Annotated in this window: 415 protein-coding genes, 2 tRNA genes, 1 other RNA gene, 2 pseudogenes and 1 riboswitch (1 of these 421 cut by a window edge); of the genes and pseudogenes, 204 read left to right on the top strand and 216 right to left on the bottom strand. The window is 63.3% G+C overall.

The annotated features are described in order from the left end of the window. The 3 genes from A9K65_RS02110 to xylA all read right to left on the bottom strand — a co-directional run. Window positions 1–138, bottom strand: partial view of a hypothetical protein gene (locus A9K65_RS02110; RefSeq protein ID WP_013528291.1) — the 5' portion only. 72 nt of this gene lie to the left of the window's left edge; 138 of the gene's 210 nt are visible here — the first part of the coding sequence; its start codon is at window positions 136–138; its stop codon lies off the left edge, out of view. Window positions 139–398: 260 nt separating this feature from the next. Then, window positions 399–875 carry an N-acetyltransferase gene (locus A9K65_RS02105; protein ID WP_064993028.1) on the bottom strand — a complete coding sequence of 159 codons (477 nt, stop codon included), beginning with the start codon at window positions 873–875 and terminating at the stop codon, window positions 399–401. 236 nt (window positions 876–1111) lie between these two features. Further along, complete coding sequence (xylA, locus tag A9K65_RS02100; RefSeq protein ID WP_027161006.1) at window positions 1112–2437, bottom strand: xylose isomerase; 1326 nt, start codon at window positions 2435–2437, stop codon at window positions 1112–1114. Window positions 2438–2549: 112 nt separating this feature from the next. Between xylA and A9K65_RS02095 the strand changes: the two genes are divergently transcribed. Beyond that, window positions 2550–2912: a nuclear transport factor 2 family protein gene (locus A9K65_RS02095; protein ID WP_063169801.1), complete on the top strand. Its 363-nt coding sequence runs from the start codon at window positions 2550–2552 to the stop codon at window positions 2910–2912. A 32-nt stretch (window positions 2913–2944) separates the two neighbouring features. Here the strand turns inward: A9K65_RS02095 and xylB are convergent, their stop codons facing one another. Both xylB and A9K65_RS02085 read right to left on the bottom strand, forming a co-directional pair. Continuing rightward, window positions 2945–4399 (bottom strand): xylulokinase, encoded by a 1455-nt coding sequence (gene xylB / locus A9K65_RS02090; RefSeq protein WP_064992873.1) that lies wholly within the window; start codon window positions 4397–4399, stop codon window positions 2945–2947. 82 nt (window positions 4400–4481) lie between these two features. Continuing rightward, window positions 4482–5804, bottom strand: a complete 1323-nt coding sequence (locus A9K65_RS02085; RefSeq protein ID WP_027161004.1) for a tetratricopeptide repeat protein — start codon at window positions 5802–5804, stop codon at window positions 4482–4484. 224 nt (window positions 5805–6028) lie between these two features. Here A9K65_RS02085 and A9K65_RS02080 point away from each other — a divergent pair, with 224 nt between their 5' ends. Beyond that, complete coding sequence (locus tag A9K65_RS02080; protein ID WP_084015537.1) at window positions 6029–8818, top strand: autotransporter outer membrane beta-barrel domain-containing protein; 2790 nt, start codon at window positions 6029–6031, stop codon at window positions 8816–8818. 52 nt (window positions 8819–8870) lie between these two features. Here the strand turns inward: A9K65_RS02080 and A9K65_RS02075 are convergent, their stop codons facing one another. Together A9K65_RS02075 and A9K65_RS36445 are read right to left on the bottom strand one after the other, a co-directional pair. Continuing rightward, window positions 8871–9494 carry a LysE family translocator gene (locus tag A9K65_RS02075; RefSeq protein WP_013528284.1) on the bottom strand — a complete coding sequence of 208 codons (624 nt, stop codon included), beginning with the start codon at window positions 9492–9494 and terminating at the stop codon, window positions 8871–8873. 96 nt (window positions 9495–9590) lie between these two features. After that, window positions 9591–9713, bottom strand: a complete 123-nt coding sequence (locus A9K65_RS36445) for a hypothetical protein (RefSeq protein WP_013528283.1) — start codon at window positions 9711–9713, stop codon at window positions 9591–9593. A gap of 238 nt (window positions 9714–9951) precedes the next feature. Here A9K65_RS36445 and A9K65_RS02065 point away from each other — a divergent pair, with 238 nt between their 5' ends. From A9K65_RS02065 to A9K65_RS02040, 6 genes are all read left to right on the top strand, one after another. Continuing rightward, window positions 9952–10719, top strand: coding sequence for a L,D-transpeptidase (locus A9K65_RS02065; RefSeq protein WP_024501964.1), 768 nt, complete (start codon window positions 9952–9954; stop codon window positions 10717–10719). Window positions 10720–10819: 100 nt separating this feature from the next. Next, window positions 10820–11986, top strand: coding sequence for a diphosphate--fructose-6-phosphate 1-phosphotransferase (locus A9K65_RS02060; protein ID WP_064992874.1), 1167 nt, complete (start codon window positions 10820–10822; stop codon window positions 11984–11986). Window positions 11987–12039: 53 nt separating this feature from the next. After that, window positions 12040–12759 (top strand): MBL fold metallo-hydrolase, encoded by a 720-nt coding sequence (locus tag A9K65_RS02055; protein WP_064992875.1) that lies wholly within the window; start codon window positions 12040–12042, stop codon window positions 12757–12759. Window positions 12760–13004: 245 nt separating this feature from the next. Next, complete coding sequence (locus A9K65_RS02050) at window positions 13005–14525, top strand: DegQ family serine endoprotease (protein WP_064992876.1); 1521 nt, start codon at window positions 13005–13007, stop codon at window positions 14523–14525. Between the two features lie 148 nt (window positions 14526–14673). Then, complete coding sequence (locus A9K65_RS02045) at window positions 14674–15285, top strand: molybdopterin-dependent oxidoreductase (RefSeq protein ID WP_027160999.1); 612 nt, start codon at window positions 14674–14676, stop codon at window positions 15283–15285. Then, window positions 15282–16028 carry an FAD-binding oxidoreductase gene (locus tag A9K65_RS02040; protein ID WP_013528277.1) on the top strand — a complete coding sequence of 249 codons (747 nt, stop codon included), beginning with the start codon at window positions 15282–15284 and terminating at the stop codon, window positions 16026–16028. The genes A9K65_RS02045 and A9K65_RS02040 overlap by 4 nt, the downstream gene beginning before the upstream one ends. A gap of 40 nt (window positions 16029–16068) precedes the next feature. Here the strand turns inward: A9K65_RS02040 and A9K65_RS02035 are convergent, their stop codons facing one another. The 8 genes from A9K65_RS02035 to A9K65_RS02000 all read right to left on the bottom strand — a co-directional run bounded on the left by A9K65_RS02035 (window position 16069) and on the right by A9K65_RS02000 (window position 23853). Beyond that, window positions 16069–17544: a nucleotidyltransferase family protein gene (locus A9K65_RS02035; protein ID WP_027160997.1), complete on the bottom strand. Its 1476-nt coding sequence runs from the start codon at window positions 17542–17544 to the stop codon at window positions 16069–16071. Then, window positions 17541–18218: a glycosyltransferase family A protein gene (locus tag A9K65_RS02030; protein ID WP_064992877.1), complete on the bottom strand. Its 678-nt coding sequence runs from the start codon at window positions 18216–18218 to the stop codon at window positions 17541–17543. The genes A9K65_RS02035 and A9K65_RS02030 overlap by 4 nt, the downstream gene beginning before the upstream one ends. Next, window positions 18218–18970 (bottom strand): glycosyltransferase family A protein, encoded by a 753-nt coding sequence (locus A9K65_RS02025; protein WP_063169807.1) that lies wholly within the window; start codon window positions 18968–18970, stop codon window positions 18218–18220. The genes A9K65_RS02030 and A9K65_RS02025 overlap by 1 nt, the downstream gene beginning before the upstream one ends. 55 nt (window positions 18971–19025) lie before the next feature. Next, a complete protein-coding gene (locus A9K65_RS02020) occupies window positions 19026–19784 on the bottom strand; it encodes a glycosyltransferase family A protein (RefSeq protein WP_064992878.1) in 759 nt (252 codons plus the stop codon). Continuing rightward, window positions 19781–20830 (bottom strand): serine kinase, encoded by a 1050-nt coding sequence (locus A9K65_RS02015; protein WP_064992879.1) that lies wholly within the window; start codon window positions 20828–20830, stop codon window positions 19781–19783. The genes A9K65_RS02020 and A9K65_RS02015 overlap by 4 nt, the downstream gene beginning before the upstream one ends. 48 nt (window positions 20831–20878) lie before the next feature. Next, on the bottom strand, window positions 20879–21310 hold the full coding sequence (locus A9K65_RS02010; RefSeq protein ID WP_013528271.1) for a PqqD family protein: 432 nt from the start codon (window positions 21308–21310) through the stop codon (window positions 20879–20881). A gap of 169 nt (window positions 21311–21479) precedes the next feature. Then, a complete protein-coding gene (locus A9K65_RS02005) occupies window positions 21480–22580 on the bottom strand; it encodes a hybrid-cluster NAD(P)-dependent oxidoreductase (RefSeq protein WP_013528270.1) in 1101 nt (366 codons plus the stop codon). A 25-nt stretch (window positions 22581–22605) separates the two neighbouring features. Continuing rightward, window positions 22606–23853: an aromatic ring-hydroxylating dioxygenase subunit alpha gene (locus A9K65_RS02000; protein WP_013528269.1), complete on the bottom strand. Its 1248-nt coding sequence runs from the start codon at window positions 23851–23853 to the stop codon at window positions 22606–22608. Between the two features lie 114 nt (window positions 23854–23967). After that, window positions 23968–24170: riboswitch (cobalamin riboswitch) on the bottom strand. Between the two features lie 509 nt (window positions 24171–24679). On the opposite strand from A9K65_RS02000, the gene A9K65_RS01995 reads away from it, so the two are divergent. The 3 genes from A9K65_RS01995 to A9K65_RS01985 all read left to right on the top strand — a co-directional run bounded on the left by A9K65_RS01995 (window position 24680) and on the right by A9K65_RS01985 (window position 25472). Then, a complete protein-coding gene (locus A9K65_RS01995) occupies window positions 24680–24877 on the top strand; it encodes a DUF680 domain-containing protein (RefSeq protein ID WP_013528268.1) in 198 nt (65 codons plus the stop codon). A 79-nt stretch (window positions 24878–24956) separates the two neighbouring features. Continuing rightward, window positions 24957–25157 (top strand): DUF680 domain-containing protein, encoded by a 201-nt coding sequence (locus A9K65_RS01990; RefSeq protein ID WP_013528267.1) that lies wholly within the window; start codon window positions 24957–24959, stop codon window positions 25155–25157. Between the two features lie 69 nt (window positions 25158–25226). After that, a complete protein-coding gene (locus A9K65_RS01985) occupies window positions 25227–25472 on the top strand; it encodes a DUF680 domain-containing protein (RefSeq protein ID WP_013528266.1) in 246 nt (81 codons plus the stop codon). A gap of 79 nt (window positions 25473–25551) precedes the next feature. Here A9K65_RS01985 and ugpC read toward each other — a convergent pair whose 3' ends face one another. The 5 genes from ugpC to A9K65_RS01960 form a co-directional block, all read right to left on the bottom strand. Beyond that, window positions 25552–26664, bottom strand: a complete 1113-nt coding sequence (ugpC, locus tag A9K65_RS01980) for a sn-glycerol-3-phosphate ABC transporter ATP-binding protein UgpC (RefSeq protein WP_013528265.1) — start codon at window positions 26662–26664, stop codon at window positions 25552–25554. A gap of 24 nt (window positions 26665–26688) precedes the next feature. Continuing rightward, the gene (locus A9K65_RS01975; RefSeq protein WP_063169812.1) at window positions 26689–28353 is read right to left on the bottom strand and encodes an alpha-glucosidase; all 1665 of its coding nucleotides are present in this window, start codon (window positions 28351–28353) and stop codon (window positions 26689–26691) included. A 4-nt stretch (window positions 28354–28357) separates the two neighbouring features. Further along, entirely contained in the window at window positions 28358–29512 is a 1155-nt protein-coding gene (locus A9K65_RS01970) for a carbohydrate ABC transporter permease (protein ID WP_064992880.1), read from the bottom strand. 1 nt (window position 29513) lies between these two features. Then, window positions 29514–30527 (bottom strand): sugar ABC transporter permease, encoded by a 1014-nt coding sequence (locus A9K65_RS01965; RefSeq protein ID WP_064992881.1) that lies wholly within the window; start codon window positions 30525–30527, stop codon window positions 29514–29516. A gap of 226 nt (window positions 30528–30753) precedes the next feature. Further along, complete coding sequence (locus tag A9K65_RS01960; RefSeq protein WP_064992882.1) at window positions 30754–32109, bottom strand: ABC transporter substrate-binding protein; 1356 nt, start codon at window positions 32107–32109, stop codon at window positions 30754–30756. Between the two features lie 361 nt (window positions 32110–32470). Between A9K65_RS01960 and A9K65_RS01955 the strand changes: the two genes are divergently transcribed. Continuing rightward, window positions 32471–33493 (top strand): substrate-binding domain-containing protein, encoded by a 1023-nt coding sequence (locus A9K65_RS01955; RefSeq protein ID WP_064993030.1) that lies wholly within the window; start codon window positions 32471–32473, stop codon window positions 33491–33493. A 119-nt stretch (window positions 33494–33612) separates the two neighbouring features. Here the strand turns inward: A9K65_RS01955 and A9K65_RS01950 are convergent, their stop codons facing one another. After that, on the bottom strand, window positions 33613–34521 hold the full coding sequence (locus A9K65_RS01950; RefSeq protein WP_063171028.1) for a LysR family transcriptional regulator: 909 nt from the start codon (window positions 34519–34521) through the stop codon (window positions 33613–33615). 78 nt (window positions 34522–34599) lie between these two features. Between A9K65_RS01950 and A9K65_RS01945 the strand changes: the two genes are divergently transcribed. Then, complete coding sequence (locus A9K65_RS01945) at window positions 34600–35418, top strand: class I SAM-dependent methyltransferase (RefSeq protein WP_024501949.1); 819 nt, start codon at window positions 34600–34602, stop codon at window positions 35416–35418. A gap of 22 nt (window positions 35419–35440) precedes the next feature. Further along, a complete protein-coding gene (locus A9K65_RS01940; RefSeq protein ID WP_064992883.1) occupies window positions 35441–35950 on the top strand; it encodes a hypothetical protein in 510 nt (169 codons plus the stop codon). Here A9K65_RS01940 and A9K65_RS01935 read toward each other — a convergent pair. The 14 genes from A9K65_RS01935 to puuE form a co-directional block, all read right to left on the bottom strand. Next, on the bottom strand, window positions 35947–37383 hold the full coding sequence (locus tag A9K65_RS01935) for a S8 family serine peptidase (RefSeq protein ID WP_064992884.1): 1437 nt from the start codon (window positions 37381–37383) through the stop codon (window positions 35947–35949). The two genes, A9K65_RS01940 and A9K65_RS01935, sit on opposite strands and share 4 nt — an antisense overlap. Beyond that, the gene (locus A9K65_RS01930; protein WP_082826721.1) at window positions 37373–38041 is read right to left on the bottom strand and encodes an anti-sigma factor; all 669 of its coding nucleotides are present in this window, start codon (window positions 38039–38041) and stop codon (window positions 37373–37375) included. The genes A9K65_RS01935 and A9K65_RS01930 overlap by 11 nt, the downstream gene beginning before the upstream one ends. Further along, a complete protein-coding gene (locus A9K65_RS01925) occupies window positions 38038–38604 on the bottom strand; it encodes a sigma-70 family RNA polymerase sigma factor (RefSeq protein ID WP_027163789.1) in 567 nt (188 codons plus the stop codon). The genes A9K65_RS01930 and A9K65_RS01925 overlap by 4 nt, the downstream gene beginning before the upstream one ends. Before the next feature lie 170 nt (window positions 38605–38774). Then, window positions 38775–39614, bottom strand: coding sequence for an alkaline phosphatase family protein (locus A9K65_RS01920; protein WP_084015589.1), 840 nt, complete (start codon window positions 39612–39614; stop codon window positions 38775–38777). A 97-nt stretch (window positions 39615–39711) separates the two neighbouring features. Then, window positions 39712–41301 (bottom strand): ABC transporter substrate-binding protein, encoded by a 1590-nt coding sequence (locus A9K65_RS01915; protein WP_024501943.1) that lies wholly within the window; start codon window positions 41299–41301, stop codon window positions 39712–39714. A 185-nt stretch (window positions 41302–41486) separates the two neighbouring features. Further along, the gene (locus A9K65_RS01910; RefSeq protein ID WP_013528251.1) at window positions 41487–43157 is read right to left on the bottom strand and encodes an ABC transporter ATP-binding protein; all 1671 of its coding nucleotides are present in this window, start codon (window positions 43155–43157) and stop codon (window positions 41487–41489) included. Then, the gene (locus A9K65_RS01905) at window positions 43157–43981 is read right to left on the bottom strand and encodes an ABC transporter permease (protein WP_013528250.1); all 825 of its coding nucleotides are present in this window, start codon (window positions 43979–43981) and stop codon (window positions 43157–43159) included. The genes A9K65_RS01910 and A9K65_RS01905 overlap by 1 nt, the downstream gene beginning before the upstream one ends. A 9-nt stretch (window positions 43982–43990) precedes the next feature. Further along, window positions 43991–44950 (bottom strand): ABC transporter permease, encoded by a 960-nt coding sequence (locus tag A9K65_RS01900; RefSeq protein ID WP_013528249.1) that lies wholly within the window; start codon window positions 44948–44950, stop codon window positions 43991–43993. A gap of 16 nt (window positions 44951–44966) precedes the next feature. Next, on the bottom strand, window positions 44967–46553 hold the full coding sequence (locus A9K65_RS01895) for an ABC transporter substrate-binding protein (protein WP_064992886.1): 1587 nt from the start codon (window positions 46551–46553) through the stop codon (window positions 44967–44969). Between the two features lie 154 nt (window positions 46554–46707). Then, window positions 46708–48693: a CocE/NonD family hydrolase gene (locus A9K65_RS01890; protein ID WP_064992887.1), complete on the bottom strand. Its 1986-nt coding sequence runs from the start codon at window positions 48691–48693 to the stop codon at window positions 46708–46710. An 82-nt stretch (window positions 48694–48775) separates the two neighbouring features. After that, a complete protein-coding gene (locus A9K65_RS01885) occupies window positions 48776–49369 on the bottom strand; it encodes a nucleoside deaminase (protein WP_024501941.1) in 594 nt (197 codons plus the stop codon). Next, complete coding sequence (locus tag A9K65_RS01880) at window positions 49366–49872, bottom strand: ureidoglycolate lyase (protein ID WP_024501940.1); 507 nt, start codon at window positions 49870–49872, stop codon at window positions 49366–49368. The genes A9K65_RS01885 and A9K65_RS01880 overlap by 4 nt, the downstream gene beginning before the upstream one ends. After that, the gene (locus A9K65_RS01875) at window positions 49869–50732 is read right to left on the bottom strand and encodes a bifunctional allantoicase/(S)-ureidoglycine aminohydrolase (RefSeq protein ID WP_024501939.1); all 864 of its coding nucleotides are present in this window, start codon (window positions 50730–50732) and stop codon (window positions 49869–49871) included. The genes A9K65_RS01880 and A9K65_RS01875 overlap by 4 nt, the downstream gene beginning before the upstream one ends. Window positions 50733–50742: 10 nt before the next feature. After that, window positions 50743–52161, bottom strand: coding sequence for an allantoinase PuuE (gene puuE, locus A9K65_RS01870; RefSeq protein ID WP_024501938.1), 1419 nt, complete (start codon window positions 52159–52161; stop codon window positions 50743–50745). Window positions 52162–52364: 203 nt separating this feature from the next. Between puuE and uraH the strand changes: the two genes are divergently transcribed. From uraH to xdhC, 4 genes are all read left to right on the top strand, one after another. Further along, window positions 52365–52739, top strand: a complete 375-nt coding sequence (uraH, locus tag A9K65_RS01865) for a hydroxyisourate hydrolase (RefSeq protein WP_064992888.1) — start codon at window positions 52365–52367, stop codon at window positions 52737–52739. A gap of 3 nt (window positions 52740–52742) precedes the next feature. Beyond that, the gene (xdhA, locus tag A9K65_RS01860) at window positions 52743–54224 is read left to right on the top strand and encodes a xanthine dehydrogenase small subunit (RefSeq protein WP_064992889.1); all 1482 of its coding nucleotides are present in this window, start codon (window positions 52743–52745) and stop codon (window positions 54222–54224) included. Window positions 54225–54414: 190 nt separating this feature from the next. After that, the gene (gene xdhB / locus A9K65_RS01855; protein ID WP_064992890.1) at window positions 54415–56769 is read left to right on the top strand and encodes a xanthine dehydrogenase molybdopterin binding subunit; all 2355 of its coding nucleotides are present in this window, start codon (window positions 54415–54417) and stop codon (window positions 56767–56769) included. 74 nt (window positions 56770–56843) lie between these two features. Next, complete coding sequence (gene xdhC / locus A9K65_RS01850) at window positions 56844–57725, top strand: xanthine dehydrogenase accessory protein XdhC (protein WP_064992891.1); 882 nt, start codon at window positions 56844–56846, stop codon at window positions 57723–57725. Window positions 57726–57737: 12 nt separating this feature from the next. On the opposite strand, the gene A9K65_RS01845 is transcribed toward xdhC, so the two are convergent. The 3 genes from A9K65_RS01845 to A9K65_RS01835 form a co-directional block, all read right to left on the bottom strand. After that, window positions 57738–58988, bottom strand: a complete 1251-nt coding sequence (locus A9K65_RS01845) for an LLM class flavin-dependent oxidoreductase (protein WP_064992892.1) — start codon at window positions 58986–58988, stop codon at window positions 57738–57740. Then, entirely contained in the window at window positions 58985–59992 is a 1008-nt protein-coding gene (locus A9K65_RS01840) for an LLM class flavin-dependent oxidoreductase (protein WP_084015541.1), read from the bottom strand. Before A9K65_RS01840 ends, A9K65_RS01845 begins: the two co-directional genes overlap by 4 nt. Before the next feature lie 123 nt (window positions 59993–60115). After that, entirely contained in the window at window positions 60116–61036 is a 921-nt protein-coding gene (locus A9K65_RS01835; RefSeq protein WP_013528236.1) for a LysR family transcriptional regulator, read from the bottom strand. A gap of 131 nt (window positions 61037–61167) precedes the next feature. On the opposite strand from A9K65_RS01835, the gene A9K65_RS01830 reads away from it, so the two are divergent. From A9K65_RS01830 to A9K65_RS01815, 4 genes are all read left to right on the top strand, one after another. Then, window positions 61168–62385 carry a urate hydroxylase PuuD gene (locus A9K65_RS01830; RefSeq protein ID WP_064992893.1) on the top strand — a complete coding sequence of 406 codons (1218 nt, stop codon included), beginning with the start codon at window positions 61168–61170 and terminating at the stop codon, window positions 62383–62385. A gap of 1 nt (window position 62386) precedes the next feature. After that, window positions 62387–63703 (top strand): guanine deaminase, encoded by a 1317-nt coding sequence (guaD, locus tag A9K65_RS01825; protein ID WP_064992894.1) that lies wholly within the window; start codon window positions 62387–62389, stop codon window positions 63701–63703. A gap of 193 nt (window positions 63704–63896) precedes the next feature. Next, a complete protein-coding gene (locus A9K65_RS01820) occupies window positions 63897–64400 on the top strand; it encodes a heme-degrading domain-containing protein (protein WP_064992895.1) in 504 nt (167 codons plus the stop codon). Then, entirely contained in the window at window positions 64397–65662 is a 1266-nt protein-coding gene (locus tag A9K65_RS01815; RefSeq protein ID WP_064992896.1) for a glycerate kinase, read from the top strand. Before A9K65_RS01820 ends, A9K65_RS01815 begins: the two co-directional genes overlap by 4 nt. Before the next feature lie 52 nt (window positions 65663–65714). Here A9K65_RS01815 and A9K65_RS01810 read toward each other — a convergent pair whose 3' ends face one another. The 4 genes from A9K65_RS01810 to A9K65_RS01795 form a co-directional block, all read right to left on the bottom strand. Continuing rightward, on the bottom strand, window positions 65715–67172 hold the full coding sequence (locus tag A9K65_RS01810) for a UdgX family uracil-DNA binding protein (RefSeq protein WP_064992897.1): 1458 nt from the start codon (window positions 67170–67172) through the stop codon (window positions 65715–65717). Between the two features lie 2 nt (window positions 67173–67174). After that, entirely contained in the window at window positions 67175–68410 is a 1236-nt protein-coding gene (locus A9K65_RS01805; RefSeq protein ID WP_064992898.1) for a putative DNA modification/repair radical SAM protein, read from the bottom strand. A gap of 80 nt (window positions 68411–68490) precedes the next feature. After that, window positions 68491–69897 (bottom strand): glutamine synthetase family protein, encoded by a 1407-nt coding sequence (locus A9K65_RS01800; protein WP_084015591.1) that lies wholly within the window; start codon window positions 69895–69897, stop codon window positions 68491–68493. An 11-nt stretch (window positions 69898–69908) separates the two neighbouring features. Then, window positions 69909–71288, bottom strand: a complete 1380-nt coding sequence (locus tag A9K65_RS01795) for an aspartate aminotransferase family protein (protein ID WP_064992899.1) — start codon at window positions 71286–71288, stop codon at window positions 69909–69911. Window positions 71289–71443: 155 nt separating this feature from the next. Between A9K65_RS01795 and A9K65_RS01790 the strand changes: the two genes are divergently transcribed. Next, complete coding sequence (locus A9K65_RS01790; RefSeq protein WP_024501924.1) at window positions 71444–71896, top strand: hypothetical protein; 453 nt, start codon at window positions 71444–71446, stop codon at window positions 71894–71896. Window positions 71897–71902: 6 nt separating this feature from the next. Here the strand turns inward: A9K65_RS01790 and A9K65_RS01785 are convergent, their stop codons facing one another. Further along, window positions 71903–72877 (bottom strand): WD40 repeat domain-containing protein, encoded by a 975-nt coding sequence (locus tag A9K65_RS01785; RefSeq protein ID WP_027163812.1) that lies wholly within the window; start codon window positions 72875–72877, stop codon window positions 71903–71905. 253 nt (window positions 72878–73130) lie between these two features. Further along, a complete protein-coding gene (locus A9K65_RS01780; protein WP_064992900.1) occupies window positions 73131–74177 on the bottom strand; it encodes a GTP-binding protein in 1047 nt (348 codons plus the stop codon). Between the two features lie 199 nt (window positions 74178–74376). Between A9K65_RS01780 and A9K65_RS01775 the strand changes: the two genes are divergently transcribed. Next, window positions 74377–75123 carry an intradiol ring-cleavage dioxygenase gene (locus A9K65_RS01775; RefSeq protein ID WP_064992901.1) on the top strand — a complete coding sequence of 249 codons (747 nt, stop codon included), beginning with the start codon at window positions 74377–74379 and terminating at the stop codon, window positions 75121–75123. A 221-nt stretch (window positions 75124–75344) separates the two neighbouring features. After that, window positions 75345–75815 (top strand): MarR family winged helix-turn-helix transcriptional regulator, encoded by a 471-nt coding sequence (locus A9K65_RS01770; protein ID WP_013528223.1) that lies wholly within the window; start codon window positions 75345–75347, stop codon window positions 75813–75815. Between the two features lie 24 nt (window positions 75816–75839). Here A9K65_RS01770 and A9K65_RS01765 read toward each other — a convergent pair whose 3' ends face one another. Beyond that, window positions 75840–76709 (bottom strand): AraC family transcriptional regulator, encoded by an 870-nt coding sequence (locus tag A9K65_RS01765; protein WP_027164197.1) that lies wholly within the window; start codon window positions 76707–76709, stop codon window positions 75840–75842. A 49-nt stretch (window positions 76710–76758) separates the two neighbouring features. Between A9K65_RS01765 and A9K65_RS01760 the strand changes: the two genes are divergently transcribed. The 5 genes from A9K65_RS01760 to A9K65_RS01740 all read left to right on the top strand — a co-directional run bounded on the left by A9K65_RS01760 (window position 76759) and on the right by A9K65_RS01740 (window position 80815). After that, on the top strand, window positions 76759–77166 hold the full coding sequence (locus tag A9K65_RS01760) for a DUF2000 family protein (RefSeq protein ID WP_064992902.1): 408 nt from the start codon (window positions 76759–76761) through the stop codon (window positions 77164–77166). Between the two features lie 197 nt (window positions 77167–77363). Further along, window positions 77364–78248, top strand: a complete 885-nt coding sequence (locus tag A9K65_RS01755) for a DMT family transporter (protein WP_032809875.1) — start codon at window positions 77364–77366, stop codon at window positions 78246–78248. Window positions 78249–78325: 77 nt separating this feature from the next. After that, window positions 78326–79348: a LacI family DNA-binding transcriptional regulator gene (locus A9K65_RS01750; RefSeq protein WP_081714208.1), complete on the top strand. Its 1023-nt coding sequence runs from the start codon at window positions 78326–78328 to the stop codon at window positions 79346–79348. Further along, window positions 79345–80328 (top strand): 2-hydroxyacid dehydrogenase, encoded by a 984-nt coding sequence (locus tag A9K65_RS01745; protein ID WP_064992903.1) that lies wholly within the window; start codon window positions 79345–79347, stop codon window positions 80326–80328. The genes A9K65_RS01750 and A9K65_RS01745 overlap by 4 nt, the downstream gene beginning before the upstream one ends. Before the next feature lie 82 nt (window positions 80329–80410). After that, the gene (locus tag A9K65_RS01740) at window positions 80411–80815 is read left to right on the top strand and encodes a hypothetical protein (protein WP_064993032.1); all 405 of its coding nucleotides are present in this window, start codon (window positions 80411–80413) and stop codon (window positions 80813–80815) included. Here the strand turns inward: A9K65_RS01740 and A9K65_RS01735 are convergent, their stop codons facing one another. Further along, a complete protein-coding gene (locus tag A9K65_RS01735; protein ID WP_063169836.1) occupies window positions 80816–81589 on the bottom strand; it encodes a gamma-glutamyl-gamma-aminobutyrate hydrolase family protein in 774 nt (257 codons plus the stop codon). Between the two features lie 263 nt (window positions 81590–81852). Here A9K65_RS01735 and A9K65_RS01730 point away from each other — a divergent pair, with 263 nt between their 5' ends. Further along, a complete protein-coding gene (locus tag A9K65_RS01730) occupies window positions 81853–82962 on the top strand; it encodes a TRAP transporter substrate-binding protein (RefSeq protein ID WP_013528215.1) in 1110 nt (369 codons plus the stop codon). 85 nt (window positions 82963–83047) lie between these two features. Here the strand turns inward: A9K65_RS01730 and A9K65_RS01725 are convergent, their stop codons facing one another. The 4 genes from A9K65_RS01725 to A9K65_RS01710 all read right to left on the bottom strand — a co-directional run bounded on the left by A9K65_RS01725 (window position 83048) and on the right by A9K65_RS01710 (window position 87554). Then, a complete protein-coding gene (locus tag A9K65_RS01725) occupies window positions 83048–84076 on the bottom strand; it encodes a zinc-dependent alcohol dehydrogenase family protein (protein ID WP_064993033.1) in 1029 nt (342 codons plus the stop codon). 18 nt (window positions 84077–84094) lie between these two features. Beyond that, a complete protein-coding gene (locus A9K65_RS01720) occupies window positions 84095–85876 on the bottom strand; it encodes a TRAP transporter large permease subunit (protein ID WP_064992904.1) in 1782 nt (593 codons plus the stop codon). Further along, window positions 85876–86460, bottom strand: a complete 585-nt coding sequence (locus A9K65_RS01715; protein WP_013528212.1) for a TRAP transporter small permease subunit — start codon at window positions 86458–86460, stop codon at window positions 85876–85878. Before A9K65_RS01715 ends, A9K65_RS01720 begins: the two co-directional genes overlap by 1 nt. A gap of 188 nt (window positions 86461–86648) precedes the next feature. Next, window positions 86649–87554, bottom strand: a complete 906-nt coding sequence (locus A9K65_RS01710; RefSeq protein ID WP_064992905.1) for a branched-chain amino acid ABC transporter permease — start codon at window positions 87552–87554, stop codon at window positions 86649–86651. Window positions 87555–87702: 148 nt separating this feature from the next. Between A9K65_RS01710 and A9K65_RS01705 the strand changes: the two genes are divergently transcribed. From A9K65_RS01705 to A9K65_RS01655, 11 genes are all read left to right on the top strand, one after another. Continuing rightward, window positions 87703–88314, top strand: a complete 612-nt coding sequence (locus A9K65_RS01705) for a CGNR zinc finger domain-containing protein (protein ID WP_064992906.1) — start codon at window positions 87703–87705, stop codon at window positions 88312–88314. Then, window positions 88307–88843 (top strand): hypothetical protein, encoded by a 537-nt coding sequence (locus tag A9K65_RS01700; protein ID WP_013528209.1) that lies wholly within the window; start codon window positions 88307–88309, stop codon window positions 88841–88843. Before A9K65_RS01705 ends, A9K65_RS01700 begins: the two co-directional genes overlap by 8 nt. Before the next feature lie 219 nt (window positions 88844–89062). Next, window positions 89063–92554, top strand: a complete 3492-nt coding sequence (locus tag A9K65_RS01695) for an indolepyruvate ferredoxin oxidoreductase family protein (RefSeq protein WP_064992907.1) — start codon at window positions 89063–89065, stop codon at window positions 92552–92554. A gap of 144 nt (window positions 92555–92698) precedes the next feature. Further along, entirely contained in the window at window positions 92699–95011 is a 2313-nt protein-coding gene (locus A9K65_RS01690; RefSeq protein WP_013528207.1) for an EAL domain-containing protein, read from the top strand. Window positions 95012–95346: 335 nt separating this feature from the next. Next, window positions 95347–96126: a hypothetical protein gene (locus tag A9K65_RS01685; protein WP_013528206.1), complete on the top strand. Its 780-nt coding sequence runs from the start codon at window positions 95347–95349 to the stop codon at window positions 96124–96126. Between the two features lie 119 nt (window positions 96127–96245). Continuing rightward, on the top strand, window positions 96246–96395 hold the full coding sequence (locus A9K65_RS01680) for a DUF3096 domain-containing protein (RefSeq protein WP_064992908.1): 150 nt from the start codon (window positions 96246–96248) through the stop codon (window positions 96393–96395). 206 nt (window positions 96396–96601) lie between these two features. Next, a complete protein-coding gene (locus A9K65_RS01675; RefSeq protein ID WP_013528204.1) occupies window positions 96602–96826 on the top strand; it encodes an aa3-type cytochrome c oxidase subunit IV in 225 nt (74 codons plus the stop codon). 85 nt (window positions 96827–96911) lie between these two features. Further along, window positions 96912–98192 (top strand): Re/Si-specific NAD(P)(+) transhydrogenase subunit alpha, encoded by a 1281-nt coding sequence (locus A9K65_RS01670; RefSeq protein WP_064992909.1) that lies wholly within the window; start codon window positions 96912–96914, stop codon window positions 98190–98192. After that, window positions 98189–98617, top strand: a complete 429-nt coding sequence (locus A9K65_RS01665) for an NAD(P) transhydrogenase subunit alpha (RefSeq protein WP_024501908.1) — start codon at window positions 98189–98191, stop codon at window positions 98615–98617. The genes A9K65_RS01670 and A9K65_RS01665 overlap by 4 nt, the downstream gene beginning before the upstream one ends. Before the next feature lie 6 nt (window positions 98618–98623). Next, window positions 98624–100021, top strand: coding sequence for an NAD(P)(+) transhydrogenase (Re/Si-specific) subunit beta (locus A9K65_RS01660; protein WP_064992910.1), 1398 nt, complete (start codon window positions 98624–98626; stop codon window positions 100019–100021). 147 nt (window positions 100022–100168) lie between these two features. Then, window positions 100169–101650, top strand: coding sequence for a hypothetical protein (locus tag A9K65_RS01655; protein ID WP_064993034.1), 1482 nt, complete (start codon window positions 100169–100171; stop codon window positions 101648–101650). 98 nt (window positions 101651–101748) lie between these two features. On the opposite strand, the gene A9K65_RS01650 is transcribed toward A9K65_RS01655, so the two are convergent. The 3 genes from A9K65_RS01650 to A9K65_RS01640 all read right to left on the bottom strand — a co-directional run bounded on the left by A9K65_RS01650 (window position 101749) and on the right by A9K65_RS01640 (window position 106391). Further along, window positions 101749–102666 carry a hypothetical protein gene (locus A9K65_RS01650; protein ID WP_013528199.1) on the bottom strand — a complete coding sequence of 306 codons (918 nt, stop codon included), beginning with the start codon at window positions 102664–102666 and terminating at the stop codon, window positions 101749–101751. Between the two features lie 232 nt (window positions 102667–102898). After that, window positions 102899–105370: a DNA topoisomerase (ATP-hydrolyzing) subunit B gene (gene gyrB / locus A9K65_RS01645; RefSeq protein WP_013528198.1), complete on the bottom strand. Its 2472-nt coding sequence runs from the start codon at window positions 105368–105370 to the stop codon at window positions 102899–102901. Window positions 105371–105821: 451 nt separating this feature from the next. Continuing rightward, window positions 105822–106391 (bottom strand): NADPH-dependent FMN reductase, encoded by a 570-nt coding sequence (locus A9K65_RS01640; protein WP_024501906.1) that lies wholly within the window; start codon window positions 106389–106391, stop codon window positions 105822–105824. A 177-nt stretch (window positions 106392–106568) separates the two neighbouring features. Between A9K65_RS01640 and A9K65_RS01635 the strand changes: the two genes are divergently transcribed. Continuing rightward, window positions 106569–107936, top strand: a complete 1368-nt coding sequence (locus tag A9K65_RS01635) for a cytochrome P450 (RefSeq protein WP_064992911.1) — start codon at window positions 106569–106571, stop codon at window positions 107934–107936. 29 nt (window positions 107937–107965) lie between these two features. On the opposite strand, the gene A9K65_RS01630 is transcribed toward A9K65_RS01635, so the two are convergent. From A9K65_RS01630 to A9K65_RS01590, 8 genes are all read right to left on the bottom strand, one after another. Beyond that, window positions 107966–108943, bottom strand: coding sequence for a complex I NDUFA9 subunit family protein (locus A9K65_RS01630; protein WP_024501904.1), 978 nt, complete (start codon window positions 108941–108943; stop codon window positions 107966–107968). Between the two features lie 93 nt (window positions 108944–109036). Beyond that, window positions 109037–109489: a DoxX family protein gene (locus A9K65_RS01625; protein ID WP_013528194.1), complete on the bottom strand. Its 453-nt coding sequence runs from the start codon at window positions 109487–109489 to the stop codon at window positions 109037–109039. A gap of 196 nt (window positions 109490–109685) precedes the next feature. Next, window positions 109686–109967, bottom strand: a complete 282-nt coding sequence (locus A9K65_RS01620; RefSeq protein WP_013528193.1) for a hypothetical protein — start codon at window positions 109965–109967, stop codon at window positions 109686–109688. A gap of 241 nt (window positions 109968–110208) precedes the next feature. After that, on the bottom strand, window positions 110209–111210 hold the full coding sequence (locus A9K65_RS01610; RefSeq protein ID WP_064992912.1) for an Ldh family oxidoreductase: 1002 nt from the start codon (window positions 111208–111210) through the stop codon (window positions 110209–110211). 163 nt (window positions 111211–111373) lie between these two features. After that, window positions 111374–112183, bottom strand: coding sequence for an ABC transporter permease (locus A9K65_RS01605; protein ID WP_013528191.1), 810 nt, complete (start codon window positions 112181–112183; stop codon window positions 111374–111376). After that, window positions 112183–112896 (bottom strand): ABC transporter permease, encoded by a 714-nt coding sequence (locus tag A9K65_RS01600; RefSeq protein WP_196815384.1) that lies wholly within the window; start codon window positions 112894–112896, stop codon window positions 112183–112185. The genes A9K65_RS01605 and A9K65_RS01600 overlap by 1 nt, the downstream gene beginning before the upstream one ends. A gap of 155 nt (window positions 112897–113051) precedes the next feature. Further along, on the bottom strand, window positions 113052–113852 hold the full coding sequence (locus tag A9K65_RS01595) for a transporter substrate-binding domain-containing protein (RefSeq protein ID WP_023811511.1): 801 nt from the start codon (window positions 113850–113852) through the stop codon (window positions 113052–113054). 53 nt (window positions 113853–113905) lie between these two features. Beyond that, a complete protein-coding gene (locus A9K65_RS01590) occupies window positions 113906–114721 on the bottom strand; it encodes an ABC transporter ATP-binding protein (RefSeq protein WP_013528188.1) in 816 nt (271 codons plus the stop codon). A gap of 213 nt (window positions 114722–114934) precedes the next feature. On the opposite strand from A9K65_RS01590, the gene A9K65_RS01585 reads away from it, so the two are divergent. The 4 genes from A9K65_RS01585 to A9K65_RS01570 all read left to right on the top strand — a co-directional run bounded on the left by A9K65_RS01585 (window position 114935) and on the right by A9K65_RS01570 (window position 118902). Continuing rightward, window positions 114935–115807 (top strand): dimethylarginine dimethylaminohydrolase family protein, encoded by an 873-nt coding sequence (locus A9K65_RS01585; RefSeq protein ID WP_063171053.1) that lies wholly within the window; start codon window positions 114935–114937, stop codon window positions 115805–115807. Beyond that, window positions 115804–116451: a TetR family transcriptional regulator C-terminal domain-containing protein gene (locus A9K65_RS01580; RefSeq protein ID WP_032809890.1), complete on the top strand. Its 648-nt coding sequence runs from the start codon at window positions 115804–115806 to the stop codon at window positions 116449–116451. The genes A9K65_RS01585 and A9K65_RS01580 overlap by 4 nt, the downstream gene beginning before the upstream one ends. Further along, on the top strand, window positions 116448–118025 hold the full coding sequence (locus A9K65_RS01575; RefSeq protein ID WP_064992913.1) for a 5-guanidino-2-oxopentanoate decarboxylase: 1578 nt from the start codon (window positions 116448–116450) through the stop codon (window positions 118023–118025). Before A9K65_RS01580 ends, A9K65_RS01575 begins: the two co-directional genes overlap by 4 nt. Before the next feature lie 169 nt (window positions 118026–118194). Further along, window positions 118195–118902, top strand: coding sequence for an SDR family NAD(P)-dependent oxidoreductase (locus A9K65_RS01570; protein WP_063171055.1), 708 nt, complete (start codon window positions 118195–118197; stop codon window positions 118900–118902). A 97-nt stretch (window positions 118903–118999) separates the two neighbouring features. Here A9K65_RS01570 and rpsA read toward each other — a convergent pair whose 3' ends face one another. The 3 genes from rpsA to aroA all read right to left on the bottom strand — a co-directional run bounded on the left by rpsA (window position 119000) and on the right by aroA (window position 122983). After that, on the bottom strand, window positions 119000–120697 hold the full coding sequence (rpsA, locus tag A9K65_RS01565; RefSeq protein WP_013528183.1) for a 30S ribosomal protein S1: 1698 nt from the start codon (window positions 120695–120697) through the stop codon (window positions 119000–119002). Between the two features lie 215 nt (window positions 120698–120912). Next, complete coding sequence (cmk, locus tag A9K65_RS01560; protein ID WP_032898722.1) at window positions 120913–121557, bottom strand: (d)CMP kinase; 645 nt, start codon at window positions 121555–121557, stop codon at window positions 120913–120915. Window positions 121558–121624: 67 nt separating this feature from the next. Continuing rightward, window positions 121625–122983 (bottom strand): 3-phosphoshikimate 1-carboxyvinyltransferase, encoded by a 1359-nt coding sequence (gene aroA, locus A9K65_RS01555; RefSeq protein ID WP_064992914.1) that lies wholly within the window; start codon window positions 122981–122983, stop codon window positions 121625–121627. A 206-nt stretch (window positions 122984–123189) separates the two neighbouring features. On the opposite strand from aroA, the gene A9K65_RS01550 reads away from it, so the two are divergent. Both A9K65_RS01550 and A9K65_RS01545 read left to right on the top strand, forming a co-directional pair. After that, a complete protein-coding gene (locus A9K65_RS01550) occupies window positions 123190–123579 on the top strand; it encodes a TIGR02300 family protein (protein WP_013528180.1) in 390 nt (129 codons plus the stop codon). A 172-nt stretch (window positions 123580–123751) separates the two neighbouring features. Next, window positions 123752–123827: transfer RNA gene (locus tag A9K65_RS01545), tRNA-Ala, on the top strand. Window positions 123828–124013: 186 nt separating this feature from the next. Here A9K65_RS01545 and dgoD read toward each other — a convergent pair. Together dgoD and A9K65_RS01535 are read right to left on the bottom strand one after the other, a co-directional pair. Further along, window positions 124014–125162, bottom strand: coding sequence for a galactonate dehydratase (dgoD, locus tag A9K65_RS01540; RefSeq protein ID WP_064992915.1), 1149 nt, complete (start codon window positions 125160–125162; stop codon window positions 124014–124016). An 8-nt stretch (window positions 125163–125170) separates the two neighbouring features. After that, window positions 125171–125860: a FadR/GntR family transcriptional regulator gene (locus A9K65_RS01535; protein ID WP_050596413.1), complete on the bottom strand. Its 690-nt coding sequence runs from the start codon at window positions 125858–125860 to the stop codon at window positions 125171–125173. 257 nt (window positions 125861–126117) lie between these two features. Here A9K65_RS01535 and A9K65_RS01530 point away from each other — a divergent pair, with 257 nt between their 5' ends. From A9K65_RS01530 to A9K65_RS01500, 7 genes are all read left to right on the top strand, one after another. Beyond that, on the top strand, window positions 126118–127107 hold the full coding sequence (locus tag A9K65_RS01530) for an arabinose ABC transporter substrate-binding protein (protein WP_064992916.1): 990 nt from the start codon (window positions 126118–126120) through the stop codon (window positions 127105–127107). A 70-nt stretch (window positions 127108–127177) separates the two neighbouring features. Further along, window positions 127178–128689 (top strand): L-arabinose ABC transporter ATP-binding protein AraG, encoded by a 1512-nt coding sequence (gene araG, locus A9K65_RS01525; RefSeq protein ID WP_027164219.1) that lies wholly within the window; start codon window positions 127178–127180, stop codon window positions 128687–128689. 11 nt (window positions 128690–128700) lie between these two features. Next, window positions 128701–129651: an L-arabinose ABC transporter permease AraH gene (gene araH, locus A9K65_RS01520; protein WP_027164220.1), complete on the top strand. Its 951-nt coding sequence runs from the start codon at window positions 128701–128703 to the stop codon at window positions 129649–129651. 13 nt (window positions 129652–129664) lie between these two features. Further along, window positions 129665–130555, top strand: a complete 891-nt coding sequence (locus tag A9K65_RS01515; RefSeq protein ID WP_064992917.1) for an aldose 1-epimerase — start codon at window positions 129665–129667, stop codon at window positions 130553–130555. Beyond that, window positions 130548–131327, top strand: coding sequence for an SDR family oxidoreductase (locus A9K65_RS01510; RefSeq protein ID WP_064992918.1), 780 nt, complete (start codon window positions 130548–130550; stop codon window positions 131325–131327). Before A9K65_RS01515 ends, A9K65_RS01510 begins: the two co-directional genes overlap by 8 nt. 13 nt (window positions 131328–131340) lie before the next feature. Beyond that, on the top strand, window positions 131341–133053 hold the full coding sequence (locus A9K65_RS01505; RefSeq protein ID WP_013528172.1) for an IlvD/Edd family dehydratase: 1713 nt from the start codon (window positions 131341–131343) through the stop codon (window positions 133051–133053). 11 nt (window positions 133054–133064) lie between these two features. Next, window positions 133065–133970: a dihydrodipicolinate synthase family protein gene (locus A9K65_RS01500; RefSeq protein ID WP_064992919.1), complete on the top strand. Its 906-nt coding sequence runs from the start codon at window positions 133065–133067 to the stop codon at window positions 133968–133970. Window positions 133971–133984: 14 nt separating this feature from the next. On the opposite strand, the gene A9K65_RS01495 is transcribed toward A9K65_RS01500, so the two are convergent. The 4 genes from A9K65_RS01495 to A9K65_RS01480 all read right to left on the bottom strand — a co-directional run bounded on the left by A9K65_RS01495 (window position 133985) and on the right by A9K65_RS01480 (window position 137515). Further along, window positions 133985–134731 carry an SDR family NAD(P)-dependent oxidoreductase gene (locus A9K65_RS01495; RefSeq protein ID WP_064992920.1) on the bottom strand — a complete coding sequence of 249 codons (747 nt, stop codon included), beginning with the start codon at window positions 134729–134731 and terminating at the stop codon, window positions 133985–133987. A gap of 66 nt (window positions 134732–134797) precedes the next feature. Then, window positions 134798–136309: an altronate dehydratase family protein gene (locus A9K65_RS01490; RefSeq protein WP_064992921.1), complete on the bottom strand. Its 1512-nt coding sequence runs from the start codon at window positions 136307–136309 to the stop codon at window positions 134798–134800. 182 nt (window positions 136310–136491) lie between these two features. Then, entirely contained in the window at window positions 136492–136821 is a 330-nt protein-coding gene (locus A9K65_RS01485) for an L-rhamnose mutarotase (protein WP_064992922.1), read from the bottom strand. A gap of 19 nt (window positions 136822–136840) precedes the next feature. Further along, complete coding sequence (locus A9K65_RS01480; protein WP_064992923.1) at window positions 136841–137515, bottom strand: GntR family transcriptional regulator; 675 nt, start codon at window positions 137513–137515, stop codon at window positions 136841–136843. A 324-nt stretch (window positions 137516–137839) separates the two neighbouring features. Between A9K65_RS01480 and A9K65_RS01475 the strand changes: the two genes are divergently transcribed. From A9K65_RS01475 to A9K65_RS01405, 15 genes are all read left to right on the top strand, one after another. Continuing rightward, on the top strand, window positions 137840–139342 hold the full coding sequence (locus A9K65_RS01475) for a sugar ABC transporter ATP-binding protein (RefSeq protein ID WP_064992924.1): 1503 nt from the start codon (window positions 137840–137842) through the stop codon (window positions 139340–139342). After that, window positions 139339–140337, top strand: coding sequence for an ABC transporter permease (locus tag A9K65_RS01470; protein WP_244506882.1), 999 nt, complete (start codon window positions 139339–139341; stop codon window positions 140335–140337). The genes A9K65_RS01475 and A9K65_RS01470 overlap by 4 nt, the downstream gene beginning before the upstream one ends. Next, window positions 140337–141332, top strand: coding sequence for an ABC transporter permease (locus tag A9K65_RS01465; protein WP_063169855.1), 996 nt, complete (start codon window positions 140337–140339; stop codon window positions 141330–141332). The genes A9K65_RS01470 and A9K65_RS01465 overlap by 1 nt, the downstream gene beginning before the upstream one ends. A 14-nt stretch (window positions 141333–141346) precedes the next feature. After that, entirely contained in the window at window positions 141347–142285 is a 939-nt protein-coding gene (locus A9K65_RS01460; RefSeq protein WP_064992925.1) for a sugar ABC transporter substrate-binding protein, read from the top strand. A 241-nt stretch (window positions 142286–142526) separates the two neighbouring features. Continuing rightward, window positions 142527–143699 (top strand): FMNH2-dependent alkanesulfonate monooxygenase, encoded by a 1173-nt coding sequence (ssuD, locus tag A9K65_RS01455; RefSeq protein WP_064992926.1) that lies wholly within the window; start codon window positions 142527–142529, stop codon window positions 143697–143699. Next, window positions 143696–145156, top strand: a complete 1461-nt coding sequence (locus A9K65_RS01450; RefSeq protein WP_064992927.1) for an FAD/NAD(P)-binding protein — start codon at window positions 143696–143698, stop codon at window positions 145154–145156. Before ssuD ends, A9K65_RS01450 begins: the two co-directional genes overlap by 4 nt. A 161-nt stretch (window positions 145157–145317) precedes the next feature. Beyond that, window positions 145318–146418, top strand: a complete 1101-nt coding sequence (gene sfnG, locus A9K65_RS01445; RefSeq protein ID WP_064992928.1) for a dimethylsulfone monooxygenase SfnG — start codon at window positions 145318–145320, stop codon at window positions 146416–146418. Window positions 146419–146530: 112 nt separating this feature from the next. Continuing rightward, entirely contained in the window at window positions 146531–147466 is a 936-nt protein-coding gene (locus tag A9K65_RS01440) for an ABC transporter ATP-binding protein (RefSeq protein WP_064992929.1), read from the top strand. Beyond that, window positions 147463–148362: a branched-chain amino acid ABC transporter permease gene (locus A9K65_RS01435; protein ID WP_032898718.1), complete on the top strand. Its 900-nt coding sequence runs from the start codon at window positions 147463–147465 to the stop codon at window positions 148360–148362. Before A9K65_RS01440 ends, A9K65_RS01435 begins: the two co-directional genes overlap by 4 nt. Before the next feature lie 3 nt (window positions 148363–148365). Beyond that, window positions 148366–149406 (top strand): branched-chain amino acid ABC transporter permease, encoded by a 1041-nt coding sequence (locus tag A9K65_RS01430; protein ID WP_064992930.1) that lies wholly within the window; start codon window positions 148366–148368, stop codon window positions 149404–149406. A gap of 64 nt (window positions 149407–149470) precedes the next feature. Next, window positions 149471–150808: an ABC transporter substrate-binding protein gene (locus tag A9K65_RS01425; protein ID WP_013528156.1), complete on the top strand. Its 1338-nt coding sequence runs from the start codon at window positions 149471–149473 to the stop codon at window positions 150806–150808. 79 nt (window positions 150809–150887) lie between these two features. Next, on the top strand, window positions 150888–151694 hold the full coding sequence (locus A9K65_RS01420) for an ABC transporter ATP-binding protein (RefSeq protein ID WP_024501876.1): 807 nt from the start codon (window positions 150888–150890) through the stop codon (window positions 151692–151694). 24 nt (window positions 151695–151718) lie between these two features. Then, the gene (locus tag A9K65_RS01415) at window positions 151719–152966 is read left to right on the top strand and encodes an SfnB family sulfur acquisition oxidoreductase (protein WP_064992931.1); all 1248 of its coding nucleotides are present in this window, start codon (window positions 151719–151721) and stop codon (window positions 152964–152966) included. 64 nt (window positions 152967–153030) lie between these two features. Beyond that, window positions 153031–153591, top strand: a complete 561-nt coding sequence (msuE, locus tag A9K65_RS01410; protein WP_064992932.1) for an FMN reductase — start codon at window positions 153031–153033, stop codon at window positions 153589–153591. 118 nt (window positions 153592–153709) lie between these two features. Next, on the top strand, window positions 153710–154195 hold the full coding sequence (locus A9K65_RS01405) for a hypothetical protein (RefSeq protein ID WP_063169862.1): 486 nt from the start codon (window positions 153710–153712) through the stop codon (window positions 154193–154195). Between the two features lie 14 nt (window positions 154196–154209). Here A9K65_RS01405 and A9K65_RS01400 read toward each other — a convergent pair whose 3' ends face one another. The 6 genes from A9K65_RS01400 to A9K65_RS01375 all read right to left on the bottom strand — a co-directional run bounded on the left by A9K65_RS01400 (window position 154210) and on the right by A9K65_RS01375 (window position 162565). Then, window positions 154210–154749: a hypothetical protein gene (locus A9K65_RS01400; RefSeq protein ID WP_064992933.1), complete on the bottom strand. Its 540-nt coding sequence runs from the start codon at window positions 154747–154749 to the stop codon at window positions 154210–154212. Continuing rightward, the gene (locus tag A9K65_RS01395) at window positions 154742–157618 is read right to left on the bottom strand and encodes a sarcosine oxidase subunit alpha family protein (protein ID WP_064992934.1); all 2877 of its coding nucleotides are present in this window, start codon (window positions 157616–157618) and stop codon (window positions 154742–154744) included. Before A9K65_RS01395 ends, A9K65_RS01400 begins: the two co-directional genes overlap by 8 nt. Beyond that, window positions 157615–157881, bottom strand: a complete 267-nt coding sequence (locus tag A9K65_RS01390; protein WP_013528149.1) for a sarcosine oxidase subunit delta — start codon at window positions 157879–157881, stop codon at window positions 157615–157617. Before A9K65_RS01390 ends, A9K65_RS01395 begins: the two co-directional genes overlap by 4 nt. Window positions 157882–157951: 70 nt before the next feature. Beyond that, a complete protein-coding gene (locus tag A9K65_RS01385) occupies window positions 157952–159205 on the bottom strand; it encodes a sarcosine oxidase subunit beta (RefSeq protein ID WP_064992935.1) in 1254 nt (417 codons plus the stop codon). A gap of 82 nt (window positions 159206–159287) precedes the next feature. Then, on the bottom strand, window positions 159288–161699 hold the full coding sequence (locus tag A9K65_RS01380; protein ID WP_064992936.1) for an FAD-dependent oxidoreductase: 2412 nt from the start codon (window positions 161697–161699) through the stop codon (window positions 159288–159290). Between the two features lie 206 nt (window positions 161700–161905). After that, complete coding sequence (locus tag A9K65_RS01375; protein WP_024501867.1) at window positions 161906–162565, bottom strand: TetR/AcrR family transcriptional regulator; 660 nt, start codon at window positions 162563–162565, stop codon at window positions 161906–161908. 269 nt (window positions 162566–162834) lie between these two features. Here A9K65_RS01375 and A9K65_RS01370 point away from each other — a divergent pair, with 269 nt between their 5' ends. The 3 genes from A9K65_RS01370 to A9K65_RS01360 all read left to right on the top strand — a co-directional run bounded on the left by A9K65_RS01370 (window position 162835) and on the right by A9K65_RS01360 (window position 166196). Further along, window positions 162835–164274 (top strand): aldehyde dehydrogenase family protein, encoded by a 1440-nt coding sequence (locus A9K65_RS01370; RefSeq protein ID WP_013528145.1) that lies wholly within the window; start codon window positions 162835–162837, stop codon window positions 164272–164274. Between the two features lie 91 nt (window positions 164275–164365). Further along, on the top strand, window positions 164366–164941 hold the full coding sequence (locus tag A9K65_RS01365; RefSeq protein ID WP_064992937.1) for a DUF1349 domain-containing protein: 576 nt from the start codon (window positions 164366–164368) through the stop codon (window positions 164939–164941). Window positions 164942–165152: 211 nt separating this feature from the next. Beyond that, complete coding sequence (locus tag A9K65_RS01360; protein WP_245321960.1) at window positions 165153–166196, top strand: hypothetical protein; 1044 nt, start codon at window positions 165153–165155, stop codon at window positions 166194–166196. Between the two features lie 114 nt (window positions 166197–166310). Here A9K65_RS01360 and A9K65_RS01355 read toward each other — a convergent pair whose 3' ends face one another. The 4 genes from A9K65_RS01355 to A9K65_RS01340 form a co-directional block, all read right to left on the bottom strand. Continuing rightward, a complete protein-coding gene (locus A9K65_RS01355) occupies window positions 166311–167843 on the bottom strand; it encodes a mercuric reductase (RefSeq protein ID WP_064993035.1) in 1533 nt (510 codons plus the stop codon). Then, complete coding sequence (locus A9K65_RS01350; RefSeq protein WP_063169869.1) at window positions 167833–169212, bottom strand: glucoamylase family protein; 1380 nt, start codon at window positions 169210–169212, stop codon at window positions 167833–167835. Before A9K65_RS01350 ends, A9K65_RS01355 begins: the two co-directional genes overlap by 11 nt. 113 nt (window positions 169213–169325) lie before the next feature. Then, window positions 169326–170078 (bottom strand): SDR family NAD(P)-dependent oxidoreductase, encoded by a 753-nt coding sequence (locus A9K65_RS01345; RefSeq protein ID WP_064992938.1) that lies wholly within the window; start codon window positions 170076–170078, stop codon window positions 169326–169328. Window positions 170079–170214: 136 nt separating this feature from the next. Then, window positions 170215–171105 carry an IclR family transcriptional regulator gene (locus tag A9K65_RS01340; RefSeq protein WP_198327548.1) on the bottom strand — a complete coding sequence of 297 codons (891 nt, stop codon included), beginning with the start codon at window positions 171103–171105 and terminating at the stop codon, window positions 170215–170217. A 104-nt stretch (window positions 171106–171209) separates the two neighbouring features. Here A9K65_RS01340 and A9K65_RS01335 point away from each other — a divergent pair, with 104 nt between their 5' ends. From A9K65_RS01335 to A9K65_RS01315, 5 genes are read left to right on the top strand one after another with little or no spacing between them, the layout of a single operon-like run. Beyond that, a complete protein-coding gene (locus A9K65_RS01335) occupies window positions 171210–172223 on the top strand; it encodes an ABC transporter permease (protein WP_064992939.1) in 1014 nt (337 codons plus the stop codon). Beyond that, window positions 172220–173065, top strand: a complete 846-nt coding sequence (locus tag A9K65_RS01330) for an ABC transporter permease (protein ID WP_064992940.1) — start codon at window positions 172220–172222, stop codon at window positions 173063–173065. Before A9K65_RS01335 ends, A9K65_RS01330 begins: the two co-directional genes overlap by 4 nt. A 3-nt stretch (window positions 173066–173068) precedes the next feature. Further along, a complete protein-coding gene (locus A9K65_RS01325; protein WP_084015553.1) occupies window positions 173069–174145 on the top strand; it encodes an ABC transporter ATP-binding protein in 1077 nt (358 codons plus the stop codon). Next, the gene (locus A9K65_RS01320) at window positions 174142–175173 is read left to right on the top strand and encodes a dipeptide ABC transporter ATP-binding protein (protein ID WP_064992941.1); all 1032 of its coding nucleotides are present in this window, start codon (window positions 174142–174144) and stop codon (window positions 175171–175173) included. The genes A9K65_RS01325 and A9K65_RS01320 overlap by 4 nt, the downstream gene beginning before the upstream one ends. A gap of 35 nt (window positions 175174–175208) precedes the next feature. Then, window positions 175209–176480, top strand: a complete 1272-nt coding sequence (locus tag A9K65_RS01315) for a CaiB/BaiF CoA-transferase family protein (protein WP_064993037.1) — start codon at window positions 175209–175211, stop codon at window positions 176478–176480. A 158-nt stretch (window positions 176481–176638) separates the two neighbouring features. On the opposite strand, the gene A9K65_RS01310 is transcribed toward A9K65_RS01315, so the two are convergent. Together A9K65_RS01310 and otnK are read right to left on the bottom strand one after the other, a co-directional pair. Next, window positions 176639–177277, bottom strand: a complete 639-nt coding sequence (locus tag A9K65_RS01310) for a class II aldolase/adducin family protein (RefSeq protein ID WP_084015593.1) — start codon at window positions 177275–177277, stop codon at window positions 176639–176641. Beyond that, window positions 177277–178629 carry a 3-oxo-tetronate kinase gene (gene otnK, locus A9K65_RS01305; RefSeq protein ID WP_064992943.1) on the bottom strand — a complete coding sequence of 451 codons (1353 nt, stop codon included), beginning with the start codon at window positions 178627–178629 and terminating at the stop codon, window positions 177277–177279. The genes A9K65_RS01310 and otnK overlap by 1 nt, the downstream gene beginning before the upstream one ends. Before the next feature lie 131 nt (window positions 178630–178760). On the opposite strand from otnK, the gene A9K65_RS01300 reads away from it, so the two are divergent. Continuing rightward, the gene (locus A9K65_RS01300; protein WP_064992944.1) at window positions 178761–179498 is read left to right on the top strand and encodes a GntR family transcriptional regulator; all 738 of its coding nucleotides are present in this window, start codon (window positions 178761–178763) and stop codon (window positions 179496–179498) included. Between the two features lie 33 nt (window positions 179499–179531). Here A9K65_RS01300 and A9K65_RS01295 read toward each other — a convergent pair whose 3' ends face one another. The 4 genes from A9K65_RS01295 to A9K65_RS01280 all read right to left on the bottom strand — a co-directional run bounded on the left by A9K65_RS01295 (window position 179532) and on the right by A9K65_RS01280 (window position 185771). After that, window positions 179532–180761 carry an aminotransferase class III-fold pyridoxal phosphate-dependent enzyme gene (locus A9K65_RS01295; protein WP_084015555.1) on the bottom strand — a complete coding sequence of 410 codons (1230 nt, stop codon included), beginning with the start codon at window positions 180759–180761 and terminating at the stop codon, window positions 179532–179534. A 119-nt stretch (window positions 180762–180880) separates the two neighbouring features. Beyond that, window positions 180881–182443 carry an ABC transporter substrate-binding protein gene (locus A9K65_RS01290; protein WP_164747171.1) on the bottom strand — a complete coding sequence of 521 codons (1563 nt, stop codon included), beginning with the start codon at window positions 182441–182443 and terminating at the stop codon, window positions 180881–180883. An 88-nt stretch (window positions 182444–182531) separates the two neighbouring features. Next, complete coding sequence (locus A9K65_RS01285) at window positions 182532–184706, bottom strand: alpha-ketoacid dehydrogenase subunit alpha/beta (RefSeq protein ID WP_064992945.1); 2175 nt, start codon at window positions 184704–184706, stop codon at window positions 182532–182534. Window positions 184707–184991: 285 nt separating this feature from the next. Continuing rightward, window positions 184992–185771, bottom strand: a complete 780-nt coding sequence (locus A9K65_RS01280; protein ID WP_063171084.1) for a helix-turn-helix transcriptional regulator — start codon at window positions 185769–185771, stop codon at window positions 184992–184994. 112 nt (window positions 185772–185883) lie between these two features. On the opposite strand from A9K65_RS01280, the gene A9K65_RS01275 reads away from it, so the two are divergent. The 5 genes from A9K65_RS01275 to A9K65_RS01255 all read left to right on the top strand — a co-directional run bounded on the left by A9K65_RS01275 (window position 185884) and on the right by A9K65_RS01255 (window position 193181). Continuing rightward, on the top strand, window positions 185884–188043 hold the full coding sequence (locus A9K65_RS01275; protein ID WP_084015557.1) for a hydantoinase/oxoprolinase family protein: 2160 nt from the start codon (window positions 185884–185886) through the stop codon (window positions 188041–188043). A gap of 12 nt (window positions 188044–188055) precedes the next feature. Beyond that, window positions 188056–190260: a hydantoinase B/oxoprolinase family protein gene (locus A9K65_RS01270; RefSeq protein WP_027164257.1), complete on the top strand. Its 2205-nt coding sequence runs from the start codon at window positions 188056–188058 to the stop codon at window positions 190258–190260. Then, window positions 190257–190751: an acetone carboxylase subunit gamma gene (locus A9K65_RS01265; RefSeq protein WP_064992946.1), complete on the top strand. Its 495-nt coding sequence runs from the start codon at window positions 190257–190259 to the stop codon at window positions 190749–190751. Before A9K65_RS01270 ends, A9K65_RS01265 begins: the two co-directional genes overlap by 4 nt. 87 nt (window positions 190752–190838) lie before the next feature. Then, entirely contained in the window at window positions 190839–191666 is an 828-nt protein-coding gene (locus A9K65_RS01260) for an SDR family NAD(P)-dependent oxidoreductase (RefSeq protein WP_027164258.1), read from the top strand. Between the two features lie 201 nt (window positions 191667–191867). Next, window positions 191868–193181: an O-antigen ligase gene (locus A9K65_RS01255; RefSeq protein WP_064992947.1), complete on the top strand. Its 1314-nt coding sequence runs from the start codon at window positions 191868–191870 to the stop codon at window positions 193179–193181. Window positions 193182–193370: 189 nt separating this feature from the next. Here A9K65_RS01255 and A9K65_RS01250 read toward each other — a convergent pair whose 3' ends face one another. Both A9K65_RS01250 and A9K65_RS01245 read right to left on the bottom strand, forming a co-directional pair. Further along, window positions 193371–194633 carry a polysaccharide biosynthesis/export family protein gene (locus tag A9K65_RS01250; protein WP_064992948.1) on the bottom strand — a complete coding sequence of 421 codons (1263 nt, stop codon included), beginning with the start codon at window positions 194631–194633 and terminating at the stop codon, window positions 193371–193373. Window positions 194634–194734: 101 nt separating this feature from the next. After that, on the bottom strand, window positions 194735–195412 hold the full coding sequence (locus A9K65_RS01245) for a sugar transferase (protein ID WP_013528120.1): 678 nt from the start codon (window positions 195410–195412) through the stop codon (window positions 194735–194737). Window positions 195413–196014: 602 nt separating this feature from the next. Between A9K65_RS01245 and A9K65_RS01240 the strand changes: the two genes are divergently transcribed. Next, on the top strand, window positions 196015–196290 hold the full coding sequence (locus A9K65_RS01240) for an exopolysaccharide production repressor ExoX protein (protein ID WP_013528119.1): 276 nt from the start codon (window positions 196015–196017) through the stop codon (window positions 196288–196290). Window positions 196291–196399: 109 nt separating this feature from the next. Here A9K65_RS01240 and A9K65_RS01235 read toward each other — a convergent pair whose 3' ends face one another. The 6 genes from A9K65_RS01235 to A9K65_RS01210 form a co-directional block, all read right to left on the bottom strand. After that, a complete protein-coding gene (locus A9K65_RS01235; protein WP_064992949.1) occupies window positions 196400–198244 on the bottom strand; it encodes an ABC transporter ATP-binding protein in 1845 nt (614 codons plus the stop codon). Between the two features lie 8 nt (window positions 198245–198252). Further along, on the bottom strand, window positions 198253–199239 hold the full coding sequence (locus A9K65_RS01230) for a serine kinase (protein WP_084015561.1): 987 nt from the start codon (window positions 199237–199239) through the stop codon (window positions 198253–198255). After that, entirely contained in the window at window positions 199236–201158 is a 1923-nt protein-coding gene (locus tag A9K65_RS01225; RefSeq protein ID WP_064992950.1) for a lasso peptide isopeptide bond-forming cyclase, read from the bottom strand. The genes A9K65_RS01230 and A9K65_RS01225 overlap by 4 nt, the downstream gene beginning before the upstream one ends. After that, entirely contained in the window at window positions 201155–201532 is a 378-nt protein-coding gene (locus A9K65_RS01220) for a lasso peptide biosynthesis B2 protein (RefSeq protein WP_224618418.1), read from the bottom strand. Before A9K65_RS01220 ends, A9K65_RS01225 begins: the two co-directional genes overlap by 4 nt. Before the next feature lie 169 nt (window positions 201533–201701). Further along, complete coding sequence (locus A9K65_RS01215; RefSeq protein ID WP_013528114.1) at window positions 201702–202016, bottom strand: PqqD family protein; 315 nt, start codon at window positions 202014–202016, stop codon at window positions 201702–201704. Window positions 202017–202153: 137 nt separating this feature from the next. Then, entirely contained in the window at window positions 202154–202306 is a 153-nt protein-coding gene (locus A9K65_RS01210) for a lasso peptide (RefSeq protein WP_010913078.1), read from the bottom strand. 514 nt (window positions 202307–202820) lie between these two features. Between A9K65_RS01210 and A9K65_RS01205 the strand changes: the two genes are divergently transcribed. The 8 genes from A9K65_RS01205 to A9K65_RS01170 all read left to right on the top strand — a co-directional run bounded on the left by A9K65_RS01205 (window position 202821) and on the right by A9K65_RS01170 (window position 211304). Beyond that, on the top strand, window positions 202821–203945 hold the full coding sequence (locus A9K65_RS01205; protein WP_013528113.1) for a nucleotidyltransferase family protein: 1125 nt from the start codon (window positions 202821–202823) through the stop codon (window positions 203943–203945). 91 nt (window positions 203946–204036) lie between these two features. Then, the gene (locus A9K65_RS01200; protein WP_013528112.1) at window positions 204037–205059 is read left to right on the top strand and encodes a glycosyltransferase; all 1023 of its coding nucleotides are present in this window, start codon (window positions 204037–204039) and stop codon (window positions 205057–205059) included. 289 nt (window positions 205060–205348) lie between these two features. Further along, window positions 205349–205744: a hypothetical protein gene (locus tag A9K65_RS01195; RefSeq protein ID WP_024501833.1), complete on the top strand. Its 396-nt coding sequence runs from the start codon at window positions 205349–205351 to the stop codon at window positions 205742–205744. Window positions 205745–205898: 154 nt separating this feature from the next. Next, a complete protein-coding gene (locus A9K65_RS01190) occupies window positions 205899–206753 on the top strand; it encodes a family 16 glycosylhydrolase (protein WP_024501832.1) in 855 nt (284 codons plus the stop codon). A 67-nt stretch (window positions 206754–206820) separates the two neighbouring features. Further along, entirely contained in the window at window positions 206821–208152 is a 1332-nt protein-coding gene (locus A9K65_RS01185; RefSeq protein WP_013528109.1) for a UDP-glucose/GDP-mannose dehydrogenase family protein, read from the top strand. Between the two features lie 92 nt (window positions 208153–208244). Continuing rightward, complete coding sequence (locus A9K65_RS01180) at window positions 208245–209687, top strand: GMC family oxidoreductase (RefSeq protein ID WP_013528108.1); 1443 nt, start codon at window positions 208245–208247, stop codon at window positions 209685–209687. A 13-nt stretch (window positions 209688–209700) separates the two neighbouring features. Further along, on the top strand, window positions 209701–210150 hold the full coding sequence (locus A9K65_RS01175; RefSeq protein WP_013528107.1) for a hypothetical protein: 450 nt from the start codon (window positions 209701–209703) through the stop codon (window positions 210148–210150). A 74-nt stretch (window positions 210151–210224) separates the two neighbouring features. Beyond that, the gene (locus A9K65_RS01170) at window positions 210225–211304 is read left to right on the top strand and encodes a glycosyltransferase (protein ID WP_064992952.1); all 1080 of its coding nucleotides are present in this window, start codon (window positions 210225–210227) and stop codon (window positions 211302–211304) included. A gap of 17 nt (window positions 211305–211321) precedes the next feature. Here the strand turns inward: A9K65_RS01170 and A9K65_RS01165 are convergent, their stop codons facing one another. Then, the gene (locus A9K65_RS01165; RefSeq protein WP_013528105.1) at window positions 211322–212344 is read right to left on the bottom strand and encodes a phosphoribosyltransferase family protein; all 1023 of its coding nucleotides are present in this window, start codon (window positions 212342–212344) and stop codon (window positions 211322–211324) included. A gap of 52 nt (window positions 212345–212396) precedes the next feature. Continuing rightward, window positions 212397–213893: a lipopolysaccharide biosynthesis protein gene (locus A9K65_RS01160; RefSeq protein ID WP_064992953.1), complete on the bottom strand. Its 1497-nt coding sequence runs from the start codon at window positions 213891–213893 to the stop codon at window positions 212397–212399. Window positions 213894–214078: 185 nt separating this feature from the next. Here A9K65_RS01160 and A9K65_RS01155 point away from each other — a divergent pair, with 185 nt between their 5' ends. The 6 genes from A9K65_RS01155 (at window position 214079) to A9K65_RS01130 (ending at window position 221789) form a co-directional block, all read left to right on the top strand. Continuing rightward, window positions 214079–215251: a glycosyltransferase gene (locus A9K65_RS01155; protein WP_064992954.1), complete on the top strand. Its 1173-nt coding sequence runs from the start codon at window positions 214079–214081 to the stop codon at window positions 215249–215251. A gap of 40 nt (window positions 215252–215291) precedes the next feature. Next, window positions 215292–216287 (top strand): glycosyltransferase family 2 protein, encoded by a 996-nt coding sequence (locus tag A9K65_RS01150; RefSeq protein ID WP_027164269.1) that lies wholly within the window; start codon window positions 215292–215294, stop codon window positions 216285–216287. Further along, window positions 216287–217237: a glycosyltransferase family 2 protein gene (locus A9K65_RS01145; protein WP_064992955.1), complete on the top strand. Its 951-nt coding sequence runs from the start codon at window positions 216287–216289 to the stop codon at window positions 217235–217237. The genes A9K65_RS01150 and A9K65_RS01145 overlap by 1 nt, the downstream gene beginning before the upstream one ends. Beyond that, the gene (locus A9K65_RS01140) at window positions 217227–218195 is read left to right on the top strand and encodes a glycosyltransferase family 2 protein (protein WP_064992956.1); all 969 of its coding nucleotides are present in this window, start codon (window positions 217227–217229) and stop codon (window positions 218193–218195) included. Before A9K65_RS01145 ends, A9K65_RS01140 begins: the two co-directional genes overlap by 11 nt. 74 nt (window positions 218196–218269) lie before the next feature. Then, window positions 218270–219166, top strand: coding sequence for a UTP--glucose-1-phosphate uridylyltransferase (locus A9K65_RS01135; protein WP_013528099.1), 897 nt, complete (start codon window positions 218270–218272; stop codon window positions 219164–219166). A gap of 235 nt (window positions 219167–219401) precedes the next feature. Beyond that, entirely contained in the window at window positions 219402–221789 is a 2388-nt protein-coding gene (locus A9K65_RS01130) for a polysaccharide biosynthesis tyrosine autokinase (RefSeq protein ID WP_024501825.1), read from the top strand. 76 nt (window positions 221790–221865) lie between these two features. Here A9K65_RS01130 and A9K65_RS01125 read toward each other — a convergent pair whose 3' ends face one another. The 4 genes and pseudogenes from A9K65_RS01125 to A9K65_RS01115 form a co-directional block, all read right to left on the bottom strand. Further along, window positions 221866–222624 carry a metallophosphoesterase family protein gene (locus A9K65_RS01125; protein WP_013528097.1) on the bottom strand — a complete coding sequence of 253 codons (759 nt, stop codon included), beginning with the start codon at window positions 222622–222624 and terminating at the stop codon, window positions 221866–221868. A 246-nt stretch (window positions 222625–222870) separates the two neighbouring features. After that, complete coding sequence (locus tag A9K65_RS35860; RefSeq protein WP_245322141.1) at window positions 222871–223452, bottom strand: hypothetical protein; 582 nt, start codon at window positions 223450–223452, stop codon at window positions 222871–222873. An 82-nt stretch (window positions 223453–223534) separates the two neighbouring features. Beyond that, a pseudogene (locus A9K65_RS35855) lies at window positions 223535–223888 on the bottom strand (acyltransferase); the annotation flags it as partial. A gap of 178 nt (window positions 223889–224066) precedes the next feature. Then, window positions 224067–225974, bottom strand: coding sequence for a propionyl-CoA synthetase (locus A9K65_RS01115; RefSeq protein ID WP_064992957.1), 1908 nt, complete (start codon window positions 225972–225974; stop codon window positions 224067–224069). A 143-nt stretch (window positions 225975–226117) separates the two neighbouring features. Between A9K65_RS01115 and A9K65_RS01110 the strand changes: the two genes are divergently transcribed. The 4 genes from A9K65_RS01110 (at window position 226118) to A9K65_RS01095 (ending at window position 229067) form a co-directional block, all read left to right on the top strand. Continuing rightward, window positions 226118–226930, top strand: a complete 813-nt coding sequence (locus A9K65_RS01110; protein WP_224673703.1) for a DUF2259 domain-containing protein — start codon at window positions 226118–226120, stop codon at window positions 226928–226930. A gap of 441 nt (window positions 226931–227371) precedes the next feature. Beyond that, complete coding sequence (locus A9K65_RS01105) at window positions 227372–227659, top strand: PqqD family protein (protein WP_064992959.1); 288 nt, start codon at window positions 227372–227374, stop codon at window positions 227657–227659. After that, complete coding sequence (locus A9K65_RS01100) at window positions 227659–228093, top strand: lasso peptide biosynthesis B2 protein (protein ID WP_064992960.1); 435 nt, start codon at window positions 227659–227661, stop codon at window positions 228091–228093. Before A9K65_RS01105 ends, A9K65_RS01100 begins: the two co-directional genes overlap by 1 nt. Then, on the top strand, window positions 228090–229067 hold the full coding sequence (locus A9K65_RS01095) for a serine kinase (protein ID WP_064992961.1): 978 nt from the start codon (window positions 228090–228092) through the stop codon (window positions 229065–229067). Before A9K65_RS01100 ends, A9K65_RS01095 begins: the two co-directional genes overlap by 4 nt. 7 nt (window positions 229068–229074) lie before the next feature. On the opposite strand, the gene A9K65_RS01090 is transcribed toward A9K65_RS01095, so the two are convergent. From A9K65_RS01090 to A9K65_RS01020, 15 genes are all read right to left on the bottom strand, one after another. After that, window positions 229075–230091, bottom strand: a complete 1017-nt coding sequence (locus tag A9K65_RS01090) for a nucleotidyltransferase family protein (RefSeq protein WP_064992962.1) — start codon at window positions 230089–230091, stop codon at window positions 229075–229077. A 64-nt stretch (window positions 230092–230155) separates the two neighbouring features. After that, on the bottom strand, window positions 230156–231142 hold the full coding sequence (gene dhaK / locus A9K65_RS01085; RefSeq protein ID WP_024501818.1) for a dihydroxyacetone kinase subunit DhaK: 987 nt from the start codon (window positions 231140–231142) through the stop codon (window positions 230156–230158). Window positions 231143–231179: 37 nt separating this feature from the next. Beyond that, entirely contained in the window at window positions 231180–231602 is a 423-nt protein-coding gene (locus A9K65_RS01080) for a hypothetical protein (protein ID WP_013528088.1), read from the bottom strand. 11 nt (window positions 231603–231613) lie between these two features. Further along, window positions 231614–233200, bottom strand: a complete 1587-nt coding sequence (gene ptsP, locus A9K65_RS01075) for a phosphoenolpyruvate--protein phosphotransferase (protein WP_064992963.1) — start codon at window positions 233198–233200, stop codon at window positions 231614–231616. After that, window positions 233184–233486, bottom strand: a complete 303-nt coding sequence (locus A9K65_RS01070; RefSeq protein WP_013528086.1) for an HPr family phosphocarrier protein — start codon at window positions 233484–233486, stop codon at window positions 233184–233186. Before A9K65_RS01070 ends, ptsP begins: the two co-directional genes overlap by 17 nt. A 22-nt stretch (window positions 233487–233508) precedes the next feature. Beyond that, window positions 233509–233898: a dihydroxyacetone kinase phosphoryl donor subunit DhaM gene (gene dhaM / locus A9K65_RS01065; protein WP_013528085.1), complete on the bottom strand. Its 390-nt coding sequence runs from the start codon at window positions 233896–233898 to the stop codon at window positions 233509–233511. Then, window positions 233895–234497, bottom strand: a complete 603-nt coding sequence (gene dhaL, locus A9K65_RS01060) for a dihydroxyacetone kinase subunit DhaL (RefSeq protein WP_064993041.1) — start codon at window positions 234495–234497, stop codon at window positions 233895–233897. The genes dhaM and dhaL overlap by 4 nt, the downstream gene beginning before the upstream one ends. Before the next feature lie 72 nt (window positions 234498–234569). Then, the gene (locus A9K65_RS01055) at window positions 234570–236213 is read right to left on the bottom strand and encodes a dihydroxyacetone kinase subunit DhaK (RefSeq protein WP_064992964.1); all 1644 of its coding nucleotides are present in this window, start codon (window positions 236211–236213) and stop codon (window positions 234570–234572) included. Between the two features lie 54 nt (window positions 236214–236267). Continuing rightward, on the bottom strand, window positions 236268–237281 hold the full coding sequence (locus A9K65_RS01050; RefSeq protein ID WP_064992965.1) for an ABC transporter ATP-binding protein: 1014 nt from the start codon (window positions 237279–237281) through the stop codon (window positions 236268–236270). Beyond that, a complete protein-coding gene (locus A9K65_RS01045) occupies window positions 237274–238386 on the bottom strand; it encodes an ABC transporter ATP-binding protein (RefSeq protein ID WP_013528081.1) in 1113 nt (370 codons plus the stop codon). The genes A9K65_RS01050 and A9K65_RS01045 overlap by 8 nt, the downstream gene beginning before the upstream one ends. 2 nt (window positions 238387–238388) lie before the next feature. After that, window positions 238389–238595 carry a hypothetical protein gene (locus A9K65_RS01040; protein WP_013528080.1) on the bottom strand — a complete coding sequence of 69 codons (207 nt, stop codon included), beginning with the start codon at window positions 238593–238595 and terminating at the stop codon, window positions 238389–238391. Then, window positions 238592–239542, bottom strand: coding sequence for a carbohydrate ABC transporter permease (locus A9K65_RS01035; RefSeq protein WP_013528079.1), 951 nt, complete (start codon window positions 239540–239542; stop codon window positions 238592–238594). The genes A9K65_RS01040 and A9K65_RS01035 overlap by 4 nt, the downstream gene beginning before the upstream one ends. Beyond that, on the bottom strand, window positions 239539–240486 hold the full coding sequence (locus tag A9K65_RS01030) for a sugar ABC transporter permease (RefSeq protein WP_013528078.1): 948 nt from the start codon (window positions 240484–240486) through the stop codon (window positions 239539–239541). The genes A9K65_RS01035 and A9K65_RS01030 overlap by 4 nt, the downstream gene beginning before the upstream one ends. A 109-nt stretch (window positions 240487–240595) precedes the next feature. Then, complete coding sequence (locus A9K65_RS01025) at window positions 240596–241927, bottom strand: ABC transporter substrate-binding protein (RefSeq protein ID WP_027164284.1); 1332 nt, start codon at window positions 241925–241927, stop codon at window positions 240596–240598. A 277-nt stretch (window positions 241928–242204) separates the two neighbouring features. Next, window positions 242205–242894, bottom strand: coding sequence for a PIG-L deacetylase family protein (locus A9K65_RS01020; RefSeq protein WP_063171100.1), 690 nt, complete (start codon window positions 242892–242894; stop codon window positions 242205–242207). Window positions 242895–242922: 28 nt separating this feature from the next. Between A9K65_RS01020 and A9K65_RS01015 the strand changes: the two genes are divergently transcribed. From A9K65_RS01015 to nhaA, 5 genes are all read left to right on the top strand, one after another. Next, window positions 242923–243813 carry a DMT family transporter gene (locus A9K65_RS01015; RefSeq protein WP_063169899.1) on the top strand — a complete coding sequence of 297 codons (891 nt, stop codon included), beginning with the start codon at window positions 242923–242925 and terminating at the stop codon, window positions 243811–243813. A 47-nt stretch (window positions 243814–243860) separates the two neighbouring features. Further along, window positions 243861–246323 carry an ATP-dependent helicase HrpB gene (hrpB, locus tag A9K65_RS01010; RefSeq protein ID WP_063171101.1) on the top strand — a complete coding sequence of 821 codons (2463 nt, stop codon included), beginning with the start codon at window positions 243861–243863 and terminating at the stop codon, window positions 246321–246323. Between the two features lie 26 nt (window positions 246324–246349). Further along, window positions 246350–247681, top strand: a complete 1332-nt coding sequence (locus A9K65_RS01005; protein ID WP_013528073.1) for an ActS/PrrB/RegB family redox-sensitive histidine kinase — start codon at window positions 246350–246352, stop codon at window positions 247679–247681. Between the two features lie 85 nt (window positions 247682–247766). Beyond that, the gene (locus A9K65_RS01000; RefSeq protein WP_013528072.1) at window positions 247767–248330 is read left to right on the top strand and encodes an ActR/PrrA/RegA family redox response regulator transcription factor; all 564 of its coding nucleotides are present in this window, start codon (window positions 247767–247769) and stop codon (window positions 248328–248330) included. Window positions 248331–248392: 62 nt separating this feature from the next. Continuing rightward, complete coding sequence (nhaA, locus tag A9K65_RS00995) at window positions 248393–249601, top strand: Na+/H+ antiporter NhaA (RefSeq protein WP_063171102.1); 1209 nt, start codon at window positions 248393–248395, stop codon at window positions 249599–249601. Between the two features lie 14 nt (window positions 249602–249615). On the opposite strand, the gene A9K65_RS00990 is transcribed toward nhaA, so the two are convergent. From A9K65_RS00990 to A9K65_RS00970, 4 genes are all read right to left on the bottom strand, one after another. Then, the gene (locus tag A9K65_RS00990) at window positions 249616–250116 is read right to left on the bottom strand and encodes an MmcB family DNA repair protein (RefSeq protein ID WP_050596417.1); all 501 of its coding nucleotides are present in this window, start codon (window positions 250114–250116) and stop codon (window positions 249616–249618) included. A gap of 780 nt (window positions 250117–250896) precedes the next feature. Continuing rightward, entirely contained in the window at window positions 250897–251292 is a 396-nt protein-coding gene (locus tag A9K65_RS00980; RefSeq protein WP_064992967.1) for a response regulator, read from the bottom strand. A gap of 925 nt (window positions 251293–252217) precedes the next feature. Next, entirely contained in the window at window positions 252218–252394 is a 177-nt protein-coding gene (locus A9K65_RS35045) for a hypothetical protein (protein ID WP_157678442.1), read from the bottom strand. 233 nt (window positions 252395–252627) lie between these two features. Continuing rightward, entirely contained in the window at window positions 252628–253371 is a 744-nt protein-coding gene (locus tag A9K65_RS00970; protein WP_064992969.1) for a DUF5343 domain-containing protein, read from the bottom strand. A gap of 181 nt (window positions 253372–253552) precedes the next feature. Between A9K65_RS00970 and A9K65_RS00965 the strand changes: the two genes are divergently transcribed. Beyond that, a complete protein-coding gene (locus A9K65_RS00965; RefSeq protein WP_086081282.1) occupies window positions 253553–253831 on the top strand; it encodes a hypothetical protein in 279 nt (92 codons plus the stop codon). Between the two features lie 73 nt (window positions 253832–253904). Here the strand turns inward: A9K65_RS00965 and A9K65_RS00960 are convergent, their stop codons facing one another. From A9K65_RS00960 to cueR, 4 genes are all read right to left on the bottom strand, one after another. Beyond that, window positions 253905–254858 carry an IS1595 family transposase gene (locus tag A9K65_RS00960; protein WP_064992971.1) on the bottom strand — a complete coding sequence of 318 codons (954 nt, stop codon included), beginning with the start codon at window positions 254856–254858 and terminating at the stop codon, window positions 253905–253907. A 110-nt stretch (window positions 254859–254968) separates the two neighbouring features. Next, window positions 254969–255229 (bottom strand): hypothetical protein, encoded by a 261-nt coding sequence (locus A9K65_RS00955; RefSeq protein WP_063171103.1) that lies wholly within the window; start codon window positions 255227–255229, stop codon window positions 254969–254971. Between the two features lie 937 nt (window positions 255230–256166). Then, window positions 256167–256598, bottom strand: a complete 432-nt coding sequence (locus A9K65_RS00945) for an OsmC family protein (protein ID WP_024501804.1) — start codon at window positions 256596–256598, stop codon at window positions 256167–256169. A 58-nt stretch (window positions 256599–256656) separates the two neighbouring features. Continuing rightward, the gene (gene cueR, locus A9K65_RS00940) at window positions 256657–257079 is read right to left on the bottom strand and encodes a Cu(I)-responsive transcriptional regulator (protein ID WP_024501803.1); all 423 of its coding nucleotides are present in this window, start codon (window positions 257077–257079) and stop codon (window positions 256657–256659) included. A 226-nt stretch (window positions 257080–257305) separates the two neighbouring features. Between cueR and A9K65_RS00935 the strand changes: the two genes are divergently transcribed. Continuing rightward, window positions 257306–257923: a L,D-transpeptidase gene (locus A9K65_RS00935; protein ID WP_013528066.1), complete on the top strand. Its 618-nt coding sequence runs from the start codon at window positions 257306–257308 to the stop codon at window positions 257921–257923. A 111-nt stretch (window positions 257924–258034) separates the two neighbouring features. Here the strand turns inward: A9K65_RS00935 and A9K65_RS00930 are convergent, their stop codons facing one another. From A9K65_RS00930 to A9K65_RS00900, 7 genes are all read right to left on the bottom strand, one after another. Beyond that, window positions 258035–258361 carry an NIPSNAP family protein gene (locus tag A9K65_RS00930; RefSeq protein WP_064992973.1) on the bottom strand — a complete coding sequence of 109 codons (327 nt, stop codon included), beginning with the start codon at window positions 258359–258361 and terminating at the stop codon, window positions 258035–258037. A 77-nt stretch (window positions 258362–258438) separates the two neighbouring features. After that, complete coding sequence (locus tag A9K65_RS00925; protein WP_013528064.1) at window positions 258439–259008, bottom strand: NifU family protein; 570 nt, start codon at window positions 259006–259008, stop codon at window positions 258439–258441. 191 nt (window positions 259009–259199) lie between these two features. Further along, a complete protein-coding gene (locus A9K65_RS00920; protein WP_013528063.1) occupies window positions 259200–259691 on the bottom strand; it encodes a universal stress protein in 492 nt (163 codons plus the stop codon). A gap of 92 nt (window positions 259692–259783) precedes the next feature. Then, window positions 259784–260851 carry a tryptophan--tRNA ligase gene (trpS, locus tag A9K65_RS00915; protein ID WP_064993042.1) on the bottom strand — a complete coding sequence of 356 codons (1068 nt, stop codon included), beginning with the start codon at window positions 260849–260851 and terminating at the stop codon, window positions 259784–259786. 169 nt (window positions 260852–261020) lie between these two features. Beyond that, window positions 261021–262628 carry a murein biosynthesis integral membrane protein MurJ gene (gene murJ / locus A9K65_RS00910; protein ID WP_024501802.1) on the bottom strand — a complete coding sequence of 536 codons (1608 nt, stop codon included), beginning with the start codon at window positions 262626–262628 and terminating at the stop codon, window positions 261021–261023. A 46-nt stretch (window positions 262629–262674) separates the two neighbouring features. Beyond that, entirely contained in the window at window positions 262675–265476 is a 2802-nt protein-coding gene (locus tag A9K65_RS00905; protein WP_064992974.1) for a [protein-PII] uridylyltransferase, read from the bottom strand. A 78-nt stretch (window positions 265477–265554) separates the two neighbouring features. Then, complete coding sequence (locus A9K65_RS00900; RefSeq protein ID WP_064992975.1) at window positions 265555–266379, bottom strand: glycosyltransferase family 25 protein; 825 nt, start codon at window positions 266377–266379, stop codon at window positions 265555–265557. A 189-nt stretch (window positions 266380–266568) separates the two neighbouring features. Between A9K65_RS00900 and A9K65_RS00895 the strand changes: the two genes are divergently transcribed. From A9K65_RS00895 to A9K65_RS00885, 3 genes are all read left to right on the top strand, one after another. Further along, window positions 266569–269073, top strand: coding sequence for a heavy metal translocating P-type ATPase (locus tag A9K65_RS00895; protein WP_064992976.1), 2505 nt, complete (start codon window positions 266569–266571; stop codon window positions 269071–269073). A 42-nt stretch (window positions 269074–269115) separates the two neighbouring features. Beyond that, complete coding sequence (locus A9K65_RS00890; protein WP_013528057.1) at window positions 269116–269508, top strand: DUF305 domain-containing protein; 393 nt, start codon at window positions 269116–269118, stop codon at window positions 269506–269508. Between the two features lie 86 nt (window positions 269509–269594). Further along, window positions 269595–270437 (top strand): aldo/keto reductase, encoded by an 843-nt coding sequence (locus A9K65_RS00885; RefSeq protein ID WP_063171107.1) that lies wholly within the window; start codon window positions 269595–269597, stop codon window positions 270435–270437. Here A9K65_RS00885 and mutS read toward each other — a convergent pair whose 3' ends face one another. Then, window positions 270438–273167 carry a DNA mismatch repair protein MutS gene (gene mutS, locus A9K65_RS00880; protein WP_064992977.1) on the bottom strand — a complete coding sequence of 910 codons (2730 nt, stop codon included), beginning with the start codon at window positions 273165–273167 and terminating at the stop codon, window positions 270438–270440. It lies immediately after the preceding gene. A gap of 213 nt (window positions 273168–273380) precedes the next feature. Here mutS and A9K65_RS00875 point away from each other — a divergent pair, with 213 nt between their 5' ends. Further along, window positions 273381–275660 carry an NADP-dependent malic enzyme gene (locus tag A9K65_RS00875; protein ID WP_064992978.1) on the top strand — a complete coding sequence of 760 codons (2280 nt, stop codon included), beginning with the start codon at window positions 273381–273383 and terminating at the stop codon, window positions 275658–275660. A gap of 33 nt (window positions 275661–275693) precedes the next feature. Here A9K65_RS00875 and A9K65_RS00870 read toward each other — a convergent pair whose 3' ends face one another. Beyond that, a complete protein-coding gene (locus tag A9K65_RS00870; protein WP_064992979.1) occupies window positions 275694–276395 on the bottom strand; it encodes an antitoxin Xre/MbcA/ParS toxin-binding domain-containing protein in 702 nt (233 codons plus the stop codon). A gap of 239 nt (window positions 276396–276634) precedes the next feature. Then, window positions 276635–277627, bottom strand: a complete 993-nt coding sequence (locus A9K65_RS00865) for an adenosine kinase (RefSeq protein ID WP_013528052.1) — start codon at window positions 277625–277627, stop codon at window positions 276635–276637. Between the two features lie 230 nt (window positions 277628–277857). On the opposite strand from A9K65_RS00865, the gene A9K65_RS00860 reads away from it, so the two are divergent. Then, complete coding sequence (locus A9K65_RS00860) at window positions 277858–278790, top strand: EamA family transporter (protein ID WP_064995792.1); 933 nt, start codon at window positions 277858–277860, stop codon at window positions 278788–278790. A 90-nt stretch (window positions 278791–278880) separates the two neighbouring features. Next, entirely contained in the window at window positions 278881–279591 is a 711-nt protein-coding gene (locus A9K65_RS00855; RefSeq protein ID WP_027163754.1) for a sulfate transporter family protein, read from the top strand. 10 nt (window positions 279592–279601) lie between these two features. Here A9K65_RS00855 and A9K65_RS00850 read toward each other — a convergent pair whose 3' ends face one another. The 6 genes from A9K65_RS00850 to A9K65_RS00825 form a co-directional block, all read right to left on the bottom strand. Next, window positions 279602–280600 carry a proline racemase family protein gene (locus A9K65_RS00850; protein ID WP_064995777.1) on the bottom strand — a complete coding sequence of 333 codons (999 nt, stop codon included), beginning with the start codon at window positions 280598–280600 and terminating at the stop codon, window positions 279602–279604. 13 nt (window positions 280601–280613) lie between these two features. Continuing rightward, window positions 280614–281417, bottom strand: coding sequence for an oxaloacetate decarboxylase (locus tag A9K65_RS00845; RefSeq protein WP_024505790.1), 804 nt, complete (start codon window positions 281415–281417; stop codon window positions 280614–280616). Between the two features lie 80 nt (window positions 281418–281497). After that, entirely contained in the window at window positions 281498–282352 is an 855-nt protein-coding gene (locus A9K65_RS00840) for a hypothetical protein (protein ID WP_064995776.1), read from the bottom strand. Between the two features lie 69 nt (window positions 282353–282421). After that, entirely contained in the window at window positions 282422–283081 is a 660-nt protein-coding gene (locus A9K65_RS00835) for an HAD family phosphatase (protein ID WP_064995791.1), read from the bottom strand. Between the two features lie 11 nt (window positions 283082–283092). After that, window positions 283093–283578: a dUTP diphosphatase gene (gene dut, locus A9K65_RS00830; protein WP_064995775.1), complete on the bottom strand. Its 486-nt coding sequence runs from the start codon at window positions 283576–283578 to the stop codon at window positions 283093–283095. Between the two features lie 165 nt (window positions 283579–283743). After that, window positions 283744–284214 carry an Lrp/AsnC family transcriptional regulator gene (locus A9K65_RS00825; protein WP_027163759.1) on the bottom strand — a complete coding sequence of 157 codons (471 nt, stop codon included), beginning with the start codon at window positions 284212–284214 and terminating at the stop codon, window positions 283744–283746. A gap of 115 nt (window positions 284215–284329) precedes the next feature. Between A9K65_RS00825 and A9K65_RS00820 the strand changes: the two genes are divergently transcribed. Beyond that, window positions 284330–284578 (top strand): DUF6356 family protein, encoded by a 249-nt coding sequence (locus tag A9K65_RS00820; protein ID WP_013528043.1) that lies wholly within the window; start codon window positions 284330–284332, stop codon window positions 284576–284578. 15 nt (window positions 284579–284593) lie between these two features. Beyond that, a complete protein-coding gene (locus tag A9K65_RS00815; RefSeq protein WP_027163760.1) occupies window positions 284594–285394 on the top strand; it encodes a class II glutamine amidotransferase in 801 nt (266 codons plus the stop codon). A 460-nt stretch (window positions 285395–285854) separates the two neighbouring features. Here the strand turns inward: A9K65_RS00815 and A9K65_RS00805 are convergent, their stop codons facing one another. Next, on the bottom strand, window positions 285855–286928 hold the full coding sequence (locus tag A9K65_RS00805) for an FAD-binding oxidoreductase (RefSeq protein WP_024505785.1): 1074 nt from the start codon (window positions 286926–286928) through the stop codon (window positions 285855–285857). 236 nt (window positions 286929–287164) lie between these two features. On the opposite strand from A9K65_RS00805, the gene A9K65_RS00800 reads away from it, so the two are divergent. Further along, a complete protein-coding gene (locus A9K65_RS00800) occupies window positions 287165–288757 on the top strand; it encodes a peptide chain release factor 3 (protein WP_013528039.1) in 1593 nt (530 codons plus the stop codon). Between the two features lie 75 nt (window positions 288758–288832). Here A9K65_RS00800 and A9K65_RS00795 read toward each other — a convergent pair whose 3' ends face one another. Then, window positions 288833–289303: a VOC family protein gene (locus A9K65_RS00795; RefSeq protein WP_024505784.1), complete on the bottom strand. Its 471-nt coding sequence runs from the start codon at window positions 289301–289303 to the stop codon at window positions 288833–288835. A gap of 253 nt (window positions 289304–289556) precedes the next feature. Between A9K65_RS00795 and ilvD the strand changes: the two genes are divergently transcribed. Then, a complete protein-coding gene (gene ilvD, locus A9K65_RS00790) occupies window positions 289557–291401 on the top strand; it encodes a dihydroxy-acid dehydratase (protein WP_063171117.1) in 1845 nt (614 codons plus the stop codon). A 158-nt stretch (window positions 291402–291559) separates the two neighbouring features. Here the strand turns inward: ilvD and A9K65_RS00785 are convergent, their stop codons facing one another. Beyond that, on the bottom strand, window positions 291560–293314 hold the full coding sequence (locus A9K65_RS00785; protein ID WP_064995774.1) for an ABC transporter ATP-binding protein: 1755 nt from the start codon (window positions 293312–293314) through the stop codon (window positions 291560–291562). 169 nt (window positions 293315–293483) lie between these two features. On the opposite strand from A9K65_RS00785, the gene A9K65_RS00780 reads away from it, so the two are divergent. Then, window positions 293484–294764 carry an amidohydrolase family protein gene (locus A9K65_RS00780; protein ID WP_027161838.1) on the top strand — a complete coding sequence of 427 codons (1281 nt, stop codon included), beginning with the start codon at window positions 293484–293486 and terminating at the stop codon, window positions 294762–294764. A 106-nt stretch (window positions 294765–294870) separates the two neighbouring features. Then, window positions 294871–295794, top strand: coding sequence for a DMT family transporter (locus tag A9K65_RS00775; RefSeq protein ID WP_013528034.1), 924 nt, complete (start codon window positions 294871–294873; stop codon window positions 295792–295794). 7 nt (window positions 295795–295801) lie between these two features. Here the strand turns inward: A9K65_RS00775 and A9K65_RS00770 are convergent, their stop codons facing one another. Next, entirely contained in the window at window positions 295802–296704 is a 903-nt protein-coding gene (locus A9K65_RS00770; RefSeq protein WP_064995773.1) for a phosphotransferase family protein, read from the bottom strand. A gap of 103 nt (window positions 296705–296807) precedes the next feature. Between A9K65_RS00770 and A9K65_RS00765 the strand changes: the two genes are divergently transcribed. Then, window positions 296808–297440, top strand: coding sequence for a class I SAM-dependent methyltransferase (locus A9K65_RS00765; RefSeq protein ID WP_064995790.1), 633 nt, complete (start codon window positions 296808–296810; stop codon window positions 297438–297440). 1 nt (window position 297441) lies between these two features. Here A9K65_RS00765 and A9K65_RS00760 read toward each other — a convergent pair whose 3' ends face one another. Then, window positions 297442–299895, bottom strand: coding sequence for an FAD-dependent oxidoreductase (locus A9K65_RS00760; RefSeq protein ID WP_064995772.1), 2454 nt, complete (start codon window positions 299893–299895; stop codon window positions 297442–297444). After that, window positions 299892–300779 carry a phosphotransferase family protein gene (locus A9K65_RS00755; RefSeq protein ID WP_063169919.1) on the bottom strand — a complete coding sequence of 296 codons (888 nt, stop codon included), beginning with the start codon at window positions 300777–300779 and terminating at the stop codon, window positions 299892–299894. The genes A9K65_RS00760 and A9K65_RS00755 overlap by 4 nt, the downstream gene beginning before the upstream one ends. 403 nt (window positions 300780–301182) lie before the next feature. Here A9K65_RS00755 and A9K65_RS00750 point away from each other — a divergent pair, with 403 nt between their 5' ends. Then, a complete protein-coding gene (locus A9K65_RS00750; RefSeq protein WP_013528029.1) occupies window positions 301183–301959 on the top strand; it encodes a DeoR/GlpR family DNA-binding transcription regulator in 777 nt (258 codons plus the stop codon). On the opposite strand, the gene A9K65_RS00745 is transcribed toward A9K65_RS00750, so the two are convergent. Then, the gene (locus A9K65_RS00745; RefSeq protein ID WP_064995771.1) at window positions 301956–302855 is read right to left on the bottom strand and encodes an NAD(P)/FAD-dependent oxidoreductase; all 900 of its coding nucleotides are present in this window, start codon (window positions 302853–302855) and stop codon (window positions 301956–301958) included. The genes A9K65_RS00750 and A9K65_RS00745 overlap by 4 nt on opposite strands. Beyond that, entirely contained in the window at window positions 302845–303294 is a 450-nt protein-coding gene (locus A9K65_RS00740) for an Rrf2 family transcriptional regulator (RefSeq protein WP_063169921.1), read from the bottom strand. The genes A9K65_RS00745 and A9K65_RS00740 overlap by 11 nt, the downstream gene beginning before the upstream one ends. Before the next feature lie 263 nt (window positions 303295–303557). On the opposite strand from A9K65_RS00740, the gene A9K65_RS00735 reads away from it, so the two are divergent. From A9K65_RS00735 to A9K65_RS00705, 7 genes are all read left to right on the top strand, one after another. Continuing rightward, window positions 303558–304214: a DedA family protein gene (locus A9K65_RS00735; RefSeq protein WP_084016318.1), complete on the top strand. Its 657-nt coding sequence runs from the start codon at window positions 303558–303560 to the stop codon at window positions 304212–304214. 75 nt (window positions 304215–304289) lie between these two features. After that, entirely contained in the window at window positions 304290–305201 is a 912-nt protein-coding gene (locus tag A9K65_RS00730; RefSeq protein ID WP_013528025.1) for a LysR substrate-binding domain-containing protein, read from the top strand. Window positions 305202–305420: 219 nt separating this feature from the next. After that, window positions 305421–306575 carry an ABC transporter substrate-binding protein gene (locus tag A9K65_RS00725; RefSeq protein WP_013528024.1) on the top strand — a complete coding sequence of 385 codons (1155 nt, stop codon included), beginning with the start codon at window positions 305421–305423 and terminating at the stop codon, window positions 306573–306575. Window positions 306576–306743: 168 nt separating this feature from the next. Continuing rightward, window positions 306744–307754, top strand: coding sequence for an ABC transporter ATP-binding protein (locus tag A9K65_RS00720; RefSeq protein WP_063169923.1), 1011 nt, complete (start codon window positions 306744–306746; stop codon window positions 307752–307754). Between the two features lie 14 nt (window positions 307755–307768). Then, window positions 307769–308719, top strand: coding sequence for an ABC transporter permease (locus A9K65_RS00715; RefSeq protein ID WP_210161359.1), 951 nt, complete (start codon window positions 307769–307771; stop codon window positions 308717–308719). Then, the gene (locus tag A9K65_RS00710) at window positions 308709–309524 is read left to right on the top strand and encodes an ABC transporter permease (RefSeq protein ID WP_024503371.1); all 816 of its coding nucleotides are present in this window, start codon (window positions 308709–308711) and stop codon (window positions 309522–309524) included. The genes A9K65_RS00715 and A9K65_RS00710 overlap by 11 nt, the downstream gene beginning before the upstream one ends. 84 nt (window positions 309525–309608) lie before the next feature. After that, complete coding sequence (locus A9K65_RS00705) at window positions 309609–311036, top strand: gamma-aminobutyraldehyde dehydrogenase (RefSeq protein WP_064995770.1); 1428 nt, start codon at window positions 309609–309611, stop codon at window positions 311034–311036. Between the two features lie 170 nt (window positions 311037–311206). On the opposite strand, the gene A9K65_RS00700 is transcribed toward A9K65_RS00705, so the two are convergent. From A9K65_RS00700 to A9K65_RS00655, 10 genes are all read right to left on the bottom strand, one after another. After that, a complete protein-coding gene (locus tag A9K65_RS00700) occupies window positions 311207–311521 on the bottom strand; it encodes a hypothetical protein (RefSeq protein ID WP_064995768.1) in 315 nt (104 codons plus the stop codon). 53 nt (window positions 311522–311574) lie between these two features. Then, entirely contained in the window at window positions 311575–311937 is a 363-nt protein-coding gene (locus tag A9K65_RS00695) for a nuclear transport factor 2 family protein (RefSeq protein ID WP_064995788.1), read from the bottom strand. Between the two features lie 81 nt (window positions 311938–312018). After that, window positions 312019–312498 carry a carboxymuconolactone decarboxylase family protein gene (locus A9K65_RS00690; protein ID WP_013528017.1) on the bottom strand — a complete coding sequence of 160 codons (480 nt, stop codon included), beginning with the start codon at window positions 312496–312498 and terminating at the stop codon, window positions 312019–312021. 110 nt (window positions 312499–312608) lie between these two features. Further along, window positions 312609–314162, bottom strand: coding sequence for an alpha/beta fold hydrolase (locus A9K65_RS00685; protein ID WP_064995767.1), 1554 nt, complete (start codon window positions 314160–314162; stop codon window positions 312609–312611). 113 nt (window positions 314163–314275) lie between these two features. Further along, window positions 314276–314587, bottom strand: a complete 312-nt coding sequence (locus A9K65_RS00680; protein ID WP_013528015.1) for a formate dehydrogenase subunit delta — start codon at window positions 314585–314587, stop codon at window positions 314276–314278. Continuing rightward, a complete protein-coding gene (gene fdhD / locus A9K65_RS00675) occupies window positions 314577–315407 on the bottom strand; it encodes a formate dehydrogenase accessory sulfurtransferase FdhD (protein ID WP_064995766.1) in 831 nt (276 codons plus the stop codon). The genes A9K65_RS00680 and fdhD overlap by 11 nt, the downstream gene beginning before the upstream one ends. Window positions 315408–315409: 2 nt before the next feature. Beyond that, window positions 315410–318322 carry a formate dehydrogenase subunit alpha gene (gene fdhF, locus A9K65_RS00670; protein WP_064995765.1) on the bottom strand — a complete coding sequence of 971 codons (2913 nt, stop codon included), beginning with the start codon at window positions 318320–318322 and terminating at the stop codon, window positions 315410–315412. Window positions 318323–318332: 10 nt separating this feature from the next. After that, window positions 318333–319889, bottom strand: coding sequence for an NADH-quinone oxidoreductase subunit NuoF (locus A9K65_RS00665; RefSeq protein WP_064995764.1), 1557 nt, complete (start codon window positions 319887–319889; stop codon window positions 318333–318335). Further along, window positions 319886–320365: a formate dehydrogenase subunit gamma gene (locus A9K65_RS00660; RefSeq protein WP_064995763.1), complete on the bottom strand. Its 480-nt coding sequence runs from the start codon at window positions 320363–320365 to the stop codon at window positions 319886–319888. The genes A9K65_RS00665 and A9K65_RS00660 overlap by 4 nt, the downstream gene beginning before the upstream one ends. 176 nt (window positions 320366–320541) lie before the next feature. After that, window positions 320542–321456, bottom strand: a complete 915-nt coding sequence (locus A9K65_RS00655; RefSeq protein WP_013528010.1) for a LysR family transcriptional regulator — start codon at window positions 321454–321456, stop codon at window positions 320542–320544. Between the two features lie 151 nt (window positions 321457–321607). On the opposite strand from A9K65_RS00655, the gene A9K65_RS00650 reads away from it, so the two are divergent. Continuing rightward, the gene (locus A9K65_RS00650; protein WP_064995762.1) at window positions 321608–322249 is read left to right on the top strand and encodes a DUF47 domain-containing protein; all 642 of its coding nucleotides are present in this window, start codon (window positions 321608–321610) and stop codon (window positions 322247–322249) included. Window positions 322250–322252: 3 nt separating this feature from the next. After that, window positions 322253–323257, top strand: a complete 1005-nt coding sequence (locus A9K65_RS00645; protein ID WP_013528008.1) for an inorganic phosphate transporter — start codon at window positions 322253–322255, stop codon at window positions 323255–323257. Between the two features lie 11 nt (window positions 323258–323268). On the opposite strand, the gene A9K65_RS00640 is transcribed toward A9K65_RS00645, so the two are convergent. Then, entirely contained in the window at window positions 323269–323646 is a 378-nt protein-coding gene (locus A9K65_RS00640; protein ID WP_027161824.1) for a VOC family protein, read from the bottom strand. Window positions 323647–323915: 269 nt separating this feature from the next. On the opposite strand from A9K65_RS00640, the gene A9K65_RS00635 reads away from it, so the two are divergent. After that, complete coding sequence (locus A9K65_RS00635; protein WP_027161823.1) at window positions 323916–325097, top strand: Mrp/NBP35 family ATP-binding protein; 1182 nt, start codon at window positions 323916–323918, stop codon at window positions 325095–325097. A 27-nt stretch (window positions 325098–325124) separates the two neighbouring features. Here A9K65_RS00635 and A9K65_RS00630 read toward each other — a convergent pair whose 3' ends face one another. After that, window positions 325125–325577, bottom strand: coding sequence for a carbon monoxide dehydrogenase subunit G (locus A9K65_RS00630; protein ID WP_013528005.1), 453 nt, complete (start codon window positions 325575–325577; stop codon window positions 325125–325127). Between the two features lie 146 nt (window positions 325578–325723). Here A9K65_RS00630 and A9K65_RS00625 point away from each other — a divergent pair, with 146 nt between their 5' ends. The 4 genes from A9K65_RS00625 to A9K65_RS00610 all read left to right on the top strand — a co-directional run bounded on the left by A9K65_RS00625 (window position 325724) and on the right by A9K65_RS00610 (window position 330411). Further along, window positions 325724–327529 (top strand): IlvD/Edd family dehydratase, encoded by a 1806-nt coding sequence (locus A9K65_RS00625; RefSeq protein WP_013528004.1) that lies wholly within the window; start codon window positions 325724–325726, stop codon window positions 327527–327529. Window positions 327530–327744: 215 nt separating this feature from the next. Then, the gene (locus A9K65_RS00620; RefSeq protein ID WP_064995761.1) at window positions 327745–328563 is read left to right on the top strand and encodes a chromate resistance protein ChrB domain-containing protein; all 819 of its coding nucleotides are present in this window, start codon (window positions 327745–327747) and stop codon (window positions 328561–328563) included. Continuing rightward, window positions 328560–329948, top strand: a complete 1389-nt coding sequence (gene chrA, locus A9K65_RS00615) for a chromate efflux transporter (protein ID WP_064995760.1) — start codon at window positions 328560–328562, stop codon at window positions 329946–329948. Before A9K65_RS00620 ends, chrA begins: the two co-directional genes overlap by 4 nt. A 64-nt stretch (window positions 329949–330012) precedes the next feature. Next, the gene (locus tag A9K65_RS00610; protein WP_024503380.1) at window positions 330013–330411 is read left to right on the top strand and encodes a hypothetical protein; all 399 of its coding nucleotides are present in this window, start codon (window positions 330013–330015) and stop codon (window positions 330409–330411) included. Between the two features lie 146 nt (window positions 330412–330557). On the opposite strand, the gene A9K65_RS00605 is transcribed toward A9K65_RS00610, so the two are convergent. From A9K65_RS00605 to A9K65_RS00595, 3 genes are all read right to left on the bottom strand, one after another. Then, window positions 330558–331787 carry an aromatic ring-hydroxylating dioxygenase subunit alpha gene (locus A9K65_RS00605; protein WP_064995759.1) on the bottom strand — a complete coding sequence of 410 codons (1230 nt, stop codon included), beginning with the start codon at window positions 331785–331787 and terminating at the stop codon, window positions 330558–330560. A gap of 62 nt (window positions 331788–331849) precedes the next feature. Beyond that, a complete protein-coding gene (locus A9K65_RS00600) occupies window positions 331850–333439 on the bottom strand; it encodes a trimethylamine methyltransferase family protein (RefSeq protein WP_024503381.1) in 1590 nt (529 codons plus the stop codon). 191 nt (window positions 333440–333630) lie between these two features. Continuing rightward, on the bottom strand, window positions 333631–335124 hold the full coding sequence (locus A9K65_RS00595; RefSeq protein ID WP_024503382.1) for a PLP-dependent aminotransferase family protein: 1494 nt from the start codon (window positions 335122–335124) through the stop codon (window positions 333631–333633). A gap of 323 nt (window positions 335125–335447) precedes the next feature. On the opposite strand from A9K65_RS00595, the gene pgi reads away from it, so the two are divergent. Then, window positions 335448–337091, top strand: coding sequence for a glucose-6-phosphate isomerase (gene pgi, locus A9K65_RS00590; RefSeq protein ID WP_084016316.1), 1644 nt, complete (start codon window positions 335448–335450; stop codon window positions 337089–337091). Between the two features lie 5 nt (window positions 337092–337096). Then, window positions 337097–337819, top strand: coding sequence for an HAD family hydrolase (locus tag A9K65_RS00585; protein ID WP_013527996.1), 723 nt, complete (start codon window positions 337097–337099; stop codon window positions 337817–337819). A gap of 359 nt (window positions 337820–338178) precedes the next feature. Here the strand turns inward: A9K65_RS00585 and A9K65_RS00580 are convergent, their stop codons facing one another. Further along, window positions 338179–338916, bottom strand: coding sequence for a methyltransferase (locus tag A9K65_RS00580; RefSeq protein WP_064995757.1), 738 nt, complete (start codon window positions 338914–338916; stop codon window positions 338179–338181). Continuing rightward, complete coding sequence (locus A9K65_RS00575) at window positions 338913–340898, bottom strand: long-chain fatty acid--CoA ligase (RefSeq protein WP_064995756.1); 1986 nt, start codon at window positions 340896–340898, stop codon at window positions 338913–338915. Before A9K65_RS00575 ends, A9K65_RS00580 begins: the two co-directional genes overlap by 4 nt. A 453-nt stretch (window positions 340899–341351) precedes the next feature. Here A9K65_RS00575 and A9K65_RS00570 point away from each other — a divergent pair, with 453 nt between their 5' ends. From A9K65_RS00570 to A9K65_RS00550, 5 genes are all read left to right on the top strand, one after another. Beyond that, window positions 341352–342944: an ABC transporter substrate-binding protein gene (locus A9K65_RS00570; protein WP_013527993.1), complete on the top strand. Its 1593-nt coding sequence runs from the start codon at window positions 341352–341354 to the stop codon at window positions 342942–342944. Window positions 342945–342994: 50 nt separating this feature from the next. Next, on the top strand, window positions 342995–344002 hold the full coding sequence (locus tag A9K65_RS00565) for an ABC transporter permease subunit (RefSeq protein WP_063169936.1): 1008 nt from the start codon (window positions 342995–342997) through the stop codon (window positions 344000–344002). Window positions 344003–344072: 70 nt separating this feature from the next. Beyond that, entirely contained in the window at window positions 344073–344927 is an 855-nt protein-coding gene (locus A9K65_RS00560) for an ABC transporter permease subunit (protein WP_224618710.1), read from the top strand. Window positions 344928–344929: 2 nt separating this feature from the next. Next, the gene (locus tag A9K65_RS00555) at window positions 344930–345787 is read left to right on the top strand and encodes an ABC transporter ATP-binding protein (RefSeq protein ID WP_064995755.1); all 858 of its coding nucleotides are present in this window, start codon (window positions 344930–344932) and stop codon (window positions 345785–345787) included. Next, on the top strand, window positions 345784–346614 hold the full coding sequence (locus A9K65_RS00550; RefSeq protein WP_013527989.1) for a dipeptide ABC transporter ATP-binding protein: 831 nt from the start codon (window positions 345784–345786) through the stop codon (window positions 346612–346614). Before A9K65_RS00555 ends, A9K65_RS00550 begins: the two co-directional genes overlap by 4 nt. Window positions 346615–346699: 85 nt before the next feature. On the opposite strand, the gene A9K65_RS00545 is transcribed toward A9K65_RS00550, so the two are convergent. The 3 genes from A9K65_RS00545 to A9K65_RS00535 form a co-directional block, all read right to left on the bottom strand. Then, window positions 346700–347974 carry a cysteine desulfurase-like protein gene (locus A9K65_RS00545; protein ID WP_064995754.1) on the bottom strand — a complete coding sequence of 425 codons (1275 nt, stop codon included), beginning with the start codon at window positions 347972–347974 and terminating at the stop codon, window positions 346700–346702. A gap of 46 nt (window positions 347975–348020) precedes the next feature. Beyond that, window positions 348021–348695, bottom strand: a complete 675-nt coding sequence (locus A9K65_RS00540; RefSeq protein ID WP_013527987.1) for an amino acid ABC transporter permease — start codon at window positions 348693–348695, stop codon at window positions 348021–348023. Between the two features lie 151 nt (window positions 348696–348846). Beyond that, window positions 348847–349644 (bottom strand): ABC transporter substrate-binding protein, encoded by a 798-nt coding sequence (locus A9K65_RS00535; RefSeq protein ID WP_064995753.1) that lies wholly within the window; start codon window positions 349642–349644, stop codon window positions 348847–348849. Window positions 349645–349873: 229 nt separating this feature from the next. Between A9K65_RS00535 and A9K65_RS00530 the strand changes: the two genes are divergently transcribed. After that, window positions 349874–350077: a hypothetical protein gene (locus A9K65_RS00530; protein WP_086081281.1), complete on the top strand. Its 204-nt coding sequence runs from the start codon at window positions 349874–349876 to the stop codon at window positions 350075–350077. Window positions 350078–350148: 71 nt separating this feature from the next. Further along, window positions 350149–351240 (top strand): LLM class flavin-dependent oxidoreductase, encoded by a 1092-nt coding sequence (locus tag A9K65_RS00525; RefSeq protein ID WP_024503393.1) that lies wholly within the window; start codon window positions 350149–350151, stop codon window positions 351238–351240. A 24-nt stretch (window positions 351241–351264) separates the two neighbouring features. On the opposite strand, the gene A9K65_RS00520 is transcribed toward A9K65_RS00525, so the two are convergent. From A9K65_RS00520 to A9K65_RS00460, 13 genes are all read right to left on the bottom strand, one after another. Continuing rightward, window positions 351265–351660 (bottom strand): RidA family protein, encoded by a 396-nt coding sequence (locus tag A9K65_RS00520; protein ID WP_063169943.1) that lies wholly within the window; start codon window positions 351658–351660, stop codon window positions 351265–351267. A gap of 77 nt (window positions 351661–351737) precedes the next feature. Continuing rightward, window positions 351738–352886: an acyl-CoA dehydrogenase family protein gene (locus tag A9K65_RS00515; RefSeq protein WP_064995752.1), complete on the bottom strand. Its 1149-nt coding sequence runs from the start codon at window positions 352884–352886 to the stop codon at window positions 351738–351740. A 75-nt stretch (window positions 352887–352961) separates the two neighbouring features. Then, the gene (locus A9K65_RS00510; protein ID WP_013527980.1) at window positions 352962–353774 is read right to left on the bottom strand and encodes an enoyl-CoA hydratase family protein; all 813 of its coding nucleotides are present in this window, start codon (window positions 353772–353774) and stop codon (window positions 352962–352964) included. Then, window positions 353771–354241: a MarR family transcriptional regulator gene (locus A9K65_RS00505; RefSeq protein WP_064995751.1), complete on the bottom strand. Its 471-nt coding sequence runs from the start codon at window positions 354239–354241 to the stop codon at window positions 353771–353773. The genes A9K65_RS00510 and A9K65_RS00505 overlap by 4 nt, the downstream gene beginning before the upstream one ends. Next, on the bottom strand, window positions 354235–355008 hold the full coding sequence (locus A9K65_RS00500; RefSeq protein ID WP_064995750.1) for an SDR family NAD(P)-dependent oxidoreductase: 774 nt from the start codon (window positions 355006–355008) through the stop codon (window positions 354235–354237). Before A9K65_RS00500 ends, A9K65_RS00505 begins: the two co-directional genes overlap by 7 nt. Beyond that, on the bottom strand, window positions 355005–357299 hold the full coding sequence (locus A9K65_RS00495) for a bifunctional salicylyl-CoA 5-hydroxylase/oxidoreductase (protein ID WP_064995749.1): 2295 nt from the start codon (window positions 357297–357299) through the stop codon (window positions 355005–355007). Before A9K65_RS00495 ends, A9K65_RS00500 begins: the two co-directional genes overlap by 4 nt. A gap of 140 nt (window positions 357300–357439) precedes the next feature. Further along, on the bottom strand, window positions 357440–358039 hold the full coding sequence (locus tag A9K65_RS00490; protein ID WP_024503399.1) for a VOC family protein: 600 nt from the start codon (window positions 358037–358039) through the stop codon (window positions 357440–357442). A 77-nt stretch (window positions 358040–358116) separates the two neighbouring features. Then, window positions 358117–358953 carry an ATP-binding cassette domain-containing protein gene (locus A9K65_RS00485; RefSeq protein ID WP_064995748.1) on the bottom strand — a complete coding sequence of 279 codons (837 nt, stop codon included), beginning with the start codon at window positions 358951–358953 and terminating at the stop codon, window positions 358117–358119. Beyond that, window positions 358946–359824 (bottom strand): ABC transporter ATP-binding protein, encoded by an 879-nt coding sequence (locus tag A9K65_RS00480; protein ID WP_064995747.1) that lies wholly within the window; start codon window positions 359822–359824, stop codon window positions 358946–358948. The genes A9K65_RS00485 and A9K65_RS00480 overlap by 8 nt, the downstream gene beginning before the upstream one ends. Further along, the gene (locus A9K65_RS00475; RefSeq protein ID WP_013527973.1) at window positions 359821–360669 is read right to left on the bottom strand and encodes an ABC transporter permease; all 849 of its coding nucleotides are present in this window, start codon (window positions 360667–360669) and stop codon (window positions 359821–359823) included. The genes A9K65_RS00480 and A9K65_RS00475 overlap by 4 nt, the downstream gene beginning before the upstream one ends. After that, a complete protein-coding gene (locus A9K65_RS00470; RefSeq protein ID WP_064995746.1) occupies window positions 360662–361669 on the bottom strand; it encodes an ABC transporter permease in 1008 nt (335 codons plus the stop codon). The genes A9K65_RS00475 and A9K65_RS00470 overlap by 8 nt, the downstream gene beginning before the upstream one ends. A 223-nt stretch (window positions 361670–361892) precedes the next feature. Next, window positions 361893–363422: an ABC transporter substrate-binding protein gene (locus A9K65_RS00465; protein ID WP_027161803.1), complete on the bottom strand. Its 1530-nt coding sequence runs from the start codon at window positions 363420–363422 to the stop codon at window positions 361893–361895. Window positions 363423–363532: 110 nt separating this feature from the next. Next, the gene (locus A9K65_RS00460; RefSeq protein WP_064995745.1) at window positions 363533–365107 is read right to left on the bottom strand and encodes an NAD(P)/FAD-dependent oxidoreductase; all 1575 of its coding nucleotides are present in this window, start codon (window positions 365105–365107) and stop codon (window positions 363533–363535) included. A gap of 119 nt (window positions 365108–365226) precedes the next feature. Here A9K65_RS00460 and A9K65_RS00455 point away from each other — a divergent pair, with 119 nt between their 5' ends. From A9K65_RS00455 to A9K65_RS00435, 5 genes are all read left to right on the top strand, one after another. Beyond that, entirely contained in the window at window positions 365227–366018 is a 792-nt protein-coding gene (locus A9K65_RS00455; RefSeq protein WP_024503404.1) for a cyclase family protein, read from the top strand. A 314-nt stretch (window positions 366019–366332) separates the two neighbouring features. Beyond that, a complete protein-coding gene (locus tag A9K65_RS00450; RefSeq protein ID WP_064995744.1) occupies window positions 366333–367904 on the top strand; it encodes an NAD(P)/FAD-dependent oxidoreductase in 1572 nt (523 codons plus the stop codon). Then, window positions 367904–368386 carry a MarR family transcriptional regulator gene (locus A9K65_RS00445; protein ID WP_064995743.1) on the top strand — a complete coding sequence of 161 codons (483 nt, stop codon included), beginning with the start codon at window positions 367904–367906 and terminating at the stop codon, window positions 368384–368386. The genes A9K65_RS00450 and A9K65_RS00445 overlap by 1 nt, the downstream gene beginning before the upstream one ends. Window positions 368387–368431: 45 nt before the next feature. After that, window positions 368432–370585 carry an indolepyruvate ferredoxin oxidoreductase subunit alpha gene (locus tag A9K65_RS00440; protein WP_064995742.1) on the top strand — a complete coding sequence of 718 codons (2154 nt, stop codon included), beginning with the start codon at window positions 368432–368434 and terminating at the stop codon, window positions 370583–370585. Beyond that, window positions 370578–372158 (top strand): indolepyruvate oxidoreductase subunit beta family protein, encoded by a 1581-nt coding sequence (locus A9K65_RS00435; RefSeq protein ID WP_064995741.1) that lies wholly within the window; start codon window positions 370578–370580, stop codon window positions 372156–372158. Before A9K65_RS00440 ends, A9K65_RS00435 begins: the two co-directional genes overlap by 8 nt. On the opposite strand, the gene A9K65_RS35850 is transcribed toward A9K65_RS00435, so the two are convergent. From A9K65_RS35850 to A9K65_RS00395, 9 genes are all read right to left on the bottom strand, one after another. Next, the gene (locus A9K65_RS35850; protein ID WP_245321957.1) at window positions 372159–372335 is read right to left on the bottom strand and encodes a hypothetical protein; all 177 of its coding nucleotides are present in this window, start codon (window positions 372333–372335) and stop codon (window positions 372159–372161) included. Between the two features lie 73 nt (window positions 372336–372408). Further along, window positions 372409–373893 carry a sulfatase-like hydrolase/transferase gene (locus A9K65_RS00430; protein ID WP_245321955.1) on the bottom strand — a complete coding sequence of 495 codons (1485 nt, stop codon included), beginning with the start codon at window positions 373891–373893 and terminating at the stop codon, window positions 372409–372411. A 174-nt stretch (window positions 373894–374067) separates the two neighbouring features. Further along, entirely contained in the window at window positions 374068–374355 is a 288-nt protein-coding gene (locus tag A9K65_RS00425) for a hypothetical protein (protein WP_024503409.1), read from the bottom strand. A 111-nt stretch (window positions 374356–374466) separates the two neighbouring features. After that, complete coding sequence (locus tag A9K65_RS00420; RefSeq protein ID WP_064995740.1) at window positions 374467–374928, bottom strand: periplasmic heavy metal sensor; 462 nt, start codon at window positions 374926–374928, stop codon at window positions 374467–374469. After that, window positions 374925–375377 (bottom strand): hypothetical protein, encoded by a 453-nt coding sequence (locus A9K65_RS00415; protein WP_084016314.1) that lies wholly within the window; start codon window positions 375375–375377, stop codon window positions 374925–374927. The genes A9K65_RS00420 and A9K65_RS00415 overlap by 4 nt, the downstream gene beginning before the upstream one ends. A gap of 86 nt (window positions 375378–375463) precedes the next feature. Beyond that, window positions 375464–376006: an RNA polymerase sigma factor gene (locus tag A9K65_RS00410; RefSeq protein WP_064995738.1), complete on the bottom strand. Its 543-nt coding sequence runs from the start codon at window positions 376004–376006 to the stop codon at window positions 375464–375466. A gap of 45 nt (window positions 376007–376051) precedes the next feature. Then, on the bottom strand, window positions 376052–376483 hold the full coding sequence (locus tag A9K65_RS00405) for an acid-shock protein (protein ID WP_024503413.1): 432 nt from the start codon (window positions 376481–376483) through the stop codon (window positions 376052–376054). A 151-nt stretch (window positions 376484–376634) separates the two neighbouring features. Further along, window positions 376635–376823 (bottom strand): DUF2158 domain-containing protein, encoded by a 189-nt coding sequence (locus A9K65_RS00400; protein WP_013527958.1) that lies wholly within the window; start codon window positions 376821–376823, stop codon window positions 376635–376637. Window positions 376824–376954: 131 nt separating this feature from the next. Further along, a tRNA-Thr gene (locus tag A9K65_RS00395) sits at window positions 376955–377030 on the bottom strand. Between the two features lie 331 nt (window positions 377031–377361). Between A9K65_RS00395 and A9K65_RS00390 the strand changes: the two genes are divergently transcribed. Further along, window positions 377362–378501 (top strand): hypothetical protein, encoded by a 1140-nt coding sequence (locus A9K65_RS00390; RefSeq protein WP_063169966.1) that lies wholly within the window; start codon window positions 377362–377364, stop codon window positions 378499–378501. A 20-nt stretch (window positions 378502–378521) separates the two neighbouring features. Here the strand turns inward: A9K65_RS00390 and A9K65_RS00385 are convergent, their stop codons facing one another. After that, on the bottom strand, window positions 378522–380123 hold the full coding sequence (locus A9K65_RS00385) for a cisplatin damage response ATP-dependent DNA ligase (RefSeq protein WP_024503421.1): 1602 nt from the start codon (window positions 380121–380123) through the stop codon (window positions 378522–378524). Between the two features lie 4 nt (window positions 380124–380127). Further along, entirely contained in the window at window positions 380128–381138 is a 1011-nt protein-coding gene (locus A9K65_RS00380; protein WP_064995737.1) for a ligase-associated DNA damage response exonuclease, read from the bottom strand. Window positions 381139–381244: 106 nt separating this feature from the next. Here A9K65_RS00380 and A9K65_RS00375 point away from each other — a divergent pair, with 106 nt between their 5' ends. The 3 genes from A9K65_RS00375 (at window position 381245) to A9K65_RS00365 (ending at window position 383414) form a co-directional block, all read left to right on the top strand. After that, window positions 381245–382174, top strand: coding sequence for a methyltransferase domain-containing protein (locus tag A9K65_RS00375; protein WP_064995736.1), 930 nt, complete (start codon window positions 381245–381247; stop codon window positions 382172–382174). Between the two features lie 286 nt (window positions 382175–382460). After that, window positions 382461–382823: a hypothetical protein gene (locus A9K65_RS00370; RefSeq protein ID WP_027161791.1), complete on the top strand. Its 363-nt coding sequence runs from the start codon at window positions 382461–382463 to the stop codon at window positions 382821–382823. Window positions 382824–382886: 63 nt separating this feature from the next. Then, window positions 382887–383414 (top strand): AAA family ATPase, encoded by a 528-nt coding sequence (locus A9K65_RS00365; protein WP_064995735.1) that lies wholly within the window; start codon window positions 382887–382889, stop codon window positions 383412–383414. Window positions 383415–383427: 13 nt separating this feature from the next. Here the strand turns inward: A9K65_RS00365 and A9K65_RS00360 are convergent, their stop codons facing one another. The 7 genes from A9K65_RS00360 to A9K65_RS00330 all read right to left on the bottom strand — a co-directional run bounded on the left by A9K65_RS00360 (window position 383428) and on the right by A9K65_RS00330 (window position 392880). After that, window positions 383428–384369 (bottom strand): glyoxylate/hydroxypyruvate reductase A, encoded by a 942-nt coding sequence (locus A9K65_RS00360; RefSeq protein WP_063169972.1) that lies wholly within the window; start codon window positions 384367–384369, stop codon window positions 383428–383430. Window positions 384370–384398: 29 nt separating this feature from the next. Then, window positions 384399–386030 (bottom strand): ABC transporter ATP-binding protein, encoded by a 1632-nt coding sequence (locus A9K65_RS00355; protein WP_064995734.1) that lies wholly within the window; start codon window positions 386028–386030, stop codon window positions 384399–384401. After that, window positions 386027–387172 carry an ABC transporter permease gene (locus A9K65_RS00350; protein WP_064995733.1) on the bottom strand — a complete coding sequence of 382 codons (1146 nt, stop codon included), beginning with the start codon at window positions 387170–387172 and terminating at the stop codon, window positions 386027–386029. The genes A9K65_RS00355 and A9K65_RS00350 overlap by 4 nt, the downstream gene beginning before the upstream one ends. Next, the gene (locus tag A9K65_RS00345) at window positions 387172–388269 is read right to left on the bottom strand and encodes a microcin C ABC transporter permease YejB (RefSeq protein ID WP_013527941.1); all 1098 of its coding nucleotides are present in this window, start codon (window positions 388267–388269) and stop codon (window positions 387172–387174) included. Before A9K65_RS00345 ends, A9K65_RS00350 begins: the two co-directional genes overlap by 1 nt. A gap of 30 nt (window positions 388270–388299) precedes the next feature. Then, the gene (locus tag A9K65_RS00340) at window positions 388300–390168 is read right to left on the bottom strand and encodes an extracellular solute-binding protein (protein ID WP_063171156.1); all 1869 of its coding nucleotides are present in this window, start codon (window positions 390166–390168) and stop codon (window positions 388300–388302) included. Continuing rightward, the gene (locus A9K65_RS00335; RefSeq protein ID WP_064995732.1) at window positions 390168–392045 is read right to left on the bottom strand and encodes an extracellular solute-binding protein; all 1878 of its coding nucleotides are present in this window, start codon (window positions 392043–392045) and stop codon (window positions 390168–390170) included. Before A9K65_RS00335 ends, A9K65_RS00340 begins: the two co-directional genes overlap by 1 nt. A gap of 157 nt (window positions 392046–392202) precedes the next feature. Continuing rightward, entirely contained in the window at window positions 392203–392880 is a 678-nt protein-coding gene (locus A9K65_RS00330; protein ID WP_013527938.1) for a cytochrome c family protein, read from the bottom strand. A gap of 192 nt (window positions 392881–393072) precedes the next feature. Here A9K65_RS00330 and A9K65_RS00325 point away from each other — a divergent pair, with 192 nt between their 5' ends. Both A9K65_RS00325 and A9K65_RS00320 read left to right on the top strand, forming a co-directional pair. Then, a complete protein-coding gene (locus tag A9K65_RS00325) occupies window positions 393073–393801 on the top strand; it encodes a 3-deoxy-manno-octulosonate cytidylyltransferase (protein WP_027161787.1) in 729 nt (242 codons plus the stop codon). Window positions 393802–393810: 9 nt separating this feature from the next. Continuing rightward, complete coding sequence (locus tag A9K65_RS00320; RefSeq protein WP_013527936.1) at window positions 393811–394674, top strand: prephenate dehydratase; 864 nt, start codon at window positions 393811–393813, stop codon at window positions 394672–394674. On the opposite strand, the gene A9K65_RS00315 is transcribed toward A9K65_RS00320, so the two are convergent. The 3 genes from A9K65_RS00315 to A9K65_RS00305 are packed head-to-tail and all read right to left on the bottom strand — an operon-like array spanning window position 394671 to window position 396419. Further along, on the bottom strand, window positions 394671–394976 hold the full coding sequence (locus A9K65_RS00315) for a Dabb family protein (protein WP_027161785.1): 306 nt from the start codon (window positions 394974–394976) through the stop codon (window positions 394671–394673). The genes A9K65_RS00320 and A9K65_RS00315 overlap by 4 nt on opposite strands. 37 nt (window positions 394977–395013) lie before the next feature. Next, complete coding sequence (nudC, locus tag A9K65_RS00310; RefSeq protein ID WP_064995731.1) at window positions 395014–395958, bottom strand: NAD(+) diphosphatase; 945 nt, start codon at window positions 395956–395958, stop codon at window positions 395014–395016. 41 nt (window positions 395959–395999) lie between these two features. After that, window positions 396000–396419, bottom strand: a complete 420-nt coding sequence (locus tag A9K65_RS00305) for an HIT family protein (RefSeq protein ID WP_013527933.1) — start codon at window positions 396417–396419, stop codon at window positions 396000–396002. A 172-nt stretch (window positions 396420–396591) separates the two neighbouring features. On the opposite strand from A9K65_RS00305, the gene ffs reads away from it, so the two are divergent. The 13 genes from ffs (at window position 396592) to A9K65_RS00240 (ending at window position 408543) form a co-directional block, all read left to right on the top strand. Further along, an RNA gene (gene ffs, locus A9K65_RS00300) (signal recognition particle sRNA small type) lies at window positions 396592–396688 on the top strand. A gap of 105 nt (window positions 396689–396793) precedes the next feature. After that, a complete protein-coding gene (locus A9K65_RS00295; protein ID WP_064995787.1) occupies window positions 396794–398605 on the top strand; it encodes a DNA polymerase III subunit gamma/tau in 1812 nt (603 codons plus the stop codon). Window positions 398606–398635: 30 nt separating this feature from the next. Beyond that, window positions 398636–398959, top strand: a complete 324-nt coding sequence (locus A9K65_RS00290) for a YbaB/EbfC family nucleoid-associated protein (RefSeq protein ID WP_013527931.1) — start codon at window positions 398636–398638, stop codon at window positions 398957–398959. Between the two features lie 25 nt (window positions 398960–398984). Continuing rightward, window positions 398985–399392 carry a hypothetical protein gene (locus tag A9K65_RS00285; RefSeq protein WP_013527930.1) on the top strand — a complete coding sequence of 136 codons (408 nt, stop codon included), beginning with the start codon at window positions 398985–398987 and terminating at the stop codon, window positions 399390–399392. A 230-nt stretch (window positions 399393–399622) separates the two neighbouring features. After that, window positions 399623–400549 carry a cell wall hydrolase gene (locus A9K65_RS00280; RefSeq protein ID WP_013527929.1) on the top strand — a complete coding sequence of 309 codons (927 nt, stop codon included), beginning with the start codon at window positions 399623–399625 and terminating at the stop codon, window positions 400547–400549. Window positions 400550–400741: 192 nt separating this feature from the next. Then, complete coding sequence (recR, locus tag A9K65_RS00275) at window positions 400742–401347, top strand: recombination mediator RecR (protein WP_064995730.1); 606 nt, start codon at window positions 400742–400744, stop codon at window positions 401345–401347. A gap of 26 nt (window positions 401348–401373) precedes the next feature. Beyond that, window positions 401374–402687 (top strand): lytic murein transglycosylase, encoded by a 1314-nt coding sequence (locus tag A9K65_RS00270; protein WP_024503438.1) that lies wholly within the window; start codon window positions 401374–401376, stop codon window positions 402685–402687. A gap of 261 nt (window positions 402688–402948) precedes the next feature. Further along, on the top strand, window positions 402949–404592 hold the full coding sequence (locus tag A9K65_RS00265) for an ABC transporter substrate-binding protein (RefSeq protein ID WP_064995729.1): 1644 nt from the start codon (window positions 402949–402951) through the stop codon (window positions 404590–404592). An 18-nt stretch (window positions 404593–404610) separates the two neighbouring features. After that, on the top strand, window positions 404611–405678 hold the full coding sequence (locus tag A9K65_RS00260) for an ABC transporter permease (RefSeq protein WP_064995728.1): 1068 nt from the start codon (window positions 404611–404613) through the stop codon (window positions 405676–405678). Then, the gene (gene nikC, locus A9K65_RS00255) at window positions 405675–406595 is read left to right on the top strand and encodes a nickel transporter permease (RefSeq protein ID WP_013527924.1); all 921 of its coding nucleotides are present in this window, start codon (window positions 405675–405677) and stop codon (window positions 406593–406595) included. The genes A9K65_RS00260 and nikC overlap by 4 nt, the downstream gene beginning before the upstream one ends. Further along, entirely contained in the window at window positions 406592–407437 is an 846-nt protein-coding gene (locus tag A9K65_RS00250; RefSeq protein ID WP_024503442.1) for an ABC transporter ATP-binding protein, read from the top strand. The genes nikC and A9K65_RS00250 overlap by 4 nt, the downstream gene beginning before the upstream one ends. Further along, entirely contained in the window at window positions 407434–408183 is a 750-nt protein-coding gene (locus A9K65_RS00245) for an ABC transporter ATP-binding protein (RefSeq protein WP_013527922.1), read from the top strand. Before A9K65_RS00250 ends, A9K65_RS00245 begins: the two co-directional genes overlap by 4 nt. A 45-nt stretch (window positions 408184–408228) precedes the next feature. Further along, complete coding sequence (locus tag A9K65_RS00240) at window positions 408229–408543, top strand: hypothetical protein (RefSeq protein ID WP_064995727.1); 315 nt, start codon at window positions 408229–408231, stop codon at window positions 408541–408543. Window positions 408544–408555: 12 nt separating this feature from the next. Here A9K65_RS00240 and A9K65_RS00235 read toward each other — a convergent pair whose 3' ends face one another. From A9K65_RS00235 to A9K65_RS00225, 3 genes are read right to left on the bottom strand one after another with little or no spacing between them, the layout of a single operon-like run. Continuing rightward, window positions 408556–411654 (bottom strand): efflux RND transporter permease subunit, encoded by a 3099-nt coding sequence (locus A9K65_RS00235; protein ID WP_063171162.1) that lies wholly within the window; start codon window positions 411652–411654, stop codon window positions 408556–408558. Then, on the bottom strand, window positions 411651–412730 hold the full coding sequence (locus tag A9K65_RS00230; RefSeq protein ID WP_024503446.1) for an efflux RND transporter periplasmic adaptor subunit: 1080 nt from the start codon (window positions 412728–412730) through the stop codon (window positions 411651–411653). The genes A9K65_RS00235 and A9K65_RS00230 overlap by 4 nt, the downstream gene beginning before the upstream one ends. Continuing rightward, window positions 412727–413866 carry an efflux RND transporter periplasmic adaptor subunit gene (locus tag A9K65_RS00225; RefSeq protein WP_064995726.1) on the bottom strand — a complete coding sequence of 380 codons (1140 nt, stop codon included), beginning with the start codon at window positions 413864–413866 and terminating at the stop codon, window positions 412727–412729. Before A9K65_RS00225 ends, A9K65_RS00230 begins: the two co-directional genes overlap by 4 nt. A gap of 244 nt (window positions 413867–414110) precedes the next feature. Here A9K65_RS00225 and A9K65_RS00220 point away from each other — a divergent pair, with 244 nt between their 5' ends. Beyond that, window positions 414111–415388, top strand: a complete 1278-nt coding sequence (locus A9K65_RS00220; RefSeq protein ID WP_024503448.1) for a 4-aminobutyrate--2-oxoglutarate transaminase — start codon at window positions 414111–414113, stop codon at window positions 415386–415388. Window positions 415389–415416: 28 nt separating this feature from the next. Here the strand turns inward: A9K65_RS00220 and A9K65_RS00215 are convergent, their stop codons facing one another. Then, a complete protein-coding gene (locus A9K65_RS00215) occupies window positions 415417–416670 on the bottom strand; it encodes an FAD-dependent oxidoreductase (RefSeq protein WP_064995725.1) in 1254 nt (417 codons plus the stop codon). Window positions 416671–417103: 433 nt separating this feature from the next. On the opposite strand from A9K65_RS00215, the gene A9K65_RS00210 reads away from it, so the two are divergent. From A9K65_RS00210 to A9K65_RS00125, 18 genes and pseudogenes are all read left to right on the top strand, one after another. Further along, window positions 417104–418393, top strand: a complete 1290-nt coding sequence (locus A9K65_RS00210) for an imelysin family protein (RefSeq protein ID WP_064995786.1) — start codon at window positions 417104–417106, stop codon at window positions 418391–418393. A gap of 112 nt (window positions 418394–418505) precedes the next feature. After that, window positions 418506–418817, top strand: a complete 312-nt coding sequence (locus tag A9K65_RS00205; protein WP_013527915.1) for a (2Fe-2S)-binding protein — start codon at window positions 418506–418508, stop codon at window positions 418815–418817. Then, on the top strand, window positions 418783–419268 hold the full coding sequence (gene bfr / locus A9K65_RS00200) for a bacterioferritin (protein ID WP_013527914.1): 486 nt from the start codon (window positions 418783–418785) through the stop codon (window positions 419266–419268). Before A9K65_RS00205 ends, bfr begins: the two co-directional genes overlap by 35 nt. Before the next feature lie 12 nt (window positions 419269–419280). Further along, window positions 419281–420882: a di-heme oxidoredictase family protein gene (locus A9K65_RS00195; RefSeq protein ID WP_064995724.1), complete on the top strand. Its 1602-nt coding sequence runs from the start codon at window positions 419281–419283 to the stop codon at window positions 420880–420882. Then, complete coding sequence (locus tag A9K65_RS00190) at window positions 420882–421961, top strand: imelysin family protein (RefSeq protein WP_064995723.1); 1080 nt, start codon at window positions 420882–420884, stop codon at window positions 421959–421961. The genes A9K65_RS00195 and A9K65_RS00190 overlap by 1 nt, the downstream gene beginning before the upstream one ends. Before the next feature lies 1 nt (window position 421962). Further along, window positions 421963–423069 (top strand): DUF1513 domain-containing protein, encoded by a 1107-nt coding sequence (locus tag A9K65_RS00185; RefSeq protein WP_027161770.1) that lies wholly within the window; start codon window positions 421963–421965, stop codon window positions 423067–423069. Between the two features lie 94 nt (window positions 423070–423163). Next, window positions 423164–423841: a tRNA (adenosine(37)-N6)-threonylcarbamoyltransferase complex dimerization subunit type 1 TsaB gene (gene tsaB, locus A9K65_RS00180; RefSeq protein ID WP_064995722.1), complete on the top strand. Its 678-nt coding sequence runs from the start codon at window positions 423164–423166 to the stop codon at window positions 423839–423841. Window positions 423842–423924: 83 nt separating this feature from the next. After that, complete coding sequence (rimI, locus tag A9K65_RS00175; RefSeq protein ID WP_064995721.1) at window positions 423925–424419, top strand: ribosomal protein S18-alanine N-acetyltransferase; 495 nt, start codon at window positions 423925–423927, stop codon at window positions 424417–424419. A gap of 21 nt (window positions 424420–424440) precedes the next feature. Beyond that, window positions 424441–425241 carry a 1-acyl-sn-glycerol-3-phosphate acyltransferase gene (locus A9K65_RS00170; protein ID WP_064995720.1) on the top strand — a complete coding sequence of 267 codons (801 nt, stop codon included), beginning with the start codon at window positions 424441–424443 and terminating at the stop codon, window positions 425239–425241. Window positions 425242–425354: 113 nt separating this feature from the next. Further along, complete coding sequence (miaB, locus tag A9K65_RS00165) at window positions 425355–426725, top strand: tRNA (N6-isopentenyl adenosine(37)-C2)-methylthiotransferase MiaB (protein ID WP_245322139.1); 1371 nt, start codon at window positions 425355–425357, stop codon at window positions 426723–426725. A gap of 83 nt (window positions 426726–426808) precedes the next feature. Further along, on the top strand, window positions 426809–427801 hold the full coding sequence (locus tag A9K65_RS00160) for a PhoH family protein (protein WP_023758127.1): 993 nt from the start codon (window positions 426809–426811) through the stop codon (window positions 427799–427801). 18 nt (window positions 427802–427819) lie between these two features. Next, window positions 427820–428320 (top strand): rRNA maturation RNase YbeY, encoded by a 501-nt coding sequence (ybeY, locus tag A9K65_RS00155; RefSeq protein WP_013527905.1) that lies wholly within the window; start codon window positions 427820–427822, stop codon window positions 428318–428320. A 28-nt stretch (window positions 428321–428348) separates the two neighbouring features. Further along, entirely contained in the window at window positions 428349–429461 is a 1113-nt protein-coding gene (locus A9K65_RS00150) for a hemolysin family protein (protein ID WP_024503458.1), read from the top strand. 16 nt (window positions 429462–429477) lie between these two features. Beyond that, window positions 429478–429946, top strand: a pseudogene (locus tag A9K65_RS00145) (VOC family protein). 101 nt (window positions 429947–430047) lie between these two features. Next, on the top strand, window positions 430048–431640 hold the full coding sequence (lnt, locus tag A9K65_RS00140; RefSeq protein ID WP_063171171.1) for an apolipoprotein N-acyltransferase: 1593 nt from the start codon (window positions 430048–430050) through the stop codon (window positions 431638–431640). Window positions 431641–431781: 141 nt separating this feature from the next. Continuing rightward, window positions 431782–432201: a helix-turn-helix domain-containing protein gene (locus A9K65_RS00135; RefSeq protein WP_013527901.1), complete on the top strand. Its 420-nt coding sequence runs from the start codon at window positions 431782–431784 to the stop codon at window positions 432199–432201. A 169-nt stretch (window positions 432202–432370) separates the two neighbouring features. Beyond that, the gene (metK, locus tag A9K65_RS00130) at window positions 432371–433636 is read left to right on the top strand and encodes a methionine adenosyltransferase (protein WP_024503461.1); all 1266 of its coding nucleotides are present in this window, start codon (window positions 432371–432373) and stop codon (window positions 433634–433636) included. A 22-nt stretch (window positions 433637–433658) separates the two neighbouring features. Continuing rightward, window positions 433659–434360, top strand: coding sequence for a tRNA (guanosine(46)-N(7))-methyltransferase TrmB (locus A9K65_RS00125; protein WP_064995718.1), 702 nt, complete (start codon window positions 433659–433661; stop codon window positions 434358–434360). Window positions 434361–434426: 66 nt separating this feature from the next. Here the strand turns inward: A9K65_RS00125 and A9K65_RS00120 are convergent, their stop codons facing one another. After that, the gene (locus A9K65_RS00120; RefSeq protein ID WP_013527898.1) at window positions 434427–434594 is read right to left on the bottom strand and encodes a hypothetical protein; all 168 of its coding nucleotides are present in this window, start codon (window positions 434592–434594) and stop codon (window positions 434427–434429) included. A 299-nt stretch (window positions 434595–434893) separates the two neighbouring features. On the opposite strand from A9K65_RS00120, the gene rimP reads away from it, so the two are divergent. The 10 genes from rimP (at window position 434894) to A9K65_RS00070 (ending at window position 447139) form a co-directional block, all read left to right on the top strand. Then, a complete protein-coding gene (rimP, locus tag A9K65_RS00115) occupies window positions 434894–435538 on the top strand; it encodes a ribosome maturation factor RimP (RefSeq protein WP_013527897.1) in 645 nt (214 codons plus the stop codon). Window positions 435539–435587: 49 nt separating this feature from the next. Then, entirely contained in the window at window positions 435588–437183 is a 1596-nt protein-coding gene (gene nusA, locus A9K65_RS00110; RefSeq protein WP_013527896.1) for a transcription termination factor NusA, read from the top strand. A gap of 38 nt (window positions 437184–437221) precedes the next feature. Beyond that, window positions 437222–437872 (top strand): RNA-binding protein, encoded by a 651-nt coding sequence (locus tag A9K65_RS00105; RefSeq protein ID WP_024503463.1) that lies wholly within the window; start codon window positions 437222–437224, stop codon window positions 437870–437872. Continuing rightward, window positions 437869–440445 carry a translation initiation factor IF-2 gene (gene infB, locus A9K65_RS00100; RefSeq protein WP_013527894.1) on the top strand — a complete coding sequence of 859 codons (2577 nt, stop codon included), beginning with the start codon at window positions 437869–437871 and terminating at the stop codon, window positions 440443–440445. Before A9K65_RS00105 ends, infB begins: the two co-directional genes overlap by 4 nt. A gap of 125 nt (window positions 440446–440570) precedes the next feature. Further along, the gene (gene rbfA, locus A9K65_RS00095; RefSeq protein WP_024503464.1) at window positions 440571–441011 is read left to right on the top strand and encodes a 30S ribosome-binding factor RbfA; all 441 of its coding nucleotides are present in this window, start codon (window positions 440571–440573) and stop codon (window positions 441009–441011) included. Then, on the top strand, window positions 441011–442006 hold the full coding sequence (truB, locus tag A9K65_RS00090) for a tRNA pseudouridine(55) synthase TruB (RefSeq protein WP_013527892.1): 996 nt from the start codon (window positions 441011–441013) through the stop codon (window positions 442004–442006). The genes rbfA and truB overlap by 1 nt, the downstream gene beginning before the upstream one ends. Window positions 442007–442050: 44 nt before the next feature. Further along, window positions 442051–443145, top strand: coding sequence for a magnesium/cobalt transporter CorA (corA, locus tag A9K65_RS00085; RefSeq protein WP_063169994.1), 1095 nt, complete (start codon window positions 442051–442053; stop codon window positions 443143–443145). 139 nt (window positions 443146–443284) lie between these two features. Continuing rightward, entirely contained in the window at window positions 443285–443596 is a 312-nt protein-coding gene (rpsO, locus tag A9K65_RS00080; protein WP_269470859.1) for a 30S ribosomal protein S15, read from the top strand. A 275-nt stretch (window positions 443597–443871) separates the two neighbouring features. Next, window positions 443872–446019 (top strand): polyribonucleotide nucleotidyltransferase, encoded by a 2148-nt coding sequence (gene pnp, locus A9K65_RS00075; protein WP_013527890.1) that lies wholly within the window; start codon window positions 443872–443874, stop codon window positions 446017–446019. Between the two features lie 100 nt (window positions 446020–446119). Continuing rightward, window positions 446120–447139, top strand: coding sequence for a class I SAM-dependent methyltransferase (locus A9K65_RS00070; RefSeq protein ID WP_064995717.1), 1020 nt, complete (start codon window positions 446120–446122; stop codon window positions 447137–447139). 73 nt (window positions 447140–447212) lie between these two features. On the opposite strand, the gene A9K65_RS00065 is transcribed toward A9K65_RS00070, so the two are convergent. From A9K65_RS00065 to fabA, 4 genes are all read right to left on the bottom strand, one after another. Continuing rightward, complete coding sequence (locus tag A9K65_RS00065) at window positions 447213–448757, bottom strand: bifunctional diguanylate cyclase/phosphodiesterase (protein WP_024503468.1); 1545 nt, start codon at window positions 448755–448757, stop codon at window positions 447213–447215. 207 nt (window positions 448758–448964) lie between these two features. Further along, window positions 448965–449777, bottom strand: coding sequence for an enoyl-ACP reductase FabI (gene fabI / locus A9K65_RS00060; RefSeq protein ID WP_013527887.1), 813 nt, complete (start codon window positions 449775–449777; stop codon window positions 448965–448967). 13 nt (window positions 449778–449790) lie between these two features. Next, entirely contained in the window at window positions 449791–451011 is a 1221-nt protein-coding gene (fabB, locus tag A9K65_RS00055) for a beta-ketoacyl-ACP synthase I (RefSeq protein ID WP_024503470.1), read from the bottom strand. 52 nt (window positions 451012–451063) lie between these two features. Further along, the gene (gene fabA / locus A9K65_RS00050; protein WP_013527885.1) at window positions 451064–451579 is read right to left on the bottom strand and encodes a 3-hydroxyacyl-[acyl-carrier-protein] dehydratase FabA; all 516 of its coding nucleotides are present in this window, start codon (window positions 451577–451579) and stop codon (window positions 451064–451066) included. A 242-nt stretch (window positions 451580–451821) separates the two neighbouring features. Between fabA and irrA the strand changes: the two genes are divergently transcribed. Both irrA and A9K65_RS00040 read left to right on the top strand, forming a co-directional pair. Next, a complete protein-coding gene (irrA, locus tag A9K65_RS00045) occupies window positions 451822–452253 on the top strand; it encodes an iron response transcriptional regulator IrrA (RefSeq protein WP_064995785.1) in 432 nt (143 codons plus the stop codon). A 46-nt stretch (window positions 452254–452299) separates the two neighbouring features. Beyond that, entirely contained in the window at window positions 452300–452707 is a 408-nt protein-coding gene (locus A9K65_RS00040; protein ID WP_063169996.1) for a DUF4260 domain-containing protein, read from the top strand. Here the strand turns inward: A9K65_RS00040 and A9K65_RS00035 are convergent. After that, the gene (locus A9K65_RS00035; RefSeq protein WP_064995784.1) at window positions 452680–453240 is read right to left on the bottom strand and encodes an SH3 domain-containing protein; all 561 of its coding nucleotides are present in this window, start codon (window positions 453238–453240) and stop codon (window positions 452680–452682) included. The genes A9K65_RS00040 and A9K65_RS00035 overlap by 28 nt on opposite strands. A gap of 209 nt (window positions 453241–453449) precedes the next feature. On the opposite strand from A9K65_RS00035, the gene A9K65_RS00030 reads away from it, so the two are divergent. Beyond that, a complete protein-coding gene (locus tag A9K65_RS00030; protein ID WP_013527881.1) occupies window positions 453450–454451 on the top strand; it encodes a D-glycerate dehydrogenase in 1002 nt (333 codons plus the stop codon). 47 nt (window positions 454452–454498) lie between these two features. Here A9K65_RS00030 and A9K65_RS00025 read toward each other — a convergent pair whose 3' ends face one another. The 5 genes from A9K65_RS00025 to dnaA all read right to left on the bottom strand — a co-directional run bounded on the left by A9K65_RS00025 (window position 454499) and on the right by dnaA (window position 459976). After that, complete coding sequence (locus A9K65_RS00025) at window positions 454499–454987, bottom strand: GNAT family N-acetyltransferase (protein WP_064995716.1); 489 nt, start codon at window positions 454985–454987, stop codon at window positions 454499–454501. 4 nt (window positions 454988–454991) lie between these two features. Then, a complete protein-coding gene (locus A9K65_RS00020; protein ID WP_013527879.1) occupies window positions 454992–455747 on the bottom strand; it encodes a molybdopterin-synthase adenylyltransferase MoeB in 756 nt (251 codons plus the stop codon). Between the two features lie 31 nt (window positions 455748–455778). Further along, on the bottom strand, window positions 455779–456924 hold the full coding sequence (gene recF, locus A9K65_RS00015; protein WP_064995715.1) for a DNA replication/repair protein RecF: 1146 nt from the start codon (window positions 456922–456924) through the stop codon (window positions 455779–455781). A gap of 82 nt (window positions 456925–457006) precedes the next feature. Further along, window positions 457007–458125, bottom strand: coding sequence for a DNA polymerase III subunit beta (gene dnaN / locus A9K65_RS00010; protein ID WP_064995714.1), 1119 nt, complete (start codon window positions 458123–458125; stop codon window positions 457007–457009). Between the two features lie 303 nt (window positions 458126–458428). Then, window positions 458429–459976 (bottom strand): chromosomal replication initiator protein DnaA, encoded by a 1548-nt coding sequence (gene dnaA / locus A9K65_RS00005; RefSeq protein WP_024503475.1) that lies wholly within the window; start codon window positions 459974–459976, stop codon window positions 458429–458431.

Raw genomic sequence — 459976 nt, 5'->3', positions numbered from 1 at the left:
ACGGCTGGCCACAGCGCGATCCCATTCGTTCGAGCGGCGCGTGCCGTCCTTCGGATGCGGCATTGCCATCAGCCGGTCGATGATCGATCCAGCCTCGCCAGGTGAGAGCAGGGCGTCGATTTCACGTTCGTTCTGCATATCGGTTCGCCTCCTTCTTCCTCTCCCGCCACGAGCCACTCTTATACGAGATTCGTGACGGCAGTTTGAAGGCAAGAGCGAGGTCATTGAAGGGCGTCGAAGGGCAAAACCATGTCGCTGGACCGGGCCATGCGCAAAGCTGTTCCTGCGCCCAGGCAGGTCAGGTCAACGAGAAATCTATTGTTGGATTGCGCAATTCCCAAGGCAAAGCGCTGTACGCTTTTCCCGGGGAAACCGTTACCCACTTTTCCTGGAATTGCTCAAAGCCGCTTTTCGAACAGCACCGTGGTGAAGCCACTGTCCCATTCGTCATCGGGATAGCGGCTTTTCTCGATATAGCCGACCGCTTTGTAGAGTGCTTGTGCGGGCAGGTTGAACGTGTCGGTCTCCAGCCGCGCCTGCGCCAATCCGGCCGCACTGACCGCCTGTTCGGCATGGGAAAGCAGCTTGCGGCCGACACCTTGGCCTTGACGGGATGCCATCACGTGCAGGGTCTCGATGAAATCCGCGCGCCAATGGATCAAGCCGGCGACCTCGCCATCGATCTCGGCAACGGCGAATTCAGGCCAGCTCTGGTCGACATAGCGCCCGCCAATATCCGTCTCGACATAGCGTTGCGCGGCTGCTTCGGTGATGTTCGGCAGCCAGGTGCCTTCGAAGGTTTCCTGCAGCACCTGCTTCAGCGCCGGAATATCGCTCGCCTGCGCCGGGCGCACGATGATTCGATCCTCTGCCATTTCCGTCTCCTGCCAATGCATGTCGCCCAAAGTGCACAGCGATTTGGGACGACGACATGCCGCCGCACGGGTCCTCTTTCGGTGACACGTGTAGCGTCCTGGTCTCACGCAGGCTGCCGAAGATCTGTGCGATCCTCGGCAGCTTGTCGCGAAGTGGGCTGACTAGCAGATGGCGATGGCGGCGGCTTTCAGCCAGTGGCGCCGGATGTCGGTCCAAAGATGAAGCGGCGCTCGCCCTACACGTAGCGGTTGACGATGTTTTCCAGCAGTTCCTGGCGGCCGGACCTCGGCTGCGGCTCGATCTTCTTCTTGACGACACGCTCGGCGATATCCTCAAGCGTGCGCTTGCCGGCAAGCATCGCCTTGCCCTCGGCCGTGTTCCAGCCGGCATAGCGTTCGGCCAGCGGCGCCGACAGTGCCTTGTCCTCGACCATGCGCGCCGCAGCTTTCAGGCCGCGAGCGCAAGAGTCCATGCCGCCGATATGGCCGATCAGCAGGTCCTGCGGATCGAGCGACTGGCGGCGCAGCTTGGCGTCGAAATTGGTGCCGCCGGTCTTGAAGCCGCCAGCCTGCAGGACTTGGTAGTAGGCCAGTGCCATTTCCGGTACGTTGTTGGGGAACTGGTCGGTGTCCCAGCCCGACTGGTAGTCGTTGCGATTCATATCGATCGAACCGAAAATGCCGAGCGCATTGGCCAGAGCCAGTTCGTGCTCGAAGGAATGGCCGGCCAGGATGGCGTGGCCCTGCTCGATATTGACCTTGACCTCCTTCTCCAGCCCGAAGCGCTTGAGGAAGCCGTAGACCGTGGCGACATCGTAATCGTACTGATGCTTGGTTGGCTCCTGCGGCTTCGGCTCGATCAGGATCGTGCCCTTGAAGCCGATCTTGTGCTTGTAGTCGACGACCATGCTGAGGAACCGGCCGGCCTGTTCCTGCTCGCGCGCAAGGTCGGTGTTGAGCAGGGTCTCATAGCCTTCGCGCCCGCCCCACAGCACGTAGTTTTCGCCCTTCAGCCGCTTGGTGACGTCGATACAGCTTTTTACCGTCGCCGCCGCGTAGGCAAAGACATCCGGATCGGGATTGGTGGCCGCGCCCGACATGAAGCGGCGGTTGGAGAACAGATTGGCGGTGCCCCAAAGCAGCTTGACGCCGGTCTGCTTCATCTTGCCCGCGAAGTAGTCGGCGATCTCATCGAGGCGCGCCGCACTCTCGGAAAAATCCTTGCCTTCCGGCCGTACATCGGCGTCGTGGAAGCAGAAGTAGGGCGCGCCGAGCAACGAGAACATCTCGAAGGCGACGTCTGCTTTCAGTTTTGCCAGCTCCATCGTGTCGACGCCGCCGGCCTTGGGAAACCACGGCCGGTCGAAAGTCTGGCCGCCGAACGGATCGCCACCCGGCCAGGCAAAGGAGTGCCAGTAGGCTACGGCGAAGCGCAGATGATCTTCCAGCCGCTTGCCGGCGACGACCTCATCGGGATTGTAGAACCTATAGGCCAGCGGATTGGTCGAATCCGGCCCTTCATATTTGATCTTCTGGATGTCGCCGAAAAATCCACTGCTCATGATTTCTGTCCTCTCACAAAGTTCTGACGCCATTACCTCAGGCGTAATTGGTTTCACGCCGGCGCTGGTTGAAAAGGGTCATGTCAAAGCCACCAAACGAAGGAGACAGACCATGACCGACCTCACCAAGATCGCTGAAAACTACATCACCGCCTGGAACGAAAGCGATGCCGGCCGCCGGGCCGAATTGCTCAAGGCGACCTTCACGGAAGACGTCAGCTACCGCGATCCGCTCATGCAGGGTGATGGCCATGAAGGCGTCGCGGCTCTGATCGACGGCGTGCAGCAGCGCTTTGCCGGTTTCCGGTTCTCGCTGAAGGGTACGCCGGACGGTTTTGCCGACAAGATCCGCTTCTCGTGGAATCTCGGACCTGAGGGGACGCCTTCGGTGATCGAAGGTACCGACATCGGAATCATCGAGAACGGCCGCCTCAAGAGCGTCACCGGTTTTCTCGACAAGGTGCCGGCGCAGTGAGCCGGACAGCCGCGGCGTGGGCGAAAGACCGCTCACGCCGTGGCGACCCTGATTGCCGGGTACAGCGCCCGGTAGCGCTGATAGGCATCGGCATAGGCGCCGCCGAGCGCCGCATCCGGTTCGATAGTTGCGTCCGTCTTCGGGGCCGTACAGATTTCGAGCGGATCGGCACCCGTCGCCGCGATCAGGCCGAGCCGCGCAGCACCAAAGGCGGCGCCGAAATCGCCGTCGGCGGGAATGTCGACAGGCAGTTGAAGCGCGGTGGCAATCGCCTTCAACCAGTAACGCGAGCGCGAGCCGCCGCCGATCGCCGTCACCCGCGTCAAGTTCGTGCCGGCCTTGGCCAGCGCTTCGAGGCTGTCGCGGAAGGCAAAGGCTACACCCTCCAGCACGGCCTGGGTCAGCACGGCACGGCTCGATTGATGCGCCAGCCCGGTGAACGCGCCGCGAATGGCGGAATCATTGTAGGGCGTGCGCTCACCCGAGAGGTATGGCAGGAAGGACACGCCGCTCGGCGCCTTCAATGTGTCGCCGAGCTCAGTGGTCAACTCGCCGGCGCTCTTCCCGGTGATTTCCGACAGCCAGTTGAGCGAATCGGTTGCCGACAGGATGACCCCCATCTGGTGCCAGGTGTTCGGAAGCGCGTGGCAGAAGGTGTGAACCGCGCTAGCCGGGTTGGGCAGGTAGGAAGCGTTGGCGGCAAACAGCACACCCGACGTGCCGAGCGAAACAAAAGCGTGGCCGGCGCCAACCGTGCCCATGCCGCAGGCCGAGGCCGCGTTGTCGCCGGCGCCACCGGCGATCGGAATGCCGGCCTGGACGCCCCACTTCGATGCCAATTCGCTGCGCAATGCGCCTGCCTTTTGCGTACCCTCGACCAGCGACGGCATCTGCTTTTCATCGAGCGATGTCGCCGCGAGCAAATCCGCACTCCAGCGCCGCTTGCCGACATCGAGCCAGGACGTGCCGGCAGAATCCGACATTTCCGAAATGTGCTCGCCCGAAAGCCAGAGCCGCAGGAAATCCTTGGGCAGCAGCACTTTTGCGACCTTGGCGAAGACAGCGGGCTCGTTGTTCTTCACCCAGGCCAGTTTCGGCGCGGTGAAACCGGGAAAGACGATGTTGCCGGTCAGGGCGCGGAAACGCGGATCGGCATCGAGGACGGCGGCCTCGGCATGGCTGCGCGTGTCGTTCCACAGGATGCAGGGGCGCAGCACCTTGTCGGCGGCGTCAAGCAGCGTGGCGCCATGCATCTGGCCGGACAGGCCAATGCCCTTGACTGCCGCGAGTTCATGCGGATGGGAGGATTTGAGCTCGGCGATTGCGTCTTCGCAGGCCCGGATCCAGTGCTCGGGATTCTGTTCCGACCAGCCGGGGTGCGGCCGTGAAACATCAAGCGAACCATGGCCGGAACCGATGACGGTTTGCCCGGCATCGATCAGCAGCGCCTTGACGCCCGACGTCCCGAGATCGAGGCCCAGATACATGTCTTCCTCCCACGCCAGTTAATTTTTTCGGGTCTCGAAAAAATCTGGCTTGGCCAGTTTCTAAAACAAGATCCGCTTCGGGTCAATTCTCCGACAAATCGGCGGCGCGTCGCACAAACAGCGCTGACAGCGGACTGTCGGGCCGCGCCATCGAACGCTCCGCCGTGAGCGCCTTGGCCAGCGCACCCTCACCGGCGCGCAAGGCCGCCTCGATCAGCGTCAGGTCGATGACGTCGCGCTGGGCGTGGCTGCCACCGAAACGATGTGCGATCGCCCGGATCGGCCGGATCAGGCGCGCGGTCTCGGCGTAGCTGCCCTCACCGAATGCCTTGATGGCGAGCGTCAGCGGATGGCCGACATCCCGCGTGAAAGCCGCATTGTCGTCGCTGCCACGCATGGCCTCGCGCTGAGCCTCGAGCAAGGCGAGGGCCGGCGCATCTAACCCGGCACCCACGAAGGCCATCATCGCGTGGGCGTCGTTGAAGGCATAAAGGCCCGCTCCCGCCTTGCCCCAGTTGGCGGCGAGCGCCGCCCAGCGGTCGCCGACATCGACGCCGCCGAGGTGGAGCCGCCACAGGATTGCCGAGGCATCGACCATGTTGAGCGCCATCGTCGATTGCACGCTGTAGATAGGGCCGTCATAGAGGGCCCGCACCGCGTCGGTCTCGCCGAGATCATAGTGGAACAGCGCCAGGTGCCACCAATTGTGGACCTGCAGGAAGCTCTCCCGTGTCCACGCTTCCGGATTGGCGCGCATCCAGGCAATGCCATCCCTTTGCCGGCTTTGCATCTCCATGACATGGGCGACGGCGTGCTGCGCCCAGCCGTCGCGCGGCTCGATGTCGACTGCCTCGCGGCCAAGCTGCTCGGCCCTGACATAGTCACCCATTTCCTCCAGCCCGAAAGCCTGCATGCCGAGCATGGCGTGGTAGCCGGGCATGCCGCTTTGCCACGAAGGCAGGGCACGAGCGATGCGGTCGCGCAGCATGCGGGCATTGCCGGTGAAGAAATCGATCTGGTGGCCGACCTGCAGCGCCAGCCCGTCGCGCGGGGTCTCGATGGTGATGTCCTCGAGAACGCGGCTGGCCTCATGCCAGCGCCCGCTGGCGAGATGGCCAAGGGCCGAGACATGCGCCCGCTCGCGCGTGGTCGCGGCAAGCGGCAGTGCGGCCTCATGGCAAGCCTTGGCCACGGCCGTCGCCTCCCGCTCGGTGGCGAGGCCGAAGAGATATCCCTTGAAGACATGGGCCATGACGAAGCCGGGATCTTCCGCGATGGCCCGGTCGACGGAGGCTACGGGATCGCCGATGAAGCACTGCAGTTCACGCACTGCCTGGTTGTAAGGCGTGAATCCCGCCTCCGTCGCGCCTGAAAGTGCCAGGCCGAATGCGTCCCTGATTGCCATGCGATGTCCTTTATCGACCCGTGACAGGCCCTTGATCCTTCGGCCCAAACCGATCCTAAAGCATAGGCCACGGACACGCCAACCGTGCGCTACGCCAGACCTTTCAGTAGTCTTTGCAGTTTAGCAACCATGCGGGGCAGATTAGGCTTTGTAAAATTGAATGAATTGTGTCTTCATTGCGGCGGCTGGCGGGGGCTGGAAATCGCGAATCGAGAGGGGACGCGATGCGGCATGTGAAGAACTCGCTTCCGAACAGTCGTTCGGCGGATGCGCAGGTGACAATTGCTTCGCAATGGCGAAAGCCGCATCCGTTACATCCGTGGCTTATTAGCATCCTCTCAACTACAGCTTTTGCGTTGCTGCCCAACTCCGCCGCGTTTGCCGCATGCGTGCTGGCTCCATCCGCCGGAAACACCGTCTACACCTGTGACAGCGGCGACTCAGGCGGCAGCCTCACCGATCTCGACGGCGACAACACGCTGAATTTTCCCGCCGGCGGCACCGGGCAGATATCAGGCAATGTGACCTTTGGCGTCGGCACGGACCGCATCGACATGCAGTCAGGCACCATAACCGGCACCGTCGATCAGGGTGGCGGCACGGATTTCTTCAAAATTGGCGCGGGCACCGTCACCGGCAATGTCCAGCAGGGCGCCGGCATCGACGACTTCAACATGAGCGGCGGCCAGATCGGCTCGCTCAACCAGGGCGACGGCCTCGACACCTTCACCATGACCGGCGGACGCATCGTCGATTTCTTCGACGATGGCGACCACGCCGTGATGACCGGTGGCCGCATCGGCCGGGTCAACATGAAGCTCGATCAGAACTATTTCAACATGTCAGGCGGCACCATCGACCGCAACCTCGTCACTGGCTTCGACAAGGACACGATCATCCTGTCGGGCGGCACCATCGGCGGCAACATCAGCGTCAGCGGCGGCAATGACAGCGTCACGGTCACCGGCGGCACGGTCGGTGGCGATATATTGATGAGCTTTGGCGCCGACAATTTCGTCTGGAACGGTGGCGGCATCGTCTATGGTTCCGTCGATCTCGGCGGCGATAACGACACCGCCAGGCTCAGCAACCTCACCAACGCCAATCTCGGTGCCACGGATGCCATATCAGGTGGTGCCGGCACCGATGCGCTGACCCTGGACAACGTCAAACTGGATGGCGTCAGCCGGCTCCAGAACTGGGAAAGCATCGACGCCACCAATGACACCCAGCTGACGATGGACAGCAATCTGGTGCTCGGCGACAGCGGCACCGGCACGGGTTCGCTCAGTGTCGATGCCGCAAGCACGCTCTATGGCGGCGGCTTCAATGCGGCGATCCAGGCGTTTACGGCAGGCCAGCTGGCTCAGGTCACCAATGCCGGCCGCATCGACCTGACCAATGGCAGCACCGGCGCCACCGACAGCCTGACGATTTCGGGCAATTATGTCGGCCTGGGTGGCCTGCTGCTTATCCAGACCGAGCTCGGTGACGATTCCTCCGCATCCGACAAGTTGGTCCTGTCGAGCGGAACGGCTTCCGGTTCGACCGGCATCTCCGTGGTCAATCTCGGCGGCGCGGGGGCTGCGACCACGCAGGACGGCATCATGGTCATCCAGGCAATCAACGGCGCCACCTCGGGCGCCACGACATTCGCGCTCGACGCCCCGGTCGCCGCCGGGGCCTTTGAATATTATCTGTTCAAGGGCGGCGTCAGCGCCGGCAGCGAGGAGAACTGGTACCTGCGCTCGACGCTGAACACGCCGGCCCCGCCGGCCGCAGCCCCGCCGGCGCTGGAGCCTGCTCCGCCGCCGGCACCTGAGCCGCCGGCGGCCGAACCGCCGCCGCCGCCGCCCATCGACCCTGCGCCGCCGCCTCCGCCGGAATCCACCCCCGGCGATCCCGATCCGGTTGATCCGGCGCCGCCGGTCGTGCCGACCGATCCGCCGCCCGCGACACCACCGGCACCACCACCGGCACCAGTGGCGGATCCGCCCCCGCCGCCGCCGGTGGTGCCAACTGAGGTGCCCGACCTGCCGACACCGGCGGCGGGCGAGGAAATCCTGCTCTATCGCATCGAGGTTCCGGTCTATTCGGCCTTGCCGCCGGTCGCCGAACATCTGGCGATGACGACGCTCGGCACATTCCACGAACGGCGCGGCGAGCAGAGCCTGTTGTCGAACACCGAGCTGTCGCCGGTCTGGGGCCGCATCTTCGGTCAGGACAGCAAGATGGCCTATTCAGGAACGGTATCGCCGTCCTTTGACGGCACCCTGTTCGGCCTCCAGGCGGGCTTCGATCTGTTCGGCCGCGAAACCGCGTCGGGCCAGACCGATCGCGCCGGCCTGTTCGTCGCCTATGCCAGCATGAATGGCGACGTGCGCGGCCAGGCGCTGGGCAGGGACAATCTGTCCGTCGGCAGCATGGATATCAACGGCACCAGTATCGGCGGCTACTGGACCCGGATCGGTCAGGGTGGCTGGTACCTGGACGGCGTCCTCATGGCCACCTTCTTCGGCGGCAACGCAACATCGTCGCGCGACATTGGCATCGACGTCGGCGGGACCGGCGTCACCGCTTCGCTGGAAGGCGGCTATCCCATCGCGCTGGCGCAAGGCTGGACGCTTGAACCGCAGGCGCAACTGGTCTGGCAGCAATTGTCGCTCGACGATGCGTCGGACCGCTTTGCTTCGGTTTCCTTCGATACGGACGGCAGCGTGACCGGCCGGCTCGGCGCACGGCTGCAAGGCGAAACAGCGATCAATGGCATGGCGCTGCAGCCGTATCTCAAGGCCAACATCTGGCACGATTTCGGCGGCACCAGCCATGTCAATTTCGACACCACCGACATCTCGACCGAGGGCAGATCGACCTCGTTCGAGTTCGGCGGCGGCGTGATTGCCAAGGTGACGGACAAGGTCAGCATCTTCGCCACCGGCGACTACACCACCAATCTCGGTGGCGACAAGCGTCGGATCCTCGAAGGCAATCTGGGCTTCAGCGTCAAATGGTAAGGCCGGTCATGATCCCGAAAACCAGTTTCGGGATCATGATCAAAAAGACAGCTTAATTGCTGGAACGCATCGCCATCGTGGCGATGCCGGCGCCGACCAGCAGCGTGCCGCCGGTGCGGTTGAAGATGCGGATCGCCTTGGGATTGCGCACCACGTTGCGTGCGCGTGCCGCGATCAGCGCATAGCCGAAGGCATTGGCGAAGGCGAGCGCCAGGAAGGTCGTCTCGAAGATCAGCATCTGCGTCCAGAAATCGGCGTGCCGGTCGAGGAACTGCGGCAGGAAAGCAACGAAGAACGTGATGCTTTTCGGGTTGAGCGCGGTGACCAGCCAGGCGTGCGCCATCATCTTGGCCGAGGAGACCGCGTCGGTGCGCGGTTCGGCCTTCAACGCGCCGCCGGCGCGAAACAGTTTCACGCCAAGATAGATCAGATAACCGGCGCCGATCAGCTTCAGGATGGTGAAGACGGTCGCCGAGGCCGCCAGCAGCGCGCCGATACCCAGCATCGACAACGTCATCGCAGTGAAATCCCCCAACGCCACGCCGACGGCCATCGGCAGAGCGGTACGCCAGCCCTGGCCCAGCGCATAGGACACGACGAGAAGGATGGTCGGTCCCGGAATGATGAGAAGGATCGTCGATGCGGCAGCGAAGGCGGCCCAGTTTTCGAAGGACATGCTCGTCTCCTTTGAGCTTAAAGAAGAGGATAAATCCTTAGGCCCGGGAGAATGTAAAGAGGCGATTTCCCTAACTGCGCCTGCGGCAGATCGGTGTCAGTTCGCGCCGCTCAGCGTGCTCACGATATCGGCCAGGCTGACATTGGCACCGAGAACGGTAGCCGCCGCGACAATGGCAGCGGCAAAAAGCTTGATGTCGGTTTTTAAGGTCTTGCACATGGAGGCCCCTCGCTGATGGTTCGAGGAGTAGGAGACGCCGGCGCCGGGAATATGACTCGACCGAGGTCTTTTTGTGCAGCAGCCTGCGCTCAAGTTCAGGCAAGAAGGTCGAACATCGTCAAGGCCATGCGCAAATGCAGGCTGTGCAAGGTCTTCACGCTTTATCAACTATGAATGAGGAAAATGCCCGCTATCCGGCCGGACCGTGCTTCCCGCCGACAGCGTAGGGTCTGGGTATATGCGTGAGTTGCCGCAAGGTCTGACGCCGCCGCGAAATGGCGACGCAATCGAAACCGATCATCATCTTTCCCGCCGCGCCATCCTGTCCGGGGCAGGGGCGCTTGCGCTGCTGAGCGCCGCCGGTTGCTCGACCTCGGGCGGCGGCCTGCCGGCGCTCGAGCTCGACGACGTCACCACGGGTTCCGTGCGGCCGATCCGGCCAAGCATCAGCGTCGACAAGAACGTCACCAGCCCCGGGGTCATGTATGCCGGGCTGACCGACGGCGGCTTCAACGTGCCGGAAGTGCCATATCTGAAGGTCAAGCCGGAATTCCGCCGCCAGATCGTCGTCGACACGACAGGCGAGGCGCCCGGCACCATCGTCGTCCATCTCAAGGAGCGCATGCTCTATCTGGTCCAGCCGGGTGGCGATGCCATTCGCTACGGCGTCGGCATCGGCAAGGACGGTTTCCGCTGGTCCGGCCGCGCCAACATCCAGTACGGCAGGGAATGGCCGACCTGGACGCCGCCGCCGGAGATGATCGCCCGCAAGCCTGAACTGGTGAAATGGCAGGCCGGACAGCCCGGCGGCCTCACCAATCCGCTCGGCGCGCGTGCCCTCTACATCTACCAGGACGGCAAGGACACCGGCTATCGCATCCACGGCTCGCCCGAATGGTGGAGCATCGGGCAAGCGATGTCGTCGGGCTGCGTGCGCCTGATCAACCAGGACATCATCGACCTCTACAGCCGCGTCTCCAAGAAAAATCCGGTCGTCGTCGTCTGACGCTTATGCGGCGTGTTGGCGCCGCTCGAAACTCCCGTTGCGCGATGCGGCAAGACAGGCCAAGGTGCCTTGAAAACCATCGCGCCGGGAGAAATCAAGCATGGCTGGAACGTTTGTCATCGCGCAGGGCGGCGGCCCAACCGCCGTCATCAACCAGACGGTTGTCGGGGCGACGCTGGAGATCCGCAAGCGGCATCCCGGTGCCAAGGTGCTGGGCTCGATCCATGGCGTGCGCGGCATCCGTGACGGCAATTATGTCGACCTTTCCGCCATTCCGGAAGACCGCCTGCGGCTGATTGCCGGCACGCCGAGCGCCGCCCTCGGCTCGACGCGCGACAAGCCCGACGCCACCTATTGCGATGTCATCCTCAACGGCCTGAAGAAGGCCGGCGCCGACGCCTTCATCTATATCGGCGGCAACGACACGTCGGGTACCCAGCAGATCCTGACCGACGCCGCCGGCGGCTCAATTGCCTTTGTTCATGCGCCAAAAACCATCGACAATGATCTCGAGGAAAACGACCACACGCCGGGCTTCATTTCGGCGGCCGAGTTCGTCGCCGGCGCCTTCCTGTCCGTCGATCTCGATTTTCGCGCGCTGCCCGGCATCTATGTCGGCATCGTCATGGGCCGGCATGCGGGCTTCCTGACCGCGGCTGCCGCTGCCTGGCAGCTCGACTCCGACAGCGGCCCTCATCTCGTCTACGTGCCCGAGCGGCCGTTCTCGGCCGCTGGCTTCATCGACGACGTGCGTGCCACGCTCGATCGCCACAAGCGCTGCATCGTCGCCGTTTCGGAAGGCGTCAGCACCGCCGACGGCAAGGCATTGGTCGAAAGCCTGGTGCCGCCGGACAAGCTTGAGCGCGACGCGCATGGCAACGTCAAGCTGTCGGGCAGCGATCTGCCGGCCGCACTCGAGCGCGCGTTGGCGGAAGGCCTGCCCGGCAAGCGTGCCCGCGTCGACGCGCTCGGCTACATGCCGCGCGGCTATATCGGCGCCATCAGCGCGGTCGACGCGCAGGAGGCTTTCGATGCTGGCGCTTTCGCCGTCACCGTCGCCGAACAGGGCGGCGGCTCGGTGGCGCTGCAATATGACGGCACCAGAACGGTGCTGAAGAAAGTGCCGCTCAAGAACGTCGCCGGCAAGACCCGCCACATGCCTGACCATTTCATGAAGCCCGACGTCAATCAGCTGTCGGATGCCGGCATGGCCTATCTCAAGCGGCTGGTGCCGGAAAAGTACAAGGTCGGGAAGCCCTTCGTCTGATGCCGGGCTCACACCTGATGCCCGGCTCACTTCGTATGCCGGACTCACACTTGATGCCGAGCTGGTTCAGCAGGAGCGTGGTCGACGGCAAGACGACGATGCTGACCGAGCCCTTCGTGCATGCCTATGTTCGGGCCAATATCTGGCATCTGCGCGGTCGCGATGCCGACCTGCTCGTCGACACCGGTATGGGCATCTGTCCGCTGGCGCCGCAGATCGAGACGCCGCAGGGCAAGCCGTTGCTGGTCGTTGCCACCCACATCCATCTCGACCACGTCGGCTCGCTGCATGAATTCCCGTTGCGGGCCGGGCCAAGAATGAGCGCGGCTCGGTTCGAGACCATGGATGAGGCCGCGACTTACGCCTACATGTTCCACGACCTCGAGGGTGCCGTCTCGAAACTGCCGGCGCCCGGATGGAAGTCGGCCCACTACAGGATCCCGCCCGCGCCGTTGACGCGAACCCTGGACGAGGGCGATGTCGTCGATCTTGGCGACCGGCAATTTCGCGTGCTGCATTTGCCGGGCCATTCACCGGATTCGATCGCGCTGTTCGACGAGGCCGACGGACTGTTCTTCAGCGGCGATGCCATCTACGACGCCATGCTGATAGACGACCTGCCGGATTCCGACCGGGCCGCCTATATCAGTACGATGCGGCGCCTGCTCGACCTGCCGATCCGTATCGGTCATGGAGGACACGGACCGAGCTTCGACGGCAAGCGCATGCGCGAGATTGCTACGGCCTATCTCGGACGAACCGCCGGTGGCTGAGGCTCCAGCGAGGCAGCAAGGCGTGACCCGACGACTTTGTGACCCTGCCGCCGTGCGGATATTAAATCTTCGTAAGGTCGCCCGAAAACCCTAAATCGGGCCAATCCGCGCCCTAGATGCAAGGCCGTCGATCCGGTTGGCTGCCATGTAGGCGAGACGGGCAATTGCAACCTCGACACGCCGATGACCGATTTCCCGCATGGGAGGCCACGGCGCTGGATCAACTCTCGCCCGGACAAACGACCATGTCAGATATCCTTCGTAGGCATCGCGTCGCGGCCTTGCTGGGCGCTGCGCTGATCATATCCCCCTTCGTCATGTCTTTCGCCCAAAGCGCGGGCAACACCGTTCCGACGACCCAGACACCTGTCGCCGGCATCACAGCGCCCAATGGCTCGTTCGCACCCATCGTGGCCGCCGACAAGCCGGCGGTGGTGACGGTCACCACCGTCATGAAGGCACAGCCTGAAACGATGAGCGATGCCTCTCCTTTCGACGGCGGCTCGCCTTTCGACGACTATTTCCGCCAGTTCTTCGGTGACCAGGGCATGCCGACGCCCAAGACGCCGCCGCAACAGCAACCGCAGCGCGCCGAGGCGCTGGGTTCCGGCTTCATCGTCGCCTCCGACGGCACCATCGTCACCAACAATCACGTCATCGATGGGGCCTCTTCGATCAAGGTGACGCTCGACGACGGCACCGAACTTCCGGCCAAGCTCATCGGCCGCGATGCCAAGAACGATCTCGCCGTGCTGAAGATCAAGTCGGACAAACCCCTGCCGACCGTCAAATGGGGCGATTCCGACAAGCTTATGCCAGGCGACCAGGTGCTGGCCTTCGGCAACCCGTTCGGCATCGGCACCACCGTCACGGCAGGTATCGTCTCGGCGCGCGGCCGTGACCTGCATAGCGGGCCGTTCGACGATTTCATCCAGATCGACGCGCCGATCAACCACGGCAATTCCGGCGGCCCGCTGGTGGATGTCGCGGGCAATGTCGTCGGCATCAACACGGCGATCTATTCGCCCAATGGCGGCAGCGTCGGCGTCGGCTTTGCCATTCCGTCGGACCAGGCCCAGAAGGTGGTGGCCAAGCTGATGAAGGGCGGCTCCATCCAGTACGGCTATCTCGGCGTTCAGATCCAGGAGGTGACACCGGATGTCGCGAGCGCCATCGGGCTCGACCATCCCGGCGGCGCGCTGGTTTCAGAGGTCAATGACGGCTCGCCGGCGGCCAAGGCCGGCATCGAGACGGGTGACGTCATCACCAGCTTTGCCGGGCAGGAGGTAAAGGACCCCAAGGACCTGTCGCGGGCGGTCGCCGATGTCGCGCCGGGCGCCACGGAAACGGTCGATGTCTGGCGCAAAGGCAAGCCGATGCGGATTTCCGTCGATGTCGGCCAGAACAGCGCCGATGCGAAGACCGCGTCGCTGGATGACGGGTCCGACACGCCCAGTGCCGGGCGCGCTCCGGCGATAGGGCTCGGCTTGATGGATATAACGCCCGACATTCGCCAGCAGATGAACCTAGCCGGCAAGCAGCACGGCGCGGTGGTTGCCAGCGTCAATCCCGACAAAGCCGCCGCCGCTTCCGGAATACAGGCCGGCGACATCATCGTTGCCGTCAATCAGGTGCCGGTTAAGAACGCCAGGCAGGTAACCCAGGCAATCGCGCAAGCCGGCAAGTCTGGCCGCAAGTCGGTGCTGTTGCTGGTCGAGCGTGGCGACGCTCAGATCTACATCGCGGTGCCTTTTGCCAATGGCTGAGTAATGGCCTTGACGTGAACGGGACCGGCAGGGTTCGTCGGCGACGATCCCCTCCGGCCTCCGCCCGTCAAGATTTTGGTTGCCCGCCACGACATCTTCGAGAACATTGCATCAGGCTGATGTCGGCCCGATGCAGGAGATTGCCGCGATGGTCACCCGAGGTTTCTCTTCAGGACGGCGCCCGCCAACCGATGACGATGCCCGCATCCCGCCCGGCCAATATCTGGAACAGGGTTTTCCGGTGCTGTCGGCCGGTCCGACGCCGCGCGTGCGCACCGAGGATTGGTTTTTCACGCTGAAACATGGGCCACGGCCGATCAAGAAATGGAACTGGGCCGAGTTCAACGCGCTGCCGTTGACCAAGATGACGCGCGATATCCATTGCGTGACCGCATGGACCAAGTTCGACACGCCGTGGCAGGGCGTGCTGGTCGACGATATCCTTGCCGACGCGGGTGTGGAGCCGCCGACCGGCTTCACGCTGGCGCACGCGTTCGACGGTTACACCACCAATGTGCCGGTCAAGGATCTCACCGCCGGCAAGGCCATGGTCGCGCTGCTCTACGAAGGCAAGCCGATCACGCCGGATCATGGCGGCCCGGCAAGGCTGCTGGTGCCGCATCTCTATTTCTGGAAGTCGGCCAAATGGCTGAACGGCCTGCAATTCACCACGCGCGACGAGCCCGGTTTCTGGGAATTGCGCGGCTACCATATCTATGGCGACCCATGGCGCGAGCAACGCTACACGGACGATCCATGAGCGATACGGCGGCAGTGCAGTCGCCCTGGCAAACAGCCGGCATCGTCCGCATAGAAAAGCGCACGCCGCGTGTCACCAGCTTCTTTTTTCAGCCGTCTCGGCCCTTCGCCTATCGCGCCGGGCAGCATGTCGACGTCAGGCTTACGGCGCCGGATGGCTATCAGGCGCGCCGCTCCTATTCCATCGCCTCCGCGCCCGAAACGAATGGCGCAATCGAACTGGCGATCGAAAAACTCGACGATGGCGAGGTTTCGCCCTTCTTCCACGAAGTCGCGGCAATTGGCGACGAAATCGAACTGCGCGGGCCGCTTGGCGGGCATTTCGTCTGGCCGAAGGATGAGAGTGGGCCGCTTGTGATGGTCGGCGGCGGTTCGGGCGTCGTGCCCTTGATGTCGATGATCCGCCACCGCGCCGCACGGAATTCAGCGGTGCCCGTCGTCCTGGTCTTTTCGGTCCGGGTCTGGGACGAAGTGATCTTTCGTGACGAGCTGATCGCCCTCGACGAGCGTCAGGACGGCTTCGAGCTGGTGCTGACACTGACCCGCGAAGCCGCACGCCGCCCGGCCGACTATGCGCGGCGGGTGGACGTCGCGATGATGGCGCAAGCCATGGCGCGGCTGCCCGAGCCGCCCGGTCTCGCCTTCGTCTGCGGCTCCAATGCCTTCGTTTCCGCGGCAGCCCAGGCGCTGATCGATGCCGGCGTTGCAGCCGAAATCATCCGCACCGAACGCTACGGAGTTTGAGCGGACGCCGCCTTGCGAGAAAGGTTCGTCGGATTCGCCTTCAGCCGATCGGCAAGAAACCCGCCGACAGCAACTGGAAAGGCAAGGCGCCATAGGCGGCCACCGTGGCCGCGTCGTTCCACTCGCGAAACTGTCGCGATGGTCGCGCCTCGAGCGTCAAGGCAACTCGCGCGCCGTCGAGCGTCACCTTGCCGCGAAAATGCAGCACGCGTTCCCTGCCGGATCGGCTGATAGCCACGGCACGCAGGCGAGCGATATGCTCGCCACCGTCATTGATCTCCATTTCGATGCGGCGCCGGACCGGCGGAACGCCGATCCTGACGGTGATGTCGAGCATCATGTCGCCGGTCGTTTGCGGACAGGCGATGGCCTGCGAAAACACCAGAGGCGCCGATGCGGCTTGCGGCTTGCCCGCGGCCGGTCTCCCGCGCCAGGGTTTGGCGGGCGGCTCCTGCTGCAACCGGCCCTTCTTCCGCTTCAGGCGCAACTGCTTGGCAAGGCCGCGCGACAGCCAGACCAGACCGCCGAAATCCGTGCGCGGCTTGGCTTGCAGAACCGACGACCAACGCGACAGGCCAGCCCGGTCGGCCATCTCGAAGATTCTGGCCATTGTCCGTTCCGGCACCGGAATGCCGATCTCGAACGCCAGATAGGATAACGCCACCGCCGCTGGAACCGCCAGGCCGCGTCTTCCGACGATGTCGAGGAACATCCCCCAATCGACGTCTTCGGCATGGATGGCGACCGCGCAGTCGACAAGCCAATCGCTGTGGGTGTGGGCGTCGAGGCCGCCATGGGCGATGGCCAGTGCCATGCGATCGGCCGGCGATGGCACGAAGACCGCGACGCCGCTGAATTGTGCCGGGACCGCCCGTTGCCAGATCGCCAGGTCGTCTTCCGCGCTCGTCTGCGACCCATCATAGCCGAGCTGGTGCAGGTCGATGTCGCCGAAACGGCCCTTGAAGAAATTCATCGACCGCAGCGACGCCAACCGGGTTCGCAGATATTGCGCGCTGACGCCCGAGGCGATCTGCCAGTCGCGGTCGCGCAAGATGTCGAAGACGGCAGCCATGTCGCGCGGGCGCACCAGTATGTCGATGTCATGCGCCACCCGACCACGCTGCGCCGACGCGTTCAAGGCAATGCGGCTGGCGCCCTTGATCAGCATGATGTCGGCGCCGCCGTCGGCCATCGCCTTCAGCGCCGGCTCGGCCTCGCGCATCGCCATGCGCGACTTCGTCCACAGCATCTTCTGCAGGCCGACGAGGCGCGGGTGGGCGGTATGCCCGGCCAGTTTTCTGCCGAACCTGTCGGAGATGGCGGCGAGCAGACGATGTTCTCGAAACGAGACGAGGTCGATGTCGTTCTCGTCGAGCCAGCGCGCGGCGCAGGCAGCGGCTGCGTCCTCATCGGAGAGCAGCGCCGCCTTCAGCAACAGGTCCAACTGGCCGGTGGGCCACGACCAGCCATAGTCCGGGAAGCGGCGGCTGATGCGGCGAACAGGCCTGGCGTTCAACTGGAGCCCGCCTTGTTCTGGGCCCGCCGCTGCATGGCGAGCCTTGCGACCTGGATATAGCCCCGGTCGCGTGCCGGATCGCGGCCGTAGGAAAGGCTGCCCGGACGGATGCGGCGCAATGCAAGCACGTCGTCGAGCATGGCAAGTACAAAGCCTGCCTCACGAACCCGGGCGATCCAGTCGATCATCTCGCCGCGACCGCCTGGTGGATCGATGATGGGACCGACGCTCTGCACCACCTCCTGGCGGATCATCATCGTCGTGCGCGACCAGCCCGCTCCACTGGCCGCATCGGGCAAATCGGGGCTGTCGCCGCGAAACGTCCGCCAATGCGTAAAGACGCCCGCTGTCCCGGGATGACGGTCGAGATAGGCCAGCTGCTTTTCGATCTTGTCCGCCAACCATAAATCGTCGGCATCGAGCGTCGCGATGAGCGGCGTCGAGAGTGCCGCAATGCCACGGGTCGTTGCGCTGCCGGGTCCGGTATTGTCCTGTCGCAGCACCGTCACCGGCAGGTTCATCGCATCGATCACCGCGGCCGAATCATCGGTCGAACCGTCGTCGACCACGACGATGGCCTCCGCCTTTGCCGTCTGGGCCAGAACGGAGTTCAGGGCCGCGCCTATGGTGGCGGCCGCGTTGAAAGCCGGAATGACGACGCCGTAGCCTGCCATCAAAGGAACCGCCACTGCGCGAGATCCTTGAAGTCGAAGATCCCCTCCACCCGGCGCAAGCTGGGATCGGCCTTGCGACGCTTCATCGACTTGTGAATGGCGCGCATGAACTCGCGAAAGGGCACATCGGCTTCCTTGGTCATGTTGCCGGGATGACGCCTGTAATAGAGAGCCACCGTATCGGGCATAACGTATTTTGCCTGGCTCTCAAAGATACGCAACAGATAGTCGGTGTCCTCGGCCTGTTTGAAATCCTCGTCGAAACCACCGGTGCGCTCGATGAGGTCTCGCGCGAAGATCCCGGCGGACAGGTGGATCCCCCGCACGGTGATGGAGTGGCTGTCGGCGGCCGGTTCCAGTGTCTCGCCATCTATCTTGTCGACCAGCGTCATGCGCGAATAGGTCAGCTCGAGGCCAGGATCCTCTTCGAAGCAGGCGAGATCCGCCTTGAAGCGGCCTATCGGGGAGATGTCGTCCGAATCGAGAAACGACACCAGACGCGTCTGCGGCAGCAACTGCTTCAGCCCGGCATTGCGCGCCTTGGTGACCCCGCCATTGATCTGCTGGAAAAGACGAATGCATGGGGCCTCGTCGATCAACGACCGTACGACGGCTGCCGAGCCATCGGTCGACCCGTCGTCGATGACGATGATGTCGAGATCGATGTCTTCGCGCTGCCTGAGCAACGAGCGCAGCGCCAGGCCAACGAATTGTTCGCGATTGTAGACCGGCATGATGACGCTCAGCCTCATCGGCGTCTCCAGCAGCGTTGCGGGCTTGGCTGATCCGAGCCGATTGTGTCGAGCATCATGGCATCCGCCAATCGGCGGGACTCTTCAATTCGAAGATGCCCTGGACCTCTCGCCGTGACGGATCGGCCTTGCGCCGCCGCATCGACTTGTGGATTGCACGCAAGTGGTTGCGGACCCTGCCGCTATGTTCCTTGGTGACATTTCCGGCGTGGCGTCGGCGTCGGTAGTAGATCGCGACGGTGTTCGGCAATTCGTAGCGCGGACCGGTTTCGAAGACTCGCAACAGATAATCCGTGTCCTCGGACTGCTCAAAGTCCTCGTCGAAATGGCCGATGCGATCGACAAGCGCTCGACTGAAGAGAGCGGTGCTCAGCGAAATTCCGCGAAGCGTCATGGTACAGCAGTCCGCCTTCGGCTCGAGCTTCTCGTCGTCGATCCGGTCGACCAGCGTCATCAGCGAATAGGTTAGCTCAAGCCCGGAGGTAGCCTCGAAGCGGGCGAGATCGGCCTTGAACCGTCCGGCCAGCGAGATGTCGTCAGAATCCAGGAATGACACGAACTCCGCATCCGGCGGCAGGTGCCGCAGCCCGGCGTTGCGCGCCCTGGCCACGCCCATGTTCGATTGCTGGAAGAGTCGGATGCAGGGGTTTTCGCGCATCATCGAGCGTACGGCCTCAGCAGAGCCGTCGGTCGAACCGTCGTCGATGACGATGATGTCGAGATCGGCGGCGTCCCGCTGCCGCACCAGCGAGCGCAATGCCGAAACGACATAGCGCTCACGGTTGTAGACGGGCATTATCACGCTCAGTTTCACGAAGCGCCCCGCACAAGAAAGTCCGCAATCGTGCCGGCTATCTCCTGTGGCTGCGTCCCCAGCGACAGACGATAGCACGGCAGCAGGCGGGTCAGGTCGCTGAAGAAGCGAAAGCCGCTCTCCCGCTCGCCCGGCATCTGCGCTATGCCGGACGGCGCCAAGGCAATCATGGCATCCCTGCGCGACACCGGCACGATCGAACTTGCCCCGCCTCCGCCGATATGTGGCACCACCAGCGCAACGATGTCCAGAGTTTCGGGCACCGGCCGTGGCGCAATGTCGTCAATGTGAAAAGCATGCTTGCCTTGCCAGTTGAGCGGACCGTGCGCCTTCAGCCGGTGCTTCAGCCCAAGTCGCGCGAATCCCTGGGGATCCTGCTTGAGTGTTGAAAACAACGGGCGGGCAGTCACGCCGTTGGAGAGGTCGACCAGCACATAATCGTCGCCGACGCTGTCCAGCCCGTGGAGGAGGCCGGCGGCGACGGTCCCGGATTTCCCGGCGCCGCCCGCGCCGGCCAGCAGTACGCCCCTGCCTTTGGTGCCGAGCGTCCCCGCATGGGCCAGCCGCATGCCACGTGCCGCATATTCCCAATGGAGGAAGGGGCGCAGCGGCGCTCCCGGCTCCCACGGTGGAAAGGCATCGGCCGAGGCCATCAATTGCACGCCAACGCGACGTTGCGGATCATAGAACTGCCAGAAATCCAGGTCATGGAAATGGTTGCCGCGCAATCCGGCTTCCGCCAGCCTTGTGGCGAAGCCATGCTGTGTGAAGGGTCCTTGGCCCCATCTGGCCGGTGCCGCGATGCCGTCAATGCCGGGATGTGCGACGAAGATGCGGCAGAGGTCGGCAGGCGCTCGGTTGTCCGGAGCCGTGACAAAGCCATGAGCGAAGGCATCCGCCAACGCGCCGGCACTCACAAGCGCGGTCAACTCCAGATGCGGCAAGCCCACCTTGCAGGTCAGTGGATAATGCGCGGCGCTGCTCTGCGCTTGCGCCAGGACATGACGTGCGTAGTCAGTCAGGTTTTCGAGAGTGACGTTTGGCATGGTCTGCCTGTTCCGGAGCTGTCCGGCAACGAGAGCCTGGCGGGCGCCTCAGTTGGCCTGCTTCACCGCGGGCCAGCCGAGGGGCTCCTCGACCTCGTGGATGGGATCGACGACAATGAGGTCGGCAAGGTCGTCATGGATGTCGACCTTGAGGGGCTCGCCGGCAGCGGCGAGCTGAGCCAGCAATTCGCTGGGAACCGGTCTTGCCACGCCATCGGTTGCGGCCGCCAGCAAACCGAATTCGAGCAATTGTGAAACAAAGCCGTCAATCGCGGCGGCATCGAGGGCGCCAATTCCGGTCGCGGCGCCGACCAGTTCGGAGGCAGGCACGCCGGACGACAGTGCATCCCAAAGCCTGCTGCCTGAATCAGAGAAGCCGAAATATTTACCGGTGGTCAGGTCGAGAACGACGGCTTCGCCATCGAAGGATTCAAAGACGATATCCTTGCTGGCAATGGCATATACGCCGGATTGTCGCATGTTTGCTCCCCGCCGAAGCAGGCCGCGGAGATGATCTTCGGGCCCTACGGTCAACCCCACCGTTGCAGGCGTCTAACCATTTGCAGGGTTTTTGGCAAGATGGCTTAGGCCCGGGCGAGCGCAGCTGCAGGCCGCGCGGGCATGGACAGTCTCTGACCGTGCCTGCCGGTCACGCCTCGATTTCAAGCGCTGAAAGCGGCTTCGAGCAACAGGCGAGGATAAAGCCGTCCTCGATTTCGTGATCGAGGATGCCGCCATTGTGGCTCATCTCGACGTCGCCCGCGACCTTCCTCACCTTGCAGGTGCCGCACAGGCCGAACTCGCAGGCGGCGGGAATCCGCACCCCCGAGGCGCGTGCCGTCTGCAGCACCGTCTGGCCGGCGACGCATTCGGCATCGACATCGGAATGCGAGAACCGGATCGGTGTCACGGCCTCCACGGTGGCAGCGGCGCCGTCTTCCGCCGGCGGCGAGAACGGCGCCGGGATCTCCTCCACGGCAGGCGCGGCAAAGCTTTCCTGATGGTATTTCGCCATGTCGAAGCCGGCGGCGTCCAGCATGCCGCGCACGGCGCGCATGAAAGGATCGGGGCCGCAGCAGAAAATCTCGCGCTCGCGGAAATCGGGCGCCAGCAATGGCAGCCGGATCGCGTCGATGCGGCCCATATGGCCGAACCAGCCCTCGCGGCTCGACCGCTCCTCGATCATGAAGCCGAGCGACAGCCCAGGCATGCGGCTGCCGAGCAGTTCGAGCTCCTTGCGGAAAATGATCTCTTCCGGGCGGCGCGCGCAGTTGACGAAGCCGACATCGGTCCATGGGGCGCAGTCGTTCAGCCAGCGCAGCATCGACATCATCGGCGTCACGCCGGAACCGGCCGAAATGAACAGATATTTGGCGGCCGGGTGGCTGTGCAGCGAGAAGTCGCCGGTCGGCCCATAGGCCTTGACGTGCGAACCGGGCGTCAGATGGTCGAACATCCAGCGCGTACCGGTGCTGCCCGCCTGCGCCTTGACCGTCACCGCGATCGAGAACGGCCGCGACGGCGAGGACGACAGCGTGTAGGTGCGCATCAGCGGCCCGTCCGATGTCGGCAGTTCCAGAGTCACGAACTGCCCCGGTTTGTAGCGGAACCAGGTCTGGTTGTCGGAGCGGAAGGTGAAGGTCTTCACGTCAGGCGCTTCGTCGCTGACGCCGATCACTTCCAGCACCTGCAGCCTGTCGTTCCAGGGCGTCATCTGGTCGAGATGGCGATAGAGGCCAAGGTCCGTCATCGCATTCATCCTCTTGTCCCCTGGGCTAGGCGACGCTGCGCAGGGCCGGCCGGCCGCCTTCGGCAAGGCGCGGCCCGATGAACGACGCGTACCACTCGACGAACTGGATCACGCCGCCCTCATGCAGCTCCGAATAGGGGCCTGGTTCATAGGCCGGCGACAGGATGCCGAAGGCGTTTTCCTCGACGATGCGGCGGTCCTGGTCGTTGGTCTCGGTCCAGACATGGGTGAGCTCAGCGAGGTCGTAGTCGACGCCTTCGACCGCATCCTTGTGGACGAGCCATTTCGTGGTCACCGCGGTTTCCGTGGCACTGATCGGCAGCACGCGGAAGGTAACGGCGTGGTCGCCGAGGATATGGTTCCAGGTCGTCGGATAGTGATAGAGCAGCAAGGAGCCGATGCGGTCGGTTGAAACGCTGTCGGACAGGTTCTTCTGGACCGCCCGTTTTCCCGTCATGGTGTAGCTGACGGCATCGCGCAGCAGCGGCGCGCGGGTGGCGCGGTACTGCCCTGCCGGATCGATGCGGAATTTGCTCGGCAAGCCTGATGCCTCGCATCTGGCCCAGTGTGCGACCATTTCAGGGTCGCTGTCGGCGCCATGGACGCCGGTTACGGTTGGAGCCTCGGGGAAGGTCTTGCACAACTCGGGATGATTGGCGGCGCAGTGGTAGCACTCGCGGTTGTTTTCCCAGACCAGCTTCCAGTTGCCCTTCTCGACGATCGTGCTCTCGAAGGCGATCTTTGCTTCACGCAGCCGGTGCGGCAAAAGATAGGGTTCGATCATCGCCCGCATCGGCGCGAAATCTGCCGGTTCCTTGGCCAGGCAGATGAAGATGTAGCCGCCGACGCTCTCGCAGGCGACCGGCTTCAGGCCGAAATCACTCTTGTCGAAACCGTCGGCCATCTGGCGGGCAAACAGCAGGCGGCCGTCCAGCTCGTAGGTCCACTGATGATACGGGCAGACGAGCTTTGCCGCGGTACCCTTCTCCGTGTTGCACACGCGGCTGCCGCGATGGCGGCAGGAATTGTGGAAGGCGTTGATCTTGCCGTGCTGGTCGCGGACAAGGACGACCGGATAATCGCCGACCTGCACGGTGATGTAGCTGCCCGGCTTCGGCAGTTCGCAATCATGGCCGATGAACAGCCAGTCGCGATACCAGATCAGCTCCATGTCGAGCTTGAAGTAGTCCGGATCGGTGTAGAAGGGCTGCTCCAGCGAAAAGCCTTGCCGGCGCCCCTTCAGGAGCCTCAGCATGTCGTTGCGGATATCCATGTCCTGTCCTCGTTCCTAAGGACTGAACTGGTGGTGACGGAGGAAGGATTGAAACACAGGCCGGCTGTGTGCCGGACATGCGCTATCCACCTCTTGACCGCCCACCGCGATCAGTCGAGTCTAAAAATCTCGGGCTGGTTTCCGGGCTCTGGAGTTGTCCTTGCGGACCATCGCGACACCTTCCCAGGCGGTTGCCCAGTGGTCTCCCGTTGCGACTTGAACTCCACCACCGTTGCGGGGGCAGCGCCGGATTCTGACCGGCTTCCCAATTCTCCGCCTCGTCGTCACGAAGCGGCACCTGAGATGGTATGATCTAACCACGATCGCGGGCGCGCCGTCGGCATGAAAACGACATCGTATCCATGCGGCGCGACACGGCATGCGAAACGCTACTGCAGATCGTCGCGGGCCGAGATCCCACCTCCCGGGCGGCCATTTGCCGGCTGCGATCTTCGCGAATCCGACCCTTCGCGGGGGTCAAAAAAGGTTAACGGTTTCGAAAAGTGACTATTAGCTTGCTCTAAAATCGAACCGAACGGTTCGTTTCTGTTGACGGTGCGTGCAGGACGGTGTGAACGCTGGGCCTCTGAAACAGTCAGTGATCCATCAGGTGGATACACCTAACGCACTGATGTGAAGAAGAAAAATGCATCCGTAGATTCCGTTGGCACAATTTCAAGGTGTGGATTCATGGTCCACACGGAACAACTTCGTGATTGGAAAAGACGACCTTGCCCTCCCACATCGGGGCTGTCCGAACGACGCGATTTCATTTCCAAGACACGCCGCTAGACGGACGGAAAAAGACGATACTGGAGTACCAAAAATGAAAAAGATCATTCTCACTGCCGCAGCCCTTCTGGCCATTTCCGGCAGCGCCTTCGCTGGTAGCGACCACTACGGTTCGAACGCCGCGGCAGCCACTGCTGTCGACAGCTCGTACACCGCTTCGACCAAGAAGTCGGAACCGGCTGCTCAGGCGCCTGCCCAGGGTGCTGACCGCAACCTCTTCGGCAACAACTAACAGCCGATTCCCAGTTTTCCGGTCGACGGCGGGCTCGCCCGCCGCCCTGGCGAAATTCAGACATTCAGGAGTATTCAAGATGAACAAGATCCTCATTGCTGCCGCCGCCGTTCTGGCCATCACCGGCAGCGCTTTCGCGGGCAGCGACAACTACGGTTCGAACGGCCCGAACCAGCCTGCCGCCGCTGTGGACCAGTCGTACACGGCTTCCACCAAGACCTCGGAACCGGCTGCCCAGACGCCCGCTCAGGGCAGCGACCGTAACCTCTTCGGTCGCTAACAACCAATTTCGCAACCGACGGCAGCTGTGTCTGCCGTCCTGGCGAAATCCAGAATTCAGGAGACTAAAATGAACAAGATCCTTATTGCTGCCGCCGCCGTTCTGGCCATCACCGGCAGTGCCTTCGCCGGCAGCGACAACTTTGGCTCCAATGGTGCCAATCAGCCTGCCGCCACGACTTCGGTCGACAGCACGCGCACCTCTTCGGTACGCAACACCGGTTCGCCGGTTTACAAGCTGCTGAACTCGTCGGGTGACACCACCCAGAAGTCTGCTCCGCAAGGTGCCGACCGCAACCTCTTCGGCAACAACTAACAACCGAAGTCGATCTCCAAGTCAAAGAGCGGCGGGCCCGGCCCGCCGCTCTTTTTTGTGCCTGACACGGTAATTGCGGTTAAGCCGCCTTTGCTTCCACTTCATGCAACGCGAAAGAACGTCCATCCGCGTCGAAGATATGCAGGTCCTCGCCATTGGCGCTCAGCCGCAATGTCGAGCCGCGCTTGACCTCGACATTGCCGGGCAGCTTGGTCACCAGCGGCAGATCGGCGCGGCCGATGTCGACATAGACAAGCTGCACCTCGCCGAGTTGCTCGACATAGTCGACCGTCCCCTCGAACAGATAGTCCGCGCCGCTGGCGATGATCAGGTCCTCCGGCCGCACGCCAAAGCTCACCGCGGCGCCCTTTGCCGAAGCCGGCGTCGCAATCGGCACGGTCGCCTTGCGTCCGCCGACATGGCTGACGACGGTCGGGTTTCCGGTCTTTTCGATGGTCGCCGGCAGGATGTTCATGGCCGGCGAGCCGATGAACTGGGCAACGAACAGATTGCCGGGCTTCTTGTAGAGGTCCATCGGCGTGCCGACCTGCTCGATATGGCCGTCCTTGAGCACCACGATGCGGTCGGCCAGCGTCATCGCCTCGACCTGGTCGTGGGTAACGTAGATCATGGTCGTGTTGGGCATCGATTCCTTGAGCTTGGCGATCTCGATGCGGGTGGCGACGCGCAGCGCGGCGTCGAGGTTCGAAAGCGGCTCGTCGAACAGGAACACCTTCGGATTGCGCACGATGGCGCGGCCGATGGCGACGCGCTGGCGCTGGCCACCCGACATCGCCTTGGGCAGCCGGTCGAGATATTTGGTCAGCTGCAGGATCTCGGCGGCCTGGCGCACGCGGCGGTCGATCTCGGCCTTGTTCTCTTTGCCGATCTTCATCGAGAACGCCATGTTGTCGTAGACGGTCATGTGCGGGTACAGCGCGTAGGACTGGAACACCATGGCGATGCCCCGCTTCGACGGCGGCACGTCGTTCACCACTTCGCCGGCTATTCTGAGTTCGCCGGAGGTGATTTCCTCGAGCCCGGCGATCGACCTCAGCAATGTCGACTTGCCGCAGCCCGACGGGCCGACGAAGACGATGAACTCGCCCGACTTAATATCGAGGTCGATGCCGTGGAGAATGTTCAGATTGCCGTAGGACTTCTTCACTTGTCTTAGCGTGACATCGGCCATTGGTTTCCTCCAGTGATTGGAAATTCAGTCGAGACGCCCGAACCAGGCGCCGTAGCCGCCAAGCTCGATGGAACCGCTGCTCGCCTGCCCCGAAAATCCGTGCCCGGGCAGAGGTTGCAGCGATCGGCCGCCAAGGTCAACCTTGGCCCGCCCGGCTCCCAGATTGAAGACGCAGACGATCTGCTCGTTGCCTGCGCGGCGCGTGAAGGCGACGGTATCTCCCTCACTTTCGATGAAGGTGATGTCGCCCTTGGCCAGCGCCGGATGGGCACGCCGGAAGCTGAGAAAGCGCCGGTAGTGCTCGAGCAGCGAAGCCTCGTCGCCCTGCTGGACATTGACCGCTTGCGCCAAATGCTTGGCCGGCACCGGCAGCCAGGGTTTTGCCTGGGAGAAGCCGCCATTCTTGGCGCCGCCGTCCCACACCATCGGTGTGCGGCAGCCGTCGCGGCCCTTGAATTCAGGCCAGAAGCGGATGCCGTAGGGATCCTGCAAATCCTCGAACCGAAGGTCGGCCTCGCCGAGCCCAAGTTCCTCACCCTGATAGATGCAGACCGAACCGCGCAAGGACATCAGCAGCGCCGAGATGACCTTGAGGTAGGCGGTCGGGTCGGGCTCATTGGCGGCCCAGCGCGAGGCCGGGCGCATTACATCGTGGTTGGAGAAGGCCCAGCACGACCAGCCATCGCTGGCGACCTTGCCGAAGGATTCCAGCACCGAGCGGACCTTGCCCGCGCTGATCTTTTCCGGCGCCAGGAAATCGAAGGAGTAGCACATGTGCACGCGCTTGCCGCCGGCGGTGTAGGCGGCCACCACTTCAAGCCCACGCTGCGAATCGCCGACCTCCCCGACCGCTGCCGTTGCCGGATATTCATCGAGCAGGGCACGGAACCGTTCGAGGAAGCCGAGATTCTCGGGCCGGCTCTTGTCGTAGAGATGGTCCTGGTAGTTGTAGGGGTTGACCGCCGGCGCGGTCTGGTCGTTGCGCTCTTCCGGCGGCAGCGGCGGGTTGTTTTCCAAGCCCTGGCTGTGGAAGTAGAAATTGATGGTGTCGAGCCGGAAACCATCGACGCCGCGCTCCAGCCAGAAGCGGGTGACGTCGAGCAACGCGTCCTGGACCTCGTGGTTGTGGAAGTTGAGGTCGGGCTGCTCGGCCAGAAAATTGTGCATGTAATATTGCTGGCGGCTGGTGTCCCATTGCCAGGCCGAGCCGCCGAAGATCGACAGCCAGTTGTTGGGCGGCGTGCCGTCCGGCCTGGCGTCTGCCCAGACGTACCAGTCGGCTTTCGGGTTGCTGCGGCTCGACCGGCTTTCCTTGAACCACGGGTGGTTGTCGGCGGTGTGCGACAGCACCTCGTCGATCATCACCTTCAAGCCCAGCCTGTGTGCCTCGGCGGTCAGCGCGTCGAAGTCGGCCAGCGTGCCGAACATCGGATCGACGTCGCAGTAATCCGACACGTCATAGCCGAAATCCTTCATCGGCGACTTGAAGAACGGCGAAATCCAGATGGCGTCCGCACCGAGTGCCGCGATGTAGGGTAGCCGCCCGATGATGCCCTTAAGGTCACCGATGCCGTCGCCGTTCGAGTCCTGGTAGCTGCGCGGATAAATCTGGTAGATCACCGCGCCCCGCCACCAGTCGCGATCGATAGCGAGGTCAGGCTTCGAGCTGGCCTTCAAAGCGGATTGCATCGTCTCAGCCTCCTTTCACCGAGCCGGCAAGCAGCCCGCGGACAAAATAGCGCTGCAGCGAGAAGAACACGATCAGCGGCACGATGATGGTCACGAAAGCCGATGTCGTCAGAATCTCCCAGTCGCCGCCGCGTGAGCCCAACAGGGCGTTGAGCTTGGCGGTCAGCACGATCTGGTCTGCCTCCGTACCGAGGAAAACCATCGCCACCAGCAGATCGTTCCATACCCACAGGAATTGGAAGATGGCAAACGAAGCCAGCACCGGAAACGACAGCGGCAAGACGATCTTGACGAAGATCTCGAAATCGCTGGCGCCGTCGATGCGCGCCGATTCCATGATTTCGCGCGGCAGGCCGGCAATGTAGCTGCGCAGCAGGTAGATGGCGAAGGGCAGGCCGAAGCCGGTATGCGCCAGCCAGATGCCGAGATAGGTCTTCGACGGCATGCCGAAGAAAGCGCCGACGCCGTTGTAGAGCTTCAACAGCGGGATCAGCGACATCTGCAACGGCACCACCAGCAAGCCGATGATGACCGCGATCAGCAGCGCCCGGCCGGGAAACCGCATCCAGGCCAGCGCATAAGCGGCAAAGGCGGCGATCAGGATCGGGATGACGGTCGCCGGAATGGTGACGGTCAGGGAATTCATGAAAGACCGTCCGATGCCTTCGGAAAACAGCACGGTTTTGTAATTATCGGTGGTGAATTTCGGCGGCGCCGACGAAGCATAATAGACGCGCTGGCCACGATCGCCTTCGAACGCTTTCGGGGACTGCATGACGAAGCTGCCGTCGGCATTGAGCTGCAAGGTCACGCCGTCGCCGAGATCGGCTGTGGTGCCGGCGGGATACTGCGTCGGTGCCGCCGATTTGACCCCGAAGGCGCTGATGTCGCGCTTGGCGCCGTCGCCGAAGATATTGCCCTCGAGGACGAACTTGCCGGCCTTCTCGACTTGCGCCGAGGCGGGCGGCAGCCGGCCGGCTTCCGTCTGTGTGGAACTGGCGAACGAGTTCCACCAGCCCGAGGCGATGATCTGGTTCTTGTCGCGCAGCGACGAAACCAGGATGCCAAGGGTCGGTATGGTCCAGATCGCGACGAAGATGAGCACGGCGATGTGGACGCCGAAGCGGCTGGCGAAGGAATTTCCGGTCGCGACGGCCATCTCAATGTCCTCCCGTCTCTTTGTTCGCCTGGCGGATGTTCCAGACCATGATCGGAATGACCGCAATCATGATGATGATGGCGATGGTGGCGCCGCGGCCGAAATCGCCGCCGCCGCGGAACATCCAGTCGAACATCAGATTGGCCAGCACCTGGCTGTTCCACTGGCCGTTGGTCATGGTCAGCACGATGTCGAATACTTTGAGCACCAGAATGGTGATCGTGGTCCAGACCACGGCGATGGTGCCCCAGATCTGCGGCACCATGATCTTCCAGAAGATCTGGAACGGATTGGCGCCGTCGATGACGGCGGCTTCCAGCGTTTCCTCGGGGATGCCGCGCAGGGCGGAAGACAGGATGACCATGGCAAAGCCGGTCTGGATCCAGATCAGGATGATCATCAGGAAGAAATTGTTCCAGAACGGCAGCGATATCCAGACCTGCGGCTGGCCGCCGAAATGCTGGATGATGGCGTTGAGGATGCCGATCTGCGTCTGGCCTTCGCCGCGATACTCGTAGATGAATTTCCAGATCACGCTGGCGCCGACGAAGGAGATCGCCAATGGCAGGAAGATCAGGCTCTTGGCGATCGTGCCCCACCAGATCTTGTCGGTGAGCACGGCGATGATCAGCCCGAGGAAGGTGCAGGCAGCCGGCACCACCGCCAGCCAGACGATGTTGTTGAGGATCGAGTTGCGGAACTCGCGATCGCCGAACGCCCATTCATAGTTCGCCAGACCGACGAAACTGATGCCGCCGCGATCGAGGAACGACAGCCGCAGCGTCTCGACCACCGGATAGATCAGGTAAATGGTGAGGATGATCATCGCCGGGCCGACGAACAGCCATGGCCGGACCAACCCTTGCCGGCGCAGATTGTCGATGGCCGCGGCACCGGCGACGCCGCGTGACGGGAATATCAGGTCGACCAGTCTGTTGGCGCCCCAGAAATAGGCGACGCAACCGCCGACCCCGACGATGATGACGAAAATGGCCGAGAAAATCTGAGCCGCCATGGGTCCCTCTCCCCCTGCGCATGACCCGACAAGGAATGACCTTGGTGACGGGGACCAGGCGCCGATTCAGTTGTTTGGAGCGCGTCATCGGCGGCTTGCGCACATTACCGATCGCGCTTCATGTCAATGCGCTCATGACGAAAGGCTGCGGCACGGGCCGCCGTCGGATCCGGGCCGGTACGGCCCGGATCCAGTGCGAGAATGGTTGGTCGTCTAGTGCCGGCCGCTACTTGATCGCGTCCCAGCTCTTCTGGATGTCGGTGGCGACGTCCTGTGCGGACTTGCCGCCGACCAGATCGATCATGCCGGTCCAGAAGGCGCCGGCGCCGATCTTGCCCGGCATCAGGTCGGAACCGTCGAAGCGGAAGGTCGAGGCATTGGCGAGGATTTCGCCCTGTTTCTTCAGCGCGTCGCTGGCATAGGCATCCTTGTTGACCGACTTGAGCGGCGTCACGAAGCCGCCCTCGGCCATCCAGATCTCGTGGGCGAGCGGCATCTTCAGGAATTCGATGAACGCGCGCGCACTCTTGCTGTCCTTGGTGATCATCGCCAGCGTACCGGCGCCGAGCACGGGCGTGCCCAGTTCAGGCTTGGCGGCATAGGGCGGGAAGTAGAAGAAGTCCGCGTCCTGGCCGACCTTGGTACCTTCCGGGAAGAAGGTCGGGATGAACGATGCCTGGTGGTGCAGGTAGCATTTCGGCGGCACCGAAAAGAGGCCCTTCGGGCTGTCGCGGAAATCGGTCGCCGCAACCGCCTTGGCGCCGCCGTCGACCATCTTGTCGTCGGTCGCGATCTTGCCGAAAATGTCGATGGCACTGACCACCGCCGGATCGTTGAACGGGATCTCGTTCTTCACCCATTTGTCGTAGACCTCCGGAGGCTGGGTGCGCAGCATCAGGTCTTCGACCCAGTCGGTTGCCGGCCAGCCGGTGGCACCGCCGGAGCCGAGGCCGATGCACCACGGCTTGCCGCCATCGGCGATGATCTTCTTTTCGAGATCGGCGAGTTCTTCCTGGGTCTTCGGCACCTTGTAGCCGGCTTCCTCGAAATTATCCGGCGAGTACCAGACCAGCGACTTCACGTCGGCCTTGTAAGGGAAGGCGAAGAAGCCCGGCTTGCCGTCCTTGTCCTTGAAGGTGCCGAGATCGACCCATGACTGGCCGGCGCCGTAATTGTCCTTGACCCATTTGGCGGTGTCGTCACCGAGCGGCGTCAAAAGGCCCTTCGACGCCAGGTCCTGGATGAGGCCCGGCTGCGGCAGCACGGCGATGTTGGGCGGGCTGCCGGCCTGCGTGTCGATGACGATCTGCTGCTCGTAATTCTCCGAGGAGGAGTATTTGATCTCGACGCCGGTGGCTTCCGAGAAATAGTCGAGAACGCCGCGCACCAGGCCTTCGTCCTCGCCGCGCCACGGTCCGAAGATCGACAGCGTCTCACCCTTGAGGTCGACTTTCTTGAGCTCTTCGTAGTTCGCCCAGTTGAAGCGCTTGTCTTCGCCGGGCTTGAACTTCAGTTCGGCCTGCGCGGGCGCGTTCAGGGCGAACGTGGCAAACGCAGCACCCAGCAAAAGCATTTTCTTCATCGGTATTCCTCCCAGTGGGTCTCACACACCGGACGGAACCTCCATTCCGCCCGCCGACGCCGCAGGACTGTGACTCAGTCGGAAAGGAACCGCAACCTTTCGAAGAGTCTTCCAAAGCGCTTTGGCTTTTTCGATCACGCCATTGAATCGCGGGGAAGTCAAGAGGCTGGCGAATCAATCGATTTAGGTTCGCGCATTTGCGCCCTAAAAGTGCGTCGCAGCACGCTATTATGGCAGTGCAGCAGCAATTTTTGTTTCAAACATGCCCAAACCGCGTCTATGGTTGGGCTTCGTATGGCTCGGCCCCGATGGCACTTGGGTCGATTCAATTTAAAAGCGCTTTGAGGGAATGGAGACTTTCGTGAACCTCAAGCAGCTCGCCCACATGCTGGCACTTTCGCAAACCACGGTAAGCCGCGCGCTGAACGGCTATCCCGAGGTCAACGAGGAGACGCGCAGGCGTGTCATGGATGCCGCCAAGCGCCATGGCTATCGGCCCAACCCGAGCGCGCGCCGGCTGGCGACCGGCAAGACCGGCATGATCGGCTATGTCCTGCCGACCGGTGCGTCCGTCGACATCGATCCGCATTTCGTCGAGTTCCTGTCCGGCCTTGGCGACTATGCTCGCTCGCACGAGCTCGACCTTGTGCTGTCGCCGGCCGACGCCGACGACCAGGAGACGACCTACCGGCGCATCGTCGCCAACCGGCAGGTCGACGCTGTTTATATCTCCTCTCCAAGGCCCGCTGACCGGCGCGTGGCGCTGGTCAACACGCTCGGCATTCCCTTCATCGTCCATGGCCGCAGTGAGGGCTTCGATTTCGACTATGCCTTCACCGACATCGACAATGAGGGCGCCTTCCACGAAGCGGCCAGGCTGCTGATCCAGCTCGGTCATCGGCGGCTGGCGCTGATCAACGGTGACGACCGCGAGACCTTCGCCATCCATCGCGAACGCGGCGTGCGCCGGGCACTCGCCGCGAGCGGACTGACATTGAGCGAACGCCATGTCTGCTCGGTCGATATGACCGAGGAGAACGGCTATCGCGCCACCAGGCGTTTGCTGGAAGGGGACGATGCGCCGACGGCGATCGCCTGCTCCAGCCTGATCATGGCGCTGGGCGTCGTGCGTGCGGTGCGCGACCTCGGCTTGAGCATTCCGGGCGACGTCTCGCTGATCGCCCATGACGATGTCTTCCCCTGGCTGAGACCGGAGAATTTCTCGGTGCCGCTGTCGACGACGCGTTCATCGATCCGTCTCGCCGGCGCCCGTGTCGCCGAGCGGCTGGCGGCACGGATTTCAGGACTGGAGGAGGGCGCGCGAGGCGAGGTCTGGCCGGTCGACCTGGTGGTGAGAGGGTCAGTCGCCGGTGCGCCGGCGTAGCTGGAGATCAAATCCATGTGCTCTGCGGGATCGAGTTGAGACGCGACACTCACGCCGCATCAATCTCGCCCGACGCCGGCAGTAGGGAGACCACCGCAAGGGGGCCGGATTCCGATATCTCACGCCGCGGATTTGAGGTGGTCGATGAAGGCGCGCAGCTTCGGCAGGACTTGGCGCTTGCCGGGATGATACAGGAAGACGCCCGGCGTCGTGGCGGCGATGCCGTCCAGCACCGGTTCCAGTTTACCTTCGGCTATCGGAGCTTCAGCGATTGGTCGAGGCGTCTGCGCCAGCCCGACGCCCCGCATCGCGGCCCCGAGCAATGTCGGATAATCGTGCGCTATCAGCGGGCCTGAGAGCATCGCCTCGATCGCCTCGTTGCCGTCGACGAAAGCCCAGGGCGCTATGGCGCCATTCGAACGGCGCAAGCGCAGGCAGGCGTGGTTGCGCAGATCGTCGACGCGTTCGGGGCGGCCGTGGCGTTTGAGATAGTCAGGGCTGCCGACGACCACGAACGAAAACGATGGGGTTAGCCGCACCGCGACCATGTCGACCGCAATGAACTGGCCGAGACGGATGCCGGCATCGAACCCGCCGGCCGCGAGATCGACCATCTCGTCGCTCGCGGCGATCTCCAGTTCGATCTCGGGGTAAGCCCGGCAGAACGACGCGATCATCGGCTCCAGGATCAACGGCACGACAGCGCGGGGCACGGACAGGCGCAGCAGACCGGTCGGCCGTTGGCCGATGTCACGCACGGCCTCGCCGGCCGCGACGAGTTCTTCGAAAGCAGGGCCGGCACGATCGAGGAACCGCTGGCCAGGCTCGGTCAAGCCGACGCTCCGTGTCGTGCGGACGAACAGCGCCGCACCCATGCGTGCCTCCAGCGCGCGCACCGCCTGGCTCACGGCGGACGGTGTCACGCCGAGTTGCGCTGCGGCGCGGCGGAAGTTGCGGTGCCTGGCGACAGCCAGGAACGCCTCGATGCCCTCCAGCGCACCATGTCGGACTGTGTAGTTCTGCTTCATAGGTTGTTGTTATTACGCCGGGTAGTCGAATTATGGAAGTGGGCCTAGGTATGAGCTGAACCTAGGAGACATCATGCGATGACCGATGAACTTGAAGGGGTACGCGACCATTATCGCGCGACGGGCCTGACCGAGCGGCTGAAGACGGTGTTGGCTGCCCTCGGCCCGGAGGACCAGCTCCTCACGCCCCAACAATTGGGCGTTCTCGACCAGTTTCACACCCGTGGGCTAGCTGCCACCGCCGAGCTTGCCCAATTGGCGGGGATCGCTGCCGGCATGTCGATACTGGACGTCGGCTCGGGCGTCGGTGGGCCGGCGCGCTTTCTGGCTGCGACCTATGGCTGCCGGGTTACTGGCGTGGATCTCAGCGAGCCTTTCGTGGATGCCGCGCGCTATCTGACCGAGCGCACGGGACAGAGCGGGCAGCTGTCGTTCCAGACCGCCAGCGCATTGGAGCTCCCATTCGACGATGGCCGTTTCGACGCGGTGCTGTTGCAGCACGTGGCGATGAACATCTCTGACCGGACGCTGCTCTACAGCGAGATTCGGCGCGTGCTGAAGCCAGGCGGCAGGTTTGCCACATACGACGTCGTGTTGTCTGGAGGCGAGCCGCACTATCCGCTTCCCTGGGCGAGAACGCCGGCGACGAGCTTTCTCCTAACAGCCGGTGCGACGCGCGAGGCGATCGAACCGGCCAGCTTCCGCATGCTGGCATGGCAAGACGACACCGATGCCGCCAAGGCGTGGTTCGCACAGTTGCGCGCGTCGGGGCCGCCGCCTTCGCCCAATCTCGGCGTGGTGATGGGACCGGACTTCGCTGAGCTTGCGGCCAACCTCGGACGAAATCTTATGCAAGGTCGGCTCGGTATCCTGACCGCAGTGTTCGAGGCCGCATGAACCAGTTGCCGAGGGAGGCCAGATGTCAACCGAGATCGTGTTCCAAATCCATCTTGTTCTGGGCTATGTCGCGTGGCTGCTTTGCTTCGGTTTATACGGTTTGCCGTGGCTCAGGTCGATGGACCGGGTCGCGGCGCAGCGCGCTGTTGCCACTCTGCACAGCTTCCGCTTCTTCGGGCTGGTCTTCCTCGTTCCGGGTGTCGTCAGCCCCGATTTGCCTGCCGGCTTTGCCGTGTTTGCTGCCTACGGCGACCTTGCAACAGGAGTGCTGGCCATGCTGGCGCTGCTCACGGCAAGGATACCTCGGCTCTTCTGGGCGCTCGTCGTCGCCTTCAATCTGGTCGGGGCGGTTGATCTGATCGTAGACTATTACCACGCCATCCAGGTCGGCCTCCCCCAGCGTGCGGGCGAACTGGGCGCCACCTACGCGATCCCGATCATCTACGTGCCGCTGCTGATGATCACGCACATCGTCGCGTTCTATTTTCTGGTGCGTCCTCCGCAAGCCGCGGCTTGGACTGTCGCAGACTAGTCCTTTGCCGCCGCCGCCTTGATGTCCAGCAGGCCGTAGCCGAAATCATTGTCGCGTCCCTTGGGGCCGAGATCCCTGGCCGTTGCCGCGAGCGCCTTTTCGATGTCGTCGGCCGAGCGATCGGGCGCGGCATGGATGAGATTGGCGATGGCGCCGCTCACGATCGCCGCGGCAAACGAGGTGCCTGTGACCACATCCGAGCCGGCGCCGCTCGGCGCCACCATCTCGACGCCGGGTGCCGAGATGAAGACATAGGCGCCGCGATTGGCCTGCGGCATCAGCCCGTCCTTGGCATCGGTGGCGGTCACCGCGATGACACCATCGAAGGCGGCCGGATAGCCATAGGGCGCCTTCGGCCCGTTGTTACCGGCTGCGGCGACCAGCACCATGCCGAGCGCGCGGGCATTGCGGCAGGCGACGCCGAGCAAATCGTTCTTCGGCCCGACAAAGCTCATATTGATGATGCGCACGTCCTGTTCCGCCGCCCAGTCGAGCGCCGACAGGATGACGTCCATGGTCGACTTGCCGCCCTCGAAGGCGCGGGCGTGATAGATTTTTGCGCCCGGTGCCATGCCTTCCAGCGCGCCGACGCCGGCGATCAGCCCGTCGATCGACGTGCCGTGATCGCGCTTTTCGATCGGCACGTCGGGCATGGCGTCGAACTGCCCGGCAATGACGCCCGAGAGCGCCGGGTTGGTGTCGTCGATGCCGGTGTCGATCACCGCGATGCGGACGTTTTCTCCGCTGGCCTGCTTGGAATCGAGTGCAATGCGGTCGAACGCATAGTTGACGATGCCGGCGGCCTGCTGCAGCGAATAGACGTGATTGGGCTCGCGCCGCTGGGTGCGGCCGTCGGCGGCCAGTTGCGCCAGCACGACGCCGACGGGCCGGCCGTCGGGAATGCCGAAGCGCACCAGTGTGGTGCCAAGCAGGCGCGACTGGCGCTGCGAGCGCACCTGCAGGCCGAAGGAGGCGGCGATCTGCTGGACAGCGCCGGCATCGCCGTCGACGGTCACCAGCACCTCGTCGGGCACGAAATCGCCAACCACCGCGCGCGGCGGCTGAACGGCAATGAGATCGGTCGGCGAGACGATCGGGCCACCGGGCGGGGGGCCGGCTTGAGTATCGGCCGGCGGCGTCGCCGGTTCGGGCCGTGGCGTCGGCACAGGGGTCGGGGGCGCCGCCGGGTTGGGAAACAGGTCGACGATCAGGGCCGGCAGGAACACCGCGCCGGATTGCGCCGCATCCGATCCGCCCTCTGTGTCGCTGCCATCCTTGGCGCTGTCGGCGCCTGCCGCATTGGTCCCGTCGCGGCAGTCGATTTTCGTCTGGTCGGGATTGGGATCGTTGGTCTGCGCCGACGCGGGCACGGCGACGATTGTCATCGCCGCCGCAAGCATTGCCGCAAATCGAATGACCGCCTCAGCCGCCATCAACCGGTTTCCTTCCCTCGATCACAGTCTCCGTGAAAGCCTGGGCGGCAACAAGGCCGATTTGCCTGGTGTAGTCGGCTGCGTTGGCAGCCGGGATGCCAAGCCGGAACACGCCGTCGGCGGTCGGTCCGCCGACGATCTTCAGCCCGTTGCTGCCGAGGAAGGCGGAAATGTCCGACATCTTCGCATCCGGCTTGAACTTGACCAGGGCGTACGGCATTTTCGCCAGATCGTCTTGCGCGCCGGCAATCTCGAAATCATTGCCCTTTCCGCCGGGTTCGACAAACGACTGCACCATGACCAGCGCCAGCAGAACCGCGGCTGCCGCCCAGGCGACGCCGACCGGCACCGCCATGAAGCGGCCCCAGGCCTGCGCCAGCCAGGACGATCCTGCCGGCTTGCGCGCAGGCCCGGCCTCGGCGTCGAGTGCCTTGGCAAAGCGGCTGAGCGCATCGGCCGGCGGCCGGATTGCTTCGTTGGCGGCCGTGGCGCCGGAGAATTCGGCTTCAGCTTCGCCAAGGGCGGCAAGTGCGGCCGGATCGCTGGCCAGCCATTCCTCGACCGCTTCCAGGTCGGAACCTTCCAGCGAGCCGTTCAGGTAGAACGGCAGCAGCGTTTCCATTTCGTCGCGGCGCGACATCTTTTCAGCGGCGCTCATGGCCACCCCCTGTCGTAACCGGCGGCCTTGAGAGCCTCGCCGAGTTTCTTGCGGGCGTAGAACATCCGGGTCTTGACGGTGGCGACCGGAATGTCGAGCACCTCGCTGATCTCGCTCACCGACTGCCCGTGATAATAGGCAAGATCGATGACGACGCGATGCTCTTCCGGCAAGGCGTCGACGAAGCGCCGCAGGGCGGCCGCCTTGTCTTCCTTCATGGTGACGACTTCCGGCGTGTCGGCGCCGTCGGGCACCGCGGCGGCGGCCTCGTCGTCGATCCAGTCTTCCTTCTTCTTGCGCAGAAAGGACAGCGCCTTGAAACGGGCAATGCCGAGCAGCCATGTCGAGACTTCGGAACGCCCTTCGAAGCCGGGCGCCTGGCGCCACAACTCGAGGAAGACTTCGTTGGCGATATCGTCGGCCATCATTTCCGATCCCGTCTGGCGCGCCACGAAGCGGTAGACCCGCGCGTGGTGACGCATGAACAGGAGCCGCACGGCGGCTCGGTCGCCCTTCGCGACCCGGTCGACGAGCGCGCGATCGGTCTCCGTCGCTGCCGTCATGGCCGGTCGAGCCGCCTGGCTCCTGTCTGCTCTGTCGCTGATCGGCCCAAAAAGGTTCATCCTCCGCCAAGGAATTTTGCGGAGGCTAACCGAAGAGCGCGGAGGTTGCCAGAGGTGCGCCTCTTCCTTCTCCCACAAGGGCAGAAGGGAAGAGCTTCGCGGACCGCTTCTCACTCCAAGAAAGACTTCGCCTTCATCGTCGCGGGCACGGGAACACCCAGTCGGCTCAGCACCGTCGGCGCCAGCTGCAGCTGGTCGAGTAGTGTGTCCGCATCCGGCCCTTTGCCTTGTCCAAAATAATACAGCGCGAAATCCTGCATCTCGTCGTCATGGCCGCCGTGATGGCCACGATCGGTCTGGCCGTGATCGGCGGTCACGATCACCTCATAGCCGGCTTCGATCCAGCGCGGCAGGAAGGCGGCCAGCATGCCGTCCATCGCATAGACGGCATGGTCCATCTCGTGGCAGTCGTGGCCGAAGCGGTGTCCCATCGAATCCAGCGTGCAGGTGTGCAGGATGCCGTAGTCAATGCCATGGCGTTTCGTCAGCATGGTCAGCGTCGCGAACAGGTCGACATCGCTCGGCGTCATCTGGTTGCGGAGATTGTAACCGGTCATGGTGTGGAAGCGGCCATGCGTGATCGGCCCGCCTGGCTCGTCGAATTCCATGCCCTCGACCAGGTCGAACGGGTAGGCGCGGAAGAATTCCGACCAGTAGGAATGGGTCACCGCCCCCGTCTTGCCGCCTGCCTTGCTGACCTCGGAGAAGATATCGGGCTGCTCGACGCGGAAACGGTTCTCATTGGAGAGAATCCCGTGCACCTGCGGCGAAACCCCGGTGTGGATCGAGGCATAGCAGCAGGCCGAGGTCGACGGCAGCACCGAGCGCATCTTCCAGACGCGCGCCTCGCCCGATTGCACCCAGCCTTCGAGATTGCCCATTAGCCGGCGCCAGTTCCGGTAAGGCACGCCATCGAGGATGATCAGCAGAAGCTTGGATTTGAGCGCCACGGGCTGCTCCATGCGGTTGGCGGTTGAAACGGGAACGCCGTGTGCCGTCCCGGGCACACGGCGTTCTGATAGATGAAATCGGACGATCAGAGTCTGCTCAAGCGTTGAGCCAGCACTCGGCAAGCGCGTAGCCGTCCATCATTTCGCCGATAGGGCTCTTGGCATAGCCGCCGATCTTGTTGGTGGCGGCCGCGTCGATGAACTGATTGAAGAAGGGCACGATCAGCCCACCTTCGTCACGCATCATCACTGCCATATCGTGGTAGATCGCCTGGCGCTTGGCCTGGTCGAGCTCGCCGCGCGCGGTAAACAGCATCTTGTCGAATTCCGGCCGCTTGAAGCGCGTGTCGTTCCAGTCGGCGGTCGAGACATAGCCGGTGGAATACATCTGGTCCTGCGTGGCGCGTCCGCCCCAGTAGGAGAGCGAGAAGGGCTGCTTGTTCCAGACCTCCGACCAGTAGCCGTCGCCGGGTTCGCGCTTGATCTCGATCTTGATGCCGGCTTTGGCGCAGGACTGCTGATAGAGCTGTGCGGCATCGACGGCGCCCGGGAAGGCGACGTCCGAGGTGCGCAGCACGATCGAGCCGCTGTGGCCTGATTTCTTGTAGGCTGCCGCCGCCTTGTCCGGATCGAACTTGCGCTGTTCGATATCGGCGGAAAACAGCGGATAGGCCTCGTTGATCGGGAAGTCGTTACCCACCGAGCCATAGCCGCGCAGGATCTTTTCCAGCATCTCGTCGCGGTCCATGGCTAGCTTCAGCGCCATGCGCAGATCATTGCTGTCGAAAGGTGCGGTGTCGCAGAACATGTTGAACGGATAGTAGCCCTTGCCCGAGACATTCTCGATGGAAACGCCCGCGATGCGCTTGACCAGATCGACGACCTTGGGTTCGACGCGGTTGATCATGTGCACCTGGCCGCCTTGCAAGGCTGCAAGCCGTGCGGTCGCATCATTGATGACGATGATCTCGACCTGGTCGGCGTGGCCGGCCTTGTCGCCAAGCCAGTAATTGGCGAAACGCTCGCCGCCATGGCGCACGCCTGGCTGGTTGACGCTAACCTTGTAGGGTCCGGCGCTGATGCCGGCATTCGGATCGTCCTTGCCGCCATTCGGCTGGATGACGAGATGGTAGTCGGCCATCAGATAAGGGAAGTCGGCATCGGCGTCGCCGAGCGTGACGATGACTTCCTTGCCGCTCGCCTTGACGCCCTTGATGTTCTTGAGGATGCCGAGTGCTCCGGACTTGGACTTCTCGTCCGCATGGCGCTCGATGGTGGCGGCAACGTCCTCCGCGCCGACCGTCTTGCCATTGTGGAACTCGATGCCATCGCGGATCTTGATCGTCCATGTCTTGGCGTCGGCTGAGGCGCCAATCTCTTCGGCAATCAGGTTGACCAGCTTGTTGTCCGGTGTGAGGCGCACAAGATACTCGCCCCAAAGCTTGCCGAAGCTGAAGGTTACCTGGCTGAGATTCAGCGCCGGATCGAGGCTATTGGTGGATTCCCCGCCCTGCAGGCCAGCCTTGATGATACCGCCCTTCACCGCCGTCTGGGCAAATGCCTTGCCGGCCAGCGCCGGCATCATGGCCGCCGATACGCCGAGCGCGGCGGCGCGCCCAAGAAAGGCACGGCGCGATATCCGGCCGTGACCGGCGAGTTCGGCGAGATAATCGAGTTCAGTTTTCATGTCCTACCCCTGTTTAAAAGTCGTGCGAGCGGCGCTCGTCCCGAAGGACGTGTGGCGCTCTAGTGTTGCATCCGGATGACGGTCGCTGACGCCCCTATGTGGCAGCTTGGTCTGACACAATTTCCAGGGGAAGCGCCTGCCTTTTTCTTCCGGCAGTATTGGTTCCCAGTTTTCCCGGAATTGCTTTAGTTCCCCGCGCTGGCCATGCGCCGTCCCTTGATTGCCTTTTCCAGCCAGCCGATTTCCATCTCTGGAACCGAGGAGAGCAGCAGGTCGGTGTAGGCGTCGAAGGGCGGGCTCAGCACCTTGCCCTTGGGGCCGTAACGCACCACCTCGCCGCGATACATAACCGCGATTGAATCGGCGATCGACTTCACCGTGGCAAGGTCATGCGTGATGAACAGATAGGCGACGTTCTCTTCCTTCTGCAGCTCCAGCAGCAGCTCGAGGATGCCGTGTGCCACCAGCGGATCGAGCGCCGAGGTCACCTCGTCGCAGATGATCAGCTTCGGCTTGGCGGCAAGCGACCGGGCGATGCAGACACGCTGTTTCTGGCCGCCGGAAAGCTCGGCCGGGTAGCGGTCGGAAAATCCCTTGCCCATCTCGATCTTGTCGAGCAGTTCGGCAACGCGTCTGTCGCGCTCACGGCCGCGCATGCCGAAATAAAACTCCAGCGGCCGGCCGATGATGGTGCCGACGGTCTGACGCGGGTTCATCGCCACATCGGCCATCTGGTAGATCATCTGCAACTGGCGCAGATCCTCCTTCGGCCGGTCGGCCAGCCTGTTGGCCAGCGCGCGTCCGTCGAAGGTGACGGTACCCTGTTCGGGTGGCAAAAGTCCCGTGATGGCGCGCGCCAGCGTCGACTTGCCGGAGCCGGACTCGCCGACCACGGCCAGCGTCTGGCCCGGATAGATGTCGACGGATACGTCCTTCAGCACCTTGATATGGCTGCGGCCATAGGCGGCGGTGACGTTCTTCACCGACAGGAACGGCGACGTGCCGGGCTTCTGCTCCTGGTGTTCGATCTCATGCACCGAGACCAGCGCGTTGGTGTATTCCTGGCGCGGCTCCTTGATGATCTGCCTTGTGCCGCCCCATTCGACCAGCCTCCCATGGCGCAGCACCATGATCTCGTCGGAGACCTGGGCGACGACGGCAAGGTCGTGCGTGATGTAGAGCGCAGCGACATGGGTGTCGCGGATGGCGTCCTTGATCGCCGCCAGCACGTCGATCTGCGTCGTCACGTCGAGCGCCGTTGTCGGCTCGTCAAAGACGATCAGGTCCGGCTCGGAGCACAGGGCCATCGCCGTCATCACACGCTGCAACTGGCCGCCCGAAACCTGGTGCGGAAAACGCTCGCCGATGGTTTCAGGGTTCGGCAGGCTGAGCTTCTTGAACAGCGCAACCGCGCGCTTCTCGGCCTCGGCGCGTGTCGCGGTGCCGTGCAGCAGGGTGGCTTCCACCACCTGGTCCATCAGTCTGTGCGCCGGGTTGAAGGCCGCTGCCGCCGACTGCGCGACATAGCAGACCTCGCGGCCGCGTAATTTGCGGAAGCCGTCCTTGCCGCCCTTGAGGATGTCGCGGCCGTTCAGGATCACCTCGCCGCCTGTGATGCGCACGCCGCCGCGGCCGTAGCCCATCGACGACAGGCCGATAGTCGACTTGCCGGCGCCGGATTCGCCGATCAGGCCGAGCACCTTGCCCTTCTCGAGCGTCAGTGAGACATCGTGCACCAGCACGATGTCCTTCGGCGGTTCACCGGGCGGGAAGACGGTAGCCTCGATGCGCAGATTGCGGATGTCGAGCAGCAGGCCTGACTTCGGTTGCCCGAGCTTCGCTTTGGTGTCGGCCATCACCCGCGTCCTCCCTTGAGGCTTGTCGTCCGGTTGAGCACCCAGTCGGCAACCAGGTTGACGGAAATCGCCAGCAGCGCGATCGCCCCCGCTGGGATGAGTGCGGCCGCGATGCCGAACACGATGCCGTCTTTGTTTTCCTTGACCATGCCGCCCCAGTCGGCGTCCGGTGGCTGCACGCCAAGGCCGAGGAACGACAGCGTCGACAGGAACAGCACCGCGTAGATGAAGCGCAGACCGAGTTCGGAAACCAGCGGCGACAATGCGTTGGGGAGAATCTCGCGGAAGATGATCCAGCCGCTGCCCTCACCGCGCAGTTTCGCCGCTTCGACATAGTCCATGACGTTGATGTCGACGGCGACCGCGCGCGACAGGCGATAGACGCGGGTCGAATCCAGAATGCCCATCACCAGGATCAGCGTCACCAGATTGGTCGGCAGCACCGACAGCACGACGAGACCCATGATCAGCGTCGGGATCGACATCAAGAGATCGACGAGGCGCGACAGCAGCGTGTCGAACCAGCCGCCGAACACGGCCGCCGAGAAGCCGAGAATGGCGCCGAGCGAAAACGACAGCGCGGTGGCCAGCACCGCGATGAACAAAGTGATGCGGGCGCCGTAGATCATGCGCGACAGCAGGTCTCGGCCGAGATTGTCGGTGCCCAGCAAATGGGCAGCCGACATCGGTTCCCAGACGTCGCCGACGATTTCGCCATTGCCGTGCGGCGCGATCCAGGGGGCGAAGACCGCCGCCAGCACGAACAATGCCGTCAGCACGATGCCGATCAGCGCGGGGATGGGGATGCGTTTGATATCGAGCATATCCGCCCCTTATTTCGGATGTCTGAGACGCGGATTGGCGACGATCGCCGCTATGTCCGCAATGATGTTCAGGCTGATATAGACGGCGGCGAAGATCAGGCCGACCGCCTGCACCACCGGCACGTCTCGCTTGGTGACGTGGTCGACCAGATACTGTCCCATGCCCGGATAGACGAAGATCACCTCGACCACGACGACGCCAACGATCAAGTAGGCGAGGTTGAGCATGACGACATTGATGATCGGCGCGATGGCATTGGGGAAGGCGTGCTTGCGGATGACGTTGAAGGCCGACAGGCCCTTCAATTCCGCCGTCTCGACATAGGCCGACTGCATGACATTGAGGATCGCCGCGCGTGTCATGCGCATCATGTGGGCGAGCACGACCAGCGTCAGCGCCGTCGCCGGCAAGGCGATCGCCTGCATCCGTTCGCCAAAAGGCATGCCGTCATAGACGGTCGAAATGCCGGGGAATATCTGCCATTTCACGGCGAAGAAATAGACCAGCACATAGCCGATGAAGAATTCGGGAAACGAGGTCGAGGCCAGCGCCAGCCCGGAGATCAGCTTGTCGACCCAGCCATTGCGGTAGCGTACCGCGATCAGGCCGAGGATGATCGCCAGCGGCACGGCGACGATCGCCGCCCAGAAGGCGAGGAACAGCGTGTTCCACAGCCGTCCCTTGATCGACGTGGCGATGTCCTGCCCGCTCGACATGGCCGTGCCGAGATCGCCGGTCAGCACGCCGCCCAGCCAATGAAAATACCTGAGATAGGCTGGCTGGTTGAGTCCGAGCTGCTCGCGCAGATTGGCAAGCGACTCCGGCGTCGCCGACTGTCCGAGAATGGCTTGCGCGACGTCGCCGGGCAGGATCTGGGTGCCGGCGAAGATCAGGACCGAAACGGCCAACAAGAGCAGAATGCCCAGCGCAACGCGCTGGGCCACCAGTTTCAAGATGGGTGAGGACATATCCGCAAGGCCAAGCTCAGGCTTCGAGCCAGCACTTCGCCAGCGCGTACCCGTTCATCAGCTCCTGATGCGGATCGTCGACCCAGCCGCCGACCTTGGCGCCGGTAGCGTCGATGAACTGGTTGAACATCGGCAGGATCAGGCCGCCCTCGTCTCGTACCAGGACAGCCATGTCATGATACATCTGCTTGCGCTTGGTCTCGTCGAGCTCGGCGCGCGCCGCCAGCACCATCTTGTCGAAATCAGGACGCTTGAAACGCGTGTCGTTCCAGTCGGCGGTCGACAGATAAGCGGTGGAGTACATCTGGTCCTGGGTCGAGCGGCCGCCCCAGTAGGACGCGCAGAAGGGCTGCTTGTTCCAGACCTCGTTCCAATAGCCGTCGCCGGGCTCACGCTTCAGCTCGATCTGAATGCCGGCCTTGGCCGCGCTCTGCTGGAACAACTGCGATGCATCGACGGCGCCCGGGAAAGCGACGTCCGAGGTCCGCAGCAGGACCGCGCCGTCGTGGCCGGACTTCTTGAAGTGGAACTTGGCCTTGTCGGGATCGTACTTGCGCTGCTCGATCTCGGTAAACAGCGGATAGGACGCATTGATCGGGAAGTCGTTGCCGAGCGAACCGTAGCCGCGCAGGATCTTGTCCAGCATTTCCTCGCGGTCGATGGCCAGCTTCAGTGCCATGCGCAAATCGGCGTTGTCGAACGGCGCCGTGTTGCAATGCATGATGAACACGTAGTGGCCAGGACCCGCGTGGTTGCGGATGGTGACGCCCGGCAGGCGCTTGATCAGGTCGACGATCTTCGGCTCGACGCGGTTGATCACGTTGACCTGGCCGCCCTGCAGGGCGGCCGTGCGCGCTGTCGCATCGTTGATGACGATGATCTCGATCTGGTCGGCATGGCCCATCTTGTCGCCCTGCCAGTAATTGGCGAAACGCTCGCCGCCATGGCGCACACCGGGCTCATTGGTCGTGACCTTGTAAGGACCGGCCGAGATGCCTGCGTCAGCCTTGTCCTTGCCGCCATTTGGTTGGACGATCAGGTGATAGTCGCTGAGCAAATAGGGCAGATCGGCATTGGCCTCCTTCAGCGTCAGCACGACTTCCTTGCCGCTGGCCTTGATGGTCTCGATACCTTTCATGTAGCCGAGCGCGCCGGATTTCGACTTCTCGTCGGAATGGCGCTCAAGTGTGGCGGCCACGTCCTCGGCGGTCACTGTCTTGCCGTTGTGGAATTCGACGCCGTCGCGGATCTTCAGCGTCCACACCTTGGCGTCGTCCGACGAGCCGATCTCCTCGGCGATGCGGTTCTCGAGCTTGCCTTCCGGCGAAAGCTCGACAATCAATTCGCCCCACATCTTGCCGAAGGCGAACGGCACCTGAGTCATGAACAGTGCCGGATCAAGGCTGTTGGTGGATTCGCCGCCGACAAGTCCGGCCTTCAGTGTGCCGCCCTTGACCGGGCCTGCCGCGCGTGCAGCGCTTGAAAGCAGCGAGTTGGCGAAGGGCGCGGAGATACCGAGCGCCGCCGCCCGGCCGAGAAAATCACGACGGCTCAGTTTGCCCGACGCGACACGCAGGCTAAGAAATTCCAGTTCGTTCGACATTTTGAGTTCCTCACTCTGTTGGTTCGACTCTGCGGTCGTTTTTCTTGTTTCTTGTGAGGAGAATAATGACCGCAAGGGAAAGCGGTAAGCAAGACCGAATGCGACATGCCGTGGCGTAAATCGTACGTCGCAATTGGACCAATCAAATCGGCATTCAAAGAAGCGCGCGCGGCACCTTCTCCTCGAAATTGCGCTCGAAGACCAGGGTTTCGTCCTCATAGGCCTCGATTCTGGCGCTGACGATGAAGTTTTGCGCATCCGATCGCATTTCGGCTGTCGTTTCGGTGCGTACTGACCATCCGTTTCGCGACAGGGTCTGCGTCCAGTGCGTCTTCCCCGAGGCCGACAGCGGATCGTCGGGATGGATCGTCCAGGTCTCGCGGGCGATGCTGCCATTGGCGAGGCCATGGGCGAGATCGCGCACCTCGCCGAAATCGTCAACAATGGAAAGCGTCACCATTCCGGTCTTCTCATCACGATCGACATGGCGCTCTGAATTGGCGGCGCGGATCGTCTCTGTTGCCCAGGGGGTGGCACCTTCCGGCTCGGCGAACGTTACTTCGTCGCCTGTCGCCAGCGGCCGCAGCGGCAAATTGAGCGTCGCCGTCGACAAGGTGAGCTGGACCGGCTCCGGCGACGGCCAGATGGCAGGCCAATAGGCGTTCGAAACGGCAACACGCAGCCGGTGGCCGGCCGGCAAACGATAGGCGCATTGATCGAGCACGACGCGCACCGAGACGGTTTCGCCCGGCACCAGCGCCTCGGGGAATTCGTGCGAATTGCGGTGCGTCAGATTGAGCACGCCATAGGAGATCAACTCCGAGGCGCCGTCGGGATGCACATCGCAAAGCCGGACCGCGATGTTGGCCTGCGGACGATCAGAGGACAGCCGCAGCTCGACCTCCGGCGCTCCGACGATGTCGATCGGCTCGCTGAGTTCCGGCTGGTCGAAACACACCGACAGGGCATCGTCGGGGCGCTGGTCGCCGGGCAGTTCGGGACCGAAAGTGAAGGGAAAATACTCGCCGCCGGCCAGGCCGCAGCTTTGCGGAGAGGCGATGATGGCGGGTTTTTCCGTTGAGGGGATCAGATCGACCGTTTGCATCTTGATGGTTGGCGAGGGCCATTCCTGCTCCGCCACCCAACGGCCGGGACGCTCGGGGTGCCAGCGCGCCGGACGCACGCTGTCCATGACATAGGCGCGGTAGGCCGGGTCCGCCTCGACGCCGGTGTCGACACCCTTCAGCCAGCGGTCCCACCAGCGCAAGGCCTCCTGCAGGAAGCCGATGGCAGGCTTGGGCCCGGCGTAGTGCGGGTATTTGTGGATCCATGGCCCGACGATGCCCTTGACCGGGGCTTGGATGTTGGTAGCCAGATGCGAGACGGTGTTGCGGTAGCCGTCATGCCAGCCCCCGATCGACAGCACGGCGGCTTTGACGGCGGAAAAATCCTCGCAGATCGAGCCACGCTTCCAGTAGGCATCACGGTGCTGGTGTTTCAGCCACAGCGGCGCCAGGAAGGATTGGTTCTCCAGCCGGGTCAGCCACAGATCGCGCCACCGGTTGTCGCCGGCCAAAAGCGGATCCGGCGGCCGTGACGAGTAGGACAGCATGGTCGAGGCCCAGCCGAAATTCTCGATCAGCAGGCAGCCGCCCTTGTAGTGGATGTCGTCGGCATAGCGGTCGACGGTCGAGCACAGGCTGATCACCGCTTTCAGCGCCGGCGGCCGCTTGGCCGCCACCTGCAGGCAGTTGAAGCCGCCCCAGGAAATGCCCATCATGCCGACATTGCCGTTGCACCAGGGCTGGCTTGCCGCCCAGGCGATGACGTCGCAGGCGTCCTGCAATTCCTGCTCGGAATATTCGTCGTCCATCAGCCCTTCGGAATCGCCATTGCCGCGCATGTCGACACGGATCGAGGCATAGCCGTGGCCGGCGAAATAAGGATGCGTCAGTTGATCGCGAAAGATGGTGCCGTCGCGCTTGCGGTAGGGCAGATGCTCTAGGATGACAGGCACCGGATCGTCGCCCGCATCCTCCGGCATCCACACCCGCGCCGACAGGCGGCAGCCATCCGGCATGACGATGCCCATGTCTGGGAATTCGACGATTTTGCGGGCAAATTCGGTGACGGTTTTCATGGCATGCTCCAGGATTGCCAGATGATGGAGCCTGCCGTGCCGCGTCGTGGGCCAGCCAACGAATTCGGCTGGTCAATCCGCGTCAGTTCAGCGGGATATCGTTATCGTCCTTGTTCGCCTGATAGATGTTGGACAATTCATCGTAGCGCGCCGAAATCGCGCCGATACGTGTCTCCAGCCGTCGCCGCTCTGCCTCGGGCAACGCTCGCACCAGCCTGCGGATAGAAAAGCTCTTCCAGTAGGCATTCTCGGCATTGTAGCCGCCGGGATCGAGGGTGAAGACTTCTTTCAGGATCTTCAGGTCGTGCGGGATGGCGAAGCTGTCGCGCGAATCCTCGTGGCTGAACAGATAGTAGAAATTGTCGAAGCCGGTCCAGGTAATCGCCGACAGGCACAGCGAGCAGGGTTCGTGCGTGGCGATGAAGATGGCGTCTTTCGTATCGACGCGCTCAGCCCTGGGCATTTCGTAGAAACGCTTCAGGCAGTGGACCTCGCCATGCCAGAGCGGGTTTTCCATCTCGTTGTTGGTTTCAGCCAGCACCAGCGAACGGTCGTCCTTGCGCAGGATCGCCGCGCCGAACAGCTTGTTGCCATAGGTAACGCCCTCGGCCGTCTTCGGCACGATGTCGTGCTCGATCACATCGAGCAGGCGGTCGATCAGTGAAATATCGGTCACAGGAGGCTCTCGTTGGGCAAGTGGATCTCGTAGGCGTGCGAGAAATGGAACTCTTCGAGATTGGAGCCATCGCCGCCACGGTCGACGATCAGGAAGTCCTGAGCCTCGCCGAGCGGCGTCAGCACGCCATGCCAGAGATTGCGCCGGTAATTGATGCCTTGTCCGGGTGCGGTGATGAAGGCATGCGGCTCGCCCGGCCCCTGCTCCCCGTCATGGCAGACGACGACTAGGAAGGGGCGCGGCGAGAGCGGGATGAAGGCCTGGCTGCCGAAGGGATGGCGCTCGACCATGCTCAATTTCAGGGGCAATTCGTAGGGCGTGCCGCGCACCATCGAGATCAGCACGCGGGCGTTCGGACCGGTTGCTTCGGCGGTAGCCAGATCATGATGGCGCTCGGCCCTGCCGCCATTGATCGGGTAGTGGTTGTCGCCGCCCATGTCGATGACATCGCCGAAGGGGGCAAAGCCCTCGCGGGTCAGCGGCCGCGCGACGATACGGGTCACAGCGCGCGCCTTGCGATGCCGGCGCCGCCGAGCTTGGCGTGCCGGTTGACATCCTTGTAGAGCAGATAGCGGAATTTACCCGGGCCACCGGCATAGCAGGCCTGCGGGCAGAAGGCGCGCAGCCACATATAGTCGCCGGCCTCGACCTCGACCCAGTCCTGGTTGAGGCGGTAGACGGCCTTACCCTCCAGCACATAGAGACCGTGCTCCATGACATGGGTCTCGGCGAAGGGAATGACCGCGCCGGGTTCCAGCGTGACAATGGTCATGTGCATGTCGTGGCGCAAATCTGCCGGATCGACGAACCGCGTCGTCGCCCAGCGGCCTTCGGTGCCGGGCATCGGCGTTGGCGCGATCTCCTGCTCATTGGTGAAGAAGGCTTCCGGCACATCGAGACCGTCGACCACCTCGTAAGCCTTGCGAATCCAGTGGAAGCGCACGGCGGCCCTGCTTTCGTTGCGAACCGTCCAGCCGCTGGCCGGCGGCAGGAAGGCAAAGCCGCCGGGCCGCAACACATGCGTCTTGCCGGCAAGCAGAACCGTCAGTTCGCCTTCGACCACGAACAGAGCGCCTTCGGCGCCGGCATCGGGTTCCGGCCGATCGCTGCCGCCGCCGGGCGCGACCTCGACAATGTATTGCGAGAACGTCTCGGCAAAACCCGATAGCGGTCGCGACAAGATCCAGACGCGGGTTTCGTCCCAGAACGGCAACGCACTGGTCACGATGTCCTGCATCACACCCCGGGGAATGACGGCATAGGCCTCGGTGAAGACGGCGCGGCCGGTCAGAAGCTCGTTCTGGCCGGAATGGCCGCCATGTGGCGCGTAATAGGTTCGCTCGGGCATCCTGATCGTATCCATGGTTTCAAACCTATTGCGGAAGCATGTCCTTGAGGCGGAGCAGCGCGATGCGCTCGACCTGTTTGCAGGCGGTCTCGAATTCGACGCCGCGGCTGTTGCCGATGCGCGCCTCGAACTCCGCCAGGATTTCCTCCTTCGTCTTGCCCTTCACCGCGATGATGAAAGGGAAGCCGAAGGTGGTGACGTAGGCGGCGTTGAGCTTGGAAAACAGTTCGCGCTCCTTGTCGGTCAGCGCGTCGAGGCCGGCCGAGGCCTGTTCCCTGGTCGATTCCGCCGTCAGCCGTTTGGCCTTGGCCAGCTTGCCGGCAAGGTCGGGATGGGCGTTGAGCACCGAAAGCCGTTCGGTTTCGCTGGCGGAGCGGAAGATACGGCAAAGCGCATTGTGCAGGCCGCCCGAAGTGTCATGCGCCGGGCCTAGTTCCAGTTCGTAGGCGCGTTCGGCGATCCAGGGCGAATGCTCGAACACGCCGCCGAAAGTGTGGACGAAGGTCTCGAATTCCATCTTCGATGGACGGAGTGCCGCCGGTTGATAAGGATTGACCTCTTGCCAGTGCTTGGCGATGTCGATGCGCCTCGCCAGCCAGACCTTGTCGTGCGACTTCACATAGTCGACGAAGCGCTTCAGCGCCGCCACCCGGCCCGGCCGCCCGACGAGGCGGCAGTGCAGGCCGATGTTCATCATGCGTGGCCGGCCGGCCTTGCCCTCGGCATAGAGCGTATCGAAGCTGTCCTTCAAATAGGCAAAGAACTGGTCGCCCGAGTTGAAACCTTGCGGCGTGGCGAACCGCATGTCGTTGGCGTCGAGCGTATAGGGGATGATGAGCTGCGCGCCGCCCTCATGCTCGAACCAGTACGGCAGCTCGTCGTCATAGGTGTCCGACACATAGTCGAAGCCGCCTTCTTCCGCCACAATCCGCACCGTGTTGATCGATGTGCGACCCGTATACCAGCCGGTCGGGCGCGCGCCGGTCACTTCGTAGTGCAGCTTGATCGCCGCCTCGAGGTCGCGGCGCTCATCCTCGGCGCTGTGGTCGCGGTAGTCGATCCATCTTAAGCCGTGCGAAGCGATCTCCCAGCCGGCGTCCTGCATGGCCGCTACCTGATCCGGCGAACGGGCGAGCGCTGTGGCGACGCCGTAGCAGGTGATCGGCACTTGCGACTCGGTGAACAGCCGGAGCAGCCGCCAGAAGCCGGCGCGGGCGCCGTATTCGTAGATGGATTCCATGTTCCAGTGGCGTTGACCCACCCAGGGTGCCGCGCCGACGATTTCCGACAGGAAGGCTTCGGACGCCTTGTCGCCATGCAACACGCAGTTTTCGCCACCTTCCTCGTAATTGACGACGAACTGCACGGCGACATGTGCACCGCCAGGCCATTTCGGGTCCGGCGGATTGGCTCCGTAGCCACGCATGTCTCTGCTGTAACGCATCGTCCCTCCCGCCGGGCACGGCCCGAAGTATGATCAGAATATCGAAAGGGTGCTTCTCGCATTCCCCCGAAAATTTTTGAAAGTGTTTTTGTCGCACTCCGCTCGACCGGGACTTATGCATCGCCTTTAATTGGCGCACAATTCACTGTTGATACTTGACCGTACCGGGCCAATTCGCTCGTACCGGAAATGGGAGGCGGCCAATGGCAGAAACGTCGAAAGCCGACGGCGGGCGTCTGACGACCCATGTCCTCGACACGGCGACCGGCAAGCCTGCGGCGGGACTGTCGATCGCGCTCTATCACCTCGAGGGCAAGGAGCGGACACATCTGAAGACCGTTCTCACCAATGCCGACGGCCGTTGCGACAAGCCGCTGCTCGCCGGCGCGGAATTCCGCACCGGCGAATACGAACTGGTCTTCGCCGCCGGCGACTATTTGCGCCAGCAGGGGTTGAGCCTGCCGAAACCGGCCTTTCTCGATGTGATACCGATCCGCTTCGGCATGGCCGAGCCTGTGCATTATCATGTGCCACTGCTGGTCTCGCCCTACGGTTACTCGACCTACAGGGGGAGCTGAGGCATGACCAAAATTAGCATCCGCAACGAAATCCGCTTCATTCTCAATGGCAGGGATGTGGCGCTTTCGTCGGTGGCACCCGACGCGACCTTGCTCGACTGGCTGCGGCTCGACCGTTCGCTGCGCGGCACCAAGGAAGGGTGTGCCGAGGGAGACTGCGGTGCCTGCACCGTGCTGGTCGGCAAGCTGTCGGAGGGCGGCTTGGTCTATGAAAGCGTCAATGCCTGCATCCGCTTCCTCGGCTCGCTCGACGGCACCCATGTCGTGACGGTCGAGCATCTGCGCGGTTCACCCGGCCAGTTGCATCCGGTGCAGCAGGCGATGGTCGATTTCCACGGCTCGCAATGCGGCTTCTGCACGCCCGGCTTCGTCATGTCGCTCTATGGCTTGTGGATGAAGTCGCCTGATCCCTCGAACGCGGATGTCGAAAAGGCTTTGCAAGGCAATCTCTGCCGCTGCACCGGCTACGAGGCGATCATGCGCGCCGCGCAGGCCATCTCCAGCTACGGCAAGGCGGCAAAGGACCCGCTGGCCACGGAACGCAAGGCGATCACCGCGAGGCTCGAGGCCATGCGTGACGGCGCCCGGGTCGAGATCGGAACCGGCAAGGCGCGGCTGGTCGTGCCGGCCGATGTCGACGATTTCGCCGCCGTGCTGGACAAGGAACCCGGCGCTACCATCGTGGCCGGCTCGACCGATGTCGGCCTGTGGGTGACCAAGCACATGCGCGATATTTCACCGGCCATTTTCATCGGCGATCTCGACGGGCTTTGCACCATCTCGGAAGACAAGGGCGTCATTTCGATCGGCGCCGGCGTCACCTACACTGACGCCTTCGCGACATTGGCGAAGCGCATCCCGGCGTTGGGGCCATTGTTCGATCGCATCGGCGGCGAACAGGTGCGCAACATGGGCACCATCGGCGGCAACATCGCCAACGGCTCGCCGATCGGAGATACGCCACCGCCATTGATCGCACTTGGCGCAAGTCTCACCTTGCGCAAGGGCAAGAAGCAGCGGACGATCCCGTTGGAAACCTTCTTCATCGCCTACGGCAAACAGGATCGGCAGCCGGGTGAATTCGTCGAGGCCGTGCATGTGCCGGTGCCGGCCAAGGAAACGAAGTTTGCCGTCTACAAGATCACCAAGCGTCGCGACGAGGACATTACCGCGGCCCTTGGCGCGTTTTTCCTGGATCTGGCCAAGGACGGAACGGTGGCCGACATTTGCATCGCCTATGGCGGCATGGCAGCGACACCTAAACGGGCCCTCGGTGTCGAGCAGGCCCTGCTCGGCAAACCCTGGACGGAGGCCACGGTCGAGGCGGCCATGGCCGAATACGCCAAGGATTTCACGCCGCTGACCGATATGCGGGCAAGCGCCGAATATCGGGCGCTGGCGGCAAAGAACCTGCTGTTGCGTTTCTTTGCCGAGACCAGCGGCACCAAGGCGCCATTCCAGGTCTCACGGCACGAGGCGGCGTGATGCATATCAGCGCCAGCAAACCAATAGCGTCCTTCTCCCCGTTCACGGAGAGAAGATGCCGGCAGGCAGATGAGGGGCGGCGCCGTCGTCGATCGGTATCTGCAAACCAGTCACGGTCAGCGTCGCCCCTCATCCGACCCTTCGGGCCACCTTCTCCCCGTGAGCGGGGAGAAGGGAAAAGAGGCATTCGATGAACAAGCACGCTGCCCCCAACCTCAAGGCTGAAAAGATCGCTGGCGGCGTCGCCACCGATCAGCGCCACGATTCCGCGCACAAACATGTCAGCGGTACCGCCGTCTACATCGACGACATGCCGGAACCATCAGGCACGCTGCATGGCTGCCTAGGGCTTTCCGGTGCCACGCATGCCACCATCACCAGCATGGATCTTTCGGCGGTGCGTAGAGCGCCCGGTGTGGTCGACGTGTTGACGGCCAGTGACGTGCCGGGCGAAAACGACATTTCGCCGACCGGCCGCCACGACGAGCCGGTGCTTGCCGACGGCAAGGTGCAATTCTACGGCCAGCCTATCTTCTGCGTTATTGCGCAAACTCGCGAGCAGGCGCGCCGCGCCACAAGATTGGCAAAGGTCGAATACAAGGAATTGCCTTTCGTCACCGACATCGGCGCGCTCGATCCGAAGAAGGACAAGCTCGTCACGCCGCCTCTCACCCTGAAGCGCGGCGATGCCGCTACGGCGATCCGTCAGGCGCCGCGCCGGCTAAAGGGAAGAATGCGCATCGGCGGCCAGGAACACTTCTACCTCGAAGGCCATATCGCCATGGCCGTTCCTGGCGAGGATCAGGACGTCACCATCTATTCCTCGACCCAGCATCCAAGCGAAGTCCAGCACATGGTCAGCCATGCGCTGGGCGTGCCGAGCAATGCCGTCACGGTGGAAATCCGCCGCATGGGCGGCGGCTTCGGCGGCAAGGAAACGCAGGGCAACCAGTTTGCCGCATTGGCCGCGATCGCCGCGAAGAAGCACCACCGCGCCGTGAAGATCCGGCCCGACCGCGACGACGACATGATCGCCACCGGAAAGCGTCATGATTTCCTCGTCGATTACGAGGTCGGCTTCGATGATGAGGGCAACATCCTCGGCGTCGATTTCATGTTCGCGGCGCGCTGCGGTTTTTCGTCGGATCTGTCCGGCCCGGTAACCGATCGCGCGCTGTTCCACTGCGACAACACTTATTTCTGGCCGGCGGTGCATGCGCAGTCGGCGCCGCTCTACACCAACACCGTGTCGAACACCGCCTTTCGGGGGTTCGGCGGCCCGCAAGGCATGGTCGGCGCCGAGCGCGTCATCGACGAGGTGGCCTTTGCCGTTGGCAAGGATCCGCTCGAAATCCGCAAGAAGAATTTCTACGGCACCAGTAGCGAGGGGGGCCGCAACATCACGCCCTACCACCAGACGGTTGAGGATAACATCATCCAGCGCATCGTCGCCGAGCTGGAGCAAAGCGCGAGCTATGCGCGGCGGCGGCGTGAAATATCGGCCTTCAATGCCAACAGCCGTTTCATCAAGCGGGGCCTCGCTCTGACGCCGGTCAAATTCGGCATCTCGTTCACCGCCACGCATTACAATCAAGCCGGCGCGCTGGTGCATGTCTACACCGACGGTTCGGTGCACCTGAACCATGGCGGAACCGAGATGGGGCAGGGCCTCTACGTCAAGGTGGCGCAGGTGGTGGCGGAAGAGTTCCAGATCGATCTCGACCAGGTGAAGATCACCGCGACAACGACCGGCAAGGTGCCGAACACTTCGGCTACGGCAGCGTCGTCCGGCTCCGACCTCAACGGCATGGCGGCGCAGAATGGCGCGCGCCAGATCAAGGATCGGCTGACCGATTTCGCCGCCGAAAAATATCAGGTGCCGCGTGATCAGGTGCTGTTCCTGCCCAACCGGGTGCGCATCGGCAACCAGGAAATCGCCTTCGCCGACCTCGTCAAGCAGGCCTATATGGCCCGCATTCACCTGTCGGCGGCTGGTTTCTACAAGACGCCGAAAATCCACTGGAACCGCGACAAGGGCGAGGGCCACCCCTTCTATTATTTCGCCTATGGCGCCTCGTGCTCGGAAGTCTCGGTCGACACGCTGACCGGCGAATACATGGTCGAGCGTACCGATATTCTCCATGACTGTGGCCGCTCGCTGAACCGGGCGATCGATATCGGCCAGATCGAAGGCGGCTTCATCCAGGGCATGGGCTGGCTGACGACGGAAGAACTGTGGTGGGACGCCAAGGGCCGGCTGCGCACGCATGCACCGTCGACCTACAAGATCCCGCTCGCCTCCGACCGGCCGAAGATCTTCAATGTCACCTTGGCCGACTGGCCGGAAGCCGGCGAGCCAACCATCCACCGCTCCAAGGCGGTCGGCGAGCCGCCGTTCCCGCTCGGCATGTCGGTGCTGCATGCGCTATCGGACGCGGTGGCCAGTGTCGCCGACAACAGGATCTGCCCGCGCCTCGATGCTCCGGCGACCCCGGAGCGGGTTCTGATGGCGATCGAGCGGCTGAAGAAAGAGGCCGGCGCCTGAATCCGGCCCCAGGGTCGGCAATGCGTGCAATCCGGGCCGAAAAAACCTATATTTCCCATTCGGGAACGTGAACCATGAACTCGAAAGTGCAAAGCCTGAAAGCCTTTCTCGCCAGCGCCGGTCGGGTTGCCGTGGTCGAAGTGGCCGGAACAAAAGGCTCGACGCCACGCGAGAAGGGCGCCTTCATGCTCGTCTCACCGACGGCGATCTTTGGCACCATCGGCGGCGGTCAGCTCGAATATATGGCGATCGACAAGGCCAGGCAGATGTTGGGCAAAGAAGCCCGCATCGAGGTTGACGAAGTCTGCGCCACCCTAGACGTCCCGCTGGGTCCCGAGATCGGCCAATGCTGCGGCGGGCGCGTCGAAGTCTTGATCCGGCTCGTCGATGCTACGCTTGCCGGCGACTTGGTTGCGGCCGCCGAAGCCGAAGAGGCGCACCTGCCGTACGTCTACATCTTCGGTGGCGGCCATGTCGGCCAGGCGCTGGCATCGGCGATCGCACTTCTTCCCGTGCACGGCGTCGTCATCGAGACGCGGGCCGAAGCACTGGAAGGCATGCCCGAAACCATCGAGACACGGCTGACAGCTATGCCGGAAGCGATGGTGCGGAATGCCCCCGCCGGCGCCGCCTTCGCCATCCTGACCCACGATCATGCGCTGGATTTCCTGATCGTCGCGGAAGCGCTGAAACGCGGTGACACCGCCTATGTCGGCATGATCGGCTCGAAGACGAAGAAAGCGACGTTCAGGACCTGGTTCCTGAAATCGGCGGACGGCAGCCAGGCCGAGTTTGCCCGCCTCGTCTCGCCAATTGGCGGCGACACCGTCAAGGACAAGCGCCCTCAGGTCATCGCGGCGCTGGCTGCGGCCGAGATCATGACGGCGTTGGTCAATCACAACGCAGCCTTTAATGCCGACCATCAAATTCCGCATGGCAGGGTGATGGCAGGCTAAGCTGCGCCGCAGCTAAACCGGCCGTTTCAAACCCAGATGGTCGCGCAGCGTGCGGCCCTGGTATTCCGTCCGGAACAGGCCGCGCCGCTGCAACTCCGGCACGACGAGCGTGGCAAAGGCATCGAGTTCCCCGGGGAAATATGAGGGCATGACGTTGAAACCGTCGGCCGCGCCACCCTCGAACCGCGCCTGCAGTTCGTCGGCGACTTGGGCCGCTGTGCCGACGATGCGCCAATGGCCCCGCGCGCCGGCAAAATGCCGGGCGAGCTGGCGGATGGAGAGGCCGTCGCGGCGCGATTGCTCGATGACCAGCGCTTGCCTGCTCTTCATCCCCTCGCTCTCCGGCAGTTCCGGCAGTGGCCCATCGATCGGATAGCGCCACAGATCGGAGATGCTGAGATAGCTGGACAGCAGCGCCACGCCGACATCGTCGGGGATCAGCTCCTGCAATTCCTCGTATTTTTCACGGGCCTCCGCTTCGGTCTCCGCCACCACCGGTGCGACGCCCGGCATGATCTTGATGTCGTCCGGCTCGCGCCCATAGGCCGCCAGACGTCCTTTGAGATCGTCATAGAAGGCCTTGGCTTCCTCGAAGGTCTGCGCCCCCGTGAACACCACATCGGCGGTGCGGGCGGCAAGGTCGCGGCCGACATCCGAGGCGCCGGCCTGAACCATCACCGGCGCGCCCTGCGGCGCGCGCGGCAGGTCGAGCGGATCGCGAACCGAAAAGCTCTGGCCGTTATGGCCGGAAGCCTTGCCGTGCCACAGGCCGGTCACCACCTCGGCGAACTCGCGCGCCCGTTCGTAGCGGTCAGCATGGGGCTTGAGGCCCGTCGCGCCGAAATTGGCTGCTTCGATGGGGCTGGCCGAGGTGACCAGATTCCAGCCGGCCCGGCCGCCGCTCAGATGGTCGATCGATAGGAAGGTTCGTGCCAGCCCATAGGGCTCGCTGTAGCTTGTCGACGCTGTCGAGACGAGGCCGATGCGGCTGGTCTGGACGGCGAGCGCCGAGAGCAGGCTGATCGGCTCGAAACCGATCGAGCGCGACGTCTGGCTGGCAATGCCGATATTGGCTTCACGCAGGCCGGCGGCGTCCTCGCAGAACACCATGTCGAATTTTGCCGTCTCCGCCGTGCGCGCCAACGCGATATAATGGTCAATGTCGATGCCTGCGGTGACGTGTGCCTTGGGATGGCGCCAGGCGGCGATGTGATGACCTGTCGCCCACAGAAAGGCGCCGAGCTTCATCTGGCGAGCGGTCATCGGTCACCTCCGCCGGCAAGCCCGAGATGCGAGCGCAACGTTTTTCCGCGATAGCTTTCTCGAACCAGGCCACGCCGCCGCAGTTCCGGCAGAACCAAGCCGACGAAATCGTCGAGCGCAGAAAGCTGTGCCGGCATCAGGATGTTGAACCCGTCGCAGCCTCTCGCCCGGAATTCCTTTTCCAGCCTCTCGGCGACGGCAGCCGGCTTACTATCGGCGATAAGCGCGACGTTCGTCAGCACTTTCACAGCATCGGGAGTGCGTCCGCACGCCGTGACACGGCGCCTGATATCGTCATAGCGTTCGGTCGCGCCCTCCACCAGTCCGCCGTCCAGCAGGATGACATCGGCGGTGCGAGTGGCAATATCGAAGTCGGATTCCTGCAGGCCCGACAAGACGAGCACTGGCGTATCCTGCGGCGACCGGGCGACGTTCAGCGGTCCGCGCACGGAAAAGAATTCGCCCTTGTGCTCTAGCAGGTGCATCTTTTCGAGGTCGTGGAAGCGGCCGCCGCGCTGGTCGAACAGAAGCGCGTCCGCATCCCAGCCCTGCCACAGACCTTGCACGATGCCGATATATTCCTCACTGCGACGGCGGAAATCGTTAGGCGAAAATCCTTCGGGCCGGCTGAAATTGGCTGCTTCCCGTGGCGCTTGCGTCATGGTTGCGTTCCAGCCACTGCGGCCGTGGCTGATAACGTCGAGCGAAGCGAAACGGCGTGCCAGATTGTAGGGTTGGTGGGCAATTGTCGAGGCAGCGGCAACCAGGCCGATCCTGCTTGTGACGGTCGCCAGAGCGGCCAGCAAGGTCGTCGCTTCGAAGGGCATCCGTTTGTTCGCGGCTTCGCTTTCGGACGCTGGCACGGCATCGGCAAGCAGCACCATGTCCAGCCCGGCTGCTTCAGCCTTTTGCACGAAACCAGCCAGGCGGCTGAATTCCAACCCAGTCTCGAGGGATGGATCGGCGAGCGAAACGGCAAGATGCATTGTGGCGCCGTTGTCCATCGAGGGTTCCTATGAGATGAAATGCCACCCGAACTATGTTCGCCCCATCCTGGGATGGCAACCGCCGGCGCTGGGCCAAACCGCCGCTCACCTACCGGCCAGTCCCTATTTGCCGGCCAGCCTTTATTTGCCAGCAAGAAGATCGTTGATCAGCCGCTGGCAGCGCTCGGCCATGAAGTCGAGCAGCAGCCGCACTTTTGGGTCCTGCAGCTTCTTGTGCGGATAGACGGCGGCGAACTGCACCGGTGTCGGTGGCGTGCTGGGCAGGATCACCTTCAGCCGCCGGTCGCGGATGAATGGCTCGACCTCGAAGCGCGGCTTGTTGATGATGCCGCGGCCTGAAAGCGCCCAGCCGGTGAGCACGTCGCCATCGTCGGTGTCGTAGGGCCCGTGTACCTCGAATTTCTGCGGGCCGGTGGGGGTCTGCAGCGTCCACACATATTCGCGCGCGCCGGAATAACGCAGCATCAGGCAGTCGTGCTTCTTGCCGATCAGCTCCTGCGGCTCCAACGGTTCGCCGCGCGCTTCGAGATATTTCGGCGCCGCCACCAGCACGCGCTCGCATTCCATGATGCCGCGCATCCTGAGGCTGGAATCCTCGATGATGCCGAGCCGGAAGGCGACGTCGATGCCTTCCTTCATGATGTCGACATTGTGGTCCGAGAGCCTGAGCCGCACCTCGATATCAGGGTATTTGTCGTGGAAATCGGGGATGCCCGAAGCGACCAGCCGGCGGCCGAGGCCGAGCGGTGCCGTGACGCGGATGGTGCCGCGCGGCTGGCCGGAAAGGGCAGAGACCGCCGCTTCCGCCTCGGTGATTGCCTCCAGCACCTGCTTGGCGCCCCCGTAAAAAACCGTGCCATGCTCGGTCGGCATCAATTGCCGTGTGGTGCGGTTGAACAGCCGCACGCCAAGGTGCTTCTCCAGTTCCTTGATGCGGTTGGAAGCGACCGCCGGCGAAATGCGCATGTCGCGCCCGGCCGCCGACAGATTGCCGAGTTCAACGACGCGAACGAAGACGGCGATGTTGTCGAGATAGGCCATGCGGAGCACCTTCGCCGGTTTGCAGGATCAACCTAGTATTTTCCATTTTTTTTTGAAAGTCCTCGTGCGCCTCGCCTCTTTCCGTTTGCGCTCCAGCCCGTAAAGTCACCCAATCGGCAGGGACGATTTCAATGATGGATTTCGCGATTTTCTGGGATTGGCTGAGTTTTGCCGTGCGCTGGCTGCATGTCGTCACCGGCATCGCCTGGATCGGCTCGTCGTTCTATTTCGTCGCGCTCGATCTCGGCCTGCGCCAGCGTCCCGGCATGCCCGTCGGCGCCTTCGGCGAGGAATGGCAGGTGCATGGCGGCGGCTTTTATCACATCCAGAAATATCTGGTGGCGCCGGCCGAAATGCCGGAACACTTGACCTGGTTCAAATGGGAATCCTACGCCACCTGGCTTTCCGGCTTCGCCATGCTGTGCGTCGTCTATTATGCCGGGGCCGATCTGTTCCTGATCGATCCGAACGTGCTGCCGATGTCGGTGCCGGTCGGCATCCTGCTGTCTCTGGCAACGATCGGCGTCGGCTGGGTGGTCTACGATCTGCTGTGCCGCTCGCCGCTGGGCAAAAGCGACACCGGCCTGATGCTGGTGCTCTATTGCGTGCTGGTGTTCATCGCCTGGGGACTGACCCACCTGTTCACCGGCCGTGCCGCCTTCCTGCATCTGGGCGCCATCACCGCCACGATCATGTCGGCCAATGTCTTCATGGTCATCATCCCCAACCAGAAGATCGTCGTCGCCGACCTCATCGCCGGCCGCAAGCCCGACCCGAAATACGGCAAGATCGCCAAGCAGCGCTCTCTCCATAACAATTACCTGACGCTGCCGGTGCTGTTCCTGATGCTGTCGAACCACTATCCGCTGGCGTTCGGCACTGAGTTCAACTGGGTCATCGCCTCGCTGGTGTTCATCATCGGCGTGCTGATCCGGCACTATTTCAACTCGGTCCATGCGCGCAAGGGCAATCCGACCTGGACCTGGATGGCGGCACTCGTCCTGTTCATCGTCATCATTTGGCTGTCGACCGCGCCGAAGGTGCTGACCGGCGAACCCAAGGAATCCGCGTCGGCGCAAATCTATGTCGCTTCAGCGCATTTCCCGGCAGTGCGCGACACCGTGCTCGGCCGCTGTTCGATGTGCCACGCGGCGGAGCCGGTGTATGAGGGCATCTATCATGCGCCCAAGGGCGTGATGCTCGACACCGATGCCGACATCGCCAACCACGCCCGCGAAATCTATCTGCAGGCCGGCCGCAGCCACGCCATGCCGCCCGCCAACGTCTCTCAGATCACCGACAAGGAACGGGCGCTGCTGATGGCCTGGTTCGAAGGCGCAGGGAAATAGCATGAATTCGACACTTCTGCGCGGCCGCACGCTGTCCTTTGTGCGCTGGCCGCAAACTCTCGAAGACCATTCCGCCTGGCGCTACGAGGAGGATGGCGGACTGCTGATCCGTGACGGCAGGATCGTCGCCGCGGGTACTTATGCCGATGTTGAAAAGCAAGCCGACGAGACGGTGAAAAGGATCGACCACCGGCCGCATCTGCTGCTGCCCGGCTTCATAGATGCCCATGCGCATTTTCCGCAGATGCAGATCATCGCCTCCTACGGCGCCGAACTGCTCGACTGGCTGAACACCTACACTTTTCCGGAAGAAACGAAGTTCGCCAACGCCCAGCACGGCCGCCGCATCGCGCGGCTGTTCCTCGACGAAATGGTGCGCCACGGCACCACGACGGTCGCCGCCTACTGCTCGGTGCACAAGGCCTCGGCCGAAGCCTTCTTCGCAGAATCGCATGACCGCAACATGCTCAACATCGCCGGCAAGGTGATGATGGATCGCAATGCGCCCGACGGCGTGCTCGACACCCCGCAATCCGGCTATGACGACACAAAGGCGCTGATCAAGGAGTGGCACGGCAAGGGCCGCCAGCACTACGCCATCACGCCGCGCTTCGCCATCACCTCGTCGCCGGAGCAGATGGAGATGGCGGGCGTGTTGTGCCGCGAACATCCCGGCCTGCACATGCAGACGCATCTGTCGGAAAACCACGCCGAGATCGCTTTCACGCAGGAACTCTACCCGTGGGCGCGCGACTACACCGACGTCTACGAGCATTACGGGCTGTTAGGCAAAAAGAGCCTGTTCGGCCACTGCATCCATTTGACGGAGCGCGAAGCGGACGCGCTTTCGGACTCGGGCTCGGTGGCGGTGTTCTGCCCGACCTCGAACCTTTTCCTCGGCTCCGGCCTCTTCGATTATCAGCGCTTTCGCCGACGCGACAAGCCGATCCGCATCGCCGCCGCCACCGATGTCGGCGGCGGCACCAACTACTCCATGCTGCGCACCATGGACGAAGGCTACAAGGTGATCGCGCTGAATGGCGAAAAGCTCAACCCGTTCCAGTCCTTCTGGCAGACGACGCGCGGCAATGCCGAGGCGCTGTCGGTGGTGGAAAAGATAGGCACGCTGGACGCGGGCACCGACGCCGACATCGTCGTGCTGGACGCCAGGGCAACGCCGGGAATGCGACTCAGGATGGAGACGGTCGAGACGCTGGCGCAGGAACTCTTTCTCCTGCAGACGCTGGGCGACGACCGCTCCGTCCGCGAAGTTTATGTGGCGGGGCGGCCAGCCAAGGCTGACATGAGCGCGGGGTAAGACCCCCTCACCCGGATTGCCAACCGAATTGCGAAGGCAATTCGGGGCAATCCGGCCTCTCCCCGAGGGGAGAGGAGGAAGCCGAGGCCCGTGCTCGTCTCTTCTCCCCTCGGGAGAAGGTGGCCACGCCACGGAAGCTTGACCGAGCGGAGCTTGTCGTACACACGACGTGTGACGATTTCGGAGAAAGAAAATGGCCGTTGCTGACGACATCGCTCTGATCAAGAGACAGGAAGAGACCCTTGTCTTCGCGACCTTCGACGAGGCCGTCGCTTTCAAAATCGGCTCCGCCATTCGCGATCGTGCAATCGCCGAAGATCTACCCATCATAGTCGACATCAGGCTGTGGGACCGGCCGCTGTTCTACGCCGCGCTGCCGGGCTCGAACGCTTCCAATCCCGACTGGGCGCGGCGCAAGATCAATGTGGTCAAACGGTTCCTGAGAAGCACCTATCGCATGGTGTTGGAACAGCAGCGCCCCGACCGCACCTTCAAGATTGGTGAAGGGCTGGATATTGCCGACTACGTGCTGGCCGGCGGTGGCTTTCCGGTGACCGCCAAGGGCACCGGCGTCATTGGCGTCATCGCCGTTTCCGGACTGCCGGAGCGCGAGGATCACGGCGTCGTCGTCGATGCGCTGTGCGATCATTTGGGCGTCGACAAGCGCGGCTTGGCATTGCCTCGGGAAGCCGAATGACCGTGCTCGACCCCAAATCGTTCCTCGTCTCCATCTTCAACGCCGCCGTCGCCGCCGCCGATCCGGAACGAACCATCAGGGATCATCTGCCGGCCAAGCCCAAGGGCCGTACCATCGTCATCGGCGCGGGCAAAGGCTCGGCGCAGATGGCGGCAGCCTTCGAGAAAGTGTGGGACGCCCCCATCGAAGGGCTGGTCGTCACCCGCTATGGCTATGGCGCGACCTGCGAGCGCATCGAGATCATCGAGGCGGCGCACCCGGTGCCGGACGCTGCCGGCCTTGAAGCCTCGCGCCGGCTGCTGGCGAAGGTGCAAGGGCTGACGGCGGACGATCTGGTGGTGGCGCTGATTTCCGGCGGCGGCTCGGCGCTATTGCCGTCGCCGGCCGGCAGCTTGACGCTGGCCGACGAGATCGCCGTCAATGAGGCGCTGCTCGCCTCGGGTGCGCCGATCGCGGCGATGAACACTATCCGCAAGCACCTTTCCACCATCAAGGGCGGCAGGCTGGCGGCGGCCGCATGGCCGGCCAGGGTGGTGTCGCTGATCGTCTCCGATATTCCCGGCGATAATCCGGCAATGGTCGCCTCCGGCCCAACCGTACCGGATACAGGCAGCCGCGCCGACGCGCTGGCCTCGATATCGGCCTATGGCATGAAACTGCCGGCCTCGGTGATGGCGCATATCAATTCGTCGGCCGCCGATGCGCCAAGCCCGGATGACGAGCGCTTTTTGCGCAACGAGGTGCATCTGATCGCTTCGGCCGGGGTATCGCTGGAAGCCGCCGCTGCGGAAGCGAAACGGCAAGGCGTCGAGGCGGTTATCCTCTCCGATGCCATCGAAGGCGAAGCGCGCGAGGTTGGCGGTGTCCACGCCGCGATCGCGCGTGAAGTGGCGACCCGCAACAGGCCTTTCTCGAAGCCGGTGCTGATCCTGTCGGGCGGCGAGACAACCGTGACGCTGCGCGCAAAAGGCAAGGGCGGCCGCAATTCGGAATTCCTGCTCGCCTTCGCCATCGGCATCAATGGCGTCGACGGTATCAATGCGCTGGCCGCCGATACTGACGGCATCGACGGTTCGGAAGACAATGCCGGTGCCTTTGCCGATGCTTCGACCGTGTCGCGCATGCGCGCTGCCGGGGTGGACGCCAAGGCTATGCTTGCCGGCAACAATGCCTGGACGGCCTTCAACGCGGTTGACGATCTCTTCGTACCCGGCCCGACCGGTACGAATGTCAACGATCTCAGGGCAATTCTGATCAGGTAGCCGCAGCAATTCCAGGAAGGTTTTCCGTCCGGAATCGCGCAAAACAGACCAATCAGGCGGCCATCAGCCGCTTCACCAGCTTCATATCCTGCAGGAACCGTTCGCGTTCAGCCTCCTTGTCCGCGGGTTCGCGGATGCGCAGGATGAAGGAGGGATGGATGGTGATGAACACGCGCAATCCGTCCTCGCGCTCGATCACTTGTCCGCGCATCTTTGTCACCGGAATCGCCTTGCCGAGCAGCGACATCGCCGCTGTCGCGCCGAGTGCCACGGCGAGGTTCGGCTTGATCAGCTCGAATTCTTGGTCGATCCACCAGCGGCAGGCCTGAATCTCACCGGAATTCGGTTTGGAGTGGATGCGGCGCTTGCCGCGCGGCTCGAACTTGAAGTGCTTGACCGCGTTGGTGACATAGACCTTTTGCCGGTCGACACCGGCATCGTCCAGGATCGCATCGAACACCTTGCCGGCCGGACCCACGAAAGGTTTGCCGGCGAGGTCCTCCTGATCCCCCGGCTGTTCGCCGACGAAGATCACCTTGGCATTGTCAGGGCCTTCACCGAAGACGGTCTGCGTCGCGTCGCGCCACAGCGGGCAGCGGCGGCAGCCTTTCGCTGCCTCGCGCAATTCCGGAATCGTGCTTGCATCATCTTCCGGTGCTTCGACGGGCTGCTTCGGCCAATGCCGTGCCTGCACCTTTGCGTGGTGCGGCGCGGGTGTTGTCGGCATCTTCGCAATCATGTCCTTGGCGGCCTTGTCCGCTCCTGCGATCATGTCTGGAATGAGCGAGGCCTCGGGAAGGTTCCGCCAATATTTCTTCGGCATCTCCTTCTGCATGGCTTTCACCTTCAATCGCGCCGGGTTGAAGATGTTCTCGAAATAGGTGCGCCAGAGCGCCTCGGTATCGTCCTGATCAGGCGCATCGCCCTTGGCCGCGCCCGGCCCGATCGCCAGCCTTTCGCCATCCCAGTCGGCAGAGGCATAAGGGGTCAGGATCGTCCAGCGCATGCCGGTGAAACGTCTGACGAAGAAATCGGCGTTGCGCTCGACGATGAAATGATCCGGCTCGAACCAGGCGACATAGCGCTCATCGGCACCGTCGCCGATTTTCCGGAAACGTACGAAGGCGTGCATCTTGTGGCTGTCGCGCCGCACCGCCTTCTCCATGGCCTCGAGCCGCCTGGTGTCGGAATCCGACGCGATTTCCAGCAGTTTAGCCTCGTCGCGCAATCGCCACAGCATTCGGTAGAGAAAGGCAAACCGGCCGGGATCGGAATGGCAGAACGCCGTTTCGGCATGCCCGAGGAAGTCGCGCGGCACGACGAGTTGCGCGCCCGCAGGCACTTCAGGCAATTGTGCCTGATCAGAGCCTGGCGCGACATGCCAGTCGACGTCCTCGGGCCTGACCTCATTCAAGGCCAGCCGCCGTGCCGCGTCACGCCAGCCCGCAAAATCCGTCTCGCTGTCGAGCCGAACTCTGTATCTGGCGAGATCGAGTTCCGCCGGCCGCATGATCAGAACAACGACAACTGTTCGCAGGAGGAGGCAATCTTTTCGCGCAGGCCGGCCTTGTCGGTCAGCGCGCCAGGTGACCAGCCTTCGGCGATGATGAACGGCCTGAGCTTGGCGATCGACTGGCAGATCCGTCCGACGTCCTCGAGCCGCATGCGCCGGTGCCGACGCGTCTCCAAAATCTTCGCCACCACCTTGGTGCCGAGGCCCGGCACCCGCAGCAGCGCTTCGCGGTCGGCGCGATTGATGTCGACGGGAAACTGCCCCCGGTTGCGCAGTGCCCAGCCCAGCTTCGGGTCGATGGCGAGATCGAGCATGCCGTCGCTGCTGCCGGCGAGGATTTCCGGTTGCGAAAAGCCGTAAAACCGCATCAGCCAGTCGGCCTGATAAAGCCGGTGCTCACGCATCAGAGGCGGCTTCTGCAGGGGCAGCGACGACGACGAATCCGGAATCGGACTGAAGGCCGAGTAATAGACCCGCCGCAGATGGTAGCTGCCATAGAGCCGGGCGCTCGTGTGCAATATGCCGTCGTCGGATGTCTTGTCGGCGCCGATGATCATCTGCGTCGACTGGCCGCCCGGCGCAAAGCGTTCGCGCTTTTTGGTCTTCAAAGTCGGCTCGGCCTTCTCCTCCATCTTCTGGCGCAGCCTGGCCATGGAAAGCCGGATTGTCTCCGGCTTCTTCTCGGGCGCCAGCCGCTTCACACCCTCGTCGGTCGGCAGTTCGACATTGATCGACAGCCGGTCGGCATAGAGACCGGCCTGCTCGACCAGTTCGGCCGAGCTTTCCGGGATGGTCTTCAAATGGATGTAACCGGAGAATTTCTCCTCCAGGCGCAGCCGGCGCGCCACCTCGACCATCTCCCCCATGGTCTCGTCCGGCGAGCGAACGACACCCGAGGACAGGAACAGGCCTTCTATGTAGTTGCGCCGGTAGAAATCCATGGTCAGCTTCACCACCTCGTCGATGCCAAAGCGGGCTCGCCGCACGTTGGACGACGAACGGTTGATGCAGTAGCTGCAATCATAGATGCAGAAATTGGTCAGCAGGATTTTCAGCAGCGAAATGCAGCGGCCGTCCGGCGCGTAGGAATGGCAGATGCCCATGCCCTCGGTGGAGCCGATGCCGCCTGATTCCAGCGAGTCCTTTTTCGCCGCACCCGATGAGGCGCAGGACGCATCGTATTTGGCGGCATCGGAGAGGACAGCCAGTTTTTCACGGACGGTGAGTGCGCTCATCCGTTCATGATATGTTCTTATCCGCCCTTATGCCACCTCATTTGATGGAAACGGCGAAAAAGTGATCGCCCGCCCGGCCCTCAGACTTCGTGCAGATAGAGGTGGTAATCCAGTTCGCTGACCGTGCGTGCCACGCGCAGGTATTCGGACTGTTTGATCGCCACGAAGGTCCGGTGCAGGTCCTCGCCGAGCGCGTTCTTCAGGAAGCTGGACGCCCGGGCCGATTCGATCGCGGCGCGCCAGTCGACAGGCATGGTTGTGCGCGTGACCGCTGCCTCATAGCCGTTGCCGGTCGTTTCGGGCCCCGGATCGAGCCCTTCATCCATGCCCTTGATGATGCCGGCGAGCACGGTTGCGGCGATCAGATAGGGGTTGGCGTCGACGCCCGACGGCCGGTGCTCGATGCGCCGGTTCTTGGCGTCGCCGGCCGGCACACGCAGCGCCACCGATCGGTTGTTGACGCCCCATGTCGGCGCCACCGGCGCATAGGATTGCGAGACGAAGCGCCGCCAGGAATTGGCGTGCGGCGCAAACACCAGCATCGATTCCGCCATGGTCTGGATCAGGCCGCCGAGCCCTTGCAGCAGCGGCAGTGACCAGCTCTCGCCGCCGGCTTCGGCAAAGACGTTTCGTCCGGCTCTGTCCTGCAGCGAAACATGGAAATGCATGCCCGAGCCGGCGTATTTCTCGATCGGCTTGGCCATGAAGCAGGCGGTGACGCCGTGGCGGCGCGCCTGCGCCCGCACCAGCCGCTTCAGCATGACCAGGTCGTCGGCCGCCCGCATCACATCCTTGCGGTAGTTCAGCGTCAATTCGTACTGGCCGGGCGCATATTCGGAAATGACCGTCTCGGCCGGAATGCCTTGCGCCTTGGCTGCGGCATAGATGTCGGAGAACAGCGGCTCCATGCCGTGCAGATGGTCGACGGAATAGACTTCCGTCTTGCCCGAGACGCGGCCGTCGAGCACGGCGCGCGCCGGCTGCACCTTGCCGTCGGCATCGCGCTCATTGGCCAGCAGGAAGAATTCAAGTTCGAAGGCGCCGGCCGGATAGAGGCCCTTGGCCGCCAGGATGTCGACTTGCCGAGCCAACGCCAGCCGCGGATCCGACGACATCGGCCGGCCGTCGAGCATGTACATCGCCATCAGCAGCTGGCCACGCGGCGGGCTCGTGCCGTAGAGCGGCACCAGCGTACCGGGGATCGGCCATGCCCTGAGATCGCCGTCGCCGGTCGTCCAGATCAACCCGGTCTCGTGCACATCCTCGCCGGTGATGTCGAGGCCCAGGATCGAGATCGGCATATGGCGGCCGCCCTCGAAGATGCTCTTCAGCTCATGCCGGCGCACGATCTTGCCGCGGCCGACGCCATTGGCGTCGGTCAGCACGATATCGAAGGCTTCGATCTCGGGATGGGCGTCGAGAAAGGCTTGCGCCTCGGCGGATGTCGAGCCCGAAGGTGAGGTCATCATGGCATTGGGATGGTCCATCGCCGCTTGTCTCATGCCGCAAGCTTTGCCGCAACCGCGCCGAAGGCGGTGATCAGCCGGTTGACCTGGGTCGCAGTGGTCGCCGGCGAGATCAGCATCATGTTGTGGAAGGGTGCGATCAGCACGCCGCGATTGACCAGCGCGACATGGATGGCGGCCTCCAGTTCCGGCGCATGCGCCACTTCCGCCTCGGCGCCATTGCGCAGCGGACCGGGCGCGCAGATGAACTCGACGCGGGCGCCGACACGGGAAACATGCCAGGGCAGGCGATAGCGATCGATCACGCCGGTCAACCCGGCATCGAGCCGCCGCGCTAGGTGATCCATGCGGTCATAATTTTCCGGCGTCATTACCTCTTCAAGCGCGGCGCGCATCGCTGCGAACTGCAGCGGGTTGGCCGAGAGCGTCGTGCCCATGCCGGAATAGCCCGGCTCCTTGGTCCTGTTGTAGTCCGCGTAGCGCGAGGCGACGTCGTCGCTCATGCCCCAGACACTGGCCGGCACGCCGCCGGCGATCGGCTTGCCCAGGACGAAGAAGTCCGGGTCGAGACCATATTTCCTCGTGTAGCCGCCGGGGCCGGTCGAGATCGTGTGCGTCTCGTCGATCAGAAGCAGTGTGCCGGCTTGGCGTGTCAGTTTGCGCAGGGCGTCATGGTAGCCCGGATCGGCAAGCACCATGCAGGAGTTGGTCAGCACCGGTTCGGCGATGACGCAGGCGACGTCCTTATCCCCAAGCGCGGCTTCGAGTGCAGAGATATCGTTGAACTCGATGACTTTGGCCGTACGGGTCAGGTCGCGGAATTCCCCCGCCAATCCCGGCCGGTTGACGGGCTTGCCGTCGATCAGCCGCACCATCGTCTCGTCGACCGAGCCATGGTAGCAGCCGTTGAAGACAAGGATCTTCTCCCGGCCGGTGACGGCTCGGGCGACGCGCAGCGCAAAGCGGTTGGCATCGGTCGCCGTCGTCGCGATCTGCCAGAACGGCAGGCCGAAGCGCTGCTGCAGCAGCGGCCCGATGGCCAGCGCGTCTTCCGAGGGCAGCATATAAGTCAGGCCGCGTCCGGCCTGGCGGCGGATGGCGCGCGCCACCGGCGGCGGCGAATGGCCGAACATCGAGCCGGTGTCGCCAAGGCAGAAATCATCGAGCTTGTTTCCGTCAATGTCGGTGATTGTGGCGCCCTTGGCGCTGTCGACCAGGATCGGAAACGGCGTCGGCCAGTCGTTCATCCAGTGCATCGGCACGCCGCCGAAGAAGCCGGGCAGGCCGTTGCCGACCTTTACCTGAGATTGCGGCCGCGCCTTGCGGAAGGCTGCCCCCTCGGTCTCGCGCAGATCGGCAATGCGGTCGCGGCCGATGCCGCCGATGGACGTCTTGGACATATCGCTGTGCATGAAAACCCCTCTGGTCGATTCCTCTTAGCCAATCCGTGTCTGCATCCGCAATTGGCCGCGCATCTGTCCTGCGTTGGCTCAGCCTTTGGCGGCGGCGCTTGACCGTGCTGCCGAAGTCGGCGCCAATATGAGCGGGAATTGAGGGGGGAGGGGTAATGAGGACGGTCATCTGTGTGGCGATGCACCTGTCGTCGGCGAGCGCGGCCTTCGCCTCGGGCGGCATCTGGTGCTCCACCGACGACGCGGCGGCGACATTCGAGGTCGAGGCCGGCGTCACCAGAGGCATGGGCGGGCCGACCTTCAATTTTCGCGGCAACCTCGAAATTCTGAGCCGGCCTGCCAGCGACAGCCTGCGCAAGACCGTGTTTGAGGATTCCAACCTGACGCAGTACTGGCTCGACGGCAAGGAATTGCGGCTGAACATCTATCGTGAGCACGAGGCCGCGCAAAAGATCAACTCGGTCGAACTGACGATCCTGACCAGGACCAGCGACGAAGGCGTCTACGACGGGAGCTATACGCTCTCCATCTACGACGCCGCGGCGGATACGGACCAGGACGGCAAACCGGTTGAAATCAGCGGCAAAGTGTCGTGCGGAGCGGAGTGAGCGGGGTCAGGCCGTGATGTCGATGACGCCGCAGTCGCCTGCCGCGCTGCCAAAGGCGACGCGGCGTTCTTCCTTGTCCCACATCATCGAGGTGATGGCGCCCTTGCCCGGTCGCCGCAACAGCACTTCCTTGGCGTCGGCAAAACGCACCGCCATCACCATGCCGTCATCATAGCCGACGGCGACGACATCCTGGCTCGGGTGACAGGCGACAGCCGTCACCATGGCGTTGCCGCGCGTGCCGAGTTCCAGCGGTGCCTTGCCCATCGGCCCGTCCTTGCCGGAAAACGGCCAGACGATCGCCGCCGGCGCGCCGGAACTCGCCAGCCACTTGCCCTTCACGCTCCACGACAGGCTTTTGACCTTGCCGGGATAGCCGGTCATGCGCATGTGCTTGCCGTCGGCGAGCTTCCACCCGTGCAATGCGTTTTCTTGCATGGTGGTGACGAGGAAGGCGCCATCCGGCGAGAAGGTGATACCGGTATGGGCGCCGGCCCATTCGAGTTCCACCGGCTTGCCCTCGGCGGCCGGGAAATGCAGCGTCGCGCCATTGTAGCGGGCGACGCCGAAGCGCATGCCCTTGGGCGAGAAGGCCAGCCCCTCCACCGAACGCGGATGGACGAATTCCCTGGTCTTGCCGTCGGCGAAGCGCACGAAGGCAGTCTTGCCTGAGGCATAGGCGATGGCGCCTTGCGGCCCGGCGGCAACGCTGGTGATCCACTTCCTGGCCGCGCTTGCCAATTCCGTGGCCTCGCCGCCCGTTTTCACGGCAAACACCTTGCCGTCCTCGCCGCCGGTGATCAGCCGGTCATTGGCCGCATCATGGAAGGCGGCGAGCAGCCCGTCATTGGCCTGAACCGTCTTGTGGCCATGGTCGAGCCGATGGATGGCGCCGTCGGCCATCGCGAAATGCGGCACGTCGCCGAGAAAGACGGCGGCGATGCAATGGCCTTCGAGGTCTAGGGGGGCGACTGTGGGCATCAGGGAACCATTCCAATGAAGTTTGTTGCCATCCCCGGGAAGTCGCCAGCGCGGCCAGGTGTGGCGCCAACCTTCTCCCCTTGTGGGAGAAGGTGGATCGGCGCGCAGCGCCGAGACGGTTGAGGGGTGTTGGACGGATCGCCGTCGGTGCTCAGCTGGAGCACCCCTCATCCGACCGAGCTTCGCACGGCCACCTTCTCCCACAAGGGGAGAAGGACAGAAGGGGCAGCGCTAGCGTTATAAGGCTTGGAAATCAAGCCGCCTGGCAGGCGTCAAAACTCTTCTTCAGCCGCTCGGCGTCGAGTTCCCTGCCGATGAACACCAGCCGGCTCTCGTGCTTTTCGCCGACTTTCCAGGCGCGCTGGTGGTCGCCTTCGATGATCATGTGCACGCCCTGGATGACATAGCGCTCGTCGTCGCCCTTGAGCGCGATGATGCCTTTCAGCCGCAGGATGTTGGGGCCTTCCATCTGGGTGATCTTCTCGATCCAGGGGAAGAATTTCTTCGGGTCCATCTCGCCGCCGCGCAGCGACACCGATTGCACCGTCACGTCATGAATGTCGGAAGCATGCGCATGATGGTGGTGCCCGTCATGATCATGGTGGTGGTGGTCGTGGTCATGGTCATGATGATCGTGATCGTCATGCGCCTCGAGGAAGTGCGGATCGTTTTCCAGTGCCCGGGACAGATCGAAAGCGCCGCGGTCGAGTACTTCGGTCAGGTCGACGCCGGCGCGGGTGGTACGATGGATCTTTGCCGCCGGGTTGATGGCGCGGATCGTTGCCTCGACCTTGGCGAGTTCTTCTGACGTGACGAGGTCGGTCTTGTTGAGCACGACGACGTCGGCGAAGGCGATCTGGTCCTCGGCTTCCCTGGAATCCTTGAGCCGCAACGGCAGGTGCTTGGCGTCGACCAGCGCCACCACCGCGTCAAGCCTGGTCTTGGAGCGCACATCGTCGTCCATGAAGAAGGTCTGCGCCACCGGCACCGGATCGGCGAGCCCGGTGGTCTCGACGACGATGGCGTCGAAGCGGCCGGGGCGGCGCATCAGGCCCTCGACGACACGGATCAGGTCGCCGCGCACCGTGCAGCAGATGCAGCCATTGTTCATCTCGTAGATTTCCTCGTCGGATTCCACGATCAGATCGTTGTCGATGCCGATTTCACCGAACTCGTTGACGATGACGGCGTAGCGCTTGCCGTGGTTTTCCGACAGGATGCGGTTGAGCAGCGTGGTCTTGCCGGCGCCGAGATAGCCGGTGAGAACGGTTACGGGGATTTGCGTCTGTGCATCGCTCATGGCTTGCCTCGAAAGTGCTGGGCCGCGAAAGATCCGGCCCTCAAAAGGGATTGTCGGTTCCATATAGGATGTGTGCCGGGCTTTTGCACGGGGCAAACCGATGGGCCAAACCGGCTTGCTACAATACCGGATTTTGACTGGCGAAAGCCGCTGTGATTGCCTAGCTCGGGATGCGGAAGGTCAATTTGAGAGGCAAGATATGTCCGGCAAGCCATCCTCCTTCTCATTGAGCCGGCGCCAGGCGCTCGGGTTGATCGCGGTCACCGCCGGAGGTGGTGCCTTCCTGCCGGCCTCGGCAATGGCCGCTCAATCTTCGGCTGCCCAGGCTTCACCCTATGCCGGACTGGCCTTGTTCGAAAACGGCGCCGGTGTCTGCACCATTACGCCTGAAGTGACCGAGGGACCGTTCTATTTCGACCCGAAACTCGAACGTGCCGATGTCACCGACGGCAAGAAAGGTATTGCCCTTGACGTCCGGCTGCAGGTTGTCGACGTGGACTGCCGCCCACTTGCCGGCGCCCGCGTCGATATCTGGCATTGCGACGCGCAGGGCGCCTATTCCGGCTATTCCAGACAGGGTGACGGCCGCGACGTCGACACGTCGGGCCAGACCTTCCTGCGTGGTTGGCAGAAAACCGATGCAAGCGGCATCGTCTCCTTCGCCACGATCTATCCCGGCTGGTATCGCGGCCGCACCACCCACATCCATTTCAAGGTCTTCCCTGACGACAGGTCGGTGATGACCGGCCAGTTGTTTTTCCCCGACAGCCTCAGCGAGCAGATCTTCACCTCTGTCGCGCCCTACAATGACCGGCCCGGCAAGCGCGACACTTCAAATGCCGATGACGGCATCGCCAGGCGGGCCGGATCGCAATCGCAGGCTGCGCTGCGCGAGTTGGAGGATGCCTATCAGGCGCTGATGATCGTGGCGGTGAAGTCCGGCTGAGCGGCGGTCACTCCACTACCACCACCCTGCTCGCGACGAAAACTCCGGCTGGGAATTCGTTTGTCATCTAACTGAAATAAACATCTGGCATTAGCCACGGCGGACACCACAATGCTTGCCGGCAAAGCTGTTTGAAGCACCGGAATCTTTTTGATCGTCGATTGCCAACCGGCCGGCTGCCTCTATGCTGCCCGCACCGGTACGGCCGAAGAGGGAAGACCATGGCCAAGGCGGACAAGACTGCGACAATGAGCCGGCTGCATTCCGCGGCAAGGCTGGCAAGGACGGCGCTGGCTGCCCGGCTTCTGGCGCACGGGTTCTATGCCGGCCAGGACCAGATCATGCTGGCGCTCGACCGTGAGGACGGCCAGACGCCGGGCAATCTTGCCGGACGTCTCGGCGTGCGCCCGCCGACGATCACCAAGACCATCAACCGGCTGCAGGCCCAGGGTTTCCTGGAGAAGCGCGCTTCTGAAGCCGATGCCCGCCAGGCCCATATCTTCCTCACCGATACAGGCCGCGACATCATCCACGCCATCGAGAAATCGGTGAAGAAGACCGAAAAGCAGGCGCTGAAGGGCCTCGACAAGAAGGACCAGAAGTCGCTGTTCAAACTGCTTGCCCGCATCGAGGCCAACCTCTCGAACGAGGAACTGGTGCTCATCGACGACGACGCCGAGTCGGACGACTGACCGGCGGATTGTCGCGGCAGGCGATCAAGCCGCCGCGGCAGAGCCCTGGATCAGCGATGACCAGCGTCCCGGTGTCATGCCGAACGCCTTCTTGAACTGCCTGATGAAATGGCTCTGGTCGCTGAAGCCGGCTTCGACCGCGATCTGCGCCAACGGTTCGCCGGCGGCGATCATCCGCCGCGCACGCTGAAGCCGGCGCATCACCAGGAAGCGATGCGGACTGGTCGAGAACGCCGCGCGGAAATGCCGTGACAAGGCATAGCGGTCGAGCCCGGTTATCGCTTCCAGTTCGCCGGAGCGCACCGGCCGGGTCAGGTTTTCCGTGAGATAGTCGCGCGCCAGTGCAGCCGCCCGCCACGCCGTCCGTGTCATCGGCTTTGCCGGCTGGCCGCCGTGCCGGGTCAGGCTTTGCATCAGTTGGACCAGGAAGTCGTCGACGAACAGGTCGTCGAGTTCCTGCTCCAGCGGCCCCAGAGCCGAAAGCAGCGTTGCGCAAAAGGCCGCGTCCGTCACCACGCCATCCCTCACAAAAGGCAGCGAAGCGCCGCCGAGGCAGTCGAGCATCAGCGACGGCTCCAAATAGAGCATTCGGTAGCGCAGGCCGTCCTCGGTGCCGGCGCCGCCGTCATGCAGTTCGTCGGGGTGTAGCACGATGATCTGGCCTGGAAGGCTGTGACGCGCAGCACCAAGATAGCGAAACGTCTGCACACCGTGCAGCGTTACCCCGATCGCATAGGTGTCGTGGCGATGCAGGTCGAACGCGCTGCCATGGAAGCGTGCCTCGATCCGCTCCATGCCTGCGGGATCGGGGGCGGAGATAATACGGTTTTCCGCCGCATCGATGCACAAACGTCCAAGACCCTCGAAGGCCTGGCTGTCTAGATCGTGCGACATCGTCTCCGTAAGCCTCGCATTGGGGCACAAACCGAATGGCCAATGTCTCATGTTCGATACGAAATTTGCAATCGTGCTCAGGGAAGATCTGCCGGTCTGGCAGAAACTCAACGTCACCGCCTTCCTGACCAGCGGCATTGTCGCCCAGTTTCGCGACATCATCGGCGAACCCTATCGCGACCGCGCCGGCAATCTCTACAACCCGCTGTCGATCCAGCCGGTCATCGTTTTGTCCGCCGACCAGGCCACGCTGGGCACGATCCACCGGCGCACATTGGAGCGCGGCGTGACCACCTCGCTCTATGTCGAGGAGATGTTTTCGACCGGCTTTGACGCGGCCAACCGGGCCGTCTTCGCCGAATTTGCGCCTGAAGACGCCAAGGCGGTCGGGATCGCGCTTCGCGCCGACAAGAAGCTGGTCGACAAGATCACAAAGGGCGCCCGTATGCACCCGTAGCTTCAGAGGCATCGACTAAGCCTGCCGCCGACACTTGTTGTGCCAGCCGGCTTTGGCGTGGCGACAGCCGACAATTGGCTTGCCGGGAGCCGGCAATTCCCGCAAAGGTGGGTCCAGCCCAGCTCCCACCCGGCCTGCAAGTGAGTGCTCCCCAAAGACATGTAGAAAGCGCGACGCCCCCGGTGGCGATCCTGTGCATGCTTTCCACTTACGTCTGCTTCACCTTCCTCGACACATCAAGCAAATACCTCGTCCTCGCCGGCGTTTCCGTGCTGGTCGTTGCCTGGGTGCGCTTTGCCGTGCATGTCATCCTGGTCGGCACCCTGTTGCGCGGCTGGCGCCAACCCATGCGGTTTCGCCCGGTCAACCTGCCTGCGCATATCCTGCGCGGGGCTTTCCTGTTCGGATCGACCATATTCAATGTCCTGGCGCTCAAATCCCTGCAACTGGCCGAGACAACCTCGATCTATTTCTTTGGGCCGATGGTGATCACGGCGCTGGCCGGTCCGCTGCTTGGCGAGTGGGCGGGCTGGCGGCGCTGGCTGGCCATCCTGGCGGCCTTTGCCGGCGTCCTCATCATCACCCGACCGGGCGTCGGCGTGTTCGGCATCGGACATCTCTTCGCGCTCGGCTCGATGCTGTCGAACTGCTTCTACGTCATCATGACGCGCCGCATGTCGGCGACCGAGACATCGGAGAGCCTCATCCTGTTTTCGGCGCTGGCGCCGGCGCTGCTGCTGTTGCCCCTGCTGCCGTTTTCGTTTTCCCTGCCGCATGACGGCTGGCACTGGTTCGTGCTGCTGATGCTCGGCGTGTTCGGCGGCGTCGGTCACTGGCTGCTCGTCCAGGCCTACCGGCTGGCGACGACCACGGCTTTGGCGCCCTATCCCTATTCGCAGATGGTGTGGATGATCATTTCCGGATGGATCGTCTTCAAGCAGTTTCCCGACCGCTGGACGCTGGTCGGCGCCGCCATCATCGTCGCCAGCGGCCTCTACATCGTCCATCGCGAGCATAGGCTTCGGCTGCGGAGCCGCGCGGCCTCGGACGTCGAGGCCGAGGCGTTGGCAAAAAAACTTTGATTTGCCCCCGATCGGTGGCATAACGCCGCCTTTAAACAGTTTAGGTCTGGAAAGTCAGATCCGGGGAGCACACGTCGCTGGCACAAAAAATCAAGCTTTCGACGATCGCGGATGCGCTCGGCGTGTCCACGGCCACGGTCTCGCTGGCGCTGCGCGACAGCCCTCTTGTTGCCGGGACCACCCGTGACCGCATCAAGGAACATGCCCGCGCCATCGGCTATATCTACAACCGACGCGCCGCCAGCCTGCGCACCTCGCGTTCCGGCATTGTCGGCGTCGTCGTGCACGACATCATGAACCCGTTCTTCGCCGAGATCCTGCGCTCGATCGAAAGCGAGCTCGACCGCAGCCGGCAAACCTTCATCCTGTCCAACCACTATGATCAGCTCGAAAAGCAGCGCACTTTCATCGATACGCTTTTGCAGCTCGGCGCCGACGGCGTCATCATGTCGCCGGCGATCGGCACGCCGGCTTCCGACATCGTGATGGCCGAGGAGAACGGCCTGCCGGCTGTGCTGATCGCGCGCACCGTCGAGGGTGCCGACGTGCCGGTCTTTCGCGGCGACGACTCTTATGGAACAGGCCTCGCCACCAACCACCTGATCTCGCTCGGCCACAAGCGCATCGCCATGATCGGCGGCACCGACCAGACCTCGACCGGCCGTGACCGCTACCAAGGCTATATCAACGCGATGGAGGCGGCCGGGCTGGAAGTCAGGCCGTCCTGGCGCATCGCCGGGCCGCGCACCAAGCAGGCCGGCTTCGAGGCCGCCGGACAGTTCCTGGCGCTGAAGGACAGGCCGACGGCAGCCTGCTGCTGGAACGACCTCGTCGCCATCGGCCTGATGAACGGCATTGCCCGCGCCGGCCTGGTGCCGGGCGTCGACATCTCGGTCACCGGCTATGACGACCTCGAAGAGGCGGCGATCGCGACGCCGGCGCTGACCACAGTCTGGAACGGCCAGCGCGAGGTTGGCCGCCGCGCCGCCAGCGCGCTGCTCGACAAGCTCAACGGGCAGACGGTGCGACCCTCGCAGGAATTGATCAAGCCGGAACTGCATGTGCGTCAGTCGACCGGCAAGCCGGTGGAGCGTGCATGACCAAGGCCGAACAGTTGCAGACCGTCGCCATCCTGGTGCCGGGCGATTTCAACGACCACGCGGTTGACCGCATCAACCGCACGTTCAGGCGTGTCAGAATTGAACGCGCCGATCCGGCGCTCGTCACCGACGAGATGCGCAGTGATGCGCGCGGCATCGCTTCGTTCGCCGGCATCAACGCGGCGATGATGGATGCATTGCCCAACCTCGAACTCATCGCTTCCTTCGGCGTCGGCTATGATTCGGTCGATGTCGGTCATGCGGCGGCGAAAAACATCATGGTCACCAACACGCCCGACGTGTTGACCGAGGAGGTCGCCGACACCACGATCGGGCTGTTGATCAACACCATCCGCGACCTGCCGCGCGCCGAGACCTGGCTGCGCGACGGCAGCTGGGTGCGCAAGGGCAACTATCCGCTGAGCCGGCTGACCTTGCGCGGGCGCAGTGTGGGTATTTTCGGCATGGGCCGCATCGGGCAGGCCATTGCCCGGCGTCTGGAAGCCTTTGGCTTGCCGGTCGCCTACCACAACCGGCGCCGTGTCGAAGGTCTTTCCTACCACTATCATGCGACCCTGAAAGGGCTTGCCGAAGCCGTGGATACGCTGATTTCGGTCGCGCCGGGGGGCGCCTCGACGGAGAAGGCGGTCAATGCCGAGATACTGTCGGCGCTTGGCGCCAACGGCGTCTTCGTCAACATCGGCCGTGGCAGCACGGTCGATGAGGCAGCGCTTGCGGCAGCCCTTGCCAACGGCACCATCGCCGCTGCCGGCCTCGACGTCTTTGCCGACGAACCGAACGTGCCCAAGGCGCTGCTCGACGCGCCCAACGCCTCGCTGCTGCCGCATGTCGGCTCGGCCTCGGACCATACACGCCGCGCCATGGCGGATCTGTGCGTCGACAATCTGGTGTCCTGGTTCACCGAGCGCCGGCCGCTGACGCCGGTGCCTGAGACGGCGCATGTGAAGGCTAGAAACTGATCGGTGGCTGCCACATTTATTAACGTCAGCTTAACCCTTTGGAATCATTGTTCAACCTGTCCGTGTATGTGGATGAAGAATGATGAAAGCACTTTCCGCATTGATCGCTGCCGCAGCGCTGTTTGGTGGCATTCAGCTGTTTCATGGCGGCAGCCGGGAAAGCGTAGCCAACGAGGCCGCCCCGTCCAACAGCTACAGGCTGGTCGCCAATGGCGATGAGGCGGTCTGTGCAGTCAGCCGCGGGGCCGAAATTTCGGACGGTTTGTCGTTGCTCACCGTTGCTCCCAAATGCCGTCGGCTCTTGCCGGGCATAGAACAGGCGAAGTTCTGGCGCGAGCAAAACGATGGCACCGTTGCCTTCAGCGCCAATGGCACCGATCAAATCGTCACCTTCGCGGCTGCCGATGGCGACGGCTACGAATCCTATGCCCCGGCGCTGCCGCTGCTGTCGCTGGCGGCCACCCGTGATAAAAAATCCGGCGAGTGATTATTCCGCTGCGGCCCGCGCGCCCGCCTTCGCTGCGGCGTGCAGCCGAACCGCATCGCCGAAGGCACGGAATATTTTCACCGAATTGCTGTCCGACTTGACCCAGTATTCCGGGTGCCATTGCACGCCGACGGCGAAGGCGCGGGCGTCCCGCACCGAAACCGCCTCGACCGTGCCGTCGGTGGCGACGGCCTCGACCTGCAGCTTCGAGCCGAGCCGGTCGATCGCCTGGCGGTGCAACGAATTGACCTTGATGTCGCCGGCACCGAACACACCGGCCAGGCAACTGTCAGGTTTGATCGAAATGGTCTGGTGGATGGCGAAGCGTTCGTCCTGCTTCTCGCTCACCGGCGCGCGGTGATCGAGCGAACCCTCGCGCTCCTGGATCTCGGTGCCGAGCGTGCCGCCCAACGCCACGTTCAGTTCCTGGATGCCGCGGCAGATGGCGAGCAGCGGCACGCCGCGTTCGATCGCCCGGCGGATCAGCGGCAGCGTCGTGGCGTCGCGCGCCGGATCATAGGGGCCATTGGCTTCACTGGCGTCGCCGCCATAAAGCGAGGGATGCACATTGGATTTCGAGCCGGTGACCATGACGCCGTCGACCGACGACAGGAGTTCGTCGAAATCGAGCCGGTCGCCGAACGATGGCACCAGCACCGGGAACACGCCGGCGCCGGTGATCGCCGCTTCCAGATATTGTTGTGGGGCGGCGTGCCAGGTGTAGTTGTCGAACTGGCGGACGTCGGTCGATATGGCGACGAGCGGCTGATGCATTTTGGCTCTATGTTCCATCGGGGCAAGGGATACCTGCCTTCAAAATAGGCGATCCCACGTTATTTTTCCATGCCAAGTTTCGGCGTGTCGCATGGGCCACGAAACGGCCTGTTAGACTATAGTTGCAGTGCAGCCGGGCTTCGCCGTCAAATCGGGCCGGCCTGCTGGACTCGACTTCTTGCCTGTGTATTGTCTCGAACGAACCGACACGGAAACCGAGGATTTTCTGACGTCGGCCTGTTGATCCAAAAGGGAGGAACTTCATGGATCGTCGTTCATTCATTCGCAAGGCCGGTGTCACCGGCGTCGGTGCCGCGGCGGCGGCGGCCACGCTGGCGGCGCCTGCAATCGCCCAGTCCAATCCCAAGGTGACATGGCGGCTGGCGTCGTCCTTCCCGAAGTCGCTCGACACCATCTATGGCGGCGCCGAGGTGTTCTCGAAGATGCTGTCGGAAGCCACCGACGGCAATTTCCAGATCCAGGTTTTTGCTGCCGGTGAGCTGGTGCCTGGCCTGCAGGCCGCCGACGCCACCACGGCCGGCACGGTCGAGGCCTGCCATACGGTGGCATATTATTACTGGGGCAAGGACCCGACATGGGCGCTCGGTGCGGCGGTTCCCTTTTCGCTCAACGCACGCGGCATGAATGCCTGGCATTACCATGGCGGCGGCATCGACCTGTTCAACGAGTTTCTCGCCACGCAGGGCCTTTTCGGCCTGCCGGGCGGCAACACCGGCGTGCAGATGGGTGGCTGGTTCCGAAAGGAAATCAACACGGTGGCCGACCTTTCCGGCCTCAAGATGCGAATCGGCGGTTTTGCCGGCAAGGTGGTGCAGAAACTCGGCGTCGTGCCGCAGCAGATCGCCGGTGGCGACATCTATCCGGCGTTGGAAAAAGGCACCATCGACGCGGCCGAATGGGTCGGTCCCTATGACGACGAGAAGCTCGGCTTCTACAAGGTGGCGCCCTATTATTACTATCCCGGCTGGTGGGAGGGCGGCCCGACCGTCCACCTGATGTTCAACAAGGCGAAGTACGAAGAGCTTTCGCCAACGTACAAGTCGCTGCTGCACACTGCCGCGCAGGCGGCCGACGCCAACATGCTGCAGAAATACGATTATCTGAACCCTGCGGCGGTGAAGCGGCTGGTGGCCGGCGGCGCGAAACTGCGCCCGTTCAGCCAGGAGATCATGGCCGCCTGCTTCGAAAAGGCCAACGAGGTCTATACCGAAATGGAAGCCTCCAACGCCCCGTTCAAGAAGATCTGGGAATCGATCAAGGGCTTCCGCAAGGAGCATTATCTCTGGGCACAGGTGGCCGAATACAATTACGACACCTTCATGATGGTCCAGCAGCGCAACGGCAAGCTGTAGCCGGCCGGACTTCTGCTCAAAAGCTCTCTGGGCGGACCCCGCTCAGAGAGCTTTTCTGTATATGCCGGGAGGCGAAGCCGGCGGTTCAGCCGCGGCGCGGCACCACCAGAACCTTGACCTCGCCGGGCGCCGGCGGATTGGCGATCACCGCTGGCGCTTCTTCAAGCGACACCTGCCTGGAGATCAGCCTGTCGATCTCGACCGCACCGGAAGCGATGAGTTCGGCGGCGCGGCGATGGGTGTAGGGATTGAGGAAGGAACCGAGCACCTTCAGTTCCCGGAACAACAGGTCGAACGGCTCGAATTCCGCTTTCATGCCTTGCGGCGTCACGCCGACAATGACGACCGTGCCGCCGGCTCGGGCCAGCCGCATGGACTGCTCGACGGTCTCTCGCACGCCGGCGCATTCGAAGACGACGTCGACGCCACCTGGCGCCAGACCGGCCGGTCCGGCGATCGCATCGATGACATCGGTGGCTGTCGGATCGATCGTCGCTGTCGCGCCGAGGTCCTCGGCGAGGGCGCGCCGCGAAGCCTGCCTGGTCGACAGGATGATGGTCGTGGCTCCCGCCAGTCTTGCCAGCTGCACGGTGAGCAGGCCGATCACGCCGCCGCCAAGCACGACCACCGACCTGCCCGGTTTGATACCGGCCAGGTCGACGCCATGCAGGCAACAGCCGAGCGGCTCGCAGAAGGCACCGTGCAGGGGGTTCAGGCCTGCAGGCAGGACGAAAGCCTGTTTCTGCGGCAAGGCAAGATAGTCGGCAAAGCCGCCGTCGCGATGAATGCCGATCGCGCACAGATTGGTGCAGAGATTGACTTGTCCCGCGTGACAGTGCGCGCAGCGCCCACAGGCTATGTTGGGGTCGCCGGTAACACGATCGCCGATGGCAAAACCCGAGACCGATTTTCCGATCGCCTCGACGATGCCGGAAAACTCATGGCCGGGCGTCACCGGTGGCGTGCAAGGAAATTCACCGTGAAACAGATGCCGGTCCGTGCCGCAGACGCCGCAGGCTTCGATGCGCACCAGTAGCTCATCCGCACCGATGTCAGGCATGTCGACGTCGCGCAGCGTGATGTCGCCCACTGCTTGCAGCCGCACCGCTTTCATGGTCTTGACCATGCCGGTTCAGTTGAAGCTTGGCGGTTGCGACAGGTCAGGCTGCGGCGCTGCCGGCTTTGCCGGTGTCGGATCGCCGAAACTGGGCGGTTGCGAAAGGTCAGGGGCGGCCGGCGCCGTGGCGCCACCAGCGGGCGCCGCTCCATCCGCCGGCGGCGTGCCCAGCGGCGACAGGCCGGGCACCTCCGGTACCTTGTAGTCGATGGTGCCCGGATCGACGGTCGTTCCCTTGTAGTGCATCACCATTTGCGGGAAGGCGATGGTCAGCCCGATCATGATCACCTGGATGCAGACAAAGGGCACCGCGCCCCAATAGATCTGGCCGGTGGTCACCGGCGCGATTTGTTTGCCGGTGAGACGATCGAGATAGGGCACGCGCGCGGCCACCGAACGCAGATAGAACAGCGCGAAGCCGAAGGGCGGGTGCATGAAGCTGGTCTGCATGTTGACGCCCAGGAGCACGCCGAACCAGATCAGGTCGATACCGAGCTTGTCGGCGGCGGGCGCCAGCAGCGGTACGATGATGAACGCCAGTTCGAAGAAATCGAGGAAGAAGGCGAGGAAGAAGACGAGCACGTTGACGCCGATCAGGAAGCCGACCTCGCCGCCCGGCAGCGACGTCAAAAGGTGCTCGACCCAGATGTGGCCGTTGACGCCGTAGAAGGTCAGCGAGAACACCCGTGCGCCGATCAGGATGAACAGCACGAAGGACGACAGCCTTGTCGTCGAGGCCAGTGCCTGCTTAACGACGTCAAGCGACAAGCGCCCCTTGGCCGCCGCCATGAACAAGGCGCCGACCGAGCCCATGGCGCCGCCTTCGGTCGGCGTGGCGATGCCCAGGAAGATGGTGCCCAGCACCAGGAAGATCAGCGCCAGTGGCGGGATCAGCACGATGATCACCTGCTGCGCGAGCCTGGACATCATGTTGAAGTTCAGGCGCTTGTCGGCAATGGCGACGATGTAGATGAACAGCACCCCGGCAGTCGCGCCAAGAATGTCGGCATTGTCGCCATGCGCCGGCGCCAGGTAACGATACGCCGCGTAGGAAACCGCCGATGTGACCAGCAAAGCCACCAGCAGCGACATCACGCCATGGCCAAGTGTACGGGCCTCGAGCGGCAGCGCCGGCATCGAGTTCGGCCGGATGATCGACATGATCAGGATATAGGACATATAGAGGCCGGTAAGCACGAGGCCCGGGATCAACGCGCCCGCGTACATATCGCCGACCGAGCGGCCGAGCTGGTCGGCAAGCACGATCAGCACCAGCGACGGCGGGATGATCTGGGCAAGCGTGCCGGAGGCGGCAATGACACCGGATGCGAGCCGGCGGTCATAGCCATAGCGCAGCATGATCGGCAGCGAGATCAGGCCCATGGCGATGACGGAAGCCGCCACCACGCCGGTGGTCGCCGCCAAAAGCGCGCCCACGAAGATCACCGCATAGGCGAGGCCGCCGCGGATTGGCCCGAACAGCTGGCCGATCGTGTCGAGCAGGTCTTCGGCCATGCCCGATCGCTCGAGCACGATGCCCATGAAGGTGAAGAACGGGATGGCCAGCAGCGTGTCGTTCGACATCACCCGGCTGCCGTAGAAATTATCCGGCAATGCGTGCAGGAGCGGCCAGGCGAGGTTGATCGATCCTCCGGAATAGGGAGACAGCAGCACGCCGATGAAGAAGAACATCAAGCCGTTGGCGGCCAAGGAAAAAGCGACGGGGTAGCCGATCAGCAGGAAGATGATCAGCGAAGCGAACATGATCGGCGCCATGTTCTGCGCGATGAACTCCATCACGAACGCACCTCGTCGGCCAGCGCCTTGGCTTCGAGTTCGGCCTGCTCATGCACCGATATGAAGGGATTGGGGTCGTCCATGTCTCCGCGCATGATGGCGATCTTCTTGATGATCTCGGAGATGCCCTGCAGCGCCAGCAGGAAAAACCCGACGAGCAGGATGGCCTTGGCGGGCCAGATGATCAGGCCGCCGGAATTGTTGGACATCTCGCCGCTGCGAAACGACAGCGACACATAAGGAACGAAATAGATCACCATCAGCGTCACGAACGGCATCAGAAAAAAGACATGCCCGAAAAGGTCGATCCAGTGCTGCACGCGGCGTGGAAACAGGCCGTAGACGACGTCGATGCGGATATGTTCGTTCTGCTTCAGCGTATAGGCGGCGGCCAGCATGAAGGCGGCGCCGAACAGATACCATTGCAGCTCGAGCCAAGCGTTCGAGGATATGTCGAACACCTTGCGGATAATGGCGTTGGCGGCGCTCACCAGGATCGCCAGCAGGATCAGCCACGATATCCATTTGCCGATGAACTCGTTGGCGCGATCAATAGTCCTGGATAGAGCGAGAAGCCCTGCCATGCATTCCTCCCTTGTACCGGAGGCGTGCCGGCTTCCCCCTTTTTGTCCGTCACGCCACGTGGTCCAACGGTATGCCGCGCGTGGACTGACGGGTCAACAAGGATAGAGGCAGCGAATATCATCGCATCGCAGACAGTGCCCAATACCGGCGATCTGCCCTCGCGTCATGCAACCAAAGTCTGACGTTTTCAGGCGATTTTGCCGGTGTCGCGGCCGGCGCCGATCAGGATCAGCGTCGTGACCAGGAACAGGTACATCCACGCGTCGCGCCACTCGACCGGGAAGTAGCCGGCCCACAGCGATTCGGCCATGCCGAAGACGGCCGCGCCGAGCGCCGCGCGCGGTGGCGAGAGATAGCCGCCGACCGCCGTCACGAACAGGATCTTCAGTCCGTAGACGAGGCCCGAGCCGAAGCTGACATTGCCGTAATAGAGCCCGGCCATGACACCGGCCAGCGCGGCGCAGAAGCCGCCGAACAGCACCGCGTGCCGGAACACCGCGCGTACGTCGACGCCGCACATCGCGGCAGCCTTGGGGTCGTCGGAGACGGCGCGCCAGCACCGTCCGAAGCTCGACCGGGCAAAAGCCCAGCTTGCCAGCGCGATTGCCGCCACCACCACGGCGCAGTCGATAAGCTGGATGAGCGTCAGCGTTGCCTTGAAGGTCGCGCCCTGCGCGAAAACGATGGGCTCCGCCAGCATCGGCGGCAGCCACAGATCATGCGTGTCGGCGGCGATGCGGCTCGCTTCGGACAGCAGCAGCAGGATGCCGAGCGTCGTCACCACGATTGCATTGGGCGTGCGGTCGGCCAACGGTTCGAAGACACTGCGCGACAGCACGTGGCTGATCAGCGCGGCATAGAGGAACGCAGCGACGACGCCGAGCGCCACCGCCGCCAGCAGCGTCAGCCACAGCACCTGATAGCCGAAGGCCGCGGTCAGGATCATGGTCTGGCCGCAAAAGGCGAACAACGCGCCATAGGCGAGATTGGTGCGGTGCAGGATGCCGTTGGTCAGCACATAGCCAAAGGCGAGCAACGCATACAGCGCGCCCGAATGCAGCCCGTTCAGCACCTGCTGGAAGAAATAGAGCATGCAAAACCTCGAAGCATGCCGCCCAAAAATGCGAAGCGGTCCTGGCCAACAGCATGCTCAAAAGGCTGCGGAGACCACCGCATCCCGGAGTGAGGTTGCATCGCGGAATCTAACTTGTCAAATACGATTTATCGGTTAGATTTTCGCCATGACGGTATCATGGACCCCGCACCGCTTCACCGGCGGCCTGCTTGCGCTCGACACGGCGAACACCGTCGTGCTGCGCGGCGATCCGGAGCGGACGTTCGACCGCTTCGAAGATCCGGCCGAGATTGCCCGCTTCGCCGACGCGGCGAGCCGCTTTCGCGCCGCCGAGCTTGGCGAAAGGCCGCTGGCGGTATCCTCAGCGGCGGCGATCGCACCCGTCGTGCTGTCGATCCGCGAGGCCACGGACCGGCTGTTTCGTGGAGCGGTGTCGAAGGGTGCGGTCGCCACCGCTGATCTGCCCGGATTCCTGAGCGCCTGCGCCGAGGGTCTTGCCGGCAGCCGGACCGAGATCGGTGCGCCGGGAAGGCCGTTCGGTGATCCCCTGACGCCGATCGCCTTCGAGGCGGCGCTGGCGGTTTCGGCGCTATCGCTTCTGCGCGACGATACCGTCGCAAGGCTCAGGATCTGTCCCAACTGCACCTGGCTGTTCGTGGACAGAAGCCGCAATTCCAGCCGCCTATGGTGCGACATGGCGGTGTGCGGCAACCGTCAGAAGGCAAGCCGTCACTATCGCCGTCGTCGCATGGCGGAAAATGAGGTCAAGAATGCGTAGCGGCCTTTCCCGTTCGATCCTTGTTGGCGCGGCGCTCATCGTGGCCGTTGCGCTCGGCGCCTGCCGCGACACCGGCGACGCCGAAGGCAAGCTGTTCGAGATTTCCGGCAAGATATTCGTTTTCAACTACCGCCTCGCCAGGGCGACTTATGTGGTGACCCTGCGGCCGCTGAAGCCGATGGGAGAGGGCCAGGTGGCGGTCGCCAGCTTCCAGGATCCCGCCGGCGGCGCACCTCTGGTGGTCGAGCAGAAGGTCTGGCCGAAGCTCGACAAGGTGACGCTGGAGAGCCCGGCACTGACCTGCGTCGTCAAGAACAAGCCCTATGCGATTGCCATCAGCATCAAGGGCGCCGACGGCGCGGTCCTGCAGAAGATCGACACCACGCTGATGTCGACGGAAGACCAGTCGATCCTGCCCGACCGGCCGCTGGTCATCGACCAGCTCTACACCGCCAATCCCGATCTCGTCGGCCATCCCGACGGCAAGCTGCCGGGCGAGCCGAAGCCAGATTGCTCGAAAGGCGGCTGACGCGTCGCGGCCGCCCGCGCCGCAGCTGTAATGTTCATGCGCCGGGCAATGTCCGCGGATCGGTTTCATACCCGATTCAGGATGGCCGCGGACTGTTCGTTGCGCGTTGCCTGGCATCTGCGATTTTGTTTGACCTGCCTTGCAAGGGGAGAAAGGATGCGTCATCCGACCCCGACGTTGGCTGCCTGCCCCGCGTGGCCTCCGCAGAGGAAATGCCTGATGACGCTGCACGACGTCGCGCTCGACGACAAGTTCGATCTCGCAAAGGAGCGCATCTTCCTGTCCGGCGCGCAGGCGGTCATTCGCATGCTCTTGATGCAGCGCGAGCGCGACCGTCGCGCCGGCTTGAACACGGCCGGCTTCGTCTCCGGCTATCGCGGTTCGCCGCTCGGCGGCCTCGACATGCAGCTGTGGAAGGCGAAGAAACAGCTCGCCCAGGCTGACATCGTCTTCCAGCCGGGTCTCAACGAGGAGCTTGCCGCCACCGCCTGCTGGGGGGCGCAGCAGACGGAGCTGCTGGGCGAGGGCACTCATGACGGCGTCTTTTCGGTCTGGTACGGCAAGGGACCGGGCGTCGACCGCTCAGGCGATGTGTTCCGCCACGCCAACCTCGCCGGATCGTCGAAGCATGGCGGCGTGCTTGCGCTGATGGGCGACGACCATATGGCCGAATCCTCGACCAATGCGCACGCCACCGAATTCCTGTTCGTCGACACGATGGTGCCGATCCTCAACCCGGCCGGTGTCCAGGAGATCATCGACTACGGGCTCTACGGCTTCGCCATGTCGCGCTTTGCCGGCACGTGGGCGGCGATCAAATGCGTCAAGGACAACATCGAATCGACCGCCTCGGTCGATGCCGCGCTCGAGCGGCTGAACATCGTCGTGCCGGAGTTCGACATGCCGCCTGGCGGTCTCAACATCCGCCACGAGATCGACATGCTCGGCCAGGAGGAGCGGCTGCATGAACACAAGCGCGCCGCGGCCTCCGCCTTCATCCTTGCCAATGGGCTGAACCGCATCGTCTATTCGGGCGGCCGCAATCCGAAGATCGGCATCATCACGCTCGGCAAGAGCTATCTCGACGTTCGCCAGGCGCTGGAGGATATCGGCATCGACGAAGCGGCCGCCAACCGCATCGGGGTGCGGCTGTTCAAGGTCGGCTGCCCCTGGCCGCTCGACCTGCATCACATCGCCGGTTTCGCCCGCGGCCTCGACACCATCGTCGTCGTCGAGGAGAAGCGCTCGCTGATCGAGGTACAGTTGCGCGAAAGCCTTTATGGCACTGCCACCCAACCGGTCATTGTCGGCAAGAAGGACGAGCGCGGCGACTGGCTGTTTCCGGCCAAAGGCGCGCTCGATCCCAACGAGATCGCCATCGCGCTTGGCGAGAGGATCGTCAGGACCATCGGCCCGTCCGAAGAGATTTCGGCGCGGGTGGCAAAACTGCGCCAGTTCCAGGCAATGCTCACCGAGGCCACCGACATCGGCTCGCGCACGCCGTTCTTCTGTTCCGGTTGCCCGCACAATTCGTCCACCAAGGTGCCGGACGGCTCGATCGCCGCGGCCGGCATCGGCTGCCACTTCATGGCGCTGTGGATGGACCGCAACACAGTCGGCTTCACGGCCATGGGCGGCGAGGGCGCGCAATGGGTCGGCCAGGCGCCGTTCTCCAAGCGCGAGCACATCTTCCAGAATCTTGGCGACGGCACCTACAACCATTCCGGTACGCTGGCGATCCGCTTCGCGCTGTCGAGCGATGCCAACATCACCTACAAGATCCTCTACAACGACGCGGTCGCCATGACCGGCGGCCAGCCGCACGAAGGCGGCCTGACCGTCGATATGATTGCCAGGCAGGTGCGGGCCGAGGGTGTCGACCGCATTGCCATCGTCACGGATGAGCCGGACAAATATGCTGGCAAAGCCGAATTCCCGGCCGGCGCCACTATCCATCACCGCGACGACCTCGATCTCGTCCAGCGCGAGCTGCGCGACGTCAAGGGCGTTTCGGTCTTGCTCTACGACCAGACCTGCGCCGCCGAAAAACGCCGCCGCCGCAAGCGCGGCACATTCCCCGATCCCGACAAGCGCGTCTTCATCAACGAACTGGTCTGCGAAGGCTGCGGCGATTGCGGCGTACAGTCGAACTGCGTCTCGATCCAGCCGGTCGAGACCGAATTCGGCCGCAAGCGCAAGATCGACCAGTCGAGCTGCAACAAGGATTTCTCCTGCGTCAACGGCTTCTGCCCGTCCTTCGTCACTGTGCACGGCGCCAAGATCCGTAAGGCCGAGGGCCTGGCCGGCAAGGCCGATCCGCTGGAAGGCGTGCCCGTGCCGGCGCAATTCCCGCTTGGCGAGCAGGGCTGGGCGGCGATCATCGACGGCGTCGGCGGCACCGGCGTCGTCACCGTCGGTGCGGTGCTAGGCATGGCGGCGCATCTTGAGGACAAGGGCTGCGGCATGATCGACATGGCCGGCCTCGCCCAGAAGGGCGGCTCGGTGTTCACCCATGTCCGCATCGCTCGTACCCCCGACGACATCCATGCAATCCGCGTTTCGGCGGGGAAGGCCGATCTCGTGCTTGGCTGCGATCTCGTCGTGTCGGGCGCCAAGAAGGTGCTGACCGCGGTGCGCGAGGGCCACACCATCTTCGTCGCCAACACCGCCGAGATCATGCCCGGCGAATTCGCCCGCTCGGCCGATTTTTCGTTGCCGATAGAGCGGCTGAAAAAGGCGATCCGCGCGGCTGCGGGCGACGACAAGGCACATTTCTTCGATGCCACCCGCACTGCCACGGCACTTTTCGGCAATTCGCTCGGCGCCAACATGTTCATGCTTGGCTTTGCCTTCCAGCACAGCGGCCTGCCGCTGTCGGCCGAGGCGGTCGAGAAGGCGATCGAGCTCAATGGCGAAGCCGTGGCGATGAACATCGCCGCCTTCCGCTGGGGCCGTCGCGCTGCCCATCAGCCGGATTTCGTGCGCGGGCTGGTTGCCCAGCCGGGTCCGACCGCGGCTGGAAAGGCAGGCCAGACGGATATCGCCGAGACGCTGGACGACATCATTGCCCGCCGCGTCGCCTTCCTGACCGCCTATCAGAACGCCGCCTATGGCAGGCGTTATGCCGGAAAACTGGCCGCGTTGCGCGCCGCCGAAGCGAAGGCCGTGCCTGGTTCGACCGCGGTGTCGCAGGCTGCCGCCAGGAACCTGTTCAAGCTGATGGCGATCAAGGACGAATACGAGGTGGCGCGTCTTTACACGGACGGCTCTTTCGCCGCCGAACTGGGCAAGCAGTTCCAGAGCTACGAAAGGCTTGAATTCCATCTCGCTCCGCCGATCATGGGCCGTCGCGGCAATGACGGAAGCCCGCGGAAATCGAGCTTCGGCCCGTGGATGATGAAGGGTTTTCGCGTGCTGGCGGCGATGAAGGGCCTGCGCGGCACCGCCTTCGACCTGTTCGGCTACACCGCCGAACGGCGCATGGAGCGGCAGCTGCTGGCGCGGTACGAGGCGGATCTGGAGCTCATCGCCGGATCGTTGGCCCCAGCCAGGGTCGATGCGGCGGTTGCGCTGGCCTCGGTGCCTGCCCTCATCCGCGGCTATGGCCACGTCCGTCAAGCCAGCGCGCAAAAGGCCGCCGGCGAGCGCCAAAGGCTGCTCGAACGCCTGTCGAGTACGCCGGCGCGGCCCGAACTTCAGGCCGCCGAATGATCGATACGCCTTGTTTACCTGAACGACAGTTTCCTTGCTTTCCGCTGCGTCACCCGGCTTGACGGCAGGAGCGCGAGGGTCTCTCTAAATCTTTCTTAAGGCGGATGTGGCACTGCTTGGCTCCCCAGGGTTGGGATTCAGGCGTTGAATCTGCGAAAAAAGAACGAGATCCCGGTCGACGTCTATATTCCGTTCGTGGAAACCCTGTTTCGCGACGGGCTGACGCTTTCGATCGGCATTCTCGCGCAGACTTTCCTGATCGGCCTGGTCTGGTGGAAGAGCGGCGATCCGCGGTATTTGCTGGTCGCGATCTCGATGGTTCTCGTCGGTGTGTTCCGCATGAGAAACTTTCGAAAATACAACAGCATGCCGTCGCCGACGACCTGGGAAGAGGCGCACAAGCGTGAGAATGACTACATTCTCTATGGCTCCCTGCATGGCTTGACGCTTGGCGCTTTCTGCCTGCTCGGCATCTATTTCGCGCGCGATGGTTTCGCCGAAATCGCCTCCGTTTGCCTGACGCTCGCGACGGCGACCTCCATCGCCGGCCGCAACTACGGCTCGCCGCGCATGGTCACCATCCTGACCATTGCCTTGACCTGGCCGATCTCGCTTGGCTTCCTGCTGCGCGGCGACATCTACCATGTCCTCCTCGGGCTCCTGTCGGCGCCGTTCCTGTTCGCCATCCGGAAATTCGCCAACACCGTACGCGATGTGCTTTTTGCGGCCGTCTCGGAAGAGAAGAAGGCCAACCGCATTGCCCAGCGCTTCAACCGGGCGCTCAACACCATGTCGCACGGCCTTGTCATGCTCGGTCCGGACGGCCGCGTCGCGGTGGCCAATGCCGAGGCCGCGCATCTGATGTCGCTCAAGTCGCCCGACGCGCTGCTCGGACGGTCGATCCACGGTCTGTTGATGCGCGGTGTCGCCGGCGGCATGCTGGCGCCCAAGGATTGCCGCTACATCGAGGCGCAGCTGACGCGTGCCCTGCGTGAGGGTCGCGACCGCAAGGTGCTGGTTTCCCTCGCCAACGGCCAGCATTACGAGTTCTCGGCTCGCGAAGGCAGCCAGGAACTGGGCGTCATCACCTTCGAGGACGTCACCGCCCGTGTCGAGGCGGAAGACAAGATCCGCTTCATGGCACGCTACGACAATCTCACCGGCCTGCCCAACCGGGCCTATTTCCATGAATTGGTGGGCGAGGCCATGGCGTCCGGCGATCGCGACCGTCTCTGCGGCCTTGCGGTGCTCGATCTCGACGATTTCAAGAGCGTCAACGACACGCTTGGCCATCCGATCGGCGACGGCTTGATCTATGCCGTTGCCGAGCGGCTTGGCGCCATTGCCAAGCAAGATATCACGGTCAGCCGTTTCGGTGGCGACGAGTTCATGATCTTCTTCGACCGCGTCGAGGATGAGAGCCATCTGACCAGCCAGCTCGACGAGATTTTCGCCGGCCTGCAAGGGGAAGTCGACGTCGCCGGTCACGGGCTGCGCATTCAGGCCAGCGGCGGCGCGGTGCTGTCACGGGTCAAGGATACCGATGTCGACGCCATGATCGTGAAGGCGGACCTGGCGCTCTACAAGGCCAAGGAACTCGGCAAGAACAGCTGGCGATTGTTCGAAGCTTCGATGGATGCCGCCTTCCGCAACCGTCAGCTGATGAAGGCGGATCTGCGCACCGCGGTAGAGGGCAAGAGCCTGCGGGTGGTCTATCAGCCGATCGTGGCGATGAGCACCATGCGTATCGCCAGTTGCGAGGCGCTGTGCCGGTGGGATCATCCAGATCTCGGGCCAATCTCGCCCAGCATCTTCATTCCACTGGCCGAGGAAATGGGCATCATTTCCGAGATCAGCACCTTCGTGCTGCAGGCAGCCTGCGCCGAATGCGCCAAATGGCCCGACCAGACCAGCGTCTCGGTCAATCTCTCGGCCAAGGATTTCCGCAGCCGCGATGTCATCCAGAAGGTTCGCGATGCGTTGGCCGGCTCCGGCCTCGCCGCCAGTAGGCTCGAGATCGAGGTCACCGAAACGGCGCTGCTCGATGACAAGTCGCTGACGCGCCAGTATATTGAGGAGCTGAAGCAGCTTGGCGTGCGCATCGCGCTCGACGATTTCGGCACCGGCTATTCGAGCCTGAGCTACCTGCACAAGCTGCCGCTCGACAAGATCAAGATCGACCGCTCTTTCCTGATGGACGTCACCCAGAATCCCCGTTCGCTCGAGCTGCTCAAGGGTATCGTCAACCTGTCGCGGCCGCTGGGGCTTTCGGTGACCGTCGAAGGGGTCGAGACCTTCGAGCAGCTCAAGATCCTGGCGCTGCAGGTCAAGCCTGATCTTGTCCAGGGGTTCCTGTTCGGTTCGGCGCTCAGCGCTTCCGGTATCGAGACGATGTCGAACACGGTATGGCCCTTCGCCAAGGATATCAGGACCGCCAAAAAGGCGGTACGCCGCTGATTTGAGGCGCCTGGCGCATGGTGTCCAGGCACTGAGAGCCCATCCCTGTTTCCATCAGGATTGAACAGGCGCCCAGGCTTTAGGCATTCACTGCATTCGAGGTTTCTTTGCACATCGCGGGCCATGCCAGAATTTCAGCCGCTTCCCGTCATGTTCGAGATACGCTCTTTCCCCGTCGCGACGCAGAAAACGAAGAAAACCACCAATTTTAGTTTTATTTTAGCAATCGTTAACCTTAATGACTGGTAAACGGGCTGCTTCCTGTTTTCATCTTTTACATCCCAAGACCCTGTCGTAGTGTCGGATCGCGGCGGCAATGTACGGGGATTGAGTTGATGATTGTGCAGTTGAGTTCGCTTCGTCCGGTGACGGGCGAGGACGGCAAGGACGCCGCCGACACCATGTCCAGCTTCGCCCGCAACGTTTCGGCGATGCTTGAGCGGACAGAATACCGCCGCTGCGACAAGGGCGAAGATCTCGAGGACATCTACCGCCTGCGCTACAAGTCATATCGCTCGAACGATATGGTGCCCGACAACGAAAACCATACCATTCACGATGAGCTCGACGAGGCACCGAATGTGTACCGCTTCGGGGTCTATATCGACCAGGAACTCGTCAGCACGCTGCGTATCCATCACGTCACCTTGGCGACGCCGATGTCGCCTTCCACCAAGGCCTTTGGCGACATCGTCATGCCGATGCTTCGTGACGGGCTGAGCTTCATCTGTCCCAGCCGGTTTGCGTCCGATCCCGAATGGTCGCGCGTCTACCCGCAGATTCCCTACCTGACGCTGCGGCTGGCCGGCATGGCGTGCTTCCATTTCAACGCGCCCTACTGCCTGTCGACCATTCGCGAGGATCACGCCGGCTTCTACAAGCGTATCTACTACTCGGAGAAGATCAGCGAGTCGCGCGCCTATCCGGGCGTTTTCAACAAGGTCGTGCTCTACCGCGCCGACGTCAACGCAATCCGCGAGCGGTCCTTCTCACGGTTCCCATTCTTCCGCTCGACGCCAATGGAGCAGCGCATGCTGTTCGATACGCCGCATGTCGGGGAACTCGCGCCGCTGACCATCCTGCCGACGGCAAAATACTATCACGAAGCCGCCTGATACGGCAGGGATCCACACGATTTTGCAGGGCCGACAGGAGCCTTTTGGCGACTTCGGCGTTCTGGGTGAGGCCACGAGCAGCGCTCCGGGTCGATCTGAGGTTTTTGAGGGAACCCGCTATGACCATTTCCACACTTGCGCTAACCCCGCTCATCTCGCTGATCGCCGGCGTGCTGATCCTGGCCATGCCAAGGCTGTTGAACTACATCGTCGCGCTCTATCTGATCGTCGTCGGGTTGCTCGGGCTATTTCCGCATCTAGCCGGCTGAGGCGCCGGCTTAGGCCACGCAAGCGTCCGCCCTTCGGAGTTCCGCATCAAGCATCAGAATCCAGCGATCGGACTCCGTCGCGGCGTCGACTGCTGGCTTCAATCTTTCTTTGAGGCAGTTGTCGGTTGTTGTGCGGCAATAGCGCCATTGCTCTCGGCGCGGCTTTTCGCTATGTGCCTGAAAGATGTCTTCGAAGGGGTATTCCTATGGCTGATCACTCGCCGACTGGTCCTGTCGAACTGGGCGCGAAGATGGACTATGCCGAGCATGACCGCACCTATGCGGGCTTCCTCGCGCTGGCCAAGTACGGCTCGCTGTTTTGTGGCGCCCTGCTCCTGGCGATGGCCTTCGGCTTCTTCGCGGGCGGCTTCTTCTCGGCGACCATTCTGTTCGTGCTGATTCTGGCTGTCGGCGCCTTTATCCTCCGATAGATTTTTCCGACATCTTGTCCACGGCGCCGCCGCGAGGCCGGCCGGCGTCTTGCGGGAAATAGCTTCCGGCCGAAAGGATCATGCGGTGGGACAGACGGTTTTCATCCCTCGTGAGCTCGATGCCAACGAGCCGCGCGTCGCGGCTTCGCCCGATACGGTGAAACGGCTGGCGGCGTTGGGCTTCGGCGTCGTCGTCGAGGCCGGTGCCGGTCTGAAATCGCGCATCATCGATGCCGACTATGCGAGCGCCGGCGCTGCTATCGGCAAGGCTTCCGATGTCGCCAAGGCCGATGTGGTGCTGAAGGTGCGCCGGCCTGGTGATGCCGAGCTGAAGAGCTACAAGCCCGGCGCGGCTGTGATCGCCATCATGGACCCCTACGGCAACGATGCCGCCGTGGCAGCTCTTGCCAAGGCCGGCGTCACCGCTTTCTCGATGGAATTCATGCCCCGGATCACCCGCGCGCAGTCGATGGACGTTTTGTCCTCGCAGGCCAATTTGGCCGGCTATCAGGCGGTGATCGACGGGGCTTCGGAATATGACCGCGCCTTGCCGATGATGATGACGGCGGCCGGCACGGTGCCGGCGGCGAAGGTCTTCATCATGGGCGTTGGCGTCGCCGGCCTGCAGGCGATCGCCACCGCGCGCCGGCTTGGTGCGGTTGTCACCGCCACCGACGTTCGCCCCGCCGCCAAGGAACAGGTCGCCTCGCTCGGCGCCAAGTTCCTCGCGGTCGAGGACGAGGAATTCAAGGCGGCCGAAACGGCCGGCGGCTACGCCAAGGAAATGTCGAAGGAATATCAGGCCAAACAGGCGGCACTCACATCAGAGCACATCGCCAAGCAGGATATCGTCATCACCACGGCGCTCATTCCCGGCCGGCCGGCGCCCAAGCTGGTCTCGGCGGCGATGGTCGCTTCGATGAAGCCGGGCTCGGTGATCGTCGACCTCGCGGTCGAGCGCGGCGGCAATGTCGAGGGCGCCGAAGCCGGCAAGGTGGTCACCACCGCCAACAACGTCAAGATTGTCGGCCATCTCAATGTGCCAGGCCGCATCGCGGCGTCGGCCTCGCTGCTTTATGCCAGGAACCTGTTCGCCTTTCTCGAGACGCTGGTCGACAAGACGACCAAGACGCTTGCCATCAATCGCGACGACGATCTGGTCAAGGCAACGATGCTGACCGATGGCGGCAAGGTGGTTCATCCGGCTTTCGTGAAAGCCGACCAGCAGCCGGCAAAGGGCCAATATGTCGAGCCGGCCGCGATCCCGGCCAAGACCATGGTCGCCGATGCTTCGCCCAAGAAAGCCGCGCCCAAGAAGGCGGCCGCACCCAAGTCGCCCTCGTCGAAGCCGAAAGGGATCGCGTGATGGACCAGACCCTGCAGAAAGCCCTCGACCAGCTCGACCAGGCCTCCGCCGCCGTCCGGCTGGCGGTGCACAATCTGGCGACCGCGCCCGGCGGCACTGACGCAGCCGGTGATGCCGCGCATGCGCTCTCCGGCGGCGCCATCGATCCCTTCGTCTTCCGCTTCGCCATCTTCGTCCTGGCGATCTTCGTCGGCTACTACGTCGTCTGGTCGGTGACCCCCGCACTGCATACGCCGCTGATGGCCGTCACCAATGCCATCTCCTCGGTCATCGTCGTCGGCGCGCTGCTTGCCGTCGGCATCGCCGCCTCCGGCATTGCCGCGGGCTTCGGCTTTGTCGCGCTGATGCTGGTTTCGGTCAACATCTTCGGCGGCTTCCTCGTCACCCAGCGCATGCTGGCCATGTACAAGAAGAAGGACAAGTAGAGCGCCATGAACGCCAACTTCGCGTCCTTCCTCTACCTCGTCTCCGGTGTCCTGTTCATCATGGCGCTGCGCGGCCTGTCGCATCCGACCACCAGCCGCCAGGGCAATCTCTACGGCATGATCGGCATGGGTATTGCCATCGCCACCACACTGGCTCTGGCGACCCCGTCCGCCGGTCGCTTCGGCCTGATCGTGCTCGGCCTTGCCATTGGCGGCGGCATCGGCGCCGTTACCGCGCGCCGCATCGCCATGACCTCGATGCCGCAGCTGGTCGCTGCCTTCCACTCGCTGGTCGGCCTCGCCGCCGTCATGGTGGCGGCTGCCGCGATCTATGCCCCGGAAAGCTTCGGCATCGGCACGGATGGCGACATTCATGCCCAGGCCCTGATCGAGATGAGCCTTGGCGTCGCCATCGGCGCCATCACCTTCACCGGCTCGGTCATCGCTTTCCTCAAGCTCGATGGCCGCATGTCCGGCAAGCCGATCATGATCGGCGCACGCCACTTCATCAACGCCGCACTTGCCATCGCGCTCGTCGTGCTGATCGTGTTGCTGGTCACCACCGAGTCCAAGCTGGTCTTCTGGCTGATCGTTGCCGCCTCGCTGGTGCTCGGTATCCTGCTGATCATCCCGATCGGCGGCGCCGACATGCCGGTCGTCGTCTCGATGCTGAATTCCTATTCCGGCTGGGCGGCGGCGGCGCTGGGCTTCACGCTCGGCAATCTGGCGCTGATCATCACCGGCGCGCTGGTCGGCTCATCCGGCGCGATCCTGTCCTACATCATGTGCAAGGGCATGAACCGAAGCTTCATCTCGGTCATTCTCGGCGGCTTCGGTGGGGAGACGGCAGCGGCCGCCGATGACGGCATCGAACGCACGGTCAAGCAGGGTTCTGCCGACGATGCCGCCTACCTCATGATGAACGCCCAGAAAGTCATCATCGTGCCGGGCTACGGCATGGCGGTTGCCCAGGCGCAGCATGCGCTGCGCGAAATGGCCGACAAGCTCAAGGCCAATGGCGTCGACGTGAAGTACGCCATCCACCCGGTCGCCGGCCGCATGCCCGGCCACATGAACGTGCTGCTCGCCGAAGCCAATGTGCCCTACGACGAGGTGTTCGAGCTTGAGGACATCAACTCGGAGTTCGCGCAAGCCGACGTTGCCTATGTCATCGGCGCCAACGACGTCACCAACCCGTCCGCGCGCGACGACAAGTCCTCACCCATCTACGGCATGCCGATCCTCGATGTCGACAAGGCGCGCACCTGCCTGTTCGTCAAGCGCTCGCTCGGTTCCGGCTATGCCGGTATCGACAACACGCTGTTCTACAAGGACGGCACCATGATGCTGCTCGGCGACGCCAAGAAGATGACCGAAGAGATCGTCAAAGCCATGGATCACTGATCCGGGATAAGCGCCGGGACACGCCAAGAATCGCCCGGCTTCGCGCCGGGCTTTTTCTTGGCAGGCTTTCTTGGCTTGACGGCGATTTCGGCGCTACGATGACGAATTCCCGCCTCGACGGCGGGATTGTCGTCGACGGAGACGTTGGTGCCTGACCCGATCGCATCGCCGCCCGCCGGGAAAGCGCCGCGCAAGCCTGGCCAGGCGGTGGTGATCGTGCATGGCATGGGCGAACAGCGGCCGATGGATACGCTGCGAGGCTTTGTCCAGGCTGTCTGGAGCCATGACCCCAACCGCGCGCCGTTTTATGCCCATGTCGCCGATCCGGCCGACCCCGCCGGCGCGAAGATTAACCAGAGCTGGATCACTCCCGACAGCCGGACCAATTCGTACGAACTTCGCCGCATCACCACGCCCTACGATGTCGATGGCCGCCGCACCGACTTCTACGAGCTTTACTGGGCCGACATCACGCAGGGCACGACGCGAGGCCGGCTTGCCGCCTGGGTGACAAATCTGCTGTGGCGCAAGCCCGCCGACATACCGCCGGACGCCCGAAAGCTCTATCTGGTCACTCTGGTTGCCGTCATCATCGTCCTGGTCGCGACGCTCGCGCTTGCGACGTCGGTTTGGCAGCAGCAGATTTCGTGGACCGTCGGCGTCCTCGTCACCATCCTGGCCTCGTTCGTCATCTGGTCGGTGGACCGTTTTGGCCTTCCCTATTTCGGCGATGTCGCGGCCTATGTGCGCGCTGAAGCGGCCACGGTAGAGAAGCGGGCGCTGATCCGCGACCGCGGCCTGAAGCTGCTGAAGCGTCTGATGATGGACGATACCTACGATCGCATCGTGCTGGTCTCGCACAGCCTCGGCTCGATGATCGCCTATGACCTGTTGCAGATCCTGTGGTCCGATTTCAGGCCCCGAAAACTGGAGGCCATCCGCGACAAGGCGAAACTGAAAGCTATCCACGCCATCGACAAGGCGACGCTTGTTGCCGACGGCTCGGCATGGCCCGGCAGCCTTGACGACCTTGCCGGGTTCCGGCGCGATCAGTGGGAGCTCTATCGCCAACTGCGCACCAGGGACGACAGCCATCGGCCTTGGAAGATCAGCGATTTCGTCACGCTTGGTAGCCCGCTGACCCACAGCGAATTTCTGGTGACGCACAATCTCGCCGAATTCAGACGCGGCACCGCCGAACGTCTGTTCTCGGCATGTCCGCCGATTGCCGAGGGAGCGGCGGCCGGTGGCACCGTGCTTTATCAGGAAGGGCGCAACCGTTCTTCCGGCAAGCCGCAGCGGGCGGTGCATCATGGCGCGGTGTTTGCTGCGACGCGCTGGACCAATATCTTCGACCGCGGCAATGGTTGGCTGACGGGCGATCCGATCTCAGGGCCGATGGCGGAGAATTTCGGCCCGGGCGTGGAGAACGTTCAGGTCGAGCTGCGCGGTTCCCTCGGCCGTGTCTTCACCCACACGCTGTACTGGTCGTTGGCGGCGACCGGTAGCGAGGTTGCCGCCGGCGATCAGCCGCGCTCGCATCTCGCCGTGCTGCGCGACGCTGTCGACCTCGGTCGCAAACTGGAGCCGAGCCAAGCCGAAGTGCCGGCGATTCCTCCCCGAAAATAAGAACGGATTTCAGCGAACGGGGCCAAGGCAGCGCCGCTCGACAACTTCAAAGCAAAGCTGCTCCGGGCGGCCCGGAGTGGCTTTGTTGCAAGTGCAGTTCAACGGTTGGTGATAAAAACCGCTTCCTCATCGTCGCGCTGCCTGCCGCCAAGGGCCGCGGCAGCACTGGCGATAAAGGCGCCGATGGCCAGCGAGAGCGCACCAAGCAAGGCAAACGTCGCGCTGGCCTTCCTGGCTGTGTCGGCGGCCTGCTGCGCCTTGACCTTGGCGTCCTGGGCCTTGGCGAGGACGGCATCCACCCGGGTCCTGGCGTCTGCTTCCGAAAGCCCCGTGCGAACGGCGACCAGCTGCGACAGATAGGTTTTGTCGTCTGCGGAAACCTCGCCTGCCGCGGCGCCGGCGATCAGGATGCGCGAAGCCTGCCCAACCGCGGCCGCATCGCTGTCCGGATTGGCGGCCGCGAGCTTGCCCGGATCAGCCGGACGGAACAGTGAATCCACCAGGTAGGATGTCGCATTGTCGGCCGACGCGCTGCCGGCATTGGCCGAAGCCCCCGCCGATGCGCCCATGGCCGCACCAGACGCGATGGTGGACACCGCCTGCACGCCCGAGCCTATGGCAGCGGAAAGCGCGGAGCCAAGCACGCCGACGACGAGCAGTGTGGCCAACGCCCAGGCAAGAAAGCCATGGGCGGTATCACGGAAATACACCTCGTCCGTGTGGATGCCGACCCATTTGGTGCGCAGGCGTCCGGCAAGGTAGCCGCCGACACCCGAGGACAGCCATTGCACGATGATCAGCCAGACGGCGGTGGATGCCGCGAAAGTGGTGACAGATGCGCCGGATCCCGACCAGGGCGACACCATGCTCAATCCAAGCCCGGAGCCCAGCAGCATGAGGATGAAGGTCAGCGTTGAGGCCGCGAAGGCACCGGCGATGATCGGTCCCCAACTGACGGCGGTGGAGGAGGATTCTGTTGAAGTGGAAACGTCGACAGCCGATAGGGTGGACTGCATAAGTGCCCCCTATCGTACGAACAGCATGATCAGAATGATGATCGGGATCGGTATGCCGAGCAACCAGAGCAAAATGCCGCGTCCCATGGAAGCCTCCTGTTAGAAATTGTGATCGATATTGTCACAATGTCTCGCAGGGACTTCCGTTCCGGCGCGTTGCAAAATTGATTTTGTTGCCGCCGGTGGAACAATTGGCGCGCCGCAGCGCGCCAATTCAGATTTAACGTTCAGATCAGATATCCAGATTAGCGACCGACAGCGCGTTGTCCTGGATGAACTCGCGCCTGGGCTCGACCTCGTCGCCCATCAGCCGCGAAAACAGCGAATCCGCATCGGTCGCGTCATTGACCTTGACCTGCAGCAGCGAGCGCACGTTCGGATCGAGCGTGGTTTCCCACAGCTGTTCGGCGTTCATCTCGCCGAGACCCTTGTAACGCTGCATCGTCAGGCCCTTGCGACCGGTCGCAAAGACCGCATTGAGCATCGCCAGCGGCCCCGAGATGGTTTCGGAGACATCCTTGCGGCGCAGCACCGGCGGCGACCCGTAGACCTCGCTGAGGCGCTGTGCGTAGCGGTCGAGCTGGCGTGCGTCGGCCGAATTGATCAGCGCCAGGTCGAGATGCGCATATTCCTTGACGCTGCGCACCGTGCGCTCGAACACATAGCCGCCCACGCCTTCATTCGAGGTCGACATGCGGCCGGTCCAGCCGCGCTCGGTGTCCTCGGCAATGATGTCGAGGCGTTTTGCAATCCGCTCCGCCATGTCGTTGGCGCGGCCGAGATCGGCGAACACGTCCGGGTTGAGCCCACCGGCGATCGCCGCCTGCTCGACGACGCCTCTGTTGTAGCGCGTGTGCAGGCCGTTGATCAGCTGGCGCACCGCCAGCGCGTCATCGATGGCGCCACGCAGGTCCTGCCCGATGCGAACCTCGCCCGAGCCGAGCGTAAGCGATGCTTCCTCCAGTCCCGAGCCGATCAGGAACTCCTCGAACGCGCTCTCGTCCTTGATGTATTGCGAGCTCTTGCCGCGCGTCACCTTGTAGAGCGGCGGCTGGGCGATGTAGAGATGGCCGCGCTCGATCAGCTCCGGCATCTGCCGGAAGAAGAAGGTGAGCAGCAAGGTTCTGATATGGGCGCCGTCGACGTCGGCGTCGGTCATCAGGATGATCTTGTGGTAGCGCAGCTTGTCGGCGTTGAACTCGTCCTTGCCGATCGAGGTGCCGAGCGCCGTGATCAACGTGCCGATCATGTCGGAGCCGAGCATGCGGTCGAAGCGCGCCCGCTCGACATTGAGGATCTTGCCGCGCAACGGCAGGATCGCCTGGTTCTGGCGCGAACGCCCACCCTTGGCGGAGCCGCCGGCGGAATCACCCTCGACGATGAAGATTTCGGATTTCGCCGGGTCGCGTTCCTGGCAGTCGGCCAGTTTGCCGGGCAGGGAGGTGACGCCGAGCGAACTCTTGCGGGTGATATCGCGCGCCTTGCGCGCCGCTTCGCGCGCCGCCGCCGCCTGGATCACCTTGTCGACGACCACCTTGCCTTCGCTCGGGTGTTCTTCCAGCCAGGTGCCAAGCGCTTCGTTGACCAGGCCTTCGACGACAGGACGGACTTCCGACGAGACCAGCTTGTCCTTGGTCTGCGAGGAGAATTTCGGGTCGGGAACCTTGACCGACAGCACCGCCGTCAGACCTTCGCGGCAATCGTCGCCGATCAGCGAGACCTTTTCCTTCTTGGTCAGCCCAGAGGATTCGCCATAGCCGGTGATCTGACGCGTCAGCGCGCCGCGGAAGCCGGCCAGATGCGTGCCGCCATCGCGCTGCGGGATGTTGTTGGTGAAGGCCAGCACGTTCTCGTGGTAGCTGTCGTTCCACCACATCGCCACTTCGACGGTGATCCCGTCGCGCTCCGCCCGGATGGCGATCGGCTTGTCGATCAGCGGTTTCTTGACGCGATCGAGATATTTGACGAATTCTTCGAGGCCTCCATCGTAGTGCAGTTCATGGCGCACGACATCGGCGTGACGGGCATCGGTCAAAATGATGCGCACGCCGGAATTGAGGAAGGCAAGCTCGCGCAGCCGGTGTTCCAGCGTGCCGAAGTCGAACTCGACCATGGTGAAGGTCTCGGCCGAGGGGAAGAAGGTGATCTGGCTGCCGCTGCGGCCCTCATAGGTGCCCGGCTGCTTGTCCTGCTCATAGGTGCCGGTCGCCTTCAGAGGTGCGTCGGCATTGCCATGCGTGAAACTCATCTCGAAGATCTGGCCGTTGCGGCGGATCTTCAGCTTTAGCCACGCCGACAGCGCGTTGACCACCGAGACGCCGACGCCATGCAGGCCGCCCGAGACCTTGTAGGAATTCTGGTCGAACTTGCCGCCGGCATGCAGCTGCGTCATGATCACTTCGGCCGCCGAAATGCCTTCTCCGGTGTGGATATCGGTCGGAATTCCGCGGCCATTGTCGATCACAGTGACCGAACCATCGGGGTTGAGCGTCACGGTGACGAGGTCGGCGTGACCGGCCAGCGCCTCGTCGATGGCGTTGTCGACCACTTCATAGACCATGTGATGCAGGCCCGAGCCGTCGTCTGTATCACCGATATACATTCCGGGGCGTTTGCGGACAGCGTCCAACCCCTTCAAAACCTTGATGGAATCGGCGCCGTATTCGGCTTCAGCGCCGTTGTTGTTGTCGATCTGATCGCTCATGAAAACCTGTTGTCTGGATGCCGCCTGCACAGCGCGAAAAATCCGCGCCGAATCGCGCCTCTGATATCGACTAGATATAGGCGCAAAAGGCGGTTTTTCCAAGGTTTGCAGGCATTTCACTGGGAATGGCCGGTTGCCAATGGCGGGCCTCCGCCGGCCCCCATTTCACTTCGGCCAGCGGGTCCTTGAGAAACCTTGATCATGAACTTGTATCTCGGCGCCAGCCGCCTGCTGCGGTCGCGCGCCGGCGTCATGTCGGGCGGGCGGCCGGATCAGGCGGTGGTCGTCGTTGGCGATGACCAGGGCCAAGCGCCACCACTGCGGTGGCGGTGGTGAGCATAGGCAGCAAGGCAAACAGCAAGCGCAAATCGAACTGCCCCCCAGCTCGTTCCTGTGCACGACCACCTCTCTATGGCAGCAAACCGGGGTTTCTTGCGGAAGACCAGCGTTTTCAGCCTGCCCGCATCGGCTTCAAAGCCTCGCTCCAGCGCAGCAGCTCGTCGAGCATGGTTTTGGCTCCGCCCTGCACCTGTTCGCTGGCGTTGAAAGCGCCATTTTCGTCGAGCAGTTTCTGGTACATCGGCAGCGCGACGCCTTCCGGGATCGGCATGACACCTACCGAGGTCAGCAGCGGCTTCAGCGCTTGCGCCGCGCGTAGGCCGCCGGAGACGCCGCCATAGCTGAAAATGGCGGCTGCCTTGTACTTCCATTCGCGCGAGAGATAGTCGATCGCGTTGACGATCGCCGGCGCCACGAAATAATTGTATTCCGGCGCCACGAAGACGAAGGCATCGGCGGCATCGATCGCCTTGGACCAGGCTTTGGTATGATCGTTCTGGTAGTTGCCAAGCCTTGGATGGTGCGGTTCGTCCAGCACCGGAAGCTTGAACGCATCGATGTCGGTCAGTACAGGCTCGAATTTCCCGTGCTCGCGCGCGAACCTCTCCAGCCACTCGGCAAAAATCGGTCCGGCGCGGCCTGGCCGCGTGCTGCCGATGATGATGTTCAACTGGTGCTTCAAGCTGGGCTCCTGCGGTGGCGGTATCCATTGGTGACTGCCACCTAGGGCATGCCGCTCGGGGCAACAAGAAGGCACCTCGCGGTAACCGGTCACATTCCGGAGAGTAGGGCCTTGCCGTTCGGTCACATGGACGCCTGCTTTGCGGCCCACTACATTGGGTCATCAGCGGAGCACAGCATGGACATCCAGCCCGCCCCCTTCATTCCCCCGGCGCCGAAGCCGCGCACGACGCCGCCCTCGACGTTGGAGATGATCCGCATCGTCTACCGCAACCCGCTCGAATTGTGGGGTGAGCATACCTACAACGAGCCGTGGATCTCTGCGAACGGCGTTGGCGGACATCTGATCGTCGCCAATGATCCCGCCCTGATCCGGCATGTGCTGGTCGACAACGCCAGGAACTACAAGATGGCGACGGTGCGCCAGAAGATACTGCGGCCGATCCTGCGCGACGGCCTGCTCACCGCCGAGGGCGAGGTCTGGAAGCGGTCGCGCAAGGCGATGGCGCCGGTGTTCACGCCGCGCCACATCTTCGGCTTCGCCCAGCCGATGCTGAGGCGCACGCAGGACTTCGTCACCCGTTACGAAGACGGCGGCACGTCTGACATCGCCCATGACATGACGCTGCTCACTTATGACATCCTGGCCGAGACGCTGTTTTCCGGCGAGATATCAGGCGAGCCCGGCAGTTTCGCCAACGAGATCGACCGCCTGTTCGAGACCATGGGTCGCGTCGATCCGCTCGACCTGTTGCGCGCGCCCGACTGGCTGCCGAGGCTGACCCGCATCCGTGGCCGCAAGACCATGGCCTATTTCCGCAAGATCGTCACCGACACGGTCAAGATGCGCGAAGCGAAATTCAAGCGCGATCCCGATGCCGTGCCGCAGGATTTCCTGACACTGCTGCTCAAGGCCGAGGGACCCGACGGACTGACGCGGGCCGAGGTCGAGGACAACATCATCACCTTCATCGGCGCCGGCCATGAGACGACGGCGCGTGCGCTCGGCTGGACGCTCTATTGCCTAGCTGAATCACCTTGGGAGCGCAACCGGGTCGAGCAGGAGATCGACCAGGTGCTGGAGCGCGAGCCCGATCCGACGAAATGGCTCGATGCCATGCCGTTCACGCGCGCGGCTTTCGACGAAGCGCTCAGGCTCTATCCGCCAGCGCCGTCGATCAACCGCGAGCCGATCGAACCGGAAATGTGGAAGGATCTTCATATCCCCAAGCAAGCCGCGGTGCTGGTGATGCCTTGGGTCGTGCATCGCCACAGGAAACTGTGGGACCGGCCGGATGCCTTCCTGCCGGAGCGCTTCCACCCGGGAAATCGCGAAAAGATCGACCGCTTCCAGTATCTGCCGTTTGGCGCCGGCCCACGCGTCTGCATCGGCGCCAGCTTCGCCATGCAGGAGGCGATCATCGCGCTGGCGATCATGCTGTCGCGCTTCCGCTTCGACACCACCGCCGAAACGAAACCCTGGCCGGTACAGAAACTGACCACGCAGCCGCAAGGCGGTCTGCCGATGCAGGTCACGCCGCGTTAGGTATGACACCTTCAGGCAGTTGCGCCGGATTAGGCCGCGGGCTTGCGTTGCTGGAACTGGCCGGCGGCGCGGTAGCGCCAGAGATAGCTGGGCAGGATCGTCGCGATCGACTGCGGCTGGATGCCTAGCCCCGCAAGCGTCCTGTTGGTCTGGTTGGCGGCGTCCGAAACGATGTTGTGCTCGCGCAGCTGCATCACCTGGTCCTTGGTCAGCAGCGGGTTGGGCAGGAGACCGAGGATCGAGGCCTGGATGTTGGCCACCCACCACGGAACCGGCACCAGCAGCCGCTTGCGCTCGATCACGTCGAGCAGCTCTTCCATACACTGCTTGAAGGTGAGCACCTTCGGTCCGCCGAGTTCATAGATCTGGCCGCCATCCACCTTGCCGTCGACCGAGCGCGCCACCGCTTCGGCCACGTCGCCGACATAGACCGGCTGAAACTTGGTCTGGCCGCCGCCGATCAGCGGCAGCACCGGCGAATAGCGCGCCATGTTGGCGAAGCGGTTGAAGAAGCCGTCTTCGGGTCCGAAATTGATCGACGGCCGGAAGATCACGGCGTCCTTGATCGTCTCCAGCACAGCCTTTTCGCCAAGCGCCTTGGTGCGCGCGTAGTCTGATTCGGAGTCCAGATCGGCGCCAAGCGCAGAAATGTGGGTCAGGCCGGCGCCGACCGAGCGCGCGGCCTCGGCCACTGCGCGGGCGCCGAACTCGTGCACGGCGGAGAATTTCTGCCGGCCGCTCTCATGCAGGATGGCGACCAGATTGACGACATGGTCGGCGCCTTGCACGGCGCGGTCTACCGACCAGCGCACGCGCACATTGGCCTGGACCGGCTGGATCTGGCCGACATTGCCGAGCGGCTGCAAATGGCCGGCGAGATCGGGCCGCCGGCAGGCGACCCTGATGCGATAGCCGCGCTTGGCCAACGCGCGCACGACATGGCGGCCGACAAAGCCTGACCCGCCAAAGACGACGACGAGCTTTGGGGTCTGCAGGATTTCGGTCATGGCTGGCTCCGGCGCTCGCAGGCTTGGCTGAAGCCGTTTCATAATCCGTTTCGTGCCAAAGGCAAAGGGCGACGCGTCGTCGCTATCAGCCTGTCAGAACGCTTTGCCGATACGGTTGTCGACCGAATGGCGGTTGCCGCCGCGAATGACGAAGAAGAGCAGGATCGCTGCCCACAGCAGCGACTTTTCCGCACCCGAATAGCCTTGGCCCATGGTAACCCAGTGGAACCAGACCGTGACCAGCAGCACGAACAGGCCGGCAAAGGCGGCCGGCCGCGTCAAAAACCCGATGGCGATGAAGATGCCGCCAAAGAATTCAGTGCAGGCCAGAAGCAACGACCACAACGCGCCCGGATAGAAGCCGAGACCCTCGACCATCTCGGCAGCGCCGAAAGGATTGGTGATCTTCTGCGAACCGTGGATGGCGAGAAACCCGCCGGCGACGACGCGAAGAACGGTTTCGGCACCATCGTGCAGGGCCGCGTAAAACCTGCCAAGGACCGGGATGACAAGGGCGTTGCGGGGATTGTCCGTGCTTGCCGACATTGTAGCTCCTCTGTTTTGCTCAATCAGCGCAAACGGCCGATCAGGTTGGTCGAAGTCAAATAAACAAAAGTTGACCAAAACGAGAATGTTTTACCATCGTTCGATCAAAACGCAGAAAACCCCGCCGAAGCGGGGTTTTCCGGGTGACATCCATGCGAAGCCAGGGGCCGACGGCGCGGCCTGACCTGAGACGGTATCAGGAGGGCGTGAAGCAAGTACGCCCACCCCAGCCCTGAACATCCGACATGGTGCCACCAACCTTCTTGCAGGCGGCGACGAAATCAGCGCTGCAATTGGCGAATTTTGCATGGCCGTTCTTGCAGTAGTGGTCTTCGGTGGCCCCGCCGCTCGGGGCAGCGATGACACCCGGGCTGGACGGCTTGACCGGTGCGGCCTTCAGGGTGGCTGCCTGTGTGGCGCCCATGAACGAGCCGAGCAGAAGGACGGCGGTCAGCATGGTGATCTTGGTGTTGGTCATGGCAATTTCCTTTGATTTGGGTTGAGTTTTCCGAAGCGCGAAGGACCGGCCTTCGCGTGATGCAGGCTTTCGATTTCGGTTTGCTGCTTCCCTCGGTGTGGATCGGGCAAGCTCGCCTTGCCCTGGACAAAGCTGGGTCGCAGCAAGGCGCGGAAAGGTTCAGCGACGCGCAAAGAAAATCGCACTGCGCCGCGCCTGCGGCGGGCGAATTCCAGATAACTAATTGATATTTAATAGATGTTCAGGAAGAATAGCGTGCGGCGAATTCGGAAATGCGCTGCACCACGGCCTTCGATGCGGTAATGCCGCGCGCTTGCGCCTTCTCGGCGGCCTCTGCGCGGGCACGACCGGGCACATGTACGCCGAAGCGCCGCCGCAGCCGGTCAAGCTGGTCCTTCATTCGTTGCTCGAAATCTGGATCGAGCAGCTTGGGTTCGATAGCAAGCACGAACAGTCCCGTGCCGGGGCTGTCCGGCCCGCCGCTGAACCATGGCGCGTCGAGCGACCAGTTGGCGCCCGACAGGCCCGCCGCCAGCACCTCGACCATCAGCGCGATGTTGGCGCCGCGCTGACCGCCGAAGGCGAGCATTGCACCCTTCATGGCGGCGGCGGGATCGGTGGTCGAATTGCCGCTGGCGTCCAGTGCCCAGCCTTCCGGGATTGTCTTGCCGTCCTCGGCCGCTTTGCGGATGTTGACGAAAGCGGTGGCGCTCGACGACTGGTCGATGACCAGCGGCGCCCCGTCGGCGGCAGGCGCGGCAAACGACATCGGGTTGGTGCAGTAGACCGGCTTGACCGAGCCCGAGCCGGCAAGCACGGCCGGGCCGTTGGTGGCTGCGAACGACACCAGTCCTTGTGCTGCCAGCCTTCCGGTGAAATAGCCGAGCGCGCCGCATGTATAGGCGTTCTTCTGCGAGAAGATGGCGACACCGAACAGCTTTGCCGCCTTGGCGAGGTCGTCGATGGTGCGGTCGAAGCCGGTATGCGCCAGCCCGCCGCGTGCATCGGAGAGATAGACTGCCAGCGCCGGCCGGGTGATCACCGGGTCGGCATTGCCGTCGATGCGTCCGGCTTCCAGCGCCTCGAGATAGTCGATGAAATGCGACAGACCGACCGAGGAAAGCCCTTCGGCCTCGGCTGATATGATCGAAGCAGTGAGCGATTGCGCCGCTTCCTCATTGGCGCCGGCGCCAAGTGCCGCCATCCGGCACAGTCCTTTTGCCTGGTCGAGACTGAGTTGCATCATGGCCGTCCTAGGGGAGTAGGGGAGTAGGGGAGTAAGGAAATAGGGGAGTACGGGACAGTGGGCAGTGAATAGCGAATGGGGATGGAAATGTGAATGTGGATAGTGGCCTGATACTCCCCTACTCCCCTACTCCCCTACTCCCCTACTCCCCTACTCCCCTCTAACCAATCTTGTTCGGGATTCTGGCCTCTATCCTGCTGAAGGCGAAGACCAGAATGCCGGTTATCGTCATGTAGATCAGCGCCAGCAGCAGCAAGGGCTCGTAGGTGAGGTAGGTGTCCTGCCGTACTTTGGACGAAACGGCGAAGATGTCGATGACGCTGATCGTCGCCACCAGCGGCGTCGACTTCAATTGCAGCACGGTCTCGCCGGTCAGCGTCGGCAGCGCCCGGTAGATGGCTTGCGGCAGCCAGATCCGCCGGAACGCCTTCCAGCGGCTCATGCCGAAGGCGCGGGCGGCTTCGAGTTGCCCCTTGGGCACGCCGGCGAAGGCGCCGCGCATCACCTCGCCCTCATAACCGGCGAACGACAGGGTCAGCGCCAGCACGCCATAGGGCCAGGCTTGCCGCAGATATGGCCACATCCAGGATTCGCGGATCCACGGATATTGCGGGAACAGCGAACCCAGGCCGTAATAGAGCAGCCAGAGCTGGATCAGCAGCGGCGTGCCCCGGATCACCGTGCAGAACACCTTGGCGGGTGCGGCGAACCAGAACGAGCCGGCAGCCTGCGCCAGGCCAAGCGGGACGGCCAGCAGGAAGCCCAGCACGCAGGTGACGGCCAGGATCCACAGCGAGCGCCAGAGGCCGATCAAGCCCATTTCATAATATTGCGGCAGCCAGTCCCAGCGCATGAAAAAGGCGGCCGACAGAACCAGGCCGAGTGCGATCAGGATCAGCACGATGCGGTGCGGCTGCAGCCACAGCGACGTTCGCGCGACGACGTCGATGATGGTCGCCTCGTTGGCCATCAGCGCGCCTCCTTGAGCGAAGGCATGCCGCGCCGCGACCAGGTCTCGACACGGCCGATGACAAGGTTGGAGAACAGCGACAAAAGCAGATAGAGCACGCCCGCCGCGAAAAAGAAGGTGAAATAGGCCTTGGTGACGCCCGCTGCCTGCCGCGTTGCCAGCGCCAGCTCATAGAAGCCGACAACAGCCAATAGCGCGGTGTCCTTGGTGGCGATCAGCCAGAGATTGGCGAGGCCCGGAATAGCGAAGGGCAGCATTGACGGCAAGGTGATGCGCCGCAACATCAGGCCCGGAGACATTCCATAGGCGCGGGCGGCTTCGATCTGGCCCTGCGGAATGGCCAGGATCGCGCCGCGTATCACCTCTGTCGAATAGGCGCCCTGGACGAAGCCGAGCACGGCGATGCCGGCGGCAAGGCCGCTCACGTCGACGCGCTGATAACCCATGGCCGTCAGCGCCTGATTGATCAGGTCGGTGCCGGCGTAATAGAGCAGCAGGATCAGCACCAGTTCGGGCACGGCGCGCACGATGGTGGTGTAAACCGCCAGGAGATCGCGCACCACCGGCCCGCCATAAAGCTTGCCATAGGCGCCGCCGGTGCCGATCAGAAGGCCGAGGCACGTGGCGCCCAGCGCGATCTCGATCGAATGCAGCAGCCCAACCAGAAGCGCCCCGCCCCAGCCTGGCGGGTAGGGCGAGAGAAGCTCGGTGATGCCGGCCGCGGAGGCCGAAAGAAGTGCGTCGATCAGCGTCGCCCCCGAAGTGCTGACTAACCGCCGACGGTTGCGTCGGCGGCAAACATGCCTGGGAAAGATCGAGCAGGTGGGGCATGGCGCGACGCCACACCCCACAGCTCATACGAGGATCGTCAGTTCGACTGCGCGCCGCCGCCGCCGTAAATGTCGAAATCGAAGTATTTCTTCGAGATCTCGTCATATTTGCCGTTGGCGCGGATCGCCTTGATGCCGGCGTTGATTTTGCCCTTCAGTTCGGTGTCTTCCTTGCGCACGCCGGCGCCGACGCCCGGTCCGAGCACTTCGTCATCGGGAGCGACCATGCCCTTCAGGTCGCAGCAGGCTTTGCCCTGGTCGGATTTGAGGAATTCGCCAAGCGCGATGGAATCGGCCTGCACCGCGTCGAGACGGCCGGCGGCCAGATCGTTGTTGGCCTCGTCCTGGGTCTGGTATTCCTTGATCTCGGAGGCTGTGCTGCCAAAGTGCTTCTTGGCGTAGACAGCGTGCACCGTCGACACTTGCACGCCGACGATCTTGCCCTTGAGGTCGTCCGGAGCGGAGCCGAATTTCTGGTCCTTCGGGCCGATGATCGCGGTCGGCGTGTTATAGTACTTGTCCGAGAAATCGATCGTCTTCGCGCGTTCGGCGGTGATCGACATCGAGGAGACGATGAGGTCGATCTTCTTGGTCGTCAGAGCCGGGATGATGCCGTCCCAGGCAACCGGGGTGATGACGCAATCGAGCTTCTCCTCGGCGCAGACGGCGTCGATGAAGTCGATCTCCCAGCCGACCCATTTGCCCGAAGCATCGGGCGAGGTGAAGGGCGGATAAGGCTCGGCGGCGACGCCGATCTTGACCGGATCGGCCTTGGCCACGCCCATGGCGGCGACGCCGAGCAGCAGCGCTGCGGCAAATGTCTTCAGAACGGTCTTCATTTCATGACTCCCAGTTTGTTGTTGGTTCCCGGTTTTCTTCCGTCCCGGCTTGCCTAGCCGATGTTGCGGATGAACTGCTTCAGCCTTTCGGATTTCGGTGCGCCGAAGATCTGCTCCGGCGGCCCTTCTTCCTCGACCAGCCCGTTGTAGAGGTAGACGACATGGGTCGCGACCTCGCGGGCGAACTTCATCTCGTGGGTGACCAGCACCATGGTGCGGCCTTCGCGCGCCAGGTCGCCGATCACCTTCAGCACCTCGCCGACCAGTTCGGGATCGAGCGCGGAGGTGGGCTCGTCGAACAGCATGACGCGCGGATTGATGGCCAGCGCCCGGGCGATCGCGGCGCGCTGCTGCTGGCCGCCCGACAGATAGGCCGGATAGACGTCGCGCTTTTCAGCCAGACCGACACGGGCGAGCAGCTTCTCGGCCTCGCCGATCGCCACATCGCGCTTGACGCCAAGCACATGCACCGGAACCTCGATGACGTTTTCGATCAGCGTCATGTGGCTCCACAGGTTGAAGTTTTGGAACACCATGCCGAGCTTGGAGCGGATGCGCTCGATCTGCTTGCGGTCGGCCGGAATGGTGTGGCCGTGGCTGTCGGCCTTGAGCTTGATCTCCTCGCCATTGACCCGAATGATGCCGCTGGTCGGGTTTTCCAGGCAGTTGATGCAGCGCAGCAGGGTCGATTTGCCGGAGCCCGAGCCGCCGATGATGGCGATGACCTCGCCGTCGCGCGCCGACAGCGAGACGCCCTTCAGCACATGCAGCTCACCGAACTTCTTGTGCAGGTTCTCGACATGGATGGCTTCGGCGGCGCCGTCCTGCGCCTTGCCGGATCGGACTGCGGCAGCTTCCACCACGCTCACCGGGTGACCTCTATCGGGTCGGCTGCGGTTCGTCGAACGTGTATCCGGCTAATCAACATATACGCTGTACTGCCCCGCTCCAGACTTCAGCATGGACCCAACGGAGAGAGCCCGTCAATCCTGCATATTACGGCACTTGCGAGCTTGTTGTGCAAGTGTATAAATAGCCTTCCATGAAATTTTCTCGATTTTTTTCAGCGAAAAAGGACTTCGATGAGCGCTTTCGGATCACAGTCCATGGCGGCGCCGCTGCGCCGCGTGCTGATGCGGTCGGCGGCCAACGCCATGCGCAATGCCGACAGGGTTGCCTGGCACTATGGCCCGGGATTCAATCCGGCGAAAGCGGCATCGCAGCACGCGCTCCTTGCTGAACTGGTGGCGGCTTCCGGTGCCGAAATCGAATGGATCGAGGACACGGCGGATGGACTTTCGGACTCGGTGTTCACGCACGACCCGTCGCTGATGACCGATCGCGGCGCGCTGATTCTGTCCATGGGCAAGCCGTTGCGCGCCAGGGAGCCCTCGCTGCATGAGGAAACCTACCGAAGGCTGGGCATTCCAATCCTGGGCCGCGTCGAGGTTCCTGGCCAGGTCGAAGGCGGTGATTGCGTATGGCTCGATGCCCGTACGCTGGTGATCGGGCGCGGTGTCCGCTCCAACCAGGAAGGCATCCAGCAGGTTTCCAACCTGCTGACGCCGCTGGGCGTTTCCGTCTACGGCTTTGATCTTCCGCTGTGGCAAGGCGAAGAAGCGTGCCTGCATCTGATGTCGGTGATCAGCCCGCTGGCCGACGACCTCGCATTGGTCCATTCACCGCTTTTGCCGGCCCCATTCTATCAGATGCTGAAGGCGCGTAACATCCGGCTGGTCGAAGGCGACGCCGAAGAGTTCGCGGCTTCCAACGGCCTTAGCCTGAACGTGCTGCCGACCAGCCCACACAAGATCATTGCCGTCGCAGGCTTTCCAAAGACCAAAGCCGCGATGGAAGCCGCCGGCTGCACGGTCGAAATCTTCGAGGCGGATGCGCTCTGCATCGCCTGCGAGGGCGGGCCGACATGCCTGACGCGACCGATCCTGCGCCAATGAATATGCCATCCCGCCGCAGGTTCCGTCGCGAGGGCGAGGAGCGGCGGCGGCAGGATCTGATCGAGGCCACTCTGGACAGCGTGGCGGAACATGGCCTGCAGGGCGCCACCTTGCGCACCATCGCATTGCGTGCCGGCGTCACCGCCGGGCTGATCCGGCACTATTTTCCCGGCAAGGAAGAATTGCTGCAGGAAGCCTATGCAGCGCTGATGGGCCGCATGACCGAGCAGGCGAAAGCGGCTTTGGTCATGGAGAATGCCTCGCCTCGCCAGCGCCTTGCGGCTTTCGTCACCGCCAACCTCAATGCGCCGATTATCGACGCGCGGGTGTTTTCGCTCTGGGCAACCTTCATCGGCCGCGCCAGAGCGGATCCGACCCTGGCCCACGCCCACCGCGAAGGCTACCTTGGTTTTCGCAATGAGGTGGAAGCGGTTGTGGCCGAGGTGCTCGCCGCCGAACGGCGCAAATCGGACGCAAGCCAATTGCGCCACCATGCCATCGCGATTAATGCGATCATCGACGGACTCTGGATCGAAGGCTGCCTGGCCGGCGAGATGTTCTCGCCCGGCGAATTGGCGGCGATCGGCATCAAGGCCGTCGAGGCCGAACTAGGCCTCGCGCCGGAAGGGGAGGAAAACCAATGACGACACTCGGCGAAGCGCTCATTTCGCTGCTCGAAGCCCATGGCGTCGACACGGTCTTCGGGATTCCCGGCGTCCACACGGTAGAACTCTACCGCGGGCTAGCGCGCTCCAAGATCCGCCACGTCACACCGCGTCACGAACAGGGCGCCGGCTTCATGGCCGATGGCTACGCACGCGCCAGCGGCAGACCGGGCGTCGCCTTCGTCATCACCGGACCGGGGCTGACCAACACCATCACCGCCATGGGGCAGGCACGCGCCGATTCGGTGCCGATGCTGGTGATCTCAGGCGTCAACGCCACGCCGACGCTGGGCAAGGGGCTGGGCCATCTGCACGAATTGCCGGATCAGCGCGGCATGATGGAGAAGGTGGCGCTGTTTTCGCAGCGCGTTACCGAGGCTGGCGAATTGCCCGGCGCGCTGGCGCAGGCCTTCGCCCTGTTTTCATCGGCCCGGCCCGGTCCGGTACATATCGAGATCCCGACCGACGTCATGGTCAAGCCGGCGGATGGCATCGCTGCCATGTTGAGCAATGTGACGCCGCCCGTGCCGGAAGGTGTCGCAATTGCCAACGCGGCCAAACTCATCAGTGCAGCGCGCCGCCCGCTGATCCTGGTCGGCGGCGGCGCCAAACGCGCCGAAGCGCCACTGCGGCGTCTGGCCGAACGGCTGGGGGCGCCGGTCGTCCAGACCACCAATGCGCGCGGCCTGCTGCATGGTCATCCGCTTTGCGTGCCGGCCAGTCCCAGCCTGAAGACAGTACGGGCGCTGATGGCCGACGCCGACCTGGTCATTGCCGCCGGCACCGAATTCGGCCCGACCGACTATGACGGCTACAGCGATGGCGGCTTCGTCCTGCCCGCCAACCTGATCCGCATCGATATCGGCGCGGACCAGCTTGCCCGCCGCCCGGCGACGGTTTCGATCCAGGCCGATTGCGCCGAGGCGCTCGAAGCACTGCTTCTGGAAACCCGCCATGTCCGGGCAAGCGAGGGCGGTTCGTCGCGCGCCGCTACTACACGCAAAGCAGCCTTTGCCGAGCTCAATCCGACACTGCAGGGGCAGGTGCGCGCCGTCGAGATGATCCGCGACGCTTTGCCGGGCGCGCTCATCGTCGGCGATTCGACGCAGCCGATCTATGCGGCCAACCTCTATTACGACCATGATCGGCCAGGCGGTTGGTTCAATGCCGCCACCGGCTTCGGCGCGCTTGGCTACGGCCCGCCGGCCGCAATTGGCGCGGCCCTTGCGATACCCGATGCGCCGGTCGTCTGCCTCACGGGTGACGGCGGCTTCCAGTTCACGCTGCCGGAACTGGGCGCCGCGCTCGACGCGCGGGTACCGGTCATCTTCGTCGTCTGGAACAACAGAGGCTACCGCGAGATCGAAACCTCGATGCTCGATGTCGGCGTCGAGCCGGTCGGCGTATCGCCGGCGCCGCCGGATTTCTGCAAGCTGGCCGAGGCCTATGGCATCGGCGCCGAACGGCTTGCTGATATCGATGCTCTCGCGGACGCGCTGAAGCGCGCCCGGGCCACCGGACTGCCGCGCGTCATCGAAATCACAGTTGACTGAAGCGCGGGTTTCCCGTTTTGGCGGACCACGGCTGAAGTGTCGGACGCATGCAAAGACGCGACAACTGCCATGTCGAGATGTCAATTGAGTGATGGCGCAAAAGGCGCGACGCTTCGCGTCGGCGGCACAGAAACGACCTAACGATAAAAAAATGACAGGAGCGTCCAAGATGACGGAAACACTTGAAGGCAAGCATATCGTCGTGACTGGTGGGACCGGTGCGCTCGGCGGTGCGGTTGTCGGCAAACTGCTGAGCGACGGCGCGATCTGCCATGTGCCCAATGCTCATGCCGCCGCCCCTACGCATTTCCCCTTTACCTCGCATGACCGTGTCCAGCTGGTGCACAACGTCGATCTCTCGGACCCCGCGAAGGTCGAAGCGTTCTATAGCCAGGTTCCGGGCCTTTGGGGCTCGATCCATCTGGCTGGCGGCTTCACCTCGGCGCCTGTTGAAAAGATCGAGTCGGCGTCCTTTGCCGAGATGATGGACACCAATGCGCGCACCGCCTTCCTGTGCTGCCGCGCCGCGATCCGCTCGATGCTGTCGTCGGACACGGCGGGCCGCATCGTCAACGTCACCGCGCGCGCCGGGCTCGATCCGCGGCGCGGCGCCGGCATGGTCGCTTACGCCGCCAGCAAGGCGGCGGTGGCAGCCATGACGGTGGCGATGGCCGAAGAGCTGAAGCACAAGGGCATCCTGGTCAATGCCGTGGCGCCGTCGACGCTAGATACGCCGGCAAACCGCGCCGATATGCCGGATGCCGATGTCACAAGATGGGTCAGCCTCGAAGCCGCCGCCGAGGCCATCGCCTATCTCGCCTCGCCGGCCAATCAGGCGATGAGCGGCACGCTGGTGCCGCTTTACGGCAGGGCGTAACTTTCCAACCTTTACCTAGGTCAAAGAAAAACCCCGCCGGATCGCTCCGGCGGGGTTTTGTTTTGGAGCCTGTGCGAAGGCTTCGCGGTGCGAAGACTTAGCTGCCCTGCTTCTTCAGCGCGGCACCCAGGATGTCGCCCAGCGAAGCGCCGGAGTCGGTCGAGCCGTACTGAGCGACCGCTTCCTTCTCTTCGGCGATTTCCAGCGCCTTGATCGAGACCTGCAGCTTGCGGGTCTTCTTGTCGAAGGCGATGACGCGGGCATCGACTTTCTGGCCGACGGTGAAGCGCTCGGGGCGCTGCTCGTCGCGGTCACGGCTCAGGTCGGAGCGCTTGATGAAGGTTTCGATGCCGCTGTCGACCAGCCGCACTTCCAGACCGCCATCCTTGACGCCGATGACTTCGCAGGTAACGACCGCGTTCTTGCGCAGTTCGCCTGAAGTCGCCGCTTCGCCGACCGTATCCTTGGCCAGCTGCTTGATGCCGAGCGAGATGCGCTCCTTGTCGATGTCGACGTCGAGCACCTGCGCCTTGACCATGTCGCCGCGATTGTACTCTTCGATGACCTGCTCGCCCGGACGGGTCCAGTCGAGGTCGGAAAGGTGCACCATGCCGTCCACGTCGCCTTCGAGGCCGATGAACAGGCCGAACTCGGTCTTGTTCTTGACCTCGCCCTCGACCTGGCTGCCGACCGGATGGCTAGAGGCGAAAGCCTGCCACGGATTCTCGAGCGTCTGCTTGAGGCCGAGCGAGATGCGGCGCTTGGCCGGATCGACTTCGAGCACCACCACGTCGACTTCCTGGGTCGTCGACAGGATCTTGCCGGGATGCACGTTCTTCTTCGTCCACGACATTTCCGAAACGTGGATGAGACCCTCGATGCCCGGCTCCAGCTCGACGAACGCGCCGTAGTCGGTGATGTTGGTGACGGTGCCCTTGATCTTCTTGCCGATCGGGAACTTGGTGCCGATCTCGGACCACGGATCGCTCTCGAGCTGCTTCATGCCGAGCGAGATACGGTGGGTTTCCTGGTTGATGCGGATGATCTGCACCTTGACCGTCTGACCGATGTTGAGGATTTCGGTCGGATGGTTGACGCGGCGCCATGCCATGTCGGTGACATGCAGCAGGCCGTCGATGCCGCCGAGGTCGACGAACGCACCGTAATCGGTGATGTTCTTGACGACGCCTTCGACAACCTGGCCTTCTTCGAGGTTCTGCACGATTTCCGAACGCTGTTCGGCGCGGCTCTCTTCGAGCACGGTACGGCGAGACACCACGATGTTGCCGCGGCGGCGATCCATCTTGAGGATCTCGAAGGGCTGCGGGTTGTGCATCAGCGGGGAGACGTCGCGGATCGGGCGGATATCGACCTGGCTGCGCGGCAGGAAGGCCACGGCGCCGTCGAGGTCGACCGTGAAGCCGCCCTTGACCTGGTTGAAGATAACGCCTTCGACGCGCTCACCCTTGGTGAACTTCTCTTCGAGGCGGACCCAGCTCTCTTCGCGACGGGCCTTCTCACGGGAAAGCATTGCTTCGCCAAGCGCGTTTTCAATGCGCTCGACATAGACTTCGACGGTGTCACCAACCTTGAGGGTAGTGTCCTTGCCCTTGACGCCGAATTCCTTCAGCGGCACGCGGCCTTCGACCTTGAGGCCGACGTCGATGATGGCCATGTCCTTTTCGATCGCCGTGATCGTGCCCTTGACGACCTGGCCTTCGCCGGAGTGACCGGTGGTGAATGATTCTTCGAGCAGGCTCGCGAAATCATCGCGAGTGGGATTTGCAGCTGACATTGTTTCTCCTGGAGTGCCCCGCATCTGGAAGCGGGACGGGCGCCGTGGGTTAGCGTTGCGTTGGCCTGCCGGCGTTCCGGGCTACAAAAGCCCTGGGCCGCTCTTTAAGCGGCAATTCCGGCGCATGAAGAATGCTGGCAGGCTGGTTCGTGCCCGATATGGGTATTTTCTTCGCCTCCGACAACGGAAAGACGAGGGAAAAACCCGGATCAGACCTAGTCTCTCTTGGCCAAGACGTCATCGATGATCGCCATGGCTGCAAGAAACGCGGCTTCTATAGCCATTTCGCTGGTATCAAGCAAGTGCGCGTCGGCGGCCGGCTTCAAAGGTGAGTCGGCACGGCCCATGTCGCGCTGGTCGCGGCGCATGATATCGGCGAGGATCTCGGTAAAATCAGCGGTCCCGCCGATGCTCTCGATCTCGGCCAGCCGGCGCTGTGCCCGCACCTCGGCGCTCGCCGTCACATAGAGTTTGATGTCGGCGTCGGGGCACACCACGGTGCCGATGTCGCGCCCGTCGAGCACCGCACCCGGCGGCGTCTTGGCGAAGTCGCGCTGCTTTTCGACGAGGATGCGCCGCACGGTCGGGTACACCGCGACCTTGGAGGCCGCCTCGCCGACCGCATGCGCCGACAAGACCGTCCGGTCGAGCTTTGCCAGATCGACCTGGCGGGCAGCGGTTTCAGCCGCCGAGACATTGTCGAGCGGCAGCGCGTGCTGGATGAGCGCATAGGCCACGGCACGGTAGGTGAGGCCGGTGTCGAGCAGGTTGAGGCGGTAGTGGTCGGCCAGCCGGCGGGCGAGGGTGCCCTTGCCGGCGCCGGCGGGGCCGTCGATGGCGATGGTGAAGACGTGTGTCATTGGCAGACCGCCGAAAGGGTTGGGCGCTGGCCTGCCAACGTACCAAGGCTATTGGTTGCCACGACCGTCACCCGATCTCCGCGCCCAGCGCCGTCATCAGCCCCATGAACTCCGGAAAGCTGGTCGCGATCATGGCGGCGTCGTCAATGGTCACCGGCTTTTCCGTCGCCAGCCCCATGACCAGAAAGCTCATGGCGATGCGGTGGTCGAGATGGGTCTGCACGGTGGTGTCCTTGCCGTTGGGATGGCCGCCAAGGCCCTTGCCGCCCGGTTTGCCGCGCACGGCAAGCGAAGCTTCGCCCTCGGTGCAGTCGACGCCGTTGAGCGTCAGCCCGTTGGCGACGGCCGACAGCCGGTCGGATTCCTTCACCCGCAGCTCCTCCAGCCCCTGCATCAGCGTTTCGCCCTCGGCGAAGCTCGCAGCGACCGCCAGCACCGGATACTCGTCGATCATCGACGGCGCCCGCTCGGGCGGCACGATGACGCCCTTGAGCTCGGAGTAACGTACCCGCAGGTCGGCGACATCCTCGCCGCCGGCATTGCGCCGGTTGAGGATGTCGATGTTGCCGCCCATCTCCTGCAGCGTCAAAAGCAGGCCGGTGCGGGTCGGGTTCATCAGTACGTTTTCGATCGTGATTTCCGAACCTGGCACGATCAGCGCGGCCACCAGCGGGAAGCCGGCCGAGGACGGGTCGCCCGGCACGGCGATGGTCTGGCCGGTCAGCTTGCCCTGGCCTTCGATGAAGATGTGGCGCACGCCACGCTCGTCGGTTTCGACCGACAGATTGGCGCCAAACCCCTTCAGCATCTTTTCGGTGTGGTCGCGTGTCATCACCGGCTCGATCACGGTGGTGATGCCGGGCGTGTTGAGGCCGGCGAGCAGCACTGCGGACTTCACCTGCGCCGAGGCCATCGGCACGCGATAGGTGATCGGTGCGGCATGCTTGGGTCCATGCAGTGTGATCGGCATGCGGTCGCCCGGCGTCGCCTTCAGCACCTGCACGCCCATCTGGCGCAAAGGTTCCAGCACACGGCCCATCGGCCGGCCCGACAGCGAGGCATCGCCGATGAAGGTGGTCTCCATGTCATAGGTGCCAACAAGGCCCATGGTCAGCCGCGAGCCGGTGCCGGCATTGCCGAAATCGAGCGGGCCTTCCGGCTGCAGCAGCGCGCCGTTGCCGGTGCCGCGGATCACCCACTCGTCGCCGTTCTTCTCGATATGCGCGCCCATTGCCTTCATGGCCGCGCCCGTGCGCATCACGTCCTCGCCTTCGAGCAGGCCGGTGATGCGGGTCTCGCCGGAGGCGAGGCCGCCGAACATGAAGGAACGGTGCGAGATCGACTTGTCGCCCGGCACGCGCGCGATGCCGGAAAGGGCTGGGGATTGGCGGGCGGTGGCCGGCTTGGGGGCGGCGGCGTGAGACATGGAATTTCCCTGGACGGAATGCCGGCGGGCCGGCGCTTTTCATTTGTTGCGGCGGTCTCGTACCACGGTGGGCCGAAATGGTCATCCCCATGGTCGTCACTTCACGCGAGGCCTTTCAATGCATGGTTTTGTGACGCCGGCTTTTCGCTTTGACAGCGCTGCAAACTGTGGTTAAGGGGACCACTCTTTTATTGACGAGGCTTGCCGTGGCAAAAACCGAACTTGGCACAAAACGTATCGACCCGGAGACGGGCCGAAAATTCTACGACCTGAACAAGGACCCGATCGTCTCGCCCTACACCGGCAAGACCTATCCGCGTTCCTATTTCGAGGAAGGCAAGATTGCCGCTCTCGAGGAGGAAGAGGAAGTGGCCGAGAAGGAAGTGGACGCCGAGGAAGAAGAAGGCGTTGAGGTCGTCTCGCTCGAAGAGGCTGATGAGGACGTCAAGGGCGACGACCTGCCGGATCTTGGCGACGACGAGGACGACGTTGATCTCGGCGACGACGAGGACGACACCTTCCTCGCCGACGAAGAGGAAGAAGATGACGACGTTGCCGACATGATCGGCGTCGGCGACGACGACGACGAGGTCTGATCGGCGTTGAAAGCGGGCGTTTGCGGGCTTTCGTGGCCTGTGAAGAAAAAGCGGCTCTCGAAGGCTTGATATCTGAGAAGGGCGGGGTTAGAAGCCGCCTGCACTAACGGCGCGGTCTCCAACCCGCGCCGGATCTCTTCGCCGGAAACGGCGCCGGTTGACTGCCGGAAGTGGGGCCATAGCTCAGTTGGGAGAGCGCTTGAATGGCATTCAAGAGGTCGTCGGTTCGATCCCGATTGGCTCCACCAAACAGTCCCTCTGCAATTCGCAGCCTGTGCCGCACTGCGGTCATCTGCGTTTGATGGTCAATTCAGGCAATGCCGCTGAAAGCCCCTCGATCAAACGGAACGAACGAGCCATTTCTCGAGAGCAACTGCTCGCCGGACAAAGTCTTCACTATTCCTGGAGCGCTTGGAGTCTGAAAGCCAGCCCGATCACCACTCGGCGAAGGAACCGTCCTTGTGGCGCCAGACCGGGTTGCGCCAGCGGTGGCCTTCCCTGGCGCGTTCCTTGACATAATCCTCGTCGATCTCGACACCCAGGCCCGGGCCGTCGGGAATGGCGACATAACCATCCTCGTAGCGGAAGACATCCTTGTTGGCGGCATAGTCGAGCAGGTCGTTGGCGGCGTTGTAGTGGATGCCGAGGCTCTGCTCCTGGATGAAGCAGTTGTAGCTGACCGCGTCGAGCTGCAGGCACGCGGCAAGCGCGATCGGCCCGAGCGGGCAATGCGGCGCGACCGCGACATCATAGGCTTCCGCCATCGCCGCGATCTTGCGGCATTCTGTGATGCCGCCGGCATGCGACAGGTCGGGCTGGATGATGTCGACGACGCCTTCCTCGAACACCGACTTGAAGTCCCAGCGGCTATAGAGCCGCTCGCCGAGCGCGATCGGTGTCGAGCCAAGCGCGGCGATCTCCTTCAGCGCCTCGCGGTTTTCGCTGAGCACCGGCTCCTCGATGAACATCAGCCTGTAAGGTTCCAGCTCCTTGACCAGGGCGCGCGCCATCGGCCGGTGCACGCGGCCGTGGAAATCGACAGCGATGCCGATGTTGGGCCCGACGGCCTCGCGCACCATGGCGACGCGTTCGACAGCGGCGTCGATCTTGTCATGGCTGTCGACGATCTGCAGTTCTTCGGTACCGTTCATCTTGAGCGCCAGGAAACCGCGCGCAACCATTTCCCTGGCGCCGGCCGCGACCTCCGCCGGGCGGTCGCCGCCGATCCAGGAATAGACCTTGATCGAGTCGCGCAGCTTGCCGCCGAGCAGTTCGTGCACGGGCACGCCGAGCGCCTTGCCCTTGATGTCCCACAGTGCCTGGTCGATGCCGGCAATGGCGCTCATCAGGATCGGGCCGCCGCGGTAGAAACCGCCGCGGTGCATCACCGTCCAGTGGTCCTCGATCAGGCGCGGATCCTTGCCGATGAGATAATCGCCAAGCTCCTTGACCGCCGCCTCGACGGTCAGCGCCCGGCCTTCGACCACCGGCTCGCCCCAGCCGGTGACGCCGGCATCGGTTTCGATCTTCAGGAACAGCCAGCGCGGCGGAACGATGTAGGTGGTGAGCGAGATGATTTTCATGCGCAGTCTCAGTTGCTCTTGAGTTTCTTGGCGCTGACGAGGTCGCGCGCCGCGAGGTCGAGGATCTTGTTTGCCGCGCCACGCGCGGCATCGGCATTGCGCATACGCAGCGCCTCGACCACCTCGCGGTGCGCCGCCACGGCCTCCATGCGCCGGTCGAGCGAAATCACCGCCGTCGCCTCCAGCGAGAATTTCAGCCCGGTGTCGATGAGATTACCGATCTGGCGAAAGATCGGGTTGTGGCTCGCGGCATAGACGATCTGGTGGAAAGCGATGTCGCTGCGCGAGAAGGCGGCGAGATCCTCGCCGGCGCCGGCCATGCCGCGCCAGGTGGCTTCGAGATCGGCGATCTCCTGCAGCGTCGCGCGCGTGGCGGCGAGTTCGGCAACCAGCGGCTCGATGGCCCGGCGAGTCTCAAGAATGGCGTCGAAGAGCTTGTCGTCCAGTGCATGCGGCGCGTGCCAGGCCAGCACCTGCGGGTCGATGATGTTCCAGTCGTCCTCGTTGCAGACGATCGTGCCGACGCGTGGCCGCGACAGCACCAGCCCTTTTGCCGCCAACACTTTCAGGGCCTCACGGATGACGGTGCGGCTGACGCTGTATTCGACGCCGAGCTCGTTTTCGGTCGGCAGTGAGGAGCCGGCCGGATAGCGCCCGGAAAAGATGTCCGAGGCAATCGCCTTGGTCACGTCGGGCATGACGCGCGGGCGGCGAGTGGTTGTGTCGCCTTGCGGTTTCTTCAAAGTCCCGGTCACCTCAGCCCTCCTCCAAGGCGGCGAACCGCTGGTTTCGCACAACCGGTCCGGCCTTAACGGATGCGGATCAATTGCGCCAGCGATCGCTGGTCAGAGCATGTACATTAATTATCATACCAGATCAATTGACGAGTATGATAAAAGCGATTAGAGACTCCGGCATCCGGGCTGAGCGCCCGGTCTATCGCTGGGAGGTAATCATGCGACTTTTGAAGACCGCGCTCGTCGCGGGCGCGCTTGCCGTGCTGTCCGTCACGACCATCGCTGCATATGCTCAGGACACCAAAATCGGCTTCATCGTCAAACAGCCCGAGGAGCCGTGGTTCCAGGACGAATGGAAGTTCGCTGATCAGGCCGCCAAGGAAAAGGGCTTCACCCTGGTCAAGATCGGCGCCGAAGACGGTGAGAAGCTGATGTCGGCCATCGACAATCTCGGCGCGCAGGGCGCGCAGGGTTTCATCGTCTGCACGCCCGACGTGAAGCTCGGCCCCGGCATCGTCGCCAAGGCCGCCGCCAACAATCTCAAGCTGATGACTGTCGATGACCGCCTGGTCGGCGCCGACGGCAAGGCGCTGGAAGACGTGCCGCATATGGGCATCTCGGCAACCAAGTTCGGCGAGGCGGTTGGCCAGGCGATCGTCGACGAGATGAAGGCGCGCGGCTGGAAGGCCGACGAGGTCGGCGCCATCCGCGTCTCTTACGACCAACTGCCGACCGCGGTCGACCGCGTCGAAGGCGCCATCTCGGTGCTCAAGGCAAACGGCTTCAAGGCCGAGAACATTTTTGACGCCCCTCAGGCCAAGACCGATACGGAAGCTGCCCTCAATGCGGCGACCGTCGTGCTCAACGCCCATGCCGAGATCAAGAAGTGGGTTTCTTTCGGCCTCAACGACGAAGCGGTGCTGGGTGCGGTGCGTGCCTCCGAAAGCGTCGGCATCCCCGCTGATAGCGTGATCGGCGTTGGCATTGGCGGCGCGGATTCGGCGATCAACGAGTTCAAGAAGCCGACGGCCACCGGCTTCGTCGGCACCGTGATCATCTCGCCGAAGCGTCATGGCTACGAAACGGCGCTCAACATGTATGACTGGGTTGCCAGCAACAAGGAGCCGGAGAAGTTGATCCTGACTTCCGGTGCACTCGCCAAGCGCGACGACTACCAGAAGGTCCGCCAGGGCCTCGGCATCGAATAATCCTCCCTGTACAAACAGGCGGCGGCTCATCCCGCCGCCTGTTTGCCATTCCACAAGAGGATCGCTGCCCGTGTCCTTTCTCGACTTCTCGCACATCACCAAGACCTATCCGGGCGTCAAGGCGCTGTCGGACGTCTCGTTCGGCGTCGACAAAGGCGCCGTGCACGGCCTGATGGGCGAGAACGGCGCCGGCAAATCCACCCTGATCAAGATACTGTCCGGCGACCAGCATGCCGATCAGGGCGAGATCCGCATCGACGGCAGGGTTCAGGCCTATACGTCGACCCGGGATGCCTTCGACAATGGCGTCATCGTCATTCATCAGGAACTGCAGCTGGTTCCTGAACTCACCGTTGCCGAAAATCTCAGCCTCGGTCGTTTCCCTGCCAACGCCGGCATCATCGCCGGCCGCCGGATGCTGGACGACGTCGGCGCCAAGCTGAAATCGGCCGGCATCGACATCGACATGCGCCGCAAGGTCAAGACGCTGTCCATCGGCGAACGCCAGATGGTCGAGATCGCCAAGGCGATCATGCTCGACGCACGCGTTATCGCGCTGGACGAACCGACCTCGTCGCTGTCCTCGCGCGAAAGCGAAATCCTGTTTGCCCTGATCGACCGCCTGCGCGGCGAGGGCAAGGTCATCATCTACGTCTCGCACAGGCTCGACGAAGTGTTCCGGCTCTGCGACAGCCTGACCGTGCTGCGCGACGGCAAGCTGGCGGCGCACCATGCGTCGCTGAAAGGCGTCACCCGCGACCAGGTCGTCGCCGAAATGGTCGGCCGCGAGATTTCGGATATCTGGGGTTTTCGCGCACGAAAAACGGGCGATGTCCGCCTGAAGGTCGACGCTCTCAGCGGCCCCAAACTGAAGACGCCGGCCAGTTTCGAGGCGAGGGCAGGCGAGATCGTCGGCTTCTTCGGCCTGATCGGCGCCGGGCGCTCGGAACTGATGCGTCTGGTCTATGGCGCCGATCCGCGCTCGGGCGGCACCATCACCGTCGACGGCAAGCTGGTCCCTGCCACCGATCCGCGTGGTACGATCCGGGCCGGCATCGTGCTGTGTTCGGAGGATCGCAAGCATGACGGCATCATCCAGGGCCGCTCGGTCGAGGAGAACATCAACATCTCGTCGCGGCGCCATCACACGCGCTTCGGTGTTTTGAACCGCGCCAGCGAGATCGCCACCGCCGAAACCTTCATCAAGAAGCTCAAGGTGCGCACGCCGTCGCGCAAGCAGGACATCATCAATCTCTCCGGCGGCAACCAGCAGAAGGTCATTCTTGGCCGCTGGCTGTCCGAACAAGGGGTGCGGGTTCTCATTGTCGACGAGCCGACGCGCGGCATCGACGTCGGTGCCAAATCGGAAATCTATGAACTGCTCTACCAGCTTGCGCAGGACGGCATGGCGATCGTTGTCGTCTCGTCCGAACTGCCGGAGGTGATGGGCATCTGCGATCGCATTCTGGTGATGTGCGGCGGCCGCGTCAGTGCTGAACTTACCCGCGACCAGTTCGCCGAAAGGGCGATCCTGGCCGCCGCTCTCCCCGATCAGAAAACCCCCGACGCGATCGCATCTTGAGGACTTTTGGCATGACCGACCAGTTGAAAAAAATCCTGCTCGGCGAACAGGGCCTCGTCGTCATCTTTGTCGTCGCCTTCGCGCTGGTGTCGCTCTTGGTGCCGAATTTCCTCACCGACCGCAATATGCTCGGCCTGCTGCAGTCGGTGGTCACCGTCGGTATCGTCGCCTGCACCATGATGTTCTGCCTTGCCGCACGCGACTTCGACCTGTCGGTCGGCTCCATCGTCGCCTTTGCCGGCATGGTCGCTGTGATGGCGTCGAATTACACCGGCTCGATCCTGCTTGGCCTCTTGGCGGCAATTGCCAGCGGCGCCTTCGTCGGCTTCATCAACGGCATCGTCATCGCCAAATTCCGCATCAACGCGCTGATCACGACGCTGGCCACCATGCAGATCGTGCGCGGGTTTGCGCTGATTGCGTCCGACGGCCGCGCCGTCGGCATCAACAGCCCGGATTTCTACCAGCTCGCGCTGTCCAAACTGCTCGGCATTCCGACGCCGGTCTGGGTGCTCGCCATCCTGTTTTGCATCTTCGGTTTCGTCCTCAACCGCACCGTCTTCGGCAAGAACACATTGGCCATCGGCGGCAATCCGGAGGCTTCGCGCCTTGCCGGCGTCAATGTCGACCGGACGCGCATCTGGATTTTTGCGCTGCAAGGCGTCGTCTGCGGCATCGCCGGCATCCTGCTGGCGTCGCGCATCACCTCGGGCCAGCCCAACGCGGCGGTCGGACTGGAACTCTCGGTCATCTCGGCCTGCGTGCTCGGCGGCGTCTCGCTTGCCGGCGGCCGCGCCACCATGTCGGGCGTCATCGTCGGCGTGTTGATCATGGGCATCGCCGAGAACGCCATGAACCTGCTCAACATCCCGGCCTTTTACCAGTACATCGTGCGCGGCGTTATTTTGCTCCTGGCCGTGCTGCTCGACAATCTGCGCTCGTCGGCTTTGGGCCGGCGTTGAGTCGGGGCAGGGCATGTCGGCTGGAATACTACTGGAAAGCAATCGGCTGTGCGTCGAGATCAGCCCCTCTGGCAGCGCAATCGTCAACGGCCATACGGCCGACGGGGTGCCATTCCTGCGTCCCTACCAAGGCGAGGCCGAGTTCGACGTTGTGCACTGCGCTTGCTTTCCGATGGTGCCGATCGGCAATCGCGTCGAGGGCAATGCGTTTTCCTGCGGCGGTCAAAACTTCACGCTGGCGCCCAACACGACTGATCCTTTCTATATTCACGGTGACGGCTGGCAGGCGAACTGGAAGGTCGAGGAGCATCGCGTCGACCGCCTCGATTTGGCCTTCGATCATCCGCGCCGCGTCGACTCGCCCTATGTCTACCATGCGCGACAGTCGTTCCGGCTCGCCGGCGCGCGGCTGGAACTCCGGCTTGCCGTCGAAAATACCGGCGTCATTCCACTGCCATTCGGCCTCGGTTTCCATCCATTCTTTCCGCGCACGCCGCGGACGACCTTGTTTGCGCCGGCCGAAACCTGGTGGACAGAGCGCGACGGGCACCTTCCAGCGTCCAGGAGCGCCATTGCCGACGATGTCGATTTCTCAACGCCGCGCCATTTGCCCGACCGTTGGCTGAACAATGGCTTCGAAGGGTGGAGCGGCATCGCGCGCATCATCTGGCCGGAGCATTGTCTGGGGATCGACATCGAGGCGGACGCGGAGCTCGACCGCTACATGCTCTTTGCGCCGGACACGGACCGAAGCTTCTTCTGCCTGGAGCCGATGAGCCATACCCCAAATGCGTTGAAGCATTTCGATGCCGACCCAATGGGGATCAAGGTACTTTCCCCCGGCGAGGTTCTCAGAGCAAGATTCGCAATGACCGTCTTCGACTGGAGCGACAACCATGGCTGAGCGCCTTTCCGGCAAACGCATCTTCCTGACCGGCGCCGCGCAAGGCATCGGGCTGGCGATCGCCGAGGCCTGCCTTGCCGAAGGCGCAAGACTGTTCCTGGTCGACCGCGACGGCGCACTGCTGGACAAGACCGTCGCGGGCCTCGCCGTGCCGCGCGGCCATGTCGGGCATGCGGCAGCCGACATCAGCGACGGTGCCGCGATTGCCGCTGTCGTCAGCCAAGCGGCCGCCGAAATCGGCCCCATCAACGCGCTGATCAACAATGCCGGGGTCAATGTGTTCTCGACGCCGCTCGAGGCGACCGAGGAGGAATGGAACCGCAACTTCGACGTCAACGTCAAGGGCGCCTGGAATTGCAGCAAGGCGGTGTTGCCGGGCATGATCGCGAGCGGCGGCGGCGCCATCCTCAACATCGCCTCGACGCACAGCTTCACCATCATCCCACACACCTTTCCCTATCCGGTCGCCAAGCACGCGCTGCTCGGCCTGACCAAATCGCTGGCGCTCGAATATGCGGTGCAAGGCGTGCGCGTGAACGCGCTGGCGCCCGGCTATGTCGAAACCCAGAAGGCGATCGACTACTGGAACAGCTTTGCCGATCCGGCCACAGCACGCGCCAACACCATGGCGCTACATCCTGGCGGCCGCATCGCCACGGCGCGCGAGATTGCGCTGGCTGCGGTATTCATGATTTCCGACGAGTGCCCGTTCATGAATGCGGCCACGCTCGTCATAGATGGTGGGCTGAGCCAGCTCCAGCATCCAGCCTGAATTCCGGGAAATCATGACCAAGAGACGATCGCAGCACTGGTTCGGCGGGCAGGGCAAGGACGCCTTCATTCACCGCAGCTGGATGAAGAACAACGGCCTGCCCGACGATGCCTTCGACGGCCGCCCGGTGATCGGCATCTGCAACACCTTCTCCGAATTCACGCCTTGCCACGTGCATTTCCGTGGCCTGATCGAGCACATCAAGGCGGGCGTGCTGGAAGCCGGCGGCCTGCCGCTGGAATTCCCGGTCTTCTCCTGCGGCGAATCCAATCTGCGCCCGACGGCGATGCTGTTCCGCAATCTCGCCTCGATGGATGTCGAGGAAGCGATCCGCGGCAATCCGATGGACGGTGTCGTGCTGATGGCAGGCTGCGACAAGACCACCCCGTCGCTGGTCATGGGCGCGGCCTCCTGCGACCTGCCGTCGATCGTCATTTCCGGCGGGCCGATGCTCAATGGCCGTTTCCAGGGCCGCGAGATAGGTTCCGGCACCGATGTCTGGAAATTCTCCGAGGATGTCCGCGCCGGCGTGATGAGCGAGCAGGATTTCGCTAATGCCGAGAGTGCCATGTCACGCTCGCCGGGTCATTGCATGACCATGGGCACGGCCTCGACCATGGCCTCGATGGTCGAAGCGCTCGGCCTGGCGCTGCCGGGCAACGCTGCCTATCCGGCGGTCGACGCGCGCCGCAGTCGCATCGCCCGCATGACGGGGCGGCGCATCGTCGAGATGGTCAATGAGAATCTCCGCCCGTCCGCCATCCTCAAGAAAGAAGCTTTCGCCAACGCCATCCGTGTCAATGGTGCCATCGGCGGCTCGACCAATGCGGTCGTGCATCTGCTGGCGATTGCCGGCCGCGTCGGCACCGAACTGACACTGGACGATTGGGATCGGTATGGCCGCGATGTACCGACCATCCTCGACCTGATGCCGTCAGGCCGCTTCCTGATGGAGGACTTCTGCTACGCAGGCGGCATTCCGGCGGTCATGAAGGAGATCGGCGATCTGCTCGATCTCGACGTGCTGACCGTCACCGGCAAGACCGTGCGCGACAACATCCGTGACGCTGAAAATTACAATCCCGAGGTGATCCGCCCGCGCGACAAGGCGCTTACTCCCAATGGCGGTATCGCGGTGCTGCGTGGCAATCTGGCGCCCGACGGCGCCATCATCAAGCCGTCAGCCGCGTCACCGGCCCTGATGAAGCATCGCGGCCGCGCCGTCGCCTTCGAGGACATCGACGACTACAAGGCGCGCGTCGACGATCCCGCGCTCGACGTCGACGAAGCGTCGATCATGGTGCTGAAGAATTGCGGGCCCAAGGGCTATCCGGGGATGGCCGAGGTCGGTAACATGGCGCTGCCCCGGAAGCTGCTGAAGCAGGGTGTCCGCGACATGATCCGCATCTCCGATGCCCGCATGTCCGGCACCGCCTTCGGCACCGTCGTGCTGCATGCCGCACCCGAAGCCGCCATCGGCGGCCCGCTGGCGCTGGTCAGGAGCGGCGACTTCATCGAGCTCGACGTCGAAGCAAGGAAGCTGCATCTCGACGTGTCGGCACAGGAGTTGGCGCGGCGTCGTGAATCCTGGCTACCGCCCGTCCCGGCGATGCGCGGCGGCTATCAGGGCCTCTACGTCGACCGTGTCCTGCAGGCGGACCGCGGCGCCGATCTCGACTTTCTCGTCGGATGCCGTGGCCACGCCATTCCACGCGAAAGCCATTGAGGCCGACCAGCATGCCTAATTTCCGGCCTGACGATTTCCACGGCATTCACGCCATTCTCTACGCGCTCTTTGACGCGAACGAACAACTGGACCGCGCGGCGATGCGTCGGCAGGTCGAGATCTGCCTGGCGACGGGCGTGCACGGCATGGCGGCGCTCGGCCTGGCGACGGAAGTCGCCAAGCTGACCGAGGCCGAGCGCCGGACGATCATGGACTGGACGGCGGAAGATACGGCTGGAAAAGTGCCGCTTGCCTTCACCATCTTCGGCGCTTCGGTGGCTGAGCAGGTGGCACAGCTTCGCCATGCTGAAAGCGTGGGAGCGGATTGGGTGATCCTGCAGCCGCCGCCGGTCGGATCCTATGGTGCGCTGGAATACACCAGGTTCTTCGGCCACGTCGCCGAGGCAACCGACCTGCCGGTGGCGATCCAGAACGCGCCGGCGTTTTTCGGGCGCGGCCTGTCATCGGACGAGATCCGCGAACTTGTCACGCTTCATCCCAACATAAGGCTGATCAAGGGCGAAGGCCCGGTCACCGACATTGCCGGATTGATCGAACGCACCGAAAGCCGGATACCCGTTTTCAACGGACGCGGCGGCCTGGAACTGATCGACAATTTCCGCATCGGTTGCCGCGGCATGATCCTGGCGCCTGATGGCATCGACCTCGCCGTGCGCGCCTACAATGCGTTTCGGATCGGTGACGAAGCGACGGCCGAGGCCGAGTACGCAAGAATGCTGCCGGCAGCGGTCTTCGTCATGCAGGGCATCGAGAACCTGATCTGCTACGGCAAGCGGCTGTTCGGCGCCCGCGCAGGCATCCCGATACACGACCGGGCTCCGGCGATGCGGCCCAACGAGACCGGCGTGGCGATGGTGGCGCGCTTTGCGGCTGGCCTCGGTCGGTTGCCTGGCTGAACGGCAACTGCCCTTCAATAGGTCGTCCGCCCACCCGACAGGTCGAACGTGGAGGCGGTCGTGAAACTGTTCTCCTTGGAGACGAGCCAGGCGACCATCGCCGCGGCTTCGTCGACCTCCAGCAGGCGGCCGCGTGGAATGCGCGAGCGCATATATTCGATGTGCTCCGGCGTCAGCTGTTCGAGGATGCGCGTCTGTGCCGTGGCCGGCGAGATGCAGTTCACGGCGATGTCGTACTGCGCCAGTTCCTTGCCGAGCGACTTGGTCAAGCCGATGACCGCCGCCTTCGAGGCTGAATAGGCGGAGGCGTTGGGGTTGCCCTCCTTGCCGGCGACCGAAGCGATGTTGACGATCCGTCCGTAATTGCGCTCCTTCATTCCGGGAACCACGGCGCGATTGACGTAGAACGTACCGTTTACGTTGACGTCGATGACCTTCTTCCACGTCTCGATGTCGTAGACGTCGAGCGGGGCGGCAGGGCCGGCAATTCCGGCGGAATTGACCAGAATGGAAATCTTGCCGGCGCGATCTTCGGTCCTGGCGCGCGCCGCGTCCACCGACGTCCAATCTGCGACGTCCACGATCTCTGTCGTGGCAGCGTTGCCGAGTTCCTTCTTGGCGGTTTCGAGGCGGGCCTCATCGAGATCCCACAAGCTGACCGTCGCGCCGGAAGCGACGAAACGCCTGGCCATCGCGAAGCCGAGGCCCTGGGCGCCGCCGGTGACGACAGCGTGCTGGCCGTCAAGATCAATGCTGTTCATGTCGAGTGGTTCTTTCCGTTTGAGATTTTTCGTGGGTGCCCGCCGGCCTGTGCAGGCCGGCGATCGCTACATGGTCGCGCCAAGGCTCCATGGCACGAACTCGTTGTCGCCATAGCCGAGCGCTTCCGACCTGGTGCGCCCGCCGGAAGCGACGCGCAGGATCTCGGCAAAGATCTCCTCGCCCTTCTCGGCCAGCGAGACGCCGTCCAGTATGTCTCCGCAATTGATATCCATGTCCTCGCGCATCTGCTCGAAGATGAAGGTGTTGGAGGCAAGCTTGATCGAGGGCGTCGGCTTGCAGCCAAAGGCCGAACCGCGGCCGGTGGTGAAGCACAATATGTTGGCGCCGCCGGCGACCTGCCCGGTGGCCGAGACCGGGTCGTAGCCGGGCGTATCCATGAAGACGAGGCCGCGCTCGTTGATCGGCTCGGCATATTCCAGCACCGCCCGCAGATTGGTGGTGCCGCCCTTGGCGGAAGCGCCGAGCGATTTCTCCAGGATGGTCGTCAACCCACCCAGCTTGTTGCCGGGCGAAGGGTTGTTGTTCATCTCCATGTCGTGCCTGGCGGTATAATCCTCCCACCAGCGGATGCGTTCGATCAGCTTTTCGCCCACCGCGCGGCTCTCGGCGCGCAAGGCGAGGAGATGTTCGGCGCCATAGATCTCGGGCGTCTCCGAGAGCACCGCCGTACCGCCTTGCCCGACAAGCAGGTCCACCGCAGCACCTAGTGCCGGATTGGCGCTGATGCCGGAGTAACCGTCCGATCCGCCGCATTGCAGCGCAAGCACCAGTTCGGAGGCTGGTTGCGGCGTCCTTTCGGCGGCGTTCACCGTAGGCAGCATGTCGACGATCGCCTTCACGCCAGCCTCGACCGTCTTTCGCGTACCGCCGGTTTCCTGGATGGTCATCGTGCGGAAAATCGTGCTCTCCTTGATGTTGTACGACTGCATCCAGCGTGGGATCTGGAACGCTTCGCAGCCGAGTCCGACCATCAGCACGCCGCCGATATTGGGGTTCGTGGCAAAGCCCCATTGCGTCCTTTTCAACAGGTCGTAAGCGGGACCCTTGGTGTCGATGCCGCAGCCAGTGCCGTGGACGAGTGCGATGATACCGTCGACATTGGGATAGTCGCGCAGGATGCCAGACCGGTTGACCTCGTCGGTGATGAACCGGGCGACGCTGGCAGAGCAGTTCACCGAGGTCAGGACGGCAATGAAGTTGCGCGTGCCCACCTTGCCGCTCGGCCGGCGGTAACCCATGAAAGTAGCGCGCTCGGCCTCGGCAACGATCTCGGTTTGCCTGGTATTCGTGCCGAAGACGTAGTCGCGTTCGAAATTTCGCAGATACACATTGTGCTCGTGAACCCAGTCGCCGGCGACGATTGGTTCCCGCGCAAAACCGATGGTCTGGCCGTATTTCACGATCGGCTGGTCCGAGCCGATGTCGCGCAAGGCCATTTTGTGCCCGCGCGGTATGCGTGCCCTGGCAGCCACGTCACCGGCTTTTTCGCCGATCTTCAACGGATCGACCGCCAGAAGAATGTTGTCGGCCCCCGAAAGCTTGATGAACCGCGCCATGACCCAAACTCTGAAAAAGTTCTCCGCGACAGGAGGTCGAGAGACAAGAAATGATTTGGAATACTAATATAATAGAATGTCAGAGGTCAAGGCCGGAGACTGGATGAGGTCGTCATGAAAGACGGACCGGTCGCCACGTGGTTGGGGCATATCCGGGAAGCGACTGCCCGATAACGTTCTGGTCAATCGAGATGGAAGACCACTTCCATGGCCGCCCACCATTCGCCGTCGGCGCGTGTCGGCAGCGGCGTCTGCATGGGGCCGCACAGTTCCCACCATTTGCGCATGGCCGGCGACTCGCTCATCCGCGCTGCATCCCTGGCGAAGTCGCTGCCGTGATACTCCCAGCAGGCGAACAGAAGGTTCTCCGGTTCGCGCAGGAAGATCGAATAGTTGCGGATGTTGGCGCGGCTGATGACGTCGAGCACTTCGGGCCAGACGGCGGCGTGGACGCGCTTATAGTCCGCGATCGCCTCGGCTTTCAGGCCGATACAAAATCCCATTCTTTGCATGCTGGTTGCTCGCGGGGCTTCAGCCGAGAAGGTCGGCGGCGACTTCGAGCGTGTTGCGGAACGACGTCTCGAGATGATGTTCCATGGCCCGTGCCGCACCCTCGGCGTCGTGGCGCTTCAGCGCGTCGAAAATGGCCTCGTGCTGCTCGATCGTCTGTTCGCCATAACCCGGTCTTGGGATAGCGAGATAGCGCCCGCGGTCCATCTGGGCCTTCGAGATGTCGACGGCTCTCCAGATCATCGGCAGGCCGCAGATCTCGGCTATGGTGCGGTGGAAGACATCGTCGAGTTGTATCGCGGTGGCATATCTGCCGCGAGATATGGCAAGCCGGTGCGCCGCCATGTTGTCTTCCAGCAATTCGCTGGCTGCCGTCGTGAACTTGGCGGCCGCGCGTCGGGCGCTTTCCATCTCCAGTGCCCGCCGGATGACATAGGCTTCTTCCAGGTCGGCCCGGCTGATCGGAGCAACATAGGTGCCGGTCTGCGCCAGGATCTTGACCAGGCCCTCGTCGCTGATGCGCTTGACCGCTTCGCGAACGGGGGTGCGAGACACCCCCAGGGCCTCCGCGATGGCGACCTCGTTGATGACCTCTCCCGGCTTCAACTGCCCGACGACGATCAGGTTGCGGATCTTGTGGTAGATCTGATCGCGGAGCGGAAGAGCCCGATTGAGCGTCGAAGGATCCAGGTCCATTGCAAATCCGTGTCTTCGTTCACCAGAAATGGCCAGATAATACTAGAATGTCAATTGGAACGCATCCAATACAAGCGTGGGGGTCGGTGACGCACGACGTCATGACGACCCGCCGGAATCCAGCTTGCCAGAACTGTTATATTAGTGCAATAGTGAGGATGAACGATGGAAAATTCAGTCCGGGACTGAGGCCTGGATCTTCAACAGCGCAGGCCATTCAAGCTTGTTCGAAGAAGCCCGAACTGCGTTTGCAGCGCTATTATACTAACATATCGAAGGCCGATGTAGCGCACCGGCCGGCCGCCAGGAGGAACCTAGCCAGATATGACCGTCGCCGCCGATTGCGCCTTGGATATGCGAGGCATCAGCAAGAACTTTCCAGGCGTGAAGGCTCTGTCCAACGTCAATTTTGCCGTGAAATTCGGCACCGTTCATGCGGTCGTGGGTGAGAACGGCGCCGGCAAATCGACGCTCATGAAGATCCTCAACGGATCCTACGCGCCCACCAGCGGCACGATCAAAGTCGGTGGCGCCGAGGTGCGCATGCGCCGGCCCGCCGACGCCCAGGCGCTCGGCATCCGCATGGTGCACCAGGAAATCAATCTGGTCCCCGACCTGACCGTCGCCGAGAACGTCTATCTCGGCCGCATGCCCGGCAAATGGACCTTTCTGCGCAAGCGCGAGATGGTCAGGGCGGCGGCTGCCGTCCTCGACGAGCTCGGAGCGGCCATCAATCCGCGTGAACGGCTCGGCAACCTTTCTATCAGCCAGCAGCAGCTCGTCGAGATCGCCAAGGCCTATGCGGCGCAGCCGAGGATCATCGTGCTGGACGAGCCGACATCCAGCCTCAGCGAGCATGAGACGGCGGCGCTGTTCCGGATCCTGCGCAAGATGCGCGATGACGGCATCGCCATCGTCTACATCAGCCATCGGCTGAAGGAGGTGCTCGAAATCGCCGATGAGGTGACGGTGCTGCGCGATGGCTCAATGATCGAGACGCGTCCGATCAAGGGCATAAAGGCTGCCGATATGATCAGGCTGATGGTCGGTCGCGAAGTTAGCAATGTCTTCCCGAAAAGTCCGGCCGCGATAGGCAAGTCCGTGTTGCGCGTGGAGCATATCAGCGACGGACAGCGCTTCCGCGATGTCAGCTTCGAAGTGCGCGCCGGCGAGATACTGGGCTTGACCGGCTTGGTGGGCGCTGGCCGCACCGAGGTTGCCCGCGCAATCTTCGGCCTGTCGCGGCTTGTCGAGGGCACGGTCAGCGTCAACGGACGCGAGGTCTCGATCAACTCGCCATCCCAGGCGGTCAGGGCAGGCATTGCCTATGTTCCGGAAGATCGCAAGGGCGATGGCGTCGTGCCTGGAATGTCGGTCCGGGAAAACATCAGCCTGCCCATCCTGCGCCGCCTGACCCGTTTCGGGCGCATCAGCCGCAGCGCCGATCGCGCGCTTGCCCGGGATTCGGTCAAGCAGTTTTCGATTTCACCGCCCGACGGCGAACGGCGCATCAGCCTTCTGTCGGGCGGCAACCAGCAGAAGGCGGTCATCGCCAAATGGCTTGCCGCCAAACCTTCGGCCTTGATCCTCGACGAGCCGACGCGGGGCGTCGACGTCGGCGCCAAGGCCGAGATCCACCACATCATCGGCCAACTCGTCGCCGGCGGCATGGCGGTCGTGATGATCTCGTCGGAACTGCCCGAAATCCTCGGAGTCTGCGACCGCGTGGTGGTGATGCGCGATGGCTATGCCTCCGAGCCTCTCTTGCGCAGCGAATTGAGCGAGGAGCGCATCATGGCGCTGGCCACCGGGGAGGAGATGGCTTGAGCGAAGCGGCCATGGAGATCGGTGGCGTGAACCGCAACGACCGCTTTACGCGTGGCAGCAGGCTTGTCGATGTCCTGTCGAAGGCGGGGCTCGCCTTCGCCATCGTCGCCGTGATGCTCTACGGCTCCCTCGTCAGCCCCGCCTTCTTCACGTCAGGCAATTTGCTCAACGTCCTGACTTCGATGTCTATCGTTGGCATCGTCGTCGTCGGCATGACCTTCGTGCTCGTGGTCGGCGGCCTGGCCGACCTGTCGGTACCGGCCACCATCGCCTGCGGCGCCATCCTGTCGCTCGGGCTGCAGCCGATGATCGGGCCGCTGCCGGCGTTCCTGCTGGCGGTGGGTCTCGCGGGCCTCATAGGCCTGCTCAACGGGGGCCTGGTCGGATATGTCGGCATCAATCCCATCATTGCCACGCTCGGCGTTGGCACGATCGGACTGGGCATCGTCCAGGCAGCTGTCGGCGGGGTCATCGTCTATGGCAGCAATCCCGCCTCAGCCGAATTCGCCAAGGGCCGGCTGTTCGGCATTCCGGTCGTGGTGTTGATCTTCCTGGTCATCGCCCTTGTCGGCCATTTCGTCCTGTCCCGCTCCTTCTGGGGCAGATGGACGCTCGCCACCGGCGGCAATTACAGCGCCGCCGAGGCTAGTGCGGTTCCGGTGCGGGCCGTGAAGGCTGGCGCCTTCGTGATCACCGCACTGGCTTCCGGCATCAGCGGCGGCCTGCTCGGGCTGACGCTGCAGAGCGCGCGGCCGCTCATCGGCGGCGGCTACGAATTCAGCGCCATCACGGCGGTGGTGGTCGGCGGCGTGTCGATCGTCGGCGGCTTCGGATCGGTGCCGCGGGCCATTGCCGGCCTCATCTTCGTGCAACTGCTGACCAACGTCATGGTGCTCGACGGTGTGCGCACGCCAATCCAGGGTTTCGTGCTCGGCATCCTGATCGTCGGTGCCGTCGGCATGGATGCGGCGCTGCGCAAGCGGGGCGTGGCGTGATGCGTTTTCTTTCGCTTGTCTCGCAGCATCGCGTCGTCATCATTCTCGGCCTGACGCTCGTCATTTCCGCGCTGTTGGTCCCCGGCTACCTCTCGGCATCGACGCTCGGCCTCGGTCTCGACCGGGCGGCGACGATCGGCCTGATCGCGGTCGGCCTGACGGTGCTTTTGATATCGGGCCAGATCGACCTCTCCGGTGGCGCCGTGTTTGCCCTGGCCGGCATCGTATCGGTCATCCTGCAGCGAGAGATCGGCATCCTGCCCGCCGCGATCGCCGGCATCCTGGTCGGTACCCTGGCAGGCGCCATCAACGGCATGCTGGTCGTCGGCCTGAAGGTGAATTCGCTCGTGCTGACGCTCGCGACGATGCTGATCTTCCGCTCACTCGCGCACTGGATCACCAACAGCCAGCCGGTGACCGGAACCGACATCATGCTCTCCCTGGCGCTGGCCAAGATCTATCTCGATGTCTTCACCCTCCGCAGCGTGCTGTTCATCGCCCTGATCGTGCTGCTGCATTTCTGGCTGACGCGCACCATACCTGGGCGCAACGTCTTTGCGGTGGGGTCCAACCCGGCGGCTGCCAAGGAAAGCGGTATCGCCTCGGACCGTATCGTCTTTCTCGGCTTTGTCTTTGCCGGCACGCTTGCCGGCCTGGCGGGGGTTCTCCAGAGCCTCGTCACCAACACCGGCTCGCCTGTCTTCGGCTCGGAACTGACGGTCGCCGTCATTGCCGCGGTCGTTGTCGGCGGGACTCGTCTCGAAGGCGGCAAGGGATCCGCGCTCGGCACGCTCGGCGGCGTGCTGACGATCGGCTCGCTGACCATCGCGATGGAGTTCCAGTCCGTTCCCGCATACGTCCAGCAGGTCGTGTCCGGGCTTATCCTGATCCTGCTCGTCGTGCTCGATCGGGCCGTTACCACCAAGGGGAGGGCTCCGGGCACGCGCCCGGCGCTCGTTCGCGACAATCCAATCACTCAAGGAGGAACCACATGATTGGGAGGAAACACATGATTGACAAGAAAAGCATGCTTCACGTCGCCGCCATGGCGGCTGTGCTGGCATCGACGGGCTGGGCCAGCGCCAAGACGGTCTGCTACGTGACGGCAGCGGATTCGCATGCCTACGCGACGCCGGCCAACAAGGCGCTTCAGGCGCGCGCTGCGGAACTCGGCATCGAGATCCTGAGCCTCAGCCAGGATTTTGATGTCCAGAAAGGCACCGAGCAGCTCAACACCTGCGTTGCGCGCAAGGTCGATGGCATCATCCTGTGGCCGCTCGACCCGCAGGCATACATACCGGGGCTGGCGCGCGCGCAGCAGGCGAACATTCCGGCGATCCTCATCAATTCGCCGATGAGCGACGATGCCAAGCCGTTCATCAAGTCGTTCACCGGGCCTGATGTCTATGAGGAAGGCAAGCTGGCGGCGGACTCGCTGAGCAAGGCGCTGGGCGGCAAGGGCTCCGTCGTCATCATCGCCGGCCAGGCCGGCAACGGCACCACGATCGGCCGCGTCAGCGGATTTACCGACCGTCTCAAGGAAACCAATGCCGAGATCAACGTGCTCGACACGGTCAACGCCGACTTCGACCAGCAAAAGGCGCTGGTGGTGAGCCGCGATCTGATCACACGCTTCGGCGACCAGATCAGCGGTGTCTACGCCAATGACGACACGATGGCCCGCGGCTTCATCGACGCATGGAAAGAGGCGAACCCCTCCAAGGCCGCACCGCCGATCGTCGGCATCAATGGCCAGAAGGATGCGTTCGAATCGATCCGCACCAATGAGATGTACTCGACCATCGTCCAGTCGCCCGTCGAGGATGGCCGCCTGGCGATCAACACGATGGCCGAGATCATCGAGGGCAAGGAGGTCAAGGACCGGCTGCCGATCCCGCTGACAGTTGTCACCAAGGACAACGTCAACGCGGTCGAACCAGCGTTCTGATGCAGGAAGGCCGGCCCGCTGCACTCGGGTCGGCCTCGCCGCCGATTTCTTGGGGAGAGAAATTCTAATAGCGGCAACGGAATTGGAATAAACTAACTCTACAGAGTTTGTGGAATAAGCAATCTGCACTGGCGATCTGGTTTCCACCCGGACAGGACCACGCCATGCCTACCTTTTTGCGCTCGCCGTCAACCAAAGCAGGCATCTCCGGCCGCCTCCGTCAGGCGACGGGAGACAGGCCATGAGCAAGCACATTCCAGACCGTATCAAGGTGCTCTGGTTTCTGCCGACGCATGGCGACAGCCGCTATCTCGGCACGGCCGAGGGCGGCAGATCGGTCGATCTGCCCTATCTGACGCAAGTGGCGAAGGCGGCCGACACGCTCGGCTACTATGGCGTGCTGTTGCCGACCGGCCGCTCGTGCGAGGATTCCTGGGTGATCGCATCGGCTCTTGTGCCGATGACCGAACGCTTGCGTTTCCTTGTCGCCGTGCGGCCCGGTTTGCAGTCGCCGACGCTGGCCGCGCGCATGACTGCGACGCTGGACCGCATCTCAAATGGCCGCCTGCTGATCAACGTCGTCACCGGCGGCGATCCGCTGGAGAACAAGGGCGACGGCATTTTCCTGTCGCATGCCGAACGCTATGAGGTGACGCAGGAGTTCCTGCGCATATACAAGCGGGTGCTGAGCGGCGAGACGGTCGAGCATGACGGCAAGCATTTCCACATCGAGGACGGAAGGCTGCTGTTTCCGCCGGTGCAGACGCCTTACCCGCCGCTGTATTTCGGCGGTTCGTCCGATGCCGGGTCGACGGTGGCGGCGCAGGAGATCGACAAATATTTGACCTGGGGCGAGCCGCCTGCCGATGTCGACCGCAAGCTGGACAGGGTGCGTGAACTGGCGCAGAAGGCCGGCCGCAAGCTCTCTTTCGGCATTAGGCTGCATGTCATCGCCCGCGAAACCACCGAGGAGGCCTGGGCCGCTGCCGACAGGCTGATCAGCCGCCTCGACGACACGACGATCGCCTCGGCCCAAAAAGTCTTTGCGCGCATGGATTCGGTCGGGCAGGCGCGGATGAGCGCATTGCATGGCGGCGATCGTGCCAAGCTCGAGATCGCGCCCAATTTGTGGGCAGGCGTCGGCCTGGTGCGCGGCGGTGCCGGTACTGCCCTTGTCGGCGACCCCGACACGATCGCCGAGCGTATCGACGAGTACCGGCGCCTCGGCGTCGATACCTTCATCCTGTCCGGCTATCCGCATCTGGAAGAAGCCTATCGCTTCGGCGAACTGGTGCTGCCGAAACTGCCGACCGACCATCCGGTCAAAGCCGCCGGCTCGTCCGTCAACACCGGTCCGTTCGGCGAGACCATCGCCGGCGACCACCGGCCGAAATCGCTCGCCAGCGCCTCGTGAACGCGCTCCCTCCGGCCCGCCGGTTGCGCGTCGCCATCCTTGGCGGCGGCTTTTCCGGCGCGGCGGTGGCCTGGCATCTGGCGCGGGCACCTCAATCGGAGTGCCTGTCGATTTCCGTCATCGAGCCGCGACCAGCGCTCGGCGGCGGCCTGGCCTATTCCAGCGAGGAACCGTCGCACCGGGTCAATGTCCCCGCAGTCAGGATGAGCATGGCTCCCGATGATCCGCAGCATTTTGCACGCTGGTTGGCTGGCAGCGGAGAACTCGAACACGACCCGGATGCCATCTGGAAGAACGGCGACGCTTTTCCGCGCCGTCGCGTGTTCGGCCGCTACGTCGCCGAGCATCTGGCGCCGTATCTCGGTTCCGGCCTTGTCCATCATGTCGAAGGTTCCGCCACACGCGTGACACGCGATGCCAGTGGCGCGGGCTGGACCGTGCACACCTCTGCCGGACCGGTCGTCGCCGATATCCTCGTCCTGGCAGCGACGCATCCGCGGCCCGGAATTCCCAACGCGCTGGCCTCGCTGACGGAAGCGCCAGATTTCGTCGCCGATCCGTACGCTTCCGCCGCGCTTTCAGGGGTCGGGCCGGAGGCGTCGGTGCTGATCGTCGGCTCCGGGTTGACCTCGGCCGACATGGTCGCCGAACTCGACCGCCGTGGCCATCGCGGCCGTATCCTCGCGCTGTCGCGCCGCGGCCTGCGCTCGCGCGGCCACCCGGATATCAGGGGCGAGCCTTTTGGCGACTTTGCATCCGCGCCGGCCACGACGGCGCTCGGCCTGCTCAAGACCATTCGCGCGATGCTGGCGGCCGCGCGCGCCGCCAATGTCAACTGGCAGTCGGTCTTCGATCAGCTGCGCCTCCAGGGGCCGATGCTGTGGGCCGCACTTGCGCCGCCGGAGCGGGCAAGGCTGGTGCGCCAGCTGCGCGTGTTCTGGGACGTGCATCGCTTCAGGATCGCGCCGCAGGTCGCCGCCGTGCTCGACCGGCGTCATGCCGCCGGTACAGTCGACACCATTGCCGCCAGGCTTGTCGCGTCGAACGACGAGGACGGCAGCCTGGCTGTCAGCTTTCAACGGCGCGGGCAGACCCGGATCGAGACGATGCGCTTCGCTGCCGTCATCAACACCACCGGTCCGGCCCATGGGCAGGCGCTGCAGCTGAACCCGGCGCTAAGCTCGCTGGCGGAAGCCGGCTTGATCAGGACGGACCAATATGGGCTTGGCATCGAGACAGGTCTCGACAGCCGCGCGATCGGCCGGGACGGCGCGGCGGTCGCGACACTCCTGGTCGCCGGCCCGCTGGCACGAGGGACTTTCGGCGAGCTCATGGGTCTGCCGGAAGTCGCCCGCCATGCCCAGGCGGTCGCGGTTGAAATTGCCAAGCTGCTGGTAACGCTGCCGTCAGCGCAGGCCATCGGCCCCAATGCCACGCACCGTCCACACGTGGGCTGACACCTGCGGGCCGGGTTCGGCAGCGAAAATTGGTATTTCCGTCCCAAGAGCGCCCCAAAAACGGAAAATCCTTCTTTGTATATATATTCTATAAACATAATAAATATCGGAGCCGGCGCGACCGGAGCGATCAACGACACGGCCTGAATGGGAGACAGTTCATGGCACATGCAGAAGCCGATCCGATCAAATTCGCCTACTGGGTGCCGAATGTTTCGGGCGGCCTGGTGATTTCCAACATCGAGCAGCGCACCAACCATTCGGCCGAGTACAATCGCAAGCTGGCGCAGATCGCCGAGAAGGCCGGCTTCGACTACGCGCTCAGCCAGATACGTTTCACCGCCGGCTACGGCGCCGACGAACAGCATGAATCGGTGGCGTTCAGCCATGATCTGCTGGCGGCGACCACGACGCTCAAGGTCATCGCGGCGATCCTGCCAGGACCATGGAACCCGGCGCTGGCGGCCAAGCAGATCGCCACCATCAGCTACCTGACCAACGGCCGCGTCGCGATCAACCTTGTCTCCGGCTGGTTCCGCGGCGAGTTCCATGCCATCGGCGAGCATTGGCTCGACCATGACGAGCGCTACCGCCGCTCGGAGGAATTCATCCGTGCGCTGCGCGGAATATGGACTGAAGACAGCTTCACCTTCCGTGGCGATTTCTACCGCTTCAATGAGTATTCGCTGAAGCCGAAACCGCCGCAAGTACCCGAAATCTTCCAGGGCGGCTCGTCGCGCGCCGCGCGCGACATGGCATCGCGCGTTTCGGACTGGTACTTCACCAACGGCAACACGCCGACCGAGATCGCCAAGCAGGTCGATGATATCAGAGTCAAGGCGAAGGCCAATAACCATTCCGTCAAAGTTGGCGTCAACGCCTTCGCGGTCGTTCGCGAGACCGAGGACGAGGCCAGGGCGGTGCTCGCCGAAATCATCGCCGAGGCCAATCCCGACGCGGTCAATGCTTTTGGCCATGAGGTCAAGAATGCCGGCAAGGCCTCGCCGGAAGGTGAGGGCAATTGGGCGAAATCATCCTTCGACGATCTGGTCCAGTACAATGACGGCTTCCGCTCGAACCTGATCGGCACCCCCAGGCAGGTCGCTCAACGCGTCGTCGACCTGAAGCGCGCGGGTGCGGATCTCATCCTGCTCGGTTTCCTGCACTTCCAGGAAGAGGTCGAGTATTTCGGCAAGCATGTCATCCCGCTCGTTCGCGAACTGGAAGACGCCGAGGCGGCGGCGTCGCTGGCGGCGGAATAGTCACCCCATAGGCACGCCGGACACGCGCCGGCCTGCACACATGAAGCTTGCCCGGCGCGCTGATCCGTCGGGCGGCAACAGGATTTTGCGCGCCTAATCGAGGACGATTGGAATGCCGTTGCCCAGTTATACGCTCGGAGTGATGGAGGCTTCCGCCTATGCACCGGAGGTCTTTGCGCGCGGCCTGCCGTCAGGCCCACGGCCGGAGCAGTCGTTCGAAAATGTCGCCAAGCCGGCAGGGGCCGTTGCCGGCGATGCCTCAGCATTGCTTTCGCTTCAGGGCATCAGCCTGTCGTTCGGCGGCGTCGTCGCACTCGCGGACGTCGACCTATCGGTCCGCCAAGGCGAGATCCGTGCCATCATCGGCCCGAATGGCGCCGGCAAGAGTTCGCTGATCAACGTCATCAGCGGCGTCTACCGGCCGGATCGCGGCCATGTCCAGCTCGACGGTACCTCCTATGCCCAGGTCCCGACGCAGCGGCTGGCCCATCTCGGCGTCGCCAGAACCTTCCAGAACCTTGCACTGTTCAAGGGCCTAAGCGTCCTCGACAATGTCGCCTCTGGCCTTGCCTACAAGGTTCGCTCCAACTTTGCCGGCCAGGTGCTCGGCATCGGCCGCTCGCGTGGCGAGCAGCGCGATTCACGCAGCCGTGCCGAACAGATCCTCGAATTCCTCCATCTCACCGCCATTCGCGACCGTCTTGTCGGCACCTTGCCTTACGGGCTGCAGAAGCGTGTCGAACTGGCCCGCGCGCTGGTGGCCGAGCCGCGCCTGCTTTTGCTCGACGAGCCGATGGCCGGCATGACAGCGAGCGAAAAGAGCGAGATGGCGTCTTTCGTCCGTGCCGCGCGCGATCGTTTCGCCACCACCGTGGTGTTGATCGAGCACGATGTCGGCGTCGTCATGGGTCTGTCCGATCGCATCGCCGTTCTCGACTACGGCCGCAAGATCGCCGACGCCACGCCCGATGAAGTCAGGAACGACCAACGCGTCATCGATGCCTATCTCGGCGTCGCCTCGGACAATGAGGACGGGGCAGGCATATGATCGCCGATTTCGACTACCAATTCTTCATCGAAGTGCTCGTCGGCGGCCTGCTCTCAGGCGTCATGTATTCGCTTGTCGCGATCGGCTTCGTGCTCATCTACAAGACCTCGGGCGTGCTCAATTTCGCGCAAGGCGCGATGCTGCTGTTTGCGGCACTCACCTTCGTCAGCCTCGTCGAGCGCGGTATTCCGTTCGCGCTGGCGCTGGCGGTCACCTTCGCCATCATGGTGGCGATGGGTGTCGCCATCGAGCGCACGGTGCTGCGGCCACTGACCAACAAGCCGCCGATCACACTGTTCATGGCGACGCTCGGCCTGTCCTACATCATCGAGGGCGCCGCCCAGCTGATCTGGGGCACGCAGGTCCATGGCCTCGATCTCGGCATCGAGGACGTGCCGCTGGAAATCGGCGGCGTGCTGATCAGCCAGTTCGACATTTTTGCCGCGGTGGTTGCCGCCGGCATGGTCCTCCTGCTGTCGCTGTTCTTCCGCTACACCCGCATCGGCCTCTCCTTCCGCGCCGTTGCCGACGACCAGTTCGCGGCCCTCGCGGTCGGCCTCAGGCTGCCCTTGATCTGGGCCACCGTGTGGGCTGCCGCCGGCCTTGTCGCCCTGGTGGCGGGACTGCTCTGGGGCGCACGCCTTGGCGTGCAGTTCTCGCTGTCGCTGGTGGTGCTCAAGGCGCTGCCGGTGCTGGTGCTCGGCGGCTTCGATTCCATCCTCGGCGCCATCGTCGGCGGGCTTCTGATCGGCGCCAGTGAGAAGCTCGCCGAGGTCTATATCGGCGATTATTTCGGCGGCGGCATCGAGAGCTGGTTTGCCTATGTCGTCGCGCTCGTCTTCCTGCTGATCCGCCCTTCCGGCCTGTTCGGCCAGAAGCTCGTTGAGAGGATCTGAACGATGACCGCGATAACAAGCGATTTCGTCGCCGCGCCGGTGCTGCCGAAATGGGTCGTACCGGTCCTGCTGCTCGCCTTCGCCTATGGTGTCGTGCCGCTGATCGGCTCAAGTTATCTGTTCGAGGCCATCCTGCTGCCGTTCCTGGCGCTCAGCCTCGCAGGCGTGGGCTTGAACATTCTCACCGGCTATGCCGGCCAGGTCTCGCTGGGCAGTGCCGCCTTCATGGCGGCGGGCGCCTTCGCCGCCTATAATTTCAACCTGCGCGTCGAGGGCCTGCCGCTGATCGGCAGCATCTTCCTGGCCGGCATCGTCGCCGCCGCGATCGGCATCGTTTTCGGCCTGCCCAGCCTGCGGCTGAGGGGTTTTTATCTCGCAGTATCGACGCTTGCCGCGCAGTTCTTCGTGCAATGGGCGCTGACCAAGTTCAGCTGGTTCTCCAACAACTCGGCGTCAGGCGTCATCGACGCGCCGAGACTGTCGATCTCAGGTTTCGCGCTCGACGGCGCCATCGGTCGCTATCTCTTTGCACTGACCATCGTCACCGTCCTGACCTTCCTCGCCCATCGGCTGGTCTCGTCGCAGACCGGGCGCAACTTCATCGCCATCCGCGACAATGAAACCGCCGCCCGCATCATCGGCATCCCGGTGCTGAAGACCAAGCTGCTGGCCTTCGCCATCTCGTCCTTCATCATCGGCGTTGCCGGCGTCATCTGGGCCTTCGCCTACCTGAGGACCGTCGAGCCGGACGGCTTCGATCTCGACCGGTCGTTCCAAATCCTGTTCATCATCATCATCGGCGGGCTGGCTTCGATCCGCGGCGCGTTTTTCGGCGCCGCCCTCATCGTGGTTTTCCCGCTCGCTCTGTCGCGCCTCGGCGGCTTCCTGCTCGGCGATCTCTTCGATTCGGGCGTGCTCGACATGAGCCAGCGCATCGTTCTGGGAGCGCTCATCATCCTGTTTCTGATCCTTGAACCCGACGGGCTGGTGGCGCTGTGGGACAGGGTCCGAAGACGGCTCCTGTTCGCCTGGCAGTCGACTTGAGCTGATGCATCCGAAAATGAACAAGGGGCCGAACAAGACGGCCCATACCGGGAGTACCTCGACCATGACTTTCCTCAGCACAATCAAGGCGGCGGCGTTGTCCGCGGCGATGATCGTGTCGGTGGCCTTGCCCGCCGCGCACGCCGACGAACAATATTTTCCGCTGCAGAGCTATCGCGTCGGGCCTTACGCGGCCGGCGGCACCGGCTTCTTCGGCGGCTTCATCGACTATCTCAACCTCATCAACATCCGTGACGGCGGCGTCAACGGCGTCAAGCTGACCTGGGACGAATGCGAGACCCAGTACGAGGTCGAGCGCGGCGTCGAATGCTATGAGCGGCAGAAGAGCCATGCCGGCGCCGCCGCCTGGAACCCGCTCTCGGTCGGCATCGCCTATGCCATGATCGACCGCATCACCGCCGACAAGGTGCCGCTGATCACCGTCAACCACGGCCGCACCGATTCCACCGACGGGCGTGTCTTCCCCTACGTCTTCCCGCTGCTGCTCAATCCCTACAGCGAGACATCAGGCATCGTGAACTACATCGCCTCCAAGGAAGGCGGCATCGACAAGCTGAAGGGCAAGAAGATCGTCGTGCTCTATCACGGCTCGCCCTACGGCAAGGAGACCATCCCGATCTATGAGCTGTTGGCGCAGAAATACGGCTTCACCGTGCAGCAGATCGAGGTGCCGCATCCCGGCAACGAGCAGCAGTCGCAGTGGCTGACCATCCGCCGCGCCAAGCCGGATTTCGTCGTCCTGCGCGGCTGGGGTGTGATGAACCCGGTGGCGCTGAAGACGGCGGTCAAGGTCGGCTATCCCGTCGATCACATCGTCGGCAATGTCTGGTCGAATTCTGAAGAGGATGTCATCCCTGCCGGTGACGCCGCCAAGGGTTACACCGCCATCACCACGCAGGCTTCCGGCAACTCCTACCCGGTGGTTCAGGAGATCGTGAAGACGGTCTACGGCGCCGGCAAGGGTAACCTTGAAGACAAGGCGCGCATCGGCTCGGTCTACCACAATCTCGGCATCGTCAACGGCATCCTCAATGTCGAGGCGATCCGGATCGCGCAGGAGAAGTTCGGCCACCGCACGCTGACCGGCGACGAGGTCCGCTGGGGCTTCGAGCATCTCAAGCTTGATCCGGCCAAGGTCGAGGCGCTCGGCGCCAAGGACCTGTTCCACTCGATCAATGTCAGCTGGGACAACCATGAAGGCGAAGGCTACGTGACCTTCCAGCAGTGGGACGGCAAGAAGTGGAACGTCGTCTCCGACTGGATCGCGCCGGACTGGGCGCTGCTGCGGCCAATCATCGAGAAGTCCGCCGAGGCCTACGCCGCCGAGAAGGGCATCAAGCTGCGCACCGCCGACGATGCCAATGCTGTGACCACCAACTGATCAGTCAGTGCCGGGCGTCGCGGACCAAGTTTCCGTGGCGCCCGACCTGTTCGGTTTTCGAACCGCGAAAGAACAGCCTATGCCGAACGATGACGTCATTCTTGCTGTGGACACGGTCCATGCCACCTACAACCACGCCATCACGGCGCTGCATGGCGTCAGTTTCGAGCTCAGGCGCGGCCAGATACTGGCATTGCTCGGTGCCAATGGCGCTGGCAAGACCACGACGCTGAAGGCCGTCTCCAACCTGCTGCCGGCCGAACGCGGCCAGGTCAATGCCGGCACCATCCGCTATGACGGCTCGGATGTCTCGCGCCGCAAACCGGGTGATCTGGTGCGCGCCGGGCTGGTTCAGGTGCTGGAAGGCCGCCACTGCTTCAAAAGCCTCACCGTCGAGGAGAATCTGATCGCCGGCGGCATCGGCCGCAGCGGCAGCCGCGCCGAGATCAACGGGGATCTCGAACGGATCTACGGCTATTTCCCGAGGCTTCGGGAAAAACGCCGGACATTGTCCGGCCTGACCTCCGGCGGCGAACAGCAGATGACCGCCATCGGCAGGGCGCTGATGTCGCGGCCGCGGCTGCTCGTCCTGGACGAACCGTCGATGGGGCTCGCGCCAATCATCGTCCAGGACATCTTCCAGAGCTTGAAAAAACTCAACCGCGAGACTGGCCTATCCATCCTGGTCGCCGAGCAGAACTCCGCAGTGGCGCTGCGATATGCCGACCATGCCACGGTGCTGGAGAACGGCGTTTCCGTTCTCGCCGGCGCGGCCCCCGAGCTTCGCCAGCGCGAGGACATCAGGGCCTTCTATCTCGGTCAATCGAACCCCGGGCAACAGGCGTCACCCGCCACCAAGCCCGCCCATCTCCACGCCGTTGCCTGAATCGAAATCCCAAGGAGCAGTGAAATGACCGTTTCGACCGTCAAGACCGACAAGGCTTCCGCCGCCGTGCCGCCAGTCGCAAGGCCGACCGCCCCGGCGCACATCATCAAGGACGACGCCGAGGCGATTGCGGTTGCCCATGCGCTCGCCGCCGAATTCGTCAAGGACTCCTCCCGGCGCGACCGTGAACGGATCTGGCCGGTCGCCGAACTCGATGCCTTTTCGCAAAGCGGCCTGTGGTCGATCAATGTACCCAAGGCATTCGGTGGGCCGGAGGTGTCCTATGCGACGCTGGCGAAGGTGATCGAGATCATCTCGGCGGCGGATTCCTCGATTGGCCAGGTTGCGCAGAATCATCTCGGTGTTGTAGCCGCCGTCCGCACCGTGTCCGACGCCGATCAGCAGAAGCTGCTGTTCGCCGAAGCGCTGAAGGGCACCCGGTTCGGCAACGCCTTTTCCGAGTTCGGTTCCAAGCGCGCCGCCGATTTCGAGACCCGCTTCACCGATGCCGGCGATCATGTGGTTGTCAGCGGCCGGAAATTCTATTCGTCCGGCGCGCTGCTCGCCCATCTGGTGCCGATCGTGGCGCTCGATGACGAGGGCCGCGCCTGGTATGCGATCGCCGACCGCGGCGCACCCGGCCTGACCGTCATCGACGACTGGTCGAGCTTCGGCCAGCGCACGACCCTGTCCGGCACCGTCATCATCGACAACGTCAAGGTGCCGAAGACGCATCTGGTACCCGGCTACAAGGGCTACGACAAACCGACCGCCGACGGCGCCATCTTCCAGATCATCCAGGTGGCCGTGGACACCGGCATCGCCCAGGCGGCGATCGACGAGACGGTCGATTTCGTCAGGACCAAAAGCCGCGCCTGGATCGACAGCGGCGTCGACAACGCCTGGGACGATCCCTACACTATTCAGGCCATCGGCGACCTGACGCTGCGCCTGCACGCGGCGCAGGCGCTGCTCGAAAAGGCCGGTCATGCAATCGACCGGGCAGTGGCCGAGCCGACAGCCGAGACGGTGGCGCACGCCCAGATCGTCACTGCTGAAGCCAAGATCTTGTCGACAGAGATCGCCATCGCCGCCACCAACAAGCTGTTCGAACTGGCAGGGACCCGCTCAACCCTGGCCGAGCACAATCTCGACCGGCATTGGCGCAACGCTCGCACGCACACGCTGCACGATCCGGTGCGCTGGAAATACTCGATCCTCGGCAAATATTTCCTCAACGGCGAAAACCCGCCGCTGCACGCCTGGAGCTGATTTTCCACCGGCGGGCTGGCGGCCTGCCACGTCAAACCTTCGACCATTCAAGAGGCCCACTGCCATGTCAAACCCAACAGTCGTCGGCTTTTCCGGCAACATCACCAGGCCGTCAAAGACGCGCGCCTTCGTCGATCTGGTCACCAGGGACATTGCCGCCAGCCACGGCCTGTCGGCGAGCACCTATGATATCGAGGACCTCGGCCCGACGCTGGGAACGGCGAAATGGGCCCGCGATCTCGACGGCCAGGCGCACGCGATCCTGGAACAAATCCTCGCCGCCGACGTGCTTGTCGTGGGCTCGCCGACCTACAAGGGCAGCTATACCGGCCTTTTCAAGCATTTCTTCGACCTGATCGATCCGGCGGCATTGCGGGGAAAGCCCATCGTGCTGACGGCGACCGGCGGTGGCGAGCGCCATGCCTTGATCGTCGAGCATCAGCTGCGGCCGCTGTTCGGCTTCTTCGAGGCCTTTGCGCTGCCCACCGCCGTCTACGCCACCGACAAGGATTTCACCGACGGCGTACTGCGCTCCGAGGCGATCCTTAAGCGTGCGGCGCAGGCGGTCGACGAGGTCGGCTTTGTGCTGGCCAATCGTTCGGCAGGCCGGATCGCCGCTGAATAGCCTGTCGTCAGCCAGATTGAACTGAACGAAATCCGTGAGGGCAGCGCCCCCGCTTACGCGCAATTTACGACCGACCGCTAAAACCGTTCCTGTCTGATTCGTCTGGGACAGGAACGTCATGAGCAAAGCCCTCACATCCTTCGCATTGGTCGCCGTGCTGACCGCCTTGCTCATGGCGTTGAGCCTGGCTGTCGCCAGGCACGGCTATCCCTATGGCGCGATCGGCGTCAGGCGCCTTGACGGCATTGCCGACGCCGGCGTGTTCATCCCGATTGCCGCCGTCTATTTCTTCAGCGCGATGCTGATGATGATCCTGCCGATAAGGGCGGCCGGTATCGTCCTGACCCATGCCGCCGATGCCCTTTTCTGGACCGTGATCGCACTGTTTGCGACCATCGTCGGCTGTATGGTCGCCAGATGGGCGTTCGGGCAGGGCAGCGCCGTGTGGACATTGCTGAACTGGCGGTTCCTGTTTGCCGCGGCGATCGTCGGTTGTCACTTTGTCATGAACGAGCTGCGCCGCAACGTGCTGCTGCGCAGCCTGTTCTTCGTCGTCTTTGCCGCTGCGACGCTGGCCTGCCTGTTCTGGTCGTTCACACTCTGACCAGCCGTAACCGGCTACTTCGCTGATCCTGCGGCGATGTTGCCGGCGGCAATTTCCATCCATGTCCAGAGATAGACGGCAAGACCGCGATCGACATGGATGCGCAGCTTGGCGTCATGGCGATAGACGACGGCGCTGATGTCGGCGAAGGACAGCGCTGCACTGGCGCTCGCTTGGCTGGGATCGAGCGTCGTTCCACGCGCGATGAAAGCGTCGAGCGCCGTGCCCTCGGCCTCGAACATTTGCAACCCGGCGCTGATCGCCGTCACCGCGAACCCGTCTGTGTGCCAGCCCGAGGCGATGGCAAGCGGGCTGTTCGAGACGACCAGCAGCCGGTCGCGCGCCAGTCGTGCCGCATAGCGGTCACCTTGTGCGGTGCCAAAGGCTCCGACACCAGTGCGGTCCACGCCAGATACTCGCGCCCATGCGTCGAGATCGCCGCTGACCAGCAACTGGGAGAGGTCGAGGACTGCTCGTATCGCAAGGCCCGGCGTGGCGATGACCGCGCCCTGCCAGTCCGGTGCAACGGACCATTTTTCCGCGAGATCACGCATGCAGCCGGTCTCCTGCCGGGTCGAAGGCGCAAGGGGCGGTAATTGTCGCCTTGCTGATCTTGCCGAGATGCTGGATGTCGATCGTCTCGCCGTGCCGCGTCGCGCCGCGCTCTATCAGCCCAAGCGCAACCGGGCGGCCAAGCGTCGGGCTCTGGTAGCTCGAGGTGACAAAGCCCTGGCTGCGCAATCTGCCGTCGATCCGTTTGATGCCATGCGCGCCGGTCGGCAGCGGTGCTTCGCCTTGCGGCACTGCCAGCCCGACAAGCTGCATGCGATTGTCACGCGACGCCTCCTCGGTGAACAATGAGCGGCGGCCGACGAACTCGGTCTTGCGTTTGGCCCGCGGACCGTGGACGCCGAGATCATGCGGCAATGTGGTGCCGTCGGTGTCCTTGCCGATGACGATAAAACCCTTTTCGGCACGCAGGATCATCAGCGCCTCCAGGCCGATGACGATGGCGTCGAGCGCCTGGCCGGCCTCGCGCAGATGCGCCCATAGCGGCTCGGCGTGGTCGGCCCGGATCGAAATCTCGTAGCTCCTGTCGCCGGTGAAACTGACGCGGGCGATGCGGACTTCGTCGCCGGCATAAGTGCCATGACCGATCGCCATATGCGGCAGGTCGGCATCGTCGAGCGAGAGGCCAAGATGCAGCTTTTCCAGCAGCTTGCGGGCATTTGGCCCCGAAACGGTCAGTGTCGCCATGTCCGGTGTGGCGTTGTGGATGTAAACGGCGCTGCGGCCAAAACGGTCCTGGCGCCATTCCTCCAGCCGCGCATGGACGGCGGCGACATGCGAGGACGAGCACGACACGATGAAGCGATGCTCGTCCAGCCGCACCAGCACGCCGTCGTCGAAGACCACGCCGTTCTCAGACAGCATGAAGCCATAGCGGCAGCGGCCCGGTTTCAATGTTGACATGGTGTTGTAGTAGAGGAAATCGACGAACGCCGCCGCCTGCGGCCCGATCACCTCGATCTTGCCGAGCGTCGAACCATCGAACAGCGCGACCGACTGGCGCGCACGTCGCGCCTCGTCCGCGATCGAACGTTCCGCGTCCGCGTTGCCGCCATAATGAGCAGGCCGCAGCCAGCCGCCATATTCCTGGAAGACAGCGCCGCTGGCGCGATGGACGTTTTCGAGCGGCAGCCGCCGTACCGGCGCCATCAATTCACCGACGCGCGCGCCGGCAAAGCTTGCCAGCGGCACCGGCGTGAACGGCGGCCGGTAGGTGGTGGTGCCGACCTCCGGCACCGTGCGGCCGGTAATCCCTGCCATCAGCGCCAGCCCGGGCAGGTTGGAGGTCTTGCCCTGGTCGGTCGCCATGCCGAGCGTGGTGTAGCGCTTCAGATGTTCGACCGAGACGAAGTTTTCGCGTGCGGCCAGCTCGACGTCCTTCACCGTCACGTCGTTCTGATAGTCGATCCAGATGCGGCCTTTCGAGCCCGGCATCGGCCAGGCCGGGAGAATGCCGTCCGTCGCCTCCGGCCCGGTGCTGCGTGGTGTTGCCGCGTTTTCCTTGCCGGCGAATGCCTTTTCCACGCCGGCAAACACCTCCGACAAGGAGACCGCGCCGGCTGCGGCGCCGACCACGGCGATACCGCCGACCGGTTCGCCCGGCAGGAAGGCCGCGCGCGCATCGCTCCAGGCGAGCTTGCCCTTGGCCTGGCCGAAGAGATGAATGGTCGGCGTCCAGCCGCCCGAGACCACAACGCAATCGGCATCGAACCTCGTGCCGTCGTCGAGCGTCACCCCGTCGACGCGCAGCTTGCCGCTGGCGGATGCGAGAGAACGCCCCTTGATCAGCCGGACATTGGCCGCCGCCGCAGGCGTGCCGTCACGCCGGATATCGACAAGCCTGACTTCGGCGCCGACCTCGGCAAGCGCCCCCGCCACCTCATAGGCGCTGTCATTGTTGGCTGCGACGATGATGCGGCGGCCGACCAGCACAGCGTGGCGCCGGAGATAGGCGAGCGCCGCATCCGCCGACATGATGCCCGGCAGGTCATTGTTGGCGAAGGGCAGCGGTCGCTCTATGGCGCCGGTCGCCAGCACGATCTGGCGCGGCCTGACGCGCCACAGCGTATCCGGCCGGCCGTCGAGATGACGCTGGTTCAGCCCGACCAGATTGTGGTCGTAAATGCCGAAGGCGGTGGTCGAAGGCAGGATGAGGTGACCGCCAGCGGCAAGCCCGGCAATCGTCTCCTTGACCCATACGGCCGCCGGCTTGCCGTCGATCTCCGCGGCACGATGGCCGAGCGATCCGCCGGGGCTCTGCTGGTCGTCGACCAGTGTGACGGTCAGGCCAGCACCGGACGCCAGTCTTGCCGCCGCCAGCCCTGCCGGCCCCGCGCCCACCACCAGCACGTCGCAATGATGGTTGATCTGGTCGGCCATGCCGGGCGAGGTCCAGTCGGCATCGACTGTGCCCAGCCCCGCCATGGCGCGGATGCGCGGCTCGAACCTGTGCCAGTCCGGCCACATGAAGGTCTTGTAGTAGAACGCGGCCGGGATGAAGCGCGCAAAACGGTCCAGGAAGGCGTTGCGGTCGGCCAGTGCGCTGGGCGTGGCGTTGACGCTTTTCGCCACCAGTCCGTCGCGCGCCGGCTCGGTCGTGGCGCGCGTGTTGGGCGTCGCCCGCGAGCCGCCGATATCGACCAGCGCATTTGGCTCCTCGACGCCGGCGCCCCATATGCCGCGCGGCCGGTGATATTTGAAGCTGCGGCCGACGACCGCGACGTCACCCGCCAGCAGCGCCGAGGCGATGGTGTCGCCGGCAAAGCCTTGCACGGTGGTGCCGTCGAAGCTGAAGCGGATCAGGCGCGAGCGGTCGATGGCGCTGCCGCCGGTGGCAAGGCGCGAGGCGGTCACGCGACGTGCTCCCCGCCGAGTGCGGCCGAGGACAGCACCTTGTGGGTGACGGTGTCGCGCTCCATGACGAAGAACTCGCCGCAGTTCATGTGAACCCAGATTTCGCGCGCCGTGCCTTTCGGGTTGGTGCGCAGATAGAGGTAATCAGCCCAGCGATCGATCGGCACATCGGCGCCATCCGGCCGCGCATTGCCGGCATCGCCGCCATAGTGGAATTCGGTTTCGTCGCGCGGGCCGCAGAATGGGCAAGGGAAAAGCTGCATAAAATCCTCAATCTTCGTCTTTATGCATGTCGTTCTCCCAAAACCGCTGCGCACTTTTGGGCGACATGTATCAGTGCGCGATGCCGGAGCCGGCCGCTTCGTCGATCAGGCGCCCGCTGGCGAAGCGATCAAGGTCGAACGGACGGCTGATGTGGTTGTGTTCGTCAGTCGCCAGCAGGTTCGCCAGCAGCGTGCCGCCTGCGGGAATGGCCTTGAAGCCGCCCGTGCCCCAGCCGCAATTGAGGAACAGGCCGGGCAGCGGCGAGGGGCCGATGATCGGCGAGGAATCCGGCACGACATCGACGATCCCAGCCCATTGCCGCATCAGCTTGAGCTGGCCGAAGATCGGGAACATCTCCAGCAGGCCGGCAATCACCCCCTCCAGCGTAGGCAGATTGCCGCGCTGCGCGTAGGAGGGGATGCGGTCGAGCCCGCCGCCGATGACGATCTCGCCCTTGTCCGACTGGCTGACATAGACGCCGCAGCCGGGCGACAGCACCACCGTGTCGAGGATTGGCTTGACCGGCTCGGAAACGCAGGCCTGCAGCGCATAGGAATTGATCGGCAGGCGGAAGCCGGCCTTGGCCGCCAGCACCGAAGAATGCCCGGCCACCGCCATGCCGATACGCTCGGCACGGATCGCGCCACGCGAGGTCTGGACGCCACGGCAGCGGCCGCCCTGGATGATGAAATCGGTGATCTCGCAGTTCTGGATGATGTCGACGCCGAGTCGGCTTGCGGCCCGCGCATAGCCCCAGGCGACCGCATCATGGCGTGCCGTTCCGGCCCTGCCTTGCCAGATACCGCCGAACACCGGGAAGCGTGCGTCCGGTGAAAAATTGTAGATCGGCGCCACCCGGCGCACATCGTCAGGCGAAAACAGCTCCGCATCGATGCCGTTGATCTGCATGGCGTTGACGGTGCGGGCGCCGATCTCCATCTCGCCGGTCGAGTGGCAGAGATTGACCATGCCGCGTTGCGACAGCATGACGTTGTAGTTGAGCTCTTTCGACAATCCCTCATAGAGCCGGTGCGCCAGCCCGTAGAGCTCGACGCTCTCCGGATAATAGTAGTTGGAGCGCACCACGGTGGTGTTGCGGCCGGTGTTGCCGCCGCCGATCCAGCCTTTTTCCAGCACCGCTACGCTGGTGATGTTGTGGTTCTTGGCCAGGTAATAGGCCGTTGCCAGCCCATGGCCGCCGCCACCGATGACGATCGCATCATAGGACAGTTTCGGCTCGGGCGAGCGCCACGCCGGTTGCCAGCCGGTTTGGCCGGCCAGGCCCTCCTTGAACAGCGAAAAGGCGGAATAGTGTGTGGTCATGACGTGCCGGACAGGCCTGATTTTCGGAAAGAAACGTGGATCATCGCATGGTCTTCCGCACCGACGTCACCCGTTCGATCGGTCATGCCCGCATCGCCTTGCCCAGTGGATCGTATGGCGACGAGGCGATGACGCGCGCACCTCTTTCGACGCCGACGATGTGGGTTGTCAACTGCGTATCGATATCAGCCACCTCGCGCTCGACCAGCGCCATGGCGAGGCTCTTGCCGACCGTATGGCCGTAGCCGCCCGAGGTGACGAAGCCAGCAAGCTTGCCTCTATACCAGACCGGCTCGTAACCGCTGGCATCGGCGTCCACCGCGTCGATTTCAAGCGTCACCAACGTGCGCCTCGATGAAGCCTTCAGCTCCTTCCGGGCCGCCTCGCGGCCGATGAAATCGCCCTTGTCGAAAGCGATCCAGCGGTCCATCCCGGTCTCATCGGGCGTATAGTCCTGCGTGAACTCGCGCGACCAGATACCAAAGCTCTTTTCGAGCCGCAGCGAATTGACCGCGCCGAAGCCGTATTCGGTGACGCCCAGATCGCTGCCTGCGGCAAGCAGCGCGCGGCGCAGGCCTGCGTGCTCATTGGCCTGGCAATGGATCTCGTAGCCGAGTTCGCCGATGACCGAGAGCCGCCCGACTTTGGCCCGCACCAGCCCGACATCCAATGTCTTGCAGGCTAGAAAGCCAAAGGCCTCGTGCGAAACGTCCTGATGTGTGAGGCGCTCAAGCAGCATTCGCGCATTGGGACCAGCCAGCGAGAAACCGACGACCGCGTCTGAAATGTCGCGGACGGTGACGCCGTCGCTCATATGCTGCTCGAACCAGCGCATATGCCACTGCCGCAGATAGTAGGATCCCATGATCCACCAGGAGCCATCGCCCCAGTTGAAGACGGTGAGGTCGCCCTTGAGCTTGCCGTTTTCGCCGAGCATAGGCGCGAGCTTGGCGCGACCCGGATTGGGCAGCGCACAGGCAAGCAGCCGGTCGAGCCAAGCTTCCGCCTGCGGCCCGGCGATTTCGTAGCGTGAGAAGGCAGTGATATCGAGCAGACCGACGCCCTCGCGCACCTTGCGGCACTCCTGTGCGACGATGTCGAAGGCGTTGGAGCGCTTCAGCGTCGGTGTCTCGACGAAGCCATGCGGCGCGAAATAGAGCGGCACTTCCATGCCCCATGAATTGCCCCAGCGCGCGCCGGCGGCATCCATCGCGTCATGCGCGCCGGCTGTCTTCAAGGGCCGCCCCGCCGGCAACTGCTCGTTGGGATAGCTCATGACAAAGCGGCGCGAATAGAACTGCCCGGTGGTCTGCCTGATGTATTCGCGGTTGGAGGCGAAATCGCCATAGCGGGCGATGTCCATGCCGTAGACATCGGCTTCCGGCTCGCCATGGATCATCCATTCGGCAAGCGACTTGCCGACCCCGCCGCCTTGCAGGAAACCGGCCATGACGCCGCACGCCACCCAGTAGTTGGGAACCCCGCGCACCGGGCCGACCAGCGGATTGCCGTCCGGCGAGAAGGTGAAGGCGCCGTTCACCCAGCGCTTGATGCCGGCATTCTCCAGGCAGGGGTATCGGCTGAAGCCGAGGGCCAACTCGTCGGCGATGCGGTCGGTGTCTTCCTGGATCAGTTCAATGCCGTAATCCCACGGCGCCCCATCCATGTTCCAGTGCTTGTGGTTGATCTCGTAGATGCCGAGCAGCAGGCCCTTCTGTTCCTGGCGCATGTAGGTGAAGCCTTCGAGATCGACGATCAGCGGCAATTCCTTGTCCAGCGCCTGGATTTCGGGCAGCGCCTCGGTGACGAGATAATGGTGCTCCATCGGCGACACCGGCAGGTCGATGCCGGCCATCCGGCCGACCTGCTTGGCCCACAGCCCGCCGGCATTGACGACGTGTTCGGCAATCACCGTGCCCTTCTCGGTGACCACGTCCCAGCCGCCGTCCGCGCGGCGGTTGAGTGCCAGCACGCGGTTGTGCTCGATGATATCGGCGCCGCGCAGCCTGGCTGCCTTGGCATAGGCGTGCACGACGCCCGAGGGATCGATATGGCCTTCGCGCGCGGCATAGAGTCCACCCAGCATGCCGTCGGTGTTGAGGATCGGGCAGCGCTGCTTGATCTCATCGACTCCGACCAGGTGGACATCGTCGATGCCCATGGTCTGGAAGATGCGGTAGGAAGCCTTGAGCCATTCCCAGCGCTCCGGCGCCGAGGCGACCGAGATGCCACCGGTCATGTGCATGCCGATGCTCTGGCCCGATTCCTTCTCGACCTCGGAGAGCAGGTCGATCGTGTAGGCCTGCAGGGCGGCGATGTTGGGATCGGCGTTCAGCGCATGGAACCCGCCGGCCGCATGCCAACTCGACCCTGCGGTCAGCACCTCGCGTTCGATCAGCGCGACGTCGCTCCAGCCGAACTTCGCCAGGTGATAGAGCACCGAGGCCCCAACCACGCCGCCGCCGATGACGATCGCCCGATATTGGGATTTCATCCTGTCGCACTCCACCCAGCCAGTGTGGCGTACCCTATCGGTATTGTACATATGTGTCTAGAGGATGGCGGACAGCGGAATGAGCGCCCGTGCGCCGCTCTGCGCCGATACGGCAGAGGGCTCCTCTGCTGCTGTCGGCAGCAACCGTGCTTGCCATTGGGCCGATGCGCGATGCGAAATCGTCAGGCCGCGGCGGCCGGGCCGTACTATCGGTTGCGCGAAAGCGTCTTCTCGACATAGCGCGAGAAGTCCTCGACATCCTCCGCCGGAGGCTCCTGGCCGGTGAAGCTGCGCAGATAACCGGCGACGTGAGGCAGGCGGCTGCTCATCGGCTCGTTGAGCTCAAGCGAGTAATAGCCGATCTGCATGAAATACAGCACGCGGGCCCGCACGAAGGCATCCTCCTCGTCGTAGCCGTGACGCATGAACATGTCGCGTATGGCGTTGACACGCTCCTCGTCGGCCTCGTCTAAGGCGCGCCTGATGGCGGGCGAACGACGGGCCCAGGCCCTGATCGCGAAATCCAGCTGGGGGTCGAACAGCCTTTCGTCCACCCAGCATTCGAAAATGCTCATCACCCCGCGTATGACGGTGGCGGAAGGCCGCCTGGCGCGTTCCACGATGAATTTGGTATTCGTCTGCCGCCAGTAATCCAGCAACTGATCGAGCAGATCCTGCCGGCTCTTGAAATACCAGTAGAAGCTGGAGCGCGACACATCGAGCTTCTGGCCAAGCGTCAGCACGCGGACGCGTTCGACTCCGTCAGAGATCAACGTTTCAAGCGCAAGCTTCAGCCAGTCTTCGCGAGTGGCCTTGATGTTGCCGGTGGCGCCGGCGCGCTGAATCGTCGTTTCGAGAGCTGCCATCGACACGACGCATGACATGCTGCCTCAGGCAAATCAAGGCTATGGACATAAGTGTACAGGATGAATCGGCCCAAGCCGATTGATGCACGATGGAGGTTGGCTGCATCGAGGCTCGATGGGGAATCGTCGTCGCCCGCCATCCGCGCGGCGCAGGCACGGGGATTTTTGTCGCGGCTGGCGGTTCACTGTTTGCTTTCCCGCGAGGCAATTGTCTGGCAAATACCAGTTCAGACAGATGCCCGCGCGGCCAACAAGCAGGAACACACGATATGACGCTGTTTCGAAAGAACCTCATCGATGGCGAGTGGGTCGGCGATGCCGGTTCGCGCAACATCAACCCCTCGGATACCGGCGACGTCGTCGGCGACTATGCCTCGGCGGGTGTCGAACAGGCCCAGCAGGCGATCGCCGCGGCCAAGGCAGCGTTCCCGGCTTGGTCCCGCTCCGGTCCGCTGGCGCGTCACGCGGTGTTGAAAAAGGCCTCCGACGAGATTCTGGCGCGCAAGGACGAGATCGGCCGCAACCTGGCGCGAGAGGAAGGCAAGACGCTGGCCGAAGGCATCGGCGAGACAATTCGCGCCGCCCAGATATTCGACTTCTTTGCCGGCGAAACGTTGCGTTTGACCGGAGAGGTCGTGCCGAGCGTGCGGCCGGGCGTCGGCGTCGAGATGACGCGCGAGGCGGTCGGCGTGGTCGGCATCATCACGCCGTGGAATTTTCCGATCGCTATTCCGGCCTGGAAGATCGCCCCGGCGCTGACACACGGCAACACCGTCGTCTTCAAGCCGGCGGAACTGGTTCCCGAGAGCGCCTGGACCATCGTCGACATCCTGCATCGCGCCGGCCTGCCGAAGGGCGTGCTCAATCTCGTCATGGGCAAGGGCTCGGTCGTCGGTCAGGCGATGCTCGACAGTCCCGATGTCAACGCCATCAGCTTCACCGGCTCGGTCGGCACCGGCAAGCGCGTCGCTGCGGCAAGCATCGAACACATGCGCAAGTTCCAGCTTGAAATGGGCGGCAAGAACCCGCTGGTCGTGCTCGACGATGCCGACCTCGCGATCGCCGTCGATTGCGCGCTCAATGGTGCCTTCTTCTCGACCGGCCAGCGCTGCACCGCCTCGTCCAGGCTGATTGTGGCTGACGGCATTCACGACCGCTTCGTCGACGCCCTCAAGGATCGCATGAGCAAACTGGTCATCGGCGATGCGCTCGACGCGCAGACCCAGATCGGTCCTGTCGTCGACGCGACGCAGCTGAAGCAGGACGAGGACTATATCGCCATCGGTGTCAGGGAAGGTGCCACGCTCGCCTTCGGTGGCGAGCGGCTCGACCGCAAGACGCCGGGCTTCTACCTGCAGCCGGCGTTGCTGACCGAGGCGACCAACGCCATGCGCAGTTCGCGCGAGGAGATTTTCGGGCCTGTCGCCAGCGTCATTCGCGTCAAGGACTATGACGAGGCGCTTTCCGTTGCCAACGACACGCCCTTCGGCTTGACCTCCGGCATCTGCACCTCGAGCCTCAAGCATGCCACGCACTTCAAGCGCAATTCGGAGGCCGGCATGGTGATGGTCAACCTGCCGACGGCGGGTGTCGATTTCCATGTTCCCTTCGGCGGCCGCAAGGGTTCGAGCTATGGGCCGCGCGAGCAGGGCCACTATGCGGCGGAGTTCTACACCACGGTAAAGACGGCCTATACATTCGCGGGCTGATCAGCCGTCGACCGATCAGCCGGGCTGATCGGTCACTGCCGACCACGCCGGCAACCCCGCCATGCACATCTGGATTGGAGCGGCGCGAAGGATGACAGTGCAGGACCTGACCTGGCTTAACCCGCCGCCGCACCATTCTTTCGACGGCGACAGCGTTCGTGTGCGCACCGGCAAGGAGACCGATTTCTGGCGCGAGACCTTCTACGGTTTCTGGCGCGACAATGGCCACTTCCTGCACCGGCCCGTCGAAGGCGATTTCACCGCCGAGGTCACCGTCAAAGGCGACTACGAGGTGCTTTATGATCAGGCGGGGCTGATGGTCCGGCTCAGCGAAACCCATTGGATCAAGGCCGGTATCGAGTACACCGACGGCCTTGCCTATTTCTCCGTCGTGGTCACCAACGACACGTCAGACTGGTCGCTGGTCGCCATTCATGCCGGTCCGGGCGGCGTCAGGATCCGGCTGACCCGTCACGCCGAAACGATCCGTGTCCAGTATCTCGATGCTTCCGACGGCCACTGGAAGCCTGTGCGGCTTGCCTACTTTCCGATCTCCAGGACGGTCGATGTCGGCATGATGTGCTGTTCGCCGCAACGCGAGGGCTTTGAGGTCACATTCTCCGGCTTTTCGGTGGGGCCGCCGATATCGCGGGAATTGCACGATTGAGACGTGCGGCCTTGCGCCGACCGCAAGCCCTTCGACTTTGTCATAATCAAGTCTGTAGATCGAGCCTCGCCGGCGGCTGCGCCTGTCGTAAGTTGGGTTCTCCGGAGCCGGAAGGGGTATTGCGGGGAAACTTTTGGCCTTTGTTCCGCTCAAGGCGAATATGTCGGGCAGCACGTTGCAACGGTATTGGCATCCGCGCTAGGAGTTGCCCATGGGCAGGTTGCGAAGGGCAGTCAAAAGAGCCGTCTATTCCAGGGCGCTGAGATTTCTTGGCGTTCCGCCCGTGCTGTGGTCGCAAGGGATCGGACATTTCTGCGATTTCGCCGGGCCGCGCTGGTATCGCAACGCGTCAACCGCATCGACACAGAGCGAGGCATTTTTCCGCCAGCATTACAGCGGCGCACATGGCATCGTCTGGCTGCGTCTGAGCACCTTGTCCAGGGATGCGCAAACCTGTGATCTCGACACGTTCGTCAGGATCGTGTTGCCGACGATCACGGCACCGTTCACGCTGCTGACGACCGATGGCGATGCTTCGGTGCCGTCGGATCTGGCGAAGGACACCGTCGACCAGCTTCTCGCCAACCCCTTCCTAGTCTCCTGGTACAGCCAGAATTGTGACGGCACTCACCCCAGGGTCAAGCCTTTCCCGATCGGGCTCGATCTTCACACGCCTCGGTCCTTCGCCACGCCGGAAGGGCTTGTGAAGCAACTGGAAATCATACGCGCCCGGCAGGATCATGTGGACCGCCGCCCGCCCAGACTGTTCTCTGATTTCAGCATCAGCAATGGCTCGAGACAGCGCCGGGAACTGCTTGATGCCCTGCGCGGATGTCCGCATGTCGATTTCCTGACGAAACGCGTCTCGCAGCGCTCGATCTGGCAACTGTACTCGCAATACCCGCTTGTGCTGTCCACCGAAGGCAACGGCCTGGACTGCCATAGGACATGGGAGTTGTTTTATCTCGGCTGCATCGTCGTCACCAAGACCTCGCCGCTCGACCCGCTCTATCAGGGTCTGCCGGTCATTATCGTCGACGACTGGCATGAGGTCAGGGACCCCGATGCGCCGAGGCGCTGGATAGAGCAGGCTAAGCATCTGACCGAGCGCGACCATGTTTGGGGACGCTTGCATCCGCAAACCTATCTCGAGCCCATTCGGCAAGAACTTCTGCACGCACTGACAGGGCAGCCACGAAATTGGAGTCGCGGTCGGCAGGGCCCGCAGGATCCGCGGAAATATAGAGCCGGCTAACCTCTGGATGGCACCGACGTTTGGCGGATATCCGAGATGGTCGACGGGGCTTTCGTCAAGCGCCGCATCGTCGCCGAATGTCCGACGCACCAGCTGCGGCAGGCTGCCGGAATGTCACCATCGCCTGGACCACGCCAACCAGCGGCCCGCCAGATGCTTCCATGATGAGGTGAGCCTTGTCCGCCGATAGGCGTCGCCGGCCATCTTTATGCCTAGCGCCTGCGTCGGGAAGGGATGGATGACGTCGGCCAGCGCACGCAATCCCATGCCCGATTTGATGGCCAGCGACACCGCATTGATCATCTCACCGGCATGGCTGGCGACGACCGTGGCGCCCAGGATGCGGTCGGACCCTTCCCTGACGTGGATTTTGACGAAACCCTCCTCCTCGCCGTCCATGACCGCCCGGGCGACATCGTGCATCAGCACCGTATAAGTCTTGACCGGGATGCCGTTCTGGCGCGCCTCCGCCGGATAGAGGCCGACATGGGCGATCTCGGGATCGGTGTAGGTGCACCACGGAATGACCAGCTCGCTCAGTTTCCTGCGTCCGAGAAACAGGGCATTGCGCACGACCATGCGAGCTGTGGCCTCGGCGGTGTGGGTGAATTTGTAGGCGAGGCAGACATCGCCCGCCGCATAGATGTGCGGATTTGTGGTGCGGAGATAATCGTCCACCTTGATACCGTCGGCATCGTATGCCACCCCGGCGTTTTCCAGGTCGAGGCCGTCGACATTGGGCGATCGGCCGATGCCGGTGATGATCTCGTCGACGGAAATCGTTGTCGTGATGTCGTCGCACTCCAGATCGGCGAGCTTCTTGCCGCCTTCCGTTCGCACCGCTACCACCTCGGTGTTGAGGCGAACCTCGACACCTTCGCGCGCCAGCGCGTCCGAAAGGATCTGGGCGGCGTCGCGTCCCTCGCCGGGCAGGAACATCGGTTCCCGTTGCGCCAGGATGACCTTGGCACCGAGCAGGCAGAAGGCCTGCGCCGCCTCGCAGCCGAGCGGTCCGCCGCCAATGACCAGAAGCCGCTTCGGGCACTCCGTGAGCTCGAACATGGTCTCGTTGCTGAGATAGCCGGCCTCGGCAAGGCCTGGAATCGTCGGCAGCCTCGGGCGCGCGCCTGTCGCGATCAGCGCCTTCCTGAAACGCAAGGTTTGTCCGGCGACCGTGACAGCGTCCGGTCCGGAAAACAGCGCTTCGCCGAAATAAAGGTCGATGCCTTCGGAAACCAGCCTATCGGCGGCATCCGCGCGGCTGATCCGCTGCCGGATCTGCCGCATCCGCGTCATGGCGCGCGGAAAGTCGACGTGAAGACGGTCCGGCATGTCGCCGCCGAAATTCAAGGCATCGCGCATGTCGGCATAAAGCCTTGCGGTGCGGATGATCGACTTGGACGGGATGCAACCGACATTGACGCAAGTTCCGCCGATCAGATTGCGCTCGATGAGCGCGACCTTTGCGCCGAGGCTGGCCGCTTCGTAGGCGGCAGTCAGCCCAGCCGGCCCGGCACCGATGACGACGAGGTTGTAGGGACCGTCCGGCTGCGGGTTCTTCCAGTGCGGCGGATGGGCGCTCGCGATCAGACTGATGTCGTTGCTGTCGACGGGGAAGGCGGTGATCCTGGTCCGGTCACGCGACATTGCCGCCACCTGACGCCGGGCTTGCCGGCTGAGACAGCCAGCCGCCATTGAATCCGGCCTTGTGCAGGCCGCGACGGATATGCTGATTGGACCGCATCAGCTTCCAGATCAGCCCTGACCGATGGTTCTCGATCATCATCACCACGATACCCTGATCCAGCCCATAGTGGCCTTCCGACACCCAGCCGTGCCTCCCGAATTTACGCCGGTTCGCCAATGTCGGATTGAAGCCGCTCGGCAGCCGGAAATTGTCGATCACCTCGGGGTAGCGATCACCGAGATGGCGCAGCGCCGCCAGGCAGATCTCCGGCGCGAAAGGCAGTGATGCCGGATAGGACCAAGGGGCGATCGTCCCGTCATCGGGCCCGAACGGAGCGCCGCGCGCGGCATAGCCGGAAAACCGCCGGCGCTGTCGCTCCACGCTGGTGCGGAAGCCGCCCGGCCCGTCGCCCGCCGAAAGTCCCCAAAGGTTCTCTTCATAGCCGTCATAGCCGTAAGGGTTGTGGCGCGCATAGTCGCGATGCAGATAGGTCGAGCGGCGGCTGTTTTCGAAATAGTCCGAGTTCTTCTCGCGCATGAAGGCGTCGCGGATGCCGGCGAAATCGATCCAGGCATGCGAGAACTGGTGCATGAACAATGGGCCGCCATACAGCACGTCGTAGCCGTAGATGTTTTCCCACTGATAGGTCGCCGTCCAGCCCTCGTAGCTGTTATCCGAGGTTGGACTGTCAGGCGAGGCCATCGACAGCACGTAGAGGATCGTCGCTTCGTTGTAGCCCTCCCAGCCATAGTGCAGAAAGCCGCTCTTTGGCTTCCAGCCTTGCCGCAGGGTCGGGCTTGAACCTTGTGCCCACCGCCAGTCGACGCGCCGGTAGAGCGCCTCGGCCAGTTGGCGGATTTCGGCTTCCTCGTCATCGTCACCGGAGAAATAAGCGCTCGCCACCAGCATGCCTGATATCAGCAACGCCGTATCCACCATCGACAGTTCGCAGCGCCAGACGCGCAGGCCGGTCCGCATATCGAGGAAATGGTAGTAAAAACCCTTATGGCCGGTGACGTCGTCGCTATTGCCTTGCCGGCTGGTCGAGAAGAAACGCAGCGCGGCCAGCGTCAGCTTCGCGGCGGCATCGCGCGTCATCCAACCGCGCTCGACGCCGATCGGATAGCTGGACAGCGCGAAGCCGACGACAGCGATGCTGGCCGGCGAATTTGGCCGCGATGTGTCGGCGACCAGTCCGTTTTCGGGGTTCACGTTATCGAGGAAATAATCGAAGGCGGCGCGCTGATAGCGGTCCAGAAGCTCATCGTCGGACAGTGCGGCAGATTCGGCTCTAAGCAAAAGTAGCAAACTCCCGCCTGACGGCTGCATTCCGTGTCATGGTTCCCGCTACCTTGTCGCGACTTGTCGATTCGAGGCGTCCAACTATACGCCCGCATGCTCCGTCCGTTGCACCGTCACGTGGAATTGAGATTCGTTCTGCCTCAGTAGGTGGCGCGGCCGCCGGAAACGTCGAACACGGCGGCCGTCGTGAACGAACACTCTTCCGAGGCGATCCAGCAGATCAGCGCCGCCACCTCGTCGACCTCGCCAAAGCGCGCCATCGGTATCTTGGACAGCATGAAGTCGATGTGCTCCTGGCTCATCTGCTTGAAGATCGCGGTGCGCACGGCCGCCGGCGTGACGCAATTGACCGTCACCCCGGTCTTGGCCAGTTCCTTGCCGAGCGACTTGGTCAGGCCGATTACCGCGGCCTTGGACGTGCTGTAGGCGGAGGCGTTGGGATTGCCTTCCTTGCCGGCGATCGAGGCGATGTTGACGATGCGGCCATAGTTGCGCTCGAGCATGTGCGGCACGAGCGCCTTGTTGCAGTAGAAGACGCCGTTGATGTTGATGTCGATGACCTTCTGCCAATCTTCCGCCGAATAGTTCCAGGTCGTCATGTTCGGCCCGGTGATCGCCGCGCTGGTGACCAGGATATCGACACCGCCAAGCGCTTCGAGTGTTGACCGGGCAGCGCGCTCCACGCCTGCGGCATCGGCAACGTCGATAGCGATGCCGTGAAGACTGGGGATGACGGCCTTGCCCTGTTCGATCTGGGCGGGATCGCGATCCCAGACCGAAACCCGTCCGCCTTCTTCGACAATCCTCTGCGCCACCGCCAGACCAATGCCCGATGCGCCACCGGTGATGACCGCCACCCGGTCGCTGAACCATCCTGCAAAATTCATCGGCATCCGATCTCCCCCCGTCACCCGAACCCGATGGACTGACAACGCGAGCGCCATGCCATCGGCGGCGACTGTGCTGCCCCCACCAGGCAAGTTCAAGCCGGCATGCAGCCCGATCGTCTGGGCCAATCCCGTGCCGGGATTACACGGGAATTCCCTCGAGTTGGTCGCCCAGTGCTTTCACCATCGCCACCAGCGCCGGTCCGATCTCGGCATGCGCGCGGTCCTCGGTGATGATCTCGCCGATGCCGCCGCAGGTGATGGCAACCAGCGGCGAGCCGTCACGCGGGCGGAACGGCACGCCGACTGCATGGATGTAGCTGTGCCAGGCGCCGAACGACGTCACATAGCCCTGGCGTGCATATTGGGCGATCGCATCGTCGATCGCCGCCGCGATCATCGCTGCCTTGTCCGGCTCCGCCTCCTGCAAAGCCCGTACAAGGCTGACGCGCTCCTCGGGTGAAAGGGCCGCCGCATAGGCCAGCCCCATCGATGTCTTCCAGATCGGCAGATAGGAGCCCGGGTTGAGCCGCAGCGTGACAAGGCTCTCCGACCGGCAATTGGCTAGATACACCATGTTGAGGCTGTCGCGCGTGCCGAGCGCCACCGCCGCCCCCGTCAAATCGGCCAGCGGCTGCATCAGCGGCCGGGCGACGTGCACGACGGCGCTTGAACTGAGCGCCGAATAGCCGAGCGCCACGGTAGCCGACCCCAGGCTGTAGCGGCCGAGATCCTTGTCGTACAGGAGGTAGCCGAGCGCGCTCAGCGTATAGGTGATGCGCGACACCGTGGCTTTGGGCAGGCCGGTGCGGGCAATGATGTCCTGGTTGCCGAGCGAGGCGTCGCCCGGCCGGAAGGCGCGCAGGATGCCGAGCCCGCGCACCAGCGACGACGAAAGTTGTGCGCCTTCGCCTTCAAGCTCCGTCTCGTCCCTGGTGGCTCGCTTGCGCACGCTGAGGTCTTTCTGGCGTCGTCGTCCGCCTGTCGGGCCGGTGACGTCGGCACTGTCGTCAAAAATGAAATTAAATTCCATTTATATTGACAGCGGCTTTCGCGGGCTGTCAATATGTTTCCGTCGATGGCATGTCCCAGCGCCTTGTGCCATCTTACGAAGCCCCTCCTTGTGAAGGTAGCCACGTGTCTCGCTATATTTTGCGCCGGCTTATCGCAATGCCGTTTCTGGTGCTCGGCATCGTCACCATCGCCTTCCTGATCACCACGGTGACCAAGGGGGATCCGCTGACCGCGATTGTCGCCGAACAGCAGATGAGCAACCCCGAAGTGGTGGCCGCCGCCAAGACGCGTTGGGGTCTCGATCGTCCTTTGCCGGAACGCTATATGATATATCTTGGTAATCTGCTGAGCGGCGATTTTGGCACCTCGTTCATCACCAAGCGCAATGTCGGCACCGACATTCTCTACCGCTTGCCGGCAACGCTCGAACTGGTTTTCGCCGCGATGATCTTCGGCACCACGCTCGGCATCGTGCTTGGTGTGCTGGCCGCCTATTTCCGCAACAGCCTGATCGACCATGGCGCGCGGCTGTTCGCCTTGTTCGGCTCTTCGCTGCCGGTGTTCTGGTCGGGGCTCGGCCTGTTGTTCATCTTCTCCGTCATGCTGAACTGGCTGCCGGGGCCGGGCAGGGTCGATGCCCGCTTGGCATTGCCGCCCGGCATCACCGGCTTCCTGACCATCGATTCGCTTCTGGCTGGCGACTGGACCGTCTTCAAGGACGCGCTCTGGCACCTGCTTCTGCCGGCCTTCGTCCTCGGCTGGACGGTTTCGGGCACCATATCGCGGCTGGTGCGCGCCAACATGCTTGATGTGATGAGCCGCGAGTTCGTGCTCACCGCGCGCGCCAAGGGGGCGAGCGAATTCCGCGTCGTCATCGTCCACGCGTTGCGCAACACCATGGTGCCGACCCTGACCGTCATCGGCTATTCCTTCGCCTATCTGATCACCGGCGCGGTGCTGACCGAGACCATCTTTTCCTGGCCGGGCATGGGATCCTATGCCGTCGAGGCAGCGCGTGCGCTCGATTTCCCGGCGATCATCGGCGTCACCATCGTCGGTGGTCTCGCCTTCCTGGTCACCAACCTCATCACTGACATCCTCTACGTGGTGGCCAATCCGCGCGTGAGGTTGAGCTGATGGCGGTCGTCGTCACCAAATCCCGCTCCTCGACGGTTCCCGAATGGCTGACCGCGCCATTGGTCATCGGCACGGTCGTCATCCTGTTCTGGCTGTTCATGACCGCCTTCGCCAACCTGGTCGTGCAGTTCGATCCGCTCGAAATGGTCGCACGCCGGCTTCAGGCGCCAAGCTGGGCGCATTGGCTGGGTACCGACGCACTCGGCCGCGATGTGCTGGCCCGCACTCTGCACGGGGCCGCGCATTCGCTGCCGATCGCGGTTCTGGTCGTCGTCTCTGCAGTGATCATAGGCTCGCTGCTCGGCGCCATTTCCGGCTTCGTCGGCGGATTGACCGGCGCGGCGATCATGCGGCTTGTCGACGTCACTCTGTCCTTTCCGCCGATGCTGCTGGCCATGGCCGTCGCGGCGTCGCTCGGACCAGGCCTCGGCAATGCCGCCATAGCCATGGTGCTCGTCTGGTGGCCCGTCTACGCCCGGCTGATGCGGGCGCAGGTATTGGAGGTGAAGGAGCGCGAGCATGTCGAGGCGGCAATCGCCGCCGGCGCCAGGCCGCGGCGCGTGCTGTTCACGCACATATTGCCGCTTTGCTGGACCCCGGTGCTGATCAGCGCAACCATGGATCTCGGCCAGGTCGTGCTGCTTGCCGCGTCGCTCAGCTTCATCGGCCTCGGCGCCACGCCGCCGACACCCGAATGGGGCTCGATGATCTCCGATGGCGCCGTTCATTTCTATCAATGGTGGATCGCCTTCGGTCCCGGCGTCGCCATCCTCACCATCGTGCTCGGCTTTAACTTCATAGGCGACGGCTTGCGCGACATTCTCGATCCAAGGTCGGACTAGGCGATGAGCGCACAGATTTCCTCAGCGCCACCGGGCGCAGTCGACAAGGTGGGCGAGCGCGAGCCGCTGCTGTCCATACGCGGTCTGCGGGTCGGATTCCGCAAGGCCGGCAGTCAGTTCGAAGCGGTTCGCGGGATCGACCTCGACGTCGCCAAGGGCGAAGTGGTCGGCATTGTCGGTGAGTCCGGCTCGGGCAAGTCCGTCGGCATGCTCGCCGCGCTCGGCCTCACGTCAAAGAACGCGGTGGTCACCGGCTCGGTCCGCTTCAACGGCGACGAACTGGTCGGCAAACCGGCGCGCGAGATGCGCAAGATCAGGGGCGCGCGCATCGCCATGATTTTTCAGGACCCGCTGTCCTCGCTCAATCCGGTGATGACCGTCGGCGCCCAGATTGCCGAGGCGGTCAGGCTGCATCAGCGCGTGACACGCAAACAGGCGATGACGCGCGCGGTCGAATTGCTCCATCTGGTGGCGATCCCGCAGCCGGAGCGCCGGGTCAACCAGTATCCGCATGAATTCTCCGGCGGCATGCGCCAACGCGCGGTGATCGCCATGGCCGTCGCCAACGATCCTGACCTGTTGATTGCCGACGAACCGACCACGGCGCTCGATGTCACGGTGCAGGCACAGATCCTGGCCGTGCTGCGCTCGCTGCAGGAACGGCTCGGCCTCGGCCTGGTGCTGATCACCCATGATCTCGGCGTCGTCGCCGGCCATGCCGACCGCGTCGCGGTCGTCTATTCCGGCCGTGTCGTCGAACAGGCAGGCGTATCCGAGCTGTTCGCCGATCCGCGCCATCCTTACACGCGTGGCCTGATCGCCTCGATCCCCAACCTCGAGGAAAGCCGCGAGCGGCTGTTCTCGATCGACGGTTCGCCGCCCGCACTTGGGCGCTTGCCGGGCGGCTGCGCCTTCCATCCGCGCTGCATTTATGCCGCGGCACGCTGCCGGACCGAGGACCCGCCTTTGCACGATGTCGGCGGCCGGTTCTCGGCCTGTCATTTCGCGACGACCTTGCCGCCCTTCCACAGTGCTGTGCTGGCGGCGGCGAGCCTGGACAGTGGAGACGTGGCCCCATGAGCGCAGCGGAGCAACTCCAGGCGGAAACCAAACCGGCGGCTGCGCTTTCTGTTCGCCATCTCGTCAAGGACTTTCCGGTTCGCGGCGGCCTCGTCTTCGACCGTGCCGTTGCCCATGTCCGTGCGGTCGCCGATGTCTCGTTCGACGTAGCACCAGGCGAAACGCTGGGTCTGGTCGGTGAATCCGGTTGCGGCAAGTCGACCCTCGGGCGCTGCCTGATGCGGCTGATCGAGCCGACCAGCGGCGAAAGCTGGTTCCGTGGCCAGAACCTGCTCGCGCTCAATCACGAAGACATGCGCCTGATGCGGCGCTACATCCAGCTCGTCTTCCAGGATCCCTACGGGTCGCTGCATCCGCGCATGCGCATTGCCGACAACATCGCCGAGCCGCTGCGCATGAGCGACATGTCGGCGGCCGACCGCCGCGCGCGCGTCGCCGAATTGCTCGAACTGGTGCGGCTCAATCCCGAGCATGGCAAGCGCTATCCGCACGAACTGTCCGGCGGCCAGCGCCAGCGCGTCGTCATTGCCCGCGCGCTGGCACTCAATCCGCAAGTGGTGATCCTCGACGAGCCGGTTTCGGCCCTCGACGTTTCGGTGCAGGCCGGCGTGCTCAATTTGCTCAAGGACATCCAGCAATCCTTCGGCACCTCCTATCTGTTCATCGCGCATGATCTGTCCGTCGTGCGCCACATCTCGCATCAGGTGGCGGTGATGTATCTCGGCAAGATCGTCGAGATCGCGCCGGCAGCCGAACTCTATTCGAGGGCGCTGCATCCCTACACCCAGGCGCTGCTGTCGGCGGTGCCGCTCGCCAATCCCGAGAAGGAGCGCAAGCGCGAGCGCATCGTGCTGAGCGGCGATGTGCCGAGCCCGCTCAACCCGCCATCCGGCTGCCGCTTCCGCACGCGCTGCTTCAAGGCGCAGGCGATCTGCGCTGCCGTCGAACCGCCGCTCGATCCGGCCGGTGGTTCGCATCGCGTCGCCTGCCATTTCCCGGAGCCGATCAACACTTTCAGGGCTGTCTGAGTGGCTTGCCGAATTCACCCGAAGGAATTTTGATCGTGACTGAGGACCATTCCGCGAATGCCGGTACGGCAGAACCCGCGCGCTTGCCGCTCGAAGGCATCAAGGTTCTCGATCTCTCGCGTGTGCTGGCCGGGCCGTGGGCAACGATGAGCCTTGCCGATCTCGGCGCCGAGATCTGGAAGATCGAGAACATCGACGGCGGCGACGACACCAGGGCGTGGTCGGTGCCGAGCTACAAGGGTGTCTCGACCTACTATCTCTGCGCCAATCGCGGCAAGCAGAGCATCGCGCTCGACATGAAAAGCCCGCAGGGGCTGGCCATCGTGCGCGAGCTGGCGGCCAAGGCCGACATCGTCGTCGAGAATTTCCGCTCCGGCACCGCCGACCGCCTCGGCGTCGGTTTCAAGGAGCTCAGCGCGTCAAATCCGCGGCTGATCTACTGTTCGATCTCCGGCTACGGCCAGACCGGGCCCGATGCCGGACGGCCCGGCTATGATTTCGTCATGCAGGCCGAAAGCGGCCTCATGGCCATCACCGGCGAGAGCAATGGCGAACCGATGCGTGTCGGCGTCGCCATCACCGATATCGTCTGCGGCATGGTCGCCACGCAGTCGATCCTGGCGGCGCTTTACGAGCGCGCGACGACCGGCAAGGGCCAGTTCCTCGACCTGTCGCTGATCGACTGCGCGCTCAGCCTGCTGATCAATGTCGGCAGCGGTTACCTTAACACCGGCCAAGAGGTCGCCCGCTACGGCAATGCCCATCCGACGGTCGTTCCCTATCAGATATTCGAAGCCTCCGATGGCAGCTTTGCGCTGGCGGTCGGCAATGACCGCCAGTTCGCGGCGCTGTGCGAGAAGGTCGTTGATCTGCCACATCTGGCTGGGGATGCGCGCTTCATCAAAGCAGGGGCGCGCGCCACCAACCGTGAGGCGCTGATCCCGCAACTAGCCGCCGTCTTCAGGACCAAGCCACGTGACCACTGGATGGCCACCTGTGCCGCCGCCAGCGTGCCGGCCGGCACGGTAAAATCGATACCGGAAGTCTTCGACAGTTCCAATGTGCGCGAGCGTGGCCTCGTCCAGACCTTGCCGCATCCGCATCTCGGCTCCGTCGCCATGGTGCGCCCGGCGCAGGGACTTGCCGCGCAGCTGACCGCGGACTTCACCGCGCCGCCGATGCTGGGCCAGGACACAGCTGCCGTGCTGGCCGACGTGCTCGGCTATAGCGCCGAGATCATCGACCAGCTGATCGGCACCGGCGCCATCGGCGTCTATACGCCGGCCGCCGAACCGATCCCCGCCTGATCTTCATGGAGCCTGACGGGCCTTCGTCTCGCATTTGCAGGTCGACTGAATGGTTCTTCAAGAGGGCGAAGAGCCGTCCCTTGTTTTGGCGCAATCCCCTGGAGAAAGCGCTATGCGCTTTTCCCGGGAAACCGCTTCACCTTTTCTGGCTCGGCCGGTTACTTCTGCTGGCCGTAATTCTTGTAGCGCCCGCGAATGGCGGGGATCTCGCTGCCCTCGATGAGCACCGGCGTGCCGGCGCTGCGCGCCAAAAGGTACTGCCGCGCCAGGGTTTCCAGCTTGATGGTGCGGATGAGCGCCGTGTCGAGATCGCCGCCGAAGGCGATCATGCCATGATTGGCGAGCAGGCAAGCCGTGCGGTCCTTGAGCGCGACGACGGCAACCTTGGCCAGTTCGCTTGACGCGAAAAGCGCATAGTCCGAGCAGCGCACATCATCGCCGCCGAAGCCCGCCACCATGTAGTGGAACAGTGGCAGCGGTTCACGCAGGCACGACAGCGCCACGCAATGGTCGGGATGGGCATGCACGACGGCGCCGGCCTCGGGAAACGCCTTGTAGATCTCGGCGTGCATCTCCCATTCGCTCGACGGCCGGAACGCAGCGTCCCAGGATCCATCGAGCTGCATCCCCACCATCTGCTCCGGCCGCAAGGCGCTTGTGGCTATTCCCGTCGGCGTGATCAGCATGCCGCCTGTCGTGCGCACGCTGATGTTTCCGGTGGTGCCGACATTCATCCCGCTGGCGTCCAGCGTCTGCGTCGCGGTGATCAGGCTCGTGCGTTCGATTTCGAGTTCCATCACGATGCTCTCCTTGCCGGTGGCCATGTGTCGATCACCGGCGCAATAGTGCTCGGCCGTGTCATGTCTTGCAGAACGTCGGTGAAGATATCGGGGCCGCCGAGCTTTCCCGATTTCAGCATCAGCGCCAGCGGATCGGAGGGCCGGCCGGGGAGGTGAGCGATGGCGCGCGACAGTCCGGGGCCCTCATAGGCGCCCATGGCGATCCGGTCGATGCCGAGCGCCTTCACCACCGAACCGGCGGTCTCGCCGCCGGCGACGACGAGCCGGCGGACGCCGAGTTCGCGCACCAGAATCTGGGCAATCCCGGCCAGGATCTCTTCCGCCCTTGCCGCCACCATATCGCGGCCGTGCGCCTGCTGCAGCGCTTCGACGGTCGCTTGCGGCGCTGTCGTAGCAATGGCGATCATCGCGCCGGGCAAATGCCGTTGGGCGAAGGTACGCGCTTCGGCCATGACATCGGCGCCGGCAAAGGCGCTGGCAAGGTCAACCGTCAGCAGTGGATTGTTTTGCGCAAAACGCTCGAGCTGTTCGATGGTGCGGTCGGCGACGCTGCCGGCCAGCACCGCTGCCGGCCCTTCGACGGCCGGCAGGCTGGCGGCAACGAGATCGCCTGAATCCAGCAGCCCATGCGTGAGCCAGGCCGGTGGCAGATGCGCGGCGACTGAGGAATTACCGGTCATCAGCGGCAGGTCGAAGGTGGCTTCCGCGATCGCCGCCAGATCGCGCTCGCGGATGGTGTCGGTGACCAGCAGCGTCTCGCCACGCGCGCTGTGTGCTCGTATAGCGCTTCGGATGGCTCCAGCGCCGGCATCGACGACGAGATAGGGCACCAGCCCGACCTTGCCCCTGCTCTGCGCCTGCAGCACGCGAACCAGATTGGAATCGGTCATCGGCGTCAGCGGATCGAAGCGCTTGGGCGACTCAGCAAGCAGCTGGGGACCGCCGAACATATGCCCCTGATAGACGGTGCGCCCAGTCTCACACAGCGCGGGGGCGAACAGTGTGACGCCGCCGCCAAGGCGCTCGAGCAGCGCTTCGGCGCAAGGACCGATATTGCCCGCGGGCGTCGAATCGAAGGTGGCGCAATATTTGAAGAAGATCTGCCGCGCGCCAGCTTCGACCAGTCGGTCCGCGGCCTCCAGCACCTGGCGCACCGCATCGCTGGCTGCGATGACGCGGGTCTTCAGCAGGATCACATGGGCAAGATTGCCTGATTGGATCGGCGCGTCCAGCCCGACCGTGCATCCTGTTGGAATGCCGCGCGCGACCAGCATCGACGCCAGCTCGGTGCCGCCGGTCAGATCGTCGGCAATGGCGCCGAACAGCAGGGAAGGCATCGACGCGGTCATGCGACCCGTCTCATGTCTGCCGGTTTCGGGGTGGCTTGTCTCATGTCGGTGGTCAGGCCATTCGTGGTATCATATACACAGCCCACGCGACGCAGGCGACGCCTGCGCTGTTGCAAGAACGGAGAGCGGATGTGACTGCTTCTATCGCGCCGATCGCGCGCGACAATCTGACGACGCGTGTCTATGAGGAGCTTCGCCGTGCCATGATGGAAGGCCGTTTCTGGCCGGGCCATCGCTTCAAGATCCGCGACCTTGCCGCCAGCCTTCAGGTGTCCGAGACGCCGGTGCGCGAGGCGCTGATGCAGTTGGTGCGCGAAAAAGGCCTGGAGATGGAGGCCGGCCGTTCGATCACCGTCGCCCAGCTGTCGCTGGCTCAGTATCTGGAACTGCGCAGCATCAGGCTGCATCTCGAAGGCATGGCGGGTGCCGCGGCAACGACGCGCATCGAGCCGCGCGAGATCGACCGTCTGGCGGCGGTGCATGAGAAACTCATTGCCAACGAGGACAATGGCCGCTGGTTCGAAGCCGTCCGCGACAATTGGGAATTCCATCACTCGATCTACCAGGCGGCGCAAATGCCGGAGCTGCTGGCCATCATCGAGGGAATCTGGCTGCGCAACGGACCGCTGGTGAACTACCAGTACCCGCACGCTCGGCCGATCTATGACGGCCGCCACCGGCATCTCGACATTCTTGAAGCGCTGCGGGCGCGCGACGAGAACGGTGTGCGCAAGGGCATTCAGCAGGACATGATCGAAGGCGGCCGCCTGCTGGTCAAGGTTCTCGAACGGCTGAACGACGGCGCGGTCACGCCGGAGGAACTGCGCCGCGCTGCGCAGAACGGCCGACTGGTGTCGGCCACCGGCTGAACAGTTTGTTCCTTTCCACCGCATTGGCGCCGGTCACGCCACCTGCGCCGCGGCGGCCATGCCCGCATCGGCAGCCTGCAGGGCGAGATCTATATCTTTTGCGGTGTGCGCAGCACTCAGGAACATGTTGTGCCGGGGATGGAAATAGGCGCCTTCGCGCAAGGCGGCCGAGCAGAAGGCGTTGGCCAGCTTGAATTCGGCATCGCCGTCGAACAGCACCATCGGCATCGACACCGGACCTGTCTGTCGCAGCGAAAGACCATGCTTCTTCGCTGCAGCATCGAGGCCTGAGCGCAGCCTGTCGCCGGCCTGTGTCATGTGGGTGACGGCGTCGGTGTCGCGCAGTGTGCTGATGGTGGCGATCGCCGCGGCCATTGCGACGGCGCCATACCAGAACGAACCCGTCACATAGACCTTGGTCGCGGCTTCGCGAAACCGGTCGGTGCCTGCGATGGCGGCCAGCGGATAGCCATTGGCGATCGCCTTCGAGAAGGCAGACAGGTCCGGCCGTACGCCGAGCGGCTCCCAGCTACCGGCGAGGTCGATGCGGAAGCCGGCGCGCACATCGTCGACGATCAATGCCGCATCGGCAGCGGTGGTGAGTTCGCGCGCCCGTTTGGCGAAGGCGGCGGTCGGCAGTTCCTGGTCGCGGGCGATGTCGTGCCGGAAGGCAGTGACGACGACAGCAGCGAGATCGTTGCCGGCCTGCTCGACGGCCGCTTCGAGGCTGGCGACGTCATTGTAGTCGAAATGGATCAGATGGGCGCGGTCCTCGGCGGTGACGCCGGCCAGCGATGGCGTGCACCACGGCACGGCGCCGTGATAGGAGCCGCGCGCGACCAGCACCTTGCGTCGGCCGGTGCCGGCGCGCGCGATCGTCACGCAGGCCGTGGTGGCGTCGGTGCCGTTCTTCTGCAGCATTGCCCAGTCGGCATGCGCGACCGTCTTGACCAGCAGTTCCGCCAGCTCGACCAGCACCTCGCCGGGGCCGTTCATCGCATCGCCGAGGCGACGCTGCCTCTCGGCCGCCGCCTCGACCGCCTGATGATGGTGGCCGAGAATGTTGGGCCCCCAACTGCACATCAGGTCGATGTATTCGTGCCCGTCGACGTCCCAGACCCGGCAGCCGTCGGCGCGTTCGAAGAATTGTGGATAGGCGGAGCCGAGATAGCGCGTCGCCATGTGTCCCCACATGCCGCCCGGAATGACCGAGGCCGCACGCTCGCGCAGCAACTGGTCCTTGGAGTTGATCAGGGAAGGCATGACTAGGTCTCCGCTCATTGATATATCATATATTGAATTTGATGTTGGAAGAACAGGATTTGCTGGCCTTCCGGGATGGAGAACAGGGAGGCGACTGTCGCCTCCCCGTATTGTTTTGCTCAGTGGCTGAGTTCTGCCAGCGGCAGGTTGCAGCAGGCGCTGTAGCGCACGCCCTTGACGTCCGACTTGTAGGCCAGGATCAGGTTCGGGCTGATCAGCGGCAGGATGATCCTGTCCTTGATCATCTCCTCGCCGGCCTGGTGCCACAGCTTGGCGGCCTCGTCGCCGCTTGCCGCAAGGGCTGCCTTGTAGATATCCGCTTCCTTCGGGTTGAGCACCGACGGGTCGCGCTCCGCGCCGGCACGGCGCGACCAAGGGCTGCCCTTCGTCATGGCGAAATAGTCGATGTATTGCGAGGTGCCGTAATAGTCCGGCGCGTAGAACACCGCCGTCATTGGGATGCCGTCGCCATTGACGCGCTCGCGCCAATTGGCGAAGGGGATCGGCTGCAGGTCGAGCTTGATGTTGATCTTGGCCAGATCCTGCTGGACCTTCTGCATCAAGAGCGAGAGATCGACGCCGTAGACGTTCATGCCGGGGAACGCCGCCTCCATCTCGAAGCCGTCGGCATGTCCGGCCTTGGCCAGAAGTTCCTTTGCCTTGGCAACGTCATAGGGCTGCGCCTCGAAGCCCGAACCGCCGGGGAAGCCGAGCGGGATCGGCGCGCTGATCAGCTGACCCTCGGAGCCGATGGTGAAGTCGAGGATAGCAGGACGGTCGAGACCGAGCGAAATGGCCTCGCGCACTTCGGGCGTCAGCGGCACCTTGTTGGCCTTGGCGCCGGGCGACAGCGCCACATAGATGAAGTTGTAGGACGGCACGGTCTCGATCTTGACGTCGCTGCCGGTCATCGTCTTGGCCGTGTCCGGGTCGATCTGCATGGCGATATCGGCGGTGCCGCTCTGCAGCATCTGCGCCTGCGCCACCGCATCCTTGGTCTGGCGTATGACGACTTCGCTCAGCGCCGGCGCCGTGCGCCAGTACTTGTCGTTGCGCGCCAGCCGCAGTTCCGAATTGGGCTCATAGGATTTCAGCACGAACGGCGCGCTGCCGGCCGAATGGGCCAGGAACCAGGCCTCGGCATTGTCTGTCGTCGAAGCGTCCGCATCGGCCTTGGCGCCGGCTTCGGAAGCAACCTTGCTGTTGACGACCGCTGCGTAGGGCGCCGCCGCGATGTTGAGGAATTCGGAGCTCGGCGCGACCATCTTGACGACGACCGTATGCGCGTCCGGAGTCTCGATCGAGGCGACATTGTCCATCAGGAACGAGGCGCTGCCCTTGAGGTTCTTCAGCCGCTCCCAGGACCATTTGACGTCCTTGGCTTCGACAGGCGAACCGTCCGAGAATTTGGCGGCCGGGTCGAGCGTGAAGGTGAAGCTGCTCTGGTCGGCATTGCCTTCCCACTTCGAGGCGAGCAGCGGGATCAGCTTGTTGTCCTTGTCCAGCGTCAGCAGCGATTCGTAGACGCTGGAATTGTAGATCTGGCAGGTGTCGCAGAAGGCGCGGTGCGGATCGAGCGAATTGAGGTCGATGTTACGCGCGATGACCAGCGGCTTGCTGTCCTGCGCGAAGGTGGCAGGCGCCCAGAAGGCGCTGGTGGCCAGCAGCACGGCCGCCAGCATCGTCGCCCTGGTCTTGGCTCTTGGTAGGATCGTCATGTCCATTTCATTCTCCCATTTTCTTGTCAGATCTTTGTGGCAATGCGTTGCTCTATCCACCCACGGCAATGAGGGATGGAAGCGCGGCCTTGAGCTTATCAGCGCCGCCCAGTGCGGCGCGGTTGAGCGGGGCCGATACGACGGGAGCCGAGAGGCTTCCCGTCACATGCAGGATCTCGTGATCGAGATAGTCGAACACGCGATCCTGAATCTCTTGTGTCAGCCGTCCGCCAAGCGACAGTCCACGCTGCACCTGCTCGACGACGGCCACCCGGTTGGTCTTGCGGATCGAGGCCTCCACCGTCGGCCAGTCGAGCCCGGTCGGGTCGAGGCTGCGCAGGTCGATGATCTCGGCATCGACGCCGGTCTCCTCGACCACCTGCTTGGCGACGGCGACCATGCTGGCACTGGTGAGCAAGGTGCAGGCACTGCCCGGCCTGACGGTTTTCGCCTTGCCGAGTCGCACGCAATAATCGCGGTCATCCGCAGGCACAGGCCCTTCGCTCGGGAACAGTTCGACATGCTCGATGACGACGACCGGATCGTCGCATTTCAGCGCCGAATTCATCAGGCCGATATAGTCGAAGGGCGTCGTCGGGGCGACGATGCGCCAGCCGGGAAACAGCGCGAACAGGCCGGACGGATCGCCCGAATGCTGCGAGCCGTAGCCGGTGTGCGGCGAGACGCGCACCCTGACCACGATCGGCACCGCGAAGCCGCCGCCGAACATGTGGCGCACCTTGCTGACCGCGTTGAACAGCTGGTCGGCGGCAACCAGGCAGAAATCGCCGAACATGATCTCGACGATCGGCCGCAGGCCGCAAAGCGCTGCACCCAGCGCCACGCCGACAAAACCGTTCTCGGCGATGGGCATTGCCAGTACACGCTCCGGCCAGCGTTCCAGCGCACCCTTTGTGGCGCCCGAAACGCCGCCGCGCAGCCGGTGCACATCCTCGCCCATGATAATGATGCGCGAATCCTTTTCCATGGCGCGCGCAATCACCTCGGACGCGGCAACCATGAACTTGACCGGCCTGGTGTCGGCTGGCGGCATATCCTCGATCTCGAGGAAACGCTCGCCCTTCAGTTCGGAAAGATCACCGCGTATCTGATTGTCGACGCCGCCTGGGTCCGGCCACAGATGGTCGGGAATGCGCAGCGCGTTGCCACTCATTTCGGTGAGCGAATCGGCAGCGGTGTTGACCACCTCCATGACGCGCTGGTCGAGTGTGCCGAGGTCGGAAGCGTTCAAAATGCCCATCGTCTTCAGGCGAGCCGCCATCGTGACCAGCGGATCGCGCGCTTTCCAGGCGTCTTCCTCGGCCCGCGTGCGGTAGCCGAATTCGCTACCCGGGCGCGCGCCGCTCTGATGCAGGAAGCGGTAGCAAAGCGCCTCGACCAGCACCGGGCCACCGTCTTCCTCGATCGCCCGGCGCGCCTCGCGCATGGCATGGTGGACCGCCACCACATCCATGCCGTCGCATTCGATGCCGCGAAAGCCGAGCATAGGTCCGCGCGAGGCCAGCCGCGTCTCGCGCGTCTGTTCGTTGATGTGCGTCGAGACGGCATAGAGATTGTTTTCGGCGAAAAAGATCACCGGCAGCCGGTAGAGCGCGGCGATGTTCATCGCCTCATAGGCCGGCCCCGCCATCATCGTGCCGTCGCCGAAAAAGGCGACCGAGATGTTGCCGGTACCGAGCAGCTTGTCGGCCAGCGCATAGCCGGCCGCATGCGGCAGGTTGCCGCCAATGATCGCGCTGGTGCCAGGGATGCCGGAGGCATCGTCGCGCATATGCATCGAGCCGCCACGGCCGCCGCAATAGCCTGACTTGAGGCCCATGATCTCGGCCATCAGGCCGCGCACCGATCCCTGCATGTCCGGGTTGAAAGCGTCATGCAACGGGTCGAATCCGCCGGGCGTCTGCGCGTTGACAAGCTTGGCCAAGACCTGGTGATGGGCGCGGTGGGTGCCGTTGATGCGGTCGCCCGTACCGAGCACGGACATGGCGCCGACCGCCGTCGCCTCTTGTCCGATGCTGGCATGCGCCGGACCATGCACCAGCCCGGCATTGGCGAGATCGAGCACTTTTTCCTCGAAACGGCGGATGAGCAGCATCTGCTGATACCAGCGCACCAGGCTCGAAACCTCGGCGTCGTTCCAGTCCGAATCGTCGACGTCGAGCCGCAACCAGGGCGCCGATGGCTGGATCGATGTCTGCTGGACCATGTCAGCTATTTCCGTTCTGGTAGATGATATATCAAATATTTTCTCAGTCGATTGCGTCCGGGCACTTTTCCTGGGCACTGCACTGGCTTGCGGGCACCGCACAAATGGAATTAAATTTCATTTTCTGTGCGAAGCCGAGACTAAGCCGGGACGGCGGCGTTCCGCAAGAGGAATTTTGAAGCCAGTTTTCGAGCCATTCCGGCGACAAGCCCTGCACCAATTCACGGAGGGAGCGGCTCTGCAAATCAGGCATTCGGCTGGCGGATCGGCTGGGTAAGCGAGCGGCTAGCGATCGGCCTGATGCTGGAAGAACTGCAAAAACAATTCCCGCTCGGTGGTGATGTCGAGCTTCTCGTAGATGCGCCGGCGATGGTTCTTGACCGTGCCGACGGTGATGCCGAGGCGCTCGGCGATGTTGGCTGTCGGGTGGCCTGCGAGGATTAGCTGAACCAATTCCCGCTCGCGCAGCGACAGCTCCGGCCACAGACTGGCCGGGATCGTCGGCTCCTGCCGGGGCGAGGCGCCGGGGCCTGTCGGCGCCGACGTGCGGGAGAATTTGGTTCCGCGCGCCTTGATGTCGAGCGCATGCAGCGCCTCGAATACAGGCAACCGCTCATCCAGCAAAGCGATCTCGCTCTCCTTGAACGACGTGGTCGAGCGGTCGAGGAAGATGCCGAGGCACCAGTCGCCGCCATCGGCAAGCATGATGCCGACCTCGTCGCAGATCTCCGACTGCGCCAGGAAGCCGGCAATGTACTGGCCGCGTTTGGCCTCGTCGTCGGCGAGCCGTTTCAGCGGCATGATGCCCAGCCTGCGCTCGCGCCGCCACGAGGCATAGAACGGGTCGAACACGTAGTAATTGTGGAGATAGCGCCGGACCATCTCATCCGAGAAGCGCCGGTGCTTGATGAATTCGGGTGTCTGCGTCGCCGAATAGCGCGTCACCGTGACGAGGTCGTGGTCGATGTCGGCGCCGATCAGGTCGATCAGGCAGTCGACATGCCTGTCCGTGCCGATGGCGGCGATCGCTTTGGCGAGCGGCGCCCAGATATTGCCCATGCGCATGCCCTTTTCTCGGCGATGTCAGCCCAACCGTCATTGTGTCTTTAGGCATATGGCGCGAAGCCGCCCATCGAATCTAGCCTAGCGTCAACCTAGACCAGATCCCGAGGCGACCGTGACCCAACCCAATCTCACCGCCCCCATTGTCGGCAACCCAATCGTGATTGGCATCGACGCCGGCGGCACCATGACCGACACGATCCTTGTCGATCAGGACGGCCACTTCAAGATCGGCAAGTCGGCGACCACGCCGAAGAACGAAGCCGAGGGTTTTCTGGCCTCGGCCGAGGACGCGGCGGATGCCTGGGGCATCTCGCTGGAATCATTGTTTTCAGGCGTCAACGTCGTGCTCTATTCCGGCACCGGCATGCTGAACACGCTGTTGTCGCGCACCGGCCGCCGGCTCGGCCTGATTACCACCAAGGGCCTCGAGGACATGATCCTGATGGGCCGCGGTCTGCAGGCCTGGGCCGACTATTCCTATGCCGACCGGCTGCATGCGGTCACCCACCATCATCCCGATCCGCTGGTGCCGCGCCGCCGCACCCATGGCGTCACCGAGCGCATCGACCAGTTCGGCGACGTCGTGCTGCCGCTCTATGAGCACGAGGTTTCTGCAGCCGCAAAAAAACTGATCGCCGACAAGGTCGAAGCGATCTGCATCATGACCATCTTCTCGCACGTCAATCCGGTGCACGAGAAGCGCATCGCGGAAATCTGCCGCGAAGAGGTCGACAAGGCCGGCGCCGACATCATCGTCTACACCAGCCACGAGGTCCGCCCGGTCATCCGCGAGCAGTCGCGGCTGAACTCGGTCCTGATCGAGGCCTACGCCACCTCGCGCGGCCGCAAGCAGCTTAGGGGTATCGAGGACGTCTCGAAGAAATACGGCTTCAAATATGGCGTGCAGACGCTGCTCTCCTTCGGCGGCCTGACCTCGATCAACCATCCGCGCCTGCATGAAACCATGATCTCCGGCCCGATCGGCGGCATCCTCGGTGCTGCCTATGTCGGCAAGCTGATCGGCAATGATTCGCTGATCTGCTCGGACATGGGCGGCACCTCCTTCGACATGGGCGTCATCACGCGCGGCCAGACGCGGATCGAGAACGAGCCGCTGATGGATCGCTTCAAGCTCAACGTGCCGACGCTGCACCTCGATACGATCGGTGCCGGCGCCGGCATGATCCTCAAGGTCGATCCGCTGACCAAGAAAGTCTCGCTTGGACCGGAAAGCGCCGGCTCCGATCCAGGTCCGATTTGCTTCGCCAGGGGCGGCACCGAACCGACCATTGCCGATTGCGATGCGATTCTCGGCCGGCTCAACCCGCACTATTTCCTCGGCGGCAAGGTCGTGCTGCAGGTCGAAAAGGCCCGCCGCGCCTTCCAGGAGAAATGCTCCGACATCCTGGGCGTCGGGCTGGAGGAAGCCGCCGAAGGCATGATCGACATGCTGGAGGCCGACGCCAACAACGCGCTGCGCCGCGTCATTTCGGGCCAGGGCATCCATCCCTCCGAGTTCACGCTGCTGTCCTATGGCGGCTCCGGTCCGCTGCACCTGGCCGGCTGTTCCAGGGGCATCGGCTTCAAGGACATCATCACCTTCCAGTTTGCGGCCGCCTTCTCCGCCTTCGGCTGCACCACGGCTGATTTCATGCGCCGGCATTCGGTGTCGACGCAGCACGACATCCCGTCACGCGCCGATGAGGCGACGCTGGCCGCCTTCGGCGTCAAGGTCACCACGGTCTGGAACGACCTGACCAAGGCCGCGGTCGACGAGATGATCGCCGACGGCCATGCGCGCGACAAGATCAGGACCGTGCCGTTCCTGATGATGCGCTACACCGGCCAGCTCGAGGATGTCGAAGTCATGGCGCCGCTGGCTGAGGTCAACTCGGCCGACGACATGCGCAGGGTTATCGACGAGTTCGAGGCGGTCTACGCCAAGGTCAATCATCGCGTGTCGCGCTATGGCGAGGCCGGCTTCACCATCACCGAACTCGGGCTGATCGCCACCGCCGACAAGGTCAAACCGGTGCTGCTCAAGCGTCCGCTCGGCAAGTCGGATCCGGCTTCCGCGCACAAGGGCGTGCGCGAGGCCTATATCGGCGGACGCTGGCACAAGGCCAATCTCTACGAGATGGACCTGCTGCAGCCCGGTCACGAAGTCATCGGTCCGGCCATCATCGAACACCCCGCCACCACGCTCGTCGTTCATCCGCAGGACCGCGTCCATGTCGATGAATGGACGCTGCTGCACTACACCCACGCTTGAGAGGGCACCGCCATGTTGGACAAACCTGCTTCGGCCCTGCGCCTTCGCGAAAGACTGCTCGATTCCGAGCGGCTGATGGAAGAGACCGGCTGCTATGACGGCATCACGGAACTCACGCTGCGCAACCAGGATCCGCTGAAGTTCGAGACGCTGCACACCAAGCTGCGCGCCTATTGCGTCTCGGCTCGCGAAATGGCCCGCCGCATCTCGGCCTCGCCCGGCGTGCGCGAAGTCGGCGAGATGGTGGTCGCCATCTATACGCCCGAAGGCGACGCCATCGCGCTCTCCAACGGCATCATGGTGCATGTCCATACGATGAGCCGCTTCATCAAATGGATGATCAAGAACAATTACGAGGAAAACCCGAAAATCCGTGAAGGCGATATCTTCGCCAACAACGACGCCTTCATCGGCACCGTGCAGGTGCCTGATGTCATGGATGTGGTGCCGATCTTCCATGAAGGCACGCTGGTCGGCTGGGCCGGTGCCGTCTGCCACGAACTGGAAGCCGGCGGCATCACGCCGGGCGGCGATGTCTGCCTGGCGCAGGAGCGCTTCACCGAAGGCCTGTTCGTCTGCGCCGAGAAGATCGGCGAGAATGACGAGATCCGGCGCGACTACGTCATACGCTGCGAGCGCAATCTGCGCATGCCGATCTACTGGGTGCTCGACGAGAAGGCCAAGGTCGCCTCCTGCATCGACATGCGCGAAAGCGTCAAGCAGCTGATCTCCGAGATCGGCCTCGACTACTGGATGAAGGTGTCGAAGGAGTTCATCGAGGAAGGCCGTCGCGCCCAGCTCGCCCGCACCCGCCAGCTCACCGTGCCCGGCATCTACCGCGGCCACACGTTCTACGGCCATGTCACGGCGGGAAAGCCCGGCTTCCAGCTGCTCGGCGATCCCGACTGGCTCTACAACATCCCGATCGAGATGGAGATCACGTCAGACGGCAAGATCACCATGGACTTCGAGGGCACGCAGCCCTGGGGCTACCATTCGATGAACTGCACGCCGGCCGGCATGGATGGCGGCATGTTCGTGACGCTGACCCAGCACATGAATTTCGAAGGCCTGGTCAATGACGGTGCCTGGATGGCGACCGAACTGAAACTGCCGCACGGCACCTGGACCAACCCCGACAACGAGATGGTGGCCACCGCCACCTCATGGGCGCTGCTGCTGCCGGCCTACGGCGTTTTCCAGCGGCTTTTGTCGCGCAGTTTTGTCGCGCGCGGCTTCGTCGAGGAGGCCTTTGTCGGCCAGGTCAACAGCCCGATGATCGAGATGGGCGGCGAAAGCCAATACGGCACGCCGTTCGGCATGGCGCATTTCGAGTGCGCTGCCGCCGGGTCCGGGGCGCTCGCCATCAAGGACGGTCTCGACACCGCCTATGTCGGCTGGAACCCGGAATCCGACATGGGCAACATCGAGGTCTGGGAACAGTCGATGCCGATGGTCTATATCGGCCGTTCGATCGTGCCGAATTCCGGCGGCGCCGGCAAATATCGCGGTGGCTGTTCCTTCGTCTCGACCTGGCTGATCAACAAGACCTCACATCTGCGGCTCCACACCTCCGAGCACTCCTCGCGCGTGTTCGACAATGGCGGCATGTGCGGTGGTTATCCGGCGCCGACCTGCCAGAAGCATCGCGCGGTGCGCAACTCAGACATTCACGAACTGGCGGCAAAAGGCGAACCGCTGGCGCATTCGCCCGGCATCGACCCTGACGTCTCCGACTACGAGAAGAACATCGGCGGCGACCATGTCGTGGTCGAAGGCCCCTACATCACCTCGCCGCACAAATCCGGCGACATCTTCAGCCATTCCTACAATGGCGGTGGCGGCTATGGCGACGTGCTGGAGCGCGATCCGATCAAGACGGCATGGGATGTCGAGAACGGCTTTCTCACCCGTGAAGCGGCGGACCAGGTTTTCGGCATTGTGCTGAAGGACGATGAAGACGGTTATCCCGTCGCCGATATCGACGCCACGGTCGAACGCCGCGCCGCCATGCGCAAAGAGCGCCTGGCTAAGGCGATTCCGGTGGCGGATTGGATCGCCAAGGAGCGTGGCCGCGTCGGAAAGGCCGACTTCGCGCCCGAAGTGAAGAAAATGTACGCCAGCGCGATCAAGCTGTCGTCGCGCTTCACCAAGGAATTCAGCGATTTCTGGAACGTCGACGCCAAATCGATCTTCACGCCGGGAGCCAAGCCATGACCTCATACAGCAAGGAAGTTCTGGGCGATCTGGCCGCCGGCAAGCTGCCCTGGCCGCAGACAAGGCGCATCATGAGTGCCTACAAGGATGACGACCGTTTCTTCAAGATGGTTGCCGTCTATCAGGATCGTGTCGCCTGGAAGGACCCGATCCTGCTGCCGGTCTCGGACCATCTGTTCATCTGCCAGAGTGGCGATGAGCGCATTACCCGCTGCGAATGCGGCCACTCCTTCGGCGACTATCGGAAGAACTGGAAGCTCAGCGCCGTGATTAACGTGCGCAACACCGAGGAGGCTTTGCGCGAGATCTATCCCAACAGCGATCTCCCTGATCCCGAATGGATGGAAATCCGGGAGTTCATCTGCCCGGAGTGCGGGACGCTGCATGAGGTCGAGGCGGCGGCACCCGGTTATCCCATCGTGTATGATTTCGAACCCGACCTCGAAGGCTTTTATCGCGAATGGCTGGGCAGACCGCTTCAGGGGTCCTGAACGCTCGTCGATGGAGGCTGCGCCGCTGTGATTGCCAAATCCGGTCAGGACTGATTGCCTGCCCAAACGAAGCGGAGACCGTGCGCCATGAACAACCTTTCCGGCCGTAGCGCCATCGTGACCGGCGGTTTCTCGGGCATGGGCTTCGCCATTGCCACGGCTTTGGCCGAGGCTGGGGCCAATGTCGCCGTCGGCTCCTACATCGCGCCTGCCGGCGCCGACAGATCCGATGCCGCCTACTATCCGGCCGCCGACGAGATCGAGCGCGTGCGCTCGGCCCTTGCCGCTCATGGAACGAAAGTTCACGCCGCACACCTTGACGTTCGCGACAGCGACGTCACCAACCGTTTCGCGGCTGACGCCGAGACGGCCATCGGCCCCGCCGACATTCTGGTCAACGCCGCCGGCACCACCGCCGAGCAGCCGGTCTGCGGCCATTCCGACGCGCTTTGGGACAAGATCGTCGACACCAACCTGACCGGCGCCTTCCGCGTCACGCGTGCCGTGCTGCCGGGTATGATCGAGCGCGGCTGGGGCCGCATCGTCAACATTGGCTCGACGGCCGCCTTGGTCGGGTGGAAGGACAACCCGGCCTACTGCGCGTCCAAGGCCGGCCTGCTGGGTCTCACCCGCTGCGTGGCGCTGGAAGGGGCGGCGCATGGCGTCACCTGCGTTATGATCAGCCCGACCTGGGTCGAGACCGAACTGATGCGCCGCAATGTGGCGCAGGTCGTGGAGCGCGAAGGCAAGGGGCGCACGCCAGAGGAAGCGATGGCCGAGATCGCCAGGGGCAACCCGCAGCAGCGCCTGCTGCAGCCGCAGGAGATTGCCGCTCTGGCCGTCTTCCTGTGCTCCGATCTCGCCAAGGGCATCACCATGGAAAACATCCAGATCACCGGCGGAGCGCTTTGGTAGCGTCTCGGACACGCAACCGGCTGATCTCTCCGCAGATGCCTCGCTGTAAGACAAGGTGACCGGATTTGCCATTGAGCGCCGGGCGCAATAGGTTATATTGCACTGCACAATGGAGACGCCGTTTATTGCACGCCCATGTCTGCGAAGATTCCGGCCGGCTCATGGCTTGCCGGCCCTGGGTCGTGTCGGCGGGACTCTGAGATGAAGATTCCAAAGTCCCTGCTGATCGATCCCGAGAAGAATTCGGTCTATGGCGCCTTTGCCGTAGCCGTTTCGATCTGGGCGTTTTCTTATTCGGTCATCTTCGGCCAGATATTGATCCTGGCCTACTATGCGGTCTGGCTCCCGCTCATCCTGGTCGACTACCGGCGGTTTGTGAGGCATCTGTCCAGCGCCTGGCTGCCGCTGCTGTTTGCTGCCTATGTCTGCTTCTCGGTTTTCTGGTCGCAGGCTCCCGGCGTCACCGCAAGGACGTCGGTCCAGTACTTTTCCCATATTGCCTGCGCCTACGTAGCTGCGCGCACCGTCAGCGTGCGCACGCTGACCATAGGGGCGCTGATCGGGATATTCGTCGTCCTCATCTATTCGCTGAAGGTCGGGAATTATTCCGAGGACGTTCTTGACGGCACCGTCAACTTCGTCGGCGCCTTCGCCTCCAAGAACCAGATCGGCTTTGTCGGCTCGCTCGGCATCTATTTCTGCGTCGTCTTCCTTGCGTTCTACAGGCGCGGCCGGCTGAGCTTCATCCTGGCGGTGCCCGTCGTGCTGCTGTCGGCCTATGTCCTGGTCGCCTCGCATTCCGCCACCTCGATGGCCTCGATACCCGCGGTTCTGGCGCTGGTGGCGCTTCTTGCGATGAGCAAACTTCTGTCACGACGCTATCGCCGGGTCATCTTCCTGATCGGCGCCGGCCTGCTGGTCGTGACGGCCTTCGTCGCCTTGAATCTCGGGTTGATGGACTTCGTCCTCGGCCTCTTCGGCAAGGATTCGACGCTCACCGGGCGAACCTATCTGTGGGAGCAAGGCTGGAACACGGTCCAGAAATCGCCGATTCTCGGCGTCGGCTATGCCGCCTATTGGGTGCAGGGTTTCGCTGAAGCCGAGCGGCTGTGGAACGAATTCTACATCACCACCCGCACCGGCTTCCACTTCCACAACACCTATATCGAGGCCCTCGTCGAACTCGGCTTCGTCGGAGCGACGCTGGTGTCGCTGATCATGCTGCGCACGCTCTACGGCCACGTCTCGGCGGTGATCTTCAAGGCATGGCAGGCGGACTCGGTGATCCTTTTCGGCGTGATGGTCCTGCTGCTGATCCGCTCCTTCGTCGAGGTCGAGATACTCAACCCCTACATCATGGGTTCTTTCCTGATGTATTTCAGCTTCTTCAAGCTGGCGCGGCTGCCCGTTACCCGCAGGCGGCGGTCACCGGCTCTGGAGCCGGCTGACGCGGCCGGGGGCGAGACTGACTGGCCTCGGTATGCCGGCCAGCCGGCGGGCGCCGGTCCCTCATAAATTATCATCTCGCGGGCTGAAGGGAGCGGCCTTCCTTTTTGAGCAAGCATGTGCTCGGACGGGAAAGCGTCGATCCCGAGACGGCTATTATAGTTTCCGCAGGAGATGTTCAAACAACTGAGCCAGAGCCTCATCCCGGTTTGTCGGGTGAGGCTCTGGCTCGAAACACCGGATCTGTTGGAAGTTGGTCTACTGGCTGGCCAGCGGCGCCAGCTTGATCTTGATCACATCGCCAGGCAGCACCGGGGTTTCTTCCTTGGCGGCTATTTCGCTGGTCTTGCCGTCGACATTGCGCACCAGTGAATAGAGCAGGGTCGGCTGCTGATCATTTGTCATAGCGGCCGCCATCGCGGGATCGCTGGCCTGGGCTATCAGGCCTTTCTGCATGTTCACCTTCAACGCGGCCTCGTTCAGGTCGGTTTCGGTCTGCTGCCGGTCAGTGGCGAGACTTGAACTCAAGGTGTTCTGGGCATCGATAGCATCCTGCTTCGCCTTGCTGATCGCCTGCTTGGCGGTGAGGATGGCGGTTTCGTAGTCCAGGATCTTGCCCTGCAGGTCGGCAACCGACTGGCGCGAATCCAGCAGTCGGGCGTTGGCGATCAGGCCTTTCTGCGCCAGCGGGCCGATGCTGGCGAGCTGCTGCTGCGCCAAGTCGACCTGCTGCTGCTGGTTGACGATCTTCTTCTGCAGCGATTCGATCTCGGATTCCAAAACCCCTTTGAGATCGTCGAGCGCTTCAAGCTTCAGCTTCAGCGCCTTTTGGTCCGCTGTCAGGATCGTCATCTCGTCCGCCACGATGGCTGGCAGTCTCGGATCGCCCTCGACCTCCTTCGGCACGTCGAAACTCGCCTTTCCGGCCATATCCGCATCGATGCGGGCGCGCCTGACGATCAGTCGGATGCGCTGGTCGTCGGAGATGTCGAACATGCCCTTGGCGGTGACCAGGTCCTTGCCGAGCTGGGGGCCGTAGTCGGCGTTTCGCCGGATGCCTCCGGCGACGCTGATGGCCTTCAACACCGTCAGGTCGGGCACATAAGGAAACTGGCCGGGGTTCTGGACTTCGCCCGAAATGTAGAATGGCCGGAACTGCGCCATCTCGACCGAGGCTTCCGGTCTGTCTGACAAAGCGAGCTTTTTCTGCAAAGCCTCGCCGATCGCCGTTGCGATTTCGGACGTGGTCTTGCCGGAGGCCGGCAGTTCGCCGGCGAACGGCACCGACAGCGTGCCGGATGGACCGACCGTGTACTCGCCATTCACCGCCGACCAGTCACGGAATGTGCCTTCAACGGTCTGCCATTCGGCGACGCGGATGGTGAGCTTGTCCTGCGAGCCGAGGCGATAGTCGCCGGCGGCGGCGATGTGCGGGACGACGAGGGCCATGGCAAGGCATGTGGCCAGCAAACGCGCCCGCCGCAGGCGGCCGGAAACCGGGCCGCGAAAGGCTTCGAACAAATCTGTTTTCAACTCAACGTTCCGATCCGCTATAGCCCCATCGCCCGATGAGCTTGCGTCGAATGGGCCGACGCCAATGTCTGGCATTGGCCACCGGCCGGTCAGTAAGAACCGCGCGACATCCAGACGGCCGGGACGGTCTTGATGATGATGCGAACGTCCTCGAACAGCGACCAGTTCTCGACATAGTGACGGTCGAAGGCGACGCGGCTGTCATAGGACACATCGTTGCGGCCGCTGACCTGCCACAGGCCGGTCAGGCCCGGACGCGATTTCAGGTAGTAGACGGCGGATGTGCCATAGATCTCCAGTTCGTCGCGCACAACCGGACGCGGACCGACAAGGCTCATATCGCCCTGCAGGATGTTGATGATCTGCGGCAACTCATCGAGGCTGAGTTTCCTCAGCACCGCTCCAACGCGGGTGACGCGCGGGTCGTTCTTCAGCTTGCGGGTCGCGATCCATTCCGCGTTGGCGTCCGGGTTTGTGGCGAGGTAGGCTGCCAGCACCTTGTCGCCGTCCGGAACCATGGTGCGGAACTTCAGGCACGGAAAAATCCGTCCGCCCCGCCCGATTCGCCTGTGGCCGTAGAAAATCGAGCCGCCGTCGGAAAACTTGACGAGCAGCGCTATCATGACAAATAGCGGGCTGAGGGCGATCAAGCCAATCAGTGAACCGGTGATATCGAAGCTGCGTTTGAGCAGGCCGCCGATCGGCGGCGGAAAATCGATGTCAGCCTGCGAAAAGCTCGCGGTGGCCGACTTGGCAACGTCCCTCATGCCGTAAACTCCATGCGTTGAACGAATGGTTCACCACACGATACCCAAAAAATGTTGCAGCGCAACACACAATTTACCACCCCGTTGAAATAGTCACGTCATGAAATGACTAAATAATAAGCTTGCTATGCACAAATTTCGGCATATTTAGCACATTTGTGACAATAAATGGGCACGGCCGAAAAAATAGAGGCCTTTGTGGGGCGGTTTTTAGGCGGACCTACCTATTTGCCAAGGCGAGGTACAAATTAGTGCTTCATCATGCCGTGATGCTTGGTCAAAACCGTATAAAGTACTACTTAATATTGCCAATTTTACTAAAAAAATATCGACGAGAGGATATCGGCCTAGCTCCCGTTGCGTGCATTGCAACATGGCAGAGTCGATCGCAAAAGCTCGATCAAAAATAACCGAAGTTGCCCTTGCCGCCTATTGCTCGCCTTAATAGAATTGCAAATTATACCTGTCACGGTGACGACAGGTGGAAAAGGCCGGAAGCAACCGGTCGAGAGTGGGCGACCTTAACAAGCCCACATGACAAGGGACGGCGCTCGGGTGGGGCAATCGCGATAATACCCGAGCCGGTTTATGGGCTGTTGGGTATGGCACTTCCAAAATTCATCCTCGGGATGATTTTCGCTCTGGCGATCGTCGTCGGCTGGTCCTGGCTGGGCGGTGCGTCGATAGGCACGATATTGGTGCGTGTCATCATCTGCGCCGTGACCATTCAGGCCGGCTATTTCGTGCTCATCTACACCATGATCGCCAGGAGCGCGCCGACGCCTGCCGACATAGCTCGTGACGCCGAGCGCAAACTGAACGCACCCGAGGTCGCCGAAAGCGAGAAGCTGGGCGGTGCCAGGCGCGGCCTGCATTGATGCAGACTGCTCAAACGTGGCCCGGTTTGGCGGCAACGACATGCTTCGAGACAAAGGGACCAAAGCGCCGCGTGAATCCGTCTCGGCGCGACGCGTCTTGGTCGCCGGCTCACGCCACATCAGCGGGTTCGCTCTCCGACTGTTCCCCCAACAGCATCCTCGACAACCGGCTGCCGGTTTTTTCCTTCAGCCGCTGATATTGGCCGACCTCGACGATACGGCCGTTTTCCATCGCCACCACCCAGTCGGCGAAGGCGATCATCGACGGCCGGTGCGCGATGGTCAGGATCGTCATCGTACCGCGTAATCCATCGATCGACCTGGCGATCAGCGACTGGTTCTGCCAGTCGAGCGCGCTGGTCGCCTCGTCGAGGATGAGCAGCGACGGCTTGCGCAGCAGCGCGCGCGCGAGCGCGATGCGCTGACGTTCGCCGCCCGAGAGCCGCACGCCGCGATCGCCGACCACCGTCTCGAGCCTGAGGTCGAGCCGTTCGACAAACTCGCCGGCGTGCGCCTGACGCAGCGCGGCCCACAGATCGCCATCGCTGGCCCGTGGCGCGGCGAGGCGCAGGTTCGCCGCGATCGTGTCGTGCAGGAGGAACACGTCCTGCGGCACATAGGCCACCTGGTCGCGCCAGCGACGGCGATTGCTGGCATCGATCTCGACGCCATCGACAAGCATCTTGCCAGTGGTGGGCTCCAGCAGGCCAAGCAGCATGTCGGCGATCGTGCTCTTGCCCGATCCGGACGGCCCGATCAGGGCGGTGACCTTGCCGGCCGGCAGGCCGAAGGTGATGCCGCTCACCACCGCCTTGTCGACAGCATCTCCGTAGGCGAAGGACACGCCGCGAATATTCAATCCCGTATTGAGGGAGAGTGTCCCGGCGTCGGCGAACTCGGTATGGCCGGGTTCGCGTTCGGCGTCGAAACGTGCCTGCAGGCTGCGCATTGCCGTAAAGGCGGGCAGGTTGATCAGCACTTGCTGGGCCTGCGTCTGCATGTCCATGAAGCGCGGCGCGATACGCATGAAGACCAGGAGCAGGACGACGATCTCGGCCAGCGACAGGTTGAAGCGGACCAAAGCCACATAGATGAACAGGCTCAGGCCCACGACGCTCGCCACCTGGAATACAGCAGTGCCGATGGTGCTGTTGCGCACATAGTCGATGTTGTCGGCCTTCATCCTCTCAAGCGTCGACCGCAGCTGCGCGAAATAGCTGTCCTCGACGTTCAGGCTCTTGGCCACCTTGATGCCGCCGAGAAATTCCGAGACTGTCCGGTACTGATCCTGGCGATTGGCGGTCAGCACACGGCCGAAGGCAGTGGCCCGTGCCCGGAAGGGCCGCAGCGCCACGAACATCAGGATGCCGATGACCACGGCAAACAGCGTCATGACCGGCGAGATAAACACGGAAACCAGGAGATAGCCGGCCAGAAGAACGGCGATCTGCACCAGCATCAGCAGTGAGAAAGCCGCGCCCTGGACGCGGTCGATGTCGCCGGTCAGGGCATGATCGAGGTCGGAACTGCGCATGCGTGTAAAAACGCCCCAGCGCGCCTTGCCGATGCTTTCGAACAGGTTCATGCGAACGCGATTGATGAAATCGAACAGCAATTTGGCCATGTAGACCGACTTGAAGCGATTGAACGCCGCCTGCGCCGCAACAAGCCCGACCAGCGCGCAAAGCACGGTCGTCAGTTGCAGCGTGCCATCAGGCACCAGCCAGCGCACGAAATCATCATTGGGCAGCCGAACAGCGAAATCCTGGTCGGCACGTCCGACCAGATGCAGCAGCGGGACGAGCAGCAGGATCGAAATGCCCTCGGTCAGGCTGCCGAGGATGAGGAAGAACAGCGCCGTCCACGTTCGCCGGCCGCCGATCCGGGCAATGGTGGCGCCGAAGGCGGCAATTTCTCGAAACAGCGACAGGCGAAGGATTGGGGGATTCGACATGGTTGCGCTCACAACGGCCGGCTGCCAGCCGACAGATCCTTTTCGATCAGTTCCACGGCTTCGCCGATCCTGTCCAGGCCCGTCGGGACTTCCAGCCGGTACACGCCGATATGGTTGGCAATCCATGAACATTGCCGAAGATGCGCCGTCGCGAAGTCGCCGGGCAGGGCCGCGCGGCCGAAGCGCGTCACATAGGAGAATTTGATGATGGCCGGCAGGGCGGCAATGGCGGGCAAGGGCGTGATGTCAGCCCTTTCGCCGCGCTCGAGGATATAGATCCTGGTCGCCGGCACCTCGTCGCCCGAAAAGCTACCGTTCAGGCGATGCTGCATCTTGTCGATCGCCGGATGCACTTGCGGCCGCACTTCCGCTTCCCCAAGCGAGATCGCCGCCGCGGCGTCGGCCGCCAGCTTGATCTGCGGAAAGCCCGGAACGGTCATTGGCTCACTCGGATTGGCGAGGTCCAGCGCCACCACGTCATCGGTAAGCAGTCGATGCCCGGCCCGGATCATCGCACTTGCGGTCGTCGACTTGCCGGCTCCCTTGTCACCCATGAAGATGGCGCTCGTGCCGGCGGCGGCGATGGCACTGGCATGCAGGACAAGCAGGCCGCGCCGGTGCAAGAGCAGCGCCATGATCGGACCAAGCAGCGGAAACGCGAGCAGCGCGTCGTCGACGCCGGGCGCCGGTTCGATGTCGATACGGCTGGAATCGGTGATCAGGAACGCGCCCACGGCATGCCACGCCAGATATTGCCGGTCCGGCTCGAAGCGAAAGTCGGTCGCGGCTTCGGGCGAGGGCTTTGGCAGGTCGATCGCGCCGACGGCAATCACGACATCCGCCGCCCCCGGCGCCGCCGGCTGCAGTTCGGGCAACGTCACCTCCGACGCGATGGTCAGGCCGTAGGCCCGGTAGAAGCGGCGTTCTCGCTTGGCCCGGCCATGCGAAAAGGCATCATCATTGCATAGAGCGAGCGGCTCGTTGCGCGGCATCATGCGGGGCTCCCGCCATGCTGGAGCTGCCGCAGCCAGAGCGACAGCGAGGCCGAGCGCCAGACATATTGGACATCCAGGGGGGCTGCCTGATCGGGCTGGCGCAGCAGCCGCGCATAGGCAGCACTCACTTGAGGCAGATTGACGTAAGGCGCGATGCGGTTCGCATCCGAGACCAGCAGCTGTTCCAGGAGGTCGCGATGGTTGCGCAGCATGCCATTGACGAGATTGGCAGTGAAGTCGATCTTGTCGCGCCGCCACTGCACCGCCTCCGGCAATACGCCTTGCATGGCGCGGCGCAGCACATAGCGGCCAAAACCGTGGCTCAGCTTCTCCTCGCCCGGCAGCGCCAGGCAGAACTCGACCAGCGGCTTGTCCCAGAAGGGGTAGCGCGGCTCGACCCCGAAATTGGCGGCGGCCTTGTCGAGAACCTCGAAAGCATGCGGGACATAGCCGTTCGACAGGATCCAGCGATGGCTCAAGGCATCGCTGGCCTGGACGCCGGGCGGCATGTAGCCGGCCCGGTGAAACCGGTCGACAAGCTCGGTGCGCTTGGCCAGGTCCGGATTGATCAGGTCGCGCCAGCTTCGTGCGCGCGACACTTGCGCGGGCTTGCGAATCTTGTTCAGGGCACGGTTGGCCATATGCCTCAGCCTGGCGATGCGCCAGGCCGGCCCGTAGAGGGTCAGGAACTGGAGATAAAGGCCAAGCGTGCTGTCGCCATAGGTGTTGGATGCGCTGCGGACCTCGCGCCACAGATCCATCCATCGGCCGCCATTCGCAAGCTCGTGCAGGTGGCCGTGGCCTTGTGAAACGACCTCGTCGCCACCATGGCCGTCCAGCAGCACCTTGATGCCCTTGGCGCCGGCAGTCCGGTAGATGCCGCGGGTGAGCGTCAGGCCCGGCGCCAGGAACGTTCCTTCCTGTTCTTCCAGCACGCGCTCGAATTCGGCAAATGGGGCATAGTTGCCAACCGGGATCAGCGTCGCGTCGACCTTCTGCTGGTCGAGAACGGCATCGATGAAGGGCCGCTCGTCCATCGGCGAGCCCTTCTCGAAAATCAGCGAGAAGGTTGGCAGCCTCGGCTTGCGGGCGGCGGCATTCTGCAGGCCGGCGACACAGGCGATAGATGAGGAATCGAGGCCGCCGCTCAGCATTGCCCCGACCGCCGAGGTCCCTCGCATGCGGTTGCGCACCGATTGCGAGAACAGATGGGCGAATTCCTCCGATGCATCCGACCGCAAGGGCCGCGCCGACGGCTCGATCTGCCAGTATCGGCGCAGCATCACTTGTTGCGCGGTGACGGTTAGGCTGTGGCGGGCAGGCAGGCTGAATATATCGCTGTAGGGGGTCGACTGCGGGTCGTCGGGAAGCCCGGCCAGGAAGCCGGAGATCTGGCGCTCGCTGACACGTGCGCGGATACCCTCGACGCCCAGGATCGGACCGATCTCCGACGCAAAGGCAAAACGCCGGTCCGCCGCGTGGTAGTAGAACGGCTTGACGCCAAAATGATCGCGCGCGCAAAACAGCGATTGCCGCTCGTCATCCCAGATGGCGAAGGCGAAATCGCCTTGCAGATGCTCCGGGCAGGCTTCGCCCCAGCGCAGATAGGCCCGCATCAGCACGATCGCGTCGGCTACCGGCTGGTCGCGGATACCGAGCCTGGCCAGCAACTCGTCACGGTTGTCCAGCCGGCAATCGGCGGTGATGGCGAGCCGGCCCCCAGCCATCGTCAAAGGGCCCGGACCGACTTCATCCGATGTGTTGAGCCAGGCGTGGCCAAGGGCGATGCTGGTGTCCAGCCACCAAGAACTGCCGTCAGGACCACGATGGCGCATGCGCGCCAGCATTTGCTGAATGTCGGCCGCCGCGACCGCCGGTGCGTTTGCTCCGCGCAACAGGATTCCGGCGACGCCGCTCATCGGCTGCCGTGGTCGACGAGATGGGCGAAGCCGTCGATCGATCCGCCAAGCACGATATGGTTGTCGCTGACCAGCCAGGCATGTGCTTTCAACTGCTCGCCTGTGCCACGTTCGATGCCGATGCGTATCGTCGATTCATTGCCTTGGCCGGCGAGAATATACTGGCCGGAGAGCGCCTGGGTCAGGCACGTGGCGTAAGGGACGAAACGGGCCGCGGCGGCAACGCCCCAGGCGACACGCCGCAGTTCGCCCATTGAGGCGCACTGCCGCGCGTCGAGGCGCGTCACCAGGCTGCGTACACGATTGTAGGACAACAGCGTCAGCCCCAGCCGAACTGTCGCCACCACCAGCAGGCAATAGCCAAGGAAGATCATTTCCGAGCCACTCAGGGAGAAAATCCTGACCAGCCCGCGCCGGCTTCCTCCGCGCTTCGTCTGCTTGACGTTTGTTTCTCTCGCCGGTTCCTGCCGTAAAGCCGTGGCCCGCGAAGACAAGGCCCGCGAAACCAGGGCCCGTGAAACCAGGGACTTGTGCTGGACCGGCTTAGACAAGTGCCTCATGATGCCGTCTCGCAAGCCCATTATCGGCCAGGCCCTTCAGCAATGCGTCGACATCGGCCTGGCAGCGCGCCGGGTCGACATTGTAGCGCGCAAGCACGGCGCTGCGGATGTCGCCGATCGACCGGGGTTCCTGGATCAAATCCCAGATGAAGGCGCCGACGCCATTCAGGCTGTAGTAGACATTGGATTTGAGATTGAGCAGCGCCAAGCCATCTCCGAACTCGCAAGCCACGGCATCCTTGGTCGCGCACACGCTATCGTGGTCGCCCAGATCACGGTCGGATAGCTCCCCGTTCATCCCCAAACCTCGCTGACAAAACGCTGCGACATCTCCAGGTGGCGCAGGAGAAATCGGGAGGCTGGCCCCCCGACCCCTCTTACGTCTGCTTTTGAATCCAGAGTCCCAACATGTCACTCTGGAATCGGCTGTAGTTCTCAGGAGAACGTCAGGTCGCCAATCGGCGTATGCGCGGGGAACGATGCGTCGATCGCCGTGCTGCCGCCGCCGCCCTGGGTGATGGTCTCAATCGAACCATGGACCGTCAGGCTTGGCGTTTCATATTCATGCTTTTCAACATTCTGTTCCATTTTACTCTCCGATTTAGGACTGGAAACGGCCTGTCGAGTGCCGTCAGCACTTTTATGCTGCAATGCAATAGCTGCACGGCAGCATTTATGAGTCAAGACTGTTTTACTTTCTGTTAATCAATTACGGTTGCTGGCGTCGTCACATGAGCGGCATGCCTAAAACTTGTCATTTTTTAGCCGATTCCTTGTGCACGACGATCGCGCCTGTGCTGATTCTTTAAGCATTTGATTTTGCTTGCATAAGCCGTTTGCGTTGTGCCTATATTTAGGCCTCTCTAATGAAAAGAATTTCCATTTGAGAAATCGTCCGGAGATTGCCTAAGCCGACGTGGCAAGGGACATTTCAACCGCGGTTTTCACTGCTTTCCGATGCCACCTCGATAGACGCTTTGGTGGCAAAAATTCGCACTGCAGAAGGAAAGGCTTTACGGCATCGAGGTTTTTGGTGATGCTTGCTTCGCACTTGCAGCATAAGTGTCGGCGCGAAACGCTTTCTTGGGAGACTGTGCGCTAAATGGCCTTGCCGGATGGCTCATACGAACGATTGCGCGCCGCCGGCTGTGCCGGCGAGGTGGCCTATGTGCAGGCTTGCCTGCGATTGTTTTTCGCCGGCCCGGGCGCGGGCGACGTTTCGATGCGCCATCTTGACGGTGAAAAAATTGCCGAGATTGCCAGGCTGAACAAGGTCGCCGTCTTTGTCCTCAAGGCGCTTTCGCGCGCACCCGCGCTTCAGAGGCCAACTAAGCTTTTCCAATGGCTCGACACCTACCGCAGGAAAACGGTTTCGATGAACGCGTCCTGCATCATGGATTCGATGGCGATCCAGGACGTGCTGCGCGCCAGCGAGATCGATTTCGTTTTTCTGAAGGGTCCGTTCCAGCAGCAACTTCTCTACGACGACCATTTTATGAAGCCCTCGGGCGATGTCGACATCCTGGTTTCGCCGCTCGGATTTTTCAGGGCGCGTGATGCGCTTCGCAAAATCGGCTATGAGGTATCAGGCAAGTCGAGCTCCGTCTGGTGGGTCCGCTTCCTCGGCGAACAGCACATGACCCGGGACGACGGGCCGAGGTCGTCCACCGTCGATCTCCACTACCGCCTCCAGCAGCCCGGCTCGCCAAGCCCGCGCGACGCGGACGGGTTCCTGCGGCGCAAGCGACAGGTCGAAATCGCCGGTGCGACGGTGCCGTTCACCTCGGTGGCCGATACATTGCTTTTGTCCTGCATCAGCGTCGCCAAGGCACTTTTCAACCGGGAACCCTGCGCCGGATACGTCTGTGATATCGGCGCCAGCGCCGGCCGCCTCGACGAGGCGGATCAGCAGCGTTTGCTCGATGCCGCTACCGCGCAAGGTCTGGACGACACGCTGCTGCTTGGCCTGCGCGCCGCCGACGTGCTACTCGGCGGTGCCGGCACGCTGCTGTCGCAGCGCGCGACCAGGATCCTGCCGCGCATCGGCAATGAGGATCTGCTCAGCATGGTCATCGCGCCGTGGCTGCCGTCGCTGCGGTGGCCGCAGCGGCGAACGGTGCTTTGGGAACTGTGCGGCCGCGCGCCGGTCCGCTATCTGGCCGAAGCAGGCTGGGCGGCGTCCGCCGATATCAGCCGCCGCATCTTCGAGCGGCCGGCGAGTCGCTGAAGGTAAATTGGATGCTGATGGCAATTCTGTAGTGCATCGAACGAGTACGGGGCGAGGGCAAATCGATATTACCTGTACGAGAGGCAAATCCATGTCGATGACGAAATCCGAGGTCTGCGTGATCATCGCGGCAAAAAACGCCGCAGCGACAATCGCCGTCGCCATCGCATCCGCATTGCGCGAACCGGAAGTGGCGGAGGTCGTGGTCGTCGACGATGCCTCCACCGACGACACCGCCGGTGTCGCACGATCGGCCGATGATGGCAGCGGGCGGCTCTCCGTGATGCGCCTCGATGTCAATCGCGGCCCCTCCTTTGCCCGCAACGCAGCCATCGCCGGCTCGAAATCGCCGTTCATCAGCATTCTCGATGCCGACGATTTCTTCCTCGAAGGCCGGTTTCGCAACCTGTTTGCCGGCGCCGATTGGGATTTCGCCGCCGACAACATCATGCTGATCAGGGATGATGCGACGGGCGACGCGACGAAAATCGTCGCGCCGCAATTTGCCGCCGATCCGGAATTCCTCGATTTCGAGCGTTTCGTCGAAGGCAACATCTCCAGGCGCCGCGTGCAGAGGGGCGAACTGGGCTTTTTGAAGCCGGTGATCAGCCGTGCCTTCCTCGACCGCCATGGGTTGAGCTACGACGAGAGCCTGCGGCTGGGCGAGGACTATGAACTCTACGCCCGCGCGGTCGCATGCGGGGCGCGGTTCAAGGTCATTCGCTCCTGCGGCTACGGCGCCATCGTCCGCGCCGATTCCCTGAGCGGCCGCCACAAGACCCAGGACTTGAAGCGTTTGGCCGATGCGGATCTGGCGCTGCTGGCGATCGACAGCCTGCCGGAAGGCTCGAAGGCGGTGCTGCGGCGGCATGAACGGCACGTGCGCGACAAATATCGGCTGCGTAATTTCCTTGACGTCAAGGCCGAGCGGGGGCTGGGCTCGGCTGCGGCTTACGCCTTCGCCAGCTTGTCCAACCTCGTCCCCATCGTCCAGGGCGTGGCTTCCGACAAGCTCGAGGCGCTGTTTCGTCGTGTCGGCCTTGTGTCCAGCCAAAAGCCTGTGCCGCCGCTGCGCTTTCTGATGGCCGGAACCAGCACGGGCAAGGAACGCTGAGAGCGGTCCCGATGCAGCGATTTGTCCACTCGCGGCATGTCATCACGCAAACCATTTCGGCCGATTTATGAGTTTACGAATTGGGTGGTTGCCTCGCGGCTCCGACGATGGCAGTCTATGTTGCGGTGCAGCATAGTGGACGACCAGCCGAACTTGGCCCCCGATCGGATTGGTCTGATGTCTCTCCCTCAAAAGGAGCACGACAACGCAACACGAGTTTTTGAGCCCCGGCTGCGGGGATCGGCCAGAAGCCCGGCCCACAAGCCGGCGATGACGGGAACCTGAGTTCATGGCCTCGATATTCGGTTTCAGATCAAGGGATCCGGCCCGCGACCGTCAGGCCGATGTTTCACGTCTTGATCGTCTGGCAAAGCTGTTCGAGCAGATTGCGGCCGAGATCGAGGCCGAGAGAACCGGGCTTGAGAATCGCTACCGGACGACCTCGACCAACGCCGCCTTTCTGGTCGAAGCGATGGAAAACGGCTCTGCTTCCGACAAGCGGTCTTCGGAAGTCAGCGCCCTGACACAGTCGATCCTGAATTGCGAGCGCCGCATCGCGGCGCTGTCGCGCCAGGACGGCATGATGAAAGAGCTCCGTCATTCGCTGGATACGGTCTTTGACGAGGATGCCTCCTCGGCCGCCGCGGCGGAATTCGCCTGGCCGGCAGGCGCCGGCAGAGGTTGAACGTGAAGGCTCGGAACTGTTGCAACAGATTTGATGCAAGGCGGGAAGCAGAAGCAATCGAGAGGGTCACAAGGAAGGTCAAGGTTGGCCCGTGCAGGAGCGGTTCGAACGTCGACTTTGGGTTGGGGACACACAGCGCAAAGGTGAGTTTGGTATGAATTGGAATCCGAAACCTACGACGGCAATTGACGCACCGCCTCTCGCATATCGGACCGGACAAGCCGCCCGGCGGCTGGGGTCGCTCGGTGCGTTGCTGCTGGCTGCTCTTGGCGGTTTCCTGGCAACCCCTTCCCATGCCCAGGACATTCCGACATCGCCGTCCTTTGTCGATGATTTCAAAAGCTTCGACCGCACGCGCTGGTATGTTTCCGACGGCTGGAACAACGGCAGCCATCAGAATTGCACCTGGTCGAAAAATATGGTCGAACTGTCGAATGGTGTGCTGTCGCTCGGCTTCGAAAAGCAGACGCTGAAGGATCGCGACTACGTCTGCGGCGAGATCCAGACCAAGCAGCGCTTCGGCTATGGCACCTATGAGGCACGGCTGAAGACCGATACCGGCTCCGGCCTCAACGCCGCGTTCTTCACCTATATCGGTCCAAGCGACAAGCAGCCCTGGGACGAGATCGACTTCGAGGTCCTGACCAAGGACACCTCCAAGGTGCAGGTCAACGCCTATATCGCGGGCAAGGGCAAGAACGAGAAACTGGTCGACGTGCCGGGCGGCACGGAGAAGGCCTTCAACGACTACGCCTTCGTCTGGCAGAAGGACAGCTTGCGATGGTACGTCAACGGCCAACTGGTCAACACGATTACCGACCCGGCGAAGCTGCCCAGCCATGCACAGAAGATATTCTTCAGCTTTTGGGGCAGCGATACGATGAAGGGCTGGATGGGAGCGTTCGCGGATCCGGGCCGCAAGCTTTCCCTGCAGGTCGAGCGGGTCGCCTTCACGGCGCTCGGCGAACCCTGTCAATTTCCGGAATCGCTGGCATGCAGTGTAAAGTAGTTGGGAAAGTCGATTTGAACCGGCGGGGCCGAAAACGGTCCGCTGCCTTGCATGGGAATGAAACCGAATGAATTTGACGGTGTTTGGAATTGGCTATGTCGGCCTCGTGCAGGCGGCGGTGCTTGCCGAAGTCGGGCACCAGGTGGTGTGCGTCGACATCGACGCCGCCAAGGTCGAGCGGCTCAACCAGGGCCTGGTTCCCATTTTCGAACCCGGTTTGGAAAACCTCGTTAAGGAGAACCATGCCGCCGGCCGCATCAAGTTCACAACGGATGCCGCCGCCGCTGTTAGGCACGGCGAGATCCAGATGATCGCGGTCGGCACGCCGCCGGGCGAGGACGGCTCGGCCGACCTCAAATATGTGCTGGCAGTCGCCGAGACCATCGGCCGCGAAATGGACAAACCCAAGATCGTCGTCGGCAAGTCGACGGTGCCGGTCGGCACCTGCGAAAAGGTGAAGGCCAGGATCGCCGACACGCTGAAGAAAAGAGGCCGCGAGGACCTGGCTTTCGATGTCGCTTCAAATCCGGAATTCCTCAAGGAAGGGTCCGCGGTTGCCGACTGCATGAAGCCGGACCGCATCATCGTCGGCACCGACAGCGAGGACACCGAGGCTGTGATGCGCGAACTCTACGCGCCGTTCAATCGCAACCACGAGAAGATGATCGTGATGGACGTGCGCAGCGCAGAATTCACCAAATATGCCGCCAACTGCATGCTGGCGACCAAGATCAGCTTCATGAACGAGATGGCCAATCTGGCCGAACAACTCGGCGCCGACATCGAGGAGGTCCGCAAGGGCATCGGCAGCGATCCGCGCATCGGCTACCATTTCATCTATCCGGGCCTCGGCTATGGCGGCTCGTGCTTCCCGAAGGATGTGCGGGCGCTGATCAAGACCGCCGAAGGCGTCAAGTTCGACGCCAAGCTGCTGCGCGCCGTTGAGGAGCGCAACAACGCACAGAAATCGGTTCTCTTCGACAAGGTGGACCGCTATTTCAAGGGCAACCTCAAAGGCAGGACCTTTGCGCTCTGGGGTCTGGCCTTCAAGCCCAACACCGACGACATGCGTGAGGCGCCGGCGCGCGTCCTGATGGAGGCGCTCTGGAAGGCCGGCGCCAATGTGCAGGCCTATGATCCCGAGGCGATGCAGGAATGCCAGGCCATCTACGGGCTGCGCGACGACCTGCTTCTGTGCGGCACCAAGGAGGCGGCGCTTCGCGGCGCCGATGCGCTGCTGATCGCCACAGAATGGAAGAGCTTTCGCGCGCCGTCCTTCGACGCGGTGAAGGACGCGCTGACCACGCCGGTCATCTTCGACGGCCGCAACCTCTATGACCCCAAGGTCATCGCCCGCCACGGCATCGAATATCACTCGATCGGCAGAATGGCGGCATGAGACCGGGCCCTGGCAGCCGGATGCAAGACCGGTCCGCACACGGCCTGCGGGCGCTGGGGTTGAGCGCGTATTTCTGTGTGGAGTTGTAGCTGATGGTGCTGGACGTAAAGCCGGAGCAAATCACCAAGAATCATTTCGATCTCGTCGCGATCGGTTCCGGCTTCGGTTCGGCCTTCTTCCTGCATGAGTTCGCCAGGCGCCGAAAGGCGCGCATTCTGGTGCTGGAGTGGGGACGCCACAACACCCATGAATGGCAGCTCGAACAGAACGTCAACACCGACATCGAAGACGAGACGACCTACAAGACCAATTCCGACAAGCCGTGGAACTACACGATCGGACTGGGTGGCGGGACGAACTGCTGGTTCGCGCAGACGCCAAGATTTCATCCCAATGATTTCCGGCTGAAAAGCACCTACGGCATCGGCAATGACTGGCCGATCAGTTATGACGACGTCGAGCCGTTCTACTGCGACGCGGAAGACATCATGTCGATCTCCGGCGACCCCGACATGGCGGCGATGCTGCCCCGCTCGAAGCCGTTTCCGCAACCGCCGCATCGCATGTCGACACCGGACAGGATGATGAAGGCGGCGCAGCCCGACCAGCACTTCGTCATGCCAACCGCGCGGGCTCGCGTGCCGACCGCGCAGCGCAGCTCGTGCTGTGCCAATCTGCGTTGCTGGCTGTGCCCGGTCGACGCCAAATTCACCGTCAACAACGGGTTGATGCACGTCTTCGAGCATCCCGACATCTCGGTCTGCCTCGGTGCGGAAGTGCGCCGGCTCGATCACGTCGGCGGCGCTGTCCGTTCGGTCACGTTCAGCCATGACGGCAAGGAATACCAGGTCAGCGGCGATCTCTTTATTCTCGGCGCCAATGCCATCCAGAGCGCGGCGATCATGCTGCGATCCGGCCTGGGCGGCGAGTTTGTCGGCAGCGGCCTGCATGAATCCTACGGCTGGAATTTCGAGGTCTATCTCGACGGCGTCGACAATTTCGACGGCAGCACCATCACAACAGGCCTGAATTTCGGCCTCTATGATGGTCCTCACCGATCGGAGCATGCGGCGGCACTGGTCTATTTCGAGAACCGCTGGCAGCACGGAATGCGTGCCGAAAAGGGGCGGCTACGCCAGGCGCTGCCGTTGGTCGTGGTCACCGAGAACCTGCTCGACCCCGAGAACTACGTCACGCTTGACGCGGATGACAATGCCTTCGTCAGCTTCAAGGCGCCATCGGACTATGCGGTGAAGGGCATGGCGCGCGCTCTGGAGAAATTGCCTGACCTTCTGGCGCCGCTGCCGGTCGAAAAGCTCTTCGACCGCGGCATTCGGCCGACCGAATCGCACGTCCAGGGCACGCTGAGGATGGGGACCGGCCCGGCCGATTCTGTGGTCGACAGCGGCATGATCCACCATCAGCTCAGAAACCTGGTCGTCGTCGGCACCAGCACCTATCCGAGCTGCTCCTGCGCCAACCCGAGCCTGACCGCGGCAGCGCTGTCCTTGCGGGCGGCGAGCCGGATCGCGTGAAAGGAGGTATCGCATGATCGAGATTTCCAGACGCTCGGCCCTGGCCGTCTTGGCTGGCGGAGTGGTCTCGACAGGGGTCGCCTACGCCACCGTTTCCTCCTTCTCGGACGAGGATCTGGTGCGCGTCACGCTGGAAAAATACCTTGGCAAGTTGAACATCCGCATCGAGCATCTGCAGCAGTTCGTGCTGGCGTTCCGCGACCGGAATCCATGGAACTTTCCAAGCGAAAAACTGAGTGACGCCGTCACCCTGGTGGAGGAGCTCAAGCTGGGCGCCGCGCGTCGCTTGCTGCCCCGGCGGAAGCGGGAAGATCTGCTGCATTTCGACCGCTGGGTCGTCGCCGAATTCCATATGCTGACGGACTACGCCTGGCGCAGTTCGCCCAACGACCCGATCCGGTTTACCGGCTGGCAATCCTGTACCAATCCCTTCGCCAATCTGGAGCCGCCGAAACTTGCCTGACGTCGAAAGCGAGGCGGCGGCCTTTGCCTGTTGTCTCCGAGCAAGGAATACGAGATGCGACAAGGAGCCCGATCATGAAAGTTCTCTTTGCAGGCGGCAACGGCTACCCGCCCGAGTTCAGTGGCGGCGTTCAGTCGAGCACGCATCATCTGGCCGAACAGCTGATCGAGCACGGTCATGAAGCCGCTGTGCTCGCCGCCCTGTTCGGTGACGGTGTCTTCGGCTTCAAGGCGCGTGCCAAGATGAAGCTGTTGCGGCAGCCGGCGGTTGTCGACAGCTATCCCGGCTATCCGGTGGTGCGGGCCTGGTTTCCCTGGGAAGCGGCGGGTTATGCCGTCGACAGGCTGAAGCCCGATGTCGCCGTGGTCCAGTGTCACAAATCGGTTCCGATCGGCAAGGCGCTGCAGGCGGAGGGCGTGCCTCTGGTCGTTTATCTCCGCAATGTCGAGTTCCATGAACTGGGCGGCGATCTGCGCGAATTGCATTCGGCGCTTTACATTGCCAATTCGGATTTCACCGCGCGAACCTACAAAAAAGAATTCGGCATCGAGGCAGCAGTGATCCCGCCAACCATCAACCCGGCGCATTACTCGACGCCGACGACGGGCCAGTTCGTCACGCTGATCAACCCCTATGAGGAAAAGGGATTTGAGCTCGCGGTGCGGATTGCCGGCGCCTGCCGCGAAATTCCATTCCTGTTCGTCGAAAGCTGGAAGCTCGACGACGATCACCGGGCGCGGATCGAACAGACGATCGCTCCCTTGGGCAATGTCGTCCTGGAGAGCCGCACCAGCGACATGAAGACGGTCTATGGCCGCACGAAGATCCTGCTTGCTCCCAGCAAGTGGGAAGAGGCGTGGGGCCGCGTCGCTTCGGAGGCCCATTGCAGCGGAATCCCCGTTATCGGTTCGCGGCGCGGCGGTCTGCCCGAGGCTGTCGGCTCCGGTGGAGTGGTGCTGGATTACGATGCTCCGCTGGCCGATTGGGTCGCGGCCGTCAGGCGGCTGTGGAGCGACAACCAGGAATATGACCGGCTTTCCAGTCTCGCTCGCAGCTTCGCCGGGCGCCCGGAACTCGATCCCGATCGCCAGTTCATCACCTTCTTCTCGATACTGGACAGGGCCATGCAGCAGCGTGCGCGACAGGCGGCCTGACGACGCGCCTGAGCAGGTCAGGCCGGACGCTTGACCCGGCTTTTCAGCGTCTCGTAGCCGCGGGCGCCAAGCAGTGCGCGGGCAATGGTCTTGGCGGCGCTCTTGCGGCCCTCTTGCGACTTGATCTGCCGCAGCCTTGCCGGCAGGTTGCGGGCCGCCTGGCCAAGTGCCGGCAGCGACAGCGCGTCGGGGAAGCTGACCATATGCGTTTCGACGCACAGCACCGGCTTGCCTGACAGTTCGGTGATCTTCAGCGCCTGTTCGTGCTCGCTCTCGATGAACAGGATGGCATCGGACTTGCGGTAGAAATCGGCCTTGAAACTGCCATGCGCGCCGAGTCGTTGCCGTTCCGCCTTGCTCGGCAGATCGAGCATGATCAGCTGGTCGTATTTGATCTCATGCTTGGCGAGCCATGCCTCGGTGAGCGCGCGGTATTTCTCCAGCCGGCTGGTGACCAGCCAGCCGATCCTGTGGGTCGCGACATGGAGCGGCCGCGCTTCGCTGAGGAATTTCTCATAGGCCGGGCCGTCGTCGTTTTCCGCCTCTGTCGGGTCGAGGCACAGCACGCCGTCAATGTCGACGCAGCATTGCGCCAGGAATTTGTGATGCATGAAGTTCCACTGGAACATGCGCGGATGCGGCACGACCTCGAAGACGAGGTCGGTTTCCTGGTGCAGGGGCTCAAGGCCGAACACGGCGGCAAAGGTGAAGTCCGCCTCGATGCCCGCAGCCTGGATGCGGGCGCGTGCGTCGCGCATGGCGTTGCCGCCGGCGACGCTGTCGTCGATCACCAGCACCTTGCGCATCTCGGAAACCTTGCGGTCGAGAGCGGCACGGCGCTTGGTCACGCCTGATGTGTAGATTCGCCCAGCCAGGAAGCTGTCGAGATCGGTCATCGGGATGTTCGCGGCAAGGCTGACCAGCGTCGCTGCCAAAACGCCGCTTCTCGGCACACCGACGACCAGGTCGATGTCGCGCGGCAGCCGATGCAGGCCCCTGACGATGGCGTCGTTCATATCGGAGATCGATCGGTAGTGCATGGTTCAGACCTGGTCCTGGAGGAGATGTCCGTAGCAGTCGAAGACGCCCAAATTATTGCGCTTCGCGCGGCGCTGCCGCAGGCAGCCTTGCCGGCAGCATCTTGAGCGCCTCGCGCAAGGCTTCGCGGCCGGAGGCGAATGCCAGTGCGATGATGATCGTGATGAGGTAGGCGAACACGGCGCCGCTGGCCAGGGCGACGACATGCTGCTGCGGCAGCAGTGGCTTGACGAACCAGATCGCGGCCAGCGCCAGATGGGCGCCAAGCACGAACGGCGTTGCCGCGCGCAGCACATGATGCGCCTGCAGCGGTCCGCTCTTGCCGACATAGAGCCATAGGAAAGGCGTCCGCAGATATTCGCTGATCGCATAGGCAATCGCCACGCCCACCGCGCCATAGGGCAGGCCGAGCATGAAAGCCAGCACCGACGTCACGGCCGTTATGATGCCCCAGCGCATGAAATCGCCGGAGCGGCCCTGGCTGACGAAAAGCCACCCCGCCGGATTGTTGAGCGGCTGCAGCAGCCCGGCAAAGCCGAGCGCCAGGAAAATCGAGGCGCTTGCGCGCCATTGCTCGCCGAGCACGAAGGGGATCAGCACATCCGACATCGCGGTGGCGAAGGCGACACCGGGAAGCGCCACCAGCAGGATCAGCGGCATGACGCGCAGATAGGCGCTGCGGTAGCGATCCGGCTCGTCCTTCAGCCTGGAAAGTGCTGGAACCATCACCTTCGACAAGGGGTTGGTGATCTGGCTCAGCGGAAACAGAAGCAGCTTGTAGGCGCGGTCATAGAGGCCGAGCTGCGCCTCGCCCCAATATTTGCCGATCAGCACGTTGTCGAGGTTGCGGGCAAAGAAATTGGCGAAGTTGAAGCCGGTGATGCCGGCGCCGAAATTGATCAGCTCGCCGATGCCGGCGACCTTGCGCGGCAGGCCCGGACGCCAGCGCGAACTCGCCCAGTAGCAGAGCGTCGGCAGCACGGCACCGGTCAGCGTGCCGGCAAACAGGGCCCAATAGGAGCGATCGATGAAGGTCCAGGCGATCGACACGGCAAGCCCGGCGATGGCGCTGGCGACGTCGATGACGGCCAGCCGGCCGAACTGCATACGGCGCGTCAAGAGCGCCAGATGCTGGGCGCCAAGCCCATAGGCCATGATCTGCAGCCCGAACGCAGCCACCAGACCTGTCACGCGCGGCTCGCCGTAGAAGGCAGCAACCAGCGGCGCCGCACCTGCAAGCACGCAAGCCAGGATCGCGCTGACGGCGACATTGATCCAGAAGAGGTAGTTCACCTCCTCATGCCGGATGCCTGATTTCTGGATCGTTGCCTGGGTCAGGCCGAAATCCTGGAACAGTGCGATAAAGGCAAGCACCGGCGCGCACATCGCCACGACACCGAAATCCTGTGGCGACAACAACCGGGACAGGACGATAACCGACAGAATCTGTGTCGCGACCCGCACCGATTGCGCCATGGCCGTGACAACCGCGCCGCGCCCAACCGATTTGCGCAAGGAGCCTTCTGGCGGATCGAATGCATTGGCTTCCAAATTCAGGATTCCTGATTTTTTGCGTGGATTTTCGAGCCCGAAAATCCACGACCGCCGCCGACCACAAACTACGGCAATAATTTTGCAGTGCAACAGAAAACGTGGACCGCCGCACCAAAAATGTTGCGATGCAGCAAGACCTGTACTAGCATTCCCTTGGGTGGGCCAACAGCGGTCGAGTTTTTATGCTGCATGTCTTGTACCTAGTGCACGACGTTTCCGACCCGGCGGTGCGCCGGCGGATCACGATGCTCAGGGCAGGTGGGGCCCAGGTCACCTTGGCCGGCTTCCGTCGCACCGCGAATCCGATTGCGGATATCGAGGGACTGCGCCCGATCGACCTCGGCGGGACGCGTGACGGGCGATTCGGCCAACGCCTCGCGGCCGTAGCCAAAGCAGCCGTTTCGATAGGCTCGAAGCTGGGCGGAATGCCAAAGCCGGATGTCATCGTCGCGCGCAACCTGGAAATGCTGGCGCTTGCCCGCCGCGCCAGGTCAGCCTTCGGTGCATCGGTTCCGATCGTATACGAGTGCCTCGACATTCATCGGCTTGTGCTGCGCAACGATGTCCTGGGCAAGGCGCTGCGTGCCACCGAACGATTTCTGGCCAGGGATGTGAAGCTGCTGGTGACCAGTTCGCCTGCCTTCATCGCCAATTATTTCAAGCCGTTCGGCCAGGTCGCGGCACCCATCGAGCTGGTCGAAAACAAATATTTCGAGGCCGCGACGATTGTGCCCGGCGCTCCGGAGGCTGAAGAGAGCCTGGTCGGCCCGCCATGGCGGATCGGCTGGTTCGGCGCGCTGCGCTGCCGCCGCTCGCTCGAGCTGCTGGCTGATTTCTCCCGCCGCACGGAGGGCCGCTTCGAGATCGTGCTGCGCGGCCGTCCGGCTTTGTCGGAATTCTCTGACTTTCACGGCTTTGTCGAGGCCGAGCCATGGCTGTCGTTTCTCGGGCCCTACCGCAATCCGGAAGACATGGCGGCGATCTACAACGATGTCCATTTTTCCTGGGCGATCGATTTCTTCGAAGCGGGGCAGAACTCCGAATGGCTTCTGCCCAACCGGCTCTATGAGGGTTGCCGTTTCGGCGCGGTGCCGATCTCGATGGGCAATACCGAGACCGGGCGGTTCCTCAAGCAGCAGGATATCGGCGTGCTGTTGCCGCAGGCGTCGCCCGAAGCGCTCGAAGCCGCGCTAGGCAAGATGGAGGAGCATCGCTTCGCCAGGCTGAAGGGGCGTGTTCTGGCGCGCAACCCGAGGACCTGGAGCTACGATCGCAGCGATTGCCGTGCGCTTGTCGAGCGGCTGCGCAGCCTGACGGCCGTGCCCGGTTCGTTTGCCGCCGAGGCATTGGCATAGGATGGCAGGGGATGGACAAAGGCAAGATGGACAGAGGTTGATGACGCAGACGGAAAAACCCTCATCCAGCCTGATCGTTATCCCATGCCTGAACGAAGCCGCCCATATCGGTGCGCTGCTCGATCAATTGCGGCCCGCGGCCGCCCGGCTTGGCGCCCGAATCATCGTCGCCGACGGCGGCAGCACCGACGGCACGCTTTCCATCCTAGAGGACGTCATTGCCAGGGACCCGCGCGTTATCCTGCTCCACAACAAGCGGCGTATCCAGAGCGCGGCGATCAATCTCGCCGTCGGTACCTTCGGCGATGGTGCCGACTATCTCATCCGCATCGATGCGCATGGCGGTTATCCCGACGATTATTGCGACCGGCTGGTCGAGGAAGCCCTGGCTACATCGGCGGATTCGGTTGTCGTTTCGATGCTGACCAGCGGCAGCGGTGCCGTGCAGAAGGCGGCGGCCGCGGCGCAGAACTCCAAGCTCGGCACCGGCGGCTCGAAGCATAGGCATCTTTCGCAGGGACAGTGGATCGATCACGGCCATCATGCACTGATGCGGATATCGGCGTTCGGTGCCGTCGGCGGCTATGACGAAACGTTCAGCCACAACGAGGACGCCGAGCTCGATTATCGCTTGCGCAAGGCCGGCTACAAGATCTGGATGAGCGGCAAGACGCAGATGGTCTACTACCCGCGCGCCTCGCTCTCAGGCCTCTATTTCCAGTATCTCGGCTACGGTCGCGGGCGTGCCAAGAATGTGCTGAAGCATCGCGTCATCCCGAAGGTGAGGCAGATGGTGCCGCTGCTGGTGTTTCCGGTGGTGCTGCTGGCGGCCTTCTCCTTCGTGCACTGGCTGGCGGCGGTGCCGCTGCTGCTGTGGGCGTCGGTGTGCCTGGGCTACGGGCTGGTGACGGCTATCCGCCAGCGCAAGGCCGACGTTGCGCTGGCCGGTGTCTCGGCCATGGTCATGCATCTTGGCTGGTCGGTCGGCTTCTGGCTGCAGCTTCTCGGCCTCGGCTCGCGACGAGGAGTGGCCTGATGGCGGTGTCGGCAAAGAACCGCAGCATCGACATCGGCGTCTGCACGTTCCGCCGGCCGGAACTGGCCGACACGCTGCGCTCGCTCGACGCCATGGAGATGCCGGTGGGATTCGATGTCCGCATCGTCGTCGCCGACAATGACGACACCCCATCGGCCCGTGACCTGGTGGCGGCGCTGTCGCGGGAATTGACGGTGCCGATCCACTATCAGCACGCCCCGGCGCGCAACATCTCGATCGCCCGCAACGCCTGCCTCGATGCGAGCACCGCGGATTTCGTCGCCTTCATCGACGACGACGAGACGGCCACGACGCCATGGCTTGCCGAACTGGTCGCGATGGCGCAGCAAAGCGGTGCCGCCGCCGTGCTCGGCCCGGTCAGGGCGCGCTATCGCCCGGACGCGCCGGACTGGATGCGGCGCGGCGATTTCCATTCGACCTTGCCCGTCTGGGTGCGCGGCGAGATCCAGACCGGCTACACCTGCAACGTTCTGCTGCGGATGGGCTCGGACAGCCTGCGCGGCCGCCGCTTCAGCCTGGCGCGTGGCCAGACCGGCGGCGAGGACACCGAATTCTTCGACCAGATGCACAAGGCAGGCGGCCGCATCGCCTTCTCGCCCGAGGCGTGGGTCGACGAGGTGGTGCCGCGCTCCAGGGCGGCATTCGATTGGCTCGGCCGCCGCCGCTTCCGCGTCGGCCAGACGCATGGCCATCTCCTGGGCAGCAGCGCCAGCGGAATCGGTCTGGCCAAGCAGGTCGGCCTGGCCTCGGCAAAGGCCATCTATTGCTTCGCCTCGGCACTTCCGGTCGTCGTCAGTCCGGTACGCAGGAACCGCAGCCTGCTGCGCGGCATTATGCATGTTGGTGTCGTCAGCGGCCTCGTCGGCATCCGCGAAATCCGCCTCTATGGCCAGCCTTCGCCACAGGAGGGAGGCAAGCGTGCAGCCTGACGTCAGCTCTATTCCCGATGTTTCCTTCGTTATTGCCGCCTACAATGCCGAGACGACCCTTGATCGGGCGATCGCCAGCGCCATCGCCCAGAAGGGTGTCAGCGTCGAAATCATCGTCGTCGACGACAAGTCGCGCGATGCGACGCTCGATGTTGCGCGGGCCTATCCCGGGAATATCGTCCGTGTCATCGCCCTGCCAAGCAATCGCGGCCCGGGCGGCGCCAGGAATGCCGGCCTCGATGCCGCCCGCGGCAGATGGATCGCGGTTCTCGATTCCGACGACGCGGTCTTTCCCGGCCGGCTCGCCAAGATGATCGCGCGTGCCGAAAGCGCGGATGCCCAGATCGCCGTCGACAATCTGCAGGTCGTTCGCGAGGACGGCGTTATCGAGGACGCGATGTTTCCGCGGCAATATCTGGAAGGCTTGCGCGAGATTTCGCTGGCCACCTACATCGCCGGCAACGTCGTCTTCGAATCCAAGTTCAACCTCGGCTACCTCAAGCCGATCTTCCAGCGCGAGTTCCTGAACGAAAACCGGCTTCGCTATGACGAGAAGCTGAGGATCGGCGAAGACTACATCCTCTTTGCCGCCGCCCTGGCCAAGGGCGGAAAATGCGTCGTCGAGCCCGATATCGGCTATGCCTACCATATTCGCAGCGCCTCCATTTCGCGCGTGCTCGAGCTTCACCACGTCGAAGCCATGCGCAGGGCGGATGCCGTGTTCGCTCAAACCCATCGGATGGATGAGGCCGCGCAGGCCGCGTTCGCGCGGCGTGGCCGCAGCCTGCGCAAGGCGGCATCGTTTCTGTCACTGGTACAGCACATCAAGGCGCGGTCCCCGCTCAAGGCGATCCGGACTGCGCTCAGCGACCCGGCGGCGGTCAGGCATATGGGCATGCCGATCGCCGTGCGGTTGCGAAGAATGGCGGCACAATTTGCCGTCGGGGCGGGGAGGTGAAGATGCAGGCACATGGAGGGAATTTTCGTGGCCTGTGAACGGATTGAAGTCGATCTCCTCAGAAGGAATTTGCGATGAAGAAAATCAGGAAGGCCGTGATACCGGTGGCGGGGCTTGGAACGCGGTTCCTGCCGGCGACCAAGTCGATGCCGAAGGAAATGCTTCCCGTCGTCGACAGGCCCGTCGTCCAATATGCGGTGGACGAGGCCTTCGAGGCGGGCATCGAACACATCGTCTTCGTGACCGGTCGCAACAAGGCGGTGATCGAGGACTATTTCGACCTGCATCCGGAATTGATCGGCACCCTGGAGCAGACCGGCAAGAAGACCCAGCTGGAGGCGCTCGAAAGCATGCTGCCTGTGGCCGGCGCCACCAGCTTCATCCGCCAGCAATCCCCGCAAGGCCTCGGCCATGCCGTCTGGTGCGCGCGCGAGGTTATCGGCAACGAGCCCTTCGCCTTGCTGCTGCCGGACATGGTGTCCTTCGGCGGTCGCGGATGCCTCGCCGAAACCGTCGAGCTTTATGAGCGCACGGGCGGCAACGTGATCGCCGTCGAGCGTTGCGAACCCAGCGAGACCAACAAATACGGCATCGTCGGCCGTGGCGCCGAGATCGGCGGCGGTTTCGAGGTGACGGCCATGGTCGAGAAGCCGGCGCCGGCCAATGCGCCTTCGAACTTCTACATCAACGGCCGCTACATCCTGCAGCCCGAGATTTTCGCGCTCCTGGGCAATCAGCAGCGCGGCGCCGGCAACGAGATTCAACTGACGGATGCCATGGTTCGTCTGTCGAAGGATCAGCCGTTCTTCGCCCAACCTTTTCTCGGCCGCATGTTCGACTGTGGTTCCAAGGAAGGGTTCATCCAGGCCAACATCGCCTTCGCGCTGGCGCGCGACGACATGAAGGGTCCGGTTTTCGAGATGCTTCAGGAGTTCGTCCGGTCGCATGAACGCCAGGAAGAAGCCGCATAATGCCCATCTTTCGGGAGTATCGTCAGATGGCCGGCGAAGAGGGGCCGGCAGGTTCTCTCCGTCTGGCACGACGTTTGCATTGCTCTGGCGATGCTCCCGATCTTCGAGGCGCCTGCAAGCCAAGGCATGATCCCTGAAAGTGGGTCCCGGTTTCCGGAAAAGATCATGTTGAAACAGTAAGATAGAGCCAATTGCGATCAATCGGAATAGGACCGGCTCTAGAATTGGACCGAAGATGAATTATGCCAACTTTCCTCTCGACAAGAGGATGCCATTGCCGAATTCGGACGCAGGAGACGGCGAAGACTTCATCGATATCGAGCGGCTGCTTGGCATGGCCGCACGGCAGGCCAAGGTGGTTGCCGTGTGTGCCGTCATCGGTCTCTTCCTGGGCCTGCTCTATTTGCAGACAACGCCGCCCAAATATCAGTCGATCGCCAGCGTGCTGATCGACGAGGGCTTGAACAAGATCGTCGACGACATTTCGGCGACGTCGACAACCATGCAGACCGATTCCGCCATCCTGAGCCAGATCGAGATCCTGACCTCGACGCGGCTTGCCGCCGTGGTCGTCGACAAGCTGAAGCTCGACCAGAACGACACGTTCATGAATCCGCCCCAGTCGGCGCTTGCCCAAGGCATAGGCCTCATCCGCGGCCTGATCCAGTATGTCCGCCCCAGCTCTTCCATGCCGGGTGGCGCTGACTTCAGCAAGCTCGACCCGGCCGCCCGCGATGCGCTGATCGCCACGTCGCGCCGCGACTACGCGATCCTTAAGCTGCAGAACGAGATCCGGGCGGAACGCGTCGGCCGAAGCTACGTCATCGCGCTCGGCTATCAGGCGACGGATCCGGCCTTGGCAAACGCCATCACCAAGGCCTATGCCGATGCCTATCTCGCCGATCAGCTCGATGCCAGCTTCGATGCCACCGAGCGGGCTGCGGTCTGGCTGCAGGGCCGGTTGACGGAGCTGCGCCAGAGCTCGCAGGCAGCTTCGCTCGCGGTTGAGAAATTCAGGGCCGAACATGGGCTGGCCGCCAACAGCGATGGCCAGCTGATGAGCGACAAGCAGCTTTCCGACCTCAACGCCCAGCTTATCGTGGCGCAGGCCGACACCGCACGCGCCAGCGCCCGCTACCAGCAGTACAAGGCCATCGTCGACAGCGGCTCCGAAAACGCTTTCAAGGATGCCGCCATATCGAGCGACCAGCCAAGCAGCTCGGTCATATCGGCGCTCAAGACCCGCTACCTCACGGTGGCCAAGCGGCTGCAGGACGTCGAGGCGAATTTCGGCCCCGAGCACCCGCAGGCGGTGGCTCTCTCCAAGGAGAAGGCCGACATATCGACGCAGATTTTCGGCGAGCTGAAGCAGCTGACCGAAAGCTATCGCAACGAATATGAGGTGGCGCAGGCACGCGAGACCGCGCTCAGGGCCAACGTCGCGGCCGCGCAAGGCAAGAGTTCCGTCGACAACCAGACGCAAGTCAAGCTGCGTGAACTCGATCAGCAGGCGACGGCGCTCACCACGCTCTATCAGACATTCCTGGGTCGTTACGAGGAAGCCGCGCAGCAGCAGTCCTTCCCGGTCGGCAAGATCCGCATCATCTCCGACGCGTCGATGCCGATGACGGCCTCAAGCCCGCGCACCATCGTCGTGCTCGGACTTTCGCTGGTGCTTGGCCTGCTGATGGGCGCCGGCTTTGGTGGCCTGAACGAGTTCAACGAACGCTTCTTCAGGACCGGCGAGGACGTGCGCGACCGCGTCAACCTGAAATTCCTCGGCTACCTGCCGACGATCGGCGGCAAGCTCGGCAAGGAAGAAAAGCCGGGCGAGACCCAGGTGGACGCCAAGACCACCCAATCGCTGTCTTCAGCCGAAAAGCGGGCGCGCATGCGGGTCAGCATCGATTCTCCAGCCTCGATGTTCTCCGAAACGCTGCGCAGCGCCAAGATCGCCTTCGACGTCGTGATGGAAGGGCAAGGCAGCCGCGTCATCGGCATCATCTCGGTGCTTCCCGGCGAGGGCAAGTCGACGGTCGCGGCAAATCTCGCCGGCTTGCTTGCCGCCAATGGCTCCAAGACGCTGCTGATCGACGGCGACTTGCGCAATCCCGGCCTCAGCCGAGGCCTTGGCATGGAAACCGAGCAGGGCTTGATGGAAGCGGTGGTCGGCGGCCAGACCTGGCAGTCCGTCGGCAAGATCGACAGGCAGACGAAGCTGGCGATCATCCCGGCGGTGCTGCGCGGTCACTTCTCGCATACCAGCGAACTTCTCTCCTCGGCCGGCATGCGGCGCTTCATCGAGAACGCCAAGGAGACGTTCGAATACATCGTCGTCGATCTGCCGCCGCTCGGACCGGTGGTCGACGCCAAGGCCTTCGCGCCATTGGTCGACGGTTTTGTACTGGTCACCGAGTGGGGGCGCACCCCGCGCGCGATGGTCAGGTCGATGCTGGAATCCGAACCCTATGTCGCCAACAAGATCGTCGGCGCGGTGCTGAACAAGGTCGATTTGAAGAAACTGGCCAAATACGGCTCGTTCGGCGGTTCGGAAAAATTCTTCGATAAATATTCGAGCTACTATCTGGAAAAGTCGGAAGTGCGCGGCAAGGCGCCGGTCTGACGTCGACCGTTGCGCGAGTGGGTCCACTCTGAAGTGTATCGATCTTCAGGCCAGCACACCTGAATATCGTTGCGCGTCAGGAGAAGATCAGCCTGCCTTGCTTGTCGGCGATCCTGACGGCGGTCAGGCGTCCGCTCTGGAAGGCGGCCGTGTCGATGCCGAGCCGGCGCCCTTCGAGCTTCGGGACATCCACCGGCGTATGCCCGTGCACCACCCAGCGGTCGAGCAGGTGCGTTGCCTCGAAGAAGTCCGAACGGATGTTGATCAGGTCATGGTCGGTTTGCGCCGCAAGGTCGACGCCGGGCCTGATGCCGGCGTGGACAAACACGAACTTACGCGAACGGACCATGATCGGCAGCCCGCGCAGGAAGCTGACGTGATCGTCCGGAATGATCTCCCTTATGCGCCGGTCGATCTGCGCGCTGCTCCCGTAGAGGCTGGTGAGGCGCGCCGGATCGATGCCATAGGAAAACAGGGTTTGCAGGCCGCCCGTCGCCAGCCAGGGTTCGCGGGACAGATTTCCGTCGAGATAGTTCAGCATTGCCACTTCGTGGTTGCCCGCAAGACAAATGCGCTGAAATCCTTTCGGCGGCGGCGCCAGGAGGTGATCGAGCACCCGCGCCGACTGAAACCCCCGGTCGATGTAGTCCCCAAGCATGACGATGATCTTGCGGCTCTGGAAGCGCAGCGAATCGAGCAGGATCTTCTGCTCCAGCGCGCGGAGTTCCTTGTAGCAGCCATGCACGTCGCCGATCGCATAGACGACGGCGTCCTGCATGTCGATATCGAGGCGCGGACGCGCCGCGATGCGGGGTTTTCGCTGGAACAGGGTCACGTGCCGGGCGTCTCGAGGCAAGCTCTCATGCCGAAGGCATAAGTGCCTGTTATCATGCCCGAAACGAAGAATTCCGCAATCGTGGAAAATGTAGCTGCGCCGGGTCGGCACCGCCAATGCATGTCGCTCGGAAGTGAGCTCCGTTTTGGGAGAGCGATCCGTGGAACAAAGGCCTGGAGTGGGCCTGAATCCGCTCAGGCGCGACATGCTTTAGGTCGGCGGCTGGGCCGGTCTGCCGGACCGTCGTCAGGCTGCCTTAAGCCGATAACGGAAAACGGTATGGTCGAGCAGCAGCCGGATGCGTGGTTCGGCCTCGGTCGCCACTAGCCAGCTTGCCGCGATCATCGTCGCGCCGACGACCGCCATCGAGAACAGATGCGGCAGACCGGCGCGGACCAGGATGCCGAGCAGGGCCGCGCCGACGACATCGTGCAGCAGGTAGAGCGGATAGGTCATCAGCCCGATCCGACGCCAGCCGCTCCAGGAGAGGTCGAGCCGCAGCGACCACGCCATCAGCGCGATGCCTATGAGGAAGATGAGGATCGGCGGGGCGAAGGGCATATCACGCCCGACCTTCAGGATATGAACGTCGACCGAACTGGCGATCTGCAGCACACCACCGGCCAGGAACAGGGCGCAGAAGGCTAGGCGGGCGGCTGTCACCGCCTTGAAGCGCATCAGCCACAGCATGACGCCGGTGGCGAAGAACACGCCGTGATGCACCAGAAGCAGGTCGAGCGTGCGTGTTTCGGCAAGGTCGGCCCAGTCGAGCGGGTAGTAGAGGCACCAGAACAGCGCGCTGACCAGGCCGATGGCGAAGGGCCACAATTTCCATTAGATGGAAGCGGCCGAGCCGCAGCAAGGTCCAGACGACGGCATAGAAGGCGATCTCGATGCCGAGCGTCCAGTAGACGCTGTCCACCCATGGCGCGTAAGGGGCGAACAGGCCGGTGCGGACGAGCCTGACGACGGCATCGGTCGGCCAGCTGAGGCCGACGATCAAAAGCACCGCCGCAGTGACCGGCGCACAGATCCACACGGCCGGCGCCAGCCGTTTCACCCTGGCTTCGAAAAACCGCAGGGGTGTCGACCTTTCGGCGCTGAAGGCGATGACGAAGCCGCTGATGACGAAGAAGATCTGGACGCCGACCCAGCCGGATTCGACCCAGGCGCCTATTGCCGGCTGCGGGGGAACGCCGCCCGTGGCGCGCGCCGAAACACCGTCAGGATACGCCCACACCCAGAAGCCATAGTGGTAGACCATGACCATGACGGCGGCGAGAAAGCGCAGGATGTCGACGCCGCCAAATGTAATCTTCTGCTGAGCCATGCGACCTTTGTCGATGGCCCCCCGCGAACGACTTTAGGGTGCATTGCTGCGTCGCACAATAAAAGTATTGCTTGCCGATCGAAAAGGTCGTCCGCGGCCCACCTTCAGTGGCTCAAAGGCCGATCCCACGTTCCTTCAGCGCCGCAGTGATCTCGTCGAGGATGACCGGATCGTCGATGGTTGCCGGCATGGCCCATTCCTCCTTGTCGGCGATCTTCTGCATGATGCCGCGCAGGATCTTGCCCGATCGCGTCTTGGGCAGGCGCTTGATCGTCACCACCGTCTTGAAGGCGGCGACCGGGCCGATGCGTTCGCGCACCAGGCCGACCACCTCGTTCTCGATGGAGCCGATATCGCGGGTCACACCCGCATTCAGCACCACGAAGCCCAGCGGAACCTGGCCCTTCATGGCGTCGGCAATGCCGATGACCGCGCATTCGGCGACATCGGGATGGGCCGAAAGCACCTCTTCCATGGCGCCGGTTGACAGGCGGTGGCCGGCGACATTGATGATGTCATCGGTGCGGGCCATGACGTAGAGATAGCCGTCCTCGTCGACCATGCCGGCATCCGCCGTCTTGTAGAAGCCGGGGAACTCGTCGAGATAGGCTTGGCGGAACCGTTGATCGGCATTCCACAGCGTTGGCAGGCAGCCGGCCGGCAGCGGCAGTTTGATCACCACATTGCCCAGCGTGCCGCGCTGCACCTCATGGCCAGCATCGTCGAGAACGCGGATGTCGTAGCCGGGCATCGGCACGCCGGGCGAGCCGTATTTCACCGGCAGCAGGCCAAGGCCGGCGGGATTGATCGTCATCGGCGAGCCGGTCTCTGTCTGCCACCAATGGTCGACCACAGGCACATTCAGCTTCTGCTCCGCCCATTTGATGGTTTCCGGGTCGGCGCGCTCGCCGGCAAGAAACAGCGTGCGGAACTTCGAGAGGTCGTGTTTGGCAATGAACTCGCCCTTCGGGTCCTGCCCCTTGATGGCGCGGAATGCGGTCGGCGCGGTGAACAGCGCGACCACGCCATGCTCCGCTATCACCCGCCAGTAGGTGCCGGCATCGGGCGTGCCGACAGGCTTGCCCTCGAACAGGATGCTGGTGCAGCCATGCAGCAGCGGTCCGTAGACGATGTAGGAATGGCCGACCACCCAGCCGACATCGGATGCCGCCCAGAACACCTCGCCCGGCTTGACGCCGAACTCGTTTTCCATCGTCCATTTCAGCGCGACCATATGGCCGCCATTGTCGCGCACGATGCCCTTGGGCTGCCCGGTCGTGCCCGATGTGTAGATGATGTAGAGCGGATCGGTGGCAAGCACCGGAACGCAATCGACATTGGCGCCCGCTGCCCGTTCGCGGGCGACCGCATCGGCGTAGTCGATGTCGAAATGCTCCTTCAACTCGCATCGCAACTGGTCGCGCTGCAGGATCAGGCAGGCGTCCGGCTTGTGGCGGGAGATCTCGATCGCCTTGTCGAGCAACGGCTTGTAGGCAACGACGCGGCCTGGCTCCAGGCCACAGGATGCCGAAATGATCAGCTTCGGCCTGGCATCGTCGATGCGGGTGGCAAGCTCATGCGAGGCGAAGCCGCCGAAGACCACCGAATGCACCGCGCCGATGCGGGCGCAGGCGAGCATGGCGATGGCCGCCTCGGCCACCATCGGCATGTAGATGATGACGCGGTCACCCTTGCCGATGCTGCGGTTCTTCAGCACCGAAGTCAGCGCGACGACCTCGCGCTTCAGCTCGGCATAAGTGAACTTTTTCACGGTTCCGGCAATCGCACTGTCATGGATCAGCGCGATCTGGTCGGCGCGGCCGCCGGCGACGTGGCGGTCGATGGCATTGTAGCAGGTGTTGCAGGTGGCGCCGGTGAACCAGCGGCCATAGACACCGGCATTGGCGTCGAACACCTTGTCCCAGGGCGAATACCAGTCGATGGCGCCGGCCGCTTCCGCCCAGAATTGTTCCGGATCGCGTTTCCAGCCTTCATAGACCTCGTGATAGCGTGAAGCCATCCATACCTCCCCGGGAAATGTTTTTCTTCCTTCCAGATAGCGCGCTCTACCCTTGGCCGCAAATCCACGCCATTGTGACGACGGCATCGACCTGGCGCTTGGGGGCAAGCAGCTATGACATGCGAGACGGGACTGGGGTGGTGATGTCTGCTGCTGTTCGGATCATCGGGCGCTTTTCGCTATCGTCGGTCATGGGCGCCGTACTTGCTATGTCCACCGGAACCGCTGAAGCCGGCGATGCCGCGGCACGGCACATCATCGGCTTTTCGCCGGATGGCGCTTATTTCGCCTTCGAGCAATATGGAACGCTCGACGCCGGCGCCTCGGACTCCGGCTGGTCTGAGATCGACATCATCGATACCCGTACGGATCGGTTCGTTGGCGGTAAGCCGATCCTCGTCGTCGATGAGACGGAGGAGGCGACACTGACGCTGGAGCAGGCGAGGGCGCAGGCCGCCGCTCAGGCGGCGCCCATTCTCGCCCATTATGCAATCACATCCCCAGCCGAGCAGACAGCGTCCGACAAATTCACCTTTCCGGGTGAAATGGTTGCCTACAACGACATCTCCCGCCTCGAACAGGTGTCGCAGAAATGGCTGTCGCCGCTCCATGGCGAAACGGGCGTTTCGACCATCCAGCTCGACGAGATCCTGGCAGCCAGCACGAGCGATTGTTCGGCGAGTTTCGCAACGACGGAGCAGCGCGACACATCTGGCAAGGCACTCGGCTTCCGGCTGACGCTGCAAGGGCAGGACGGCAAGCCGTTCAAGATCCTGCACGAGGACAAGACCGTGCCGGGCTCAAGAAACTGCCCGACCTCCTACAGCCTGTCGGAATCCTACGAACTTACCCCGGCCGGCAAGCCGGCGGTGATCGTTGTGTTGGTGCAGCGTTTCAGCCAGGGTTTCGAGGGGCGCGATCGCCGCTTCCTCGCGGTGACCGGGGAGCCACGCTGAGAGGTCACGCCCAAGCGCCGGCGGCCGCTCTGTCTGAAGGTTGTTTCTAGATCGGCAGGGCCACAAGCATGAGGCCAATGCCGCCAGCGATCAAAATGGCTGTCGCCAGCGCTTTTCTATGACGTTCGAAGCTCGTCGGAGCTCGCTCCCAATTGTAACGCATACGCTATCTCCCCAATACCCAGGCAGGTTTTACCTTACTTAGGGGAAGAAATGCAACGTCCGCTGCCGGCAGCCCGCTGTTTGTCACGTTTCACCGATGACTATTTCTGGGCCGAATGCGGCCGGGAAGACGCAACCGAGCAGGTTCTAACGCGACTGGCGCGGAGAATCTGTCAGCAAGGCCGTTGGTCCGCGCACCGGGCTCCCGTGATCGGCTGATAGACAGCGCTCCACCTCCGCGCTATCTGATTTCCGGGATGAGCATGGCTTGGAGGGGGCGTGGTGGAAATAGTCTCTGGAACCGTTCTGCGGCTGGCCGAGGATGCCTCGGTGCAGCATGTGGGCGATGGCGCAGTCGTGCTTTTGGCGCGCAGCGGCCAGCTCTATACATGCAACGGCACGACCGAAGCCTTTCTCGACAAGGTGGACGGCGCGCGCAACCTCGACCAGATCGTCGACCTGCTTTGCGAGGAGTTCGAGGTCGACAAGGGGACGCTCGATCAGGACATGGCGGCACTGGCCACGGATCTGATCTCGGAAGGTATCCTCGCCGCGTCAGGTGCTTGATGGCTGACGGCCCGCTCCTGCGCGCTCTTTTTCGCTGCCATCTCTGGGCGAGCGCGCGGCTGATGCCGGTCCTTGTCACCAACCGGAGCTTCGAGGAGGTGCTCAAATGGGCGCCGCTCGCCTCGTCGACGCCCTATCGCGGTCTGGCGTCCGCCTACATCGTCGCGAGCGTCAACCGCACGGTCCGCCATCCCTGGCTGATGCGTGACCGCAGGTGCTTGAGGGAAGGTCTGCTCGGTCATCGTTTCCTGCGACTAGCCGGCTTCGATCCGGACCTGCGCTTCGGCGTCGATCCGCAGTCCATGCAAGCGCAGCGTCTATCGGCGCATTGCTGGGTCTGCCTCGACGGCAAGCCGGTGGTCAGCGACAAGCTTCCCGGCATGGTCGAGATCTATCGTCATCATGCCGATGCCGTAAAGGCGCGTCCCGCTTGACCAGACCTTCAGCCTGCTATGGCCTCAACGGCCTGATCCTTGGCATATCGGCCGAGCGCTCCGAGCTGTGGCAGGATTTCGACCGGATGCTGGGCAGCCTGCGCATAGAGGAACCCGTCGCGCCGGACTTTCGTCTTGAGATCACCGAGACAGACACGCTGGACGAGACACCCAATGGATCCCTGGTCTTCGATGGCGAGGTGCCGGAGGATGGTCCCTGCCGGATGATCGAGGATGGCGGCATTGTCCATCTGGTCTTTCCCGGGCGCCAAACCGTTGCGATCAATGGTGGGGAAAGTTGGGCCGAACTCCGGATTCGTACCGGTACGAAAGCCGCCTGGACGCCGTCGATGTTGGTTCTGGATGCCGCGCTCGACGCCGGTGGCCAGCATATGCTGCATACGGCCGGGCTGACCTTGCCTGACCGCGATGCGGTGGTGCTGATCCATGCGCCGAGCGGCACCGGCAAGACCACGACGTCGTTGGCGCTGGCAACACAGGGCTTTGGCCTCTGCTCCGACGACGCCATGATCCTGAATGTCGCTTCGGGCAAGGTCGTGGCCTGGGGCTTGCCGCGCGCCGTCAAGATCCACCGGAAGACTGCCGAAATGATCCCGCAGGTGGCGCCATGCCTTGGCCAGACGTGGGATCGCAACGGCGAACAGCCGGTCTCGTTAGAACGGTTAGAGGGTATCATCCGGGTGGAAAACGCATCCGCCCGGCCGGTGGCGGCGCTTCTGCATCTGGCGCGTTCCGCCGACGGCCAGACCCGGCTCGTCGCCATGGCCAGGACCGACGCGATGGTGGCGCTGGCAGTAGACAATGTCCGCACCGGCATGACCGGGCTGCTGCCGATGCAGAAGCGCAGGCTGGCGACCATCGCCGGGCTGGTCAATGCGGTGCCGACCTTCCAGCTCGAAGTAGGCGGGCGCCCCGCTGACGCGGCGGCGCTGATCCGCGCTACCCTGGATTGACGTCAAGTCAGGCTACTTGCGGCCTGGCCTTGGCCAATCTCTGAATCCACCGGAAGGCGTCGCGGCGCAGGCGCGAGCTCAGTCTGTCCCTGGAATTGACGCCAAGCAGCGTATTCGTTGTGATCAGCCGCCTGGCCAGCCGTATGGAGAGGTCGGGCTTGATGCGGCCGGCGAGTTCGAGCGCGCGGCTCTCGTCGAACAGCTGGCCGGTCACATTGAGCACGATTGCCAACTCCAGTTCGATGCCGGTCATGCGGGCAGCGTCGAACAGGCGTGCTTCCGCTTCGGGTGATTGCAGCGCCCGCACGCCTTGCAGCACGTCCACGCAAAGCTGCAGGCGGTGGAATTTGTGGCCGCCGGCGGCGTGCACGATGGCGATCGTTAGAAGAGCCGCCGGCGTGTCCGTGGCTTCGCCGTCGATGGCGCGCAATTCAGGGAAACCCAGCGACAGGCGCCGCCGCATGCCGGTGTCATGCACGAGGTCGCCATGCAGTTCGACCAGCAGGCTGGAATTCTCTTTTTCCAGCCATTTGAATTCCTGCAATTCGTAGGATTCGGCCTCGTTGCTGCCAAGCTCGAAGCCGCATGCCGCGATCACCTGGTTTGCCCTGGCCAGATTGGCGGGTTCGACCAGGATGTCGATGTCGGTGAAGGGCCTGTCGGCGACGTTGCGGTAGAGCTTTCGCGCGAAGACGGGTCCCTTGACGATCCGCGCCGGAATATTGTCCGCCGCCAGTCCCTTCATGATGCGGTCGCCATGATACTTCAACAGCATCGACTGGCCGGTGGCGATCGTTGCCTTCTGGCGCAGATCCTCCAGCTTGCCGTGCAGGTCGGCATCCGCTGGCAGCCGCGCGTCCCCGCTGAGCTTGCGCAACATAATCGGCAGCACGCCGTGAAACTCGGCATTGTCGAGCAGCGCCGTCAGCGTCTTTGCCGACAAATCTTCGCCGCCTGCCGCCGCCTCGGGGTCAGCGAAGCGCAGCAAGAGTCTTTCTTCGGCGGAAGTAAGCGGTGGCAGCATCAACCCAGCTAGCATTGCGAGCAAGTCAGGAATGGTTGCAGAAAAGCCTAATGTAAGCCAGCTTTTACATGCCCCAGCGCAGCGCCGCAGTGTGTACCGGCGCGTCCCAGAATGCGGTCGTCTCGTCGTCGAGCATGGTCAGCGTGATCGAGCAGCCGGCCATATCGAGCGAGGTGACGTAGGAGCCGACCAGCGAACGGGTCACCGTCACGCCATGCTTCTCGAAGATTAGCCGTGCGCTGTTGTACATCAGATAGAGTTCCATCAGCGGCGTGCCGCCGAAGCCGTTGACGAACAGCAGCGCCGGGCCTTTCGCTTTGTCGCCGAGATCGCCGAGGATCGCGGCGCAAATCTCCTGCGCGATCGCATCGGCGCTTTTCAGCGCATCGCGCCGGCGGCCGGGCTCGCCATGGATGCCGACGCCGAACTCCATCTCGCCGTCGCCGATATCGAAAGTCGGCTTGCCCGCTGCCGGCACGGTGCAACTGGTCAGCGCCACGCCCATCGAGCGGGTAGCAGCGTTGACGCGGTCGCCAAGCGCCTTCAGCGACGCCAGAGCCAGGCCATGTTCGGCCGCCGCGCCGACGATCTTTTCCACCACCAGCGTGCCGGCGACGCCACGCCGGCCCGTCGTATAAGAAGAATTCTCGACCGCGACATCGTCATTGGTCACGATCTGCTGGACGCCTTCCGACATTTCGGCCGCCATCTCGAAATTCATGACGTCGCCCTCATAGTTCTTGACGATGAACAGGCAGCCGGCGCCGGTGTCGACGGCCTCTGCCGCCGCCAGCATCTGGTCCGGTGTCGGCGAGGTGAATACCTGGCCGGGGCAGGCGGCGTCCAGCATGCCGTGACCGACAAAGCCGCTATGCAGCGGCTCGTGACCGGAACCGCCGCCGGAGATCAGCGCCACCTTGCCCGGCCGCAAGGTCTTTCGGCGGATGAATTTGTGCTCGTCGCCGAGCACGAGGATGTCGGCATGGGCGGCGACGAAGCCGTCGAGGCTTTCGGTCAGCACCGTGTCCACCGAATTGATAAACTTCTTCACGGCCGTCTCCTCCCGAAATAGGCCAGATAGCAAGTGATCAGCCACTCTTGCCGGTGATGCTGGTGATCTTTTGGATAAAATCGTTCACCGCCTTATCGAGCGCGGCGTTCTGCTTGTCGTCGCCGAAATCCGGCACGATCAGCGAGACATGCCGCGTCTTGCGCATGCCTGATGCGATCGACATCTTGCCTGGATGCGCCTGGTGATAGGCGGCGAGAAACTGGTCGCGCTCGGCCGGGCTGAAATGGCAGACGGAAAATATAGCCGGCAAATGTTTTGACGGAATCGGGATCGAATAGGCAGGACTGGAAATCTGCGTGACGAAGCTGCGGTGCTTGCCGAGCGCATCGGCCAGGCGCTGGCGCATACCGGACGGGCGCTGGTCGATAACCTGCGACAGGATCGTCTTGTAGGCGCGGATCGCCTCTTCGGAACCGGGTTCGGGTGTCCTGTCGACCATGCCGGCCGCGCCTAGACAGAAACGTCCGCGATGGCCGCCTTGGCCATGGCGAGTTGCGCCGGCGCGACGGAAAGATCGCGCAGGCCGGCCTCGATCAGTGACGGGATCGAGGCTGGATCGCCGGCTGCATCGCCGCACAGGCTGACCGGGATCTCTTCCCGCTGGCCAAACGCGGTCACGGCAGCGATCAGCCGCAGCACGGCCGGATGACGGACCGAATTGAGATGCGCCACGGCAGCGTTGTCGCGGGCGGCCGCCATGACATACTGGGTGAGATCATTGGAGCCGATCGAGAAGAAGGCGGCATCGGTAAAGGCTTCCGGTACGATCGCCACCGAAGGCACTTCGACCATGATGCCGAGCGGCGGCATGTTGTGTGCGACGCCGCGTGCGGCAAGTGCAGTCTGCTCTTCGGCGAACATCGCCGCTGCCTGTCGGTATTCCTCCACAATGGCGATCATAGGGAACATCACTTTCAGGCTGCCATGGACAGCGGCGCGCAGCAGCGCCCGGATCTGTACACGAAACACCTCGGGTCTTGCCAGCGACAGCCTGATCCCGCGCAGGCCGAGAAACGGATTGCTCTCCTCGACCGTAAAGCCGGGCACCGGCTTGTCGCCGCCGGCGTCAACGGTGCGGATCGTCACCGGTTTTTCACCGGCCCACTCCAGCACCTTGCGATAGGCGCGATACTGCGTCTGCTCATCCGGCAGCGTCTTGCCGAACAGGAATTCGGTGCGCATCAACCCGACTCCGTCGCAGGTCGTAATGTCGATGAGGTCGACATCGGACGGGTCGGCGATGTTCACCTGCACGCGCACCGCCGTGCCGGCCTTGGTCACCGCCGGTCGCGCCAGGAACGTCCCGGCCCGGTCGCTCCGCGCCCGGAATGATGAGGACGATTGGCGAAAAGCAGCGATTTCAGTCTTGGAGGGTGACAGCACAATGCCGCCATGTTCGGCGTCGAGCAGCGCTGTGCCGGTTAGACGAGCCAGCGAAGTGCCCAACCCGACAACCATCGGCACGCCGCGCGAACGCGCCAGCATGGCGACGTGGCTGGCGGTGCTGCCCGCCTTCAGTGCGATGCCGCCGCCGCGGCTCCAGTCGGTTTCGAGAAAACGCGTCGGCGCGATATCCCAGCCGTAGAGGATGGCGCCGGTTGGCGCCTGGACGTCGCCATCCTCGGACAGCGCCCGCAGCACCTGGTCCCTGATATCGCGTATGTCGGCGGCCCGTGCGCGGAAATAATCCTGGTCTGAAGCGTCGTAGCCGGCAATCTCGGTATCAAGTGCTTGCCGCCAGGCTTTGTCGGCTGGCAGGCCGGTGCGGATCGCGGCAAAGGCCGGGCTGCTCAGCGCATCGTCTTGCAGCATGGCGATCTGAAACTCGAGAATGTCGGCGGCATCGCCCTCGGCCATCTCGCTCAATGCGGTGAGACGGCTTGTCGCGACGGCGATTGCGGCTTCGAGCGCGGCCTTCTCGTCGTCGGCTGTTTTTTTGCCGACATAGGATACGACAGTCTGGTCGAGGTCGAACAGTGGCCCCTCGGCATAGCCGGCCGAGGCCGAAATGCCTTGCAGTCTAAGCGGTTCGGACATGGTCCGCGCCTTCGTCGAAATCGCGCCGCACCAGTTCGACCAACGCGTCGACGGCATCATTGGCGCCGTCACCGCTGGCCCTGATGTGCAGCACGGTGCCCTTCGGCGCCTTGGCCGCCATCACCTTGACGATGCTCTTGGCGTCGAACCATGGCCCGTTGGCGGCGAGCGCGATCTCCACCTCGGCGGCAAAACTCTTGGCCAGCTTGGTGAACTTCACCGAAGGACGCGCGTGCAGACCCACCTCGTGGGTGATCACAACGGTCGCTTCGGCGGATGCGGACATGTCTTTCAAAATTCCCGTTCGTTCACGACGGCGACAATTCATGTGCCGTCGCCACCACTTCCCGCAGCGAGGCGCCGCCGGAGGCCTCGGTCGCTGCCATCACCGCGCCTTCGACGATCGGCGCGTTGCAGACGATGATCTTGTGCGAGCGTGGCTCGCCGATCATCTCCACCGCCATTTCCGAGTTGGTCTCGGCGCCGCCGAGATCGACCAGAATGGCGACACCGGCTTCCGACCAGGCCTTGTCGATGGCGCCCATGATCGCCTCGACATTGGTGCCGAGCCCGCCATGGCCGTTTCCGCCGCACCATGCAAGCGGCACTTCGTCGCCCACCATCTGCCGCACCATGTCGGCCGTGCCCTCGGCAACCAGCGGCGAATGCGAGACGATGACGATGCCGACATTGCTCATGCGCTTTCCCCGAGGCTGTGCGCCACTGTGCGCACCAGCAGCGCGGTTGAGCGCGCGCCGGCGTCCATATGACCGATCGATCGGTCGCCCAGGAACGAGGCGCGGCCACGCAAGGCTTTCATAGGCAGGGTCGCGTCGGCCGCGGCGTCGGCGATATCGGCGATTTCAAGAGCTGTCTTTCCCTGCAGCAGCGCGTCATGCACCGGCTGCAGCACGTCGAGCATGGTTTTTTGTCCGATCTGCGATTTGCCGCGTGCTGCCACAGCTTCGATCGCCTTGCCGAACGCCGCCGTCAGATTGGCGCGATCGGGTTTCGCCGAAATCTCCTTGCCGAGTGCCAGGAACAGGGTGCCGAACAGCGGGCCGGAGGCGCCGCCGACCGTCATCACCAGCTTGGTGCCGATCGCCTTCAGGGCATCGGGCAGCGGTTTGGCCGAAAATGCTTCGGCTTCGGCGCGCACGGCCTCGAAGCCGCGCTTCATGTTCAGCCCGTGGTCGCCGTCGCCGATCGCCTGGTCGAGCGCCGTCAATTCCTCGGCGTTCGCGGCGATCGTATCCGCGGCGGCCGCGATCAGCCGGGCAAGGTTCAACGCCGCCATGTCACCCGCATTCCCGGTTTCCATCTTGCCGGCAGTATCGAAAGAACGGTCATTCGACAACTGGAGCATACGTCAGGCCGCTTCTTGCAATGCCGCGGCCGCCGCGAAGACTTCGGCCACCGCGTGAGCGCCGGGGTCGACCACACCTCGCAGCTTGTTGCCGACATAGGCCGACCGCCCGGCTTTTGCCTTGTCCATGGCCGCCGTGGCCTCGGCACCATGGCGGGCTGCTGTTGCCGCCTCCTCAAGGCCGTTCGCGTCGAGCGCTTTGAGCGCCGGCTCAAGCGCATCGACCATGGTTCTATCGCCAATTCTGGCGCCGCCATAAAAGGTCATCCGTTCAAGGCCGGCAAGCAGCGCCTGGGCCAGGCTCGCGCCGCCGCCCAGAGCCTGCGCCGCCGCCGTGAAGAAGATCGACAGCAGCACGCCGCTGGAGCCGCCCATCGACGCGCTCAGAATGTCGCCTATCGCGCCAAGGGTGGCTGCAGGCTCGGCAAGCGGTAGCGTGTCGAGCCGCTCGAGAACACTGCGCGCGCCGGTCGCCACCGTCGAACCGGTGTCGCCGTCGCCTGTTTTGGCGTCCAGTCCGTTCAAAGTCGCTTCGAGCGCGATCAGCCTTTCGCAGATGGTAACGAGAAGAGGCCGAGTCCGCGCATCCTGGCTGGGCTTGCGTGCCACGCTTTGTCCGGCCGCTTTCGCCATCGGCACGACGGCAGGTGAAACAACCGGCTTTGCCGGTATCCAGGCATGCGGGCCGACCGGCGCCTGCAAGGCGGTTTCGCGCGCCGCATCCAGCCGGATCAGCGACAGCGAGAAGCCGTTCATGTTGAGCGCCGTCATCAGCGGGCCCGGGCCGATCGTCAGCTTGATGGTTTTGGCCAACGGCGAGGCAAGCACCGCATTGGCGATAACGGACATTTCGAGCGGCGGCACGGAGCCGAGATTGTTGATCAGCAAGGCGTAGGTGGCCTTGGGATCAAGCCGCTTCGCAAGGCGCTCCGCCATGATCGCCACCAGCCTGTCGGCGCTCTGCACCGAAATCCGCTCGACGCCCGGCTCGCCGTGAATGCCAAGGCCGAGTTCGCCATCGTTCTCGCCAAATCTGTCTTCGTTCGGCTGGCCCGGGATCGAGCAGGACGACAGCGACATGCCGAGCGAAACGATGTCCTTGGCCGCCGCCCGTGCCGCTGCCGCGATTTCAGCCAGATCGTGGCCGGCTTCCGACAGGTGGCCTGATATCTTGTGCACGAACAAGGTGCCAGCAACGCCGCGCGGCTGGGTGATGTCAGGCAAAGCGATATCGTCGGCGACAATGACCATCTCGACACGAAACCCTTCGGCGCGCGCCTTCTCTGCCGCCAGGCCGAAATTGAGACGGTCGCCGGTGTAGTTCTTGACGATCAGCAGGCAGCCGGCCGGGCCGGTGACCGCGCGAATGGCCGCCAGCACCGCTTCGACGCTTGGCGAGGCAAAGATCTCGCCCGAAACCGCCGCCGTCAGCATGCCCCTGCCGACGAAGCCGGCATGTGAAGGCTCGTGCCCGGCCCCGCCGCCGGAGACGATACTGACTTTCGTCTTGTGCCAGTCGGCGCGCAGGACGACCTTGATCTCGGGATAGCCGTCGAGGCGCGCGAGTTCGCCGGAGCCAATGGTTCGTAGCAGGCCGTCCAGCGCCTCGGTGACGATCGTTTCCCTGCGATTGAAAAAGTGCTTCATCGATTCGTCCTGTACTGGCAAAGTCAAAACCGGTGCTGAATCACCGAAAACCGCTCACATCAATCGCTGTCCATCGGCGCCGAAATACAGCGGCGCCCGGTAGCGGATCACCACTTTGTCGCCCTGCGCCAGATCCGTGTCGGGATCGGTCAGCGTCACCAGTTTCCTGGTGCCTACCGTCACATGCAAATGGTTCTGGTCACCGAGATGCTCGACCCAGTCGACAACGCCGTCAGCATGGCCATTCGCGGCCTTCGCGATCGTCAGATGCTCGGTGCGCGCGCCGATCGTCTTGGTGCCGGCCGGTGCGCCGCCGTCAGGCAGCAGCCCGGTCGGCAGAAGATTGATCGCCGGCTGGCCGAGCCTCGCCGCGACATGCAGGTTTGCCGGCTCTGAATAGATGGTGCGCGGCGAGCCGATCTGCACCAGCACGCCCTCGGTGAGGATGCCGATGCGGTCTGCCATCGTCATCGCCTCGATCTGGTCGTGGGTGACGTAGAGCATGGTGGCGCCGAGCTCGGTCTGGATGCGCTTCAGCTCGAGCCGCAGATCCGCCCGCAGCTTGGCGTCGAGCGATGACAGCGGCTCGTCCATCAGATAGATCGAAGGCTTGCGCACCAGCGCGCGGCCGATGGCGACGCGCTGCATTTCGCCGCCCGAAAGCTTGGTCGAGCGGTTGGCGAGCTTGTGATGGATGCGCACCATCTTCGCCACCTCCTCGACCCGGCGGCGGATCTGGTCTTCCGGCATTTTCCGCGCCGGCGAGCGCAGCGGAAAGGCGAGATTGTCGAACACCGACAGATGCGGATAGAGCGAATATTGCTGGAAGACGAAGGCGGTGTCGCGCTCGGCCGGCGACAGCGTCGTGGCATTGTGTCCGCCGATCTCGATCGTGCCGCTGTCCGGCCGTTCCAACCCGGCGATGAGCCGCAGCGTCGTCGTCTTGCCGGCCCCGGTTGGCCCGAGCAGCACGACGAATTCACCATCTGCTATGTGCAGGTCGAGGCCGTCGACGGCGACATGGTCGCCGAAACTCTTGGTCACGTTCTTGATGTGCACCTCAGCCATGCTGGGCCCTCCGTTCCGAGGCGACATCGTGGATCGCGGTTCTCACCGCGCGGCCCGATCCCTTCTCGAACAGCGACAGCCGCGCGCTGCTCAGCGTCAGGCCGACATGGTCGCCGGTGGCGAGCCTGATTTCGGCCGGTACGCGTGCCTTGATGATGCCATCCGCCGTCTCCACCGCGACGATCTGCGTGGTGCCGAGATATTCGGTGCCGTAGATGGCGCCGCGCAATTTTGAGGCGTCGTCGAAGCGGATGTGTTCAGGGCGGATGCCGAGCGCCATGTCGCCAGGTGCGATGTCCTCGCGCACCTCCGGCACCGCGACCTTCGCGCCTTGCACGATGATCTCCCTGGCGCCCTTGGCGAGCCCGCCGCCAAATCCCAAAAAGTTCATCGGTGGCGAGCCGATGAAGTCGGCGACGAACATGGTCGCCGGGCGGTCATAGATTTCGCGCGGGCTTCCGAACTGCTCGATGACGCCATGGTTCATCACCGCGATCTTGTCGGCCATCGACATCGCTTCCATCTGGTCGTGCGTGACATAGACCGTCGTGGCATGGATGCGGTTGTGCAGTTCGCGCAGCTCGTGGACCATCAAATCGCGGAATTCGGTGTCAAGGGTTCCCAGCGGCTCATCCATCAGGAAGCATTTTGGCCGCCGCACGATGGCGCGGCCGAGCGCGACGCGCTGGCGGTCGCCGCCGGCAAGTCCGGAGACGGATTTGTTGAGCAGATGGTCGATGCGCAGCAGCTTCGCCGTTTCCTCGACCCGCGTGCGGATTTCGGCCGAAGGCATGCCTTGCGCCAGCAGCGGGAAGCCGATGTTCTTGCGCACATTCATGTGCGGGTAGAGCGCGAACAGCTGGAAGACGAAGGCGATGTCGCGCTCGCGGGCCCGCAGCATGGTGACGTCGTCGCCGCCGAGCAGGATCTGGCCGCCGGTCGGCAGCTCAAGCCCCGCGATCATGCGCAAGGTCGTCGTCTTGCCGCAGCCGGACGGGCCGAGCATGACGAAGAACTCGCCATCCTCGACGACGAAGTTGGAATCCTGCACGGCGACGAAATCGCCGAAAGCCTTTCTCAGGTGCTGGACACGGATTTCGGCCATGATTATTCCGGGAACTTGGAGACGATGATGAACATCACGGTGCCAGCGAGCATGGTGATGAAGGAGTAGGTGTAGAGCGACAGCGCGAAGGGCTGGAACAGCATCAGGAAGCCGATGGCGATCAGCGCTGTCGCGATGTTTTCCATCAGCCCGCGCCGTGCCCAGGCCGGCCAGCGCGATTTGCGGTTTCCAGGCTTGGTCAAGCTCATTTGCGCACCGCGCCGAAGGTGATGCCGCGCAGCAATTGCTTGCGAAGCAGGATGGTGAAAACCAGGATCGGCACCAGGAAGATCGTCGTGCCGGCCGCGACCGCCGGCCAGTCCTGGCCGCCTTCGCCGATGATGGTCGGGATGAAGGGCGGCGCGGTCTGCGCCGTGCCGGAGGTCAGGAGCGCTGCGAACGCATACTCGTTCCAGGCGAAGATCAGGCAGAAGATGGCGGTCGCCGCTATGCCGGTCGTCGCCTGCGGCAGCACGGTGCGCCAGAAGGCCTGCAGCCGCGTGTAGCCGTCGATCATTGCCGCTTCTTCATATTCGCGCGGGATCTCGTCGATGAAGCCCTTCAGCAGCCAGACAGCCAGCGACACATTGACCGCCGTGTAGAGCAGGATCATGCCGAGCGCGGTGTCCGACAGGCCAAGCTCGCGGTACATCAGGTAGATCGGAATGGCGACGGCGATCGGCGGCATGAAGCGGGTCGACAGGATGAAGAACAGGAGGTCGTCGGCGAGCGGCACCTTGAAGCGCGAGAAGCCGTAGGCCGACAGCGTGCCTAGGAACACGGCGCAGAAGGTCGAACCGAAGGCGATGATCAGCGAATTGACGAAGCGCGGCAGGAAATTGGACGGACCGGCGATCACCATGTTGCGCTTGCGCGTGGTCTCGTCGCAGAAGCCCGTCGCCGGGCCCAGCGAGTTGATGTATTCCGGCGTCTGCCGGGTCCGCGTCGTGAACAAATTGCAGTAGCCCTCGAGGCTGGGCTGGAACAGGATCTTGGGCGGATACGCGATTGAATCCGGCGGCGTCTTGAAGCTGGTGGCGAAGATCCACAGCAGCGGCACGATCGAGATCAGTGCGTAAAGCACGATGATCGTGCCGGCGATCCGTTTCGAGTTGCTGCTCGGTGCGACGACCGAATGGGCTGTGGTCAGGCTCATCTCTGCTTCACCTTGTTGAGCGCCTTGACGTAGATGTTGGCCAGGCCGAACACCGCCACGAAAAGGATGATGGCGAAGGCCGAGGAATAACCGGTGCGCCAGCTTTCGAAAGCCTGCCGCTTCAGCGTTATCGAGGCGACCTCGGTCGTCGAGCCCGGCCCGCCGCCGGTCAACAGATTGACCATGTCGAACATCTTGAAGTTCTCGATGCCGCGAAACAGCACAGCCAGCATGATGAAGGGCAGCGCCATCGGCAGCGTGATCGACCAGAACTGCCGCCAGTTCGAGGCGCGGTCGACCTCGGCCGCCTCGTAGATGTATTCGGGGATGGAGCGGAGGCCCGCGAGGCAGATCAGCATCACGTAGGGCGTCCACATCCAGGTATCGACGATGATGATCGACCAGGGCGCCAGCGACACGTTGGAGAGCATCTGAATATCGGTCGGCGGGATCCTCGTGACGAAGGAGATCGCATAGGCAAACAGGCCGATCTGCGGCTCATAGAGGAAGCGCCAGAAATTGCCGACTACCGCCGGCGACAGCATCATCGGCACCAGGATCAGCGTCGTCCAGAAAGCGTGGCCGCGGAACTTCCTGTCGATCAGCCAGGCCAGCGTGAAGCCGATCAGCGTCTGCAAAAGGATCGTCCAGAACACGAAATGCGCGGTCGTCTGCATGGCGATCCAGATGTCCTTGTCGCCGAGGATGCGCTGGTAGTTGGCAAGGCCGAGATTTTTCACCACCTCGTTCGGGCGGTTGGCCCGGTAGTTGGTGAACGACAGATAGATCGCCCAGAACAGCGGGAAGATGTTGATGGCCAGCAGCAACAGGATCGTCGGCGAGATGAACAGCCAGGCGAGGCCCTTGTCGCTGATGCCCCGGACCTTGCGGGCCAACGGTTCCGGGGTCGCCCGGGCAACGTTCTCCGCGGTCCGATTGAGCATGGTGAGTCCTGCTTCGGTCACTTGGTCGTCTCTGTCATGGAATTTATCTGAACTGCATCCCGTGCCAAGGGGCGGCACGGGATGCTTGGCTTAGCTCGGGAGGAGCTGGTTACATCTTGCCATCGTCCTGGAAGACCTGGGTCCAGTCCTTGACCAGGCCGTCGAGCGCATCCTTGGCCGAACCCTGGCCGGCGACGACATAGTCGTGGAAGCGTTTCTGCGAAGCCTGCAGCAGCGGGGCGTAGCTCGGCTCGGCCCAGAAGTCCTTCACGATTGCCATCGAGTCGAGGAAGGTCTGCGCATAGGGCTGGCTGGCCGGGAACTTCGGATCCTTGACCACCGCGTTGAGGCACGAATAGCCGCCGAGCGACCACCATTTGGCCTGCACGTCCTTGTTGGCGAACCACTTGATGTATTTCAGCGCCGCCTCCTGCTTGTCGGAATAGGACACCACGGAGATACCCTGGCCGCCGAGCTGGGCGAACTGCTCGCCGTCGGGACCCTTCGGGTTGACGAAGTAACCGATCTTGTCGCCGCCTACATTCTCGTCCTTCTGCAGGCCCGGCCATGTGAAGGCGAAGTTCATGTGCATCGCCACTTGGCCGGATTTGAAGGCATCGACGCCTTCGCCCATGTAGCTGTTCGAGGCACCGGGCGGCGTGCAGCAATCATAGAGCGCCTTGTAGAATTCCAGCCCCTTCACCGACTTGTCGGAGTTGACGAAGCCTTCCATCTCGTAGGGCTTCTTGGGGTTTTCGTATTGGAAGCCATAGCTGTAGAGCACGTCCATGGCGCCCATGGTAATGCCTTCGGAGCCGCGCTCGGTGTAGATCGAGGCGCCATAGACGGTCTTGCCGTCGATCTCGCGCTTCTGGAAGAACTCGGCGACCTGCTTCAACTGGTCGAAAGTGGTTGGCGGGCCGAGGTCCCAACCGTACTTCTCCTTGAATTCCTTCTGCAGCTCCGGCTTGGAGAACCAGTCCTTGCGGTAGGTCCAGCCGACGACGTCGCCCATGGCCGGCAGCGCCCAATAGTTCGGCGTGTTCTTCGGCCATTCCGAATAGCCGACGACGGTTGCCGGCACGAAGTCGTCCATGCTGATCTTCTCCTTGTCGAAGAAGTCGTTCAGCTTCACGTAGTGGCCGTTCTCGGCGGCGCCACCGATCCACTGGCTGTCGCCGATGATCAGGTCGCACAGTTTGCCGTGCGAGTTGAGCTCGTTGAGGAAACGGTCGGCATAGTTGGTCCACGGCACGAACTCGAATTTCATGCCGATGCCGGTTTCCTTGGTAAAATCCTTGGACAGTTCGACAAGCGCGTTGGCCGGGTCCCAGGCGGCCCAGCACAGCGTCAGGTCTTCAGCGTGCGCGACGTTCGCGACGGCTGTCGACGCCGTGATTGCCGAGGTCAGTCCCAACGCCAGTTTCAAGCTCGATTTCATGACTTCCTCCCATTTGCGAAACGCGCCCGGATGACGGTTTCAAAAAGCCCTCAACCCCTCTCCTCAGGGGCCCAAACATGGCTGCGCGGTTACACTGCAGATGTTTAGTAATTTGTTTAGTGATGCAATTTTTACTAAACAAGGCAAGCGAATTCGTTGCTGCGCCGCAGCATGCTTATGGCGATGTCTGAAAACGTTGGGAAAAGCGCGGGTCGCTGGCTGGCTTACCGAAGCTGTTCAGGCCGATTCTGACCGGGACGTGGGGCAACCTCGGCTTTCAATCTACCCTTCTGGTGCTCACCATCACCTTGCGGATCGCCGGCGCCGGCGGCAGCAGCGCGCGGATATCGGCGAACGGGAACGACGGTTCAAAACGGAAGGCTTCGGCCGATGAGCCTTGCGCGCCGTTGCACTGGCCGGCGCGAAAGGCGTTCTGTGTCCGCGCAATGTCGACGAAGCGGTCGGGATCCTGCGATTGATGCATGCGGATCGCCACGGCCTTGACGTCGGCATGGGCGGAAATGTCGACATAGTGCGTCGGCGAAAAACCGGTGCCGCCCATCGTGTCGGCATGCAGCACTGGGACGGCGAAAGACGCCGCGATACGAACGCCGTCCGACAGCGCGCGATGGTCTGCATGATAATCGTTGGGCGCATGCGTGATCACCAGATCCGGGCCGATTTGACCGATCAGTGCTTTCAGAGCTCCAATCAGCGCTGCATCGGCCACCAGCTCGCCGTCCGGGAAGTCGAGGAAGCGTGGCACTGCGCCTACCAGCGCGGCCGCGGCCGTTGCTTCGTCGCGACGGACACGAGCGAGAACAGCGGGATCACTTGTGCCGCCCCTAGCACCATCCGTGGCCATGGCAAAAGTGAGTTCTGCGCCTTGCGCGGCATAGGCGGCCATCGTACCGAACATGAAGATCTCGATGTCGTCCGGATGCGCACCGAGCGCCAGGATTTTCAAACCACTCTCTCCCCGGAATTGGAACAACGTGACGAACGGAATCCTGCTCGCCCTGATCGCCTACGCAAGCTATTCGGGTAGCGATGCCGTTGTCAAAAGCCTGGGCGGTCAGCTCACGATCTTCGAGATCGGCTTTTTCATAACCTTGTTCGCGGGCTTCTTCCTGTTCTTCACGCGGCCCGCGGGCGAACGCTGGCGCGATTTCTGGCGCACCAGAAGGCCATGGGCGGTGCAGGCGCGTGCCTGGGCGGGCATCGCTTCCGGCGTGCTCAGTGTCTACGCCTTCACCACCATTCCGCTGGCCGAGTCCTATGCGTTGATCTTCCTGGCGCCGCTCTGCGTCACCATCCTCTCCACGGTGATCCTCAAGGAGAAGGTCGGCCCCTGGCGCTGGCTGGCAGTGGTCGCCGGTTTCGCCGGTGTCATGCTGGTGGTGCGGCCGGGCTTTCGCGAGCTCAATCTCGGCCACCTTGCCGCCTTCGGTGTTGCCTTCCTCGCCGCCACCAGCGTCATCCTGATGCGCTCGCTGGCGCAGCAGGAAAAGCGCACCACCATGCTCGGCGTGCTGGTCGGCTACGGCCTGCTGTTCAACGGCATCGGTGCCGCCGCCACCTCGTTCACCGTTCCCGACGGCAAGCAGTTGCTGTGGTTGGCGGCGGCCGGTGCCTTCACAGCAGGTGGACAATTCCTTCAACTGCTGGCCATGAAATACGCGCCTGCCAACCGGGTCGCGCCGACGCATTATTCGCAGATCGCCTGGGCGGTGATCCTCGGCGCGTTGTTTTTCCAGGAATATCCGGACGGGCTGTCGCTGGTTGGCCTGGCGGTCGTTGGCGGCGCCGGCCTGTTGACCATGGTGCGTGAGGAAGCGCGGCTGGGGACCGTGCGCTGGAACCCGTTTTCGCGTACCCGGCTTTGAACCGACTCTGGTTGCGCCGTGGCCGTAACCGCTGATATGCGGGCGCCATGACCACAAAACCCCTGCCGGAGCTTCCTGTGTCCGTCGTGCTGCCGGCGCTGAGGGAAGCGCTTGGCGATGGCGACAGCGCCGTGCTGGTGGCGCCGCCCGGCGCTGGCAAGACCACGCTGGTGCCGCTGGCGCTGCTTGACGCGCCTTGGCTCGGCGCCGGCAAGATCATCCTGCTTGAACCGCGCCGCCTCGCCGCTCGCGCCGCCGCTCGCCGGATGGCTGAGTTGCTTGGTGAGGAACCCGGCGCCACCGTCGGCTACGCCATGCGCATGGAAAACCGCATTTCGGCAAAGACCAGGATCGTGGTCGTCACCGAAGGCGTGCTGGCGCGCATGATCCTCGACGATCCCGAACTGCCCGGTGTTTCGGCTGTCATTTTCGACGAATTCCACGAGCGTTCGCTCGACGGCGATTTCGGTCTCGCTCTGGCGCTCGACGTGCAGGGGGCGCTCAGGCCGGATCTGCGCTTGGCTGTGATGTCGGCGACGCTCGACGGCGCGCGCGTCGCCAAACTCATGTCGGGCGCGCCGGTCGTCGAAAGCGAGGGTCGCGCCTTTCCCGTCGATATCCGTTATGACGAACGGCCGGCCGGCATCGCCATCGAGGACGCGATGGCCAAGGCGATCCGCGCCGCTCTTGCCGACGAGAGCGGCAGCGTCCTTGCCTTCCTGCCCGGCCAGCGCGAGATCGAGCGCACCGCCGAACGGCTGGCCGGCAAGGTCGGCACCGATACCGACATCGTCCCGCTCTACGGCATGCTGGACGGCAAGGCGCAGGACGCGGCGATCAAGCCGGCAACATCGGGCCGCCGCAAGGTGGTGCTGGCCACCTCGATAGCCGAAACCTCGATCACCATCGACGGCGTGCGCGTCGTCATCGATTCCGGCCTGTCGCGGCTGCCGCGCTATGAGCCGGCCAGTGGCTTGACCCGACTGGAGACCGTGCGTGTCAGCAAGGCTTCCGCCGACCAGCGCGCCGGCCGTGCCGGGCGCACGCAGCCAGGCGTCGCCATCCGGCTGTGGCGGGCCGAGCAAACGGCTGCACTTCCTGCTTTCACGCCGCCGGAAATCCTTGAGGCCGATCTGTCCGGACTGCTGCTCGATTGTGCTGCCTTCGGCGTTGCCGATCCGTCAGCGCTTGCTTTTCTCGATCCGCCGCCTGTTCCGGCCCTCAATGAGGCAAGGGGGCTACTGCGCGCGCTGGATGCCATCGACCACACGGGGCGCCTGACGGAGGCGGGTGCAGCGATGCGCAAGCTCGCTCTGCCGGTGCGGTTGGCGCATATGGTTGCCGAGGCATCCCGGAGCGGCCATGCCTTCGAGGCGGCAATGTTCGCCGTGCTCCTCACCGAACGCGGCCTCGGTGGCGACGGCGCCGATCTGGAGCGGCGGCTGATGCGTTTTCGCGGGGAAAGATCTCCGCGCGCTGCCGCCGCCAAGCAACTCGCCGAAAGGCTGGCAAGGCAGGCTGGCGGGGCGAAGGGCAGCGAAGCTGCGGCGGGCGGTCCCCTGCTCGTCCACGCCTGGCCGGATCGGGTGGCGAAGGCGCGCGGCGAGCGCGGCCGTTTCGTGCTGGCCAACGGCTCCGGCGCCATGCTCGACGCCGCCGACCCGCTGGCGGGCGAGCCGTTTCTGGTCGTCGCCGACCTGCAGGGCAAGGCACAGAATGCGCGCATCACGGCGGCAGCGGCGATCGGCGAGGACGATGTCCGTGTCGCGTTGGCGGACAGGATCGAGGCGCGCCGTGAAACGAGCTTCGATCGGGACAAGCGCGCCGTGCGTGTGCGTGAAACCGTGCGCCTTGGCGCCATCACGCTCGCCGAGCGCATGCTGCCGCCGCCAACGGGGGCCGACGCCGACCGCGCCGTCCTCGATGCCGTGCGCCAGCACGGGCTGTCGCTGCTGACCTGGAGCAAGGAGGCGCAAACGCTGCGCCAGCGGCTTGGCTGGCTGCATCGCGGCCTGGGCGCGCCATGGCCAGATATGGCGGATGACGCCCTCGTCGAGCGCCTCGACGACTGGCTGCTGCCTTACCTCGCCGGCGCGGCATCGTTTGCCGCCATCGATGCGGGTGTTGTCTCGGCCGGACTGGCCAGCCTCGTGCCGCATGATCTGCAGCGCAGGATCGATACGCTGGCGCCAACCCATTTCGACGCTCCGTCCGGCAGCCATGTGCCTATCCGCTATGACAGCGAATGGCCGGTGCTGGCGGTTCGCGTGCAGGAACTGTTCGGGCTCGACCGGCATCCCGCCATCGCCAATGGCACTGTGCCGCTGACGCTCGAACTCCTGTCGCCGGCGCACCGGCCGATCCAGACGACGCGCGACCTGCCCGGCTTCTGGCGCGGCTCCTGGGCCGACGTACGCGCCGACATGCGCGGCCGCTATCCCAAGCATGTCTGGCCGGAAAACCCGCTGCTCGCCGCCGCCACCGCCAGGGCCAAGCCGCGCGGGACCTAGCCTTTGGAGCTTCGCGGCTGTAATTCATGGCCATGATCAACGTTTTGCGTTCGCCCGATTTCCAGCAGAGCCAGAGACTGCGCCTCAACACGCTAATCCGGTTGCGATGGCTTGCCATTGTCGGTCAGAGCCTGGCGGTGCTCGTCGTCGCCTATGGGCTGAAGTTTCCGCTGCCGGTCAGCCTCTGCTTTGCCCTGATCGCCTGTTCGGCCTGGATGAACCTGTTTCTCGCCTTTCGCTTTCCGGCGGCGCACCGGCTCACGCCGCTTGCGGCCTTCGGCATCCTCATCTTCGACAGCCTGCAGCTTGCCGGCCTGCTCTACATGACCGGCGGCCTCACCAATCCGTTCTCGCTGCTGATGACCGTGCCTGTCGTCATTTCGGCGACATCGCTGCCCCTGCGCCTGACTGCCATCCTCGGCGGGCTGGTCATGTCGGCGGCGACCTTTCTGGTCTTTGTCCATCTGCCGCTGCCCTGGCATGAGGATGCGCCGCTGGCCATGCCTTTTCTCTATGTCGCCGGCATGTGGATGGCGGTGCTGTCCTCGATCGCCTTCACCGCCATATATGCCTTCCGGGTGGCCGCCGAAGCCCGGCTTCTGGCCAATGCGCTCGCCGCAACAGAGCTGGTGCTGCAGCGCGAGCAGCACCTTTCGGCGCTCGACGGGCTGGCCGCCGCGGCCGCGCACGAGCTCGGCACGCCGCTCGCCACCATCGCGCTTGTCGCCAAGGAGATGGAAAAGGCGCTCGGCAAGGATCCGAAATACGGGGAAGACGTGACGCTGTTGCGTTCGCAGAGCGAGCGTTGCCGCGAGATTCTCAAGCGGCTGACCAGCCTGTCCTCGGAGGGTGAGGCGCATCTTTCGCGGCTGCCATTGACATCGCTGGTCGAGGAGGTCACCGCGCCGCACCGGGACTTCGGCATCTCGATCAAGCTTCGGCCCGGCGAACGCATCGGCCCCGAGCCGGTCGGGCAGCGCAATCCGGGCGTCATCTACGGCCTCGGCAACCTGGTCGAGAACGCGGTCGATTTCGCCCGCAAAAGCGTCACCGTGCGCTGGAGCTGGGACGAGGCCACCGTCACCTTCTCGATCGTCGATGACGGCCCCGGTTTTCCGGCCGAGATCATCGACCGCATCGGCGAGCCCTATATGTCGACGCGCCAGGGCAATGAAACCGGCGGTGGTCTGGGCCTCGGCCTGTTCATCGCCAAGACCCTGCTCGAACGCTCTGGTGCCGTGCTCGATTTCCGCAATTCGAGTGGCCTGGGCGAGGGCGCCATGGTCCAGATATCGTGGCCGCGTGGTGTGTTCCTCAATCCGGAAATCACTTCGGCCAGCATGTTCGACACTGCCTGAGAGCCTTGAAGGACCTCTAAAAATTGGACAAGGAGGCTCAGGAACTATATTTGCGTAAAATTAAGGCAGCAGGAATTTTGAGACTATGACAGGCGACGAGAATATTGGCGCAATGGTTGAAGGCGAGGACACCTCGCTGCTTGTCGTCGATGACGACAAGCCGTTCCTCACGCGTCTGGCCCGCGCCATGGAAGCCAGGGGCTTCGTGGTCGAGACGGCCGAGAGCGTCGAGGAGGCGGTTGCCAAGGCGCGCGCCAATCCGCCCGCCTACGCCGTGGTCGACATGCGGCTCGGCGACGGCAACGGCCTCGACGTGGTCGCGGCCATCCGCGAAAAGCGCGAGGATTCCCGTACCATCATCCTGACCGGCTATGGCAACATCGCCACCGCGGTGACCGCGGTGAAGCTCGGTGCGGTCGATTATCTCTCCAAGCCCGCCGACGCCGATGATATCTTCGCCGCACTCACCCGCACCGCCGGCGAGCGCGCGGCGCCGCCGGAAAACCCGATGTCGGCCGACCGCGTCCGATGGGAGCATATCCAGCGCGTCTATGAGATGTGCGAGCGCAACGTCTCCGAGACAGCGCGCCGGCTCAACATGCACCGTCGCACCTTGCAGCGCATACTGGCAAAGCGCGCGCCGCGTTAAGGCCACCGTTTGCCATCTTGCCGATTGAAACCCGCCGAAACAGGCGGCATGACGGAGGCGACATGCAGGATCTGAAGCAGCGGCCGATTTCCGTCTTCCGCGAATTTCTCGATAGCGAAGCGGCCGGCGGCATCATCCTGATGGCGGCGGCGGCGCTTGCCCTGATCGTCGCCAACTCGCCGCTCGCCGAAACCTATTTCTCCGTGCTCCACGCCTATCTCGGCCCGCTCAGCGTCTCGCACTGGGTCAATGACGGGCTGATGGCGGTGTTCTTCCTGCTCGTCGGGCTGGAGATCAAGCGCGAGATGCTGGACGGCCAGCTCTCCACCTGGCCTCGGCGCGTGCTGCCCGGCATCGCCGCCGCCGGCGGCATGCTGGTTCCGGCACTCGTCTATGTCGCCGTCAACCGCAACAATGCGGCCGCCCTGTCCGGCTGGGCGATCCCGACCGCCACCGACATAGCTTTTGCGCTCGGCGTGCTGTCGCTGCTCGGCAGCCGCGTGCCGGCTTCGCTGAAGGTGTTCCTCACAGCATTGGCCATCATCGACGACCTCGGTGCCGTCATCATCATCGCCATCTTCTACACCAGCGGCTTGTCGCTGGCTTATCTGGGTGCCGCCTTCGCAATCATTGCCGCGCTTGTCGTGCTCAACCGCATGCGGGTGATGACGCTTGTGCCCTATCTCGTTCTGGGCGTCGTCCTGTGGGTTCTGGTGCTGAAATCTGGCGTCCATGCAACGCTTGCCGGCGTGGCGCTGGCGCTGACCATCCCGCTTGAGCGCTCCGCCGGGATCGGTCACGATCTGGACCGTTCGCCGCTGCACCGGCTCGAGCACGGCCTGCACAAGATTGTGGCTTTCGTCGTCATCCCGATCTTCGGCTTTGCCAATGCCGGCGTTTCGCTCGCCGGCCTGAGCTTTGGCGCGCTGATCGAGCCGTTGACGCTGGGTGTCGCCGCCGGCCTGGTTGTCGGCAAGCTGGTCGGCGTGTTCGGCTCCTCGGCACTTGCCATCAGGCTCGGTCTTGCCGACCTACCCGCCAATGCCGGCTGGACGCACATGATCGGCATATCGCTGCTGTGCGGCATCGGCTTCACCATGAGCCTGTTCATCGGCCTGCTCGCCTTCGCCGGCGACGTGGCGCTGCAGGACGCGGTCAAGGTCGGCATCCTCGCCGGCTCCTTCATCGCCGCCATCCTGGGCGCTGCCGTGCTGCTCATGGCGTCCGCTAGGGGTGGCGTGGAGGACGGCGAAGAGGAGAGCCGGTCATAGAGTGAAGGACGCCGCTACTCGCTCTCACCCTCCAGCGCCGGCACCGACACGCCGGCAAGCTCCGCCGCCAGCAGCCGCGAAGCGCCGGCCCGCGCGATCCGCAGCATCAGCGCCTTGCGCGTTGCCGCTGCCATGCGGTGCTCGGGCGCATCGCGCAGGATCTCGGCGCCATAGCCGTCGGAAAGGATGAAGCCGCATTCGTGCGGGAAGATCTCCGAGGGTACGCCGGGATGGGTGGCGAAGAAGAAGCGGTCGGAATGCAGCCGGTAGTCGGGCCATTTGCGGTCGACCCTGAAATCCTCGATCGAGGATTTGATCTCGATGATCCAGATATCGCCCTGCCGGGTCAAAGCGACGAGGTCGGCACGGCGGCCGGTGGCCAACGACAGTTCGGGCAAGACATGCGCGCCCATATCCATGAGCAGCCGCTGCACACCGCGTCGCACCAGCATGGCGCGTTCGGACTGGCGACCGTCGATGAGAGGGTTGATGGGGATGGGCGAGATGATCGGCATGCCAGGCACCATGCCAGATTCTGTTCACGGTTTGAACCTGTTTTATGCAGGCGATTATCTGGTTGACAAACCCAACCAATAGGTAGGAATATGATCCTCGACAGGCCGGCAACTCTCATCCCAAGGAACCGCGATCAATCGCCAGCGTTTGGCGGAATGAATCAAGAGACCCAAAGGTCATATGGCCTTGAGCTGGATATGCCCATGGATGCAGGGATTGCGCCCTATGTGCATGTCTTGCGGAGTGAGGGAATCGAGACCTCGGAATCGTGCGAAGGCGGGGAAGGGCATGTGTTCCCGGAGCCGACTATTCGCTTCTTCGGCGGTAAGGGGGAAGGGTTTAGGGCCTTCGCGATAGCGGCGGCTCACGGACTGCCAGTGCTATCTCTTCGTAGGATATGGACAGTCGATGACGGGGAACTGACTGGGCCTCTTTGGGAGATGGTTTTCGCCAAAAAGGCCCAGTCGTAATTACGACAAGCGCTTGCAGTGGTCGCACTTCGGCAAGCCGCCAGTGCCGGAAACCCGGTTCTTCGTTTCGATGTTGTTGCCTTCCGTGCACTGATTGTTGTCGTGGTGCACGCTCGTACCGGGCAATTTTGAATGAAATGGCGTAACTTTAGACATTTTAGACTCCGATTCCTTTTGTTTCAACGAATCAAGAACTAGCAGAAATCGCGTTTTGAGTCTTTGTGGATTCTTACTGAAGAGTAATTCAACTAAAATATTGCAACGCGCAAATAATTGTGCAGCGCAATATTTGAGTTGAGAGCACTGACGCTACTCCGAATTTGGCCGGTTAACTGGCAGTGCATTTAGCAGCGTAGACAGCGCCGTTATGATCTGGGGCATGAAGAACGGCTTCTGTACCATCACGCTTTCCGGGACACCCTCGGAGCCCCAATGGATGGCGCTGTCGCCGCTCATGTAGACCACAGGTAGGGTTGGGTTGGCTTGCCGCAAATGCTTGGCGACTTCCCATCCGTTTTTCCCCGCGCCCAAGCGAATGTCTGTGATGAGACCTTTGAACTTTTCAGGCTCCGCATCGAAAGCGGCAATCGCGGCCGCCGCGTTCGTAACCGCCACCACTTCGAAACCGGCCTCCTGCAACGCCGTCTCGACGTCAAGCAGGATTAGAGGTTCGTCCTCAACGACCAGCACCGACCCGATTAACATATGTTAACCCCTCAGTTCGCGCACGATAAGGGCTTAACCGGGATTTGGTTCCATTAGCCAAAAGTGGAATAGCGGACTGGCGCTACCCAGCCGTAGGGGAATGGCTACAGGCCCCGTAAGAGACCGCCATTACCGCAAGATAGATCGATTGCAGACAGGCCTCTCAGGCTTCCGCGTGAACAATGAGAACACGGCTGACATGTGCCGTCCACGCGCAGGTGTCAGCGCACATCCAGCCTATTGCTTCGAGAAGCTCGGCGTGAAGCTGGGGTAAGTCGCGATGGAAAATCGGCTCATGGTGCGCGATCCTGTTTCGGAAGCGACGGATCACGTTAAAGCGGTGATGCACAGCCCCGCGACCTCGCCTCCGGCCTACGGCAAAGCCAGCGAACAGAGTCTTACGCCAAATGTTATCGTCGTATCCTGGCCCTAGAAGGCCAACCCAAAATGCGTACTTCAGTTCAGATACAATCGCATCGTTGGAAGGCCAATCGACTTCCTTCCGTAGCTCTGCAACAGCTTCGCTAATCATTACCTTTGAGGCTTCGGATAAGGGTGGCCCGCCGTTCGTCATCCAATCCGCCCCATGAACCTCCGACATTCGGAAATGGATCGTGTTTCGTAGGCATATTTCCACACACTGCAAAGGCGTGTAGAAGGCCTCCGAGAGCCGTGCATTGCGCTCATAGGCGGACAGGGCGGCTGAGAGATCGTTGTCACATGCGGCAAGATATTTCTTAAGCCGACTGAGACTCAGGGTCTTAACCGATGACTCGTTAATTGCATCCGTTCGCAAATTGTTCACTTGTCCTTAACGCCAAGTTCTATATATGTACCCACGTAAACCCCGGGTCGGCCTCTGTCTCGAAGCGTCTGCTTCCTGAGATATGCTCCCGGGGTCAGTCGTTTAGGCCTGCACTTTCGGTCAGTCCTTAGCCTGTTCGCGCTTGCGGCGCACCAGTTCCTTTATCTGTTCATTGGTGAGCTTCGACGCGTGGGCGATCTTGTCCAGAACGGCTTCGAAAGCCGCGTCTGACTGATCGGTTTTCAGTTCGCGCGCCGCTTCGCGGAATTTTTCGATCTGCGGCTTCTTGTCGGGCATGGCGGTAAACCTAGACTGAATCTGTCAGATTTGATATACGAGCGCACGAAAGCGCCGAAGGCTATGGACGCCCCGACGCTTTCGCTCTTACCCCTTGTGGAAGGGGGCAGGGTGAACCGCCGTCAGGCGGCTACCGGTATTCTCCGGGTCATGAACCACATGACGCATCCTCCTTTCTCTCACTTGGTTCTGTGTCGCGGCCCGCTGGCCAGCAAAGCGCGACACACTCGAAATCAGGAGGCGACGGTGTCCTTGGGTGCCGTCGCCTTTTTCATTTTCCTCGCGGTCAGATACTGGACCAACGCCCAAATTGACTGCTTCACGTTGTCGTCGATGTCGGGTTCTGTCATTAGGTCGATAAGCTGATATTCAAGCGCTTTACCGTGTTCGACCGGGATTTGAACACCGCCTGTTGAACCCGAATTGTCGGCTGGATCCTCAGGCTTTGATGCTTTCCGCTTCTTCCGGCCATTTCCCGAAGATGTTCGCGTGTAGGTTCCTTTTTCCAGCCTAGGTCCGATTTCGATGCTAGCCGCCTTCGCGGCGTGGAGGAAAAAGGTTCGGCATTTCCTCAGCACGTCTTCTTTGGCGTTCGTCCCGTTCTTAAACGCCTCAGCGAACATTGAAGGAGTGGCGGTTTTCAAATCCACGCTGTGGAGAAATGGGTAAGCGTGGGTCAAAATCCGCTTCAAACCCAAATGAAAATTCGGCGTATCGTATGAAGCCACCAGCTCTTCAAGCAGACCGGTCGGTGTCCCGTCTTCTGTCATCAATCCCAATGACCTGAGCGCGACAAGCAGCTGCGAGCCAAGACCACCGGAAAAACGGCTTAGCACCGACCTGTCAATTCGCGGCGGCGTACCGGTTTTCTTAAAGTCCTCCAAGAGGGTTAGGAAGGACTTGAACGAGACATAGGGCGGAGTCCGGCCAGCGCCATTCTGTCCGCCGCTCTGTTCGTGTTCCGTTCGGTCGTCCATTGTGCAAGCCTTTCTGCCCACAATCGTATGACTATAACTATTCGACCGTGTTCCAAAGTTCAAGATGGGTTATGTTCCACGCGGAACATATGCGTTTTGCATATTTTAGTTTGGCAATTTTCCGTCCTTTCGCTGGTGGCTGATAGCTCCCCGGTCTAGAGTTCAAGCGAAGGAGATTGAAATGAAAAAACGTTGCATTGCAATGGCTTATGGTATGAAGCCCCTTGACCGCATCGCAGTGGCGGAGACAAAGAAACTCATCTATATCCGAAATCCACAATTAGATTCCAACGACGATGCGGACAATTTCGGGGATGTTGGTTTCCCAAAAGAGTTCGTGTTTGAGCCGGATGACAAATGGCTTCACGAACTGGAATCGGCCTTCGATTCGGGTGATGTGTCCCAACTCGAATCACTCTGGAAAAAAGGCCGCCCGCTGTCGAGCCAAGCTAATAATTGATTATTGCCGCCCGCGCTTCGGCCTGAGCGGCAACTCTAGCTGCACCGCCTTTCGGAAGTGCGTCCGCTTCTCGTCAAGCAGGTCTTTGATAGCGGAGACGTTTACCGGCAGCACCCTTCAAGGCGATGAAAGCGCGGGTTCCGTCATCAACGCCAAGGGCGATGCGGTTGCTGTACCGGAAGTCGAACTCGGCAAGGTAGCGGTGCAGGTGGTGCTCGCCGCAATGCTGATAGACGCCTTTCATGCCGCGCTTGAAGATCGAATAGAAGCCTTCCACGGTGTTGGTGTGGATGGTCTTTTCGCCTTCGTAGCGAACGTATTCGTCCTTGGAATGCGTGACGACATCGTGCGAGGCGAATTCCCGGCCCACGCGGCGATACATGCCAGCCTCGTCCGTCATCAAGGCGCTTTCCTTGGCGATGTTGGCACGAACGATCGGCATGACAGTGCCAATGCGGGCGGTATCGACGTGGAAGGAACGGGCGCGGCCACCACGCTCGACAAGCGTGACGACAGTGTTCTTGTGTGCGCCGCCGCCGCGCTTAACCTGAGTGCCGGCAAGGCGACCTGTGTAGGTTTCGTCAACCTCTACGGTCTTGCCGTTGCCGCCAAGCGGCGACAGGTCGCCAGAGGCCATTGCAAGGCGAATGCGGTGGCACAGGAACCATGCGGCTTCGTAGGTGCACTCGAGTATGCGGTGCATCTGGTGAGCGCTAATGCCCTTCTTAGAGGCGCACATAAGGTGGATGGCCTGTAGCCACTTGGTCAGCGGCAAATGGCTTTCCTCGAAGATCGAACCCATGCGGACGGTGAACTGCGAGCGGCAAGCGCTGCACTTGTACAGGCCATGACGCTCGACGCCGTGGGGGTTCTTCTTGGAAGCCTTGGTGCGAACGCCCTTCAAAGCATAGTGGCGATCCATAGAGCCGCACTTGGGGCAAACTGGACCCTGTGGCCAAAGGATGCCTTCCACATGCTCGAAAGCCTTGGCTTCGTCATGGAACTCGGGGCGGGACAGAACGGACATGGAAATCTCCTATGTCCTTACCTACGTAAGCGGTTTGGGTTTGTCAACCGGATAATCGCCTTTATGCAGGCGATTGTATATTCGATATACCCGGATATACCCAAAAGAAGTCAGGCATTGATCCTTGAAAGATTGAGCTTGTGGTGCACACCATCGTTCTCATGGGGACGGGCGGCACAAAATTGAACAGCACTGATGGTGAACAACTGTGGGCCTTTGATCTTGATGCTCTGCGCAAGGCTTTCAGAAAGTCCGTTCAGGAGCATAAAGTCACGACGGCTGATTGGGCGGAGCACGCCAAGCAGTTCCTGGAAAAACAAAGAGATCGTCAGCGCAAATCGACTTGATATGCTGCGCCGGTCAATTTCCATTTGGTAACTTTAAGATAGCAGCGAAAAAATCTTTGCGCGTCACCAACCAAAGTCAGATGCACCGCTTTAGTTCCGCGAATGCCGAATGGCATAAGCAGGGAGACGTCACTTCGACACTTTCGTGAAGTGCGCACCCCATCTGCGGGTGATGCATGGCTTTATGTAAATTAGCTAAAGCGAATATAAGAGAAAAGTGATATTTTGGAAGCAGCCGGGGCTCCCCCAATACACCCCGCTCCGGTCAGGCCCGGTGGCGGTCCACCCAAAGGAAGGCTACCGGGCCGATCCCTGCAACCAACCGGTGACCCGCTCGTTGATCCCATGCCGGGTTGATCCCCCGGCACTCCAGGACCTGCCCGCTGCCGAGGGGCGGCGGGCCTTTTTTGCCGATTGGATTCCCCGCAGCGATAGCGAAGGCCCCGGCGGGCGCCGGGACCTTCGCGTTGCTGGTCTCGTCAGAAGTGGATCCAGAAGGATCTGCGGAAACATCTGCGGCGCCAATAGCCATTGCGCCAATAGCGACGGCAGACCCGCCTCCACCCGCGTCGGCGACGGCGGCGGTGCCATCTGCGGTGCCGCACCAACTCGACGCCATCCTGGACACTGGGACCATCCGGGTCGAGAATATCGTCGGACGGTTTGTCGAGCTCGTCGAGAATGCCGGGCCCCGTATTCGGGATGCCGGCCAAGGCGGTGGCAGGACGCGCGATTGCGACGACGGTCGCAGCCCCTGCCAGCCCAAGCATTCCAGTCAGAAACAATCGCCGATCCATGCCAACCTCCATCGTTGATCATTGCGACAAGGGAAGACATAGAGCGGCTGATTGACGCGCCCAGATGCCGAAGAAAATTGGGTCAATCGCTCCGCCGTGCCGGCGGCGGGCCTTTTTGGGCGATCTCTGACAATCCACGCGGCCAATGCGCCTGTTCCCGGGGATCATTCCTCCGACAAGCCGGCCGTCGTTGCGGCCGTTTCAATGCTCACCGGCACGCCCTGGCGCAGGGAGTTGCTGACCGTGGAAATCGCCGCGGCCCTTGTGATGATCTCGGCCGGGTCGGAGCCGTCCAGCGTCGTGCATGAAACCGCCATGGTTGACGAGGTCGCGAGCAAAGGCTTGCCTTCGAGGTTCAGCGTCACGGTCACGGCGATCTTGTCGAGCGTTACGCCCATTTCCTCGGCGACGTAGCGAAGATCGTTGCAGAAGCAGCCGCCGATCGCCAGGGCAAGCAACTGGCCGCCATTGAAGCCCAGGCCCATGCCGCCGGCCTTGCCTTCGGGCCGGTCGACGATGATCGTGTGGCCGCCGGCCCAGCCCATGGCGGCTCGCGTGTCCTCCACATTGCGCAGTTCGACGGTCATCGAGACCATTGCGGATGTCCTCCCGGCAGGAGTCGACCAGGCTTCGGGCGTCGTCGACATACGGTCATTATGCAGGCGCAGAGGCGCCCTTGTCGCTGGGCAATGCCGCGCCCGCCATGTCATCAAGGATCGGACAATCCGGCCTTTCGTCGCCGTGACAGGCATGAATCAGTTTCTGCAGCGTCGAGCGCATCGACTGCAACTCGCGCACTTTCTCCTCGATCGCCGTGACATGGGCGGCGGCGATTTCGCGCACGTTTTGGCTGGCGCGGCTGCGATCCTGGTAAAGCGCCATCAGCTGGCGGCAATCGTCGATGGAAAAGCCGAGATTGCGCGCGCGGCGCAGGAAGGCCAGCCGATGGATGTCGTCTCCGGAATAATCGCGGTAGCCGTTGGCGGCGCGTGCCGGGGCGATCAGGCCGATCTCTTCATAGTAACGGATGGTCTTGGCCGGCAGGCCGGAGCGGTGGGCGGCGTCACCGACATTCATGACGGTTCTCCTCGATTTCCACGAACCCATGGAGCAGGCCCCTTGAATTTGCTTCACAATCCTGTGAGTCCTGTTGCCAAAATGCCATAGTGATACGCTTACCGGTACGTCAAGGCAGGCATATAGGCATCGCGCGCTTGGCAAGCAAAGCAAATGCCAGCATGAATGATGATGAGAGAGCGGCCGACTCGTGCCGCCGAGTTTGGGCGGGGCACCGGATCACCTGATGCGCATGAAGTCGTTTGCAATCATCGCCGCACTGGCGCTCTCCACTGCTATCGCCGGTTGCAGCACCATCGGCTCGCAGATATTCTCCAACGACTACGGCGCGGTCACCGACGCCGGTTATCAGCTGCCGCGCATCCCGATCGAGAAAGTGCCGATGAAGTACCATCGGCAGGAAGTGAACTACGATAGCCCGGAAAAGCCGGGCACGATCATCGTCGATACGCAGAACAAGTTCCTTTATTTCATCGAGGGCGACGGAAGGGCCATTCGCTACGGCATCGGCGTCGGCCGCGAGGGCTTCGAGTGGCATGGCACCGCCCACATTGCGCTCAAGCGCGAATGGCCGACCTGGACGCCGCCGAGGCAGATGATCCAGCGCCAGCCGGAATTGGAAAAGTTTGCCGGCGGCATGGAGCCGGGCCTGAAGAACCCGCTCGGCGCGCGCGCCATGTACCTGTTCAACAAGGGCGGTGATTCAGGCTATCGCCTGCATGGCAGCCCGGAATGGAATTCGATCGGCAAGGCGATGTCGTCTGGCTGCATCCGGCTGATGAATCAGGACATTATCGACCTCTATGACCGCGCCTCGGTCGGCGCCAAGGTCATCGTTCTCTAGAGGCAGTTTTCGTACGCGGACCGTCTAGGCAACAACGGACGTCCCAAGCAGAAAACCGGGCAATTCGGCCCGGTTTTTTGTTGTTTGCGCGATGCGACGCCTGCTCGGCGGTCAGGACACCGCCGAGAACGCGGTGGGAACTAAAATTTGGTTGATGATTGTCTCGGTGATCTGGCCATCACGCTCGGAGTCTTCCCGCGCCTGCGTCCAGGCAGGGTCCTTCACGAACGCCGTCCAGCGCTCTTCGCGTTCGGCCAGCGATTCCCATGCCAGCATGTAGGTCAGTTCGTTGTTCGAAGCTCCGATCAGCGTGGTAAAGAAACCCGCTTGGCGGATACCGTGCTTATCCCATAATTTGAGCGTGATCTTGTCGAAGCGATCAAGAAGCGCCGGCAAGCGTCCCGGCAAAGCCCTGTAAACCCGAAGTTCGTAGATCATTTTGGAGTTCCTTCTGACCGATGCGCCGGAAGAAATCGGACCAGATGGTCAGCAGGGTAGAATTGTCAAAACGGGCGTCAGGAGACCTGCTCGACCTGCTGCACTTCCGGCACGAAATGGCGCAGAAGGTTCTGGATGCCGTGCTTCAGCGTCGCCGTCGATGACGGGCAGCCGGCGCAGGCACCCTTCATGTGCAGGAACACCGTGCCATTCTCGAAGCCGCGGAAGGTGATGTCGCCGCCATCCTGGGCGACCGCCGGGCGCACCCGCGTGTCGAGCAGCTCCTTGATGGTGATGACCAGCTCCTCGTCGGCCTTGTCGTAGAACTCACCGGTCTGGCTGGTCTCGGCGGCCGGGCCAGCCTTGGCCATGACGGGCGCGCCGGACATGAAATGCTCCATGATGGCGCCGAGGATCGCCGGCTTCAAATGCTGCCAGTCGGGGCCATCCTTGGTCACGGTGATGAAGTCATAGCCGAAGAAAACGCCGGTGACGCCAGGAATTTCGAACAGCCGGCCGGCCAGCGGCGAGGCGACGGCGGCGCTGTCGGCATCGCGGAAATCGGCGGTGCCTTCCACAAGCACTTCCTTGCCGGGCAGGAATTTCAGCGTCGCCGGGTTTGGCGTCGATTCGGTCTGGATGAACATGGCCGTCTCCGTGCCCGTTTGGGCATCTAGTTTGGAACAATTCTAAATAGGCTCAATTGGCTGGACATTCAAGCGAAACGCATCGCCGGAATGGCTGGCTGGCGGAATGTTTTTTGCGCGCCCCTGGGACGCGCCCGACGGTGTGTTGAGATTTTCAGGTCAGGCCGGCATCACCTGAAAATCAGCGCACCTCAGGCCAGGCTGTCTATTTCCTCGTCCGAAAGGTTCTGCGGCACGACAGTCACCGGGATCGGGAAGGCGGCACCCTTGCCGGCCACGGCGCCGACCAGCGGTCCCGGGCCTTCCTTGCCCGCACCGGCGGCCAGCACCAGGATGGCGATGTCCTGGTCTTCCTCGATCAATTTGTGAATCTCTTCCGTCGGCTTGCCTTCGCGGACCACCATCTCGGGCTCGATGCCGAGCTTCTGGCGCACCTTGTTGGCATAGCTGTCGAGTGCGGCGCGCGCCGTGGCGTTGGCTTCCTCGCGCATGATCTTCTCGACACCCAGCCAATGCTGGAAATCGTCCGGCACGATGACATAGAGCAGCACCAGCGTGCCGCTGGTGCTCTGCGCCCGTTTCGAGGCATAGGCGACGGCACGCTCGCATTCCGGCGTGTCGTCGATGATCGTCAGGAATTTCCTGCGATGGCCGGCTTCGCGGCTGAGGCGTTTGGAGACCATGTCTATCTACTCGGTGTCTTGCGGCGCAATCTGCCACTGCGGCGGACCGGCGGCAAGCCGCCGGCCTTGTGCCAGTGCACCCGATGTCGCGATCAGCCCTGCAGCAGGCCGATAATGTCGCGCACCGTCTTCATCGTCGCTTCGGCCAGCACGCCGGCGCGCTCGCCGCCGTCCTTGAGCACCGCGTCGACATAGGCGCGGTCATCCGAAATGCGGCGCATCTCGCTGGCGATCGGCGCCAGTTTTTCCACAGCAAGATCGGCCAAGGCCGGCTTGAACACGGAAAACTGCTGGCCGGCGAATTGCTTGAGCACATCCGCCTTCGACATCTCGGCGAGACCCGCATAGATGCCGACCAGGTTTTCTGCCTCGGGCCGGCTGGCCAGGCCATCCAGCTCGCTCGGCAACGCTTCCGGATCGGTCTTGGCCTTGCGGATCTTCTTCGAGATGTCATCGGCGTCGTCGGTCAGGTTGATGCGCGACAGATCAGACGGGTCCGATTTGGACATCTTCTTGGAGCCGTCGCGCAGCGACATGATGCGCGCCGCCGGCCCGCCGATGACCGGCTCGGTCAGCGGGAAATAGCCGTTCACGGTCTCTTCGCCGGCCTGCATCTCGACGCCGACGCCGAGCGCTGCGATACGGTCGGAGAAGTCGTTGTTGAATTTCTGCGCGATGTCGCGGGTGAGCTCCAGATGTTGTTTCTGGTCCTCACCGACAGGGACGTGGGTGGCACGGTAGAGCAGGATGTCGGCAGCCATCAGCGAGGGATAGGCGAGCAGGCCGAGTGAGGCATTCTCGCGGTCCTTGCCGGCCTTGTCCTTGAACTGCGTCATGCGGTTCATCCAGCCGATGCGCGCCACGCAGTTGAAAATCCAGGCAAGCTCGGCGTGCTGCATGACCCGCGACTGGTTGAAGACGATGTGCTTCTTCGGATCGATGCCGGAGGCCAGGAACGCCGCGGTGATCGACCGCGTCTGGTCGGCCAGGTCTTCATAAACGAGTTGGGCTGTCAGCGAATGCAGGTCGACGACGCAATAGATGCAATCGGAGGTGTCCTGCAGGGCAACGAATTTCTTGATGGCGCCGAGATAATTGCCGAGGTGCAGATTGCCGGTCGGCTGGACACCGGAAAAGACGAGTGGCTTGAAGGCGGTCATGATTGTCCTCATGGCTTGTGGAGGGCCGTATAAGCGTGATTCCGAAAAGTTGCAGACTTTTCGGAGCCAATCACGCGGCTGGAAACCGCGCGCGGCGAAAGTCTTGCGACGGCGCGCTTATGGACGAAGACGGCGCTGCGATCAAGACGGCGCTGCGAGCTTGCCCGGCCTACTCGTCCAGTTCGGTCTTTGCGATCGGTGGCGCCGACTTGCCAGATCCCCGCTTGACGTTGCGACGGATCATGCCGAAATCGGCGCCGCCGGTGGCAAACGCCGTGATGAAGTACAGCAGCGCCCCACCCGCGACCAGCGACAGCAGCGTCGTCGCCTTGACCACCAGCGGCGAGCCGGGCCCGAGCCTGACGGCGAACCAATGCTCGGCAAAATAGAGCGCTGCCCCCATCACGATAGCCGACAGCACCAGACGTGGAATGCGCTTCATCAGCGGCACGTCGCGGCCCCAGTGGCCGCGACGGATCAGGACGCCGAGCAGCATCACCGCGTTGACCCAGCCGGCGACGGCCGAGGCCACCGCGATGCCGGGCGCGCCCATCCGTGGAAACAGCGTCAGCGCCGTGGTGACGTTCACCGCCACCGAGATGGCGGCAAAGATCATCGGAGTACGCGTGTCCTCTCGGGCGAAATAGCCCGGCGTGAATGCCTTGATCAGCACGAAGGCCGGGAGGCCGAGGCCGAAGATCGCCAGGATCGCCGCCACCGTCGGCGTCGAGCCGTTGGCGGCGAACGCGCCGCGCTCATAGACCAGCCGTACGATCGGCTCCGACATCACCCAGAGTGCGGCGGCTGCCGGCAGCGTCAGGAACAGTGTGAACTCGACCGAGCGGTTTTGCAGATTGGCCGCCTCGATCAGATTGCCCGACTTCAGCGCGCGCGACAGTTCGGGCAACAGCACGATGGCGACCGCGACACCGACCACGCCGAGCGGCAACTGGTAGATGCGGTCGGCATAGGCGAGCGAGGACACCGCGCTGTTCTGCGCCGAGGCGATCGCCGTGCCGATCAGCTGGTTGATCTGTGTGATGCCGCCGGTGATGGCCGCCGGCAGCGCCAGGATCAGCAGCCGCTTGACCGCGGGCGTCATTTTGGGACGGCGAAAGCCGATCGAGATGCCGGCATGGCGCACTGCCACCCAGACGATCGCCAGCTGCACCAGTCCGGCGGCAAGCACGCCCCAGGACAGCCCGTAGCCGACTGTGAGGGCATCCGAGCCCTTGTACCAGGCATAGGCGAGCACGCCGATCAGGATGATGTTGAGGAACACCGGCGCCACGGCGGCGGCGAAATAGCGGCGCAGCGAATTCAGCATGCCCGCCATCATCGCGCCCAGCGACATGCAGATCAGATAAGGGAACATGATCGTCGCCAGCGTCACCGTGGTGTCGAACTTCCCCGGCGTGCCGGCAAAACCCGGCGCCACCAGATAGCGCACGATCAGCGGCATCGACAGTTCCATGATGATGGTCAGCGCCAGCAGCGCCGTGAACAGCACGCCGAACACTTCCTCGGAAAAGCGCTTGGCGCCTTCGGTGCCGTGGGTCTCGATCTCCTTGGCGAACAGCGGCACGAAGGCGGCGTTGAAGGCGCCCTCGGCAAACAGCCGGCGAAAGGTGTTGGGAAACTGGAAGGCGGCGTTGAAGGCATCGGCGACCGGTCCGGTGCCGAGTGCGGCGGCCATCAGCATCTCGCGGCCGAAACCGAGCGCGCGGCTCATCAGCGTGCCGGAAGCGACCGTTGCGAATTTCTTGACGAGGCTCATGCTTTTGGGAACTGCCTGCGGAATTGGGACAAAGTGATGGTCGTTGTCACTCGGCCGCCGCCCTGGACTTGCCGCCGCGTTCGGGCACGATGCCTTCGAGCGTTGCCATCAGCCGATTGCGGATGGTGGCGATGCGGGCCGGGCTATCTATCTTCTGGCCAGTGAGATCGGTGACATAGAAAGTGTCGATGACCTTTTCGCCGAAGGTGGTGATGTGGGCCGATGCGATGTCAAGCGACAGGTCGGAAAGCGTTCCGGTGATCTCCGACAGCAGCCCAGGCCGGTCGAGGCCCTCGACCTCGATGACCGAAAAACGATTCGACAGCGTGTTGCGGATTTCGGCACGCGGCGGGATCTTGAACACCTTGGAGCCGCGCCGCGGCTTGGTGCGCTTCTCGATCATTTCCGGCAGCCAGCTCTTGCCCGACAGCACGTCCTCGATCAGCCGGCCGACACGCTCGGCACGCCGGCGCTCGTCCTCGTCGCGGTCGAATTCTCTGCTGATCAGGATCGTGTCGAGCGCACGGCCGTCCGACGTCGTGAAGATCTGCGCGTCGACAATGTTGCCGCCGGCCCCGGCGCACGCCCCGGCGATGACCGAGAGCAGGCGGGGGTGGTCCTGCGCCAGCACGGTGATTTCGGTCACCGCCTCGAACTGGTGGGTCTTGACCATGGTGGCAAGCTTGTTGCCTGACGCGTCAGCCTCACGAATGAATTCGGCATGGCGCAGCTGGTCTGCGAGATCGACGGTCAAAAGGTAATTCTCGTAGTGCTGGCCGACATAGCGCTTGCGGGTCTTGTCCGGCCAGTCGGCAAGCGCCTCGGCCAGACGCTCGCGCGCCGCCGCCGTGCGTTGCGCGCGCGACACTTCCGAAAACCCGCCGGTCAACAGCAATTCGGTCTCGTAGTAGAGCGTGCGCAGCAACTGGCCCTTCCAGCCGTTCCAGACACCCGGTCCGACGCCCCTGATGTCGCAGACGGTGAGGATCAAAAGCAGCTTCAGCCGCTCGACCGACTGCACGATCGCGGCGAAATCCTCGATGGTCTTGCGGTCGTTGAGATCGCGGGTCTGGGCTGTCATCGACATCACGAGATGGTTCTCGACCAGCCAGGCAACGGTTTCAGTATCGGCAGGCGACAGCCCCATATGCGGACAGATGCGGCGTGCGATCCTGGCCCCCGCCTCGGAATGGTCCTCCGGCCTGCCCTTGGCGATGTCGTGCAGCAGTACGGTGACATAGAGCGCCTCGCGGCTCTTCTTCAGCCCCGGCATCAGCGTGTGCGACAGGGGATGGACCTTTTCGCCGTCGCCGCGTTCGATCTCGGCCAGCACGCCGATGCAGCGGATGAGGTGCTCGTCCACCGTGTAGTGGTGGTACATCGAGAACTGCATCATGGCGACGATCTTGCCGAAATCCGGGATCAGCCTGCCGAGCAGCCCGGCCTCGTTCATGCGGCGCAGATTGAGTTCGGCATTGCGATCCGAGGTCAATATGTCGAGGAACAGCCGGTTGGCCTCCTCGTCGCGCCGCAGCGACTTGTTGACCAGGCCGAGCGAACGGGTCAGCAGCTTCAGCGCATCGGGGTGGAATTCCAGACCGTGCTTGTCGGCGAACCAGAACAGCCTGAGCAGATTGACCGGATCGCGCTCGAACACCTGGTCGTCGGCGATGTTGATGCGGTGGTTGTCGACAATGAAGTCCGACGTGCCGGCCAGCTTGCGCTTGCGCCGCGAGAAAGTCAGGAAGATGCGGTTGAAGCCCGGCACGTGCTTGGCCTGCTCCTCCTCGAGCGCGGCACAGAAGATGCGGGTCAGGTCGCCGACGTCCTTGGCAACGAGGAAGTAGTGCTTCATGAAGCGCTCGACCGCGGACAGGCCGGGGTGCGTGGTGTAGCCGAGCCGTTCGGCGATCTCGCGCTGGATGTCGAAATGCAGCCGCTCCTCGGCCTTGCCGGTGAGGAAATGCATGTGACAGCGTACCGCCCATAGGAAATCCTCGGCTTTCTGGAACTCGCGGTACTCGCCCTCGGTGAAGACGCCTTTATCGACCAGTTCCTCGCCGGTGCGCACCCGGTAGAAATATTTGCCGATCCAGAACAGCGTCTGCAGATCGCGCAGGCCACCCTTGCCGTCCTTGACGTTGGGCTCGACCAGATAGCGGCTTTCGCCGGCCTTGGCATGGCGGTCATCGCGTTCGGCAAGCTTGGCCTGGACATATTCGGGGCCGGTCGTGCGCACCACCTCATGGTCGAAGCGCAGCATCAGTTCATCATAGAGCTTTTCCTCGCCCCACAGGAAACGTGCTTCGAGGATCGAGGTGCGGATGGTGACATCGGTGCGCGACAGGCGCAGGCATTCGTCGATATTGCGTGTGGCGTGGCCGACCTTCAGCCCCAGGTCCCACAGCATGTAGAGCATGTATTCGACTGTCTGTTCGCCCCACGGCGTCTGCTTGTAAGGCAGCAGGAACAACAGGTCGATGTCGGACCCCGGCGCCAGCGTTCCACGGCCGTAGCCGCCGACAGCGACGACGGCCATGCGCTCCGCGGAGGACGGGTTCTTGACCCGGTAGACATGGGTGACGGCGAAATCGTAAAGCGCCCGGATGATCTCGTCCATGAGATGCGACAGCCGCGCCGCGCAGGCGCTGCCGCCGCCATCGTCCCTCAGCATGCGTTCGGCAATGGCGCGCCCGTCCGCCAGTCGTCCCTTGAGCAGTTGGAGCACACCATTGCGCGCAGCCTGCCCTGAGCCGTCGCCCGCCGTGGCCGCGGTCAGCGCGGTCATCTCGCGGCGCAAGGCTTCGCCGTCGATCAATTCGTCGAGCTTCAGGGAGATTCTTGCCATATATCCAGTCGGCCTTGCCGTTTCGGCGGCGTCTATAGCGCGTTTTGGCGGCGCTGGGTATGGGGCGTTGAAGCCGGTTCAAGACCCGGCTGAGTTTTGGCTCGGATAAGTAAATGGAATGACCATTCTCCGCTTCAGTCGACCGAAATCGACAATGCGCTTGCCTATTCGCCGAGCCTCGGCTTTGACCCTCGCTATGGCTGTCTTTCTGCGTTTCCCGGTCCCGGCAGGTGCGGCGCACTGGATATCCCGCTTTTCTCTGAGCAGGCTTGGCAATTGGAGCGCCCTGTCGCCAAGGAACTGATCTTGCGCGCAGAGCGCAGGAACAAGCTGATAGATCGTCTCGCCTCGCAAAACCGAAAACTCGGGGTTGAAGACAAGGTCGTCGACAGCGATGCCGATCTCCTCGGTGGCCTTGATCAGGTCGAGCGCGGTTTGCCTGGAGATGATGTAGCCGGCGGTTCCTATATGTCCGGCGTCGAGTTTGGATGTGGAAAAGCCGTGACCGATGGCAATGCGCTTGCGTCGGATCACGGTCTTACAGAAGTAGCTTTCGAGCTTGACGACTTCGGCATCGGCTGGGATCCAGTCGCTGTCGCGAAGCAATGCGCCGGCTTTTGCGGCAAAGACGATGTCGTCCTCGAAAATCGCCCCGTAGCGGGCGTCGCCTTGCGCGATGACAGCCCAGCAGGCCCGGTGACTGAGCAGGCAGGCGATCTCGCCGTCAGTCAATGGCAGCCTGTTCCGATATCCGACATTTTGCGGCAGCTGGTCCAGCTCCGGCCGGTCGCGTGCGTCTATGGCCTGAACGCGTTCGAATGCAACGCCGATGCGGGCAAACTCCGCCGTCACACGGGCAAGGCGATCGGGAGACCGATCGAGATTGATGACCAGACGCTTCATTGCCGAAGAAAATCCCCACCCCCGCGACGCTCGCGCTTTCTAGCAGGCCTGGTGTTGCCGCGTGAGACTTTTTCTGGGGTGGATGGACGCGCCGTGGACCTGAGAAGAAAAGTCGAAACAGCCCTTGACCTTCCAGTTACTGGAAGCCCTATCTCCACGTCACACACCGATCCATCAAGGCATTTTCGAATGACGCATTCCGATCACGATCATCACGCGCACGGTAGCTGCTGCTCGACAAAAGGCGCCGTGCCCACCACGAAGAGCGTCGTCCGCGACCCGGTCTGCGGCATGACTGTCGATCCGGCGGCTGGCAAGCCGACGGTCGAACATGATGGCCATCTCTATCACTTCTGCAGCCAGGGCTGCCGCACGAAATTCGTCGCCGAACCGGAAGAATTCCTGACCGCCACCGATCCGGTCTGCGGCATGAGCGTCGACCGCGCGACAGCCAGTCATTTTGCCCGCCACGAAGGCCAGGGCTTCTATTTCTGCTCGGCCGCTTGCCAGGCGAAATTCGAGGCGGAGCCGCAAAAATATCTCGGCGGCAGGCCAGCACCGCAGCCGATGCCCAAGGGCACGCAATACACCTGCCCGATGCACCCGGAGATCGTCCGCGACAAGCCCGGATCCTGCCCGAAATGCGGCATGGCGCTGGAGCCGATGGGCATACCAACGGGTGACGAGGGTCCCAATCCGGAACTGGTCGATTTCACCAGGCGATTCTGGGTCAGTGCCGCTCTATCCGTTCCTTTGCTGGTCGTCGCCATGGCGCCGATGCTTGGCCTGACTTTCCAGGCTTTTGTCGACGAGCGGACGAAGGTCTGGCTTGAGCTGGCATTGGCCAGCCCCGTCGTGTTGTGGGCGGCACTGCCTTTCTTCCACCGCGGCTGGGATTCGCTCGTCAACCGCAGCCCTAATATGTGGACGCTGATCTCGCTCGGCGTCGGCGCTGCCTATCTCTACAGCGTCGTCGCCACGCTGTTTCCGGATATCTTTCCGCATCAGTTCCGCGGCCATGGCGGTGCGGTGCCGGTTTATTTCGAGGCTGCCGCCGTCATCGTCGCGCTGGTCTTCCTTGGCCAGGTGCTGGAGCTGCGCGCCCGTGAAAAGACCGGTTCGGCGATCCGCGCCTTGCTCGATCTCGCACCGAAGACAGCGCGGCTGATCGCCGCCGATGGTTCCGAAAACGACGTGCCTCTGGACGCCGTCAAGGCCGGCGATCGCCTGCGCATACGCCCCGGTGACGCCGTGCCGGTCGATGGCACGGTGCTGGAAGGACGGTCCTCGCTCGACGAATCGATGATCACGGGCGAGCCGTTGCCGGTCGAGAAGGTCGAGGGCGATGCGCTGACCGGCGGCACGCTCAACAAGAATGGTGCGCTGATCATGCGCGCTGAGAAGGTCGGCGCCGAGACGACGCTGGCGCGCATCGTCGAGCTCGTCGCCAAGGCGCAGCGCTCGCGCGCCCCGATCCAAGGGTTGGCTGATCGCGTTTCTTTCTACTTTGTCCCGGCCGTCGTCCTTGTCGCGATTATCGCCTTCATCGCCTGGGCCGTGTTTGGACCCGAGCCCAGCCTGATCTTTGCCATCGTCTCGGCGGTGTCGGTGCTGATCATCGCTTGTCCCTGTGCGCTCGGCCTGGCGACGCCGATGTCGATCATGACCGCCACCGGGCGCGGGGCGCATGCCGGCGTGCTGATCAAGGAAGCCGCAGCACTCGAACGCTTCGCTTCCGTCGACACGCTGATCGTCGACAAAACGGGGACGCTGACCGAAGGCCGGCCGAAGCTGACCGATGTCGTCACGGCAAACGGCTTCTCCGAAGACGAATTGCTGGCGCTTGCCGCGGGCCTGGAGAAAGGCTCGGAGCATCCGCTGGCTGAAGCCATCGTCGACGGCGCCGCTACGCGCGGCGTGACCGTTGCAGAGGCCAGCGGCTTCGAGGCGGTCACCGGGAAGGGTGTGTCCGGTTCGGTCTCGGGAAAGACGGTCGCACTCGGGAACGCCGCGATGATGGTCGACCTTGGCGTCGACATCGCATCCATCTCGGCCAAGGCCGAGGCGCTGCAACTCGAAGGCAAGACGGCGATGTTCGTTGCTGTCGACAAAAAACCGGCCGGCATCGTCGCCGTCGCCGACCCTATCAAGACAACGACGGCCGAGGCGATCAAGGCGCTGCATGAAAGCGGCTTGCGGATCGTCATGGCGACCGGCGACAATGAACGCACGGCCAACGCGATCGCCAGAAGCCTCGGCATCGACGAGGTCCGCGCCGGCCTGCTGCCGGAACAGAAGGCAGCCCTTGTCGAGGAACTGCGCGCAAAAGGCACCGGCGTTGCCATGGCCGGCGACGGCGTCAACGATGCACCGGCCCTTGCCGCCGCCGATGTCGGCATCGCCATGGGCACCGGCGCCGATGTCGCCGTCGAAAGCGCCGGCATCACCTTGGTCAAAGGCGACCTCAACGGCATCGTGCGGGCGCGCACGCTGGCTCAGGCGACGATCCGCAACATCCGCCAGAACCTGTTCTTTGCCTTCCTCTACAACGTGCTTGGCGTGCCGGTCGCCGCCGGCGTGCTCTATCCGCTCACTGGCACGCTTCTGTCGCCGATGCTGGCAGCGGCGGCGATGAGCCTGTCCTCGGTGTCGGTGATCGCAAACGCATTGCGGCTGAGAACATTGAAACTCTGATCCAAGCCCCCAAATACGAAACCCATCCACAGGAGACCATGTATGACCTTCGCCAAAAAACTCGTGCTGCTGCTGATGGCGGCCGGAATGCTGGTTGCCGTCTTCCTCGAAAGCGTTCCGGCGCAGAGCGAAGAGATGAAACACGACATGGGCGCCATGGCGACGGACGCGACCAGTCCTTCGACGGAAGGCTACAAGGCGGCGATGGACAAGATGCATGCCGACATGATGGCGTCCGACTACACCGGCAATGCCGACGTCGATTTCGTCAGAGGCATGATCCCGCACCATCAGGGTGCGATCGACATGGCCAAGGTTGAACTTGCCAATGGCAAGGACCCGGAAATCCGCAAGCTGGCCGAAGGCGTCATCGCCGCGCAGGAAGCAGAGATCAAGCAGATGCAGGCCTGGCTCGCCGCCCATCCGGTGAAGTAAGTCTTCAGCCATCGCCAGCGCGGCGAGAACGCCTCTGGATTTATCGCCCAGCCTGTGATGCGATCCGGCCCCAACTGGAGCCCGCCATGCCGACCATCAGAACCACCAAACTGTCCTCCGGCGAAGCCGTTCAGGTGCTTGGCCAGGGCACATGGAAGATGGGCGAAGATTCCCGTCGCCGCGCCGATGAGGTCAATGCCCTCAAGCTCGGCCTCGACCTCGGCATCACGTTGATCGACACCGCCGAAATGTATGCCAGCGGCGGTGCCGAGGAGGTGGTGGCCGAAGCCATTGCCGGGCGCCGCGACGAGACCTTCCTGGTCTCGAAAGTGCTACCGTCGAACGCCTCGCGCGCGGGCGTGCAGCGCGCCTGCGAAAACAGCCTGAAACGCCTGCGCACCGACCGCATCGATCTCTATCTCTTGCATTGGCCCGGCAGCGTGCCATTGACGGAAACCGTCGCGGCCTTCGAGGCCCTGAAAAAGGCCGGCAAGATCCGCCACTGGGGCGTCAGCAATTTCGACACCGACGAGATGGAAGAGCTGATCGGCCTGCCCGATGGCGGCAATGTCCAGACCAACCAGGTGCTCTACAATTTGGTCCGGCGTGGCCTCGAATTCGATCTGGCGCCCTGGAGCCGGCAGCGCGGCATCCCCTTGATGGCCTATTCGCCGGTCGAGCAGGGTGCGTTGGCGCGCAATGCCAGGCTCGAAGCCATTGCCGGGCGCCACAATGCGACCCCTGCGCAAATCGCCCTGGCCTGGGTGATGCATCAGGAGGGCGTCATCGCCATCCCGAAGGCCAGCAGCGAGGAGCATGTCCGCCAGAATGTCGCTGCGCTCGATATCAAGCTTGCGCCGCAGGACATCGCCGATCTCGACCGCGCTTTCCCGCCACCAGCGCGCAAGCGCGGGTTGGAGATGATCTGACTACGTCCCCGCCAACCCCTTCAGCCGGTAGAGCGCTTCCAGCGCCTCGCGTGGCGTCATTTCGTCCGGGTTGATGTCGCCAAGTGCCGCGCCCAGCGCGTCGCTCTTGATCGGCTTCGGCGCTTCTCGCTTCACCGCCACCGAAAACAATGGAAGATCGTCGACCAGCCGGTTGGTCTTGCCCGAAACTTCGCCCTCTTCCAGTTGGTGCAGCACTTCCTTGGCCCGGTCGACCACCGCTTCCGGCAGGCCGGCCAGCCGCGCCACCTGCACGCCGTAGGAGCGGTCGGCGGCACCCTTGCCGACCTCGTGCAGGAAGACGACGTCGTTTTCCCATTCCTTGACCCGCATGGTGACGTTGGAGAGACGCGCCAGCTTGCCGGCCAGCGAGGTCATTTCGTGAAAGTGAGTGGCGAAGATTGCCCGGCAGCGGTTCTTCTCATGCAGATATTCGACCGCCGCCCAGGCGATCGACAGGCCATCGAAAGTGGCGGTGCCGCGGCCGATCTCGTCGAGGATCACCAGTGCGCGCTCGCCGGCCTGGTTGAGGATCGCTGCCGTCTCGACCATCTCGACCATGAAGGTCGAGCGGCCGCGCGCCAGATCGTCCGAGGCGCCGACACGCGAGAACAGCCGGTCGACGACGCCGATATGGGCCGATGTCGCCGGTACGAACGAGCCGGTCTGGGCCAGGATGGCGATCAGCGCGTTTTGCCTGAGAAACGTCGACTTGCCGCCCATGTTCGGGCCGGTCAGGAGCCAGATGGCGCCGTTCCGGGCAGCTCCCTCCGGCGACAGGTCGCAATCGTTGGCGACGAACGGGCCTTCGCCGGAGCGGCGCAAGGCCTGTTCGACCACCGGATGCCGCCCGCCCGTAATCTCGAAGGCAAGGCTCGAATCCACCATCGGCCGGCACCAGGCTTCGCTTTCCGACAGAAGCGCGAGCGCCGCGGAGACATCGAGCACGGCCAGCGCATCGGCGCCGGCGCGGATCTTCTCCGCTTCGCCGACCGCTTCCGTCGTCAGCGCCTCGAAGGCGGCCAGTTCGATGTTGAGCGCCCGGTCGGCGGCATTGGCGATCTTGGTCTCGAGCTCGGCAAGCTCGGTCGTGGTAAAGCGCATGGCGTTGGCCATGGTCTGGCGGTGGATGAAGCGCGCCTTGGCGCCATCGCTGCCGGTCATCACCGCATGATGGTTGGCGGTCACCTCGATATAGTAGCCGAGCACATTGTTGTGCCGGATCTTCAGCGAGCGGATGCCGGTCTCGTCGATCAGCGAGCGTTCCAGCCCGGCGATCACCTTTCGCGATTCGTCGCGCAGCGCCCGCATCTCGTCGAGATCGGCATGGTAGCCGCCACGAACGAAGCCGCCGTCGCGCTTGAGCAGCGGCAGTTCGTCGCCAAGTGCCTGCATCAGATGCTGCGAAAGCGCTTGGGGCAGTGCATGGACGGCGGCCAATGCCGCCGCAAGTTCCGGGGGCAGGGCGGTCGCGGCAAAGATTTCGGCGATCGCGCCTGCCGCCTCGAAGCCGGCGCGCAGCGCGCCAAGGTCGCGCGGCCCACCCCGGTTGAGCGCCAGCCTGGACAGCGCGCGGGGCATGTCGGCAACGCTCTTCAGGCTCGACCGCACCGCCTGGCAAAGTCGCGTTTCGGAACGGAAGAACGACACTGAGTCCAGCCTGGCGCCGATCGCCGCCGGGTCGGTCAGCGGCGCCATCAGCCGGTCGGCGAGCAGCCTTGCGCCGCCGCCGGTCACCGTGCGGTCGATCGCCTTGAACAGCGAGCCTTCGCGGCTGCCCGACAGCGTGCGCAGCAGTTCCAGATTGCCGCGTGTCGCCGGATCGATGAACAGGGTCGAACCCTGCTCCTCGCGTTCGGGCCGCGACAGCGGCGGGCGCTCCGCTTTCTGCGTCTTCTCGACATAGGCAATGGCGCCCGAGATCGCCGATAGTTCGGCGCGCGAAAAGGCGCCAAAACTGTCCGGCGTCGCCACATCGAAGAAGCGGGCGATGCGCCCTGTCGCCGACGCCGAATCGAACAGTGACGGTGGTTGCGGGCTGGCGACGCGGCCGAGCACGTCGAACACCGGCTTCAGTTCCGGATCGTGGAACACTGGCTCGGCAACGATCAACTCACGCGGATCGACACGGAAGATGTCAGCCAAAAGCCGGTCGGCGGTGGTGTCGGTGACGCGGAAGGCGCCGGTCGAGATGTCGATCCAGGCCAGCGCAAAGGAGGGGTCCGCTCCGCCTTTCACCCGCCCCAGCGCCATCAGGAAGCTCGATTCCGACGGCGCCAGCAATTTGTCCTCGGTGATGGTGCCTGGTGTCACCAGCCGCACCACATCGCGGCGCACCACCGATTTGCCGCCGCGTTTCTTCGCCTCGGCCGGATCCTCGATCTGTTCGCAGACGGCAACGCGGAAACCCTGGCCGATCAGCTTCTGCAGATAGTCGTCAGCAGCATGCACCGGCACACCGCACATCGGAATGTCGAGCCCTTGATACTTGCCGCGCTTGGTCAAGACGATGCCCAGCGCCCGGCTTGCCTTCTCGGCATCGTCGAAGAACAGTTCGTAGAAATCGCCCATGCGGTAGAACAGCAGCGAATCCGGGTTTGCCGCCTTGATCTCGATGAATTGCTCGATCATCGGCGTGGCGCCGGCGTGGGCGGTCGGCACCGGCGTCATCGCCTCGGGGGCGTCTGGCTCGTTCGGGCTGTGCATGTTCATGCGCCGCACGCTAGCAGATGTGATCGCGCGGTTTAATGCCGGGGCTTCGAAAAACAGGGGACGACCGGGACGGCAGGATGCCCGCAATCGCGCGTACCAACCGCGATTCCGCACGCTGGCGGTTTACACGCGGCGGCGCGTGGTCTTAATTCGGTCCGACACAAAGCACCCGCTTCAACGAGGTGCTGCACCGGTGAGGAAATCAAGCACATCATGGCCAGGAAAACCGAGAACAGCGGTCCGTCCGTCAGTGCGCAGGAAGCGCTCGAATTCCACGCCATGGGTCGGCCGGGCAAGCTGGAGGTCGTCGCCACCAAGCCCATGGCAACGCAGCGCGACCTCAGCCTCGCCTATTCGCCTGGTGTCGCGGTTCCGGTTCTGGCCATCGCCGAAGACCCCTCGCGCGCCTTCGACTACACGACGCGCGGCAATATGGTCGCCGTCATCTCCAATGGCACCGCCATTCTCGGTCTCGGCAATCTCGGTGCTCTCGCCTCCAAGCCGGTGATGGAGGGCAAGGCCGTGCTGTTCAAGCGCTTCGCCGATGTCGATTCCATCGACCTCGAGGTCGACACCGAGGACGCCGACGAGTTCATCAACTGCGTGCGTTTCCTCGGGCCCTCTTTCGGCGGCATCAATCTCGAGGACATCAAGGCGCCGGAATGCTTCATCATCGAGCAGCGGCTGCGCGAATTGATGGACATCCCGGTCTTCCATGACGACCAGCACGGCACTGCGATCATCTCCGCCGCCGGCCTGATCAACGCGCTGGAGATCACCGGTCGCGACATGAAGACCACGAAAATGGTCTGCAACGGCGCCGGCGCCGCCGGCATCGCCTGCATCGAGCTGATGAAGGCGATGGGCTTTTCGCCCGAAAACATCATCCTGTGCGACACCAAGGGCGTCGTCTTCCAGGGCCGCACCGAAGGCATGAACCAGTGGAAATCGGCGCATGCGGTCAAGACCGAGGCGCGCAGCCTCGCCGAGGCGCTCGACGGCGCCGACGTCTTCCTCGGCCTTTCCGCCAAGGGCGCGCTGACCACCGCCATGGTGCAGTCGATGGCCAAGAACCCGATCATCTTCGCCATGGCCAATCCCGACCCGGAAATCACGCCGGAGGAGGTCGCCGAAATCCGCACAGACGCCATCATGGCCACAGGGCGTTCCGATTATCCCAATCAGGTCAACAACGTGCTCGGCTTCCCCTATATCTTCCGCGGCGCGCTGGATGTCAGGGCAACCACCATCAATGACGACATGAAGATCGCCGCCGCCCAGGCGCTGGCGGCACTGGCGTGCCAGGACGTGCCCGACGACGTCGCCGCCGCCTATCAGGGCAATCGACCGAAATTCGGCCCCAACTACATCATCCCGGTGCCGTTCGACCCGCGCCTGATCTCGGCCATTCCGATTGCGGTCGCCAAGGCGGCGATGGATTCAGGCGTCGCCCGCAAGCCGATCCTTGACCTCGACCGTTACGCGCAGGAGCTGTCGGCCCGCCGCGACCCGATCGCTTCGACCCTGCAGCGCATCTACGACCGCGTGCGCCGCCAGCCCAAGCGCATCGTCTTCGCCGAGGGCGAGGAGGAACAGGTCATGCGCGCCGCCGTCTCCTATGTGAACCAGAAGCTCGGCACCGCCATCCTGCTCGGCCGCGACGACGTCATCAAGGAAAACGCCAAGCACGCCGGCATCGATCTCAACAAGCAAGGCATCGAGATCATCAATGCAAGGCTGTCGCGCCGCAACGGCATCTACACCGACTACCTCTACGAGCGCATGCAGCGCAAAGGCTTCCTGTTTCGCGACTGCCAGCGGCTGATCAACAACGATCGCAACCACTTTGCCGCCTGCATGGTGGCGCTGGGCGACGCCGACGGCATCGTCACCGGCGTCACCCGCAACTATTCGACCGCGCTCGACGACATCCGCCGCGTCATCGACGCCAAGCCCGGCCACCGCGTCATCGGCGTCTCGATCGTGCTGGCGCGGGGCAAGACCGTGCTGGTCGCCGACACCGCCGTGCACGATATGCCGAACGCCGAGCAGATCGCCGACATCGCCGAGGAGGCGGCAGGCTTTGCCCGCCGCATGGGTTATGAGCCGAGGCTCGCCATGCTTGCCTATTCGACCTTCGGCCATCCGCAGGGCGAACGCTCCGAGCGTGTCCAGGAAGCCGTGCGCATCCTCGACAAGCGCCGCGTCGATTTCGAATATGACGGCGAAATGGCCGCCGACGTCGCCCTCAACGCCCGCGCCATGGCGCAATACCCGTTCATCCGCCTGACCGGCCCGGCCAATGTGCTGATCATGCCGGCGTTCCACTCGGCCTCGATTTCGACCAAGATGCTGCAGGAACTCGGCGGCTCGACGGTGATCGGGCCGCTGCTGGTCGGCCTGAACAAGCCGGTTCAGATCGTGTCGCTGAATGCCAAGGACAGCGATATCGTCAACATGGCGGCGATCGCGGCGTACACGGCGGGGACTTGAGGGGCTGGCCTCAGCGGTGAGTCGGCGAGGCGTTCAGCCCGGCGCGAATATGCGAGCGGCCTCGACGACCTCGTCCACCTGATCCTGCCGCAGCAAGTCGATCGGGACGCGGCCGTCGAGCTGCGCCGAGGGCCGCGTCAGCCACAGCCATGCGAGCCTCGGATTGGTGATCAGGGATAGCACGTCGCGAATGCCTGCAACCGGCCGGCCGTCGACGAACTGCGCCAGCGGGAAGACATGTTTGCGGCCGCCCTTGCGCAAGGCGATGACCTCACCCCGCCGCTGCCAGCGGTGCAGGGTCGAGCGGGCGATGCGCAGATGCTCTTCCAGATAGGTCGAACCGGCGACGCGGCCGGCCCAGTCCTCGATCAGCATCGATTCGAGATCGTCGGACTTTGGCAGCGAAGGAGGCTCGACATCGGCCAACGGGGTCGTCGGCGGATTTGTCACGCCGGCAATACCGGCTTCGCTGCGGCGCGCGGCTTCCGCCGCCAGCGCGCGCACGAATTTCGACGCCAGGCCGGGCAGGTCGGCATGGATGGCGTCGATGGCGCGCTGGTGCTTCGGTGACAGCAAGGTGACAGCGGACGCTATGCTGCCGGCGATCTTGCCGACCGAGACCATGGTGGGCTTGTTGATGGCCTCGTCATAGTGGGCAAGTGCACGTTCGACGTCTTCCGCGACCATCTCCGCGAAGTCGTCCTGCTTGAGGCCCTGGATTTGAAATCTGTTCATGCATCTGTCTTCTGGCCGCGCGCTCCCCCTCAGTTGCGGCCGATTGTTGAACTTCTAGTGCGGAAAACGGAAATCGCGGCGGCAACCGGTCCGGCCGCCCGACAGCATGCTGTCCAGCATTTCTTGACACCCCAACTGACTGAGGGCGCACCGAAATGTCAGTCGCGGGACGCCCAGATTGCGTGTAGGTGCGATGTATGACAACTGCGCGACGGTGAGGGGCGGCAGCTTGACGGTTGTTAAAGCAATCCCGCCTGCTCAGCCTCGCGGCGCAGATTCTGCCGGGGCCTGGGGCCGATCTGCTGGATCACCAATCCGGCCGCCAGTGAGCCAAGGTCGCCGCAGGTTTGCAGGTCGCGGCCTTGCGTGTAGCCATGCAGGAAGCCGGCGGCATAGAGATCGCCGGCGCCCGTCGTGTCGACCAGTTCCTTGATGGCGGTCGCCTTGATCACCACCGTCTCGTCGCCGCGCACGATCACGGAGCCTTTTTCCGAGCGGGTCACGGCGGCGATCCGGCAATCCTTGCGGATCTGCGCCAGCGCCTCGTCGAACGAGGATGTCTGGTAGAGCGATTTGATCTCGTGGCTGTTGGCAAAGACGATGTCGACCGTGCCCGAACGCATCAGCTCGAGGAATTCGTCGCGGTAGCGGTCGACGCAGAACGAATCCGACAGCGTCATCGACACTTCGCGGCCTGCCGCGTGCGCCAGCTTCGCCGTCTGGCGGATCGCTTCCTTGGCGCGCGGCGGGTCCCACAGATAGCCTTCGAAATAGGTGACCTTGGCGCCAGAAGCCTTGTCGGCCTCGACATCCTCCGGCCCAAGCTCGACGCAGGCGCCGAGATAGGTGTTCATCGAACGCTCGCCGTCAGGGGTGACGAAGATCATCGACCGCGCCGTCGGTGGCTCGCCCTTGAGCGGCGTGGTGTCGAAGGCGACGCCCTGTGCATGGATGTCGTGCGCGTAGATTTCGCCCAGCGCATCGTTGGAGACCTTGCCGAAGAAGGCGGCGCGGCCGCCGAAGCTGGCGACGCCGGCCGCCGTGTTGCCGGCGCTGCCGCCGGACGCCTCGATCGCCGGGCCCATGCGGCTGTAGAGCAGTTCGGCGCGTTGTGTGTCGATGAGGTTCATCGCGCCCTTGATGATGCCGTTGGTCTCGAGGAATTCCTCGTCGCACTGGGCGATGATGTCGACAATGGCATTGCCGATGCAAAGCACGTCATAATCCGGCATCAAAATCTCCGCCAAAAACCCGAGCCGGCTTCTTGCCACGCCGGCCCGGCGCGGGTCTAGCGATTTGAAACCGGTTTGCCTAGGGCGTGACACGCAACTTTGGCGGAACAGGCAAAGGCGCATCAGCCGCGAGGCGCTATGACAATTCGACCGTGGCCGAAGCATTTCATCGCCGCACCGCCTATAAGCCTGGATCAGACGATCCCGCTTCGAAGGCGAGCCAGCCCCCAATGTCTACAAAAAGCATGTCGACGAAGAACGAGCCTGCAAAAAACGATCTGACCACCGACCTGGTACTGCTCGTCGTGCTGGCAGTGCTCTGGGGCGCCTCCTACACCTTCATCAAGATCGGCGTCGAAACCATCCCGCCGGTCACCTTCATTGCCGCCCGCACCCTGATCGCCGGCGGCATCCTGTTGGCCATCATCCGCTGGCGCGGGCTCGCCTTGCCGGGCGACGCTGCAAGCTGGCGCCGCTTCGCCTTCCAGGCCTGCCTCAACAGCGTTATTCCGTTCACCCTGATCGCCGCGGCCGAACGCTCGGTCGATGCCGGCCTCGCCACCATCCTCAACGCGACCTCGCCGATCTTCACCTTCCTCTTGACCGCGCTCATCACCCGCCACGAGCCGGTCACCTTGCGCAAACTGATCGGTGTCGGCGCCGGCATTGCCGGCATCTGCCTCATTATCGGCACGCAGGCGCTGGGTGGCCTCGGTCATGAATTGTGGGCGCAATTGGCAATCGTCGCCGCGACGGTCTGCTATGCCGGGGCCGCCATTTTCGGCCGCGGTTTCAAGGGCCTCGACCCAATGCTACCGGCCGCCGGTTCCATGCTGTGCGGCGCCGTCATCCTCGTGCCGCTCAGTCTGGTGTTCGACCAGCCGTGGACGCTGGCGCCATCGACCGCGTCGATCCTGGCCCTGCTCGGCCTGTCGGTCTTTTCCACCGCGCTGGCCTTCGTTATCTATTTCCGCCTCATCCACACGCTGGGTTCGGTCGGCACCACCTCGCAGGCCTATCTGCGCGTGCCGATCGGCGTCGGCATCGGCGCTCTCTTCCTCGGCGAAAGTCTTGGTTCGACGGCATGGCTGGGCATGGGTTTTGTCGTGGCCGGGGTCGCTGCCATGACCATCCCGGTTCGAAAGCCGGCGGTTGCGCGGTAAACGCCAGCCCGCTTGTGCTCATGGCCTGCGCTGCCTATCTCGGAAGCATCAGCCTTTTAGGCGGCGTCCGCTAACCGGGGGTGTGACAAGGTGATTTTCGACGCTGCCCGCGCTGCGGCCCTCGAGCTGATTTCGCCTCCCTTTCGGGCCGTGTTCGTCAAGACGCTGGGCTTGACCGTGCTGGCACTGGTGGCTCTGTGGTTCGGCCTGACCAGCCTCGTCGAGTGGCTGGCGCTGCCGTGGCTGCAGACGCTGTTGCCCGGCATGCCGTCCTGGGCCGGGTGGCTCGGCGGCATCATCGCGGCAATAGCGCTTGCCTTCGGCATGGCGTTGCTCATCGCGCCGGTGACGGCTGTTGTCGCCGGCCTGTTCCTCGACGATATCGCCGAAGTGGTCGAGCGCACCGACTACCCCGGCGATCCGACCGGCCGCGCCATGCCGGCGCTGCGCTCGCTGGTGCTGTCGGCGCGATTCCTCGGTGTCGTCATTCTCGGCAACATCGTCGCGCTGCTGCTTCTCTTGGTGCCGGGCGTCAACATAGCCGCCTTCTTCATCGTCAACGGCTATCTGCTCGGGCGCGAGTTCTTCGAATTCGCCGCCATGCGCTTTCGCGGGGAAGACGAGGCCAGGGCCTTGCGCAGGCACTATGCCGGCACGGTGTTTCTCGCCGGGCTGCTCATCGCGGCTTTCCTCGCCGTGCCGTTGCTTAACCTGCTGACGCCGCTGTTCGCCGCCGCCATGATGGTGCATCTGCACAAGGCGATCTCGGTGCGGGAAGTGGCTCGCCCCTCACGCGGCTAGGCATTTTTCTTCAGCGCAACAGAAATCCGCGTCCGAGCTCGTCATCGGCCTCGACGATGAATTCGGCCCGCCCGGAATAATAGGCGCGGCCGCCGACGCGGGCGATGATCGCCTCATGCCGTCCAGCCTTCGCCGTCCGCGCCACGGCTCCGGAAAAACGCGAGCCTGCGATGCTCTCGAATGTGCGCGTCTGTCCGATCGCGATCTCGCCCTTGGCATGCATGGCCGCCAGCCTTGCGGTGACGCCGGAACCGGTTGGCGAGCGGTCGACCTCGGCTTCGGCGAAGACGCAGATGTTTTTGGTCACCTCGCCGGAAAATGTGTCGCGGCCATCGGTCAGGATGGTGCCGTATAGGTAGGCTAGGTCGCCGTGGTCGGGATGCGACAGCGGAAATTCAGCCTTGAGCCTGTCCGTCAGCCCCGTTGCCGCATCGACGAAATCGCGCATCCGGCTTCTGCCGAATTCGAGCCCGAATTGGTGACAATCGGCCAGCGCGTAGAAGGCGCCGCCATAGGCGACGTCGAAGCCAATCGTGCCGTGGCCCGCCAATTCGATCGCCTGTCCACCGGCGAACAGGAAGGCCGGCACGCTTTCGAACGAAACCGCACCGGCCTTGCCGTCCCTGACCTCGACCGAGGCGACGACCAGCCCGCACGGCGCCTCGATATTGACTGTCGTGACTGGTTCCTGTTTCGCCACCAGCCCTTCATCGATGGCGTAGCGGCCGAGCGCGACGATGGCGTGGCCGCACATCGTCGAATAGCCCTCATTGTGCATGAACAGCACGGCGAGGTCGGCGCCGGGCAGGTCCGGCTCGACCAGCAAGGCGCCATACATGTCGTAATGGCCGCGTGGCTCGAACATCAGGATTTTCCTGAGATGATCGAGATGGTCGCGCACATAGGCGCGCTTTTCCAGGATCGTGCCCTTGGGGATACCGGGATAGCCGCCGGTGACGATCCTCAGCGGCTCGCCGCCAGTATGCATGTCGATCACGGTCAGCGTCATGCGACGGGCCCCATTAATCCGAAGATTTGCCGAAGAGGGCCTGCAATTTGCTGAACGGCATGGCGGCGCGGGTGAAGCCGAAGGTGCCGTCTTGCTGGATTTCGCGTGCCGCCGTTTCCAGCATGCCATAGGCGAAATTGGTCAGCCACGGCCCGAGCGAGATACGCTTGACGCCGGCCATGGCGAGATCGGCGATGGTAAAGCCCGGTACCGCCATGACATTGACCGGCTTGCTGACGGCAGAGCAGAGCGTGCGGATCATCTCGACGTTGCCGATGCCTGGCGCATAGAGTACGTCGGCGCCGGCCTTCTCGAACGCCTGCAGCCGCTTGATCGTGTCGTCGAGGTCGGACTTGCCCCAGAGGAAATTCTCGGCCCGCGCAGTGAAGACGAAATCGCGTTTCAGGGCCCGCGCCGCTTCCACGGCCGCCGCAACGCGTTCGACGGCGTGCGCAAAATCATAGATCGGCTTGTCCGGATCGCCGGTGTGGTCTTCGATCGAGCAGCCGGCAAGGCCGGCAGCTTCCGCCGCGAAGATGGTTTCGGCGGCCTGCTCGGCGCTGTCGCCCTTGCCTTTCTCGAGGTCGGCCGAGACCGGCAGGCTGGTCGCCGCGGTCACTTCGCGGCAATGGTGGATCATCTGGTCGAAGGTCACCGCGCCGTCCGGCAGGCCGCGCGAAAAGGCAAAGCCGGCGCTGGTCGTCGCCAGCGCCGTGAAGCCGAACGAGCCGAGCAGCTTGGTCGTGCCGATATCCCAGGGATTGGGCACGACGAAGGTCGAGGCATGCAGGTCGCGAAAGATCTTGCCCTTGTCCATGGTAGTTCCCCCATCATATGCGGTGTGGCCGAGCGGATTTTATCCTGCTCCATCTGGCCGGGCAAACGAATGCGGTTGGTTCAGAAGCGTTTGGCGTTCTCTCCTGCCAAATTGTTCAGCGCGTCGGAATCCTTGGCGTAGTGCGACGTTGTCTTGTCCCAATGATAGGTGACGGAGATGTCGTGAGATTCAGGTTTGGGCGGCTGGTCATCGCAGCTTTCGTCGTTCACGACGGTGGCATCGGTCACCGTTACCTTGATCGCCGCATGGCGTCGGCCCTCTGCGATGGCTTTAAAGGCAACGTCCTGCGTCCGGCTATGGGCACACACGTGCTCGTCGAACAAATAGATGATGTCGATCAGCTTCAACTTGTCCCTGGCGACCATAATCAGCGGGACGATCATATAGTTCTGGTTTGAATTGGAATGCGAACTCTCGATCATGAGGATATCATCATTGGCGCCGATGCCGAGCTTGCCGGGTTCGCGGAAATAGGTGCTGCGGTCGAGGGCGACATTGGCGGCGTCGAGCAGCCTTGGTTTGCCCGTAATGTCGTAGAGCGCTAGCACCGCATAGCCTTCTGCGCTGTCTGAGGAATCGCCGAGATCGAACAGCATGGTCAGGCGGTCCTTGCCTCCCGCCTTGATGGCAAGCACGGAGGCATTGGAAAAGCCTGAGGTTTCGGGCGGCGAGCCGCCGCTGTCGGGTCCCTCGATATGGCGCATAGCGATCGGCAGCCCGCCCCTGTAAAAGCCATTCTTGTCGGCGGCGAGGTCTGGAATGATCATCCTGGCGAGGTCGAGATAGGTGATGTCTTTTTGGCCGGGCAGTGGGCTGCCGAGCTCCGGAAGGCTGGCGTCTTGCGCGCCGGCTGCGGTCCACAGCAATGGCAGCAGCATCACGGCGAGGATGAAGCGAAGCAGGTTCGTCGGCATGGTCGCCTCAGGCTGTCGGGCGCGCGGAACGTAGCACAGCCTCCCAACCCGTCCAGTCCGTCAGCCAGCTCAGTGGATCGGCACCAGCCCGGCCAGTTCGCGCATGTCGTCGAACAGGATGCCGCCGGCCTGGATAAGGCCGTCGCGGTCGGAATACGGATCGGCGTGATAGGAAAACACCCGCATGCCGGCCGCGATGCCGGCCTGCGTGCCAGCGACGCTGTCCTCGATGACGATGCAGTCGGCAGGTGCAAAGCCCACGGTTTTCGCAGCATGCAGGAACAGGTCCGGAAACGGCTTGCCGCGCGCGACCATCGTCGAGGAAAACATCGCGTGTTCGAACAGCGGCAACAGCCCGGTCTGGCCAAGTGTGATGTGCATCTTCGACACCCGGGCCGAGGTGGCGACGCAATAGGCGATCCCGGCTGACCGCACGGCCTCGACGAATTCGCGGACAAAAGGGATTGCTTCGACGCCGTGGGCGAACAGGTCTGGCATGCCGGCGTTCCAGCGATCGACAAAATCGGCGCCAAGCCTGACGCTGGTCTCTTCTTCGATCTCTTTCTGCACCGACGCCATGCTGCGGCCGGAGAAATTCTTGCGGCAATATTCGAAGCTTGTCGGATAGCCGGCAGCGGTCAGCCATTCGGCAAGGCGCCGGTTGGCGAGATTCTCCGTGTCGACCAGGATCCCGTCGCAGTCGAAGATGACGAGCTTTGGAAGGGGTATTGTTTCAGGCATCAGGCTGTGCCGGTCGATCCGAATCCGCCCGAGCCACGCGCCGTGCTGCCGGCAAGCGAACGCTCCTCCACCGCCACCTGTGTCACCGCGGCGAAAACGAGCTGGGCAATGCGCATGCCCCGCGTCACGGCAAAGTCCTCGTCGCCGAGATTGATCAGCAGCACCTTCACCTCGCCGCGATAGTCGCTGTCGATGGTGCCGGGCGTGTTGAGGACGGTCAGCCCATGTTTGAAGGCAAGGCCTGAGCGCGGCCGCACCTGGCCTTCCATGCCTTCGGGAATTTCCAGGATCAGCCCGGTCGGCACCAGAGCGCGTTTTCCGGGCAGGATCAGCAGCGGCCTGTCGTCGGGCACCGCGGCGCGCAGATCCATGCCGGCAGCACCGGTGCTTTCATAAGCAGGAAGGGGAAGTCCTTCAGCATGCGGCAACCTGACGAAGCCGACGGTCGGACCGATGACGGAGGGAGTTTGAAGGGCTGCGCGCATAAAATCGATCCTATCGGCGCGAACGGCGATTCGGTCAACTCGCCCGCACGCCTATCAACGGCTTTCTTTCAGGCATCAGTATGGCCTGAGGTGTGTTGAGATTCAGGTCAGGCCGAGTCGAAACCCGTCGTTTGCAGGCCGGCATCACCTGAATATCGACATACCTTAGCGCAATTCCATCGGAACCACCGTCGTCTCCTTGATCTCCTCCATCACGAAAGAGGCGGAAACATCAGACAGCGCCACCTTGGCGATCAGCCGCTGGTAGAGCCGGTCATAGGCCTTCACGTCGGCGACGCGGGCGCGCAGAACGTAGTCGAGGTCGCCGGACATGCGGTAGACGCCGATGATCTCGGGAAAGCCGGTCACTGCCGCCCGGAATCTCTGCAGCCACTCCGGATCGTGGTTGGACGTGCGGATCAGGATGAAGACGGAAAGGCCAAGCCCGAGCTTTTCGGCATCGACCAGCGCCACCCTGCCGGTGATGACACCGGCCTCCTCCAGCCGCTTCACCCGGCGCCAGCAGGCATTGCGCGACAGCGCCACCCGTTCCGACAACTGGTCGACCGACAGCGTGCCGTCGCGTTGCAACTCGGCGAGCAATTTCCGGTCGATTTCGTCAATTTCCAGCGCCATGTGGGATATTTGTCCCATGGATCACCGAAATACAAGGACATTTTGAGACCGATGAACCGGCGAAGCATGTCAGGATACTCATATCAGGAACTTCAAGCGCTGAAGGGGAACCAGCATGTCGGTCGCAAGGATTTTCACCTCTCATCCGGCCAAGGTCGGCGAAACCTATTTCAGCCACATGGGCTTTGCCGCCTGGTTTTCGTCGCGCCTGTTGATGGCGGCGGGCGCCGCGCTCGTTCATGCTTTCTTGCCATTTCTGTTTGAAACTACCGCCAGCCGAATCGTTCGCGAGCTTTACGAGCGGACGCACAACAGAGGCACGCACGCGACCAAGGAGCCTGCGGCTCTTATGGATCGCGCCTAGAGGGCGACAGAAACGATGTGCCGGTGGGCGGCCTATCTGGGTGAAGCGGTCTTTCTCGAAGACATCCTCACGGCGCCCTGTCACTCGCTGATCGCCCAGAGCCATTGTGCTCAGGAAGCGAAATCGCCGACCAATGGCGACGGCTTCGGCCTAGCCTGGTATGGCGACCGCCCGGAGCCGGGTCTCTATCGCGATATCCTGCCGGCCTGGTCCGATCCCAATCTGAAAAGCCTGTGCCGACAGATCAAATCCGGCCTGTTCCTCGCCCATGTGCGGGCGTCGACCGGCGGCGCCACCAGCCGCATGAACTGCCATCCATTCATCTCCGGCAGCTGGTCGTTCATGCACAACGGCCAGATCGGCGGCTTCGAGAAAATCCGCCGCGCGCTGGAGAACTCGCTGTCCGACGCCGTCTTCGACCAGCGCGAAGGCACCACCGATTCCGAACTGTTCTTCCTGCTGATGATCGATGAGGGATTGACCGGCGATCCGCAAGGCGCCGTCTCCCGCGCCACCAGCCGCGTGCTCGAAGCCTCGCGCCGCGCCGGCCTCGAACCGGCGCTGAAGCTCACCGCCGCCTTCTCGGATGGCCAGGCGCTGCACGCGGTGCGCTACGCCACCGACGCTCACGCGCCGACGCTCTACACGTCTGTCCTGCGCAAGGGCGGCGGCCGCTGCATCGTGTCCGAACCGTTCGACCGCGAGGGCGGCGACTGGCAGGCGATCCCGCCGGCGAGTTTTGTCACGATCAGCGGCGATGACATCAGAATTCGCCCGTTTGCTCCGGCGGCGGCGAAGTTCGCGCTGGTGGGGTAGCTGCAAACTGCGGCAACGTCGCGGGACAGCGCCCCTCTGGCCTGCCGGACATCTCCCCCCACAAAGTGGGGAGATTGGCTATTTGCGTGGCCTTCGCCAATCGCCAAGGTTGCTGGAACGAGCCAAACCTGCCGATCTCCCCACTCGTGGGAGAGATGGCCGGCAGGCCAGAGGGGGGCGCCGTAGAGTGCCGACATCAAAGACTATCGGCACAATTTCAATCAAACGCGGCCAACCCTCGAATGCTCCACTCCACTTGAAGTATGCCGTGGATGCTGCCGGCCTATGGCGCTGTCTTCAACCACAGCGGCCATCCAGCCATTTCCATCCCCTGAGGACAGGACAGCACCGGCCTGCCGATCGGCCCGCAACTGGTCGGCAAACGCTGGTCGGAGTCACGACTGCTCGGCAGCGCCAGGGTAATCGAACCACTCACCGGCGGCTTTCGCCGTCCGCCTGCCTATTGAGCGAAGCGCGACAATCCATAAGGGGCAAGTAAGGGGTCGCGCTCGCCGTCGAGAATTTCCCTTGTGGCGAACAGGCCGACGGCCGGCGCCAGCGTGATGCCGGAATGCATGACGGCGACATAGACACCGTCCATGCCCTCAGCGCGGCCGACGATTGGAAAGCCATCGATCGGCGTCGGCCGGTAGCCGACCGTGTGGAAATCGAGTTCCAACCCGTCGCTGTCGCGCAGCATGGCTTTCATGGCCGCAAACAGCGCGTGGGCGGTGGCTTCGGCATCCATGCCCGGGTCGGCGCCGCCAAAATCCGAGCCGGCGATGATGCGACCTTCCGCTGTCTGGCGCATGTGCAGCCGCTCGGCCAGCACCAGCCCGTTGAGCCGCTTTTCGGTGGGCCGCGAATGGACGATCAGGCCGGGCGGCGTTTCGATCGGCAGGTTGATCCCGGCGGTCGCGGCGATCTCCGGCGAGCCGACGCCAGCCGCGATCACCACCTCGTCTGATGCAATCAATCCATGCGATGTGTCGACACCGGTGATCCTGCCGCCGGTCTGGACCAGGGCCGTCACCGTGCTGGAGATGATCTTCGCGCCATGTCGCTCCGCGTCCGCCAACAGCGCGCGCGTGGCAGTCACCGGTTCGGCGACGCCTTCCTCAGCCACATACAGGGCAAAATCCGGAAGCTCGGTGAGATTGGGCTCGATGCGCGCAGCACCGGCGCGGTCGACTTGGCTGATACCATAGCCCCAGGCGGAATGTTCCGTGGCGTAGGCTTCCATGTCGGCCACCGGCAAATCCCAGCACAGGCCGCCGCACCAGCTCAGCGGTAGGCCGGGAAGGTCCCGCGCCAGCCGCGTCCACTCTGCCATCGCGCGGGTGCGCAGCCGGAAATACGGCTCCGGATTGCCCCAGCTGGCATTGATCCAGGCGAACGAGTTCGGCGTCGCCACCCCTCCGGCAGCACTGTCGGCAATCACCGTCACTTGCGCACCCGCTCTGCTCAGATGCCACGCGATGGAGGCGCCGATGATGCCGGCGCCGATGACGATCACTTGTTTCGCCGCAGTCATGCTTGCTCCTCTGCCTCGTCATCCCGAGGGATGTTCATCCAGTGCCACCCCGGCAGCCGCTTGCCAACATCGCGCAGCGCAAAATATGCGGCAATGCACTGGCCGGAGCCACAGCACGGCTGAGCTGTATGCTCGGATGGTGAGGCGGCGATCAGCAGAGTCCGAGCCGCCGGACCGGTCGACAGGCCGGCACTGCGCTGCTAGAAGCCCGGCCTGTCACACGGAAATCCCAGAGAATGCCCGAAGCAATAGAAGAAGAAGTGGCGCGCCGCCGCACCTTCGCGATCATCGCGCACCCGGACGCCGGCAAGACCACGCTCACCGAAAAGCTGCTGCTGTTCGGCGGCGCCATCCAGCTTGCCGGCGAGGTCAAGGCCAAGAAGGACAAGATCCAGACGCGGTCGGACTGGATGAAGATCGAGCGTGAGCGCGGCATTTCGGTCGTCACTTCGGTGATGACCTTCGAGTATGAGGACAATGTCTTCAACCTGCTCGACACGCCCGGCCACGAGGATTTCGCAGACGACACCTATCGCACGCTATCGGCGGTCGACTCGGCCGTCATGGTCATCGATGCCGCCAAGGGCATCGAGCCGCGCACGCTGAAGCTTTTCGAAGTCTGCCGGCTACGCGACATCCCGATCATCACCTTCGTCAACAAGATGGATCGCGAAAGCCGCGATCCGTTCGAGATCCTCGATGAGATCGAGCAGAAGCTGGCGCTGGATACGGCGCCGATCACCTGGCCGATCGGCCGGGGCAAGAATTTTTCCGGCACCTACCATCTGGCGCTGAACGCCGTGCGCAGGGGCGACGACGAGAAGGAGCGCACGCCGGTCAACGGTCCCGATTCCAACCGCGTCGCCGGCCTTTTGCCGGAGAACGAGCGCGAGGCCTTCATCGAGGAGCTGGAGCTGGCGCGGGAAGCGTGCAGACCCCTTGATATAGAAGCCTTCCGCGAGGGTCACCTGACGCCGGTCTATTTCGGCTCGGCGCTGCGCAATTATGGCGTGCGCGACCTGATCGAGGCGCTCGGCGCTTTTGGACCGCCGCCGCGTGCTCAAGAGGCCGACACCCGCAAGGTCGAGGCGACCGAAGAGAAGATGACGTCCTTCGTCTTCAAGATCCAGGCCAACATGGATCCCAACCACCGCGACCGCATAGCCTTCGTCCGCGTCTGTTCGGGCAAGCTCGAGCGCGGCATGAAGGCCAAGCTGGTACGCACGGGAAAACCGATGTCGCTGTCGGCGCCACAGTTCTTCTTTGCCCGCACACGCGTCACCGCCGACGAGGCCTTTGCCGGCGACGTCGTCGGCATTCCCAACCACGGCACGCTGCGTATTGGCGATACGCTGACCGAGGGCGAGGAAATCCTGTTCCGCGGCGTTCCGAATTTCGCCCCGGAAATCCTGCGCCGTGTCCGCCTCGGCGACGCGATGAAGGCCAAAAAGCTGAAGGAAGCGCTGCACCAGATGGCAGAGGAGGGCGTCGTGCAGCTGTTTTCGCCCGAGGACGGCTCACCGGCCATCGTCGGTGTCGTCGGCGCGCTGCAACTCGACGTCCTGAAGGAACGGCTGAACTTCGAATACACCCTGCCGGTCGAATTCGAGATGTCGCGCTTTTCCGTGTGCCGCTGGATCTCGGCCGACGACAAGGCCGAGGTCCTGCGTTTCATCGAGGCGCATCGCGGCGACATCGCCCGCGACCTCGACAACGACCCGGTGTTCCTCGCCCAGCACGCCTTCTCGCTGAACTACGAAGCGGAGCGCTGGAAGGCGATCAAGTTTGCCACGATCAAGGACTATCAGGTCCGCGACAGAGCGGCGTAAGTCGCGCTTTTTCCTACTCCCCGTTCACGGGGAGAAGGTGCCCGAAGGGCGGTTGAGGGGCGGCGCGACCCTCGACTATCCTCTAGCGGCTTCTTCGATCTTGGCGATGTCGATCTTGCTCATCTGCATCATCGCCGACATCACGCGGCCGGCCTTGGCCCGGTCCGGATCCAGAAGCAGGCGCGGCAGCTGCTCCGGCACAACCTGCCAGGAGACGCCGAATTTATCCTTCAGCCAGCTGCATTGCGATGGTTGGCCGCCACCTTCGATGAGCTTGTCCCAGAAGTAATCCACCTCTTCCTGCGTCTTGCAGTCGATCGACTGCGACATCGCTTCGCTGTGCTTGAACTGCGGTCCACCATTGAGCGCCTGGAACTGCACGCCGTCGAGTTCGAACGTGGTCACCAACACCTTGCCTGCATCGGCGTGGCCTTCGGGCCAACGCATCACGCTCAGCACCTTGGAATTCTTGAAGATGGAGACGTAGAAGTTCATGGCCTCTTCGGCCTGGCCGTCGAACCACAGGCAGGTGGTGATCTTTTGCATGTCGTGCTCCTCGTGCTGTTTCGGTCGCTGTTCCTGTGAAACGGCTGACTCCGAACATGGTGCCATCTCCTTGCCGTCTGCCCAAGGACGGACATGCAGCGCGCCATCCGACAGTGCCACGCATTTTTTTGAGAGAATCTGGCGCATTGCAAAATTGTGGCCAGACCATACTTGCGCGTCTATAACGCCTGCGGTCCGAATTCAGCTCCGCCGCGCCAACCCCTGGGCTGCGGCCAGCCACCAAGGAAAAAACATGCCTGCCTATCGTTCCCGCACCACCACCCATGGCCGCAACATGGCCGGCGCTCGCGGCCTCTGGCGCGCCACCGGCATGAAGGACTCGGATTTCGGCAAGCCGATCATTGCGGTGGTCAACTCCTTCACCCAGTTCGTGCCGGGCCATGTCCATCTGAAGGATCTCGGCCAATTGGTCGCGCGCGAGATCGAAAAGGCCGGCGGCGTTGCCAAGGAATTCAACACCATCGCCGTCGATGACGGCATCGCCATGGGCCATGACGGCATGCTCTATTCGCTCCCGTCGCGCGAGCTGATCGCCGATTCCGTCGAATACATGGTCAACGCGCATTGCGCCGACGCCATGGTCTGCATCTCCAATTGCGACAAGATCACGCCCGGCATGCTGATGGCCTCGTTGCGCCTCAACATCCCGACCGTCTTCGTCTCCGGCGGTCCGATGGAAGCCGGCAAGGTGGTGCTCGCCGGCAAGACGCAGGCGCTCGACCTGGTCGATGCCATGGTCGCGGCCGCCGACGACAAGATCTCCGATGAGGACGTCAAGGTCATCGAGCGCTCGGCCTGCCCGACCTGCGGCTCCTGCTCGGGCATGTTCACCGCCAATTCGATGAATTGTTTGACCGAGGCGCTTGGCCTGTCGCTGCCCGGCAACGGCTCGACATTGGCGACGCATGCCGACCGCAAGCGTCTGTTCGTCGAGGCCGGCCACCTGATCGTCGATCTCGCCCAGCGCTATTACGAGCAGGACGACGAAACCGCACTGCCGCGCAACATCGCCTCGAAGGGCGCTTTCGAGAACGCCATGACGCTCGACATCGCCATGGGCGGTTCGACCAACACCGTGCTGCACATCCTGGCTGCGGCGCATGAGGGCGAGATCGATTTCGATCAGGACGACATCGACGCGCTGTCGCGCAAGGTGCCGGTGCTGTGCAAGGTTGCGCCCGCCAAGTCCGACGTCCACATGGAAGACGTCCACCGCGCCGGCGGCATCATGGCGATCCTCGGCCAGCTCGACAATGCCGGCCTGCTCAACCGCGACCTGCCGACGGTGCATACGTCAACCCTGGGCGAGGCGCTCGACCATTGGGACATTTCCCGCACGACCAGCCAGAGCGTGCGCGATTTCTTCCTCGCCGCCCCTGGCGGCGTGCCGACGCAGGTCGCCTTCAGCCAGGAGCGCCGCTGGGACGAGCTCGATCTCGACCGCGAGAAAGGCGTTATCCGCTCGACCGAACATCCCTTTTCCAAGGATGGCGGCCTTGCCGTGCTGAAGGGCAATCTGGCGCTCGACGGCTGCATCGTGAAGACGGCGGGCGTCGATGAATCGATCCTGAAATTCACCGGCCCGGCCCGCGTGTTCGAAAGCCAGGATTCGAGCGTCAAGGCGATCCTGTCCAATGAGATCAAGGCCGGCGATGTCGTCGTCATCCGCTATGAAGGACCGCGCGGCGGCCCCGGCATGCAGGAGATGCTCTATCCGACCAGCTATCTGAAGTCGAAGGGCCTCGGCAAGGCCTGCGCTCTGGTTACTGACGGCCGCTTCTCCGGCGGCACCTCGGGCCTGTCGATCGGCCATGCGTCGCCGGAAGCTGCCGAAGGCGGTTTGATCGGACTGGTGCAGGAGGGCGATACGATCGAGATCGACATCCCGAACCGCAGCATCCGCCTGGCTGTCGATGAGGCGGAACTCGTTGCGCGACGGGCGGCGATGGAAGCCAAGGGCGCCATGGCCTGGAAGCCGGAGGAAAAGCGCAAGCGCAAGGTGACGACCGCCTTGCGCGCCTATGCCGCCATGGCCACCAGCGCGGCCAAGGGCGCGGTGAGGTTTGTGCCGGAATAAGGTTCGCGCCCAGGCCCCCTCATCCGGCCGCTACGCGGCCACCTTCTCCCCGCTGGGGAGAAGAGGCTGGCGCCGGCGCTGACGATCTCTTCTCCCCTCGGGGAGAAGGTGGCCCGAAGGGCCGGATGAGGGGGCTGGCTCCAATATCCGGAACACCATCACGGCATCAACTGATACTCATAGAGCTTCTGGTAAAGCCCGCCCTGCTTGAGCAAGGCCTTGTGCGGGCCGCTTTCCACCACCTTGCCGGCTTCGAGCACCACGATTGTGTCGGCCTGGTGCACGGTCGACAGACGGTGCGCGATGACGATCGTCGTGCGGCCTTCCGTCAATTGCTGCAGCGCGTCGCGGAACAGCGCTTCCGATTCGGCGTCGAGCGCGCTGGTCGCTTCGTCCAGCAGCAGGATCTCCGCATTGCGTAACATGGCGCGTGCGATCGAGATCCGTTGGCGCTGGCCGCCCGACAGTAAGCCGCCATTCTCGCCGACATCCGTCTCGTAGCCTTTCGCCTGCGCGCTGATGAAGTCATGCGCGTTGGCCGCCTTGGCGGCGGCGATCACCTCATCGTCGGTCGCACCCTCGCGCCCAAGCCGGATGTTGTGCATGATGGTGCCGGCAAACAGGAACGTATCCTGGCTGACATAGGCGATCTTTTCCCGCAGCGATGCGAGCGTCGCATGGGAAATATCCTGACCGTCGAACAGCACCCTGCCGCTCTGCGGATCATACATGCGCATGATCAGGTTTAGAATCGTCGACTTGCCGCCGCCGGAAGGCCCGACCAGCGCCGTCATCTTGCCGGGCGCAAGCGTCAGATCGAACCTGTCCAGCACCGGCGGCCCTTTCTGATAAGCGAAGTCGACGGTGTCGAACCGGATCTCGCCCGGTCCGGCCAGAAGCGGCTTCGCGTCCGGCTTCTCGACCAGAGTGAGCGGCTGGTCGGCGAGCTCGAACATCATGCGCACGCCGACAATGCCGCTTTCCAGCGATATGCGCACGCGCGCAAGGCGCTTTGCCGGCTCATAGGCAAACAGGAGTGCCCCGATGAAGGCCATGATGTTTCCCGGCATCTGGCCGCCCTGCAAGACCAGGAAGCCGCTGACGAAGATGGCCCCGGCAATAGCCAGCCCGGCCAGCGTCTCCATCACCGGGCTTGTCGCAGCCTCCAGCGTCGCGATGTTATTGGCCCGGTTCTCGACGTCCGACACGGCCTTGTACATGCGGTTGCGCATCGCGCCTTCGAGGTTGAAGGATTTGACGACGCGCACGCCGATTGCCGTTTCCTGCATCACCTGCACGATCTGGCCGACCGAGCGAAACTCCATCGCGGCGAACTTGCGAACACGTTTCAGGATGCGGTTGACCCCGTAGATAGCCAAGGGGCCGACGACGAAGCAGATTATAGACAAGGCTGGCTGCTGCCAGACCATGACTCCTACCAGGACGACCAGCGACAACAGATCGCGCACATAGGACGTGACAACGAGGTCGAGCACGTTGCGTGCCGCCTGTGCATTGTTGGTCATGCGTGTGATCAGGTCGGACGACGAGGTCGAATGGTAGAATTCGATGCCTTGCGCCAGGATGCGGTCGTAGATCTTGCGCTGGCGGTCGGCGATGATGGCGTTGCCGACACGGCTCATGAAATAGGCCTGAATGAAGTTGGCGAGGCCCTTGAGGATGAAGATCGTGGCGACCCCGCCCGCAATCAGGTTGACCCGGTCAATCCGCTTGAAAACTACGAATTCGTCGGTGATCTCTTTGAGAATCCAGGCGCTGGCGCCGGTCGTGGCGGCCACCACAAGCATCGACAAGATCGCGGCGCCGTAGCCAAACCTGTGCTGATAAAAGGATTCCCGGATCAACCTCGCGACGAGGCGCTGGTTTTCCGTCGAGCGGAAGAAACGAAACAAACGGCGGATCCTTGAAACCGGGACAACGAAGGCGGCTTATAGAGGGAGTTGCGGCCGGATGAAACCATCCGCGGCCGCCGCGGACAAATCGCTGTTGCAAGCGGCATCGACGGGATGCGATTTTCAGCCTCGGCTATATCAGATGATTCTTTTGACGGGATGACGACGGATGGATTTCGACCTTATCGTTCGCGGCGGCACACTGCCTAATGGCAGGGTTGCCGACATCGGCATCAACGGTGAGACGATCGCGGCGATCGAGCCCGTTCTCCAGGGTTCCGCGCGGACGAAGGTCGACGCCCATGGCAATCTGGTCTCGCCGCCCTTCGTCGATCCGCATTTCCACATGGACGCGACGCTCTCCTACGGCATTCCGCGCATCAACGCGTCGGGTACGCTGCTCGAAGGCATTTCGCTGTGGGGCGAGTTGAAGCCGCTTTTGACGCATGAGGCGGTGCGTGATCGCGCGCTGGCCTATTGCGACTGGGCGGTGTCGATGGGCCTGCTCGCCATCCGCACCCATGTCGATGTCTGCGATGACCGCCTGCTGGCGGTCGAGGCGCTGCTCGAGGTCAAGAAGACGGTCGCTCCCTACATCGATCTGCAATTGGTCGCCTTCCCGCAGGACGGGTTTTATCGCTCTCCATCGGCGCGTGAAAACACCATCCGCGCGCTCGACATGGGCGTCGACATCGTCGGCGGCATCCCGCATTTCGAGCGCACCATGGCCGACGGCACGCGCTCGGTAACGGAGCTGTGCGAGATCGCGGCCAGCCGCGGCCTGATGGTCGACCTGCATTGCGACGAGACCGATGATCCGCTGTCGCGCCATATCGAGCAGTTGGCCTATGAAACGCAGCGTCTTGGTCTGCAGGGCAAGGTCGCCGGTTCGCACCTCACCTCGATGCATTCGATGGACAATTACTACGTCTCGAAGCTGCTGCCGCTGATCGCCGAGGCCGGCGTCTCGGTCATTCCCAATCCGCTGATCAACATCATGCTGCAGGGCCGCCACGACACCTTCCCGAAGCGCCGCGGCCTGACCCGGGTCAAGGAAATGCTGGCGCTCGGCATTCGCGTCGGCTGGGGCCAGGATTGCGTGCTCGATCCCTGGTATTCGCTGGGCACAGCCGACATGCTCGACGTCGCCTTCATGGGTCTGCACGTCGCTCAGATGTCGAGCCCGGCCGAGATGGCGCGCTGCTTCGACATGGTCACCAACGTCAATGCCGCGATCATGGGCCTCGATCATCTCGGCCTGGCGGTCGGCAAGCGCGCCAGCCTTGTCGTCCTCGATGCCGGCAATCCGGTCGAGGCCCTGCGGCTGCGCGCCGAGCGCCTGTGCGTCATTGCCAGGGGCAAGGTGGTGGCGGAGCGGACGAAGCAGGAAACCAGGCTGTCCATCGGCGGAAGGCCGGGAATGGTGAACCGGCGGCACATATCCAGCTAGATACAGCCGATTCCCGGCGCTGGTCTTACCCATTGCCCGAATTCTCCTCGTCAAGGCAGCCACTTCCGTCTACGACGCGGCTTACCAGGGAGGAATCGGGATCGGCATGACGCAGCCCGTGGCGCAGAATTCGACGATCAGGAATGTGCTTTTGGCCGGCATTCTGCTGATGCTGGCCGGCGATTTCCTGTTTGCGCTGAACGACGCCATGGGCAAATGGCTGGTCGCCAGCTTCTCCGTCGGCCAGGTGGTGCTGATCCGCTCCATCGGCGCCTTCTTCGTGCTCGGCCCGATGATCGCCAACCAGGGCCCGGCCAAGCTGTTTCGCATGGAACGCCTGGAGCTGCAGCTGCTGCGGGTGGTGATGACCACGCTCGACACCGCGCTCTTCTATGCCGCCGTGGTCTATCTGCCGCTGGCCGATGTGATGAGTTTCTACATGGCGGGGCCGATCTACGTCGCGGCACTCTCGCACCTCTTGCTTGGCGAAAAGGTCGGCTGGCGCCGCTGGATGGCGATCCTGCTCGGCTTCTGCGGTGTGCTGATCATGCTGAAACCGTCCTCGGCGGCCTTCTCGCTGTCATCGGGTTTTGCGCTGGTGGGCAGTATCTCCTTCGCCTTCGCCATCATCCTCAACCGCCGGCTGCGTGGCACCAGCGACACCAATCTAGTGACATGGCAGACCATCGGCACGCTGCTGGTCGGCGGCGTGCTGAGCATCGGCGCCTGGCAGACGCCGTCGGCGCTCGATCTCGGCGCCATGCTGCTGCTCGGCATCGTCTCCTGCGGCGCCCATCTGATGATCACCAGGGCGCTCAAGCTGGCGCCGGCCTCAACGCTGGCGCCGCTGCATTACACGCTGCTGCTGTGGGCGGTGGTGTTCGGACTGGTGTTCTTCGGCGACGTTCCCGGTCCGCGCATCCTGATCGGCTCGGGCATTGTCGTTCTCGCCGGCCTGTTCATCTTCCACCGCCAGAAAGTGGTCGAGACCACGGTGCCGCCCGAAAACGTGCCGAAGGGCGTGAATTAGTCCAGGCTCACCCCCGGCGGATCGCCGCCAGATGCCGTGAAAACTCGGACGTCTCCATCAGCGCCTTGCAGCGCGCGAACCGCCCGTCGGCATAGGCGCGAAAATCATCGACCGGGTTGTTGTTGGCGAGCTGGATCAGCCCCCACAGCGTCCACAACAGGTCGCACATCGCCTTGTAGATGACGATGCGGCCGCGCTGCGCCGGCCTCGCCTCGCCGCCGAAATAGGCGCGCATCATCTCTTCGTCTTGCGCCAGATCGAATTTGCCTTCCACGGAGAGGTCGCCAAGGTCCCAGAGCGGGTCGTTCATGCCCGAATATTCCCAGTCGACGATCCACATCCGCTCGCCGGTGTCGAGGAAGTTTTCGCACAGCGGATCGCAATGACAGGCGACGAGAGGCAGCGGATGGGCGGCCAGCGCCGACCGCACGCTCTCGGCGTCGCGCACCACGTCATGATAGCCGGCGGGCAGGGCGATCTCCTTGGTGGACAGCACCTTGAGATAGTCGTCGATCATCGCAAACAGCTCGAAGCGGAAGGGAAACACCGCGCCTGAATTGTGCAGCTTGCGAAAGGCCTCGCCGGCGCGGGCTGGACTGCCCGGCCGAACCTTGAATTTCTCCTCCGACATGGTTTCGGCGCCGGCGATGTAGCGTGTCACCATCAACCCGGTGCCGGCATCGACATGCAGCACCTCGGGACTGACCCCTGCTTTTGCCGCCTCGCGCGCTGCCACCGCTTCGTTGGCCCGGTTGATGTATTCCTCGGTGCCCTTGCCGGGAATGCGCAGGCAGAAGTCGCCGGCCTTGAAGACGAGGTTGGTGAGGCCGCCCAGCCGTTCCAGCGGCCCGCTGTAGCCGGCCAGCATGGGAATGGCGTCCAGTGCCGCACGCGCCTCGTCTGTAATCATGCCTGCGCCCCCACACACTGTTATTTGTCGCGGCAACGGTTCCACAATTTTCGCGCTTTGGCTATCATCACTGCGAGATCAAAAATTGGCGGACTGGATCAAAGTGGCGGACAGCAAACATCAGGGCACGCTTGGCGCGGCCTACGCGGCAAAGCGACCCGAAGAGGTCGCCGCACTTTATGATCGTTGGTCGCAGACCTACGACGCCGACATGTCGGCCGCCGGCTATCGCCATCCGACGATCTGCCTTGCGCTGCTGACCCGCCATCTGCCGCGCGGTTCAGCACCGCTGCTCGATGCCGGGGCCGGCACCGGTCTCATCGGCGAATGGCTTGATATTGCTGGTTACCCGCAAGTCGAGGCACTCGATATTTCGCAAGGCATGCTGGATCAGGCAGCCCGCAAGGGTGTCTATTCCGCGCTCCATTGCCTGGCGCTGGGCGGTCATCTGCCCTTTGCCGATGATGCCTATGCCGGAGTGATCTCGGCCGGCGTCTTCACATCAGGTCATGTTGGCGTCGAGGGGCTGGACGAACTGATCCGCATCTGCCGGCCGGGCGGCATCATCGTGCTGACGGTCAAGAACTCGCTGTGGGATCAGGGCTTCGCCACGCGCGTCGCTGAGCTCGAGGCGCAGGGCCTCGTCACCCGCGTCGAGGAAACGCGCCCTTATGTCTCGATGCCCGGCGAAGCCGACACCGTGCCCAGCCGCGGCCTCGCACTGCGCGTGACCTGACCTACGCTTTGACCCTCGCGCCTGCCGGGTCGTACATCGGCTCGAGGTGGATCTTGGCCGGCGTCCTCTCCATCGCAACCACCAGTTCGTAGTCGCCCGAGGCGAGAAAATCGTCGCTGACCCCGTCGGCGCTGCGCACGTAGCCGTAGCCGATGGTCTTGCCCAGCGTATAGCCATAACCGCCGCTGGTGAGATAACCGACAGGCTCGCCATTGCGCAGGATGGTTTCGCGGCCGAGCAGCACGATCTCGGGGTCGTCGACCGTGAAGCCGGCAAAGCGTTTCTTCATTGCCGTGCCGCTGGTCTTCTCCAGCGCGCGCCGTCCGATGAAATCCGTGTTCTTGCGCAGCTTGACCGCCCAGCCGAGCCCGGCTTCCTGCGGCGTGTCGTTGGGCGTGATGTCGGAGCCCCAGGCACGATAGCCCTTTTCCAGCCGCAGCGATTCCAGTGCCCGATAGCCGATCGGGCGGATGTCGTGCTTTTTGCCTGCCGCCATCAGCGCGTCGAAGACTTCGCCGGTGGCCGCGATCGGCACGTGCAGTTCCCAGCCCAACTCGCCGACATAGGTGACGCGCAGCGCCCGAACCGTGTGGCCGGCGATGGCAATCTCACGCACATGGCCGAATGGGAAGCTCACATTTGACACGTCGGCTTCGGTCGCGGCCGAAAGCACGTCGCGCGCCCGAGGACCCATCAGCGACAGCGTGCCGAAATCCTCGGTGACATCGACGAGCCTGGCATCGAGCCCTTCGCCGATATGATCGCCGATCCATGAGGAATCATGCGTACGGAAGCCTGTGCCGGTGACGATGTAGAACTTCTCTTCGGCCAGCCGCGCCACCGTCAGATCGGCCTCGATGCCGCCGCGTGTGTTGAGAAGCTGCGTGTAGGTCAGCCGGCCGACCGGCTTGCTGACGTCGTTGGCGCAGACCCAGTCCAGCGCCTTCAGCGCATCGGGCCCGCTCAGCTCGTATTTGGCGAAGGAGGATTGATCGAATATGCCGACTTTTTCGCGCACATGCCGGTGTTCGTCGCCGACCGCCACAAACCAGTTCTGCCGGCCCATCGAATAGATGTCCTGCGGCTCGACGCCTTCGGGCGCGAACCAGTTAGGCCGCTCCCAGCCGAGCTTCGAGCCGAACACGGCGCGCTGCTGTTTCAGCCGCTCGTAGAGCGGCGAGATGATGCGCGGCCTCCCGCTGGCATACTCTTCATGCGGAAAGCCGATCGTATAGTGTTTGCCATAGGCCTCCAGCGTGCGGTCGCAGACCCACTGACGGTCGCGGTGCAAATTGGAAAAGCGCCTGATGTCGACCACCCACAGGTCGAGCGGTGCTTCGCCATCGACCACCCACTGCGCCAGCACCCAGCCGGCGCCGCCGCCCGAGGCGATGCCGAAGGCGTTGAAGCCGGCGCCGACAAACATGTTGGCGCATTCGGGCGCTGTGCCGAGAATGAAATTGCCGTCCGGTGTAAAACTCTCCGGCCCGTTGATCATCTGCTTGACGCCGACGGTTTCCAGTGCCGGCACGCGCGCGATCGCTTGGCTCATGTGCTGCTCGAAATGGTCGTAATCATCGTCGAACAGCCTGAATTCCCAATCATTGGGGACGTCGCCGCCGGGGAGACCAGTAGCCCAGGCCTGCGGGTTCGACTCATAGCCGCCCATCACCAGCCCGCCGACCTCTTCCTTGAAATAGGTGCGCCGGTCCGGATCGCGGATGGTCGGCGCGTCGGTCGCCAGTCCGTCGATCTTCTCGGTGATGATGTACTGGTGCTTCACCGGCTGCAGCGGCACGTTGATGCCGGCCATGGCGCCGACCTGCCGCGCCCACTGGCCGGCGCAGTTGACCACCTTGTCACAAGCAATGTCGCCCTTGTTGGTCTTCACCGCCGTGATGCGGCCGTCCTTCATTTCGAAGCCGATGACGCGGACATCCTCGAACAGTTTGGCGCCATGCATGCGCGCGCCCTTGGCCAGCGACTGCGTGATGTCGGAGGGGCTCGCCTGGCCATCGGTCGGCAGCCAGGAGGCGCCGACAAGATCGCCGGTTTCCATGAGCGGCCACATTGCCTTGACTTCCGCCGGCGACAGCAATTGCATGTCCATGCCGAAGCTTTTCGCCGTCGTCGCCAGCCTTTTGTACTCGGTCCAGCGGTCGGCATTGGTGGCGAGCCTGAGGCAGCCGGTCATCTTCCAGCCGGTGGCAAGGCCGGTCTCGGCCTCGAGGCCCTTGTAGAGGTCGACGGAGTATTTCAGCACGCGGGTGATCGAAGCCGACGAGCGCAACTGGCCGACAAGGCCGGCGGCATGCCAGGTCGAGCCCGAGGTCAGCTTGCCTTGTTCGAGCAGAACGACATCGGCCTTGTGGTCGCGCGCCAGATGATAAGCCGTCGAACAGCCGATGATGCCACCGCCGATGACGACGATGGCGGCCTGGGTCGGCAATGTCATGATTTCTGCATCCCGTACTTCGTTCTGTAGTTTTCCAGCGCCGTGTCGAGCCGGGCGAGGTTTTCCTCGGTGTAGGCGACATAGTCGATACCGGGCGCGTCGAGATAGAGCTCGGACACCATGCTCCACATCGCCTCGCGCAGCAGCGAGGCGCATTGCATGGCCGCGTGCGAACGGCGGATCGCTTCGTCCGGTTCCTTCATGAAATAGGCGGTCAGGAAGGCGAAGGATTCCTCGTCGCTCATGCCGGCGTTGGAGGCGGCGCCTGCGAGGTCGAACATCGCCGTGTTGAAGCCGGCATATTCGAAGTCGATCAGCCACAGCCTGTTGCCGTCGTCGAGAATGTTGGCCGGCAACAGATCATTGTGGCCAAAGACGATCGGCAGCAGTTTCTGCGCGCGCTCCAGTTCGTCGGCCAGCGTCAGCAGGCGCGGCAGGTCGCTGCGCTTGCGGCTGCCGCCTTCTTCAAGCGTGCGCGCATAGTCGCGAATGACATGGAACACCCAGAACATGAAGCCGGCGCCGGAGACGTGAGTGGGCATCTCCCGGTGAAAGGCGCGCATCAGGGCTGCGACGCGGCCAAGATTGGCGCGTACGTCCTCGGCGAGATAGGTCTTGGCGCCGAGAAACTCTGTGACCATGATGCCCGGTTCGGCATGGCGGACGGCCGGCGCGAAACCGGCGGCATGCGCCGCCCGCGCCGTCATCACCTCGCGCTCGCGAAAGACATGGTGGAACGGATAGTCCTTGCCGAAGCGCACGACGTGTCGTCCCGCCGCGTCCGTGACCACATAATTCGCGTTGCTCAGACCGCCGGGCAGCGGTGCGATCTCGATGCCACCGGTCCAGCAGGGCAGGGCGCGGATGCGGTCTTCGGCGGTCACGGAATCATCCCTGGTTTGCTGGGCTTCGACAAGGCGCCGTGAACAGCGCAACGACGGCGGGGAGAAACGTAAATAATCTCGTCGGTGCGGGACGCCAGGATCGGTATCCCGCACCGCACCGACGAGCCCCTTGGCCAGGTTTTTGAGCCCGGCATCCGCCCCCGCGGATCTGAAAATTCCTTGTACAGGCACGTTCCAAACGGCCTGATCGCTGAGTTGCGGCTCTGCCCCCAGTCGCAGATCTGAAGCCTGTTAATGTCTTTGATTTCACGCCAGGGTTTCCCGCTTGTCAATAAAAAGCTGTGACTTTTTTTGGGTATTTTGCCTGAAAGCATAAGGTAGTTCCTTTAAAAGCAATTGAATTACCTTAGAATCGGTCAAGAGCATCAGTTCGGGAAACCAGATGGCCCAGTCCAAACGACACGGCGAGATCCTGCGGCTCCTGCAGGAAGAGGGCACCGTCACCATCGCCAGTCTGGCCGACCGGCTGGGCGTGTCGCTCGAGACGGTGCGCCGCGACGTCAAGCCGCTGACCGGTGATGGCTCTGTCCTCAAGATGCATGGCGCCATCGGCCTGCCGTCAATGATCGGCGAAGCGCCGTTCGAGCGGCGCATGCGTGAGAACGCCGACGCCAAGCGCGTCATTGCCCGCATGGTCGCCGCCACCATCCGCGACGGGGAATCCATCATGCTCGACACCGGAACGACGACCTCGTTCCTTGCACGTGAACTGCTCGGCCACCGGCGCCTGACGGTCGTCACCAATTCCTCGGACATCGCCCGCACGCTGGCCACCATCAACGGCAACAAGGTCTATATGGCCGGCGGCGAGTTGCGCAGCGATTCCGGTGCTGCTTTCGGCGCCTCGGCGATCGATTTTGTCAGTCGCTTCTCGGTCAGTCACGCCATCATTTCCACCGGGGGCGTCGACGCGGTGATGGGCGTCATGGATTTTGATCTGGATGAGGCCGAGTTCGCCCGCATGGTGCTGTCGCGCGGCCAGCGGTCCCTCGTCATCACCGATCACTCGAAATTCGGCCGTCTTGGTCTGGTCCAGGTCTGCGGCTTCGACAGCTTTTCCGAACTCGCCACCGACCGCTCGCCGCCGCACGACCTGGCCGCCGCCCTTGCGCAGGCCGGCGCCCGGCTCAGCATCGCCGGCGCGGAAGCCGGGTTCTAGCCGAAGACCAGCGATTGGTGGGCGCAGACGCCCGCAAAGGTGCCACCCGATACTGCAAGGGCGATGTTGTGCATCGAACGTGCCGCGTCGCCGGCGGCGTAGACGCCGGGCACGGTCGTCTGCTGCCTGTCGTCGACTGATATCACCGGGCCGAGGAGGCCTTCGGTGAAGCCGCAGCCGAGCTGTTCGGCCAGCGGGCTGGCCATGATATTGCGCGGAGCGGTGAACACCGCCCTGACGCCGGCCTTTCTGCCGTCGTCGAGGTGGACGATCAATCCGCCGGAGCCGTCTTCCTCTAGCTCGGCAACGCTGGTGGGCTCAAACCGCACCTTTCGGCTCTCCAGCGCGCGCATCTGCTCTGTGTCAGGCTCGAACAGGCCATTGCCGAACAGCGTGACATCGCCCCAATCGGTGATCAGCTGTGCCTGATGCATGGACATCGGACCGGTTGCGAGCACGCCGAGCGGCCCGCCGGAAACTTCGTAGCCGTGGCAATAGGGGCAGTGCAGCACGCTCTTTCCCCAGAGCTCGGTAAGCCCGGCAACCTCCGGCAGGATATCGCGCACCCCAGTGGCCAGTACCAGCCGTGCCGCGCCGAATGTCTCGCCACCCTCGGTGGTGATTTCGAAATCGCTGCTGCCAGCGGCAAGGGCCTTGTCGGCGCGCCCGTCGACAACCCTGGCTGTCGGATAGGCCAGTAGTTGGCGCCTTGCGTCATCCAGGATTGCGCCGGGCGCGCGCCCGTCATGTCCGAGGAAGCCGTGCGAATGCTCGGCAAAGCGGTTGCGCGACCGGCCGGCGTCGATCACCAGCACCTTGCGTCCTGCCCGCGCCACCTGGATGGCGGCGGACAGGCCGGCAAAGCTGCCGCCGACGACGGCAAGATCATACTGCATGGCTGGAGACTCCAATGAGGTCAAAACGGCGGCGGAAATCGGCGGTCAGGTCAGCCAGCGTGATGCGGCTCAGCTTCTCCGCCAGCAGCCTTTCGGCGGCGTTGCGAAAATCGTCGAGCACGGCGATCACCGCCTGCTCGACGAGGCAGCCGGGGCTTTCCGGATCGGTGCTGAACGGCAGCAGTGTCTCGCCAAGGGCGACGCTGATCTCGGCCAGGGATATTTTCTCGGGCGCCCGCCCGAGCAGCCAGCCGCCACCGTGCCCGCGCGACGAGGTGACGATGCCGGCGTCGCGCAAGCCTGCGATGGTGCGGCGGACCACCACCGGATTGGTGTGGATGAAGGTGGCAAGCTGCTCGGAGGTCAGCGCCTGTTCGGGCTTCTCGGCCATGTGGACGAGAATGTGCAGGGTAGAGGACAGTCGGCTGTTGCGCTTCATGTAACTTAGTTAGTTACGATTGGTGTCGATGTCAAACACGTCTCGTCCGCGCCGAGGCGCAATGTCCACGCAATCCATTCGCGGCAAACAGAACCAGTCGGTGCGCGATTCGCCTCGTATGCCGGCGCCAAGGCGTCGGACCCGACATATGCAACGGATTTCGGGTCCGACGCTGACTGCAGCAAACGCCACGCCGACCGATCGAAGCGTTGGATCCAGGATGAAGGTTGCCTGATGCTTTGTCTTTTCTCCAGAGATGGACCGTGGCGCCGTTTGGTGTCGGCGTCACCATGTCGCTTCGCATGACGGGGCCGCTGGCGGCCATCCTCGGCTTCGGTCTGTTCGGCGTCTTCTGCCTCGCCTTCACCGAAAAGATCCTGCCAATCCCGCCCTCGCATGTGCTGCTGCTGTTCCTCGGCATGACGGCGGCGCCGGATGCTTCGACGCTGGCGATCCTGCTGATGGTGACGACGCTTGCGTCCGCCAGCGGCTGCCTTGTCTGGTATGCGGTCGGCCGCCGGGTTGGACCTGCCCGTGCCGACAGGCTGGTCGAGCGTTTCGGCAAGTACGTGTTCCTGCGCCACGCGACCTACCGCAGGCTTGGCCAGGCCTATCGGCGCAATCACGTCCGGGTGTCCTTGCTGGCGCAGTTCATCCCGACTGTGCGCAATTACCTGCCGATCGCCGCCGGCGCGCTCTGCCTGCCCGCTTTGCCCTTCGCGGCCGCGACGCTGCTCGGCGCCACGTTCTGGAACGCGGGCTTTCTCACCACCGGCTATCTGCTGCGCGGCAGCGGCCGGGACTCCTTCACGGTGGGCCTGCGCATCATTGTCATCGTCGTGGCTGTGGAGACGGCATTCATGCTTGCGCTGCGCTATGGCCCCGCATGCCGGCGGCGCATCAAGTTGGCGCTCGGTTGAGCGCCAGCTCTCAGGTCATGGGATAAGCTCTGCAGTCGGCTTTCCTTCGTTCGGCCGCCGGTGTTTAGTCCGGGCATGGCTTTCACCATCCGCCAGCTGCAGTTCTTCATCGCCGTTGCCGAGCAAGGCACGGTCTCGGGCGCCGCCCAGAACCTCTCCATCTCGCAATCGTCGGTCACCGAAGCGATCAAGGAACTCGAAAGCGATCTCGGCGTCGAACTGTTCGAACGCCACCCGCGCGGCCTCAACATCACCCACAAGGGTCACCAGTTCCTGCGCCATGCGACGAAAATCCTCGCCGATGTTTCCGACGCGCGTCGCTCTTTCTCCGGCGAGCAGGCGGTGGCGGCCGGCCGGCTGCAGCTCGGCGTCACCTCGCTGGTCGCCGGCTATGTGCTGTCGGATCTGCTCGCCCGCTACCGCCGTGCCTATCCCGGCGTCGAGGTCTCTGCCATCGAGGACAATGGCGATTATCTCGAACACCTCCTGATCGGCGGCAAGCTCGACATTGCCGTCATGGTCACCTCCAATTTGCGCGACCGCACCGCGTTGCAGTCGGAAATCCTCGAAGTCTCGGCCTATCGGCTGTGGCTGCCGCTCGGTCATCCGCTCGTCGGCGCCGACATCATCAGCATTGGCGACATTGCCTCCGAAACGCTGATCATGCTGACCGTCGACGAGATCGAGGAGAATACCGGCAAGCTGCTGACGGCGATCGGCGCCAAGCCGCATGTCGCCTTCCGCACCCGTTCCGTGGAGGCCGTGCGCAGTCTGGTCGCCACCGGTGCCGGCGTGGCGCTGCTGCCCGATCTCGTCTACCGGCCCTGGTCGCTGGAAGGCGACCGCATCGAATCGCGCGATATTTCCGGCTCCTTGCCGGTGGTCCAGGTCGGCATGGTCTGGCGGCGCGGCTCCGGTCTGCCGCAGGCCGCGCGCGATTTCATCGGTCTTGCCCAGTCGCAACGGACGGTCCGCCAGCGTCCCTGAGAGACCGGCTGCACATCTATCGGAAAAACCGATATCGCCCTTCTGATAAATGAATTTGCGAAACCGGAATTTTCAAAGCACTTTCGGTTCAGGGACCAAAGCCGCCATCAGAGCGGCATCAAGCCCAACGGACGAACTGACAGTTTTCAGTCCGCGCGTGACCCCTAACGAAGACCGAAACCGGCTTTCAGGGTCAGGCGCCTAAATGGGAGATCGACAATGAATTCATTCCTGAAGTCATGCACTGCTCTGACGGTCGCGCTGACCTTTTCCGGTCAGGCCGTCGCCCAGGTCAAGGAACTTGGCAAGGGCGAAGGCCAGGTCAACATCGTTGCCTGGCCGGGCTACATCGAGCGCGGCGAAACCGACAAGGGCTATGACTGGGTGACTTCCTTCGAGAAGGAGACCGGCTGCAAGGTCAACGTCAAGACCGCCAACACCTCCGACGAGATGGTCTCGCTGATGAATGAGGGCGGCTTCGACCTCGTCACCGCTTCGGGCGATGCCTCGTTGCGCCTCGTTGCCGGCAAGCGCGTGCAGCCGATCAACACCGATCTCATCCCGAGCTGGAAGACGGTCGACGAGCGCCTCAAGGACGCGCCGTGGTTCACCGTCGGCGGCGCCCACTACGGCGTTCCCTACCAGTGGGGTCCCAACGTCCTGATGTACAACACCGACGTGTTCAAGGAGGCTCCCAAGAGCTGGAACATCGTCTTTGAGGAAATGAAGCTGCCGGACGGCAAGTCCAACAAGGGCCGCGTCCAGGCCTATGACGGGCCGATCCACATTGCGGATGCGGCCAACTATCTGATGTTCCACAAACCGGAACTCGGCATCAAGGATCCCTATGAACTCAACGAGGACCAGTACAAGGCGGCGCTCGAATTGCTGCGCGTCCAGCGCACGCTGGTTGGCCGCTATTGGCACGACGCCGCCATCCAGGTCGACGATTTCCAGAACGAAGGCGTCGTCGCTTCCGGCTCGTGGCCGTATCAGGTCAACACGCTGGTCGCCGCCAAGAAGCCGGTCGCGTCCACCATCCCGGAGGAGGGCGCCACCGGTTGGGCCGACACCACCATGATGGAGGCCGACGCCGCCAACCCCAACTGTGCCTATATGTGGATGGAACATTCGCTGTCGCCGAAGGTGCAGGGCGATGTCTCAGCCTGGTTCGGCTCACTGCCCGTCGTGCCCGCCGCCTGCAAGGGCAATGAGCTTTTGACCGACGAGGGTTGCAAGACCAATGGCTACGAGAACTTCGACAAGATCAAGTTCTGGAAGACGCCGGTGTCGAAATGCGCCACCCAGAACGATCAGTGCGTGCCCTACTATCGCTGGGTGTCGGACTATATCGGCGTCATCGGCGGACGATGAGCATCCTTACCTCCCCCTTGTGGGGAGGGTCGACGCATAGCGTCTGGGTGGGGTCTGCTCGGGGTTTTTCGAGACACCCCCACCCGCGGCTTCGTCGCGACCTCCCCAAGGGGGAGGTGGGACGTCGCGCGACATCAACACATCAAACCGGCAACGGACTGACAGCCCATGACCTCCGCCGTCTCCTTCCAGAAGGCCTCGCGCCATTTCGGCAGCGTGCGCGCCGTCGATGCGGTCGATCTCGACATCGCGCCTGGGGAATTCTTCGCCATGCTCGGGCCGTCCGGTTCCGGCAAGACCACTTGCCTGCGCCTCATCGCCGGCTTCGAGCAGCCGACATCGGGCTCGATCTCGATCTTCGGCGACCGCGCCGAGGGCGTTCCGCCCTATCGCCGCAACGTCAACACCGTGTTTCAGGATTATGCGCTGTTCCCGCATCTGAACGTGCTCGACAACGTTGCCTACGGCCTGATGGTCAAGGGCGTCGGCAAGGCTGAGCGGCACAAGGCGGCGGAAGAGGCGCTGTCACTGGTGCGGCTGCCCGGCTATGGCGCCCGTCGGCCCGGCCAGCTTTCCGGTGGCCAGCGCCAGCGCGTGGCACTGGCCCGCGCGCTGGTCAACCAGCCAAAGGTGCTGCTGCTCGACGAGCCGCTCGGCGCGCTCGACCTCAAATTGCGCGAGAACATGCAGGAGGAGTTGAAGTCGCTGCAGAAGGCGCTCGGCATCACCTTCGTCTTCGTCACTCACGACCAGGGCGAAGCGCTGTCGATGGCCGACCGCGTCGCCGTCTTCAACGATGGCAAGATCATGCAGATCGGCACTCCGGAAGATATCTACCAGCGGCCGAGGACCCGCTTCGTCGCCGATTTCGTCGGCTCCTCCAATGTGCTGCCGCCGGATTTCGTGCAGCGCTATTCCGGCCAGCATCGCTGGGGGAGTCTCCGCCCTGAATCCATTCGCGTCGGCCGCGCGGCCAAGGGGGTCACAAGTGGTGAAGGCGTATCGGCCCGCCTCATCTCGACCAATTATCTCGGCGCCACGACAAAGCTGGCGCTCGACGCCGACGGGCTGCGGCTGCACGCCATCGTGCCGGCCGGCATCGCCTTGCCGGCAGAAGGCGAGGCGGTTGTGCTGACCTTCAACCGCGAGCACCTGCATCTGATGGACGAGCCGGCATGAGCCTCGACGCCGCCATGGTGCGTGCAACCGCTCCCGCCATCCTGCCGGGTAGCGGCGGTCTGCGCGGCGCTCTGTCGGACCTTTTCTGGCGCAAGCCGAAGGTCCTGTTGCTGCTCATGCTGCTGCCTCCGGTTTTGTGGCTGGGCATCGTCTATATCGGCTCGCTGTTTGCGCTGCTGGCGCAGAGCTTTTTCTCCATCGACGAGTTTTCCGGCCTCATCGACCGCGAGTTCACGCTCAAGACCTATGGCGATCTGTTCCAGGCTGCCAATCTCGACATCATCCTGCGCACGGTGACGATGGCGGCTCTGGTCACGCTGGCCTCGGCCGTCATCGCCTTCCCCATCGCCTACTACGCGGCGCGCTATGCGCGCGGCCGCTGGAAGGCCTTGTTCTATCTCGGCATCATGCTGCCGCTGTGGTCGAGCTATCTGGTCAAGATCTACGCCTGGAAGCTGATCCTGGCCAAGGAAGGCATCCTCACCTGGCTGCTCGCCAAGCTGCATTTGTTGTGGGTTCTCGACGCTTGGCTGTCGCTGCCGATCGTCGGCGGCAATTCCCTGTCGGTATCGTTCACCGGCACCTTCATCGTCTTCGTCTATGTCTGGCTACCCTTCATGATCCTCCCCGTTCAGGCGGCGCTCGAGCGCGTGCCCGGCAATCTGGTCGAGGCCTCGTCCGACCTCGGCGCTTCACCGGGACAGACCTTCCGCAACGTGCTGTTTCCGCTGGCGCTGCCGGGCATCGTCGCCGGTTCGATCTTCACCTTCTCTCTGACGCTCGGCGATTACATCATCCCGCAGATCATCGGCACCTCGCGTCTGTTCATCGGCCAGGCGGTCTATTCGCAGCAAGGCACCGCCGGCAACATCCCGCTCGCCGCCGCCTTCACCGTGGTGCCGATCGTCATCATGGGCTTCTATCTCTGGGGCGCCAAGCGCATGGGGGCCTTCGATGCGCTCTGATGGTTCCCAGTCGGCTCCGCTCGGCCTGAAGATTGCCGCCGCCTGCGGGCTGCTGTTCCTGCACCTGCCGATCCTGCTGATCTTCGTCTATGCCTTCACCACCGAAGAGAAGAGTTTCGTCTGGCCGCCGCCAGGGCTGACGACGCAGTGGTTCGCCGTGACCTGGAACCGGCCAGATGTCTGGCAGGCGCTGTCGCTGTCGGTCAGGGTGGCCGCGATTTCGACGGCGATCGCGCTCATCCTCGGCACGCTCTGTTCGGCGGCGGTGTCGCGGACAAGATTCTTCGGCCGCGAAACCATCTCGCTGCTGGTCATCCTGCCGATCGCGCTGCCCGGCATCATCACCGGCATTGCGCTGCGCTCGGCCTTTTCGCTGGCCGACATCCCGTTCTCGTTCTGGACGATCGTGCTTGGCCACGCCACCTTCTGCGTGGTCGTCGTCTACAACAACGCCGTCGCCCGTTTCCGCCGCACTTCCGGTTCGATGATCGAGGCTTCGATGGATCTCGGCGCCGACGGTTTTCAGACCTTCCGCCATGTCGTGCTGCCCAACATCGCCACGGCGCTGCTTGCCGGCGGCATGCTGGCCTTCGCGCTGTCCTTCGACGAGGTCATCGTCACCACCTTCACCGCCGGCCAGCAGCAGACGCTGCCGATCTGGATGCTGGAAGAACTGATCCGTCCGCGCCAGCGCCCGGTCACCAATGTCGTTGCCATGGTCGTCATGCTGGTGACGTTGCTGCCGATCCTTGCCGCTTATTACCTCACCCGTGACGGCGACCAGATCGCTGGAAGCGGGAAATGAAAAACAGCGAATAGGGATCATCGACGGTCAAACCCTACTCGCTTTCAGCTACTCGCTACTCGCTTCTGTAAAGGGAGAAACCTTATGGACACCCAGATGCTGATCGGCTCGAAATTCGAGAAGGGCACCGAGACCGAGGAGCCGATCCTCAATCCAAAGACCGGGGCGACCATCCTCAACCTGCCCGAGGCCAGCCAGGCGCAGATCGAGGCGGCGGTCACTGCTGCCGAACAGGCGTTCGTCTTGTGGTCGCGCACCACGCCGGCGCAGCGCTCCGGCTATTTGCTGAAGATCGCCGACCGCATCGAAGCCGACGCGAAGGAGTTCGCCACGCTCGAGGCGCTCAACTGCGGCAAGCCGATCAACGCCGTGCTCAATGACGAAATCCCGGCGATCGTCGATTGCTACCGCTTCTTCGCCGGCGCCGTCCGTTCGATGCCGGGCGTCGTCGCTGGCGAATACATTCCCGGCCACACCTCGATGGTCCGTCGCGATGCCATTGGCATCGTCGCTTCCATCGCGCCGTGGAACTATCCGCTGATGATGATGGCCTGGAAGCTGGCGCCGGCGATCGCCGGCGGCAACACCGTCGTCTTCAAACCGTCCGAGCAGACACCGCTGACGGCGCTGAAGCTGGCAAAAATCCTTGCGGACATCCTGCCCGAAGGCGTCGTCAATGTCGTGCTCGGCCGCGGCGACAGCGTCGGCAACACGCTGATCAATCATCTCAAGGTCAACATGATCTCGATCACCGGCGATGTCGCCACCGGCAAGAAGGTGCTGCAGGCGGCCGCCAAGTCGGTCAAGCGCACGCATCTCGAGCTCGGCGGCAAGGCGCCGGTCATCGTCTTCGACGACGCCGACCTCGGCGCCGTGGTCAACGGCCTGCGTGCCTTCGGCTATTACAATGCCGGCCAGGACTGCACCGCCGCCTGCCGCATCTACGCCGGCAAGAAGATCTACGACAAGCTCGTCGCCGATCTCTCCTCGGCCGTCTCGACCATCAAGTACGACCGCCCCGACGATACCGAAAACGAAATCGGCCCGCTGATCTCGCGCCGCCAGCGCGACCGCGTCTCGAGCTTCGTCGAGCGCGCCTCGGAACTGAAACACATCGAGATCACCACCGGCGGCAAGCCGGGCGAGGGCTCCGGCTTCTATTACCAGCCGACCGTCGTCGCCGGCGCGCTGCAGGAAGATGAGATCGTGCGCCGCGAAGTGTTCGGCCCGGTCGTCTCGGTTACTCGTTTTTCGGAAGTCGACGAGGCGGTGAACTGGGCCAATGACAGCGACTACGGCCTGGCGTCATCCGTATGGACCAAGGATGTCTCGCGCGCCATGGCGACGGCCGCCCGCCTGCAATATGGCTGCACCTGGATCAACACCCACTTCATGCTGACCAACGAGATGCCGCATGGCGGGTTGAAGCAGTCCGGCTACGGCAAGGACATGTCGCTCTACGCACTGGAGGATTACACCGCCGTGCGGCATGTGATGGTTGCGCATGGCTAGTTGTGCCTTCTCCCCTTCTTGTGGGAGAAGGTGGATCGGCGCGAGACGGATGAGGGGGTGTTCCAGCTTGACGCCAGCTTACCCCTCACACGGGTTGCCAACCGATTTGTGAAGGACAAATCGGGGCAATCCGACCTCTCCCACAAGGGGAGAGGTAAGACCGCAGACCACTACTCCACGATGCGATAGATATTCCACAGGCTGGTGCCAGACACGACATAGGGCTCGATCTCCTTGCCCCATTTCGCGTGCGCGTCGATCTTGCCGATCTTGGCGAAGAACGCCTCCAACTGGGCCAGGCTTTCGACCTGGTGATGGGACTCGACCGTCGCCTCCCGCGCGCCGATCGAACCGGTCATGATCTGGAATTCCAGCTCGTCGAAGCCGACCTGTGACCCGATCTCGCGTTCCCATTTCTTCAACAGGTCGAGCACGGTCTGCTTGTGTCCGAACTTGGCGTCGATCTGCCATCTGGCGCTGAACATCGTCTTCTCCTCCAGGTTGCGGCCCAGGCCGCGGTTGATCCACGGTTGTTGATCTACTCGTCCCAGGCCTGCACGACGGTCTGTCTTGCGATCCGACCGTTCTTCAGCTCCAGCATCGCTGCGCAGAACACCTTGGTGCCGTCCGGATAGGCGCAGGCCTGGGTGAAGGCGAGGCTGTCGCCGTCGGCGATGGTGGTGTCGACCTTGTGGGTCATCGCCCGGCTGCAGATGTCGTCCCAGAATGTGGTGATCGCCGCGCGCCCGCGGATTTCACGCGGCTCGCTCGGCGGGTTGTTGCGGTCGATCACCCGCACCAGCGCGTCTTCGGCATAGAAGCTCGACAGCATCTTGCCGTCACGGGTTTCGATCGCCTTCTTGATCGCGGCGCCGTCCACTGTTTGGGTCTTGGTCAGCATTTCATCCTCCATTGGCCCGTCTTCCGACCGGGCGGTTGATGGTCGATGTGCCGTCCGGCGCTCATCGCCGGGCAGTGGTTCTTACTGCGACTTCGCCTTGACAGCCGCGAATACGTCGTCGGTCTGCTTCTTGAAGGTCGTCAGATCGACCTGGCTGCCGTTGAGCATCGTCGACCAATGGCGCACGATGGCGGACATCGCCACCGCCTCCTTGATCTCCTCGTCGCTGGCGCCGTTGAGCTTGGCCGCCTCGGTGTGGAAATAGATGCAGTACTGGCATGGGATCTGCGCCGCGACGGCGAGGCCCAAAAGTTCCTTGGTCTTGCCGTCAAGCGCCGTCTTCGGGTTGAGCTGCACGCCCTTAATCTCGGCCCAGGCGCCGGCGACGGCCACATCCGGCAGGGTCTTGAACATGTCCGGCACCGAGCCGAGCGTTGCCTCGATGTCCTTGTAGGCGGCCGCCGCGGACGCGTCCTCGGCCTTTGCGGGAGAGATGGCGAACAACGCGCCAACGCTTGCAGCGATCACAAGCAATTTGAGTGTCCGGTTCGACTTCAGCATTTCCTCCTCCGTTCGCAGCGCCTTTCCCAGCGACATCCGCCTAGCCTGCGTGGAGAGAATTGATAGCGCTTACCCGCCCATGGCCGCTTCGCCCGAAAGCGCCATGGCTCTCATGGCCCGTGCGGGCCAGGGTGCCTGGCCGAAAACGCCGCCGCCGCCGCCCGCGACGGCAGATCCAGCTTGAGCAGTATGTTGGCGACATGGCGCTTGACCGTGTGTTCGCTCAGCCGCAATTCGGCGGCGATCGCGGCATTGCTCTTGCCGTCGGCGACGAGGCTCACCACCTCGCTTTCGCGCGCCGTCAATGCGGCCGGCTCGGCGGTCTTGGGTTTGGGCCGGCAGGCGGGTTCCAGATGCTGTTCGGACGTCGCATGGACCAGCGCCAGCGGCTGCTCCAGCTCGTCGACACTGATGCGCCCGGCGTCGGTGAAATGCAGGCCCGACCCAGCCGCCAGATCGGCGATCAGACGCGACGCGATAATGTCGCCGCGGCCGGCATGGGCGGCCAGTTGCATTGCCACCCGCGCCGTCGTCCCAACGGGCGGACCGCGCACTTCGATCTCGCCGACATGCGCCCCTTGCGCGTTTGCCACGCCGATTTCCTGCGCCGCCTCGCGCAGCGCTGCCGCGCAGCGTATGGCGCGTGCCGGGCCGTCGAAGCGCGAAATCATCAACTCGCCATGCAGGCCCACAGAGCGCCCGCCATGGCGCCCGACCAGCAGCCGCCAGGTTTCCTGGAAGCGTTGGCTGCGTTCGCTCCACATCCGGTCGCCGAGCCGTGCCGTGTCGTAGATGCGTGTCACCAGCAGTGCGGCCAGCACGCGGTCTACTTCGCCCACGGCGCGTTCGCCGGTCAGGAATTCCTCGATCAGGTCGGCCACCCCATCGACATCGCCGGTCCAGATCGGATGGTCGCGTCCGGGAATCTCGACCAGCCGGGCGCCGGGGATCTTCTGTGCAAGGAAGCGGCTGGCATCGGGGTCGACCCGCGCATCGTTGCGGCGATGGATTACAAGCGTCGGCGCGCTGATCACGCTCAGGATATGGCGGATGTCGACGTCGGCGTTCATGCGCGCCAGCGCCGCCGCCGCCGTCGGGCTCGCCGACAATCGTTCGAAACGTGCCCACCACTGGGCGAAATGCGCGTCGTCGACCCGGCTCGGCGCGAAATAGGGCAGCGTGGCGCCAGTGCCCCAGGCTGTCTCCGCCATCTCGATGAAAGCGTCGAGGCGTTCGGGCGACATCACCCATTTGTGGAAATGCGCATAGCCGCCATAGAGCGCCAGCGCCCGTGTCCGCTCCGGATAGGTGGCGGCGAACAGCATCGCCATCGGCGCGCCTTCGGAGGAGCCGAGCAGCGCCGCACGGCCGCTGCCGGCGGCGTCCATTACCGCGCGCACATCGTCCATCCGCGTCTCGAGACTGGGCAGATTATGCGCGTCGACACGGTCGGACAGGCCGGTGCCGCGCTTGTCGAACAGGATCAGCCGAGAGAACGCCGAAAGCCGCTTCAAGAGCCTGGTGTAGCCCTCGTCTTCCCAGTGCAGGTCGAGGTTGGAAATGAAGCCCGGCACGAAGACGAGATCGAACGATCCCTGCCCGACCACCTGATAGGCGATCCGCACATCGCCGCTACAGGCGTATCGCGTCTCGATCGGCCTCACGAGATTTCCACCCCGGCCTGACGATTTCTGGTCGTCAAACCATAGCAGAACAGCGCAGATTGCGGCAGCTTAAACTTTAGCGATTGTGAATGTAAGCTGGCGCGGCTTGGCGGCTATTCCTGCGAGGCGGCGACGTCGGCAGGGGAGGGCTTGAGCCCGAGTTTGAGGTCGGCCGCAGCCGGCGTGATCGGTCGCTTGATCCTGGCGGAGGCGGCCACCACCAACTCGTTGAAGTTCCCGGTGCCGTCGTCCAGCATTTCGAAGAACTGCCGCCGCATCCTCGGCTCCCAGAACTTGTTGATGTGCTCGGCGACGCCGGCAATGCCTTCCTCGCGCGGCTTGGAATGGAAGAAGTCGGCGATCTGGTTTGCCATGCGCACCAGCTTCTCGGCGGTGCTCATAATGTGTTCTTCGTCATGCGACATGCTTGGCAACTCCGCAAACCACCCGGTCGGGGTGGGTGAAAATATCAAAATCGTCGCCGCGAACCAGCGCCACCAGCGTCATGCCGGACTCTTGCGCCGTGCGGATGGCAAGGGCGGTCGGCGCCGAGACGGCGATGATGAAGGCCGAACCGATAGAAGCCGTCTTCTGCACCATTTCGACCGAAACCCTGGATGTCACCACGACAGCACCGGATGCACCATCGATGCCGGCTTTGGCCAGCGCACCGGCCAGCTTGTCGAGCGCGTTGTGACGGCCGACATCTTCGCGTGCCATGACGATGCCCTTACCAGGCACATAGAAGCCGGCGGCGTGCACGGCTCCGGTCTCGGTGTGCAGCGGCTGCACTTTCGACAAAAGCTTGACCGAACAAACGATATCGTTGGCATCAAGCGTAAGCTTTGACACACCAACCGCGTCGACCGAACGCATCGCTTCCTCGATCGATTCGATGCCGCAGAGCCCGCAGCCGACCGGACCCGCGAGCCTTCGCCGCCGCGCTTCGAAGCGCGTGTTGGCTCGGTCCTTCAGCCGGATCTGGATGTCGACGCCGGCGCCATGGTCCTCGACCTCGATGGCTTCGATCTCCTCCGGCGCAGCTACAATGCCCTCGGTCAGCGAGAAGCCAAGCGCGAAATCCTCGAAATCGGCCGGGCTTGCCATCATCACCGCATGCGTGGTGCCGGCAAAGGAGAACGCCACCGGCGTCTCTTCCGGCACCATGCGGTTCGCCGTAGCAGTGCCGCTGGCGCGGTGCGCCAGCCGCGATACCTGCGTCGTGGCTTTGCGCCGCGCGCTCAAGGCTACTCCGCCGCCTGCAAAGACGCGATGCGCCGGCTCTGCTTGGCTTGCTCGTCATAGTCGCGCTGCCATTCCGACGGCCCATTGGAGGCGCCGACCTGCACCGCCGTCACCTTGTATTCCGGGCAGTTGGTCGCCCAGTCGGAGAAGTCGGTGGTGATCACGTTGGCCTGCGTGTCCGGATGGTGGAACGTCGTGTAGACCACGCCGGGCGACACCCGGTCGGTGATCAGCGCGCGCAGCGTCGTCTCGCCCGAGCGGCTGGTCAGCCGGACCCAGTCGCCGTCGCGCAAGCCGCGGTTCTCGGCGTCGTGCGGATGAATCTCCAGCCGGTCCTCCGAGTGCCACATGCTGTTGTCGGTGCGCCTGGTCTGCGCGCCGACATTGTACTGCGACAGGATGCGGCCGGTGGTGAGCAGCAGCGGGAAGCGCGGCCCCGTCCTTTCGTCCGTCGCCACATATTCGGTACGGATGAACTTGCCCTTGCCGCGCACGAACCCGTCGATATGCATGATCGGGGTGCCGAGCGGCGCCTTCTCGTTGCAGGGCCATTGCACGGACCCGACACGGTCGAGCAGCTCGAAGGAGACGCCGGCGAAGCTCGGCGTGGTCATCGCGATCTCGTCCATGATTTCGGAGGGATGCTGATAGTTCCAGTCCAGCCCGATCGCGCGGGCAAGCTCCTGCGTCGCCTCCCAATCGGCGTAGCGCGCCTTCGGCTCAAGAACCTTGCGCACCATGTTGATGCGGCGCTCGGCGTTGGTGAAGGTGCCGTCCTTCTCCAGGAAGGTCGAGCCCGGCAGGAAGACATGGGCGTAGTTCGCCGTCTCGTTGAGGAAGAGGTCGTGCACGACGACGCATTCCATCGCGGCAAGGCCGGCTGCGACATGCTTGGTGTCGGGATCGGACTGCAGAATGTCTTCGCCCTGGATGTAGATGCCCTTGAAGCTGCCGTCGACGGCGGCGTCCAGCATATTGGGGATGCGCAGGCCGGGTTCGTCGTCCAGCTTCACGCCCCACAAGGTCTCGTAGATATCGCGCACGGCTTCGCCGGAGATGTGGCGATAACCGGGCAGCTCGTGCGGGAAGGAACCCATGTCGCAGGAGCCCTGCACGTTGTTCTGGCCGCGCAGCGGGTTCACGCCGACGCCGGGCCGGCCGATGTTGCCGGTGGCCATGGCGAGATTGGCGATTGCCATCACAGTGGTCGAACCCTGGCTGTGTTCCGTCACGCCCAGGCCGTAATAGATCGCGCCGTTGCCGCCGGTGGCGTAGAGGCGGGCCGCCCCGCGGATCAGCTCGGGATCGACGCCGGACAATTTGCCGACGGTTTCGGGGCTGTTTTCCGGCAAGGCGACGAACGATGCCCAATCCTGGAACTCCGTCCAGTCGCAACGTTCGCGGATGAAGGCTTCGTCGAACAAGCCCTCGGTGACGATCACATGCGCCAGCGCCGTCAGCACGGCCACATTGGTGCCGGGCTTCAGCGGCAGGTGGTAATCCGCTTCGATATGGGCCGACTTGACCATCTCGGTGCGGCGCGGATCGAGCACGATCAGCTTGGCGCCCTGGCGCAGCCGCTTCTTGAGCCGCGAGGCGAACACCGGGTGAGCGGAAGCCGGATTGGCGCCGATGATGACGGCGACATCGGTGAAGTCGACGGAATCGAAATCCTGCGTGCCGGCAGACGTGCCATATGTCTGGCCGAGCCCGTAGCCCGTCGGCGAATGGCAGACGCGTGCGCAGGTGTCGACATTGTTGTTGCGGAAACCCTGCCGCACCATCTTCTGGACGAGGTAGGTTTCCTCATTGGTGCAGCGCGACGAGGTGATGCCGCCGATCGCGGTGCGTCCGTACTGGTATTGGATGCGGCGGAATTCCTTGGCGGTATGGGCGATCGCCTCTTCCCAGCTTACTTCGCGCCACGGATCGGTGACCTTTTCGCGGATCATCGGCGACAGGATGCGGTCCTTGTGGGTGGCGTAGCCATAGGCGAAACGGCCCTTCACGCAGGAATGGCCGTGGTTCGCCTTGCCCTCCTTGTAGGGCATCATGCGAACGACTTCGTCACCCTTCACCTCGGCCTTGAACGAGCAGCCGACGCCGCAATAGGCGCAGGTGGTGACGGCCGAGCGCTCCGGCAGGCCCTTGGCAAGCACCGTCTTCTCACGCAGCGCATCGGTCGGGCAGGCCTGGACGCAGGCGCCGCAGGACACGCATTCCGAATCGATGAACGCCTCGTGCATTCCCGCCGAAACCCGGGATTCGAAGCCGCGTCCCTCGATGGTCAGCGCAAACGTGCCCTGCACTTCTTCGCACGCCCGCACGCAGCGCGAGCAGACGATGCATTGCGAGGCATCATAGGTGAAATAGGGGTTGGATTCGTCGCGGGCGATGTAATCGACTGCCAGCGAGCCATGGCCGGGCGCCACGCCACCTTCCGGCTTGACGTGGTTGCGGCCCTCGATGCCGTAGCGGTTCTCGGTCAGGCCGATCGACTTCGCCACCGCGTCGAACTCGCTGGCGCCGGTTCCGGCCTGTTCGTTCCAGCCGGTCGGATGGTCGGAGACGTAGAGCTCCATGACGCCACGGCGAATGGCATCGAGCCGCTCGGTCTGCGTGCGCACGATCATGCCTTCGCCGACAGGCGTCGTGCAGGATGCCGGCGTGCCGCCGCGTCCTTCGATCTCCACAAGGCAGACACGGCACGAACCGAAGGAGTCCAGCATGTCGGTGGCGCAGAGCTTCGGGATTTCGACCCCGCCCTCCATCGCGGCACGCATGATCGAGGTGCCTTCCGGCACGGTGATGCTGCGCCCGTCGACGTTCAGCGTGACCTGCTTCTGCGCCTTCGATTGCGGGGTTCCGTAGTCGATCTCTTCGACGAGGGAGGGGAAGTCGGCCTTGATGTTCATCTGCCAGCTCCTATTCGGCAGCCACGCGCACGGGCGCGGGCTTGAAGTCGTCGGGGAAATGGGTGATCGAGCTCATGACAGGGTAGGGCGTGAAGCCGCCCAGCGCGCAGAGCGAGCCGAATTTCATCGTGTTGCAGAGGTCGGTGACCAGAGCGAGGTTCTTCTCCGGCTCGATGCCCGCGGCGAGTTTGTCGATGGTCTCGACACCGCGCGTCGAGCCGATGCGGCAGGGCGTGCACTTGCCGCAGCTTTCGATGGCGCAGAACTCCATGGCGAAGCGCGCCTGTTTCAGCATGTCGGCGGTGTCGTCGAACACCACGATACCGGCATGGCCGATCAGCCCGTCCTTGGCCGCGAAGGCTTCATAGTCGAATGGCGTGTCGAACAGCGCGCGCGGGAAATAGGCGCCGAGCGGTCCGCCGACCTGCACTGCCTTGACCGGCCGGCCGGTGGCCGTGCCGCCGCCGATCTCGTCGACGATCTCGCCAAGCGTCATGCCGAAAGCGGCTTCGAACAGCCCTGCAAATTTGACATTGCCGGCGATCTGGACCGGGATCGTGCCGCGCGAGCGGCCCATGCCGAAATCCTTGTAGAAGGCAGCACCCTTGTCCATGATGACGGGCACAGAGGCTAGGCTGATGACGTTGTTGATCACCGTCGGCTTGCCGAACAGCCCCTTATGCGCCGGCAGAGGCGGCTTTGCGCGTACCATGCCGCGCTTGCCCTCGAGCGAATCGAGCAGCGCCGTCTCCTCGCCGCAGACATAGGCGCCGGCGCCGACCCGGATCTCCATGTCGAACGCGTGAGGGGAACCCAGCACGCTAGCGCCAAGAACGCCGGCCTTGCGGGCGATCTCGACGGCCTTGTTCATCGCCGCCACCGCATGCGGATATTCCGAGCGGACATAGACGAAGCCCTTGGTCGCGCCCGTGGCTATACCGGCGATCGTCATGCCTTCGATCAGCACGAAGGGATCGCCCTCCATGATCATGCGGTCGGCGAAAGTGCCGGAGTCGCCTTCATCGGCGTTGCAGACGATGTATTTGCGGTCGCCTGATGTATCGAGCACCGTTTTCCACTTAATGCCGGTCGGGAAGCCGGCGCCGCCGCGCCCGCGCAGGCCGGATTCGGTCACCTCTGCGACGATGGCGGCAGGCGTCAGCGCCAGCGCGTTCATCAGTCCATTCAACCCGCCATGTTTTTTGTAGGATTCGAGCGACAGCGGATCCGTGACGCCGCAGCGCGCGAAGGTCAGCCGTGTCTGCTTGGCCAGGAACGGGATCTTGTCCGGCGCGCCCAGCCAGCGTTTATGATGGCCGCCGGTAAGGAAGCCGCTGTCGAACAGGCTTTTGACGTCGGACGGTTTGACCGGCCCGTAGGCGATGCGGCCGTTGGCTGTAGCGACTTCGACCATCGGTTCGAGGAAATAGGCGCCGCGCGAACCATTGCGCACGATCTTGGCTTCGATGCCGCGCTCGGCGAGTTCGCCGGCGATCGCCTTGGCGACCTTTTCGGCGCCAAGCGCCAGCGCACCGGAATCGCCGGGAATGTAGATACGCGGGATCATGAGCGCACCTCTGCAACGATCTCGTCGAGCTTCTCGTCATCGAGCCGTCCGATCACCTCGCCATCGAGCATGGCGGCGGGCGAACAGGCGCACAGGCCAAGACAGTAGACCGGCTCCAGCGTCACCGAACCGTCGCGGGTCGTTTCATGAAAGCCGATGCCCAGCAGTTGCTGCAGCTTGGCGGCGATGGCATCCGAACCCATGGACTGGCAAGATTCCGCCTGGCAGAGCTTCAACACATGCCGGCCTGCCGGATGGCTTCGGTAATCGTGATAGAAGCTGACGACGCCGTGCACCTCGGCCCTGGAAATGTTCAGCGCCTCGGCGATGAGCGGCAGCGCATCCTTGGGCACATGGCCGAACTCTTCCTGGATGCCGTGGAGGATCGGCAGCAAAGGGCCTTCGAGCCCCTTCATCTCCTGGATGATCGCGGCCGTGCGCGACGTAATCTCGGTACTTGCAGGCTGCATTGTCATGCAGCGCCCTCCCTATCGTAGCGACCCACGCATATCGGCCAAAAGCATCAAGCTGTTTTGGAACAACGACATGCGCGTGCCGCTTTATCGCTAAGTGCTTAAGAAACCAGAGAAAACCTCTGAAATCAATAAAGCGGTTTCGTTGTACGATAGAAATTTTCTATCGTTCCGTTTGACTAACCCTGTCTAGCGGAACGGTTGGCATGGAAATCGTCCGCCAGCGCCATTGCCTCGTCCAGCAGCGCCGAGACCAAAGGTGTGTGCGGTTCGCGGGGTGTCGCCACCAGGCCGACCGTGTGGCTGGCGTCCGGTTCGATGATTGGAATGGCCCGGATCGGTTCGGAAAAGCCGAATGTTTCCGCAAGGTTGAGCGGCATGATCGACGACCATTTGCCGGTGCGGATGTGCGAAAACAGCACGATCATCGAATTGGATTCCAGCGTCGGTCGCACCTGCACGCCGGCTTCGGCCAGATGCTGGTCGATGATGCGGCGGTTCTGCATGTCCGGCGTCAACAGGCACAGCGGCAGGCTCGAGAGCTCCGCCCATGTCACTTTGTCGCGGTCGGAATAGGGATTTCCCATCGCGGTGATCAGTTGGTAGCGCTCGTCATAGAGCGGCACGCTGGTCACCCGCCCCAGCGGCTCGTTGTCGAGATAGGTGATGCCGGCATCGATGTCGAAATTGCCGAGCAGCGACAGCACCTCGATCGAAGTCCGCGACAGCACCGAAAAGGTGACGCCGGGATGCTTTTCGCGAAATGGCGTCGTCAGCCGCGGCAGCATGGCGAGCGCCGTCGGGATGGCGGCGATGCGGATACGGCCCGAAAGTCCGTGGCGCGCCGCGCGCATTTCCTCGCGCATGGTCCTGGTGTCGCCGACGATGCGGCGTGCCCACACCAGCACCTGTTTTCCCTCCGGCGTCAGCCCCTGGAAGCGTGAGCCGCGCAGAACCAGCATGACGCCAAGCTGGCCTTCCAACTGCTTGATGCCGGCCGACAGCGTCGGCTGCGTGACGCCGCACACCTCCGCCGCCCGGCCGAAATGCTCCTCCCTGGCGAGCGCGATGAAGAATTCCAGCTTGTCGATCATGTGATCTTTCCGGTCGTTCGCTGCAAGGTCGGGGAAATTGTGCTCTACCGCAAGCGCCACGCACAATTGCCCTGCATCCACACCTTTAAGCCGGCTACCTGTTTCCCGCGGCTGAATGCGGCGCTATGTGGATGAAACTGGGAGATCGACCATGCTGGGCTGGTTCCGCAAGCTTTTGCCGCGCGAAGATCGCTTCTTCGACCTGTTCGAACGACATTCCCGCACCGTGGTCGGCGGCGCCGAGGCGCTGGAGCAGCTTCTCCATGGCAGGGATATCGATCTCTGGTGCCAGAAAATCATCGATCTTGAAGATGAGGCCGACCACATCACCGCGGAAGTCCTGCTGGCGGTACGGCGCTCCTTCATCACGCCTTTCGATCGCGGCGACATCAAGGACTTGATCCAGTCGATGGATGACGCCATCGATATGATGCACAAGACGGTCAAGACGGTGAAGCTGTTCGAGCGCAAGGAGTTCGATCCGCTGATGCAGGAAATGGGTGGTGTCATCGTCGCCGCCGCCAAGCTGGTGGCCGAGGCGATCCCGCTGCTCAACAAGGTCGCAACGCACACTGTGCGCCTCAACGCCATCGCCGAAGAGGTGATGCGCGTCGAAAGCCGGGCCGACGACCTGCACGAGCAAGGGCTGAAGGATCTCTTCAGGAAGCACGGCAGCAGCGATCCGATGGCCTATATGATCGGAAGCGAGATTTATGGCCAACTGGAAAAGGTGGTCGACCGCTTCGAGGACGTCGCCAACGAGATCAGCGGCATCGTCATTGAGAATGTCTAGGTGATGGAAGCAACCATTGCCTTTCCCGTGCTGGCCGGCCTCGTCGCCGTCGCACTGTTCTTCGACTTTCTCAACGGCCTGCACGACGCCGCCAATTCCATCGCCACCATCGTTTCCACCCGCGTGCTGCGGCCGCAATATGCGGTGCTGTGGGCGGCATTCTTCAATTTCATCGCCTTCATGTTCTTCGGCCTCCACGTTGCCGAGACCGTAGGCAAAGGCATCGTCGATGTCAGCATCGTCACCCCGGCGGTGATCTTTGCAGCCCTGGTCGGCGCCATCGTCTGGAACATCGTCACCTGGATCGCCGGCATCCCTTCGAGCAGCTCGCATGCGCTGATCGGCGGCCTGGTCGGCGCCGGTGTTGCGAAGGCAGGCGTGGGCGCCATCGTCTGGACCGGGCTTGGCAAGACGGTCGCGGCAATCGTCTTGTCGCCAGCGACGGGCTTTATCCTGGCGCTCGTCCTGGTTCTCGTCGTCTCGTGGCTCTTCGTGCGCCAGACGCCGTTTGCGGTCGACAGCACCTTCCGCGTCATGCAGTTCTTTTCCGCCTCGCTCTATTCCCTCGGGCACGGCGGCAATGACGCCCAGAAGACCATGGGCATCATCGCCGTGCTGCTCTATTCGCAAGGCATGCTCGGCGCGACTTTCTACGTGCCGCTGTGGGTGGTCCTCACTTGCCAGTCGGCACTGGCGCTCGGCACCCTGTTCGGCGGCTGGCGCATCGTCCACACCATGGGCTCGAAGATCACCCGGCTGAACCCGATGCAGGGTTTTTGCGCCGAAACCGGTGGGGCGATCACGCTGTTTGCGGCGACCTGGCTCGGCGTTCCCGTATCGACCACCCACACCATCACCGGCGCCATCATCGGCGTCGGCGCCGCCCGCCGCGTCTCGGCCGTGCGCTGGGGCATTGCCGGCAACATCGTCATCGCCTGGATCGTTACCTTGCCGGCCACCGCTTTGATTTCGGCGCTCACCTACCTCGCAGTTGGCCTGGCGAGGTGAGGTGAAGAAATCTACCTGTCCACAAGGTTCAGGATGTTGCCGTCTGGATCCTTGAACCAGGCAACTTTCATTCCGTAACCGACGTGGAGATCGCCCTCCAGCGTCAAGCCCGGCATCTGATAGTGCTCGAAGGCGACGCCCATCGACTTCAGCTCCTTGACGATGTTGCCGATCTCGTCGCCAACCATCCAGGTCACCGCTGTCGCCTTGTTGGTTCCGGCAAATTGGGAATGATAGACGTTGAGGGTGGTATCGCCGCTTTTGTACACGATCAGTTCGCCCCCCTCATCCTGCACCTGTTTCAGGCCAAGCGTTCCTTCGTAGAAAGCCTTGGCCTTTGCCAGATCGCTTACCGCCAGATTTGCCGTTGCGTTGCTGTTTGCGAGCATAATCGCCTCCTTCTCGGCTTGTCGGTCCCGTGCTGGTCGTTGAAATAGGTCGCTGCGATCGTTTGGCGACTGTCGGCTGGATTGATTGCTGGCCGCATCGGCGCTCGCTTATCTGGAGGACGTTTGGCGCGGATGAAATCCGGCAGGACCCGCCGGTTTTTCAGGCACGCCAAGACAGCCATTGCTCCACGGCTTGGTTCTGTCCGGAAACTGCATTATCTCAGGTGCAAGCTGCATCTCAGGCGCAAGCTGCGTAAGGAAAAACTGCCATGTCCGTCACCAAGGAAATCGTCACCGAGCGTCTGAAGACGGTCAACGGGCCGGATTTCACCGGCAACATCGTCGACCTCGGCATGGTTTCGGAAATTTTCATCGCCGACGGGAAGGTCTTCTTCTCGATTACCGTTCCCGCCGCCCGCGCCCAGGAAATGGAGCCGCTGCGCGCCGCTGCCGAGCGTGTCGTCAAGGCGATCCCCGGTGTCGCCGGCGCCGTCGTCGCGCTGACGGCGGAGAAGAAGGGCGGCGGCATGGAGGCGCCGGTTCCATCGCGCCCCGCACCCAGGCCCGTTCCGCCGGCTGCGCCCGCTGCCGCCGCGCCGCGTGTGGCTCCGCACGCGCCGGCCTCGCACAGCTCGGGCAAGCGTGGCGTGCCCGGTATCGAAGCGATCATTGCCGTTGCTTCCGGCAAAGGCGGCGTCGGCAAGTCGACCACCGCCGTCAACATCGCGCTCGGCCTCGCCGCCAACGGCCTGCGCGTCGGCGTGCTCGATGCCGACATCTACGGCCCGTCCATGCCAAGGCTGCTCAACATCCACGGCCGGCCGCAGACCGTCGACGGCAAGATCCTGAAACCGATGGAGAATTACGGCCTGAAGGTGATGTCGATGGGTTTCCTGGTCGACGAGGAAACGCCGATGATCTGGCGTGGCCCGATGGTGATGTCGGCACTGACGCAGATGCTGCGTGAAGTCGAATGGGGTCGGCTCGACGTGCTCGTCGTCGACATGCCGCCCGGCACCGGCGACGCGCAGCTGACCATGGCCCAGCAGGTGCCGCTGGCTGGCGCCGTCATCGTCTCGACGCCGCAGGACCTGGCCCTGATCGACGCGCGAAAAGGCCTCAACATGTTCAAGAAGGTCGACGTGCCGCTGCTCGGCATCGTCGAGAACATGAGCTATTTCATCGCCCCGGACACCGGCAAGCGCTACGACATCTTCGGTCATGGCGGGGCGCGGCGCGAGGCCGAGCGCCTTGGCGTCACCTTCCTCGGCGAGGTGCCGCTCGAGATGGGCATTCGCGAAAGCTCGGATGCCGGCACGCCGGTTGTCGTCTCCAAGCCCGACGGCGCCGAGGCGAAAATCTACCGCGACATCGCCTCGAAGGTCTGGGACCGGGTTAACGAAGAGCGTGGTGCTGCGGCAGCGGCGGTGCCGAGTATTGTTTTCGAGTAGCTTGTTCGGTAGCCGCCGCTCTGCAGCCTAGGCCGCGCCGACCTTCTCGCCGAAGCTGGAAAAAAACTGTCCGGCCAGTTTCTTCGAGGTCGATTCGATCAGCCGGCTGCCGAGTTGGGCGATCTTGCCGCCGACATCGGCCTTGGCCGCGTAGTTCAATATCGTGGCGTCGGGTCCATCTGCCGTCAGCGTCACGTCGGCGCCACCCTTGGCGAAGCCTGCAATGCCGCCCTTGCCTTCGCCCTGGATGGTGTAGGAGTGCGGCGGCTTCAGGTTCTTCAGCGTCACTTCGCCGTTGAACGTCGCCTTGATCGGTCCGATCTTCACCACCACGGTTGCCGCCATCTCGGTCGGCGACTTCATCTCCAGGCTCTGGCAACCGGGAATGGTCGCCTTCAAGACCTCGGGATCGTTCAGCGCTTCCCACACTTTTTGCAGCGGTGCGGCAATGCGCTCCTCGCCTTCGATCACCAAAGCCATGAAAACCTCCCGGACAAGACTGTCCGAACCCGTAACGCACGGCTTGGTGCGTGTCTATCGCACCAAAGTCCGGTTGCGACCGCACGCCCTCTTGCCTGCTCCCGCGCGTTGCCATATCGATTTGTCTTACAAATACGGAGACCATGATGGCAGGCGCCCCCACCCATAAGAAAAAATTTCGCTCGCAGGAGTGGTTCGACAATCCCGACAATCCGGGCATGACGGCTCTCTATCTCGAGCGCTATCTCAATTACGGCCTGACGCGCGCCGAACTGATGTCCGGCAAGCCGCTGATCGGCATCGCCCAGACCGGCTCGGATCTGTCGCCCTGCAACCGTCATCATATCGAACTGGCCAAGCGTGTGCGCGAAGGCATCGTCTCGATGGGCGGTATTCCGTTCGAGTTCCCCTGCCATCCGATCCAGGAGACCGGCAAGCGCCCGACCGCAGCGCTCGACCGCAACCTTGCCTACCTCAGCCTGGTCGAGGTGCTTTACGGCTACCCGCTCGATGGCGTCGTGCTGACCATCGGTTGCGACAAGACGACGCCGGCGCTGCTGATGGCAGCGGCCACCGTCAACATTCCGGCGATCGCGCTGTCGGTCGGGCCGATGCTCAATGGCTGGCACAAGGGCAAGCGCACCGGCTCCGGTACCATCGTCTGGGAATCACGCCAGCGCCTGTCGGCCGGCGAGATCGATTATGACGAGTTCATGGACATCGTCGCCTCGTCGGCGCCGTCCACCGGCTATTGCAACACCATGGGCACCGCCACCACGATGAACTCGCTGGCCGAGGCGCTTGGCATGCAGTTGCCGGGCTCGGCCGCCATTCCCGCGCCCTACCGCGAGCGTGGCCAGATTTCCTATGAGACCGGAAAACGCATCGTCGAGATGGTGCATGAGGATCTGAAGCCGTCCGACATCATGACGAGAGAGGCTTTCGAGAACGCCATCGTCGTCAATTCGGCCATTGGCGGCTCGACCAACGCGCCGATCCATCTCAACGCCATCGCCCGCCACCTTGGTGTCAAGCTCGACAATGACGACTGGCAGACGGTCGGCCTCAATGTGCCGCTGCTGGTCAATTTGCAGCCGACGGGCGAATATCTTGGCGAGGACTACCATCATGCCGGCGGCGTGCCGGCGGTCATTGCCGAACTGATGAAGGGCGACCTGTTGCCGCATCCCGGCGCACGCACCGTCAACGGCAAGTCGATCGGCGAGAATAGCGAGGGCGTCGCCAACGAAAACCCCGACGTCATCCGCTCTGTCGCCAAGCCGCTGAAGGCCAATGCCGGCTTCATCAACCTCAGGGGCAATCTGTTCGATTCGGCGATCATGAAGACCAGCGGCATCTCGCCCGAGTTTCGCGAGCGCTATCTGTCCAATCCTAGGGATCCCGAGGCTTTCGAAGGCAACGCTATGGTTTTCGACGGGCCGGAGGATTACCACGCCCGCATCGACGACCCGGCGCAAGGCATCGACGAACACACCATCCTGTTCATGCGCGGCGCCGGCCCGGTCGGCTATCCCGGCGGTGCCGAGGTCGTCAACATGCAGCCGCCGGCCTATCTCATCAAGAAGGGCATCCACGCGCTCGCCTGCATCGGGGACGGCCGCCAGTCGGGCACGTCGGGTTCGCCGTCGATCCTCAACGCCTCGCCGGAAGCGGCGATCGGCGGCGGACTGGCGCTGCTCAAGACGGGCGACCGGGTCCGCATCGACTTGCGCAAGGGCACGGCCGACATCCTCGTCACCGACGACGAGATCACCCGGCGCCGCGCCGAACTGCAGAACAATGGCGGCTTCCACTATCCCGAGCACCAGACGCCCTGGCAGGAGATCCAGCGCGGTATGGTCGCGCAGTTTTCGGAGGGAATGGTGCTGAAGCCGGCGGTGAAATACCAGGATGTCGCGCACACCAGCGGTGTCCCCAGGGACAATCATTGATTCTGGATCGACGGATGGCGGCTTGATCAAATCAGGCCGCCGTCGGTTTTCCGGTCAGCGTGTTGCATCGCGGCCGGGTAGGTCGAGAACGGCCACCGTCCTTGACAAGCGCGCCCAACAAATCCACCATCATGACAAGGGGTGCATCGCGACGACCCCGTGAGGCGTCAGCCCAACGTTCGCGTCCAAGCTTCTCTTTTCAGGAGGTGGACGCCATGCCGTCAACAACCGCTATCACCGTACCGCAATTGTCCCGGCTCATAGGTCTGCCGGGCGCCCCAGTCATTGTCGATGTTCGCATAGATGAAGATTTCGACGCCGATCCGCGGCTGTTGCCGGCGTCGTGCCGTCGCGATTTCAAAACCGTTTCAACCTGGGCGGCCACGTTCGCCGGCAAGCCGGTGGCCGTCGTTTGCCAGAGGGGGCAAAAGCTCTCGCAAGGCGTGACCGCATGGCTGCGCCATGAGGGGATATCAGCTGAATCTCTCGAAGGCGGGTTTGAGGCCTGGCGCGATGCCGGAGGGCTTTTGGCCCGCACCGCCAAGATGCCGCCACGCAATGAAAAGGGCGCCACCGTCTGGGTGACGCGATCGCGCCCGAAGGTCGACCGCATCGCTTGCCCGTGGCTGATCCGGCGTTTCGTCGACCCCGACGCGGTGTTCCTGTTCGTCGAACCCGCTGAAGTATTGGCTGTTGCCGACCGCTTTCAGGCCGTGCCGTTCGACATCGACAATGTGTTCTGGAGCCATCGCGGCGAGCGCTGCACCTTCGACACGATGATCGAGGAGTTCGGGCTGGAATCCGCGGCGCTCGATCGCCTCGCTGCAATCGTGCGGGCGGCCGACACTGCAAGCCTTGACCTGGTGCCTCAGGCGGCCGGCTTTCTGGCTGCCTCGCTTGGTCTGTCGCGTATGTACCGCGACGATCTGGAACAACTGGAAGCAGGCATGCTGCTCTACGACGCGTTCTTCCGCTGGTGTCGCGACGCCACCGAAGAAACGCACAACTGGCCGGCTGCGGGTAAGCCGTCGTGACCGCTCTTGTCCCGGACAATAAGGCGGGAACCGTCCCGGTGCCGGCTGCACCGACCTTCACCGAGGCCGTGAAGGTCTGGGCGAAAATCGGATTGCTCAGCTTTGGCGGTCCGGCCGGGCAGATCGCGCTGATGCACAAGGAACTGGTCGAGGAGCGGCGCTGGATCGGTGAGCGGCGTTTCCTGCACGCGCTGAACTACTGCATGCTGCTGCCTGGCCCGGAAGCCCAGCAACTCGCCATCTACATCGGTTGGCTGCTGCACAGGACGGCCGGCGGCCTTGTCGCCGGCATCCTGTTCGTCTTGCCGGGCGCGCTCGTCATGCTCGCCTTGAGCAGCCTCTACGTCCTCTATGGAGACGTGCCGCTTGTCGCGGCGCTGTTTTTCGGGGTCAAGGCGGCTGTGCTTGCCATCGTCGTCGAGGCGGTGGTCCGGATCAGCCGGCGTGCCCTCAAGAACCGGGTCATGGTGTCGATCGCGGTCGCGGCGTTCATCGCCATCTATGCGTTGAATGTGCCCTTTCCGCTCATCGTCCTGCTAGCCGGCCTGACGGGATGGCTGGGGGATCGCATTGCTCCCGCCCTGTTTTCCGGCTCGGCCCATGGCAAGGACGATGTTGCCGACTTCAAGGGAGCGGTCGACCTGATGTTCGAGCGTGGCGAACTGGCCCATGTCAAACCGACCAGATGGCATGCACCGCGCACCGTCGCCATCTGGCTGCCGCTCTGGCTCGGGCCTGTTCTTTTGATCTGGTGGTTCACCGGCTCTGCAAGCGTCTGGACCGAGATAGGCCGGTTCTTCAGTCTCATGGCTGTCGTCACCTTCGGTGGCGCCTATGCGGTCCTCGCTTATGTCGCACAGGCAGCCGTCCAGTCCTTCGGCTGGCTGGCGCCGGGTGAAATGGTCGATGGCCTTGGGCTCGCCGAAACGACGCCAGGGCCGCTCATCCTGGTGCTGCAGTTCGTCGGCTTCATCGCCGCGTTCCGCCATTCCGGCTCGCTGGACCCGTTGGTTGCCGGATCGCTGGGGGCTTTGCTCACTCTGTGGGTGACGTTCACGCCTTGCTTCTTCTGGATATTCCTCGGTGCGCCCTACATCGAGGCCTTGCGCGGCAACAAGGCACTGTCGGCCGCACTGGGCGCGATCACCGCCGCCGTTGTCGGGGTAATTATGAATCTGGCCCTATGGTTTGCCTTGCACGTCATCTTCCGTGAGGTGCACGCGACGGGCCCTGGCATGAACGTGCCGGTGCCTTCGTCGATCGACTGGCGCGCGGCCTTGCTTTCCGTGGCCGCCATGGTCGCCATCCTGAAGCTGAAAGTCGGCATGCTGCCGACACTCGCGCTATCTGCCCTTGCAGGGATCTTGCTGGCGGCGGCTGGTTAGACAGCACCGCCTTTGCAATCCGCTTGCCCACCACCTAAGTGGGCTGGAAATGGAAGGAAACATCATGGCCGGACGGCGATCTTCCCTCGGCTTTCTCGGAATGTTCGGCCGTTCGGGCGACTTGAGGCAGCTCGACGATGCATTGCGCGGCGCCGATCTGCATCCAGCCCTTGTGCCGGAGGGCGTGAAGCTTACCCTCGTCAATCTCATGAAGGATCGCTGGCCCGACGAGCCGCCACCGGGCACCTATGCGTCGGTGGCACAATTATGCAGCTATTGCATCGCGGGTCCCGAAACCTTCGAGCAAGCCAATGGCCATGAGCGGACGCTGGGAGCCGAGCGCCGCATCGAGGCGGCGCTTGAAGCCGGTGACAGCCTCGACGCGCAGATCGTGCTGATGACGCTGCATGCCAAGCTCATCAACCCCGAAGTCGTCGACCGATACGGGCTCAGCGCGGAATGACGCGAAAGGCAAGATCTGCCTGATTCTCCTAGAGCAATTCTAGGAAAAGTGTGAGCGGTTTTCCGTCTAGAATTGCGTCAAAACAAAGAGTTAGAGCAGATCGCCGTTTCCGTGAAACGGTGAATGCTCTAAGGCAGCCGAGCCGTTCAGGCCCGGCTGATCTCCTCGAGATACCAGCCGATGTAGCGCAGTTCGTTGTATTCCATCGGCGCGATAGGTCCGGGCACGAAATAGTGCGAGCGCACGCCGCGCGCAGTGTGCTCGATGATCTTCTTGTCCTCTTGGGTGGTGATCTTCCACAGCCAGGTCAGCTTCTCCAGATCGTAATCCTGGCCCTCGACCGCGTCGCCGCGCACCAGCCAGATCAGTTCCATCTCGCAGGTGCCAGCCGTTTTCGGGATGAAGCGGTAGATCATGCCGTGATCGGGATAGCATACGAGGAAGGTCGTGCCGCCGAGATGGATGGAAGTGACGCCACCGTCATAGTCGGAGAAGCGTCCCATCAGCGGGGCCACCGGCGATCCATCCTGGCTGCCGCTCGAAACGCCGTCATAGAGCGCATAGCGGAAGGTGTGGATTGCTTCCTGACCGGCCGCCGAGTTCTGCCAGCGGTTGGCGCTGCCGATCTCGATGCCGAGCGCGCAGGTGCGTTGCTCCATCGCCGCATTGAGCTGCTCGATCATTTCTGCCGGCTTTTCCAGCGCATGCGTCTGCGAATATTCCGGATGCGCCGGCCCGCAATGGTAACATTCGACATAGTTCTCGACGGCGAGCTTCCAGTTGGCGTCGAGCGGATAGGACTGACGATACGCAACCTTGGCGTCGCCCCAGCCATACTGGCCGCAGCTCGTTCGCAGCGACTGTTCGATCGGATCGAAATCGAGCGGCGTCTCGGCGAAGGAAATGAAGACCAGACCGGATGCGACGCGGACATGAAGCTTCTTCAGCCCGTGCGCCGTGCGGTCGAAATCCTTCGGCATCAGGCGGGCAGCGCGCAACGATCCGTCATTGGAATAGGTCCAGGCGTGGTAGGGGCACACGAACATCTTCGCGTTGCCCTTCTGCTTGGTGCAGACCTCGGCGCCGCGGTGGCGACAGACGTTGAGCATGGCATGCACGGTGCCATCCATGCCGCGTGTCAGGATGACCGCCTCGTCGCCTAGTTTGAACAGCTCGAAATCGCCGGGGTTCGGGATAACGCTGGCGTGGGCCAGGCAATGCCAGTGGCGGCGAAAGACCCGTTCCATGTCGCGTTCGAAGATCGCCGGGTCATGATAGAAGGCACGCACCAGGCCGTGGCCTGGCCGATGAGATGCCACCAGCCGATCGATCGCGTCGCCGTCGGTGGGGGCTTGCTGGATAGGATGCACACTCATTTGTCGTTCTGCCCGATGGTTGGTCGTGTATGGCTGTATGGCTGCACGAGACTTGTCTCCGGTCAGCCGCCCATATGCGTGCGCGGCAGGTGGATCAGGTTGCCGAAACGGGCACGCAATCTGTCGTCGACCTGTTTTGGCACATGGCGCGGAAATCGTTCGGCAAGAATGCGCTTCTTCTCGGTGATCGCACGCAGCAATATATCAGGCCGGCCTTTTTCGTTCCATTCCTTCGGCGAGGAACGATCGCCGAGGGCAGGATAGAAGTGCTCGGTCTGCATCAGCTTGAGCGTTTGTTCGTTGTCGAGATAGTGGCCCGGACCCTTGAGGCAGACCTCCGCGATGCTGTCGATCGACAGGGCTTCGTCAGTCACGTCGATGCCACGCGCGCAGCCCAGGCAATGACCGAGCATGTCGTTGTCGATGACCAGGCTCTCCAGGCAGAAGCCGAGCAGCGAGGCATGCATGCCGGCCGCCTCATAGACGAGGTTGAGGCCGGAGAGGCCGGCCATCACATTGGTGATGCCCTTTTCGTAGCCGGACTGAATGTCGGGCAATTTCGAATCCGTCATGCCGGCGGCGGAGCCACCGGGCAGGTCGTAGAATTGCGCCATCTGGGCACAGGCCGCCGTTGCCACCGACTGCTCGGCCGACCCGCCGGCCATGGCGCCAGTGCGCAGGTCGGACATGAACGGCCAGGCGCCGAAGATCGCCGGATGGCCGGGCTTGAGCGCGTTGACATAGACCAAGCCGGCCAGTACTTCGGCCACTGCCTGCACGACGGCGCCGGCCATCGCCGCGGGTGCCGTCGTGCCGGACTGGCCGGTCGACAGCAGCAGGATCGGGATGCCGCCTTCGACGCAGGCCTCAAGCACGCCGCAGGCATCCTCGGCGAACCTCATCGGCGGCACGACGAATGAATTGGAGTTGGAAACGAATGGCCGGGCGCGGAAATTCTCCTCGCCTCCGGCGATGGCGTACAGCATTTCAAGTGCAGGCTTCACGTTCTCACGCACCGTGAAGGATGTTCCGACGTGCTTCGATGTTCCCATCACACAGGCATAAAGCGTGTTGAAATCCATCTCCAGCGGATCGGCGATGTCGCGCGCCACCATCGGCCGCTGGAAGAAATGAATGTTGTCCAGCCCGTCGACGATGCGGGCGGCATCATAAATATCCTGCAGCTTGGATTCGCGGTACTCACGCTTCTCCAGATCCACCAGGTGCACGGCGATGCCTGCCGTGCCGTAGTGCACGCGCTTGCCCTGGACCACCATGTCGTGCCTGGGGTCCTGGCCATGAAGCGTGAAATGTCGTGCCGCCCGCTTGATGGTGTCGAGCACGAGCGCGCGCGGAAAGCGGACCCGGCCATCGTCGCCATGGATCGCCCCCACCTTGGTCAGTACCTTTATGCAGGAAGGAATGGCGTTGGCGAAACCCACTGTCTCCAGAAGCGTCAGCACGCCTTCGTGGATACGCTCGCGGTCATCCCCGCGAAGCGGCCCGTAGCCGCCGCCCTCGATGGCCTTGTGCTGTGGTCTGGTATCCTCCACCAGGGGAGATGATCGCATGGCATGTCCTGTTTCGCGAAGACCGGAGCGTTGTGGACGACGGTTCGCCGGCGTGTCCTGCTGTTCGACAGCCACTGGCATGGAGCACTCCAACTTCGTCGGCAGGAACTCGTGGCGGTTGGTCCACCATCGGCCTGCTTCTTCCCCTGATGACGCCGACTATGCCGCCGGCACTGGCCCATCCTATGGGCCAGCTGGCTCAGTTCCATGTGCCAGAACTAAAATACCGGAGCCGCTGCGAGCGGCTCCGGTCACGAGAGGTCGATGATGGATCAGGCGGCCGCGGGTCTGCGTCCGGCGGCCGTGGCCAGTTCGCGGATGCCTGGCTCGATGTGCTGTAGCGCGATCGACGAGATGCCCAGCCGCATGAAACGCGAAGGCTTTTCAGTGCGATCGAAGAAGCGGTCGCCTGGCTCGATGATGACGCTGCGCGAGGCCGCTGCCTCGGCAAGCCCGCGCGAATCGGTGCCGCGCGGCCCTTCGAGCCACAGCGACGTACCGCCGGCCGAATCGGTCGAGCGCCATTCCGGCAGGAAGGCGGAAATCGCATGGACCAGCCGCTTGCGCCGCTCGTCGAAGGCTGACGACAGCCGCCGCACCAGCGCCTCGTGGTGGCCGAGCGACAGGAACAGTGCGACGGCGCGCTGATTGTTGGCCGGCGGATGACGCAGCATGAAGCGGCGCAGCGCCCGGAGCTCCGCGATCAGTCCGGCGGACGCCACGATGTAGCCGAGCCGCAGGCCGGGAGCCAGCGTCTTGGACATCGAGCCGACATAGACCACGCGGCCGGAACGATCGAGGCTCTTCAGCGCTTGCTGCGGTGCCTCGTCGAGAAGCTGGCTGTCATAGCCGTCCTCGATGATGATCTGGTTGTAGCGGTTGGCGCGCGCCAGAAGATCCTGCCGCCGTTCCGCCGACAACGGCACCATGGTCGGGCAATGATGGCTGGGCGTGACGAAGACGAAGCCGGAATCATTGGGAATAGAAGCAGTTACGATGCCGGACTGGTCGACCGGCACCGGCTGTATCTCTGCGCCCGCAAGGCGGAAGATCGAGCGCGCGTCGGGGTAACCGGGGTCCTCCATCGCCACCTTGGAGCCCTTGGACATCAGCAGCGTCGCCAGCATGTAGAGCGCGTTCTGGGCGCCCAGCGTGACGATGATCTCGTCGGGATTGGCGAAGATGCCGCGCCGGGGCAGGAGCCGCGCCTGGATCTGCTCGATCAGCAGCGGATCGTCACGGTCGACCATGTCGGACGCCCAGTTGCGGATTTCCAGCACGGCAAGCGCCATGCGGTTGCACTCGCGCCATTCAGCGGTCGGGAACAGCGCCGGGTCGAACTGCCCGTAGACGAAAGGATAGGACGACTTGATCCAGTTCTCGTGCTTGGCCGGCGGCGGCATGTCGCTTGCGGCGATCTTGCGGCGTGCCTTCCAGTCGATCTCATTGGCCTGGTCGGGCGCCTTCTGGTGCGGCTTGGCCGGTGTCGCCAGCACATCGGGATTGACGAAATGGCCACGCCGCTCGCGCGCCACCAGGAAACCCTGGTCGACGAGCTGCTGGAACGCCAGCACCACGGTTCCGCGCGCGACGCCGAGTTTTTCGGCCAGGATGCGGCAGGAAGGGAGCGGCATCGAAGCGGCGATCTGGCGGTCGAGAATGGCGGCTACGATGGCCTGGCGGATCTGCGCCTGCAGGGTTTGGCCGGATTCGGCCGAAATCCGGAACAGGCCGGACCATATCGCCGTGTCGTTTCGCTGTGGCATGGGGGATTTCCTCGATGGCCAGCCTTTTTCGTTTGGCTGGACCAGCCGAACGTAACCGTGGCACAAGGGGTTGCGCCAATCAATTTTTCTGATCGTTGGGATTTATGCCAGTGATCCTTCACGTCCTTTTGATGCCGCGTTGCGGCATCGTGGGGTGACGCGGCGCTTCATCCCGGCGATGACATCGTGCGTCATGGCGGCGTGTGAGTGTGCGTCATCGCTGCGCATTGATACGGGTGGAGTTCGGCCCGATAGATTGTCGCGACGACACGCGCCGGAAACATCCGGTCCGTAATGATGGCTCGAGGTCTCGGAGTTTGGCAGTGGATCAATCGTCCTTTCAAAAACAGCTCGCCGCCTTGCGCGACCACCGCGCGGCGGCGCCCGCCAGCATGCGCCAGGCCTTCGCCGCCGATCCCAAGCGGTTCGTGGAATTCTCCGCCACCGACGGCGATCTGCTGCTCGACTGGTCGAAATGCGCGGTCGACGCGACCACCATGGAGCTGCTGGAAAAGCTCGCGCAGGCCGCCGATCTCGAAGGCCGCCGCGCCGCCATGTTCGCGGGCAAGAAGATCAACGTCACCGAGGACCGTGCCGTGCTGCACACGGCGCTGCGCAACCTGACCGGCAAGGGCGTCACCGTCGATGGCCAGGACGTCAAGGCGGACGTCATCGCCGTGCTCGACGCCATGGGCGCCTTTGCCGATGCCGTGCGCTCGGGCAAGGCGGCCGGCGCCACCGGCAAGAAGATCACCGACATCGTCAACATCGGCATCGGCGGTTCCGATCTCGGCCCGGCCATGGCGACGCTGGCACTGGCGCCCTATCATGACGGGCCGCGCGCGCATTACGTCTCCAACATAGACGGCGCCCATATCCACGACACGCTGAAGGGCCTCTCCGCCGAGACCACGCTTTTCATCATCGCTTCCAAGACCTTCACCACCGTCGAAACGATGACCAATGCGCAGACGGCGCGCGACTGGGTGCAGAAGGCGCTCGGCAAGGAAGCGGTCGGCAAGCATTTCGCCGCCGTCTCGACCGCGCTCGACCTGGTGGCCAAGTTCGGCATCGCGCCCGATCGCGTCTTCGGCTTCTGGGACTGGGTCGGTGGCCGCTATTCGCTCTGGGGCGCCATCGGCCTGCCGGTGATGATCGCTGTCGGCCCGCGGAATTTTCGCGCCTTCCTTGATGGCGCGCATGAGATGGATGAGCATTTCCGCACCGCGCCGGTGCAGGAGAACCTGCCGGCGCTGCTGGGACTGGTCGGCTGGTGGCATCGCGTGATCTGCGGTTACCCGGCGCGCGCCGTCATCCCTTACGACCAGCGCCTGTCCAGGCTGCCGGCCTATTTGCAGCAGCTTGACATGGAATCGAACGGCAAGAGCGTCACCCTCGAAGGCACGGCGGTAACGACGCCGACCGGACCGCTGGTCTGGGGTGAGCCCGGCACCAACGGCCAGCATGCCTTCTTCCAGCTGCTGCACCAGGGCACGGATTTCATTCCGGTCGAGTTCCTTGCCGCGGCCATCGGTCACGAGCCCAATCTCAAGCACCAGCACGATCTGCTGCTCGCCAACTGCCTGGCGCAGTCGGAAGCGCTGATGAAGGGCCGCACGCTGGAGGAGGCGCGCGCCCAGATGCTGGCCAAGGGCATGAAGCCGGCCGAGGTCGACAAGATCGCGCCGCACCGCGTCTTCTCGGGTAACCGTCCCTCGGTCACCATCCTCTACAGAAAGCTCGACCCGCGCACCTTCGGCCGGCTGATCGCGCTCTACGAGCACCGCGTCTTCGTCGAGGGCACGCTGTTCAACATCAACTCCTTCGATCAGTGGGGCGTCGAACTCGGCAAGGAACTGGCCACCGGCCTGTTGCCTGTCGTGGAGGGCAAGGAAAGTGCCGCCAATCGGGATGCATCGACCGCTGGCCTTGTGGGATTCATCCAGCATTTGCGTGGCTCGGAGTGAAAAGCTTGGCAGACATCAAGGGAATATTGTTCGACAAGGACGGCACGCTTGTCGACTTCAACGCCACCTGGCTCGGCGTTGCCGACTTCATGGCCATGGATGCGTCGGAAGGCGATCGCTGGAAAGCCGACAGGCTGCTGGCCGCTGCCGGCTTCGATTTCGCCAACAAGCGTTTCAAGCCGGACTCCATCTTTGCCTCCGGCACCAATCTCGACGTCGTCGAATTGTGGTTCCCGCGCCTGTCCAACGAGGACCAGATGCTTGCGGTTGCCCGCTTCAACGAGATCACCTCCGTGCAAGGCTCGGCGATGGCTGTGGCGCTGCCGGGCATCGTCGATACGCTGACGGCACTGCACAGGAAATCCTACCGGCTTGGCGTCGCCACCAACGATTCGACCAGCGGCGCGGAAAAGACGCTGGTCACGCTCGGCGTCGCTCAATTGTTCGACGCGGCCTATGGCTACGACGCGGTGGCCAATCCGAAGCCGGCGCCCGACACCATCCAGGCCTTTAGCGATCTCACCGGCCTCAAGCCGGCGGAAATCGCCATGGTCGGCGACAACCGGCACGACCTCGAAATGGCACGAGCCGGCGGCTGCGGGCTGGCGGTCGGCGTGCTCTCCGGCACTGGGACCCGCGAATCGCTGGCCGGCATTGCCGACGTTGTCCTGGATTCGGTCGCCGACCTGCCGGATTTTTTGTCGGCACGGGTCAAGGAGACGATCTGACGGGAAAGGCTAGGTCAAACTCGATTCACCTCGGGATTTTCTGCCAATGGCCGAGATGGGGGAGCAGTCCATGGAAACTATCGAGCTTCTGGTTTGTTTTCAGACACAATGGGCCACTCATCAGCAGAACAAACGTACCCGCATTTGCCGCACCTGATCTTGGCGCTTTGCGCTGTCGATGTCTTCGCCTGGCTGAAGATCGAAGCCCCGATTTTCGCATTTTGGGCAAACTGTGAAACCGATACGTTGAACAACTTTAATCCACGCCACTCGACTTCTCCGACCAACGGCTAGTCGAATCTATTTTCTGCCCTCGATGTTTGTCCACAATGAGTAGAATTTAGGCTTGCTCTGTGGCGTCAGCGCGCTCCCTCCTCAAACGAAAAGACGCCGCTAAGCCTCGTCGCAGCCCCCTTCGCGTCGCCGAAATCCGGCACCCGGTATTCGGCGACCAACCGCAGCCGGGACAGCGGCAGGTCGTTGCGGCGGGGATCTCCGACCAGCACCTCGATGCCGGCCGCCAGGCAGCGGTCGAGGAACGGGATAACCCGCAGAGCAACCTCAGGGCCGTAGAACACGTCGCCGGCAAGCACGAGCTCGACCGCCGGCGGGGGACCCGTGGTAATGTCCTTGTCGACAATGGCGATCTCGACGCCGTTGGCCGCGGCATTGAGGCCGATCGCGGCAACGCCGTTACGGTCGATCTCGGCGGCGATCACTTCGCGCGAACCGGCCTTGGCTGCGGCGATGCCGACAAGGCCGGAGCCGGCACCAAGGTCGAGCACGCGGCGACCGGCTACCGTTTGCGGATGATCCAGTATATGGCGCGCAAGCACCGCGCCGCCGGCCCACACGTAAGCCCAGTAAGGCGGCTGCGGCTCAGGTCCATTGTTGTCCGCCTCGATCGTGTCGTCTTCGTCGTCAGCGCTTTGGTGCGTATCGGTAAGCCGTCTCAGGCCACTGGCCGGGTGCGGTGTAAAAAGCTGGATCTCAGGCACCGACGGCACCGGGGCGAGGCGCATGTTCGTCCTGATGAACTCTGCCGGGTCAGGACGGCAAGGTGCATCTACGGCATCCGCGCCGACGGCTGCAATCATTCGCGCAGCGCTCGCCGCAGGATCTTGCCGACCGGCGTCTTCGGCAGTTCGGTGCGGAATTCGATGTATCTGGGCCGCTTGTAGCCGGTCAGGTTCTCGCGGCAAAAGGCGGTCAGTGCCTCGGCGGTCAGCGCCGGATCCTTCCTGACCACGAACAGTTTCGGCACCTCGCCTGAATGCTCGTCCGGCACGCCGATCGCCGCCACTTCGAGCACACCCGGATGCATCGCCACGACTTCCTCGAGCTCGTTGGGATAGACGTTGAAGCCCGAGACCAGGATCATGTCCTTCTTGCGGTCGACGATCTTGGTGTAGCCGCGCTCGTCCATGAAGCCCATGTCGCCGGATTTGAAGTAGCCGTCCTTGGTCATCACCTTGGCGGTCTCATCCGGCCGGTTCCAGTAGCCCGCCATCACTTGCGGCCCCCGGATGCAGACTTCGCCGACCTCGCCGAGCGGCAAATTGTTGCCGTCTTCGTCGCGGATGGCGATCTCCGTCGAGGGCAGCGGCAAGCCGATGGTGCCGGTGAAGTCGCCGGCGGTGAACTTGTTGGCGGTGGCCACCGGCGAGGTTTCCGAGAGGCCGTAGCCTTCGGTGACCGAACATCCGGTCAGCGCCTTCCAGCGTTCGGCGACGCCCTTCTGCACCGCCATGCCGCCGCCCAGCGTCAGCACCAGCGGCTTGAAGTCGAGCTTGCGGAAATCCTCATTGTTGAGCAGCGCGTTGAACAGCGTGTTGAGGCCGGGAAAGATGTGCACCGGATATTTCTGCAATTCCTTGACGAAGCCTGGGATGTCGCGCGGATTGGGAATGAGCACATTGCGGGCGCCCTGCTGCATGCCCATCAGCGCGTTCACCGTCAGCGCGAAGATATGATAGAGCGGCAGCGCGCAGATGAAGTTGGGATGCGCGGGTTTCGGCTTGATCGTGTAGGCGTCCTCCATCCACTGCGCGTTCTGCGCGACGTTGGCGAGCACGTTGCTGTGCAGCAGCGTGGCGCCCTTCGAGACGCCCGTGGTGCCGCCCGTATATTGCAGGAAGGCGACATCGTCGGCTGCCACCTTGGCCGGCCTGAAGCCCATACCGGCGCCGGCCTTCATGGCGGCATTGAACTTGACATGCCCGGGCAGCGACCATGCCGGCACCATCTTCTTCACGCGGCGCACGACGAAATTGACGATCGTGCCCTTCAGCCCGCCAAGCATGTCGCCCATCGCGGCGACCACCACATGCTTGACCGCGGTCCTGGCGATCACCGCCTGCAAGGTGTTGGCGAAGTTCTCCAGGATGACGATGGCTTGCGCCCCGGAATCCTTCAGCTGGTGTTCGAGCTCGCGCGGCGTGTAGAGCGGATTGATGTTCACCACCACATAACCCGCTCGCAAGATCGCCATCATCGCCACCGGATATTGCAGCACGTTGGGCATCATCAGCGCGACGCGCGCGCCTTTCTGCAGGCCCTTCGATTGCAGGTAGGCGCCGAAGGCCGCCGACAGCCGCTCGACATCGGTGTAGCTGATGGACTTGTCCATGCAGGTGAAGGCCGGCTGCGCGGAAAACTGCTTGCAGGCGGCGACGAGGAAATCGCCGATCGAGCTGTAGGGCAGGGCGCCGATCTCCGCCTGCACGTTTTTCGGATAGCTCTTGAGCCAAGGCTTTTCCGGCAAGCCGGCGGCCAGCGCCGTCAGCGCTTTCGGCAATCGGTTGGCGGTGGCGTCGGCCGGCTTTGCCGCCGCGGCCTTCGAGGCCGGCCTGGCAGCGGGCTTTGCCGCACCCGCTTTACGCCCCGGCGCCGTCTTTCCGGCCGCAGCCTTGGCCGGGGCTTTCGCCGCCGGCTTTGTGCTTGCCCTTACAGGTGCCGCGGCCGCCTTCGGCTTGGCGGCTTTGGCAACGGGTGCTTTCGGCTTGGCAGTACCGGCTGCTTTCGACGGCGCCTTGGCTCCCGCTTTCACCGGCGCCGTCGTCCTTGATGCTTTTGCCAACCGTTCCTCCCTGGACAAGTCTTGTTCATCCGTGCCGCACTCGCCCCTGAATTGGCAAGGGCGCCCTCCGCTGCGGCCGCTACACCCTATGTATTGCCTCCCTTGGTGAGCGTGCAAGTCTTGCCCTTGCGGCAACGCGGCGAAAGATTTGCCGTCGAAAGTCTTTGCCGCCGCCAGCGCTCCAGGCGGTGTCCTGACGCATCCCACGGCCGCTCGGAAGCGCCGGGAACATTTATATCGTCAGCCTGGCGATCAATAAAAAAATTCGGCTGTTAATAATCTCGTGAACGGAAGAAACGGCTAATTTTTTCTGCAATTTGGCAAAGTTGCGGATTTTTTTCCTGCTTCCCGCGGGGTAAGCAAACGGGGTGTTCCAAAGCCGGAAAAACGGTGCTTATATGCGCGCTTCGCGAGCCTGATAGAGGGGCTTGGAAGAACATCAGGGAGTGCTCAATGAATAAGAAGCTGACTTTTGCAGCCGCGTTGCTGGCTGCAAGCGTCCTGGGCGGCATGGCCAATGCGAAAACTCTGGTCTACTGCGCGGAAGCTTCGCCGGAAGGTTTCGATCCGGCGCCGTATACCGCAGGCCAGACGTTCGACGCGTCCTCGCGCACCGTCTTCAACCGCCTCGTCGAATTCGATCACGGCAAGACGACGACCTCGCCGGGCCTGGCCGAAAGCTGGACGATCTCCGACGATGGCAAGGAATATGTCTTCAAGCTGCGCAAGGGCGTCAAATTCGCCGCCACCGACTATTTCACCCCGACGCGCGACTTCAACGCCGACGACGTGGTGTTCTCGTTCGAACGTCAGGTCGACAAGAACGGTCCCTGGTTCCAGTACATTCCGGGCATTGCCTACCAGTATTACAATGACCAGTTCGGCGACAACATCACCAAGGTCGAGAAGGTCGATGACCTGACGGTGAAGTTCACCCTCAAGGAGCCGGCGATCACCTTCATTCCGACGCTGGGCATGGATTTTGCCTCCGTCGTCTCCAAGGAATATGCCGACAAGCTGCAGGCCGACAAGACGCCTGAGCTGTTCAATCAGAAGCCGATCGGCACTGGCCCGTTCATCTTCGTCGACTACCAGACCGACGCCGCCATCCGCTACAAGGCCAACCCGGACTATTGGGGCGGCAAGCAGAAGATCGACGATCTGGTCTTCGCCATCACCACCGATCCGGCCGTGCGCGCGCAGAAGCTCAAGGCCGGCGAATGCAACATCATGTCGTACCCGGCACCGGCCGACATCGCCGGCCTGCAGGCCGATGCGAACCTGAAGGTCGAGGAGCAGGAAGGCCTCAATGTCGGCGCGCTGATGTACAACACCCAGCAGAAGCCGTTCGACGACGTGCGCGTGCGCAAGGCGCTCAACATGGCCATCAACAAGAAGGCCATCATCGACGCGGTCTTCCAGGGTGCCGGCCAGGTGGCGGTCAACCCGATCCCGCCGACCATGTGGTCCTACAACAAGGAAGTGAAGGACGATCCGTACGATCCGGATGCAGCCAAGAAGCTGCTTGAAGAGGCCGGCGTCAAGGACCTCAAGATGAACGTCTGGGCCATGCCGGTGTCGCGCCCCTACATGCCGAACGCGCGCCGCACCGCCGAATTGATCCAGGCGGACTTCGCCAAGGTCGGCGTCACCGTCGAGATCGTCAGCTACGATTGGGGTGAATACCTCAAGCGCGCTTCCGCGGTCGATCACGACGGCGCCGTCATCGTCGGCTGGACCGGCGACAATGGCGATCCGGACAACTTCCTCGGCGTGCTCCTGAGCTGCGCTTCCGTCGGTTCGAACAACCGCGCGGAATGGTGCAACAAGGACTTCGATGCGCTCATCAACAAGGCCAAGACCGTTTCGGACCAGGCCGAGCGCACCAAGCTCTATGAACAGGCACAGGTCATCTTCAAGGAACAGGCACCCTGGGCGACGCTCGCTCACTCCAAGGTGTTCATGCCGATGCAGAAGACCGTCACCGGCTTTGCGATGGATCCGCTCGGTATCCACCGCTTCGACGGCGTCGATATCGCCGAATAAGGTTGCGAAACGGGGGCGCCACCATGTGGTGACGCCCCCACTCGCCCGCCATGCTGCGTTATATCCTCGGCAAGCTCGCCCTCATCATCCCGACCTTCATCGGGATAACCATCCTCGCCTTTGGCTTCGTGCGCATCCTGCCCGGTGATCCGGTGCTGGTGCTTGCGGGCGAACGCGGCCTGTCGCCCGAACGCCACACGGCGCTCATGCACCAGTTCGGTTTCGACCTGCCGATCTGGCAACAATATCTGACCTATCTGACGAACATCCTCGGCGGTGATTTCGGCACCTCGTTTTCCACCAAGACACCGGTGCTCAAGGACTTCCTTGTCCGCTTTCCGGCAACGGTCGAGCTCGCCATCTTCGCCATGATCTTTGCCGTCATCCTGGGTGTGGCCGCCGGCATTTTCGCTGCCATCCGCCGCGGCTCCTGGTTCGACCAACTGACCATGGGCACGGCGCTGGCCGGCTATTCCATGCCGATCTTCTGGTGGGGTCTGCTGCTGATCATCGTGTTCTCCGGCATGCTGCACTGGACGCCGGTTTCAGGCCGCATCGACCTCCTCTACTTCTTCAAGCCGGTGACCGGCTTCATGACCATCGATTCCCTGATCTCGGGCCAGAAGGGCGCCTTCCGTTCGGCGCTGTCGCACCTGATCTTGCCGACCATCGTGCTCGGCACCATTCCGCTCGCCGTCATCGCGAGGCAGACGCGCTCGGCGATGCTCGAGGTGCTGGGTGAGGACTATGTCCGCACCGCGCGCGCCAAGGGCCTGGCGCCGCGTAGGGTCATCGGCCTGCACGCCTTCCGCAACGCGCTGATCCCGGTCGTCACCACCATCGGCCTGCAGGTCGGCACGCTGCTCACCGGCGCCATCCTGACCGAGAGCATCTTCTCCTGGCCCGGCATCGGCAAATGGATGATCGACGCCATTTCCAAGCGCGACTATTTCACCGTGCAGGGCGGGTTGCTTTTGATCGCGTTGATCGTCATGTCGGTGAACCTCATCGTCGACGTGCTCTACGCCGTCATCAACCCACGCATCCGGGCCAACTGACATGAGCAATGAAGGCCCCGCCACCATCGAAGCCGCGACCGTCGTCAAGCCGCAGGACGCCAGGTTGCAGATGTTCGGCGAGTTCTGGCATTACTTCTCCGTCAACAAGGGCGCGGTGATCGGGCTCTTCGTCTTCGCGCTGCTGATCCTGATCGCCATCTTCGCGCCGCTGCTGGCGCCGCATTCGCCGGACGATCAGTTCCGCGACTTCTTCCTGACGCCGCCGGCCTGGCAGGAGGGCGGCAATGCGCAGTTCCTGCTCGGCACCGACGCCGTCGGCCGCGATATGCTGTCGCGCCTGATCTACGGCTCGCGCTTCTCGCTCGCCATCGGCTTCGTCGTTGTCACGTCAGCGCTGATTTCAGGCGTCATCCTCGGCCTGCTCGCCGGCTACTGCCGCGGCTGGGTCGACACGCTGATCATGCGCATCATGGACATCATCCTGGCCTTCCCGTCGCTGCTCTTGGCCCTGGTGCTGGTCGCGGTGCTTGGCCCCGGCCTCGTCAACGCCATGATCGCCATCGCCTTCGTGCTGCAGCCGCATTTCGCCCGGCTCACCCGCGCCGCCGTGATGGCCGAAAAGACCCGCGAATATGTCGTCTCGGCCAAGGTCGCCGGCGCCAGCCATCTCAGGCTGATGCTGGTCACCATCCTGCCAAACTGCATCGCGCCGTTGATCGTGCAGGCGACGCTGTCTTTCTCCAACGCCATCCTCGAGGCGGCGGCCCTTGGCTTCCTCGGCATGGGCGCGCAGCCGCCGACGCCGGAATGGGGCACCATGCTGGCCGAAGCGCGCGAGTTCATCCTGCGCGCCTGGTGGGTGGTGACCTTCCCCGGCCTCGCCATCCTGATCACCGTCTTTGCCATCAACCTGATCGGCGACGGTCTGCGCGACGCGCTCGACCCCAAGCTGAAGAGGTCGTGAGCATGTCTCTGCTCGAGATCAAAAACCTCACCGTTTCCTTCGACACCGCGGCCGGACCGTTCATGGCCGTGCAAGGCATCGACCTGTCGATCGAGCCGCGCGAAGTGCTGGCGATCGTCGGCGAGTCCGGTTCCGGCAAGTCGGTGGCGATGCTGGCGGTGATGGGGCTGTTGCCCAACACGGCAACCGTCAAGGCCGACCGCATGGCCTTCGACGGTGTCGACCTTCTGAAGCTTAGCCCGTCCGAACGCCGCAAGATCGTCGGCAAGGACATCTCGATGATCTTCCAGGAGCCGATCGCCAGCCTCAACCCGTGCTTCACCGTCGGGTTCCAGATCGAGGAGGTGCTGCGCTTCCACATGGGCATGGACCGCGCCCAGCGCCGGGCGCGTGCCATCGAACTGATGAAGCTGGTCGGCATCGCCGACCCTGAAGAGCGGCTGAGTTCGTTCCCGCACCAGATGTCGGGCGGCCAGTGCCAGCGCGTCATGATCGCCATCGCCATTGCCTGCAATCCGAAACTGCTGATCGCCGACGAGCCGACCACGGCGCTCGACGTCACCATCCAGAAGCAGATCCTCGATCTGCTGGTTTCGCTGCAGGCCAAATACGGCATGGGCCTGATCATGATCACCCACAATATGGGCGTGGTGGCCGAGACCGCTGACCGCGTCATCGTCCAGTACAAGGGCCGCAAGATGGAAGAGGCCGACGTGCTGTCGCTGTTTGAATCGCCAAAGAGCAATTACACGCGGGCGCTGTTGTCGGCCTTGCCGGAGAACGCCGTCGGCGACCGGCTTCCGACCGTTTCCGACATGATGTTCGAGCCGGCGCCTTCTGCTGCGGGAGCCACCTCATGAGCACCACGGTTCTCGAAGGCAAGAACATCGTCCGCGACTACCACATCGGCGGCGGCCTGTTCACCGGGCCGCGTACCGTGCACGCGGTCAAGGGGGTCTCGTTCAAGGTCGACAAGGGCAAGACGCTGGCCATTGTCGGCGAAAGCGGCTGCGGCAAGTCAACGCTTGCCCGCATCATCACGCTGATCGATCCGGCGACATCGGGCGAATTGTTCATCGACGGCAACAAGGTCGACATCGCCAAGGGCGGATTGACCAAGGAGATGCGCCGCAAGGTGCAGATCGTCTTCCAGAACCCCTACGGATCGCTCAATCCGCGCCAGAAGATCGGCGACGTGCTGGGCGAGCCGCTTTTGATCAACACCGACAAGCCGGCGTCCGAGCGGCGCGACCTTGCGATGAAGATGTTGAAGAAGGTTGGCCTCGGCCACGAGCACTACAATCGCTATCCGCATATGTTTTCCGGCGGCCAGCGTCAGCGCATCGCCATTGCCCGCGCGCTGATGCTGAACCCGAGCCTGCTGGTGCTCGACGAGCCGGTCTCGGCGCTCGATCTGTCGGTGCAGGCGCAGGTGCTCAACCTGCTTGCCGACCTGCAGGATGAGTTCCAGCTGACCTATGTCTTCATCAGCCACGATCTGTCCGTGGTGCGTTACATCGCCGACGATGTGATGGTGATGTATTTCGGCGAGGCGGTGGAATACGGCTCGCGCGACGAGGTCTTTGCCGATCCCAAGCACAGCTACACCCGGACGCTGTTCGCGGCGACACCGCGCGCCGACGTCGCGTCGATCAAGGCGAGGCTGGCGAAGAAGAAAGCGGCCTAACGTCTCTTCGTCATCCTCGGGTCTGCACTGCGTCGCTACGCTCCCTTGTTCCGCCCGTGGATGACGACGCTGGAGAGGCCGCCTCTCACGACAGCTTCGTGACAATCGCACGCAGAGCTTCGCCGAAGCGCCGGACTTCCTCGACCGTGTTGTAGTGGACCAGCGAGGCGCGGATGGCGCCGCTGTCCATCGACAGGTTAAGGCGCTTCATCAGCCGCGGCGCGTACATGTGGCCGTCGCGGATGCCGATCTGCATCTCGGCCATTTCCTCCACGATGCGCTGCGGCGACAATTTGCCGATGTTGAAGCAGAAGGTCGGCACGCGCTCATGGATGCGCGCCTCGTCGGCAACGCCGTAGATGGTTGCCCCGCAATCCTTCAGCACGGCCAGCATCTCGCGCGCCAGCACCAGCTCGTAGTCGCGGATGGCGCCCATGCCGGCAACGATGTTTTCGCGTCGGGAGCGGTTGTTGGACGGCGCCAGATTGCGGCCGATCAGTTCCAGATACTGCACCGCCGCATCCATGCCGGAAACGTTCTCGTAGATGAAGGTGCCGGCCTCGACCTTGTAGGGCGGCTCGTCGGGGATGAAGTCCTCGCGGAAGGTCGGCAGCCGCTTCAGCGTTTCGAAGCGGCCCCACAGGAAGCCCATATGCGGCGAGAAATTCTTGTAGCCGGAGCAGACGAGATAGTCGCAGTCCCAGGCCTGCACGTCGATCAGTCCATGCGGCCCGTAATGCACGCAGTCGAGGAACACTTCGGCGCCGGCCGCATGCGCGATCTCAGCCACCGCAGCGACATCGACGATCGAGCCGATCGAGTGCGCCGTGACCGTGCAGGCGACCAGGCGGGTGCGGTCCGAAACCAGCGGACGCAGATCGTCGACATGCAGATTGCCGTCCTCACGCATCCGCCACCATTTGAATTTCGCACCGGCCGATTCCAGCGCCAGCCAAGTCGCGATGTTGGCGTCATGGTCCATGTCGGTGACGACGATCTCGTCGCGCTCCTGCAGCATCTGGCCGATGCCGAGGCTGACCAGGCGGATGAACGAGGTGGCATTCATGCCGAAGCAGATTTCCGCCGGGCTGTAGGCGTTGATGAGCAGAGCGACGCTTGTCCGCGCATCGGCGACCGACTGGTCGACGGTGACGCTGCGGCCATAGCGGCCGCCACGCTGCACATTGTACGAAACCAGATGATTGGTCACCGCGTCGAGCACGCTCTGCGGGATCTGCGCGCCGGCGGCGTTGTCCAAAAAGATGAAATCGCCGGCCCGCTGCAAGGCTGGAAACATGGCGCGGATGGTGTCGACGGGGAACGCGGTGGCATTCGCATTGTCGGTTTGATGCTTATTCACGGGTAGGCTCCTGCGGAGGGCTTGGACGGGGATCAGGTGGCGGAGGTCAGCGCTTCTTTTCGGTCTTGAAGCGCTCTTCAAGCAGGCTGACGAGGCGGACCATCGGCCAGAGGAAGATGAGATAGACGAGGGCGGCGCCGATCAGCGGCGAGGGGTTGGCGTAGAGCGACTGCGCGTTGGTCGCCTCCTTCAAGAGTTCCGGCAGCGCCACGGTGGAGGCGAGCGAGGTGTCCTTGAACATCGAGACGCAGTTGCTGGTCATCGGCGGGATGACGACGCGGATCGCTTGTGGCAGCACCACCTTGCGCAAGGTCAGGAGGAACGGCAGGCCAAGCGCCTGCGACGCCTCGAACTGCCCGCGCGGAATGCTTTCGATGCCGGAGCGGAACACCTCGGCCGAGTAGGCCGACATGATGAAGGCGAAGGCTGTCACCGCCGATGCCCAGGACGACAGGCGTATGCCGAGGAAGGGCAGCGCATAGTAGATCAGGATCAGCACGACCAGCACCGGCAGGGCGCGGAAGATGTCGGTGTAGCCGACCGCGAGCCAGCGCAGCGGCTTCGGCGCATAGAGCCGCACCAGGCTGATCCCCAGGCCGATGGGGATGCCGATGCCGATGCTCAAAATGCCGAGCAGCAGCGTGTTCAGGAAGCCGCGCAGCAGCGCCGGCAGGCTGGACATGATGACGTCGGGGTTGAAGAAGGTGTCGATCAGCGACATGGGAGCGTTCCCGAACCCCAGAGCAAAGAATGCTCACGTTAAACTCGATGGGCCCGCCGAGGGCAGGAGATCTGCGGCAGAAGCCGGCGGCCAGGCGTGAAAGAATCGTGCCGGCCTGGAAAGCCGGCACGATGTTACCGCAGCTTTCAGCTCAGGCCTTCGGCAGCGGCATTTCCTTCATGGTCGAAGAGTCGGCGGGCGCGTCGCTGCCGAACCACTTCTTGTGGATCGCGGCCAGCGTGCCGTCCTTCTTCATCGCGCTCAGCGCATCGTTCAGCTTGCCGAGCAGCGGGTGGTCCTTGGTCATCATCAGGCCGTATTGCTCACCGGTCTTGATGCGCTCCTTGACCACCAGGTCCTTCATCTTGGTGAAGGAATATTCCATGCCCGGAATGTCGCTGACTGCCGCATCGACGCGGCCGGCGCTGAGGTCGAGCAGCAGGTTCTGCTGCGTGTCGTAGCCCTTCACGTCGCTGAAGCCGTCGGCTTCCTGATGCGCCTTGACCCAGGTTTCGCCGGTCGAGCCTGACAGCACGCCGATGATCTTGCCCTTGAGGTCGGCCTCGGCCTTGATCGGGCTGTCGGCCTTGGTGGCGATGCCCATATCGGAATCATAATAGGGCTGCGTGAACGACTGTGACTTCAGCCGCTCCGCCGTGATGGTGATCGACGAGATGGCGACGTCGATGCGCTTCGAGGTGGTGGCGGCAAACAGCGCCTGGAAACCGAGATCGGCGATGTCGGTGGTCATGCCGATGCGCTTGGCGGCTTCGTTGACGATGTCGACCTCGAAGCCTTCGAAAGTGCCGCTCTCGTTCTTGAATTCGAAGGGCGGGTTGGTGGGGTAGGCGCCGACATTGAGCATGTCGGCGGCATAAGCGGTGGCGGGGCCGGCGGCGATGCCGATGGCGGCGGCGAGAAGAAGCAGTTTGCGACGCGTGAAGCTCATTTGTGTTCCCTCTGTTGTTGATCGGGCGGGTTGCTCCCGCACGGTTATTTGCCGCCCCGCTTCAGGCAGGGCGTCAATTCAAGGCAGCGACCATGCGGTCACGGTTGGCGATGTTGTGTGTTGCAGACCGCGAATCCGCGCACACGTCATCGAAGGCATGGCGCGTGTTGGATGATGACTGGGGCAGTATGAACGACAAGAACTGAGACTCCCACCCGGAGCACCCACGATGGCTGGCCGGCACGATGGACTGGTCTGCTCGATGGACTGGCCGGCAAGCCCGTCCGGCACGGCAATCGCCATCGACTCCGGAATGCTTATCCAAAGTGCGGCGCTTTTCAAGGCGAAAGTTTTAAGCTTAAAAAGCTGCGGTGTCCGTTGCGTGGTGGACATGGTGCGGCCCGCTGGAACCGATACCCGCGAGCGATGGTGACGCCAAGCTATTTCATGCTTGAAATATTTCTGCGCGGGCCTAGCGTGCGATCTTCGCCGGGAGGTCGCGACGTGAACAAACCACACCCTTTGCACGGCCCGAACAGACTGAAGCTTGGCGTCTTTTCGACCAATGCCGATGGCGGGCTCGCCATCACCGATGTGCCGGAGCGCTGGGCGGCGAGCTGGCAGGACAATGTGACCGCAGCCCAGATCGCCGACCGCGCCGGGCTGGAGTTCATGCTGCCGATCGCGCGTTGGCGCGGCTTCGGCGGCCGCAACAAGGTGCGCGAATGGTCGTTCGAGACCTTCACCTGGGCGGCGGCACTCGCCATGGCCACCGAGCAGATCGGCCTGTTCATGACCGTGCATGTGCCACTGGTGCATCCGCTCTATGCCGCCAAGGCGCTGGCGACGGTCGACCACATCAGCCAGGGACGCGCGGGCTTGAACATCGTCTGCGGCTGGAACCCGAAGGAATTCGGCATGTTCGGCACGCCTTTGGTCGAGAAGGGCTACGATCAGGCGGCCGAATGGATCGAAATCTTGGAAAAGCTTTATGCGTCGGCCGAGCCGCTCGATTACGAAGGCACTTATTACCGCCTCAAGGAGGCTGTCAGCCGGCCGGCCAGTCTGCAGGTTCCGCGCCCCGTGACCATGAACGCCGCCTTCGGCGGGCCGGGCCGCGATTTCGCTGCCGCCCGGTGCGATTATCTGTTCACGACATTTTCGGAAATGAGCGATGCCGGCAAGCATGTCGCCGACATCAGCGAGCGGGCCGATAAGGCAGGCCGCGATGTCGGCGTCTACACCGTGGCGCATGTCGTCTGCCGCCCGACGATGGAAGAGGCGCAGGCCTACTACACGCGCTACGCCGTCGATATGGCCGACCATGACGCCGTCGATGCCCACATGGCCGGCAAGAAGGAATTCTCGCAATCGCACGACCCGCACGCCTATGACCGCTACCGGCAGCGTTTCGCCGGCGGCGCCGGCACCTACCCGCTGATCGGAACGCCGGAAACGATCGCCGCCGACATGGTCGCCATTGCCGGGCACGGCTATCAGGGCATCGCGCTGTCCTTCGTCAACTACACGCAAGAACTGCCCTATTTCTGCGATCACGTGCTGCCGATCTTGAGGCAGGCGGGGCTTCGCGAATAATTTATTCCTGAGGCAGCCAATAATTTATTCCGGAATGACGGCGGTGGCCTGGATTTCGATCTTGGCACGATCCTCGACCAGCGCCACCACCTGCATGGCGGCCATCGCCGGAAAATGCCGGCCGATGACCTCGCGATAGGCCTCGCCGATACCCCTGAGATTGGCAAGGTATTCGGCCTTGTCGGTGAAGTACCAGGTCATCGAGGTGATGTGCTGCGGCCCCGCGCCGGCTTCCGCCAGCACCGCGACGATGTTCTGAAGCGTTTGCCGCACCTGGCCAACAAAATCGTCGGTTTCGAACTGGCATTGGCCGTTCCAGCCGACCTGTCCGCCAACGAAGACGAGCCGACCGCGCGCCGCGACGCCGTTGGCGTAGCCGACAGGTTTGGCCCAGCCTTCCGGCTGCAAAATCTGGTGCATTTCAGTCTCCCGATTCGTCAAAACTCGGTTCGCAATATCCATTGTCAAAACAGTCTGGTCCGTGGGCGCGACCTGCTTCAGGCCGCGCCCATCACTTGCCGCGCAATCACCACTTTCTGCACGTCGGAGGCACCCTCATAGATGCGCAGCGCGCGGATCTCGCGATACAGGCTTTCGACGATGTGGCCTTTGCGGACGCCGTCGCCGCCGTGCAGTTGCACGGCCTTGTCGATCACCTCTTGCGCCTTGTCGGTGGCGAACAGCTTGGCCATCGCCGCCTCGCGGGTGACGCGGGGCGCGCCCATGTCCTTGGTCCAGGCGGCACGGTAGACCAGCAGCGCCGCCGCATCGACATCGAGCGCCATGTCGGCGATGTGCCCCTGCACCATTTGCAATTCGGCCATCGGCGCGCCGAACAGTTTGCGCTCGACCACGCGTTTGATGCTTTCATCCAGTGCGCGGCGGGCAAAGCCGAGTGCCGCCGCACCGACGGTCGAGCGGAACACATCGAGCACCGACATGGCGATGCGGAAGCCGTCGCCTGGCCTGCCGATCAGTGCGGTGGCCGGCAGGCGGACCCGCTCGAAAGACAGCCGCGCCAGCGGATGCGGCGCGATCACTTCGAGCCGTTCGGCGATGCCAAGGCCCTTGGCGTCGCCAGGCACGAGGAAGGCCGAGAGCCCCTTGGCGCCCGGCGCCTCGCCGGTGCGGGCAAAGACGACATAGAGGTCGGCGATGCCGCCATTGGAAATCCAGGTTTTTTCGCCTGTAAGAACGAAGCTGTCGCCGTCGCGGGTCGCCGTCATCTCGGTGTTGGCGACGTCCGAGCCAGAGCGCGGCTCCGACAGGGCGAAGGCCGAAATCGCTTTGCCGGCGCGTGTCCTCGAAAGCCATTCCTGCTGCTCCGGCGTGCCGAACAGGCTGAGCGCGCCGGTGCCCAGCCCCTGCATGGCGAAGGCGAAGTCGGCCAACCCGTCATGGCGAGCGAGCGTCTCGCGCGTGATGCACAAAGTGCGCACGTCGAGTGGCCCCGGATTGTCGGTGTCGAGCGCCGTCGGCTTCAGCCAGCCGTCTTGGCCAAGCTTGGTCACCAGCTCGCGGCAGGCCGCGTCGACATCATGATGATCGACTGGGAGGTTGGTCGTGCACCATGCCTCGAGGTGCTTGGCTAGTTCGCGATGGCGGTCTTCGAAGAACGGCCAGGAGAGGAAGGAACGATCAGGCATTGGTGGCCCCGCTATTGAGGCCTTGCGCACTACGGCGCCCCCCTCCCGCCAACGTCTCCACGCAAAGCATCATCCTCAATCCCCCTCGAACACCGGCTTTTCCTTGGCCACGAACGCCTTGTAGGCGCGTTCGAAGTCGCGGGTCTGCATGCAGATCGCTTGCGCCTGCGCTTCCGCCTCGATCGCCTGGTCGAGGCCCATCGACCATTCCTGGTTGAGCTGAGTCTTGGTGATGCCGTGCGCGAAGGTCGGGCCGGAGACGATGCGCGCCGCCATGTCGAGCGCGTCGGCTTCAAGCGATGCGGCATCGACCAGCCGGTTGTAGAAACCCCAGCGTTCGCCTTCATCAGCCGTCATGGTGCGGCCGGTGTAGAGCAGCTCGGCGGCGCGGCCCTGGCCGATGATGCGCGGCAGGATCGCGCAGGCGCCCATGTCGCAGCCGGCGAGGCCGACGCGGGTAAATAGGAACGCGGTCTTGGCTTCCGGCGTGGCGATGCGGATGTCGGAGCTCATCGCAATGATGGCGCCGGCGCCGACCGCGACGCCGTCGACCGCCGCAATGATCGGCTTGCCGCAATTCAGCATCGCCTTGACGAAATCGCCGGTCATGCGGGTGAAGACCAGGAGCTCCTTCATGTCCATTTTGACCAGCGGGCCGATAATGTCGTGGACATCGCCGCCGGAGCAGAAATTGCCGCCATTGGAAAGGAACACCACGGCGTCGACATCGTCGGCATAGACGAGGTCGCGGAACGTGTCGCGGAGTTCCGCATAGCTGTCGAAGGTCAGCGGGTTCTTGCGCTCCGGCCGGTCGAGTCGGACCTTGGCGATCCTGCCCTCGACCTCCCAGAGGAAATGCTTCGGCTTGCGCCCGGCCATTGCGGTCATTCGCGTCCCTCCCAGTTGCTGCGGAACGAGGTCAGCATGCCGGTCAGCCGGCGCGCGTCGTCCTCACTGACCTTGCCCAGCAATTCGCCGATCCAGCCTTCATGCGCCGCGGCGATCGCGGCAAAAGCCTGCGTGCCTTCCTCGGTCAGCCGCACCATCGAGGTGCGGCGGTCGCCATTGCGCCGCGCGCGGGCGACAAGTCCTTCCGAAACCAGCCGGTCGACGATGCCCGTGACATTGCCGTTAGAGACCAGCAGGAAACGCGACAGGTCGCTCATCAGCATGCCTTCCGGCGCGCGATAAAGCGCTGCCATCACGTCGAAGCGCGGCAGCGTCGTGTTGAACTCCTTCTTCAGCCGCTCGCGCAGCTCGGCCTCGATCGTGCGCGAGGCGCGCAGCAGCCTGATCCACAGACGCAAGCGGTCCTTGCCGGGTCCCGACGGCGCGGGCAGGGGGCCGACTACCATGTTTCGCCTCCTGAGATGGAAATCGCCTGTCCGGTGATCGATTGGGCGGCGTCGCCGCACAGCCACAGCACGGCGGCGGCAATTTCATCCGGCTGGATGAAGCGGCCTTGCGGGTTGGTCGAGGCAAGGCTCGATCGCGCTTGTTCGGCCGAGCGGCCGGTCTTTTCGATGATGCGCCGGATGGACTCTTCCAGCATTTCGGTTTCCACAAAGCCTGGGCACACCGCGTTGACGGTGACGCCGGATTTCACTGCTTCGGCGGCAAGCGCCCGCATCAGGCCGATGACGCCATGCTTGGCGGCGACGTAAGACGCGACATAGGCGTAGCCTTTCAGGCCGGCGGTCGAGGCGATGAAAACAATTCGTCCCGTTTTCCGCGCGGCCATTCCGGCCAGCGCGGGCTTCACCGTCAGGAAGGCACCGGTCAGATTGACGTCGAGCGTCCGCTGCCAGTCGCTGAGCGCGGTTTTGTGCGCCGGCGCGCTGCCGGCCATGCCGGCATTGGCGACGACGATGTCGAACGGGCCGCGCGCGGCTTGCGCCCTCTCGTAGAGCGCCGCCATTGCCGCCTCGTCGGTGACATCGGCGGCGATGCCAGAGATGCGGTCGTTTTCGCCGGCCACCTTGGCGAGCTCTGCTTCCCGGCGGCCGCAGATGGTGACGCCGATGCCGGCAGCAGCCAGCGCCAGCGCGATGGCCCGCCCGACGCCGGAGCCGCCGCCAGTGACCAGCGCATGCTTGCCGGGTATCGTCGCGGCGGCCGTCATACTTTCAGCCCCGCTGCGGCGTCGCGCTCGGCCAGACGGTAGAGCTGGTCGCGTCCGGGCAGATAGGGATCAGGCCATTTGACACCGCGGTCGCCGAGCATGACGGCGGCATGCAGCGTCCAGTAGGGATCGGCAAGATGCGGCCGTGCCAGCGCGACGAGGTCGGCGCGGCCGGCCATCAGGATGGAATTGACATGGTCGGGTTCGTAGATGTTGCCGACCGCCATCGTCGCCATGCCGACCTCGTTGCGGATGCGGTCGGAAAACGGCGTCTGGAACATGCGGCCATAGACCGGCTTTGCCAGCGCCGAAGTCTGGCCGGCCGAGACATCGCAGATGTCGACGCCGGCCTCATGCAGCAGCCGCGCGATCTCGACCGCGTCGGCCGGCGTCACGCCCTCGATGCCGACCCAGTCATTGGCCGAAATGCGCATCGAGATCGGCTTCTCCGCCGGCCAGGCGGCGCGCACCGCGCGGAAGATTTCGAGGGGATAGCGCATGCGATTGTCCAGCGAACCGCCATATTCATCCGTGCGCCGGTTGGTGACCGGCGTGATGAAGGACGACAAGAGATAGCCATGCGCGGCGTGGATTTCGAGCATGTCGAAGCCGCAACGATCGGCCATCTCGGTGGACGCCACGAATTCGTCGCGCACGCGGTCCATGTCGGCGCGGTCCATCGCCTTCGGCACCTGATTCTGCGGCGACCACGCGACCGCCGAGGCCGCCATCACAGGCCAATTGCCTGAGACCAACGGCACGTCAGTGCCCTCCCAGCCAAGCCGGGTCGAGCCCTTGGCGCCGGAATGGCCGATCTGGGCGCAGATCTTGGCTTCGGTTTCGGTATGGACAAAGTCGACCAGCCGCTTCCACGCCACCTCATGCTCGGGCGCGTAGAAGCCGGGACAGCCGGGCGTGATGCGCCCTTCCGGGCTGACGCAGGTCATCTCGATATAGATGAGGCCGGCGCCGCCCTTGGCGCGCTCGGCGTAGTGGGTGAAATGCCAGTCGGTCGGACAGCCGTCGACAGCCTTGTACTGCGCCATCGGCGAAACGACGACGCGGTTCTGCAGCCTCATGTCGCGCAGCTTGAACGGCGCGAACATCGGCGCGCGGCGCAGGCTGTTGCCGCCGGCGCCCGCCTGGCGCTGGAACCATTCTTCCGCGCTTTCAAGCCATTCGGCATCGCGCAGTCGCAGATTCTCGTGGCTGATACGCTGCGAGCGGGTCAAAAGCGAATAGTTGAACTGCACCGGATCGAGGCCGAGATAGCGCTCGACCTCCTCGAACCATTCCAGCGAATTGCGCGCCGCCGATTGCAGCTTGAGCACCTCGGTGCGGCGGGCATCCTCATATCTGCGGAAGGCGGCATCCAAGTCCGGCTCGGTTTCGACATATTCGGCCAGCGCCACAGCACTTTCCAGTGCCAGCTTGGTGCCGGAGCCGATCGAGAAATGCGCCGATGCCGCTGCATCGCCCATCAGCGCGAGATTCTTGTAAGACCAGCGCTCGCACAGCACGCGCGGGAAATTGATCCAGGCCGAACCGCGGATATGGTTGGCATTCGTCATCAAGGCGTGGCCGCCGAGATGTTTTTCGAAGATCCGCTCACAAACGGCGATGGATTCCTGCTGCGACATCGCACCGAAGCCGAAGGCAGCCCAGGTCTGCTCGCTGCACTCGACGATGAAGGTCGCGGTGTCGCTGTCGAACTGGTAGGCGTGGGCCCACACCCAGCCATGCTCGGTTTTCTCGAAGATGAAGGTGAAGGCGTCGTCGAATTTCTGGTTGGTGCCGAGCCAGACGAACTTGCATTTGCGGGTGTCGATGTCGGGCTTGAAGATGTCGACGAAGCTGTTGCGCGCCCTTGAGTTCAGGCCGTCGGCAGCGACGACCAGATCATGCGTCGCCATGTAGGGCTTGGGATCTGCAATGTCGGTCTCGAACATCAGCTTGACGCCGAGTTCACGCGCCCGGCGCTGCAGCAGGACCAGCAGCCGCTTGCGGCCGATGCCGCAGAAACCGTGCCCTGACGAGACCGTGCGCACGCCGTCATGGATGACGGCGATGTCGTCCCAGTAGGCAAAGTGCTTCTTGATCCAGACGGCGCTGACCGGATCGTTTTTCGACAGATTGTCGAGCGTTTCGGCCGACAGCACGACGCCCCAGCCGAACGTGTCGTCGGCGCGGTTGCGCTCGAACACCGTCACATCGTGGGCGGCGTCCCTCAGTTTCATCGAAATGGCAAAGTAGAGGCCGGCTGGTCCGCCGCCGAGAACCGCAACCTTCATCTGTGCGATCTCCTCTTCGCTTGCTGGAGTTCAGTATCGCGCCGGCGACAAGATATTTCAAGCTTAAAGTTTTATATCAGAACGATCGTCCTGACATGGCGAAAGCGCGCCTGCGTGTCATCACGCAAGCGCGCTGCCGATCACTTTTCCGGGTTTTTCGGGCTCCACAACACCGTCTCGGCGCCCTTCTCATAGGCCATGCCATCGGGATAGCTGATCGCTTCCAGTTGCAGCCCCCACGGCGCCTGGAAATAGAGGATGGTCTGGCCGGCGGCCGGCCCTTCCTTGACCGGCAGCGGCCCCATCCGCGTCTTGACGCCCTTGCCTTCGAGATAGGCTTTGGCAGCAGCGACATCGTCGACATAGAAGGCGATGTGGAAGCCGCCAATGTCGCTGTTCTTCGGCGTCAGGTCCTTCTGGTCGGGCGCGGTGTATTTGAACAGCTCGATGTTCGAGCCGTAGCCACAACGCACCATGGTGACCTCTTCGATCACCGCCTTCGGATCGACGCCCAGAAGATCCTGCATGAAGGTGCCCTTGTCGTCGGCGAACGGGCCGAACGACATCGCCTTCTTGCAGCCGACCACTTCGGTGAAGAAGTCGACCGCCTGCTTCATGTCGGGAACCGTGATGCCGGTGTGGTCGTGGCCGCGCATGCCCGGGATCGAATCCGCCGAGGCCATGCCGGCGCTGCCGAGCATCGCGGCGGCGAGCGTTGCAATTGCGATTGTGGTCTTCATGTCAGTCCTCTCCATTTGGCGGGACTTGGTCTTTGTGGTCGCACGTCCGAGGCCCGCTCGTCGGCGTGCGTATGCATTCATGGCGGCGCCTTGGCGGCGGAAGGAATGTCCAGCCAGCTCGCATCGATCTCGGGCAGCGGAATGGCCGCGATGAGATCGCGCGTGTAGCTTTGTCGCGGCTTGTCGAACAAGGCGTCGGTGGCGCTGGCCTCGACGATCATGCCTTCGCGCATGACGATCACTTGCCGGCACAGCCGCCGGATGACAGACAGATCGTGGCTGATGAAAGCGACGGTCAGCCCCATCTCCGCGGCAAGCTCCTCCAGCAGGGTCAGGATCTGCGCCTGCGTCGACACGTCGAGCCCGGAGACGATCTCGTCGGCCAGCACGAATTTCGGCGACAGTGCCAGAGCGCGCGCAATGCCGACGCGCTGGCGCTGGCCGCCCGACAGTTCGTGCCGATAGCGGCTGGCGAAACTTTGCGGCAGGCCGACACGCTGCAGCGCCTCGGCGACGCGATTCTTGAGATTGTCGCCAAGACCATTCTGCTTCAAAGGCGCGGCGATAATGCTGGCAATGGTGCGGCGCGGGTTGAGCGACGACATCGGATCTTGAAAAATCATCTGCAGATTGCGCCGCAGCGGCCGCAGCTCCGCTTCCGGCAGATTGGTGATGTCGCGGCCGTCGAAGTTGATGCTGCCGGCGCTTGGCTCCAGCAGGCGCACCAGCGCGCGGCCGAGCGTCGACTTGCCCGAACCGGATTCGCCGACAATGCCGGTCACCGAGCCTCGCGGCAGGTCGAAGTCCAGGCCCTTCAGGATTTCGACCAATGGCGCGCGGCCGATCAGCGGCTTGCGCGTCATGTCGGGCAGTGCGACCTTCAGCCCGCGCACGGAGAACAACGGTTCAACCATGCGGCCGCCTCCAGACTTGGTCGGCGGCAGCGATCTCCGAAGCAAGTCCGGCCAGCACCGCCTCGTCCACCGGTCTTAGCGAGGCGAAAGGATCGGTGTAGCGTGGCGTCGCCGCGATCAGCGCCCGTGTGTAGGGGTGCTGCGGCGCGGCGAAGAGCGCTGCGGTCTCGGCCTCCTCCACCACCTTGCCGGCATAGAGCACCGAGACCCTCTGGCTGATCTTGGCGACGACGCCGAGATCATGGGTGACGAACAGGATCGCGGTGCCGTGCTCGCGCTGCAATTGTGCGATCAGCCGCAGGATCTGCTTCTGCACGGTGACGTCGAGCGCCGTGGTCGGCTCGTCGGCGACGATCAGCCGTGGCTCGGCGGCGAAGGCGGCAGCGATCAGCACGCGCTGGCGCATGCCGCCGGACAGTTCGTGCGGATAGCTTTTGAGCACGCGGTCGGGGTCGCGGATCTGCACCTCGTCGAGCAACTGGCGAATGCGGGTATCGGCCTTCTCGCCACTCCAGCCGAGGATGCGCACCAGCCGGTCGGTCATCTGCGAGCCGATGCGGCGCGACGGGTTGAGCGCGGTCAGCGGGTCCTGCGGGATTAGCGCCGTGCATGCCCCGATCAGCGTGCGCCGCGCCTTGGGCTGCAATTTGCCGAGGTCTTCGCCCTCGAGCCGCATGTCGCCTGCGACGATGCGCACGCTCGACGGCAGCACACCGAGCACCGCCTTGCCGATCATCGTCTTGCCGGCGCCGCTTTCGCCGACCAGCGCGCGGACCTCGCCGGGCTGAACGGCAAGCGACACCGAGCGCAATACGCGCTGGCCGTTGGGCAGCACGGCGCTCAGATCCCTGATGTCGAGACAGGCGCTCATCGCAGCACCGGATCGAAACGCGTCTTCAGCGCCTCGCCGAACTGGCTGAACGACAGCACGGTCAGGATCAGCGTGATCAGCGGAAATACGAGCACCCACCAGGCCTGGTGGATCGACAGCCGGCCCTCGGCGATGATGCCGCCCCAGGTCGGGTCGTCGGTCGAGATCGACAGATTGACGAAGGACAGGATCGCCTCGACGATGACGGCGATGCCCATTTCCAGCGACAGCAGCGCCACGATTGACGGCACCACATTGGGCAGCACTTCGCGCAGCATGATGCCGATGCGGCCATAGCCGGCGATGCGGGCATTCTCGACATAGTCCATGCGCGACTGGCCCATCGTCTCGGCACGGATCACCCGGCAGAAACGCGTCCAGTCGATGATGGCGATGGCGAGGATGACGGAACTCAAGCCTGTGCCGAGCACCGCAACCAAAAGGATGGCGAACAGCACCGGCGGAAATGCCATCCAGACATCGACGATGCGCGAGATGATGCGGTCGGCCCAGCCGCCGAAATAGCCGGCTATGAGCCCCAGCATCGAGCCGACCAGGCAGGCGGCGATGGCCGCGGCGAAAGCGACGATGAAGGCGATGCGGCCGCCGAAGATCAGTCGCGACAACAGATCGCGGCCGAGGCTGTCGGTGCCGAGCCAATAGCCGGGTTCGGCGCCGGCCATCCAGAACGGCGGCAACCGTTCCAGCATCAAATCCTGCGCCAGCGGATCCTGCGGCGCGACCAGCGGCGCGAAGATTGCCGCCAGAAGCGCCAGCAGCAGCCAGCCGCCGGCCAGCCACAGACGCGGCGACACAGCTCGTCTTTGAGCGCGGCCCTCATCCATGGCGCAGCCTTGGATTGAGCAGTGCGTACATCATGTCGACGCTGAGGTTGATCAGCACGAACAGCAGCGCGAAGACCAGAACGATGCCCTGGATCAGCGGCAGGTCGCGGTTGATGACGGCGTCGATCGCCATGTTGCCGAGGCCTTCATAGGAAAACAGCCGTTCGACGATGACGGTGCCGCCGATGAGGAAGGTGAACTGCACGCCGACCAGCGTCAGCGTCGGCAGCGCGGCATTCTTCAGCGCTTCGCGCAGGATGACCTGTGTTTCCGAGAATCCCTTGACCCGCGCCAGCACGACGTAGTCGAGGTCGAGCACTTCCTTCAGCGACTGTTTCAGCAGCTGCGAGATGATCGCCGCCAGCGGCAGCGCCAGCGCCACGGCCGGCATCAGCATGTGTTTCAGCAGATCCCAGATCAGGTCGAGGCGCAGACGAAGCAAGCTCTCGAACAGATAAAACTGGGTGACGAATGGCAGGTCGAGCTGCGGCGACACCCGGCCGGAAATGTCGAAGATCGGCACCAGCACGCCGAACAGCAGGATCAGCACCAGGCCCCACAGGAAGTCGGGAATGGAAAGCGCCGCGCCGCTGGCGATGTCGATGCCGGCCTCGACCGCCGTGCCGCGTTCGCGCGCGCCGATGATTGCCGTCGTGCCGCCGAGCGCCACCGCCATCACAAGCGCGACGATGGCAAGCTCCAGCGTCGCTGGCAGCCGGTTGAAGACGAGACCCAGCACATCCTGCCTGAGCGAAATCGAGGTGCCGAAATCGCCCCTGGCGACGCCTGACAGCCAGATGAAGAATTGCTGCACGATGGTCTTGTCGAGGCCGTAGAGCGCTCGCAGCCGGGCAATGTCGGCATCCGTAGCACCAGGCGGCAGCATCATGGCGATCGGATCGCCGGGCGCGACGCGGATCACGACAAAGACGACGATGGCCACGCCGAACAGCGTGATCAGCATCGTCAGCAGACGGATCAGGAATCTTTGCAGGAGCATTCTGGCGTAGGCCTACTGCGTGCAAGCGACTGATGGAGCGAAAACCCCCTCATCCGGCCGCTTCGCGGCCACCTTCTCCCCGAGGGGAGAAGAGGTCGCTGACGGCTGAGCCGGTCTCTTCTCCCCAGCGGGGAGAAGGTGGCCCGAAGGGCCGGATGAGGGGGCCTGCGCAAGTTGGGAGAAGGCATGCCGGCTTTGCGACAGCGCGCCTTTCTCGACTCTCTCAGGCCGGGGTCATCAGGGCCGGCAGCAGCGCGCCCGACACATGCTGCACCACATTGACGCCCTTGGCATGGACGATGGGCTGCGCATACTGCATCAGCGGCAGCACATAGGCCTGCTCGGCGATGTATTTGTCGACAGCCTTCCAGCCGGCGATGCGCTTGGCCTCGTCCTTCTCGCCCCACAAGGGGTTGATCATGTCGATCAAATCCTGGCTGTCCCACACCGAATGCGGGCTCGGGCCGTACATGGCAAAGCCGGTCGAGGTGGTCGGATCGCCGATGGCGTTGCCCCAGTTGTAGAAGGCGGCCGGCGCCAGCTTATCGGCGGCGCGCAGTTCGTAGTGCTTTGCGATCTCGTAGACCTCGATCGTCGCCTCGATGCCGACCTTGCGCCACATGCCGACGATCGCCTGGATCATCTCATAGTCCTTGGGCTTGAAGCCCTTGGTCGTCTGGATGGTGAACTTGACCGGCTTTTCCGGCGAATAGCCGGAGGCAGCCAGCAATTCCTTGGCCTTTTCCGGATTGTGCTCGACCTTGATCGACGCGTCGTAGGATGCGTATTCCGGCGTTTCCAGCGTATCGATCGGCTGTCCGTAGCCGCGCAGCAGGCGATCGACCAGCAGCTTCTTGTCGACGGCCATCACGGCGGCCTGACGGACGTTCTTGTCCAGCATCGCCTCGATGTCGTTGAAGAAGATCATGCCGATGTCGGAAACGTTCTTGCACGAGCCGGCCAGCCCGTCCTTGGCGATCAGCCGGTCATACTCCTCGTAGGGGATTTCGAGCGTCACTTGCGAGGAGCCGGATTCGATCTCGGCGACGCGGCTTGCCGCGTCGGCGACGAACTTGATCGTCACATTCTCGAAGGCCGGCTTGCCGCCCCAGTAGTTCGGGTTTGCCTTGAGCCGCAGGAAAGCGTTGCGCTCGAACTTTTCCACCATGTAGGGGCCGGTGCCGATCGGCGCCTTCTCGAAACCTTCGGCGCCGACCTTCTCGTAATAGGCCTTCGGCATGATGTAGCCGGTCAGGAACGACATCCATTTGAAATAGACCGGGTCGAACTGCACGACGTCGCCGGTGATCTTGTTGCCGTCGATCTTGAAGTTGTTGACGTTCTTCCAGACGAACTGGATCGGGTTGCCGGTCTTTTCGTCGCCTGCCCGCTGTAGCGACCAGACGACGTCCTCGGCCGTGAACGGCGAGCCGTCATGCCAGGTCACGCCTTCGCGCACCGTCATCATGATCTTCGTGCGGTCGTCGTTCCAGCCCCATTCGGTGAGCAGGCCCGGCGCGAAGGACAAATCGGGCTTCTGCGGGATGAACTGGTCGAATACCGACTGGTAAAGCCCCTGGATCGTCGGGTTGACGGCCGAAGGTCCGGTGGTCGGATCCCAGGATGGCAGGTTGACATTGTAGGCGATGGTCAGTTCGCCGGCAGCCGCCCTAGCGATCTGCGGCAGGCCGACGGCGGCCACCCCAAGTGCCGCAGCGCTGTATCCGAGCAATTCCCGTCTGTTGATTGTCATGGTCGTTCCCCTTGTTGGTTTTGTTTCTGCGCGGCGTCTTCAGGTCATTGGTTCAGGCTTCTTGGGCAGCAGCGCCTTGCCCCTCGTAGCCTCAAGGAAATCTCCGGCTCCTACCTCCCGCCAAGCTGTTGTGCGAGCATGAAGCCCGACGCCGCACCGGTGCCGGCGCCCGGCCATGTCGCGGCTCCAGTGAGGTGCAGATGCGCCACCGGCGTGTTCCAGCCGGCATAGTTGCGCGCCGGGCGGAATAAAAAGTTCTGCGCCAGATGATGGCTGCCGCAGACCTGGTCGCCACCGACGAGATTCGGGTTCTCACGCTCGAGGTCGATGGGCGAGAAGACGGCGCGGCCGAGAATCTTGTTGCGCAGGCCGGGCGCATAGGTCTCGATGATGTCGAGGACACGCTCGGCGTAGGCTTCCTTCACCTTGTCCCAATGGTCCGGTGCGATCTTGCCGGCGGCATCGCCTGTGATTTCGGCGGGCAGCATGCGCACTTGCACCCACAGCACATGCTTTCCCTGAGGGGCCCGCGACGGGTCGATCGCCGTCGGCTGGCCGACCACCAGCACCGGCTCGTCCGGCAGCATGCCCGCCATCGCCTGCTGATAGGTGCGCGACATGGCGTCGAGCGACGGCGACAGATGCACATAGGCGAACTGCCGAAGCTCCGCTCCGGCACGCCAATCCGGCAAATCGTCCAGCGCCAGGTGGATCATCATCGTGCCTGGCGCGTGGCGGAATTTCTGCATCGCCGTGTCGAAGCCGGCGTCGCCCGAACCATTGGGCAGCAATCTGCCCGTCAGCGCCGTGGGCGCGACGCCGGCAATGACTGCCCTGGTGGCGGTATGCGTCTCGTCCGAAGCAAGCCGTACGCCGGTCGCCCTGCCGGCGGAAACCGTGATCTCGGCGACTTCGGCGCCGGTGACGATCTTGCCGCCGGCGGAGGTCACCATGCCAGAGAGGGCACGGATGATGGTATCGGCGCCGCCCTTGCCCAGCACCATGCCGAAACTCTGGTTGGCCATCGATTCCAGATAGGGGAACACGGCACCGCCGGCGATATCCGGGGCGAAGTCGAGATGCATGCCCCAAGTGGCGAGCGTTGCCCTGATATGCGGCGACTCGAAAGTTTCCTCCAGCCAGGCGCGGGGTGAGGACAGCAGCAGGCGGCCCGTATCGAGCGCTCCGGACATGCCCTTCTTGCGCCACAGGTTCCACGCCGTGCCGGCAAGCGCGCGGGCACTCATCGGCGAACCCAGCAGCCGGAACAGGTGTTCGGCCTCCGCCGGGAAGGCGGCGACCAGCCTGCGCCATGTGGCGGCGTCGGCGGCGGAGAAGGCGGCGATGCGCGCGGCCGTCTTTTCCAGATCGTTGCTGACGCCGAACCAGCGCCCGTCAGGGAATGCGCTGGCGAAACAGTCGGCGACCGGGGCGAACTCCAGCCCCTGCGCTTTCAATTCATTTGCATATTTCCGGTGGAAGGCCGAGCCGGCGAAGAGGCTGAGATTCATCGCGCCGAAATCGTGGCGGAAGCCGGGAAGGGTGAATTCGCGCGTCTGGACGGCGCCGCCGATTGTCGCGCCGCGCTCGAAAACCCCTGTTTTCCAGCCTTTGAGCGCCAAATGCGCGGCGCATGCCAGAATGTTGTGGCCCGCCCCGACAAAGATGGCGTCGAACTCGCTCACGCCCCGTCCCCATTTCCTTTATGCTTAAAGATAATTGCAGATGCATATGTTTTCGTCTAGTAGGATATTAAGGGCCGAGACGAGCCTTGATCATCACACGAAAGAGGGAACTTCAAACCATGGACACGCAAAAACTCCTCGGCGAAGTCGCCGGCCAGCTTCTTTCAGGCGCCATCAAGGTGGTCGACCTGTCGGCGCCGCTCGGCCCGGATACGCCGTTGATCAAGCTGCCGCCGGAACTCGCCGTCGACACGCCGAAGGTCGAGATCCACAACATCTCCCGTTACGACAAGAACGGTCCGTGGTGGGCCTGGAACTGGCTGAAGCTCGGCGAACATTCGGGCACGCATTTCGACGCGCCGCAGCACTGGATCAGCGGCAAGGATTATCCGGACGGCGCCACCGACACCATTCCGGCGCAGAATTTCGTCGGCCCCGTCAATGTCATCGATTGTTCGAAGGAAGCCGCCGCCGACCCCGATTTCCTGCTCACCGTCGACCACATCAAGGCCTGGGAAGCCGAGCACGGTGCGATCAATGCCGGCGAATGGGTGGTGATGCGCACCGACTGGTACAAGCGCAACGGCTCGGAAGCCGAGTTCCTCAATGCCAACGAGACCGGCCCGCACACGCCCGGCCCGACGGCCGAAGCCATCCAGTTCCTGATCAGCAAGGACATCAAGGGCTGGGGCTCGGAGACGATCGGCACCGATGCCGGCAAGGCCGGTGGCATGGAGCCGCCATTCCCGGCGCACACGCTGATGCACAAGGCCAACCGCTACGGTCTCGCCAGCCTCTGCAACCTCGATCAACTGCCGCCGAAGGGCGCCATCCTGATCGCGGCGCCGCTCAAGATCGAGCACGGCACCGGCAGCCCGATCCGCGCGCTGGCGCTGGTGTCGAAGCAATAAAGCGAGGTGGGTCTTCGGGAGAAGATCATGCGAGAAGGCGAAACCGGGTTGATGGCAGGTAGAGGGTGGCAGGCTTTTAACGCTAGCGCCCTACGGCGCCCCCCTCTGTCCTGCCGGACATCTCCCCCTCAAGGGGGGAGATTGGCCTTCACAATGGTTTTCGCCAATCTGCGACGTTGCAGGATTGAGTGGGGCGCCGAAGCTGCCAATCTCCCCCCGAGAGGGGGAGATGGCCGGCAGGCCAGAGGGGGGCGCCGTAGAGCGCAATTCCACGCGATTGAACTCCACTGCCCGCAAGCAAAGAGCAACCGCCAATGACCGCCCCCGATCACATCATCGTCGGCAGCGGCATCAACGCGCTGGTCTGCGCGGCGATGCTCGGTGGCAAAGGGGCGCGTGTGCTCGTCCTGGAGCGCAACGACCGCATTGGCGGTTGCTTGCGCACCGAGGAGATCACCGCACCCGGCTTCATCCATGATGTGATGGCGACGACCTTCGTGCTGTTCATCACCTCGCCGGCCTTTGCGGCACTGGGCGCCGATCTCGCGCGCCACGGGCTGGAGTTCTGCCACACGGGCACGCCGACGGGCGTGCTGCGGCCGGATGGCAGCCATGCCGTGCTCAGCACCGACCGTGCCGCCAACATCGCCGCCCTCAACGCAATCGCGGCAGGCGACGGTGACCGGCACGCGGATGATGTCGGCGGCATCGAACGCAATGCCGGCCTGCTGTTCGGCTTGCTCGGCGGCAGCCTGTGGTCCTACCCGACAGCGAAGCTGCTTGCCGGTGATGGCTGGCGGCGTGGCCCGCGCGGCCTTGCCGCCTTCCTCGGCGAAGCTCTGGTGCCGGCGCGCGGCTGGCTCGACAACACCTACCGGTCCGAAACCATCCGCGCGCTGTGGGCACCCTGGGTACTGCATGCCGGGCTTGGACCCGAGGACGCCTTCTCCGGCCAGATCGCCAAGGTGATCGCCTTCGCACTTGAGGCGGCCGGAGCACCGATCGTCAAGGGTGGGGCAAAAAACCTGCTGGCGGCCTTCGAGGCTTTGATTCGGGAACGCGGCGGCGATATCCGCACCGGCGCCGATGTCGCTTCGATCGTTCAAAACAATGGCCGGGCAACCGGCGTGCGGCTGGCCTCGGGCGAGACAATCAATGCCGACAAGAGCGTCATCTGCTCGGTCACGCCAACGCAGCTCTATGGCAGGCTGCTTGGCACGGATGCACCCAAAGCCGATGTCGAGGCGACGCAAAAGTACCGCTACGGCAAAGGCAATTTCCAGATCCACTACGCCTTGGACAAACCGCCCGCATGGCCGGGCGAAGGCTTGGATAAGGTGGCGTTGCTGCACCTCACGCCCGGCCTGGATGGCGTCTCGAAAGCTTGCAACGAGGCGGCGCGCGGCATGCTGCCGGAGGTGCCGACCATCTGCGTCGGCCAGCCGCACGCGCTCGACCCGTCGCGCTGCCCGGAGGGCAAGGCGATCCTGTGGCTGCAACTGCCAGAGGCGCCTCGCTTTATCAAGGGCGACGCCGCAGGCAAACTGCAGGCGCCGGCCGACGGGCAATGGACCGACGCGTTGCGCGAGGCCTATGCCGATCGCGCCGAAGCGATCCTCGCCAGCCATATCGAAGGCTTCAAGGACAGCGTCATCGCGCGCCGCGCCTATTCGCCGGCCGATCTGGAGGCGATGAACATCAACCTGGTCGGCGGTGACCCCTATGGCGGTTCCTCGACCATCGACCAGTCTTTCCTGTGGCGGCCGTTCAAGACCAGCCGCAATCATCAGACCGGCATCAAGGGTCTCTACCATATCGGCGCCTCGACCCACCCGGGTGCGGGTCTAGGCGGCGGTTCCGGATTTCTCCTGGCGGGGAGGCTGTGATGGAAGAGAAGGTCGCGGAAAAGCGCCAGCGCATTTCGACCCTGGGGCAGATCGGGCTGCAGCAATTCGCGCCCTATCTGATGAACCGCATCATGGGCCGCTACAACGCCACCTTGCGCGACGATTTCCGCAAGCAGGGCCTGACCATCCCGCAGGTCCGCACGCTCGCCGTGCTGTCGGTCACCGACGGTATCACCGTCAACGACCTCTCGGTCTATACGGTCATCGAGCAATCGACCTTGAGCCGGACCCTCGATACGCTGGAGAGCCAGGGTCTGGTGCGACGCGAGCAGGGTGTCACCGACAGCCGAATCCGCCATGTGTTCCTGACCGACGAGGGCCGCGCCGAGTTCACCCGCGCCTGGCCGGCCATGCACGACGCGTTCGAAGCGATGTTCGACGACATCGACGATGCCGAATATTCCGCGCTCATCGCCACGCTTTTGAAGATGCTGAAGAACATTCGCAAGCACGACATCTAGACCTACGCGCCGCCAGCGCTGGCGGTAACGGAAGGGAGAAAAAGAATGGCCGAACGGTCTTTTGCCAGGGAAGTCGAAAAACTCAGGCTCGGTGCCGGCGAGGAGTTTGCCGGCGAAGGCATTCTCGCCATCACCAAGGCGCTGCTGCAATGCGGCGTCGGCTATGTCGGCGGCTATCAGGGCGCGCCAATCAGCCACCTGATGGACGTGCTGGCCGACGCGCAGGACATTCTGGGCGAGCTCGGCGTGCATTTCGAGGCCAGCGCCTCGGAAGCCACTGCCACCGCCATGCTGGCGGCGTCAGTGCATTATCCCATTCGCGGTGCGGCGACCTTCAAGTCGACCGTCGGCACCAATGTTGCCTCCGACGCGCTCGCCAATCTCGCCTCCGGCGGCGTCACCGGCGGCGCGCTGATCATCGTCGGCGAAGACTATGGCGAGGGCTCCTCGATCATGCAGGAGCGCAGCCATGCCTTCGCCATGAAAAGCCAGGTGTGGCTGCTCGACCCGCGACCGAACCTGCCATCGATCGTCAAGGCGGTGGAGGATGGTTTCGAGCTGTCGGAGATTTCCAACACGCCGGTCATGCTGCAGGTGCGCATCCGCTGCTGCCACGTGCATGGCCATTTCATCGCCAAGGACAACAAGCGGCCGCCGATGACGGTCGCCGATGCCCTCGACGCGCCGCGCCGCGACACCGGCCGCATCGTGCTGCCGCCTGCTTCCTTCCTGCATGAGAAGGAGAAGGTGCAGAAACGCTGGCCGGCGGCGGTCGACTTCATCGCCAAGAACAAGATCAACGAGTTCTTCGGCTCGGACCATGGCTCGGTCGGCATCGTCATGCAGGGCGGCATGTACAATTCGGTCATCCGCGCGCTGCAGCGGCTCGGCCTTGCCGACACCTATGGCGACACCGACGTGCCGCTCTATGTGCTCAATGCCGTCTATCCCTTGATCGATGACGAGTTCCTGTCGTTCTGCGAGGGCAAGCAGTCGGTGCTGGTCGTCGAGGAAGGCCAGCCCAACTACATCGAACAGGCCTTTGCTTCGATGCTGCACAAGGCCGGTCGAGGCACCAGGCTGGTCGGCAAGGAGCATCTGCCGATGGCCGGCGAATATACCGGCCAGGTCATGCTCGACGGCATCGGCGCCTTCCTGCGCGCCGAGGCGCCGCATCTTTTGCCGGGCGAGGTGCGCGCGCCCAACAAGGTCGGCGACGGCGTTGATGCCGCTGACCTCATCAATGTCGTGCCGGGCCGTCCGCCGGGCTTCTGCATCGGCTGCCCGGAACGGCCGATCTTTGCCGCGACAAAACTGGTCGAGCAGGAGCTCGGCAAGCATCACATCGCCTCCGACATCGGCTGCCATCTGTTCTCGATCATGCCGCCTTTCGAGCTCGGCGCCACCACCATGGGCTACGGGCTGGGCCCGGCCTCCGCCTCGGCCTTCAATTCGCCTGATGCCAAGCGGCGGTCCATCTCCTTCGTCGGCGACGGCGGCTTCTGGCACAACGGCCTGACCTCCTCAATTGGCAACGCGGTGTTCAACAAGAACGACGGCGTCATCGTCATCGTCGATAATTTTTACTCGGCCGCCACCGGCGGCCAGGACATCCTCTCATCCCGCGCCGGCAACAAGACCAAGTCGACGAAGCATCCGATCACCGAGGCGGTCAAAGGCATGGGCGTCAAATGGCTGCGCCATGTCGACCGCACCTATGACGTGACCAAGATGCAGGACACGCTGCGCGAGGCGCTGACGACGGAGGAGAAGGGGCCGAAAGTCATCGTCGCCTCGTCCGAATGCATGCTCAACCGCCAGCGCCGCGAAAAGCCGCTGGTCGACAACGCGATCAAGGGCGGGACCCGTGTCGTGAAACCGAAGTTCGGCGTCGATGAGGACATCTGCACCGGTGACCATGCCTGCATGCGGCTGTCCGGCTGCCCATCGCTGTCGGTCAAGTCGCTCGACGATCCTTTGCGCGACGATCCGGTCGCGCATATCGACCAGAGTTGCGTCGGTTGCGGCAATTGCGGCGAGGTCGCCGATGCGGCGGTGCTCTGCCCGTCCTTCTATCGCGCCGACGTCGTCCACAATCCAAGCCGCTGGAATCGCTTCCTGGAAGCGGCGCGCCGCGCCACCATCAGCCTGTTGCAGCGTCGCCGCGAAAGCCGGCGCCTGACTTTCGCCGATGCTTGACGCCGTCCCCCCACTTCGCGCCCACGCCAGCGCTCAGGATGGTGAGCGTGTCATCAAGCTCGCCGTGCTGGCGGTCGGCGGCCAGGGCGGCGGCGTGCTCGCCGACTGGATTACCGATGTCGCCGAGCGCAACGGCTATGTCGCGCAGTCGACCTCGGTCGCCGGCGTCGCCCAGCGTACCGGCGCCACCATCTACTATGTGGAGATGGCCCGCGACACCGGCCGGCTGCCGGTCTTTGCGCTGTCGCCCTCGCAGGGCGATGTCGACATACTGATCGCGGCGGAGTTGATGGAAGCCGGCCGTGCCATCATTCGCGGCTTCGTCACGCCCGAGCGCACCACGCTGATCGCCTCGTCGCACCGCATCGCCGCCGTGTCGGAAAAGATCGAACCGGGCGACGGCCGGGCTTCGTCCTCCAAGGTGCATGCAACGGCGGAAGCCGCATCGAAGCGCTTCATCGCTTTCGACATGGAAAAGATCGCCGCCGACAATGGCTCGATGATCTCGGCCAGCCTGCTTGGCGCGCTGGCGGGGTCCGACGCCCTGCCGTTCACGCGCGAGAGCTACGAACAGGCGATCGGTGCCGGCGGCCGGGGCGTCAAGGCCAGCCTCGCCGCCTTCGGTGCCGCGTTTGACCGTGCGCGCGGCACGGCAGCGCCGGCGCCAAAGCCGGCCGAGCCCGCGATTGTCGAATCTGCCCTGGGCGCCGGACAGGTGAGTGGCCCGCGAAACCTGCTGCAAGGCTGGCAGGCCTTGGCTGCCCGCATCGATCTGTTGCCGGTGGCCGTGCGCGACATGGCGCTTCGAGGCTTGAGAAAGGTCGTCGACTATCAGGACATCGCCTATGGGCGCGACTATCTCGACCGGTTGGACAAGGCCGTCGCGCTGGACGGGCCGATTCAGGGCTATGGCTTGTCCATCGCTGCCGCCAAGCATCTGGCCAACGCGCTGTGCTACGACGACATGATCCGCGTCGCCGATCTCAAGACACGCTCGACACGTGACAAACGCGTGCGCCGCGAGGTCGGCGTCAAGGACGGCTCGATCCTGCAGGTGACCGAATATTTCCATCCGCGCATCGAGGAGTTCTGCGGCACGCTGCCGGCGGGTCTGGGCAGCTACATCGAAAGCCGCCCAAAACTCGCCGCCTTTCTCGACCGCCGCATCAACCATGGCCGCCGCATCCGCACCGACAGTTTAGCCGGCTTTGCCGCTCTGTGGTTCATCGGCGGCCTGCGCCGCTGGCGCGGCAACCTGCTGCGCCACCAGGTTGAGATCGCGCATCTCGATCGCTGGTACGCGCTGGCGCTCGACCATGTGCCCCAGGATTACGCACTGGCCGTCGAAATCCTCAACTGCCGCCGGCTGATCAAGGGCTACAGCGACACCCATGTCCGGGCGCAATCGAAATTCGACCGCGTGCTCTCGGCGCTCGACTTGGTCAAGGGCCGCACCGACGCCGCCGACTGGATCCGCCGCCTGCGCGAGATGGCGCTGAAGGACGAGAAGGGCGACATGCTGGATGGTGCGCTGAAGACCGTGGCGACGCTGGGGCCGGATACAATAGGCTGATTAACGGGCTTCCACAGATTGGAGCGGCGCCAGCCCATGCAGCGGCGCCGCTTCCGGGAACAGATGCAGCAGGCCTGAATCGACGCGCCGGCGCAGATGTGCGTCCACTTCGGCCCGATCCTGGCAACCATGGAACCGGCCGCCGCAATGGTCGCGCAGGCGCACGAGATCGGCCATGACAGGCGACATCGGCAGGCCGGCGGCGTCGAGCAGGCTTGCGCTGAGGAAGCCGATGTCGAGCGGCGCCAGGTCAGGTCGGATGGCGCAAAGGATGGTGGAAGGTGGTGAGCGTATAAAAGGTGCGGTAGGCAAGCGAGCCAGGGGTCGCCAAGGCGTCGTCCCCGGCGATCGCGCCGACGAACGGCTTGGTCGCCGACGACTGGTGATCGCCGAATTCGAGCACCACGGCGCCGCGTTCACCGGCATCCGCTTGCCTCTTGTCGAGGAAATCCTGGAAATCGCCGCGCGCTACCGCCATCCGGCGCAGATACTCATTGGCCTGGAAATCGCCCGAGAAAGGCTCGCCCTCGACCTTCAGCCCGGGCTCCATCCGCCCCTCATAGGGTGAGTGCGGAAACATGGTCTGGATTTCGAGGAACAGCGGCCGGCCGTCTTCCCTATGGTGCCTGGCGATGAATGCCTCGGCCGCCTGGTAATAAAAGTTGTCGCGCAGGTGATAGAAGGGCGCGGCGATGTCCTTGATGTCGAGCACGGTCTCGAAACCGATCGATTTCAGGAACGGCCCTTCATTGACGAACGAAAAGTCCATCGGCGTCATCACGACAGTCCGATATCCGCAACGCGCCAGCACCTCCGGCAAGGCTCCGGCGACCTTGTCCTGGAGGGTGATGGTTAGATAGGGGCTTCGCCAGCCGAAATCGGTGGCCGACAGGCCGGTCATCAGCGACAGATTGGTGATCCAGGTGCCGCCGCCAAACGTCTCGACCTGCATCTGGTGCGGCGTGCCGGCCCCCGGTGCGAATCTCTGCAGGAATCCCGCGCCGTTGCCGACCTGCGGAAAATAGCCGGGATCGGACTGGCTTTCGCTGAGCACGAAAAAGACGTCGGGAAGATCAGCCCGGTCGCCGCAATCGACCGTGTCGGCAAAAGGCGGCTGCGGCGCCACGGCTTGCAGCCGCTTTTCGAAGCCCGATTCTACAACGAGGTTGTGCAAATCCAGCAGCGAGACGAAGAAGGCCGACATGTGCCGGCCCTGCATGTAGTAGAAATAGCGGTCCTTCGAGGCCTCGGCCGGAAAGGTCAGCGGCACCAGAACGACGAGCGCCGCCATGACCAGGACGCGTGCCGACACCGGCCAGCCAATTTTCCGATCGATCCGGAACAGAAGCACCGCCGCCCCGATGCCGAGCCCTAGGGCAATGACGACCGGCGCGATCAGATGGAGGTAGGAGCCGAGCAGGAAACGATACACTTCCGGGTCCCTCGACACGAAGACCGTGTCGTAGAAGTGCAGCGAAAATCCTTTCAGCCGGAACTTGATCGCCGAAACCACGGTGACGAAGGCAATGCCCATCCAGGCGAGGTAGACGGAAAAGGCAAGGCGCCCCGAAGCCAGGAACAGAAGTCCGGCAAGGGCAGCCACCAGCGCCAGCGAGAACGGCACCGACAGCCATTCGTGCTCGGCCCGTCCGGCGGCGAAGACGCCTGCAAGGCTGACCACGGCCAGCGTCAGCGGATGGCAGAGCACCCGTCCAAGACCTTGAAGCTGAACCACAGATTTTCCCACGAAGATGCCTGAGCATAGTTTCGGGAAATTCTTCGATTATTTGCGGGCTAAGAACAAATGTATAGTGGATTTAACCTTAACTCGGCTGGTCGGGATTGTCCGGTGCGCGCCAGCGCTCGCGCGGGGCCGCCCCGAAAGGTGCCTGGCCCCGCGGTGCTTTGATCAGTAATGGTGCCAGTGGCGCCAGTGATGATGCGGATGCCAGACGTAGGCCGGACCGTGCCAGTAGTGGTAGCGCGGGCGCACGACGACGACGCCGTTCGGCACGCAGCGGCCCCATCTGTTAGGGTGCCAGCCGATGCCGCAGCCCCAGCGGACATGCTCGACCAGTGCCGGGGTGGCTGGCTTGGCAACGGACACGATGGGCATTGCGCTGGACGCGGAGGCTGTCACGACAGTTCCACCGATGGCCAGGATAGCGGTTGCTGCATAGTTTTTCAGGCGACTCATAATTGGACTCCGAGTGCTTTCGACGATGAAGATGGCCGTCCTGTATGGTGCACAGGGCAGGCTTGTCCCTTCGCATCGTTAAACGGCGTCTCCGGCCTTTTCCGTCGGTCGTCATGGCGATTTTTTTGGCGTAACGGTGGCGCGGCGTTCCATATGGCGCAGCAACGCCTGTGCCAGCACGCTCCGGTTTTCAGGCGATGTGCTCGCCGCGAAGTCGACAATGGCCTGTTCAAGCCGGGTGCGCACCGTCACATCGGCATTGCGTGCCCGTTCCAGGGCGGCGGACAAGGCGGCCTTGTCCATGACAGGCTGCTGCAACAGGTCCGCTGCCTCCTGCCTCGCCTGCTGGCCATCGAGAATGATCTGCCGGGACTCCACGCGAACCTGGCGCAGCGCCAGGCGGAACGCCTTGCGGTCTTGGTCGGGAAGTTGTCGGCCGGCCGATTCCAGCGAGACACCCGCGCCCGCTTTGGCATTTCTCAGCCAGACCGCGCCGCCGACGAATGCGCCCGCAAGAAAGACGTTCAGCACCACGGAAGCAATGACCAGACCACGGATCCAGCGCGGGCTCATAGGTTTTCCTCACCGTTCTCGGCATCCGGGCCGGCATCGCCAAACGCCGTTACATCGGCATCGAGCACATAGTGGTCCGGCTGGACCTCCGGCGTGACGATGGTCACCAGGGCCAGTCCTGCCACGGCACCGGCCAGACCAATGCCGGCAAGTCCAAGTCCCAGCCACCAGAACCACTGACGCCGGCGCTGGACGAGGTGCCGGCCGGCAGCCTGCAGAATGCTGCTGTGCAGTGCCTTGTCCGGGGCGTCGACGCGGTAGCTGTCGAGCAGCGCGTCAAGTGTCCCGGCCTGCCTCAAGATGGCCTCGCCCGCGTCGCTTGCGGCAAAGACCGTGCCGGCCATTCGCTCGGCCTCGGGCCATCGCCGCAAGTCGCCGCCATAGGCCTGCGCCAAGGCGGCAAAGCGCCTGGCATCCATTGCGGGTTCGTTCCTGGACCCTTCAGCCATGTGTCTCCCCCTTGCCCGTCGGCGCCGAGCGCCAGGCGGCACCAGCAAGGCGCAATGGCCGTGCTGCGTTGCTGCTTGCCCGGCGTTTACTCATCGGCGCCATCCTCCGCCAGGATCGCTTGCAGCGACCGCCGGCCGCGCGCGAGCAGGCTTTCCAGGGCATCGACGCTGATCTGCAGTGTCGCTGCCGCCTCGATATTGGACATCTCCTGATAGTAGACCAGAACGATCGCTTCGCGCTGGCGCGGCGCTATGGCTTGCAGCGCCCGTTCGACCCGATGGGCTTCTTCCTCGGAATGAGCATCGGGAAGCGGCGCAGGATCGGCGACGTCCGGCAGGTCGCCGGTCACCCACTCGCGCCTGCGACGCAGCCGGTCGTAGCAAAGGTTGAGCGTCACCCGGCGGATCCAGCTGTCGAAGCGCGCATTGCCGCGCCGCCAGCTCGCGGCATGGCGCCAGATCCGCACGAAGGTTTCCTGCGCGACATCCTCGGCCTCCGCCGCATCGCCGAGCATGCGCATGGCAAGCGCCAGGATACGCGGCAGCTTGCGCGCGACGAGCGTTTGCACGGCTGCCGGCTCGCCGGCGCCGACACGGCGAACCAGCTCCTCGTCCGGATCCGCAGCCATCAGTCGGCGCACTCCCGATGTTCATCGCGCGTCATTGCCTCTTGGTCATTGCTCTTGCTTGGGAGCGGTTTTGTGGCCCGGCAGTTCGTCGGCTGTCAGAATGCCATCGGCATTCTTGTCCAGCCGGGCGAAGCGCTTGGCGAAGAACGCATCGAGTTCGGCGCGATCGATGAAGCCGTCATGGTTGGAATCGATCCGCGCGAAGGATCTGGCGGCGTCGCCCTTGACGTTGCGCTTCGCCTGAAAGGCCTCCCATTCCAGCAGGCTGATCTTGCCGTCGCCATCCGTGTCGGCCGCCATGATCGCCTTTTCGCGCCGCTTCTGGAATTTGGCCAGCGTGATGTCGGACCTGCTCCCCGACGCGCCTGGCGCGGCAAGTGGCGCGGCGGTCTGCGGTGCAGGCGGGGTGGTTGCCTGGGCAAGAGCCGCAACCGTCTGCAAACTCAAAGCAACGACTAATATCGAACGGCTGATCATGTTGTGCGTCTCCAGCTTGGCGCGACGCAGACGGCTTGTGCCGCCATCGCGCTTCAACCGTTAAACGCCGCGACCCGGAAAATCCGTCGGTCGCGCGTGCTGATCCGTTCGTGCGCGGGTGCGCATCCCGTCGATCGGGATGGAAGGAGCTCTAGTCCGACTGGTCGGCCGCAATCAGTTGTTCGGGCTTGAACCCGGCATGCTGCGGGGTCCACACCTCGCCCTCGCGATTGAACCAGTGGCACAGATACATGCCCGAGGCTGCGCCATCGCTGACCGTCATCCTGGGGCCTCCGGATTTCAGCTTGACCACGTCTCCGGTCTTGAAATTGTTGGGCATTTTTTGACCTCCCATGCTGAGGCCATGAGTTTCACACCAAACCGGGGTCTCGACAATGGCAGATCTGCCAGGCCGGCGCCGCAATCCTTTGCACCAGATGCGAAGGGGTAGACGACAAAAAGGAGGAGAAATGGTGCCGCTTGCGTGACTCGAACACGCGACCCCCGCATTACGAATGCGGTGCTCTACCAACTGAGCTAAAGCGGCCCGGGAAGCCAACGCCTCCAAGATGCGGCGGTGATAGACGCAACCGGGCGCGAATTCAAGATGCGACTTGGCAATTCCTGCGACGGCGTCATGGCACTCTCGTAAGCCGGCCGCCGCCTTGTCCGCCAATCAATCGCCAAGGGGATGCGGCGCACGGTACGTGCGCTCCCCGCGCGTGAAAATCGGTGAAACATGCTGATTTTGTTGCCGGAACAGCGCCGGAATGGACTTTGCATACCTCTGCGAGGCAGAATGCGCCGCTCGCCCGTTGATTGATTGGTCGCCTGCGGCTAACGATCACGGCAAGGTTGGCAAAGACAGAGGGACCCGCTTGGACGCGATCGAAAAAGCGATCCGGAACGCCTTGGAGAAAGGCAATGCCGAGGACCGCGCGTTCCGCGAGAGGGTCTATCGCTCGGCTTTTGCCGCGCTTGATCGCGCGCTCCAGGCCAATCCCGGTGTGACCGTTGAGGTCGCCATCAAGCGCCGCAAGGCAATCCAGGCGAAAATCACCGAAATCGAATCCGAGTTCCTGCCGGCGGTGCCGGATGTCGGCCCGCAGGGCGATGCACCGGCGGTCGAACTCGGAGCGGACTCGGCGCCCGCGGTCGAAACCGGCCGACAGGCATCATCCCCCGATGTCGTCGTCGACGGCCCCGTGCAATCCGCTGCCGATGCGCCGCGCTCGCGCGTCCTGCCCGTCGTTCCCGACATCATGCCGGACGCCACGCTTCCCGATGCTCCGGCCATCGACATGTCGGTTCCGGCCTCGGCCGGTGCGACCACGGAAGTGGCGCCCGACCGCGATGAACGACGCATAAGAGGGCGTCGCCTGCCGCTGACCGCCATCTTCCTGACCGTGACACTGCTGGCAGCAGTTGGCATCGGCCTGTTCTTCGCCGTGCAGACCGGCGTGTTCAAGACGTCGGCCCAACTCGACACCGCACCACCTGAAGCGCCGCCGACCGTCGAGGACGACGATTTCACACCGGCCGACGGCGGTCCGGCAAAACCCGGCGCCGCCGACCAGTCGCGCGACTGGATCAATGTGTTTTCGCCGGCCGATGCATCGCATGTCAGTGCGCCATCGGACGCCAGGGCCGAGGTGATGAAGGACGATACCGGTTCGTTCCTGCGCATCCGTTCCGGCGCGTCCGGTTCGGCGATCAGCTTCGACGTCGGACAAGGCGTGCTGGAGAAACTGGCCGGCAAACATGCCGTGTTCGACATCATTGCCCGCTCCGAAGAAGGCAAGGAGACGCAGATTTCGGTCGACTGCAATTTCGGCGAACTCGGCGACTGCGGCCGCAAGCGCTATGCGGTCGGCCAGCAGCAGAACGAATATCTGTTCGACGTGCAGTTTCCCGACAAGCATCCGGGCTCGGCCGGCACCATTGCCATCAATTCCGACTTCGACAAGCAGGGCAAGGCCGCCGACATCTACGAAATCCGCGTTTCGATCGAGCCGTAGCGAACCCTGCACGCGCGAAATTAGCGGTCGAGCAGCGCCTGCAGCGTTTCGATGCGGTCGGCCTCGTTGGCCGGCTTGTCCCAGCGCAATCGCGAAATGCGGGGAAAGCGCATGGCGACGCCGGATTTGTGCCGGGTCGAGCGGTTCAGTCCTTCGAAGGCGACTTCCAGCACCAGGCCGTTGTCGCGGTCGGCCCGCACCGAGCGCACCGGCCCGAAACGCTCGATCGTGTTGTCGCGGACATATTTGTCGATCTGCTTCAGTTCCTCGTCGGTGAAGCCGAAATAGGCCTTGCCGACCGGTACCAGTTCCTCTTCGCCTTCGGCACCTGTCCAGACACCGAACGTATAGTCGGAATAGAAGCTCGACCGCTTGCCGTGGCCGCGCTGCGCATACATCAGCACCGCGTCCACTGTGTGCGGATCGCGTTTCCACTTGAACCACGGACCTTTCGGCCGGCCGGCGACATAGGCTGAGTCCCAGCGCTTCAGCATGACGCCTTCGATGATCGGATGCGGCGGCGCCCGGCGCAGTTCCTCCAGCGTTTGCCAGTCCGTGAAGTCGACGAATGGCGACAGATCGAAACGGCTCGGGTCGAGTGTCGCGACAAAGCTTTCCAGCCGGCCGCGCCGTTCGCGAAACGGCAGCGCGCGCAAATCCTCGCCGCCGACCTGGAGCAGATCGTAGCAGCGCATGAAGGCCGGGTATTGCTGCTGCATCTTCGGTGCCACCGTCTTGCGATTCAGCCGTTGCTGCAGATCGGAGAAGGTTCCCGTCGCCTCCCGGGGATCGCCGACAAGCAGTTCGCCGTCCAGCGTTGCGGAAAAATGCATGGCCTCGGCGAGGTCCGGAAAGGCGCCCGAAACGTCATCGCCGGTGCGCGAATAGAGCCGGCGGATGCCGCCCTCCGCCACCGCCTGGACACGGATGCCGTCCCATTTCCATTCGGCGGCATAATCCGCCGGATCGAGCTTTTCGAGATCGCCGTCGCCGACCGGGTTCGACAGCATCACCGGGCGAAACAATGCCAACGCCGTGTTCCTGGGCTTTTCGGCCTTGCCTTCCAGCCAGGCGAACAACGCTGTGTAAGGCGGTGACAGCCCGTGCCAGAGCTCCTCGATCTCCGCGACCTCGACCTTGCCGAAATCCGCCAGCGCCTGTTTGGCCAGACGCGCCGACACGCCGATGCGCAGGCCGCCGGTGACCAGCTTGATGATGGCAAAGCGTGCCGAGATGCCGGCGCTGTCGAGCAGCCCTGCCAGCACCTTCGGTCCGTCGGAGCGGCTTGCCGCCTGCAGCTTGGCGACGACCTCGCCAAGCGTCGGCTCGCGGTTCGGGATGTTTCCGGGCGTTTGCGGCCAGACCAGCGACACCGTTTCGGCGAGATCGCCGACATAGTCGTAGGAATAGCCGAACAGCACCGGATCCATGCGTTCGGTGACGAGCATGCGCAGCATCGCCGGCTTGACCGCGGCGATGTGGAGATCGCCCGTGATGGCAGCCAGCGCCAGGCCGCGATCGGGATCCTCGACGCTGCGGAAATAGTCGGTCAGCAAGGTCAGCTTGCCGTTGCGCGACGGCGTCAGCACCAGACGGTCGAGAAGTTCGGCGAAGCGGTTCATGGCTTCAATCGCCCTCGTCCTCGTAGCCCACCAGGTGCAGCGGCCGCGCCGCGATGCCTTTGAGCTCGCACCAGCGGACCAGCGCCTCCTCGCGGCCATGCGTCACCCAGACCTCTTCGGCTCCGGTCTCCTTGATGGTGGCGGTCAGCTCATCCCAGTCGGCATGGTCCGAGATGATCAGCGGCAGTTCGACGCCGCCCTGCTTGGCGCGCTGGCGGATGCGCATCCAGCCTGACGCAAAGCACGAGATCGGATCGGGAAACCGCCGCGCCCAGCGATCCGCGAAGGCCGAAGGCGGGCCGACGACGATGGCGCCGGCAAAATCATCCTTGCCCCCGCTTTCCACGGTTGCCGGCTCCAAGGTGCCCAGATCGACGCCTTGGCTCTGATAATATTCGCTGAGCTTGGCCAGCGCGCCATGGATGTAGAGCGGCCTGTCGTAGCCGGCGTCGCGCAACAGCCGCATCACCCGTTGCGCCTTGCCCAGCGCATAGGCGCCGACCAGATGCGAGCGTTCGGGGAACTGCGCGGCCGATTTCAGCAGGCGGGCGATTTCTTCGGTGTCCGGGGGATGGCGAAACACCGGCAGGCCGAACGTCGCTTCGGTGATGAACACATCGCACGGGATCGGCTCGAATGGCGCGCAGGTCGCGTCCCTCTGCCGCTTGTAGTCGCCGGAAGCGACGATGCGCGTGCCCTGATGCTCGACCGCTATCTGCGCCGAGCCCAGCACATGGCCGGCCGGATGGAAGCTGACGCTGACGCCATCGAGGGCAATCGTCTCGCCGAGCCTTGCCGCTTGTGTTGTTCCAGCGAAATCCTCACCGTAGCGCAGCCCCATAATGTCGAGCGTCTGCTGCGTCGCCAGCACCGAGCGGTGGCCGGAACGCGCGTGGTCGGAATGGCCATGCGTGATCAGTGCCCGGTTGACCGGCCGCACCGGGTCGATGAAGAAATCGCCCGGCGGGCAATAGAGGCCCTCGGGCCGGGGGTGAAGCAGAACACTGGTGCGCATGGTCTCCAAGATAGGATATAATTCCGCGGCGGGAAGCCTGTTGTAAGTCACTGCTGACTCCCGCATAGAGCACCGCCGGCTCGATCCGCCGGCAGGACCCGCCGCCATGAAACCGCTTCAGGCCTCGTCAGGCGACTTGAACGCCGATCGCCGCGCCGACTATGCCGAGATGCTGCACGCTGATGGCGATCATGCGGCGGCGGCGGAATTGCTGCTCGGTGCGCTGGAAATAACGCCGCAATGGGCGATGGGCTGGTTTCGCCTCGGCGAGATGCAGCAGGCGGCGGGCGCGGCGGATCTGGCCGCACAGGCGTGGACGATGTCGTTGCAACTCGATCCATCGGATCGTCAAGGCGCTGCACTGAACCTGCAATTGATCGGCAAGGCGCCGGCGGTCGATGCGCTCCCCAGCGCCTTCGTCGAGACCTTGTTCGACCATTATGCCGAGAGCTTCGACGAGTCCCTGGTCGGCAGGCTGGGTTACCGCCTGCCTGGGATGCTCGACCAGGCTATTCGAACGGCAAGGCCGGGCCGCTTCGCGCTGGCGCTCGATCTCGGCTGCGGCACAGGCCTGATGGGGCAGAGGCTGCGGCCGATCGTCGACCGGCTGGAGGGGTATGACATTTCGGCCAAAATGCTGAGAAAGGCGCGGGCCAAGGGCGTCTACGATTTCCTCGATAAGGCCGATCTGCGGGATTTTCCCTATGCCGGTCCGAAAGCCGATCTGGTGACGGTGGCAGATGTTTTCATCTATGTCGGTGCGCTGGGCGGCGTGGTGAAGACGATTGCCGGCCTGCTGGCCACGGATGGCCTGTTCGCGTTTTCCGTCGAGACGCTGGCTGGCGATGGCGATTTTGCGCTGCTGCCGTCACGCCGCTATGCGCATGCGCAACGCTATGTGCTCGCCGTGCTGGCCGCCAACGGGCTTTCGGTCCTGTCACTGGAACCAACCGCGATCCGGCAGGATCGCGGGGAACACGTCAACGGGTTGGTCGTTGTGGCCAGGGCTCCGAACTCAGCTGAACAAAGGACCTGACGACAGCCGGTCGGCGGTGTCGGCAGCTTTTCGTCGGGTGTGATAGGAATTTTTTCTTTACACCCTGCCCTCAGCTATGGTACCTTTTCGCCCATGGTGCTGATTTGCGCCAGTGACCCGCCGGACAGGCGGGTTTTTCGTTTGATGCTCCGTCAGCCGCGCGCCTGCGGAGGGGCAGCCTCGCCGCCTCGCAAATATTCCTGCTGTGAAAAAGTCCGATTTGCATGCGCGACTGATATTTGGCATCTGCTCGCGTCAGGGCGGGATATCAGGAGGAGCATAGCCGATGCGCTGGAACATGATGATCTTGGCCTCTTGCCTGCTGACCGCCGGCTGTGTCGGTGGCACTTCGATGTCGGAACAGCAGGATGCGAACATCCAGTCGTCCCTGCAATACGACAGCGTGCCGTGCGACCAGTTGCTGGCGCAGCGCAATGGCTTGGCGCAGCAATACAACCTGCCGATCAAGGCCAAGCCGACCTTCTCCAATCCGGCGATGGGCTTCGGCCCGTTCACGCCGGACATGCGCTCCAAGGCCAAGCGCGATACCGACAAGGCGAGCGGTGAGATCGATGCCATGAACCGGTCGATCGACCGACGCGACTGCGGCCAGCCGGAGAAGCAGAAGAAGATCGCTCTGCCTGGCTAGAGGTCGGAGGCGGCTACGGGTCGAGAATCGCAGGCAACAAACCACCTTGCAGGGCACGATCGGATGCATCTCTCGGAGCTCGGGGACCGCATATGTATCTTGGGGCCGTCCAACAGTGGCAAGTCGACCCTCGCCGACGCGATTGCCCGCAAGCGTGATCTGGCGACTGTTCACCTCGATCAGCTCTTCCATCTCCCGAACACGGATTGGGAAGCGCGCCCAAGGGACGAATTCATTGCCTTGCACGACGCCGCAATCGCCGGAGAGCGTTGGGTGATGGATGGGAATTATTCGGCAGGTATGCCGCAACGTTTTCGGCGGGCGACGGGATTGATCCTGTTGGACATTTCCACACCCGCAAGTTTGTTGCGCTATTTTCGCCGGACGTTGTTGGAGCGGGAGAGGCGCGGTGCCTTGGAGGGCGGGCGCGACAGCGTCAAATGGGATATGATCCGCCATATCACTGTCGCCACGCCGAAAAATCGCAAACGCTACCTGGCTATGTTCGAGCAGATTGATCTGCCAAAGGTGCAGTTATCGTCACTGCGGGCAATCAAGAAGTGCTTCCGGGAGTGGGACCTGGCCCGATGAGGCTTTGTCCTGGCTAATACCCTGCATCGCGGTCCACCAGATTGTCGAGCTTTTCGCCGCGTTCGAAGGCGTCCATCTGGCGCAGCATGATCGGCGCCAGATGCACCGGATCGGAGGTCGCCGCCGCGTGTGGCGTCACGAACACTTTCGGATGCCCCCACAGCGGACTGGTCTTCGGCAGCGGTTCGACCTCGAACACGTCGAGGCTTGCCTCCTTCAACGTGCCGTCATCCAGCGCCCGCAAAATGTCGGCATCCTTCTGCAGGCGGCCACGCCCGGCATTGATCAGCACCGAGCCGCCGAGGCCGTTGCGTTTCCGCAGCTCCTTCAGCACGCCGTAGTTGATGATGCCCTTGGTCTCCGGCGTCAGCGGCAGAAGCACCACCAGGATGTCGGTTGCCTTGAGGAAGGGGATCAATCCAGCTTCGCCGGAATAGGTCGCGACGCCTTGCATGGCCTTGTCGGTGCGCGACCAGCCATTGACGGCAAAGCCGAGCGAGAGCAGCACCGAGGCCGCGGCGCGGCCGAGACTGCCGAGGCCCATGATGCCGACCGAAATGTCACCGGCAGGCCTCTGCTGCGGCTCATGCCAGATCTTCTTCGACTGCTGCGACCGGTAGAGCAGGCCCTGGCGGTGATGGTCGAGCACCCGCCAGACGACATATTCGGTCATGTACTGGGTGAGGTTGTCGGCAACGATTTTGACGATCGGCACGTCGGGCAGGCCGGGATCGGCGAAGATATGGTCGACGCCGGCGCCGATCGAGAAGATGGCGCGCAGATTGGGCAGCGACGCCAGGATGTTGGGCTTCTGCTTCCATACAACGGCATAGGTGATCGAGGGGTCGCTGGCGCCGTCCGGCTCCAGCACCACCTCGCGTTCGGCCGACAGCAGGTCGCGCCAGCGCTGCGGATGAAAGCCGGTGACGGCAAGCAGGATGCGGCCTTTTTCCATTGCGGTCCTTTAGTCCCTCTTTACGCAAATCACTCGCTGACGATGCCGACCGGTGCCGTCTCGATCTTGAAGGCGGCCGAGATCAGCGCCCGAGTATAGTCGGTTTGCGGATTTTCAAAAATCTGCTGGGAAGGGCCGGCTTCGACGATCCTGCCATTGCGCATGACGATGACGTCGTTGGCGAGCGCGCGGATGACTTTCAAATCATGGCTGATGAAGAGATAGGCGAGGTCGTGCTTGGCCTGCAGGCTGCGCAGCAGGTCGACGACCTGCGCCTGCACGCTCATGTCGAGTGCCGATGTCGGCTCGTCAAGCATGACGAAGCGCGGGTTGAGCACCATGGCGCGTGCGATGGCAACGCGCTGGCGCTGGCCACCGGAAAACTCGTGCGGGTAGCGGTTGCGGGTCGCCGGATCGAGCCCAACCTCCTTCAGCACGGCGGCCACCTTGTCGTCGCGCTCGTCGGGCGACAGCTTCGGCTCGTGGATCTTGAGGCCTTCCTCGATGATCTCGGCGATCGACATGCGTGGGCTGAGCGAGCCGAACGGATCCTGGAAGACGATCTGCAATTCGCGCCTGAGCGGCCGCATTGCATTGAAGGACAGCTGGTTGATGTCGCGACCGTTGAACTGGATTATGCCGGTCGACGAGATCATGCGCGCCAGCGCCAAGCCGAGCGTCGTCTTGCCAGAGCCGGATTCGCCGACCACGCCGAGCGTCTGGCCGGCGCGCACGGTGACATCGATGCCGTCCACTGCCTTCACATTGTCGACGATGCGGCGGAAGAAGCCCTGCTTGATCGGGAACCAGACCTTTATGTCCTTGCCGGTCATGACCGGCTTGGCGTCGGCATTGGCGGCCGGCGGCTTGCCCTTCGGCTCGGCCGCCAGCAGATGCCTTGTGTAGGCATGCTGCGGATTGGCGAAGATCTCCTTGGTCGGGCCGGTCTCGACGATCTTGCCCTTGGTCATCACGCAGACGCGGTCGGCAATCTTGCGCACGATGCCGAGATCATGGGTGATGAACAGCATCGACATGCCCTTGCGGCTCTTCAAGCCGGCCAGCAGTTCGAGGATCTGCGCCTGAACGGTGACGTCGAGCGCCGTCGTCGGCTCGTCGGCGATCAGAAGTTCGGGCTCGTTGGCCAGCGCCATGGCGATCATCACACGCTGGCGCTGGCCCCCGGACAACTGGTGTGGATAGGCATCGAGGCGCTTGTGCGGATCGCGGATGCCAACCTCGTTGAGCAGGGCCAGCGTGCGCTCCTTGGCGGGGCGGTCGGCCATGCCTTGGTGCAGCTTCAGGATCTCGACGATTTGATGCTCGATCGTGTGCAGCGGATTGAGCGAGGTCATCGGCTCCTGGAAGATCATGGTGATCTTGTTGCCGCGCACCTGCCGCAACTGCTTCTCGCTCATCGCCAGCAGGTCGTTGCCCTGGAACACGATCTTTCCCGAGGGGTGGCTGGCGCTTGGATAGGGCAAAAGCTTCAGCACCGAAAGCGCCGAGACCGATTTGCCGGAGCCGGATTCGCCGACCAGCGCCACCGTCTCGCCCTTGGCGATGTCGAACGAGATGTGGTCGACAGCCGTCGACTGGCCGCCGCCCTGGCTGAAGGCGACGCTGAGGTCCTGTACGCTGAGCAAGGGGGCTTCGCTCATCGGAACGTCTTGCGCGGATCGAAGGCGTCGCGCGTCGCCTCGCCGACGAAGACCAGCAGCGACAGCATCAGCGAGATGACGACGAAGCCGGAAATGCCGAGCCACGGCGCATTGAGGTTGCGCTGCGCCTGCTTGAGCAATTCGCCGAGCGAGGCGGAGCCGGGCGGCAGGCCAAAGCCGAGGTAGTCGAGCGAGGTCAGCGTCGAGATCGAGCCTGAGAGCAGGAAGGGCATGAAGGTCAATGTCGCCACCATGGCGTTGGGCAGCAGGTGCCGGAACATGATGGTGCGGTTGGGCACGCCGAGCGCCCGGGCCGCGTTGACATATTCGAAATTGCGGGCGCGCAGGAACTCGGCCCGCACCACGCCGACCAGCGCCACCCAGGAGAACAACAGCATCAGGCCGAGCAGGATGAAGAAGCCCGGCGGCAGGATGGCGGCGACGATGAGCAGGAGATAGAGCACCGGGATGGCGGACCAGATCTCGATGAAACGCTGGAACAAGAGATCCGTCCAGCCGCCGAAATAGCCTTGCACGGCGCCGGCCGCGACGCCGATCAAGGCCGAGCCGGCGGTCAGGATCAGGCCGAACAGCACCGAAATGCGGAAGCCGTAGATGACGCGCGCCAGCACGTCGCGGGCCTGGTCGTCGGTGCCGAGCCAATTCCAGTTGCCGAGGATGCAGGCGGGGTCGGCAGCACCCTGCGGATACTGGTTGCAGCGTGTCTTGGCGTCATACTGCCACGACGGCCTGGCCGGTGCTGCTTCGGGAATAGCGTTGTTGACCGTCTGATAGGAGTAGCGCACCGGCGGCCAGATCATCCAGCCATTGGCGTTGATCTCGTCCTGGATGACCGGATCGCGATAGTCGGTGACGGCATAGAAGCCGCCGAATTTTTCCTCGGGGTAGGCGACCAGCACCGGAAACAGGATCTCGCCCTTGTAGGAGGCGATGATCGGCTTGTCGTTGGCGATGAACTCGGAGAACAGCGACAGCACGAACAGGACGAGGAAGATCCACAGCGACCAGTAGCCGCGCCGGTTGGCTTTGAAGTTCTGCAGGCGGCGCTTGTTGAGCGGCGACAGCCAGGGCCGCGCGATCCGCTCCGGCACCGCTTCCGCGGGAGCAGTAGTCTCCGACATCAGACGTCTCTCCGCTCGAAATCGATGCGCGGATCGACCCAGGTGTAGAGCAGGTCGGACAAGAGCCCGACGAACAGCCCGAGCAGCGAGAAGATGTAGAGGTTGGCGAACACCACCGGATAGTCGCGCTCGACCACCGACCGGAAGCCGAGCAGACCGAGGCCATCGAGGGAGAAGATGTTCTCGATCAGCAGCGAGCCGGTGAAGAAGGCCGAGATGAAGGCGCCGGGAAAACCGGCGATGACGATCAGCATGGCGTTGCGGAAGACATGGCCGTAGAGCACCTGCCGTTCCGACAGGCCCTTGGCCCGTGCGGTCACCACATACTGTTTGCGGATTTCTTCGAGGAACGAGTTCTTGGTCAGCAGCGTCGTGGTGGCGAAGGCCGACAGCACCAGCGCGGTCAGCGGCAATGTCATGTGCCAGAAATAGTCGACGATCTTTCCCCACCACGACAATTGATCCCAATTGTCCGAGGTGAGGCCGCGCAACGGAAACCAGTCCCAGAAAGACCCGCCGGCAAACAGCACCATCAGCATGATGCCGAACAGGAAGCCCGGAATGGCATAGCCGACAATGACGACGCCGCTGGTCCAGACGTCGAAGGGAGTACCGTCCTTGACCGCCTTGCGGATGCCGAGCGGGATCGAGATCAAATAGGACAACAGCGTGATCCACAGCCCGATCGAGATCGACACCGGCATTTTTTCCAGGATCAGGTCGAGCACCGAAATGTCGCGGAAATAGCTGTCGCCGAAATCGAAGCGGGCATAGTTCCACAGCATCATGCCGAAGCGCTCGAGCGGCGGCTTGTCGAAGCCGAACTGCTTTTCCAGCTTCTTGATGAATTCCGGATCGAGCCCCTGCGCACCGCGATATTTCGAGCTGACGTCACCGGCGGCATCGAAATTGCCGCCAGCACCCGCGTCGCCGCCACCACCGCCGAGGCGGTCGCTGCCGCCCTGATTGGTCAGCCGGGCGATGACCTGTTCGACCGGACCGCCGGGGGCGAACTGGATGACGGCGAAGGATATCGCCATGATGCCGAACAGCGTCGGGATCATCAAAAGGATGCGGCGCAGGATATAGGCGCCCATCAGGCCTTCTGCCCTCGTTGAGCGAACATCTCAGCCTTTGCCAATTCTTGCCGCCTTGCCCTTATCGAACCACCACAGCGTCTCGACCGGAAAGCCGAAATCAGGCTTCTGTTCGACAAAGCCGAACATGTCCCAATAGGCGACGCGGTGATTCGCCAGATAGTATGTTGGAATCCAGTCCAGCCGCGCGCGCAAGACCCGGTCGAGCGCTCTGAGCGCCGTGACGAGTTCTATACGGTCTTTCGCCTTGGCTGCTGCCGCGATCAGGGCGTCGATGGCCTTGCTTTCGGTGCCCGGATAATTGCGTTGCCCCGGGATTTTCGCCATGCGGGAATCATAGAGCATCTGCAGGCTGTCGTCAGTCGGCGTCGCCCCGATCGACCAATGCAGCAAGGCAAGATCGAAGTCGTAATTGCTGTGCCGCTGCTCATACTGCGCCGAATCGATTTGCCGGATCGATGCGTCGATCCCGATCGCCTTCATATTCTCCGACCACGGGGTGTAGATACGAACGATGCCATCGTCCTCCGCCAGCATTTCGACCCGCAGCGGCTCACCCTTGTCATTGACGACGAAACTGCCGTCGCGCTTCCAGCCGGCTTGCGCAAGCAATCTCGAAGCCTCGCCCAGCAGCTTGCGGTCATGGCCCGAACCGTCGGACAGGGGCTGTGTTACCGCTTCACCGAAAACCTCTGGCGGCAACTCGGCCCGGAATGGCTCCAGCAGGGCCAATTCGTCAGGCGAGGGCAGGCCTTCGGCCTTGTAATCCGATCGTTCGAAGTTCGATTGAGAACGCTCGTAGGAGCCGTAAAACAAGGCCCGCTTCATCCATTCGAAATCGAAACATCTGGCGATCGCCCGCCGCACCCGCTCATCGCGGAATTGCGGACGACGCTGGTTCAGCGCGACGCTCTGCATGTCCGGCGTCTTCTCGCCGGGAAATTCCCGTTTGAGGACCTTGCCGTCCTTCAGCGCCGGAAAGTCGTATCCGGTCGCCCATACCCGTGAGGTGAATTCCTCGCGAAAATGCGTGTCGCCTTTCTTGAAGGCCTCGAATGCCGCCTGCCGGTCAAGATAGAAGTCGATGCGGATGCGGTCGAAATTGTAGAGGCCGCGGTTCACCGGGAGATCGCGGCCCCAATAATCGGCGACGCGGTCATATTCGACCGTCTGTCCGGCCGCCACGCGTCCAATCTTGTAGGGTCCCGAGCCAAGCGGCGGCGTCATGGTCGAAGCATCGAAATCATTGGCCGTGTAAAAGGCCTTGGAGACGATAGGCATCCCCACGATCGCAAGGACGTTTTGCGCCGACTGCTTGCCGTTGAGGGTGAGATCGACGGTGGTGGGATCGACCGCAACCACGTCGGTCATGTACCGCAACGCCTGGGAAAGGTTCGGATGGCCCTTGTCCTTATAGAGCTTCAGCGCAAAGACAACGTCTTGCGCGGTCAGCGGCGAGCCGTCGTGGAAACGCGCTTGCGGTCGCAGCACGAAGCGGAAACCGTTGCGGTCTGGCGACAGGGTAATGGTTTCGGCAAGCAGGCCATAGACTGCATCTGGCTCATCGAGCGCGCTTGTCATCAGCGAATCGAAACAGAGTTCGGCGCGCGGCGGCGCCTCCCCCTTCAACACCAGGAAATTCAACGTGTTGAAGGTCAGGAAGCTCTGATTGAGGGTTGCGTTCGGCGGCGCGAAATTCATCTGGCCGCCCTTGGGCGCGTCCGGATTTACGTAGTCGAAATGCGCGAAATCGGGCTTGTATTTGAGGTCGCCGAAGGCCGACAGGCCATGCAGCTTGATGCCGGTCGCAATGTCGGCGAAGGCCCGGCCGGGCAACAGGGCAGCGGCTGCCGCGGCACTGCCCAGGGCGAGAAAGTCGCGGCGGGGCAGGGCCGCCATCAATTGCCGCCCTTGTATTTGGCCGCCAGCGCCCTCTCCTTGTCCGGGTCGATCCACCAGGAATCGATGTCGGCGCCGACATAGGCGGGCTGCTTGTCGGGGAATTTGAACTTGTCCCAATAGGCCAGCCACACCGCCGACCGGTGATATTGCGGCAAGACATAGAAGTTCCACAGCAGGATGCGGTCGAGCGCATGGGTGGCGGCGACGAGATCGTCGCGATCGGTGGCGAAGATGATGCGATCGACCAGCGCGTCGATGGTCGGATCCTTGATGCCCATCAGATTGCGCGAACCGGGCGAATCGGCAGCTTTCGAGCTCCAGAAGTCGCGTTGCTCGTTGCCCGGCGATTCCGACTGCTGGAGGATGCCTGTGACGACATCGAAATCAAAATTGTTGACGCGGTTGATGTACTGCGTCTGGTCGATGATGCGCAAAGTGGCATCGACACCGATCTTGCGCAGATTGGCGATGTAGGGACTGGCGATCACCTGGTCAGTGTCGTTCCAGCCGAGGATCTCGAACTTGAACGGCGCGCCGGTCTTGGCATTGACCATCTTGCCGCCCTTGATCACCCAGCCCGCCTTGGCGAAGAGATCGACTGCCTGTTTCAGGTACTTCCGTTCCGCCTGCGGCGAATCATAGACCGGCAGCTTGAATTCCTGGGTGAAAAGTTCGGGCGGCAGCTTGTCGCGGTATTTTTCCAGGATCTCCAGTTCCTTGCCTTGCGGCAGTCCGCTCGACGCCAGTTCTGTGCCCTGGAAATAGCTCGATGTACGGGTGTTGAAGCCGAAGAACAGGGTGCGGTTCATGCTCTCGAAATCGAATGGGATGGTCAGCGCCTCACGCACCAGCCGGTCCTGGAACAGCGGCCGCCGCTGGTTGAGGACGAAACCCTGCATCGGTTGCGGCGCCTGGGTCTGGAAATCCTTCTTGATGACATCGCCGGCCTGGAATGCCGGGAAATTGTAAGCCGTCGCCCACTTACGCGAACTGTATTCGCGGTTGATGTCTTCCAGTCCGCCTTTGGTGAAGGCGAGCCAGGCAGCATTGTCGTCGAGGATATAGGTGTAGCGTCGGGTGTCGAAGTTCTCGCGGCCGATCTTCACCGGCAGCTTGGCCGCCCAGTAGTCCGGCACACGCTGCCAGATGATCTCCGAGCCCGGCTTGAAGCTGGCGATCTTGTAGGCCGCCGAACCGAGCGGGATTTCCAGGGTCGGCTTGGTCACGTCGCGTTTCTTGCCGTTGGCATCGGTGCCTTCCCACCAATGTTTCGGCAGCACTGCGAGGTCGCCGATGATCTTGGGCAGTTCGCGATTGCCCTTCTGGTTGAAATGGAACTCCACCTCGCGGTCCGAAATCGCCACCGCATCGGTGACATTCTCGAAATAGCGGCTGTATTGCGGGCTGTTGGCCTTGAGCACCTGGAACGACCAGATCACGTCATCGACGGTGATCGGCTGGCCGTCATGCCATTTGGCGCGCGGATCGAGCCGGTAAGTCGCGGAGGAATAGTCATCAGGATATTTGTAGGCGTCGGCGATCAGCGGATGGCTGGTGCTGCCTTCATCGGTCGCCTGCTCCATCAGCGTGTCGTAGAGCAGGCCGCCGCCGAACCCGACCAGGCCGGCGGCCGGTGATCCCTGGACGACATAGGGATTGAAACTGTCGAATGTGCCTGGCACCACCGAATTCAGCGTGCCGCCCTTGGGCGCGTTCGGATTGACGTAGTCGTAGTGCTGGAAATTGGCGCCGTATTTGGACTCGCCGATCAGCGATGAGGTGGTGCGCCATTCGTCGGCGCGGGCAGCCTGCAATCCCGCCGCCAGAAGGGCTGCCGCCAGCAACGACTTGAGAAGCGTTCGGCCAACCGTCATGCACTATCCTCTTCGCGATGCCCGTTCATGGGCAATCTAGATGATTTGGCGCTCGTGAAAACCGTCATGCGCGGCTTTGTCGCCGCCTATGCGGTTTTCCCAATAAAAAAGCCGGGCTGAACCCGGCTTTTTCAAGGTCGTTGAGATGATATCGAAATTATTGGGCAGGCGCCGGTGCCGGTGCGGCCGGAGCCGGGGCGGCGGGAGCGGCCGGCGCGGCACCCTCAGCCGGCTTTGCCGGAGCGGCTGCATCGGCAGGCTTGGCGCCTGCATCGGCGGCGGCACCGGGTGCCGGCAGCGGCTTGGGATTGTCGGACAGCGTGCGCAGATAGGCGATGACGTTGGCGCGGTCCTCGTCCTTGGGCAGGCCGGCGAAGCCCATGGCGGTGCCCTTCACGAATTTCTTCGGCGAGGTGATGAAGTGGTTGATGTTGTCGTAGGTCCACTTCTCGGTGCCGCCCTTGGAGAATTCCTTCATGCCGGCCGAATAGGCAAAGCCTTCATGCTCGGCGACCGGACGGTCGACGAGGTCCCACAGGTCCGGGCCGACCTTGTTGGGGCCGCCCTTTTCGCCGGAATGGCAGGCCTGGCACTTCTTGAAGACGGCAGCACCCTGCTCGACATTGGCGGTCGCCAGCAGATCGGCGATCGGCTTGGCCGCGGCGGCGGGCGCGGCCGGACCGCCTTCGGCGGGCTCGGCGGCCTCGATGGCGAAACCAGGCTTTTCCGGCGCCGGCGACGCAAACAGCGCATCGGACACAATGCCGACCGAGAAGACGACGAAAACGGTTCCGAGCAATCCGGCGAGCAGTTTGTTGACTTCGTTGGAATCCATACGCCCCTTGCTCCCTTTTCCGGCGGACAGAACCGTCCACTCCGTCCGTCGGTATCGTGACCGTCCTGCCAGGGCGGTCAAATCGGGCGGAAACTAGGTCTTTTGCTGCGGCGTTGCAACACCTATAAGGGCGCTTCCAGTGAGACCTTTTGCCACTTTCCCTGTCCTCTTTCGAGACGCCTTGCACCCGAAATGTCCACGCTGATCCTGATCCCGGCCCGCATGGCTTCGACCCGCCTGCCGGGCAAGCCGCTGGCCGACATCGCCGGCGCCCCGATGATCGTCCATGTCGCCCGCCGCGCCGCCGAAGCCGGCCTTGGCCGGGTGGTGGTGGCGACCGACACGCAAAGCGTGGCGCAAGCCGTGCGCGCGCACGGTTTCGAGGCCGTGATGACACGCATGGATCATGAATCCGGCTCCGACCGCATCCACGAGGCGCTGGTCGCGCTCGACCCTGGGCGCAAGGTCGAAACCATCGTCAATGTGCAGGGCGACCTGCCGACCATCGATCCCCGGATCATCGCCGCGTCGCTCAGGCCTTTCGAGGACAGTGCGGTGGACATCGCCACGCTCGGCGTCGAGATCGTCCGCGATGAGGAAAAGACCAATCCCAATGTCGTCAAGATCGTCGGCTCGCCGCTTTCCGGCAGCAGGCTGAGGGCGCTCTATTTCACCCGTGCCACGGCGCCTTGGGGCGAGGGGCCGCTCTACCATCATGTCGGCCTCTACGCCTATCGCCGCGAAGCACTCGAGCGTTTCGTCGCGCTCAAGCCGTCGCCGCTCGAACGGCGCGAGCGGCTGGAACAGTTGCGGGCGCTGGAAGCCGGCATGCGCATCGACGCCGAGATCGTCCAGTCGCTGCCGCTCGGCGTCGACACGCCTGAAGACCTCGAACGCGCCAGAACAATCCTTTCAACCTGAGATATCGGCATGCCTGAAAAGACCAACAGAATATCCTTCCAGGGCGAACCGGGCGCCAATTCCGACACCGCCAGCCGCAACATGTTTCCTTCGATGGAGCCGTTGCCCTGCCCGACCTTCGAGGATGCCTTCAACGCGGTCGAGACCAACAAGGCCGACCTCGCCATGATCCCGATCGAGAACACCATTGCCGGGCGCGTCGCCGATATCCATCATCTCCTGCCGGAATCGAAGCTGCACATCGTCGGCGAATATTTCCTGCCGATCCATTTCCAGCTGATGGTGCTGCCAGGCGTCAAGCGCGACGAGATCAAGACGGTGCACAGCCACATCCATGCGCTTGGCCAGTGCCGCAAATACGTTCGCAAGAACGGTTGGAAGGCGATCGTCGCCGGCGACACGGCCGGCGCCGCCAAAATGGTCTCCGAGGTCAAGGACCGCAGCATGGCGGCGCTGTCGCCGGCCCTGGCCGCGACCCTCTACGGGCTCGATATCATCGAGCAAAACGTCGAGGACACCGACTCAAACGTCACCCGCTTTGTCGTCCTGACCAAGAACAAGCAATGGGCCGAGCGTCCTTCGCCCGACGTCAAGATGATGACGACCTTCATCTTCCGCGTCCGCAACGTGCCGGCCGCGCTCTACAAGGCGATGGGCGGCTTCGCCACCAACGGCATCAACATGACCAAGCTGGAGAGCTACCAGCTGGGCGCTTTCACGGCGACGCTGTTTTACGCCGACATCGAGGGCCATCCCGACGACCCGCTGGTCAAGCTGGCGCTGGACGAGCTGCGTTTCTTCTCGCGCGAAGTGCGCATTCTCGGCGTCTATCCGGCCAGTGAGTCGCGTGAGCAGTGGAAGGTTGCGGACTAGATCACCGCGCCCAGCGGCACATAGTCGATCTCCATGAACGTCTCGACCTCCGGCACCCAGCGGTCGCGCACGAAGGCGACATGGTCTGGATGGTCGTTGTACCTGGTGTAGGCGGCCTGGTCGGCGAACTCCATCGAGAAGCCGAAACGATAGTCGTTCTTGGGGCTGATCTGCCGCAATTGCTCGAAATGCGTGACGCCCCTGATCGCGGTGAGGATCCTCTTGGCGTCGACCAGGAACCGCTTTTCCTCCAGCGAATGCGGCGGATGCTTCAGCGTGAAAACGACGGTGTGACGGATCATGTCCTGCTCCTGCAATGTCTTTAGGTGTTCGCTGCCATCATTCTGAATCGACCCAGGCGCGGATGAGGTGATGCGCAATGGCGCCTTTCGGCGGCGTGATCAGATTGTCCTGGTGCGTCCTTTCCAGCATCCGGCGCACCTCGTCGCGAAAAAACCAGCGGCAGTCCTCAAGCTCGTTGAGGTCGGCCTGGATATCGTCATTGAGCGGCTCGCCGAAGCAGCCGATCATCAGCGAATAGGGAAACGGCCAGGGCTGGCTGGCGTGGTAGACGACGCGGCCAAGCCGGATGCCGGCCTCCTCCAGCGTCTCGCGGCGCACCGCCGCCTCGATCGTCTCGCCAGGCTCGATGAAGCCGGCGAGGGCCGAATACATGCCCGGCGCGAAATGCCGGCCGCGCCCGAGCAGGCACTTCTCCCGCGTCGCCGTCAGCATGATCGCCACCGGGTCGGTGCGCGGAAAATGTTCGGTGCCGCAATTCGGGCAATGCCGCTTGTAGCCGCCGGCCCGCATCTGCGATTCCGTGCCGCATTTGCTGCAGAAGCGATGGCTGGCATGCCAGGCGAGCAAAGCCGCCCCTTGCGCCATCGCGCCGGCCGCTGCCTCGTCGATCAGCCCTTGCATGTAGACCGAGCGGTAGTCGATGGCCTTGACTGTTTCCGGAAGCTGTTCGGGTTCGACGCCGGCGGGCACGGCCAGCACCGGTCCTCGTTCGGAAAAACCGAGCAGGATGCCTTGCGCCAGGGAAACCTTGAAGGGCTTGCTCTCGGTCGCACCGAACCAGGGATCGAGAGCGCCGCCATCGCCGAGCTTCAGATAGAGCCGGCCGCCATGCATCAGAAGCAGCCGCGTCGCCGGATCGGCCAGCGCTTTGTCGACCGAATCGTCGGCGCGGTTCTCGGACTGCCGGTCGATCGTGTTGCCGGCGAAGCCGACGAACTGGCTCGGCTCGCGCAAAGGCGCGTCAAACAGGCGGAAGCTCATGGGGACTCTGGAATATGTTGAGGGATGGACACGGGGAACGCTTATAGCGCCGCCTTGATCGTTTCGGCAAACCGTCGCAAGTCGGAACGTTGATAGGGCTCTCGCAGGCCATGTCCCCACACAGGACCTGGCCAGCCGGGATCGCCTTCAGAACGCGCGATGACATGGATGTGCAACTGGCGCACGATGTTGCCGAGCGCGCCGGTGTTGATCTTGGTGCAGCCGGTCGCTTTCTTCAGCGCCTGCGCCACCATATTGGTCTCGAAGGTCAGCATCGCCTGGTCAAGCGGCGTCATGTCGTGGATTTCCTCCGCGCCGGGGCGCTGCGGCACCAGCAGCAACCAGGGCCAGCGGCGGTCGTTCATCACCCGCAGCTCGCACAGCCCAAGCCACATCAATTGCTCGCTGTCCGCCTCCAGCCGTGCGTCCAGCGTGAATCCGGCCTTCAGGCCCGGCAGCATCGGCGTTTCCCTTGCTTTTCTTGTTTTCCTCAAACGCAGGAACGCTAGAGCGGCGGCAGGGGGGCTGCAAGCGAATCATTGCGCCCCTCACGCTTTGGTGCGCCAATTCCATATTTTTGCGATTTCTGCGGCGCACTTGCATTTCGTCGCGCAATTGCCGATATGGAAAGCGGGAGGTTGGTGGTGGACGATCCACTCGCCAACCGGGTCAGGTCCGGAAGGAAGCAGCCCTAACGAGCCCGGAACGGGTCATTGTTCCAGCCTCCCACCTCATCGGCCCCTCTCGCGACATTGACGACGCATTGCAGCGCGGGCGAGACTATGCGCAGGAATCGGCCGCCTTCGGGCGCGGCCATTTGGAGCTTTACGGGCGTATGAGCGAAGCCGGAAATTCGGGACCAAAAAGCCTGGAGATAGGCAAGGCCGCCGCCTATCGCGTGCTGGCACGCAAGTACCGTCCTTCGAACTTCTCCGAGCTGGTCGGCCAGGAGCCGATGGTGCGCACCCTCACCAACGCCTTTGCCACCGGCCGTATCGCCCAGGCCTGGATGCTGACCGGCGTGCGCGGCGTCGGCAAGACGACGACGGCGCGCATCCTCGCGCGCGCCCTGAACTATAAAACCGCTGATATCGACCAGCCGTCGGTCGACCTTGCCGTCCTCGGCGAACATTGCCAGGCGATCATGGAAGGCCGCCATGTCGACGTCATCGAGATGGACGCCGCCTCGCACACCGGCATCGACGACATCAGGGACATCATCGAGCGCGTGCGCTACGCGCCGGTCTCGGCCCGCTACAAGGTCTACATCATCGACGAAGTGCACATGCTGTCGACGCAGGCCTTCAACGGCCTTCTGAAGACGCTGGAAGAGCCGCCGCCGCACGTCAAATTCATCTTTGCCACCACCGAGATCCGCAAGGTCCCGATCACCGTCCTGTCGCGCTGCCAGCGCTTCGACCTGAGGCGCATCGACGCCGGCGCGCTGGTCGGGCATCTCGCCTCGATCTCGGCCAAGGAGGGCATTTCGGTCGACGACGACGCGCTGGCGATGATCGCGCGCGCCGCCGAAGGCTCGGCTCGTGATTCGCTATCCATCCTCGACCAGGCGATTGCCCATGGCGCCGGCTCGGTCAGCGCCGACGCGGTTCGGGCGATGCTGGGGCTTGCCGACCGCGCCCGCATCGTCGACCTGTTCGAACATGTGATGAGAGGCGATGTCGCGGCGGCCCTAGGCGAATTCCGTGCGCAATACGATACCGGCGCCGATCCGGCCGCCGTGCTGACCGACCTTGCCGAATTCAACCACCTCGTCACCCGGCTGCGTTTCGTGCCGACGGCCATCGAGGATGCCTCGCTATCCGAGGACGAGCGGCAGCGCGGCGCCGATTTCGCCAGGACGCTGTCGGTCAGGGTGCTGTCGCGGACATGGCAGATGCTGCTCAAGGGCATTCCAGAGGTGCAGTCCTCCAACCGGCCCGTCAGCGCCGCCGAAATGGTGCTGATCCGGCTGGCGCATGCCGCCGACCTGCCGACGCTGGACGAGGCGTTGAGATCGCTTGAAGGCGCCGCGCCGGCGCAGAATGGCGCGCTGCGCCCAAATGGGGCGCCTGCAGGGGGAGGCAACGGCGCCAGCGCGGTGGCGCAGACGCGCATGCCGTCTGGCCCGGGCGGCGCGCAGACCATGCGGCTGGTCGAAGCCTCGCCTGCGCCCGTTGCCTACGTCGCTCCGCCGGAGCCGGTCACGGAGGCGCAATCGGCGCCGCTGAAATCGCTGGCCGACATCATTGCCCTGGCAGACGCGCAGCGCGACATCGCCTTCAAGGTGCTGGTCAAAAGCTGCATCCGGTTTGTACGCATCGAGCCCGGCCGCATCGACGTCGGCCTGACCAGCGATGCGCCCAAGATGCTGCTCAACGACCTGACGACGAAATTGCGCGCCTGGACCGGTCGCAGCTGGCTTGTCTCGCTGTCGAAGGAAGAGGGCGGCCAGACGCTCGCCGAAATGGAATCGGCCAAACGCGAGACGGCTTTTCTCGATGCCAAGAGCGACCCGACAGTGGCCGCCATCCTGGCGCGCTTTCCCGGTGCCAAGATCATCGATGTGCGCATTCCGGACGCGCCGGAAGCCGAAACGGCAGAGGCCGAAGTGCCGGTCGAGCCGCCGGCTGACGACGATGAACCCTGATCCAGCCACGAATCCGCAAAGGACCCGACCATGAAAGATCTTCTCGGCCTGATGGGCAAGGCGAAGGAAATGCAGGCCAAGTTCCAGGCCATGCAAGACGAGATCGCCACGCTGGAAGCGTCCGGCCAGGCCGGCGGCGGCCTGGTCAATGTGACGCTGACCGGAAAATTCGAGATGAAGTCGTTGAAGATCGATCCGTCTCTGTTCAAGGAAGACGATGTCGAGATCCTGGAAGACCTCGTGCTGGCCGCTCACAACGACGCCAAGACCAAGGTCGAGCAGATCATGCAGGAAAAGACCAAGGCGCTGACCGCGGGCCTGCCGATCCCGCCGGGAATGAAACTGCCCTTCTAGCATTCGGCGCGCCTCCGTGATCGACATGGCCGAAGAGCCGTCCGAAAGACTGATCGAGCAGCGTATCCGCAACAGGATCTACGAGATCCTGGAAATCCTGGCCGATTGTGACGACGGCGTCGATCTCGTCGGCATCAAGGGTTATTTCTATCTGTTCGAGGATTTCCTCCATCGCCCATCGATCGAAGCCGGCACATCGGCGCTTTCGAAGGACGAGCGCGCGATCGTGCTGGAGATCGCCGAATTCCTCGAGGCGGCAAGCGAGACAAATCCGGACTTCACCAAGGCTGAGTTCATAGACAGCGACTGGCCGGGAAAGATCGCGCCGACGGCCAGGGAGGCGCGGACGCTGTTCCTCCGGCGCGGCCTGTTTTCGGAGAAGGTCGAGGAGCTTGAGCCTGGCCAGCCGGCCGCGATAGCGGCCGGGCGGTAGATCGCTTCAGGAAAAATCGCGTGGTGCTTTCCCTTGGGGCAATTGCGGCGAAACAAAGAGAGAGCGGTCATCGCTTTTGTGAAATGACGGCTCGATCTATCTGGAAAGCCACGAAATTGTGCCAATTTGGCAACAGTACGTTGTTAATAACGTTTTGGCCATCATTTTGCCCGAAAGTGTCTCATTCTTGCCGCAGCCTGGGGGCGGGCACGAAGTGAGAGGGTTACCTGTTGATTTCCACGCGATGGAAGACGCCGCTGTTGCTCGGCGCCGTCATTTCACCCCTGTTTTTGGCTGCCTGTAGCCAGACCACTTCACACGGCATGTCCGTCGCCAGCCTGACCGACGCCATCACGCCGGGTTTCCTGAGTTCAGGGGCATACAGCCACACGCCGAAGGACAAGGAATGCCTGGAACGGGCGATGTTCTTCGAGTCCAACCGCTCGAGCCGCGACGGCATGATCGCGGTCGGCACGGTGGTGATGAACCGGCTGCGCTCCGGCAACCATGGCAGCACCATCTGCCAAGTGGTGGGCGAGCCCGGGCAGTTCGCGCCTGGTGTCATGACAAGGCCGATGAATTCACGCGCAATGCCCGATGTCGAGGAAGCCGCCGACGCGGTGCTGAAGGGCGAGCGCAAGTCCAAGCTCAAGAACACCATGTTCTTCCACACAGCCGGCCTCCGCTTCCCCTACAAGAACATGCACTACACCATGGTTGCCGGCGGCAATGCCTTCTACGAGAAGCGCGGCCGCAACTGGCAGCCGCTGCCGGATGAGCCGCAGGTCGCTATTGCCTCGGCGGCGCCCGACAAGTCAGCCGCGCCGGTGACGATGGTCGCGTCCGCCGAGCCGGTGCGTCCAGCCAGGACGGCAACCGTTCGATCCGCTCCCGCCCAGCAGACCTATGTGACCGCCGCTGCCGCGCCGGCCGCGAAATCCGCGCGTGTCTCGCAAGAGCCGACGGTGGTGGCGATGCAGGAGCCGATGGAAGAGCCGGATGCCGCGCGTTTTGGCGGAAGCTTGAACACAAGGGTCATCTCGTCGGTTCAAGACGCGCCGCAAGAGGCGTCGATGGGGTTCCAGTCGACGCCTGAGAACACAGACGCCATTGGCGCGATGATTGTCAGCCAGGGCCGGCCGCTCGAGACCAACTGATCTGCGCCCCGCGGTCCGCCAAGGCCCAATATGGCGGTCATGCGGATGCAGATGTTCCAAAGCGCTCTGAAAAATCCTGGAGCGGTTCACCGTTTCGCGGAAACGGTGAACCGCTCCAGCTTTTTCGTTTTGACGCAATTCCGGACGGAAAACCGCTTCGCACTTTTCCTGGAATTGCTCTAGATCAGAGCGATGTCGAAGCGAATCGCCGGTCCCGAGATCGAACGTCTGATCCAGCTCCTGGCCAAGGTGCCGGGGCTGGGACCCCGTTCGGCCAGGCGTGCCGCCCTTCATCTGATCAAGAAGAAAGAGCAGCTTTTGTCGCCCCTTGCCGCCGCCATGGCCGAGGCGGCCGACAAGGTGCGCATCTGCTCGACCTGCGGCAATGTCGATACATCGGACCCTTGCATGATCTGCACCGATCCGCGCCGTGATGCCGACACCATCATCGTCGTCGAGGACGTCTCCGACCTGTGGGCGCTGGAGCGCGCGGCGGCGATGAATGTGCGCTACCACGTGCTCGGCGGCACGCTGTCGCCGCTCGACGGCATCGGCCCCGAGCAGCTCAACATGCGCTCGCTGGTTGATCGCGTCGCCGGCGGCGAGGTCAAGGAGATCATCCTCGCCGTCAATGCGACGGTGGAGGGCCAGACAACCGCGCATTACCTCACCGACCAGTTGTCCGGCTTCGACATCAAGGTGACGCGCCTTGCGCATGGCGTGCCGGTCGGCGGCGAACTCGACTATCTCGACGAGGGCACGCTGGCCGCGGCGCTGCGTTCGCGGACGGCGTTTTGACAAAGTTGCGGCAGAGGATGCGGGTCATGATTTTTGCGCGTCCTTCCAGGCTGGTGCCAAGCACCCCCCTCGACAGGACGGAGAGGGGTGCGAAGGAACGCAAACCTCTCAGATTGGTTCTGTTTTCCTTTTTTGCAGTTCTTCTCTCGGTCTTTTCCACCCCCGCCTCCGCCGCAAAGATCGACGACCAGTTCCGCGCCTGGCTGCAGAACGACCTCTGGCCACAGGCCAAGGCGAAAGGCATTTCCAAAACCACCTTCGACGCCGCCTTCGACGGCATCAAGCCCAATCTGAAGCTGCCGGACCTGGTCAAGCCGGGCGAGAAGGCGGCCACGCCGCAGAAGCAGCACCAGGCCGAATTCGGCTCACCCGGCGCCTATTTCGCCGAGAAGACGGTTCGCGCGGTGACGGCAGGCGGGCGCGCACGCGAAGCCGCCAATGCCAGGACACTTGCGGCCATCGAAAAGCGCTATGGCGTGCCGGGCGAAGTGCTGCTGGCGATCTGGGGCCGCGAGACCGGATTCGGCGCGGCGAAGATGCCTTATGACGCCTTCGAAGTGCTGGGCACCAAGGCATTCATGTCGACCAGGAAGGACTTCTTCCGCACCGAACTGCTTGCCGCACTCGAGATCGTCGAGCGCGGGCTGGCTCCGGTCGGCGCGATGAAATCGTCCTGGGCCGGCGCGCTCGGCCAGCCGCAATTCATGCCGACCTCGTTCCTGAAACATGCCGTCGATTTCGACGGCGACGGTCGCGTCGACATCTGGAACTCGACGCCGGACGTGTTGGCCTCGATCGCCAATTATCTCGTCCACTATGGCTGGGTAAAGGGTCGTGGCTGGGGATTCGAGGTGACGGTGCCGGAAAGCGTTTCCTGTTCGCTGGAAGGCCCGGACCAGGGCAAGAAAATCTCGCAATGGGCTGATATGGGCATCAAGCGCGTCGGCGGCAAACCGTTTCCAGTGAGTGAGCTGAAGGCCGAAGGCTTTCTGCTGATGCCGGCAGGGCGCAGCGGCCCGGCCTTTGTCGCCACGCCCAATTTCTACGTGCTGAAGCAATACAACACCAGCGACCTGTACGCGCTGTTCATCGGCCATGGCGCCGATCGCATCGCCCATGGCGATCAGAACTTCGCCGGCAGCTGGGGCGCGGTCGGCGGGCTGCACCGTTCGGACATCGCCGCCCTGCAGCGGGCGCTGGAGGCCAAGGGCTATGACGTCGGCAGCGCCGATGGCCTGCCCGGCTTCAAGACCCGCCGCTCGATCGGCATATGGCAAGCCAAGAACGGCCGCGCCGCCACCTGCTTTCCTGACGCCGACCTGGTCGCAGTGCTGAAATAGCTCCGAAATTAGCAGATTTTTCTCGATCGGCAGCCTCGATTGGCTGGCCTATGCGTCGACACCCCACCGGCCTTTCTGGCCCAATGAGCCGTCGTATAAATGCTCGTTGCCCGCCACGGGGCCGCCGGATATGGTGTTGACCAACTGGACAAAAACCACGACGGTAAGTGGGCAGAGGGGCCGTCTCCAGGCCCCGAAAAAATTCCGCAACCCTGAGCCGGGAACTCAGGTCAACAAACAACAAAACAGGGAACAATCACAATGATGATGGAAAAGTTTGCTCTACGCTCTCGCTTCCTGCTCGCGGGTGCCGCCATGTCGGCGCTGCTTCTGGCCGGCGCGCCCGCCGGTGCGGTCACGCCCGCCGACACGCTGGTCGAAGGTTTCGCGATCGACGACATCATCTCCATGGATCCGGGCGAGGCGTTCGAGCTGTCGACCGCCGAGGTCACCGGCAACACCTATGATCTGCTTGTCCGTCTCGACCTCAGCGACACCTCCAAGGTCAAGGGCGACCTTGCCGAAAGCTGGACCGTCTCCGATGACGGCCTGACCTACACGTTCAAGCTCAAGCCCGGCCTGAAATTCGCTTCCGGCAATCCGATCACGGCGTCCGATGTCGCCTGGTCGTTCGAGCGCGTCATCAAGCTCGACAAGAGCCCGGCCTTCATCATCGGCCAGTTCGGCATCAGCGGTGACAACGTCACCGAAAAGGCCAAGGCTGTCGACGACGGCACCTTCCAGTTCACCGTCGACAAGGCCTATGCGCCGAGTTTCGTGCTGAACTGCCTGTCGGCAACGGTCGCTTCGGTGGTCGACGCCAAGCTGGTCAAGGAACATGTGGCTGCGGTCACGCCGAGCGCCGACTACAAATGGGACAATGATTTCGGCAATGCCTGGCTGAAGACCGGCTATGCCGGCTCCGGCGTCTTCAAGCTGCGCGAATGGCGGGCCAACGAAGCCGTCGTTCTCGAGCGCAACGACAATTACTACGGCGAAAAAGCCAAGCTTGCCCGCGTCATTTATCGCAACATGAAGGAAAGCTCGGGCCAGCGCCTGGCGCTCGAGGCTGGCGACATCGACGTTGCCCGCAATCTCGAACCGAACGACCTCGACGCCATCGCCAAGAACGCCGACCTCACCACCACCAGCGCGCCCAAGGGCACGGTCTATTACATCAGCCTCAACCAGAAGAACGCGAACCTCGCCAAGCCGGAGGTGCGCCAGGCGTTCAAGTATCTGGTCGACTATGATGCCTTGAGCTCCACCATCCTCAAGGGCATCGGCGAAATCCATCAGACCTTCCTGCCCAAGGGCGTGCTCGGCGAATTGGATGAGAATCCGTTCAAGCTCGATGTCGCCAAGGCCAAGGAATTGCTGGCCAAGGCCGGTCTGCCCGACGGCTTCAGCGTAACCATGGACGTACGCACCGGCCAGCCGACGACCGGCATGGCGGAATCGATCCAGCAGACGCTCGGACAGGCCGGCATCAAGCTCGAGATCATCCCGGGCGACGGCAAGCAGACGCTCACCAAATACCGCGCCCGCAACCACGACATCTATATCGGCCAATGGGGCCAGGATTATTTCGACCCGAACTCCAACGCCCAGACCTTTGCCTCGAACCCGGACAATTCGGATGGGGCCAAGACCAAGACGCTGGCCTGGCGCAACGCCTGGGACATTCCGGACCTGACCAAGCAGACGGAAGCGGCACTGCTCGAGAAGGATGCCGGCAAGCGCGCCGACATGTACAAGGATCTCGAGAAGAAAATCCTCGACACCAGCCCCTTCGTCGTCATCCACCAGCAGCTGGAAGTGGCCGGCCTGCGCAAGAACCTCAAGGGCTTTGCGCTCGGCCCGAGCTTCGACACCAACTTCGTCGGACCGGTGTCCAAGGAATAGTGCTCGCGGACACGCCGCATGAGCGCGGTTGAAAAAGAAGTGGCGGCGGGGCGCGGCAGCGCCCGCGCCGTCGCTGTTGCATCATCGCTTGGCCGTTTCCTGGTCATTGCGATCACGACCTATCTTGGTCTGCTCGCGGTCACCTTCTTCATCGGCCGCGTCATTCCGATCGACCCGGTGCTGGCGGTGCTCGGCGACCGGGCGCCGGCCAATGTGGTTGAGCGCACGCGCCGCGAGATGGGCCTCGATTTGCCGTTGATCGAGCAGTTCTACATCTATGTGAAGAATGCGCTGAACGGCAATTTCGGCGTCTCCGTGCTGACCACCAATCCGGTCATGACCGACATTCGCCGGGCGCTTCCGGCCACGACGGAACTGGCGACCCTCGGAACGCTGATCGGCGCGTTGTTCGGCGTGCCGCTCGGTGTGCTGGCCGCGGTCAGGCGCGGCAGCCTCATCGACCAGATCGTGCGCGTCATCGGCCTGATCGGTTATTCCGTGCCGATCTTCTGGCTGGGGCTGCTTGGGCTGGTGCTGTTTTACGCCAAGCTGCAATGGGTTGCCTTCCCGGCGAGGCTCGACGTCGTCTACGAATACTCCTTTACGCCGATCACCGGCTTCTATCTCCTCGACTCTGCGATGCAGGGGCAGTGGGACGTTTTTTACGACGCCTTCCGCCACATCATCCTGCCGGCCTCGCTGCTCGGCTATTTCTCGCTCGCCTATATCAGCCGCATGACGCGCTCGTTCATGCTCAACGAATTGTCGCAGGAATATATCGTCGCGGCGCGCGCCAAGGGCCTGTCGGAAGCCCGCATCATCTGGGGCCACGCGCTGCGCAACGCAGCGGTGCCGATGGTGACGGTGATCGCGCTGTCCTATGCCGGACTGCTGGAAGGTTCGGTGCTGACCGAGACCGTCTTCTCATGGCCGGGCATCGGCCTTTACATCACCAATTCGCTGCAGAACGCCGACATGAATGCGGTGCTCGGCGGCACCATCGTCATCGGCTCGGTGTTCATCGCCATCAACCTTCTGTCCGACCTGCTGTATCGTGTGCTCGATCCGAGGACGAAGTCCGCATGAGCGTCGACACCATCCAGAGCCGTCGCGACTGGCTGCTCAGCGAGCGGCCGGCCTCGCGCATGCAGGCAAGGCTCGGCCGCGCCTATGTGGCGTGGCGGCGCTTTTCCGCCAACCGGTTGGCGTTTCTCGGCCTGCTTATCATCATTGCCCTGCTGGTCGTCGCCGCCCTTGCCGGCGTGCTGGCGCCTTATTCTCCGACATTCGGCGACCTGAAGAACGCGCGCCTGCTGGCGCCGAGCGCCGAGCACTGGTTCGGCACCGACGATCTCGGCCGCGATATCCTGTCGCGCATCCTCTACGGCTCGCGCTGGACGCTTTACGTGGTCATCCTGGTTGCCATCATCGCCGCACCCATCGGCCTTCTGGTCGGCACCGTTGCAGGCTATGCCGGTGGCTGGACCGATGCCATCCTGATGCGCATCACCGACATCTTCCTCGCCTTTCCCAAGCTGATCCTGGCGCTGGCCTTCGTCGCAGCACTTGGCCCCGGCATCGAGAATGCAGTGCTGGCCATCGCCATCACCTCATGGCCGCCCTACGCCCGCATCGCGCGGGCAGAGACGCTGACGGTGCGCAATTCCGACTACATCAAGGCGGTGCAACTGATGGGCGCTTCGCCCTTCCGCATCGTGCTGCGCCATATCATGCCGCTTTGCATTTCGTCCCTGATCGTCAGGGTGACGCTCGACATGGCCGGCATCATCCTGACCGCCGCCGGGCTCGGTTTCCTCGGCCTCGGCGCGCAGCCGCCGCTGCCCGAATGGGGCACGATGATCGCCTCCGGCCGCCGCTTCGTGCTCGATCAATGGTGGGTGGCCGGTGCGCCGGGCTTCGCCATTCTCATCGTCAGCCTCGGCTTCAACCTGCTTGGCGACGGCCTGCGCGACGCGCTCGATCCGCGGAGTGGCGACCAATGAGCGGGGAGACGAAGACGCTTCTCGACGTAGACGACCTGCGCGTCACCTTCCCGACCCGCACCGGGCTGATCGAGGCGGTGCGCGGCGTTTCCTTTTCGCTCGGCCGCGAACGGCTCGGCATCGTCGGCGAATCCGGCTCGGGAAAATCGCAGACCGGCCGCGCCATCATGGGCCTGACGCCACCGCAGGCGCGGATATCGGCCAACAAGCTCGCCTTCGACGGCATCGACCTGCTCACCGTCTCGCCACGCGAACGCCGGGCGCTGCGCGGCAAGCGCATCGCCATGATCCTGCAGGATCCGAAATATTCGCTCGACCCGGTGATGAGCATCGGTCGCCAGATCGTCGAGACGCTGCGCACCCATGAAAAGGTCGGCAAGGCGGAGGCACGCGACCGTGCATTGGCCATGCTGGAGGCGGTGCAGATCCGTGATCCCTCTCGCGTCTTCAATTTGCATCCGCATGAAGTTTCGGGCGGCATGGGCCAGCGCGCCATGATCGCCATGATGCTGATCGCCGGTCCGGAAATGATGATCGCCGACGAGCCGACCTCGGCGCTCGACGTCACCGTGCAGCTCGATGTGCTCGGCATCCTCGACCGGCTGGTCAGTGAGCGCGGCATGGGGCTGATCTTCATCTCGCACGATCTGCGCCTGGTCTCGTCCTTCTGCGACCGCGTCATCGTCATGTATGCCGGCAAGGTGGTCGAGCAGCTCAAGGCGTCCGAACTCGGCCAGGCCCAGCATCCCTACACGCGCGGCCTGCTCAATTGCATGCCCAAGATCGGTGCCGACCGCCACCCGCTGCCGGTGCTCGACCGCAAGCCGGAGTGGGCGGCATGACTTCTGCGATTGCCGTCGACAGGCTGGAAGTGATCTTCGACCGTTTTCGCGCACTGAAAGGCGTCAGCCTCGACGTGCAGCCGGGCGAATCCTTCGGCCTGGTCGGCGAATCCGGCTCCGGCAAATCGACGCTGCTGCGGGCCATCGCCGGCCTTGCGCCGGTTGCATCGGGCGGCATCGTCGTCAACGGCAAGACGCTCGGCGCGCGCCGCGACAAGGCCTTCTACCGTGAAGTGCAGATGGTCTTCCAGGATCCGTACGGGTCGCTGCACCCGCGCCAGACCGTCGACCGTCTGCTGCAGGAGCCGCTTGCCATCCATGGCTTTGCCGACGGCGAAAAGCGTATCCAGCGGGCGCTCGACGAAGTCGGCCTCGGCAACGGTTTTCGGTTTCGCTATTCGCACCAGCTCTCCGGCGGCCAGCGCCAGCGCGTGGCGATCGCCCGTGCGCTCATTCTCGAACCGTCGATCCTGCTGCTCGACGAGCCGACCTCGGCGCTCGATGCCTCGGTGCAGGCGGAAGTGCTCAACCTGCTGGAAGAGGTACGCAAGCGGCGCAAGCTGACCTTCCTGATGGTCAGTCACGACCTCGCCATCATCACCCATATGTGCGAGCGGCTGATGGTGATGCAAAGCGGCGAGGCGGTGGAGAATCTGGCGGCGGCGGATCTTGTCGAACGCCGTGTGACCAAGGACTATACGCGCAATCTGTTGCGGGCCAGCGACGGGTTTGTGAGAACCGCTTGAATTCGTTTTCTCTTTTGCGCCGAACAACCATCTTGGGGAATTCCCATGGAGGAATGGAAGTTTGCGGATCCGCCCAATGTCGCGGTGTTTGTGGATAGGGCAGTCGTTACCCGCGGCGATTGGATTGCATACGTCTCACATGACGATGACGACGGCAGTTGGCAATTCCACAACAGCGAAACCGGACCTGTTGACGAAGGCGATATCATGATCGTCAGCTTGCAAAACGTTGTGCAGTGGGACGAAAGCATCCAGGCGTTGGCGGACTTGCCAGAAGGCTGGCACGCTTGGCGCACCTCGAAATCGTCGCCATGGCCACGCGCCAGGTCGCGCCCTGTGCCCTCCAACGACAACGAATGATCAGGCAAAGCCTTAGGCTGAGCCTTGCGCCAGTTCGCCGCTCTCCAGAACGGGTGGCTCTTCCCGGCCCTTCGGCTCCTTGATCCTGAACCACGTCACATAAAGCGCCGGCAGGAACAGCAGCGTGATTGCGGTACCCGCGATGATGCCGCCCATCATCGCATAGGCCATCGGACCCCAGAACACTTCACGCGCGATCGGGATCAGCGCCAGGCTGGCGGCCGCCGCCGTCAGTGCGATCGGCCGCATCCGGTGTTCGGTCGCTTCGATGACCGCCGCCCAGCGGTCCTTGCCCTCTCGAACAAGATCCTCGATCTGCACGATCAGGATGACCGAATTGCGGATCAGGATGCCGATCAGCGCCAGCACGCCCAGGATGGCGACGAAGCCCAGCGGCGCTCCGCTCGGCACCAGGGCCGCCACCACGCCGATCAGGCCGAGCGGCGCCACCGCGACGACCAGGAACAGGCGCTGGAAGCTTTGCAACTGCACCATCAGGATCGTTGCCATGACGAACAGCATCAACGGCACGACGGCGGCGATCGGTCCCTGACTTTTGGCGCTCTCCTCGACCGAGCCGGCGGTGGCGATCGAATAGCCCGGCGGCAGCTTGGCGGTGAAGGCATCGACCGATGGCTTCAGTTCGTTGACGACCGTGGCCGGCAGCACGTCGCCGACCAGCCCGGCGCGCACGGTGATGGTCGGGATGCGATCGCGTCGCCACACCGTCGGTTGCTCCAGATCGTAGCGGAAGTTGGCGACCGCCGCGAGCGGGATCGCCTCGCCGGTGCTGGTCGGCAACTGCATGTTCTGCAACGTCTCGATCGAGCCGCGTTCGGCCCCGCGGGAGCGGGCCACGACATTGATCAGGTAAGTGGCGTCGCGCACCTGCGTGATGGTGGCGCCGCCGACCGTACTGTTCAGCGCGCTGGCGATGTCGGAGGAGGTGATGCCGAGCTGGCGTGCCTTGTCCTGCAGCACGTCGACCCTCAGCACGCGCTGCGGCTCGTTCCAGTCGAAGGTCGGCGCGGCGAGCTTTGGATTGGCGGAGATGACACCGGCGAATTGCTGCGCCAGTTCGCGCACCGTCTGGATGTCGGGACCGCCGACGCGGTATTGCACGGGGCGGCCGACCGGCGGTCCGAGTTCGAGCGGCTTGACGAAGGCGTCGGTGCCGACGAACTCCTCGCGCAGCAGCTTTTCCAGCGCCGGCTTGACCCGGTTGCGGGCCTCGATGCTCTTGGTGACGATGACGGTCTGGCCGAAATAGGGGTTGGCTGGCTGCACGTCATAGGCGAGCACGAAACGCACCGCGCCCTGGCCGATATAGGACGAGAAATGGTCGATGTCGGGATTGCCGACCAGTGCCCGCTGCTCGAACCGCTCCATCTGGTCGCGCGTGTCGGCGATCGAAGAATTCTGCGGCAGGTTCCAGTCGACGATCAACTCCGGCCGGTCCGATGGCGGGAAGAACTGCTGCTGCACCAGGCCGAAGCCGGCGATCGAGCCGGCAAACAACAACACGGTGGCGATGATGGTCAGCCAGTGATGGCGCACCGAGCCGACAAGCACGCGCCGGAACAGCGAGGTGAAGCGGCCCGGCTGGTCGTGATGCTTGGTTTTCATCGTCGCCGGCAGGATGGTGACGCCGAGCAGTGGCGCAAACAGCACCGCCACGATCCATGACACCAGCAGCGAAACGGCGATGACCACGAACAGGGTGAAGGTATATTCGCCGGCGGCGCTGTTGTTGAGGCCGATCGGGATGAAGCCGGCGACAGTTACCAGCGTACCGGTCAGCATCGGAAAGGCGGTCGATGTGTAGACATAGGTCGCCGCCTTGCGCAGATTGTCGCCGACCTCAAGCCGCGCCACCATCATCTCGACCGCGATCATCGCGTCGTCGACCAGAAGGCCGAGCGCGATGATCAGCGCACCCAGGGAAATACGCTGCAGCGAAATGCCGAGATAAGCCATGACCGTGAAGGTGATGGCCAGCACCAGCGGGATCGACAGCGCCACGACGAAGCCGGCGCGCATGCCGAGACTGATGAACGACACGGCGAGCACGATGGCGACCGCCTCGAACAGCGCACGCGTAAAGCCCGAGACGGCCTCCTCGACGATGACCGGCTGGTCGGCGACCAGATGCACGCCGACACCGACCGGCAGGTCGGCCAGCACCTTGTCCATCTCCTTGTGCAGGGCCTCGCCGAATTCGAGAAGGTTGGCGTTGGGTTTCATGCCGATGGCGAGCCCGATCGCGTCCTGGCCGTTGAAACGGAACAGTGCCGTCGGCGGATCGACGTAGCCGCGTGTGATCGTCGCTACGTCGCTCAGGCGGAAGAAGCGGTCGTTGACGCGCAGATTGATGGCGCGCAGGCTTTCCTCGGAGGTGAACTGCCCGCCGACACGCACGCTGATGCGCTCCGGCCCGGACTGGATGACGCCGGACGGCGTGATCGCGTTCTGCGCCTGCAGGCTGGCGACGATCGCTTGCTGGTTGAGGCCGAGGGCGGCGATCTGGCGGGTTGAGAATTCGAGATAGATCGCTTCGTCCTGGGCGCCGACCAGGTCGACCTTGCCGGCGTTGGGCACGGTCAGGATCTTTGTTCTGGCATCCTCGACATAGTCGCGCAACTGGCGCGGCGTCAGCCCGTCCGATGTGAAGGCGTAGATGTTGCCATAGACGTCGCCGAAGCGGTCGTTGAAGAACGGGCCCTGCACACCCTGCGGAAACTGCGCCCCGATGTCATTGACCATGTTGCGCACCTGAATCCAGTTCGGCACGACATCGCGTGCCTTGGTGGTGTCCTTCAGGTTGACGAAGATGACGGTCTGGCCGGCCGTGGTGACGGACTTGGTGTAGTCGAGGCTGTCGAGTTCCTCGAGTTTCTTCTCGATGCGGTCGGTCACCTGCTGCACGGTTTCCTTGACCGAGGCGCCCGGCCAGTTGGCCTGGATGATCATCGTCTTGATGGTGAAGTTGGGATCTTCTTCACGGCCGAGATTGAGGTAGGAGAACACGCCAGCCACGACGAAGACCAGCATGAAATACCAGACCATGGAGCGGTGGTTGAGCGCCCAGTCGGAGAGATTGAAGCCTTTCATGAGGCCCCTCCCTCGGGCACTGTCACCTTCTGGCCTTCGCTCAGGCTGTGGACGCCCGCCGTGACAACACGCATGCCGGCCTCCAGCCCCTCGGTCACCGTGAAGGTGCCGCCATTCTTCGACGCGACCTTTATGTCGCGTGCGTTCACGCTGGATGTCTGCGGGTCGACGATCCACACTTTCGCGGAACCGTTCTTTTCGAACAGCGCCGACATGGGCAGTTCGATCGTCGGTGCCACCTTGGTCACGCGGGTCGCCGTCACCGTCGAGCCGAGCCGGAAGGCCTGTGGCGGATCCGTGAGCGTCAGCCTGACGCGCCGGGTGCGGGTCGAGCCCTCGGATTGCGGTGCGATCTCGCGCAGCTTAGCCCCGGTCTGGATCGTCGGCAGCGACTGCAGGATGACCTGGAAGGGCGTGCCGGCCGCGAGATCACCGGTCAATTGGTCGGGAATGTCGACCACCGCCTCGCGCAGGTCCGAGCGCGCCACGGTGACGACCGTCTGGCCGGGCGAGACCGTCTGGCCAACTTCGGCGCCGACAGCGGTGACGACACCGTCGAAATCAGAGAACAGCCTGGCATAGCCGAGCTGTTCCTGCGATTTGGCAAGCGAGGCCTTAGCCCGCTCGACACCTGCCTCCGCAGCTTTGCGCGCCTGCTGCGCGGCGTCGAAGACAGCTTGCGTGGCGTTGGCTGAGGCGAGTAACTGGCGCTGCCGTTCCTCGCTGGCGGCGGCGTTGGCGAACTGCGCCTCGGCATTGGACAGTTCCGCCTTGGCCGCCTGGAGCGACAACTCCAGCGCGGTCGGATCGAGTGCCGCTATCGTCGTGCCCTTGCTGACGATGTCGCCGACCTGGACGTCGCGCGAGACGACCCGGCCAAGCAGGCGGAAGGCCAGGTCGGCGCTGACCTGCGGTTCGACGGATCCGGCAAAACCGAAGACCTGCGTGGTGCGCGGCTCGATCACCATCGACAGCACCGGCCGGATGATCTCGGGCGGCTTTTCCTCCGACCTGGAGCAGGATGCCAGCGCGCCGAGCATGAGCACGCCGAGCAGGATGCGCGGCGTCCGGCTCATTGGCCGGCTCCCGATATCTCGATCGTCTGTCCAGGGCTGAGCAGCTGTCCTCCAGCGGTGACGACGCTTTGGCCTTCGTCCAGCCCCCTGGCGATCACGACCGTGCCCGAATTGAACGCCAGCACTTCGACCGGCGCCATCGTCACCGCCTTGGTCGACGGATCGACGATCCAGACCGCCGGCTTGCCGGCGCTGGACGTCAGCGCCTGCCACGGCAGCAGGATCGCCTTCGCTGGCTTGGCGCTTACCGAGCCGATGACGGCTGCTCCCAGCGGCATGCCGGCGGGCGTGTCGGGAATGGCGACCTTGACCCGGATCGAGCCCGAAGCCGGGTCGACCGCAGGCGAGATTTCGCGGACCTTGCCCGTTGCCCTGACCTGCGGATCGGACAACAGCGTGATCGTCACCGCAGGCGATGCCGGTGTCTTGGCGATCAGTATCTCCTGCACGTTGAACACCGCGTCGCGGTCGCCGTCCTCGGCGACGGTGAAGACGGTTTGCGCGGCTTGCACCACTTGGCCGGTTTCGACTTGGCGGGCGGTGATCACGCCGGCGGCACCGGCCTTGAGCTCGGTGAAGGACAGGTTTTGCTGGGCGTTGGAGAAAGCGCTCTGCGCGGCTTCGACGCTGCCTTGTGCCACCTTCAGGGCCTGGTCCGCGGCGTCATAGTCGCGCCTGGTGGTGAAGCCCTGCGCCAGCAGCGTCTTCTGCCGCTCGAAGGCGGCAACGGACTGGGTCAGTTGCGCCTTGGCTGCATCAAGATCGGCCTGCGCCGAGCGCAGGTCGGATTCCTGCTCCTGCGGGTCGATGCGGGCGAGCACCGTGCCTTGATCGACATGCTGGCCGACATCGACAAACCGTTCGGCGACGCGACCGCCGACCCGGAACGACAGATTGTTCAGCGTACGCGCCGCGATCACCCCGGTCAGCGAAGTCCTTGGCGCATAGTCGGCCATCGCCACCGTTTCGGTGCGCACCATGATCTGCAGTTTCTTGTCCGCCGCTTCCTGCTTCTGACAGCCGGCCAGAAGCAGCGCCGCCGTGCAGGCGAAAAGCGCCGGGGCGGCTGGAAAAGACAAAAGACCGGGAGCTTTGACCGATGGCTGCGAGACGGGCGAAGTCACGTTCCTGCTCATGGGCTCTCCCGACCGCGGGCCGCTCGCTGATCGCGGTGCCTCGCGGCCATCCAGAGGATAGTCGATCCCTGGGAAAAGGAAACCGGTCTCGTACGTGTATCGCCCGACTGGCTAAGCGCCGGGATCTGCCCACCGCAGGCCCAATCGCCTGCCGGTGGTGCCGACTTGAGGAAAACGTGAAATAAGGTCAGAAGACATCTCAACGGCATCAAACAGGACGGGCGCCGGCCCGGTGAGGGATACGATGAAGAATTCAGCCATTTCCGAACGCAAGAACCAATCGATTTCCCGCGGCGTCGGCATGACCACGCAGATTTATGCCGACCGGGCTGAAAATTCGGAAATCTGGGATGTCGAGGGGCGTCGCTATATCGATTTCTCGTCGGGCATCGCCGTCGTCAACACCGGGCATCGCCATCCCAGGGTGATCGACGCGGTCAAGGCACAGCTCGACCGCTTCACCCACACCTGCCACCAGGTGGTGCCCTATGAGAGCTATGTGCGCCTGGCCGAACGGCTGAACGGCATGCTGCCCGGCAAGTTCGAGAAGAAGACGATCTTCGTCACCACCGGGGCCGAGGCTGTCGAGAACGCCATCAAGATCGCCCGCAATGCCACCGGCCGTCAGGCGGTCATCGCCTTCGCCGGCGGCTTCCATGGCCGCACCTTCATGGGCATGGCGCTGACCGGCAAGGTCGTGCCTTACAAGGTCGGCTTCGGCGCCATGCCGGGCGATGTCTACCATGCGCCGTTTCCTGTGCCGCTGCACGGTGTCTCGGTCGCCGACTCGCTGGCGGCGCTCGACCGGTTGTTCAAGGCCGATGTGGATCCGGCGCGCGTCGCCGCCATCATCATCGAGCCGGTTCAGGGCGAGGGCGGCTTCTACGACGCGCCGCGGGATTTCCTGGTTGCGCTGCGCAAGCTTTGCGACCAGCACGGCATGCTGCTGATCGCCGACGAAGTGCAGACCGGCTTTGCCCGCACCGGCAAGATGTTTGCTATGGATCACCATGAGGTGGCCGCCGACATCACCACCATGGCCAAGAGCCTGGCCGGCGGCTTTCCTCTGGCGGCGGTCACCGGCCGCGCCGAAATCATGGATGCGCCCGGCCCCGGCGGGCTCGGCGGCACCTATGGCGGCAGTCCGATCGGCGTTGCCGCGGCGCACGCCGTGCTCGACGTGATCGAGGATGAAAAGCTGTGCGACCGCGCCAATACGCTGGGCGCAAGGCTGAAACAGCGGCTGCACTCGATCCGCGACGACGTGCCCGAGATCGTCGACATCAGAGGTCTCGGCTTCATGAACGCGGTCGAGTTCAACGACGTCAAGAAGGGCCTGCCCTCAGCCGAGATCGCCAATGCGATCCGGTTGAAGGCGCTCGACAAGGGCCTGATCCTGTTGACCTGCGGCGTCTACGGCAACGTCATCCGCTTCCTGGCGCCGATCACCATCCAGGACGAAGTCATGAACGAAGCACTCGACATTCTGGAAAGCTCGATCCGCGAAGTCTGCGCCGCCTGATCAGTAAGGTGCCGCGCCAGGGACGGAATTATCCCGCCGCTCTGGCGGGCTCATTCTCGAGGAAAGCGGCCAGTGCCGCTTTCAGCCCCTCGGGGCCAGCGGCCACCGTCTGCGGCGTCGGCGAGAAGCCGGCGCCCAACATCTTGCGGCCAAGCATATGGTCGCCCGGACGGTTGACCGATTCGATGCCGAGCAGCCGGTCGCCGGCATAGTGGTAGATCGAGAATTTGTTGTCGGGAAGGCCGCCCAGCACGACATGGCTGTCGCCGCCGGCGGTCAGGCCGACCATCTGCAGCTTCATGTCGCCGATGTCGGACCAGAACCATGGCACCGCAGAATAGGCGTCGGCATGGCCTGATATCGTGCGCGCGGCAAGCCGCGCCTGGTCGGTGGCATTCTGCACCGATTCCAGCCGCACGTCGCCGCCGGTGAACCAGTGACGGTAAGAGGCAGCATCGCCAATAGCGAGAATCTCCGGCACCGAAGTCCGCATCTGGTGATCGACGCGGATGCCGTTGGCGATGCCGAGGCCAGCTTCCTGTGCCAGTTCGACATTCGGCACGGCACCAATGCCGACAATGACCATGCGCGCCGGCAGCCTTTCGCCTGACGAGGTGATCGCGGCCACGACATGACCGTTTTCGCCTTCGAGCCTGGCGATCGAGGTGCCGGTGAGGATGCGCACGCCCGTCGCTTCCAGCCGTTGCCGGACGTGGCTCGCCACCACCGGCGCCACGGCGCGGCCGAGCAGCCGGTCCACCGCCTCGACCACTGTCACCGTGCGGCCGGCGGCCCTCAACGTGGCTGCGATCTCCAGCCCGATGAAACCGCCGCCGAGGATGACGACTTCGTCGGTTTGCGCGCTGAGGTCGCGGATCAGCCGCGCATCGGCCAGCGAGCGCAGCGACAGCACCCCGGACAGATCGGCACCGGGCAGCGGCAGCGTGCGCGGGCGCGAGCCTGTCGCCAGGATCAGGTGGTCGAAGGCAAGCGCACCACCGCCGGCAATATCCAAACTGCGGCGTCCGGCATCGAGGCGATCGATCCTGACGCCAGGCCGGTAGTCGATGGCGCTGCCGGTGTAAAAGGCCTCGCCGCGCAAGGGTTGTGGCTTGGCCTCGGCATCCTTGATGAAGGTCTTCGACAGCGGCGGCTTGTGGTAGGGCAGTTCGTCCTCATCTCCGACGAGGATCACCGGCCCGTCATAGCCGTCCTCGCGCAGACTTGCGGCCGCTTGCACGCCCGCATGACCCGCGCCGACAATGACCACACCGTTCTTCATCGCACTCAATCCCGATTCTACCCTAGGATGTTCCGCCAGATGGCAATTGTCTGGCACCGCTGCAAGCGAGCTTTTGCGGGTCGCATCCGGGATGGCGGCTGTCAATCGCACAGTTCAGCGGCAAGACCGGTGCAGGAAAATGCATAAAGTTGACAGTCGCAGTTTAGAATAATTCTAAACTGTTGTTTCGATTGACTTTTCTTGCGGATTGTCATTGACATCCGACGGTGTCGCAGCTTTATGGAAGCTCGCGCGTCAGCGCATCCCTTTAATGTCTGGGCCTTGAACCCTTTCGATTGGAGGCATTTTGGTGTCTTTCTTCCGCGAACCGCGCGATGGCGCGGCATCTCTTGCGCCCAATGGCCCGCAGATGGCCTGGCGCCGGTTGCTGCGCGCGCCGTTTACAGAATTTCCGAGAAACTGGAGAGTGATCATGACAGCACGATATGGCAGCAGGCTTGCGGCGATCGGCGCCACTGCCCTGCTGACGGCGGCGGTATTCGTGTTGCCGGCAAAGGCGGAAACAGATGTAAAGGCGGTCATCAAGACCTATTCCGACATCGCGCTCGCGAAATACGAGGATTCGCTGACCACCGCGCAAGCGCTCGACAAGGCGGTCGACGCGCTGCTCGCCACGCCATCGGTGGAAACCCTCAACGCTGCCCGTGACGCCTGGAAGGCATCGCGCGTTCCCTACCAGCAGACCGAAGTCTACCGCTTCGGCAACAAGATCGTCGACGACTGGGAAGGCAAGGTGAATTCCTGGCCGCTGGATGAAGGCTTGATCGACTATGTCGCCAAGAGCTACGGCACCGAATCGGACGCGAACGCGCTTTACACGGCCAATGTGATCGCCAACAAGGAGATCGAGATCAACGGCAAGAAGGTCGATGCATCGAAGCTTTCGCCGGAATTCCTCTCCGGGACGCTGCAGGGAGCCGGCGGCATCGAGGCCAATGTCGCCACCGGCTATCACGCCATCGAATTCCTGCTCTGGGGCCAGGACCTGCATGGCACCGGCCCGGGTGCCGGCGAGCGCCCCTACACCGACTACGACCTCAAGAACTGCACCGGCGGTAATTGCGACCGCCGCGCCGAGTATCTGAAATCGGCCAGCGACCTTCTGGTTTCGGATCTTCAGGAGATGGTCGGCAACTGGAAGGAAGACGGCGCCGCCCGCAAGGCTCTTGTCGATGGCGAGCCGAACACGGCGATCTCGACGATCTTCACCGGCATGGGCTCGCTGTCCTACGGCGAACTGGCCGGCGAGCGCATGAAGCTCGGCCTACTGCTGCATGATCCGGAAGAGGAGCACGATTGCTTCTCCGACAACACCTACAATTCGCATCTCTACGACGCCATCGGCATTCGCGCGGCCTATCATGCGAGCTACACGCGTCTCGACGGCACCATCGTTTCGGGTCCTTCGGTGGCCGATATGGTGAAGGCGGCCGACCCGGCGATCGACAAGGAACTGTCTGACAAGCTCGATGTTTCGGTCGCCAAGATGGAGGCGATCAAGGCGCGTGCACTGGCCGGCGAGGCCTATGACCAGCAGATCGCCGAGGGCAACATCGAGGGCAATGCCACCGTCCAGGCGGCGATCGATGCGCTGATCGATCAGACCAAGTCGATTGAGCGCGCCGTCGGCTCCCTGAAGCTCAGCACCATCGCCTTCGAAGGGTCCGACAGCCTCGACGCGCCGGACAAGGTGTTCAAGTAAGGGGTAAACGACGGAGACTGACCCGGAGCCGGACAACCGGCTTTGGAACGGCCTCCGCCAGAAGATCAAGCCACACGGCGCGGGAGACGCCGTCAGCCAGCCGAGCAAGCCAATGCTGATTTGTCATTGCAACATCATCACCGAGAAGGAGATCGAGCAGACGATCGTCGGGCTGCTGGACCAGGATCCCTGGCAGTTGATCGTGCCGGCGAAAATCTACCATGCAATGCAAAAGCGCGGTCGCTGTTGCGGCTGCTTCCCAAATGTGGTGGAAACGATCATTCGGGTCACCGAAAACTACCACGCTCGCTCGGAGGCGAGCGGCGTGGATGTCGTTTCACACCTGGATCGCGTCAGAGGCCTGCGCATCCAATACGGGAGCAGAATTCATGAAAGGCGATCCGCAGATCATCGAGCGGCTTAACGAGGCCCTTTTTCTGGAGCTTGGGGCCGTCAATCAGTACTGGGTGCATTTCCGTCTGCTTGAGGACTGGGGATACGCGAAGCTGGCAAAGAAGGAGCGGGCGGAATCGATCGAGGAGATGCACCATGCCGACAAGCTCGTCGCCCGCATCATCTTCCTCGAAGGCCATCCGAACCTGCAGTCCGTGGCGCCGCTGCGCATCGGGCAGAACGTCAAGGAAGTGCTCGAATCCGACCTTGCCGGAGAATATGACGCACGTACCGCCTACAAGCGTTCGCGCGAAATCTGCAACGACGCCGGCGACTACGTGACGATGAAGCTGTTCGAGGAATTGCTGGCCGACGAGGAGGGTCACATCGACTTTCTTGAGACGCAGCTCGACCTGCTTGCCTCGATTGGCGAGGAGAAATACGGCCAGCTCAACGCCGCATCGGCAGACGAGGCGGAGTAAGGGCATGCGGGAATGCGGCGCCTGCTAGAATTCGTGCGCCGCTCGCGGCGGGCCAATGGCTCGCCGCCCACTGAGAAGACGCCAGCCGGATTGGCGCGTCGGCGCTGTGTCATGCTCGTGTTGGCGCTTACCTCTTCGGCGATGGCGGGTGATCTTCAGCCGGCCGGCTTCGCCACCACGCGCACCGACCTCAATGCGAAGGATCAGGCGCGCGTCATTGCCGTCACCAGGCCGACCACGGATTTTTCCAGGCCAGAGCCGTTCGAATTGATGCAAGGTGGCGCCGGCACGTCCCGAAAGGACGTCAGCCGCGATTCCTTCTCGCAATCCTCGGCCAACATCACCTTCGAGGAAGAGGGCGACTTCAAGCTCGGCAATGCCCTTTTCCGCAAGAACTGGGTCTCGTCGCCATCCTCGACGCAAGCGTCGGACGGGCTCGGCCCGCTGTTCAACGAACGTGCCTGCCAGAACTGTCATCTGAAGGATGGCCGCGGCCGCCCGCCGCAAGGCGACGCCGGCACCACGTCGATGTTCCTGCGGCTGGCCCGCGACGCCAGCAGCGTGGAAGAGAAGGCGGCGCTTGCCGACCATGAGGTGCTCAACTTCCCCGACCCGGTCTACGGCAGGCAATTGCAGGAGCTCGCCGTACCCGGCCTGCCTGGTGAAGGCAGGATGCATATCGATTACCAGGAACGAAAGGTGGAGCTGACGGACGGCTCTGTGATCTCCTTGCGCAAACCGAGCTATTCGGTTGACGGCCTTGGCTACGGGCCGCTTGACCCGCGCACCACGCTGTCGCCGCGGCTGACGCCGCCGATGATCGGCCTGGGCCTGATCGAACAGATCGCGCCGTCTGATATTCTCGCCCAAGCCGATCCGGACGACAGGGACGGCGACGGCATTTCCGGCAGACCGAACATCGTGCGCGATAGCCTGAACGGGGAAATGACGCTCGGCCGCTTCGGCTGGAAGGCGCAGACCGCGTCGATCCGCCAGCAGGCGGCGGATGCCTTTGCCGGCGACATCGGCATCTCGACGCTCGAAGAGCCGAGGCATTGGGGCGATTGCACTGCTGCGGAGGCAAAATGCCTCGCCATGCCGAACGGCGTGCAGCAGCGTCTTGGCCCGGTCGAGGCGCCGCCGCCGGTGATGGATCTCGTCACCTTCTATTCGCAGAACCTGGCCGTGCCGTCGCGCCGGGACCTCGACCGGCCGGACGTGCTCGCGGGCAAAAAGACATTCTACGAGATCGGCTGCATTGCCTGCCATACGCCGAAATTCGTCACGCGCCGCGATACGCCCAATAAGGCGCAGGCCTTCCAGTTGATCTGGCCCTATTCCGACTTCCTGCTGCACGACATGGGGCCTGATCTGGCCGATGGCCAGGCCGTGGGCGATGCGACGGGCAATGAGTGGCGCACGCCGCCGCTGTGGGGCATCGGCCTGACCGAGACAGTCAACGGCAATTCCTTCTTTCTGCATGACGGGCGCGCGCGCAGCCTGGCTGAGGCGATCCTGTGGCATGGCGGCGAGGCGCAGAAAGCGCGCGACCGTTTTGCCGCCGCTAACGCGACCGAGCGTGACGCATTGCTCAAATTCCTGGAGTCACTGTGATGTTCAAGCGTTCTGCATTGTTTTTCGCTCTTCCGCTGGCCCTGCTGGGCGTTGTCCCTGCGTCGGCGGCGGTCAAAGCCTCCGACATCATCCAGCGGGCGATCGATGGCTTCGTCCGCCCGGCCTATGCCGGCCTGCACGAGCATGCGGAAGCCTTGACCGGATCCATGCGCAAGCTGTGCGTCACGCCCTCGCAAGGAGAGCTCGATGCCGCACGCGCCGAATTCTCCGCCACCGTCTATGCCTGGTCGTCAGCCGAAATCATCGGCTTCGGGCCGATCAAGGAGAACAACCGGCTGGAACGCATGCTGTTCTGGCCGGATCGCAAGAGCATTGGCCTGAAGCAGGTGCAGGGGGCGCTGTCGGCGAAGGATCCAACCGCCACAGATCCGGCACAGCTGGCCGGCAAGAGCGTCGCCATGCAGGGGCTGGGCGCGCTGGAGTTCGTACTTTACGGCGACGGCGCCGATGCACTGGCCGGCAAGGATGATCCCTACCGCTGCGCCTATGGCACTGCTGTTGCCGGCAACATCGAAACCATGGCCGGCGAGGTCAGCGCCGCCTGGAACAAACCGGACGGCTTTGCAGCGATTTGGGCCAATCCGGGGCCGCAGAACCCGCTCTACCGCGACGGCAATGAAGCGGTGACCGAACTGGTTGGCGTCTTCGTCAACGAGCTGGAAATGGTGCGTGACGTGCGCCTGAAAGGGTTTTTCGGCGGCAAGCCGGACGCAGACAAGCCGAAACAAGCGATCTATTGGCGCTCGCAAAACACCACCGCGTCACTGGCCGGCAATCTCTCCGGCATCGATACGCTGTTCCAGGCCTCGAAACTTGGCGACGCCCTGCCGGCCGATGCGCGCTGGATGGCCGAATCGATCCACATCCAGCTGGTCAACGGTGTCGCCACCGCCAAGGCCGTCAGCGGTCCAATCGACAAGGCGCTTGCCGATCCGGCATTGCGCGACAAGCTCGATCATTTCGCGCTGATCACCTCCAGCCTGTCGACCCTGATCGGGACCAGGTTGACCGCTGAATTCGGCCTGACCGCAGGCTTCTCCTCGCTGGATGGGGACTGAATTGAAAACCCCGCTGATAGATCGCCGCGATTTCCTGAGAGCTGCAGGCGTTGGCTTCATGGCCGCGATGGCGCCATCGGCCTGGGCAACGACGCTTTCGGCCGACGCCGTCTTCGCCACCGCTTTCGTCAAACGCGACGGCAGCTTTGGCGCTGCCGTCCTGTCCGAGGCCGGCAAAGTCCTGCATGCGATCGATCTGCCCGATCGCGGCCACGATGTCACCTTCGATCCCATATCGAAACGCTCGGTGGTCTTCGCGCGGCAACCCGGCACCTTTGCCGTGGTTTTCGACCATTCGGGCCGTGATGCGCCGCTGACCATCGCCAGCACCGCCGGCCGGCATTTCTTCGGCCATGGCGTGTTTTCGGCCGACGGTGCGCTGCTCTATGCCACCGAAAACGACTTCGACAACGCCGCCGGCGTCGTCGGCGTCTACGATGCGCGGGCGAAATTCAGCCGTGTCGGCGAGTTCCCGACCTATGGAATGGGTCCGCACGAGCTTCTGCTCCTGGGCGATGGCAGGACGATTGCGGTAGCAAATGGCGGCATCGAGACCCATCCGGATTACGGCCGCGCCGAGCTCAACATTGCGACCATGAAGCCGTCCTACGTGCTGATAGACCGCGCCACCGGCGACCTTATCGAGAAGCACGAATTGCCGGCCGCACTGCATCAGCTGTCTATCCGCCACATGGACACAGATCCATCCGGAACCGTCTGGTTCGGCTGCCAGTACCGGGGGCCGGGCACCGATCGTCCGTTGCTGGTCGGTCGCGCCACGCGCGGCAAGGATCTGCAACTGCTCGACATGCCGCAGGACGTTTTGTCCGGCTTCCGCAACTACATAGGCTCGGTCGCCGCCAATCCAGCTGCCGGCACGGTCGCGGTCTCCTCGCCGGAAGGCAACTCGCTTGTCGTGCTCGATTCGGCCAGCGGCCGGGTCGTCGCGAACAGCGCGCTGGTCGAGGTCTGCGGCGTGGCACCTGACGGAACCGGCTTCATGGCCACCACCGGCGCTGGCGAGATCGTCGAGGGCAGTGGTGCGACACGCTCCGAACCGGACTATGTCTGGGACAACCACATGCTGCGCATCGAGCAGGCCGCATAGGCCACAAGCGAAGCCGCTTAACGAATTATGCACTATCCCCTTGCGGTGGCGGGCCGTGGCGGGCACAGGGAATTGTTTTCGAACCGGTTGCTTCATGAAATTGCTTGCCATCGACTGTGCCGCCAACCTCTGCGCCGCTAGCGTCTATGACGCGACGGCGAAGCGGGAGCTCGGCCGCTCGGTGCTCGATCTCGGCAAGGGCCATGCCGAGCAGCTGATGGCGGTCATCGCCGAAGCGCTGGAGGCAGGCGCAACCGACTATGCAGGTCTTGGCGCCATTGGCGTGTCTGTCGGCCCCGGTTCCTTCACCGGTCTGCGGGTCGGCGTCTCGACCGCGCGTGGCCTGGCGCTGGCGCTGAAGATACCGGCAATCGGAGTGACGACACTGGAGGCGCTGGCTGCCGAAGCAGCGACGGCATTTCCCGGTCGCACCGTGCTGGCGGCGCTGGATGCCGGCCGTGAGGAGATCCACGCGGCCTTTTACGACGAAAGGTTAGTCTTGACTTACGGTCCGGCCGTGGCCACGCTGGCCGACGTGGTGGCAATGGCGATGGCAACGTCTCCGGTGCTTGCCGGCACCGCTGCAGCGCTCATCAGTGCATCGGCCGGGCGCGAATTCGATGTCGGCCCTCGGACGGCCACCGCCGACATTGTCACCTACGCTCGCCTGGCTGCCGCCAACGGCGCGCGCGAACGGCCGAAACCACTCTATCTGCGCGGCGCCGACGCCAAGCCGCAGGCCGGGTTCATTCTTTCAAGGATCAGACCATGATCCCGAAAAGTGGAAGCCGGTTTTCACGGGCAACGGTTCCCGTTTGTCCAGAGATCATGGTCAAACAAGAAAACAAAGATTAGATGCGCATACCTTTTCTCCAACCACGCCGCCGGGACTATGCGCTCGAGCCGCTGAGGATCGCCGACAGTCCGGCGGTCTCGCTGCTGCATCGCGAGGACTTTGTCCGCCCCTGGACCGATGGCGAATTTGCCGCCTTGCTCGAACAGGGCACTGTGTTCGGCTATGCCGCGCGCGAAACCGGACAGGGCTCCAAGCCGCCCGTCGGCTTCGTGCTGGCGCGGCTTGCGGCAGGCGAGGGCGAGATCCTGACCGTCGCGGTGGCGCGATCGCATCGCCGGCAGGGGTTGGGCTGGCAATTGATGGACGCGGTGTTGCGCGAACTGCACGCGCAGCGCGCCGAAGCGCTGTTCCTCGAGGTCGACGAGACCAATGTCGCGGCGATCGCGCTTTATCGCCGGCTGGGCTTCCGCGAGGTCGGCAAGCGGCCGAATTACTACAGGTCGGCCGAACACGGACCGACCGGCGCGCTTGTCATGCGCCGCGATCTTCGCTAGCGAGACGGCCGGGATGGGGCGATGATCAAGAAAATCAGGATTTTCCTGGCGCTGGGCCTCGTTGTCGCCGGTTCGCTGGTCCTCGTGCCGTTACAGATACTGTCGATGAAGACCGGCTGGTGGCCGGAAACCTTCATCCTCAAGATCTGGCACAGGCTGATCATTAGGGCGCTCGGCATGCGCATCCATGTCAAGGGGACGCTGTCCGACAAGCGCCCGCTGCTGGTTGCGTCCAATCACATCTCCTGGACCGACATCATGGTGCTCGGCTCTTTTGCCGACGTAAAATTCATCGCCAGGGCTGATATGGAAGGCTGGCCGCTGATCGGCATGCTTTCGAAGCTGCAGCGTACCGTGTTCATCGAGCGCGAGCGCAAGCGTTCGTCGGGCGACCAGGCAAGCGAGATTGCCAGCCGCATGGCCAAGGGCGATGCGATGGTGCTGTTTGCCGAGGGCTCGACCGGCGACGGCAATATGGTCCTGCCGTTCAAGAGCACGCTGTTCGGCGCCGCCTCGATGGCGATTTCGGAAGGCGCGGCGGAACAGGTGTTCATCCAGCCGGTGGCGATCGCCTATACGCGTCTGCACGGCGTGCCGCTCGGCCGCCGGCATCGCCCGCTTGCCGCATGGATCGGCGATGAGGATTTGATGCCGCATCTCAAGGTATTGCTGGCGGAGGGCGCGCTCGACGTCGAGGTGCATTTCGGCGAGGCAATCGCCTTTTCCAAGGGTTCGAGCCGCAAGGAGACGTCGAAACTGATGGAAAGCCAGGTGCGTGAGATGATGCAGGCGGCGCTTGCCGACCCGCGGCCGAGCCGCTAGCCCCGGCATGCCCTTGCTGGCGCGGGCTGAGAATCGTCTGTTTTTTGTCACGGAAAGGCGTTAGAAGCCGCCTTATGGACTTGAACACAATAGAAAGCGACGACATCGGCACTATGGCTGGACAGCCGGCAGTGCTTTCCACGGCAGCGAGAAAAGTCTTCATCAAGACCTATGGCTGCCAGATGAATGTCTATGATTCGCAGCGTATGGCCGATGCGCTGGCTGCCGACGGCTATTCCGCGACCGATGCCATTGGCGAGGCGGACCTGGTGCTGCTGAACACCTGTCATATCAGGGAGAAGGCGGCCGAAAAGGTCTATTCCGAGCTCGGCCGTATCCGCGACATGAAAGCCGAGCGTGCCCTGGCCGGCCGCGAGATGCTGGTCGGCGTCGCCGGCTGCGTGGCGCAGGCCGAAGGCGCCGAGATCATCCGCCGTTCGCCGGCCGTCGACCTGGTCATCGGCCCGCAGACTTATCACCGGCTCCCCGACGTGCTGGCGCGGGTGCGCGGCGGCGAAAAGATCGTCGAGACCGACTACGCCATCGAGGACAAGTTCGAGCATCTGCCGCAGCCCAAGCGCGCCGAGGTCATCAAGCGCGGCGTCACCGCCTTCCTCACCGTGCAGGAAGGCTGCGACAAGTTCTGCACCTTCTGCGTCGTGCCCTATACCAGAGGCTCCGAAGTTTCCCGGCCGGTGGCGCAGATTGTCGCGGAGGCTGAGCGCCTGGCTGAAGCTGGGGTGCGCGAAGTGACGCTGCTTGGCCAGAACGTCAATGCCTGGCATGGCCAGGGCGAGAACGGCCACGAGTGGGGCCTTGGCCGCCTGCTGTTCAGGCTGGCCGAAATCCCCGGGCTGGCGCGTCTGCGCTATACCACCAGCCACCCGCGCGACATGGATGACGAGCTGATAGCGGCCCATCGCGATCTGCCGTCGTTGATGCCCTATCTGCATCTGCCGGTGCAATCAGGCTCCGACCGCATCCTCAAGGCGATGAATCGCCGGCACACGGCGAGGGATTATCTGGCGCTGCTCGACCGTATCCGCACTGCCCGGCCTGACATCGCGCTTTCCGGCGACTTCATCGTCGGCTTCCCCGGCGAGACAGAAGCGGATTTCGAGGCGACCATGGAGCTGGTGCGTCAGGTGAATTACGCCTCGGCCTTCTCCTTCAAATATTCGCCGCGCCCCGGCACGCCAGGCGCCGAAATGCCCGATCATGTGCCGGAAACGGTCAAGGACGAGCGCTTGCAGCGGCTGCAGGCCTTGCTCGTGAAACAGCAGCAGGACTTCGGCTTGAGCCTCGTCGGCAGCACCATCGACACACTGATCGAGAAGCCCGGCCGTCAGGCCGGCCAGAAGGTAGGCCGCTCACCTTGGCTGCAGCCGGTTATTGTTGATGAAAAGGCCGGCGAAATCGGTGACATTATCCAGGTGCGAATCACGAAGACGGGCTACAACAGCCTGTTCGCCGAATTGGCCTGAGGGTCTCGGCAGATGAGGAGAGACGGTTGAGCGCAGCAGAGCTGAAGAACCTGCCCCCGGTACCGGCATCTGGGGCTTCTGACATGGCGCACATCGTTCTGACTTTCGACAACAACAAGCTTGCCAGCGCCCTCTATGGTCAGTTCGACGAAAACCTCGCCCGGCTCGAGCAGAAGCTTGGCGTCGACATCCGCTCACGCGGCAACCAGCTGACCATCAAAGGGTCCGCTTCTGCCGCCGAGCAGGCGCGCCGCGCCCTGGACAATCTTTACGGCATTCTCCAGAAAGGCGTCGATATCGGCCAGTCCGACGTTGACGGCGCCGTGCGCATGGCGATTGCCGCCGACGATCAGTTGACCCTGCCAACGCTGGAACGCAAGGGCAAGGTCTCCGCCGCCCAGATCGCCACCCGCAAGAAGACGATCTATGCCCGTTCGCTCAACCAGGACGCCTACATGCGGGCGCTGGAACGGTCGGAACTGGTGTTCGGCATCGGCCCGGCCGGCACCGGCAAGACCTACCTGGCGGTGGCGCACGCGGCGATGCTGCTCGAGCGCGGCATGGTCGAGCGCATCATTCTCTCGCGGCCGGCGGTCGAGGCCGGCGAGCGGCTGGGCTTCCTGCCCGGCGACATGAAGGAGAAGGTCGATCCCTATCTGCGTCCGCTCTATGACGCGCTCTACGACATGATGCCGGCCGACAAGGTCGAGCGCGCCATTGCCGCCGAAGTGATCGAAATCGCGCCGCTTGCCTTCATGCGCGGCCGCACGCTGGCGCATGCCGCCGTCATCCTCGACGAGGCGCAGAACACCACGCCGATGCAGATGAAGATGTTCCTGACGCGTCTGGGCGAAAACTCGCGCATGATCGTCACCGGCGATCCGACCCAGATCGACCTTCCCTCGAACACCAAATCGGGCCTGGTCGAAGCCTTGCGGGTGCTGGACGGCGTGGCGGGCGCGGTCACCGTGCGCTTCAACGACGGCGACGTGGTCCGCCATCCGCTGGTGGCGGAAATCGTCAGGGCCTACGACCGGGACGCCAAGCTGGCGCGTGGCCTCGGCGCCGAGAATTGATGTTGGCGATGCGGCTTCATGCCTGAGGACATAATATCCGGCGACGGGAATATTCCCGTCGACATCGACATAGCGGTTGAGGCGGGCAACTGGCCCGACGAGGCAAGCCTGACGCGGCTGGTCGATCGGGCCGTTAAGGCGGCTTTTGCCGAAACCGGCGTGGCGGGCCGTTCCGAACTCAGTCTCGTTTTTTCCGACGACGCCCATATCCAGGTTCTCAACGCCGGCTGGCGCGGCAAGGACAAACCGACCAACGTCTTGTCTTTCCCGGCTTTTCCGTTTGCGCAGGGCGGTCCGTTGCCGCCGATGCTGGGCGACATCGTGCTGGCCGCCGAAACGGTCGCCCATGAAGCGGTACTGGAAGACAAGCCTGTCGAGAACCATATCACCCATCTCGTCATCCACGGCCTGCTGCATCTGCTGGGCTACGATCACGAGACCGAGGCCGAGGCCGAGGCGATGGAAGCCGTCGAACGCGCGGCGCTTGCAAGGCTTGCCATTCCCGACCCCTACGCGTAACTACATCTGACCAATTGACCGGACGACGATGAACGACAAACCAGAGACTGCCGCCCGCCCCGACGCCGGCAGTGCAACCAAGGCTTCCGATACGTCGGAAGAGGGATCAAGTCCGAGTACCGTTACCTCTGGTGCTAGCAGTACCTCTGCTGCTGCCGGCATCGGCAGCGCTGCCAGCGAGACATCGCCTGCCGGTCCCTCCCTGTTCGACCGCGTTCTTGGCCTGTTCAGGCAACGCAACGGAACCAGCCTGCGGGAGGAAATCGCCGGCGCGCTTGCCGAGACAACGAGCGATGCCGGCGCCTTCTCGCCCGGCGAACGCGCCATGCTCAACAACATCCTGCGGCTGCGCGAAGTGCGCGTCGAGGACGTCATGGTGCCGCGCGCCGACATTCAAGGGGTCGAAATCACGACGACGCTCGGCGATCTGCTGGGCACCTTCGAGCAATCCGGCCATTCCCGCATGCCGGTCTATTCAGAGACCCTCGATGATCCGCGCGGCATGGTCCATATCCGTGATGTGCTGGCCCACATCACCAAGATCGCGCGCGTCAAGAAGGGCCGCTCGACCAGGAAAACACCCGTCGCCACGGTTCTCGATCTCGCCCAGGTCGATCTCGCACGCACCATTGGCGACCTCAATCTGATCCGCCCGGTGCTGTTCGTGCCGCCGTCGATGCTCGCCTCCGACCTGATGGCTCGCATGCAGACGACGCGCACGCAAATGGCGCTGGTCATCGATGAATATGGCGGCACCGACGGCCTTGCCTCGCTGGAAGACATCGTCGAGATGGTGGTCGGCGACATCGAGGACGAGCATGACGACGACGAGCCGATGATCACCCAGAGCGGCGACGGCGTGTTCATCGTCGATGGCAAGGCCGAGATCGACGACGTCGCCAAGATGATCGGCGGGGATTTCGCCGCCGGTGAACATGGCGAATATGTCGACACCATCGGCGGCATGATTTTCAACACGCTTGGCCGTGTTCCGGCCCGCGGCGAGGTGGTGCAGGCCATACCCGGTTTCGAATTTCACGTCCTCGACGCTGATCCGCGCCGCGTCAAGCGCGTGCGCATCGTGCAGAGCCAGAAGGGTGAGCGTCGCCGGCGTGCCACGGCGCGCACCGAACAGGCGTGAGCGTTTCGCTCGCACGATGACTATCGACGACCCGTTCAAGCATCCAAGTCTGGGCTCTGGTGTTTCTACAAGGATCCTCGTGCCGCGCTGGACTGGCTGGAAGCCGCTTTCGGCTTCGAGCGCAGCATGGTGGTCAGCGATGCCGAGGGAAAGCTCATCCATGCAGAGATGCGGTTCGGCGACAGCTACATCATCGTCGATTCCGAATGGAGCGATTACGTCGCCAGCCCGGTTTCGATCTTGGGCAAGAACACGCAGTCGATCTATGTCAGGCTGAAGGGTGGCCTGGATGCGCATTGCGAGCAGGCGCGGGCGCTCGACGCTGATATAATCCAGGAGCCGGCGGATCAGTTCTACGGTGAGCGCCAGTATCGTGCACGCGACCCCGAGGGCCATGTCTGGACCTTCACGCAGACCATCCGTTCGGTTCAGCGCGAGGGGCCGAGCGGCTGGGGGGCGTTCAAATCGAGGGTTGGCACCGGTAGGCAGGGCCGGAGCTGTGCATCTCAGCCAGCCCATGCGCCGTTTGGAGCGCGGAGCGCAGCCTGTTAAATCTTGTGTCCTGATTCGCGACTCGGAAGTATGCATGGAGCGCCTCACCGGCCGGATAATTCTGCTTTGGGGTTGGCGGCGTGCGCTCGTGGCGTTTCTCGCAGGCGCCCTCGCGGTGCTTGGGCAGGCGCCTTACGACTTCTTCGCCGCCTGTTTCGTCTCGTTCCCGCTGCTGGTCTGGCTGCTCGACGGCGCCACCGGCGAAGCTTCAGGCAGTCTGTTCCGGCGTCTGCGGCCGGCTTTCGCCGTCGGTTGGTGGTTCGGTTTCGGCTATTTCCTCGCCGGCCTCTGGTGGATCGGCTCGGCGCTGCTGGTCGAGGCCGACAGCTTTGCCTGGGCGCTTCCCTTCGCGGTGGTCGGCATTCCTTTCATGCTCGCCTTTTTCTACGGCTTTGCGGCAATCGTTGCTCGGCTGCTGTGGAGCAACGACATTGGCCGCATCGCCGCCCTTGCCTTCGGCTTCGGCCTGGCGGAATGGCTGCGCGATTTCCTGTTCACCGGTTTTCCCTGGAATGCCGTCGGCTACGCGGCCATGCCCGTGCCGCTGCTGATGCAGAGCGTCTCGGTGACGGGCATGATCGGCATGAACGCGCTCGCGGTGTTCGTCTTCGCACTGCCGGCACTGCTGGCGGCACGTCGGCACCTGCGCCTCGGCGCGGCACTGTTTGTCGTGCTCGTCGCTGCCCATGTCGGCTTCGGCTATATCAGGCTTGCCGCTCCCGAACCGCCAGCTTCACGCAGCCTGGATGTCCGCATTGTCCAGCCGGCCGTGGACCTGTCGGAAAAATGGGATGCCTCGGTGCGCGACCGCATCTTCGCGGTCCTGATGGGGCTCTCGGGCAAGGCGCCGGACCCAGGCCATCAAAAGCCGCAACTGATCCTGTGGCCCGAAACCTCGGTGCCGTTCCTCTTCACCGAGCGTCCGGACGCATTGACGGCGCTGGGGGATATGCTCGGACCCGGCCAGATGCTGATTGCCGGCGTCGTCCGCGAGGAAGGCGGCTCGGCCGCAAATGCCGACAGCCGCTACTACAACTCCGTGGTGGCGATCGACGACAAGGGTGAAATCACCGACGCCGTCGACAAGGTTCACCTGGTGCCGTTCGGCGAATACCTGCCTTTCGCCGATCTGCTCCAGCGTTTCGGCATCGAGCAACTGGTTGCCGGGCCGATGAGTTTCGCGGCCGGCAATGAGCGGCACGCCATTACGCTGCCCGACGGCATCCGTGCGCTGCCATTTATCTGTTATGAGGTGATCTTTCCCGATCTTGTGGCAGTTGACGCTGCGTCAGCGCAGCTTATTGTGAACGTTACCAATGATGCGTGGTTCGGCGACACGCCGGGTCCGTATCAGCATTTCAGGCAGGCCCAGATCCGTGCGGTGGAAAATGGATTGCCATTGGTGCGTGCCGCCAACAACGGCATCTCGGCCGTCGTCGATCCGCGCGGGCGCATCGTCGATGCGCTTGCTATCGACGCGCGCGGCGCCATCGATGCCCACATACCGATTTCCGGACAGGCGCTCATATCTCCCGGCCAACGGCGCATTAACGGAATGCTGATCATGTTGCTGTTTGCCGTTGGGGCAGCGCTGTTGAACGTAAGGCAAAGGCTACGGGTGAATTGACAGCCAACACATTAGAAACTCATACTGTAAGTGCCTGAAAATTTCTCGAAGCCGGTGGATCGTTCTGTTGGGGCAGTTGCCTCCGGCTTTGTTTGGGCAGGAAAAAAATAGAGAAAGCCGAAAAAATTCGGCGAGGAAAAAATGACAGAAGATAACAAGAAGAAACCGAATCCGATCGACATCCATGTTGGCAGTCGCATTCGGCTTCGCCGCAACATGCTTGGAATGAGCCAGGAAAAGCTGGGAGAAAACCTCGGCATCACATTTCAACAGATTCAGAAATATGAAAAGGGCACCAACCGCGTCGGCGCCAGCCGTCTGCAGGCGATCGCGTCCATACTCGGCGTGCCTGTCGCTTTCTTTTTTGAGGATGCGCCCGGCCAGGAGCCTGTGGCGGGCCGGGGATTTGCCGAGGACGCTTCGATGGCTTTCGCTGTCGAATTCTGCGGCAGCCCTGAAGGCCTTCAGCTCAACCGGGCCTTTGTCAAGATCGCCGACGCCAAGGTGCGCCGCAGGATCATAGACCTGGTCAAGTCCCTCTCCGCCGACGATCCCGACTGATCCTCAATCACGCCAGGACCGGCGGCGCCCCGCCGCCGGTGGCACAAGATAACGGCATCGACATTCATGCCAGAGCCGAAGCACCGCTTGACGAGCGGCGCTTCGCCCCGCTAACACGTGGCGCGCCAAAATCGGCAGCCTGCCGATCGTTTTTCAAGAGGGGACACCCGTGACGCGGCAGAACTACTTCTTTACCTCGGAATCCGTTGCCGAGGGCCATCCCGACAAAGTCTGTGACCGGATTTCCGACGAGATCGTCGATCTGGTCTATCGCGAAGCCAAGAAGACCGGCATGGACCCGTGGAAAGTCCGTGTCGCCTGCGAGACGCTGGCCACCACCAACCGTGTCGTCATCGCCGGCGAAGTGCGCGTCCCGGAAACGCTGCTGAAGAAGGACAAGGCAGGCAACATCCTCAAGGATGCCGCCGGCCATCCGGTCGTCAATCCGGCCAAGTTCAAATCGGTCGCCCGCAAGGCGATCCGCGAAATCGGCTACGAGCAGGCCGGCTTCCACTGGAAAACGGCGAAGATCGAGGTTCTGCTGCACGGCCAGTCGCCTGACATCGGCCAGGGCGTCGACAACGCTGCCGACCGTCAGGGCGAAGAGGGTGCCGGCGACCAGGGCATCATGTTCGGTTATGCCTGCCGCGAGACGCCGGATTTGATGCCGGCGCCGATCTACTACAGCCACAAGATCCTCGAACTGCTGGCTGCTGCCCGCCACGAAGGCAGCGGTGAAGCCGGCAGGCTCGGGCCGGATGCCAAGAGCCAGGTCACCGTTCGCTATGTCGACGGCAAGGCCGCCGAGGCGACGCAGATCGTGCTGTCCACGCAGCATCTCGATGCGAGCTGGGATTCAAAGAAGGTCCGCAAGGTCGTCGAACCCTATATCCGCGAGGCGCTGGGCGACCTCAAGATCGCCGACGATTGCATGTGGTACATCAATCCGACCGGCAAGTTCGTCATCGGCGGGCCGGACGGCGACGCCGGCCTGACCGGCCGCAAGATCATCGTCGACACCTACGGTGGTGCCGCACCCCATGGCGGCGGCGCCTTCTCCGGCAAGGACACCACCAAGGTGGATCGTTCGGCAGCCTATGCGGCGCGCTACCTGGCCAAGAACGTGGTGGCGGCGAAACTCGCCGACCGCTGCACCATCCAGCTTTCCTACGCCATCGGCGTCGCCCAGCCGCTGTCGGTCTATGTCGACTTGCACGGTACCGGCAAGGTCGACGAGGCAAAGCTCGAGGACGCGCTGCGCACGGTGATGGATCTGTCGCCGTCGGGCATCCGCCGTCACCTCGATCTCAACAAACCGATCTACGCCAAGACGTCGTCCTACGGCCATTTCGGCCGCAAGGCCGGCCGTGATGGGTCTTTCTCCTGGGAAAAGACCGATCTCGCCAAGGCGCTCAAGGACGCGGTCGCCGCCTGACAGCGGCGCCGGAAGTCCCGCCATGGATCCGAAGGACAGACCAAGCCGCGCGACCGAAGCCTTTTTCGGTCGCCGGCGCGGCAAGACCATGCGTCCGCAACAGGCGGCCGCGCTGGAAAGCGGCTTCGGTGCATATCGGCTCGACCTGGCGGCCGAGCCGCCGGCCGGTCTGCAAACTCTGTTTCAAGCCGATGTCAGCGCGGTTCGCCTGGAGATTGGCTTCGGCGGTGGCGAACATCTCCTGCACCGCGCGACCGAGGCGCCTTCGATCGGCTTTATCGGCGTCGAGCCCTTCGTCAACGGCATGGCCAAGATGATGATGGCGGTGCGCGAGAAACCGCTCGCCAATCTGCGGGTTTATGACGACGACGCCACAAGGCTGCTCGACTGGCTGCCGCAGGCCTCGCTCGGCGGCATCGATCTGCTCTATTCCGACCCCTGGCCGAAGAAGAAACACTGGAAGCGACGTTTCGTAAGCCCGGTCAATCTCGAGCGGTTCGCGCGCGTGCTGAAGCCTGGTTCAAAATTCCGCTTCGCCTCCGACATCGACACCTATGTCAACTGGACCTTGCTGCATTGCCGCGCGCATGGCGCGTTCGCATGGCAGGCTTGCGAGGCGGCGGACTGGCACCGGCCCTATGATGGTTGGCCGGGCACCCGTTACGAGGCCAAGGCCATTCGTGAGGGCCGGCGGCCGGCCTATCTTACCTTCATTCGGAAATAGGCTCGCTGTCTTAGAGCAATTCCAGAAAAAGTGTGAAACGGTTTTCCGTCCGGAATTGCGTCAAAGCTAGAAGCGGCGGCCGATGCGATCGAAGGCGGCAGGCTCGACGCCGAGGTTGCGCAGGTCGTCGGCGCGCGGCCTGCGACCGGCTTCCACGGCCCGTGAAGCGGCCACGGCGCTGCCGAATACGGTGAAGAAGTCGCCTATTGCAGAAAATATCTTGCGATTGCTCATGATCATGTCCTTTCGCGCACGTGTGGCGCACGGCCACCTTTGTGCAGCGCAGCGTAAGTAGGTGCGTTTCAGCGCCAATCCCATGGGGGCCGCCGCATGGGCGCCATGCGCTCCATGCAACGCTGGCGGGGGCCACCTCGATGGCAGCGTTGCCCGACCAGCATAGCGGGCTTGAAACACAGGCCGCGATCGTCTATATCAGCCTCAAATTCTTGGTCGGTATGACGAAGAGTGGGTCCACCCGGTCCCGCTCTTTTTTATTACCTGCCGATAACTTGGTAGAGAACGACAGGGCTTCAATGACTGCAACGGCAAGCGAGGGCGACGATCGCATCATCCGCGAAAGCGGCATCGATGCGCGCATCGCGCTGATCGTCCAGCCGGTTCTGCGCGGCATCGGCTTCCGCCTCGTGCGGGTGCATCTGTCGGGCCAGAACGGGCTGACGCTGCAGATCATGGCCGAACGCGAGGACGGCACCATGACCGTCGAGGATTGCGAAGAGGTCAGCCGCGCGGTGTCGCCGGCGCTCGATGTCGATGATCCGATCGAAAAGGCCTATCATCTTGAAGTCTCGTCGCCCGGCATCGACCGGCCGCTGGTCCGCAAATCGGATTTCACGACCTGGACGGGTCATCTGGTGAAAATGGAAACATCGATCGTCGTCGCCGACCGCAAGCGCTTCAAGGGCAAGATCGCCGAAGCCGGCGAAGACGATGTGCTGATCGAGCGCGACAAGGCAGCCTATGGCGAGGAGCCGACGGTGCGCGTCCCCTATGACGCGATTGCCGATGTGCGCCTGATCCTGACCGACGATCTCATCCGCGATGCCCTGTCGAAGGACAACAGGGCGCGCAAGGAAGCCAAGAAGCGCCGTGGCGAACCGGACGACGACGAGTCGGGTGCGGAAGCGGACGCCACGGAAGAACACGAACAGGAACTATGATTGAGCTGCCGGGCGCAAAGGTCCGGCAAACAAGCTCGGGAGAAAAACGATGGTTGTAAGCGCCAACAGACTTGAATTGCTGCAGATCGCCGACGCGGTCGCGCGTGAAAAGTCGATCGACAAGTCGATCGTCATCGCCGCCATGGCCGATGCGATCCAGAAGGCGGCGCGCTCGCGTTACGGTCAGGAGACCAACATCCGCGCCGACATCAACCCGAACACCGGTGAGATGAAACTGCAGCGGCTGATGGAAGTGGTCGAGAAGGTCGATGACTACGCCACGCAGATCGCCATTTCCTCGGCTCGCGAGCGCAATCCCGACGCCCAGCTCGGCGACTTCATCGCCGAACAGCTGCCGCCCATGGATTTCGGCCGCATCGCCGCCCAGTCGGCCAAGCAGGTCATCGTCCAGAAGGTCCGCGAGGCCGAACGCGACCGCCAGTATGACGAGTACAAGGACCGCATCGGCGAGATCGTCAACGGTACCGTCAAGCGCGTCGAATACGGCAATGTCATCGTCGATCTCGGCCGCGGCGAAGCGATCATCCGTCGCGATGAGCTGATCCCGCGCGAGAACTACAAATATGGCGACCGCGTCCGCGCCTATGTCTACGATGTGCGCCGCGAGCAGCGCGGCCCGCAGATCTTCCTGTCGCGCACCCATCCGCAGTTCATGGCCAAGCTGTTCACCATGGAAGTGCCGGAAATCTATGACGGCATCATCGAGATCAAGTCGGTCGCCCGCGACCCAGGTTCGCGCGCCAAGATCGCCGTCATCTCGCGGGACTCTTCGATCGATCCGGTCGGCGCCTGCGTCGGCATGCGCGGCAGCCGCGTCCAGGCCGTCGTCGGCGAATTGCAGGGTGAGAAGATCGACATCATTCCGTGGTCGCCTTCTGCGGCGTCCTTCATCGTCAATGCGCTGCAGCCGGCGGAAGTCGCCAAGGTCGTGCTCGACGAGGATGCCGAACGCATCGAAGTCGTGGTTCCCGACGACCAGCTGTCGCTGGCCATCGGTCGCCGCGGCCAGAATGTGCGTCTGGCTTCGCAGCTGACCGGTTGGGATATCGACATCCTGACCGAAGCCGAAGAATCCGAACGCCGCCAGAAGGAATTCGTCGAGCGTTCGTCGCTGTTCATGGAAGCCCTCGACGTCGACGAGATGGTCGGCCAGGTGCTGGCCTCCGAAGGCTTCACCAGCGTTGAGGAAGTCGCTTATGTCGATTCCGGCGAGATCGCCTCTATCGACGGTTTCGACGAGGACACCGCTTCCGAAATCCAGACCCGCGCCCGCGAATATCTGGAGAAGATCGAGGCCGAGCACGACGACAAGCGCAAGGCGCTCGGCGTTTCGGACGAATTGCGCGAAATCCCCGGCGTCACCACCGCCATGATGGTGACGCTTGGCGAGGACGGCGTGAAGACGATCGAGGATTTCGCCGGCTATGCCGCCGACGACCTGACCGGCTGGAAGGAACGCAAGGACGGCGAGACAAAAGTCTATCCGGGCGTGCTGGCCAATCATGGCGTGACCCGCGCAGACGCCGAACAGATGGTTCTGGCCGCCCGCCTCAAGGCCGGCTGGATCACCGAAGACGAGCTTGCAGCCGAAGAAGTCTCGGCTGACGAAGCCGTTGGTGCGTGAGGTGAAGCCGCATCGCACCGAACCCGCCCTTGGACGAGATGAACGATCGCACCTGCATCGTTACGCGCAAACAAGCCGAACCGGATGATCTGATCCGGTTCGTCGTCGGCCCGGATTCGGCCGTCGTTCCCGACATCAAGAGAAATCTGCCCGGCCGCGGTTGCTGGGTGAGCGCCGACCGCCTACATATCGACAAGGCTGCGGCGAAGAACCTCTTTGCCCGCGCCTTCAAGGCACAGGTGGTCGTGCCGCCCGATCTTGGCGGCATGGTCGACGGGCTGCTTTCCAGGCACGCTCTGGGCATGCTTGGTCTTGCCCGCAAGGCAGGCGCAATTTCGCTTGGTGCTACCAAGGTCGAGAGCGCGGTGCGCGGCGGATTGGCGCTTTTCGTGCTGCATGCTTCCGAGGCGTCCGATGACGGCGTGCGCAAGATCAGCCAGGCGCGACGGGCGACGGTCCATCTTGGTGGGCCCGCTATCCTTGCCTACAAACTTTTCTCCGAGGCCGAGTTGAGCTTGGCATTGGGGGGTACAAATGTGATACATGCTGCCGTTCTCGCGGGAGACGCGGGCAGGGCGGTCCAGAAGCGCATGGTTGCGCTCGACCGGTATCGGGGCGGTTCCCCGGACGATCTGGCAATGCTTGCGGCTGTTGCTGACGAAGATGATGCCGCAGAGGATATGGAATGAGCGATACGAAATCGGGTGACGACAATACGCTGAGTGTGACGCCGAAGAAGACCTTGACGCTGAAGCGCCCCGGTATGGAACAGGGCACTGTGCGCCAGAACTTCTCGCACGGCCGCACCAAGCAGGTCGTCGTCGAAACCAAGAAGCGCAAGTTCTCGATGCCCGGCGACAAGCCGGAGCCTGTTGCCGCCCCCGTCTTCACACCGAAGCCGGCGGTCGTGGCCGCACCCGTCGTCGTGCCGGAAGCACCGAAGGCGCCGCCACCCCCGCCGCCACCGGCCCCGGTCGAGCGCAGCGGCATGGTGCTGAACGAACTGTCGCGCAGTGAAATGGAAGCACGCCGCAGGGCGCTCGAGGGCTCGAAGGTTCGCGAGGTCGAGGACCGCCAGCGCGCCGCCGAGGATGCCAAGCGTCGCGCCGAGGACGAAGAGCGCCGCAAGCGCGAACGCGATGAATCCGCACGCCGCCAGGCCGAGGAAGAAGCACGGTTGCAGACCGAGGCCGAATCCCGCCGTCGGGCTGAGGAAGAGGCGCGTCGCCGCGCGCCATTGGCTGCCGAACTGGCAACAGTCGATGACGAGGAAGTGGCCAAGCCGAAGCGGGTTGGCGCCGGCGCACCGGTGCGCCGTCCGGTCACGCCTGAAGTGGCGCGTCCGGCCAAGCCGACCAAGAGCGAGGAAGATCGCCGCCGTGGCAAGCTGACGCTGAATTCGGCATTGTCCGACGAAGATGCGCGAGCCCGTTCGCTGTCGTCGATGCGTCGTCGCCAGGAAAAATTCAAGCGCGCGATGCACAATGAGCCGCGCGAGAAAGTCATGCGCGAAGTGATCCTGCCAGAGACCATCACCATCCAGGAACTGGCGCAACGCATGTCCGAGCGCGCGGTCGACCTGGTCAAGTTCTTCATGAAGCAGGGCCAGATCCTGAAGCCGGGCGACGTTATCGACGCCGACACGGCCGAGCTGGTCGCCACCGAATTCGGCCACACGGTCCGCCGCGTCGCCGAGTCCGACATCGAGGAAGGCCTGTTCAACATCGCCGACAATGCCGAGGACCTGGTTTCGCGTCCGCCGGTCGTGACGATCATGGGTCACGTCGATCATGGCAAGACCTCGCTGCTCGACGCGATCCGCAACGCCAATGTCGTCTCCGGCGAAGCCGGCGGCATCACCCAGCATATCGGCGCCTACCAGGTCGAGAAGAATGGTCACAAGATCACCTTCATCGACACGCCCGGCCACGCCGCCTTCACGGCGATGCGTGCTCGTGGCGCCCAGGCGACCGATATTGCCATCCTGGTGGTTGCGGCCGATGACAGCGTCATGCCGCAGACGATCGAATCGATCAGCCATGCCAAGGCGGCCGGCGTTCCGATCATCGTGGCGATCAACAAGATCGACAAGCATGATGCCGATCCGCAGAAGGTGCGCTCCGAACTGCTGCGCCACGAGGTTTTCGTCGAATCCATGGGCGGTGAAGTTCTGGACGTCGAAGTATCGGCGACCAAGGGCACCAATCTCGACAAACTGCTTGAGGCGATCCTGCTGCAGGCCGAAATTCTGGACCTGAAAGCCAATCCGGACCGTACCGCCGAAGGCGTCGTCATCGAGGCCCAGCTCGACAAGGGCCGTGGTCCCGTTGCCACCGTGCTGGTGCAGACCGGCACGCTGATGCCGGGCGACATCCTCGTTGCCGGCAATGAATGGGGCCGGGTGCGTGCGCTGGTCAACGATCGTGGCGTGCAGATCAAGGAAGCGCCGCCGGCGATGCCGGTGGAAGTGCTTGGCTTGCAGGGCACCCCGCAGGCCGGCGATCGCTTCGCCGTGGTCAACAACGAGGCCCGTGCCCGCGAGATCACCGAATACCGCCAGCGTCTGGCGCGCGAGAAGGCGGTTGCCAAGCATGCCGGCCAGCGCGGTTCGCTCGAGCAGATGATGTCGCAATTGCAGACAAGCGGGCTGAAGGAATTCCCGTTGGTCATCAAGGGCGACGTGCAGGGCTCGATCGAGGCGATCAATGCCGCACTCGATAAGCTCGGCACCGACGAGGTTCGTGCACGCATCGTCCATGCCGGTGCCGGCGCCATCACCGAAAGCGACGTGTCGCTGGCCGAGACTTCGGGTGCCGCGATCATCGGCTTCAACGTCCGCGCCAACGTCCAGGCACGTGCCGCTGCTGCGGCGGCTGGCATCGAGATCCGCTACTACTCGATCATCTACAACCTTGTGGATGACGTGAAGGCGGCTCTGTCGGGCCTGTTGTCGCCGGAGCGTCGCGAGACTTTCATCGGCAATGCGCAGATCCTCGAAATCTTCGACATCACCAAGGTCGGCAAGATCGCCGGCTGCCGTGTCACCGAAGGCAAGGTCGAGCGTGGTGCGGGCGTGCGCCTGATCCGCGACAACGTCGTCATCCACGAAGGCACGCTGAAGACGCTGAAGCGCTTCAAGGACGAAGTTTCGGAAGTCCCCGGCGGCCAGGAGTGCGGCATGGCCTTCCAGAACTACGAGGACATGCGCGTCGGCGACGTCATCGAGTGCTTCCGCGTCGAGATGGTGACCCGGACACTCTGAGTTCGAGTGACTTGTCCATACCGGGCGGTGGTCGAAAGGCCGCCGCCCCAAGTCTATTGAGAATGCCCATATGAGACATGCGGCACGGTTCCATCCCGCGCCTCACGCTTTCAGGATTGAGAAAAATGCCCCGTCCAACCGCATCCAGCCCATCCCAGCGCATGCTGCGCGTCGCCGAACAGGTGCGCCATGCCCTATCCGAAACCCTGCAGCGCGGCGAGATCATCGATCCGCTGATCGAGAACACCGTGGTGTCGGTCTCGGAAGTGCGCATGTCGCCCGATTTGAAGGTCGCTACCGCTTTCGTCTCGCCGCTCGGCGCCAAAGATGCCGATGCGGTGGTCGAGGCGTTGAACAAGCATGCGAAATTCGTCCGTGGCCGTGTCTCCGGCGCGCTGCGGCAGATGAAGTTCATGCCGGAGTTCCGCTTCAAGCTCGACACCTCCTTCGACAATTTTGCCAGGATCAACGACCTCTTGAAATCGCCGGAAGTGGCGCGCGATCTGGGTCCTGAGGACCAGGAAAACGCAGACCAGGACAAAGACGACAACAAGGACACCGAATAGTGGCGCGTCGCGGCAAGAAGAAGGGCCGGCCGATCTCGGGCTGGCTGATCCTGGACAAGCCGGTCGGCATGGGCTCGACCGAAGCCGTCTCCAAGATCAAATGGCTGTTCCAGGCGGAAAAGGCCGGCCATGCAGGCACGCTCGACCCGCTGGCGTCCGGCATGCTGCCGATCGCGCTTGGCGAGGCTACCAAGACCGTGCCTTACGTGCAGGACGGCGCCAAAATCTATCGCTTCACCGTTGCCTGGGGACAGGAGCGTTCGACCGATGACCTCGAAGGTCCGGTGACGAAAGAATCCGACCTGCGTCCGTCGGAAGCCCAAGTGCTCGCCCTGCTGCCGAAATACACCGGCGTCATCATGCAGACGCCGCCGCAATTCTCGGCCATCAAGATCGCAGGCGAGCGCGCCTATGATCTGGCCCGCGACGGCGCGACGGTCGACATACCCGCGCGAGAGATCGAGATCGGCCGTCTGGACGTTGTCGAGCATGGCGCCGACCATACTGTTTTCGAGGTCGAGTGCGGCAAGGGCACCTATGTGCGCTCGCTGGCCCGCGACATGGGCCGCGACATCGGCTGCTTCGGTCACATCTCCGAATTGCGCCGGGTCGAGGTCGAGCCGTTCACCTCGGAAGACTTCGTCACCATCGCCGAACTGGAAGCCGCCCGTTTCGGTGTGGAGGAGGTCGACAGCTCGGACACGACAGAAGCCGCTGACAAGGCAGAGGCTGCCGACAAGGTGGAAGCGCCAATCGACTTCGACGCCATCGATGCGCTTCTGGTCGACACATCGGCTGCCCTCGATTGCCTGCCGCAGATCGCCATCAGCGATGACGCGGCAACCAAGATCCGCCTCGGCAACCCGGTCATCATCCGCGGCCGCGACGCACCGGTGGAAGCCGAAGAAGCCTGCGCCACGGCGCGCGGCAAGCTGGTCGCCATCGGTGCCATTGAGCAAGGCATGTTCAAGCCCAAGCGGGTCTTTGCCGGTTGATTCCTGTCGTCTAATGTCGAGGCGAGGACTCGCACGAGGGGAATATGGCAAAGGCTGAGACCGTGAAGACGCGGGCACCGGCGAAAACGCGGCGGCCGCCGGTCGGTGCGTCGCCCGGCACGCTGATCGCCGACCCGTCGGCGCGTCGCTCGGAACTGCGTTTGACGCTGATCTCGCCCGAAAAATTCAAGACTATCGAAAATGCCAGCATCGACGACCTCAACACCCATTGCCACAAATGGCCGGTCCTCTGGCTCGACTGCACCGGCCTCGCCAACATCCCGCTGATCGAGGAGATCGGCCGCATTTTCAGCCTGCATCCGCTGGCGCTGGAGGACGTCGTCAACACCGGCCAGCGGCCTAAGGTCGACTTCTTCGAGGACCATGCCTTCGTCGTCGTCAGGATGATCGACGATGTCACCTCGCACCGCTATGAGCAGATCGCCGTCTTCTTCGGCAGCAACTTCGTCGTTACCTTCCAGGAGCGGGAAGGCGATCCATTCGATCCGGTGCGCAAGCGCATCGAAAGTTCGGCGCCCAACCGGCTGCGCGCCCGCGGCGCCGACTATCTTGCCTATGCGCTGATCGATGCCATCGTCGACAGCTATTTTCCGCCGATCGAGGCCGCCGGTGACATGGTCGACAGCATCGAGGACCAGATGCTGCATTCGCCGCACAAACACCAGATGCGGCAGCTGCATGAATTGCGGCGTGACGCCAACGTGCTGAAAGGCGTGCTGTGGCCGATGCGCGATGCGCTGGCGACGCTGATCCGCAACGATGTGCCCTATGTGAAGGCCGAGACCAAGATCTTCCTCAACGACACGCTCGACCATGCGCTCAGGCTGATCGAGCTGGTCGAGACCCAGCGCGATATGCTGACCGGCCTGATCGAGATGCACCTGTCGCTGAGCCAGGCGCGCACCAACGACGTTATCAGCTATCTCACCATCGTCTCGGTCATCTTCATGCCGCTCACCTTCCTGGTCGGCATCTGGGGCATGAATTTCGATCCGGAGTCTTCGCCCTGGAACATGCCGGAACTGAAGGCCTACTACGGCTATCCCTTGTCGCTGCTGTTCATGGCGCTTGTCGCGTTCGGGCTGATCGCCTTCTTCAAATGGAAGAAATGGCTTTGACAGGGATAAACCTGCCATTTTGGCCTGAAAAGCCGGCTTGTGAATTGGGCTGGTGTTTTCCGGGGAATTGCACTATATGCGCCGCAGCTTAGCGCTATGACGCTTTGCTTGCACCGGCCCCTGCTGGACGACATCCCGGCTGAGGGCGACCCGTTTCCTCAAACAGATAAGGAAAAACACGATGTCGATTACTGCCGAGCGCAAACAGGAATTGATGGGTGAATTCGCAACCGCCAAGGGCGATACCGGGTCTCCGGAAGTCCAGGTGGCCATCCTTTCCGAGCGCATCAAGAACCTGACCGACCATTTCAAGGACCACAAGAAGGATAACCATTCCCGCCGTGGTCTGCTTGCTCTCGTCTCCCAGCGCCGCAGCCTGCTTGATTATCTCAAGCGCAAGGACGACGCGCGCTACCAGACGCTGATCGAGAAGCTCGGTCTGCGTCGTTGACGAATTGACCGGCGGGCTTTCGAAGGAGAGCCCGCCGGTCGCGCATTCTGCCAGTCGTATCGACTGGCCAGACCCGGTTTCGATCGTGCAGAGGGCACTCGAAACCGCCCATGGACGGTCATGGGGCAGGATTGCAGGACGCTCGCGCGCACCGCGCCGAAACACCCGAGCCTCCCGTTGTCTTGCCCGTGGCTGCCCGAGAAAGGAAGCCAGGGAAAGGGCATCTCCGCGCACCGTGAAACGGCGCGGCCCTTTCCTCTTATTAAGGACAAGAGATGTTCAATCACCACAAAGTGGAAATCGAATGGGGCGGTCGTCCGCTCATCCTCGAAACCGGCAAGATCGCGCGCCAGGCTGATGGCGCGGTGCTCGCCACCTACGGCGAGACCAAGGTCCTCGCCACCGTCGTTTCGATGAAGGAGCCGAAGCCCGGCCTCGATTTCTTCCCGCTGACCGTCAACTACCAGGAAAAGACCTACGCCGCCGGCAAGATCCCGGGTGGCTATTTCAAGCGTGAAGGCCGTCCGAGCGAGAAGGAAACGCTGGTTTCCCGCCTCATCGACCGCCCGATCCGCCCGCTCTTCGCCTCCGGCTACAAGAACGACACCCAGATCGTCGTCACCGTCGTCCAGCATGATCTCGAGAACGATCCCGACATCCTGTCGATCGTTGCCACTTCGGCCGCCCTGACGCTCTCCGGCGTCCCCTTCATGGGCCCGGTCGGCGGCGCCCGCGTCGGCTACATCAACGGCGAATACGTTCTGAACCCGCATGTCGACGAGATGCAGGAATCCAAGCTCGACCTCGTTGTCGCCGGCACCGCCGACGCTGTGCTGATGGTTGAGTCCGAAGCCAAGGAATTGGGCGAAGAGCTGATGCTCGGCGCCGTCATGTTCGGCCACAAGGGCTTCCAGCCGGTCATCGACGCCATCATCAAGCTGGCCGAAGTCGCCGCCAAGGAGCCGCGCGACTTCACCGCGCCGGACTATTCCGCGCTTGAAGCCGAGATGCTGAAGATCGTCGGCGACGAACTCAGCAATGCCTACAAGAACGTCGACAAGCAGAAGCGTTACGCCGCCGTCGACGCCGTCAAGGCGAAGGTCAAGGCAGCGTTTGCCCCGGCCGAAGGCGAAGATGCCAAGTACACTTCCGAGCAGATCGGTTCGGTATTCAAGGAACTCCAGGCCAAGGTCGTGCGCTGGAACATCCTCGACACCGGTTCGCGCATCGATGGGCGTGACCTCAAGACGGTCCGCAAGATCGTCTCCGAAGTCGGCGTCCTGCCGCGCACCCACGGTTCGGCGCTGTTCACCCGCGGCGAGACCCAGGCGCTGGTCGTTGCCACGCTCGGCACCGGCGAGGATGAGCAGTATGTCGATTCGCTGACCGGCATGTACAAGGAGAAGTTCCTCCTTCACTACAACTTCCCTCCCTATTCCGTCGGCGAGACCGGCCGCATGGGTTCGCCGGGTCGCCGCGAAATCGGCCATGGCAAGCTCGCCTGGCGCGCCATTCGCCCGATGCTGCCGAGCGCCGACCAGTTCCCCTACACGCTGCGTGTCGTCTCGGAGATCACCGAGTCCAACGGTTCGTCGTCGATGGCCACCGTCTGCGGCACCTCGCTGGCGCTGATGGATGCCGGCGTGCCGCTGGCCAAGCCCGTCGCCGGTATCGCCATGGGCCTGATCAAGGAAGGCGAGCGTTTCGCCGTTCTATCCGACATCCTCGGTGACGAGGATCACCTCGGCGACATGGACTTCAAGGTCGCCGGCACCGCCAACGGCATCACCTCGCTGCAGATGGATATCAAGATCGAAGGCATCACCGAGGAGATCATGAAGATCGCGCTGGACCAGGCCAAGGATGGCCGCCAGCACATCCTCGGCGAGATGGCGCATGCTCTGACCGGCGCGCGTTCGGAACTCGGTGAGTTCGCACCGCGCATCGAAGTGATGCACATCCCGACCGACAAGATCCGTGACGTGATCGGCTCGGGCGGCAAGGTGATCCGCGAGATCGTCGAAAAGACCGGCGCCAAGATCAACATCGAGGACGACGGCACGGTCAAGATCGCTTCGTCCAATGCCAAGGAGATCGAGGCGGCGAAGAAGTGGATCCACACCATCGTCGCCGAGCCGGAAGTCGGCGAGATCTACGAAGGTACGGTCGTCAAGACCGCGGACTTCGGCGCTTTCGTCAATTTCTTCGGTCCGCGTGACGGCCTCGTCCACATCTCGCAGCTTGCCAACGACCGGGTCGCCAAGACCTCGGACGTGGTCAAGGAAGGCGACAAGGTCTGGGTCAAGCTGATGGGCTTCGACGAGCGCGGCAAGGTCCGCCTGTCGATGAAGGTCGTCGACCAGGCCACCGGCAAGGAACTCGCCCGCGACAAGAAGACCGAAGGCGAAGAAAACGCCGCCTGATTGGTCTGAGACCATGAATCGAAACGGGCGCGGCTTATGTCGCGCCCGTTTTCATTTTCAGCCTGGGTTTCAAAGCGCTTAGACAAGTCGAGATCGAACAATGTCCGCCGAGCCGTTGAAGACGCTTTTCCATCCCTTCGAGGCGGAGGCTGTTGCTTTGCCGGGAAAGGGCACGCGCGCCCTGTTTTTCGGCGCTGAGCCGGGTTTTCGCCGGCCTGAAGGCTTTGAGGCGACGCTTCACCTCGTGCAGGGTTTCCGGCCGCATTTTAGCGCGCTGCAGGCTTCCGGCTTCGTCGTCACCGCGCAAGTGGAAGGCGATGGCTTCGATATGGCACTTGTGCTTGCCGGCCGGCATCGCGGCTTGAACGAAGTGCGCATCGCGCAGGCGCTTGAGTGCGTGGCGCCGGGCGGCCTGGTCGTCATTGCCGGCGGCAAGGACGATGGCATTGCCAGCCTGCGCAAGCGCGTTGACGAGCTTGTGCCGCTTGAAGGCCATTTGCCCAAATATCACGGCATTGCCTTCTGGCTGCGACGTCCCGCCGATCTGGCCGCCGCGGAAGAATTGCGCGCTGCCAACCCCGCTCTGCAGGTTGAAGGCCGGTTCCACACCGCGCCCGGCATGTTCTCGTTCGACCGGATCGATACCGGCTCGAAATTGCTGGTCGAGAACCTGCCCAATGACCTGCGTGGCAGCATTGCCGATCTCTGCGCCGGCTGGGGCTATGTGGCGGCCGAGATCGCCGCCCGCTCCCCCGGCGTTCAGGCGCTCGACCTCTATGAGGCCGATTTCGCCGCGCTTGAAGCCGCGAAGCTCAATCTGGCAGCGGTCAGCCAGCCGACCGCCAGGAATTTCTTCTGGATCGATCTGCTGAAGGAACCAGTCGAGAAGCGCTACGACGCGATTGCCATGAACCCGCCCTTTCACCGCAGCCGGGCGGCCGAGCCGGAGATCGGCGCCGGCATGATCCGAGCGGCGGCCAAGGCCTTGAAGCCGGGTGGGCGGCTGTTCATGGTCGCCAACCGTCAGCTTCCCTACGAACCGATCTTGGCGGCTGTCTTTTCGAGCCATGCCGAACTCGCTCGTGACGGCATGTTCAAGGTGCTTTCCGCTCGTCGTTGAAGCATGATCCCGAAAAGTGGATACCGGTTTCGGAAAAGATCATGCTCAGACGAAAACAGATATCGCGTCGCACTCAATGCAGATTGGCAACGCGCCGGACCTCATCGGTGATATGCACGTCGCCGACCCTGATCTTGAGGGGGGCGGGCCTGCCATACAGGTAGCCTTGCACCACCTCGCAGCCGGCTGCCCTGAGCAGTGTCGCCTGGCTTTCGGTCTCGACGCCTTCGGCAATGATGCTGACGCCGAGCGCGCGCGAAAGCCCGACGATGGTCGAGACGACCGCGCCGGAGCTGGAATCCGTGTCGAGGCGGCTGACGAAGGACCGGTCGATCTTCAGCTTGCCGAATGAGAAATCGATCAGGTAGCTCAAATTGGAATAGCCGGTGCCGAAATCATCGACGGCGACCGAAATGCCGATATCCGCAAGCTCCTTCAGGATGGCGGCGGCGCGGTCGCGATCCTGCATCATCGCCGTCTCGGTCACTTCCAGTTCCAGCCGTGACGGCTTGATGCCGGTGCTCGTCATGGTGTCGCGCACGATGCCGACGAAGTCCTTGGTCATGAACTGGACGGGCGAGATGTTGACGGCGACGAAGCAGTCGTCGGGCAGATGCCGGGCGTCGCTGCAGGCTTTGCGCAGCACCCATTCGCCGATCGGGCCGATCATGCCGGTTTCCTCGGCGATCGGAATGAACTCCATCGGCGGGATCATGCCGCGTTCCGGATGCCGCCAGCGGATCAGCGCTTCGTAGCCGACGATGCGGCCGGTCGGGAGATCGAGCTGCGGCTGGTAATGAAGGTCGAAGTCACCGCGCTCGAAGGCTGTATGCAGCTCGGATTCGATCCACTGGCGATGGTCGGCGACCCTGCCCATTTCGGCATGGAAGACCGACCAGTTGCCGACGCCGCTGGCGCGCGCGTTCTGCAGCGCCAGATTGGAGCGGCGCAGGATGAGGACGGGATCGACACCGTCCTTTGGCATCGCCACGATGCCGACCGACAGGCTGACCGATTGCAGGTGCGTACCGAGATCATAGGGCTCCATCATCTCGTCGATGAGCCTCTCTATGGTGCTTTCCAAGGACCCTGCGACTTGGTTGTCGGGGAGCAGGATCGCGAATTCACCGGCGCCGATGCGTCCGATCAGCGCGCGCGGCGGCACGCACATCTTCAAGCGCTTGGTGAAGGCGCGGATCAGCTCGTCGCCCTGGCTGTAGCCGATGGCGTCATTGATCTGCTTGAACCGGTCGATGTCGATATCGATGAGGAACATCGGCTCGCCGGTCCGGCTGGTCGCGCATGCCGCCTCGGCAATCTTGCCGACCATCGCCGGACGTGCCACCAGGCCGGTCAGCTTGTCGAAATGGGTTTCCGTGAAGACGAAATCCGCCGATTCATCGACGCCGGCGAAGAAGGACATCGCAGCGACCGACGCCGCCAGTGCGCAAAGAGCGGCCATCACCGAGACCATCATGTCGGCGGAGATGCCGGCAAAGCCATCGCCGAGACCGAGCTTCAGGCCCCAGAGCCCGAGGACGAAACTGCCGAGACCCGAACTCGCTATGGTGAGCAGTCGGAACACCGGTGTTCGCTTCGGGTTGCTGACGGCGAGCATTGAAAGTTCCCCTGAGTACGGAGCTTTCTACCGGATATCTCCTTAAAATGAGTTTCCGCGAATGAATCCAATTTTATTGGACCGGAAGTATTTCTTGAGCGGATCAATGCGACTGGCGCTGAAACGGGGTTTAGCCGCGCGCTTTAAGCTTCGTGTTTTCAGATGTCCGCCATTTCAAAACCGTCGCGCACCTTTGGCCGACAGGCGTTAGTCTCGCCCGCCGTCGGTCTGCTTCAATTCGTCGAGCGTCGGCATGGAAACGATGTGATAGCCGGAATCGACATAGTGGATTTCGCCGGTAACCCCGGAAGACAGATCCGACAACAGATAAAGCGCCGAACCACCGACCTCGTCGATGGTCACCGTGCGGCGCAGTGGCGAGTTTCGCTGCTGGTAGGAGAACATGTGGCGGGCGTCCGAAATGCCGGCGCCGGCGAGCGTGCGCACGGGCCCAGCCGATATGCCGTTTACCCTGATGCCGCGCGGACCGTAATCGTTGGCGAGGTAGCGCACGCTGGCCTCCAGTCCGGCCTTGGCGACGCCCATGACATTGTAGTTCGGCATGACGCGGACGGAGCCCGCATAGGTCAGCGTGATCATCGATCCGCCGTCCTTCATCAAGGTGGCCGCATGGCGGGCGACCTCGGTGAAGGAGTAGCAGGAGATCACCATGGTGCGGACGAAATTATCCCGGCTGGTGTCGGCGTAGAGGCCTTTCAACTCGTTCTTGTCGGAAAAGCCGATGGCGTGGACGATGAAATCCAGCCCGCCCCATTCGTTGCCCAAGGTCTCGAACGTGGCGGCGACCGAAGCGCTGTCCTCGACGTCGCACGGCACGACCAGCGAGGCGCCGAGCTTGTCGGCCAGCGGCTTGACCCGGCGTCCGAAGGCATCGCCCTGATAGGTGAAGGCGAGTTCCGCCCCGTGTTCGGACAATTTCCGGGCGATGCCCCAGGCGATCGAATGATCGTTGGCGACACCCATGACAAGCCCGCGCTTGCCCTTCATCAATCCGTCCATGGCCGGCAAATCCTTATGCGGAATAGCGCTGGAAAACGAGCGTGGCGTTGGTGCCACCGAAGCCGAACGAATTGGACAAAACAGTGTCGATCCTGGCGTCGTCGATGCGCTTTCGCACGATCGGCATGCCCTCGAATTCGGGGTCGAGGGTCTCGATATGGGCGCTTTCGCCGATGAAACCGCCCTGCATCATCAGGATCGAGTAGATGGATTCCTGCACGCCGGCCGCGCCCAGCGAATGGCCGGTCAGCGACTTCGTCGAGGTGATGTACGGCATCTCTGGGCCGAACACCTCGCGGATGGCGCCCATTTCCTTGGAATCTCCCACCGGCGTCGAGGTGCCATGGGTGTTGATGTAGTCGACCGGCGTGGAAACCGTGGCCAGCGCCTGGCGCATGCAGCGGACCGCGCCTTCGCCTGAAGGAGCAACCATGTCGTAGCCATCCGACGTCGCGCCATAGCCGACGATCTCGGCATAGATCTTGGCGCCGCGCGCCTTGGCATGCTCAAGCTCTTCCAGCACCAGCACACCGGCGCCGCCGGCAATGACGAAGCCGTCGCGATTGACGTCATAGGCACGGGAGGCGGTCGATGCCTTGTCGTTGAATTTCGACGACATGGCGCCCATGGCGTCGAACAGGTCCGACATCGTCCAGTCGAGATCCTCGTGGCCGCCGGCGAAGACGATGTCCTGCTTGCCCCATTGGATCAATTCATAGCCATTGCCGATGCAATGCGCCGAGGTCGAACAGGCCGACGAGATCGAGTAGTTGACGCCGTGGATCTTGAACCATGTGGCAAGCGTCGCCGATGCGGTCGACGACATTGCCTTCGGCACCGCGAACGGACCGATGCGCTTGGGACTGCCGTTCTTCAGCGTCGTTTCGGCAGCTTCGACGATGGTGCGGGTGGATGGTCCGCCCGATCCCATGACGATGCCGGTGCGCTCATTGGTGATGTCGCTCTCGCCGAGGCCCGCATCCGCGATCGCCTGGTCCATGGCGACGTGGTTCCATGCAGCACCCTGGCTCAGGAAGCGCATCGCACGGCGATCGATCATCGCCGATGGATCGAGCGTCGGCGCTCCCCAGACCTGGCAGCGGAAGCCGTGTTCGGCGAAGGAATCCGAGAAGCTGATGCCTGATCTTGCGTCATGCAGCGAGGCTTGCACCTCGTTGGCATTGTTGCCGATCGACGACACGATGCCGAGGCCTGTGACTACGACACGTCTCATTCGCAACTCCTTCCAGGGATGCTGGCCAAAGGGGGCCGGCCAGGGGTGCCGGTCAGCCGACCGCCGACTGCTTGGACAGACCGACTTTCAAATCCGTTGCCGCGTATATGGGTTCGCCATCCGCCTTCAGCCAGCCATCGGCGATGCCGAGCACCAGCCGGCCCCGCATCACGCGCTTGAAGTCGATGCCATATTCGACCTTCTTCACCGAAGGCGTGACCATGCCCTTGAATTTCACTTCCCCGGTCGACAGCGCCATTCCCTTGCCGGGTTCGCCAAGCCAGCCAAGGTAGAAGCCCGTCAGTTGCCACATGGCGTCGAGGCCGAGGCACCCCGGCATGATCGGATTGCCGATGAAATGGCAGGCAAAGAACCACAGGTCCGGCTTGATGTCGAACTCCGCGCGGATAAAACCCTTCTCGAAGGCACCGCCGGTCTCGCTGATCTCGGTGATGCGGTCGAACATCAGCATTGGCGGATAGGGAAGCTGGGCGTTGCCCGGTCCGAACAGTTCGCCGCGGGCGCAGGCCAGCAATTCGTCGTACTCGTAGCTGGATTTACCCGCCATCAATCTCATCCCATATCGTTCCGGGCCATCGGGTGCCCTTGTCGTTGGTTTCCTAACACAATCTGTTTCAGGCCGGAAACCGGCGTTTGCGCTTAGCCTGCTCGTCTGCCTGGGTCAATGCGCGCTATTGATCGCATTCGGACGACAGAATATATGTCCTGAGAGGTCCGGTTTCGGCAGACGTTCATTTTTTTGCCATTCTGGGCGTGTCTTGGGGCGGAACTGTGGGGTTCGACGAGAAGATGGACCTGGACGGCCGGAAGGAAAATGTCGCTGTGGACAAGCGGGTCCGTGAAGCCGGGCTGAGGCCGACGCGTCAGCGCATTGCGCTGGCCGATCTGCTTTTCGCCAAGGGCGACCGGCATCTGTCGGCCGAGGAACTGCACGAGGAGGCGGTTGCCGCCGGCGTGCCGGTGTCGCTGGCCACCGTCTACAATGCCCTTCACCAGTTTACCCAGGCGGGACTTTTGCGCATCCTCGCCGTCGAAGGCGCGAAAACCTATTTCGACACCAACACCTCCGACCACCACCATTTCTACATCGAAGGCGAAAACCGTATATTCGACATCGACAGCGGTCCGGTGACGGTTGCCAACCTGCCGGAGCCTCCGGAAGGGATGGAGATCGCCAATGTCGACATCGTCGTGAGGCTGCGCCCCAAACGCCTCGAATGACTGGCGAGGCCAGAATCATCTGCCAAGCCAGAATTATCGGCCAGGGATGAAACCCCTCGATCTCGTAATCCGGCTCGAATGGGCGATCGTGGCACTGGCTGCCGTCATTTTCTACGGTTCGACCGGCATCTCCTGGTGGCTCTTCGGATTGCTTATCCTGGCGCCTGACCTATCGATGTCGGGCTATCTGGCCGGTCCGCGCGTCGGTGCCCTTGCCTACAACGCCTTGCACATCCTGATCGTGCCCGTGCTGCTGCTGCTCGGAGGGCACATGTGGGGCAATGCGGCCGCGATGGCGGTTGCGCTGATATGGATCGCCCACATCGCCATCGACCGTGCGCTGGGCTACGGTCTGAAGCTGCCGACCGGCTTCCAGGACACCCATCTCGGCCGTATCGGGCATAAAGCCAGGACCGCGAAAGAGAATCAGTCCTTGACCCGTTCGCCGGGATAGGCGCCCCAGACGACCGACTGGGCAAGCCAGCCGGTGTGGCCGTCGAACGTCATTTCGCACCACTGGCCGTCGCAGGATTTGATCGTACCCATGACGCCAGGTTCGATCATCGCGACCACCCTTGCGTCCTTGTCGGGACTGTTGAGAAGGTTGATCCGGGTGCCCTTGCCACGCTGCCATGGTGCGACGATTGCCGTGCGCCGGCCGGAAAGCAGCGACTGGTTGATCCAGCCTTCCGAACCATCGGCATCGCGCACGCGGCGCCATGTGTCGAATTCCTGGATGATCTCCATCGGCAGGCCGGCCTTCATGTACATCCAATCGACCGAGTAGTTGGCGCCGGGGCCGACGCGCGAGTTGACGCGGCCGGATTTCAGGCTGACGAATCGCGGCAGCGGCAGGCCGCTCGGCCCGAGCGTGACGACGCTCTGGGCAGGTGCAGCCGCACTCTGTGCCGCCGTAAGCGGAGAACAAAGCAGAGCGCCGAGAAATGCTGCACTGAGGGTCAGGCGAAGCGACGCGAAACCAGACACTTTCATTCCTTTCGGCGCTTGCCTCGGCGCCCCTTTTTCTTTGTCTTCGGCGGCACCGCTTGTTACATGGGTAATCGGCACCGCGACCGGCTTTCAGTTTCGCCGGTCTTGGTTAAAGAGGTCTCAACGAGATCGGGTTAGAGCAATCCCAGCAACCGTGTGAAGCGGTTTTGCGTTCGGAATTGCGGCAAATACTCGAGAGGGAAACAATGGCAGGCAAAAAAAGGCCTCTCGTCGTCATCACGCGCAAGCTGCCCGACCCGGTCGAGACCCGCATGCGCGAACTGTTCGACGCAAGGCTGAATGTCGAGGACCGGCCGATGACGCAGCCGGAACTGGTCGCGGCGGTCAAGGAAGCCGACGTTCTGGTGCCGACCATTACCGACAATATCGACGCGGCGCTGATCGCTCAGGCAGGCGACAACCTCAAGCTGATCGCCAATTTTGGCAACGGCGTCGACAAGATCGATGTCGCGGCTGCGGCCAAGAGGGGCATCACCGTCACCAACACGCCGAATGTCCTGACCGAAGACACCGCCGACATGACGATGGCGCTGATGCTGGCGGTGCCGCGGCGGCTCGCGGAAGGCGCCAATGTGCTCACCGGCGACAAGAAATGGGCCGGCTGGTCGCCGACCTGGATGCTGGGCCGGCGCATCTGGGGCAAGCGGCTCGGCATTGTCGGCATGGGGCGGATCGGCACGGCCGTAGCCAGGCGGGCCAAGGCCTTCGGACTGTCGATCCACTATCACAACCGCCACCGCGTGCTGCCGGCCGTGGAAGACGGGCTGGAGGCGACCTATTGGGAAAGCCTCGACCAGATGCTGGCCCGCATGGATATCATCTCGGTCAACTGTCCCTCGACGCCGGCAACCTTCCATCTGCTTTCGGCGCGGCGGCTGGCGCTACTGCAGCCCACCGCCTATGTCGTCAACACCGCGCGCGGCGACATCATCGACGAGGAAGCACTGGTCAAGCTGATCCAGGACGGCAAGATCGCCGGCGCCGGCCTCGATGTCTACGAGCACGAGCCAGCCTTGAACGGCAAGCTGCTGAAGCTCGCGGCCAAGAACAAGGTCGTGCTTTTGCCGCATATGGGCTCGGCGACGCTCGAGGGCCGTATCGACATGGGTGAAAAGGTCATCATCAACATCCGCGCCTTCGTTGACGGCCACCGCCCACCAGACCGCGTGCTGCCGCTCAGGACCTGACACTGTCGCGGTGCGATATCCGTGGCCCACAAACCGTAAGATAAGACTTACGGGAGAGCTTTGCGCATGGTGATCGAGGTCGGCCTGGCATAGCCGTCATGCGCCGTCCGTCCAGTTTCGCGAAAGCCGAGGCGAGCAAAGGCCGCATGGTTCGCGGTCAACTCGATCCGCGTCTGAAGCTCGATGGCGGCCTTGCCGCGGCCGCGGGCAAGGTCTTCGACCGCCTGCATCAGCCGCCGGCCGATGCCTTGTCCCTGGCAGTCCGGTGCCACGGCGAGCTTGCCGACATAGAACTCTGCCACCTTTTCAAGGGCAAAGACGCAGCCGACGATCCGATCGCCCCTGAGCGCCACGAAGCCGGTCTCCCGCCGCGCCTTGTCCCGCAGAGTGTCGGCGGTCAAAAGGTGGGCCGAGGAGGGCGGGTCGATGACATCGTCCATCGAGGCGAAGGCACGCATGATCAATGCGAGCACATCGTCCCAACGGTCGAAATCGGTCGGGATCCGCCTGATGGAGACTGCTTCGATCCGGCCCAAGAATTCAGCTTCTCTTGTAACGGATGGTGTCGAAGCGCGCCGCCAGCCCATCATAAAGCAGCAGCCGGCCGACCAGCGGTTCGCCCACGCCGGTGATCAGCTTGACCGCCTCCATGGCCTGCAGCGTGCCGATGACGCCGGTCAGCGCGCCAAGCACGCCGACTTCGGCGCAGGACGGCACCAGGCCCGGCGGTGGCGCTTCGGGAAACAGGTCACGATAGCCTGGGTTGGGCTTGCCGTCCTTGCCGTCTTCGAATGGCTTCAGCACCGTGACCGAGCCGTCGAAGCGTCCGACGGCGGCATGCACCAGCGGTTTCCCAGCGCTCGCGCAGGCATCGGCCACGGCGTAGCGCGTTTCGAAATTATCGGAACCGTCGACGACGATGTCATAGCGGGCGACGAGGGCAGGCGCATTGTCCGTGGTCAGCCGGAACGTATGCGGTTCGACTGTGGTATTGGGATTGATGCGGGCGATTGCCGCCTTGGCGCTGTCGGTTTTCAGCAGGCCGACAGTGTCGGTGCCGTGAATGACCTGGCGCTGCAGGTTGGAGAGCGAAACGGTGTCGTCATCGACCACGCCGAGTGTGCCGACGCCGGCGGCGGCAAGATATTCAAGCACCGGGGCGCCCAGCCCGCCGGCGCCGATGACCAGCACCCGGGCCTGCTTCAGCCTCTGCTGCCCGGCGCCGCCGATTTCCGGCAGCACGATGTGGCGGGCATAGCGTTCGATCTCGTCTGCGGTCAGGGCGGCAGTGGTCATTGCCTGATCATACAGGCACGGAAAAACCTTGTCAGGGGTCTTCGGTTGGCCCAACCGTCCCGTGGTCGACGGTCAGGAATTGCGCACGGCCCTGGAGACTGGAAAACAGCGCAGCATCGGTTCCTGTCATGAATGCCTGGCAGTTCAGTTCCTCCAGGATGGAAAACAGCGCCGCGCGCCGCCCGCTGTCGAGATGCGCAGCGATCTCGTCGAGCAGCAGGATCGGCGTCATGCCCGACATTTCGCCGGTCAGCCTCGCGTGCGACAGCACGATGCCGACCAGCAGCGCCTTCTGCTCGCCGGTCGAGCAGAGCTCGGCCGGCATCGCCTTGGGGCGGTGCCGAACCACCAGGTCCGAACGGTGCGGGCCGTCGAGCGTGCGCCCGGCGGCGCGATCGCGCTCGCGGCCCTCGGCAAGCGTCCGACGGAAGCGTTCCTCCACATCGACCGCCGGCGCCACGGCAATCTCGGCTTCCAGCTCGCCTGAAAGGCCGATATCGGCCTGCGGAAACGGTCCCGTGTCGGGCAGCCTGTCGATCATGGCGGCCAGCAGGCGCACCATCTCGGCGCGCGCCGCGGCAATCGCCACACCGGTTTCGGCCATCTGCGTCTCGATAGCGTCGAACCAGCGGTCGTCCCGAGAGCTTTCGGTAAGCAGTCGGTTACGACCGCGCATCGCCTTCTCGTAGTCGATCGCACGTTGCCCGTGGCCGGGATCGATCGCCAGCACCAGCCGGTCGAGGAAGCGCCGGCGATCCGCGGCCGGTCCGGTGAATAACGCGTCCATGGCTGGCGTCAGCCAAACCACGCGCAGCCATTCCAGCATGTCCTCGGTCGAACGCGCCGAAGCTCCGTTGATGCGTACCCGCCTGCCGCCTTCGCCGGCGGTGTCACCGCCGGAAATGCCTGTTCCGATCTCGACCTGGCCATCAGGTCCGTCGAGCCGGGCATGCAGCGCAAAGCCGCCGTCGCCGCCCTCGCGCGCGACATCGGCGTAGGGCGCGCGGCGCAAGCCACGTCCCGGTGTCAAAAAGGAGATCGCTTCGAGGAGATTGGTCTTGCCGGCGCCGTTGTCGCCGGAAAAAACCACGGCACCTGGCGCCAGATCGATCGTCAGCGCCGCATAGTTGCGGAAATTAGTAAGTTTTAGCTTACTTATATGGTTCTGTGCCGGCAACCGCTATCCGCCTATAGAAGTCGCCGTAAATATCGCGCTTGCCGCCGGTCCACAACAGGACCGAAGTGCTGACACCGCGCCGCTACACGCGCATCGGCATCAGCACATAGAGTGCGGTCTCGTCGGCCATGTCGTGGATCAGCGTCGGCGAACCGGCATCCGCCAGCATGAACTTGGCCTCCGTGCCGGTCAGTTGCGCGGCAACGTCGAGCAGGTACTTGGCGTTGAAGCCGATCTCGATCGGATCGGATGAATAGTCAGCGGACAGTTCTTCGGTGGCGCTGCCTGAATCCGGATTGTTGACCGCAAGCGTCACCTGACCCTCGCTGATCGACAGCTTCACCGCGCGACCGCGTTCGGAAGAGATGGTCGAGACACGATCGACGGCGGCGGCAAAGCTCTGGCGGTCGATGATCAGCTTCTTGTCGTTGCCTGTCGGAATGACCCGCTGATAATCGGGGAAGGTGCCGTCGATCAACTTCGAGGTCAAAACCACGCTGCCGATGGTGAAGCGGATCTTGGTGTCCGACAGTTCGGTGGTCACCGCGACATCCGGATCGTCGACAAGCTTCTGCAGCTCGCTCACCGTCTTGCGCGGAATGATGATGCCCGGCATGCCCTCGGCACCCGCCGGCGCGTCGATCTCGGCGCGCGCCAGGCGGTGGCCGTCGGTCGCCACCGAGCGCAGCTTCAGCTTGCCGCCGACCTCATGCGTGTGCAGGTAGATGCCGTTCAGGTAATAGCGTGTCTCCTCGGTGGAGATGGCGAACTGGGTCTTCTCGATCAGACCTTTCAGGGCAACCGAGTCGAGACGGAAGATATGCGAGAAGGATCCGGCCGAAAGCTCCGGGAAGTCGGATTGCGGCAGGCACTGAAGGCGGAAGCTCGAGCGGCCGGACGTCACCGTCATGGCGTTGCCGTCCTCGTCCGTCTTCAGCATCACCTCGGCGCCATCGGCGAGCTTGCGCACGATGTCGTAGAGCAGATGTGCCGGGACCGTCGTCGCCCCGCCGCGCTCCACCTTGGCGGGCGTCGCTTCGGTCACCTCGAGGTCGAGATCGGTTGCCTTCATTTCAAGGCTGGCGCCTTCGGCGCCGAGCAGCACGTTGGACAGGATCGGTATGGTGTTTCGCCGCTCGACCACACGATGGACGTGGTTGAGCGACTTCAGGAGATTTGACCGTTCCAGGATAACACGCATGACGAAACAGGCTCGCTTGAATGAATGACGGGTCACCAGTGAGCGGCGTCCCGCGAAAGGTCTGAATAGGCTCAGAATCTGCGTAAACTGACAGGAAAAAACCAGCAAACGCAAGCCCGCGCCGCCGGTTCAGGCCGGCTACGCGGGCTTTCTGGGGATAACGCGCCCGAAGTCCGCGAGCCAGTGTCGAAAAACCGAAATCCAGATCGCTTCCAGGCGATGCCACGAGCCCGATGCAGGCCCGGCGCCGCACTGGCAAGCCATTGAATTCCGGCGTTGTTTCGGTTCGGCCCTCCCGGAGGGTCAGGCCTGATCGTTGATCAGCCGCCTCAGAAGCTCAAGTTCCTGCGCCAGCGTGTTGTCGTTGCCGGAAAGGTCCTCGATCTTGCGCACGGCATGCAGCACCGTGGTGTGATCGCGGCCGCCGAAACGCCGTCCGATCTCGGGTAGCGAGCGCGGCGTCATCACCTTCGACAGGTACATGGCGACCTGCCGCGGCTTGACGATGGTGCGCGTGCGCCGGTTGGACAGCAATTCGGTCTTCGACACATTGTAGTGACGCGCCACGATGCGCTGGATGTCCTCGATACGGACACGCTTCGGCTCGCCTGTGCGATAGATGTGGCCGAGGATTTCGTCGATCCGGTCGATGGTGATCTGCGGCTCGAAGGATTGACGGAACAAAAGCTGATTGAAGGCGCCTTCCAGCTCGCGTCCGCTGCCGGTCACGGTGCGGGCGACGTGATTGAGGATCTCCTCCGAAATGTCGAGGGATGCGTCGTCGCTCCTGGCCGTGGCAAGGCGCAATTTGAGCATGCCGAGGCGCATGGCGAAATCGGGCGCCGACATTTCAAGCGCGACACCGCCATTGAGGCGCGAACGGACCCGCGGTTCGAGCGATTCCAGTTCCGATGGTGGCCGGTCGGCAGCGACGACGACCTGCTTGGCGCTGTCGAGCAGCATGTTGATCAGGTGGCAGAATTCGTGCTGGATCGACTTGCCCTGCAGGAACTGCATGTCGTCGATGATGAGCAGGTCGATGTCGCGCAGCTGCTCCTTGAGCGTCAGAGCGTTGTTGTCGCGGATGGCGGTGGCAAAGCGCCACATGAAATACTCGGCCGTGAGATAGACGACGCGCGACTTGGGGTTCTGCTTCAGCGATTCCGCGGCGATGGCCTGCAGCAAATGGGTCTTGCCGAGCCCGACGGTTGCGTGAAGGAAGAGCGGATTGAAGCGCACCGCGCTCGATTGCGATTCCGCCACTGCCTTGGCGGCGGCGAAGGCCACCCGGTTCGACGGCCCCTCGATGAAAGAGCCGAACGTGTAGCGTGGATCGAGCGGTGACCCCAGAACGTTGTGGCGGAATTCGCTCTCGACGGGTGTGCCCGGACGCGGAGTCGATGCGCGCTCCACCCGGCTGGGGCTGACTGTGCCTGCGGCAAGCGCCGTCTGCGTCTGCCGTGTCACCTTGCTGCGTGCCGGCGTTACCTCTGGCTCGGCCTGGGCGCGTCCCTGACGGGTTGCCGTGCGCACGACGATGTCGATCTTGAGAAGATCGGGATCCTCCTGCTTCCACAGTTCGGAGATGAGGTCGAGATAGTGGCCGTTGATCCATGAGCGCAGGAAGGCGGTAGGCACCGAGATGCGGACAATGCCCTTGGAAGCCTCGGCGACTTTCATGCGGCCAAACCAGCTCGAATAGACTTCGGTTCCCAGGCGCGCCTTCAACTGGGTCTTGACCCGGTCGAATTTCTGTTCCGCGTCGCTGGACACCGCCATGTCGTTTGCTCCGATCAAAGTTCCAGGAAATGGGAGGTCGCCCGTAAGTTCCCTTTCGATGCCGCTCTGCAT

This window comes from Mesorhizobium sp. WSM1497, assembly GCF_001672455.2.
Classification (GTDB): Bacteria; Pseudomonadota; Alphaproteobacteria; order Rhizobiales; family Rhizobiaceae; genus Mesorhizobium; species Mesorhizobium ciceri.
Note: the sequence above shows the minus strand (reverse complement) of the source record. Positions and strands in the feature narration are given on the sequence as shown.

Bases quoted from the DNA above. Each gene is read 5' to 3' on its own strand.
- A9K65_RS02105 (WP_064993028.1), bottom strand. From the start codon at position 875: ATGGCAGAGGATCGAATCATCGTGCGCCCGGCGCAGGCGAGCGATATT.
- xylA (WP_027161006.1), bottom strand. From the start codon at position 2,437: ATGAGCAGTGGATTTTTCGGCGACATCCAGAAGATCAAATATGAAGGG.
- A9K65_RS02095 (WP_063169801.1), top strand. From the start codon at position 2,550: ATGACCGACCTCACCAAGATCGCTGAAAACTACATCACCGCCTGGAAC.
- xylB (WP_064992873.1), bottom strand. From the start codon at position 4,399: ATGTATCTGGGCCTCGATCTCGGGACGTCGGGCGTCAAGGCGCTGCTG.
- A9K65_RS02085 (WP_027161004.1), bottom strand. From the start codon at position 5,804: ATGGCAATCAGGGACGCATTCGGCCTGGCACTTTCAGGCGCGACGGAG.
- A9K65_RS02080 (WP_084015537.1), top strand. From the start codon at position 6,029: ATGCGGCATGTGAAGAACTCGCTTCCGAACAGTCGTTCGGCGGATGCG.
- A9K65_RS02075 (WP_013528284.1), bottom strand. From the start codon at position 9,494: ATGTCCTTCGAAAACTGGGCCGCCTTCGCTGCCGCATCGACGATCCTT.
- A9K65_RS36445 (WP_013528283.1), bottom strand. From the start codon at position 9,713: ATGTGCAAGACCTTAAAAACCGACATCAAGCTTTTTGCCGCTGCCATT.
- A9K65_RS02065 (WP_024501964.1), top strand. From the start codon at position 9,952: ATGCGTGAGTTGCCGCAAGGTCTGACGCCGCCGCGAAATGGCGACGCA.
- A9K65_RS02060 (WP_064992874.1), top strand. From the start codon at position 10,820: ATGGCTGGAACGTTTGTCATCGCGCAGGGCGGCGGCCCAACCGCCGTC.
- A9K65_RS02055 (WP_064992875.1), top strand. From the start codon at position 12,040: ATGCCGAGCTGGTTCAGCAGGAGCGTGGTCGACGGCAAGACGACGATG.
- A9K65_RS02050 (WP_064992876.1), top strand. From the start codon at position 13,005: ATGTCAGATATCCTTCGTAGGCATCGCGTCGCGGCCTTGCTGGGCGCT.
- A9K65_RS02045 (WP_027160999.1), top strand. From the start codon at position 14,674: ATGGTCACCCGAGGTTTCTCTTCAGGACGGCGCCCGCCAACCGATGAC.
- A9K65_RS02040 (WP_013528277.1), top strand. From the start codon at position 15,282: ATGAGCGATACGGCGGCAGTGCAGTCGCCCTGGCAAACAGCCGGCATC.
- A9K65_RS02030 (WP_064992877.1), bottom strand. From the start codon at position 18,218: ATGGCAGGCTACGGCGTCGTCATTCCGGCTTTCAACGCGGCCGCCACC.
- A9K65_RS02025 (WP_063169807.1), bottom strand. From the start codon at position 18,970: ATGAGGCTGAGCGTCATCATGCCGGTCTACAATCGCGAACAATTCGTT.
- A9K65_RS02015 (WP_064992879.1), bottom strand. From the start codon at position 20,830: ATGCCAAACGTCACTCTCGAAAACCTGACTGACTACGCACGTCATGTC.
- A9K65_RS02010 (WP_013528271.1), bottom strand. From the start codon at position 21,310: ATGCGACAATCCGGCGTATATGCCATTGCCAGCAAGGATATCGTCTTT.
- A9K65_RS02005 (WP_013528270.1), bottom strand. From the start codon at position 22,580: ATGACGGACCTTGGCCTCTATCGCCATCTCGACCAGATGACGCCCTGG.
- A9K65_RS02000 (WP_013528269.1), bottom strand. From the start codon at position 23,853: ATGGATATCCGCAACGACATGCTGAGGCTCCTGAAGGGGCGCCGGCAA.
- A9K65_RS01995 (WP_013528268.1), top strand. From the start codon at position 24,680: ATGAAAAAGATCATTCTCACTGCCGCAGCCCTTCTGGCCATTTCCGGC.
- A9K65_RS01990 (WP_013528267.1), top strand. From the start codon at position 24,957: ATGAACAAGATCCTCATTGCTGCCGCCGCCGTTCTGGCCATCACCGGC.
- A9K65_RS01985 (WP_013528266.1), top strand. From the start codon at position 25,227: ATGAACAAGATCCTTATTGCTGCCGCCGCCGTTCTGGCCATCACCGGC.
- ugpC (WP_013528265.1), bottom strand. From the start codon at position 26,664: ATGGCCGATGTCACGCTAAGACAAGTGAAGAAGTCCTACGGCAATCTG.
- A9K65_RS01975 (WP_063169812.1), bottom strand. From the start codon at position 28,353: ATGCAATCCGCTTTGAAGGCCAGCTCGAAGCCTGACCTCGCTATCGAT.
- A9K65_RS01970 (WP_064992880.1), bottom strand. From the start codon at position 29,512: ATGGCCGTCGCGACCGGAAATTCCTTCGCCAGCCGCTTCGGCGTCCAC.
- A9K65_RS01965 (WP_064992881.1), bottom strand. From the start codon at position 30,527: ATGGCGGCTCAGATTTTCTCGGCCATTTTCGTCATCATCGTCGGGGTC.
- A9K65_RS01960 (WP_064992882.1), bottom strand. From the start codon at position 32,109: ATGAAGAAAATGCTTTTGCTGGGTGCTGCGTTTGCCACGTTCGCCCTG.
- A9K65_RS01950 (WP_063171028.1), bottom strand. From the start codon at position 34,521: ATGAAGCAGAACTACACAGTCCGACATGGTGCGCTGGAGGGCATCGAG.
- A9K65_RS01945 (WP_024501949.1), top strand. From the start codon at position 34,600: ATGACCGATGAACTTGAAGGGGTACGCGACCATTATCGCGCGACGGGC.
- A9K65_RS01940 (WP_064992883.1), top strand. From the start codon at position 35,441: ATGTCAACCGAGATCGTGTTCCAAATCCATCTTGTTCTGGGCTATGTC.
- A9K65_RS01935 (WP_064992884.1), bottom strand. From the start codon at position 37,383: ATGGCGGCTGAGGCGGTCATTCGATTTGCGGCAATGCTTGCGGCGGCG.
- A9K65_RS01930 (WP_082826721.1), bottom strand. From the start codon at position 38,041: ATGAGCGCCGCTGAAAAGATGTCGCGCCGCGACGAAATGGAAACGCTG.
- A9K65_RS01925 (WP_027163789.1), bottom strand. From the start codon at position 38,604: ATGACGGCAGCGACGGAGACCGATCGCGCGCTCGTCGACCGGGTCGCG.
- A9K65_RS01915 (WP_024501943.1), bottom strand. From the start codon at position 41,301: ATGAAAACTGAACTCGATTATCTCGCCGAACTCGCCGGTCACGGCCGG.
- A9K65_RS01910 (WP_013528251.1), bottom strand. From the start codon at position 43,157: ATGGCCGACACCAAAGCGAAGCTCGGGCAACCGAAGTCAGGCCTGCTG.
- A9K65_RS01905 (WP_013528250.1), bottom strand. From the start codon at position 43,981: ATGCTCGATATCAAACGCATCCCCATCCCCGCGCTGATCGGCATCGTG.
- A9K65_RS01900 (WP_013528249.1), bottom strand. From the start codon at position 44,950: ATGTCCTCACCCATCTTGAAACTGGTGGCCCAGCGCGTTGCGCTGGGC.
- A9K65_RS01895 (WP_064992886.1), bottom strand. From the start codon at position 46,553: ATGTCGAACGAACTGGAATTTCTTAGCCTGCGTGTCGCGTCGGGCAAA.
- A9K65_RS01890 (WP_064992887.1), bottom strand. From the start codon at position 48,693: ATGAAAACCGTCACCGAATTTGCCCGCAAAATCGTCGAATTCCCAGAC.
- A9K65_RS01875 (WP_024501939.1), bottom strand. From the start codon at position 50,732: ATGGATACGATCAGGATGCCCGAGCGAACCTATTACGCGCCACATGGC.
- puuE (WP_024501938.1), bottom strand. From the start codon at position 52,161: ATGCGTTACAGCAGAGACATGCGTGGCTACGGAGCCAATCCGCCGGAC.
- uraH (WP_064992888.1), top strand. From the start codon at position 52,365: ATGGCAGAAACGTCGAAAGCCGACGGCGGGCGTCTGACGACCCATGTC.
- xdhA (WP_064992889.1), top strand. From the start codon at position 52,743: ATGACCAAAATTAGCATCCGCAACGAAATCCGCTTCATTCTCAATGGC.
- xdhB (WP_064992890.1), top strand. From the start codon at position 54,415: ATGAACAAGCACGCTGCCCCCAACCTCAAGGCTGAAAAGATCGCTGGC.
- xdhC (WP_064992891.1), top strand. From the start codon at position 56,844: ATGAACTCGAAAGTGCAAAGCCTGAAAGCCTTTCTCGCCAGCGCCGGT.
- A9K65_RS01845 (WP_064992892.1), bottom strand. From the start codon at position 58,988: ATGACCGCTCGCCAGATGAAGCTCGGCGCCTTTCTGTGGGCGACAGGT.
- A9K65_RS01840 (WP_084015541.1), bottom strand. From the start codon at position 59,992: ATGGACAACGGCGCCACAATGCATCTTGCCGTTTCGCTCGCCGATCCA.
- A9K65_RS01835 (WP_013528236.1), bottom strand. From the start codon at position 61,036: ATGGCCTATCTCGACAACATCGCCGTCTTCGTTCGCGTCGTTGAACTC.
- A9K65_RS01830 (WP_064992893.1), top strand. From the start codon at position 61,168: ATGATGGATTTCGCGATTTTCTGGGATTGGCTGAGTTTTGCCGTGCGC.
- guaD (WP_064992894.1), top strand. From the start codon at position 62,387: ATGAATTCGACACTTCTGCGCGGCCGCACGCTGTCCTTTGTGCGCTGG.
- A9K65_RS01820 (WP_064992895.1), top strand. From the start codon at position 63,897: ATGGCCGTTGCTGACGACATCGCTCTGATCAAGAGACAGGAAGAGACC.
- A9K65_RS01815 (WP_064992896.1), top strand. From the start codon at position 64,397: ATGACCGTGCTCGACCCCAAATCGTTCCTCGTCTCCATCTTCAACGCC.
- A9K65_RS01810 (WP_064992897.1), bottom strand. From the start codon at position 67,172: ATGCGGCCGGCGGAACTCGATCTCGCCAGATACAGAGTTCGGCTCGAC.
- A9K65_RS01805 (WP_064992898.1), bottom strand. From the start codon at position 68,410: ATGAGCGCACTCACCGTCCGTGAAAAACTGGCTGTCCTCTCCGATGCC.
- A9K65_RS01800 (WP_084015591.1), bottom strand. From the start codon at position 69,897: ATGGACCATCCCAATGCCATGATGACCTCACCTTCGGGCTCGACATCC.
- A9K65_RS01795 (WP_064992899.1), bottom strand. From the start codon at position 71,288: ATGCACAGCGATATGTCCAAGACGTCCATCGGCGGCATCGGCCGCGAC.
- A9K65_RS01790 (WP_024501924.1), top strand. From the start codon at position 71,444: ATGAGGACGGTCATCTGTGTGGCGATGCACCTGTCGTCGGCGAGCGCG.
- A9K65_RS01785 (WP_027163812.1), bottom strand. From the start codon at position 72,877: ATGCCCACAGTCGCCCCCCTAGACCTCGAAGGCCATTGCATCGCCGCC.
- A9K65_RS01780 (WP_064992900.1), bottom strand. From the start codon at position 74,177: ATGAGCGATGCACAGACGCAAATCCCCGTAACCGTTCTCACCGGCTAT.
- A9K65_RS01775 (WP_064992901.1), top strand. From the start codon at position 74,377: ATGTCCGGCAAGCCATCCTCCTTCTCATTGAGCCGGCGCCAGGCGCTC.
- A9K65_RS01770 (WP_013528223.1), top strand. From the start codon at position 75,345: ATGGCCAAGGCGGACAAGACTGCGACAATGAGCCGGCTGCATTCCGCG.
- A9K65_RS01765 (WP_027164197.1), bottom strand. From the start codon at position 76,709: ATGTCGCACGATCTAGACAGCCAGGCCTTCGAGGGTCTTGGACGTTTG.
- A9K65_RS01760 (WP_064992902.1), top strand. From the start codon at position 76,759: ATGTTCGATACGAAATTTGCAATCGTGCTCAGGGAAGATCTGCCGGTC.
- A9K65_RS01755 (WP_032809875.1), top strand. From the start codon at position 77,364: ATGCTTTCCACTTACGTCTGCTTCACCTTCCTCGACACATCAAGCAAA.
- A9K65_RS01745 (WP_064992903.1), top strand. From the start codon at position 79,345: ATGACCAAGGCCGAACAGTTGCAGACCGTCGCCATCCTGGTGCCGGGC.
- A9K65_RS01740 (WP_064993032.1), top strand. From the start codon at position 80,411: ATGAAAGCACTTTCCGCATTGATCGCTGCCGCAGCGCTGTTTGGTGGC.
- A9K65_RS01735 (WP_063169836.1), bottom strand. From the start codon at position 81,589: ATGCATCAGCCGCTCGTCGCCATATCGACCGACGTCCGCCAGTTCGAC.
- A9K65_RS01730 (WP_013528215.1), top strand. From the start codon at position 81,853: ATGGATCGTCGTTCATTCATTCGCAAGGCCGGTGTCACCGGCGTCGGT.
- A9K65_RS01725 (WP_064993033.1), bottom strand. From the start codon at position 84,076: ATGAAAGCGGTGCGGCTGCAAGCAGTGGGCGACATCACGCTGCGCGAC.
- A9K65_RS01720 (WP_064992904.1), bottom strand. From the start codon at position 85,876: ATGGAGTTCATCGCGCAGAACATGGCGCCGATCATGTTCGCTTCGCTG.
- A9K65_RS01715 (WP_013528212.1), bottom strand. From the start codon at position 86,460: ATGGCAGGGCTTCTCGCTCTATCCAGGACTATTGATCGCGCCAACGAG.
- A9K65_RS01710 (WP_064992905.1), bottom strand. From the start codon at position 87,554: ATGCTCTATTTCTTCCAGCAGGTGCTGAACGGGCTGCATTCGGGCGCG.
- A9K65_RS01705 (WP_064992906.1), top strand. From the start codon at position 87,703: ATGACGGTATCATGGACCCCGCACCGCTTCACCGGCGGCCTGCTTGCG.
- A9K65_RS01700 (WP_013528209.1), top strand. From the start codon at position 88,307: ATGCGTAGCGGCCTTTCCCGTTCGATCCTTGTTGGCGCGGCGCTCATC.
- A9K65_RS01695 (WP_064992907.1), top strand. From the start codon at position 89,063: ATGACGCTGCACGACGTCGCGCTCGACGACAAGTTCGATCTCGCAAAG.
- A9K65_RS01685 (WP_013528206.1), top strand. From the start codon at position 95,347: ATGATTGTGCAGTTGAGTTCGCTTCGTCCGGTGACGGGCGAGGACGGC.
- A9K65_RS01680 (WP_064992908.1), top strand. From the start codon at position 96,246: ATGACCATTTCCACACTTGCGCTAACCCCGCTCATCTCGCTGATCGCC.
- A9K65_RS01675 (WP_013528204.1), top strand. From the start codon at position 96,602: ATGGCTGATCACTCGCCGACTGGTCCTGTCGAACTGGGCGCGAAGATG.
- A9K65_RS01660 (WP_064992910.1), top strand. From the start codon at position 98,624: ATGAACGCCAACTTCGCGTCCTTCCTCTACCTCGTCTCCGGTGTCCTG.
- A9K65_RS01650 (WP_013528199.1), bottom strand. From the start codon at position 102,666: ATGCAGTCCACCCTATCGGCTGTCGACGTTTCCACTTCAACAGAATCC.
- gyrB (WP_013528198.1), bottom strand. From the start codon at position 105,370: ATGAGCGATCAGATCGACAACAACAACGGCGCTGAAGCCGAATACGGC.
- A9K65_RS01635 (WP_064992911.1), top strand. From the start codon at position 106,569: ATGGACATCCAGCCCGCCCCCTTCATTCCCCCGGCGCCGAAGCCGCGC.
- A9K65_RS01630 (WP_024501904.1), bottom strand. From the start codon at position 108,943: ATGACCGAAATCCTGCAGACCCCAAAGCTCGTCGTCGTCTTTGGCGGG.
- A9K65_RS01625 (WP_013528194.1), bottom strand. From the start codon at position 109,489: ATGTCGGCAAGCACGGACAATCCCCGCAACGCCCTTGTCATCCCGGTC.
- A9K65_RS01620 (WP_013528193.1), bottom strand. From the start codon at position 109,967: ATGACCAACACCAAGATCACCATGCTGACCGCCGTCCTTCTGCTCGGC.
- A9K65_RS01610 (WP_064992912.1), bottom strand. From the start codon at position 111,210: ATGCAACTCAGTCTCGACCAGGCAAAAGGACTGTGCCGGATGGCGGCA.
- A9K65_RS01605 (WP_013528191.1), bottom strand. From the start codon at position 112,183: ATGGCCAACGAGGCGACCATCATCGACGTCGTCGCGCGAACGTCGCTG.
- A9K65_RS01595 (WP_023811511.1), bottom strand. From the start codon at position 113,852: ATGAAGACCGTTCTGAAGACATTTGCCGCAGCGCTGCTGCTCGGCGTC.
- A9K65_RS01585 (WP_063171053.1), top strand. From the start codon at position 114,935: ATGAGCGCTTTCGGATCACAGTCCATGGCGGCGCCGCTGCGCCGCGTG.
- A9K65_RS01580 (WP_032809890.1), top strand. From the start codon at position 115,804: ATGAATATGCCATCCCGCCGCAGGTTCCGTCGCGAGGGCGAGGAGCGG.
- A9K65_RS01575 (WP_064992913.1), top strand. From the start codon at position 116,448: ATGACGACACTCGGCGAAGCGCTCATTTCGCTGCTCGAAGCCCATGGC.
- A9K65_RS01570 (WP_063171055.1), top strand. From the start codon at position 118,195: ATGACGGAAACACTTGAAGGCAAGCATATCGTCGTGACTGGTGGGACC.
- rpsA (WP_013528183.1), bottom strand. From the start codon at position 120,697: ATGTCAGCTGCAAATCCCACTCGCGATGATTTCGCGAGCCTGCTCGAA.
- cmk (WP_032898722.1), bottom strand. From the start codon at position 121,557: ATGACACACGTCTTCACCATCGCCATCGACGGCCCCGCCGGCGCCGGC.
- aroA (WP_064992914.1), bottom strand. From the start codon at position 122,983: ATGTCTCACGCCGCCGCCCCCAAGCCGGCCACCGCCCGCCAATCCCCA.
- dgoD (WP_064992915.1), bottom strand. From the start codon at position 125,162: ATGAAAATCATCTCGCTCACCACCTACATCGTTCCGCCGCGCTGGCTG.
- A9K65_RS01535 (WP_050596413.1), bottom strand. From the start codon at position 125,860: ATGCCCGACGTGACCAAGGCGATTGCCTCGGACATCTTTTCCGGGCGC.
- A9K65_RS01530 (WP_064992916.1), top strand. From the start codon at position 126,118: ATGCGACTTTTGAAGACCGCGCTCGTCGCGGGCGCGCTTGCCGTGCTG.
- araH (WP_027164220.1), top strand. From the start codon at position 128,701: ATGACCGACCAGTTGAAAAAAATCCTGCTCGGCGAACAGGGCCTCGTC.
- A9K65_RS01515 (WP_064992917.1), top strand. From the start codon at position 129,665: ATGTCGGCTGGAATACTACTGGAAAGCAATCGGCTGTGCGTCGAGATC.
- A9K65_RS01510 (WP_064992918.1), top strand. From the start codon at position 130,548: ATGGCTGAGCGCCTTTCCGGCAAACGCATCTTCCTGACCGGCGCCGCG.
- A9K65_RS01505 (WP_013528172.1), top strand. From the start codon at position 131,341: ATGACCAAGAGACGATCGCAGCACTGGTTCGGCGGGCAGGGCAAGGAC.
- A9K65_RS01500 (WP_064992919.1), top strand. From the start codon at position 133,065: ATGCCTAATTTCCGGCCTGACGATTTCCACGGCATTCACGCCATTCTC.
- A9K65_RS01495 (WP_064992920.1), bottom strand. From the start codon at position 134,731: ATGAACAGCATTGATCTTGACGGCCAGCACGCTGTCGTCACCGGCGGC.
- A9K65_RS01490 (WP_064992921.1), bottom strand. From the start codon at position 136,309: ATGGCGCGGTTCATCAAGCTTTCGGGGGCCGACAACATTCTTCTGGCG.
- A9K65_RS01485 (WP_064992922.1), bottom strand. From the start codon at position 136,821: ATGCAAAGAATGGGATTTTGTATCGGCCTGAAAGCCGAGGCGATCGCG.
- A9K65_RS01480 (WP_064992923.1), bottom strand. From the start codon at position 137,515: ATGGACCTGGATCCTTCGACGCTCAATCGGGCTCTTCCGCTCCGCGAT.
- A9K65_RS01475 (WP_064992924.1), top strand. From the start codon at position 137,840: ATGACCGTCGCCGCCGATTGCGCCTTGGATATGCGAGGCATCAGCAAG.
- A9K65_RS01465 (WP_063169855.1), top strand. From the start codon at position 140,337: ATGCGTTTTCTTTCGCTTGTCTCGCAGCATCGCGTCGTCATCATTCTC.
- A9K65_RS01460 (WP_064992925.1), top strand. From the start codon at position 141,347: ATGATTGACAAGAAAAGCATGCTTCACGTCGCCGCCATGGCGGCTGTG.
- ssuD (WP_064992926.1), top strand. From the start codon at position 142,527: ATGAGCAAGCACATTCCAGACCGTATCAAGGTGCTCTGGTTTCTGCCG.
- sfnG (WP_064992928.1), top strand. From the start codon at position 145,318: ATGGCACATGCAGAAGCCGATCCGATCAAATTCGCCTACTGGGTGCCG.
- A9K65_RS01440 (WP_064992929.1), top strand. From the start codon at position 146,531: ATGCCGTTGCCCAGTTATACGCTCGGAGTGATGGAGGCTTCCGCCTAT.
- A9K65_RS01435 (WP_032898718.1), top strand. From the start codon at position 147,463: ATGATCGCCGATTTCGACTACCAATTCTTCATCGAAGTGCTCGTCGGC.
- A9K65_RS01430 (WP_064992930.1), top strand. From the start codon at position 148,366: ATGACCGCGATAACAAGCGATTTCGTCGCCGCGCCGGTGCTGCCGAAA.
- A9K65_RS01425 (WP_013528156.1), top strand. From the start codon at position 149,471: ATGACTTTCCTCAGCACAATCAAGGCGGCGGCGTTGTCCGCGGCGATG.
- A9K65_RS01420 (WP_024501876.1), top strand. From the start codon at position 150,888: ATGCCGAACGATGACGTCATTCTTGCTGTGGACACGGTCCATGCCACC.
- A9K65_RS01415 (WP_064992931.1), top strand. From the start codon at position 151,719: ATGACCGTTTCGACCGTCAAGACCGACAAGGCTTCCGCCGCCGTGCCG.
- msuE (WP_064992932.1), top strand. From the start codon at position 153,031: ATGTCAAACCCAACAGTCGTCGGCTTTTCCGGCAACATCACCAGGCCG.
- A9K65_RS01405 (WP_063169862.1), top strand. From the start codon at position 153,710: ATGAGCAAAGCCCTCACATCCTTCGCATTGGTCGCCGTGCTGACCGCC.
- A9K65_RS01400 (WP_064992933.1), bottom strand. From the start codon at position 154,749: ATGCGTGATCTCGCGGAAAAATGGTCCGTTGCACCGGACTGGCAGGGC.
- A9K65_RS01390 (WP_013528149.1), bottom strand. From the start codon at position 157,881: ATGCAGCTTTTCCCTTGCCCATTCTGCGGCCCGCGCGACGAAACCGAA.
- A9K65_RS01385 (WP_064992935.1), bottom strand. From the start codon at position 159,205: ATGACCACACACTATTCCGCCTTTTCGCTGTTCAAGGAGGGCCTGGCC.
- A9K65_RS01380 (WP_064992936.1), bottom strand. From the start codon at position 161,699: ATGAAATCCCAATATCGGGCGATCGTCATCGGCGGCGGCGTGGTTGGG.
- A9K65_RS01375 (WP_024501867.1), bottom strand. From the start codon at position 162,565: ATGGCAGCTCTCGAAACGACGATTCAGCGCGCCGGCGCCACCGGCAAC.
- A9K65_RS01370 (WP_013528145.1), top strand. From the start codon at position 162,835: ATGACGCTGTTTCGAAAGAACCTCATCGATGGCGAGTGGGTCGGCGAT.
- A9K65_RS01365 (WP_064992937.1), top strand. From the start codon at position 164,366: ATGACAGTGCAGGACCTGACCTGGCTTAACCCGCCGCCGCACCATTCT.
- A9K65_RS01360 (WP_245321960.1), top strand. From the start codon at position 165,153: ATGGGCAGGTTGCGAAGGGCAGTCAAAAGAGCCGTCTATTCCAGGGCG.
- A9K65_RS01355 (WP_064993035.1), bottom strand. From the start codon at position 167,843: ATGTCGCGTGACCGGACCAGGATCACCGCCTTCCCCGTCGACAGCAAC.
- A9K65_RS01350 (WP_063169869.1), bottom strand. From the start codon at position 169,212: ATGCAGCCGTCAGGCGGGAGTTTGCTACTTTTGCTTAGAGCCGAATCT.
- A9K65_RS01345 (WP_064992938.1), bottom strand. From the start codon at position 170,078: ATGCCGATGAATTTTGCAGGATGGTTCAGCGACCGGGTGGCGGTCATC.
- A9K65_RS01340 (WP_198327548.1), bottom strand. From the start codon at position 171,105: ATGGAATTTAATTTCATTTTTGACGACAGTGCCGACGTCACCGGCCCG.
- A9K65_RS01325 (WP_084015553.1), top strand. From the start codon at position 173,069: ATGAGCGCACAGATTTCCTCAGCGCCACCGGGCGCAGTCGACAAGGTG.
- A9K65_RS01320 (WP_064992941.1), top strand. From the start codon at position 174,142: ATGAGCGCAGCGGAGCAACTCCAGGCGGAAACCAAACCGGCGGCTGCG.
- A9K65_RS01310 (WP_084015593.1), bottom strand. From the start codon at position 177,277: ATGGAACTCGAAATCGAACGCACGAGCCTGATCACCGCGACGCAGACG.
- otnK (WP_064992943.1), bottom strand. From the start codon at position 178,629: ATGACCGCGTCGATGCCTTCCCTGCTGTTCGGCGCCATTGCCGACGAT.
- A9K65_RS01295 (WP_084015555.1), bottom strand. From the start codon at position 180,761: ATGCCTTCCCTGATCAACTCCAAGGACCAGTTGCTGCGCGAGCGTGCG.
- A9K65_RS01290 (WP_164747171.1), bottom strand. From the start codon at position 182,443: ATGCTGGCGGCCGTGCTGCTGGCCACCAGCGCCTTCTGGGCGCCTGCC.
- A9K65_RS01285 (WP_064992945.1), bottom strand. From the start codon at position 184,706: ATGGTCCAGCAGACATCGATCCAGCCATCGGCGCCCTGGTTGCGGCTC.
- A9K65_RS01280 (WP_063171084.1), bottom strand. From the start codon at position 185,771: ATGCGCATGGGCAATATCTGGGCGCCGCTCGCCAAAGCGATCGCCGCC.
- A9K65_RS01270 (WP_027164257.1), top strand. From the start codon at position 188,056: ATGTTGGACAAACCTGCTTCGGCCCTGCGCCTTCGCGAAAGACTGCTC.
- A9K65_RS01265 (WP_064992946.1), top strand. From the start codon at position 190,257: ATGACCTCATACAGCAAGGAAGTTCTGGGCGATCTGGCCGCCGGCAAG.
- A9K65_RS01260 (WP_027164258.1), top strand. From the start codon at position 190,839: ATGAACAACCTTTCCGGCCGTAGCGCCATCGTGACCGGCGGTTTCTCG.
- A9K65_RS01255 (WP_064992947.1), top strand. From the start codon at position 191,868: ATGAAGATTCCAAAGTCCCTGCTGATCGATCCCGAGAAGAATTCGGTC.
- A9K65_RS01245 (WP_013528120.1), bottom strand. From the start codon at position 195,412: ATGAGGGACGTTGCCAAGTCGGCCACCGCGAGCTTTTCGCAGGCTGAC.
- A9K65_RS01240 (WP_013528119.1), top strand. From the start codon at position 196,015: ATGGCACTTCCAAAATTCATCCTCGGGATGATTTTCGCTCTGGCGATC.
- A9K65_RS01235 (WP_064992949.1), bottom strand. From the start codon at position 198,244: ATGTCGAATCCCCCAATCCTTCGCCTGTCGCTGTTTCGAGAAATTGCC.
- A9K65_RS01230 (WP_084015561.1), bottom strand. From the start codon at position 199,239: ATGATGCCGCGCAACGAGCCGCTCGCTCTATGCAATGATGATGCCTTT.
- A9K65_RS01225 (WP_064992950.1), bottom strand. From the start codon at position 201,158: ATGAGCGGCGTCGCCGGAATCCTGTTGCGCGGAGCAAACGCACCGGCG.
- A9K65_RS01220 (WP_224618418.1), bottom strand. From the start codon at position 201,532: ATGATCTTCCTTGGCTATTGCCTGCTGGTGGTGGCGACAGTTCGGCTG.
- A9K65_RS01215 (WP_013528114.1), bottom strand. From the start codon at position 202,016: ATGAACGGGGAGCTATCCGACCGTGATCTGGGCGACCACGATAGCGTG.
- A9K65_RS01210 (WP_010913078.1), bottom strand. From the start codon at position 202,306: ATGGAACAGAATGTTGAAAAGCATGAATATGAAACGCCAAGCCTGACG.
- A9K65_RS01205 (WP_013528113.1), top strand. From the start codon at position 202,821: ATGGCCTTGCCGGATGGCTCATACGAACGATTGCGCGCCGCCGGCTGT.
- A9K65_RS01200 (WP_013528112.1), top strand. From the start codon at position 204,037: ATGTCGATGACGAAATCCGAGGTCTGCGTGATCATCGCGGCAAAAAAC.
- A9K65_RS01195 (WP_024501833.1), top strand. From the start codon at position 205,349: ATGGCCTCGATATTCGGTTTCAGATCAAGGGATCCGGCCCGCGACCGT.
- A9K65_RS01190 (WP_024501832.1), top strand. From the start codon at position 205,899: ATGAATTGGAATCCGAAACCTACGACGGCAATTGACGCACCGCCTCTC.
- A9K65_RS01185 (WP_013528109.1), top strand. From the start codon at position 206,821: ATGAATTTGACGGTGTTTGGAATTGGCTATGTCGGCCTCGTGCAGGCG.
- A9K65_RS01180 (WP_013528108.1), top strand. From the start codon at position 208,245: ATGGTGCTGGACGTAAAGCCGGAGCAAATCACCAAGAATCATTTCGAT.
- A9K65_RS01175 (WP_013528107.1), top strand. From the start codon at position 209,701: ATGATCGAGATTTCCAGACGCTCGGCCCTGGCCGTCTTGGCTGGCGGA.
- A9K65_RS01170 (WP_064992952.1), top strand. From the start codon at position 210,225: ATGAAAGTTCTCTTTGCAGGCGGCAACGGCTACCCGCCCGAGTTCAGT.
- A9K65_RS01165 (WP_013528105.1), bottom strand. From the start codon at position 212,344: ATGCACTACCGATCGATCTCCGATATGAACGACGCCATCGTCAGGGGC.
- A9K65_RS01155 (WP_064992954.1), top strand. From the start codon at position 214,079: ATGCTGCATGTCTTGTACCTAGTGCACGACGTTTCCGACCCGGCGGTG.
- A9K65_RS01150 (WP_027164269.1), top strand. From the start codon at position 215,292: ATGACGCAGACGGAAAAACCCTCATCCAGCCTGATCGTTATCCCATGC.
- A9K65_RS01145 (WP_064992955.1), top strand. From the start codon at position 216,287: ATGGCGGTGTCGGCAAAGAACCGCAGCATCGACATCGGCGTCTGCACG.
- A9K65_RS01135 (WP_013528099.1), top strand. From the start codon at position 218,270: ATGAAGAAAATCAGGAAGGCCGTGATACCGGTGGCGGGGCTTGGAACG.
- A9K65_RS01130 (WP_024501825.1), top strand. From the start codon at position 219,402: ATGAATTATGCCAACTTTCCTCTCGACAAGAGGATGCCATTGCCGAAT.
- A9K65_RS01115 (WP_064992957.1), bottom strand. From the start codon at position 225,974: ATGGCTTCACGCTATCACGAGGTCTATGAAGGCTGGAAACGCGATCCG.
- A9K65_RS01110 (WP_224673703.1), top strand. From the start codon at position 226,118: ATGTCTGCTGCTGTTCGGATCATCGGGCGCTTTTCGCTATCGTCGGTC.
- A9K65_RS01100 (WP_064992960.1), top strand. From the start codon at position 227,659: ATGGCTGACGGCCCGCTCCTGCGCGCTCTTTTTCGCTGCCATCTCTGG.
- A9K65_RS01090 (WP_064992962.1), bottom strand. From the start codon at position 230,091: ATGCTGCCACCGCTTACTTCCGCCGAAGAAAGACTCTTGCTGCGCTTC.
- A9K65_RS01080 (WP_013528088.1), bottom strand. From the start codon at position 231,602: ATGGTCGACAGGACACCCGAACCCGGTTCCGAAGAGGCGATCCGCGCC.
- ptsP (WP_064992963.1), bottom strand. From the start codon at position 233,200: ATGTCCGAACCGCTTAGACTGCAAGGCATTTCGGCCTCGGCCGGCTAT.
- A9K65_RS01070 (WP_013528086.1), bottom strand. From the start codon at position 233,486: ATGTCCGCATCCGCCGAAGCGACCGTTGTGATCACCCACGAGGTGGGT.
- dhaM (WP_013528085.1), bottom strand. From the start codon at position 233,898: ATGAGCAATGTCGGCATCGTCATCGTCTCGCATTCGCCGCTGGTTGCC.
- dhaL (WP_064993041.1), bottom strand. From the start codon at position 234,497: ATGGCGGCGTTGAACCTTGCCCGGCTGATCGCGGCCGCCGCGGATACG.
- A9K65_RS01055 (WP_064992964.1), bottom strand. From the start codon at position 236,213: ATGAAGCACTTTTTCAATCGCAGGGAAACGATCGTCACCGAGGCGCTG.
- A9K65_RS01050 (WP_064992965.1), bottom strand. From the start codon at position 237,281: ATGGCTGAGGTGCACATCAAGAACGTGACCAAGAGTTTCGGCGACCAT.
- A9K65_RS01045 (WP_013528081.1), bottom strand. From the start codon at position 238,386: ATGGCCGAAATCCGTGTCCAGCACCTGAGAAAGGCTTTCGGCGATTTC.
- A9K65_RS01040 (WP_013528080.1), bottom strand. From the start codon at position 238,595: ATGAGCTTGACCAAGCCTGGAAACCGCAAATCGCGCTGGCCGGCCTGG.
- A9K65_RS01035 (WP_013528079.1), bottom strand. From the start codon at position 239,542: ATGAGCCTGACCACAGCCCATTCGGTCGTCGCACCGAGCAGCAACTCG.
- A9K65_RS01030 (WP_013528078.1), bottom strand. From the start codon at position 240,486: ATGCTCAATCGGACCGCGGAGAACGTTGCCCGGGCGACCCCGGAACCG.
- A9K65_RS01025 (WP_027164284.1), bottom strand. From the start codon at position 241,927: ATGAAATCGAGCTTGAAACTGGCGTTGGGACTGACCTCGGCAATCACG.
- hrpB (WP_063171101.1), top strand. From the start codon at position 243,861: ATGACCACAAAACCCCTGCCGGAGCTTCCTGTGTCCGTCGTGCTGCCG.
- A9K65_RS01005 (WP_013528073.1), top strand. From the start codon at position 246,350: ATGGCCATGATCAACGTTTTGCGTTCGCCCGATTTCCAGCAGAGCCAG.
- A9K65_RS01000 (WP_013528072.1), top strand. From the start codon at position 247,767: ATGACAGGCGACGAGAATATTGGCGCAATGGTTGAAGGCGAGGACACC.
- nhaA (WP_063171102.1), top strand. From the start codon at position 248,393: ATGCAGGATCTGAAGCAGCGGCCGATTTCCGTCTTCCGCGAATTTCTC.
- A9K65_RS00990 (WP_050596417.1), bottom strand. From the start codon at position 250,116: ATGCCGATCATCTCGCCCATCCCCATCAACCCTCTCATCGACGGTCGC.
- A9K65_RS00980 (WP_064992967.1), bottom strand. From the start codon at position 251,292: ATGTTAATCGGGTCGGTGCTGGTCGTTGAGGACGAACCTCTAATCCTG.
- A9K65_RS35045 (WP_157678442.1), bottom strand. From the start codon at position 252,394: ATGCCCGACAAGAAGCCGCAGATCGAAAAATTCCGCGAAGCGGCGCGC.
- A9K65_RS00970 (WP_064992969.1), bottom strand. From the start codon at position 253,371: ATGGACGACCGAACGGAACACGAACAGAGCGGCGGACAGAATGGCGCT.
- A9K65_RS00965 (WP_086081282.1), top strand. From the start codon at position 253,553: ATGAAAAAACGTTGCATTGCAATGGCTTATGGTATGAAGCCCCTTGAC.
- A9K65_RS00960 (WP_064992971.1), bottom strand. From the start codon at position 254,858: ATGTCCGTTCTGTCCCGCCCCGAGTTCCATGACGAAGCCAAGGCTTTC.
- A9K65_RS00955 (WP_063171103.1), bottom strand. From the start codon at position 255,229: ATGGAAATTGACCGGCGCAGCATATCAAGTCGATTTGCGCTGACGATC.
- A9K65_RS00945 (WP_024501804.1), bottom strand. From the start codon at position 256,598: ATGGTCTCGATGACCGTCGAACTGCGCAATGTGGAGGACACGCGAGCC.
- cueR (WP_024501803.1), bottom strand. From the start codon at position 257,079: ATGAATGTCGGTGACGCCGCCCACCGCTCCGGCCTGCCGGCCAAGACC.
- A9K65_RS00935 (WP_013528066.1), top strand. From the start codon at position 257,306: ATGCGCATGAAGTCGTTTGCAATCATCGCCGCACTGGCGCTCTCCACT.
- A9K65_RS00930 (WP_064992973.1), bottom strand. From the start codon at position 258,361: ATGATCTACGAACTTCGGGTTTACAGGGCTTTGCCGGGACGCTTGCCG.
- A9K65_RS00925 (WP_013528064.1), bottom strand. From the start codon at position 259,008: ATGTTCATCCAGACCGAATCGACGCCAAACCCGGCGACGCTGAAATTC.
- A9K65_RS00920 (WP_013528063.1), bottom strand. From the start codon at position 259,691: ATGGTCTCCAAACGCCTCAGCCGCGAAGCCGGCCATCGCAGGAAATTC.
- trpS (WP_064993042.1), bottom strand. From the start codon at position 260,851: ATGACCGCCTTCAAGCCACTCGTCTTTTCCGGTGTCCAGCCGACCGGC.
- murJ (WP_024501802.1), bottom strand. From the start codon at position 262,628: ATGAGCCTCGTCAAGAAATTCGCAACGGTCGCTTCCGGCACGCTGATG.
- A9K65_RS00905 (WP_064992974.1), bottom strand. From the start codon at position 265,476: ATGGCAAGAATCTCCCTGAAGCTCGACGAATTGATCGACGGCGAAGCC.
- A9K65_RS00900 (WP_064992975.1), bottom strand. From the start codon at position 266,379: ATGAAGCGTCTGGTCATCAATCTCGATCGGTCTCCCGATCGCCTTGCC.
- A9K65_RS00895 (WP_064992976.1), top strand. From the start codon at position 266,569: ATGACGCATTCCGATCACGATCATCACGCGCACGGTAGCTGCTGCTCG.
- A9K65_RS00890 (WP_013528057.1), top strand. From the start codon at position 269,116: ATGACCTTCGCCAAAAAACTCGTGCTGCTGCTGATGGCGGCCGGAATG.
- A9K65_RS00885 (WP_063171107.1), top strand. From the start codon at position 269,595: ATGCCGACCATCAGAACCACCAAACTGTCCTCCGGCGAAGCCGTTCAG.
- mutS (WP_064992977.1), bottom strand. From the start codon at position 273,167: ATGAACATGCACAGCCCGAACGAGCCAGACGCCCCCGAGGCGATGACG.
- A9K65_RS00875 (WP_064992978.1), top strand. From the start codon at position 273,381: ATGGCCAGGAAAACCGAGAACAGCGGTCCGTCCGTCAGTGCGCAGGAA.
- A9K65_RS00870 (WP_064992979.1), bottom strand. From the start codon at position 276,395: ATGAACAGATTTCAAATCCAGGGCCTCAAGCAGGACGACTTCGCGGAG.
- A9K65_RS00865 (WP_013528052.1), bottom strand. From the start codon at position 277,627: ATGCCGGATTATGACGTGCTTTGCATCGGCAATGCCATTGTCGACATC.
- A9K65_RS00860 (WP_064995792.1), top strand. From the start codon at position 277,858: ATGTCTACAAAAAGCATGTCGACGAAGAACGAGCCTGCAAAAAACGAT.
- A9K65_RS00850 (WP_064995777.1), bottom strand. From the start codon at position 280,600: ATGACGCTGACCGTGATCGACATGCATACTGGCGGCGAGCCGCTGAGG.
- A9K65_RS00845 (WP_024505790.1), bottom strand. From the start codon at position 281,417: ATGGACAAGGGCAAGATCTTTCGCGACCTGCATGCCTCGACCTTCGTC.
- A9K65_RS00840 (WP_064995776.1), bottom strand. From the start codon at position 282,352: ATGCCGACGAACCTGCTTCGCTTCATCCTCGCCGTGATGCTGCTGCCA.
- dut (WP_064995775.1), bottom strand. From the start codon at position 283,578: ATGCGCGCAGCCCTTCAAACTCCCTCCGTCATCGGTCCGACCGTCGGC.
- A9K65_RS00825 (WP_027163759.1), bottom strand. From the start codon at position 284,214: ATGGCGCTGGAAATTGACGAAATCGACCGGAAATTGCTCGCCGAGTTG.
- A9K65_RS00820 (WP_013528043.1), top strand. From the start codon at position 284,330: ATGTCGGTCGCAAGGATTTTCACCTCTCATCCGGCCAAGGTCGGCGAA.
- A9K65_RS00815 (WP_027163760.1), top strand. From the start codon at position 284,594: ATGTGCCGGTGGGCGGCCTATCTGGGTGAAGCGGTCTTTCTCGAAGAC.
- A9K65_RS00805 (WP_024505785.1), bottom strand. From the start codon at position 286,928: ATGACTGCGGCGAAACAAGTGATCGTCATCGGCGCCGGCATCATCGGC.
- A9K65_RS00800 (WP_013528039.1), top strand. From the start codon at position 287,165: ATGCCCGAAGCAATAGAAGAAGAAGTGGCGCGCCGCCGCACCTTCGCG.
- A9K65_RS00795 (WP_024505784.1), bottom strand. From the start codon at position 289,303: ATGCAAAAGATCACCACCTGCCTGTGGTTCGACGGCCAGGCCGAAGAG.
- ilvD (WP_063171117.1), top strand. From the start codon at position 289,557: ATGCCTGCCTATCGTTCCCGCACCACCACCCATGGCCGCAACATGGCC.
- A9K65_RS00780 (WP_027161838.1), top strand. From the start codon at position 293,484: ATGGATTTCGACCTTATCGTTCGCGGCGGCACACTGCCTAATGGCAGG.
- A9K65_RS00775 (WP_013528034.1), top strand. From the start codon at position 294,871: ATGACGCAGCCCGTGGCGCAGAATTCGACGATCAGGAATGTGCTTTTG.
- A9K65_RS00770 (WP_064995773.1), bottom strand. From the start codon at position 296,704: ATGATTACAGACGAGGCGCGTGCGGCACTGGACGCCATTCCCATGCTG.
- A9K65_RS00760 (WP_064995772.1), bottom strand. From the start codon at position 299,895: ATGACATTGCCGACCCAGGCCGCCATCGTCGTCATCGGCGGTGGCATC.
- A9K65_RS00750 (WP_013528029.1), top strand. From the start codon at position 301,183: ATGGCCCAGTCCAAACGACACGGCGAGATCCTGCGGCTCCTGCAGGAA.
- A9K65_RS00745 (WP_064995771.1), bottom strand. From the start codon at position 302,855: ATGCAGTATGATCTTGCCGTCGTCGGCGGCAGCTTTGCCGGCCTGTCC.
- A9K65_RS00740 (WP_063169921.1), bottom strand. From the start codon at position 303,294: ATGAAGCGCAACAGCCGACTGTCCTCTACCCTGCACATTCTCGTCCAC.
- A9K65_RS00730 (WP_013528025.1), top strand. From the start codon at position 304,290: ATGGCTTTCACCATCCGCCAGCTGCAGTTCTTCATCGCCGTTGCCGAG.
- A9K65_RS00725 (WP_013528024.1), top strand. From the start codon at position 305,421: ATGAATTCATTCCTGAAGTCATGCACTGCTCTGACGGTCGCGCTGACC.
- A9K65_RS00720 (WP_063169923.1), top strand. From the start codon at position 306,744: ATGACCTCCGCCGTCTCCTTCCAGAAGGCCTCGCGCCATTTCGGCAGC.
- A9K65_RS00715 (WP_210161359.1), top strand. From the start codon at position 307,769: ATGGTGCGTGCAACCGCTCCCGCCATCCTGCCGGGTAGCGGCGGTCTG.
- A9K65_RS00710 (WP_024503371.1), top strand. From the start codon at position 308,709: ATGCGCTCTGATGGTTCCCAGTCGGCTCCGCTCGGCCTGAAGATTGCC.
- A9K65_RS00705 (WP_064995770.1), top strand. From the start codon at position 309,609: ATGGACACCCAGATGCTGATCGGCTCGAAATTCGAGAAGGGCACCGAG.
- A9K65_RS00700 (WP_064995768.1), bottom strand. From the start codon at position 311,521: ATGTTCAGCGCCAGATGGCAGATCGACGCCAAGTTCGGACACAAGCAG.
- A9K65_RS00695 (WP_064995788.1), bottom strand. From the start codon at position 311,937: ATGCTGACCAAGACCCAAACAGTGGACGGCGCCGCGATCAAGAAGGCG.
- A9K65_RS00690 (WP_013528017.1), bottom strand. From the start codon at position 312,498: ATGCTGAAGTCGAACCGGACACTCAAATTGCTTGTGATCGCTGCAAGC.
- A9K65_RS00680 (WP_013528015.1), bottom strand. From the start codon at position 314,587: ATGTCGCATGACGAAGAACACATTATGAGCACCGCCGAGAAGCTGGTG.
- fdhF (WP_064995765.1), bottom strand. From the start codon at position 318,322: ATGAACATCAAGGCCGACTTCCCCTCCCTCGTCGAAGAGATCGACTAC.
- A9K65_RS00665 (WP_064995764.1), bottom strand. From the start codon at position 319,889: ATGATCCCGCGTATCTACATTCCCGGCGATTCCGGTGCGCTGGCGCTT.
- A9K65_RS00660 (WP_064995763.1), bottom strand. From the start codon at position 320,365: ATGACAATGCAGCCTGCAAGTACCGAGATTACGTCGCGCACGGCCGCG.
- A9K65_RS00655 (WP_013528010.1), bottom strand. From the start codon at position 321,456: ATGATCGACAAGCTGGAATTCTTCATCGCGCTCGCCAGGGAGGAGCAT.
- A9K65_RS00650 (WP_064995762.1), top strand. From the start codon at position 321,608: ATGCTGGGCTGGTTCCGCAAGCTTTTGCCGCGCGAAGATCGCTTCTTC.
- A9K65_RS00645 (WP_013528008.1), top strand. From the start codon at position 322,253: ATGGAAGCAACCATTGCCTTTCCCGTGCTGGCCGGCCTCGTCGCCGTC.
- A9K65_RS00640 (WP_027161824.1), bottom strand. From the start codon at position 323,646: ATGCTCGCAAACAGCAACGCAACGGCAAATCTGGCGGTAAGCGATCTG.
- A9K65_RS00635 (WP_027161823.1), top strand. From the start codon at position 323,916: ATGTCCGTCACCAAGGAAATCGTCACCGAGCGTCTGAAGACGGTCAAC.
- A9K65_RS00630 (WP_013528005.1), bottom strand. From the start codon at position 325,577: ATGGCTTTGGTGATCGAAGGCGAGGAGCGCATTGCCGCACCGCTGCAA.
- A9K65_RS00625 (WP_013528004.1), top strand. From the start codon at position 325,724: ATGGCAGGCGCCCCCACCCATAAGAAAAAATTTCGCTCGCAGGAGTGG.
- A9K65_RS00620 (WP_064995761.1), top strand. From the start codon at position 327,745: ATGCCGTCAACAACCGCTATCACCGTACCGCAATTGTCCCGGCTCATA.
- A9K65_RS00610 (WP_024503380.1), top strand. From the start codon at position 330,013: ATGGCCGGACGGCGATCTTCCCTCGGCTTTCTCGGAATGTTCGGCCGT.
- A9K65_RS00605 (WP_064995759.1), bottom strand. From the start codon at position 331,787: ATGAGTGTGCATCCTATCCAGCAAGCCCCCACCGACGGCGACGCGATC.
- A9K65_RS00600 (WP_024503381.1), bottom strand. From the start codon at position 333,439: ATGCCAGTGGCTGTCGAACAGCAGGACACGCCGGCGAACCGTCGTCCA.
- A9K65_RS00595 (WP_024503382.1), bottom strand. From the start codon at position 335,124: ATGCCACAGCGAAACGACACGGCGATATGGTCCGGCCTGTTCCGGATT.
- A9K65_RS00580 (WP_064995757.1), bottom strand. From the start codon at position 338,916: ATGATTGCAGCCGTCGGCGCGGATGCCGTAGATGCACCTTGCCGTCCT.
- A9K65_RS00570 (WP_013527993.1), top strand. From the start codon at position 341,352: ATGAATAAGAAGCTGACTTTTGCAGCCGCGTTGCTGGCTGCAAGCGTC.
- A9K65_RS00565 (WP_063169936.1), top strand. From the start codon at position 342,995: ATGCTGCGTTATATCCTCGGCAAGCTCGCCCTCATCATCCCGACCTTC.
- A9K65_RS00560 (WP_224618710.1), top strand. From the start codon at position 344,073: ATGTTCGGCGAGTTCTGGCATTACTTCTCCGTCAACAAGGGCGCGGTG.
- A9K65_RS00555 (WP_064995755.1), top strand. From the start codon at position 344,930: ATGTCTCTGCTCGAGATCAAAAACCTCACCGTTTCCTTCGACACCGCG.
- A9K65_RS00550 (WP_013527989.1), top strand. From the start codon at position 345,784: ATGAGCACCACGGTTCTCGAAGGCAAGAACATCGTCCGCGACTACCAC.
- A9K65_RS00540 (WP_013527987.1), bottom strand. From the start codon at position 348,695: ATGTCGCTGATCGACACCTTCTTCAACCCCGACGTCATCATGTCCAGC.
- A9K65_RS00535 (WP_064995753.1), bottom strand. From the start codon at position 349,644: ATGAGCTTCACGCGTCGCAAACTGCTTCTTCTCGCCGCCGCCATCGGC.
- A9K65_RS00530 (WP_086081281.1), top strand. From the start codon at position 349,874: ATGGCTGGCCGGCACGATGGACTGGTCTGCTCGATGGACTGGCCGGCA.
- A9K65_RS00520 (WP_063169943.1), bottom strand. From the start codon at position 351,660: ATGCACCAGATTTTGCAGCCGGAAGGCTGGGCCAAACCTGTCGGCTAC.
- A9K65_RS00515 (WP_064995752.1), bottom strand. From the start codon at position 352,886: ATGCCTGATCGTTCCTTCCTCTCCTGGCCGTTCTTCGAAGACCGCCAT.
- A9K65_RS00510 (WP_013527980.1), bottom strand. From the start codon at position 353,774: ATGACCGCAATGGCCGGGCGCAAGCCGAAGCATTTCCTCTGGGAGGTC.
- A9K65_RS00505 (WP_064995751.1), bottom strand. From the start codon at position 354,241: ATGGTAGTCGGCCCCCTGCCCGCGCCGTCGGGACCCGGCAAGGACCGC.
- A9K65_RS00500 (WP_064995750.1), bottom strand. From the start codon at position 355,008: ATGACGGCCGCCGCGACGATACCCGGCAAGCATGCGCTGGTCACTGGC.
- A9K65_RS00495 (WP_064995749.1), bottom strand. From the start codon at position 357,299: ATGAAGGTTGCGGTTCTCGGCGGCGGACCAGCCGGCCTCTACTTTGCC.
- A9K65_RS00490 (WP_024503399.1), bottom strand. From the start codon at position 358,039: ATGAAGACCACAATCGCAATTGCAACGCTCGCCGCCGCGATGCTCGGC.
- A9K65_RS00485 (WP_064995748.1), bottom strand. From the start codon at position 358,953: ATGGTTGAACCGTTGTTCTCCGTGCGCGGGCTGAAGGTCGCACTGCCC.
- A9K65_RS00480 (WP_064995747.1), bottom strand. From the start codon at position 359,824: ATGAGCGCCTGTCTCGACATCAGGGATCTGAGCGCCGTGCTGCCCAAC.
- A9K65_RS00475 (WP_013527973.1), bottom strand. From the start codon at position 360,669: ATGGATGAGGGCCGCGCTCAAAGACGAGCTGTGTCGCCGCGTCTGTGG.
- A9K65_RS00470 (WP_064995746.1), bottom strand. From the start codon at position 361,669: ATGCTCCTGCAAAGATTCCTGATCCGTCTGCTGACGATGCTGATCACG.
- A9K65_RS00465 (WP_027161803.1), bottom strand. From the start codon at position 363,422: ATGACAATCAACAGACGGGAATTGCTCGGATACAGCGCTGCGGCACTT.
- A9K65_RS00455 (WP_024503404.1), top strand. From the start codon at position 365,227: ATGGACACGCAAAAACTCCTCGGCGAAGTCGCCGGCCAGCTTCTTTCA.
- A9K65_RS00450 (WP_064995744.1), top strand. From the start codon at position 366,333: ATGACCGCCCCCGATCACATCATCGTCGGCAGCGGCATCAACGCGCTG.
- A9K65_RS00445 (WP_064995743.1), top strand. From the start codon at position 367,904: ATGGAAGAGAAGGTCGCGGAAAAGCGCCAGCGCATTTCGACCCTGGGG.
- A9K65_RS00440 (WP_064995742.1), top strand. From the start codon at position 368,432: ATGGCCGAACGGTCTTTTGCCAGGGAAGTCGAAAAACTCAGGCTCGGT.
- A9K65_RS00435 (WP_064995741.1), top strand. From the start codon at position 370,578: ATGCTTGACGCCGTCCCCCCACTTCGCGCCCACGCCAGCGCTCAGGAT.
- A9K65_RS35850 (WP_245321957.1), bottom strand. From the start codon at position 372,335: ATGGCCGATCTCGTGCGCCTGCGCGACCATTGCGGCGGCCGGTTCCAT.
- A9K65_RS00425 (WP_024503409.1), bottom strand. From the start codon at position 374,355: ATGAGTCGCCTGAAAAACTATGCAGCAACCGCTATCCTGGCCATCGGT.
- A9K65_RS00420 (WP_064995740.1), bottom strand. From the start codon at position 374,928: ATGAGCCCGCGCTGGATCCGTGGTCTGGTCATTGCTTCCGTGGTGCTG.
- A9K65_RS00415 (WP_084016314.1), bottom strand. From the start codon at position 375,377: ATGGCTGAAGGGTCCAGGAACGAACCCGCAATGGATGCCAGGCGCTTT.
- A9K65_RS00410 (WP_064995738.1), bottom strand. From the start codon at position 376,006: ATGGCTGCGGATCCGGACGAGGAGCTGGTTCGCCGTGTCGGCGCCGGC.
- A9K65_RS00405 (WP_024503413.1), bottom strand. From the start codon at position 376,483: ATGATCAGCCGTTCGATATTAGTCGTTGCTTTGAGTTTGCAGACGGTT.
- A9K65_RS00400 (WP_013527958.1), bottom strand. From the start codon at position 376,823: ATGCCCAACAATTTCAAGACCGGAGACGTGGTCAAGCTGAAATCCGGA.
- A9K65_RS00385 (WP_024503421.1), bottom strand. From the start codon at position 380,123: ATGAACCGCTTCGCCGAACTTCTCGACCGTCTGGTGCTGACGCCGTCG.
- A9K65_RS00380 (WP_064995737.1), bottom strand. From the start codon at position 381,138: ATGCGCACCAGTGTTCTGCTTCACCCCCGGCCCGAGGGCCTCTATTGC.
- A9K65_RS00375 (WP_064995736.1), top strand. From the start codon at position 381,245: ATGAAACCGCTTCAGGCCTCGTCAGGCGACTTGAACGCCGATCGCCGC.
- A9K65_RS00370 (WP_027161791.1), top strand. From the start codon at position 382,461: ATGCGCTGGAACATGATGATCTTGGCCTCTTGCCTGCTGACCGCCGGC.
- A9K65_RS00365 (WP_064995735.1), top strand. From the start codon at position 382,887: ATGCATCTCTCGGAGCTCGGGGACCGCATATGTATCTTGGGGCCGTCC.
- A9K65_RS00360 (WP_063169972.1), bottom strand. From the start codon at position 384,369: ATGGAAAAAGGCCGCATCCTGCTTGCCGTCACCGGCTTTCATCCGCAG.
- A9K65_RS00355 (WP_064995734.1), bottom strand. From the start codon at position 386,030: ATGAGCGAAGCCCCCTTGCTCAGCGTACAGGACCTCAGCGTCGCCTTC.
- A9K65_RS00350 (WP_064995733.1), bottom strand. From the start codon at position 387,172: ATGTCGGAGACTACTGCTCCCGCGGAAGCGGTGCCGGAGCGGATCGCG.
- A9K65_RS00345 (WP_013527941.1), bottom strand. From the start codon at position 388,269: ATGGGCGCCTATATCCTGCGCCGCATCCTTTTGATGATCCCGACGCTG.
- A9K65_RS00340 (WP_063171156.1), bottom strand. From the start codon at position 390,168: ATGGCGGCCCTGCCCCGCCGCGACTTTCTCGCCCTGGGCAGTGCCGCG.
- A9K65_RS00335 (WP_064995732.1), bottom strand. From the start codon at position 392,045: ATGACGGTTGGCCGAACGCTTCTCAAGTCGTTGCTGGCGGCAGCCCTT.
- A9K65_RS00330 (WP_013527938.1), bottom strand. From the start codon at position 392,880: ATGGATTCCAACGAAGTCAACAAACTGCTCGCCGGATTGCTCGGAACC.
- A9K65_RS00325 (WP_027161787.1), top strand. From the start codon at position 393,073: ATGTCCACGCTGATCCTGATCCCGGCCCGCATGGCTTCGACCCGCCTG.
- A9K65_RS00320 (WP_013527936.1), top strand. From the start codon at position 393,811: ATGCCTGAAAAGACCAACAGAATATCCTTCCAGGGCGAACCGGGCGCC.
- A9K65_RS00315 (WP_027161785.1), bottom strand. From the start codon at position 394,976: ATGATCCGTCACACCGTCGTTTTCACGCTGAAGCATCCGCCGCATTCG.
- nudC (WP_064995731.1), bottom strand. From the start codon at position 395,958: ATGAGCTTCCGCCTGTTTGACGCGCCTTTGCGCGAGCCGAGCCAGTTC.
- A9K65_RS00305 (WP_013527933.1), bottom strand. From the start codon at position 396,419: ATGCTGCCGGGCCTGAAGGCCGGATTCACGCTGGACGCACGGCTGGAG.
- A9K65_RS00295 (WP_064995787.1), top strand. From the start codon at position 396,794: ATGAGCGAAGCCGGAAATTCGGGACCAAAAAGCCTGGAGATAGGCAAG.
- A9K65_RS00290 (WP_013527931.1), top strand. From the start codon at position 398,636: ATGAAAGATCTTCTCGGCCTGATGGGCAAGGCGAAGGAAATGCAGGCC.
- A9K65_RS00285 (WP_013527930.1), top strand. From the start codon at position 398,985: ATGGCCGAAGAGCCGTCCGAAAGACTGATCGAGCAGCGTATCCGCAAC.
- recR (WP_064995730.1), top strand. From the start codon at position 400,742: ATGTCGAAGCGAATCGCCGGTCCCGAGATCGAACGTCTGATCCAGCTC.
- A9K65_RS00270 (WP_024503438.1), top strand. From the start codon at position 401,374: ATGATTTTTGCGCGTCCTTCCAGGCTGGTGCCAAGCACCCCCCTCGAC.
- A9K65_RS00265 (WP_064995729.1), top strand. From the start codon at position 402,949: ATGATGATGGAAAAGTTTGCTCTACGCTCTCGCTTCCTGCTCGCGGGT.
- A9K65_RS00260 (WP_064995728.1), top strand. From the start codon at position 404,611: ATGAGCGCGGTTGAAAAAGAAGTGGCGGCGGGGCGCGGCAGCGCCCGC.
- nikC (WP_013527924.1), top strand. From the start codon at position 405,675: ATGAGCGTCGACACCATCCAGAGCCGTCGCGACTGGCTGCTCAGCGAG.
- A9K65_RS00250 (WP_024503442.1), top strand. From the start codon at position 406,592: ATGAGCGGGGAGACGAAGACGCTTCTCGACGTAGACGACCTGCGCGTC.
- A9K65_RS00245 (WP_013527922.1), top strand. From the start codon at position 407,434: ATGACTTCTGCGATTGCCGTCGACAGGCTGGAAGTGATCTTCGACCGT.
- A9K65_RS00240 (WP_064995727.1), top strand. From the start codon at position 408,229: ATGGAGGAATGGAAGTTTGCGGATCCGCCCAATGTCGCGGTGTTTGTG.
- A9K65_RS00235 (WP_063171162.1), bottom strand. From the start codon at position 411,654: ATGAAAGGCTTCAATCTCTCCGACTGGGCGCTCAACCACCGCTCCATG.
- A9K65_RS00230 (WP_024503446.1), bottom strand. From the start codon at position 412,730: ATGAGCCGGACGCCGCGCATCCTGCTCGGCGTGCTCATGCTCGGCGCG.
- A9K65_RS00225 (WP_064995726.1), bottom strand. From the start codon at position 413,866: ATGAGCAGGAACGTGACTTCGCCCGTCTCGCAGCCATCGGTCAAAGCT.
- A9K65_RS00220 (WP_024503448.1), top strand. From the start codon at position 414,111: ATGAAGAATTCAGCCATTTCCGAACGCAAGAACCAATCGATTTCCCGC.
- A9K65_RS00215 (WP_064995725.1), bottom strand. From the start codon at position 416,670: ATGAAGAACGGTGTGGTCATTGTCGGCGCGGGTCATGCGGGCGTGCAA.
- A9K65_RS00210 (WP_064995786.1), top strand. From the start codon at position 417,104: ATGACAGCACGATATGGCAGCAGGCTTGCGGCGATCGGCGCCACTGCC.
- A9K65_RS00205 (WP_013527915.1), top strand. From the start codon at position 418,506: ATGCTGATTTGTCATTGCAACATCATCACCGAGAAGGAGATCGAGCAG.
- bfr (WP_013527914.1), top strand. From the start codon at position 418,783: ATGAAAGGCGATCCGCAGATCATCGAGCGGCTTAACGAGGCCCTTTTT.
- A9K65_RS00195 (WP_064995724.1), top strand. From the start codon at position 419,281: ATGCGGCGCCTGCTAGAATTCGTGCGCCGCTCGCGGCGGGCCAATGGC.
- A9K65_RS00190 (WP_064995723.1), top strand. From the start codon at position 420,882: ATGTTCAAGCGTTCTGCATTGTTTTTCGCTCTTCCGCTGGCCCTGCTG.
- tsaB (WP_064995722.1), top strand. From the start codon at position 423,164: ATGAAATTGCTTGCCATCGACTGTGCCGCCAACCTCTGCGCCGCTAGC.
- rimI (WP_064995721.1), top strand. From the start codon at position 423,925: ATGCGCATACCTTTTCTCCAACCACGCCGCCGGGACTATGCGCTCGAG.
- A9K65_RS00170 (WP_064995720.1), top strand. From the start codon at position 424,441: ATGATCAAGAAAATCAGGATTTTCCTGGCGCTGGGCCTCGTTGTCGCC.
- miaB (WP_245322139.1), top strand. From the start codon at position 425,355: ATGGCTGGACAGCCGGCAGTGCTTTCCACGGCAGCGAGAAAAGTCTTC.
- A9K65_RS00160 (WP_023758127.1), top strand. From the start codon at position 426,809: ATGGCGCACATCGTTCTGACTTTCGACAACAACAAGCTTGCCAGCGCC.
- ybeY (WP_013527905.1), top strand. From the start codon at position 427,820: ATGCCTGAGGACATAATATCCGGCGACGGGAATATTCCCGTCGACATC.
- A9K65_RS00150 (WP_024503458.1), top strand. From the start codon at position 428,349: ATGAACGACAAACCAGAGACTGCCGCCCGCCCCGACGCCGGCAGTGCA.
- lnt (WP_063171171.1), top strand. From the start codon at position 430,048: ATGGAGCGCCTCACCGGCCGGATAATTCTGCTTTGGGGTTGGCGGCGT.
- A9K65_RS00135 (WP_013527901.1), top strand. From the start codon at position 431,782: ATGACAGAAGATAACAAGAAGAAACCGAATCCGATCGACATCCATGTT.
- A9K65_RS00125 (WP_064995718.1), top strand. From the start codon at position 433,659: ATGGATCCGAAGGACAGACCAAGCCGCGCGACCGAAGCCTTTTTCGGT.
- A9K65_RS00120 (WP_013527898.1), bottom strand. From the start codon at position 434,594: ATGAGCAATCGCAAGATATTTTCTGCAATAGGCGACTTCTTCACCGTA.
- rimP (WP_013527897.1), top strand. From the start codon at position 434,894: ATGACTGCAACGGCAAGCGAGGGCGACGATCGCATCATCCGCGAAAGC.
- nusA (WP_013527896.1), top strand. From the start codon at position 435,588: ATGGTTGTAAGCGCCAACAGACTTGAATTGCTGCAGATCGCCGACGCG.
- A9K65_RS00105 (WP_024503463.1), top strand. From the start codon at position 437,222: ATGAACGATCGCACCTGCATCGTTACGCGCAAACAAGCCGAACCGGAT.
- infB (WP_013527894.1), top strand. From the start codon at position 437,869: ATGAGCGATACGAAATCGGGTGACGACAATACGCTGAGTGTGACGCCG.
- rbfA (WP_024503464.1), top strand. From the start codon at position 440,571: ATGCCCCGTCCAACCGCATCCAGCCCATCCCAGCGCATGCTGCGCGTC.
- corA (WP_063169994.1), top strand. From the start codon at position 442,051: ATGGCAAAGGCTGAGACCGTGAAGACGCGGGCACCGGCGAAAACGCGG.
- pnp (WP_013527890.1), top strand. From the start codon at position 443,872: ATGTTCAATCACCACAAAGTGGAAATCGAATGGGGCGGTCGTCCGCTC.
- A9K65_RS00070 (WP_064995717.1), top strand. From the start codon at position 446,120: ATGTCCGCCGAGCCGTTGAAGACGCTTTTCCATCCCTTCGAGGCGGAG.
- A9K65_RS00065 (WP_024503468.1), bottom strand. From the start codon at position 448,757: ATGCTCGCCGTCAGCAACCCGAAGCGAACACCGGTGTTCCGACTGCTC.
- fabI (WP_013527887.1), bottom strand. From the start codon at position 449,777: ATGGACGGATTGATGAAGGGCAAGCGCGGGCTTGTCATGGGTGTCGCC.
- fabB (WP_024503470.1), bottom strand. From the start codon at position 451,011: ATGAGACGTGTCGTAGTCACAGGCCTCGGCATCGTGTCGTCGATCGGC.
- fabA (WP_013527885.1), bottom strand. From the start codon at position 451,579: ATGGCGGGTAAATCCAGCTACGAGTACGACGAATTGCTGGCCTGCGCC.
- irrA (WP_064995785.1), top strand. From the start codon at position 451,822: ATGGACCTGGACGGCCGGAAGGAAAATGTCGCTGTGGACAAGCGGGTC.
- A9K65_RS00040 (WP_063169996.1), top strand. From the start codon at position 452,300: ATGAAACCCCTCGATCTCGTAATCCGGCTCGAATGGGCGATCGTGGCA.
- A9K65_RS00030 (WP_013527881.1), top strand. From the start codon at position 453,450: ATGGCAGGCAAAAAAAGGCCTCTCGTCGTCATCACGCGCAAGCTGCCC.
- A9K65_RS00020 (WP_013527879.1), bottom strand. From the start codon at position 455,747: ATGACCACTGCCGCCCTGACCGCAGACGAGATCGAACGCTATGCCCGC.
- dnaN (WP_064995714.1), bottom strand. From the start codon at position 458,125: ATGCGTGTTATCCTGGAACGGTCAAATCTCCTGAAGTCGCTCAACCAC.
- dnaA (WP_024503475.1), bottom strand. From the start codon at position 459,976: ATGCAGAGCGGCATCGAAAGGGAACTTACGGGCGACCTCCCATTTCCT.